This is a genomic window from Pseudoalteromonas maricaloris, from assembly GCF_024746855.1.
Taxonomy (GTDB): domain Bacteria; phylum Pseudomonadota; class Gammaproteobacteria; order Enterobacterales; family Alteromonadaceae; genus Pseudoalteromonas; species Pseudoalteromonas maricaloris.
This window is the reverse complement of sequence record NZ_CP024625.1, coordinates 1,942,401-2,403,773: the sequence shown is the minus strand read 5'-3', so window position 1 is coordinate 2,403,773 and position 461,373 is coordinate 1,942,401. Positions and strand designations below refer to the sequence as shown.

402 protein-coding genes, 1 tRNA gene and 3 pseudogenes (2 of these 406 running past the window's edge) are annotated in these 461,373 nt (G+C 42.9%); 179 read left to right on the top strand and 227 right to left on the bottom strand.

All coding sequences use genetic code 11. The annotated features are described in order from the left end of the window. Positions 1-2,282, top strand: partial view of an Ig-like domain-containing protein gene (locus CTT31_RS10420; protein ID WP_211857777.1) — the 3' portion only. 712 nt of this gene lie to the left of the window's left edge; only the last 2,282 of its 2,994 coding nucleotides appear in the window; its start codon lies beyond the left edge, outside the window; it ends in the stop codon at positions 2,280-2,282. Positions 2,283-2,533: 251 nt separating this feature from the next. Further along, positions 2,534-5,179, top strand: a complete 2,646-nt coding sequence (gene topA, locus CTT31_RS10415; RefSeq protein WP_211857776.1) for a type I DNA topoisomerase — start codon at positions 2,534-2,536, stop codon at positions 5,177-5,179. A 385-nt stretch (positions 5,180-5,564) separates the two neighbouring features. On the opposite strand, the gene CTT31_RS10410 is transcribed toward topA, so the two are convergent. After that, a complete protein-coding gene (locus CTT31_RS10410; RefSeq protein WP_010373953.1) occupies positions 5,565-5,807 on the bottom strand; it encodes a hypothetical protein in 243 nt (80 codons plus the stop codon). A 191-nt stretch (positions 5,808-5,998) separates the two neighbouring features. On the opposite strand from CTT31_RS10410, the gene CTT31_RS10405 reads away from it, so the two are divergent. Beyond that, a complete protein-coding gene (locus CTT31_RS10405; RefSeq protein ID WP_010373955.1) occupies positions 5,999-6,541 on the top strand; it encodes a TIGR00645 family protein in 543 nt (180 codons plus the stop codon). Between the two features lie 282 nt (positions 6,542-6,823). Here CTT31_RS10405 and CTT31_RS10400 read toward each other — a convergent pair whose 3' ends face one another. Genes CTT31_RS10400 through CTT31_RS10390 form a run of 3 tightly spaced genes read right to left on the bottom strand, consistent with a single transcriptional unit; the run spans position 6,824 to position 9,278 of the window. Next, positions 6,824-8,077, bottom strand: a complete 1,254-nt coding sequence (locus tag CTT31_RS10400) for a hypothetical protein (protein WP_260491222.1) — start codon at positions 8,075-8,077, stop codon at positions 6,824-6,826. Then, the gene (locus tag CTT31_RS10395) at positions 8,074-8,907 is read right to left on the bottom strand and encodes an ABC transporter ATP-binding protein (RefSeq protein WP_211857774.1); all 834 of its coding nucleotides are present in this window, start codon (positions 8,905-8,907) and stop codon (positions 8,074-8,076) included. The genes CTT31_RS10400 and CTT31_RS10395 overlap by 4 nt, the downstream gene beginning before the upstream one ends. Then, complete coding sequence (locus CTT31_RS10390; protein WP_211857773.1) at positions 8,907-9,278, bottom strand: GntR family transcriptional regulator; 372 nt, start codon at positions 9,276-9,278, stop codon at positions 8,907-8,909. The genes CTT31_RS10395 and CTT31_RS10390 overlap by 1 nt, the downstream gene beginning before the upstream one ends. Before the next feature lie 97 nt (positions 9,279-9,375). Between CTT31_RS10390 and CTT31_RS10385 the strand changes: the two genes are divergently transcribed. The 7 genes from CTT31_RS10385 (at position 9,376) to CTT31_RS10355 (ending at position 17,501) form a co-directional block, all read left to right on the top strand. Next, positions 9,376-10,860 (top strand): alpha/beta hydrolase, encoded by a 1,485-nt coding sequence (locus tag CTT31_RS10385; protein WP_260491221.1) that lies wholly within the window; start codon positions 9,376-9,378, stop codon positions 10,858-10,860. A gap of 3 nt (positions 10,861-10,863) precedes the next feature. Further along, positions 10,864-11,598 (top strand): ABC transporter ATP-binding protein, encoded by a 735-nt coding sequence (locus CTT31_RS10380; protein WP_045990628.1) that lies wholly within the window; start codon positions 10,864-10,866, stop codon positions 11,596-11,598. Next, a complete protein-coding gene (locus CTT31_RS10375) occupies positions 11,595-12,731 on the top strand; it encodes an ABC transporter permease (protein WP_039497482.1) in 1,137 nt (378 codons plus the stop codon). Before CTT31_RS10380 ends, CTT31_RS10375 begins: the two co-directional genes overlap by 4 nt. 163 nt (positions 12,732-12,894) lie before the next feature. Next, complete coding sequence (gene ttcA, locus CTT31_RS10370) at positions 12,895-13,788, top strand: tRNA 2-thiocytidine(32) synthetase TtcA (protein ID WP_010373971.1); 894 nt, start codon at positions 12,895-12,897, stop codon at positions 13,786-13,788. Between the two features lie 289 nt (positions 13,789-14,077). Then, positions 14,078-16,231 carry a TonB-dependent siderophore receptor gene (locus tag CTT31_RS10365; RefSeq protein WP_260491220.1) on the top strand — a complete coding sequence of 718 codons (2,154 nt, stop codon included), beginning with the start codon at positions 14,078-14,080 and terminating at the stop codon, positions 16,229-16,231. Between the two features lie 74 nt (positions 16,232-16,305). Then, positions 16,306-16,671 carry a PepSY domain-containing protein gene (locus CTT31_RS10360; RefSeq protein WP_260491219.1) on the top strand — a complete coding sequence of 122 codons (366 nt, stop codon included), beginning with the start codon at positions 16,306-16,308 and terminating at the stop codon, positions 16,669-16,671. Continuing rightward, a complete protein-coding gene (locus CTT31_RS10355) occupies positions 16,641-17,501 on the top strand; it encodes a PepSY-associated TM helix domain-containing protein (protein WP_260491218.1) in 861 nt (286 codons plus the stop codon). Before CTT31_RS10360 ends, CTT31_RS10355 begins: the two co-directional genes overlap by 31 nt. A gap of 52 nt (positions 17,502-17,553) precedes the next feature. Here the strand turns inward: CTT31_RS10355 and uspE are convergent, their stop codons facing one another. The 10 genes from uspE to ccoN form a co-directional block, all read right to left on the bottom strand. Continuing rightward, on the bottom strand, positions 17,554-18,477 hold the full coding sequence (gene uspE / locus CTT31_RS10350; RefSeq protein WP_010373977.1) for a universal stress protein UspE: 924 nt from the start codon (positions 18,475-18,477) through the stop codon (positions 17,554-17,556). Positions 18,478-18,595: 118 nt separating this feature from the next. Further along, complete coding sequence (locus CTT31_RS10345; RefSeq protein WP_010373979.1) at positions 18,596-19,330, bottom strand: FNR family transcription factor; 735 nt, start codon at positions 19,328-19,330, stop codon at positions 18,596-18,598. A gap of 185 nt (positions 19,331-19,515) precedes the next feature. After that, positions 19,516-20,187, bottom strand: a complete 672-nt coding sequence (locus CTT31_RS10340; protein WP_069022370.1) for a sulfite exporter TauE/SafE family protein — start codon at positions 20,185-20,187, stop codon at positions 19,516-19,518. Position 20,188: 1 nt separating this feature from the next. Then, a complete protein-coding gene (gene ccoS / locus CTT31_RS10335) occupies positions 20,189-20,389 on the bottom strand; it encodes a cbb3-type cytochrome oxidase assembly protein CcoS (RefSeq protein WP_010373983.1) in 201 nt (66 codons plus the stop codon). Further along, complete coding sequence (locus CTT31_RS10330) at positions 20,386-22,761, bottom strand: heavy metal translocating P-type ATPase (RefSeq protein WP_211857766.1); 2,376 nt, start codon at positions 22,759-22,761, stop codon at positions 20,386-20,388. The genes ccoS and CTT31_RS10330 overlap by 4 nt, the downstream gene beginning before the upstream one ends. Before the next feature lie 6 nt (positions 22,762-22,767). Beyond that, positions 22,768-23,259, bottom strand: a complete 492-nt coding sequence (locus CTT31_RS10325) for a FixH family protein (RefSeq protein ID WP_010605013.1) — start codon at positions 23,257-23,259, stop codon at positions 22,768-22,770. 118 nt (positions 23,260-23,377) lie between these two features. Then, positions 23,378-24,343, bottom strand: coding sequence for a cytochrome-c oxidase, cbb3-type subunit III (gene ccoP / locus CTT31_RS10320; protein ID WP_211857765.1), 966 nt, complete (start codon positions 24,341-24,343; stop codon positions 23,378-23,380). After that, positions 24,340-24,525: a cbb3-type cytochrome oxidase subunit 3 gene (locus tag CTT31_RS10315; protein ID WP_010373992.1), complete on the bottom strand. Its 186-nt coding sequence runs from the start codon at positions 24,523-24,525 to the stop codon at positions 24,340-24,342. Before CTT31_RS10315 ends, ccoP begins: the two co-directional genes overlap by 4 nt. A 5-nt stretch (positions 24,526-24,530) precedes the next feature. Continuing rightward, on the bottom strand, positions 24,531-25,205 hold the full coding sequence (gene ccoO, locus CTT31_RS10310; RefSeq protein ID WP_010373994.1) for a cytochrome-c oxidase, cbb3-type subunit II: 675 nt from the start codon (positions 25,203-25,205) through the stop codon (positions 24,531-24,533). Between the two features lie 12 nt (positions 25,206-25,217). Further along, entirely contained in the window at positions 25,218-26,651 is a 1,434-nt protein-coding gene (ccoN, locus tag CTT31_RS10305) for a cytochrome-c oxidase, cbb3-type subunit I (protein WP_010373997.1), read from the bottom strand. A gap of 305 nt (positions 26,652-26,956) precedes the next feature. Here ccoN and CTT31_RS10300 point away from each other — a divergent pair, with 305 nt between their 5' ends. Next, positions 26,957-27,388 carry a hypothetical protein gene (locus CTT31_RS10300; RefSeq protein WP_260491217.1) on the top strand — a complete coding sequence of 144 codons (432 nt, stop codon included), beginning with the start codon at positions 26,957-26,959 and terminating at the stop codon, positions 27,386-27,388. Further along, complete coding sequence (locus tag CTT31_RS10295; RefSeq protein ID WP_260491216.1) at positions 27,388-27,864, top strand: transcription elongation factor GreAB; 477 nt, start codon at positions 27,388-27,390, stop codon at positions 27,862-27,864. Before CTT31_RS10300 ends, CTT31_RS10295 begins: the two co-directional genes overlap by 1 nt. Positions 27,865-27,884: 20 nt before the next feature. Here the strand turns inward: CTT31_RS10295 and CTT31_RS10290 are convergent, their stop codons facing one another. Continuing rightward, positions 27,885-28,877, bottom strand: a complete 993-nt coding sequence (locus CTT31_RS10290) for a GlxA family transcriptional regulator (RefSeq protein WP_211857761.1) — start codon at positions 28,875-28,877, stop codon at positions 27,885-27,887. A gap of 117 nt (positions 28,878-28,994) precedes the next feature. On the opposite strand from CTT31_RS10290, the gene CTT31_RS10285 reads away from it, so the two are divergent. After that, a complete protein-coding gene (locus CTT31_RS10285; RefSeq protein WP_260491215.1) occupies positions 28,995-30,893 on the top strand; it encodes a beta-ketoacyl synthase in 1,899 nt (632 codons plus the stop codon). A 79-nt stretch (positions 30,894-30,972) separates the two neighbouring features. On the opposite strand, the gene fghA is transcribed toward CTT31_RS10285, so the two are convergent. Together fghA and CTT31_RS10275 are read right to left on the bottom strand one after the other, a co-directional pair. Further along, the gene (gene fghA / locus CTT31_RS10280; RefSeq protein WP_260491214.1) at positions 30,973-31,821 is read right to left on the bottom strand and encodes an S-formylglutathione hydrolase; all 849 of its coding nucleotides are present in this window, start codon (positions 31,819-31,821) and stop codon (positions 30,973-30,975) included. A 56-nt stretch (positions 31,822-31,877) separates the two neighbouring features. After that, positions 31,878-32,999, bottom strand: a complete 1,122-nt coding sequence (locus CTT31_RS10275; RefSeq protein ID WP_260491213.1) for an S-(hydroxymethyl)glutathione dehydrogenase/class III alcohol dehydrogenase — start codon at positions 32,997-32,999, stop codon at positions 31,878-31,880. A gap of 95 nt (positions 33,000-33,094) precedes the next feature. Between CTT31_RS10275 and CTT31_RS10270 the strand changes: the two genes are divergently transcribed. Beyond that, positions 33,095-33,970 carry a LysR substrate-binding domain-containing protein gene (locus CTT31_RS10270; RefSeq protein WP_260491212.1) on the top strand — a complete coding sequence of 292 codons (876 nt, stop codon included), beginning with the start codon at positions 33,095-33,097 and terminating at the stop codon, positions 33,968-33,970. Here CTT31_RS10270 and CTT31_RS10265 read toward each other — a convergent pair. Beyond that, positions 33,957-35,615, bottom strand: coding sequence for a SulP family inorganic anion transporter (locus CTT31_RS10265; RefSeq protein WP_211857754.1), 1,659 nt, complete (start codon positions 35,613-35,615; stop codon positions 33,957-33,959). The two genes, CTT31_RS10270 and CTT31_RS10265, sit on opposite strands and share 14 nt — an antisense overlap. A 148-nt stretch (positions 35,616-35,763) precedes the next feature. Continuing rightward, positions 35,764-39,174, bottom strand: a complete 3,411-nt coding sequence (gene rne / locus CTT31_RS10260) for a ribonuclease E (RefSeq protein ID WP_260491211.1) — start codon at positions 39,172-39,174, stop codon at positions 35,764-35,766. Between the two features lie 613 nt (positions 39,175-39,787). On the opposite strand from rne, the gene rluC reads away from it, so the two are divergent. Then, positions 39,788-40,738 carry a 23S rRNA pseudouridine(955/2504/2580) synthase RluC gene (rluC, locus tag CTT31_RS10255; RefSeq protein WP_010605003.1) on the top strand — a complete coding sequence of 317 codons (951 nt, stop codon included), beginning with the start codon at positions 39,788-39,790 and terminating at the stop codon, positions 40,736-40,738. Between the two features lies 1 nt (position 40,739). Next, positions 40,740-41,384 (top strand): HAD family hydrolase, encoded by a 645-nt coding sequence (locus CTT31_RS10250; RefSeq protein WP_211857752.1) that lies wholly within the window; start codon positions 40,740-40,742, stop codon positions 41,382-41,384. Here the strand turns inward: CTT31_RS10250 and CTT31_RS10245 are convergent. Continuing rightward, positions 41,370-41,972, bottom strand: coding sequence for a Maf family protein (locus CTT31_RS10245; protein ID WP_260491210.1), 603 nt, complete (start codon positions 41,970-41,972; stop codon positions 41,370-41,372). The two genes, CTT31_RS10250 and CTT31_RS10245, sit on opposite strands and share 15 nt — an antisense overlap. A 119-nt stretch (positions 41,973-42,091) precedes the next feature. On the opposite strand from CTT31_RS10245, the gene yceD reads away from it, so the two are divergent. The 9 genes from yceD to mltG all read left to right on the top strand — a co-directional run bounded on the left by yceD (position 42,092) and on the right by mltG (position 49,223). Then, a complete protein-coding gene (yceD, locus tag CTT31_RS10240; protein ID WP_010374009.1) occupies positions 42,092-42,616 on the top strand; it encodes a 23S rRNA accumulation protein YceD in 525 nt (174 codons plus the stop codon). A gap of 10 nt (positions 42,617-42,626) precedes the next feature. Then, positions 42,627-42,797, top strand: a complete 171-nt coding sequence (gene rpmF, locus CTT31_RS10235) for a 50S ribosomal protein L32 (protein ID WP_010374010.1) — start codon at positions 42,627-42,629, stop codon at positions 42,795-42,797. Positions 42,798-42,808: 11 nt separating this feature from the next. Beyond that, positions 42,809-43,855, top strand: coding sequence for a phosphate acyltransferase PlsX (gene plsX / locus CTT31_RS10230; RefSeq protein WP_211857750.1), 1,047 nt, complete (start codon positions 42,809-42,811; stop codon positions 43,853-43,855). Positions 43,856-43,908: 53 nt separating this feature from the next. After that, positions 43,909-44,835 (top strand): ACP S-malonyltransferase, encoded by a 927-nt coding sequence (gene fabD, locus CTT31_RS10225; protein WP_260491209.1) that lies wholly within the window; start codon positions 43,909-43,911, stop codon positions 44,833-44,835. Positions 44,836-44,848: 13 nt separating this feature from the next. Then, entirely contained in the window at positions 44,849-45,595 is a 747-nt protein-coding gene (fabG, locus tag CTT31_RS10220; protein WP_130164254.1) for a 3-oxoacyl-ACP reductase FabG, read from the top strand. 216 nt (positions 45,596-45,811) lie between these two features. Next, entirely contained in the window at positions 45,812-46,048 is a 237-nt protein-coding gene (acpP, locus tag CTT31_RS10215; protein WP_010374019.1) for an acyl carrier protein, read from the top strand. 86 nt (positions 46,049-46,134) lie between these two features. Then, positions 46,135-47,373, top strand: coding sequence for a beta-ketoacyl-ACP synthase II (gene fabF, locus CTT31_RS10210; RefSeq protein WP_211857747.1), 1,239 nt, complete (start codon positions 46,135-46,137; stop codon positions 47,371-47,373). A gap of 33 nt (positions 47,374-47,406) precedes the next feature. Further along, positions 47,407-48,246: an aminodeoxychorismate lyase gene (gene pabC / locus CTT31_RS10205; protein ID WP_193521469.1), complete on the top strand. Its 840-nt coding sequence runs from the start codon at positions 47,407-47,409 to the stop codon at positions 48,244-48,246. A gap of 5 nt (positions 48,247-48,251) precedes the next feature. Continuing rightward, positions 48,252-49,223, top strand: a complete 972-nt coding sequence (gene mltG / locus CTT31_RS10200; protein ID WP_211857745.1) for an endolytic transglycosylase MltG — start codon at positions 48,252-48,254, stop codon at positions 49,221-49,223. Positions 49,224-49,260: 37 nt separating this feature from the next. On the opposite strand, the gene CTT31_RS10195 is transcribed toward mltG, so the two are convergent. The 7 genes from CTT31_RS10195 to CTT31_RS10165 form a co-directional block, all read right to left on the bottom strand. Further along, entirely contained in the window at positions 49,261-49,869 is a 609-nt protein-coding gene (locus CTT31_RS10195; protein ID WP_039497532.1) for a MarC family protein, read from the bottom strand. A 118-nt stretch (positions 49,870-49,987) separates the two neighbouring features. Continuing rightward, complete coding sequence (locus CTT31_RS10190) at positions 49,988-50,371, bottom strand: hypothetical protein (protein WP_211857744.1); 384 nt, start codon at positions 50,369-50,371, stop codon at positions 49,988-49,990. Positions 50,372-50,470: 99 nt separating this feature from the next. Beyond that, positions 50,471-51,409, bottom strand: a complete 939-nt coding sequence (locus CTT31_RS10185) for a LysR family transcriptional regulator (protein WP_010374031.1) — start codon at positions 51,407-51,409, stop codon at positions 50,471-50,473. A 16-nt stretch (positions 51,410-51,425) separates the two neighbouring features. After that, positions 51,426-53,150 carry a bifunctional isocitrate dehydrogenase kinase/phosphatase gene (gene aceK, locus CTT31_RS10180; protein WP_260491208.1) on the bottom strand — a complete coding sequence of 575 codons (1,725 nt, stop codon included), beginning with the start codon at positions 53,148-53,150 and terminating at the stop codon, positions 51,426-51,428. A gap of 162 nt (positions 53,151-53,312) precedes the next feature. Next, positions 53,313-53,789 (bottom strand): hypothetical protein, encoded by a 477-nt coding sequence (locus CTT31_RS10175; protein WP_010374033.1) that lies wholly within the window; start codon positions 53,787-53,789, stop codon positions 53,313-53,315. Between the two features lie 65 nt (positions 53,790-53,854). Beyond that, positions 53,855-55,375 (bottom strand): DUF3413 domain-containing protein, encoded by a 1,521-nt coding sequence (locus CTT31_RS10170; RefSeq protein WP_260491207.1) that lies wholly within the window; start codon positions 55,373-55,375, stop codon positions 53,855-53,857. 4 nt (positions 55,376-55,379) lie between these two features. Next, positions 55,380-55,592 carry a YejL family protein gene (locus tag CTT31_RS10165; protein WP_010374035.1) on the bottom strand — a complete coding sequence of 71 codons (213 nt, stop codon included), beginning with the start codon at positions 55,590-55,592 and terminating at the stop codon, positions 55,380-55,382. A gap of 65 nt (positions 55,593-55,657) precedes the next feature. Here CTT31_RS10165 and yejK point away from each other — a divergent pair, with 65 nt between their 5' ends. The 3 genes from yejK to CTT31_RS10150 all read left to right on the top strand — a co-directional run bounded on the left by yejK (position 55,658) and on the right by CTT31_RS10150 (position 58,317). Then, the gene (gene yejK, locus CTT31_RS10160; protein WP_039497545.1) at positions 55,658-56,671 is read left to right on the top strand and encodes a nucleoid-associated protein YejK; all 1,014 of its coding nucleotides are present in this window, start codon (positions 55,658-55,660) and stop codon (positions 56,669-56,671) included. Positions 56,672-56,825: 154 nt separating this feature from the next. Further along, positions 56,826-57,902 carry a porin gene (locus CTT31_RS10155; protein ID WP_010604987.1) on the top strand — a complete coding sequence of 359 codons (1,077 nt, stop codon included), beginning with the start codon at positions 56,826-56,828 and terminating at the stop codon, positions 57,900-57,902. 10 nt (positions 57,903-57,912) lie between these two features. Next, on the top strand, positions 57,913-58,317 hold the full coding sequence (locus CTT31_RS10150; RefSeq protein ID WP_010374038.1) for a type 2 periplasmic-binding domain-containing protein: 405 nt from the start codon (positions 57,913-57,915) through the stop codon (positions 58,315-58,317). 36 nt (positions 58,318-58,353) lie between these two features. Here CTT31_RS10150 and CTT31_RS10145 read toward each other — a convergent pair whose 3' ends face one another. The 3 genes from CTT31_RS10145 to CTT31_RS10135 are packed head-to-tail and all read right to left on the bottom strand — an operon-like array spanning position 58,354 to position 61,625. Beyond that, complete coding sequence (locus CTT31_RS10145; RefSeq protein ID WP_233525158.1) at positions 58,354-59,394, bottom strand: hypothetical protein; 1,041 nt, start codon at positions 59,392-59,394, stop codon at positions 58,354-58,356. Next, positions 59,342-59,959, bottom strand: coding sequence for a penicillin-binding protein activator LpoB (locus CTT31_RS10140; RefSeq protein WP_017219134.1), 618 nt, complete (start codon positions 59,957-59,959; stop codon positions 59,342-59,344). Before CTT31_RS10140 ends, CTT31_RS10145 begins: the two co-directional genes overlap by 53 nt. 4 nt (positions 59,960-59,963) lie before the next feature. Next, on the bottom strand, positions 59,964-61,625 hold the full coding sequence (locus tag CTT31_RS10135; protein ID WP_260491206.1) for a COG3014 family protein: 1,662 nt from the start codon (positions 61,623-61,625) through the stop codon (positions 59,964-59,966). Between the two features lie 176 nt (positions 61,626-61,801). Between CTT31_RS10135 and CTT31_RS10130 the strand changes: the two genes are divergently transcribed. Both CTT31_RS10130 and CTT31_RS10125 read left to right on the top strand, forming a co-directional pair. After that, a complete protein-coding gene (locus CTT31_RS10130; protein ID WP_039497557.1) occupies positions 61,802-62,380 on the top strand; it encodes an LPP20 family lipoprotein in 579 nt (192 codons plus the stop codon). Positions 62,381-62,421: 41 nt separating this feature from the next. Beyond that, positions 62,422-63,768: a transglycosylase SLT domain-containing protein gene (locus CTT31_RS10125; RefSeq protein ID WP_260491205.1), complete on the top strand. Its 1,347-nt coding sequence runs from the start codon at positions 62,422-62,424 to the stop codon at positions 63,766-63,768. Here CTT31_RS10125 and CTT31_RS10120 read toward each other — a convergent pair. Continuing rightward, positions 63,763-64,659 (bottom strand): TIGR01777 family oxidoreductase, encoded by an 897-nt coding sequence (locus tag CTT31_RS10120; protein WP_260491204.1) that lies wholly within the window; start codon positions 64,657-64,659, stop codon positions 63,763-63,765. The genes CTT31_RS10125 and CTT31_RS10120 overlap by 6 nt on opposite strands. A 115-nt stretch (positions 64,660-64,774) precedes the next feature. Between CTT31_RS10120 and CTT31_RS10115 the strand changes: the two genes are divergently transcribed. Next, complete coding sequence (locus tag CTT31_RS10115) at positions 64,775-65,812, top strand: AI-2E family transporter (RefSeq protein WP_039497563.1); 1,038 nt, start codon at positions 64,775-64,777, stop codon at positions 65,810-65,812. A 124-nt stretch (positions 65,813-65,936) separates the two neighbouring features. On the opposite strand, the gene CTT31_RS10110 is transcribed toward CTT31_RS10115, so the two are convergent. From CTT31_RS10110 to CTT31_RS10090, 5 genes are all read right to left on the bottom strand, one after another. Next, entirely contained in the window at positions 65,937-66,371 is a 435-nt protein-coding gene (locus tag CTT31_RS10110; protein ID WP_010374053.1) for a hypothetical protein, read from the bottom strand. After that, entirely contained in the window at positions 66,355-67,698 is a 1,344-nt protein-coding gene (locus CTT31_RS10105; protein WP_211857739.1) for an ATP-binding protein, read from the bottom strand. Before CTT31_RS10105 ends, CTT31_RS10110 begins: the two co-directional genes overlap by 17 nt. Continuing rightward, positions 67,692-68,366 carry a response regulator transcription factor gene (locus CTT31_RS10100; RefSeq protein WP_010374057.1) on the bottom strand — a complete coding sequence of 225 codons (675 nt, stop codon included), beginning with the start codon at positions 68,364-68,366 and terminating at the stop codon, positions 67,692-67,694. The genes CTT31_RS10105 and CTT31_RS10100 overlap by 7 nt, the downstream gene beginning before the upstream one ends. Before the next feature lie 2 nt (positions 68,367-68,368). Continuing rightward, positions 68,369-68,626 (bottom strand): PepSY domain-containing protein, encoded by a 258-nt coding sequence (locus tag CTT31_RS10095; RefSeq protein ID WP_017219141.1) that lies wholly within the window; start codon positions 68,624-68,626, stop codon positions 68,369-68,371. 108 nt (positions 68,627-68,734) lie between these two features. After that, positions 68,735-69,034, bottom strand: a complete 300-nt coding sequence (locus CTT31_RS10090) for a YciI family protein (RefSeq protein ID WP_211857738.1) — start codon at positions 69,032-69,034, stop codon at positions 68,735-68,737. A gap of 221 nt (positions 69,035-69,255) precedes the next feature. On the opposite strand from CTT31_RS10090, the gene CTT31_RS10085 reads away from it, so the two are divergent. Continuing rightward, on the top strand, positions 69,256-70,680 hold the full coding sequence (locus tag CTT31_RS10085; protein WP_211857736.1) for a sodium-dependent transporter: 1,425 nt from the start codon (positions 69,256-69,258) through the stop codon (positions 70,678-70,680). Positions 70,681-70,752: 72 nt separating this feature from the next. On the opposite strand, the gene CTT31_RS10080 is transcribed toward CTT31_RS10085, so the two are convergent. Both CTT31_RS10080 and CTT31_RS10075 read right to left on the bottom strand, forming a co-directional pair. Next, positions 70,753-71,394: a CPBP family intramembrane glutamic endopeptidase gene (locus CTT31_RS10080; protein WP_039497574.1), complete on the bottom strand. Its 642-nt coding sequence runs from the start codon at positions 71,392-71,394 to the stop codon at positions 70,753-70,755. 90 nt (positions 71,395-71,484) lie between these two features. Beyond that, positions 71,485-72,054 carry an inner membrane-spanning protein YciB gene (locus CTT31_RS10075; RefSeq protein ID WP_260491203.1) on the bottom strand — a complete coding sequence of 190 codons (570 nt, stop codon included), beginning with the start codon at positions 72,052-72,054 and terminating at the stop codon, positions 71,485-71,487. A gap of 122 nt (positions 72,055-72,176) precedes the next feature. On the opposite strand from CTT31_RS10075, the gene CTT31_RS10070 reads away from it, so the two are divergent. Continuing rightward, entirely contained in the window at positions 72,177-72,449 is a 273-nt protein-coding gene (locus tag CTT31_RS10070) for an HU family DNA-binding protein (RefSeq protein ID WP_010374071.1), read from the top strand. Positions 72,450-72,491: 42 nt separating this feature from the next. Here the strand turns inward: CTT31_RS10070 and trpA are convergent, their stop codons facing one another. The 6 genes from trpA to CTT31_RS10040 are packed head-to-tail and all read right to left on the bottom strand — an operon-like array spanning position 72,492 to position 79,009. Continuing rightward, a complete protein-coding gene (trpA, locus tag CTT31_RS10065; RefSeq protein WP_211857734.1) occupies positions 72,492-73,298 on the bottom strand; it encodes a tryptophan synthase subunit alpha in 807 nt (268 codons plus the stop codon). Beyond that, a complete protein-coding gene (gene trpB, locus CTT31_RS10060) occupies positions 73,295-74,479 on the bottom strand; it encodes a tryptophan synthase subunit beta (RefSeq protein ID WP_017219145.1) in 1,185 nt (394 codons plus the stop codon). The genes trpA and trpB overlap by 4 nt, the downstream gene beginning before the upstream one ends. A gap of 7 nt (positions 74,480-74,486) precedes the next feature. Further along, a complete protein-coding gene (gene trpCF / locus CTT31_RS10055) occupies positions 74,487-75,851 on the bottom strand; it encodes a bifunctional indole-3-glycerol-phosphate synthase TrpC/phosphoribosylanthranilate isomerase TrpF (RefSeq protein ID WP_260491202.1) in 1,365 nt (454 codons plus the stop codon). Beyond that, positions 75,844-76,848 (bottom strand): anthranilate phosphoribosyltransferase, encoded by a 1,005-nt coding sequence (gene trpD / locus CTT31_RS10050; RefSeq protein ID WP_017219147.1) that lies wholly within the window; start codon positions 76,846-76,848, stop codon positions 75,844-75,846. The genes trpCF and trpD overlap by 8 nt, the downstream gene beginning before the upstream one ends. 9 nt (positions 76,849-76,857) lie before the next feature. Beyond that, positions 76,858-77,439 carry an aminodeoxychorismate/anthranilate synthase component II gene (locus tag CTT31_RS10045; RefSeq protein ID WP_211857730.1) on the bottom strand — a complete coding sequence of 194 codons (582 nt, stop codon included), beginning with the start codon at positions 77,437-77,439 and terminating at the stop codon, positions 76,858-76,860. Beyond that, the gene (locus tag CTT31_RS10040) at positions 77,432-79,009 is read right to left on the bottom strand and encodes an anthranilate synthase component 1 (RefSeq protein ID WP_260491201.1); all 1,578 of its coding nucleotides are present in this window, start codon (positions 79,007-79,009) and stop codon (positions 77,432-77,434) included. The genes CTT31_RS10045 and CTT31_RS10040 overlap by 8 nt, the downstream gene beginning before the upstream one ends. 435 nt (positions 79,010-79,444) lie before the next feature. Here CTT31_RS10040 and rnm point away from each other — a divergent pair, with 435 nt between their 5' ends. The 6 genes from rnm (at position 79,445) to CTT31_RS10010 (ending at position 83,687) form a co-directional block, all read left to right on the top strand. Further along, positions 79,445-80,290 (top strand): RNase RNM, encoded by an 846-nt coding sequence (gene rnm / locus CTT31_RS10035; RefSeq protein WP_211857728.1) that lies wholly within the window; start codon positions 79,445-79,447, stop codon positions 80,288-80,290. A gap of 4 nt (positions 80,291-80,294) precedes the next feature. Next, a complete protein-coding gene (locus CTT31_RS10030) occupies positions 80,295-80,915 on the top strand; it encodes an L-threonylcarbamoyladenylate synthase (RefSeq protein ID WP_010378577.1) in 621 nt (206 codons plus the stop codon). An 11-nt stretch (positions 80,916-80,926) separates the two neighbouring features. Then, the gene (locus CTT31_RS10025; protein ID WP_039497593.1) at positions 80,927-81,721 is read left to right on the top strand and encodes a segregation and condensation protein A; all 795 of its coding nucleotides are present in this window, start codon (positions 80,927-80,929) and stop codon (positions 81,719-81,721) included. A gap of 53 nt (positions 81,722-81,774) precedes the next feature. Further along, a complete protein-coding gene (scpB, locus tag CTT31_RS10020) occupies positions 81,775-82,362 on the top strand; it encodes an SMC-Scp complex subunit ScpB (RefSeq protein ID WP_211857726.1) in 588 nt (195 codons plus the stop codon). Then, positions 82,359-83,219 (top strand): 23S rRNA pseudouridine(2605) synthase RluB, encoded by an 861-nt coding sequence (gene rluB, locus CTT31_RS10015; protein WP_039497594.1) that lies wholly within the window; start codon positions 82,359-82,361, stop codon positions 83,217-83,219. The genes scpB and rluB overlap by 4 nt, the downstream gene beginning before the upstream one ends. Positions 83,220-83,282: 63 nt before the next feature. Next, the gene (locus CTT31_RS10010) at positions 83,283-83,687 is read left to right on the top strand and encodes a GFA family protein (RefSeq protein ID WP_211857724.1); all 405 of its coding nucleotides are present in this window, start codon (positions 83,283-83,285) and stop codon (positions 83,685-83,687) included. Between the two features lie 254 nt (positions 83,688-83,941). Here CTT31_RS10010 and CTT31_RS10005 read toward each other — a convergent pair whose 3' ends face one another. Further along, positions 83,942-84,685, bottom strand: a complete 744-nt coding sequence (locus CTT31_RS10005) for a YciK family oxidoreductase (protein ID WP_017219153.1) — start codon at positions 84,683-84,685, stop codon at positions 83,942-83,944. Positions 84,686-84,881: 196 nt separating this feature from the next. Here CTT31_RS10005 and CTT31_RS10000 point away from each other — a divergent pair, with 196 nt between their 5' ends. The 4 genes from CTT31_RS10000 (at position 84,882) to CTT31_RS09985 (ending at position 90,009) form a co-directional block, all read left to right on the top strand. Beyond that, positions 84,882-87,311, top strand: a complete 2,430-nt coding sequence (locus CTT31_RS10000) for a VolA/Pla-1 family phospholipase (protein ID WP_260491200.1) — start codon at positions 84,882-84,884, stop codon at positions 87,309-87,311. 104 nt (positions 87,312-87,415) lie between these two features. Next, complete coding sequence (sohB, locus tag CTT31_RS09995) at positions 87,416-88,429, top strand: protease SohB (RefSeq protein ID WP_260491199.1); 1,014 nt, start codon at positions 87,416-87,418, stop codon at positions 88,427-88,429. Between the two features lie 113 nt (positions 88,430-88,542). Then, positions 88,543-88,851, top strand: coding sequence for a hypothetical protein (locus CTT31_RS09990; protein WP_211857718.1), 309 nt, complete (start codon positions 88,543-88,545; stop codon positions 88,849-88,851). A gap of 117 nt (positions 88,852-88,968) precedes the next feature. Continuing rightward, positions 88,969-90,009: an IS481 family transposase gene (locus CTT31_RS09985; protein ID WP_260491198.1), complete on the top strand. Its 1,041-nt coding sequence runs from the start codon at positions 88,969-88,971 to the stop codon at positions 90,007-90,009. Positions 90,010-90,210: 201 nt separating this feature from the next. On the opposite strand, the gene CTT31_RS09980 is transcribed toward CTT31_RS09985, so the two are convergent. Beyond that, positions 90,211-91,131 (bottom strand): NAD-dependent epimerase/dehydratase family protein, encoded by a 921-nt coding sequence (locus tag CTT31_RS09980; protein ID WP_260491197.1) that lies wholly within the window; start codon positions 91,129-91,131, stop codon positions 90,211-90,213. A gap of 154 nt (positions 91,132-91,285) precedes the next feature. On the opposite strand from CTT31_RS09980, the gene CTT31_RS09975 reads away from it, so the two are divergent. After that, positions 91,286-91,702 (top strand): MerR family transcriptional regulator, encoded by a 417-nt coding sequence (locus CTT31_RS09975; RefSeq protein WP_260491196.1) that lies wholly within the window; start codon positions 91,286-91,288, stop codon positions 91,700-91,702. A gap of 364 nt (positions 91,703-92,066) precedes the next feature. On the opposite strand, the gene CTT31_RS09970 is transcribed toward CTT31_RS09975, so the two are convergent. After that, complete coding sequence (locus CTT31_RS09970; RefSeq protein WP_260491195.1) at positions 92,067-93,038, bottom strand: transposase; 972 nt, start codon at positions 93,036-93,038, stop codon at positions 92,067-92,069. 329 nt (positions 93,039-93,367) lie between these two features. Here CTT31_RS09970 and CTT31_RS09965 point away from each other — a divergent pair, with 329 nt between their 5' ends. The 3 genes from CTT31_RS09965 (at position 93,368) to CTT31_RS09955 (ending at position 96,180) form a co-directional block, all read left to right on the top strand. Continuing rightward, entirely contained in the window at positions 93,368-93,832 is a 465-nt protein-coding gene (locus CTT31_RS09965; RefSeq protein WP_260491194.1) for a nuclear transport factor 2 family protein, read from the top strand. 342 nt (positions 93,833-94,174) lie between these two features. Further along, on the top strand, positions 94,175-94,567 hold the full coding sequence (locus CTT31_RS09960) for a BlaI/MecI/CopY family transcriptional regulator (RefSeq protein WP_260491193.1): 393 nt from the start codon (positions 94,175-94,177) through the stop codon (positions 94,565-94,567). Then, positions 94,567-96,180: a M56 family metallopeptidase gene (locus CTT31_RS09955; RefSeq protein WP_260491192.1), complete on the top strand. Its 1,614-nt coding sequence runs from the start codon at positions 94,567-94,569 to the stop codon at positions 96,178-96,180. Before CTT31_RS09960 ends, CTT31_RS09955 begins: the two co-directional genes overlap by 1 nt. Positions 96,181-96,238: 58 nt before the next feature. On the opposite strand, the gene CTT31_RS09950 is transcribed toward CTT31_RS09955, so the two are convergent. The 3 genes from CTT31_RS09950 to CTT31_RS09940 form a co-directional block, all read right to left on the bottom strand. Continuing rightward, positions 96,239-97,132, bottom strand: a complete 894-nt coding sequence (locus CTT31_RS09950; protein ID WP_260491191.1) for an ABC transporter ATP-binding protein — start codon at positions 97,130-97,132, stop codon at positions 96,239-96,241. Continuing rightward, positions 97,129-97,935 (bottom strand): ABC transporter permease, encoded by an 807-nt coding sequence (locus CTT31_RS09945; protein WP_260491190.1) that lies wholly within the window; start codon positions 97,933-97,935, stop codon positions 97,129-97,131. The genes CTT31_RS09950 and CTT31_RS09945 overlap by 4 nt, the downstream gene beginning before the upstream one ends. A 175-nt stretch (positions 97,936-98,110) precedes the next feature. Beyond that, positions 98,111-99,931 carry a M2 family metallopeptidase gene (locus CTT31_RS09940; RefSeq protein ID WP_039497626.1) on the bottom strand — a complete coding sequence of 607 codons (1,821 nt, stop codon included), beginning with the start codon at positions 99,929-99,931 and terminating at the stop codon, positions 98,111-98,113. A gap of 362 nt (positions 99,932-100,293) precedes the next feature. Here CTT31_RS09940 and CTT31_RS09935 point away from each other — a divergent pair, with 362 nt between their 5' ends. Next, complete coding sequence (locus CTT31_RS09935) at positions 100,294-102,564, top strand: acyl-CoA dehydrogenase (RefSeq protein ID WP_211857699.1); 2,271 nt, start codon at positions 100,294-100,296, stop codon at positions 102,562-102,564. A gap of 76 nt (positions 102,565-102,640) precedes the next feature. Here CTT31_RS09935 and CTT31_RS09930 read toward each other — a convergent pair whose 3' ends face one another. Next, positions 102,641-103,090 carry a hypothetical protein gene (locus CTT31_RS09930; RefSeq protein WP_211857697.1) on the bottom strand — a complete coding sequence of 150 codons (450 nt, stop codon included), beginning with the start codon at positions 103,088-103,090 and terminating at the stop codon, positions 102,641-102,643. 116 nt (positions 103,091-103,206) lie between these two features. On the opposite strand from CTT31_RS09930, the gene CTT31_RS09925 reads away from it, so the two are divergent. Next, on the top strand, positions 103,207-104,193 hold the full coding sequence (locus CTT31_RS09925; RefSeq protein ID WP_260491189.1) for a WD40 repeat domain-containing protein: 987 nt from the start codon (positions 103,207-103,209) through the stop codon (positions 104,191-104,193). A gap of 62 nt (positions 104,194-104,255) precedes the next feature. Here the strand turns inward: CTT31_RS09925 and astB are convergent, their stop codons facing one another. Then, positions 104,256-105,596: an N-succinylarginine dihydrolase gene (gene astB / locus CTT31_RS09920; RefSeq protein ID WP_039497635.1), complete on the bottom strand. Its 1,341-nt coding sequence runs from the start codon at positions 105,594-105,596 to the stop codon at positions 104,256-104,258. Between the two features lie 179 nt (positions 105,597-105,775). Between astB and CTT31_RS09915 the strand changes: the two genes are divergently transcribed. From CTT31_RS09915 to CTT31_RS09900, 4 genes are all read left to right on the top strand, one after another. Next, on the top strand, positions 105,776-106,270 hold the full coding sequence (locus CTT31_RS09915; protein ID WP_039497639.1) for a cupin domain-containing protein: 495 nt from the start codon (positions 105,776-105,778) through the stop codon (positions 106,268-106,270). Then, positions 106,263-106,841, top strand: a complete 579-nt coding sequence (locus tag CTT31_RS09910) for a pyridoxine/pyridoxamine 5'-phosphate oxidase (protein ID WP_211857693.1) — start codon at positions 106,263-106,265, stop codon at positions 106,839-106,841. Before CTT31_RS09915 ends, CTT31_RS09910 begins: the two co-directional genes overlap by 8 nt. A 77-nt stretch (positions 106,842-106,918) precedes the next feature. Then, complete coding sequence (locus tag CTT31_RS09905) at positions 106,919-108,814, top strand: DUF294 nucleotidyltransferase-like domain-containing protein (protein ID WP_039497644.1); 1,896 nt, start codon at positions 106,919-106,921, stop codon at positions 108,812-108,814. 9 nt (positions 108,815-108,823) lie between these two features. Further along, complete coding sequence (locus CTT31_RS09900) at positions 108,824-109,525, top strand: 3'-5' exonuclease (protein WP_199539652.1); 702 nt, start codon at positions 108,824-108,826, stop codon at positions 109,523-109,525. 61 nt (positions 109,526-109,586) lie between these two features. Here CTT31_RS09900 and CTT31_RS09895 read toward each other — a convergent pair whose 3' ends face one another. From CTT31_RS09895 to CTT31_RS09855, 9 genes are all read right to left on the bottom strand, one after another. Beyond that, a complete protein-coding gene (locus CTT31_RS09895; protein ID WP_211857691.1) occupies positions 109,587-111,161 on the bottom strand; it encodes a BCCT family transporter in 1,575 nt (524 codons plus the stop codon). A gap of 696 nt (positions 111,162-111,857) precedes the next feature. After that, positions 111,858-112,523 carry a CoA transferase subunit B gene (locus CTT31_RS09890; RefSeq protein WP_010604942.1) on the bottom strand — a complete coding sequence of 222 codons (666 nt, stop codon included), beginning with the start codon at positions 112,521-112,523 and terminating at the stop codon, positions 111,858-111,860. A 9-nt stretch (positions 112,524-112,532) separates the two neighbouring features. After that, positions 112,533-113,231 carry a CoA transferase subunit A gene (locus CTT31_RS09885; protein WP_211857689.1) on the bottom strand — a complete coding sequence of 233 codons (699 nt, stop codon included), beginning with the start codon at positions 113,229-113,231 and terminating at the stop codon, positions 112,533-112,535. Between the two features lie 27 nt (positions 113,232-113,258). Then, positions 113,259-114,167, bottom strand: a complete 909-nt coding sequence (locus CTT31_RS09880; RefSeq protein WP_260491188.1) for a hydroxymethylglutaryl-CoA lyase — start codon at positions 114,165-114,167, stop codon at positions 113,259-113,261. Beyond that, a complete protein-coding gene (locus tag CTT31_RS09875) occupies positions 114,167-116,110 on the bottom strand; it encodes an acetyl-CoA carboxylase biotin carboxylase subunit (protein ID WP_260491187.1) in 1,944 nt (647 codons plus the stop codon). The genes CTT31_RS09880 and CTT31_RS09875 overlap by 1 nt, the downstream gene beginning before the upstream one ends. 8 nt (positions 116,111-116,118) lie before the next feature. Beyond that, positions 116,119-116,901: an enoyl-CoA hydratase/isomerase family protein gene (locus tag CTT31_RS09870; protein WP_260491186.1), complete on the bottom strand. Its 783-nt coding sequence runs from the start codon at positions 116,899-116,901 to the stop codon at positions 116,119-116,121. Between the two features lie 9 nt (positions 116,902-116,910). After that, positions 116,911-118,518, bottom strand: a complete 1,608-nt coding sequence (locus CTT31_RS09865) for a carboxyl transferase domain-containing protein (protein ID WP_211857683.1) — start codon at positions 118,516-118,518, stop codon at positions 116,911-116,913. Between the two features lie 9 nt (positions 118,519-118,527). Next, positions 118,528-119,703, bottom strand: coding sequence for an isovaleryl-CoA dehydrogenase (locus tag CTT31_RS09860; protein WP_010378622.1), 1,176 nt, complete (start codon positions 119,701-119,703; stop codon positions 118,528-118,530). 24 nt (positions 119,704-119,727) lie between these two features. Continuing rightward, positions 119,728-120,120, bottom strand: coding sequence for a MerR family transcriptional regulator (locus CTT31_RS09855; protein ID WP_099643874.1), 393 nt, complete (start codon positions 120,118-120,120; stop codon positions 119,728-119,730). A 315-nt stretch (positions 120,121-120,435) separates the two neighbouring features. On the opposite strand from CTT31_RS09855, the gene CTT31_RS09850 reads away from it, so the two are divergent. The 14 genes from CTT31_RS09850 (at position 120,436) to CTT31_RS09785 (ending at position 133,744) form a co-directional block, all read left to right on the top strand. Beyond that, positions 120,436-121,614: a thiolase family protein gene (locus CTT31_RS09850; RefSeq protein ID WP_211857681.1), complete on the top strand. Its 1,179-nt coding sequence runs from the start codon at positions 120,436-120,438 to the stop codon at positions 121,612-121,614. A 96-nt stretch (positions 121,615-121,710) separates the two neighbouring features. After that, positions 121,711-123,201, top strand: coding sequence for a CoA-acylating methylmalonate-semialdehyde dehydrogenase (locus tag CTT31_RS09845; RefSeq protein ID WP_260491185.1), 1,491 nt, complete (start codon positions 121,711-121,713; stop codon positions 123,199-123,201). A 107-nt stretch (positions 123,202-123,308) separates the two neighbouring features. Beyond that, positions 123,309-124,466: an acyl-CoA dehydrogenase family protein gene (locus CTT31_RS09840; RefSeq protein WP_260491184.1), complete on the top strand. Its 1,158-nt coding sequence runs from the start codon at positions 123,309-123,311 to the stop codon at positions 124,464-124,466. Between the two features lie 10 nt (positions 124,467-124,476). Continuing rightward, positions 124,477-125,253, top strand: a complete 777-nt coding sequence (locus CTT31_RS09835; RefSeq protein ID WP_130164219.1) for an enoyl-CoA hydratase — start codon at positions 124,477-124,479, stop codon at positions 125,251-125,253. Then, positions 125,253-126,392, top strand: a complete 1,140-nt coding sequence (locus CTT31_RS09830) for an enoyl-CoA hydratase/isomerase family protein (RefSeq protein ID WP_222240636.1) — start codon at positions 125,253-125,255, stop codon at positions 126,390-126,392. The genes CTT31_RS09835 and CTT31_RS09830 overlap by 1 nt, the downstream gene beginning before the upstream one ends. Before the next feature lie 12 nt (positions 126,393-126,404). Beyond that, positions 126,405-127,292 carry a 3-hydroxyisobutyrate dehydrogenase gene (mmsB, locus tag CTT31_RS09825; protein WP_010604932.1) on the top strand — a complete coding sequence of 296 codons (888 nt, stop codon included), beginning with the start codon at positions 126,405-126,407 and terminating at the stop codon, positions 127,290-127,292. Between the two features lie 6 nt (positions 127,293-127,298). Next, a complete protein-coding gene (locus CTT31_RS09820) occupies positions 127,299-128,060 on the top strand; it encodes an SDR family oxidoreductase (protein ID WP_211857677.1) in 762 nt (253 codons plus the stop codon). A 118-nt stretch (positions 128,061-128,178) separates the two neighbouring features. Next, positions 128,179-128,568, top strand: coding sequence for an SMU1112c/YaeR family gloxylase I-like metalloprotein (gene gloA2, locus CTT31_RS09815; RefSeq protein ID WP_039497668.1), 390 nt, complete (start codon positions 128,179-128,181; stop codon positions 128,566-128,568). Positions 128,569-128,597: 29 nt separating this feature from the next. Continuing rightward, on the top strand, positions 128,598-128,894 hold the full coding sequence (locus CTT31_RS09810) for a DUF1330 domain-containing protein (protein ID WP_039497670.1): 297 nt from the start codon (positions 128,598-128,600) through the stop codon (positions 128,892-128,894). 100 nt (positions 128,895-128,994) lie between these two features. Next, positions 128,995-130,392 (top strand): hypothetical protein, encoded by a 1,398-nt coding sequence (locus CTT31_RS09805; RefSeq protein WP_211857675.1) that lies wholly within the window; start codon positions 128,995-128,997, stop codon positions 130,390-130,392. Positions 130,393-130,522: 130 nt separating this feature from the next. Beyond that, the gene (locus tag CTT31_RS09800) at positions 130,523-131,062 is read left to right on the top strand and encodes a heme NO-binding domain-containing protein (RefSeq protein WP_039497675.1); all 540 of its coding nucleotides are present in this window, start codon (positions 130,523-130,525) and stop codon (positions 131,060-131,062) included. 4 nt (positions 131,063-131,066) lie between these two features. Next, positions 131,067-132,017, top strand: coding sequence for a sensor histidine kinase (locus CTT31_RS09795; protein WP_260491183.1), 951 nt, complete (start codon positions 131,067-131,069; stop codon positions 132,015-132,017). A gap of 125 nt (positions 132,018-132,142) precedes the next feature. After that, positions 132,143-133,165 carry a biotin/lipoyl-containing protein gene (locus CTT31_RS09790; RefSeq protein ID WP_211857671.1) on the top strand — a complete coding sequence of 341 codons (1,023 nt, stop codon included), beginning with the start codon at positions 132,143-132,145 and terminating at the stop codon, positions 133,163-133,165. Positions 133,166-133,228: 63 nt separating this feature from the next. Continuing rightward, a complete protein-coding gene (locus CTT31_RS09785) occupies positions 133,229-133,744 on the top strand; it encodes a DUF7691 family protein (protein ID WP_211857669.1) in 516 nt (171 codons plus the stop codon). 62 nt (positions 133,745-133,806) lie between these two features. Here CTT31_RS09785 and CTT31_RS09780 read toward each other — a convergent pair whose 3' ends face one another. The 5 genes from CTT31_RS09780 to CTT31_RS09760 form a co-directional block, all read right to left on the bottom strand. Then, positions 133,807-135,159 carry a sensor histidine kinase gene (locus CTT31_RS09780; RefSeq protein ID WP_211857666.1) on the bottom strand — a complete coding sequence of 451 codons (1,353 nt, stop codon included), beginning with the start codon at positions 135,157-135,159 and terminating at the stop codon, positions 133,807-133,809. Then, positions 135,156-135,821, bottom strand: a complete 666-nt coding sequence (locus tag CTT31_RS09775; protein WP_211857664.1) for a response regulator — start codon at positions 135,819-135,821, stop codon at positions 135,156-135,158. The genes CTT31_RS09780 and CTT31_RS09775 overlap by 4 nt, the downstream gene beginning before the upstream one ends. After that, on the bottom strand, positions 135,818-138,883 hold the full coding sequence (locus CTT31_RS09770; protein ID WP_211857663.1) for an efflux RND transporter permease subunit: 3,066 nt from the start codon (positions 138,881-138,883) through the stop codon (positions 135,818-135,820). Before CTT31_RS09770 ends, CTT31_RS09775 begins: the two co-directional genes overlap by 4 nt. 104 nt (positions 138,884-138,987) lie before the next feature. Further along, positions 138,988-140,061 carry an efflux RND transporter periplasmic adaptor subunit gene (locus tag CTT31_RS09765; RefSeq protein WP_211857662.1) on the bottom strand — a complete coding sequence of 358 codons (1,074 nt, stop codon included), beginning with the start codon at positions 140,059-140,061 and terminating at the stop codon, positions 138,988-138,990. Continuing rightward, the gene (locus CTT31_RS09760) at positions 140,051-140,809 is read right to left on the bottom strand and encodes a MipA/OmpV family protein (protein ID WP_052258383.1); all 759 of its coding nucleotides are present in this window, start codon (positions 140,807-140,809) and stop codon (positions 140,051-140,053) included. Before CTT31_RS09760 ends, CTT31_RS09765 begins: the two co-directional genes overlap by 11 nt. A gap of 289 nt (positions 140,810-141,098) precedes the next feature. On the opposite strand from CTT31_RS09760, the gene CTT31_RS09755 reads away from it, so the two are divergent. Then, complete coding sequence (locus CTT31_RS09755) at positions 141,099-141,548, top strand: DUF4826 family protein (RefSeq protein WP_017219474.1); 450 nt, start codon at positions 141,099-141,101, stop codon at positions 141,546-141,548. On the opposite strand, the gene CTT31_RS09750 is transcribed toward CTT31_RS09755, so the two are convergent. The 8 genes from CTT31_RS09750 to cspD form a co-directional block, all read right to left on the bottom strand. Beyond that, positions 141,532-141,990, bottom strand: coding sequence for a GNAT family N-acetyltransferase (locus tag CTT31_RS09750; RefSeq protein ID WP_260491182.1), 459 nt, complete (start codon positions 141,988-141,990; stop codon positions 141,532-141,534). The genes CTT31_RS09755 and CTT31_RS09750 overlap by 17 nt on opposite strands. A gap of 133 nt (positions 141,991-142,123) precedes the next feature. After that, entirely contained in the window at positions 142,124-143,311 is a 1,188-nt protein-coding gene (locus CTT31_RS09745; protein ID WP_211857661.1) for a ribosomal protein uL16 3-hydroxylase, read from the bottom strand. 87 nt (positions 143,312-143,398) lie between these two features. Further along, on the bottom strand, positions 143,399-144,769 hold the full coding sequence (gene purB, locus CTT31_RS09740; protein ID WP_039497692.1) for an adenylosuccinate lyase: 1,371 nt from the start codon (positions 144,767-144,769) through the stop codon (positions 143,399-143,401). 275 nt (positions 144,770-145,044) lie between these two features. Beyond that, entirely contained in the window at positions 145,045-145,647 is a 603-nt protein-coding gene (gene hflD / locus CTT31_RS09735) for a high frequency lysogenization protein HflD (protein WP_010604919.1), read from the bottom strand. Continuing rightward, positions 145,647-146,747 carry a tRNA 2-thiouridine(34) synthase MnmA gene (mnmA, locus tag CTT31_RS09730; protein WP_010379287.1) on the bottom strand — a complete coding sequence of 367 codons (1,101 nt, stop codon included), beginning with the start codon at positions 146,745-146,747 and terminating at the stop codon, positions 145,647-145,649. Before mnmA ends, hflD begins: the two co-directional genes overlap by 1 nt. 114 nt (positions 146,748-146,861) lie before the next feature. Next, the gene (locus CTT31_RS09725; RefSeq protein ID WP_211857659.1) at positions 146,862-147,530 is read right to left on the bottom strand and encodes a pseudouridine synthase; all 669 of its coding nucleotides are present in this window, start codon (positions 147,528-147,530) and stop codon (positions 146,862-146,864) included. Positions 147,531-147,641: 111 nt separating this feature from the next. Continuing rightward, the gene (locus CTT31_RS09720; protein ID WP_260491181.1) at positions 147,642-149,861 is read right to left on the bottom strand and encodes an NADP-dependent isocitrate dehydrogenase; all 2,220 of its coding nucleotides are present in this window, start codon (positions 149,859-149,861) and stop codon (positions 147,642-147,644) included. A 492-nt stretch (positions 149,862-150,353) separates the two neighbouring features. Next, a complete protein-coding gene (gene cspD / locus CTT31_RS09715) occupies positions 150,354-150,572 on the bottom strand; it encodes a cold shock domain-containing protein CspD (protein WP_010379294.1) in 219 nt (72 codons plus the stop codon). Between the two features lie 199 nt (positions 150,573-150,771). On the opposite strand from cspD, the gene clpS reads away from it, so the two are divergent. Together clpS and clpA are read left to right on the top strand one after the other, a co-directional pair. Continuing rightward, positions 150,772-151,089, top strand: coding sequence for an ATP-dependent Clp protease adapter ClpS (clpS, locus tag CTT31_RS09710; RefSeq protein ID WP_010379297.1), 318 nt, complete (start codon positions 150,772-150,774; stop codon positions 151,087-151,089). A gap of 28 nt (positions 151,090-151,117) precedes the next feature. Further along, complete coding sequence (clpA, locus tag CTT31_RS09705; RefSeq protein ID WP_211857655.1) at positions 151,118-153,382, top strand: ATP-dependent Clp protease ATP-binding subunit ClpA; 2,265 nt, start codon at positions 151,118-151,120, stop codon at positions 153,380-153,382. 1,279 nt (positions 153,383-154,661) lie between these two features. On the opposite strand, the gene infA is transcribed toward clpA, so the two are convergent. The 4 genes from infA to trxB form a co-directional block, all read right to left on the bottom strand. Further along, entirely contained in the window at positions 154,662-154,880 is a 219-nt protein-coding gene (gene infA / locus CTT31_RS09700; protein WP_002962494.1) for a translation initiation factor IF-1, read from the bottom strand. Positions 154,881-155,184: 304 nt separating this feature from the next. Next, positions 155,185-155,916: an arginyltransferase gene (locus tag CTT31_RS09695; protein WP_222240608.1), complete on the bottom strand. Its 732-nt coding sequence runs from the start codon at positions 155,914-155,916 to the stop codon at positions 155,185-155,187. Next, positions 155,909-156,625, bottom strand: coding sequence for a leucyl/phenylalanyl-tRNA--protein transferase (aat, locus tag CTT31_RS09690; RefSeq protein WP_130164205.1), 717 nt, complete (start codon positions 156,623-156,625; stop codon positions 155,909-155,911). The genes CTT31_RS09695 and aat overlap by 8 nt, the downstream gene beginning before the upstream one ends. Before the next feature lie 89 nt (positions 156,626-156,714). Then, positions 156,715-157,668, bottom strand: a complete 954-nt coding sequence (gene trxB / locus CTT31_RS09685) for a thioredoxin-disulfide reductase (RefSeq protein WP_017217521.1) — start codon at positions 157,666-157,668, stop codon at positions 156,715-156,717. Between the two features lie 286 nt (positions 157,669-157,954). Here trxB and pssA point away from each other — a divergent pair, with 286 nt between their 5' ends. Further along, positions 157,955-159,280, top strand: coding sequence for a CDP-diacylglycerol--serine O-phosphatidyltransferase (gene pssA, locus CTT31_RS09680; protein ID WP_010604911.1), 1,326 nt, complete (start codon positions 157,955-157,957; stop codon positions 159,278-159,280). Positions 159,281-159,330: 50 nt separating this feature from the next. Here the strand turns inward: pssA and asnB are convergent, their stop codons facing one another. The 8 genes from asnB to CTT31_RS09640 form a co-directional block, all read right to left on the bottom strand. Next, positions 159,331-161,001: an asparagine synthase B gene (gene asnB / locus CTT31_RS09675; protein WP_260491180.1), complete on the bottom strand. Its 1,671-nt coding sequence runs from the start codon at positions 160,999-161,001 to the stop codon at positions 159,331-159,333. Positions 161,002-161,189: 188 nt separating this feature from the next. After that, on the bottom strand, positions 161,190-161,852 hold the full coding sequence (pcp, locus tag CTT31_RS09670; protein ID WP_260491179.1) for a pyroglutamyl-peptidase I: 663 nt from the start codon (positions 161,850-161,852) through the stop codon (positions 161,190-161,192). Beyond that, positions 161,852-162,862, bottom strand: a complete 1,011-nt coding sequence (locus tag CTT31_RS09665) for a DUF979 domain-containing protein (protein ID WP_138523046.1) — start codon at positions 162,860-162,862, stop codon at positions 161,852-161,854. Before CTT31_RS09665 ends, pcp begins: the two co-directional genes overlap by 1 nt. Beyond that, positions 162,859-163,617, bottom strand: a complete 759-nt coding sequence (locus tag CTT31_RS09660; RefSeq protein WP_010372454.1) for a DUF969 domain-containing protein — start codon at positions 163,615-163,617, stop codon at positions 162,859-162,861. The genes CTT31_RS09665 and CTT31_RS09660 overlap by 4 nt, the downstream gene beginning before the upstream one ends. After that, entirely contained in the window at positions 163,610-164,548 is a 939-nt protein-coding gene (locus tag CTT31_RS09655) for a 5-oxoprolinase subunit C family protein (RefSeq protein ID WP_039497712.1), read from the bottom strand. The genes CTT31_RS09660 and CTT31_RS09655 overlap by 8 nt, the downstream gene beginning before the upstream one ends. After that, a complete protein-coding gene (gene pxpB / locus CTT31_RS09650) occupies positions 164,542-165,192 on the bottom strand; it encodes a 5-oxoprolinase subunit PxpB (protein WP_039497714.1) in 651 nt (216 codons plus the stop codon). The genes CTT31_RS09655 and pxpB overlap by 7 nt, the downstream gene beginning before the upstream one ends. A gap of 142 nt (positions 165,193-165,334) precedes the next feature. Then, the gene (locus tag CTT31_RS09645) at positions 165,335-166,849 is read right to left on the bottom strand and encodes a leucyl aminopeptidase (RefSeq protein WP_039497716.1); all 1,515 of its coding nucleotides are present in this window, start codon (positions 166,847-166,849) and stop codon (positions 165,335-165,337) included. Positions 166,850-166,935: 86 nt separating this feature from the next. Beyond that, positions 166,936-168,246 (bottom strand): MFS transporter, encoded by a 1,311-nt coding sequence (locus CTT31_RS09640; protein WP_039497721.1) that lies wholly within the window; start codon positions 168,244-168,246, stop codon positions 166,936-166,938. 219 nt (positions 168,247-168,465) lie between these two features. On the opposite strand from CTT31_RS09640, the gene msrA reads away from it, so the two are divergent. Both msrA and CTT31_RS09630 read left to right on the top strand, forming a co-directional pair. Further along, entirely contained in the window at positions 168,466-169,719 is a 1,254-nt protein-coding gene (gene msrA, locus CTT31_RS09635) for a peptide-methionine (S)-S-oxide reductase MsrA (protein WP_260491178.1), read from the top strand. Positions 169,720-169,979: 260 nt separating this feature from the next. Next, entirely contained in the window at positions 169,980-170,936 is a 957-nt protein-coding gene (locus CTT31_RS09630) for an MBL fold metallo-hydrolase (RefSeq protein WP_260491177.1), read from the top strand. Between the two features lie 321 nt (positions 170,937-171,257). On the opposite strand, the gene CTT31_RS09625 is transcribed toward CTT31_RS09630, so the two are convergent. Next, positions 171,258-171,866: a hypothetical protein gene (locus CTT31_RS09625; RefSeq protein WP_211857643.1), complete on the bottom strand. Its 609-nt coding sequence runs from the start codon at positions 171,864-171,866 to the stop codon at positions 171,258-171,260. Positions 171,867-172,026: 160 nt separating this feature from the next. Between CTT31_RS09625 and CTT31_RS09620 the strand changes: the two genes are divergently transcribed. Beyond that, entirely contained in the window at positions 172,027-173,331 is a 1,305-nt protein-coding gene (locus tag CTT31_RS09620; RefSeq protein WP_260491176.1) for a hemolysin family protein, read from the top strand. Here the strand turns inward: CTT31_RS09620 and CTT31_RS09615 are convergent. From CTT31_RS09615 to dapE, 8 genes are all read right to left on the bottom strand, one after another. Continuing rightward, positions 173,326-174,111 carry a thioesterase II family protein gene (locus CTT31_RS09615; RefSeq protein ID WP_260491175.1) on the bottom strand — a complete coding sequence of 262 codons (786 nt, stop codon included), beginning with the start codon at positions 174,109-174,111 and terminating at the stop codon, positions 173,326-173,328. The genes CTT31_RS09620 and CTT31_RS09615 overlap by 6 nt on opposite strands. Before the next feature lie 2 nt (positions 174,112-174,113). After that, complete coding sequence (locus CTT31_RS09610) at positions 174,114-175,493, bottom strand: MATE family efflux transporter (protein ID WP_260491174.1); 1,380 nt, start codon at positions 175,491-175,493, stop codon at positions 174,114-174,116. 4 nt (positions 175,494-175,497) lie between these two features. Further along, positions 175,498-176,463, bottom strand: a complete 966-nt coding sequence (locus CTT31_RS09605) for a sterol desaturase family protein (RefSeq protein ID WP_211857638.1) — start codon at positions 176,461-176,463, stop codon at positions 175,498-175,500. Continuing rightward, positions 176,456-178,120, bottom strand: coding sequence for a phytoene desaturase family protein (locus tag CTT31_RS09600; protein WP_260491173.1), 1,665 nt, complete (start codon positions 178,118-178,120; stop codon positions 176,456-176,458). The genes CTT31_RS09605 and CTT31_RS09600 overlap by 8 nt, the downstream gene beginning before the upstream one ends. Before the next feature lie 79 nt (positions 178,121-178,199). Next, positions 178,200-178,736 carry a flavodoxin FldB gene (gene fldB / locus CTT31_RS09595; protein ID WP_260491172.1) on the bottom strand — a complete coding sequence of 179 codons (537 nt, stop codon included), beginning with the start codon at positions 178,734-178,736 and terminating at the stop codon, positions 178,200-178,202. A 24-nt stretch (positions 178,737-178,760) separates the two neighbouring features. After that, entirely contained in the window at positions 178,761-180,416 is a 1,656-nt protein-coding gene (locus CTT31_RS09590; RefSeq protein ID WP_039497745.1) for a phytoene desaturase family protein, read from the bottom strand. Between the two features lie 56 nt (positions 180,417-180,472). Beyond that, entirely contained in the window at positions 180,473-189,814 is a 9,342-nt protein-coding gene (locus CTT31_RS09585; RefSeq protein WP_260491171.1) for a hybrid non-ribosomal peptide synthetase/type I polyketide synthase, read from the bottom strand. Positions 189,815-189,848: 34 nt separating this feature from the next. Further along, on the bottom strand, positions 189,849-191,153 hold the full coding sequence (dapE, locus tag CTT31_RS09580; RefSeq protein ID WP_260491170.1) for a succinyl-diaminopimelate desuccinylase: 1,305 nt from the start codon (positions 191,151-191,153) through the stop codon (positions 189,849-189,851). Between the two features lie 727 nt (positions 191,154-191,880). Here dapE and CTT31_RS09575 point away from each other — a divergent pair. Then, complete coding sequence (locus tag CTT31_RS09575; protein WP_010604891.1) at positions 191,881-192,195, top strand: hypothetical protein; 315 nt, start codon at positions 191,881-191,883, stop codon at positions 192,193-192,195. A gap of 84 nt (positions 192,196-192,279) precedes the next feature. On the opposite strand, the gene CTT31_RS09570 is transcribed toward CTT31_RS09575, so the two are convergent. Further along, positions 192,280-193,206, bottom strand: a complete 927-nt coding sequence (locus CTT31_RS09570; protein ID WP_211857633.1) for a DMT family transporter — start codon at positions 193,204-193,206, stop codon at positions 192,280-192,282. 114 nt (positions 193,207-193,320) lie between these two features. Here CTT31_RS09570 and CTT31_RS09565 point away from each other — a divergent pair, with 114 nt between their 5' ends. From CTT31_RS09565 to CTT31_RS09550, 4 genes are all read left to right on the top strand, one after another. Beyond that, positions 193,321-193,800, top strand: coding sequence for an Lrp/AsnC family transcriptional regulator (locus CTT31_RS09565; RefSeq protein ID WP_069022524.1), 480 nt, complete (start codon positions 193,321-193,323; stop codon positions 193,798-193,800). 158 nt (positions 193,801-193,958) lie between these two features. Then, entirely contained in the window at positions 193,959-195,158 is a 1,200-nt protein-coding gene (locus CTT31_RS09560) for a lipoprotein-releasing ABC transporter permease subunit (RefSeq protein WP_260491169.1), read from the top strand. Then, positions 195,151-195,840, top strand: coding sequence for a lipoprotein-releasing ABC transporter ATP-binding protein LolD (lolD, locus tag CTT31_RS09555; protein WP_260491168.1), 690 nt, complete (start codon positions 195,151-195,153; stop codon positions 195,838-195,840). The genes CTT31_RS09560 and lolD overlap by 8 nt, the downstream gene beginning before the upstream one ends. Continuing rightward, the gene (locus CTT31_RS09550) at positions 195,833-197,062 is read left to right on the top strand and encodes a lipoprotein-releasing ABC transporter permease subunit (protein WP_211857630.1); all 1,230 of its coding nucleotides are present in this window, start codon (positions 195,833-195,835) and stop codon (positions 197,060-197,062) included. The genes lolD and CTT31_RS09550 overlap by 8 nt, the downstream gene beginning before the upstream one ends. Positions 197,063-197,122: 60 nt before the next feature. On the opposite strand, the gene sbcB is transcribed toward CTT31_RS09550, so the two are convergent. Both sbcB and CTT31_RS09540 read right to left on the bottom strand, forming a co-directional pair. Beyond that, positions 197,123-198,592: an exodeoxyribonuclease I gene (gene sbcB / locus CTT31_RS09545; protein WP_260491167.1), complete on the bottom strand. Its 1,470-nt coding sequence runs from the start codon at positions 198,590-198,592 to the stop codon at positions 197,123-197,125. A gap of 317 nt (positions 198,593-198,909) precedes the next feature. Continuing rightward, a complete protein-coding gene (locus CTT31_RS09540) occupies positions 198,910-200,112 on the bottom strand; it encodes an MFS transporter (RefSeq protein WP_260491166.1) in 1,203 nt (400 codons plus the stop codon). A 107-nt stretch (positions 200,113-200,219) separates the two neighbouring features. Between CTT31_RS09540 and CTT31_RS09535 the strand changes: the two genes are divergently transcribed. Further along, entirely contained in the window at positions 200,220-201,110 is an 891-nt protein-coding gene (locus CTT31_RS09535; RefSeq protein WP_130164138.1) for a LysR family transcriptional regulator, read from the top strand. Positions 201,111-201,129: 19 nt separating this feature from the next. On the opposite strand, the gene CTT31_RS09530 is transcribed toward CTT31_RS09535, so the two are convergent. After that, a complete protein-coding gene (locus CTT31_RS09530; RefSeq protein ID WP_260491165.1) occupies positions 201,130-201,561 on the bottom strand; it encodes a MarR family winged helix-turn-helix transcriptional regulator in 432 nt (143 codons plus the stop codon). Between the two features lie 189 nt (positions 201,562-201,750). Here CTT31_RS09530 and CTT31_RS09525 point away from each other — a divergent pair, with 189 nt between their 5' ends. After that, on the top strand, positions 201,751-202,179 hold the full coding sequence (locus tag CTT31_RS09525; protein ID WP_010604667.1) for an organic hydroperoxide resistance protein: 429 nt from the start codon (positions 201,751-201,753) through the stop codon (positions 202,177-202,179). Between the two features lie 240 nt (positions 202,180-202,419). Here CTT31_RS09525 and CTT31_RS09520 read toward each other — a convergent pair whose 3' ends face one another. The 3 genes from CTT31_RS09520 to CTT31_RS09510 all read right to left on the bottom strand — a co-directional run bounded on the left by CTT31_RS09520 (position 202,420) and on the right by CTT31_RS09510 (position 206,743). Continuing rightward, positions 202,420-202,863: a hypothetical protein gene (locus CTT31_RS09520; protein WP_039497863.1), complete on the bottom strand. Its 444-nt coding sequence runs from the start codon at positions 202,861-202,863 to the stop codon at positions 202,420-202,422. A gap of 567 nt (positions 202,864-203,430) precedes the next feature. Beyond that, positions 203,431-205,581, bottom strand: coding sequence for an ATP-binding protein (locus tag CTT31_RS09515; RefSeq protein ID WP_260491164.1), 2,151 nt, complete (start codon positions 205,579-205,581; stop codon positions 203,431-203,433). Then, on the bottom strand, positions 205,556-206,743 hold the full coding sequence (locus CTT31_RS09510; protein WP_211857618.1) for a sugar ABC transporter substrate-binding protein: 1,188 nt from the start codon (positions 206,741-206,743) through the stop codon (positions 205,556-205,558). Before CTT31_RS09510 ends, CTT31_RS09515 begins: the two co-directional genes overlap by 26 nt. Positions 206,744-206,980: 237 nt before the next feature. Here CTT31_RS09510 and tmk point away from each other — a divergent pair, with 237 nt between their 5' ends. From tmk to CTT31_RS09450, 12 genes are all read left to right on the top strand, one after another. After that, positions 206,981-207,634 (top strand): dTMP kinase, encoded by a 654-nt coding sequence (gene tmk, locus CTT31_RS09505; protein ID WP_211857616.1) that lies wholly within the window; start codon positions 206,981-206,983, stop codon positions 207,632-207,634. After that, a complete protein-coding gene (gene holB, locus CTT31_RS09500) occupies positions 207,627-208,535 on the top strand; it encodes a DNA polymerase III subunit delta' (protein ID WP_260491163.1) in 909 nt (302 codons plus the stop codon). Before tmk ends, holB begins: the two co-directional genes overlap by 8 nt. A gap of 11 nt (positions 208,536-208,546) precedes the next feature. After that, positions 208,547-208,870 carry a PilZ domain-containing protein gene (locus CTT31_RS09495; RefSeq protein WP_045990082.1) on the top strand — a complete coding sequence of 108 codons (324 nt, stop codon included), beginning with the start codon at positions 208,547-208,549 and terminating at the stop codon, positions 208,868-208,870. Between the two features lie 7 nt (positions 208,871-208,877). Beyond that, on the top strand, positions 208,878-209,672 hold the full coding sequence (locus CTT31_RS09490) for a TatD family hydrolase (RefSeq protein WP_260491162.1): 795 nt from the start codon (positions 208,878-208,880) through the stop codon (positions 209,670-209,672). Continuing rightward, positions 209,656-211,494: an alkaline phosphatase D family protein gene (locus CTT31_RS09485; protein ID WP_260491161.1), complete on the top strand. Its 1,839-nt coding sequence runs from the start codon at positions 209,656-209,658 to the stop codon at positions 211,492-211,494. Before CTT31_RS09490 ends, CTT31_RS09485 begins: the two co-directional genes overlap by 17 nt. A gap of 181 nt (positions 211,495-211,675) precedes the next feature. Then, the gene (locus CTT31_RS09480) at positions 211,676-215,350 is read left to right on the top strand and encodes a sensor histidine kinase (protein ID WP_249122383.1); all 3,675 of its coding nucleotides are present in this window, start codon (positions 211,676-211,678) and stop codon (positions 215,348-215,350) included. 58 nt (positions 215,351-215,408) lie between these two features. Next, complete coding sequence (locus CTT31_RS09475; RefSeq protein WP_260491160.1) at positions 215,409-215,918, top strand: YgjV family protein; 510 nt, start codon at positions 215,409-215,411, stop codon at positions 215,916-215,918. Between the two features lie 319 nt (positions 215,919-216,237). After that, positions 216,238-219,222: a TonB-dependent receptor gene (locus CTT31_RS09470; RefSeq protein ID WP_260491159.1), complete on the top strand. Its 2,985-nt coding sequence runs from the start codon at positions 216,238-216,240 to the stop codon at positions 219,220-219,222. Between the two features lie 95 nt (positions 219,223-219,317). Beyond that, on the top strand, positions 219,318-220,316 hold the full coding sequence (locus CTT31_RS09465; protein ID WP_260492405.1) for a proline racemase family protein: 999 nt from the start codon (positions 219,318-219,320) through the stop codon (positions 220,314-220,316). Continuing rightward, the gene (locus CTT31_RS09460) at positions 220,313-221,401 is read left to right on the top strand and encodes a M24 family metallopeptidase (RefSeq protein ID WP_260491158.1); all 1,089 of its coding nucleotides are present in this window, start codon (positions 220,313-220,315) and stop codon (positions 221,399-221,401) included. The genes CTT31_RS09465 and CTT31_RS09460 overlap by 4 nt, the downstream gene beginning before the upstream one ends. A 9-nt stretch (positions 221,402-221,410) precedes the next feature. Continuing rightward, positions 221,411-222,355 carry a bifunctional Delta(1)-pyrroline-2-carboxylate/Delta(1)-piperideine-2-carboxylate reductase gene (gene lhpI / locus CTT31_RS09455; RefSeq protein WP_260491157.1) on the top strand — a complete coding sequence of 315 codons (945 nt, stop codon included), beginning with the start codon at positions 221,411-221,413 and terminating at the stop codon, positions 222,353-222,355. After that, a complete protein-coding gene (locus CTT31_RS09450; protein WP_017217477.1) occupies positions 222,336-222,593 on the top strand; it encodes a hypothetical protein in 258 nt (85 codons plus the stop codon). The genes lhpI and CTT31_RS09450 overlap by 20 nt, the downstream gene beginning before the upstream one ends. Positions 222,594-222,631: 38 nt before the next feature. Here the strand turns inward: CTT31_RS09450 and CTT31_RS09445 are convergent. Beyond that, a pseudogene (locus CTT31_RS09445) lies at positions 222,632-222,850 on the bottom strand (site-specific integrase); the annotation flags it as partial. Between the two features lie 304 nt (positions 222,851-223,154). Between CTT31_RS09445 and CTT31_RS09440 the strand changes: the two are divergent. Next, the gene (locus tag CTT31_RS09440; RefSeq protein WP_248526265.1) at positions 223,155-223,766 is read left to right on the top strand and encodes a hypothetical protein; all 612 of its coding nucleotides are present in this window, start codon (positions 223,155-223,157) and stop codon (positions 223,764-223,766) included. A gap of 306 nt (positions 223,767-224,072) precedes the next feature. Here the strand turns inward: CTT31_RS09440 and CTT31_RS09435 are convergent, their stop codons facing one another. Continuing rightward, the gene (locus tag CTT31_RS09435) at positions 224,073-225,044 is read right to left on the bottom strand and encodes a transposase (RefSeq protein ID WP_260491156.1); all 972 of its coding nucleotides are present in this window, start codon (positions 225,042-225,044) and stop codon (positions 224,073-224,075) included. 208 nt (positions 225,045-225,252) lie between these two features. Here CTT31_RS09435 and CTT31_RS09430 point away from each other — a divergent pair, with 208 nt between their 5' ends. The 3 genes from CTT31_RS09430 to CTT31_RS09420 all read left to right on the top strand — a co-directional run bounded on the left by CTT31_RS09430 (position 225,253) and on the right by CTT31_RS09420 (position 226,742). After that, positions 225,253-225,477, top strand: a complete 225-nt coding sequence (locus CTT31_RS09430; RefSeq protein WP_099029137.1) for a DUF6429 family protein — start codon at positions 225,253-225,255, stop codon at positions 225,475-225,477. 130 nt (positions 225,478-225,607) lie between these two features. Further along, entirely contained in the window at positions 225,608-226,063 is a 456-nt protein-coding gene (locus tag CTT31_RS09425) for a hypothetical protein (protein ID WP_069020693.1), read from the top strand. Between the two features lie 127 nt (positions 226,064-226,190). Next, complete coding sequence (locus CTT31_RS09420) at positions 226,191-226,742, top strand: nucleoside/nucleotide kinase family protein (RefSeq protein WP_260491155.1); 552 nt, start codon at positions 226,191-226,193, stop codon at positions 226,740-226,742. A 292-nt stretch (positions 226,743-227,034) separates the two neighbouring features. On the opposite strand, the gene CTT31_RS09415 is transcribed toward CTT31_RS09420, so the two are convergent. Together CTT31_RS09415 and CTT31_RS09410 are read right to left on the bottom strand one after the other, a co-directional pair. Further along, entirely contained in the window at positions 227,035-228,201 is a 1,167-nt protein-coding gene (locus CTT31_RS09415) for a putative manganese transporter (RefSeq protein WP_260491154.1), read from the bottom strand. A gap of 70 nt (positions 228,202-228,271) precedes the next feature. Beyond that, positions 228,272-229,897, bottom strand: coding sequence for a M28 family metallopeptidase (locus CTT31_RS09410; RefSeq protein WP_260491153.1), 1,626 nt, complete (start codon positions 229,895-229,897; stop codon positions 228,272-228,274). Between the two features lie 258 nt (positions 229,898-230,155). Here CTT31_RS09410 and CTT31_RS09405 point away from each other — a divergent pair, with 258 nt between their 5' ends. From CTT31_RS09405 to CTT31_RS09385, 5 genes are all read left to right on the top strand, one after another. After that, positions 230,156-230,956 (top strand): DUF3025 domain-containing protein, encoded by an 801-nt coding sequence (locus tag CTT31_RS09405; RefSeq protein ID WP_260491152.1) that lies wholly within the window; start codon positions 230,156-230,158, stop codon positions 230,954-230,956. A gap of 1 nt (position 230,957) precedes the next feature. Beyond that, positions 230,958-231,743 carry an ABC transporter ATP-binding protein gene (locus CTT31_RS09400; protein WP_260491151.1) on the top strand — a complete coding sequence of 262 codons (786 nt, stop codon included), beginning with the start codon at positions 230,958-230,960 and terminating at the stop codon, positions 231,741-231,743. After that, positions 231,736-232,944 (top strand): ABC transporter permease, encoded by a 1,209-nt coding sequence (locus CTT31_RS09395; protein WP_260491150.1) that lies wholly within the window; start codon positions 231,736-231,738, stop codon positions 232,942-232,944. Before CTT31_RS09400 ends, CTT31_RS09395 begins: the two co-directional genes overlap by 8 nt. Before the next feature lie 155 nt (positions 232,945-233,099). Next, positions 233,100-234,248 carry a hypothetical protein gene (locus tag CTT31_RS09390; protein ID WP_260491149.1) on the top strand — a complete coding sequence of 383 codons (1,149 nt, stop codon included), beginning with the start codon at positions 233,100-233,102 and terminating at the stop codon, positions 234,246-234,248. A gap of 149 nt (positions 234,249-234,397) precedes the next feature. After that, on the top strand, positions 234,398-234,691 hold the full coding sequence (locus tag CTT31_RS09385; RefSeq protein ID WP_039495974.1) for a hypothetical protein: 294 nt from the start codon (positions 234,398-234,400) through the stop codon (positions 234,689-234,691). Between the two features lie 22 nt (positions 234,692-234,713). On the opposite strand, the gene CTT31_RS09380 is transcribed toward CTT31_RS09385, so the two are convergent. The 3 genes from CTT31_RS09380 to tsaA form a co-directional block, all read right to left on the bottom strand. Continuing rightward, a complete protein-coding gene (locus CTT31_RS09380) occupies positions 234,714-235,514 on the bottom strand; it encodes a UDP-2,3-diacylglucosamine diphosphatase (RefSeq protein ID WP_010604698.1) in 801 nt (266 codons plus the stop codon). A gap of 130 nt (positions 235,515-235,644) precedes the next feature. Then, positions 235,645-237,372 carry a proline--tRNA ligase gene (locus CTT31_RS09375; RefSeq protein WP_260491148.1) on the bottom strand — a complete coding sequence of 576 codons (1,728 nt, stop codon included), beginning with the start codon at positions 237,370-237,372 and terminating at the stop codon, positions 235,645-235,647. A gap of 131 nt (positions 237,373-237,503) precedes the next feature. After that, positions 237,504-238,211: a tRNA (N6-threonylcarbamoyladenosine(37)-N6)-methyltransferase TrmO gene (tsaA, locus tag CTT31_RS09370; protein WP_260491147.1), complete on the bottom strand. Its 708-nt coding sequence runs from the start codon at positions 238,209-238,211 to the stop codon at positions 237,504-237,506. Positions 238,212-238,367: 156 nt separating this feature from the next. Between tsaA and CTT31_RS09365 the strand changes: the two genes are divergently transcribed. From CTT31_RS09365 to CTT31_RS09355, 3 genes are all read left to right on the top strand, one after another. Then, positions 238,368-238,544, top strand: a complete 177-nt coding sequence (locus CTT31_RS09365) for a hypothetical protein (protein ID WP_211857598.1) — start codon at positions 238,368-238,370, stop codon at positions 238,542-238,544. 5 nt (positions 238,545-238,549) lie between these two features. Continuing rightward, positions 238,550-238,837 carry a hypothetical protein gene (locus CTT31_RS09360; protein WP_211857597.1) on the top strand — a complete coding sequence of 96 codons (288 nt, stop codon included), beginning with the start codon at positions 238,550-238,552 and terminating at the stop codon, positions 238,835-238,837. Positions 238,838-239,099: 262 nt separating this feature from the next. Further along, positions 239,100-240,149 carry an energy transducer TonB gene (locus CTT31_RS09355; RefSeq protein WP_260491146.1) on the top strand — a complete coding sequence of 350 codons (1,050 nt, stop codon included), beginning with the start codon at positions 239,100-239,102 and terminating at the stop codon, positions 240,147-240,149. Positions 240,150-240,190: 41 nt separating this feature from the next. Here CTT31_RS09355 and CTT31_RS09350 read toward each other — a convergent pair whose 3' ends face one another. Together CTT31_RS09350 and CTT31_RS09345 are read right to left on the bottom strand one after the other, a co-directional pair. After that, positions 240,191-240,670 carry an acyl-CoA thioesterase gene (locus CTT31_RS09350; RefSeq protein WP_010372647.1) on the bottom strand — a complete coding sequence of 160 codons (480 nt, stop codon included), beginning with the start codon at positions 240,668-240,670 and terminating at the stop codon, positions 240,191-240,193. An 84-nt stretch (positions 240,671-240,754) separates the two neighbouring features. Next, complete coding sequence (locus CTT31_RS09345; RefSeq protein WP_211857594.1) at positions 240,755-242,404, bottom strand: electron transfer flavoprotein-ubiquinone oxidoreductase; 1,650 nt, start codon at positions 242,402-242,404, stop codon at positions 240,755-240,757. Positions 242,405-242,580: 176 nt separating this feature from the next. Here CTT31_RS09345 and CTT31_RS09340 point away from each other — a divergent pair, with 176 nt between their 5' ends. The 4 genes from CTT31_RS09340 (at position 242,581) to CTT31_RS09325 (ending at position 245,711) form a co-directional block, all read left to right on the top strand. After that, entirely contained in the window at positions 242,581-243,333 is a 753-nt protein-coding gene (locus tag CTT31_RS09340) for an electron transfer flavoprotein subunit beta/FixA family protein (protein ID WP_211857593.1), read from the top strand. Further along, the gene (locus CTT31_RS09335; RefSeq protein WP_045990058.1) at positions 243,330-244,256 is read left to right on the top strand and encodes an electron transfer flavoprotein subunit alpha/FixB family protein; all 927 of its coding nucleotides are present in this window, start codon (positions 243,330-243,332) and stop codon (positions 244,254-244,256) included. Before CTT31_RS09340 ends, CTT31_RS09335 begins: the two co-directional genes overlap by 4 nt. Before the next feature lie 100 nt (positions 244,257-244,356). Next, positions 244,357-244,764: a fosfomycin resistance glutathione transferase gene (gene fos, locus CTT31_RS09330; protein ID WP_260491145.1), complete on the top strand. Its 408-nt coding sequence runs from the start codon at positions 244,357-244,359 to the stop codon at positions 244,762-244,764. Positions 244,765-244,856: 92 nt separating this feature from the next. Continuing rightward, complete coding sequence (locus tag CTT31_RS09325; protein ID WP_069020682.1) at positions 244,857-245,711, top strand: pirin family protein; 855 nt, start codon at positions 244,857-244,859, stop codon at positions 245,709-245,711. A 44-nt stretch (positions 245,712-245,755) separates the two neighbouring features. On the opposite strand, the gene CTT31_RS09320 is transcribed toward CTT31_RS09325, so the two are convergent. Further along, a complete protein-coding gene (locus tag CTT31_RS09320; protein WP_260491144.1) occupies positions 245,756-246,826 on the bottom strand; it encodes a DUF3083 family protein in 1,071 nt (356 codons plus the stop codon). A 248-nt stretch (positions 246,827-247,074) separates the two neighbouring features. Here CTT31_RS09320 and glnS point away from each other — a divergent pair, with 248 nt between their 5' ends. The 8 genes from glnS to CTT31_RS09280 all read left to right on the top strand — a co-directional run bounded on the left by glnS (position 247,075) and on the right by CTT31_RS09280 (position 255,116). Continuing rightward, positions 247,075-248,739 carry a glutamine--tRNA ligase gene (glnS, locus tag CTT31_RS09315; protein ID WP_211857585.1) on the top strand — a complete coding sequence of 555 codons (1,665 nt, stop codon included), beginning with the start codon at positions 247,075-247,077 and terminating at the stop codon, positions 248,737-248,739. Between the two features lie 56 nt (positions 248,740-248,795). After that, the gene (locus CTT31_RS09310) at positions 248,796-250,622 is read left to right on the top strand and encodes a protein kinase domain-containing protein (protein WP_260491143.1); all 1,827 of its coding nucleotides are present in this window, start codon (positions 248,796-248,798) and stop codon (positions 250,620-250,622) included. A 76-nt stretch (positions 250,623-250,698) separates the two neighbouring features. Further along, positions 250,699-251,172 carry a DUF1203 domain-containing protein gene (locus CTT31_RS09305; RefSeq protein ID WP_211857581.1) on the top strand — a complete coding sequence of 158 codons (474 nt, stop codon included), beginning with the start codon at positions 250,699-250,701 and terminating at the stop codon, positions 251,170-251,172. A 143-nt stretch (positions 251,173-251,315) separates the two neighbouring features. Further along, on the top strand, positions 251,316-252,590 hold the full coding sequence (locus tag CTT31_RS09300) for an RNA polymerase sigma factor (RefSeq protein WP_260491142.1): 1,275 nt from the start codon (positions 251,316-251,318) through the stop codon (positions 252,588-252,590). Positions 252,591-252,743: 153 nt separating this feature from the next. Beyond that, positions 252,744-253,589 (top strand): YciI family protein, encoded by an 846-nt coding sequence (locus tag CTT31_RS09295; RefSeq protein ID WP_045990053.1) that lies wholly within the window; start codon positions 252,744-252,746, stop codon positions 253,587-253,589. A gap of 85 nt (positions 253,590-253,674) precedes the next feature. After that, positions 253,675-254,064 carry a YciI family protein gene (locus CTT31_RS09290; protein ID WP_039495945.1) on the top strand — a complete coding sequence of 130 codons (390 nt, stop codon included), beginning with the start codon at positions 253,675-253,677 and terminating at the stop codon, positions 254,062-254,064. A 14-nt stretch (positions 254,065-254,078) separates the two neighbouring features. Next, the gene (locus tag CTT31_RS09285) at positions 254,079-254,432 is read left to right on the top strand and encodes a DUF1428 domain-containing protein (protein WP_211857575.1); all 354 of its coding nucleotides are present in this window, start codon (positions 254,079-254,081) and stop codon (positions 254,430-254,432) included. A gap of 54 nt (positions 254,433-254,486) precedes the next feature. Continuing rightward, complete coding sequence (locus CTT31_RS09280) at positions 254,487-255,116, top strand: glutathione S-transferase family protein (RefSeq protein ID WP_260491141.1); 630 nt, start codon at positions 254,487-254,489, stop codon at positions 255,114-255,116. Between the two features lie 90 nt (positions 255,117-255,206). On the opposite strand, the gene fur is transcribed toward CTT31_RS09280, so the two are convergent. The 5 genes from fur to CTT31_RS09255 all read right to left on the bottom strand — a co-directional run bounded on the left by fur (position 255,207) and on the right by CTT31_RS09255 (position 257,653). Beyond that, on the bottom strand, positions 255,207-255,653 hold the full coding sequence (gene fur, locus CTT31_RS09275) for a ferric iron uptake transcriptional regulator (RefSeq protein ID WP_010372691.1): 447 nt from the start codon (positions 255,651-255,653) through the stop codon (positions 255,207-255,209). Positions 255,654-255,756: 103 nt separating this feature from the next. Next, positions 255,757-256,284: a flavodoxin FldA gene (gene fldA / locus CTT31_RS09270; RefSeq protein WP_010604714.1), complete on the bottom strand. Its 528-nt coding sequence runs from the start codon at positions 256,282-256,284 to the stop codon at positions 255,757-255,759. 14 nt (positions 256,285-256,298) lie between these two features. Beyond that, positions 256,299-256,577 (bottom strand): LexA regulated protein, encoded by a 279-nt coding sequence (gene ybfE, locus CTT31_RS09265; protein WP_010372698.1) that lies wholly within the window; start codon positions 256,575-256,577, stop codon positions 256,299-256,301. Further along, positions 256,577-256,798 carry a DUF2788 domain-containing protein gene (locus CTT31_RS09260; RefSeq protein ID WP_010372701.1) on the bottom strand — a complete coding sequence of 74 codons (222 nt, stop codon included), beginning with the start codon at positions 256,796-256,798 and terminating at the stop codon, positions 256,577-256,579. The genes ybfE and CTT31_RS09260 overlap by 1 nt, the downstream gene beginning before the upstream one ends. An 87-nt stretch (positions 256,799-256,885) precedes the next feature. Beyond that, positions 256,886-257,653: an alpha/beta fold hydrolase gene (locus CTT31_RS09255; protein ID WP_039495940.1), complete on the bottom strand. Its 768-nt coding sequence runs from the start codon at positions 257,651-257,653 to the stop codon at positions 256,886-256,888. Between the two features lie 136 nt (positions 257,654-257,789). On the opposite strand from CTT31_RS09255, the gene seqA reads away from it, so the two are divergent. From seqA to CTT31_RS09225, 6 genes are all read left to right on the top strand, one after another. Next, positions 257,790-258,338 (top strand): replication initiation negative regulator SeqA, encoded by a 549-nt coding sequence (seqA, locus tag CTT31_RS09250; RefSeq protein ID WP_039495937.1) that lies wholly within the window; start codon positions 257,790-257,792, stop codon positions 258,336-258,338. 13 nt (positions 258,339-258,351) lie between these two features. Continuing rightward, entirely contained in the window at positions 258,352-259,989 is a 1,638-nt protein-coding gene (gene pgm, locus CTT31_RS09245) for a phosphoglucomutase (alpha-D-glucose-1,6-bisphosphate-dependent) (protein WP_211857572.1), read from the top strand. A 245-nt stretch (positions 259,990-260,234) separates the two neighbouring features. After that, positions 260,235-261,269 (top strand): succinylglutamate desuccinylase, encoded by a 1,035-nt coding sequence (gene astE, locus CTT31_RS09240; protein WP_211857571.1) that lies wholly within the window; start codon positions 260,235-260,237, stop codon positions 261,267-261,269. Positions 261,270-261,620: 351 nt separating this feature from the next. Beyond that, positions 261,621-262,838: a thiamine pyrophosphate-dependent dehydrogenase E1 component subunit alpha gene (locus CTT31_RS09235; protein ID WP_010372716.1), complete on the top strand. Its 1,218-nt coding sequence runs from the start codon at positions 261,621-261,623 to the stop codon at positions 262,836-262,838. Continuing rightward, a complete protein-coding gene (locus tag CTT31_RS09230) occupies positions 262,838-263,815 on the top strand; it encodes an alpha-ketoacid dehydrogenase subunit beta (protein ID WP_010604720.1) in 978 nt (325 codons plus the stop codon). Before CTT31_RS09235 ends, CTT31_RS09230 begins: the two co-directional genes overlap by 1 nt. 9 nt (positions 263,816-263,824) lie before the next feature. Next, entirely contained in the window at positions 263,825-265,396 is a 1,572-nt protein-coding gene (locus CTT31_RS09225; RefSeq protein WP_211857570.1) for a dihydrolipoyllysine-residue acetyltransferase, read from the top strand. Between the two features lie 734 nt (positions 265,397-266,130). Here the strand turns inward: CTT31_RS09225 and CTT31_RS09220 are convergent. The 8 genes from CTT31_RS09220 to CTT31_RS09185 form a co-directional block, all read right to left on the bottom strand. Next, positions 266,131-269,196 carry a TonB-dependent receptor domain-containing protein gene (locus CTT31_RS09220; protein ID WP_260491140.1) on the bottom strand — a complete coding sequence of 1,022 codons (3,066 nt, stop codon included), beginning with the start codon at positions 269,194-269,196 and terminating at the stop codon, positions 266,131-266,133. Positions 269,197-269,551: 355 nt separating this feature from the next. After that, positions 269,552-269,800, bottom strand: a complete 249-nt coding sequence (locus tag CTT31_RS09215; protein WP_017217439.1) for a hypothetical protein — start codon at positions 269,798-269,800, stop codon at positions 269,552-269,554. A gap of 12 nt (positions 269,801-269,812) precedes the next feature. Further along, positions 269,813-270,637 (bottom strand): CsiV family protein, encoded by an 825-nt coding sequence (locus CTT31_RS09210; RefSeq protein ID WP_211857568.1) that lies wholly within the window; start codon positions 270,635-270,637, stop codon positions 269,813-269,815. Then, complete coding sequence (mfd, locus tag CTT31_RS09205; RefSeq protein ID WP_260491139.1) at positions 270,634-274,107, bottom strand: transcription-repair coupling factor; 3,474 nt, start codon at positions 274,105-274,107, stop codon at positions 270,634-270,636. The genes CTT31_RS09210 and mfd overlap by 4 nt, the downstream gene beginning before the upstream one ends. Before the next feature lie 16 nt (positions 274,108-274,123). Further along, entirely contained in the window at positions 274,124-275,014 is an 891-nt protein-coding gene (locus tag CTT31_RS09200) for a carbon-nitrogen hydrolase (protein WP_017217436.1), read from the bottom strand. A 5-nt stretch (positions 275,015-275,019) separates the two neighbouring features. Further along, a complete protein-coding gene (locus CTT31_RS09195; RefSeq protein WP_260491138.1) occupies positions 275,020-276,057 on the bottom strand; it encodes an agmatine deiminase family protein in 1,038 nt (345 codons plus the stop codon). A gap of 114 nt (positions 276,058-276,171) precedes the next feature. Then, positions 276,172-276,738, bottom strand: coding sequence for a hypothetical protein (locus tag CTT31_RS09190; RefSeq protein ID WP_010372743.1), 567 nt, complete (start codon positions 276,736-276,738; stop codon positions 276,172-276,174). A 66-nt stretch (positions 276,739-276,804) separates the two neighbouring features. Further along, a complete protein-coding gene (locus CTT31_RS09185; RefSeq protein WP_188249524.1) occupies positions 276,805-278,673 on the bottom strand; it encodes a methyl-accepting chemotaxis protein in 1,869 nt (622 codons plus the stop codon). A gap of 164 nt (positions 278,674-278,837) precedes the next feature. On the opposite strand from CTT31_RS09185, the gene CTT31_RS09180 reads away from it, so the two are divergent. Further along, the gene (locus tag CTT31_RS09180) at positions 278,838-279,797 is read left to right on the top strand and encodes a DUF4382 domain-containing protein (RefSeq protein ID WP_260491137.1); all 960 of its coding nucleotides are present in this window, start codon (positions 278,838-278,840) and stop codon (positions 279,795-279,797) included. An 86-nt stretch (positions 279,798-279,883) separates the two neighbouring features. Here the strand turns inward: CTT31_RS09180 and ald are convergent, their stop codons facing one another. Next, positions 279,884-281,005, bottom strand: coding sequence for an alanine dehydrogenase (gene ald / locus CTT31_RS09175; RefSeq protein WP_260491136.1), 1,122 nt, complete (start codon positions 281,003-281,005; stop codon positions 279,884-279,886). Positions 281,006-281,144: 139 nt separating this feature from the next. Here ald and lrp point away from each other — a divergent pair, with 139 nt between their 5' ends. The 7 genes from lrp to rmf all read left to right on the top strand — a co-directional run bounded on the left by lrp (position 281,145) and on the right by rmf (position 288,664). Continuing rightward, positions 281,145-281,624, top strand: coding sequence for a leucine-responsive transcriptional regulator Lrp (lrp, locus tag CTT31_RS09170; protein WP_010372754.1), 480 nt, complete (start codon positions 281,145-281,147; stop codon positions 281,622-281,624). A 114-nt stretch (positions 281,625-281,738) separates the two neighbouring features. Continuing rightward, positions 281,739-284,348: a DNA translocase FtsK gene (locus tag CTT31_RS09165; protein WP_260491135.1), complete on the top strand. Its 2,610-nt coding sequence runs from the start codon at positions 281,739-281,741 to the stop codon at positions 284,346-284,348. Then, positions 284,348-284,986: an outer membrane lipoprotein periplasmic chaperone LolA gene (lolA, locus tag CTT31_RS09160; RefSeq protein ID WP_069020658.1), complete on the top strand. Its 639-nt coding sequence runs from the start codon at positions 284,348-284,350 to the stop codon at positions 284,984-284,986. The genes CTT31_RS09165 and lolA overlap by 1 nt, the downstream gene beginning before the upstream one ends. Further along, positions 284,979-286,319: a replication-associated recombination protein A gene (locus CTT31_RS09155; RefSeq protein WP_010604732.1), complete on the top strand. Its 1,341-nt coding sequence runs from the start codon at positions 284,979-284,981 to the stop codon at positions 286,317-286,319. The genes lolA and CTT31_RS09155 overlap by 8 nt, the downstream gene beginning before the upstream one ends. Before the next feature lie 2 nt (positions 286,320-286,321). Further along, positions 286,322-286,702, top strand: coding sequence for a fluoride efflux transporter CrcB (gene crcB / locus CTT31_RS09150; RefSeq protein WP_010604733.1), 381 nt, complete (start codon positions 286,322-286,324; stop codon positions 286,700-286,702). A gap of 7 nt (positions 286,703-286,709) precedes the next feature. Further along, complete coding sequence (gene serS, locus CTT31_RS09145; RefSeq protein WP_211857561.1) at positions 286,710-288,005, top strand: serine--tRNA ligase; 1,296 nt, start codon at positions 286,710-286,712, stop codon at positions 288,003-288,005. 488 nt (positions 288,006-288,493) lie between these two features. Further along, the gene (gene rmf, locus CTT31_RS09140) at positions 288,494-288,664 is read left to right on the top strand and encodes a ribosome modulation factor (RefSeq protein WP_010372771.1); all 171 of its coding nucleotides are present in this window, start codon (positions 288,494-288,496) and stop codon (positions 288,662-288,664) included. 78 nt (positions 288,665-288,742) lie between these two features. Here the strand turns inward: rmf and fabA are convergent, their stop codons facing one another. Continuing rightward, a complete protein-coding gene (fabA, locus tag CTT31_RS09135; RefSeq protein WP_010372774.1) occupies positions 288,743-289,258 on the bottom strand; it encodes a 3-hydroxyacyl-[acyl-carrier-protein] dehydratase FabA in 516 nt (171 codons plus the stop codon). Between the two features lie 240 nt (positions 289,259-289,498). Between fabA and CTT31_RS09130 the strand changes: the two genes are divergently transcribed. The 16 genes from CTT31_RS09130 to CTT31_RS09055 all read left to right on the top strand — a co-directional run bounded on the left by CTT31_RS09130 (position 289,499) and on the right by CTT31_RS09055 (position 304,317). Continuing rightward, complete coding sequence (locus CTT31_RS09130; protein ID WP_260491134.1) at positions 289,499-290,353, top strand: 6-carboxytetrahydropterin synthase; 855 nt, start codon at positions 289,499-289,501, stop codon at positions 290,351-290,353. Then, positions 290,346-291,170 (top strand): M23 family metallopeptidase, encoded by an 825-nt coding sequence (locus CTT31_RS09125; RefSeq protein ID WP_130126332.1) that lies wholly within the window; start codon positions 290,346-290,348, stop codon positions 291,168-291,170. The genes CTT31_RS09130 and CTT31_RS09125 overlap by 8 nt, the downstream gene beginning before the upstream one ends. Beyond that, complete coding sequence (locus tag CTT31_RS09120; RefSeq protein ID WP_010372783.1) at positions 291,167-291,601, top strand: acyl-CoA thioesterase; 435 nt, start codon at positions 291,167-291,169, stop codon at positions 291,599-291,601. The genes CTT31_RS09125 and CTT31_RS09120 overlap by 4 nt, the downstream gene beginning before the upstream one ends. Before the next feature lie 283 nt (positions 291,602-291,884). Then, complete coding sequence (locus CTT31_RS09115) at positions 291,885-292,250, top strand: response regulator (protein ID WP_010372787.1); 366 nt, start codon at positions 291,885-291,887, stop codon at positions 292,248-292,250. Continuing rightward, on the top strand, positions 292,247-292,828 hold the full coding sequence (locus CTT31_RS09110) for a chemotaxis protein CheX (protein WP_010372790.1): 582 nt from the start codon (positions 292,247-292,249) through the stop codon (positions 292,826-292,828). The genes CTT31_RS09115 and CTT31_RS09110 overlap by 4 nt, the downstream gene beginning before the upstream one ends. A gap of 2 nt (positions 292,829-292,830) precedes the next feature. After that, positions 292,831-294,129 carry a sensor histidine kinase gene (locus CTT31_RS09105; RefSeq protein WP_211857559.1) on the top strand — a complete coding sequence of 433 codons (1,299 nt, stop codon included), beginning with the start codon at positions 292,831-292,833 and terminating at the stop codon, positions 294,127-294,129. A 325-nt stretch (positions 294,130-294,454) separates the two neighbouring features. Then, positions 294,455-294,970 carry a chemotaxis protein CheW gene (locus CTT31_RS09100; RefSeq protein ID WP_010604740.1) on the top strand — a complete coding sequence of 172 codons (516 nt, stop codon included), beginning with the start codon at positions 294,455-294,457 and terminating at the stop codon, positions 294,968-294,970. Further along, on the top strand, positions 294,970-296,157 hold the full coding sequence (locus CTT31_RS09095) for a methyl-accepting chemotaxis protein (protein WP_010372799.1): 1,188 nt from the start codon (positions 294,970-294,972) through the stop codon (positions 296,155-296,157). The genes CTT31_RS09100 and CTT31_RS09095 overlap by 1 nt, the downstream gene beginning before the upstream one ends. 8 nt (positions 296,158-296,165) lie before the next feature. Further along, positions 296,166-296,531, top strand: coding sequence for a response regulator (locus CTT31_RS09090; RefSeq protein ID WP_010372802.1), 366 nt, complete (start codon positions 296,166-296,168; stop codon positions 296,529-296,531). A 10-nt stretch (positions 296,532-296,541) separates the two neighbouring features. Further along, a complete protein-coding gene (locus tag CTT31_RS09085; RefSeq protein WP_039495895.1) occupies positions 296,542-296,826 on the top strand; it encodes an STAS domain-containing protein in 285 nt (94 codons plus the stop codon). A gap of 1 nt (position 296,827) precedes the next feature. After that, complete coding sequence (locus CTT31_RS09080) at positions 296,828-298,804, top strand: chemotaxis protein CheA (protein WP_260491133.1); 1,977 nt, start codon at positions 296,828-296,830, stop codon at positions 298,802-298,804. A 14-nt stretch (positions 298,805-298,818) separates the two neighbouring features. Then, positions 298,819-301,053 (top strand): methyl-accepting chemotaxis protein, encoded by a 2,235-nt coding sequence (locus CTT31_RS09075; protein ID WP_260491132.1) that lies wholly within the window; start codon positions 298,819-298,821, stop codon positions 301,051-301,053. Positions 301,054-301,064: 11 nt separating this feature from the next. Beyond that, positions 301,065-301,865, top strand: a complete 801-nt coding sequence (locus CTT31_RS09070) for a CheR family methyltransferase (RefSeq protein ID WP_260491131.1) — start codon at positions 301,065-301,067, stop codon at positions 301,863-301,865. Next, positions 301,859-302,359: a chemotaxis protein CheD gene (locus tag CTT31_RS09065; RefSeq protein WP_260491130.1), complete on the top strand. Its 501-nt coding sequence runs from the start codon at positions 301,859-301,861 to the stop codon at positions 302,357-302,359. Before CTT31_RS09070 ends, CTT31_RS09065 begins: the two co-directional genes overlap by 7 nt. Next, positions 302,359-303,411: a protein-glutamate methylesterase/protein-glutamine glutaminase gene (locus CTT31_RS09060; RefSeq protein ID WP_260491129.1), complete on the top strand. Its 1,053-nt coding sequence runs from the start codon at positions 302,359-302,361 to the stop codon at positions 303,409-303,411. Before CTT31_RS09065 ends, CTT31_RS09060 begins: the two co-directional genes overlap by 1 nt. Before the next feature lie 54 nt (positions 303,412-303,465). Then, a complete protein-coding gene (locus CTT31_RS09055; RefSeq protein WP_211857551.1) occupies positions 303,466-304,317 on the top strand; it encodes a lysozyme inhibitor LprI family protein in 852 nt (283 codons plus the stop codon). A 34-nt stretch (positions 304,318-304,351) separates the two neighbouring features. Here the strand turns inward: CTT31_RS09055 and CTT31_RS09050 are convergent, their stop codons facing one another. The 17 genes and pseudogenes from CTT31_RS09050 to ggt all read right to left on the bottom strand — a co-directional run bounded on the left by CTT31_RS09050 (position 304,352) and on the right by ggt (position 324,033). Next, positions 304,352-304,744 carry a hypothetical protein gene (locus tag CTT31_RS09050; protein WP_260491128.1) on the bottom strand — a complete coding sequence of 131 codons (393 nt, stop codon included), beginning with the start codon at positions 304,742-304,744 and terminating at the stop codon, positions 304,352-304,354. Between the two features lie 59 nt (positions 304,745-304,803). Beyond that, positions 304,804-307,095 carry a sensor domain-containing diguanylate cyclase gene (locus CTT31_RS09045; protein WP_260491127.1) on the bottom strand — a complete coding sequence of 764 codons (2,292 nt, stop codon included), beginning with the start codon at positions 307,093-307,095 and terminating at the stop codon, positions 304,804-304,806. Positions 307,096-307,097: 2 nt separating this feature from the next. Next, entirely contained in the window at positions 307,098-308,075 is a 978-nt protein-coding gene (locus CTT31_RS09040; RefSeq protein ID WP_039495885.1) for a response regulator, read from the bottom strand. After that, positions 308,047-309,186, bottom strand: a complete 1,140-nt coding sequence (locus CTT31_RS09035) for a response regulator (protein WP_211857549.1) — start codon at positions 309,184-309,186, stop codon at positions 308,047-308,049. The genes CTT31_RS09040 and CTT31_RS09035 overlap by 29 nt, the downstream gene beginning before the upstream one ends. After that, complete coding sequence (locus CTT31_RS09030) at positions 309,176-311,074, bottom strand: EAL domain-containing response regulator (RefSeq protein WP_260491126.1); 1,899 nt, start codon at positions 311,072-311,074, stop codon at positions 309,176-309,178. The genes CTT31_RS09035 and CTT31_RS09030 overlap by 11 nt, the downstream gene beginning before the upstream one ends. Before the next feature lie 2 nt (positions 311,075-311,076). Next, positions 311,077-311,676 carry a response regulator gene (locus tag CTT31_RS09025; RefSeq protein ID WP_010372839.1) on the bottom strand — a complete coding sequence of 200 codons (600 nt, stop codon included), beginning with the start codon at positions 311,674-311,676 and terminating at the stop codon, positions 311,077-311,079. 149 nt (positions 311,677-311,825) lie between these two features. Continuing rightward, on the bottom strand, positions 311,826-313,154 hold the full coding sequence (locus CTT31_RS09020; RefSeq protein ID WP_211857547.1) for a Na+/H+ antiporter family protein: 1,329 nt from the start codon (positions 313,152-313,154) through the stop codon (positions 311,826-311,828). Position 313,155: 1 nt separating this feature from the next. Continuing rightward, on the bottom strand, positions 313,156-315,099 hold the full coding sequence (locus CTT31_RS09015) for a transglutaminase TgpA family protein (RefSeq protein WP_260491125.1): 1,944 nt from the start codon (positions 315,097-315,099) through the stop codon (positions 313,156-313,158). Continuing rightward, entirely contained in the window at positions 315,089-316,018 is a 930-nt protein-coding gene (locus tag CTT31_RS09010) for a DUF58 domain-containing protein (RefSeq protein ID WP_260491124.1), read from the bottom strand. The genes CTT31_RS09015 and CTT31_RS09010 overlap by 11 nt, the downstream gene beginning before the upstream one ends. A gap of 14 nt (positions 316,019-316,032) precedes the next feature. Then, on the bottom strand, positions 316,033-316,938 hold the full coding sequence (locus tag CTT31_RS09005; protein ID WP_193522447.1) for an AAA family ATPase: 906 nt from the start codon (positions 316,936-316,938) through the stop codon (positions 316,033-316,035). Beyond that, positions 316,935-317,318, bottom strand: a complete 384-nt coding sequence (locus CTT31_RS09000; RefSeq protein WP_010372856.1) for a response regulator — start codon at positions 317,316-317,318, stop codon at positions 316,935-316,937. Before CTT31_RS09000 ends, CTT31_RS09005 begins: the two co-directional genes overlap by 4 nt. Before the next feature lie 468 nt (positions 317,319-317,786). Beyond that, positions 317,787-318,359, bottom strand: a complete 573-nt coding sequence (locus tag CTT31_RS08995; protein ID WP_039495868.1) for a tRNA-(ms[2]io[6]A)-hydroxylase — start codon at positions 318,357-318,359, stop codon at positions 317,787-317,789. A gap of 60 nt (positions 318,360-318,419) precedes the next feature. Then, positions 318,420-319,055, bottom strand: a complete 636-nt coding sequence (locus CTT31_RS08990; RefSeq protein ID WP_260491123.1) for a sulfotransferase family protein — start codon at positions 319,053-319,055, stop codon at positions 318,420-318,422. A gap of 2 nt (positions 319,056-319,057) precedes the next feature. Next, positions 319,058-319,432 carry an MAPEG family protein gene (locus CTT31_RS08985; RefSeq protein WP_045963764.1) on the bottom strand — a complete coding sequence of 125 codons (375 nt, stop codon included), beginning with the start codon at positions 319,430-319,432 and terminating at the stop codon, positions 319,058-319,060. Positions 319,433-319,489: 57 nt separating this feature from the next. Next, entirely contained in the window at positions 319,490-320,194 is a 705-nt protein-coding gene (locus CTT31_RS08980; protein ID WP_039495865.1) for an SIMPL domain-containing protein, read from the bottom strand. Positions 320,195-320,406: 212 nt separating this feature from the next. Next, entirely contained in the window at positions 320,407-322,101 is a 1,695-nt protein-coding gene (locus CTT31_RS08975; RefSeq protein ID WP_039495863.1) for an NAD-dependent malic enzyme, read from the bottom strand. 172 nt (positions 322,102-322,273) lie between these two features. Beyond that, a pseudogene (gene ggt / locus CTT31_RS08970) lies at positions 322,274-324,033 on the bottom strand (gamma-glutamyltransferase). Between the two features lie 82 nt (positions 324,034-324,115). Between ggt and rrtA the strand changes: the two are divergent. Then, on the top strand, positions 324,116-324,700 hold the full coding sequence (rrtA, locus tag CTT31_RS08965; RefSeq protein WP_222243414.1) for a rhombosortase: 585 nt from the start codon (positions 324,116-324,118) through the stop codon (positions 324,698-324,700). A gap of 25 nt (positions 324,701-324,725) precedes the next feature. On the opposite strand, the gene CTT31_RS08960 is transcribed toward rrtA, so the two are convergent. The 4 genes from CTT31_RS08960 to CTT31_RS08945 form a co-directional block, all read right to left on the bottom strand. Beyond that, a complete protein-coding gene (locus CTT31_RS08960) occupies positions 324,726-327,209 on the bottom strand; it encodes a S9 family peptidase (protein ID WP_260491122.1) in 2,484 nt (827 codons plus the stop codon). Between the two features lie 356 nt (positions 327,210-327,565). Continuing rightward, the gene (locus CTT31_RS08955; protein ID WP_260491121.1) at positions 327,566-328,714 is read right to left on the bottom strand and encodes a 5-(carboxyamino)imidazole ribonucleotide synthase; all 1,149 of its coding nucleotides are present in this window, start codon (positions 328,712-328,714) and stop codon (positions 327,566-327,568) included. A 1-nt stretch (position 328,715) separates the two neighbouring features. Next, positions 328,716-329,198 (bottom strand): 5-(carboxyamino)imidazole ribonucleotide mutase, encoded by a 483-nt coding sequence (gene purE / locus CTT31_RS08950; protein ID WP_010372883.1) that lies wholly within the window; start codon positions 329,196-329,198, stop codon positions 328,716-328,718. Between the two features lie 132 nt (positions 329,199-329,330). Further along, positions 329,331-329,537: a hypothetical protein gene (locus CTT31_RS08945; RefSeq protein WP_039495859.1), complete on the bottom strand. Its 207-nt coding sequence runs from the start codon at positions 329,535-329,537 to the stop codon at positions 329,331-329,333. Positions 329,538-329,666: 129 nt separating this feature from the next. On the opposite strand from CTT31_RS08945, the gene CTT31_RS08940 reads away from it, so the two are divergent. Both CTT31_RS08940 and htpX read left to right on the top strand, forming a co-directional pair. Next, positions 329,667-330,191, top strand: coding sequence for a TetR/AcrR family transcriptional regulator (locus CTT31_RS08940; RefSeq protein ID WP_069022073.1), 525 nt, complete (start codon positions 329,667-329,669; stop codon positions 330,189-330,191). A 146-nt stretch (positions 330,192-330,337) separates the two neighbouring features. Next, positions 330,338-331,198, top strand: coding sequence for a protease HtpX (gene htpX / locus CTT31_RS08935; protein WP_260491120.1), 861 nt, complete (start codon positions 330,338-330,340; stop codon positions 331,196-331,198). 44 nt (positions 331,199-331,242) lie between these two features. On the opposite strand, the gene CTT31_RS08930 is transcribed toward htpX, so the two are convergent. Next, on the bottom strand, positions 331,243-331,722 hold the full coding sequence (locus CTT31_RS08930; protein WP_260491119.1) for a GNAT family N-acetyltransferase: 480 nt from the start codon (positions 331,720-331,722) through the stop codon (positions 331,243-331,245). Between the two features lie 114 nt (positions 331,723-331,836). Here CTT31_RS08930 and CTT31_RS08925 point away from each other — a divergent pair, with 114 nt between their 5' ends. Further along, a complete protein-coding gene (locus CTT31_RS08925; protein WP_010604778.1) occupies positions 331,837-332,040 on the top strand; it encodes a hypothetical protein in 204 nt (67 codons plus the stop codon). 187 nt (positions 332,041-332,227) lie between these two features. After that, entirely contained in the window at positions 332,228-333,733 is a 1,506-nt protein-coding gene (locus tag CTT31_RS08920) for a hemolysin (protein WP_211857532.1), read from the top strand. Positions 333,734-333,788: 55 nt separating this feature from the next. Here the strand turns inward: CTT31_RS08920 and bioD are convergent, their stop codons facing one another. Genes bioD through bioB form a run of 4 tightly spaced genes read right to left on the bottom strand, consistent with a single transcriptional unit; the run spans position 333,789 to position 337,446 of the window. Continuing rightward, entirely contained in the window at positions 333,789-334,484 is a 696-nt protein-coding gene (gene bioD / locus CTT31_RS08915; RefSeq protein ID WP_211857531.1) for a dethiobiotin synthase, read from the bottom strand. Beyond that, a complete protein-coding gene (locus tag CTT31_RS08910) occupies positions 334,481-335,260 on the bottom strand; it encodes a methyltransferase domain-containing protein (RefSeq protein WP_260491118.1) in 780 nt (259 codons plus the stop codon). The genes bioD and CTT31_RS08910 overlap by 4 nt, the downstream gene beginning before the upstream one ends. After that, a complete protein-coding gene (locus tag CTT31_RS08905) occupies positions 335,257-336,399 on the bottom strand; it encodes an aminotransferase class I/II-fold pyridoxal phosphate-dependent enzyme (RefSeq protein WP_260491117.1) in 1,143 nt (380 codons plus the stop codon). Before CTT31_RS08905 ends, CTT31_RS08910 begins: the two co-directional genes overlap by 4 nt. Before the next feature lie 3 nt (positions 336,400-336,402). Continuing rightward, the gene (gene bioB, locus CTT31_RS08900; RefSeq protein ID WP_010379433.1) at positions 336,403-337,446 is read right to left on the bottom strand and encodes a biotin synthase BioB; all 1,044 of its coding nucleotides are present in this window, start codon (positions 337,444-337,446) and stop codon (positions 336,403-336,405) included. A gap of 148 nt (positions 337,447-337,594) precedes the next feature. Between bioB and bioA the strand changes: the two genes are divergently transcribed. Further along, entirely contained in the window at positions 337,595-338,884 is a 1,290-nt protein-coding gene (bioA, locus tag CTT31_RS08895; protein WP_260491116.1) for an adenosylmethionine--8-amino-7-oxononanoate transaminase, read from the top strand. A 188-nt stretch (positions 338,885-339,072) separates the two neighbouring features. After that, a complete protein-coding gene (locus CTT31_RS08890) occupies positions 339,073-340,410 on the top strand; it encodes a KamA family radical SAM protein (RefSeq protein ID WP_128728134.1) in 1,338 nt (445 codons plus the stop codon). Between the two features lie 251 nt (positions 340,411-340,661). On the opposite strand, the gene CTT31_RS08885 is transcribed toward CTT31_RS08890, so the two are convergent. Both CTT31_RS08885 and CTT31_RS08880 read right to left on the bottom strand, forming a co-directional pair. Next, on the bottom strand, positions 340,662-341,048 hold the full coding sequence (locus CTT31_RS08885; protein ID WP_039496024.1) for a hypothetical protein: 387 nt from the start codon (positions 341,046-341,048) through the stop codon (positions 340,662-340,664). A gap of 157 nt (positions 341,049-341,205) precedes the next feature. Then, on the bottom strand, positions 341,206-341,772 hold the full coding sequence (locus CTT31_RS08880) for a hypothetical protein (protein ID WP_039495849.1): 567 nt from the start codon (positions 341,770-341,772) through the stop codon (positions 341,206-341,208). Positions 341,773-341,936: 164 nt separating this feature from the next. On the opposite strand from CTT31_RS08880, the gene CTT31_RS08875 reads away from it, so the two are divergent. Together CTT31_RS08875 and CTT31_RS08870 are read left to right on the top strand one after the other, a co-directional pair. After that, positions 341,937-342,908 carry a transposase gene (locus CTT31_RS08875; RefSeq protein WP_260491115.1) on the top strand — a complete coding sequence of 324 codons (972 nt, stop codon included), beginning with the start codon at positions 341,937-341,939 and terminating at the stop codon, positions 342,906-342,908. 214 nt (positions 342,909-343,122) lie between these two features. After that, positions 343,123-343,278 (top strand): annotated as a pseudogene (locus CTT31_RS08870) (lysine 2,3-aminomutase); the annotation flags it as partial. Positions 343,279-343,813: 535 nt separating this feature from the next. Here CTT31_RS08870 and CTT31_RS08860 read toward each other — a convergent pair. From CTT31_RS08860 to CTT31_RS08845, 3 genes are all read right to left on the bottom strand, one after another. Then, complete coding sequence (locus tag CTT31_RS08860; protein WP_211857524.1) at positions 343,814-344,470, bottom strand: hypothetical protein; 657 nt, start codon at positions 344,468-344,470, stop codon at positions 343,814-343,816. Between the two features lie 230 nt (positions 344,471-344,700). Further along, a complete protein-coding gene (locus CTT31_RS08850; protein WP_211857522.1) occupies positions 344,701-345,069 on the bottom strand; it encodes a hypothetical protein in 369 nt (122 codons plus the stop codon). A gap of 25 nt (positions 345,070-345,094) precedes the next feature. Continuing rightward, a complete protein-coding gene (locus CTT31_RS08845; RefSeq protein ID WP_211857521.1) occupies positions 345,095-346,291 on the bottom strand; it encodes a DUF3800 domain-containing protein in 1,197 nt (398 codons plus the stop codon). Positions 346,292-346,625: 334 nt separating this feature from the next. Here CTT31_RS08845 and CTT31_RS08840 point away from each other — a divergent pair, with 334 nt between their 5' ends. Continuing rightward, on the top strand, positions 346,626-347,585 hold the full coding sequence (locus CTT31_RS08840; RefSeq protein WP_260492381.1) for an integron integrase: 960 nt from the start codon (positions 346,626-346,628) through the stop codon (positions 347,583-347,585). Between the two features lie 272 nt (positions 347,586-347,857). Here CTT31_RS08840 and CTT31_RS08835 read toward each other — a convergent pair whose 3' ends face one another. Continuing rightward, positions 347,858-348,292: an AAA family ATPase gene (locus CTT31_RS08835; protein WP_026000942.1), complete on the bottom strand. Its 435-nt coding sequence runs from the start codon at positions 348,290-348,292 to the stop codon at positions 347,858-347,860. A 228-nt stretch (positions 348,293-348,520) separates the two neighbouring features. Here CTT31_RS08835 and asnS point away from each other — a divergent pair, with 228 nt between their 5' ends. From asnS to CTT31_RS08810, 5 genes are all read left to right on the top strand, one after another. Then, entirely contained in the window at positions 348,521-349,918 is a 1,398-nt protein-coding gene (asnS, locus tag CTT31_RS08830; RefSeq protein WP_010379069.1) for an asparagine--tRNA ligase, read from the top strand. Between the two features lie 279 nt (positions 349,919-350,197). After that, on the top strand, positions 350,198-351,208 hold the full coding sequence (locus tag CTT31_RS08825) for a heme-binding protein (RefSeq protein ID WP_010604792.1): 1,011 nt from the start codon (positions 350,198-350,200) through the stop codon (positions 351,206-351,208). 566 nt (positions 351,209-351,774) lie between these two features. Continuing rightward, complete coding sequence (locus CTT31_RS08820) at positions 351,775-352,206, top strand: hypothetical protein (RefSeq protein WP_260492380.1); 432 nt, start codon at positions 351,775-351,777, stop codon at positions 352,204-352,206. 70 nt (positions 352,207-352,276) lie between these two features. After that, the gene (locus CTT31_RS08815; protein ID WP_260492379.1) at positions 352,277-354,670 is read left to right on the top strand and encodes a TOMM precursor leader peptide-binding protein; all 2,394 of its coding nucleotides are present in this window, start codon (positions 352,277-352,279) and stop codon (positions 354,668-354,670) included. A 10-nt stretch (positions 354,671-354,680) separates the two neighbouring features. After that, positions 354,681-355,643: a Gfo/Idh/MocA family oxidoreductase gene (locus CTT31_RS08810; RefSeq protein WP_260492378.1), complete on the top strand. Its 963-nt coding sequence runs from the start codon at positions 354,681-354,683 to the stop codon at positions 355,641-355,643. A 212-nt stretch (positions 355,644-355,855) separates the two neighbouring features. On the opposite strand, the gene CTT31_RS08805 is transcribed toward CTT31_RS08810, so the two are convergent. The 9 genes from CTT31_RS08805 to trhO form a co-directional block, all read right to left on the bottom strand. Continuing rightward, entirely contained in the window at positions 355,856-356,470 is a 615-nt protein-coding gene (locus tag CTT31_RS08805) for an FKBP-type peptidyl-prolyl cis-trans isomerase (RefSeq protein WP_010604796.1), read from the bottom strand. Positions 356,471-356,589: 119 nt separating this feature from the next. Beyond that, entirely contained in the window at positions 356,590-356,973 is a 384-nt protein-coding gene (locus tag CTT31_RS08800) for a hypothetical protein (protein ID WP_260492377.1), read from the bottom strand. 53 nt (positions 356,974-357,026) lie between these two features. After that, positions 357,027-357,117 (bottom strand) — tRNA-Ser (locus CTT31_RS08795). Between the two features lie 90 nt (positions 357,118-357,207). Then, positions 357,208-357,579, bottom strand: a complete 372-nt coding sequence (locus tag CTT31_RS08790; protein ID WP_010379077.1) for a hypothetical protein — start codon at positions 357,577-357,579, stop codon at positions 357,208-357,210. Positions 357,580-357,813: 234 nt separating this feature from the next. Further along, positions 357,814-360,864, bottom strand: a complete 3,051-nt coding sequence (locus CTT31_RS08785; RefSeq protein WP_260492404.1) for an efflux RND transporter permease subunit — start codon at positions 360,862-360,864, stop codon at positions 357,814-357,816. Positions 360,865-360,909: 45 nt separating this feature from the next. Further along, complete coding sequence (locus CTT31_RS08780) at positions 360,910-361,947, bottom strand: efflux RND transporter periplasmic adaptor subunit (protein ID WP_010604799.1); 1,038 nt, start codon at positions 361,945-361,947, stop codon at positions 360,910-360,912. Positions 361,948-362,145: 198 nt separating this feature from the next. Continuing rightward, a complete protein-coding gene (locus tag CTT31_RS08775) occupies positions 362,146-363,156 on the bottom strand; it encodes an L-threonylcarbamoyladenylate synthase (RefSeq protein ID WP_260492376.1) in 1,011 nt (336 codons plus the stop codon). A 107-nt stretch (positions 363,157-363,263) separates the two neighbouring features. Continuing rightward, complete coding sequence (locus CTT31_RS08770; RefSeq protein WP_211859992.1) at positions 363,264-364,646, bottom strand: NAD-dependent succinate-semialdehyde dehydrogenase; 1,383 nt, start codon at positions 364,644-364,646, stop codon at positions 363,264-363,266. A gap of 303 nt (positions 364,647-364,949) precedes the next feature. Next, positions 364,950-365,933 (bottom strand): oxygen-dependent tRNA uridine(34) hydroxylase TrhO, encoded by a 984-nt coding sequence (trhO, locus tag CTT31_RS08765; protein ID WP_095729392.1) that lies wholly within the window; start codon positions 365,931-365,933, stop codon positions 364,950-364,952. A 208-nt stretch (positions 365,934-366,141) separates the two neighbouring features. Between trhO and CTT31_RS08760 the strand changes: the two genes are divergently transcribed. Further along, positions 366,142-367,473, top strand: a complete 1,332-nt coding sequence (locus CTT31_RS08760) for a DEAD/DEAH box helicase (protein WP_260492375.1) — start codon at positions 366,142-366,144, stop codon at positions 367,471-367,473. Positions 367,474-367,475: 2 nt separating this feature from the next. Beyond that, positions 367,476-368,306 carry a CvfB family protein gene (locus CTT31_RS08755; protein WP_260492374.1) on the top strand — a complete coding sequence of 277 codons (831 nt, stop codon included), beginning with the start codon at positions 367,476-367,478 and terminating at the stop codon, positions 368,304-368,306. 32 nt (positions 368,307-368,338) lie between these two features. On the opposite strand, the gene CTT31_RS08750 is transcribed toward CTT31_RS08755, so the two are convergent. The 33 genes from CTT31_RS08750 to tssJ all read right to left on the bottom strand — a co-directional run bounded on the left by CTT31_RS08750 (position 368,339) and on the right by tssJ (position 413,064). Beyond that, a complete protein-coding gene (locus CTT31_RS08750) occupies positions 368,339-369,220 on the bottom strand; it encodes a patatin-like phospholipase family protein (RefSeq protein WP_260492373.1) in 882 nt (293 codons plus the stop codon). A gap of 161 nt (positions 369,221-369,381) precedes the next feature. Beyond that, positions 369,382-372,498 (bottom strand): efflux RND transporter permease subunit, encoded by a 3,117-nt coding sequence (locus CTT31_RS08745; protein WP_260492372.1) that lies wholly within the window; start codon positions 372,496-372,498, stop codon positions 369,382-369,384. Between the two features lie 9 nt (positions 372,499-372,507). Continuing rightward, the gene (locus CTT31_RS08740; RefSeq protein ID WP_260492371.1) at positions 372,508-373,548 is read right to left on the bottom strand and encodes an efflux RND transporter periplasmic adaptor subunit; all 1,041 of its coding nucleotides are present in this window, start codon (positions 373,546-373,548) and stop codon (positions 372,508-372,510) included. Positions 373,549-373,826: 278 nt separating this feature from the next. Continuing rightward, positions 373,827-375,995 (bottom strand): DUF6359 domain-containing protein, encoded by a 2,169-nt coding sequence (locus tag CTT31_RS08735; RefSeq protein ID WP_260492370.1) that lies wholly within the window; start codon positions 375,993-375,995, stop codon positions 373,827-373,829. A 70-nt stretch (positions 375,996-376,065) separates the two neighbouring features. Further along, a complete protein-coding gene (locus CTT31_RS08730; protein ID WP_010379103.1) occupies positions 376,066-378,105 on the bottom strand; it encodes a bifunctional 2',3'-cyclic-nucleotide 2'-phosphodiesterase/3'-nucleotidase in 2,040 nt (679 codons plus the stop codon). 319 nt (positions 378,106-378,424) lie between these two features. Continuing rightward, positions 378,425-380,932, bottom strand: a complete 2,508-nt coding sequence (locus CTT31_RS08725; protein ID WP_260492369.1) for a DUF5666 domain-containing protein — start codon at positions 380,930-380,932, stop codon at positions 378,425-378,427. Between the two features lie 217 nt (positions 380,933-381,149). Further along, positions 381,150-382,106, bottom strand: coding sequence for a hypothetical protein (locus CTT31_RS08720; protein ID WP_260492368.1), 957 nt, complete (start codon positions 382,104-382,106; stop codon positions 381,150-381,152). Between the two features lie 13 nt (positions 382,107-382,119). Beyond that, the gene (locus CTT31_RS08715; protein WP_260492367.1) at positions 382,120-382,620 is read right to left on the bottom strand and encodes a hypothetical protein; all 501 of its coding nucleotides are present in this window, start codon (positions 382,618-382,620) and stop codon (positions 382,120-382,122) included. A gap of 132 nt (positions 382,621-382,752) precedes the next feature. Continuing rightward, a complete protein-coding gene (locus CTT31_RS08710; protein WP_249122492.1) occupies positions 382,753-383,706 on the bottom strand; it encodes a hypothetical protein in 954 nt (317 codons plus the stop codon). Beyond that, a complete protein-coding gene (locus CTT31_RS08705; protein WP_260492366.1) occupies positions 383,690-386,782 on the bottom strand; it encodes a hypothetical protein in 3,093 nt (1,030 codons plus the stop codon). The genes CTT31_RS08710 and CTT31_RS08705 overlap by 17 nt, the downstream gene beginning before the upstream one ends. 6 nt (positions 386,783-386,788) lie before the next feature. Continuing rightward, the gene (locus CTT31_RS08700) at positions 386,789-387,865 is read right to left on the bottom strand and encodes a DUF4150 domain-containing protein (RefSeq protein ID WP_260492365.1); all 1,077 of its coding nucleotides are present in this window, start codon (positions 387,863-387,865) and stop codon (positions 386,789-386,791) included. Beyond that, positions 387,862-388,764, bottom strand: coding sequence for a hypothetical protein (locus CTT31_RS08695; RefSeq protein WP_211859824.1), 903 nt, complete (start codon positions 388,762-388,764; stop codon positions 387,862-387,864). Before CTT31_RS08695 ends, CTT31_RS08700 begins: the two co-directional genes overlap by 4 nt. Next, positions 388,754-389,794, bottom strand: a complete 1,041-nt coding sequence (locus CTT31_RS08690) for a DUF2169 family type VI secretion system accessory protein (RefSeq protein WP_249122491.1) — start codon at positions 389,792-389,794, stop codon at positions 388,754-388,756. The genes CTT31_RS08695 and CTT31_RS08690 overlap by 11 nt, the downstream gene beginning before the upstream one ends. Continuing rightward, a complete protein-coding gene (locus CTT31_RS08685) occupies positions 389,781-390,932 on the bottom strand; it encodes a hypothetical protein (protein WP_260492364.1) in 1,152 nt (383 codons plus the stop codon). The genes CTT31_RS08690 and CTT31_RS08685 overlap by 14 nt, the downstream gene beginning before the upstream one ends. Positions 390,933-390,949: 17 nt before the next feature. Next, positions 390,950-391,372 (bottom strand): hypothetical protein, encoded by a 423-nt coding sequence (locus CTT31_RS08680; RefSeq protein WP_010604818.1) that lies wholly within the window; start codon positions 391,370-391,372, stop codon positions 390,950-390,952. Positions 391,373-391,388: 16 nt separating this feature from the next. Beyond that, the gene (locus CTT31_RS08675) at positions 391,389-393,428 is read right to left on the bottom strand and encodes a type VI secretion system Vgr family protein (RefSeq protein WP_260492363.1); all 2,040 of its coding nucleotides are present in this window, start codon (positions 393,426-393,428) and stop codon (positions 391,389-391,391) included. Between the two features lie 26 nt (positions 393,429-393,454). Next, the gene (gene tssH, locus CTT31_RS08670; RefSeq protein WP_260492362.1) at positions 393,455-396,142 is read right to left on the bottom strand and encodes a type VI secretion system ATPase TssH; all 2,688 of its coding nucleotides are present in this window, start codon (positions 396,140-396,142) and stop codon (positions 393,455-393,457) included. Positions 396,143-396,170: 28 nt separating this feature from the next. Beyond that, complete coding sequence (gene tssG, locus CTT31_RS08665; RefSeq protein ID WP_260492361.1) at positions 396,171-397,136, bottom strand: type VI secretion system baseplate subunit TssG; 966 nt, start codon at positions 397,134-397,136, stop codon at positions 396,171-396,173. After that, positions 397,137-398,861 carry a type VI secretion system baseplate subunit TssF gene (gene tssF, locus CTT31_RS08660; protein WP_260492360.1) on the bottom strand — a complete coding sequence of 575 codons (1,725 nt, stop codon included), beginning with the start codon at positions 398,859-398,861 and terminating at the stop codon, positions 397,137-397,139. It abuts the gene before it with no gap. Continuing rightward, positions 398,861-399,262: a type VI secretion system baseplate subunit TssE gene (tssE, locus tag CTT31_RS08655; protein ID WP_039495807.1), complete on the bottom strand. Its 402-nt coding sequence runs from the start codon at positions 399,260-399,262 to the stop codon at positions 398,861-398,863. The genes tssF and tssE overlap by 1 nt, the downstream gene beginning before the upstream one ends. An 82-nt stretch (positions 399,263-399,344) precedes the next feature. Further along, positions 399,345-399,830, bottom strand: coding sequence for an Hcp family type VI secretion system effector (locus CTT31_RS08650; RefSeq protein ID WP_010377064.1), 486 nt, complete (start codon positions 399,828-399,830; stop codon positions 399,345-399,347). Between the two features lie 165 nt (positions 399,831-399,995). Then, complete coding sequence (locus CTT31_RS08645) at positions 399,996-400,484, bottom strand: hypothetical protein (protein ID WP_260492359.1); 489 nt, start codon at positions 400,482-400,484, stop codon at positions 399,996-399,998. Between the two features lie 26 nt (positions 400,485-400,510). Beyond that, the gene (locus tag CTT31_RS08640) at positions 400,511-401,017 is read right to left on the bottom strand and encodes a hypothetical protein (RefSeq protein WP_260492358.1); all 507 of its coding nucleotides are present in this window, start codon (positions 401,015-401,017) and stop codon (positions 400,511-400,513) included. 185 nt (positions 401,018-401,202) lie between these two features. Then, positions 401,203-401,598: a hypothetical protein gene (locus CTT31_RS08635; RefSeq protein WP_211859818.1), complete on the bottom strand. Its 396-nt coding sequence runs from the start codon at positions 401,596-401,598 to the stop codon at positions 401,203-401,205. Positions 401,599-401,609: 11 nt separating this feature from the next. Further along, complete coding sequence (locus CTT31_RS08630) at positions 401,610-401,924, bottom strand: hypothetical protein (RefSeq protein ID WP_211859817.1); 315 nt, start codon at positions 401,922-401,924, stop codon at positions 401,610-401,612. 218 nt (positions 401,925-402,142) lie between these two features. Beyond that, complete coding sequence (gene tssC, locus CTT31_RS08625) at positions 402,143-403,669, bottom strand: type VI secretion system contractile sheath large subunit (protein WP_010377056.1); 1,527 nt, start codon at positions 403,667-403,669, stop codon at positions 402,143-402,145. A 12-nt stretch (positions 403,670-403,681) separates the two neighbouring features. After that, complete coding sequence (gene tssB / locus CTT31_RS08620; protein ID WP_039495804.1) at positions 403,682-404,200, bottom strand: type VI secretion system contractile sheath small subunit; 519 nt, start codon at positions 404,198-404,200, stop codon at positions 403,682-403,684. A gap of 58 nt (positions 404,201-404,258) precedes the next feature. Next, positions 404,259-405,842, bottom strand: coding sequence for a TssA family type VI secretion system protein (locus tag CTT31_RS08615; protein ID WP_211859816.1), 1,584 nt, complete (start codon positions 405,840-405,842; stop codon positions 404,259-404,261). Next, positions 405,839-406,831: a type VI secretion system-associated protein TagF gene (gene tagF, locus CTT31_RS08610; RefSeq protein WP_211859815.1), complete on the bottom strand. Its 993-nt coding sequence runs from the start codon at positions 406,829-406,831 to the stop codon at positions 405,839-405,841. Before tagF ends, CTT31_RS08615 begins: the two co-directional genes overlap by 4 nt. A gap of 7 nt (positions 406,832-406,838) precedes the next feature. Further along, positions 406,839-410,549: a type VI secretion system membrane subunit TssM gene (tssM, locus tag CTT31_RS08605; RefSeq protein WP_211859814.1), complete on the bottom strand. Its 3,711-nt coding sequence runs from the start codon at positions 410,547-410,549 to the stop codon at positions 406,839-406,841. A 4-nt stretch (positions 410,550-410,553) separates the two neighbouring features. Next, positions 410,554-411,276, bottom strand: coding sequence for a type IVB secretion system protein IcmH/DotU (icmH, locus tag CTT31_RS08600; protein WP_211859813.1), 723 nt, complete (start codon positions 411,274-411,276; stop codon positions 410,554-410,556). Positions 411,277-411,292: 16 nt separating this feature from the next. Beyond that, positions 411,293-412,633 (bottom strand): type VI secretion system baseplate subunit TssK, encoded by a 1,341-nt coding sequence (tssK, locus tag CTT31_RS08595; protein WP_017217327.1) that lies wholly within the window; start codon positions 412,631-412,633, stop codon positions 411,293-411,295. Next, positions 412,633-413,064 carry a type VI secretion system lipoprotein TssJ gene (gene tssJ, locus CTT31_RS08590; RefSeq protein WP_010377046.1) on the bottom strand — a complete coding sequence of 144 codons (432 nt, stop codon included), beginning with the start codon at positions 413,062-413,064 and terminating at the stop codon, positions 412,633-412,635. Before tssJ ends, tssK begins: the two co-directional genes overlap by 1 nt. A 1,230-nt stretch (positions 413,065-414,294) precedes the next feature. Between tssJ and CTT31_RS08585 the strand changes: the two genes are divergently transcribed. The 4 genes from CTT31_RS08585 to CTT31_RS08570 all read left to right on the top strand — a co-directional run bounded on the left by CTT31_RS08585 (position 414,295) and on the right by CTT31_RS08570 (position 417,435). Next, on the top strand, positions 414,295-414,582 hold the full coding sequence (locus CTT31_RS08585) for a hypothetical protein (protein WP_260492357.1): 288 nt from the start codon (positions 414,295-414,297) through the stop codon (positions 414,580-414,582). Positions 414,583-414,624: 42 nt separating this feature from the next. Further along, complete coding sequence (locus tag CTT31_RS08580; RefSeq protein ID WP_211859811.1) at positions 414,625-414,945, top strand: hypothetical protein; 321 nt, start codon at positions 414,625-414,627, stop codon at positions 414,943-414,945. A 217-nt stretch (positions 414,946-415,162) separates the two neighbouring features. Next, positions 415,163-417,034 (top strand): motility associated factor glycosyltransferase family protein, encoded by a 1,872-nt coding sequence (locus CTT31_RS08575; RefSeq protein WP_260492356.1) that lies wholly within the window; start codon positions 415,163-415,165, stop codon positions 417,032-417,034. Then, positions 417,031-417,435 carry a hypothetical protein gene (locus CTT31_RS08570; RefSeq protein WP_260492355.1) on the top strand — a complete coding sequence of 135 codons (405 nt, stop codon included), beginning with the start codon at positions 417,031-417,033 and terminating at the stop codon, positions 417,433-417,435. Before CTT31_RS08575 ends, CTT31_RS08570 begins: the two co-directional genes overlap by 4 nt. Positions 417,436-417,837: 402 nt before the next feature. Here CTT31_RS08570 and pyrF read toward each other — a convergent pair whose 3' ends face one another. The 9 genes from pyrF to gyrA all read right to left on the bottom strand — a co-directional run bounded on the left by pyrF (position 417,838) and on the right by gyrA (position 428,330). After that, complete coding sequence (gene pyrF / locus CTT31_RS08565; RefSeq protein ID WP_069019127.1) at positions 417,838-418,548, bottom strand: orotidine-5'-phosphate decarboxylase; 711 nt, start codon at positions 418,546-418,548, stop codon at positions 417,838-417,840. A gap of 28 nt (positions 418,549-418,576) precedes the next feature. After that, positions 418,577-419,713 (bottom strand): lipopolysaccharide assembly protein LapB, encoded by a 1,137-nt coding sequence (locus CTT31_RS08560; protein ID WP_260492354.1) that lies wholly within the window; start codon positions 419,711-419,713, stop codon positions 418,577-418,579. A 2-nt stretch (positions 419,714-419,715) separates the two neighbouring features. Then, positions 419,716-419,979 carry a lipopolysaccharide assembly protein LapA domain-containing protein gene (locus CTT31_RS08555; protein ID WP_045990774.1) on the bottom strand — a complete coding sequence of 88 codons (264 nt, stop codon included), beginning with the start codon at positions 419,977-419,979 and terminating at the stop codon, positions 419,716-419,718. A 17-nt stretch (positions 419,980-419,996) separates the two neighbouring features. Beyond that, the gene (gene ihfB, locus CTT31_RS08550; RefSeq protein ID WP_010377033.1) at positions 419,997-420,287 is read right to left on the bottom strand and encodes an integration host factor subunit beta; all 291 of its coding nucleotides are present in this window, start codon (positions 420,285-420,287) and stop codon (positions 419,997-419,999) included. A 61-nt stretch (positions 420,288-420,348) separates the two neighbouring features. Further along, positions 420,349-422,016, bottom strand: coding sequence for a 30S ribosomal protein S1 (gene rpsA, locus CTT31_RS08545; RefSeq protein WP_017217321.1), 1,668 nt, complete (start codon positions 422,014-422,016; stop codon positions 420,349-420,351). A gap of 97 nt (positions 422,017-422,113) precedes the next feature. Then, the gene (cmk, locus tag CTT31_RS08540; protein WP_017217320.1) at positions 422,114-422,830 is read right to left on the bottom strand and encodes a (d)CMP kinase; all 717 of its coding nucleotides are present in this window, start codon (positions 422,828-422,830) and stop codon (positions 422,114-422,116) included. Positions 422,831-423,083: 253 nt separating this feature from the next. Next, positions 423,084-424,364, bottom strand: coding sequence for a 3-phosphoshikimate 1-carboxyvinyltransferase (aroA, locus tag CTT31_RS08535; RefSeq protein ID WP_260492353.1), 1,281 nt, complete (start codon positions 424,362-424,364; stop codon positions 423,084-423,086). After that, positions 424,364-425,446 carry a 3-phosphoserine/phosphohydroxythreonine transaminase gene (gene serC / locus CTT31_RS08530; RefSeq protein ID WP_039495791.1) on the bottom strand — a complete coding sequence of 361 codons (1,083 nt, stop codon included), beginning with the start codon at positions 425,444-425,446 and terminating at the stop codon, positions 424,364-424,366. Before serC ends, aroA begins: the two co-directional genes overlap by 1 nt. 211 nt (positions 425,447-425,657) lie before the next feature. Next, positions 425,658-428,330 (bottom strand): DNA gyrase subunit A, encoded by a 2,673-nt coding sequence (gene gyrA / locus CTT31_RS08525; RefSeq protein ID WP_260492352.1) that lies wholly within the window; start codon positions 428,328-428,330, stop codon positions 425,658-425,660. 265 nt (positions 428,331-428,595) lie between these two features. Between gyrA and ubiG the strand changes: the two genes are divergently transcribed. The 5 genes from ubiG to yfaE all read left to right on the top strand — a co-directional run bounded on the left by ubiG (position 428,596) and on the right by yfaE (position 434,047). Continuing rightward, positions 428,596-429,306: a bifunctional 2-polyprenyl-6-hydroxyphenol methylase/3-demethylubiquinol 3-O-methyltransferase UbiG gene (gene ubiG, locus CTT31_RS08520; protein ID WP_010377022.1), complete on the top strand. Its 711-nt coding sequence runs from the start codon at positions 428,596-428,598 to the stop codon at positions 429,304-429,306. Next, complete coding sequence (locus CTT31_RS08515) at positions 429,303-429,950, top strand: HAD family hydrolase (RefSeq protein ID WP_193521756.1); 648 nt, start codon at positions 429,303-429,305, stop codon at positions 429,948-429,950. The genes ubiG and CTT31_RS08515 overlap by 4 nt, the downstream gene beginning before the upstream one ends. A 355-nt stretch (positions 429,951-430,305) precedes the next feature. Continuing rightward, entirely contained in the window at positions 430,306-432,591 is a 2,286-nt protein-coding gene (gene nrdA, locus CTT31_RS08510; RefSeq protein ID WP_260492351.1) for a class 1a ribonucleoside-diphosphate reductase subunit alpha, read from the top strand. Between the two features lie 53 nt (positions 432,592-432,644). After that, positions 432,645-433,775, top strand: coding sequence for a class Ia ribonucleoside-diphosphate reductase subunit beta (nrdB, locus tag CTT31_RS08505; protein WP_017217314.1), 1,131 nt, complete (start codon positions 432,645-432,647; stop codon positions 433,773-433,775). Next, on the top strand, positions 433,775-434,047 hold the full coding sequence (gene yfaE, locus CTT31_RS08500) for a class I ribonucleotide reductase maintenance protein YfaE (protein ID WP_211859801.1): 273 nt from the start codon (positions 433,775-433,777) through the stop codon (positions 434,045-434,047). Before nrdB ends, yfaE begins: the two co-directional genes overlap by 1 nt. Before the next feature lie 58 nt (positions 434,048-434,105). Here the strand turns inward: yfaE and CTT31_RS08495 are convergent, their stop codons facing one another. Continuing rightward, the gene (locus tag CTT31_RS08495) at positions 434,106-434,630 is read right to left on the bottom strand and encodes a YaeQ family protein (protein ID WP_211859800.1); all 525 of its coding nucleotides are present in this window, start codon (positions 434,628-434,630) and stop codon (positions 434,106-434,108) included. A gap of 174 nt (positions 434,631-434,804) precedes the next feature. Here CTT31_RS08495 and CTT31_RS08490 point away from each other — a divergent pair, with 174 nt between their 5' ends. After that, entirely contained in the window at positions 434,805-437,228 is a 2,424-nt protein-coding gene (locus CTT31_RS08490; RefSeq protein WP_260492350.1) for a TonB-dependent receptor, read from the top strand. A gap of 68 nt (positions 437,229-437,296) precedes the next feature. Here the strand turns inward: CTT31_RS08490 and CTT31_RS08485 are convergent, their stop codons facing one another. The 5 genes from CTT31_RS08485 to CTT31_RS08465 form a co-directional block, all read right to left on the bottom strand. Then, the gene (locus CTT31_RS08485) at positions 437,297-438,724 is read right to left on the bottom strand and encodes a M1 family aminopeptidase (protein ID WP_235368123.1); all 1,428 of its coding nucleotides are present in this window, start codon (positions 438,722-438,724) and stop codon (positions 437,297-437,299) included. 124 nt (positions 438,725-438,848) lie between these two features. After that, complete coding sequence (gene upp / locus CTT31_RS08480) at positions 438,849-439,481, bottom strand: uracil phosphoribosyltransferase (RefSeq protein ID WP_010604856.1); 633 nt, start codon at positions 439,479-439,481, stop codon at positions 438,849-438,851. A gap of 12 nt (positions 439,482-439,493) precedes the next feature. Next, positions 439,494-440,042 carry an NAD(P)H nitroreductase gene (locus CTT31_RS08475; protein ID WP_045990763.1) on the bottom strand — a complete coding sequence of 183 codons (549 nt, stop codon included), beginning with the start codon at positions 440,040-440,042 and terminating at the stop codon, positions 439,494-439,496. Between the two features lie 185 nt (positions 440,043-440,227). Further along, positions 440,228-440,935: an HvfX family Cu-binding RiPP maturation protein gene (locus CTT31_RS08470; RefSeq protein WP_211859796.1), complete on the bottom strand. Its 708-nt coding sequence runs from the start codon at positions 440,933-440,935 to the stop codon at positions 440,228-440,230. Between the two features lie 378 nt (positions 440,936-441,313). Next, the gene (locus CTT31_RS08465) at positions 441,314-443,275 is read right to left on the bottom strand and encodes an FAD-dependent oxidoreductase (protein ID WP_260492349.1); all 1,962 of its coding nucleotides are present in this window, start codon (positions 443,273-443,275) and stop codon (positions 441,314-441,316) included. A 212-nt stretch (positions 443,276-443,487) separates the two neighbouring features. Here CTT31_RS08465 and sppA point away from each other — a divergent pair, with 212 nt between their 5' ends. Next, on the top strand, positions 443,488-445,368 hold the full coding sequence (gene sppA / locus CTT31_RS08460) for a signal peptide peptidase SppA (protein WP_260492348.1): 1,881 nt from the start codon (positions 443,488-443,490) through the stop codon (positions 445,366-445,368). Positions 445,369-445,439: 71 nt separating this feature from the next. Further along, complete coding sequence (ansA, locus tag CTT31_RS08455) at positions 445,440-446,450, top strand: asparaginase (protein WP_010376991.1); 1,011 nt, start codon at positions 445,440-445,442, stop codon at positions 446,448-446,450. 89 nt (positions 446,451-446,539) lie between these two features. Here the strand turns inward: ansA and gndA are convergent, their stop codons facing one another. Next, positions 446,540-447,913 (bottom strand): NADP-dependent phosphogluconate dehydrogenase, encoded by a 1,374-nt coding sequence (gene gndA, locus CTT31_RS08450; protein WP_260492347.1) that lies wholly within the window; start codon positions 447,911-447,913, stop codon positions 446,540-446,542. 442 nt (positions 447,914-448,355) lie between these two features. Between gndA and pyk the strand changes: the two genes are divergently transcribed. Continuing rightward, positions 448,356-449,789, top strand: a complete 1,434-nt coding sequence (gene pyk / locus CTT31_RS08445; RefSeq protein WP_211859793.1) for a pyruvate kinase — start codon at positions 448,356-448,358, stop codon at positions 449,787-449,789. A 131-nt stretch (positions 449,790-449,920) separates the two neighbouring features. On the opposite strand, the gene CTT31_RS08440 is transcribed toward pyk, so the two are convergent. The 6 genes from CTT31_RS08440 to CTT31_RS08415 all read right to left on the bottom strand — a co-directional run bounded on the left by CTT31_RS08440 (position 449,921) and on the right by CTT31_RS08415 (position 456,751). Continuing rightward, on the bottom strand, positions 449,921-450,745 hold the full coding sequence (locus CTT31_RS08440) for a LytR/AlgR family response regulator transcription factor (protein ID WP_010376983.1): 825 nt from the start codon (positions 450,743-450,745) through the stop codon (positions 449,921-449,923). Then, positions 450,745-451,815: a sensor histidine kinase gene (locus CTT31_RS08435; RefSeq protein ID WP_017217305.1), complete on the bottom strand. Its 1,071-nt coding sequence runs from the start codon at positions 451,813-451,815 to the stop codon at positions 450,745-450,747. The genes CTT31_RS08440 and CTT31_RS08435 overlap by 1 nt, the downstream gene beginning before the upstream one ends. Before the next feature lie 173 nt (positions 451,816-451,988). After that, entirely contained in the window at positions 451,989-453,545 is a 1,557-nt protein-coding gene (locus CTT31_RS08430; RefSeq protein ID WP_211859792.1) for a SulP family inorganic anion transporter, read from the bottom strand. Positions 453,546-453,749: 204 nt separating this feature from the next. Then, positions 453,750-454,208, bottom strand: coding sequence for an Lrp/AsnC family transcriptional regulator (locus CTT31_RS08425; RefSeq protein WP_010376979.1), 459 nt, complete (start codon positions 454,206-454,208; stop codon positions 453,750-453,752). A 111-nt stretch (positions 454,209-454,319) separates the two neighbouring features. Continuing rightward, positions 454,320-454,961, bottom strand: coding sequence for an MBL fold metallo-hydrolase (locus CTT31_RS08420; protein WP_069019112.1), 642 nt, complete (start codon positions 454,959-454,961; stop codon positions 454,320-454,322). A gap of 2 nt (positions 454,962-454,963) precedes the next feature. After that, on the bottom strand, positions 454,964-456,751 hold the full coding sequence (locus CTT31_RS08415) for a M14 family metallopeptidase (RefSeq protein ID WP_026000935.1): 1,788 nt from the start codon (positions 456,749-456,751) through the stop codon (positions 454,964-454,966). A gap of 126 nt (positions 456,752-456,877) precedes the next feature. On the opposite strand from CTT31_RS08415, the gene CTT31_RS08410 reads away from it, so the two are divergent. Beyond that, the gene (locus tag CTT31_RS08410) at positions 456,878-457,711 is read left to right on the top strand and encodes an SDR family oxidoreductase (RefSeq protein WP_260492346.1); all 834 of its coding nucleotides are present in this window, start codon (positions 456,878-456,880) and stop codon (positions 457,709-457,711) included. A 95-nt stretch (positions 457,712-457,806) separates the two neighbouring features. Here the strand turns inward: CTT31_RS08410 and rplT are convergent, their stop codons facing one another. The 4 genes from rplT to thrS form a co-directional block, all read right to left on the bottom strand. Then, positions 457,807-458,166: a 50S ribosomal protein L20 gene (gene rplT, locus CTT31_RS08405; protein WP_010376973.1), complete on the bottom strand. Its 360-nt coding sequence runs from the start codon at positions 458,164-458,166 to the stop codon at positions 457,807-457,809. 15 nt (positions 458,167-458,181) lie between these two features. Beyond that, entirely contained in the window at positions 458,182-458,382 is a 201-nt protein-coding gene (gene rpmI / locus CTT31_RS08400; protein ID WP_010604868.1) for a 50S ribosomal protein L35, read from the bottom strand. A 181-nt stretch (positions 458,383-458,563) separates the two neighbouring features. Next, a complete protein-coding gene (gene infC, locus CTT31_RS08395) occupies positions 458,564-459,127 on the bottom strand; it encodes a translation initiation factor IF-3 (RefSeq protein WP_017217300.1) in 564 nt (187 codons plus the stop codon). A gap of 56 nt (positions 459,128-459,183) precedes the next feature. Beyond that, positions 459,184-461,094, bottom strand: coding sequence for a threonine--tRNA ligase (gene thrS / locus CTT31_RS08390; RefSeq protein WP_017217299.1), 1,911 nt, complete (start codon positions 461,092-461,094; stop codon positions 459,184-459,186). Between the two features lie 229 nt (positions 461,095-461,323). On the opposite strand from thrS, the gene CTT31_RS08385 reads away from it, so the two are divergent. Beyond that, positions 461,324-461,373, top strand: the start of a protein-coding gene (locus CTT31_RS08385; protein WP_260492345.1) for an endonuclease/exonuclease/phosphatase family protein. The gene runs 943 nt beyond the window's last position; 50 of the gene's 993 nt are visible here — the first part of the coding sequence; its start codon is at positions 461,324-461,326; the stop codon falls past the right edge of the window.

Below are 461,373 nucleotides of genomic sequence, written 5' to 3'. Positions count from 1 at the left end.
TTGGTATTGCAATCCTAAAGTTTCAGCCTGGTAACCAAGGTGGCGCAGGTACTATTACCGTAAACTCTCCAGACTATGTTGATGTCACTCAGGCTATCAACTTTAATGTTGGTGTTGCTCAGTTGAATGTTACGATTGACAATGGTTTGGTTGATAGTAATGGAGTTCAACAAAAGCTTTCCGCAGGTGGAAGTACGGTTATTACTGTGACGTTGAAGGATCAGAATGGGGCATTAATCAATAGTGCTGTTGAAGTTGCATTTAGCTCAGCTTGTTCCGTAGCGACCCCTGCGCTTGCAGAATTAGATGAAACGGTAAATACCTCCAATGGTATCGCCCGCTCTACATACCGTGCTAAAGGTTGCCAAGGCGAAGATAGAATTTCTGTTACTATCCAAAACGGCAGCTCTCCAATAAACCAAGAAACGATTATTGAAGTGGATAGCGCGCTTGCACAAGCGGTACAGTTTTTACCTGAAGAAGATGGGTTTAATCAGTTTATTGCTTTACCCCCTGGCGAAGGCGGTTTACCAACCCAATCTGTTGTGAGCTTTAAACTGGTAGATGAAGATAACCTTGCAATTCCACGAGCGCGAGTCGACTTTAGATTGTCGGATGAGCAAGGTCTAGCCTCGCTTACACAAATTACCGGAAACACCAATGCAAATGGTATTGTAAGAACAACGGTTAAGTCTGGTATTGTGCCAGGTCCGCTCGTTGTTAGTGCGTGTTACATCCCAGAAGAATCTTACGTGAATTTACCTGAGGGTGATGCGATTACCTGTTGGACGGATATCGCCAAAGCATGTAATGATGCAGATGCATCAAACGACGATGTCCGCTGTCCCGCAGGTGTTATGCATACAATCCCATTAAGTGAGCAGATATTTGGTGTATCGTCAGGATTAATTTTAAGCTCAGGTGTCACCGATCAGGATACCTTTGACGCTTCCCCTGTTACATTCAATACCAACTCGCTTAATTATAATGGGGTAACAACAAATATTACCTTGTTCTTTGGTGATCAATTCAATCAGTTTAATGCTGATGGCGTTGCTGCAACTGTGATTGCTGAAGCCGGTGCTATTGGTAGTACTGAGTCTGAGGACACTTACGATTGTAGAACGAATAATGCTGCTTGTACTGTGGTGTGGCGTAGCCAAGGAGATAGACCTTTCTATGAATATCGTTGGGGTAACCGCATTGGTGATATAGACGGTAATGTGAATACCTTTGAAGCGGTAGCTCCTAGACTAGCAGCTACATTATCAAATACTCAAAAGCAAAGCTCAGCTAATTGGAACTGTGACCCATATTTTGGTAGTGCTGCACCATGTATTAATGGCATGCTAAGACAAAAAGACGCTTCGTCGAACGATGGCGCTACAACTGCACTTAGACGAATTGTTATGGGTGGGCGTGTAAGTGTGTTGGCTTTTGTTAAAGGCCAAGAAAATTTCAGAGATGAGCAATCTAGCGGTGGAGTAGAGCGCCGTAATGGTCGGTTCGACATTGGCGAATATCGCCAAGAGTTTGACCTTACAGAAGCATTCCTAGATACCAATGAAAATGGTCGTTTTGATAAAGAGAATTGTGATTCTGCTGCAAACACAGGACCTTGTTCTCCAACGGGAACTGTAAATGGCGGTCATGACGATTGGTGGGTGGATAGCAATAACAATGGTCGCTTTGATTTTGATATCGATGGCAACAATATTTATGAAGGGGACGGCAAATATAATGGTTTGCTTTGTTCAGAAGCCGCCGAAGCCGCAGGAGAATGTACTAAAGAGCTAGTTAATGTTTACAGACAATTTGAATTGATAATGTCTGGCGATAATGCTTTTGTGCGGTTTACAGTGCCGGCTTCGCTTGCTGGTTCTAATTCGTGTCCAAGTGGGAATGGCTTAGTGCTTGAACCATCTGGAGTAGACGGTGTGTGCGACCTCGCCAGTGTAGATTTCACGGCGGCAGGCAGCCCATCAGCCGTTCCTATTACAATTTATTTCACTGATGAGTTTGGTAATCCACTTCCAGCGGGTACAGAAGTCGAGATTTCAACAAATAACGGTGAGCTAACCAGTGGAAGTGTGTCTGGCACCTTAGGGAACTATACAAGTGATAAGCCAAACTTCTTCAACGTTACTTTGGCGAGGGAAGCTGAGCCAAACAACAAACTTTCTGGCGTATTAGGGATCAAATTTACTTTCCCAGCTTTGGGAGATGATGATGACGAACGAAAGACACAATCAATCGGAATAAGCGTTACAGACGCTGGATAATTCAACAAATGCCAACTTTCGGGTTGGCATTTTTGTTTCTATTCCTTTATATTCCCGTGCCTTAACCTTATATATATGAATGCGTCCCTAAATTGGCTGAATATTGTACATAAATTGGATAATAATTCGGTGATCAGGGAAAAGTTAGTATTTTTAGCTTGTAACAATAGGTGTTTGTAGATATACCTATAAGTAATTTAACGCCCAAGTAAGGGCAAACATCAGACAGAATCGGTCAAAAATAGGCAGCTATGGGCAAATCGCTAGTAATTGTAGAGTCTCCCGCGAAGGCAAAAACAATCAATAAATACCTCGGCAAGGATTACATTGTTAAATCCAGTGTAGGCCATGTTCGAGATCTTCCTACCTCAGGGGCAGGTAAGACGAAAGGCTTGGCAACTAAGTCGCCAGCTGAAGTACGTAAAATGTCACCTGAAGAAAAAGCGCAATATAAAAAGCAAAAAGATTATGCAAATTTAGTTGCGAGGATGGGGATTGATCCTGAGAAGGGTTGGGAACCGCATTACGAAATTTTGCCGGGTAAAGAAAAAGTAGTTCAAGAACTACAGAAACTTGCTGAGGATGCTGACCATATCTATCTCGCAACCGATTTGGATAGAGAAGGGGAAGCCATTGCTTGGCACCTTGAACAGATCATCGGTGGCGATGAGAGCAAATATAAGCGTGTGGTCTTTAACGAGATCACCAAAAACGCGATAACCCAAGCGTTTGAAGCGCCTGGCGACCTTAACACCGACATGGTATATGCGCAGCAGGCGAGACGATTCCTTGACCGAGTTGTTGGCTTTATGGTGTCCCCGCTGCTTTGGCAAAAAGTAGCAAGAGGGCTATCGGCAGGTCGCGTGCAATCTGTTGCTGTGAGATTACTTGTTGAGCGAGAGCGTGAGATTAAAGCGTTTATTCCAGAAGAGTTTTGGGATATTCACGCCGATGTTAAAGCAACAAAAGATGATATTCGTCTAGCGGTTACTAAGTTTAAAGGCGAAGCATTTAAGCCAGTAAATAAAGCGCAGGCTGATACTGCCGTACAAGTGCTTGAAAACAGTGCTTACGAAGTAGTCAAGGTTGAAGAAAAGCCAAGTAAGAGTAAGCCAAGTGCGCCATTTATTACCTCGACAATGCAGCAAGCGGCAAGTACTCGTTTAGGCTATGGCGTAAAGAAAACCATGATGTTAGCGCAGCGTCTATACGAAGCGGGTTACATCACCTATATGCGTACGGACTCGACGAACCTATCAAACGATGCGTTAGAAATGTGTCGTGGCTATATCGATAGTGAATTTGGTAGTAAGTATCTTCCAGAATCACCACTGCGTTATTCCGCAAAAGGCAACGCACAAGAAGCGCACGAGGCAATTCGTCCTTCTGATGTGACGATCTTATCAGGTCATTTAGACGGCGTAGAGGCAGATGCTAAGAAGCTCTATGAGCTTATTTGGCGTCAGTTTGTGGCGTGTCAAATGATGCCCGCAGAGTATGACCTAACGACGCTGACCGTCGCCGCGGAAGATTACACGTTAAAAGCGAAAGGGCGCGTGCTACGTTTTGATGGTTGGACACGTGTACAACCGGCTGTGCGTAAGAAGAATGAAGAAGAGCAGGCGCTTCCTAGTGTTTCAGTTGGCGACAAGCTTGATCTTATTGCGATTGATCCTAAGCAGCACTTTACTAAACCACCAGCACGTTTCAGCGAAGCAAGCTTAGTTAAGGAATTAGAAAAGCGTGGTATTGGTCGTCCATCTACCTATGCAGCTATCATTTCAACGATTCAGGACCGTGGTTATGTTCGAGTTGAAAACCGCCGTTTTTACGCTGAAAAAATGGGCGAGATCGTAACTGACAGACTCGTTGAGAATTTCAACGATTTAATGGACTTTGACTTTACCGCCAAAATGGAAGGTCGCCTTGATGACATCGCAGAAGGCGAACGTTTGTGGACGCAGGTACTTGATAAGTTTTACGCCGACTTTTCTAACCAGCTAGAAATAGCCGCTGGCGATGAAAGTGAAGGCGGCATGAGACAAAATGTGATGGTTGAAACAGACATCGATTGTCCCACATGTTCACGCAAAATGGGTATTCGTACTGCTTCTACAGGGGTATTCCTTGGCTGTACAGGCTATAATTTGCCGCCAAAAGAGCGTTGTACCACCACAATTAATCTAGTGTCTGGTGATGAAGCGGTTGCCGCGGATGCGGATGAAGAGGCGGAAGCTGAATCGCTGCGTCATATGAAACGTTGTCCAATTTGCGAAACGGCAATGGACTCATACCTTATCGATGAAACGAAAAAGCTCCATGTATGTGGTAATAATCCCGCGTGTAAGGGCTATGTCATTGAAACAGGCGCATTTAAGATCAAAGGCTACGATGGACCACTAATTGAGTGTGACAAGTGTGGTTCGGATATGCAGCTTAAATCTGGCCGTTTTGGTAAGTATTTTGGTTGTACAAATGAAGACTGTAAAAATACACGTAAGCTATTGAAAAACGGTGAAGCTGCGCCACCGAAAGAAGATCCAGTTCCGCTTCCGGAACTAGAATGCGAAAAGTCAGATGCGCATTTTGTGCTTCGAGATGGCGCTTCAGGTATTTTCTTAGCGGCGCACACATTCCCGAAATCACGTGAGACAAGAGCCCCGAAAGTATCAGAGCTAAAACGCTTCAGAGATAGAATTTCACCTAAATTCTATTATCTGGCTGATGCGCCTGAGCAAGACTCAGATGGTAACCCTGCGATTGTTCGCTACTCTAGAAAAACCAAGACACAATATGTGATGACAGAAGTGGATGGTAAAGCGACGGGTTGGAAAGCGACATATAGCAATGGTAAATGGGTAGAAGAAGAGAAAACTACCAAGAAAAGGAAAGCTTAACGACTAGCCAAACATCGATAGGTGTCTTCAGATGCTATGGATATTTTGTCTAGAATGTTATTGAAAATAAAAGGCCGCTCAACACATTGAGCGGCCTTTTTCATCATGAATGCCATCACTTAAATAACCTGAGGTTTGGATAAGGAATGTTCCAACTCATTGTTGCTAAAGCACAACTTAGTTTTTTCCTTGTCTAGCCAGCAAGTTTTAGGGAAAACACCGCTTCCGCGTCCTGCTCTCGCTAAGGTACCTACATCCTGTAGGCAAGGCGAATTTACGCACCAATAGCTGGCTATTGGAAGTGAATTCAACGCAGTTAGCGCTAAAACTGGCTGCTAGAAAGGCATTAATTATCCGCAGCTCAGGTTAAATAAGCGAACTGGTATTATTTAATGTTTACGTCTTTGACTTTTTGATAGCCAGTTGCTTCTAGCTCGTCGTTAACGCAATTCAAAACATATTTTTTCATCTCAGATGCTTGTACATCATCATCTTTTGCCCAATCAAGGCACATTTGAGTTAACTCTTGAACCAAATCTGCAGGCGCGACTGGTAACTCTTCATCGGCTTGTACTTGTACACAAGCAAAAAGAGATAGAGCGATTAATGATGAAACTAAGGTTTTCATTCGTGTTACCTGTTAGTTGAAAGAACAAGCATGTTTTAAAGCAAAATTTAAAATAAGGAAAACGAATTTATTTTCTCTTAAAGAGCAGAAAATTGATTCAAATTTACGTCAATAAATAGTGAGAAATATAAGCGTTGATGCTACATTTATAGGTTCAGTTAAACTAACTAAAGATGGTGAAAATCAAAAACATGGAGCAAGAAACTAAGTCCGAGAATGAGCAATTTAATCGTTATGAACATCTCTTAGAAAGAACCTTATTTAAAGGAAGATGGTTGTTAGCGCCGTTCTTTGTTGGCCTACTACTCGCGATTGTGTTGCTGTTACTGAAGTTCTTTAAACAGCTTTATGTGATGACCATCAGTGCGCTTACCGCGACAAATCAAGAATTACTCATTGGTATCTTAACATTGGTTGATACGGCTTTACTGGCTGGGTTGTTGATCATCATCATTTTTAGTGGCTATGAAAACTTTGTTTCCAAGCTTAATGTCGAACCACAAGAAGACAAACCGACTTGGATGGGGAAAGTTGGCTTCTCAGGGCTTAAAATCAAGCTGATCAGCGCCATCGTAGCGATATCTGCGGTAGAGTTGCTCAAGGTCTTTATTCATTCTCAAGATTTAACCAGTGAGCAGCTTGCTTGGAAAGTAGGCATACATATTACTTTCGTGATCTCTGGGGTGTTGTTTTCGGTCACCGACTTTATTAATAGTCGAACCCACTCACATTAAATAGAGTAGCTGTAAAAGGAGTGATAATCGACTTAGCTCACTATCACTCCTCTATTCTAACCAGCACAGTCACCGGTGGTCCAAGCGCTAGCGCTACGCCTCTACGAGCGAGCCCTTTCTTATACCAATTGAATTAATTCTCTAATCAATTTGAAGGGTGAAATAGCATATTAGCTTCGTTAAAAATTTCTCATTTAGAACAACTAAATAGTAAAATTTTTGCCTTGCTACTAAAGCTATTTCCCCGCTTCAAGATAGATCATTTACTTAATACAACTGGTATTAATCAAACTGCTTATTACTGTAAACAAGCAGCGAGGTTGCTATCGCAACGTAACCTAATAATAGATATACGGTGGTTGCTGATTGTTCGTGATTTAACAGGTAAGATTTAAATGCACTATGCAAAATGACTACGAACATGCAGCAAAGCGACAAGGTAAGGGCGCTTTTAATCATGCTTCCTAGCGCTATGCAAAGAACAAATCCCGCGATAGAGCCTGTAAATATCACTAAGTAGAAAGCCACAGTCTCGAATGTGGAAAAGAAGCTACAAGCTAGCAATATTAAAAGTTGAAACAAGGATAGGCAAAACCCAAGTTTAACCGCAGAGGCGTGGTAAGCCTGCTTTATTGCTTTAAGGCTTGAATAGATAGGGAGTAGGTATAGTTGATCCCATGTCATTTTTGTTTGTAGTTTGGACCAACAGACAAAAATAGCGACCATCAGAACAAGCATATCGGTAAAGCCGATAACAAAATGGAGTGTGACACCAAAAAAGCCACTTGCGACAATGGCTAATAGCCCAGAGACAAGCAATATCTGACAGGTTTGTATCAACAGATTACCCGCAAAATAGCTCATTGGCATAAAAAATTGTCTAAACCCCTGAGTGAGGAAATCTGGTGCGAAGGTATTGCTCGGAAGCCACCCCGTTTGAATATTATTTATGTAGGTTTGATATGCCAAATGATGCCATTGGCAGTGATGGGTTCGTGTCACTAACAGGTAAGTTCCCATTACTATAAGGGGGATGGCAAGCAGTGCTAAAATTTGGGGGGTATCGCCAAAAAACATAGCGAGCACGAGTACGAGCATAAAAATGTAACTATTATGTCTGAAATACACACTATTTCGAAGACATAGCAAAAAGAAGCTACCGCCAAAACTCGTTGCAAATAACATGGCATAGGCAACTTCAGATGCGGGGCGGTTGAAAAGAGCAAGGGCATTGAGTAGGTAGCCAATGATCAGAATTACCAAACCTTGCAAGTATATGTGCTGTTTAATTGCTGGGAACAGTAAGGCGCTTTCCTGTGCTTGCAACTTCACTAGTTGCCAACAAAAAGCCATCCAAAAAGCGCTGATTGAAAAGACCAAACTAAATGCTTGTATATTTTGATCTTCTATCAAGGTTAACAAAGGTGAAGCGATAGACGCTAAGGCCCCTGGAATGAAAAAATTTGCTGAGCCGCACTCTCGCAGCCAAAACCCGGAAAATCCGGTCCACCAATTGCGCTGAGTTAATGTACTCATGCGTGTAGCTCCACAAAGAGCTGCTCAAGGTTGCTATGGCTTTGCTGTAGGTCTGCTGACCAGTTTGCACTGTCGTGAGCTTGATAAATGCTAAAACGTTCAGATTGATGAAGTACGTTTCCGGATGGCAGTTTGCTTGTAAGATGATGTGGTACAAGCCTAATTTGTTCTTTTAGTGTATCTAATTCGCCAGTAACCAAAACCTTACCATCTTTAATAATGGCAATGTGACTCGCAACGCGCTCAACGTCAGATGTAATATGCGAGGAGAAAAGTACACCAGAGCCGGACTCAAGTGCTAACTCGAATAAGTCCGACATAAATTCTCGGCGTGCAATGGGGTCGAGACTTGACACTGGCTCGTCAAGGATCAGTAACTTAGGTCGGTACGACATCGCCATTATCAGCGCTAAGCTTTGTTGTTGGCCAACAGAAAGGTTACTTACTAGCTTGTTTTCGTCTAACTCGAAGCGAGAAAGCCATTCTTGCTCAAGTGTAATATCCCAATTTGGATAAAAGCTGCGGTGCAGTGCGAGGGCATCTTTGACTTTAAAGCCTTGATAGCCACAGGGCTGTTGTGGCACATAGCCAATTTGGCTTTTGCACGTAGGGCTCAGCTCGAGGTTGCTACTATTGAGGCAGCTAACCTCACCACTATTTTGTTCGATTAACCCAAGTGCAATCCGAAGAAGTGTCGTTTTACCGGCCCCGTTTCGTCCTAGTAAACCCATAACCATGCCAGGTTCAATAATAAGATTTATGTCTTCAAGAACCGGCTTGTCGGTAAATTGTTTATGGATTTTAGTGAATTGTAGTAGTGGGCTTGTCATTATTCTTGTCCCCAATTTTTATCAATCAATGATATCAATTCAGTCTTACTGATCCCAAGCTGTTTCGCATCACTAATTAAAATATCTAGGTTTTTATGGAGTAGATTATCGGTCTGTTGTGTTGTTTGCTGCTGTACAACGCGTGTCGGCTGGCCGCGTCTTCGTTCAAGCCAACCTTGATCGACAAGTTGCCCGATAGCCCGAGAGACGGTCATCGGATTTACCGAGAAGTGTTCAGCTAGCTTTCTTACAGAAGGTAGCTCTTCTCCGGCTTGTGCTTTACCAGACACAATTAAACGCACTATCTGATCAAATAGCTGCTTATAAATCGGCTCTGCGCTGTTGGGGTTGACATGAATAAGATCTAGCATTACTCTAATTCTACTGTATTAATACAATAATACACTGATACACTGATACACTCACTTAAAGTTAGCATACTGACCGTGAGTCAACAAGGAAATAACTATGAAAAAGCCATTTAAGTTTAAGAAAAGCTTAGTAAAGCTAGCGCTGCTTCCTCTCGTTTTAGGAACTGTGCTGCCATTACAAGCGGCAACATCAACCGCTGAATTATCCGCTTGTTATGCAAAAGGCCTGAGTGACAGAGCGCAATGCGGAAAAATCTCGCAACCATTAAGTGAAACCAAAACAGAACAAAAAATTGATATTCATTTTATGGTTATTCCTGCAATAAAGCCGCTTTACCCACAAGAAGCGATTATTGCGTTTGCAGGGGGACCTGGACAATCTGCCACCGAAATTGCAGCAAACTTTGAAAGAATTCTTAAATACGCGAGAGAAAATAGAGACATTATACTTGTTGATCAACGGGGAACTGGAAAGTCCAATCTATTGCAATGCGATATGGATAATCTTGAGCAACAGTTTGCGCTAAATGATACCTTATTGGGCCTCGATTTTTACAAAGAAGATGCCCTTAAGTGTAAAGAAAAACTAGACGCAGATCTTTCCGACTATACGACGGTTGCAGCTGCAAAAGATTTTGATGCGGTAAGAGTCGCGCTTGGTTATAGCAAATTACACCTATATGGTGGCTCATATGGAACACGCATCGCACTTGAGTATATGAGACAGTTCCCTGATAGTGTTGCATCGGCCGTATTAGATGGTCTTGCGCCCAATAACCAAAGTTTAATGGCGATTGGTGGCGCGATAGAAGATTCATTGAACGCCCTTTTTGCACAATGTGAGGCCGATAAAAAGTGTGCAAATAGTTATCCGAATTTAAAGCAGCAATGGCAAAGCTTGCTTAATCAAGTAGAGCAAACGCCGATAGAAGTTTCTGTACTTCACCCAAGAACCAGCAAACCGCTTGCAATGACGATGACCAAAATGAAGCTATTTAGCGCGATTAGGATGGCGCTTTACTCTCATTCCTTCCGTGCATTGGTGCCGCTTGCGATTAGTGAAGCGACTAACGGTAACCTTGCTCCACTTGTTGGCATGATGGCACCAAGTGAAGACGGTTTGGGATTGGCCATGGGGATGCATCAGGCGATTGTATGTGGGGAAGATTGGCCACGATTAACGGCTGCGGACAAAGCCAAATATAGTGAAAACTATATGGGTGAGATGATGATCACAGGACTAGATGCGACGTGCCCAATTTGGAATGTGAGCCCGGTGCCAAGTAGTTACTATGAACCCGTTGCGTCAGATATTCCAACCTTACTGCTTTCTGGCGGATTAGATCCAGCAACGCCTGCTAAGTGGGCAGAAGTTGCGATGGAAAAACTAAGTAATGCCACGCACTTAGTTGCGCCAACGGCTACACATATTGTCGCAGGGCAAAGCTGTGCTAATAAGCTTATTGCTAAGTTTTACGATGAAAAGACAGTGGGAGACTTTGATACTAGCTGTCTTGAAGAAGATACACGCAAACAATTCTTTATGAACATCAATGGCCCAGCAACTGCTAATAAGGAGTAACTCATGATCCAAGTAGATAACTTATATAAAAAGATTGGTGAAGTGAACGCGCTAGACGGGCTGTCATTTACCGCTCGAGATGGTCAAATTACGGGACTATTGGGACCAAATGGAGCAGGTAAAACGACTTGTTTACGGACCGTATTTGGCCTGCTCCAAGCTGATCAAGGTACGGCTTCTATCGATAGTATTGATGTTGCCAAAGAGCCAACCAGGGCAAAACAACAATTAGGGTTGTTCCCAGACCCATGTGGACTCTACGAGCGCATGACACCGCGTGAATATACCCAGTTTTACGCTGAACTAAGTGGCATGGACGCAAAATCGGCCGCTGCCGCGACACAAGAAGTGTTAGAAAAGCTACAAATGTTGGATATCGCGGATAGACGCTGTAAAGGCTTTTCACAAGGCCAAAGAATGAAAACGGCGTTGGCGCAGGCAATCGTGCATAAACCAACGAATATTGTACTTGATGAGCCAACACGTGGTTTAGATGTAATGAGTACCAGAGTATTACGGGATTTGTTGTTGATGCTTAAGGCGCAAGGTCACTGTGTCTTGTTTTCTAGCCACGTGATGCAAGAAGTTGCAGCACTTTGCGACCATGTTGTGGTCATGGCGAAAGGCAAAGTGGTCGCGGAAGGTTCTCCACAAGCTCTATGTGAACAAACAGGTAAAGCATCGCTTGAGGAAGCTTTCATTACCCTAATCGGTACGGATGAAGGAATTGCAGCATGATGAAATTAATCTCAGTTTTATTTAAAAAAGAAGTGTTAGACGCAAGCCGTGACAAACGTTCGGTGATGGCTGGCCTTTACTATTGCATCGGTGCACCTATTCTAATGTGTGTATTATTTACCGTCATGTTTAAGCAAATGGCTTCGCCTGATGCACTCAAAATCACCATTAATAACGCAGAGAATGCGCCTAACTTAGTGCAATTTTTAGCGAGTAAAGAAATTGAACATGGTGAAGGCGAAGAGGTTAAGGCCATTACCTTGGAGGTAAGCGATGATTACCAAGAGAATATGATGCAAGGTAAGAGCGCGACGGTATTTATCATCGCTGATAAATCGGAGCAAAAGTTACGTTCATCAATTAATCGACTAGAGCGTAACCTCATGTTATACAACAGCGAAGTTGCTTCATTGCGGTTAGTCGCTCGTGGTATCGATCCGACAATTGCACGTGCGATAGATGTTCAAACTCATGACCAAGCGACACCAACCTCTAAAGGGGGCTTCGTATTAGGTATTGCAACGTTATCTATTATTATTTCACTATTTTATGCGGCGATGGGTATGGCAATTGACAGTAGTGCAGGGGAGCGTGAACGCAACTCTTTACAGCTATTACTTAGCCACCCGATAAGTACTATGCATATTGTGTTAGCTAAAGTGGGGGCAATTGCAGGTTTCTCTATCATTGCTTTAGTGTTAACCACCATAGTATCAAAGTTTGCGTATAATATGGTGCCTTGGGAAATGATGGGCTTTACGGTGATTATTGGTCCTAAATTCATTATTTCGGCAATTATCATTGGCCTGCCTATTGCGCTAATGTCAGCCAGTTTATTGATATTCATCTCTTTCTTAGCTAAATCATTTAAAGAGGCGCAATCTTATGTAGCGATGGCGCTGTTCATTCCGGTAATGATGAGTATGGCAACGACCTATGATATTGCTACCGACATTATGCAGTGGATGCCGATCGCAGCGCAGCAAAACGCAATGATTGAAATCATTAAAGGCAATGCGATACCGGTACCACAACTATTGTTGTCGAGCGCTGTAACGCTGGGGTTGTTTGCTATTTTCACCTACCTAAGCAGTCGCATGCTAAAAAGTGAAAAGGTAGTGTTCGGCCTTTAATTTATTAGTTCCCAACAATGGCGCCCAAAGCGGCGCCATTTTTGTATTTTACCTCATCTCAATTTCACGTATAATCGGCGCCCCATAATTGATGTAGTAATGTACTAGCGCGATAACGCCCACAGTACACAGTTGAGTAAGTATGAATACGGCACCTAACACCATGACAGAGCAAGATAATCGCAAAGAAGTTTTAGAGTTTAATAAGCTGCAAAAGCGTCTGCGCCGTAATGTCGGCAATGCCATCAAAGATTACAATATGATCGAAGAAGGCGATGTGGTGATGGCTTGTATCAGCGGTGGTAAGGATTCATTCGCCATGCTGGATATTTTACTTAGCCTAAAAAAGGCAGCACCAATTCACTTTGATGTGGTGGCGGTCAATCTGGATCAAAAGCAGCCTGGGTTCCCAGAGCATATTTTGCCTGAGTACTTCGAGACATTAGACATTCCTTATTACATCATTGATAAAGATACTTACTCAGTCGTAAAAGAGAAAGTACCAGAGGGCAAAACGACTTGTGGCCTTTGTTCACGCTTGCGTCGTGGTACTTTGTACTCATTTGCGGAAAAGATTGGCGCAACTAAAATCGCACTGGGTCATCATTTAGACGATATCGTTGAAACGCTGTTTTTAAACATGTTCTACGGCGCAAGAATGAAAGCGATGCCGCCAAAGCTGCGCTCTGATGATGGTCGTAATGTGGTGATCCGCCCGCTCACTTATGCGCGTGAAAAAGATCTTATTCAATACGCTGAACATAAGGATTTTCCTATTATTCCGTGCAACCTATGTGGCTCGCAAGAAAACCTGCAACGTCAAAACATTAAATCTATGTTGGTAGAGTGGGATAAGAAAACACCGGGTCGAGTAGAGAATATTTTTAAATCAATTCAAAATGTTAGTCCAAGCCAACTGGCTGACACGGAACTCTTTGATTTTGAAAGTTTACCTCTAGATAGAGACGGTGAGCGTGAGGCTTATGACTTTAATGAAGCAGTGGTTTCCTCGACAAACATTGATGAATCATTGTTTATTGATGTAACTAATATTTAATTCTCAACAATGATTTTTCCAGGCTAGGTCTGATAGGCCTAGTCTAAAACTCAATAATTGGTACTCTATAACTTAACTACTTTTACTCCCCAACATCTTTCACTTTAAATTACCTGTTAACTCTACGTACCTAACTTATTCATGCTGTCGGGAAAATGATCTCTGCATGAGATATTTTTGTTCTTAGTTTTGCAAAAAATGCAATTAAATGTAGGTTAGTTGTTTTAAATGCAATTGATAATTGTTATCATTTGCCTGCGCTTTAATAATAACTAAATTGTGGCTCTTAATGAAAACAGTATCAAAACTATCCCTTATCGCTTTAGCGATTATGTATCCCTCTTTGCATGCATCAGCTCAGCAGCAAGTGTCAGAAGATAAGCTTAAAGACCAAGACATAGAAAAAATAACCGTCGTTAGCCGAACATTAAATTTATATCGTAATGGTGAATCTTCAACGGGAAAGCTTGCGGTTGACCCACTTAACTCGACCCAAATGGTAACCTCTCTCAATGCAAATCTGATCCGTGATTTAGCCGCAAGAGATGCCAAAGATCTCTATCGTAATATCGCGGGGGTCAGCCAATTTAGCTACGCGGGGGTGACTGCACGTGGCTTTCGTCAAGAAGAAATCTATTTTGATGGTCTAAGAGGCGACCCATATGTTGGGTTTAATGTCCCACAGCTATTTAATGTCGAGCGTGTCGACTTTTTGAAAGGTCCCGCCGGTATGCTGTATGGACCCGGGGCACCTGGTGGATTATTCAACTATATAACTAAAAAGCCGCAATCTGAGTTTAGTGCCAATACTCGTATTATCGCGGGCACAGATAGCCGCTATGGTGCTTCTGGTGAGGTGACTGGTGAAGTAGCACAAGCGCAAAGCATTCGCTTGGGGGCGTTTTACGAACAACAAGATACCTACCGCGATAATAGTGCAAGCGAAGTGGCAATTATGGATGCAGGTTACGCTTATGATTTTGATGATGCTCGTTTGATTTTGCAATACACGCACTACAAACAGGACTTGGACGCGAATCGCTTACGCGGTGTCCCCGCTGGCGATGACGGTGAGTTTCTAACGACACCATCGTGGAATCATAATGAGCCTACAGACTTTTTAAATCTAACCTCAGATGTATTGCAAGCAAGTGTTGTAGGGGATTTAAGTCCATCGCTAAGTTACAACGTTGCGCTTCGCTACATAGATAATGAGCAAGAACAAAATTATCATGAACCAAGAGCACTCATCGATAGCAATAAAGATGGTCAAATCGATTTGGTCGCACGTGAGTTCCGAGATCAACTAAGAGCCCAGTCTCAACTCTCTTTTGCGGCTAACTTTGTTTATGAAACACAGATGTTTGGTGCTGAGCAGCGTACCGCGTTTGGATTAGATATATATTCTGGTGAAGAAGATGCGTTATTAGGTCGAGCGTCAGCATCTAATGACTTTGTCACTCGTTATCTAAATGGTACGTCGTTAGACTCGGATATTTTGCCTTTGTCTCTCCACAACCCTAATTATGGAGAAACGCAGCCAAATCAATACAATGTGAAGTTTGCGCCAGAAAGTACAACGAAACAACAGCGTAATGGCACCTATGTACTCAACGAACTCGCTTGGGAGAAAGTAACGTTTGTAGCAGGCATACGTTATGACCAGTTTGAAGACGATGCCAATGGCAGTAAGTTTGATGATACCAATGTTAGCTTCAGAATTGGTGGTATCTACAAGCTATCTGATGATATCTCATTGTATTCACAGTGGGCTGACTCTTACGAACCCCAAGGCGTATCCAGTCAGGACGAAAAAGCGGGTGGTCCATTTGAGCCAACGACGGGTGATATCATTGAAGTTGGGCTTAACGCAGAGTTATTTAACGGAAGTACATTGCTAAAAGTGGTTGGTTATCAGATAACAAGGCAAAACTTGCTACAAAATACAGGTACAGATCCCGAGCAAGATGGTGTTGATAATTTAGCGCCAATCGGAGAAATCACGAGTAAAGGCCTAGAAATCGAGTTGATCACCGACGTGACACCTGACTGGGTAGTAAGCCTAGCCTATGCCTATAATGATGCGACTATCACCGCTGACAATGGCGCTGGTGGGATCCGCAATAGTGTTGGCGATAAATTTGCCAACGCCCCTGAAAATCAGTTTGGGGTGTGGACTCGATATCAGATCCCTGAGTGGAATCTGGCTTTCGCAGTTGGCGGTAACTATGTGGATGAGCAGCTTAGTTTATCTGGCCAAACACTAAATTCCTATTTCGTCGCTGACACCTCAATTATTTGGGAATTAGATAACTATAGTGTGCTATTCAGAGTTGAGAACGTACTCGATAAAGAATATGCAGAGTCGGGCTTTTTAGACCGCACGGGACACTTTCCGGGCGATCCAAGAAATGCTTTTCTTGAGTTTACCTACAACTGGTAATGTTTAAGTTAATCTGAGGCTCGGTGAGTTATCCGAGCTTGTGGAAATAAAAGTCTACCTTTATGAGGGTCAAGATGGCTGACAAAGCTAGACAAAGAAAGCGGCTACGCAAGTTATATGATTTACATGCCTGGGTGGGCTTTCAATTAGCGGCCGTTATGTTTGTGATCCTCGCAACCGGCACAATCGCAACCGTTTCAAATGAATTAGATTGGCTTGTTTTTGAGCAAATGCGTGCAAGCCAAAAGCCCAAAGAGGTAAAAGAGCAAACGGCTGCATCTTGGAGAAATATGTATGCGTCGATAGCTGAACGCTATCCAGAAGGTCGTGTTACCACTTTAGGTACAATGGGGGCGACTACTTTACCTATCGAGCACGGGTGGCTTTCGAGGCTAAAAATGATAGGTATGTGCACGTCGATCAATGGACTTATGAAGTAACGGGCGATATACCATTACTCACAATTCAACGATTTTTTAGAGATTTGCATCGCTACCTATTTATGCCTGTAATACCCGGGCTGCCAATTGTCACTGCTTTTGCATTCATTTTATTGATCTCTGTTTATACCGGACTGAAAACCACACGAAATTGGAAAGTTGCGCTGTGGCGTTTGAGAGTAGCACAAGGTACAAGAGTATTTTTGAGTGACTTGCATAAGGTTTTTGGCTTATGGGGACTGTGGTTTAGTACACTTATTATTATCACAGGTATTTGGTATCTGTTTGAGTTTTCTGCACGGGTAGCCGGTTTTAGTTTGGAGCCTCCGGCTCCAAAAGTTGAGTATGTTACAGCGGTAAAAGACGCCAACATGCTGTCTGTAAATAGGTTTGAAAGCGCTTTTGAGAAAGCGCAGCTTGCCATTCCCAATTGGACGATAACAACCGTACAACTGCCAAGAGCAGATACTGCGGTGCTGCGTTTTCAAGGAATGAGTACAAACCCTGTACTTCGGGATAGAGCGCACAAGGTTTATATGGACCCAACAACGCTAGAGGTTTTAGCAATACAGCAACCTGAAAATATGGCGTGGGGCAATTATCTTAACGAATATGCAGATCCATTACACTTTGGTTATTTTGCAGGGATCACCTCTAAGCTTATATGGTTTGTGTTTGGTCTTGCGTTAACCGGACTGTCGTTTACCGGCGTGATGCTGACATACAAGCGCACTAAGTCTAAAAGTATAACGGGTGCACAGTTGGCAACGTTGCCGATATTTTGTTTATCAGCATTTTACTTTTATTTCTGGCTCGCCAGATACACATAAAGGGATGTGCGGCTGTGTATTTACCGCACATTTAATTAACTTGAGCGCTGAGTTAGTCTTCTAATGGGGATTTATAGCCATCTGGCTTTAGTGCTAAGACATCACAGTCTAAGCTATCAATCACGTGCTCAGCAGTATTGCCAACAAGCGCTGCACTCAGTCCAGTGCGACCGACCGTGCCAATGACCACTAATTCAGCGTCTTTTTCTTTAGCAACGTAGGGGATAACGTCCTCTGGTAGACCTTCTTTGATGATGCAATCGCTTTTATCTATTGAATAAGTTTCTGCGAGTGCAAATGTCTCGTCTTCATGATGTTTTTTCACGGCTTCATTGTATTGCGATGGGTTAAACTCGGGAATTTCTATCGCAATATTAACAGGCGTTGCTGGATAGGTGTTTACCAAGCTCAATTTAGCATTGGCTAATTCACATAAAAACTGAGCATCTGTAATGATACGTTTATTGAGTTCTTGATGTTGTTCGTTATCGCTGACAGAGTTTACCGCTGCAATAATGTTGCCTTGATCTGGCCAAGCGTGATCTTTAACCAGTAACAGAGGAGCAGGGCATTTGCGAATTAAATGCCAGTCGGTTGGGGTGAAGATAACTGACTTTAGGGTATCGTGCTGATGGGTGGATTTAATGACCAAATCATAGTCATGTGCAAGCACGGTTTTGATGATCGCTTCGTAGGGGCGATTGTGCCACAACACTTTAGTTTGGATACTCACATCAGAAAATCCCTTAACCATATCGGCAAGCCATGCTTCTCTGTCTTTAATTACTGCCTCACGCATTGCTTCACGTTCGTCTTTAGACAACATCGTGGTCATTTCATAGGAGAAGTCATAAATAGACATAAATGCAGTGATGGCTGCACCGGTACGCTTGGCAAGATTGATAGAACGTTCTAAGCTATTTTGGCGCTCTTTGGTTGGATCAATTACGGTGAGTATACTTTTGATTTTATCCACGACTATCTCCTTAAAACGGTATACAAATAAGATCAGAAGCTTTTTCACCTCTGACCTTATTGAGTGTAACCGATCCTATCTAAGGATAAAGTCTTAACGATAAATAGTTTGTTCTAAATCAAGATGCAATTGCGGCTGTCTCAGCTAGGGCTGCAGCGTCAATAATGGTAATAAACTTGCCTTCGACCTTGATTGTTCCGGCTTTTTGGAAACGGCTGAGTAAACGGCTAATGGTTTCTACGGTAAGACCCAAGTAGTTACCAATTTCACCGCGCGTCATCGTAAAGCGGAATTCTTTACGAGAAAAACCTCGCTCGCCAAAGCGATTTGAAAGATTATAAATAAAAGTTGCTAAACGTTCTTCAGCAGTCTTTTTATTCAATAATAACAACATCTCTTGGTCGTAATTGATTTCACTGCTCATTAATCGCATGATCTGTTGGCGTAGCTTAGGCAGTTTACCGGCTAATTCATCTAGGGTGTCAAAAGGGATTTCGCACACCATAGAGGTTTCTAACGCTTGTGCGAAGCTTTGGTGCTGCATTTTATTGATGGCATCAAAACCCACAAGATCGCCCGCAAGGTGAAATCCTGTGATTTGCTCGTCGCCTTGCTCAGACAGTGTGTAGCTTTTAAATGAGCCGGAACGAACGGCAAAGATAGCATTTAATGGCGCACCTGACTCGAAAAGAAAATCCCCTTTATGAAGCGGCTTTTTACGTTCAATGATCTCATCTAGCTTGTCCATTTCGCTGCCATTGAGCGAAAATGGGAGGCAAAGTTGACTGATACTGCAATTATTGCAGCTGATTGTGCATTGGCTCTTTGAGCGGTTTTGATTACTTAAGTCCATAAAATTTCCATAAGTCTATGACGCACGTGAAGGCAACCTAGTATCAAAGCATAACGGCTTTGGTACTACAGATCGCCACAAACTCATATGACACGCAAAAGAAAATTTGGTTATCAATTGGAGCTCCTAATCTCAAAGCGCTAACCAATAATCTTAAATGATGAGTTTGCTTAGATAAGGATAGGTTAATGTACTAACTTATCAGTTGCAATAATAATTAAATAAACACCATACCAAATCAATAAATTACCCATAATAATACGTGTAACTAAATGATTTATAAACTTTTGTAGCAGCTGAGCCGATTGTCCTATTACAATCAGCGCAGGCATTGTGCCGATACCAAAGGCGAGCATAATGAGTGCGCCTTCAGTTGCTGATTTTGCTTGTAATGTCCATGTTAAAGCCGAATAAACTAGGCCACAGGGTAGCCATCCCCATAAGGCCCCGTAGCAAAACGCTTTGGTTTTTGTATTGACCGGGACTAAGTAGCGATTGAGCTTAACAATATGTTGCCAAATTAAGCTTTTAGCAAACGACTCTAGCCATTTTAAGGTGCTGGCTAAGCGCATTACGTAGATAGCGACAAGCACCATAAAAATACCACTCATCAATTGTAATATAATGGCGAGTGACGTGTTTTGCTTGGCGAGACTTGCCCCGAGTAGGGCAACAAGGCTGCCAGCAAGCGCATAGCTGGAGATACGTCCGATATTATACAACAGGGTAACAACCACTGCAGAAAGCTGCTTACTCGCCAGTTGTAGCGAACTGGCAATACCGCCACACATCACCAAACAGTGACCACTTCCTGCAAGCCCCATCACAAATGCACTTAGCAAGCTTATCTCATTCATGCTAGTTGTCGTTATTACTCTTATTATTTGATGGTTTTACGGACTTATCACCCGTTTGCGCTTTATCATCATCGAATAAGATGCTGTGGCCCTGTTTATTCAAATCTGAAAATTGTTCGCTTTTTACTGCCCAAAAGAAAATACCAATAGCAATAATGACGAATAAAATGGCGATAGGTATTAATACGTAGATGATACTCATAGCTTTAATAACCTTAATGAATTACCGATCACGATGATCGAGCTAGCTGACATACCAATAACTGCTATCCAAGGTGGAATGAGGCCAAGTGCAGCGAGTGGCAAAATGGAGCCGTTATACAAAAGTGATATGGTTAAGTTTTGCTTTACTATTCTGCGCGTTTGTTTCGCTACTTGCTGAAGGGCTAGAATGGCATTCAAATCGCTATTTAACAACACCACATCAGCGGTATTCTTTGAGATATCAGCGCCGGTATCCATCGCAACTGACAAGTGAGCGCTATTGAATACTGGGCTATCGTTGATGCCATCACCAACCATAGCGACAATCTCGCCTTGTTTGGACCAAGTTTCAACGGCTTGTTGCTTAACCTCTGGTGTGCAAGCGCTTTGGTAGCTATCTAATGCTAACTGCTGCGATAACTCTTTGCCTGCATTGGAGCTATCCCCAGTTAGCATGTGGCATGTAAGGCCCGCTTGTTGTAGCTGTTCAACAACTGTTTCAGCATTGCTTTTTACTTTGTCATTGAAGTAAAAATCTGCAACTGCGTTGTTGTTAATGAACAAGGTAGCTTGAGCAAATGACGCGTGGTTATCAAACCAATGGCTCTTCCCAAGGGCAATAGTGACTCCCTGCCAGTGACCACGGATCCCTGAACCAGCCACAACTTCAACATCTTGGACTAGGTTTTCGGTTGGGGTGATATGTGCAAATGCGCGAGCGATTGGGTGCTCAGAAAAGCGCTCTAACGCTGCTGCGAAATCCAAGACTTGTTGCTCGTTGTATTCCGTTTGCAGAAACTCAATGTGTTTAATTGAGAAACGTCCTTCGGTCAGTGTGCCTGTTTTGTCAAAGGCAACACGCGTTAATTTGGTTGCCGTTTCTAATACATGGGCTTCTTTAATCAAGATCCCTTTTTTCGTAAGTGACGCAACGGCGCAGGTAAGCGCGGTTGGTATCGCAAGGCTTAACGCACAAGGGCAGGTTGCTACTAGCACTGAAATCGTGACCCAAAAAGCCTTATCTGGTGAAATAGGGTACCAGCCGATGGCGGTAATTGAGGCAAAAATTAATAGACAGGCAACAAACCACTGGGCGACTTTATCGGTGATTTCCACCAACTTAGGGCGTTTGGTAAGTGCGTTATGCTGCAGTCGAATAATTTGGTTGAGCAGGGTATTTTGCCCAATTTTATTGATCTCTAACGTAATTACACCGTCATGATTCACGGTTCCAGCATACACTTGATGGCCTTGATATTTCTTAACAGGCAAATGTTCGCCTGTCATCATCGACTCATCAACGGTGGTATGGCCTTTGAGCACTAATCCATCCGCAGGGATAGTTTCTCCAGCCTTAACTAATATCAGATCGTTCAATTTTAGCTTTTTGGCGGCAATATGTTGTTCATTGTTATTCTCATCAACCTTTCTGGCGGTCAATGGCAGCAGCTTTTGCAGGTTTGCAGTAAACTCGCTGGCTTTTAGTCTGGCCCTGAACTCAAGGTATTTACCTAACAACAGCAAGAAGGTAAACATACAGATGGATTCAAAATAGACTTCGCCGACTTCCATAAAAGTAGCGTAAGTGCTGGCGCCGTAGGCTCCGAATATGGCAAGTGAAACAGGGAGATCCATATTCAGTTGTTTAGCTTTCAGCCCTTTAACCGCATTCGTTAAAAATGGCATCGCTGAATACAGAATAACAGGAGAGGCAAGCACGAGGCTTATCCAACGAAAGTACTGTTCAAAGTCCTCTTCCATGCCTGAAAACATGCCAAAGTACATGGCAAATGCAAACATCATCACTTGCATAGTCATGAGGCCAGCAACGCCTAAACGACGGATGTATGCTTTCGCTACGGCTTGCTTTTGTGCAGCTTCTTCATCGGCTTGAAATGGGTAGGCCTTATAGCCGATTTCCATCAAGGATTTGATGATATCGCTTAACTTTACGTGTTTATCTTGCCATACAATCATGGCGCGATGGGTGGAGGTGTTAACATCAACTCGAACGATACCGCCGAGCGCCAGCAGTTGTTTTTCGATAAGCCAAGCACAAGCGGCGCAGCTTATTCCTTCAACACTGAGCAGCACCTCTTTGTGCTCACCGCTAATTTCGACGAAGTCCTCTTGGATCTCGTCGTTATCATAGCTGAGTAGCATTTTGAGTTGTTCAGGTACAAGCTCTTCAACTTTACCTGCACTTTCTGTGCGGTAAGTATAGTAGTCACTCATACCTTGAGAAATAATGGTTTCGGCAACGGCCTGGCAGCCAATACAGCAAACCGGTTGTGCGCTACCCTCAAAGGTAACCGAGCCTACAAACCCTTTAGGAATAGGCTCCAAACAATGAAAACACGAATTTGCCATGGCAGCTTACTTATACTGTGGAGTGACCGCGATAATACCATCATGTGGCAGTTGGATTTTTTCTTTCATTTTCCAACTGTTGTCCATAGGCTCTATAAATACCGTGAACACACCGCTATGTGGTTCATCAAATAAGCCAGTAAACTCGCCGCTGGCGTTTTTAGTCAGCGTGACTGCAAAATCGTATTTCTCAATAGTGCGGTGGTAAAACGAGAGCTTTAATGCATGAACTTTAGAAGCGTCGCCCTTGGTAAATTTAAAGGTGACTTTTTGCTCTGCTACTTGCAGGTCACCATGTAAATAGAGCGCTTTTGCTTTATCAAACTTACTCAGCTCTAGGTTGATTGCTTTACCTTTTTTGTAGTAGTCATCAACGACCATATCAGGACCATTACCGACTGCAAACGTGATGAGAAAAACACAGGCAACGACAGTAACGAGTGGGAAAAAAATTAAAAACCAAGGCCAAAAATTCTTATACCAAGGGGTAGGGTTCATAGTTGCTCACATGGCTATAAAACTTGCTCGTATTCTACCGTAAGTTGCGGTAAATACCTAAAAAAAAGCCTCCAAATGGAGGCTTTTTTGATCTCAAATAATGTTCTAAAAGCTAAGCTTATTGGCCTTGTGACAAGCTATAAACATACGCTGTTAGAAGGTGTACTTTATCTTCACCTAAGATATCTTTCCATGCTGGCATTACACCCGCACGACCGTGGCGAAGTGTGTCTTCAACTGCGCGTTGAGAACCACCGTATAGCCAGATATTATCGGTTAAGTTTGGTGCACCGAACGGAAGGTTATGTGCAACAGAACCTTTACCATCCATACCATGACAAGCCGCACACATTGCAAACTTAGCTTTACCTGCATCAGCATCTTTTTGGTTAACAGTACGTCCAGAAAGGCTTAGTACATAAGCAGTCATTTCTTTTACGCCTTGATCACCAAGTGCATCTTGCCAAGCTGGCATCGCTGCAACACGACCGTTAAGCAGTGTTTCTTTGATCTTGTCAGGCGTGCCACCATATAACCAGTCTTTATCAGTTAGGTTAGGGAAGCCTGCGCCACCACGAGCATCAGAGCCATGACACTGAGCACAGTTTTGCGAGAATAAACGTTGACCGATTTCAAGTGCTTCTTCGTTCTTTGCAAGCGTAAGTACGTCTTGCTTTGCAAATTCTTGGAAGATAGGACCAAAACGGTCTTGTGCTGCTTCAACTTCTTTATCAAGTTGTACCCACTGGCCATTTTCATGTGCTTCAGCGACTGCTTTCTTAGACTCTGCCAAGGTAGTAATGCCTTGGTTAGAGCTCGTCCAGTTTAAGAAACCTTTAAAGTTACCAAGACCTGGGTAAGCAGCAAGATAATATACTGACCAAACAAAAGTCGCGAAGAACATGTAAGTCCACCACTTTGGTAGTGGATTATTTAATTCCTCAATTCCGTCGAACTCGTGACCACAGCTTTCGCCTTCTTTGACACCTGTGTAGTTTTTCAGGTTCCAAATTAGCAGGCCGAAAATCAGAGCTAGACACGCTAGGGTTAGTACGATAACCCAAATACTCCAAAAGCTAGTCATTTTTCAGACTCCTTTTCCTCGTTAGAGATAGTGTTGTTATGTTTTTTCTCATCTTCAAAAATGGCATTAGCAGCGTCGTCGAAACGGCGCTTAGACCGCTTGCTATATGCCCACACAACAATCACTATAAACAGTACCAAAATTACCAGAGTCAAAATGCCTCTGTATGTGCCGTAATCCATAACAATTACTTCAAATGTGTGCCAAGTTGTTGTAAGTAAGCGATAAGTGCTTGCATTTCTGTTGCACCTTCACCACCGTTCATCGCGTGAATTTCATCCACTTGCGCTTGTAGTTCAGCATCATCACCGTAGCCTTTGCCATTGTAGCGGTCTGACGACTTATCAATACCAAATGCATCACGGAACACTTGTAATTTTTTCAGAGTATAAGTGGTATCTACTTTAGTGCTATCAAGCCAAGGGTAGCCTGGCATGTTTGACTCAGGTACCACCGAGCGAGGATCCATTAAGTGCGCATAGTGCCAGTCGTCAGAATAACGCTGACCAACACGTGCCAAATCTGGACCTGTACGCTTAGAACCCCACTGGAATGGGTGATCCCATACCGACTCACCGGCTACAGAGTAGTGACCGTAGCGCTCAACTTCATCACGGAATGGACGAACCATCTGTGAGTGACAGTTGTAACAACCTTCACGTACGAAGATGTCACGACCTTCCATTTCAAGCGCGGTAAGCGGGCGTAAGCCTTCTACTGGCTGAGTGGTATCTTTTTGGAACATTAGTGGAGTAATTTCAACTAGTGCACCGAAGCTAATCGCGAATACCGTTAGGATAGCCATCAGGCCAACGTTCTTTTCAACGATTTCGTGTTTGTTTGTTGAGTTATTGTTGCTCATACTCAATACCCCTTAAGCCACTTGCGGGTTTGCATCAGTGGCAAGTTGACCACTTTTTGCAGTAACCGTACGGAATACGTTGTAAGCCATTACCAGCATACCAACTACGATGAATACACCGCCTAGGAATCGCATGATGTAGAAAGGCTTAGAAGCTTCTAGTGACTGAACAAAGCTGTACATTAATGTACCGTCAGCATTTACTGCGCGCCACATTAGGCCTTGCATAACACCAGAGATCCACATTGCAACGATATAAAGCACAACACCAACTGTGTGTAGCCAGAAATGTGTGTTAACTAGCTTGATGCTGTACATGTTACCGTGACCAAATAGGGCAGGGATTAGGTGGTAAATTGCACCGATAGAAATCATCGCAACCCAACCTAGTGCACCAGAGTGTACGTGACCTACTGTCCAGTCTGTGTAGTGTGAAAGCGCATTTACAGACTTAATAGCCATCATTGGGCCTTCGAACGTAGACATACCGTAGAACGATAGAGACACAACTAAGAAACGCAGTACTGGGTCAGTACGTAGTTTGTGCCAAGCGCCAGACAGCGTCATGATACCGTTGATCATACCGCCCCAAGAAGGAACGAATAGGATAACTGACATCACCATACCTAGAGACTGTGTCCAATCAGGTAGTGCTGTGTAGTGAAGGTGGTGAGGACCTGCCCAAATATATAGAGAAACAAGTGCCCAGAAGTGAACAACCGATAGACGGTAAGAGTACACTGGACGACCTGCTTGTTTTGGTACGAAGTAGTACATCATACCTAAGAAACCAGCGGTAAGTAGGAAACCTACAGCGTTGTGACCATACCACCACTGAACCATCGCATCTACTGCACCTGCGTAGATTGAATAAGATTTAGTAAGTGATACAGGAATAGCCATACTGTTTACAATATGAAGCACTGCAACAGTGATAATGAAACCAGCGTAGAACCAGTTTGCTACATAGATGTGTGACACTTTACGCTTGATAAGAGTACCAAAGAATACTACAGCATAAGTAACCCATACTACCGCGATTGCGATATCAATCGGCCATTCTAGTTCAGCGTATTCTTTTGAAGAAGTAATACCCAGAGGAAGCGTGATAGCCGCAGATACGATGATGGCTTGCCAACCCCAGAAGGTAAATGCGGCAAGTTTGTCAGAGAACAGGCGCGTTTGACACGTGCGCTGAACAACATAGTAAGAGGTTGCAAATAGTGCACTTGTACCAAATGCAAAGATTACTGCGTTCGTGTGTAACGGACGAAGTCTAGAGTAAGTTAACCATGGAATGTCGAAGTTTAACGCAGGCCACGCAAGTTGCGCTGCGATAAATACACCTACACCCATGCCAACAATGCCCCAAATCACTGTCATGATAGCGAATTGGCGTACAACTTTATAATTGTACTCAGTTTGTGATGCTACTGTTTGGCTCATTTTCTGGATTCCGCTGCAATTTATTGCGATTAGAAATGAATTACCTGAATTACAGGCCCTAGTTATATTTCCTCAAGCCCGTCATGTTTTAATTCACACGGTGAATGAAAACCTAACCAGCCCGAGAAACCTTTATTTTTGCGAGGAAATGATAATTTTTTTACTTATGAAAAGATACCAAAAACGCCTAAAATTATGACATCAATCAAGTTTTCAAGCGCTTTTTGTTCGCTTCTTAAGCAACCTAGCAATTACCCCGAAACTTGCGTACACTGCGCAAGATTCAGAAGTGACGGTAAACCCCTATGGTTGTAAAGCAATTAACAATAGGATTGCTAGGTATTTTCCTCGTGGCCTGTTCAGACCCAAGTATCATTATACATGAAAGTTCAGAAAAAAGTGAAAGTTCAGTAACAAGAAATGTCTGTAATTTTTCAACGCCTTGTAATTTGACTCCCGAAGTCTCTATTTATCTGGGGTCAGCGCAGATCCGTCCTGAAACCGAATTTACCATTGGACTCAAAAGTGCGACTAAAGTAGAGGTGCAATCTGCTTGGCTGGAAGGCGAAAACATGAACATGGGCCGAATTCCCGTATTTTTTGATAGTGACACATTAAAAGCCACAACCATGGTTGGGGTTTGCACGGATAAGTCCATGCGCTGGGTTTTGCGTTTAGCACTTATTATTGACGGCCAGCCTGTTACAACTCATCATCCAATAGCTGTAGTTTATTAATGAATAAATCTGTTTTTATCGAATATCTCAAGTTCGCACTTGAACAAAAGTTGATTGAAGCCACCGAAGCGGCAAACAGTGCACGTGCTGACGCTACCCATGAACAAAGTGCTGCTGAAACACAATACGACTCGTTGAGTATCGAGTATGGCTACCTAGCAGAAGGGCAAAGTGAGCGCGTTGATGCCATGCATTTGGCAAAACAAACGATATTGAATCAGTTGGCGCTAGCTGTGAGCAATACAATTACACATAATGCACTAGTTGAAATTGAAGACGAGCAGGGCAACTGTCATTGGTTCTATTTTGCGCCTTGCGAAGGCGGACTAAAAATCCAATATAAAGAAACACCTGTGTTGGTGTTAACGTTTGATGCGCCCCTTGGCAAGCGGCTAAAGTGCTTAACGGTAGACGAAGATATTTCATTTTTCTTCAACGGCCAACAGCAAACGTTAACCGTGATGCAAATACTGTAGAGTGGTTTACTCTCGTTTTGCTACGAGAACAATTTCTTTCTTACTATTGCCCGATATGTGCTTGGTGATCTTCCCATTAATTGCCGAAATACTCTGCTTAATTGCCCTTGTGAATTAAATCCAGAAGCAAGGGCAATATCTTGAATGGAGAGATTACTGCTCGCGAGTAGCTCTTTGCACATCTCAATACGCACCTGTTGTAAGTAGGCAACGGCGGTTTGTCCTGTTGCTTGTTTAAAGCGGCGGTTAAAGGTGCGATAGCTCAAATCAAATTGTGCTGCGACAGTGGGTAAAGAGATTTCCGATGCGGCATTATTTTTCAGCCAAAATTGAATTGCGGCAATTTGCTCATCAGCATGACGGTCCACAGCACCTTCTAAATAGCGCTGTTCTTCGTAAGGCTTACGAATTTCATGAGAAAAATTTTGCTGCACATGGTGTGCGGCATCTATCCCGTACAGTAATTCAATAATGTGAACAATAACATCAGCCAGCGCATTTAAGCTGGCTACAGTATAGATCCGCTCTGATTGAGTGATAAAGTAATCCGGTTTTAATTCAACATTGGGGTATAGCTGAGAAAATTGTTTGGCAAAATGCCAGTGGGTCGTTGCTGAATGCCCGTCAAGCAGGCCAGAACTTGCTAAAAAGCAAACACCCGTACCAACACCTATCAGTGTGCTTCCAGCTCCCCATGCATCCGCAAGTGACTCACTCAGCGCTTGGTTTTGTCTTACAAGTGGTCTTGGATTTCGCCATATGCTTGGCACAATAATGTAGTCATATAAAGGCAATGAGCTAAAGTCACTTTGTGCTTCAAGTGTCATGTAATTATCGGCGTTAACTGCCTCGCCTTGGCTGCTGCAAAGGAGAACTTCTAAAGGAACATAAGCCTCTTTTAGATGCACTTTAGCAAAGGCTTGTCCGGCTTTGAGCATTTCCAGCGGTAAGGTGACACTGGTAACGAGCATATGCTTGTAAAGCACAATGGCGACCTTTGTACAGGATTTCATCTGCTCCGACCTCTTTTATTTGGCGAAAAGTGATTTATATGTGGCGTATTTTGTAAAAACTTAAATTCGAATGCAATTAAAATCAAGTCATTATCTTAGTTCAGAAGTAGGAACGACATGACAGCATTGCCAATTATTGTAGGAATGGGGGGTATTAACGCCGCGGGGCGCACCTCTTTCCATCAAGGCTACAAACGTATTGTACTTGATAAGCTAAATGCTAAAGACCGACAAGAGACCTATTTGGGCCTTGCGAGTTTAATGAACTTAGTGCGTTATGAAAATGGCCAGCTGATTGACCAAAACGACCAAGTCGTTCAAGAGGTGGAGATTGAGTCGCGTTTTGGTGAGCAGATCTTAGCGGGAACGTTGATCCGTAAAATCGAAAAAAACCATTTTGATGTAGATGCGACCCCTTGGCAGCAAAAGCTCACAATGAAAGCAAATGATGACAGCAAGATAGTATTTAGTTGTCGTAAGCGTGACTTGCCAGAGCCAGTTCCTGCAGCTTGGCAAGTGATTGAGCTTGATCCAAAAACGGTTGAAGTAACCATTGCGGACCAGATTGAAGTTAAGCACGATAGCTTCAGAGACAACCCAATTAAAGCCGCAGGTCAATTACCAACAGGCTTTGAGCCGTCACTCATGTATAACAGCCGTTACCAACCACGCGGCCTTCAGGCAACTATTTTTGCTGCAACCGACGCTATCCGCTCAACGGGTCTTGAGTGGGATAAGGTAATGAACAGCGTACGACCGGACCAAATCGGCACTTACTCCGCCTCTGTGGCAGGGCAAATGAATGATGAGGGCTTAGGTGGATTAGTACGTAGTCGTTTACGTGGCGACCGAGTAAGCACTAAGCAGTTAGCGCTAGGACTCAACACCATGTCCACTGACTTTATCAATGCTTATGTTACTGGCAGCGTTGGCACAACGTTTACGACATCAGGTGCCTGTGCGACGTTTCTATATAACCTCCGCGCTGCAGTGAATGATATTCAGGCCGGCCGTACTCGAGTGGCGATTGTAGCCAGTGTTGAGTGTGCTATTACACCAGAGATCATCGAAGGCTTCGGTAATATGGGCGCACTCGCAAATGAAGAAGGTTTGCGTAAACTTGATGGTACTGAGCATGTAGATTATCGCAAAACAAGTCGTCCTTTTGGTGAAAACTGTGGCTTTACAATTGGTGAAGGGGCACAAGTGGCGATTTTGATGGATGACGCCTTAGCACTGGAGCTTGGCGCGCAGATCATGGGCTCTGTGGCCGATGTATATGTCAACGCAGACGGCGTGAAAAAGTCGATTACGGCACCTGGACCTGGTAACTATATAACCATGGCAAAATCGGTCGCGCTGGCTCAGCAAATCGCAGGCACCGAGGCGTTAGTAAAACGCAGCTTTATTTTGGCACATGGCTCAAGCACACCACAAAACCGGGTTACTGAGTCGCTTATCTATCACAAAATTGCAGAAGCTTTTGCGATTAATGGCTGGAAAGTGGCGGCGCCAAAAGCCTATGTTGGTCATACCATCGCGCCGGCATCTGGCGATCAGCTTGCGATGGCACTTGGGGTGTTCGAGTACAATATTATGCCAGGGATCACCACGATTAATGCAGTAGCTGAAGATGTTCTCGCCGAGCATTTAGATATTCGCACTGAGCACTATGAGTGCGAGCCAATGGATATCGCCTTTATAAATTCAAAGGGCTTTGGTGGTAACAATGCAACGGCAACGGTACTTTCTCCAAAGCTCACGAAGCAGCTACTAAGCAAGCGTTATAGCCAAGCTGAGTTTGCAAATTATGAGCAACAACTTGCCACTACAACACAAAGGCAAATTGCATATCAGCAAGCGGCCGATTATGGTCAATACGAGCTCATTTATCGTTTTGGCAATGGCATGATTGATGAGTCTGAATTGAATTTAAGTCAGCAAGAGTTAGCCATTCCTGGGTTCGAGCAAAGTATACAGCTTTGTCCAACGAATCCATACGGCGATTTAATCTAATGTTAAGCAAGCAAGGCGTACAGGGAGTACGCCTTTTTTATTTTTAGCTTAGTGCTGTGCTTAAATGCGCAAACGGCAGTCAGGCACACCTCATATAGTTAGCATGAAACTCAAGATGACTTTCAATAAAACTCGAGATAAAGAAATAGCTATGATCGTAACCTTCATGCATGTTTAGCGCGATAGGGTAGCCTACTTTTTCTGCAGCTTGTTCGAATAACCAAGGCTTTAGCTGCTCGTCTAAAAACTGGTCACTTAAACCTTGCTCAATGAGTATCGGACGTTTTGTTGGACTAACATAGTGCGACAATAGTTCGGTCGCGTCATATTGTTGCCAACGCTGTTTGTCGTCCCCTAAATATCCTGTTAGCGCTTTTTGACCCCAGGGGCAGTTACTTGGGTTAACGATTGGGCTAAACGCAGAGATACTCGTATAGGCGTCAGGGTTTCTAAGCCCAATAATTAATGCACCATGACCACCCATGGAGTGACCACTAATGGCTTTTTGCGGGCTAACCGGGAAGTGCGCTTCGATTAACTGAGGCAGCTCTTCTGTCACGTAGTCATACATTTGATAATGTTGACTATACGGCGCCTGTGTCGCATTGACGTAAAACCCCGCACCTAGACCAAAGTCATAAGCGCCATTTTCATCATCTGCAACGCCTTCTCCACGCGGGCTTGTATCTGGTGCGACAATAGCGATACCAAGCTCGTTGGCTTTTTTAAACGCGCCTGCTTTTTGCATGAAGTTTTCATCGCTGCAGGTTAACCCTGAGAGCCAATATAAAACCGGGACTTGTTGTCCCTCATTGACGATTTCAGGTAAGAAAATGGCGAAGGTCATTTCACACTGCGTCGACTGGCTGGTATGTGTGTAGCGCTTATGCCAACCGCCGGATACTTTGTTGCTGGAAATCAGTTCCATCAAGTGCTCCTTAATTAAGTGAAATAGGACGCAGCCTGTGCGTCCTTGAGCGGGTACTAGTAATGGATCACCGAGCGGATACTCTTGCCTTCATGCATTAAATCAAAGGCTTCATTAATATCTTCGAGCTTCATGGTATGAGTGATAAAGTCATTGAGCTTGAATTCACCAGCCATATAGCGTTCAACAATCTCAGGAAGCTCTGAGCGACCTTTTACGCCACCAAAAGCACTACCGCGCCATACGCGACCGGTAACCAATTGGAATGGGCGTGTTGAAATCTCTTGTCCAGCGCCTGCAACACCGATGATCACCGACTCACCCCAACCTTTGTGACAGCACTCAAGGGCACTTCTCATGACATCTACGTTACCGATACATTCGAACGAGAAATCCACACCGCCATCGGTCATTTCAACGATCACTTCTTGGATAGGTTTATCGAAGTTTTTCGGGTTGATAAGATCGGTTGCCCCAAGCTTTGTCGCCAGCTCAAACTTATCTTCATTGATGTCGATACCGATGATCCGACTCGCGCCAGCCATTGCCGCGCCAATGATAGCGGACAAGCCGATACCACCTAGGCCGAAAATGGCGACGGTATCGCCTTTTTGCACTTTAGCGGTATTCATTACTGCGCCCATTCCCGTGGTGACACCACAGCCAAGCAAACAGATCTCCTCAAGAGGCGCTGCTTTGTTTACTTTAGCCAAAGAGATTTCTGGCAGTACAGTGTACTCAGAGAACGTTGACGTGCCCATGTAGTGATAAATTGGTTGGCTGTCTTTATAAAAGCGGGTTGTGCCATCAGGCATCAAGCCTTTACCTTGGGTTTCACGGATCTGCTGACAAAGGTTCGTTTTACCAGACTTACAGAACTTACATTCGCCACACTCCGGTGTGTACAATGGGATCACGTGGTCGCCAACGGCAACGCTGGTAACGCCTTCACCAATCGCTTCAACAATACCTGCGCCTTCATGACCTAAGATTGCTGGGAATACGCCTTCAGGATCGTCGCCAGACAAAGTGAAAGCATCGGTATGACATACGCCCGTTGCGGTGATTTTAACTAAGACTTCGCCTTTTTTCGGTGGCATAACATCAACTTCTTCAATACTAAGCGGTTGACCTGGGCCCCAAGCGATCGCTGCTTTAGATTTAATAAATTCAGACATGGTTTGTTCCTTTCTTAAAAGTTGATAGCAGTATAACTACATTATGATTTTTGATAATCTATAAAAATTATAAAGACTTTTACGTATATGTAATAATGGATAGATGGATTGGCATTGATGAGTTTGTTGCGGTCGCGAGTAATGGCTCATTTAGTGGAGCTGCAACTCAGTTAAATACTTCGGTTGCGCAAATTAGTCGCCGAGTGAAAATGTTAGAGGAGCGGCTCAACATACAACTTTTGACGCGCACTACCCGAAAGCTAGCGCTGACTCAGGAAGGTGAAGTGTTTTTATCTCACGCAAAGCATTTACAGCATGGATTAGATGACGCCACTGCTGCAATCCGTCAACGTGACAGACAGCCAACAGGCAAACTTAAGCTTACCGCACCGGTAATGTACGGCGAATCTTATGTCATGCCTGCCGTGGTTAACTTTATGCGTTTGTATCCCAAAGTTGAGGTAGAAATGCATTTGACGAACAACCAAGTCGACTTGCTCGATAAGGGCTTTGACTTGGCAATTCGCCTCGGTAAGTTACAGGATTCATCACTGCGCGCCAAACGGCTAACCACACGTAAAACCATGGTGTGTGGTGCAAATATCTATTTAAATCAATTTGGCCAACCGCATACGCTCGCTGAGCTTAGCAATCATAAATGTTTAATTGGCAATAGTAGCGAATGGCGTTTTGTTGAGCACGGTAAAGCGCGACAAATTAAAGTGGCGGGGCCACTGCGTTGCAACAGTGGTTGGGGGCTCTTGGAAGCAGCAAAGCAAGGCTTAGGTTTGGTACAGTTACCGCATTATTACGTGCAAGAGGCGCTAGAGAGTGGTGAGTTAACAGAGGTACTAACCAACTTTAGACCTGAGGAAGAGGGGGTCTGGGCGCTGTATCCACCCAGACAATTTGTCGCGACCAGTTTACGCTTGTTACTGGATCACTTAAGTGCGTACTTTAATAAGTTTTAGCCATAGTATCAATGGCTTGGCTGAGCGCTATCTCGCGACTATCACAAAATGCACGGTCGCCTAGACGGTCATGAATGTTTAAGCGCTTGAGCTTATCGGTGGTCTCCAAATTCGGTGAATAGATAAACACGCTACAGTCAGCATCAAGCGCATCTGTAATCGCATTTTCAATGGCTAAGCCCACGGTGACATCAATCATAGCTACGTCGCTTAAATCTAATACCATGGCTTTGTATTCACTAATCTTGCGGTGTTGTCTTGCGATTGCTTTTGAGACGCTAAAAATCATTGGCCCGGAAAGATAAAAGAATAATAGTTTACCGTTGGCTTTATCTAACAGCTCGCTTTCCTTTTTTGTTAGTGGCACATCTTCATCGCTATCACTGTCGCTAATTGCTTTAACGTGATTAGCTTGCACTCGGCTTAATCTCTCTATGATCATCACATTGGAGATAAATACGCCAAGGCCCACGGCAACAATAAGGTCAACAAAAACGGTAAGTAGCATGACGCCATACATAATCGCCATTTGACTGACACTAAGCTTATGAGCACGCTGGATAAAACTCCAATCCAGAATATTAAAACCAACATACACTGCAATACCAGCAAGCACCGCCATTGGGATTGGCTCGGTCAGGCTGCCCGCGATAAAGACTACGGCCATCAAAATTAGTGCCCTGAATATCCCAGCGATTGGCGAGCGAGCGCCGACTTGAATATTGACCACAGTTCCCATCGTTGCGCCAGCACCTGGCAATGCACCAAAAAGCCCAGCTATCATATTGGCAATACCTTGGCCTCTGAGCTCCTTATCAGAATCATGCTCGGTTCGCGTTAAACTGTCGGCTATTACTGCTGTTAGCAATGTATCTATACAACCCAAGGTGCCCAGTACCAATGCGTCGATAAGCATTTCAATTAATAGCTCTGGTGATAATACTGGAAACACAATACTTGGTAGGCCACTTGGAATTTCTCCGATGCGGCGAATACTATCGGTATCAAAGATAATAATTGAAAGCAGTGTAACGGCGACGAGTGCGACCAGTTGAGCGGGGACGTACTGGCGCCACTTACTTGGCATTTTGAATAAGATTGCAAGTGTGATCACCCCGAGGAACAACTCAGAAAAGTGTAAGTCCATCAGCAGGCTGGGCAAGTTAGACAAAGTGCCAACAACACCACCTGCAGGCGCTTGGTGTCCAAGTAAAGGAGCAAGCTGCAAAATAATGAGGATAACACCAATACCAGACATAAATCCGGAGATGACGCTGTAAGGCATCAAGGTAACGTATTTACCTAACTTGAGCGTACCGAGTAAAACCTGAAAAGCACCTGCCATCATGACAACAGTAAAGCCCATCGCAAGACCATTTTCGGGATACTTGCTCATCATGGCGGTGAGTACTGCTGTCATGATAACAGTCATTGGGCCGGTTGGTTCAGAAATGAGGGAGGTTGAACCACCGAACAGTGCGGCAAATAAGCCAACCAAAATTGCGCCCCACATCCCAGCTTCTGCGCCAGCACCAGAGGCAACACCAAAAGCGAGTGCGAGTGGTAAAGAAATAATTGCAGTGGTTACACCACCGAATAGGTCACCTTTTAAAGAGGCGTTTTTAAATCTCTTAAGTGTGATCATACTTTTGACTTTAACGATCAAAGAATTGACGGCATTCTACTGATAAATAGCACTGAGTGCTACGAAGGACTGGTATTACCATCTGTCTGCTCAGTAAAATTCGGACACAAAAAAGCCAGTCTAAAAAGACTGGCTTTTCAATTACTGCTTAGTCAACCTGAGCAGGAGAGGCCATGTCGGCGCTTGCTCTGCCTGTTGGTGACTTAGAGCCAACACCCAAGCCGCTATTCGCCACAGCCTGACGCTGTTCATGTGGCATCGCAGACGGTGTTTCTACCACGACATCCTCAATCACGCTTTGTGCTTTTGTCATTGGCGCTGCAGCCGTTTGGTTGAAGCGTACACGGCTTTGTACAGAGTTGCCGTTTACTACCTGTTGAGTAGGTGCCTCAATAGCGTTAGCGGCTGGAGTCTCTTCAGTTGAAGATTCAGTAACTGCTTCAACTGCTGTTGTTTCCACAACCGCTTCTGTTGCCTGTGCCTCGGCTGCTGGCTCCTGAACTTCAGGTGTTGCCTCAGCGTCAGAAGCTTGAGTTTCTTCTACAACTGCAGTTTCAGCCTCAGCCTCAACTTTTTCCTCTGTCGATTCAACTTGTTCAGCCTCTACTGTGTCAGCGATTGGCTCAGCTTTAACCACTTTTGCTTCTTCTGGCTGTGCAGCTTCTACTTCTTCTGCGACTACTTCGTCAGCGCTTGCAGACGTTTCGGGCTGTGCAGCTTGTTGCAATGGTGCTTCAGCAGTACTTGCCTCAACTTCGTTTGCAGACTCCACTTCTTGCGCTGCATTTTCGTCAATCAGTGCTTCTTCTGCTGGCTTAGCTTCGACATCTTGCTCTGCATCAGTGTGCGTTTCAGAAACTGTCGCTTCTGCCGCTGGTGCATAATCTTCAGCTACCGTTTCAGGTGACGACTGAGTCTCAACTGTACTTGCTTCTTGCTGCACTTCCGTTTGAGTTTCACTGTCAGAAGAAGATTTCGCTTTTAGCTCAGCTTCGTATTCTGCAGCGGCTTGATCTGCAACGGGCACAAATGCAGCAGCTTGACCTTTTTCAGGCGTATCCTGACGACGGCGACGTTGACCAGCTGCTCTCAGATGACGCGGAGAACGTCTAGAGCGAGTGCGGCCTTCTTTATTTTCATCATCAATTTGCGATTCTGAAAGTTCAGCAGATACCACCTCGGTAACATCGTTTTGTTCGTGGCGCTCAGTGCTAGCTGTTTCTTGCTGCTTTGCTTGAGCGTGTACGTCAGCTTGTTCAGAAGGTGCTGCTACTTGTTCGTTAGTTGCAGACTCTTGTTCTGACTTATCCGCGACAGGTTTCGCTTTTCTTTGCCTTGGCTTTTGTTCAGCTTTAGGCTCAGCTGCCGTTTTCGCTGGTTGTTCAAGCGGCTTTGCTTCTACTTTCACTTCTTCAGTGCTAGCTTGCTCTGACGTGTTAGTACCCTGCGCATTGGTTTCTTCCACACGTATCTTCTTACGAAGATTACGTCTTTGTCTGCGTGGTTTTACTGTCGCTTCTTTAACTGGTGCGTCTTTAGCCTCAACCGTTTCAACGTTATCGTTTACAGGCTCCTTAGCTGGACGGTTTGCTTTGTCCTGATCTTGGCGCTTTCTGTTATTTGGACGACGGCGTTTGCGGTTATCACCACGTTGCTCGTTACTGTTATTTTCGTCTTTCGATTCAACCGTTGTGTCTTTTTGTTGATCGTTACGACGGCGGTTATTGTTACGACGACGATTGTTATTATTGCGACGGCGATTATCACGGTTGTTATCGCGTGATGATTTTTCTTCAGAAGATTTGTTTTCTTCTTGATTATCGCTGTCACTAGCAAATAGGCTCTTGAACCACTGACCAATCTTTGCAAACAGGCTAGTGCCGTTTTGAGCTGGCTTTTCTTGTGGCTTACGTGCTTGTGGTTTTGCAGCTTGAATTGGAGTAGGGGCTGGCGCAGGCGCTGGTGCATCAGGCATAACGACACCTTTTAACACAGGCTCCTCTTTCACAATCGCTTGAGCTCGAGCAATTTCAACAACTTCAGGCTCAGGCGCGGTGATCTGCTCATAGCTAGCTGCTTCTGTTGTTTCATCTTTACGCAATCTAACCACCTCATAGTGCGGTGTTTCTAGATGCTGGTTAGGAATGATAACAACGTGGCACTCATGGCGCTTTTCGATGCGTTGCACAGAACGACGCTTTTCATTTAATAGATAAGCACCAACAGCAACAGGCACTTGGGCGTTGACCTGAGCGGTATTATCTTTGATCGCTTCTTCTTCGATTAGACGCAAGATAGACAAAGCAATGGATTCGTTTGAGCGAATGGTGCCTTGGCCGTCACAGCGTGGACACGTATGCTGACTCGCTTCACCTAAAGACGGACGCAAACGTTGACGCGACATTTCTAATAGGCCGAAACGAGAAATCTTACCGATTTGCACGCGAGCACGGTCAGTACGAACGGCTTCTTTCAAGCGGTTTTCTACTTCACGTTGATGGCGAGGTGGAGTCATATCGATAAAGTCGATAACGATTAGGCCACCTAAGTCACGTAAACGTAACTGGCGTGCAATCTCGTCAGCGGCTTCTAGGTTAGTGTTCAGCGCAGTCTCTTCGATATCGCCACCTTTCGTCGCTTTTGACGAGTTGATATCGATAGAAGTGAGTGCTTCTGTTGGATCAATAACAATAGAACCACCTGAAGGCAAACGCACTTCACGCTGGAAAGCTGACTCAATCTGGCTCTCAATTTGATAATGCGTAAATAACGGCACATCGTTTTGATAAAGCTTAACACGATTGATGAAATCTGGACGGAAACGCTCGATATGCGCCTTCGCTTCTTCAAAAACACGCGGTTTATCAATTAGTATCTCACCGATATCACGACGTAAATAATCGCGAATTGCACGGAAGATCACGTTACTTTCTTGGTGAATTAAGAAAGGTGCTTTACCGCTATTTGCCGCATTTTGAATTGCGTCCCAATGAACAAGTAGCGCCTTAAGGTCGTATTCTAGTTCTTCGAAAGATTTACCTACACCCGCGGTGCGAACGATAAGACCCATACCTTTAGGTACGTTTAAGCGACTCAATGCTTCTTTAAGCTCAATACGCTCATCACCTTCGATACGACGTGAAATACCGCCAGCTCTTGGGTTATTTGGCATTAATACCAAGTAACTACCAGCGACGCTGATAAACGTTGTGAGTGCCGCGCCTTTTTGACCGCGTTCTTCTTTATCAACCTGAACGATGACTTCTTGACCTTCTTTGATCACGTCTTTGATGTTAGGGCGACCGTTGAATGTATAGCCATCTGGGAAATACGTTTTAGCGATTTCTTTTAAAGGAAGGAATCCGTGACGCTCAGCGCCATAATCAACAAATGCGGCTTCTAGGGATGGTTCGATACGGGTAATTTTACCCTTATAGATATTGGCTTTTTTCTGTTCGTGACCAGGGCTTTCTATATCTAGATCGTATAGACGCTGGCCGTCAACCAGTGCCACGCGCATTTCTTCTTGCTGCGTTGCATTGATCAGCATACGTTTCATATTGTAATTCTCTACTTAATTATTTACAGCGCCTGATACGTCTTGCCAGCGACAGCGTGCTACGCCTTGGATGTTCCTATTAAATGATGCAGTCTCACGACTGGGGGAAAGGGAACATATTCACAGTTTCCGCTTTAAATCAGGGTAAAATCACTGATCCATCGTTCGCTTTTTGCACGTTTATTCGTTTCACAAAAAAGTAGTCATGCACGGGGTAAGTTGAGCTTGGTTTGCCAAGCTTGGCTATCACCATCTTTTGACTTGATTGCTTTGTGATTATTCACGAGTTGCGGCCTGCTATGCACGGGTATTACTGCAACTGTGGTAAACGTATCAGACAAATTTTAATTTCTTGCTTTTTGGTTTGTTCATCGTGTCCAGTCATTAAACGAAATATTACGCGCTTCGCACTGACTGTTCGCACGTGTTTATCTTAGATGCATGATAAAAGCTTTGGAAATATTAGCTCTAATCTGTATGATCTGCCATCCAAGATGTGCATCACGACATTGTTTTTGCGATAAAAAGCACCTCGCAAAAATTTGCGGCCTGATTATCCCACTAATAATGTCGAGATAGCAACTAAATTATTACTCAAATCAGTGATTAGGCAATGTCAGAGAAACCCGCATTACAAGTTAGCTTCGTTACCGTGACTGAAGACCAAGAAGGTCAAAGGATCGATAACTTTTTAGTTACGCATTTGAAAGGGGTGCCAAAAAGCGCCGTATATAAAATTCTTCGCAAAGGGGAAGTGCGCGTAAACAAAAAGCGGGTGAAGCCTGTATATAAACTACAAATCAATGATGAAATCCGTATCCCACCTGTGCGTGTTGCGGAGAAAACAGAGTTTGTGCCTAAAAACCTTGATAAAGTCGCAAACCTAGAAGATGCCATTCTTTATGAAGATAAGTATCTGATAGTTATAAATAAGCCCGCCGGTATGGCGGTACATGGTGGCAGCGGCTTAAGCTATGGCTTAATTGAAGCATTAAGAGCATTACGCCCACAAGAGCAAAGCTTGGAGTTGGTGCACCGTTTGGATCGCGACACATCGGGTTGTTTGTTGATTTCAAAGCGCCGCGCTGTGCTTAAAGGACTTCATGAGCAGCTAAGAGAAAAGACCATGGAGAAAAATTACCTTGCACTGGTTTCAGGGCAATGGGATGCCAAACATAAAAATGTCACCGAACCGCTGCGTAAAAATACCTTAAAGTCAGGTGAGCGTGTGGTGCGAGTGGATCATGAGCAAGGCAAGCCTTCTCATACTCGTTTTAGAGTCGTCGAGCGTTTTGAGTCCGCAACTTTAGTGCAGGCGTCACCCGTAACAGGCAGAACGCACCAGATCCGAGTGCATACTCAATGTAAAGGACATCCGATTGCGTGTGATGATAAGTATGGCGATCAGGTGTTTGATGCCAAAATGCGTGAAGTGGGATTAAATAGGCTGTTTTTGCATGCCAAAGAACTCAGATTTATACACCCAAAAACAGAAACGACACACCATGTAGAGGCACCATTGGATGGGGCTTTGGAAGCATGCTTAGTTAAATTAAGGAAGTAACATGCGCTACAAGTGTGTGATTTTCGACTGGGATGGCACCGTCATGGACTCTGTGCCAAAAATCGTAAATACCATTCATTTGGCTGCTGAATCTTGTGGAATTGCACCCGTCAGTAACGAAGCGGCGAAAAGTATTATTGGCCTGTCTCTCGATAAAGCGATACTGACACTTTTTCCAAATCATGAAGACAAATTAGCGTCTTTAATTGCGGCTTATAAATATATCTATAAGCATCAAGACAAAACCCCAGCGCCTCTATTTGAAGGCGCTGAAACGCTTTTAAAGCAATTACATGGCAGTGGTATCAAAGTTGCGGTTGCAACAGGAAAAAGCCGAATAGGACTTGACCGCCTGATGGCAGAAAGTGGGTTGGGTGATATTTTCGTTACGACACGGACAGCATGTGAGGCGGAGTCTAAACCGCATCCCGATATGTTGCTTCAGATTTTGGCTGAACTAAATGTGGAAGCTACAGAGGCTGTCATGATAGGCGATACGATAATTGATATGAATTTAGCGAAAAATGCAGGCATTGACGCGATCGGCGTCACTATGGGTGTTGCAACAAGAGAGCAGTTATCGCAAACGTCGGCTGCCCATATTTGCGATAACTATCATGACTTGTCTAACCTATTGTTGGCCTGATTGCTCTGCGAGCACATCAATACCAAACGCGAGCAGTGTTTTAGTGAGTTGAATAAGGGGAAGGCCAATCAGGGTATTGGGGTCTTCTCCTTCAAGTTTATCAAACAGACAGATCCCTAATCCTTCGCTTTTAAAGCTTCCAGCACAGTTGTAAGGTGTTTCTGCATCACAATAGTTACTGATCTGTGCTTGAGTAAGTTGGCGAAAGTAAACGTGAAACGGTACCACTTCAGTGACCGTTTTGCCGCTTTCAATGTCGAAAACGGTTAAACCAGTCAAAAAAGTCACGCGATTATTGCTAAATAGGCTTAGTTGCTTAATCGCGTTTTCTTTATTATGTGGCTTTCCTAGGATCTCACCGTTGAATAGCGCAACTTGGTCTGAACCAATCACCACACCTTGTTGATATTTTGCTATTGCTGCTTTGGCTTTTGATTCGCTCAATCGTGCAACAAGTTGCTGTGCTGATTCACCTTCGAGTGCTTGCTCGTCTACATCCGGTGAAAAAGATGCAAAAGGAAGCATTAATTTTTTCAAAATTGACTGCCTAAATGGCGAACTTGAGGCTAGAATAAGGGGCGTTTTCATGAGATTTTTATCTTTGTGACAACATTGCCAACAGGATAATGCGCAATAACGCGAAAAACAAAGGGAAAGTGTATTTTTACTTTGACTAACACAGTAACTATCTATATGATGCAGCCCCTATGCAAAAGGTGAAAATTCCCATCACTATTGATCCATGCAGAGCAGCGCAACGTCGAGCATCTTATGACGGTGTTGTAATGCTTGAAGAACTTTCTCGATTGCAGCAAGTTGTGCGTGATCAAAATAGTGAAATAGCGGTAGACATTCATTTCAACATCGACGAACAAGGTTTGGTTGTTGTGCAAGGCAAAGTCCGAGCCCATCTAACCGTTGTATGTCAGCGTTGTAATGATGAATTAGGGTTGGATTTGGAACAAGACTTTGCGTATTCGCCAGTCGGATTAGGTGCAGAGTCGGATGATCTTCCCGAGCGTTATGATGTGTTGGAACTGGATGAAGAGGGTGAGGTTAATCTAAGACAGATCGTCGAAGATGAACTGTTACTCGCAATTCCGATAGTCCCGACGCATGATGAAGCACTATGCTCTTATTCTGATAAGCCAAAGAGCTTTGGTGAAATTGAAGCAGAAGATAGCAAACCAAATCCATTTGAAATTTTGAAACAACTTAAGAAAGATTCTTAGGAGAAGGCTAATGGCGGTACAAAAAAGCAAGAAGTCACGCGCACGTCGTGGTATGCGTCGTTCACACGATGCGATCAGTGGACCAGCTCTAACTGTAGATCAGGTTTCTGGCGAGACTCATCGTCGTCACCACGTGACTGCTGACGGTTACTACAAAGGCGTTAAAGTAATTTCTAAGTAAGAGATTACTTTATGCTGACCGATCTAACCATTGCGTTAGATATGATGGGGGGCGATTACGGCCCCCGTTCATCTATCCCCGCAGCTATCGCTGCTGTGCTTAAGCACCCAAATCTAAATTTAATTCTCTGTGGTAATCAGCAAGTTATTGAAAGTGCTTTGACTAAAGCAAGTATGCTGGATCATCCAAGACTCAAAATTAAACACTGTAAAGAAGTCGTCACTAACGGTTGTGAACCAGCCTCTGCACTTAGAAATAAAAAGCAGTCTTCAATGCGTATTGCGCTTGATTTGGTGAAATCTGGCGAAGCGCAGGCTTGTGTTAGTTCAGGAAATACAGGTGCGCTCTTTTTTATGGCCCACTATGTGTTAAAAATGTTGCCTGGCATCAAGCGTCCCGCGTTAATTTCAGCCGTTCCAACAGAGAAAAAGCAACCCGTTTATTTGCTTGATCTTGGTGCGAATGTGCATTGTGACCCTGAAACCCTCTATCAGTTTGGTATTATGGGCTCAATCGTGGCTGGAGAGGCATTAAATATTCCTTCACCTAAAGTGTGTTTGCTAAACATTGGCTCTGAAGAAATCAAAGGCCATGATGGTATTAAGCAAGCTGCAAAATTAATGAAATCCTCATCTGTTATTAATTATCAAGGCTATTGTGAGGGGAGCGATATGTTCACTGGCAAAGCTGATGTAATTGTATGTGAGGGATTTGTCGGCAACGTCGCCTTGAAAACCTGTGAAGGGATTGCCAAACTCATCATGCATAAGTTTAGCAAAGCGTTAAAAAAGCACTTTTTTTATAAAGCGTTGGCCTTTTTACTTCGACCCGTTATAAAAAAATTGTATAGAAGGGTGAACCCCGACCAGTATAACGGCGCAAGTCTGGTAGGATTGCGCGGTATTGTTGTGAAAAGTCACGGAAATGCCACAACGAAGGCATTTTTAGCCGCGATTGAAGAAGCTGCGCAAGAAGTACAACGCAAGATCCCTGAAAAGATCCAAGCGGTGTTTGCTCAGGTCGACACAGAAAAACAACCGTCAGGTCCGCATCCCTAACACTGCTAAGTGACATGAGGACGTGGCGACAACAGAGAAAATAAGAGCACAATATGTCACAAAAAATCGCATTATTTTTCCCAGGACAGGGCTCACAAAGCGTGGGCATGTTATCTGAATTATTAGCATCTTCTGATATCGTTAAAGCGACTTTCGCTGAAGCCTCAGAAGCACTAGGCTACGATTTAGCCGAACTTGTGCTAAACGGTCCTGAAGAAGAATTAAACCAAACGCACCGTACTCAACCGGCATTATTAACCGCAAGCGTTGCTATCTTTAGAGCGTGGCAAGAGAAAGGTGTTGAAGCTGAACTGACACTAGCAGGCCATAGTCTAGGTGAATACTCTGCATTGGTATGTGCAGAAGTATTAACCCTTGCAGATGCCGTTAAGTTAGTTGAAAAACGTGGTTTATACATGCAAGAAGCAGTTCCTGCTGGCACCGGGTCAATGGCGGCAATTATTGGTTTAGATGATGACGTGATTGCCAAGGTGTGTGCCGAATCTGCACAGGGTGACGTTGTTTCGCCGGTAAACTACAACTCACCGGGTCAAGTGGTGATTGCTGGTCACGTTGAAGCCGTAAAGCGAGCTTCTGAAGCGTGTAAAGAAGCAGGAGCTAAACGCGCATTACCACTTGCAGTTAGCGTTCCATCTCATTGCGCATTAATGAAACCTGCGGCTGATAAATTAGCCAAAGATCTTGAAGCACTCGCTTTTTCAGAGCCAAAGTTTGATGTGATCAACAATGTTGACGTTGTTGTTGCAAAAGATGCTGCAGCAATAAAAGATGCGCTTATTCGTCAGCTCTATAGTCCAGTAAGATGGACTGAAACTGTACAAGCGGTTGCGAAAGAAGGTGTTACAACAACTTTTGAGTTCGGCCCTGGTAAAGTGATTTCGGGTCTTGTCAAACGCATCGACCGCTCAGTGTCGTGTGTGTCGGTAAATGATTTAGCTGCCATTGCAGCTGCAGAATAATAACGAGAGCATTATGAGTAATTTATTTTCTTTAGAAGGTAAAGTTGTACTAGTAACGGGTGCTAGCCGTGGTATTGGTAAAGCAATCGCAAACGCCTTAGTGGCGCAAGGTGCAAAAGTTGCGGGTACCGCAACGAGTGAGTCTGGTGCAGAGCGTATCTCTGAGTATCTAGGCGAAAATGGTAAAGGCTATGCGCTAAACGTGACAAATGCCGACTCAATCGCAGCAACTTTGGATGCAATCAAAGCAGACTTAGGTGATATCGATGTGTTGGTAAACAATGCTGGTATCACTCGTGATAACTTGCTGATGCGCATGAAAGATCAAGAGTGGGATGACATCATCGATACAAACTTGTCATCTATTTTCCGCTTATCAAAAGCGGTACTTCGCCCAATGATGAAGAAGAAAAATGGCCGTATCATTAACATTGGTTCAGTAGTGGGCACTATGGGTAATGCGGGTCAAGCTAACTATGCAGCTGCAAAAGCGGGTGTAATTGGTTTTACAAAATCATTGGCGCGTGAGGTTGCATCTCGTGGTATTACGGTAAATACTGTAGCACCTGGCTTCATTCAGACAGATATGACGGATGAGCTAACTGATGAGCAAAAAGCAGCGACTTTGGCAAATGTACCAGCAGGTCGTTTAGGTCAGCCAGAAGAAATCGCAGCGGCTGTGGTTTATTTAGCATCAGATGCAGCAGCGTATGTTTCTGGTGAAACTTTGCACGTAAATGGTGCGATGTACATGGTTTAACCCGCTAAGATCACAAATCAATTGAAATTTTTGTGATCTTGTCGACAACGTACTTGAAATCGTCGCGAAAATAGGCGATAAAAAGATCCAAAGCTTTGTAACAGGTTTGACCAGAAAAAAAAGTACGGGTCAATCCTTGAATCCCAGAATGATGCGTCGTAAACTGCGCCGCAATCTGAAAATTAACGCAGTAGCGTTTAAATAAAGGAAAGAAGAATGAGCGACATCCAAGAACGCGTAAAGAAAATTATTGTTGAACAACTAGGTGTTAAAGAAGAAGAAGTTAAATCAGAAGCGTCTTTCGTTGATGATTTAGGTGCTGACTCTCTAGACACTGTTGAGCTTGTAATGGCGCTAGAAGAAGAGTTCGATACAGAGATCCCTGATGAAGAAGCTGAGAAAATCACTACTGTTCAGGCAGCTATCGACTACGTTACTGCTCACGCTGAGTAACTAGCTTTTCTATTAGGGCAGCACTCGCTGCCCTAACTCTTTCTAGACCCCCCAATTATTATAATAATCCCTTTTTGGAGGACACCGTGGCTAAACGTCGAGTCGTAGTAACTGGCTTAGGTATGTTGACGCCGCTGGGTAATGATGTTGCATCTACCTGGCAGGGCTTATTAGAAGGCCGTAGTGGCATTCGCAATATCACGCATTTTGACACAGAAGGTTTCGGGACTAAGTTTGCTGGTTTAGTTAACGATTTTGATGTCACTGAGTACATTTCCCCTAAAGATGCTAAAAAAATGGATGTCTTCATCCAGTATGGTATCGCTGCAGGTGTACAGGCTTTAAAAGACTCAGGTCTTGAAGTTAACGAAGAGAATGCCGCTAGAGTTGGTGTAGCCATCGGCTCTGGTATCGGTGGCTTGACGCTAATTGAAGAAAACCACGTTAAGCTATTAAATAGCGGTCCACGCAAGCTTTCTCCGTTTTACGTTCCTTCTACCATTATCAATATGATCTCTGGTCACTTGTCCATCATGCATGGCTTGAGAGGTCCAAATATTTCGATTGTTACTGCATGTACAACTGGCCTTCATAATATTGGCCATGCAGCACGTATGATTGCGTACGGCGATGCGGATGCGATGGTAGCAGGCGGTGCTGAAAAAGCGTCAACCCCAATTGGTATGGGTGGTTTTAGCGCGGCTCGTGCGCTTTCTACGCGTAACGATGATCCGCAAGCGGCTTCTCGCCCTTGGGATAAAGACCGTGATGGTTTTGTGCTAGCTGATGGAGCTGGTGTGATCGTACTGGAAGAGTATGAGCATGCGAAAGCTCGTGGTGCGAAAATCTACGCTGAACTGGTTGGCTTTGGTATGAGTGGTGATGCATATCACATGACATCACCACCAGAAAATGGTGCAGGTGCTGCACAAGCTATGGTTAATGCATTGAATGATGCAGGGATCAATGCAGAGCAGGTTGGCTATATCAACGCACACGGTACTTCTACTCCAGCGGGTGACGTTGCAGAGACGCATGCTGTTAAGTCGGTATTTGGTTCTGCGGCAAAAAATGTGATGGTGAGCTCGTCTAAATCAATGATGGGTCACTTACTTGGTGCTGCGGGCTCAGTTGAATCAATTATTTCGATTCTTGCGCTGCAAGACCAAAAAGTAACGCCGACCATTAACTTGGATAACCCAGATGAAGGCTGTGATTTAGATTATGTGCCTCATACTGCCCGTGATGCGAAACTAGAGTACACTTTGTGTAACTCGTTTGGTTTCGGTGGAACAAACGGTTCGTTGCTATTTAAAAAGGTGTAGATCAGCCTTAGTAATCTTATAGCAAAGTAGGTTATGATAAAAAAGCTCGGCATTGCCGAGTTTTTTTATGTTTTTGATACCCTTAAAAAGGAAAGTGATGTGGATAATCAACAGCTTTTTTCTAACACTGACAGAGGATTGGCCTATGGCGATGGCTTTTTTACCACTGCATTAGTCCGTGATGGAAATGTTGATTTGTGGCCACTTCACAGAAACCGACTGGTGGAATGTCAGCAGCGCTTGGGCTTTCCTGAGTTACGACTAGACGAAATCGAGTTTTTGGTTCAAGAGCAAGTTAAAGATAAAGCGGAAGCGGTGCTAAAGATCCTTATCACTCGAGGGGAAGGAGGCCGTGGTTATCAAGCTCCTGAGACGCCACAGCTGAGTGTGAGTATTCAGGTATTACCTTTTCCTTCATACTATACAACTTGGCAGCAGAATGGGATTGAGGTCGCTTTAAGCCGAGTTAAACTGGGTATTCAGCCGTTACTCGCTGGATTAAAGACACTGAATCGATTAGAACAAGTACTTATTAAACAAGATGCACTGACATTGGTTTGCGACGATGTCATTGTGACGGACATCAATGATAGGGTGATTGAAGCATCAGCGGCAAATATCATCATGATTAAAGACAACACGCTGTATACACCAGATCTTAGTGGCTCAGGCATTAAAGGGGTGTTTTTAAGTGCACTTGAAAGTAAACACGATATTAGAGTCAAAAATATTGCTTTTGACGAGTTAAAAGCAGCTGATGGTGTATTTATTTGTAATAGTTTAATGCAGTTAGTACCTGTAGTAAGAATTGAGAATAAACATTTCGATATCGCCGACTTACATGAATTGAAAAGGCGATTTTTAGGGAAGTAATATAAATGAAAAAACTGTTTATCATAGTCGCATTTTTGATAGCAGCAGCGTCATGGTGGTTATCTCAGCAAATAAATAAGGTTAAATTTGAGCCACTTAATATCTCTGAGCCATTAGTTGAGATAAAGGCTGGGCAAACATTTAATCAGCTATGTCATCTATGGCAGCGTAGCGGGGCATTATCTAACTGCTTTCCTTATCAACTTTATAGTAAGTTAGAGCCTAAGTTATTCGCGTTACAAGCGGGCTTTTACGATCTTAAAGGGCTAACCGTGCTAGATGCCATCAGCAAAATTAGTCGCGGGGATCAACACAACTTTAGCTTTACAATCATTGAAGGGATGCCCATTTGGGAAGTCAAAAACAAGCTCCTCAGCGCCCCCTACTTAAGGCAAGACATTGATAAGCTCACATCACAACTGAATATATCGCAAAGTTCAGCTGAAGGGTGGTTGTACCCCGATACCTACCACTATCATGGAAATGACTCAGCGCTACGCTTACTTAAACGTGCTCATACCAAAATGCAGAGTGTGCTTGAAAAGGAATGGCAAAATAGAATGCCAGATCTTCCTTTAAACACGCCTTATGAAGCCTTGATCTTGGCTTCGATTATTGAGAAAGAAACGGGCGTAGTTGCAGAAAGAGATAAGGTAGCCTCGGTTTTTATCAATCGCTTACGTAAAGGTATGCGTTTACAGACAGATCCAACCATTATTTATGGTATTGGTGAGCACTTTGATGGTGACATTAAACGTGAAGATATCCGTGAAAAGACGCCATATAACACTTATCGAATTGATGGCTTGCCACCGACACCGATTGCAATGCCGTCTCGTGCTGCTATCCATGCGGCACTTAACCCAGCAACAACCGAATACTTTTACTTTGTTGCGTCAGGAGATGGTGGGCATCACTTTTCGAAAACACTGACTGAGCATAATAAAGCAGTGAAGAAATTTATTTTGAAACAATGACATCGAAAGAGAGGGCTAGCCCTCTCGTTACTCTCTATTACAACATAAAATATTCTTTAATACCCGCCAATACACTAGATACCGCAACGGAAGCTAAAATAAGTCCCATTACTCGGCTGACGATACTTGCGCCACTATCACCAATCCATTGGTGAATTTTTGTCGCAACTAGTAAAAATATTAACACGATAGCCAATACGCTGAGCATAATCATTGAGGTTTGGAGTTGTTCAAATACATTGTTTTCGCTGTTTTTAGTCAGCAAAACGGCTGCCAGCATTGCCCCTGGGCTTGCGATAGAAGGCATTGCTAAAGGGAAAATAGCGGTATCGGATGCTTTACTGTCTAACTTAATTTCTTCACTTGGCTTACCCTCGCCAAAAATCATTGTCATGGCAAAGATGAATAGTACGATGCCTCCGGCAATCGCGAATGCAGGTAGGGGAATACCAATTGCGTTTAAAATGATTTCGCCTGCAATAATAAAAAACAGCAATACAATGGCTGCAACCAGTGTGGCTTTAACCGCTATTTTTCGTTTTGTCGCAATATCAAAGCCTGTGGTGGTTGCGATAAATACCGGTATAGTGCCAATGGGGTCGATGACCGCAAAGAAAAAAATGAACGTTGAGATATAGTGTTCCATAGTTCCCTATTATGAAATAAAGGTTGTTCACAAATTGCTTCTGGTTGGCCGGTTGTTATTGACCAACGACAGATAATATCACTGATATCATGACTTTATTCTGAATATTCACTTAATTTTATATATTTTTTTCATTCACAGTATGCACCCAAGCCACTGCGTCGTTGTAGTTCTCGAAGTTCTTAATCGTTAAGCCGTGCTTGTCAGCAAATGCTTCAATTAATCCACTTTTGGTGTCTGAGGGGGAGATTACTCGGGCAAGAGTAATCCCATCGACAAATTGATTGAGTTTTTGTAAAACGGTTAGCACGCTTGGATAGTCGTAGGTGATATGTAATTGAGAGACGTCGATAACTAAACTTTTTAGCTGATTCGATTTAAGTGCAAGCCCTAAATTTTTGTACATCTCAATAATATTGGCTTCCACGCATTCCCCGTATGCGGCTGCGTGGATAAGTTTCTCTTTACTATCAACCGTTGCTCTATAAGAGAATTTCGCCATGCTCTATTGCACCTTTTATGCATATAGATAAAAGGATAGTTCAATTAGCTGGCGATACCAATTTCAAAAAGCGCACCAAAGCAAAGCTTAGTTATATCGCTATGCTAGCTCTTCAGCTACCTCAGCAATTTTTTGTCTCAACCAAATGTGGCTCGCATCGCGGTGTAATAGCGGGCTCCAAATCATATCTAACTCAAACGGCGGAATAGGGAATGGCGGTTCCAGAACCGCTAAGGTCGGATCATCACGATAGATATTCGCGGCTTTTGACGGCAATGTTGCGATTAAGTTCTGCTCTTTTGCTAAATGAATTGCAACGTGATAATTACGTGTAAAAGTTGCGATGTTTCTGTGTTTTCCAAAGTGTGCAAGTGCCTCGTCAACCCAGCCAAGCTTCTGTACATCAGCGGGATCCATTCCGACCCCAACACCAAATCCGGTTTTACTTACCCAAATATGGCGAGATTTTAAATAGGCATCAAGCGTAAAGTTGGTAATAACCGGGTTATCGGATTTCACCAGACAGCAAAAACTATCCTTCCAAATTCGTTTGTGATGAAACGATTGCGGTAGATTTTCGAAGCGGTTAATTGCCATGTCTACCTTGCCATTTTCTACATCATGAAAAGTAACATCACTCGGCGTGAGAATATCAAGGGTCGTATCTGGGGCTTCTTCATGAAGTTTAGTTAGAAGTTTCGGCGCAAGTGTACTAGCAGCATAGTCGCTGGCCATAATCCTAAATACTCGATTACTACTCGCTGCTTCAAACTCCCTGTTAGGGGCTAAGGTTTCTTCCAAGGTCATGAGTATGCCACGGATCACAGGCTGCAGCTCAAGCGCGCGCTCTGTTGGCACCATGCCTTCGCTGGTACGTACCAAAATAGGGTCGTTAAAGAGGTTTCTGAGACGCTTAAGACCGTTACTCATTGCCGGTTGGGTAATACTTAATTGATTTGCGGCACGTGTTACATTGCACTCTCGAAGTAAGGTATCGAGGTAAACCAGCAGGTTAAGGTCAATTTTACTAATGTTCACTCAGTTTTCCTTTGTATTATTCTTCTTTTTTGGCATCTTGGAGAAAGCGATTGTCATGTGGATAAGGGTAAATATGTCTTACGACTTTCTCACGAATATCGCGTTGTGCTTGCTGCCAAAACAACACCTCAGCCAAATCAGCATGATGGCGCAGAAACATTTCCTTTAGTGTAGGATTTGTCAGAACAAATGTACACAACTGTTCAGGAAAGACGTCTTGCGGTGCACTGGAAATATCGCCAGAGTCGTACATATTATCAAGCCCTTGTTTTGGCAGCGCTCTGAAGTTCATTTCTGTGAGATATTGCACCTCATCATAGTCATAGAAGATAACTCTATGATGTTTACTTACGCCAAAGTTTTTTAACAGCATGTCTCCTGGAAAAATGTTTACAGCGAGCATTTCTTTGAGCGCATAGCCATAATCTCTAATGACTTGCTCGCACGTTTCTTCATCGGCTTGCTGTACAAAGAGGTTGAGCGGTGTCATGCGGCGCTCAATATACAAGTGCTTTATCACTATATTGTCCCCCTCAATACGTATACTTTGAGAGATAGAATCCAGCAATAGCTGATAAAGGGCTGGTGAAATACGTGCAAGTGGGATCACTACATCGGAATATTCAATTGTATCTGCCATTCTACCCACACGATCGTGGCGCTTTACGAGTTGGTAGCGCTCTAAAACGGTTGTCTTTGTAAATGGCTTACTTTCTGGAAATTGGTCACGGATCACTTTAAAAACATAGGGAAAGCTTGGCAGAGTGAATACCATCATCACCATACCCGGTGTACCTGGTGCGACTTCAAATTGTTCTTCGGAATTAGCTAAGTGGTGTAAAAACTCACGATAAAATTCGGTTTTCCCCTGTTTATGAAAGCCGATGGCATTATAAAGCTCAGCCTTTGTTTTATTTGGCATAAGTTGATTTAAAAACTTAACTAGCGCAGATGGAGCATGAGTCTCTACTAAAAAGTAAGCACGCGCAAAGCCAAAAATCACTCGCATTTGTGAGCTATTGGTAAGCAGCGCATCGATCAGTAAGCCCCCAGTTTGTGCATGTAACACTGAAATGATAAACGGCTGTACACCAGATTTAGATACCACTCGGCCGACAATATAGGCACCTTTATTACGATAAAATGGTGCGCTGAGGATATCGAAGCGCATTAAGTGCGCCTGATGATGCGTGTTAGGTGCTTGTTTAAGAAACGCCTTAACGAGTAGTCGAATATCTCTATCTAAATCTTCAAATTCACAATGGAAGTCAATGTGTTCAATGATTCTTTTTATGGTGGGCTTAAGGCCACTGACGACTGGAAAATAACTTCGATACTCAGCTTCTACAGGGAGTGATGTGGCGTTAGCAAGCTGGGTTTCAACAAAAATGAAATCGCTATTGTAATATCGGCGGTGAAAGAGGCGACAAAAAACTGAATTATAGAAAGTTTCAGCAAGCTCTGGTTGAGGGTGAAAGGTAAGACGCTCAAGGTAAGCCTGTTTTACTTGATACCATAGCGATTCATCCAGTTGCGTCGAGCTATAGAGTTGTATTAACTTCTGTGCAGTTTCATCAACTTTGCTATCATATTGGCTGATCCTCGCTTTACTTATTCGTTCTATCTCTCCCCAATTTTGAGCAGCAAAAGCGATGGGGGCCAGTTTGGTAATTTTTACAAATGCGTGATAGTGGTTTTGGAAACCTGATAAAATTCGCTCTGCTAACTGCTGTGCTTGCATCTACATCCCTCATAAATTATCCACGCGGAGTGCTTTCACTTTACAAGGTAATGTGCGAAAAGTCATCTGGTAATACCAGTTAAGGTATTAGCATAACTATAGCGAATGCTCATTAACTAAGGGCGATTCTTAAAAAGCAATCAATGTAATTGAGCGGCTATATCACTCATATTCTTTGAGTTGCTTTTCTAATTTTGAAATCTCTTTCTCTAGGCTTTTAATCGCTTTAGCATGTGCCTTATTAATGGCCTTTATTTCCTTTTTAACTTGCCTGACGACCTTTTTGCGCCTGTCTTCATTCATCAGTTTAGTTAATTTATCCTGTTGCTCTCTAACCGCTGTATCTCTTTTGCGATTGAGCACGGCTTTTTCATGGTGTTTGGCTCTGAGCGCACGCTTTGTCCTTTTCGCAATTTGGTTACGTTCCAAATTGTTTAACGTTTTATAGTGCTGCTCTGAGGGAGCCGAGGCTTTAGGGTCGGATGTTGTTATCGTATGCTGGGTCGCATTGGCTGAGCAGGGAAATTGGCTAAAAACGATGCCTCTGTCGGTCGTGCATTTAAAGTATTTTACCGTTGTTGTGGCGAAACAATGAGTAGAGACAAAAATCAGTACGAGTAGTTTTAGATATAATTGCATCTGGCATCCTTGCTGTAACAGTTAATATCTACTTAACGATAGATGACATCCCACTTTGTTCAAGGTTATTGCGCTTCAGGGGCCGTGAATTTTTTTAATGTTTTAATACTTTGTATTAAAAATGGAATATCTAAATTACCGTTTAACACAAAGCCTTCCTTTGCTGACATCTGCTTGAAGCTACCATCTTGATTGACTAAGGTGATTTTGTCTTTTTTGAAGGCAACTAAGACACCTTGCGTAAAGTTAACGCCTTCTGCATGAGAGCGAGTTTTAATGTTCGATGCCAGCATACTTTGTTGAGCAAGGGGGTCGCAGCCTAGATAAGAGCTTAACAGGGTGTAGGTGATGTCATTGGGCTGCACAAGACCAGAAGCCTGAGCAAACAGCTCAATGTTCGTTACCGCAGAACTGGTTAATACCGTCGCTTGCTGTGCACTAATATCAATTGCCACGAACGGCTTTGAACTATCAATGTCAATTTCGTCACTTACTTCAATGATTGTTAATTTACTTGCTTGATGAGAGGGTACAAAAGAGAACTCGCCGTTAGCATTAACACTCATTAAGTCATTATTAATTGACCATACCGGAACTTGCTGCTGTAGCAGGACAGACTCTTTATAATAACTCGGTAGACCGTATACCAGGCTGAATAGTGCATCGCTGCTATTTCCTGCGCGTAAAACAGAATCCATTCGGAACACGTTATTTTTACCGTTGCTCTGAAGTGCTGTTGCTGTTTTTTGGAACAGCGCCTCATCTGTGTAAGCATAAACGTTGATAGGTTGCTCTGTGGTATCTTGCTTTTCTTTGCATACGGCCGAAATTACAGGGGCTTTGTATTTTGAATGCGTATCACCAATGCTTAGTGAGTGTGCTTCCTCATACTGCTCGATATCAAGTAAATCGTGTCTGGCGAGTAAGCTCTTTGCGGTTGTAGGATAAGATAGAGGTAATACATTATCTTGCTTAGTGATATCGAAAAAGGCATTAGCATCGGCCCAAATATGCAGGCTATGACTGAGCGCAAAGCAGGTAACAATGGTCCCCGTTGCATAGCGAGGGAATTTATAGGATTTAAGCTCGGCCAAATGACGCCAAGCATAATTGCCTGCGAGTAGTTCAAAAGTAAGCACCAGTCCAAGCATTGCAATGGTAATGATGAGATTAACTAGGGATGATCCGACTAAGGTTTCCCACAATAAAACAAAAATATCGGAAAGCGAAGCTGGGTTTATATGGTAGCCAAGTTGTAGGTAAACAAAGGCATCCACTGTTAGTACAACAATACCAACCGAGGCAATAATTGCAGCCATCCCGCGAATATGTCGCGGGTAAGGGAATATTAAACTAAGCGGAAAGATAGTTAATACAAACGCACAAAAAGTGATAAAGCTGGTATGGCTTATCCACGTGATCAGCATATAAAACCAACCGACAAAGGTACTTGGCGCTTTGTCGGCGAACAAATAAACTGAGCTAATCAATAAAACCAAGCCAATGTTAGCAAAGGTAAACCAGTGTCCCCAGCTGAGTAATTGACTTGCTTTTGATGAAAAAGGGCTGTGCGGTGTAAGATTCATTCCGTTACTTTACTGATTGTGTAAGTGCTTTGGCAAAATTTTCGGCAACAGATTGTCTCTTACTCTCTGGAACATGTTCTTTTAGAATGTGCGTGATAGAATTACCCAAACACATTAAGCTGAGATCAACTGGTGCGTTTTGCGAGCTTAATACATTAACTAATTGGTCAACAATTTCTTCTACTTGTTTATTGGAATACTTTGATTGGATAGGCATCAGTTGGTTCAATTTATAAAAGCAATAATTTTTACATTTTAACATTAGAGGCGTGAAAAACAAAGATGAGCGTTGAGGTAAAAAAACTAGTTGTTCACTATGTAGACAAACAAGACGAAGATACCGAAATACATCTACGTGACGATGAAATGCAAATCAATGACAAAGTTAATGTTTTCATTGAACAATTGCATCATGCCTACAATGGCAAACCGGGTAAAGGGTTCTGTGCTTTTAGCGGCGAAAAAAGCAGTGTGGTCGCGTCTGCGATGCAGAGTTATAGAAATAATGAGCTTAACTTTTGGAATTTAACCCAAGAAGCAACCAATGTGCTTAAAGAAGAGCTTAATAAATATGCATTTCATGAAACTGGGTATTTAGTGTTTTGTCATTATCAGTATGTTGCCAGCAATTTTATTATGATTGCACTGATTAATATTAAAGAACATTACACTATTACCTCAGACTTAGACTTATCCGCAGCAAAACACTTAGATATTTCACGTATGCAATTGGCTGCTAGAATCGATTTAGATGCTTGGGATACAGCCGCAGAAGAAAACCGTTATATTTCCTTCATTAAGGGGCGTGCTGGTCGAAAAGTTGCTGATTTCTTTTTAGATTTTCTTGGTTGTGAAGAGGGGATCGATCCAAAGCAGCAATCGCAAACTATGTTACACGCGGTTGAGGATTATTTGTCTACACAGCAATTTGAAAAGTCTGAAAAAGACGACATCCGCAAGGAGATTTTTGATTACTGTAACGACTGTGTTTCAAGCGGCGAGGATGCGGATGTTAATACACTGTCCGAGACGCTTTCTAAGTCTTCAGACGTAAAGTTTGAAGACTTTTATAAAGAGCAGGGCTATGAGCTGGAAGAAAGCTTTCCTGTCGATAAAAAGACAGTAACGAGTATGGTGAAATTTTCTGGGCTTGGCGGTGGAGTAAGCGTTGGCTTTGAACGTAAGCATTTGGGTGAGCGGGTTATTTATGATGCTGCGACTGATACGCTTACGATTAAAGGTGTACCGCCTAACTTGAAGGACCAAATTGAACGTTATTATAACGACGAATCTTAATTGTTAAAAAGCAGCGTAAGCTGCTTTTTTGTTCCTATTTCATCCCTTTTTATGCAAATATTTTTATCAATTTGCTGCTTTTGCTAGCATTTTTTTAAATTTAACTATACTTGCAATGTAGTACTTGTAGAACAAGCAATTGGGATGAATCACAATGAAGATGAAACTAGCTTTAGGTTGTACCCTTTGCCTTGCCTGTTTTTCAGGGCATGCAGAGGTTAACTTTTCCGGATTTGCAAGTATCAATGCTGGTAAGGTGCTGAGCGGAAGTGGTGTTCCACAATTCGGAATAAACGATCCAATATTTCTCGCCGATTATCCTATCGTCAGTGTTTACGACGAGGATATCTCATTTGAACCTGAAACATTGATGGGCCTTCAATTTAGTGCTGATCTAACCGAAGGTTTAAGTGTTACTGGTCAGATTGTTGCGCGCGGCGCAGACGATTTTGATGCAAAGTTTGAGTGGGCTTATTTGTCCTATGAGATTAATGAGAATTGGACTTTCCAAGCAGGTAAAAAGCGCTTACCGCTATTTTATTATTCCGACTTTTATGATGTGGGTTACGCCTATATTTGGATGCGTGCACCCGCTGACAACTACACCTGGCAAATCTTTAATTATAATGGCATCAATATGCTCTACAGCGGCAGTATAGGCGACTGGTCATTAAGCGGGAATATTTACGCTGGTAAAGAAGACGATGATGACAATAAGCTGTTGAGCGAGTTTTTCTTTCAAGAGCCAACTAGAGAAATCTGGAAAGACATCCTAGGCGGCGTAATTCAAACCAGTAATGATTGGCTTGAAGTGCGTTTAACCCACATGCGTTACACCAACCAGCGGTATCGCTCTGGAGAGCCTGTCTTATGGGAGGGGAGTGATGAGCGCGATGGTAAGTTTTATGGTTTAGCAGTAAATGCAGACTGGGGAAATTTCTTTATTTTATCTGAGCTAAATCGGTTGGACTTAGACGGCAATTTAGACACTAAGATGCTGACACTGGGCTATCGCTTTGACAATATCACGCCATTCGTATCTTACGCAGATTTTGAAGGCGAGGGCGACGATGCCGAAAGCCATGAAACCACTTCGTTTGGAGTACGTTGGGATTTCCATTCCTCCGCCGCTTTCAAGATCCAGTACGATGAGGTAGAGGATAACTCCGTTGGTTTAGCAGTCGCAGGTGATAGTAAAGCCATTACAATTGGCATCGACATGGTATTTTAAGGAGAGAAGCATGAAAAAATTATTTTTACTTACTCTACTTTGCAGCGCTTTTAGTTGCCTAGCCGTGGATGTCATTGTCAACCCTGCCAATACTTCTACACTTGATGAAAACGAAATTAAGCAAATTTTTATTGGTAAATCAAAGTCATTCTCCGATGGCTCTAAAGCACTTCCGATAACACAGGCTGATGGCTCGACGGTAACCGATGAGTTTAATGAAAAGGTACTTAATAAGTCATCAAGTCAACTTAAAGCTTATTGGTCAAAATTAGTATTTACTGGAAAAGGGACGCCACCAAAAGAAGCCGCCGATGATGCTGAGGTACTTAAACTCGTTGCGAGTAACCCTAACCTAATTGGGTTTGTGTCTTCGGGAGCTGCAGATAGCAGCGTTAAAGTGGTGAAGTCATTCTAGGAAGAGATAAGTAAGGCCCTATTAAAGGGCCTTACTTTAGATTTTACTATCAATGATTAACATCGTCAGCTTTTTGCTTAGCATTTTTGCTGACTTTTCTTCAGCATTAGACTTAGCCATATTCTCAAAACTAGACGCTGCTTTTATTTGTGCAGAAACATGCGCCTTTTCTTTATCGTTTTCCATGAGTGTTAAACTCGAGTTGGCAAAAACATAATAAGTGCTGTTTTTCTTTACGTCTTCGAAATCTACGCGAAAGTCAATTTGAAAGTCTGCACTTTGTTTTTCACCCACAACAGTAAGACCTTGCTTAGTCAAGCTTTCGGCTAACTGGTTGCGGATAGACTCCTGTCCCCAAAACTTTGATGAAATACTAAAAGTTAATGACTGAATAAAATCATTCAGCATTTTGTTTTTGTTGCTCACTGAGGTTGGTATGGCAATGCTGCCGCCACCTAATTGCCTGTGATATTCGTTTGCTTTGCGTCTTTTGGCGATTAGTCGCTTAATTGCCATCGCTTCTTTTAGTTTTTCTGAATTGGTTAGTGCCGAAATAGTCGCGTTACTGATCTCTTCGTCAAGTTGCCTAATATCAAGCTCAGCGTGCATCCTCGACTCAATCTTGTTAAATGAGGCAAGGGCATAGGCCGTTTTTTGCGCTGTGGAGTAAAACTCCTGCTCAATATTGATCCCCTGTAATTGTATGCTTGGAACTCGAGAATATAAAATCTCATCCACTCGATACGAAAAATCGCCATTAGCCTGACTTTGAGCAACTTGTGTCGTTCCTTCAATTTCCACATTTAACTGTTTGGCAATCGCTAATCTAGCTGCTTCTTGGGCGGCAAGTTTGGCTTCCGTCCTATCTACAATATGACTCGCTGAACCAACGCCATACACTAGATAATCGGAACTCGGTTGCTGCGTAGCCCAAGTGGGTAAGCTTTCTTCCTTTGCAACCGCCTGCTTGGTAGACTGACAGGCAGATAAACTAAGTAGAATACACAGAGGTAACGCTAGACGTTTAGAAACCATACCCGCTGCGCTCTTGAAGTTTTTGAATTTTCTTCTGTCCATTCCACACCTCTCGGTTAGTCGTCATGTCTATTAATCGAAGATCTACTTGGTAAAAAGTGACTCGACTACCACCTTGTTCATCAACAAATGAGTTAATCGTGCCGGATAGTGCATAATCAGCACCTTGCTCTTGGCCGATCTCATTACGAGTTTCGAGGCTTGAATTAAGCTCTTGGTCTCGCCTTTCCTCACGAATTTCATCTCGTACATAGCGGTTTGCGACGAAGTCAGCTTGCCCGCTTCGCAATATGGCGCGCTTGAGGTCATTCAAAAAGGTGTCAACTGCAATATGCTGATGCGACTTATTACGAACAGATTGGATAATGATAGCGGGTCGAGTACCTTCTTTGGCACGGTGTTCGCGTACCCAAGGGAAGCCGAGCATATCGCTTATCATTGCTTCAGCAACTAACTGAGAGTCTTTGGCATTCCATTTATCTGAAAGCGCTATTTCTTCATTGGTGTCCACGCGACTCACTTTGGTTGTTGAAGAACAACCCGTCATCGCTGCGCTAGACGCGATGAGCATTGGGACAACTAATTTAACTGCAAATTTAGGCTTCATGTATTCAGTCCATGTTAGTTAAAGATGATAAATAATTTTGTTTTTCTGGTTCAGCTACACCGGTGAAGGTGCGAATGTGGCTAAGCAACGGTGCTGTTTGATTCAGCGGTATATCCTGTTTAATCACTCTGCCAGTCCTTAATTGGGTTTGCAATTGCAGGTGAGTGGTATTTTTGGGTAATTTCACTCGAGCCACTCTAATTTCACCTGGTAAAGATTGCCATTGTCTAGTATCTGCCGCTGCTGTAATGGCGTTGGTGACAGATGATGTTAGCTGAGCAAGCCCTGCCAACAGCGAGTTCTGCTGGATGCCAACTTGCTTTATAGCTTTACTTGCTGTGACTGCTTTTAACACTTCTCGAGAAATAGCGGTGTAAATTTCCATATTGGCATTACCTAGCGCGTCATACAGTGTGAGTAAGTTTACCGAATAAAAGGGGTGTAATTCTGTAAGTTTTTGTCCGTTAGCGAAAAGCGCAACATGTTGGATATCGTTTTTATGAGGTTGTAAGTAAGTAACTGAGATTCTACTGCCATACTTGAGTGCATCAATCACCCCTTCGTCTACGGCTTTTTGCCATAATTTATCACCGAGAGGTAAGCGTTTTGTGACAGTGCCTAAGACAACATCACTAAAGTCACCTGTTGCATAGTTTTGAATGAGATCAAACAAACTGGTATCAGCAAACATTAAATTAAACCATGCGAACTGGGCTTGGCGTTCTTCTTTTGTCCCCCAATAAATCGGCGTAATCACTATCGCTTGTGCCTCTTCATCAGGTCTAAGATAAAGGTTAAACTCTTTGCGCTGCGGTGATACACCTAAGCTTTGAACTAATGTGAAGTAGTTTTCTTCCTTGTCTGCAACCATTCTGTTGAGATCTTGCTGTGCTTGTTGGCCTGCATATTGACCTAGTTTGTATTGTTTACTAAAGCCATTTTTGTATGCGCTCACCGCTCGCTCATATTGGATCCGAGCACTATCTAGCTCGCCTTGTTGTTCATATAAGACGCCACTTAAATACTGTGCAAATGCATCGTCTTTATACTCAAGTTCACCACTGATAAATGGTTGATTAAAAATAGCTTTAAAAATTTGTTCAATATCACTTCCAGCTTTTTGTTGACTTACATAGCCTCCGGTTTGTTGCTGTAATTGAGAGAGATATAAGTCCAGTTGGCGCATTTCTGTCAGTGCAGAGTCATACAAAGCAACACGGTTTACCTTCGAGGCGTTTGCCAACGACACATAATTAAGCGCCATTAATGTATGGATCATGGGTTTATGAAAAGCGCGACCAGTATATTTTTTGTAACTTGCGCCAGTAAAAGTAGAAAAAAGCTGGTCGCTGATGCTGACAGTGTAGGCGGCTTCAATGATTTCCTTTGCGTGAGAAAGGTGTTGATTACTTAATTCATAATGGTGTTGTAAATGCGCTAACATACCTGATTCAAGATAATACAATAGCTCGTCACGAGATGAGTTTTTATAGGCATAGTCAATACGCTGTTGGGCTGAGATAAAATCTCCTTGCTCCGCGTATTCTATGGCCTGCTTGTTAGCTTTAGGGGTCAAGTTACAGCCGCTCAGCATCAAGCAACCTGTAAAGATCAAGAGTTTTATCATGAAGTTATATAAATCAATTTGGAATCGCATTCCTTGCATACTTGTTCTTATAATGGCAGTGTTGTTGTGTTCAATCATATAACAATAAATTAAATAGTAAAAAATTGAATTGAAAGTGCTAAATTGTTAAAAATCGTTTTTACAATTTATTACTGTTAATCAATGATTTTTTTGATAAATTTTATTCCGTAATCAGGGCAATTAAGGAACCCAACATGAAAGCAAAACAACTACTTATATCAGTGGCCGTTATAGGGATACTATCGGCTTGTAGTTCAAGTAAAGACGATGCGGCTTCAAGTCCAAGAGTTAATATTCCAGAGTGGGTTCTCAATCCAACAATCGAAGATGGTATAGCGGCAGCAGATTGTGTGAAATACTCGGGCAATATTTCAATCGATCAAAAAATGGCGGTTGCAAATGCACGTCTTGCTCTTGCTCAACAGATTGAAACACGCATCGAAGGCCTTGATAAGACATTCGCGAACCGTACAGATGCAAACGAGGACACAACGGTAGGCGCAACCTTTAGCTCTGTATCCAAACAACTTACTAAACAAACATTAAATGGCTCTCGTATCGTTAAGGCCGATGTTATCGATATTTCTGGTAAAGACTATTTCTGCGCATTGACGACGTTATCACCTGATCAGACTAAAGAACTTTTCAAAGATTTGATCAAAGAAAGTAAGCGCAGTGTAAACCCTCAGGATGAAAAGTTTTTATATCAAGAGTTTAAAGCTTACAAAGCGGAAAAAGATCTTGAGAAGGAAATTGCAAGACTAACTAATTAAAGCGTGAGTTTCACGCTTTAATTTTTTGAAAGGAACGCTCTATGCGCAAATCGGTATACTCATTTTTAGTCATGGCGTTAAGTGCCATTCCAAGTGCGGTGGCGAGTCAAGCCCAGCTTTTTGAAGAGCTGTCAGAGAAAATGTCACGTTGGCAAACCTCCGAGCCTAGTGATGAAGAGCTGAGCGAGTTTGAGCAATATAAACGCCAACAATTAAGTGAGTTTGCTGATTATGTCGAAGAGCATTTTGAAGAGTACGATGCCTTTCGTGATAACGTGATCCAACAGTGGGGAGATATAACTGTTTCTGATCAAGCTGCATTTGTTACCTACAGTGATGATTTATCATCCAGAATGGTTGTCGACTTTGAAGCCAATGAGCTGGTCGTAAGCATTAGGCATGCGGCAGATGAAAAGGTATCTCAGGCTCAACTTCAAGCCCTATATAAAGAGTTTATCGCGAAAGACCGTGCAGTAATTGATGTATTTAATGCTGATACGCTCGCGGTAAACCAAAGTGAAACAACAAAACGTGAAGTGGATAACGCTGCTCGTGCAAAAGCGTTGATCGCAGCGAAAAAGCAAATAGACAGCCAATTCGAACAACAGCAACGTTATATAGAACGCCAGACGGATGAGGCCATCATTGACGGCGAAGATACAAAATTAGCAGAGGCTCAACAACAAGCGCAACAGAAAAAGCTTGAACTGTTAAAGCAAAAACGTCTTAAAAAGCTATTAGAAACTGCAAGTAATACCGGTAAAAGTGAAGCAACAGTCGTATCTGAAATCGTGCTTAAGCTACCCAAACAGACTGAACTTTCCAAGCATCGAGCAGAACGTTATGTTAGCCAAGTGAATGCACAAGCGAAGCGCTTTGACATTGAGCCAAGTTTAATTTTTGCGGTTATGCATACCGAAAGCCACTTTAACCCAATGGCAAAGTCACACATTCCTGCGTTTGGTTTGATGCAGATAGTACCCACGAGTGCGGGTGTTGATGTGAATCGTATGTTGTACAATCGCGATGAACCGATGTCGGCGCCTTATTTATATGTGACGGACAATAATATTGAAGCGGGGACCGCTTACCTGAATATTCTCGATAAACGCTACCTGAGTAAAATACATAACCCACTTAGTCGTAAGTATTGCATCATTGCGGCTTACAATACGGGAGCTGGCAATGTTGCCCGTGTGTTTAATGCTGATGACTCAAGATCCATCACAAAAGCGGCAAAGATCATTAATTCACTCTCGCCAGAAAACGTACTAGCGGCGCTAGACAATAGTTTACCGTATGATGAAACCAAACATTATCTGGACAAAGTCTTAACGCGAGAAAAGCTCTATATAGCGCCAGAAGAAGGTATTGCACAAAAGTTATAAGTTAAGTGCGCTCAAGGCACCTTCAATGTGATCGTGGCGGAATCGATAACCTGCATCGAGAAGCTTTTTTGGCACGACGCGTTGCCCGTACAATAGCAATTCTGACATTTCACCATATGCCAATTTGAGGACAAATGGTGGTACTGTAAATAGGCAAGGGCGTGAGATCGCGCGTGCTAAGGCTTGAGAAAGTTGCTTATTAGAGACTGGATTAGGGGCTGTTGCATTAATAACACCGCAGATCTCGTCATGTTTAAGGATATAAAGTATCGCCTGAATCATATCGTCGATATGGATCCAAGACATCATTTGTCTTCCTGAACCAATCGGACCGCCAACACCAAATCGAAAAGGCGGTAACATTTTATCTAAAGCTCCCCCCGATTTTGAAAGCACAATGCCTGTTCTTAATATGCAGACTCTAGTATGGCTGGATTCGGCTCTAAAAGCGGCATCTTCCCAATCTTTGCAAAGCCTATGAGAGAATTCATCATGGTAATCCTTGAAATCTTCAGTAATGGTCAAGTTATCCGGTTGGCGTCCATAAAAACCTATTGCACTACCTGAAATAAACACCTTGGGCGGTGACGTCGCAGTGTTTATCGCTGCAACGATTTGCTCAGTGATTTTTATCCGGCTATTGTAGATCTCTTGTTTTTTCTCTTTGCTCCACCGGCCATTGGCGATTGGTTCACCCGCAAGATTAATGACCGCATCAAGCTCATTAAAGTCGACATCATCGGTATCGGTGACGCAGCTAACCCCACTTGGTAATAGGTTTGCAGCTTTTGAAGGCGAACGGCTCAATACAATCAGATTATGTTTGTGTACTAAAAATTGGCATAACTTTTTACCAATTAATCCAGTTGCGCCTGTTATGAATATATTCATGCTCAATACTCTTTATTGTAATCAAATAAACCTACGTTTTAGCAAGGAGTTAGATCACTCATTTTCATTATAGGTGGTTTGTTTTAGAATGGTAAAAAAGCAAAAGGAGTGAACTGTGTCTTCACTGACTGGAATTAACAAAACGCTGGTGGTTTTGGCCTCGCTATTTTTAGTGTTAGGTGGTATTAAGCTTGCGTCTGAGATTGTTGTGCCGTTTATATTAGCCGCATTCATTGCGATTATCTGTAATCCCATGCTCAAGTTTTTGGCTCGCTTTAAAATACCAAAAGGCCTGGCCATTCTGGTGATTATCGCACTTGTGATTTTAATCGGTGCAAGTATTGGTGGGCTTGTTGGGCAATCAGTCAATGATTTCTCCAAGCAGCTGCCAACTTATAAAGAAGACTTACAAGAAAAGTTCGTTTGGTTGGTTAGTACAGCCGCGAACTACAATATATTATTGGATAAACAACAACTTATTAGTATGCTAGACCCAAATAAGCTAATCGATGTGGCCACCAACATGCTGACTGGCTTTGGTGGTGTGATGGCAAATAGCTTTTTAATTTTGCTTATCGTCGTCTTCATGCTTTTTGAGGCACCTTCTTTGGGCCACAAAGTGCATCTTGCCCTAGACGATCCTGAGATGAAAATGCAGCAAATTGATAGATTTTTAGATTCTATCAATAGCTATTTGGCGATTAAAACGCTGGTGTCATTGGCGACAGGTGTCGTAGCGGCCGTTTTTTTATGGGCGTTAGGTGTTGATTACTTCGTGCTTTGGGGCGTAGTTGCATTTTTGCTTAACTATATTCCAAACATAGGTTCAATCATTGCGGCTGTGCCGCCTGTTTTACTGGCCTTAGTGACACAAGGACCATTGGTGAGTGGCATTGTTGCTGTGGGTTACATTTGTATTAATACCTTAATGGGCAACATTATTGAGCCGAGGTTTATGGGTCGAGGGTTAGGTTTATCGACCTTAGTCGTGTTTCTCTCGTTAATCTTTTGGGGGTGGTTACTCGGAACTGTGGGAATGCTGCTTTCTGTGCCACTTACCATGGTTGTGAAAATAGCCCTTGAAACCAGCGAAGAGGGTAAATGGCTTGCAATCCTTCTCGGTTCAGAACAACCCGATAATCGACCATCTTAACAACACTGAGATTAGGCAAATAAAAAGGAGCTACAAACAGCTCCTTCTCTAAGCGTTTTACTCGTCATTATCTGAAGCTTAGGTTATTAAGGCTTGCCACCTAATAATCTAATCAAAAATGCGGCTAGAGATTCAAATCTTCTTTCAATACTTTACTGCTTTTCAGCTCAATGATGTGGGCTTTTAAAAATGCAATTTTGCAATTTTTATAAGCCGTCGCTGAGCGCGTCGCGTTTGGCATATCTAGTAAGTATCGCCACCGGCAGCTATCTTCCATATATTCCTCCTGATTGCGAAGGGCACGTTCCATAATTGGCAAGATCTGAGTATTACCCGTGTCCGCTTGATACTTTTTAGTATCAAGCAATAACTTAGTGATCCAGGTTTGACGATGACGTTCAAGTAAGTTGATATTGCCATCCAGGCACATGAGAAATTTTTTTGCTTTTTCCGGATGCGTTGACTCATACTTCGTACAGTCTTGTAGTGTGACATCGTCGTCTGCAATCACAAAAAAGGTTAATCCCGATACTAGTAGACTGCTAATTATTCTTTTCATGGTTAAACTCTATCGTAAATTTTGCGCCACCATGTTGGGAAGTACCGATTTGGATCAAGCCATGATATGACTTAACTAAATCAGATACGATAGCCATTCCTACGCCGTGGCCAGCTTCATAGGTGTCTAATCTTGCACCTCTGGTCAGCAGCTCTGAGCGGCGATGCTCTGGAATGCCTGGGCCGTCATCTTCTACTTCTATGATTAGTAGGCGCTTTTTAGGTGCACTTACTTTTATATCGACCAAGGAACCACATGCTTTACAGGCGTTATCTATAATATTACCAAGAATTTCCATTAAGTCCGTTTTATCGCCAAGAAATGCAACCTCCTCACCACATTCGGAGGAAAATTGAATGTGCTTGTCGTGATACACTTTAGTCATGGCGTTGAGTATTGAGTCTAGTACGGGTTTTACTGATGTTTGTTTCTTCCATGTATCGGATGCACCCGTTGCAGCACGTTTCAATTGATGTTCGATCATCGCATTGATTCTGTCTAGCTGCTCCTGAGCGTCGGCATCTTTTGCCAGTGGACTGGATTTGATCACCGCAAGGGGCGTTTTTAACGCGTGCGCAAGGTCGCTAAGTGACGCTCTATATCTCTCTTTTTGACGCTTTTGAGATTCCAATAGTAGGTTTAAGTCGGATTTGATTGTTAGAAGCTCGACGGGGTAAAGACCCGTGATCTTATCGCGCTCGCCAGCTTCAATCTCTTTAATTTCTTTATCCAATCGCTGTAACGGCCTTGCGTTCCATACAAACCCAAATGCCATCAATCCTGCAATCACCACACCCATAACCAGCATCCAGTTGACCAAGGTGTTTCTAAACCCTGACATTAACTCCATCAGCGCGTCATTTTTCTTTAAAAGTACAAAGCGGGCTTGCTGCGATTGCTCTGCATTTCCGAGAATAACGGTCAGGCTAAGTTGCCAAAACAGTACACCATTATATTCAACTCGTTTAAACTCAGATGCTCCAGCCTGGTTTTCTGAAAAGTCAGGTGAAATCGAGAGATTTACAGCCGACTCGGAATACCAAACGAGGGAGTTATCTTGATAGACCAGTGCATAAGTATCAGAATTCAGTCTGTTTAACTCAGGTGCAAGAATACTGCGAGGCATTTCGAGTCCGTTAGAGACAAATTCGACTTCAGAGATAAGTGAGTAGAGGTGGGCTTCCAATGTTTTTTCAGTCGCATCGACTAAAGAAGAATAATAAGCCCTGCCCACGGAGAAAAACAGCGCGGGAAGGGCAATAATAAGCACAAAGACAAGGATAAATCCTTGCCTTATTTTAAGCGAAATTTGAGAGCTGTTTACCACTGATTTTTGAACCTATATCCACGTCCTCTAAGGGTTTCAACAGGGTTCAGAGTGCCATCAGGGTCTAGCTTTTTACGCAGTCTTAAGACAAACACTTCAATGACGTTAGAGTCTAAGTCAAAGTCCTGATCGTATATGTGCTCTGTGAGTTCAGATTTAGAAATAACTTTTTGTGGGTTAACCATTAGGTATTCTAAAACTTTATATTCATAGGCCGTTAGTGATAGCTCGTTATCGTTAACCCAGACTTGCTGTGAGCGAGTATGGATTTTGATTGGGCCAATACAAATCTCTGGATTTGCTTGTCCAGCGCTACGTCTAATCAGTGCATTACAGCGTGCAATCAGTTCTTCAACATGAAACGGTTTAGTGAGGTAGTCATCAGCTCCAGCATCAAGGCCTTCTACCTTGTCTTGCCAGCGGTCGCGTGCTGTTAAGATTAAAATAGGGATCTTTACGCCGTTAGCACGTGCTCTACGGATAATTTCAATACCGTCAAGTTTTGGCAAGCCGAGATCGATCACTGCCATATCTAACGGATATTCTTCAAGGTGAAATAATCCAGACTCACCATCATGACACAAGTCAACGCTATATTTTTCTTTCTCTAATGCATTTCGCAGGTTTTCTGCTAGTTGAATATCGTCTTCGATAACTAAAATACGCATCCTTAGTCCTTATTTACTTCACCTGTCTTCTTGTTTACTTTTAAGTCAACAATTCGACCATCTGGTTGGAGAATTCTTACCACAAAAAACTGATTTTCTTCAGAAATCTTAAGCGTCCTTCCAGCGTACTTATCAAGCGCCAGAGACACAGCTTCTTTTTTTGTAATTGTCTTTACATTCTTATCATTGCGGCTATTGGCGTCTGCTACACTCGAAGCGAACGCCAAGATCAACGCTAAGAGAGTGAGTTGCAATCGCATTTTAAGCTCCACAGTTTCATAGATACTAAGTGTCTAAACTTCATAAATCTCAAACAAATTTAGTGCTTTTGTAATTAACCTTTGCTGAACTTAACGTTCAGTAAACTTTTATGGCAGAACTCGCTTGTACGGTTTTACAATACTAGCAGTATAGACACCAGCATCAATATAGGGATCGGCGCTCGCCCATTGCTGCGCACTTTCTAAGTTTTCAAACTCAGCAATAACCAAAGAACCCGTAAAACCCGCTTCACCAGGATCTTCCGAGTCAATAGCTGGTAACGGGCCTGCTGCAAACAATCGACCTTGTTGTTTTAATTCTTCTAAACGAGCTAAGTGAGCAGGGCGCGCAGCAAGACGTTTTGCTAATGAGTTTTCAGCGTCGGTTGAGTAGATCATGTAAAGCATAAGTATTAGTTCCAGATTAGTTTCTAGGTTATTATTGTTATTTTTACGTATTTTGTCGGCTTTTCAGGGCCGTTTATCAATACTATGATAAAACGCCCTCAGTGCAAAAGTAAATGTACACAGAGTTTTTCAGTGATTAGACATTTAAACTTGAAAAACACTCAGCTTGACTGGTAGAGTCCTTCGGATATTTGTAGAAAATAATAATAAGGTTGATTGCAATGAGTGCAAACCGTGAGCATTTTAGCTCCCGATTAGGGTTTATCCTTGCCGCTGCAGGTTCTGCTGTTGGTATTGGTAACTTAGTCGGCTTTCCTGTTTCCGCCGCAAAAAATGGTGGTGGGGCATTTTTACTAATCTATGCACTATTTGTAGTGTTTATCTGTTTACCTGTCATGATGGCCGAAATGGCTATGGGTAGGAAAGCCCAAAAGGACCCGTTTGGCGCATATAAGCTGCTATCTAATCATGATAAAAAGTGGTCAATAGCTGGATTCTTGGCTGTACTCACGCCGTTTATGATTGCTGTCTTCTACATGGTTATTACCGTTTGGATCTTTGGCTTCTTAGCGCAAACAGCTTTAGGTAACTTAGATGTACTCGCCTCTCCGAAGTACTTTGGCACTTTTATCAACGATACCAATGTCTTCATCTATATGTTGATAGTGGGTGTGATCGTTAATCTTATCTTGGTTGGCGGTGTAAAAGAAGGGATCGAAAAAGCAGCTAAGTTACTCATGCCAGCGTTATTTGTCATGTTAATTGGCCTTGTCGCATACGTATTAACCCTTGATAACGCAATGGCAGGTGTACGCTATTACATCGTTCCTGACTTCGAAAAGATGAATGCAAGTGTGCTAAATGGCGCGTTATCACAGGCTTTCTTTTCACTGTCTTTAGGTATGGGTATATTGATCACTTATGCTTCCTATATCTCTAAGAAAGACGACATTGTCGGTAGCTCTAAAATGGTCGCTATTACAGATTCATTAGTGGCATTCATTGCCGGTCTGATGGTACTTCCGGCTATCTTTAGTTTTAATCCGAATACAGATCCAAGTAAGTTATCGGACTCTTCAGTATCTATGATTTTCGATTACTTACCTAAATTGTTATTGGCTTTACAAGATGATATTGGCTACGTCGGTGCTTCAATTGTTGCAGGTACTTTCTTTTTGTTGGTTTTCTTTGCAGCGATAACGTCGCTTGTGTCAATTGTCGAGGTGCCTACCTCGACTTTGATGGAAGAAAAATGCATTTCACGTAAAAAGGCACTGATTATCTTAGCGTTGACCACAGGTATTTTGACTGTGCTATCTACGATGTCTTTTGGAATGGTGGACTGGCTTACAAGTTTTGTAAGATATGGCGATGCTCAGAAGAGCTTCTTTGACCTAGTCTACGACGTGTTTTACGATACTATTTTACCGTTGAATGGTTTGCTGTTGTGTCTATTCGTTACTTATCGCTGGAAAAAATCTGGTTTGAATGAAGAACTTGCGCAAGGCGCAGAGGGGTACGTAGGTAGCTTTACTGAGAAATATATTAATTTCTCTCTATCTACATTCATCCCAGTGATCCTGTTGGCTATTTTCATTAATACCGTTGCAACTAAGTATTTTGCATTCAGTATCTTTGGCTTCTAGCGACAAGACATTCGTTTTGGGCATGATGACATCGGCGTATTAATGCGCCGATGTTTATTCTCCACTAAGCCACTAAAATTTTACGCCCGAATCTAAGTACTGCCCAATTCCTATTGTAAACATCCACAGTCCCCACAGGCTATGCTCTAACACACACACCGCAAGCGAACGACTATGGGCGTAGGTATAAGAAAATAGTAGCCCTCCAACAAAAGATAACGCCACGGCTATCCAGTTGTCATAGATGCAGTGCGCAAGCGCAAACACTAATGCACTTAGCAAAACTCGATTGTTTTTATTTGGTAAAATCCTTTTATAGCGATGAAAGAAGTAGCTCCTAAAAATTAACTCTTGTGGTAAGACGGAAAGAATAGGGTAAGCAACTAATAATAATAACCAGTCGCTGGGGGAATTGAGCGGTAGGGAAAACCAATTTCCTTGACTAACTAAACCATAGAGCATGGCTGAAAACATTGCACCTGCGAAAAACGTGGTAAATAATCGCTTTTTGACGGACGAAAACTCCCCCAAACTGGTTAATCTAAAGCGTTTGAAATGGGGATCGGTTAGTAGTAAATGGGTACAAACTGCCATTAAAATGATCAGTGCTGGAAAAAGCCAATTGTTGAGGTGATCACGAAATTGATAAGCGACAATGGGCAGGACAAAGAATACAAATACGAGTTCACACCACCGGTATTGGCTTGCGTTCAAGGCTAGTTCCCCAAAATATTTGGCGGCTACAAGCCGCTATAGTTAGCTCTCACTCGTTAACTATAGCAGCTGCAGATGAACCTTGAATGGTTACTCTTCAGGTAAATATTTTTGAATTTTAAACATGGTAAAGAGGAGTGCAACGAAGGTGATCCCAATTAAACCAAAGACTTTAAAGTTCACCCAAAAATCAAGAGAGAAGTGGTACGCAACGTAAAGGTTTAGGCCTGCGATGAAGAAAAGTAATACTGCCCAAAATAGATTTAATTGGTCGCAGTCTTTGGCTGGTAAATCAATATCAATCTCGCTTTTCTCCTTCTCAGCAACTGACTTTAACACGCCTTCGAGTGCGCCTTTTACCAAGTTTTTATTAAACAGGTACCTAGATATGAGTAGTGCCGCACCTAAAATGGCATAAATAATCGTGGCTTTCCATTTAATAAACTGCTCATCATGGAAGAAAATCGTCATCCCACCAAGGATCAACGCAATCGCTAAGAATATCCAATGACGTTTTGCGACTTCGCGCTTAGTGATGTATTGGTGTGCGACCTGTATAAGAGAGGCAATGATTAGCACACCCGTTGCCCAAAAAATATCGACAAACTTATAAACCGCAAAAAATAAGATGAGCGGTAAGTACTCAATTAAAAATGACATTTTTTATCCTAACAAAGTTGGTTGTAAGGGTTTTACCAAGATACGGCGAGAACATCAACATTGACTTTCTTTGATGAAACCCATAGCCTGCTGCGCTCATTCAATGGTTCAGAGGTATTTGCATGAATAAGAGCGATTTAGTTACAAAAATGGCGGAAATTAGTGGATTAACAAAGAAAGATTCACAGGCGGTGTTAAATGTCATTTTACAGGCCACTAAAAAGCGCTTGTCAGAAGGCGATCAGATGCAAATTAATGGACTTGGGACATTCGCGTTAAGTTATCATCCCCCAAAGCAAGGACGTAATCCTCAAACAGGTGAGACCATCACCATTGAGGGACAAAACAAGGTATTGTTTAAGCCTGCTAAAGCCTTAAAAGATAACTTGCGTTAATTCTAAGAAAAGCCAGTGTTTAACACTGGCTTGAAAGTAATATTACTTTTGCGTTGCAGCTTTCATTCGCGCAACAAAGGTTTTTAGCTCAAAGCACATAGTGCTAGGATCATCTAAGTGTTTTTCGATGATTTTCACCACCGCAGAGCCACTTATCGCACCTGCTGCACCTGAGCTAATCGCATGCTTTACATGCTCCGGTTCAGAAATACCAAACCCTAGCAGTGGCGGCGCAGCATGATACTCGATAAGTTTGGTGATCATCTCTGTTGCCGGCATTTGTGCCGTCGTTTCTGTACCAGTCACGCCTGCACGCGAAAGTAAATAAGTATAGCCACGACCTCGGGTGGCGCACTCTCGTAACGTATCATCGCAGGCATTCGGTGTGGCAATGAAAATTGGCGCAATATCATTTGCCATTGCAGTGAGCCTAAACGGTTTGGCTTCGTGCAGTGGCACATCAGCAACTAAGATAGAATCCACACCCGCAGTTTTGGCGTCTTGATAAAACTGCTCAATACCACGAGCAAAAATCAAGTTTGAGTAAAGCAACAAACCAATTGGAATATCACTGTTGTAACGACGAATTTCGGCGATGATCTCAAGACAGTCTTGCGTATTAACATCTTGCTCTAATGCACGGATGTTAGCAGCTTGGATAACGGGACCATCGGCGATGGGATCGGAAAATGGAATACCGAGCTCCAATGCATCAGCTCCACCGTCAATCAGGCTTTTGATGATCTCAATACTGAGAGCCTTATTGGGGTCGCCAATCGTCACGAAAGGAACAAATGCACCTTGGTTTTTTTCATTTAAGTGCGCGAACATCGCGTCATAACGTCTCATAGTTCACCTCGCTCAGATAGTACCTGGTGGACGTGAGCTAAGTCTTTGTCTCCGCGACCACTTAAGTTAACAACAATCACCGTTTCTTCGGTTTGCGCTTCTGCATATTTTAGTGCGTATGCCAGAGCATGGCTTGACTCTAGGGCTGGAATAATACCTTCGTGTTTAGCAAGCGCTTGAAAGGCATTTAATGCTTCAGTGTCGGTAATGCCAACATATTGCGCGCGGCCAGTTTCATGAAGGTAGGCGTGTTGTGGACCAACAGCTGGGTAGTCAAGACCTGCTGAAACAGAGTAAGATTCTTCAATTTGGCCATCTTTGTTCTGCATGATATAGGTATAGGCGCCGTGCAAGATGCCTTTACTTCCTTTACATAGTGCAGCGCCGTGCTCATCGGTATCTAGGCCTTTACCAGCCGGTTCCACCCCGATTAATTTAACGTCTTTTTCATCAATAAAGTCTGCGAACATACCAATAGCATTTGAGCCGCCGCCCACACAAGCGATAACTGCATCTGGCAAACGACCTTCCGCTTTTAGTACTTGTTGTTTCGCCTCTTCACCAATCATTTTTTGGAACTCACGGACAATCGTCGGGAACGGGTGAGGACCTGCAGCCGTTCCGAGTAAATAATGTGCCGTTTTGTAGTTTGCAGACCAGTCACGTAATGCTTCATTTACCGCGTCTTTTAATGTGCCTGAGCCAGCGGTAACAGGGATAACTTCCGCACCCATCAAACGCATTCTAAATACGTTTGGTTGCTGACGCTCAACATCTTTAGCGCCCATGTATACCCGGCACTTCAAGCCGAGTAAGGAGCAGGCTAGGGCGGTTGCAACACCATGTTGTCCAGCGCCGGTTTCAGCAATGACTTCTTTTTTACCCATACGTTTGGTTAAGAGCGCTTGACCTAACACTTGGTTAGTCTTGTGTGCACCACCGTGAAGTAAATCTTCACGCTTTAAGTACAGTTTGACCTTAGGGTTTTTAACTAAGTTGCGTGTCTTGGTCAGTGGTGTTGGGCGACCCGCAAATTCATTCAAAAGTTGATAAAACTCCTGCTGAAATTCTGGGTCTTTTTGTGATTTATAAAATTCCTGTTCTAACTGCTTTAACGCAGGTACGAGTAACTCGGGCACAAACATGCCTCCGAAGTCACCAAAATAAGCTGAATTACTCATGTCCACCTCAATATTTTCGAATTTGTGTAAACGCGTTAGCGATTTTTTGAGCGCATTTTTTACCAGGCGATTGCTCAACGCCTGAATTTAGGTCAAGACCATCGGCACCTATATTAACGGCACCGTGAATATTGTCGGGGTTTAGGCCGCCAGCCAACATATAATTGCTCGAACTACGATTTAATAGCTGCCAATCAAACACTTGTCCCGTGCCACCAAATGCAGTGTCGGTTTTGGTATCGTACAATTGCTTGTCTACGCCAGCGAAGGGGCTTGGCAGTGCTGTGTCCACACCTTGTGCTTTCCAAATTTGACAGGTAACTGGAAGTTGTTTTCGCAGGGTATCGATGTACAGCTCATCTTCATTGCCATGTAATTGCACTGCACTCAGTTTTAATATTTGCGCATACTCTGCAACTTGCTCAAGCGGTGCGTTAACGAACACACCAACGTACTTGAGCGGCGCACTATCAGCAACGGCCTTCGCACAATCAATGTCGACATAACGAGGCGATTTTGGATAAAAGATAAGACCGCCGTATACCGCTCCAGCTTTATAAGCTGCTTGCGCATCTTGGCTTCGAGTAAGACCACACACTTTGTTTTCGCCCAAAATCAAGCGTCTGCAAGCAAGTTCTAAGTCCTGTTCAGCCATCAGTGAACTGCCGACCAAAAAGCCGTCACAAATCGGTGATAAGCGTTTCACATCGCGGTGCGTGTATATGCCAGACTCTGAAATCACCACTTTGTCTTCTGGGATTAACTTTCTTAGTTTCTCTGTTGTTGCTAAATCCGTTGATAAATCTCTGAGGTCACGGTTGTTAATACCGATAAGTTCAGCATCTAACGCAAGCGCTCTTCTCACTTCTTCTTCGTTGCTTACTTCCGTTAAAATCGACATATTAAGTGATTTGGCCACGCTCGCTAGTGCCAAATATTCTTCGTCATTTAATACAGACAACATCAAAAGAATGGCATCGCCACCGTGTAGGCGGGCGAGATAAACTTGATATTCATCAATAAAGAAGTCTTTACAGATCAGAGGCTGATCAACCAGCTTTCTCACCGTGGCAAGGTATTCATAACTGCCTTGAAAGTATTTTTCGTCGGTTAGTACACTAATACATGTCGCGTACTTACGATAAACACTGGTAATTTCAGTCAAATCAAAATGTGAGCGAATAAGGCCTTTTGAAGGTGACGCCTTTTTGCACTCTAAAATAAATTGTGTTCCAGCTTGCGCCAACGCAGCGGTGAAGTTCAGCGTGGTGGGGGTTACTTCGTCGATAAAGTCACTTAACGGACGCAGCGCCTTACGCGTTTTTAATTCTTCGACTTTATCGGCAACAATTTTTTCTAATACATTAGCCATTACTCACCTCTACAATGTTAGCCAAGGTTGTCATGGCTTTTTTGCTTGCAAGCACTTCGCGTACTTGTTGGCTTGCGGTTTTAAAATCTGTGGCCTTATCGGTTAATACCAACAAGGCTGCAACGTTTGCAATGATCGCTGCATTGTGTGCAGCTTCGCCTTCACCATTTAAGATCGCAAGGCTCGCTTTCGCGTTATATTCTGGCGTATCACCAGCAATAGATTCAAGTGAATAGTTTTCTAGTCCAAAATCGCTTGGGGTAACGGTGTACTGCGTCACTTCACCATGTTTTACTTCTGCGACTAGCGTTTCGCCGTGTAGGGCAATTTCATCTGTGCCACTACCGTGAACTACCATCGCTCGTTTCGTACCTAAGCGGTTTAACGTTTCGGCCATGGGTAAAACAAGGGCAGGGTCGTAAACGCCGAGTAATTGCACCTCAGGCTTAGCTGGGTTTGCCAATGGCCCGAGAATATTAAATATCGTGCGTGTTTTTAGTTGCGTGCGAACCGGCATAGCATGTTTTACACCAGCGTGGTAATGCGGTGCAAACAAAAAGGTAAAGCCGGTCTCTGCTAAGCATTTTTCTGCAAGTGCGGGGGTCATATCAATGTTGATCCCAAGTGCTTTTAGTAAATCAGCGGAACCTGATTTACTGCTCACGCTGCGATTACCGTGTTTGACCATATTAATACCACATGCTGCGGCGACAATGGCGGCGGTGGTACTCACGTTGATGGTATTTGTGCCATCGCCACCCGTACCACAGCTGTCTGCTGCGAGTAGGTCTTGCTTGTCAAATGCGGTGGCATGATCACGCATAGCCTGAGCTGCTCCGGCTATTTCCGCCGCTGTTTCACCTTTAAACTTTAGCGCAAGCAGCGCTGCGGTAAGTTCGATGTCGCTCAGTTGTCCAGCCATAATATCGCTAAACAAGGATTTGGCGGCGTCGAACGATAAATCTTGTTGCTGTAATAGAGGTTGTAACTTTTCCATCGTGCTCTCCTAAGCGCTAAGGTACGTGATACTTTGTTGTAATAGCTGAGCGCCATTGGGGGTCAATATTGATTCTGGGTGAAATTGATAGCCAATTACTTTGTGTTCACTGTGATAGATAGCCATCGGAATGGCCTGATATCTCGCGATCACTTGTAGTGCTGGTGGTACGCTTGTTGCCATCAGAGAGTGATAACGCGCAACAGGGAATTGCGTCCCAAGTCCGGCAAATACCGGATGCTCATCCGCTTCAATAATAGAAGATTTGCCATGTACCGTCTCACCCGCTTTGCCAACTTTACCACCATAACTTTGGGTTAGGGCTTGTTGACCGAGGCAAATCCCAAGCATGGGGAATTTACCTTTACATAGCTCAATTAACGCGAGCAAACAGCCTGCTTCCGATGGCGCGCCAGGTCCAGGTGATAAAACTAATATCACTGGATCAACCTCTGCACACATTTTATTGAAAATGGTTTCGGCAGAGAGATTGTTACGATAAACGATCAAATCGAGCCCTAGCAAACTAAGCTCATCCACAAGGTTATAACTGAAAGAATCAAAATTATCTAAAAAGTATACCTTAGTCATGGTTTGCTCCTTCATACGTGGACTGTACTGCTTTAATCACTGCCATGGCTTTAGCTTTGGTTTCATTTGCTTCGCTTTGTGGATTTGAATCAAACACAACACCTGCACCCGCTTGCACGTAAGCAACGTTATCTTTTACAAACGCGGAGCGAATGACGATGCAGCTGTCCATCGCGCCATTGCCCATCAAATAACCTACCGCTCCGCCGTAGCTGCCACGACGCTGCTTTTCTGTATGGCGAACAAGTTCTGCGGCTTTAACTTTTGGTGCGCCGACGAGAGTGCCCATATTCATACAAGCCTGATAGGCGTGAAGCGCATCTAAATCCGGCTTTAATTGGCCAACGACGCGTGATACTAAATGCATGACTTGTGAGTAGCGGTCCACTTTCAATAATTCTTTTGCGTGTCGAGTACCTGCAATACTGATCCGTGCGACATCGTTACGGGCAAGGTCAACCAGCATAAGGTGCTCTGCACGCTCTTTTTGATCGTTGCGCAGCTCAAGCTCAATGCGACTATCTAAATCTGGATTGATATTACCATCAGCAAACTTACCTCGTGGTCTCGTTCCTGCGATGGGATAGACTTCAACTTGGTTACTCTGCTCACAATATTTGAGCGCCGACTCTGGAGATGCACCAAATAGTACAAAGCGTTCATCCTTCATATAAAACATGTAGGGACTAGGGTTTTGTAGTTTGAGCTGTTTATAGGCGGCGAGTGAGTTATGGCAAGGAAGTGAAAAAGTGCGAGAGGGAACGACTTGAAAGATGTCACCGTTGATAATGTTGGTTTTCAACTTTTCAACGTGTTGACAATATTCGTCATCACTCACATTGACTTTGACGTCTGCACCGCCACTTTGTGGCTCAAACTGAAATTCAGTGATTTGGTCACATTGACTGTTTAGCTCTTCTAGCTGTTTGCCTACTTCAAAACAATTGGCGTGAACTTCAGGGCCATTGAAAACATTACCAATGAGCTCAGTAGTTCGTGCTTGATGATCGATCACAACTAAGGTTTCAGCGAGATAGAAAACATAGTCGGGACAGTCGTTGTCCCCATCTGGTACTTCAGGAAGTTGCTCAAAGTTTGCCACCATATCATAGGCGAATACACCACCTAAAAAGACGGAAAACGGCGTATCTGAGTTACGTTTAATTTCATTGATACAGGTTCTGAGCGCACTAAAGGCGTTATCCGCTTTTAGTTTTGTATGCTCATCAATGTTACTTTCCAATGCGTTGTACGTGAGCGTCAAGGTATTATCATTGAGGATCACGTCACAATTAGTGACCTTTTGCGCAAGGTACGGTAGCAACTGAGCACCATTGTTAGACAAGGCTTTGGCAATGACTTGGGCGCCATTGCATTCGAATCGAATCGCACTATCCACAAGCACGATGCTTTTCACATTGTCTTTAGACTCTATTTCTGCTGATTCGAGCAGTAACGAGTTTGTTTTGTTTAAACCTGCGTATAAAGACAGTGGGCTGGCAATATAATCGCGCCTTTGTCTTATGCTGGTGACCTCACCTGGTGTGGTCGTTATGTGACTAAAAATCAAACCTCATTCCTCTTAATTTCTAGATATTCTGTTTAGAAAATAAAAAACCCCCGAAAGCTAAGCTCTGCGGGGGTTATTGTTCAGACACAACAATACCGTCCCGCTAGGGCATCCACCACCACCAAATTGTGTTTACTGTGATATTGTTGTTCATATAAGCCTCTAAAAGTATAAAAAAACCCGCGACATTGCGCGGGTTGATAAATCGTAGATATAACGAAACACACCCGCTTAGTTCGAGTGCCACCACCAAATGTTTTTTTGAATTTGTTTGTTCATTTGTGAATATTTCGTTGTTTAATCTAAATTAGCTACAGTAAACCCTATTCTTGCTACAAGTGTCAAGGGCAAATATCAGAAAATAACCTAAGGTCGTATCAGTTAACTTGTGATATAATCAAAACGTTGATAATTCATAGAGATAGTTAATACATTTTGATTAAATATGACCTCCATAGCCATACTACTTTTTCCGATGGCCGCTTAGCTGTTGCTGAATTGCTTGAGCGAGCAACGGAAAAAGGCGTTGATATTCTTGCAATTACAGATCATGACACGATAGATGCGATCCAGCCTGCCCGTGACTACATTAGCCAAAATAATCTCACGTTAGAACTTATCAATGGCGTTGAAATTTCCACAAAATGGGAAAGCTTTGAGATCCATATTGTTGGATTAAATTTTGACCCTGAGCATGAAGCATTAACAAAGCTGCTGCACGAACAGCAGCAAAAGCGAGAAGCCAGAGCAAAAGAAATCGGCGAGCGATTAGCCAAAAAGGGTTATGAGCATGTCTACGAAGATGCCCTTGCACTTGCCCAAACTGCGCAGATCACCAGAGCGCATTTTGCTCAAGTGCTGGTTGAGCGGGGCGTGGCTAAAAACGTGCAAAGCGTTTTCAATAAATTTTTAGCACGCGGCAAAACTGGGTATGTGCCAAGTCAGTGGTGCGATATACAAACGGCCGTTTCTGCTATTCACGCTGCGGGTGGAGTAAGTGTGCTGGCACACCCTGCTCGATATAAGATGTCGAATAAGTGGCTAAGAAAGTTAATTGCTGAATTTAAAGCGGTTGGGGGAGCTGCAATGGAAGTTGCACAGCCCCAGCAAGCGCCTACTGAGCGCCAATTTTTGGGGCGACTAAGTCAAGAGTTTGAATTGTTAGCAAGCCAAGGGTCAGATTTCCACTTCCCAATGCCTTGGGTCGACCTTGGTCGTAACTTGTATTTACCTAAAGATTGTCAAGGAGTTTGGCGTCATTGGGGAGGCAAAGAGGAATAAGCTTATGAGCCAATTTTTTCATATTCACCCAGATAACCCGCAAACGCGTTTAATTCGCCAAGCGGCTGATATTATTGAACAAGGTGGCGTGGTGGTGTTTCCAACCGACTCCGGCTATGCCATTGGTTGCAACCTCGGTAATAAGCAAGCTAAGGAGCGGATAGAGCGGATCCGCGGCATTGAAAAGCACCATAACTTCACTCTTTTATGTCGTGATCTGTCGGAGCTTTCGACCTATGCCCGTGTCGATAATCAAATGTTTAGGATGATTAAAAATAATACGCCCGGTCCGTACACGTTTATTTTTAAAGGGACGAAAGAAGTTCCTCGTCGTTTGCTCAATGAGAAGAAAAAAACCATCGGGATCCGTGTGACTGATAACCCAATTACTTGCGCCTTGTTGGAAGCACTAGGTGAACCTTTGATGTCATGTTCTTTGATTTTGCCAGGAGAGCAGTTTACTGAGTCTGACCCCGATGATATCCGCATGCGTCTTGAGAAGCACGTAGACTTAATAATTCACGGTGGCTATTTAATCGAGCAAGCAACCACAGTTATTGATATGTCTGAAGACACCATTGAAATTTTGCGTCGTGGCTGTGGCGATACATCGCCTTTTGAATAACGCATGTTGAGATGACAGAAGCACTCCAACAGAAATTACCGCTGGCTTTTTTACACGGTGAAGCGGTAATTGAAAAGCCGGAAGATCTTTATATTCCTCCCGAAGCCCTAGAAGTTATCTTAGAGACCTTTGAAGGCCCGTTGGACTTACTGCTTTATCTTATTAAAAGACATAAATTAGATATTCTAGAATTACCGATTTTTAGTATTACTCAGCAGTATGTTCAGTACGTTGAAATGATGAAGGACATGCAGCTCGAACTTGCGGGTGAATACTTAGTGATGGCAGCTTTGCTGGCACAAATAAAATCAAGAATGCTACTACCAAAACACGAAGAGTTAGAGGAAGAGGAAGACCCCAGAGCAGAGCTGGTGAGACGCTTGCAGGAATACGAGCAATTTAAGCAAGCCGCTGAGAATTTAGATGAGATCCCTCGTGTTGAGCGTGATATCTTTGTCGCTCATGCGCTGGTAGACAGTAGTACCGACAATGAGCCAGAATTCCCAGACATTGAACTGAGGGAATTACTTTTGGCGCTGTCGGAAGTGATGGCTAGAGCCAAGACCTTTGAGCACCATCATATATCCGCAGAAGCACTTTCGACTCGAGAGCGTATGAGTTTTATATTGCAATTGCTACGAGAACAGAATAAGCCGGTAGAATTTGCGCGATTCTTTACCTTGGACGAAGGGCGCAGTGGTGTGGTGGTTACTTTTATTGCCATGCTCGAACTCATTAAGGAGCAATTGGTTGACTATATTCAGTCAGCAACGGCAGCGTCGATTTACCTGCATTTAAAAGGCTAGGGGATGGCTGCAGCCTCTGCTATACTCCGCATTTTTATCTTCAAGCATAAAATATGAAAAGACGCGTTAGCGATGAACAACTGGTTGAATTGGTTGAAGCAGCGATTTTCGTTTCAGATAAGCCGTTATCTAAAAAGCGCTTAAAAGAAACTGTGCTGGAAGATATCAGCGTGTCATCACCGCGTATTGATCAGGCACTGGAAACACTGGTAAATCATTATCAAACTCGCGGTGTAAGGCTGGTTGAGGTTGGTACCGGATACCGTTTTCAAGCTTGCCCGAGCTTGAGCCCTTGGCTAAGTAAACTGTGGCAGGAAAAAGCACCAAAATACTCACGTGCTACACTTGAGACTTTGGCATTGATTGCTTACCGACAACCAATCACTCGAGGCGAAATCGAGCAAGTTCGCGGGGTTACCGTGAGTTCTAATATTATCAAAAGCTTGATAGATCGCGAGTGGATAAAAGTGGTGGGTTACAAAGAGGTACCGGGTAAGCCTGCATTGTATGCAACGACAAAACAATTTTTAGATTACTTCTCATTATCTGGTCTTGGGGAATTACCTCGGTTACCTGAGCAACATAATGAGAAAATAGAACAGTTATTAAACGATCCTTCTGTGAGAGAACCATCTAAATGAGTGAAAAACTACAAAAAGTATTGGCAAGAGCTGGCGTTGGCTCAAGACGCGAAATGGAAAAGTATATTGAGTCTAACCGCGTAAGTGTAGATGGAAAAGTTGCCAAGCTAGGAGACCGAGTGGAAGAGACTTCGGTGATCCGTGTAGATGGACATATTGTTAAAATAGAACAGCAAGAAGAGCGCATCTGTCGCGTACTTATGTATCATAAGCCAGAAGGTGAGCTGTGTACTCGTCGCGACCCTCAAGGTCGTCGTACTGTATTCGATAGGCTACCAAAGTTAGATGGTGACCGCTGGATAGCTATTGGGCGATTAGATATCAATACATCAGGCCTGTTACTCTTTACCAATGATGGTGAGCTAGCTAATCGCTTGATGCATCCAAAATACGAAGTCGAACGTGAATATTCTGCCCGGGTATTTGGTGAAGTAACAAATCAAACGTTGCGTACATTAACCAAAGGTGTTGAGCTAGAAGATGGTCCTGCAAAATTCCTTAAGATTAAGCCACTTGGTGGTGAAGGTCTGAATAAATGGTTCAACGTAACACTGACCGAAGGGCGTAATCGTGAAGTCAGGCGTCTTTGGCAGTCGCAAGAGGTTGAAGTGTCGCGTTTGATCCGTATCCGTTATGGTAAATTGGAGCTTAACAAGCGCTTGCCACAAGGTGGATGGGAAGAATTAAAATTAGAAGATGTTAACTACTTACGTAAATCGGTAAGCATGAGAGCCGAGCAGCAAACTAAGTTGTCGGTCATGCCGGAAAAGCGTAAAGACAAGCGCGCGAAAATTAATAAGATCCGCAAAGCAGTGAAAAAGCATAATCAAAGGGTCAAAACCCCAAGAAGAAAGTAATTTAAGCTTTTTAAAACACCAGCCTAGTGAGCTGGTGTTTTTGTATTTGATAAGGAGATGCAAATGAAAGAGATGTTTTCTGGTAGTTGTCTGTGTGGTCAGGTTAAATATCTTGTAGAGGGCAACGCGCAGGGCTTTTATTTATGCCATTGTGAATATTGTCAAAAAGACACAGGCTCCGCACATGCTGCGAATTTATTTTTTCAAAATGCAGTGTTAACTTGGCTTACGGGCGAAAAGTTAATAACCCGCTTTACTTTACCGAATACTAAGCACGTTAAAGCCTTTTGCGCTTGTTGTGGTTCTGCATTACCAAACCAGCAGCCTGTTGGTTTAGTGGTACCTGCCGGTAGCTTAGATGATGCACCGAGCCTTACGCCAACCGCACACTTATTTATCGCGAGTAAAGCTAAGTGGGATGAAAAATTAGAGCAAGTGCAGGCGTTTGAAACCTTGCCGAGAGATTAACTTAGGTAATATAACCTGAGCTGCGGATAATTAATGCCTTTCTAGCAGCCAGTTTTAGCGCTAACTGCGTTGAATTCACTTCCAATAGCCAGCTATTGGTGCGTAAATTCGCCTTGTTTTCCCTAAAACTCTCTGGCTAGACAAGGAAAAAATTAAGTTGTGCTTTAGCAACAATGAGTTGGAACATTCCTTATCCAAACCTCAGGTTAATATAGAAGGCTGCAATTGTGGATTTGCAGCCTTTAAAGTACTAGTTAGTAGGTTTGGGCATCTAAAGATTGGCCATTAACTCCGATTGAGTCATCAGACATCAAGTACAGGTATGTTGGCATTAATTCTTCAGGTGTTTTTAGTTTATCTTTATCTTCACCTGGGAATGCTGATGCACGCATACTTGTTCTTGTCGCACCAGGGTTAATGCAGTTGATGCGAATATTGGTTTTACCCACTTCTTCGGCCCAAGTTTGCATCATACCTTCGGTTGCGAATTTAGAAATTGCATATGCTCCCCAAAACTCGCGACCTTTACGTCCTACACCCGATGAAGTAAAGACAATAGAAGCGTGAGGTGCTTTTCTCATTACTGGGAATAGCGATTTAGTGATCACCGCTTGGGCTGTTACGTTTACCTTCATTATGTTTTCAAAGGTTGAAACGCAAAAGTGTTCCATTGGACCTAAAGAGCCTAAAATAGAAGCATTATTTAGCAAGCCATCAAGCTTCCCAAATTGCTGCTCAATAGTGGCAGCCAAGTCTCGGAAGTGTTGTTTGGTTGCACCACGTAAATCTAAAGGTACAATTGCAGGCTGTGGGTAACCGGCGTTAACAATTTCATCATAAACGGCTTCTAGTTTACTGGTGGTTTTGCCCAATAAAATAACCGTTGCACCATATTTGGCGTAATTAATTGCCGCAACACGGCCGATGCCGTCGCCAGCACCTGTTACTAGTATCGTTTTATTCGCTAGTGCGTTTTCAGGAGCTTGATAAGTCTGCATTCTGGACTCCAATTAAGATGTTTGGGCTATTTTATCACAATGCAGTAGCAAGTTAGCGAATTTATTGTAAATATGGCTGGCGAAATAACAAAGTTTGAGTTAAGTTTAACTGGTCTAATGTCTTATTAAAAATGCAATTACATAGATTTAACGAGAATTATCACAATAATAATAAGATTATGTCGGAGCCTATAAAATGAAAAAAATGCTACTCTCACTCGCAGTATCAGCAGCACTCGCTGGCTGTGGAGGCGGTGAAACGTTAGAAGATGTAAAAAATGATACTACACCCGTTTCTCCAACGATTTCTGTTAAATTTGATCCATCGGGCGGTGTGATCTCAGTTCCAAACGATATCCTTTTATCCGGCACTCAAGACGGTACCTTAAATCTACCTGACGAAATGTTAGGAGTGAAAGATGGTGAAGGTAACCCTCTGGTAACGCGTGCAAGCTATGCAAACCCTAGTATTGTGATTGGCGCCTTAGATGGTTGGTCGACACAAATGCCTTACGTTATCGACATGACGACACCAAATGGTTTGACACTTGATGCGCAAAGCGTCATGACTCCGGGCTCTGTACGAATTTTTGAAGTTGCAATGGGTGGACCATTACAAACCGACGAAGACTGTGCTCAGGTGCCTTCAGGTATCGCTTGTAAGCCAATTGCTGAATTACAATTTGGCCCGGATGGTGATTTCGTTACCATGGCTAATAGCACAGGTAACGGTTTAGTTATTATCCCAGTTAAACCATTCAAACCTGAAACTACGTATATTACTGTTTTGACCAAAGGTCTTAAAGACTCAAAAGGTCAAAGTGTAGATGCTTCTTCGACTTACACGTTGTTGCGCCAAGACGCGCCATTGGTAACTGATGCTCAGAAATCTCTACAGGCTGTGATTCGTAGCTATGAAGGGGCGGTAACTGCTGCGGGCTCGGTGAGTAAAGAAGAGATTATATATACAGCTGCAATGACGACACAGTCGACAGGTCACGCATTGGCGGCGACTAAGCAATTGTTAGCCGCAAAATTACAGGGCGGTGCTAACCCTGTTGTCGCTGTACCTGCACAACCGGTGATCACCGTTGCTGATGCCCTTGTAGGAAAAGTGCCTGATGCTATTTTACCTGCTTTTAGAAGCGTGCGTTTATTGCAAGGTCAAATACAACTACCTCAGTACTTATCACAACCAAAAAATAAAGATATCTCTGCGCTAGCTGATACCTATTGGCAAGCACGCTGCGACAGCGCGGTAGCTGTCGCTGGATATGCGGCGCAAGCTGGTGGTTTACCAGAACCAACTGAACCAAATGATATCGCTTGTAATACACTTTCGGGTGGAAAGCTGAGAGATTTAGGTTTAGATGGTACTAAGTTCTTGACTAAGTACAATCCAATTCCTAAAGAGCAGTGGCTTGCTAATGTTCCTGTGCAAATCACAATGCCTGCGGATGAGTCTCAGCGCCCTGAAGGCGGCTGGCCTGTTGTTATCTTGCAACATGGTATCACGAGTAAAAAAGAAGACATGCTTGGCTTGACGTTGTCATTAACACAAGCTGGATTTGCCACAGTTGCGATCGATCACCCAATGCACGGTGCTCGCGGTTTAGATATCGATGGTGATGGCACTGATGATTTTAATGCCTCGACAGGTAGCGTGTTGTCCTACATGAACCTAACATCGTTGTTGGTTGCGCGTGATAACTTAAAGCAATCAGCAGCAGATTTAATGGGTTTACGTTTAGGCTTAAACTTCATCAATCTAGCATCTGGCGGTCAAGTTAACTTTAATACCCAGCAAGTTAGTTACTTAGGTCACTCGCTTGGTTCGGTTGTAGGCCCAAGCTTCCTCGCTCAAACCAATGCGCCATTAAATCCAGCAATTGATGGCTTCTTTAAAGTTGAGTCAGCAGCACTTGCAAGTGGTGGCTCGGGCATTGCTAATTTCTTGATTGAGTCAAAATCATTTGGCCCGTTTGTACAAGGCTCCGTGTTGAGTTCTGCAGGTAATCTCGCATCGCAAGCGTTTAATGCCTATCTGCAAGAAGGTGCAATTGCTGACTGTGGTACGTTTGCTGCGGATCAAAGCAAATATGTTTCTTGTGCATATGGAACATTTAGAGCGAATTTAGAAGCGGCTGGAGACACCGCGACACTAGCACTGATTGATGGTACGGTGACGCAGTTTGGTTTTGCAGCACAAACCGCATTAGGTAGTGCCGATCCACTTAACTATGCAGCTTCCGTGAAAGCGCTACAAACGCCAGTATATATGAGCGTTGTTACGGGTGGTGTTGATGGCAATGCAGCTGACTTGGTTATCCCTCCAACAACAGAACGTAGCTTCTTGTCTGGTAGCTTACCACTTGCTGGTTTCATGGGATTAATGCCTGCAAGTGAAACGCAAATGAGTCAAGACGGAACACCTGGAAGTTATGTGGTGAAGTTCTCTCAAGGTCACCATAGTTCAATCTTGACCACAGGCTTTGATGAAAAAGCCGGTGGCACAGCTGCAGGACACGCGGCTGCGTCAATCGAAATGCAAACACAAGTTGCAAGCTTCTTGAAGTCAAAGGGTTTGGTTTTACAAGTATCTAACTCGGATGTTGTTGCAAACTAAGACATTTTTCGAGACTATAAAAGGCCGCAACTAGCGGCCTTTTTTGTGTCCATTTTATATTGAAAGAAAATGGGCCCCTTTATGAGCTAAATGAGGAGAACGACTTGGCATTTTTGTTTGAATATGGGTTGTTTCTAGCCAAGACAGTAACCATTATCTTTGGTATTGCAGTCGTCATTATTTTGATGGTGGGAGCAAGCTCAAAACCAAAATCGAAAAAGGGTGAAATTGAATTTACCGATTTAAGCGACAGTCTGGCGCAATCTAAGCAGCAGTTTTTGCAGCAAACACTTGATAAAAAGGCGCTAAAAGCCCTAAATAAGTCGCAATCAAAAGCGCAAAAAAATAAAGATAAAGAAGCAGAGAAAAACGTTTTTTATCTTGAATTTAACGGGAGTATGGACGCTCACGAGGTCGCGGGTTTAAGAGAAGAGATCAACGCTATTTTAACGATTGCAGATAAAGGAAAGGATCAGGTTGTAGTGTCGGTAGAAAGTGGTGGTGGGGTTGTTCACGGCTATGGACTTGGTGCATCGCAGCTTACGCGTATCAAGCAAGCGGGTATTCCTCTAACCGTCTGTGTGGACAAGGTTGCTGCAAGTGGCGGATATATGATGGCCTGCGTTGCAGATAAGATTATTGCAGCACCATTTGCAATTATTGGTTCAATCGGTGTGATTGCGCAGATCCCCAACTTCAATCGTTTATTGAAAAAGAATAACGTTGATTTTGAAATGGTAACCGCTGGTGAGTATAAGCGTACACTCACGCTGTTTGGTGAAAATACGGATAAAGGCAGAGAAAAGTTTAAAGAGGAGATTGAGGAAACGCACGGTCTGTTCAAGCACTTTGTCTCTGATAATCGTACCGAGCTTGATATTGAGAAAGTCGCCAGTGGAGAACATTGGTTTGGTACACAAGCGTTAGAGCTTAAATTAGTCGATGAAATCTCAACCAGTGACGATTTACTTATGTCATTAAATGAAAGTCACCAGCTTTATAAGGTGGCTTATAAGGCTAAAAAAGGCGTTGCTGAGAAGTTTGGACTTCAGTTGGGGCTCGCCATTGAACGTTTCTCCGTTAAAGCGTTAACAAAGCTAAATCAATCTAAATATTAGTGATTGTTGTTCAGTTTATATCAATAAGCTTTATTTCAAACTATTAACAATACTTTATAGACGGCGTTGTGTTCACAAAACGCATGACGCCGCGCTCTAAAAGAGAGGTTGTTATGAATAAAGTTATTGTACTTTCCCTACTTACCTTTAGTCTGACTATAGGTTTAAATCAGGCGAATGCTAAACCGGAGAAGTTACCGCCGGGCCTTGAAAAAAAGTTGAAGCAGGGCAAGCCACTTCCGCCAGGTTGGCAAAAAAAGCTCCAAGTTGGGGAGCGCTTAGATCCAGATATCTACGACCATGGCAAAGTGATTTATCGTGACAGAGAACGGGATTTGGTAACGATAAGCGTTGAAGGTAGAGTCATCAGGGTACTCGAAAACACCCTAGAGATTGTCGAAATTCTGAAAGGAATGAGATAAAAAGCATCAACTGAATTAGTTCTGACCAGACCTGACAATTCGATTTGAAAAATTGAGAGTTACCCGTTTTGATAAAGGTGTCGAATCTTTGTTCAAAACAACTAAGGAGTAACTCTCATGTTACATACTAACAATCCAATCATTAAACACAAAGCTGGTTTGCTCAATCTAGCTGAAGAGCTTGGAAACGTATCTAAAGCCTGCAAAATGATGGGGGTTTCGCGAGATACGTTTTATCGTTATCAAGAGCTCGTTGATGAAGGCGGTATTGATGCACTCATCGATAAATCGCGTAGAACACCAAACCTGAAGAACCGTGTAGATGAAGAGACTGAAAAAGCATTTTGCACCTATGCGATTGAATTTCCAGCTCACGGGCAAGTCAGAGCTAGCAATGAGTTAAGAAAACAAGGCGTATTTGTTTCTGCCAGTGGCGTGCGGTCTGTTTGGTTGCGCCATGACTTGGAAAACTTTAAAAAGCGTCTGAAAGCGCTAGAGGCTAAAGTCGCCCAAGAAGGTCTCATTCTCACAGAATCCCAGGTAACAGCCCTTGAGAAGAAAAAACAGGACGATGAAGCCTGCGGCGAAATTGAGACTGAGCACCCAGGATATCTTGGTTCACAGGATACTTTTTATGTTGGAAACCTAAAGGGAGTTGGCCGTATATATCAGCAAACTTTTGTTGATACATATTGCAAAGTTGCGTTTGCAAAGCTCTACACCACTAAAACACCGATCACAGCAGCAGATCTACTGAATGATAGAGTTTTGCCTTACTTTGAGCAGCACGAACTACCTATGCTACGGATCCTCACTGATCGTGGAACTGAGTACTGCGGTAAGGTTGAGCACCATGATTATCAGCTTTATCTAGCGATCAACGATATAGACCATACCAAAACCAAGGCAATGTCGCCGCAGACAAACGGTATCTGCGAACGCTTCCACAAAACGATACTTCAAGAGTTTTATCAAGTGACATTTCGCAAAAAGTTATACAGCTCTCTGGAAGAACTCCAAAAGGATCTGGACGAGTGGATAAATTACTACAATAATGACCGAACTCATCAAGGAAAAAAATGCTGTGGTAGAACGCCATTTGAAACATTATTAGATGGGAAATCGATCTGGGTTGAAAAGAATTTAGCCCAAATCTAGGCAGAATCTAGACTGACAGTCACCGATTGAAAAACGGGTAACTGTCAGGTCAAGTCTGAGCTAGTACACATCAACTCTGTGCGGTGCAATTTCCCGTACAGAGTCCAAGTTTAGCAATTTAAGTGTTTGTTCCTCGCCAAAGCGTATGTTAGTTGTAGCACTTAACTTAACGCCTAATGATCTAGGTATCAAATAACGTCGTCATTCCTTGAGAGTTGTTGTTAGTCCATCTCGGTAAGTGGTAATTTCAAACTCCGTAAAGCGCTGCTTAAATTTATCTGATACAAATATGTTGTCGACTGCATATCGAGGTAACAGTTCTCGTGTTTCTCTTATAGGTTTGCTAACAATGCTTAGCAGTGATAGCTGCCATTTCTTTAATATTGAATACTTGCCTTGAATGCCGAGTATTTCGCTCGCTAAGTTAACGATTTGCTTATAAGTGAGTCGATTGTCATCACATGGAAGATGCCATGTCTGGCCATATGCATCAGAGGTATTGCCTAGTAACGCCATTGCTCTGCTAGCATCTGGCGTGTATATCAAGGTACGTAACGTATTATCGCTGATAAAGATTTTCGCAGCATCGCCTGCTCGCAGCTTATCAAGAACCGCTGTATTGGTGATACTTTGCGTTTTACCCGGTCCATAAAACTCAGGCGCGCGGCAAATCATCGCATTGACTTGGCCTGTACTCATCGCATCGAGCCGCATACTCGCTATTAGTCCTCTAACTTTGCCTTTTTCGCCATATGGCAAAAAAGGTGTTTCTTCTGTGAGACGTTCATTGCTTTGCGGATACATATAGGTGTTATCAAAATACACTAATTTGGCATTATGTTTTGCGCACGCATCGATGACATTTCGCATCATAATAGGAAATTGCTCAACCCACATGTTTGTGTCAATCGGCAGCCCTGCGGTTAAGTAAACAATTTCAGAGCCTGCTACTGCTTTTTGCGTTTGACTGCCGTCAAGTAGATTAGCGCTGAGTAATTCGTCTGTGTTGTTTATCTTTTTTGGTGTTCGGCTGACAAGACGAATGTTATCGGTAAAGTCTTTCTTTAAAGCTCGGGCGAGCTCACTACCAATTTGACCGTTTGCTCCAAGTATTGTTTGCATAAAAATCACCTTAATTTGTATCTGTTTTGTGCAAGCATAAGGTTAAAGTAAACTTGAAGGTCAATACTTAATTTCTGTTATCTGCTATTGTTTGGGATAAGCACAGACTTTTTCATTTAAGGTAGCAGACTGAGTGCAGTAGGAATTTGAGTTTATGAAAATTGGTGAATTATCAAAAAGAACAGGTTTGGCGACGTCGAAAATTCGATTCTATGAGGATATTGGCCTACTTAAATTAGTTAAGCGCGCTGCCAATGGTTATAGGACGTATCCTCCTGAAGCTGAAACTGTATTGCATTTAATTTCAAATGGTCAAAAAGCAGGCTTTAGTTTAGATGAGCTGAGTAAATTACTTCCGAGTGATCTAAGTGACTGGAAACATGATCAGTTACTTAACGCTTTACGTCGAAAACTTGCTGATATTGAACTGATGGAGAAAAAGCTTGCAGACAACAAACGACAATTAAACTCCATCCTAAATGACATAGAAGCCAAACCGGGTGACATGGCGTGTGCCGACAATGCCAAGCGAGTGATATCACAAATGGGGATGGGGAAAGGGAGGAGGTAGATGCAAAAAAAGAGGAGGAGAAAGAAAAGAAAGAAGGACAAAGAAAAGAAAGAAGAAAAGAAAGAAGGACAGCCATTTCTAATGCTGCGTGTATAACAAAGCACGTTTAGTATTAGCAAATCCCCAATCTGTGAGCTTCACATACCGTGTGATGAAGTGATGACACCCACTATTATTTGTATCTATGCTGGCAAAGTGAGATTAAAACGTGCGGAAACACTTAAAGAATATGGACAAAAGCGTTCTTAGATAGTGTGACCTTTGGCGGGTAAGCGTATCGCTACACTAAAATTGAGCTATCGCGCACGACAAAGCGCTGCAAATGCAGCTGTAAGAAATTCGAGAATTGAGAATGTGAGTTTTACTAAGCCAGCAAGCGCTCGCAGTTTGTTAGGTTTGTCCGTCGTCGTTTTTGGAGTGTTTCACAGTAAGCGGTTATTGTTCGCTCTCTTCCAACCGCGCCGTGGAATACCCGAGAAAATTGCGTAGTGAGTTTTATCCAGTTTTCAGGCTCTATATTGAGTCGAGTAAGAATGGGTTGCGCTTCGTTAATATAACCGCGTTTATCGGCTCGAATACACTGTCCTGTGAGTTCAACTAACTCAATATAGGACTTGAGCTCAAAGGGCAGGCCTTTTGGCATATGTTTTCGTGGGCTGCCAGCAAAGCGTAGTAGGCTTTTTGATTGTTTTCCTAATTTTGCATGGTCAATGCGCTTTTTGATGCTGGTGTAGTCTGAGGTTTCAGGCGTTGCGGCGATGTTGGCTCTAATGGGGTTTAAATCTACATATGCTAAACACGCAGCCAGTGCTGCCTCGTCCAGTAATGCTTGGGATTTAAATCGTCCTTCCCAAAACCGACCTGTACAATTATCTTCTTTATTTGCTCGGCGGGCGATATCTTCGTTAAGTACCCGCATAAACCAGCTAATATCTGCGAGTCTTTCTCTATATCCATCAACCTGCTCGTCGAATATCAATTGTTCCGATTCGCTGAGTGGTTCACCTTCAGTAAACTTTTGGCTTATCCAATTACCTTTAAACAGCTTGTGCCACCGTATCACAACTGCTTTATCCGACAGACGCTTAGCCTTTGTATCATCAACATATAAAACAATGTGAGTGTGATTACTCATCACAGCATAAGCACAAATATCAATACAAAACACAGACCCCAACATCAATAGCTTTTCTTCAACCCAATCCCGGCGGTGTTCGTATGATTTTCCGGTAAATCTATCTTCACCGCACAGAAACGCGCGCCTTACGCAACGGGAGATACAATGGTAGTATTTGGTGTCGGTTAAACTGATTTGCTTTTTACGGGCAGTTGCCATAGTTTGTTTTCCTCAACCCTTTGAGTGCAGAATTAAAGCGTAGGCGGTATCTTAGGAAGGTGCAAATTAGTGGTGGGCGTCAGCGATTTGACTCTTGATCAAAATGAACGGGTTGAGCGCCTCGTTATTCTTCACCATAAGCGACTTTAACAAGCTCTTTATGAGTATCTAGGCTAATGAAAAATATGTTATGTTTGTTCATGCTAGCCTCTGCTGTTTAGTTATTTGACAAACTAATTATGGCACTGGCTTTAAGCTAACTCACGAAGAAGCGGAGGCTAGCATCGTGTAGGATTCATTATGTCTAGGCATAGCAGGAAGGAAAAACCGTGAATAAATTTATATTAGTGTTATTTTGTTTTCTTTTTTCATTTTCTAGTAGTGCACATGATAATTTCACATCAGAGCAACTAATTGAGAAAGCAAAAGTATTTGTAGCGGCAAAAAATTCGCGTCAACAGCCAAATACAACAATTAAAGAGATAGAAAACTATATCTCACTGCTTTCTGATGACTTTATCGATGAACACGTCAAATTTAAATTTACTTATACAGATAAATCTAAACTCCGAGAGGATATGATTAATAAATTAAAAGATGAAGTCATTCATAGTTCAATAGAAATAAATGAGGTAATGGTTGGCGCTAATGTCGTCTTTGTAAAAATGACCGAATCAGGTAAAGTAAAACCTGCTCATTTAGATAAAACTATTGAATATAGTAAAACCAATATTGTTTCACTTGAGTTTAATCAAGCGGGCTTAGTTAAGCACATTCGTCGACACCACGGGTAATCAATACCATACAAACGCTTTAACACATTAGTGATGGGTGTCAGCGATCAATAGCGATCAATAGAACTACAACATAGAGAGCTTTAGTTGTAGCTAAAACTTGAGTCTCACTTTACCCTAATTTGAGTTGTTATTATCCATATAAAGGCTTTAACCAAGGAACGCAAAATGCGCTCCTTGGGGGAGTTTGTTGCACACCCTCACTTTCCTTCAAGGTAATGAAGCTTTCATGTATAGCTTCACTTTCTGTTTTTTCACCAAAAATTTCTAGTTGACTTCATGGGTATCAACAACTACATCTGTAGTGGTTTAAAACTACAAATGTAGTAATGGAGGTGATAAGTGAAACTCAGTGAATTTGAATTAGACGTGATGAAGTTACTTTGGCAACAAAATGCATGTACTGCCAGTGAGCTTCATAAATATCTTCTTACAGATGATACAAGAACAAAAAAAGTGGCTTATAACACAGTCAAAACAATCGTAGATCGACTAGAGCAAAAAGGTGCAGTCGAGCGCTGTGGTCAGCAGGGGAGGTCAATTGTCTATCAAGCAAAAGTGACTCAGCAAGCGCTTTCACAGCAGGCAACACCGCGTTTTATGGATCGCTTTTTTAAAGGTAGTTCACGCAGCCTGATAGCTCATTTCATTAAAGAAGAGAGTTTAGACGATGATGATATTGAGTATTTACAAAACCTACTTAAGAGCAAAAAGCAGAAGAAAGAGAGCGACTAATGTTTGATTACTTACTCACCGCAAGCTTGCTCAGCATGTTTAGTTTGACTAGCTGCTATTTTCTGAAAACTGCGCCTGCACGAATGCGCTTTTATGTGTTGGTAGTCGGGTTATTGAGTTGGCTAATTCCATGGCAGCAACTCTCCCCACCCCCTTTTTTAATAAATCTGGAGCTTTACACTATTGAGGTGAGTTCTATTTCAGACTCAGGGTCAACTCCACCGAACAGCATCAAGCAAACCACTTTGCAAACCGAATCAAACTGGCTTTCTGGCTATACCATAAACCAAGTGTTTTCAAATTTGTTTGTATTTTTGATAGTGGTAGGTGGAGGACTATTTTTAGCGAGAGTGTGGTCGTATAAAAGATTACTAAGAGGCATAGAAAAAGGTGCCTACATCAGTGAAGAGCATCAATATCTTTACTCGTTTTGCACCGTAAAATTTACAGAATTGAGTACCCCAGCAATTACGACAGGCCCATTACAGCACACCATTTGGTTAGATTTTAAGATGAAAGGTCGACCAGAACTCGATTCCGTGATTGAGCATGAGTTAACGCATATCAAGCATAAGGACACATATTGGTTATGGCTAATATGTGCGACTGAAAGCGTCTTCTTTTGGAATCCATTCTGTTTGTTGTTAGCAAATTTGGCGCGACAACAAATCGAACTCAGATGCGATGAAAGCTGCATGGAAAAACTGAGTGATAAATATAGATACGATTTGGCCAGCTTACTGTTGTTCGAACATCAATACCGGTATGAACATGCGTCATTAGGTCATTCAGTATTAGCCGTATCTCACTCGAAAAGTTTCAATATTCAAAGAGTTAAAACACTAAACAAGGAAAAGAAAATGAAATTATCCCATTTAATGATTATCACGGCAGCACTGTCTTGTAGTGCCTTAGCTGCTAACCAAATCGTCTCTGAAAAGCAGGTAACACAAGGAGCTAGTAAACAAAAGAGTGAAAAGTCTGCGCGATATCAACAGCAATTGAGGGAGCTACTCGCTGGGGCGAAAGGCGCGAAATCGAATGATGAAACACAGCTTAAAGCAGCGGTTTCACACATTTTAAATTGGCATAGTAACCGCGGTTCGTTAAATGGTTTTGAAGAGCTGGATATAAAAGTAAAAAGCTTTACCTTGCTCGACCAAACCTATCATAAGCTAGGTCAATACGAAGCAATCTTGACCGCTTACGATAGTTGGTTTCCTGAAGGCTCTACTCAACCGCCATTTTTAAAAAACAGATTGGCATCAGCTTATATGCACCTTGGGCAATATCAGCAGGCAGCGGAGCAATTAGAGAGTCTATCTGAAAAAATGCAAAGCCGCTTTCAAATCGGTAGCGCTACTGATTTGGCACGCGCCTACATTGAAATGGCAGACTACGATAAAGCATTAGTTGTATTAAACAGTGATGTTGTAACCAGTGCTGAAAATCAAGCATATCAAGATATCCTAAGATACTATGCATACGAAAAACTGAATAACCAAACAAAGGTGAACGAGTTGAAAGAGCGTTTACCTGCGGATTATGCGAAAACGCCGGCAATATTACCTCGCTTACCTCGACCAGGTTCTTTGTTACTGGCGAAGTTATAAATCATTTAAGAAAGCCTGTAAGATGCAGGCTTTTTTAATTTACTAAACTAACCGTGTGCTAGCCGAACAGTTCATCTTCCAGTGTTTTACCGTTAACTAAAGACTTGTAACGCCAGCCCTGCTCACGGCAAAGCCTGAGTACATCAATATCAACCTGTTGGCCGCTACGATACTCAATAAGCAGGGCGCCACTGGCATTTACCGTCACCTCTTCAACGCCTTGTAAGGTCCTCAAAAGCGCTATGTGACTACTGGTGCCAGACTCTTTAAGTTTTACAGTCAGCGTGGCAAGTTCCGCTTCTTGGATGCGGTCAACAGCGGTTAATTTACCATGCTGTAAATGTAATACCTGATCGCACAAATCATCGAGTTCTACTAAATCGTGTGAACTCAAAATAAAGGTCGTTTCAGATTGAAGCCTTTTTACTAAGTTTCTGATCTCACGAGCATTCACGGGATCTAATCCAGCCGTGGCTTCGTCAAGCAGTACAATTTCAGGCTTTGAAAGTAGCGTTTGGGCAATACAGATACGTTTTCGCATGCCATGAGATAACTCATGAGGTTTGGCGTGATAACAATCTTTGAGGTCGACAAGCTCAAGCACTCTATGCGTTTCACTCTCGGCCGCTCTCGCATCTAAACCTTGAAGTTGTCCGTATAAACGTAGCTGATTACTGACAGAAAACCTTGGATCAAGCTGAGCATCCTGTGGAAGTGCGGCAAGGCGACCAAAAAGTGCAGCGCTGCCAGGTTTATGGCCCAAAATTTGAACACTGCCTGCATCGGCATTTAGATACCCGCAAAGTGTGCTAAAAAGAGTGGTTTTACCCGCACCATTCGGGCCAACAAGCGCAATGGGTGAACCTGCGCTTAGGGTAAAAGATACATTATCTAGTGCGCGCTTTCGTCCATATGCTTTCACTAAATTATTAACTTCAATAATGCAACTCATAGCGCGCGCCTTCTTAATAGTTCACAACTAATTGCAATTAACACGAGGCTATGCAGCACCGGTGTGGCAAAGCGAGTGAGGTTGATATTCTGTGCGATGGTTTCTGAGCCTTGGAATCCAGGAAAAAGATAAAAAAGGTACTCTGCGTAAGCGCTGTACTCAAGTGCAAAAGCGACTAAAGTGGAGAGCGTTAAGTAGGTTAAAATTGCGTAAATCATGCTCATTTTGCTTGAGTTAGCAAAATGATTAGCAACAGACATCAGGGCAATAAATGGCGCAGTAATAAGTGTTAGCTCTAAAACAATTAATGTTGATCGAGTAAGGCCTGTGAGCCATAAGCTTGGGTCGCGCACCACCATTAATATCCAAGCACCTACTGCAGAAATCGCTATGAGCAGCAACGTATTGAATACCTGTCCAACAAAACGGCCAACAACAATTTCCGCGCGAGATGTGCGCAGGGTTAGAAATCTCAGTGTGCCGCGGGTTCTATCTTCTACAGTTTGATCTGCGCTTGAAAAGATCACAAAAAGAGGAAATAAAAAGATTGACCAAACTAAGTACAGTGCAAGCTCCATTTCAGGCCACTGGGCAATACGATGCATACCAACGACGCCGGAAAAACTCTGGATCATATTTTTGAAGTTGGGGTCGCTGACAATGGATACCGCTTCTGCAATGGCGTAGCGCAAAATAGCATACCAAACCAAAACAAATGCGGCGATGGCTATCCATCCGCGTTTCGTTGCAAACAAGCGTTGCAATTCAAAGATGGCTATTAGGCCAATTCTTTTTATATTCATAAGGATCCTTGCAAGTGACAACACAGACTTTCACTACTAGAGCGGTAGGCTGACTTTGATTTGAGCGTATATGATCGGCGCTAAAAAAGGAAGTTACTGAACTGTAACAAAATTAAACCAATAAAAAACGGGCACAATTGAGTGTGCCCGTTTCTGAATCTCTATTTGCTAGCAATTACCAGCCGCAATTACGGCCTTTATTTTGCTCATCTAGGTATTTTTGCAATGGTGCAAAGTAGTCAAGTACTGCTGTTGCATCCATTTCATCTTTACCCGTTAGCGTTTTCAGTGCTTGTTGCCAAGGTTTGCTGCTGCCCATTTCAAGCATGGCATTTAAACGCTCACCAGCTGCTTTCGAGTTGTAAACAGAACAGCGGTGAATGGCTTCTTTGCTGCCAGCAATTTCACAAAGTGATTTGTGGAACTGGAACTGCAAAATATGCGCTAGGAAGTAACGAGTGTAAGGTACATTACCTGGTACGTGGTATTTTGCGCCTGGGTCAAAGTCATTTTCAGTACGTGAAATTGGTGCTTTAACACCTTGATATTTCTCTCTTAATTCCCACCAAGCTTGGTTGTACTCTGCTGGAGAAATCTCACCAGAGAATACTTTCCAGCGCCATTGGTCGACAAGTAGACCGAATGGAATAAATGCAACTTTGTCGAGTGCCATCTTCATCAATAGACCGATATCTTTTGACTCATCCGGTACGTTATCCAACAAACCAATTTGCTTTAAGTAGCCGGGTGTTACAGATAGCGCGATGGTGTCGCCGATAGCTTCGTGGAAGCCATCGTTGGCACTTTCTTGGTAATACACAGGCTGCTGATTGTAAGCGCGTTGATAGAAGTTATGGCCTAATTCATGGTGGATAACTGAGAACTCTTCACCGGTGCGTTGGATACACATTTTGATGCGTAGGTCGTCTTTGGCATCTAAGTTCCAAGCTGATGCATGACATTGTACGTCGCGATCTTGTGGTTTAATAAATAAAGAACGTTCGTAGAAAGTCTCAGGTAATGGGGCAAAACCCATAGAGGTGAAGAACTTTTCTGCACCTTTTACCATTTTGATTTCGTCGTAATTGTGTTTAGCCAGTAACGCCGTTACATCATAACCCGGATCTGCGTTTTCTGGCGCGACTAGGTCATAGATATTGCCCCAGCTTTGTGCCCACATGTTGCCAAGCAAGTGTGCAGGAATAGGCTGATCTTGAGGCACTTTATCTTCGCCGTATTTCTCGCCAAGCTTGGCTCTAACATGACAGTGCAGTGAATCATATAGCGGCTTTACTTGGTTCCAGGTGCGGTCAAGTTCTTTTGCAAAGTCGTCCGCTGGCATGTCGTATTTACTGCGCCACATTGCGCCTGTGTCTGCGTAGCCAAGCTCATTAGCACCTTCGTTGGTAAGTACCACTTGCTTTTCATAGAGTGGACGCATCGGCTTCGACACTTCTCGCCAACCTTGCCAGATGTCTAAAAGCTCTTCATAGTCGCGACTATTAGCCATCTTAGCCGTCATGTCGCCAAGGCTTAGGCAAGTGCCATCATCTTTACAGTATTTGCCCTTGCCGTACATACCATCAAGCTCTGCAGTGAGCTTTGCAAGTTCCGCTGTTTTGTCAGCATCTTTTGGTGCAGGTAATGTCAGGTTTAGCTTTAATTTGTCAAGCTTACGGCGGGTATCTTCGCTTAACGCCAAGCCATCAAATTGTGCCGCTTGGTTAGCAAGCTCTACGAGCGCAGCGGTGTATTCCTCATTCACGTCCGCAGCAAGTGAAGCGGTGTCGTGAGTAATAAAGTTCGCATAAATCCAAGCTGAGCGGCTAGAGCGGAAGTTAAGGTCAACCAGCTGTTCTGACGCCTTATCTAAAAATGCAACTGCATCGGCTTCTGATAACGCTTTATTTGTAGTTTCAGTGGATTTACAGGCAGAGAGTGCAAAAGTACTGGCAACGATGAGTGCGCCAACACTTAACTTAAATCTTGGTTTCATAGGGTTCACTTGTTGTTTTAATTAATACACGAGCCGACTTAACGCTAGACGGCATTTTAGTATCTATAGCCAGCTACACTAATTGGGTTAATTGCTAAAAATCAGCAAGTAAATTAATCCAATTAGTATTAGTCGTATGAACAACTAATCGTACTGAGCGCGGCTTTTTCGCGCAGCAAAGCATCATTTTTTGCTGTGGTGGCAAGAATAATAGCAGGACGACTTTAAAACGACAATTTTGCGATGGACAAACAATGAGATGCGAGCGCAGATAAAAGTTGAGTTAGTGTGATTATTAACCATAATTAAGGCAGTCAATTGTATCAAAAGGCCGTATTTGAAGCCTGCAAAAAGGAGTGCATATGACTTTAGTTTTATTGGTGATATTGGCAATTGTGGTGGTATTTTGTGTCCGTGATATCAGGGTTAAGTTGATCACTAAACCGCTCTTTAATTATTTCAAAACATCATTACCTGAACTCTCCCAAACCGAGCGAGAAGCGATGGAAGCGGGGAGTATCTGGTGGGATGGGGCGTTGTTTTCAGGTAAACCGAATTGGCGAAAGTGGCTGAGTAATGATAAGCCAAAACTGAGCGATGAAGAACAGGCATTTATAGATAACGAATTACATACGCTGCTAAAAATGCTTGATGAAGAAAAAATATCTGAGGCTCAAGACCTGCCTGAAGAAGTTTGGCAATTTTTAAAAGAAAAGGGTTTTTTTGCTTTTATTATTCCAAAGGCTTTTGGTGGTCGGGAATTTAGTGCTCAGGCGAACTCCACCATCGTTGCAAAAATAGCCAGCCGTAGTTTGTCTACGGCAGTGACCGTGATGGTGCCAAATAGTTTAGGCCCTGCGGAGCTGCTGCTTCATTACGGTACCAATGATCAGCAGAATACTTGGCTGCCAAAGCTTGCCTCCGGTGAGGCGCTACCTTGTTTTGCATTGACCTCTCCAGAGGCGGGATCGGATGCCGGTAGTATTCAAGACTTTGCGATTGTGTGTGAGCGTGAATTTGAGGGAGAAAAGCAAATTGGACTTGCGGTAACTTGGCAAAAACGATACATCACGCTGGCGCCCGTCGCTGATGTATTAGGACTTGCGTTTAAGGTTTACGATCCGGATCAATTGCTTTCAAATAAAGTAGAACTTGGGATCACTTGTGCACTTATTCCGACTGCACAGGAAGGCGTAAAAACTGGAGACAGACACAACCCGCTGGGGCAAGCCTTTATGAATGGTACAACCAGTGGTCAAGATGTTTTTATTCCAATGACTTGGGTGATAGGCGAACAGGCAGGTATCGGCAAAGGGTGGCGCATGTTGGTGTCGTGTTTAAGTGCTGGACGGGGGATATCTTTACCTGCACTGAGCGCGGGAACCGTTCAGTTAAGTGCCAGAGCGACTTCGGCTTACGCCGGTGTCCGTCGTCAATTTGGTGTACCTATCTCTGCCTTTGAGGGAGTGCAAAGCGCGTTAGCCAGAATTTACGGCTATAGCTATCTCATTGAAGCGGTGAGACAAACCACTGCGTTAGCAATTGATTTAAAGCAAAGTCCTTCAGTAGTCACTGCGATTGCCAAGTATCATCTGACGGAGCATGCAAGGGTGGCATTAAATGATGCGATGGATATTCATGGCGGCAAAGCCATTCAAATGGGGGAAATGAATTATCTTGCCCACAATTATATGGGGATGCCGATTTCTATTACCGTTGAGGGCGCCAATATCTTAACTCGAAGCTTGATGATTTTTGGTCAAGGTGCAACGCGTTGCCATCCTTTCATACTGAAAGAAATGAGTATCGTACAGCAAGAAGATCAATTAATCGCATTGAAAGAGTTTGATGAAGTGCTTTGCAAACACTTGCAGCATACCTCTGTGAATGGGCTTAAGGCGTTTTTTAATGGCTTCACACTTGCACGTTTCGAACGTGCGCCAGTTAGTGGTGATGTGGCGGCGTATTACCGACGCCTTACATGGTTGAGCCAAGCGCTTTCTGTGTATAGTGATATCGCTATGTTAAAGCTAGGCGGTTCACTAAAACGTAGAGAAATGCTCTCTGCAAAATTGGGAGATGTCCTGAGCTTTCTTTATATCGCCTCGTGTGTATTAAAAAAATACGAAGATGATGGTCGTCAGCAAGGGGACTTACCGCTGGTAAAGTTTGCCTTAGATCACTGTCTTAACGAAGCAAGTAAGGCTATTTATGCATTTTGCGATAACTTTACCGCAGCACCTCTGGCATTTTTGTTAAAACGTTTGGCGTTTCCCGTTGGTAAGTGGCTCAAAGCGCCGAGCGATAAATTGGCGGTGCAGGTATGTAGCAATGTTTCTGATCACAACTCGACCCGCGAACGTATCTCGCATCTGTGCGCCGTGGTAAAGCACTCTGCGATAGATACGGTTGAACATGCTTATTTACTGGAAAAGGCGCATGCTCCACTAATGGCAAAATATCGTAAGTGGTGTAAACAAAATAGCGTGAAACTGGTGGGTAAGACATTGAATGAAAAACTCAGTATCGCAATGGACGACAAGGTGATTGATGATAAGAGTTCTGAAACCATCTTTTGTATTGAAACGCTGGTTGCAAAAGCGATTGCTGTTGATGCAAAAGCGCCCAACTAGTTTGTTGTGACGGAGGGATTTTGGCTAATTTGTTAAAAAAGCCCCGACAACGGGGCTTTCCTTTCTTATTCTTGAGTTAACGCGCAAAGGGGTCAGCTAGTACCTTGTCTACGTACCATTTGCCTTTTTTGCGCACCATACTGACACTACGCATGTCGTCTACTTGCTCACCGTGGAGCTGACCGGTAAAAATTAAATTAATTTTTGCGCTGTCGCCATACTGTTCGCGCAGACTTTGATTGGTCATATCAACTTCTATGGTGACTTCATCGTATTGCATATTCACTAAATTTCTGGCGAATTGCGACGCAGTACCGTAAGAGCGCATGATACGCGCGTGACGGGGAGTGGCGATTTTTATTGCAGCGTCTAAATCTTTTTGATTATAGAGTGCGTCAAAATACATTGTTGCGGCATATCCAGGAGTGTCCTTGTCACCACTGACATTATCCTCTGAGCCACACGCTGAAAGTAAAATCATTGCGGCGAAGACAACGAAAGTTTGCTTAATAAGTGACTTTGTCATGCTAAAATACATCATATGCAGTCTAAAATTATTCACAATAAGTTAAGTTTGTCTGCTAATGGCCGATATGTAAAGCCAGTAAATGAAATAAATGTATTATGTGCTAAGGGTTTAAGATGTCTCGTTTAATATCACTAGCTTGGTTCGCTTTATTTTTGCTAGGGTGTGGATCGCAGCCTGAAATTAGTAAAGGGGTAACAAGCCAGTTGACGCAAAATGGCATAATACTTGGACACTTTTCTAAAGATGGAAAGTGGAGCGTAACATTAGACAGTCATGCTGAAATCCATATTTATGACAATGCCAATCAGTCTGTCATATTCTCAGTACCCAAAGACAAAATAAAAACACCAGTCAAAGAAGTTTTATTGTCAGATGATAAGGAAATGCTCATCGTGGCAGGTGAAAACCTTATCTCAATTTGGTCTGTTCCAAAGCAAAAGTTGATAACGAACGTACCTTTTGCTGGGGTGAGTCCACTTGCTTCAATCTCTGCTTTAGCGCTTTCCCATAACAACCAGCGTTTGCTTGTTGCGATGGATGATGGCTCACTCAATATGGCGGATCTATTCACTAAGTTAAACAATCGTTTTATGCCACATACTCGGCCGATAGAGCATTTGGCGTTTGATAATAGTGGCGACTATTTTGTTACAGGCGCGCAAGATGGGTTGGTTGCCCTTTGGCAATTTGCCTCACCAGAACCTTTATATGAGCATCAATTTAGCCATCGTGTTACCAGTTTAACAGTGAGTCATGATGGCAAGCACTTATTCGTCTCAGATGGGTTGAATGCGCAACATGTACTAGACTTTGAGTCTGGAAAACAGCTCAGTGAGCTAAAGTATATGGCCCGTTTTAAGATGTTTAGAAAGGCTAAATTTATTTCTGACTCAGGCTTACTCGCGACATCATCGTCAAAATCTCACCTCTCCATCTGGCGCTATGAGAGCGGGGAAGAATTAGGCACTTGGTCTATTCATACTGAAAGTGAGGGAGCAACGGTAGTCGATATGTATGTCCCAAACCCAGATACCTTAGTAACGCTAAATAGCGACGGCATGCTTGAGACGTGGGCGGTTAATGTACTTGCTAAAAAGTAAGGGAGTGAAATCACTCCCTTAAAACCTCAGATTAATTGCAGTTTGACAAGCAAAACTTGAAATTAGGCGCGTTGGAAGTCGTAAACGCTACCAAGATTGAGTAGTTGGGTGAGTTCATCTAGTGCAGCATAGGACTCTTGCAGTAGGCTCGGATCAGCTAAATCCTGCTCCGTGACTTTATCGCGATAATGTTTATTGACCCACGCGCTTAGTTGAATAAATTTGTCTTCGCTCATCATCACTTCTGGATTTACCGCTTTTAGCTCAGCTTCATTGAGTGCTACACGTAATCGCAAACATGCAGGTCCACCACCATTTTGCATACTTTGGCGTAAGTCAAAAAAGCGTACTTGCGAAATCGGATTTTTTGCACCGAGCATATATTCGATGTATGCGGCAACGTTATCATTCTTCGCACATTCCTCCGGTGCAACCAGCATCATCTCGCCTGATGGCAAGGTGATCAATTGTGAGTTAAATAGGTAACTTTTTACTGCGTCTTCAACACTCACTGCATGCGTCGGAACTTCTACAATATGTAAAGGCTTTTCGCCGATATACGCTTGTCTAATTTTGGTTAGACTGGAGGTTTGATCAATGAAGGCTTGATCATGGCAAAACAGCACATTCTCATTGCCCACCGCAATGACGTCATTATGGAACACGCCTTGATCAATCACATTTGGATTTTGCTGGATAAAAATTGCTTGCTTATCATCTAATTGATGTAGCCTTGCAATCGCTTGACTTGCTTCTAATGTTTGCCGAGCAGGATATTTAGTAGGACCCTTTATATCGCTGTTAAAGCCACTTGAACCGTACACAAATAATTGTAGACCTTTACTGCCATGGCTATCGGCGAGACGAGTGTGGTTTGCAGCACCTTCATCGCCAAAAAAAGGCTGCTCAGGCAAATGCTGGTGATGTGCAAAATATTGCGCATTAGCGAACATAGCACGAAGTAAATTTGTGGTGGTTTCTGGCTCTATTGAACGGTGAAATTTGCAGTTTAAATTGGCACTTGTGAAATGTACTTTGCCATCGCTGGAATCAATAGAAGGCGATACAGTCGCCGCATTTGCCGTCCACATTGCAGAGGCAGAGTAACAAGCTCGAAGCAATATAGGATCGTGTTTATATGCTTTTTCAAGTACTTGTGCATCAGTTCCCGAAAAGCCAACGCGACGCAGTGGGGCTAAACTCGGGCGTGCGTGAGGTGCGAATATTCCTTGTTTTAGGCCGATATCATGCATTGCTTTCATCTTTTCAAGACCTTGCAATGCCGCTTCTTTTGGATTAGAGACGCTGGTAGCGTTAGAAAGTGATGCGACATTACCATAAGATAATCCGGCATAATTATGTGTTGGCCCTACTAAGCCGTCGAAATTGACTTCATAAGTCATGAGTGCGGTTCCTGTTGCGAATAGTTATAGATAACTAGTATGAGGCGGTTTTGCTGGTTTTTAAAGTGACCTAGGTCAAATTATGTATGTAATTGAAAACAGTTCAATTGCTGTAATTTAAGCTAATATCCCTTAAACACATACCTTTAGGTTAAGACCAACATAAGGAGTTTGAAGAAATGGAAAAATATATTGTTAGTAAAGCTGAAATCGAAGCGTTAAAAGGGGAAAAAAGAGTTCATTTTCTGAACCCAAATGCGCAGAGGCTCAATAAATCACTCGGAGACTTAACTGGCATAACAGGGTTCGGTTTTCACATCGTAGAAATCCAGCCAGGGTTCGATTCGACTGAAACACATATGCATTATCACGAAGATGAATGTGTGTATATATTGCAAGGCACTGCTGAAGCGTACATTGGCGACGAGGTAATTGGTGTTGGTGAAGGCGATTTCATAGGATACAGAGCCTGCGGTAAGCCTCATAAGCTAGTAAACAATAGCGATGTTACATTACGTTGTATTGTAGTTGGTCAGCGCTTACCGCATGATGTTGGTGATTATACAAAGCAAGGTAAGCGGATCTACAGGCAAAAAGGTTTGCCGTGGAATGTGGTAGATATTAATGACATTATGGAACCGATGAAAAATAATCAGGATAATAATAATGAATAATCCAATAGAAAAGTTTACATCCTGGTGGCAGCAAGCTCTGAAAAACAATCCATTAAATCAGCCCAATGCGGTATGTGTCTCAACAATTGATGAGAATGGGTTTCCTACAGGTAGATTTGTTGATTTGAAAGCGGTTAATGAGGGTGGCTTTGTATTTTGTTCATATTTCGATTCTGCGAAAGGCAAGCATTTAGAAAATGTTCCTAACATCGCGATGACAGTTTGGTGGGATCATGTCGGGTATCAGGTCCGTATTGTTGGCATAGCAAAGAAGATTTCAGATAAAGATGCAGATACTTATTGGCAAGGGCGCTCTAGAGATGCTCAGCTAACCACAACGTCATTTAACCAAAGTGCAATTATGCGAAATCAAAGCGAGCTGACTGAAAAATTAAGAATTGCGGAATTAAGATATAGTACGAACCCAATTCCAAGGCCCGAAAATTGGGGTGGCTATTGCATCAACCCTATTTCCATAGAGTTCCTCACTTTTGCTGAGACTCGGCTACATCTTAGAGAGTCTTATGAGCGTAGTGGTGAACAGTGGAAAAAACAATTGCTGCAGCCTTAGTTGAACCTGCTTTCATTGCAAATTTATCCCTCGTTGCCCACAATAGGGTTAAATTCCTTTTTATATCAAGGCAAACCATGGAAGTTGAACATCAGGAAATTGCCAATTTTTTAGTAGCTTACCCGCCGTTTTCGGATTTGCCTCAAGAGGCACTACATAAACTCGCAAGCCAAGTTGAAGTAGGTTACTACCGAGCGGGCAGCGGCATTTTGGAATATGGAGAGCAGATCACTTACTTGTATGTGATCCGATCTGGTGCTGTCGAGCTCTATCGGCGCTCAGGTGAGTTATACAATCGTATTTCCACAGGTGGGATCTTTGGCCAGCGTGGTTTATTGATGAATCGCAAAGTTCGTTTTGGCGCTCAAAGCCTTGAAGATACGCTGGTGTACTGTATTCCTGTAGGCATTTTTGATGAGTATTGCGACGTTTACGAAGCGTTTGCTGATTATTTTGAAGCAGACGATAATGCTAGACTAAAAATCACGGTTTCTGAGCAAGCCGACAGCAACGATTTGACCACGGCCAAAGTGCGTAAACTATTGCTACGCGATGTGGTATACGTTGAACGCAACGCCACGGTACAGCAGGCAGCTCAAGTGATGGCAAAAGAGCATGTATCATCACTACTTATCTACGATCCCGAGAAACCAGTTGTCGAAGATCCAGATGAAGATGATGGTCAGGTGGTTGGCCTTATCAGTGACAGAGATCTTCGCACAAAAGTAGTCGCTGAGGGGCTGAATTATCAAACTCCGGTCTCTGAGATTATGTCGACCGATCTTATTATTGTTGACTCCAATGCCTATGTCTTCGAAGCCATGATGCTGATGCTAAGAGACAATGTGCATCATTTGCCCGTTGTTCATAAGCGTAAACCGATAGGAGTAGTCGCGCTATCCGATATTTTGCGCTATGAGTCTCAAAGCAGCCTGTTGTTTGTTAGAGGGCTAATGGACCAGCAGAGTGTTGAAGACTTGAGTAGTTACGCCAAACAACTTCCTGCAATTTTTACTCGGATGGTGAATGAAGACGCCAATTCACACATGATTGGTTCTGCGATGTCGATTATAGGCAAAACGTTTAAACACAAGTTACTCGAACTCGCGGAAGCAAAATTAGGTCCGCCACCAATCCCATACTGCTTTATTGCCCTTGGTTCAATGGCTCGGGACGAACAATTAATTGTGACCGATCAGGATAATGCACTGATCTTGGATGACAGTTATCAACCCGCTGAGCATGGCGCTTACTTCGAAAAGTTGGCGAAGTTTGTGTGTGATGGTCTAGCCAATTGCGGCTATAAATATTGCGATGGTGGGATCATGGCAAGCAACCCAGCTTGGCGTCTAACTTACAGTCAATGGTTAGCACAATTTGAAGACTGGATAGAAAACCCCAGTCCTGAGGCTTTACTTAATAGTTCGATTTTCTTTGATCTGGAAGGCGTATGGGGTGAAACAAAATGGGCTGAGAAACTCACTGCTTTTATCAGTAAAAAGGCCAAAAGCACCCCTAAATTTTTGGCTGCGATGGCACATAATGCGCTAAGAAGAACACCGCCTTTGGGCTTTTTTAATGGTTTTGTCCTTGAGCAAGATGGTGAGCACAGGCGTTCGATGAACATTAAACGCCGTGGCACAGCACCGCTTTCAGACTTGGTTCGAGTGCATGCCCTTGGTGTTGGCTCTAAAAAACAAAACTCCTTTGAACGATTAGAAGATATTGATGAGGCAAATATACTGCCAAAGGGCAAAGTGTTAGATCTGCAAGCTGCGCTTGAATACATCGCCATCATGCGTATTCGTCATCAAGCATGGCAAATTGAGCAGGGCGAAAAGCCTGATAACAGCTTGCCGCCTGAAACACTCTCTGATTTTGAACAGCGTAATCTTAAAGAAGCTTTTGGCGTGTTAGACAAAGCACAGAGCTTTTTAAAGTTTCGCTATCAAAACAAATCCATGATGAAGTAGTGGTGTAATATGCAAGGCGAGATTATGTCATGGCCAAATCGCTTTCAGCATTTGGTAGAAACGTCGAAAGACCCGAGAATTCAAGCATTTTACCAGCAAGGCGTGGTAGATCCTTACCAGCAATTGAGTCAGTGTGAGTTTGTTGCCCTTGATTTTGAAACTACAGGGCTCGACCCAAACACCGATGATATTGTGAGCGTTGGCGTCGTGCCATTTGACTTACGACGGATCCGCTTGGCTCAAGCGAAGCATTGGTTAGTGAAGCCAACCAGTCCGCTGGCTGAAGAGTCTGTGGTACTGCACCGGATCACACACTCACAAGTTGAAAGCGCGCCAGATCTGCAGGATATTCTTGAGGAAGTGTTTGCTTCACTACATGGTAAAGTCATTGTGGTGCACTATCAGTTTGTCGAAAAGTCATTTTTCGATTCTGCGCTAAAAGCGAGATTGGGTGAGGGTATTGAGTTTCCAGTGATCGATACGATGGAAATTGAAAAGTCAGCGATAAACAACGCTAGAAGCTGGCTTGATAAGCTCAAACGTAAACCTATTCCTTCGGTACGCTTAGCTGACTGCAGAAAGCGCTATGGGCTTCCTTATTATCAGCCACATCATGCCTTGTCCGATGCGTTAGCAACGGCGGAGCTATTCCAAGCTCAAGCTCAATATTGTTTAGACCCATCAGACATGGTGAAACGCTGGTGGAGCTAAACCCAAATAACAAAAAGGCGGAGCATACACCAAGCTCCGCCAGTAATGAGATTAACGACCGTTAGCTTTTAGGCTCAGTTCTAAGTCCGAGGATCAAACTTACACACATCAGTAGTAGTACAAAAGTAAACGGTAAACCTGTTGAAATAGCACCAGCTTGCAGTGCTTCAATTGCTTCTTTACCGCCGATCCACAGTAGTGCTGCCGCAATTGCACCCTCAATACTCGCCCAGAATATACGTTGTGGTACTGGAGCGTCTATTTTACCACCAGCGGTAATACTATCGATAACCAAAGAACCAGAATCCGACGAGGTAATAAAGAAAACCAGTACAAGTACAATCGCCGTGAACGAGAGTAAATCGCTCATAGGTAGGTTTTCAAACATTTGGAACATCGCCAGTGGCACTTCAGTCAAGCCATCAGTACCTAGAGCGCCAATGCCATTTTTTACCTGATCGATAGCAAGGCCACCATAGATTGACATCCAGATCACGGTTACCAATGTCGGGATTAATAATACTGCGGTAATAAACTCGCGTATGGTGCGACCCTCAGAAACGCGTGCGATAAACATACCGACAAACGGTGACCAAGAAATCCACCATGCCCAGTAAAATACGGTCCAACCTTGGAACCATGCTTCATCTTCACGGCCATGCGGATTACTCAGTGGAACGATATTTTCAAGGTAGGCCATTAAAGTCGTCGGAATGTTACCCATGGCAATCGCAAAACCTGCGATACCAACGAATACTAATAACACAAATGCAATTAACATATTAACGTTACTAAGTAGCTTTACACCGCCATCAATACCGCGAACAACCGAAATAATCGCAAGGGCAGTAACGCCCACAATCACTGCAATTTCTAGACCGAGACCTGCTTCTATACCAAATACATGTTGGATCCCAGCACCGGCTTGCTGTGCGCCCAGACCGAGTGATGTCGCAAGGCCAAACAAGGTAGCAAGAACGGCGAGAATATCGATGATATGGCCCGGCCAACCCCAAGCTCTGTCTCCTAAAATAGGATAAAAGATTGAGCGGATCGACAGTGGTAAGCCTTTATTGTAGGCAAAGAATGCTAAAGAAAGCGCGACAACGGCGTAAATAGCCCAAGGATGCAAACCCCAATGGTACATGGTCGCACCCATAGCAAGTTCAGCCGCTTCGGGTGTGTTTGCAGCAACATTTAACGGTGTTTTATACCAGCCAGTGTAGTAGGCGACAGGCTCCGCTACACCCCAAAACATCAGACCAATACCCATACCTGCTGCAAATAGCATTGCTAGCCATGACGCCCGAGTATAGCTTGGTTTGGCGTTTTCACCACCTAAACGAATTTTACCGTAAGGCGATAAAACGAGCACCAAACAAAATAGCACAAAGAAATTACCAGACCACATAAATAGGGCATCAAAGTTACCTATGATATCCCACTTTATGCCGTCTAAAGTGGTTTTAGCTGTGTTTGCATCAACTAATAATACGGCGACTAAAAACGCCAGTATTAATCCAGCACTTACACCAAATACAGGGTTATGTACGTCAAACCCCCACTTTTGAACATTGTCTTGTCCAACGGTGTAGTCTGTATTATCGATGCTGTACTTATCGTGGTGATTGCCCATGATATCCTCTTGTTGTTCTCATCGTGATACGACACCAAGCTGATATACTGAATTAATCGCTAGACAATGGGTGATAACAATTCGACATAAACTAACTATGCAACAAAGCAAAATGTAATCTGGCTATTAATGCTAATCATTAGCGGCTTAGAATGACTTTATCAGCCATACAATATGCTAGCCATAAGCCACAAAAATTACTCAGTCTAGTTTAGATTATTTAGCGTATTCATTCGATTTGTGCGTTTCAATCACATCAGCCGAATGACTATCTAAATATATGATGGGTTTATGTTAGTTACAGCGACAGTATACTGCCTCAATACTTGTAATTAAGATAAACCAACCGAACCGTTATGCTACTAAGCTATGGTATCAATATATTGTGTCAACTTGATATTCAGTCGATGCTTCAAAGCAGCAACTTTTTAGTTTTAAGTTGTACTGGCAGGTGAATATTCAATGCCAACCAAAACTATCTCTACTAGTTTAGGGGGTGAGATTGAAAAGTAAATGGCTACTGAATTTTTTATTTAAAAATCATCACATTCATCAACTAGACATGAAGAGTGATGTAGACTAAGGAGTTTTTCTTTGATGGCATGTGAAAAAAACCCCTCTTGCGAGGGGTTTTGGGTAACTCAGCGCCTTTGGCACTGGGAATGAGGTCGGTACATTTGTAAGTTAGGGTGTGTCTTACGACGCCTCAAACTGCATTTCGGGGATCTCACCGTCGACGATAAGCTTGCCTGCAGTTTTGCTGATTATTTCATCAACACTAACACCCGGTGCGCGTTCTAGCAAATGGAATGCGCCGTCTTTTACTTCTAACACAGCTAAATCTGTTACGATTTTCTTTACACAATTTACGCCGGTCAGTGGCAATGTGCATGATTCAAGCAATTTAGAATCGCCGTGTTTGCTAGCATGGGTCATGGTCACTATGATGTTGCGTGCACCAGCAACTAAGTCCATTGCACCACCCATGCCTTTGATTAATTTTTTCGGGATCATCCAAGACGCGATATTGCCTTGTTGATCAACTTCAAAAGCACCTAGTACCGTCAAGTCTACATGACCACCACGGATCATGGCAAAGCTTTCCGCACTATTAAAAATTGCTGCACCTGTCGCTGCTGTCACGGTTTCTTTACCCGCGTTGATCATATCGGCATCAACTTGGTCTTCAGTTGGGTAGGGACCCATACCCAACAAGCCATTTTCCGATTGCAGCATCACTTCAATGCCTTGTGGTACGTAGTTAGCCACTAAGGTTGGAATACCTATGCCTAAGTTAACGTAGTAACCGTCTTCAAGCTCTTGCGCCACGCGCATCGCAATTTGTTCACGATTTAAACCCATGATTGCCTCCTATTTGCGCGTTGTGACACGTTCAATACGTTTTTCAAAGTCACCTTTGATCACGCGATTGACATAAATACCTGGGGTGTGGATTTGACTCGGCTCAAGTTCACCCGGTTCTACGATTTCTTCAACTTCCGCGACGGTGATTTTTCCGGCTGTCGCTGCCATTGGGTTAAAGTTCATTGCTGTGTGGCGGAACACCAAGTTGCCATAGCGATCTGCTTTCCAAGCCTTAACAATAGCAAACTCACCGGTAATTGATTCTTCCAAAATATATGGTCGGCCATCAAATTCTTTTACTTCTTTACCTTCAGCAATGGGAGTACCGTACCCTGTTGCCGTGTAAAAAGCTGGGATCCCAGCGCCACCAGCGCGCATCTTCTCTGCAAGCGTACCTTGTGGTGTTAATTCAACGTCAATAATGCCATCGAGTAGTTGCTGTTCAAACAGCGCATTTTCACCAACATAAGAGGCAATGATCTTCTTAATTTGACGATCTTTAAGCAAAATACCTAAACCAAAGTCGTCGACCCCACAGTTGTTTGAAACCACGGTAAGCTCTTTTGTTTGCAGGCGCTTAATTTCTGCAATTAAGCCTTCTGGAATACCACACAAACCAAAGCCACCTGCGATGATGGTATCGCCGTCTTTAAGACCCGCCATCGCATCGCTGTAGCTTGATACGACTTTATCGAAACCGGCCATAAGCCCACTCCTAATAATGTTATTGTTTTAAGATTGACAAGTTTGTTTGAGTGCTAACGACACTTTACTGCTTGGTGTCTTACCTAGCGCATCACAAATTGTCCATCCTGCTTTTGCTAGCCTTTCTAAATCAATTCCACACTCAATGCCAAGTCCTTGCAGCAAGTAAACTACATCCTCAGTGGCAACATTTCCTGACGCGCCTTTGGCGTAAGGGCAACCACCGAGACCTGCAACGGCGCTATCAACAGTTGCGATCCCCATTTGCAGGGCCGTGTGAATATTCGTTAATGCTTGTCCGTAGGTATCATGGAAATGCACCGCAAGCTTGTCAGCAGGGATATGTTGCAGTAACAAGGTGAGCAGCTGCTGGACTTTTTTAGGCGTACCAACACCTATGGTGTCGCCTAGGCTGATTTCATAACAACCAAGTGACAACAATTGTTTACATACCGCTAAAACTTGCTCTGGTTGTACTTCACCTTGATATGGGCAACCAACCACGCAGCTAACATAACCTCTTACTTTTATGTTGTTTTTTTGTGCAAGTTCAACAACGGGACGAAAGCGTTCAATACTTTGTTCAATCGTGCAGTTGATGTTTTTTTGCGTAAATGCCTCACTGGCGGCAGTAAAAATGGCAAATTCGTCGACCTGATTTTCTAGTGCAAGCTCTGCGCCTTTAAGGTTTGGCGTTAGGGCGCTTATTTCAACGCCTTCACTACGCTCAAAGCCTTGGATCACCGCAGCAGAATCGGCCATTTGTGGCACCCATTTGGGCGACACAAACGCGCCTGCTTCTATGTGCGTGAGACCAGCGTCTTTTAATGCGTTAACCAGCGCGATTTTAGCTTCTGTGGCAACACTGACCTCATTTTGTAAGCCGTCACGTGCGCCGACTTCTACAATTTTGACGTTAGCCGGATACTGAGACATTAGTCTTGCTCCTCAACAATCGCCAGCATATCGCCATGACTGACCAGCTCGCCTTCTGCAAAGCAGTATGAAGTGAGCGTGCCATCAAATGGTGCATTGAGCGTATATTCCATCTTCATGGCTTCGATTATCACCACGGCATCGCCTTTATTGACTTGAGTACCGACGGCTAACAAATGCTTAACCACGGTGCCGTTCAATGGCGCTGCCAGCGGTGCGGCTTCGTGCTCATGATCGCTAATGTAATGCTTTGACTTGAGTTCAACGGTATGTTGATACGGGCCATACATAATGGTGATCGCGGCTTCGGCCACAATGGCACTGGCATGTACCCGTGCACCATCAATCACCACTGTCAACTGGTGTCCATTTAATTCACATTCAACTTGGTGGATTTGCTCGTTAAACGAAACCTTCCAACCACTTTGAGATTGATAGGCACAGGCGACATGATCTGCAAATGGTAAATCCACTTTCGCGGTTTGGTTAAGCCTAAAGCCTAAGTTTCCCCACACCGTGTTTTTACATGGTTGTTGGTGGCTAAGGTAGGCCGCACTTGCTAATAACACCATTTTATCCAGCGGCGTATTCGATTGAGTTAATACGTCAGTTTGCGTGTCGATAAAGTGGGTATCAGGCGCACCTGCTGTAAAAGTAGGGTGGCCTGCTAAGTGATGTAAAAATGCGATGTTAGATTTCAACCCACACAAGTGAACTTGCTCTAAACTAGATTTTAGCTTTAGTAACGCTTGTTCACGATTTTTGCCATGAACAATAAGCTTGGCGATCATAGGATCGTAAAATGGACTGATCTCATCGCCTTGCTGCACGCCTGTGTCAATTCTTACGCCATCTTTGGCTTCTGGAAAGCTAAGGTGTGAAAGTACACCTGAAAACGGCATGAAGTTTTCTTCAGGGTCTTCTGCGTAAATACGCGCTTCAAAGCTATGACCAGATAACGAAACCTGCTCCTGGGTCAGCGGTAGCTGTTCACCCGCAGCAACCATCAGTTGCCACTCGACTAAATCGAGATCAGTTACCATTTCTGTCACTGGGTGCTCTACTTGCAGGCGAGTATTCATCTCCATAAAGAAGAACTCATCGCCACATAATAAGAACTCTACTGTACCTGCGCCGCGATAGTTAATCGCTTGCGCACAGCGTACTGCCGCTTCACCCATAGCTTTGCGCATAGCATCACTCAAACCTGGCGCGGGCGCTTCTTCAATCACCTTTTGGTGACGACGCTGTAGTGAACAGTCTCTATCACCTAGGTAAACACAGTTACCGTGACTATCGGCAAAAACTTGTACTTCAACGTGACGAGGCTTATCAACAAAACGCTCAAGCAGTACTAAGTCATTGCCAAAACTCGCTGCAGCTTCACGTTTAGCACCATGTAGTGCCGACAAAAACTCGCTGCTTTCTCGTACCACGCGCATCCCTTTACCACCACCGCCGTAAGCGGCTTTGATAAGTACCGGAAAGCCGATTTTTTCTGCTTCTGCTTGCAAGAAATCATCTTCTTGTTTGTCGCCATAATACCCCGGGACTAAGGGCACATTAGCGTCATGCATGATTTCCTTGGCACGGGTCTTAGAACCCATCGCTTCAATAGAGCTTGCCAGCGGACCAATAAACGCAATGTTTGCCGCTTCACACGCTTTGGCGAATACTTCATTTTCAGACAAAAAACCATAACCAGGGTGGATGCAATCGACGCCCGCCGCTTTGGCGACTTCAAGAATTCGGTCCGCAACCAAATAAGACTCTTTACTTGGTGCCGGACCGATATGATAGGCTTCGTCAGCTGTTTTCACATGCATCGCATTGGCATCTGCATCAGAATAAACTGCCACTGTGGTTAGGCCCAATTTCTTTGCGGTGCGCATCACGCGGCAGGCAATTTCACCACGGTTCGCGACTAGAATTTTAGTTAGCATGTTGACTCCTATTCGCTTGCGGCGGTTTGCCAGCGTGGTGCTCGTTTATCGAAAAAGGCGCTAAGACCTTCTTGGCCTTCGTCACTTACTCTAATTTCAGCGATACGCTTTGCGGTATGGGCGATCAACGCTTCATTTATCTCTTTACCAGCAACTTCGCTGATCAGTGCTTTGCCGCTTTTCACAGCAGCAGGGCCATTGTTAAGCAAGGTCTCGAGAAAATCCGCTTCGCTTTTTGCTAAATCATCGCTCAATTCGTGAATTAAACCCATTTCTAGCGCCTTTTCACCATCGAAGACTTCGGCTGTTAAAAAATAGCGTCGCGCTTGGCGCTCCCCAATGGCTTTAATGACATAAGGACTAATTACAGCCGGAATAAGACCAAGTTTGACTTCGCTTAAACAGAATTTAGAGTTGTGCTCTGCAATGGCGATATCACAACAGGCGATTAATCCGAGTGCACCGCCAAACGCAGCTCCTTGCACCAAACATAGCGTTGGATGAGGGCAAGTGGCCAGCACTTGCATTAATTTAGCAAGTTCTAAAGAATCAGCGACGTTTTCGTCATAGTCGTTGTCTGCCATGGATTTCATCCACGCCAGATCAGCCCCAGCTGAAAAGTGTTTACCTTCGGTTTTTAATACCAGCGCTCTGACATCGAGGCCGCTGGCATATTCGAAATTCTTAATGAGTTCGGCAATCACCTCCGCATTGAAGGCATTATGTTTTTCTGGGCGACTTAGCTCTAAAATCGCCACTTTGCTTTTTGTTATATTTAAAGTGACAGGCATAAGTGCTCCTTACATTCTGAAGACGCCAAATTTAGACTCTTTTTGCGGCGCATTGCTCGCAGCCTCTAAGGCAAGACCAAGTACTGTGCGCGTATCCGCAGGGTCGATAACGCCATCGTCCCAAAGCCTTGCGCTGGCATAATATGGGTGGCCTTGCTTTTCGTACTGCTCGATAATTGGCTTTTTAAATTCGCTCACTTCGGCATCGCTCATGCTAAGGCCTTTACGCGCTAGACCATCTTGTTTAACCTGCGTTAATACGCCCGCAGCTTGCTCACCACCCATTACGGAGATCCGTGCGTTTGGCCACATCCACATCATGGTTGGCTCGTACGCTCTACCACACATGCCATAGTTACCAGCACCATATGAGCCACCAATCAAAACAGTAAACTTGGGCACATCAGCACAGGAAACGGCTGTTACCATTTTTGCACCGTGCTTGGCGATACCTTCCGCTTCGTATTTTTGACCAACCATAAATCCAGTAATATTCTGCAAAAACAGCAGCGGAATATTGCGCTGTGCACAGAGTTGAATAAAGTGTGCGCCTTTTTGCGCGGATTCGGAAAAGAGAATACCGTTGTTTGCTACGATCCCTACAGGGTGACCATAAATTTCAGCAAAACCAGTCACGAGTGTTTCGCCGAAGTAGCGTTTAAATTCATCAAACTGAGAATCGTCCACGATACGGGCAATGACTTCGCGTACATCAAACGGTTTTTTCAGATCCGTACCGACAATGCCATACACCTCACTGATGTCATAACGTGGTGGTTTGGCATCTTGAAGGAGTGGGCGAGTAGGGCGCTGATGATTAAGGCGTGATACGCACTGCCTTGCGATAGAAAGCGCATGCTCGTCATTTTCTGCATAGTGATCGGCCACACCTGAAACTTTACAGTGAACATCTGCGCCGCCTAAGTCTTCTGCACTCACTTCTTCACCCGTGGCCGCTTTAACAAGTGGTGGCCCTGCCAAGAAAATGGTGCCTTGTTCTTTGACGATAATACTTTCATCGGCCATCGCTGGTACATACGCGCCGCCAGCGGTACATAACCCCATGACTACAGCTATTTGTGGGATCCCTTTTGCAGACATACGGGCTTGGTTGTAGAAAATCCGACCAAAATGCAATTTATCTGGGAATACTTCATCTTGCTCTGGCAGGTTCGCACCGCCAGAATCCACTAAATAAATACAAGGAAGGTGGCAGCGCTCAGCGATTTCTTGCGCTCGTAGGTGCTTTTTTACGGTAATAGGGAAATAGGTTCCCCCTTTTACCGTCGCATCATTTGCCACAATCATGCATTCAACGCCTTTAACGCGTCCGATCCCGGCGACCACACCAGCACAAGGAATATCTTGCTCGTAAACGCCAAACGCGGCGAATTGGCCAATCTCTAAAAACGGCGAGCCCTCGTCAAGCAAGGTTTCAATTCGGTCACGGACAAATAATTTACCGCGACTTTGATGACGGGCAATAAGCGCTTCACCACCGCCTTGGCTCAGTGTGGCGACTTTATCTTTAAGATCAGCAACTAGCGATGCCATCGCATCGCTGTTTGCCTTGAATTGGGGATCATGCGGATTAACCGCAGAATTTAGTACCGTCATGTAGCACTCCTAGCGACTTTCGTTGAATAGCTCACGTCCGATAAGCATACGGCGGATCTCAGACGTACCAGCGCCAATTTCATATAGCTTGGCATCGCGAAGTAGTCGACCTGTAGGATATTCATTGATATAACCGTTTCCGCCTAGTAGCTGAATGGCATCAAGTGCAAGTTTGGTTGCAAGTTCTGCGGCATACAAAATTGCACCAGCAGCATCTTTACGTGTGGTTTCGCCACGGTCACAGGCTTTCGCCACGGTATAAACGTATGAGCGTGCGGCGTTCATTTGCGTGTACATGTCAGCAACTTTGCCCTGCACCAGCTGGAATTCACCGATGGATTGGTTAAATTGTTTACGCTCGTGAATATAAGGTACTACCACATCCATACAAGCCTGCATAATACCAAGCGGACCGCCTGCCAATACCACACGCTCGTAGTCTAGGCCACTCATGAGTACCTTAACGCCTTCGTTGTATTCGCCAAGGATGTTTTCTGCAGGTACTTCGCAGTTTTCGAATACCAGCTCACAGGTGTTTGAACCACGCATTCCAAGTTTGTCTAACTTTTGTGCCGTTGAAAAACCAGGGAAGCTTTTTTCGACGATAAAGGCCGTGATCCCGCGAGGGCCTGCATTGGTATCCGTTTTTGCGTAAATCACAAAAACGTCGGCATCTGGACCATTGGTGATCCACATTTTATTACCGTTTAGGATGAACTTGTCACCTTGCTTTTCAGCACGCAGTTTCATTGAAACCACGTCAGAGCCAGCATTGGGCTCACTCATTGCTAGTGCACCGATGTGTTCACCGCTGATAAGTTTTGGTAGATACTTTTCTTTTTGGGCTTGGTTACCGTTACGGTTAATTTGGTTTACACATAGGTTTGAGTGTGCGCCGTAGCTTAAGCCAATTGATGCACTCGCACGGCTTATCTCTTCCATTGCGATAACGTGTTCAAGATAACCCATGTTTGAGCCGCCAAATTCTTCAGCGACGGTGATCCCAAGTAGGCCCATTTCGCCAAACTTTGGCCACATTTCGTTTGGAAATGCATTTTCTTGATCTGTTTTTTCAGCAAGTGGGGCAATTTCACTGGTCGCAAAGCTATTGACATGATCACGGATCATGTCTGCTGTTTCGCCTAGTCCAAAGTTTAATTCTTTATATAAAGATACTGTGCTCATCGGTATTCATCCTGTTGTGAGAGTTTATTTTTCGAGCTCGTGTAGGGTGTCGCGACAACGGCGCTCAGCCGTCACCAGTTCCATTAAGACAACTTTAATGTCGTCCATCTGTTGGCTTAAGTCGGCTTTTTTCTCTTCAATGAGTTGCAACATGGTTTTAAGTTGCTTTTCGCTCGATTTGTCGGCGTCGTAAAGCTCAAATAGTCGGCCAGTTTCAGCAAGTGTAAAACCAAGACGTTTTCCGCGAAGGATCAGTTTTAATCGAACTTTGTCACGTTTTGAGTAAATACGCGTTTGTCCTTGGCGCTTAGGAGAAAGGAGTCCTTGGTCTTCGTAAAAACGAATACTGCGAGTAGTAATATCAAATTCTTTAGCTAACTCGCTGATTGAATAGGTAGGTTCATTAATTTCTTGCATTTTTATTTACACTTACAACGTCACTGATTAGACCAATATAAGTGAAGTTTACGTAAAGGTAAAGTAAGAATAGCAGATCCTTCTTTAGTCTTATAAAAGGAATAATCTGTCCGTTCGAATTGTCATCAAATCTTCATTACAGCCAGAGAAAATAAGCCTTGGAAACAAATTTGTGCAAGTTAGCTTTACACTTTCACTGATCTCGTTTGGCTTGATTTTAGATTTACGTTGGCGTAAACGTAAATATTATGTATGCTCGAATACAGAGTTAATTTTTAACAAGCCCGAGATTGGCTTGTAAACAGGAGTTTTGCAATGAGTAACGAAGCTGTTGTCATCGTCGCTGCTAAGCGTACACCAATGGGTGGCTTTATGGGAAGCCTATCTGACGCAACCGCGACAGACTTAGGTGCGACTGCAATTAAAGCAGTAATGAATGAAACAGGTCTTAGTGACGCGAGTATAGACGAAGTTATCATGGGCTGTGTCTTACCAGCAGGCCTTGGTCAAGCGCCAGCGCGTCAAGCGATGCTAAATGCAGGGTTAGCACGCTCGACGGGAGCGACGACAATTAACAAGGTGTGCGGCTCGGGTCTAAAAGCGGCGATGTTCGCGCATGATCTCATCCGCTCAGGTAGCATTAATTCTGCTATCGCTGGCGGCATGGAAAGCATGACTAACTCACCTTACTTTATTCCAAAAGCCCGTGGCGGAATGCGCATGGGTCATGGCGAAATCAAAGACCATATGATGGCTGATGGCTTAGAAGATGCTTATGACAATAAAGCGATGGGTTGTTTCGCACAAGCTACCGCTGATGAATATGGCATTACCCGCGAGCACATGGATGAATTTGCACTTGGCTCACTAAGTAAAGCAAACGCCGCAATCGAAAATGGCAGCTTTGGCAATGAAATTGCCCCTCATGTGATGAGTACGCGTAAGGGGGATGTTGAGGTTAATACTGACGAGCAACCAGGTAACGCGCGTCCAGACAAAATTCCATCACTTCGTCCAGCATTTAAAAAAGACGGCACTATCACTGCTGCCAACTCCTCGTCTATTTCTGACGGTGCAGCAGCGCTGATTTTAATGAGTGAATCAGAAGCGAAAAAGCACGGTTTGACACCTCTTTGTAAGATTGTTGCCCATGCAACTCATTCACAAGCTCCCGCTGAATTTACCGTGGCACCAGTCGGTGCGATGAATAAGCTGCTTGAAAAAGCAGGTTGGTCGACAGCAGACGTTGACCTTTGGGAAATCAACGAAGCGTTTGCCATGGTGACTATGTTGGCTATCAACGAAATGCAGTTAGATAGCAACAAAGTCAACGTCAACGGTGGTGCTTGTGCACTAGGTCACCCAATCGGTGCAAGCGGTGCACGCATCTTAGTTACACTTATCCATGCACTAAAAAACCGCGGCTTATCAAAAGGCGTAGCGTCACTATGTATCGGTGGTGGTGAAGCTGTAGCGCTCGCGGTAGAAGTGTAAGTTACTGCAATTTATTTCGTTCAAGGGGCGCTGCGTTTTCCATAATTCTAATCATTCACGCAGCGCATAAACTCGTTTTATGGGGAGGAGTGCTTCATGCACCAAGTACCTTTATACATCAACGGTGAATTTTCACAGTCTCAGTCTGACAAATGGTTAGACGTTGTTAATCCGGCTAATCAAGAAGTATTAGCAAAAGTACCTTGTGCTACTAACGAAGAAGTACAAGCTGCAATTCATTCAGCTCAAGAAGCATTTAAAACGTGGCGTAATGTTCCGGTAACTGAGCGTGCGCGAATTATGATGCGTTATGCAGCGCTTCTTAAAGAGCATCAAGAAGAAATCGCAACCATCATTTGCCATGAATTAGGCAAAACTTTTGAAGATGCGAAAGGTGATGTATGGCGTGGTATTGAAGTGGTTGAGCAAGCATGTAATGCCCCTTCAATGATGATGGGCGAGACGGTAGAAAACGTTGCCCGAAATATCGACACCTATTCATATACCCAACCGCTAGGCGTTTGTGCGGGTATTACGCCATTTAACTTCCCAGCGATGATCCCGCTGTGGATGTTCCCAATGGCAATTGTATGCGGTAACACCTTTGTACTTAAGCCATCAGAGCAAGATCCACTAACGCCAATGCGCTTGGTTGAATTGTTTGAAGAAGCTGGTGCGCCAAAAGGCGTACTACAGGTAGTACACGGTAGTAAGGATCAGGTTGACCAAATCCTTGAAGCGCCGGAAATTCGCGCGATTTCTTTCGTAGGTTCTTGTGGTGTTGGTCAGTACATTTACAGCAAAGGTACGCAAAATCTCAAACGCGTTCAAGCGTGTGTTGGTGCGAAAAACCACATGGTTATTATGCCCGATGCGAAAAAAGAACAAGTGATCAATAACCTAGTTGGCTCTTCGGTCGGTGCGGGTGGTCAGCGTTGTATGGGGATCTCAGTTGCTGTGTTTGTTGGGCAATCACAACAGTGGGTAGAGGAACTAAAAGACGCAATGGCGAAGGTTCGTCCTGGCGTTTGGGATGATCCTGAAGCCGCTTATGGTCCGCAAACGACGCCGCAGGCTAAAGCGCGCATTCTGTCGCTGATCGACAGTGGTAAGCAGCAAGGCGCAACGTGTTTGCTAGACGGTTCTGATTTTACAGTTGAGGGTTATGAAAGTGGTAACTGGGTAGGTCCAACCCTGTTTTCAAATGTCACAACTGAAATGGATATCTACAAAGAAGAAATCTTTGGCCCAGTCCTTTGCTGTATATTTGTCGATAGTTTAGATGAAGCAATTACGCTTATTAATAACAACCCATACGGTAACGGTACCTCATTATTCACTGCAAGCGGTGGCGCAGCACGTAAGTTCCAGCGTGAAATTGAAGTGGGTCAGGTAGGCATTAATATTCCTATTCCTGTGCCATTGCCGTTCTTCTCATTTACCGGTTGGAAGAATTCATTCTACGGTGACCAACACACCTATGGTAAGCAAGGCGTGCGTTTCTATACAGAAACCAAAACAATTACCTCACGTTGGTTTGACGATGAGGCTGTTAGTGGTCCAAATATGAGTATCAACCTTAGATAACTCATATTGCATAGCGTGCTCTGCAGGGGGAGCACGCTATTTTTTACCAAAACGATAAGAATTACCGACACACATTCAGGGTGTCAGAACAGCAAGAGAGGTCTAGCGTGGACTTTAACCTAAACGAAGATCAACAAGCATTTGCCGATATGGCGCACCAATTTGCAATGAGCGAGCTTGCTCCACATGCTGCAAAATGGGATCAAGAGCACATTTTTCCAAAAGACGTAATTCAAAAAGCAGGTGAGCTTGGTTTTTGCGGTCTATATACGCCAGAAGAGGCAGGTGGTCTGGGTTTATCTCGCCTTGACTCAAGTATTATTTTTGAGCAACTTTCTATGGGTTGTACAGCAACAACCGCCATGTTGACTATCCATAACATGGCAACGTGGATGATAGCGAGTTTTGCGACGGAAGAAACCAAAGCAAAATATATGGATCAGTTAGTAACAGGTGAGCTATTGGCTTCTTACTGTCTAACAGAGCCTGGTTCTGGTTCTGATGCCGCATCGCTAAAAACAAAAGCAGTAAAAGAAGGCGACGAGTACGTTTTGTCTGGCTCTAAGATGTTTATCTCAGGTGCAGGTGAAACAGACGTATTGGTGGTAATGGCAAGAACCGGTGAAGCCGGTCCAAAAGGTATTTCGGCCTTTGTTGTACCTGCCGATGCTGATGGCGTTATTTATGGCAAAGCAGAAGAAAAAATGGGTTGGAACGCTCAACCTACGCGCCTTATCACGCTTGAAAATGTCCGGATCCCAGCTGCCAACCTATTAGGCCAAGAAGGCGAAGGCTTCAAATTTGCGATGCAAGGCCTTGACGGTGGTCGTATTAATATTGCGACTTGCTCGATTGGTACAGCCCAGCAAGCACTTAATACCGCCAAGCAGTATATGCAAGAGCGTTCTCAGTTTGGTAAACCGTTAGCAGCGTTCCAAGCACTGCAATTTAAAATTGCAGATATGAATACAGAACTTGTGGCTGCGCGCCAAATGGTTCGACTTGCGGCATTTAAACTGGATAGCAACGACCCAGAAAAGACCACTTATTGTGCAATGGCGAAGCGTTTTGCCACTGATGTAGGCACTAAGGTGTGTGATGATGCACTGCAAATTCATGGTGGTTACGGGTATATCAAAGAATATCCACTTGAACGTCATTTACGTGACGTACGTGTTCATCAGATCCTTGAAGGTACAAACGAAATCATGCGTGTAATTATTGCACGTCGGATCTTAGCTGAAGGCGCGGCAAGCGTCCTATAAGGAGAGTATCATGACTGCACAATTAAAACTCGAAAAACAAGGCCATACTGCCGTTGTTACTATGTCAAATCCACCCGCGAATACGTGGACAAAAGACACACTAATTGCACTTAAAAATCTAGTAATCGAATTGAATGCAGATAAAGAAATCTATTCGTTAGTGATCACTGGCGAAGGTGAAAAGTTCTTTTCAGCAGGTGCAGATCTAAACGTATTTGCTGACGGCGACAAAGGAGTCGCTGCGGATATGTCTCGAGTATTTGGCGAAGCGTTCGAAACACTCAGCGACTTTAGAGGCGTATCAATTGCTGCTATCAATGGTTTTGCAATGGGTGGCGGTTTAGAAGTAGCACTAGCATGCGATATCCGCATTGCCGAAGTTCAAGCACAAATGGCACTCCCTGAGGCGAAAGTAGGGTTGTTACCTTGTGCTGGCGGCACACAAAACTTGTCTTGGCTTGTGGGTGAAGGCTGGGCAAAACGTATGATTTTATGCGGTGAGCGCTTAAAAGCTGATAAAGCACAGCAAATTGGCTTAGTTGAAGAAGTGGTCGAGCAGGGTAAAGCACTGGAAGCTGCGCTCGAACTTGCTAAGAAAGTAGAAGATCAAAGTCCAGTTGCGGTCACGGCTTGTAAGGCTCTCATTCAAAAAGGCCGCACTGGCACTATCAATAGCGCATTGCCACTTGAACGCGAACTTTTCGTAACACTATTCGATACGCAAGATCAAAAAGAAGGCGTAAACGCGTTTTTAGAGAAGCGTAAAGCGAATTGGGTAAATGGCTAATGATTGAATTTGAGCTAATAAATCACGAAGAGGCGCCGGTTATATTCGAACAGGCAACGTGCCATAACGGGATGAAAATAGCGCTGGCGACATTAAATGTACCAAAAGCGTTAAATGCCTTAAACCTCGATATGATCCGTTTGCTCGCGCCACAACTAGACGCTTGGGCAAACGACCCACAAATAGCAATGGTTATGCTAAAAGGTGCTGGAGAGAAGGCGTTTTGTGCCGGCGGCGATGTCGTGAGTTTATATCGCGAAATGTCGTCTGATACGAGTAACGCATTAATCGAAACCTTTTTCAGTGAAGAGTACCGGTTAGATTATCAAATCCATAACTATGATAAGCCAATCCTACTATGGGGTAATGGCATCATCATGGGTGGTGGATTGGGCTTAACGGCTGGCGCAAGCCATAAAGTGATGACCGAAACGTCGCGCATCGCGATGCCGGAAATCACCATTGGTTTATACCCTGATGTGGGTGGGAGCTATTTCCTCAATAAGATGCCAAAGGGCGTTGGACTATTCTTGGGTCTCACTGCTGCAAACATTAACGCTGCGGATGCCAAGCTGGTTGGGCTTGCCGACCATTTTATGGACTCAGAAAAGCTGAGCTTACTGTTACAAAACCTAGTTGAAGTAAACTGGGGCAAAACCAATGTATTAAATCATGAAAAGCTTACTCAGTTGCTGTTGTCACTAGATGAAGCGTCTCATGCGCCGCCAAAAAGCGAAATTAAACCGCTTATCAAAGTGTTCGAAGCGCTTGATGAGAAACGTGAGTTATCAGAGCAGGTTGAATTCATTTTGGCGTTGGATAGCACTGACAACAAATGGCTAAGCAAGGCACAGGCTGCATTAAAGCATGGTTCTCCATTAAGTGCAGCATTGGTTAAAGCGCAGCTCACTAGAAGTGCAGGCAAAACACTAAGAGACTGTTTTAAGCAGGAATTAGGAATGTCGGTAACGGCTGGCGAGTTTGGTGAGTTTCAAGAAGGTGTTCGTGCGCTGCTTATCGATAAAGATGGCAAGCCCAATTGGCGATTTAAATCTGTCGCCGAAGTTACAGACGACGCGGTAGAACGCTTTTTTGCACCTCGCTGGGATGAAAACGATCACCCATTGCGTGACTTATAAGGAGTGACTTAAATGGCACAAGTAGGATTTATCGGCTTAGGTAATATGGGTGGTCCAATGGCCATTAACCTATTAAAGGCTGGCCACCAAGTATGTGTATTCGATTTGAACCCTGAAGCCGTTGCGACGCTTGAAGCAAGTGGCGCGACGAAAGCGACGGTTGTGAGCGATGTATGTCGCGAAGCCGATTATGTGATCAGTATGCTGCCTGCAGGCAAACATGTTCGAGCAGTGTATACCGGCGATGACGGATTAATTAATTACCTTAGTAAAAACACACAAGTAATTGATTGCTCGACCATTGATGCTGAATCAGCTCAGTTTGTTGGCAACAAGTTGGCAGAATCGGGTATTTCATTTGTCGATGCGCCCGTGTCTGGCGGTGTGGCAGGTGCAGCGGCCGGTACCTTAACTTTTATTGTCGGCGGTAATAAAGCAGACTTTGAACGTGCGCATGTGGTACTGACCAATATGGGTAAGAATATCTTCCATGCTGGAGATATTGGTGCCGGACAAGTTGCTAAGATATGTAACAATATGCTGTTATCAATACTTATGGCAGGCACAAGTGAAGCGCTGCAAATGGGTGTAGATCATGGCTTAGATCCTAAGGTATTGAGCGAAATTATGCTAAACAGCTCTGGTCGTAACTGGACGCTCGAGCTATACAACCCATGTCCTGATGTACTAGAAAATGTGCCTTCTTCGAACGGTTATAAGCCGGGCTTTATGGTTGATTTAATGGCTAAAGATCTTGGCCTTGCGATGCAATCTGCGCAGCAAACGAATTCTGCGACGCCCATGGGGGCGCTAGCGAAGAATCTGTATAACTTGATGCAAAATCAAGGCAAAGGCAGTGAAGACTTTAGTGCGATTTTTAAGCTTTATTCAGAGAAATAGGACACTATGGATATTAACAATAAAACAGTTGTGATCACCGGTGGTGCGCAAGGCTTAGGTCTTGCTATGGCGACTGAAATGGCAAAGCATGGGGCAAAACTTGCCCTGATTGATATGCAAGAAGACGTTTTAGCAGAAGCGAAGCACGAACTTGCTCAATTAGGTACGCAAGTTAACACGTATGTCGCTAATGTTAGTCAAGAATCAGACGTCGAAAATGTGTTTAATGCCATCGTAAATGACTTCGGTGATATTTCGGTATTAATAAATAATGCGGGTATTTTGCGTGACGGTTTGCTACTCAAAGCAAAAGATGGGCAAGTCATCGATAAAATGTCGCTTTCGCAATTTCAATCCGTTATTGATGTCAATCTCACAGGTGTTTTCCTGTGCGGCCGCGAAGCTGCTGTCAAAATGGTCGAAGCGGGTAACGGTGGCGTGATCATTAATATGTCGAGCGTTGCGCGCGCTGGTAATATGGGACAAACCAATTATTCAGCGGCAAAGTCTGGTGTCGTTGCGATGACTACTAGTTGGGCTAAAGAATTAGGTCGTTTTGGTATTCGCGTGGGCGCAATTGCACCAGGTGTGATCCGTACAAAAATGACGGATGCAATGAAGCCTGAAGCCAAAGAGCGCCTAGTGAAAATGAAGCCGATAGGGCGTCTGGGTGAAGCGCAAGAAATTGCCCATACAGCAAAATATATCATTGAAAATGATTTCTTTACGGGACGTGTCGTTGAGATTGACGGCGGCATTCGCCTGTAATGAAAAAATAGGCTTGGTTTTACAACGTGTAGTCCAAGTTCCTACTTGAGTGTGTGAAGCGGCAATGCATATTGCCGCTTTTTTATTTAAAAGACCCTAAATGCTTGAGGAGAAGTGCTTGAAGTTATCTGGAATACATCACGTTGCTGTTATTTGTTCTGACTACCAAAGATCAAAGGTATTTTATACCGAAGTACTTGGGTTGCACGTACTCCGTGAGAACTATCGAAAAGATAGAGCGTCCTATAAATTAGATCTTGCGCTGCCTGATGGGAGCCAGATTGAGTTGTTTTCGTTTCCAAATCCTCCAAAACGACCCTCACATCCAGAGGCGCAAGGACTGAGACATTTAGCATTTAGCGTATCGGATATTGATGCTTGTATTGCACACCTCGTGCAGAATCAAGTTGCTGTAGAGCCTGTTCGAATAGATGAATATACAGGCAAACGGTTTACCTTTTTCAGCGACCCTGATGGTTTGCCGCTGGAGCTTTATGAGCAATGTTAAGATGATAACTACTTTAAAAGGGCTAAATTATGTATGAGATGTTAGTGGCGATGGAAATTCATAACAGCGAGCGATATGCCAAATATCGTGAGGCGATGAAGCCAATCTTAAGACAATATGGTGGTGGATTTAGTAACGATTTTCATATTGCAGAAACCTTGCTAACAGAGGGACGGTGCCAAGCTAATCGACTTTTTACCATATATTTTCCTGATCAAGCTTCAATGGAGTCCTTCTTCAGTGATGCTGAATATGTAGAGATAAAGGCGCGATACTTTGAAGATAGCGTCAGTGGGTTTGATATTTTGGCGAGCTACATTAGGTAAGGCTAAAACAAGGAGCAAAATTGGGTAAAGTTTATTCTATGTGGGTCGATAACGTTTAATAACTCCGCGGTAAATTGAATTTGTAACAAGGATATAGGTTATGAATATAAGACCACCATATCAAATGAATAACGGCAATGTTGTAAACTCAACATCGTCAGAAAAACTACATGAAAAGGTCAGAGAAGTTGCGACAAATAGGGCCGACGATGAGCCCAATCAATTACCTAGTTCAGACAATGAATTAACTATTGATTTTTCTTACACACAATCACCAGTCACATACAGTAAAGAATTTTTTCTCAACCTAGACCTCAGCATGATTGGGCTTAAGCGCTATGGGATTCATCGAGAGCATATGGGGACGGATGAAAATGGCCATATTTATAAAGATACCTATGGTGATTTTGAAGGAAGAGAGAAAATTGACGAATTTCTAGCTATTTTCGATCGTTTGGACGAAGAACAAAAAATAAAGTTTTCCCACTTTAAACCAACTGAAGCACTTCTTGATGTTGCTAACAGATTAACTGATGAAGAGCTTGGACAGCTCACCGATTTTATTGTCGAGTCGTTGACTATCAACTTACTGGATCAAAAAAAGGATGATTATTCTACCAAGCTAATAAATAAGCTTAGCAATATGTCAGATGAGGTATTACAAGATACGGTGAAGACCATGTCTAAGCTGATGGAGCAAGCTGACAATAAAGTCTTCGCTGAACCAAATTTACCAGCTTATCTGCTTGATAAAGACGGCCATGCTGATTTCGATTTAAATGTAAGAGGTTTAGGCTTTTTTGAAGATGTAAACGCGTATGGTGACATGAACAACCAATTATTAAATGACTATGCAAAATTTGTCATTGATAACAAATTCTCAGACGGTGATCTTTTAGATCTGAACGCGCATTTAGCAAATTCTGATTTTGATACGAGTCGTGGCATATTAGATATGGCAACTTTGGTTAAGGCAAATGACCGAACTACTTTTATAGAAATGTTAAACGAAGTGGATACGCGGGAGCCGAATAACCTGTTCGCAAGATTGAGCAAACTCAATTACGAAAATGAGAATACAGAATACTTTAGAACTGACAATCGAGAATACGTTAAATTTAAAGGTGCACCAGCTGACGATAACGAAAAAAGTAGGTTATACAATCAGCTGATAAAAGCCTATGAAAATCAGGGACTCGGTTGGATGAATGACGTAATGGAGCAGTCAGAAGGTATGCCTGTGCGAGCTGAGCTCAATATGTGGCTATCTATTTTAGAAGATGTTGAAGAAAACCCCGATGCGTTTAAACGCTCAGACTCTGTTGAAACTTGGATGGAGCGCAATTTATCTGGAATTGTAAATGACTACTATCAAGGCATAAAAGAAAAGGTATTTGCGCATAATGAGGAACTAGATAACTTTCTCAATATGTCTATGCTTGAAAGAATTGAACTCGATACAATTAAACTTGACGAACAAACTTCTACAGCTGAATAGAGAAAGATCTATTACATCCCAAATATTGTTCTACACTTAATTAAGAACGAAACAAGCTTGTTAATTCAAAGGCTTGTTTCGAGGTGAGTCTTGACTATATAACGCAGCAACTTTGTTAAGGGAGAGTTTAATGCGCGGCGTGATATTTAGAGGTTTAGAAGAATTAGTTGTAGAAGCGATTGGCATGCAAGCTTGGGATGAGTTACTCGAAGCACATGCACCCGAGGGAAGGGTCTATGTTTCCCCTACATCCTACCCAGATGCAGAGCTATTTGCGTTAGCACAAGGCGTTGCTGACAAATTGAATAAGCCATTGACAGATGTATTGGCCATTTTCGGGCAGTCGTTATTTGGATTTTTGGCGGAAAAGCACAAAGGTATCTCGTCAAAATTTGCGTCGTTTGAAGAGTTGGTTTTATCTATCGATAGCGTGATACACATGGAGGTAAAAAAGCTCTACGATGAGCCGAATCTCCCCTCTATTGCGGCGATAGTGAAAGATGACAAAACTATCGTATTAGAGTATTGCTCGAATCGTAAATTGTGTTTTTGTGCGGAAGGGCTACTTTATGGTGCCGCCCAATTTTACAGTCGCAAACTAAAAATTGAACATCCACAGTGCATGCACAGCGGCGCTAAACATTGCGTACTCATTCTGCATTTGGATTAATTCGATGTCTGAATATAACGACTATAGAAAGGCGTATCTAAGAGAGCGTCGTGCACGTGATGAAGTCGAGTCATTACTTGAAGAGAAAACGCGTGCGTTATATTTGGCTAACCAAACACTTGAACGTCAATTAGCGCAGCTTAAGAATCAACAAGCTGTATTAATAAACAACGAACGTATGGCGACGTTAGGGACACTATCTGCAGGCGTTGCACATGAATTAAATAACCCGCTGGCATATGTGGCGGGGAACCTTGAGTCACTTAATTACTATATCTCGCCAATCTTGCAGTTGCTTGAGACAGTAAAATTACTTGAGCGAAATGAATTGAGAGGAGAACAATTGGAAGCTCGCCTTATTGATATATATTTAAGGCAACGTATTGACGAAATTACGAATGATTTGCCGGATCTCGTTCATGACACGCTGCATGGCTGCGAGCGAATTAAAACCATAGTAAACGATTTAATGAATTTCTCCCGCTCCAATAACGATAGTTTCGGTAGGGCGTCTCTAAAGTCTATTGTTGAAGACACACTTCGTTTACTTCATGGGCAACTTAAGGGATACGAGCTAACCGTCGCGGTCGAAGATGTGCCAACTATCTTTTGCAAGGTGGGAGCGCTAAAACAAGCTATCATCAATCTGCTGGTGAATGCTAAATATGCGGTAGACATGAGCCATAAATCGCATAAATCAATAGAAGTGCTACTCGCACCGGGTAACGATCAAGATATTATCTTAAGCGTTAGCGACAACGGAATTGGAATTGATGCTGATGTGCTTCCTAGATTGTTCGATCCTTTCTTTACGACTAAGCCTGTCGGCGAAGGTACAGGCATGGGACTTGCCGTTACTCATGCGATTGTAAAAGAGCACAAAGGGAAAATAGATGTTCAGAGTCAAGAAGGAGTGGGTAGTCAGTTTACTATTTCCTTTCCTTTGGAGCAGTGAGAAGCTTGCACCTGTCCCCACTTTGTAATACGTTAATCGACTAAATTAGACATATTATCAGTGATTTTCATCTGAGGTTTTGAGCCTCATCTTTTAATTGGATACTTAAACGTAATAGGGAAATTATGACGATTGAAATGAAAGTACCCGTGTTGCCTGAGTTAATAGATACTGCAAAAATTGCAACACTCTATGTAGCTGAAGGACATCAAGTTGCAAAAGATCAAGTCTTATGTGATATCGAAACGAGTAAGGTCGTATTGGAGCTACGAGCGCCAGAAGCCAGCCGTATCGGTAAAATAGTGGTGAGCGAAGGCGATGTTTTGAAAACTGATGCGCTTATTATGTCAATCACTCCGGATCCAGAATTAAACCACTTAGTTGCACTTGAATCGAAGAGAGTTCATCAGCTGCTCAGTAATGAAGACATCACTACTGACCACGAGTTGAAAGGAAAAGGCAATATTGACGTGCAGATCGATGTATTACCCGATTTTGTCGAGAGTGCAACGGTTATTGAAATCTATGTTAAAGAAGGAGATATGGTTGCTTGTGGCGATAGGCTTTGTGATGTTTATACTGACAAGGCCATCCTTGAAGTTTGTGCTCCCAATGATGGCGTAGTGTGCGATTTTATCAAAAAGCTTGAGCAAGCAGTCGTTGCAGGTGAAACGATCGTCACTTTGTATCACCCCGAGTATATTGCGCCTGAGACTACACTTCCTGAATCGAAAGAAGATAATACTGATACCTTAATAGCTCAAGTATTGTTAGATCCAGCTTTGGATAATGAACCTTCTACGCTGGTCGAGCTTAATAGGCCTTCTCATCAGGCTACATGTGATAGTTTAGAAGCGCATAAAGACATAGCTACAGTCGAAGCAACCGATAGCACGGTTATTGACACACAGCTTAAAAATGAATCTCCCTCTCTTAGTACTCAAACTGGCGATAGCTATGTTGATTTAACAAATGACCATGTTGGTCCAGCTTCAACGGTTTTACGATCAGAGTCTGCAGTGATTGCCCATGTAAGAGAAGATTGTAGCAAAGACAGTCAAGAAGGAGGTGCTAGCTCTGGCAAAGTGTTTACGTTTGCCGCCAGTGTAATCGTTATTGCGCTGGCAGGTTATTTTTTGCTGGTATAGATTCGCGCTTGTAGCAGCTGCAAAGAAGTTAACCAGCTATTTTACTCAAAAAGGAGATTTTTAATGAGTTATAATGTCATTGCATATCAAGTTGATGCAGAAAAAGTAAAAGCGGTGTGGGGAAGTAAAGATCAGCAATTTTTGGATAGGTTTTTATCCAAATATCGAGATGAAATTGCAGAGCAAGAAGAAGAGCTGGATGTTAAGGGATATGCCGCTTGCATGGCGAATATTATAAATGGAACGAGTACAGATGAGGACGACGAAGACAACTTTATTTACGGTTATCTATATGAAATGCTGTGCCAAGAATTTGGTGAGATGGTTCGCCATGATGACTTTCTAGACATAATGGAAGATGTGACGCCATCTAATCATAAAGCATTTATTCCTATCCCCAAAAATGATGATTGGCCTGAATTCTACAGTGTCCCTCTTGAAGAATTAAAGTCGGGTCGACAGGTTTTTCTTGGTAGTGACGAGCCATATACTAACGAAACTTCCTATATAGAAACGGTGAACTTCATTTTCGATACAGCAGTTCAAAACCACAAAGCTTTGGTTTTCTTTGGTTATTGATTTGAGGTTTCAATCTACCGATTAAAATTTCTGACAATAAATACGGCGCTGTTTGGAGGTGGTCATTTAAATGTGACACAAAAGGTCGCACCACCCATATAATTTTGACATGTAACATCTAATGTGGCGTGATGTAAATCGACTACCTCTTTTACAATAGCGAGACCAAGACCACTGCCAGTCATTGATGACTGCTCTTTGCGCCAAAAACGCTCGAAGATTTTTTCATAATTTTGGATATCGATCCCAGGGCCGCTATCCATAACTTCGATACATTTTCCAGAGGCCTTTACCTTAATCTGAGCTTGCTCAGTACTGTGGCGTAGGGCATTTTCGATGAGATTCTTTATCATGATATGAATGGAGGACTGATCGCCTGTAATTATTTCTCCAGTATCATCAATTTCCAGTTCTAGCTGTTTATCCATGGTGACAGATAATGGCGCCAGCATCATACAGGCTTCTTTTGCTAACGGTACAATACTGAGCGAATGCTTTTCGTAAGCGTTAAGGCTCTGTGCACGAGACAGGTCTAACAATTGCTGTACAACACGTGTCATATAACTTACATCCGCCAAAATACCAGAGTGGGTGTGTTTATCTAACTGGGCGAGTTCAACACGGGTATTGAGAATTGCAAGCGGGGTTTTTAACTCATGGGCTGCGTTAGCAACAAATCGCTTTTGTTCATCAAAACCTGTTTCGACTCTTGCCATCGCTTGATTCAACGAATGCACAATGGGAACTATTTCAACAGGGAGACCTTGCTCACTTAGCCTAAAATTGAGTTGTTCAGGCCTTATCCTTTGTAGTTGCCCCGCAACGCTTTTCACGGGCCGAACAATAGAGCGAATAGACAGATATCCAACAACCATAAACACTAAAAATGCCGCGCTGATGATAAAAATAGAGACTTGGCTCAGTACGGGCATGACCGCTTCATTGGCAAGCTCGCCAATAAGATCATTTCTGCCCAAATCGACGAACACCGGGACGGTGTCAATGTTGGTTTCGATGCGATAACGATCAATACCATTAAGGTGAGAATATCCAAGGGGGATATCTTTAGTATCAATCAATGCTTGCAACGCCGAGGAACTACTCTCATTGGTCGTAGACTGCAGCAAAACAGTACCAGTTTGTGCGTGTGTGACGCGAAACACGAGGTTATTGTACAAAGCATCATAGCCCCATTTCTCGGCCACGCTGTCAGATTGATATATTAACTTATTCGTATTATCAAAGTAGAGTTGCTCTTGAATGTCTTCACTCATACCAACCATGCTTTGCTCAACAGCAAGATTGGCATAATTTGTGGAAAATAAATATAAACTAACACCAATCAAGCTGAATACTGCAGATCCAATAATAAAAAAATGCAGAAATATCTTTTTCGCGAGAGAAAGTTGCTTCATGTCAAAATATATCCTATACCGCGCAGTGTATTGATAGTTGTTTGTGCATTGGACGATTCTAGTTTTTTGCGGATCCTGTGCACTGCAACTTGGATTGCATTATCCGTTACTTCGAAACCCATGGCATAGATAGCATCGTAAAGTGCATCTTTGCCCACGGTTAAACCTGCATTTCGGATCATATATTCTAAAATGGCAACTTCCGTTTTCCCCATCGCTAAATTTTCACAGCCAACGGTGACACGACGTGCCTTTGTATCAACAGCAAGATTGTTATGTGATAATAGGTTTCCGGTGTAGGTACTCGGGCGACGCAGCAATGCTCGAAGTCTTGCCTTAAGCTCGTCAATCGCGAAGGGTTTATTCAGGTAGTCATCTGCACCCAAATCAAGCCCTTTGATGCGATCATCGACACTGCCACGCGCGGTGAGGATCAAAATTGGTAATCCATTTTGTTGTTTTCGAATTGAGCGAATAACCTCTAAACCATCTTTATCTGGCAAGCCTAAATCTAGTATGAGGGCATCATACTGCCAGCTTTGCATTAACTGTTCATTTTGTGCAGCAGTTGCAGCAATATCAGCGGCGTGACCATCTTGAGTAATTGCTTGCTGTATAAATGTCGCAAGCTGCTGATTATCTTCAGTGATTAGCACTCTCATTGAATTAATATTTCCTTATTTTCTGTTTCTAGTTGTGGTTTTTGAAAACGTTTACTTGATAGTAAAAACTTCAGTATAAGCGGCAATATCAGCATCGTAAGCAAAGTTGAAGTCAGCAAACCTCCAATTACTGCAAAGGCTAATGGTGGCCACAAAGGGCTTGCACTGGAAGTTAGCGGCAACATGCCAACTATGGTTGTTAATGTAGTTACTATAACAGGACGAAGACGCGTTTGTACCGATAAACAAATTGCCTGCGATAGCTCTGTGCCTTGATTTAAATGTTCAAGAGTATGCTCAATCAGCAAAATTGCGCTGTTCACTACAATACCCATAAGCGCGAGCACACCTAATATTGACATAAAGCCAAAGGGTACTCCGACGATAGATAACATAGCTGGCGCTCCTACAACGCCGAGGGGAATAGTTAGCATCACCAATATTGCTAAACGATATGAATTAAACTGCAACATTAATGCCCCAAATAACAATGCGACTCCAAAAGGAAGTGTTTGTAGTAAAGCGCCATTAGCCTGTTCTGATTCTTCCAATTCCCCGCCAAACATTAACGTCACTTGATGTTGCTGCGCGATTTTTAGGAAGGTCGGATGTAACGCTTCGAGGATTTCTTCTTCGTCACTTCCCATAGCGACATCTGCTTTTATAGACATTACAAACTTGCCATCGCGCCTTTCAATAAATGGTGGTGTGCCAATAACCTCGGCATTCAAGACCGCAAATAGGGGGATGCTTAATTGGTTGGGTAGCATGATTTGAGTATTTAAAATATCAGTACTACTTTGATTAGAAGTAGTGTCAACAATCATCAAATCTATCGGTTCGAAATTATAATCAAGAGTTGTTACTTTTAGTCCAGAGCTACGCCATGCTATATATTCGGCAATATCGCTGCGTGCTAAACCCAAGGCTGATAAGGTAAGTTGCTGAGCTTCTAAGTTAATGGTAGGAGCGCCCAAACTATAATTACGATATGGGGAAGTGATTTTAGGGTGCTGTCTGAGGTGCATAAGCATAGCTTCAGCGCTTGCGAATAGAGCATTGCGGTCATTGCCACTCAACCTCAACTCAATCGGGCTCTCAATAGGAGGCCCTTGCCCGAGCTCACGGGCGTTGATTAAGATTTCAGGAAATTGCTTGTTTAAATTACTATCGATGAAGCGCGAAAATTCAGGCGGGTTAACATCATCCTGCAACGTTAATACAACTCGAGCAATATGGGATTCATTTGGTTTTTGTGCAAGGTTATAGTAGAACCTTGGACCTGAAAAGCCGCTAAATACCATCGCTTTGCTGACTTCAGGATACTGAAGGGCATACTCGGCGATTTGATTTGCTGTCTTGGTTGTTGCTTCTATGTGGCTAGCTAACGGCAATTGGACGTCGATATAAATCTGATTGCGGTTAGCATTTGGGAAGAACTTGCCGTTGGCATTGGGTAGCGAAAGTAAAGTGCATAGCATGGCAGTAGCGGCCACAATCGTGTATACGGGATGTTGTAATGTTTTATGAGCTAGCTGATAGCCAAATGTTGAAAGTTTCTGAGTAACGGTTTCCTGCCACCTTACTAGCCAAGGGATGGAAATAGGGAAATAAACAAACAGTACAGGAAGCAGTAGTAGTGTTGCAACATAACTCAATGAGATGCAGATGATAACGAGCACTGGAATAGTAGCAATGAAATCAGCGACACTGCCTTTTGCCAATAGCATGGGAACGAATGCTGCGATAGTAGTCATTGTTGCCGCCGCAAGCGGTTTTTTCAATTCGTTCACAGAGTGCGTCAAGGCAGATCTCATCGTAAACCCTTTGCTGCGTAAATAACTCAGGCGCTCAGCTACGATAATGCAATTATCAACCATCAAGCCCAATGAGAGTACCAAGCCAGCAATGGTCATTTGGTGAATAACGCCATCGAAAGTAATAAATAACGCAAGTGACGAAAACACGATAGCGGGTAGGGTTAAACTGATAACAATCGCACTTTGTACCGAAAGAAATAGTAATAAAACAACGCAAATAGCGACACAGCTTTGAATTAGAGAATTTACTAATCCTTCACGGCGTTTTTGAGACCAGTCGGGCTGGAAAATCTCAATTTTAATGGGAGCATCTGTAAATCGTGCATTAATGTCGGCGATAGCTTGTTTAATAGTATTTCCAGCATCAGCGATATTATGCTGGTTGGGCGGTAGAGATAATGCAATACCGATGACTCGTTGACCATTTTTCCAAAATTGCTCGCTTGAAGCTGGGGCAGTCCGGTAGCCAATATCAGCGATAGTGCTGAGTGGGATTTTTGACCCGTCAGGTGTTGTTATTTGTACGTCTTTTAACTGAGCGTCGTTACGCAGGTGATTGACAGGCAATAGCGATAGCGCACTTAGATTTTGCGACAATACGCCAAGGCTATCTTGCTGATTGGCATCCCGTAGCTGTTTTGCAATCTCTGCTGGCGAGAGGCCAAAAGCGAGCATTCGCTCTTGAGAATAGGAAATTGCCAATTCAAGCCCGGGGTCGCCTACTAGCGAGGCACTTCTCACAACGTCGAGATACTCAAGCTCATCGCGTACTTCGAGGGCGAGCTTTCTATCTGCTGTTAATCCTTTTCCCGTGCGCACGGTTAAGACTATCCCTTGAGTATCTTGTGCTCGATCTATTACATAGAATTGGCTATCAACTAAGCTTGCCCCCAGTGGTGCTACATCATCTTTGATGCGTTGCCAAACTAAAGCGGTATTATACACTTGCTCTTTAAGCTCAATATCGATAACAGCACTTCCAGCTTTTATCCGTGCGTGTATGGTATTAATCTCATCAATTTTTGCTAAACGTCGCTCAAGTGGCTTAACAACGACATCATTGAGTTGAGTGACACTAGCACTTGGATTTACAATTTGAATAAAGCCATTTCGATAGGGGAAGCTGGGGTCCTCCTGACTTTTTGCTTTAAACCAGCCTACAATACCTGTGAATACAAGCAGCAGAGTTAGCCCGAGTACTAGACGTGGAGTGAGATAATTAGATGGGAGAAGCTTATCCATGAACTTCCTCCTGTAACCTATTGATAGGTCTGCCAGTAATGCTTGTAAATAAGCGCTGCTGAAGTCGGTTAAATACAAAGTGCGAGAATAGGACTAATAAGCTTCTACTTTTGTTCATGAGACTCACCTTCCAGTAGCGCCAAGTTAAAATTTAACTTAGCCTCCGATGTGATGAGTACGTTTTTACCCATCAGTTTTGGTGCTGTGACTATGACTTGGTTATCATCATTGTCAAAAATAGTCACATCGCGTCTTTGGACCTTGGGTTCAGTAACCAGCACATAGGCTTGCCCCAAGGCATCATAGTGGATTGCGTTGCTTGGCACTTTATAGAGTGGTGTATTGGTGATAGGGAGCTCAAGACGACTATGCAGGCCAACTAGTTCAGAGTCACTCACTTCCAAATCGACGATAAGTTTAAAAAGCTTACCAACGGCATTAGAGGGTAAACCTTTCTCTATAATTTTACCGCTTAGGCTTTTGCTTAGCGAAGGAATGGCTATGCGAACGGTTTGGTTAAGTTGTAAAGCAATAAATTCTTGTTCAGGGAGCTGAAATTCAGCCTTTAGCGTAGATAATGTCTGGAGTTGGAAAATTGGCTGTCCCGCAGAGACAACATCACCTGAACGAGCGTAAATATTGGTGACGATACCTTCCTTTCGAGCGAATATTTTGTTCTCATTCAGTGCATTTTTTGCCTCTTCAACCTGAGCTTGTGCTGCTTGGACTTGCTGGGTTGCAATATTAAACGCAAGCCTTGCGGACTCAAGCGCAGAATTTGCTATAAGCTTCTCCGTAAAGAGCTTTTTAGCTCGGTCGAAATCAATCTGTGTCTTTTGCTCAGTACGTTTAGAACTGGCTAGTAACGCTTGTTTTTCACGCAGCTGGGCGCTAAGTCTTGGAGAATAGAGTGACGCTAGCACGTCTCCTTTTTTAACTAATTGACCTGAGTAGGCATATAAAGACTCAATTCTCCCTTGTGACAGGGAAGCAACATAGACAACATCACTGCCTGTAATTCGACTATAAAAATGCTTCGTCGGAATAGTTGTAGCTAACTCTACAGGTACTGAAATAAGCGTCGTTGAGCGTTTTTCTGCAGTAGTCTCTAGGTTTGAAGGATCACCGCAGCCCTGAAGCGTTAAGGTGATCGTTATTATTGCTAATCTAAAAAACATACACATACCCAAGCAAAACTTGTACGTTGCCAGAGGCATCGATAAGGGGAGAATCTTTTATTTCATCACCGTAACTGGTGTAACTAACATCAGCTTTAAGCATATGATGTTTACCAAAAAACCAATCGCTTTGAATACCGACTTCGAGTGCAGTGCTGGATTCACCAAGGTAATAGGGTCGAGAACTTAATGCTTCGTTTACTCTGACACCATAGTAATAATCAACAAGGTCTTCACTTTGAAAGTTCGCAGCGATATACGGGTATACTCTGCCGTCAGCAAATCTAAATGGTACACCATAGCTTACGCTGGCTTCATAGCCTTCGTGTGTACTACTCACGTCATGCATAAACTCGAATCCAAATTCACCAAAGCTAGTATCATATTCTGCTTCAAATCCAGCATCGAAACTCATATCTCTGTCTTCCATGCCAGTAAAGAACTTGCTATCAGCTGCCTCGAATCCATCTAACCGTAATTGAGCACCCACACTGATTTCAAATTGTTCGGCTTGATATAGTTTATAGGTTGCTCTTGGCCCTAGTAGGTTGAAGTCGCCATATTGTATGGCGATGGCCGGTACAAACTCTGTTTCATTTCCAATATCTATATAACCTTGGTCCTGAGCAATAATAGCGCCGCCGATCCCCCATTTTAGCGCTTCTGATTGGGGCTGCTGTTCAGCAAACGCTGACGAACAACAAAAGAATGAAAGAGAAGTAGTGATCGTTAATAGTAATCTAGCCATAGTCAGTATTCCTTGAGTTTAAGTAATCATGTTGATGTGGCTAGAATAGAAAAAGAAACTTTCTCGAAACTTACAGCTCAGTAATTAATCATATAAACTCAAAATTCCTTCGTTCGTATTGCCGTTATGACTGCAAAAGCTTAGTATCAGGTAACTTCGCAAGCGTTTGAGTGCTTGGTGTATAAGAATCAAAACCGATTTGCTGGATAATTTGCTATGAAACGCACTGCGTAAATAACGATAAAGTAAAATGCTATTCGGTAATCTAAAAAGAATAAAAGGGCGAACAATGAGTGAAGAACAAAACCAACCGCAGCAAGAGGCGTTAACACCAGAACAACAGCAGCAAAGATCAATACAATGGCAGCGTAGCTGCGTACAAGCTGCACAAAAACATCTCGCGGATAAAGGGGTGTTACCGCAGAGTATTATTGAAAAAGAATGTCGCTACATTGAACCATTGGTTGCGCTTTGGAAAATCAAAGGTCAAAACGGCAAAAAGTATTGGGTGATCACAGGTAATCTACCAACGGATCATATTGAGGCATCAGCAGCCGCTACAGCTCGTGAAGCACTGCGCTACTTTTCATTCCATTGGCAGATGAAAGCGGAAGAAATTATGTCTGCAAAGCCAGTAGAAAAAACACAAGCCCAGTTTGCTAATCTACTAGTAAACCGAGCTCACGGTCTATATGACCTTTTCGCTAAAGACGAACTTTGGGCTAATGAAGCATCGTAAACGGATCCATCTTGAGTGATTGGATAGGGCATTTCAAGCGCTGTCTTGGAATGCCTGCTTCCATAAATACGTGACCATGTGTGGAAAACCCTGATTGTAAAAATTCGGGCACTTCATCCAAAATGCATTGGATAAAAACATCTTCAAAGCCTTTGTCTTTTGCCAAGTCAACAAGTCCCCCAATCAACGAAGCGTAGGCATCTCGATTACGATGAGATTTGAATATCGCGATACGGCTTAATAACCCATCTTCACACAGTCGTCCTGTGCCAACTGGCCCGTCGATTTCGTCAATAATAATTAAGTGCTCGGCTGTGATATCCTGCTGATCAAATTCAACTTCTTTAGGAATGTGAAGTTCATACACAAATACGCGTTCGCGTATCGCTTTGAGCTCCAATTTTTTGGTTTGCCAAGTTACTCTACTGATCCTATAACTCATACTGCCCCCATCTACAGATTGCACCTGCATTCCCTGTTTAGCGACAAGCTAGAGCTTGCGAAAACCTTGAAGATCAAGGGTTTCGCGGCATATTGTTGTTTTTGTGAACGCGGCTATCTTGTTCTAACAGGCTCTACTCCCAGCCCTCATCGAAGTCAGCATCGGCTGGATCACTGTCTTCAACGAAGTAGGTCCCATCATTAATCAGTTTAGTTAACGTTTGTTTAAATTCCAAACTATTTAATGCAGGAATTATTGCATTAAACTCAAACACAACATGATCGCTTAGCTGCTTTACGGCATCTAAACAATGATGGTCTAATTCATAGTTTTCACCATTAACACTGAACAAAATATGATCGTCACAGATTTGGTAAATAGCACGTACTCCACCAGCGCGATAAATCAATGGGTTATCTTTGGCGATCTCGAGAAGCTCCAGAGGATCAATTATGGGGTCTAATGGTGCGAGATCCATCTCATGTTTTGGTTCGCTGAGTGTTTTTCCAAGCCATTGACTGTATAGTGCCTTATCTTCAATTAAAGCATTGAGCAGAGACTTTATCTGCTGTTGGTCGTCGCAGGTTACTTCGCCAATAGACGCTCTAAGTTGTAATTCTGGGTCGCTAAAACGGCGTTTACCAGCTTCCATATCAATAACGTGATCAGCAAAGCTAGACAGCAAGTCTTTTTGATCAGGCGCTCTAAAGCCAACTGAGTAGTTTAAAGCATCCTCGACTGCGTAACCTTCGTGAGGACAAGCCGGTGGAATATATAAGATATCACCTGGTTCAAGGACTGCATCAATGACTGCTTCGAATTGCTCTACTTGTAATAGGCTCTTGTTGCGCGCAAATTGCTTTAGGCTGTTGTCCTGTTTGCCAACTCGCCAATGACGTTTACCTTGTCCTTGAATTATAAAGACATCATATTGATCTAAGTGTGGGCCAACGCCACCACCAGGCGTCGAAAAGCTGATCATCAGATCGTCTATACGCCAATTTGGTATAAATCTAAACGCTTCTATTAATTGTGCGGCTTGTGGGTGCCAGTGATCAACGGCTTGGACCAACAGGGTGCTGTTGCTATCGGTGAGTAAATCAAATTGTTCAAAAGGGCCGTGATGGGCTTCCCAGTTATCATTGTGATTAGTAACAATTCGAGATTCTATGCATTCTTCAGTTGCAAGGCCGGCAAGTTCTTCTGGCTCAATTGGGTCTTCAAAGTCTCGGAATCCTTGTTTGATGAGTAATGGCTTCTTTTGCCAATACTGGGCAAGAAATTGTTCGAAGGTAAGGTCATTAATTTGCAGTTGATACATAGGGAAATTCCAGTAATAAAAAAGCGAAAGAGTGCACTCTTTCGCTTATTCTATACCAAGTAGTAAAAAGCTGGTGTCGCTTTATACTTAGTTTAGTTCGTCAATGAACGCTTCAGCACGACCGATATAGTTTGCTGGCGTCATTTCTTTCATTTGTGCTTTTACTTCATTTGGCAAGTCTAGGTTATCGATGAAGTCAGCCATGATTTCTTTGTTTACGCGTTTACCACGAGTAAGATCTTTTAGCTTTTCATATGGCTTTTCGATACCGTACTTGCGCATTACCGTTTGGATTGGCTCTGCAAGTAGTTCCCAGTTATCATCAAGCTCAGCAAGTAAACGCTCAGCATTAACTTCTAACTTGCTAACGCCTTTTAGCGTTGCTTGATACGCGATAAGCGCATAACCCATACCAACACCTAAGTTACGTAGAACCGTTGAGTCAGTTAGATCACGTTGCCAGCGTGAGACTGGTAGCTTTTGTGCAAGATGCGCAAAGATAGCGTTAGCAATGCCAAGGTTACCTTCAGAGTTTTCAAAGTCGATAGGGTTAACTTTATGAGGCATTGTTGAAGAACCAATCTCACCAGCAATGGTTTTTTGCTTGAAGTGGTTTAGCGCGATATAACCCCAAACGTCACGGTCAAAGTCAATTAAGATAGTATTGAAGCGTGCAATCGCATCGAATAGCTCAGCGATATAGTCATGCGGTTCGATTTGCGTTGTGAATGGGTTCCAAGTCAAACCTAGGCTTGATACAAAACGTTCACTGTGTGCATGCCAATCGTAATCTGGGTAAGCGCTTAGGTGAGCATTGTAGTTACCAACGGCACCATTGATTTTACCCAGCATTTGTACGTTAGCAATTTGCTGGCGTTGACGTTGCAGACGAACATACACGTTTGCAAACTCTTTACCCATGGTTGATGGTGAAGCTGGTTGGCCGTGTGTACGAGTCATCATTGGAATTGACTTATACTCAACCGCTTTGTCTTTGATTGCGCTCAGTAGCTCATCACAGTATGGCAGTAATACCGTGTCACGCGCTTCAGTTAGCATTAGGCCATGAGAAAGGTTGTTGATGTCCTCAGAGGTACATGCAAAATGAATAAATTCATTGACGGCATTTAGCTCGGCATTGTCAGCTACTTTTTCTTTAAGAAGGTATTCTACAGCTTTAACGTCGTGGTTAGTAGTGCGCTCAATCTCTTTTACGCGTGCTGCGTCTGCTTCGCTGAAGTTTTCAACGATGCTATCAAGAAGTGCGTTGGCTTCATCGCTGAAAGCAGGTACTTCTTTAATGGCGTCGCTGCTCGCTAGCGCTTGTAGCCAACGAACTTCTACGATGACGCGGTATTTGATCAAGCCAAATTCACTGAAGATGCTTCTCAGTTCTTTGGTCTTGCTACCATAGCGACCATCCACAGGAGAGATAGCGGTTAACGCTGAAAGCTCCATAATAACTCCTAACTATTTGTTTTTGAACGATACTTAGATAGTGGCATTAGAACCACTACGAATTTTATACCAACTTGATTAATTAAGTGGTCTACTTTGAGGCGATAAAATCTAGTCGATAACACCGCTTCTGCATCCTGCTCACGCCAAGGTATCTACATCCATGTAGGCAAGGCGAAAATTTAGCTATTTAGTTGTTCTAAATAAGAAATTCTTAACCCTGTTAGCGTCAGACTTGCTCCTTCAAATTGAGCAAGTATTACGACAAATTGGTATTACATATAACTTTTTGCAGCAGTAATGATTTTCTTTTTCGCAAAAAAGAAATGACGACGTTTACCGCCGAGTTGGCGCCACAGTACTGCACTACGGATCCCCGCGAGTAATAGCGCCCGAATTTTTTGTTGTGTTGCTGTTTGTTTTAATAACTCAGGCTTACCGAATACTTGGATCTTAGGACCAAGAGGGCTTATTACTTGACCGTAAATGTCGGCAAGTGCGGCAACAACTTGGCTTTCACAGATATCAAAGTGTAATAACTGGCGCTCAACTTGCTGAATTTTTTGTGCTAACAAATCAAGAGATTTGCTATCGTTACTTAGCACTCGCTCTAATTGCATCATCGCGCCAACATATTTAACCATTTCAACGTCTTTTTCGCCGCCAGCCGAAAGCTGCTCAATTAGCGTTCGACAGCCTGTTTTGATGGCAAATTTGTCTGGGTAAACGTCCTCTGGGCGTTCAGGAGAAGTGTTAATAATGCTTTTTAAAAAGCCCTCAACTTCGTTTTCATTGAAGGTGCCGTAACGCGCACATTTTTGTACCAGTTTACTGATCTGACACATTGCCGCCAGAGGCATTACGTATTGGTTTTGCATTATTTAATCACCGACTCAATAATACCGCCGCCAAGGCACACGTCATTTGCGTAGAATACCGCAGATTGTCCAGGAGTTACGGCTTTTTGTGGCTCATCGAATAGCACACGTGCCATACCATCTTGGCCAACTAATAACGTACAAGGGATGTCGGTTTGGCGATAACGTGTTTTTACCGTACAGCGAGTTGTACCTTGCGGACCTACGCGGTCGACCCAATGTAGTTGATTTGCGTTTAAACCGTTGCTGAACAGGCGAGGGTGGTTTTTACCTTGACCAACAACCAGTACATTACGTTCGATATCTTTATCGACCACATACCAAGGTTCGCCGTTGCCTTCTTTTGAACCACCAATTAATAGGCCCTTACGTTGACCTAGCGTGTGGTACATCAAGCCTTCATGCTCACCAACATGATTACCTTCACAATCTTCAATCACACCAGGCTGCGCGGGCAAAAATTTGGCAAGGAAGTCTTTAAATTTGCGCTCGCCGATAAAGCAGATCCCGGTTGAATCTTTTTTATCGTGCGTGATTAAGCCTTGATCTTCTGCAATTTTACGCACTTCTGGCTTTTCAATTTCACCGACAGGGAAGAGTGTTTGTGCAATATGTTCATGGCTCAATGTGTAAAGGAAGTAGCTTTGATCTTTGTTCTCGTCATCTCCACGAAGCATAACGAATTTACCGTCACGCTCCGCGCGACGAACATAGTGGCCAGTTGCGATATAGTCCGCGCCCAACGCTTCTGCTGCAAATTGTAAAAATGCTTTAAATTTGATTTCTTTGTTGCACATGATGTCTGGGTTTGGTGTACGGCCAGCCTTGTATTCTTCAAGGAAGTGTTCAAACACATTGTCCCAGTATTCAGCAGCAAAGTTTACGGTGTGTAGCTCAATACCTAACTTATCACACACTGCCTGAGCATCTTTTAGATCTTCAGCTGCTGCACAATACTCATCATTGTCATCTTCTTCCCAGTTCTTCATAAACAGGCCTTCAACTTGATAGCCTTGTTGTTTTAAAAGGTAGGCAGATACAGAAGAATCTACACCGCCGGACATTCCGACAATGACTTTAATGTGACTATTATCGCTCATAATTTCGCTATTAATCTTAATGCTCAGATAGAAAGCGCTTATTATACTCAAATCTCTTTAAATTGCACGTCCGTGAGGCGTTCAAGCGCAGGAGAAAAGTCCTAGTAGGAAATGCTAAAGCACTCGATATTCACCGTTTTTAAGATCGCCCAGACTATATTTGCCTATTTGTGCGCGAATAAGTCTAAGCGTGGGATGACCAATATGCGCCGTCATACGACGAACTTGTCTATTGCGTCCTTCTTTGATGGAAATAGAAAGCCAGGTTGTCGGGATATTTTTGCGTTCTCTAATCGGCGGGTTACGTGGCCAAACATTGGGCTCAGTTATTACTTCTACTTTGGCAGGTAAAGTTGGACCATCTTTTAGTTCTACACCGTTTCTAAGCGCATTTAGGCTTTCGCTACTTGGCTCTCCTTCGACCTGAACCCAGTAGGTTTTATAGGTCGATTTTTTAGGAGAAGTCAGGGTGTTTTGTAATTTACCGCAGTTGGTCAGTAGCAATAGTCCCTCACTATCTCTATCCAAGCGACCTGCTGCATACACATCTTTGATATCAATAAAATCAGCCAATGTTTGACGATTTTGATCATCAGTAAACTGACACAAAACATCAAAAGGCTTATTAAATAGAACGACTTTTACTTGCTCTGGCGGTAGGGCGGGTTTTGACTGCCGGTTAGTTATTGGCTTTTTCCGCGTTGTGGTGTGTCTAGAGAATGCGGGCTTGTTAGCATGTGATTTTCTTTTGTTATTTGTGCGGGCTCTACTACTTGTGTTCATCGCCACATTCCTAAGGTTCACGAAAAATGGCATTTTAGCGTAATTGCTCACGAGTGTCGCCTGAAAGCAAAAAAGCGACCCTTGGGCCGCTTTTTGACTGTTATCCGAAGATTACAGTGACGCTAATACGTCGTTAAATACCGCAGAAGGACGCATAGCTGCGAACGCTTTGTCATCTTCTGGCTGGTAATAACCACCAACATCCATTGCTTGACCTTGTGCTTCATTCAGTGCTGCAACAATATCGGCTTCTTTTGCTGTTAGTTCCGCAGCAACATTTTCAAACTTAGCCTTCAGCTCTGCATCTTTGTCTTGTGCAGCAAGCTCTTGAGCCCAGTACATTGCAAGGTAGAAATGGCTACCACGGTTATCAAGCTCTTTCACTTTACGTGAAGGTGACTTGTTTTCATCTAAGAATTTAGCCGTTGCTGCATCTAATGTATCTGCAAGTACTTGTGCCTTAGCATTACCCGTTGTTTGGCTCAAATGCTCAAAAGAAGCAGCCAGTGCAAGGAATTCGCCTAGCGAGTCCCAACGCAAGTGGTTTTCTTTTTCGAACTGTTGTACGTGTTTTGGCGCAGAACCGCCCGCACCAGTTTCAAATAAACCACCGCCATTCATTAGTGGAACGATAGATAGCATTTTTGCACTGGTACCAAGCTCTAAAATTGGGAATAGGTCAGTTAGATAGTCACGTAACACATTACCCGTTACTGAAATAGTATCTTCGCCTTTTTTCATGCGCTCTAGTGAGTATAGTGTTGCATCTACTGGTGCTTTGATTAGGATTTCAAGGCCATCAGTGTCATGCTCAGGCAAATATGCGTTTACCTTTTTGATAAGTTCAGCATCGTGAGCACGGGCTTCGTCTAACCAGAAAACGGCAGGTGTATTCGTTGCGCGAGCACGGTTAACCGCTAGTTTTACCCAGTCTTTGATCGGTGCATCTTTCACCTGACACATACGCCAGATGTCGCCCTCAGCAACGGTATGCTCAAGTAAAGTGTTGCCCGCAGCATCAACGACGCGGATTGTGCCAGCTGATGGAGCTTCAAACGTTTTGTCGTGTGAACCGTACTCTTCCGCTTTTTGTGCCATTAGACCGACGTTAGGAATTGTACCCATAGTACGTGGGTCAAATGCACCATTTTCTTTACAGAAATCGATAGTTGCGCCGTACACACCTGAGTAGCAACGATCAGGGATCACAAAAGCAGTATCTTGTTGTTTACCTTCAGCATTCCACATCTGACCGCTTGAACGAATGGCAGCAGGCATTGATGCATCGATGATCACGTCACTAGGTACATGCAGGTTTGTAATACCACGGTCTGAGTCTACCATCGCGATATCAGGTGCTGTCTCGTAAACTGCTGCAAGGTCAGCTTCGATTTCTTTGCGCTTCGCGTCGTCCAACGACTCAATTTTTGAGTACACGTCGCCAACACCGTTGCTTGCATCAACACCGATTTCAGCAAATGTCGCCGCATGCTTTTCGAATACGTCTTTGTAGAATACTTTTACAGCATGACCAAAGATGATTGGATCTGACACCTTCATCATGGTTGCTTTCATGTGTAGCGAGAATAAAACGCCTTTATCTTTTGCTTCTTGTACTTGCGCTGCTAAGAATTCACGTAGTGCCTGTACACTCATACGAGAGGCGTCAATGATTTCACCCGCAAGTAGTGGTGTGCTTTGTTTAAGTACGGTGATGTCACCATTGCTCGCCACGTGTTCAATACGAACATCAGTCGCTTCAGTAACCGTTACCGACTGTTCAGAACCGAAGAAGTCACCGTCAGCCATTGATGCAACATAAGACTGTGAATCTTTAGACCAAGCACCCATTGAATGCGGGTTTTTACGAGCGTAGCCTTTGACTGAAGTTGGGGCACGGCGGTCTGAGTTACCTTCACGAAGTACAGGGTTTACTGCACTGCCTTTGATTTTGTCATAACGTGCTTTAATATCGGCTTCTTCGTCTGTTTTGGCTTCAGAAGGATACTCTGGGAGCGCGTAACCTTTAGCTTGCAATTCTTTAATCGCTGCACGAAGTTGTGGAATTGAAGCACTGATATTAGGTAACTTGATGATGTTAGCTTCAGGCGTTTTAGCAAGTGCACCTAGCTCAGCGAGTGCATCACCAATACGTTGTTCTTCTTTTAAGTACTCAGGGAAAGTCGCAATGATACGTCCTGCAAGTGAAATATCGCGAGTTTCAACTTCGATATTTGCAGGCTTAGTGAATGCTTGGATGATTGGCAATAGCGAGTAAGTTGCGAGAGCCGGGGCTTCATCTGTTTTGGTATAGATAATTTTCGATGTCATCATCATTCCTAGATAGTTGTGGGCTGTTACGCCGTTCAACAATTGCTAATAGGACTAAGCAACGCAATTTTCACACTCAACAACGTGTTGTTGTAGCCGGTTTAAACTGGACCAGTTCACTAAGCGATTAGTGAAAGATGCAAAAAACCTCGACAATCCTCGTTAGAATCGATGTCTAGGTAGCGCAGCATTAGCAAGTTTGTTAGGTATTTATACTTTTGGCTTATCACAATAACTGGTATTCATTCAGCATTGAAATGCATCAAAGTAGCAATATCTAACCAACCTGAAATTGACTTTGCAAGCGTGCTTTAGTCTAACAGTGTTTGCATATGGGGGCTAATTATTAAATTTAAAGTGCAAAAGTGAAAAGTTATAACAAACTTGATATAAGGAAAGGCTGAAAATTTCTTTTAGATTTGGTGGAGCGATTCAAAGAGAGGAATAAGCGAGCACTCATGTAACCCGCTTTAGCCAAAAACTACTTAACACTTATACAACATCTTCCGTAATTGGAGCGATGTTGGTTGCGTGTAGACCCTTAGGTCCTTGTTGTAGCTCGAATGATACATCCTGACCAGCTTTAAGCGTCTTGTATCCATCCATTACAATCGTTGAGTAATGAGCAAAGATATCTTCGTCACTGCCGTCTTCTACGATGAAACCAAACCCTTTGGCGTTATTGAACCATTTGACTTTTCCGCAAGCCATACTTCTACATCCTTCTATAAGTTGACTAAATTAAAGTTAATCTACTCTTTTAATTTTGCTAAACTGCCCATAGATTAGACAGTCATGTAAGACTGTAGTTTATATGAGCAAGCAGTCAAGTTTTTTGCTCTTTTTTTTAACATTTTATTTATTTCTCAAATCTATTTGCTTGAGTATATAAGACAAGACTATATTTATTATGAGTGGGACAAAAGATTCTGGTGTATTGGACGCCGTTCGCGAGGAACAGAAGCAGCAGCTTCAACCGCCGCGAAAATATAAAGTGATTTTGAATAATGATGATTACACGCCCATGGATTTTGTTGTCGAGGTATTGACGACATTCTTCAATATGGATAGCGAGAGAGCAACTGAGGTGATGCTTGAAGTGCATCACAAGGGAAAAGCGGTATGTGGAGTATACCCTGCTGACATAGCCCATACTAAGGCTGAGCAGGTAAACCGATATGCTCGTGACAACGAGCACCCGCTGCTCTGTAGTTGTGAGCAGGAATGACCTATAAATTTCTTGTTGGGGGTTGCCAATGCTAAACAAAGACTTAGAACTTACTCTTAATGCCGCGTTTCGCGAGGCTCGTTCTCGCCGTCACGAATTTATGACGGTTGAGCATTTATTACTTGCATTGATCGATAACCCTTCTGCTAGTGAGGCGCTAGATGCCTGTGGTGTCGATATGGATACCTTGAAGCGCGAGTTATCAGAGTTTATTGATGAAACTACGCCTGTTATTCCTGATTTAGAGGAAGACAGAGAAACACAACCGACACTTGGTTTTCAACGTGTGCTACAACGCGCTGTATTCCATGTTCAATCCTCTGGTCGCTCAGAAGTGACTGGGGTAAATGTACTTGTTGCTATTTTTTCTGAGCAAGAAAGCCAAGCTGTTTATTTACTTAAAAAGGCTGACGTGAGCCGCTTGGATATCGTTAATTTCATTAGTCATGGTATCTCTAAGATTGAAGATGATCACGAGCAAGAAGATCATGAAGAAATGCATGACGATAGCGGTGAAATGCAACAGGAAGAGAAAACCAAGCTGGAAAATTTCACTTCTAATCTAAATATTCAAGCGGAATCTGGACGCATTGATCCGCTGGTTGGTCGTGATGAGGAAGTTGAGCGTACGGTTCAGGTACTGTGCCGTCGTAAGAAAAATAACCCATTACTCGTTGGTGAAGCGGGGGTTGGTAAAACCGCGATTGCTGAAGGTTTAGCGTATCGCATAGTCAATAATCAGGTACCCGATGTAATTGCCGATGCAGTGGTTTACTCACTGGATATGGGGGCATTACTTGCGGGTACAAAATATCGCGGCGACTTTGAGAAGCGCTTTAAAGCGCTACTAAAAGAACTTCAATCGAAACCTCATGCGATATTATTTATTGATGAAATCCATACCATTATCGGCGCTGGCGCTGCTTCAGGTGGTGTGATGGATGCGTCTAATCTAATCAAGCCACTATTATCGAGTGGACAGCTTCGCTGTATGGGCTCAACAACATATTCTGAATTCAAGAATATTTTTGAGAAAGATAGAGCATTAGTGCGCCGCTTCCAAAAAATTGATGTGGTTGAACCAAGCGTCGAAGATACCACTAAGATTTTACATGGTTTGAAAGAGCGTTATGAAGAGCACCACGGTATTCGTTACACGCAAAAAGCGTTAAAAGCGGCAGCTGAGCTGAGCGCTAAATATATCAATGAGCGCCATTTGCCTGACAAAGCAATCGATGTCATTGATGAAGCGGGCGCCAGTCAAAGGCTACAGCCAACTTCAAGACGTAAGAAAACGATTAATGTGTCGGACATTGAAGCGATTGTGTCTAAAATGGCGCGTATTCCACAGCAAAGCGTGTCATCTAGTGATAAAGAAACGCTCAAGAATCTTGATCGTAACTTGAAGATGTTGGTGTTTGGCCAAGATGAGTCGATTGACGCGTTAACATCAGCAATTCGCTTATCACGCTCTGGTCTTGCTAATGAAGACAAGCCTGTAGGTTCATTCTTGTTTGCAGGTCCTACAGGAGTCGGTAAAACCGAAGTAACCAAGCAACTTGCTAAGTGTATGGGCATAGAGTTTATTCGCTTCGATATGTCTGAGTACTCTGAGCGCCATGCTGTTAGCCGACTAATAGGTGCGCCTCCGGGATACGTTGGCTTTGAGCAAGGTGGACTGTTGACCGAGGCTGCAATCAAGCATCCTCATGCAGTGGTGTTGCTCGATGAAATAGAGAAAGCGCACCCAGACATCTACAACATTCTGTTGCAGGTTATGGATCATGGTACACTAACAGACAACAATGGTCGTAAGGCAGACTTTAGAAACATTGTGTTGGTGATGACAACAAATGCGGGTGTGCAAGAGACTGTTCGTCAATCGATTGGATTCCAGCAGCAAGACTACTCTCATGATGCCATGGTAGAAATCAATAAGGTGTTCACACCAGAGTTTAGAAACCGCTTGGATAACATCATTTGGTTCAACCACCTAGAGAAAGAAGTTATCTTGCAAGTTGTTGATAAATTCATTGTTGAATTGCAAGCGCAGCTTGATAAGAAATCGGTTAACCTGGAACTTACGGCGCAAGCACGAGATTGGCTGGCAGATCTGGGTTACGACAAGGCAATGGGGGCTCGTCCAATGGCGAGGGTTATTCAGGACAACCTGAAAAAGCCACTTGCCAATGAAATCTTGTTTGGTCATTTGTCTGATGGTGGGACAGTGAAAGTTACAGTGAAAGACAACAAGTTGTCCTTTGATTACCAAACGGAAGCGGTGTCAGCATAAAACCTCTGAAGTATTTATAAAAGGCCCAGCGTTGCTGGGCTTTTTGTTATCACTCAGTTTGATGCGGTATTATCGTCTCTCAAACTCAGTGCTAGTCGTTCGTGTATACTAATTGCTTGAATGAACTTGGTATACCTAAGTAACATCAGCATGTTGAAGTCGCTTGGGTATCAACGAGTTTACGGCATCAACTTAGTATAAATCTACACACGCAGATTAACGAGCACGGAAGACGATGATGCTCCCTTTGAACGGTGGGGTTAAAATAAAAAGCTTCAAACGACAAAAAGCCCAGAATCGCTGGGCTTTTTGTTATCACTCAGTTTGATGCGGCATAATCGTCTCTCAAACTCAGTGCTAGTCGTTCGTGTATACTAATTGCTTGAATGAACTTGGTATACCTAAGTAACATCAGTATGTTGAAGTCGCTTGGGTATCAACGAGTTTACGGCATCAACTTAGTATAAATCTACACACGCAGATTAACGAGCACGGAAGACTATGATGCTCCCTTTGAACGGTGGGGTTAAAATAAAAAGCTTCAAACGACAAAAAGCCCAGAATAACTGGGCTTTTTGTTATCACTCAGTTTGATGCGGCATTATCGTCTCTCAAACTCAGTGCTAGTCGTTCGTGTATACTAATTGCTTGAATGAACTTGGTATACCTAAGTAACATCAGCATTTGAAGTCGCTTGGGTATCAACGAGTTTACGGCATCAACTTAGTATAAATCTACACACGCAGATTAACGAGCACGGAAGACGATGATGCTCCCTTTGAACGGTGGGGTTAAAATAAAAAGCTTCAAACGACAAAAAGCCCAGAATCGCTGGGTTTTTTGTTATCACTGAGTTTGATGCGGCATCACCGTTTCTCAAACTCAGTGCTAGTCGTTCGTGTATACTAATTGCTTGAATGAACTTGGTATACCTAAGTAACATCAGTATGTTGAAGTCGCTTGGGTATCAACGAGTTTACGGCATCAACTTAGTATAAATCTACACACGCAGATTAACGAGCACGGAAGACGATGATGATCCCTTTGAACGTTGGGGTTAGAATAAAAAGTTTCACATGACAAAAAGCCCAGAATAGCTGGGCTTTTTGTTATCACTCAGTTTGATGCGGCATTATCGTCTCTCAAACTCAGTGCTAGTCGTTCGTGTATACTAATTGCTTGAATGAACTTGGTATACCTAAGTAACATCAGTATGTTGAAGTCGCTTGGGTATCAACGAGTTTACGGCATCAACTTAGTATAAATCTACACACGCAGATTAACGAGCACGGAAGACAATACGTCCCTTTGATAGGTCGTAAGGCGTCATTTCAACAGTAACTTTGTCACCAGTCAAAATACGGATGTAGTTTTTGCGCATTTTTCCAGAAATATGTGCAACAACCACGTGACCATTTTCTAGTTCAACACGGAACATTGTGTTTGGTAGCGTGTCAAGGACCGTGCCTTGCATTTCAATTACGTCTTCTTTCGCCATGTGTAGCGTATCACCTCTTGGTTAAATTAAACGATGCAGATTTTGCCCAAAAGCGGGGAATAAGTAAAGTTACAAGCTGATTTTTTGTTAATTTGGTCATTTATTCAGCCAGTTTTACCAAAGTTTTTTGCTTCTATTCCTAACGCATTTCAAAATCTGGAGCCTTGTTGATAGGCAAGGGCGACATTCTAGCATAGGAAAGTCTGCTAGTAACGCATGTTTTTTGTCCATGCTATAGGATAGTTGTGGTGTAAAAGGAGGTGTATTCCTGCATTTGAGCAAACGTATGCAGGAAAACTAGGTATTAAGCACAAGGTTGTGAGACATCCGGATCAATATCTTGCCAAATATCTTTAACTAGCTTTTGTGCTGGAACAAATTGGGTTTTGTAACGCATTTTCTTGCAGTCGTCGATTTGATAACCCAAGTACAAGTACGGTTTATTTTGTTTCGCTGCCTGTTCGAGCTGAGCCATGATCATGATAGTGCCGATACTTAGTGATTCATACTCAGGATCGAAAAAGGTATAAATAGCAGACAATGAATAAGGCATTGAATCAGTGACGGCTACTGCAATTAATTTATCTTTGTGCCATAGCTCGATAAAGACGATGTTCATCCAACGACAAAATAAGAAGCTTTCGTACTGGAGACGGTTAGGTGGGTACATAGAGCCATCGCTGTGACGTAGGCTGATATATTTTTCGTATAGCGGATAGTATTCAGGACGCTCCTGGTGGCTAATAACTAGCTGATAATCTTGCTTTAATTTATTGCGTTTGCGTTTTTGAGATTTACTCGGTTTAAATTCTTGAGTTAATACTCTTACTGATTGACAAGCTGAGCATGCGGGACAGTGTGGACGATAAATCTGGTCTCCACTGCGGCGAAACCCTAATGCTAACAATTGTTCAAATCTATCTGGGCTGTAACAATTTGGGTCTAGAATAACCAGTAACTGTTCCTTCTGCTCAGGTAAATAACTACAACTAAATTGTTGGCTCAGTCCGATTTTAGAAGGAAAGTGTTCATTCATAGATAGCTTTCAACTCCTGAGGCTGCCACATTGATGATGGGATCTCAAATCGATCCGCCAATTTAAGTCTAGTCAAAAACTCGCTCCTTGGTACAACTTTTAATCCCAAACTTGTTAAATAAGGATTTTCAAGTTGGCAATCAATAAAATGTGCCTGATGGGCTTTGAGCCAATTTACCAGTGCCCACATCGCCATTTTGGACGTATTAGGTAAGGTGTGGAACATAGATTCACCACAAAATACACCAGACTGCATGATGCCATATAGCCCGCCAACTAGGTTACCTTGATCCCATATCTCCACACTATGTGCTAACCCCTGAATGTGCGCTTGCTGATACGCAGCCAACATCGCATTTGTGATCCAAGTTCCTTCAGCGGCCATTCGTTGATTTCTACAAGCTTCAATCACTTGTGAAAAGGCGGTATTGATAGTGACGGTTGGACTGAGTTTACGTTGCGCTTTTCTTAGTGTTTTACCACAGTGAAAATCTTGAAGCTCCAAAATGCCGCGCTCGCTTGGGCTCCACCACATAATTGGCTCACCTTCATTGAACCAAGGAAAGATCCCATTGGCATAAGCGTTTTTCAGACGTTTTACTTGTAAACAACCACCAATAGCAAGCAGTCCATCTGGTTCAGATAAGGCATAGTGATTTGGCGGAAAACGAAAGTCATCGCAAGCGAGGTGGAACAGTTGTTGGATCATTGAACAAACTACAAGATTGTTATTTATTTCAATATAGCAAATTAAGGCAAGGAGGGAAGAGGGTCAGTCTAGACCGACCCATTTATCTATTATTTTTGGCTATCTAAGAAGCGCTCAGCGTCTAGTGCTGCCATACAGCCTGTACCAGCAGAGGTAATTGCTTGACGGTAAATGTGGTCAGACACATCACCTGCTGCAAATACACCTTCAACACTGGTCTGTGTTGCGTTACCATTTAGGCCCGACTGCACAACCAAATAACCATCTTTCATCTCTAGCTGGCCCTCAAACATATCTGTGTTTGGTTTGTGACCAATCGCGATGAAAACACCAGCAAGATCAAGTTGCTCTGTCGCTTCGGAATCAGTATCTTTGATACGAATACCAGTAACACCCATATCATCACCTAGCACCTCATCAAGTGTGCGATTTAGATGTAACACAACATTACCATTCGCTGCTTTATCCATTAGGCGATCGGCAAGAATTTTCTCACTGCGGAAAGAATCGCGGCGGTGAATAACATGTACTTCTTCAGCGATGTTTGATAGATAAAGTGCTTCTTCAACCGCGGTATTACCACCACCGACGACCGCAACCTTTTGACCACGATAGAAAAATCCATCACAAGTCGCACAAGCAGATACGCCACGGCCTTGGAACGCTGTTTCAGACTCTAGACCAAGGTATTTAGCAGATGCGCCTGTTGCGATGATTAACGCATCACAAGTATAAGTACCTTGATCGCCAGTGAGTGTGAAAGGGCGTTTCGTCACGTCAACTTTGTTGATGTGATCGAAAATGATTTCAGTTTCAAAGCGCTCTGCATGCTCTTTCATACGGTCCATAAGTGCTGGACCCGTTAAACCATGTGCATCACCAGGCCAGTTCTCGACTTCAGTTGTTGTAGTCAGCTGACCACCTTGCTGCATACCTGTGATTAATACTGGGTTTAAATTTGCTCGTGCTGCGTATACCGCGGCAGTGTAGCCTGCAGGACCCGAACCTAAAATCAACAGTTTGCAGTGTTTTGCATCGCTCATGTAATTTTCCTAACTAAATTCTAAAAAATGCTATTAAGCAAAAGTTTGTTCGATTCTATGTAATTCAATAGGGAAGTAAATAAAAAACCGTAATCCGATTTGGTATAAATTGGCAAGTTGTCAAAAAATTTGTACTGTTTTGTTTTAAATCGACTACAGATTGAGCAATCTTGTTCTGGACTAGCAAAAAACAGCAGTATTTCATGACCTCAGGTTTTTTTTTTGATATGTTTTAGAGAATTTTGTTTTGCTATCAAGAGTTGATAGCCTAATTGAAAAGGTACATATGGCATTTTGGCAGAATACCCCAGGCTTTGGGTTAAGTGCACAAGATTGTGAGGTGTTAACTGATGCTAAGCAATATCATCAGACGCTTTTACAACTGATCTCACAGGCAAAAACGCGTATTTATATCACCGCACTTTATCTTCAAGATGATGAGGCAGGTCGTGAGATATTGCACGCATTGCACGAGGCTGCACAGCAAAATCCAGACTTAACGGTAAAAGTGTTGGTTGATTTTCACCGTGCGCAACGTGGCCTCATTGGTGCTGAAAAGTCAGAAGGCAACGCCAAGCTATATTGTGATTTAAAAGAGCAGCTAGGTACTCAAGTTGAAGTGTATGGTGTGCCGGTAAAAGCAAAAGAGCTTTTTGGTGTGTTGCATTTAAAAGGCTTTGTTATTGACGACATCCTGCTTTATAGCGGTGCTAGTTTAAATAATGTCTACTTGCATCATGATGAAAAATACCGCCTAGACCGCTACTTTGTGATTAAACAAGCACAGCTCGCGGATAGCTTTTGCCACTTTACCGATCAAGTGCTGATAGCGTCCGACGCAGTACCTAGACTCGACATCCGCCCATTACCTACTTTACTCGACATTCGTACTGAGCAAAAACAGCTGATGAAACAGTTGAAAAAGGCCAGTTATGATATTTCCAAGGCGAACAGTCGGGAAGGTCTAACGGTTCGTCCATTTTTAGGTTTTGGTCGTAGAACTAATAAGCTAAACCGTCTTATTAAGGCGCTTTTCGATACCACAGAACAAGAGTTAGTACTTTACACTCCTTACTTCAATTTTCCGGCTCCTCTACTGCGCTCGCTACGTCGTTTACTGAAAACAGGTAAAAAGGTGACAATAGTGGTGGGGGATAAAACGGCAAATGATTTCTATATCAGTCCAGAGCAGCCATTTAGCCGAATTGGTGCGCTTCCTTATTTGTACGAAACCATTTTGTATAAATTTATCAAGTCGCAACGCCGTTTCATAACTGCCGGATTGCTGGATGTGTATCTGTGGCAAGATGGCAACAACTCGTTTCACTTGAAGGGAGTGAGCAAAGATGGCGATACGCATTTAATGAGTGGTCATAACCTCAACCCAAGAGCGTGGGGGTTAGATATTGAAAATGGCATTCTAATAGAAGATCCCGACAAAGCGTTGTTGCCTCAAATTGAGTTGGAAAAGCAAGAGATCTTAAAACATTGCCGTCGCATCGAAAGCCACGATGATCTCGAGACACTAGCGGATTATCCAGCACCGGTGAAAAAACTCCTTGGTCAGGCCAAGCGTGTGAAAGTCGACTTTATTATCAAGCGTTTTATTTAACGCAAGAGCTGATAATTTTAAAAAGGGACGAGCGTCCCTTTTTTACTTTCTTATTTTTGATTATACGCTTCGTTGTGTGAGCTTGCTGCGCGACCTGACGGATCGGCATTGCGCTGGAAAGACTCGTCCCAAGCAAGCGCTTCGGGCGTTGAACACGCCACAGACTTGCCGTGAGGAACACACTTAGCTGCCGTTTCTCCTGGGAAATGCGACTCAAAAATGGTGCGATAATAATAGGCTTCTTTGCTATCCGGTGTATTGATTGGATAGCGGTAGTGGGCGTTTTCAAGATCCGAATCGCTCACTTGCTGATTGACATACTCTTTTAGTGAATCGATCCAGCTATAGCCTACGCCATCAGAAAATTGCTCTTTTTGGCGCCACAATACGTCATCCGGTAAATAGCCATCAAAGGCCTCACGGATAATGTGTTTTTCGATACGGCCATCTTTACACATTTTGTAGTCTGGGTTGGTACGCATGGCAATATCGACAAATTCTTTATCTAAGAAGGGTACACGTGCTTCAACCCCCCAAGCTGCCATCGACTTATTTGCACGTAAGCAATCAAACATGTGCAGTTTCGAGACCTTTCGGTTTAGCTCGTTGTGAAACTCCTCAGCATTTGGTGCTTTGTGGAAATACAAATAGCCGCCAAATAGTTCATCGGCCCCTTCACCCGATAGCACCATTTTAATGCCCATTGCTTTAATGTAGCGTGCCATGAGGTACATAGGAGTAGAAGCGCGAATGGTTGTGACATCGTAGGTCTCTAGGTGATAGACCACTTCTTTCAGAGCATCAATCCCTTGTTGTACGGTAAAGTGAATGGGATGGTGAACTGTGCCGATTTTATCCGCTACCTTTTGTGCTGCAGCGAGATCGGGTGAACCTTCCAAGCCAATGGAAAATGAGTGAAGTTTTGGCCACCAAGCATCGGAAGCATCATCATCTTCGATACGCTTTGCTGCAAACTTTTGTGTGATAGCGGAAATCACAGAAGAATCTAGACCACCAGACAGCAACACGCCATACGGCACATCGCACATCAATTGGCGTTTTACTGCGGCTTCTAGCCCATTTTTAACCGTTTCGGCGCTGGCCTCATTGTCTTTTACAGCACTAAACGCTTGCCAGTCGCGTTGGTAATACTCTCTTGGACCACCTTCTTTTGAATACCAATAATGGCCAGGAGGAAACTCTTCAATTTGTGTACAAATAGGTGTGAGCGCTTTCATTTCACTGGCGACATAGAGGTTACCGCTTTGATCACGGCCAGTGTAAAGTGGAATGATACCGATATGATCACGACCAATTAAAAAGGCATCTTCCGTTTCATCGTACAAACAAAATGCAAAAATTCCATTGAGATCATCTAAAAACTCAGGGCCTTTTTGCTTGTATAGCGCCAAGATCACTTCACAGTCAGACTCTGTTTGAAATTCAAATGGAACGGTCAGTGCTTTTGCAAGCTCTTTATGATTATAAATTTCACCATTTACCGCCAAAATATGTGTTTTTTCAGGGTTAAATAATGGTTGTGCGCCGCTAGAAACGCCAACAATTGCCAAACGCTCATGAACTAGAATGGCTTTTTCACTTGAATATACCCCTGACCAGTCGGGGCCACGGTGTCTTAATTTTTTTGACATTTCGATCGCTTGCTCACGAAGTGCAAGGGGATCGGTCTTGATGTCAAGTACGCCGAAAATTGAACACATATTTCCTCATTCCTATTGATGTGTTGATAATATCAACAAATTATTATTGCTCACGGAAGCATAGCTACCATGAGATAGTTTAAGTTCTACCAAAAATAATTTGATAAGTCACACAATGAAATAGAGAAAATGTGAATTTTTTGTGATGCGCAATGGTGCAATTCTGCACCATTTTGGGGCATTACTTATTAGTGTGTCGTTCCAGCGACAAGTTTAATATCTTGCTTTTGTGTAATAGCACTGGTTAATAGGATTTTTATTCCTTTAACTAGGGTGTCAATGTCCATACTGGGCGCACCAGGGTGGTGCGCCGCTTGGGAGGGCAAGTATGGAATATGTACAAAGCCACCACGGCACGCTAAGTCATGTGTACTAAGATAGTGCAGTAATCCATACATCACATGGTTGCACACGTAAGTGCCCGCAGTATTAGAAATACTTGCAGGAACTCCCGCTTGAAGCGCACTACTTAGCATACTTTTTATTGGTAAAGAGGCAAAGTAAGCATCGGGTCCGTGTGTAACGACTGGTGTATCTATCGGCTGGTTTCCTGCGTTGTCGGCTATTCTGGCATCGTTAACGTTAATCGCAATACGTTCGATGGAGATATCACAGCGTCCACCAGCCTGGCCTAAACAGATCACGGTGCTTGGGTGATACTTATCTATCGCTTGTGTTAAAGACTCAATACTTTTGTCAAATTCACAAGGTAACTCTTTTGTGTGGATCAGGTGACCTTCAATGGTCTCACCTTCTAATAGCTGAGCTAATTGCCATGAAGGGTTGATGGACTCACCACCAAATGGGGTGAACCCAGTCACGAGGACACAAGGTTTACTGTAACTGGACATTAAAAAACGACTCCGTACATAAGAAAAATATTAATCACCAATAACGTTATAGCGGTTGGTATTTGCACTTTAATGACTTGGTACTTATCTTTTAAATCTAACAGTGCCGCTGGCACGATGTTGAAGTTAGCAGCCATCGGCGTCATCAGTGTTCCACAATAACCCGAATACATGCCAATTGCGACGAGCGGTGCAGGATCAGCGCCATGCCCTTGGATCAAAAATGGCAGCGCAATACCTGCTGTCATTACCGGAAATGCAGCAAAAGCATTGCCCATTATCATGGTAAATAGCGCCATGCCCACACAATACAGTACAACGAGCATAAAACGGTTATCTGGCGAAATAAATAATGTCACTAAGTCTTGGATTGCAGTGCCAGTGTTTGCGACGATAAATACACCGCCAAGCATTGCTAACATCTGCGGCAATATTGCTGCCCAGCCTATTGAGTCGACCAAGCGACGAGACTCAGAAAGTGCTTGTAGTGGACTGCCTTTGGTTATTTTCCAGCTTACCAGTAATGCGATGGTGCAAGCGAGTGTCAGTGCTGAAAGCGTCACATGTTCCTGATCGAATAGATAAAAGTCGCCGAGCTGGATCTCACTTAAGATGATAGTACAGATCACGGTAACTATTGGAATAAGTACGGCAGGAACAAACAATTTATTACCAAACCGATTTGCGTCTTCTGTTTTGGCTCGTTCGCACGGCATGTCGTAATTTCCCATGGAAACCATATTCATACCTGCAAGCAGTGCGATGATCACCACGTTGATGCCAATCCATAAATATGTATTTCGCTCACCAATCAATGCGATAGAAGCATCGCCAAAGATAAAAACAGAGCCAAATAAAAACCAAAATAGTGCCGTAGTGAGACGCTTAGGATGGGCCTTATCTTGTAGCGTTTTTACCACCAGAAACATCACGATAAAACCAATCAATAAATAGATGTTGTCAATTGAAAGTAGGCTAGATTGCGCGTCAGAAGTGTTCATTAAGCTCATAATGACTCCTCCTTAAGCGCTGAATTTGTGTTGCTAGGTGTTTGCTCTTCTTCGCTTTGTTGCTGCTGACAGCGCGCAATTTCTGCCCGGATTTTTGCTTCAAATCGCGCTAAACGGAAGAGATGAACAATGAGCGCGGCAATTGCAGTTGGTATTGCCCAAAGTCCGATATGTAGCGGTTCAATCCCGGCAATGCCGTTTTCTTTTAGAAATGCATCCATCAGTAGTACAGCACCAAAGGCGATAAAAATATCCTCGCCAAAGAACACGGCAATGTTATCGCAGGCGGCAGCATGTGCGCCTATCATGTCTTTTACATCTTGTGGCAGGTCGCCGTATTGGTTTGCCGCAGCGCCTATCGCCATCGGAGCAAGCAGTGGTCTAACGGTTTGCGCTTGGCCCGCTAAATTGATTAACCCCAGCGCAGCGGAGCACTCACGGACCACAAAATACATACTTAAAATTCGAGAAGTGGTCGCCCCTTTTATGCCCGCAACCCAAGCTTTAGCGCGTTGCTGTAAACCGTAACGCTCTAAAATTGCAATCACGGGTAAGATAAGTAAAAAGCTCGCAAGCTGGCGAGAGTTCATAAACTTTTCGCCAAAGGTGGCAATTAAGTCGACAAAGTCTATTCCAACGGCAAAACCAGTAACTAGACCTGCCGAGGTGACAACCAATAAGGGATTAAACCTCAGAGCAAAGCCAATAACAATCACGGCAATGCCCGAAAGGGGAAGGAGATTTAGCTCAGTCATTTTGTTGTTCTTTATTTTTAAGCGCTAGCCTTAGCTGATTGAGATGCGCCTGTACTCGGTGAGATTCCTTTGCTGCATCTATAAGGGATGTTGATTTTAAATGAATACAATCACCCGCGCCCAATTGGCTCAAGTGGCGCATATCGGCTTGAATGATGGTACCAATAATTGGATAACCGCCTGTGGTTTGGCAGTCATTCAATAGGATAATGGGCTCGCCACTGGGGGGCAGCTGAATAACGCCTGGGTGGACGGCTTGGGTTGCAATATTATGTGTATGTATTAGGCTGCTATGGCCACTTAGGCGAATGCCCATACGATTACTGCTGGGGTTTACTTTCCAAATGGTGTCGTTTAATACACTCAGTGTCTGTTTGGAAATTAACTCGAGATGCGGGCCTGGGATAAAGTGAATGAGTTTTTCATAACCGGGCTGTAGACCACCAACGGCGCTTTTGGCAGTGCTTGGCGTGTAGCTTAGTTTGTCCCCTTGTTTAAGAGCTCGGCCGCTTACTCCTCCAAAGCCTGCCATGAGATCGGTTGAATAACTCCCAAGCAGCTTGTCTATGTTGGTAAATCCACCTTCAACCACCAAATAAGCGCGTAAACCATCGCGATTTTGTTTAAATGTCAGCTTATCTCCAGCTTTAGCACTGTAGCGCCAGCAAGGGTATATCGCTTCATCGTTTAAAGCTGCATTGAGATCTGCCCCCGCGATAACAAAGTTAGTGGGGGCGTGGAAGTGAAACTCGCATAAGCCAATGGTCACTTCAATAGCTGCACTATCGTCGTCATTTGACAAGAGTGTATTTGCAAGTTTAAGCGCAACAGGGTCGATGACACCTGCTTGACTTACTCCTAAGTGGCGAAGTCCTTGACGGCCAATGTCTTGAATAGTTGAAAGTGGCCCAGGTTTAATAACTTCTAGCATGATTTCTCCACAAAACGCACGATATCTCCTGGTTGTAGCAAGCTTGCTGACGCAGAATTTGGGTCAAATAGCGTAGTATTGGTTTGTCCAAGTAAATGCCAGCCACCGGGAGATTGGCTCGGGTAAATTGCACTGTAACTGTCTGCGATGGCAATGCTGCCTTTGGGGACCTTGGTAATTGGTGTGGATTTTCGGGGTAATTGAAGTGCGGTTGGTAACCCTGATAAGTAAGCAAAACCGGGTAAGAAGCCAATAAATTGTACTTGATAATCAACGCTTGAGTGCAGCTCGATAAGCTGTTTTGGTGTCAGTTGTAATTCGTGGGCTATACGTTCAAAATCCTGTCCGAATTCTTTGCCATAAAACACCTCAATATGATGGTGTGTTGGCTTTACCTCTGCTACTTCTAGGTCTTGCCAATGTGCTTGGATTTTGTGTTGCCACGCATCGGCTTTACGGGGGTCTTTTAGATAGGCAGTAACGGAAGACTTAGCAGGCACCACATCAATAAAGTCACCGCTATTATCAAGCCATTTCTTGAGGGCGAACAATTGTTGATTAATTGGACTTTTGCTATCAGGCAAACATGTTGCATTTACAACAATTGCTTGCTCACCTAATAGATAACAACTCACATCGGACATAGGCAATAACAGTTGGTTGCTTTGGTAAACGTTATAATTCTTATAACACACCTCGCAATTGAAACGAAGTTATTGCTATCAGTTGCCGTTTTGTTGCAGTTACAAAAAAGCCGTGCTTAAACACGGCTTAAAATCTGAGGATTTATTTAGCAGTTAATAGCCATTGACTTAGAAGGCGAACGCCATAGCCTGTACCACCAGTTGGTACTTCGTCTTTGGCTGAGCTTGAAAGTGCGTTACCGGCAATATCGATATGAACCCAACGGGTGTCACCAGCAAATTGTTGCAGGAAAGTCGCAGCAGTTGTTGCACCAGGACCACCTGAACCTACGTTTTGGAAATCGGCGATGTCTGATTTTAGCTTGTCTTTATAGCCAAGCGGTAGACGCCATACGTTTTCGTTCACAACTTTACCTGCGTTGGTAAATTCTGTAATTAAGCTATCATCTTCAGAGAAAATTGCTGAATACTCGTTACCAACAGCACCAATTTTAGAGCCTGTTAATGTCGCAACGTCAATCATGATCTCAGGGCTATAATGTTTACGTGCATACCACATCGCATCAGACAGCACCAAACGGCCTTCAGCATCTGTGTTGACAACTTCTACGCTAATGCCTTCTGCGGTGCGCAGTACATCCCCCGGTGCGATTGCATACTGAGACACCATATTTGCTGCCATCCCCATCACAGCGACCACGTTTACGTCTGCTTTGCTCAGTGCCATTGCTTTTACTGTACCAAGCACGGCAGCCGCGCCCGCCATGTCAGATTTCATGCGTGCAATCGAAGCGCCGGTTTTGATGCTATAACCACCAGAATCAAACGTAATACCTTTACCGATCAGAGCAATCGGTGTCTCGCTGTTGCCTTTATAGTGTGCTACAACTAAACGAGAGCCGTGCTCACTACCACGGCCAACGCCCTCAAGTGCGCCCATGCCAAGCTCTTTAAGTTCAGCTGGTGCTAATACTTTTACTTCAACGCCATATTGTTCAAGTTCCTTTGCTGCTTTTGCAAAGTCTACTGGGGTCATTTCTGTTGCGACTTCAGAGGTCAAGTCACGCGCTAAAAACACGCCAGCTTGAATGTGTTGTAGTGCTTTATACTGAGCCTGTGTTGCTTGCTTATCGGCAACGTCGAAGTGATAGCTTACGTTAAAAGTGTTTGGTTCTTTTTTATATACTTCGAAGGTGTGGTCACGAAGGTTTGCACCGTGTGCAAATTGTGCTGCTAGTTCTGCATTTGAGAGCGCTCCCTCAACGTCTTCGAATGCAACTGCAACACTCTCCAGCTTTTTACCTTCAAATTTAGCGTGTAAGTTACCGCCAAGTTTGGTCATTTTGCTCGCATTGAGTGCGCCTGTTTCACCTAAACCAACAATGAAGATACGCTTATAATCAGAGTCTACTGGCGCTAATACTTCAACTGTTTTGCCATATGCTCCTTTAAAGTCTTCAGCAGCAATTGCGCGCTCCAATTGTTTGCGAGTGTCTTTATCAAGGAACTTTAGGTTACTTTGGCTTTCACCAGCTTGAAAAATTACCAGTGCATCAGCGTCTGCAAGCTTGGTATTGAACTCAAAGTCAGCGGCATTTGCAGAAGTCATGCTGGCAACCGCCAGCGCTAAAGCAGAAAAACGCGTAGTCAATGACATAATCTTATCCTCAGATAACTAAAATTGCGGCGTTTTTACCTTAATCAGAGAAATTTAGACACAATTTGTCGGTGAAGTAACAGGTTTTACCGTTCAGTGACATTAGGTAAGCGGCTTGTCAGCACAATGCCTAATATCGTGATCATAATGTAGAGTGCAAGTAACACTGTAATTGAAAATGCCGAGGCAATGACACCAAGTGCACTTGTTAATAAAAGCACAATACCGATAATTGTGTTACTGAGCGTGACGTAACTGGTGCGTTTGTTTCCTTCAGCCATATCGACCACGTAGGTTTTGCGGCCCACGCGCACGCCTTGATGGGCGATAGCAATAACAAAATAGCAAAGTGGAATGAACCAGATTCTTTCTAGCAGTGAAGAATAAAATAAAGAAGTTGCCAGTAGTATTGCAGTGATAGCAACGGTGATTGTAGCGCCATACATCATCACGCGTTTACTTGATTGGTCGGCAAGACGGCCCCAAAAAGCCCCACTGACTAAACTGGCAAGCCCAGACACCGCTAACAAAGCTGCCAACACCCATGCTCCGTTGCCGATATTCTGCTGCGCCAGCACGGTGAAATAGGGCGGAATAAGCGCGGAACTTAACAAAAGCCCACGCGCAAAAATAAATTTTTTCAGTGTTGGGTCTGTTTTTAACAGCGCGAAATCTTGCTTTATTTTGTCTAATCCGTTTTCACCGCCTTCGGTGGCGCCTCCATATTCTTTGATTTGTGAGAACGTTAGCGCACCAATCAACCAAAAGGTTGCAGCTAGTACCAGTGTGATCACAAAATTGAGGTTGTTTACTTGAGTGGCAGCGATAAAAAGCCCAACACCAAATGTAACGGTTATGAGTCCACTTATAGAGGCGGCTTGGCCGCTAAGCTGGCCGCGCTTTTGTTTAGGGATAGTTTTACCTATGACATCTTTTGACGACACGGAACTTAAGCTGCGGGCGATGCTAAAAATCGCCAGTAATCCAAGTACCAACCAAGCGTATAATTGATTTTCAGTTTGTTGCCATGCAAGTAGCGCCATAAGCAGTACACAAATAGCTTGAGTGAGTGCGCCGAGAGACCAAAGGTGCTTTCGTTTAGCATGCTTACGCACCCATTGACCAATAAACAATTGTGGGATCAGTGAACCAGACTCGCGAATGGGGACTAGAGCCGATATCAAATAAGCAGGAGCACCGAGTGATTGCATCAGCCAAGGTAGCGTGATCTTTGGGTTGAGTAGGGCATCTCCCAATTTACTAAATAGTTGACTCAATAAAATAAGCACGTAGTTACCGGGAACTTCTTTACACGCCTTATCGTCAATTGCCTTACAGGCACGCGCTTCGTCATCATTGGTTAGCTTTTGATAGAGATTCTCACTTATTTTACTCACACCTATTCCTTTATTTTGCAGTTTTGCAGACAGTACTACTTCACTATCATGAACGACTTTAGATGAAATGATAATTAACCTTAGACGGTCTCATTTAATACGCAGTAAATCATATTAAGTTCAATAAGTATGAAGTGATAATCATACTTAGTTGTGACGTACAGCATTGAGAGGGTAGTGATGAGAACATTACAGGTAGCCGCATCGATAGGATTTATCATGATGTTAGGTGTAGGCGTATCGGCGCTCGCGGGGACAGATATGCCCAAGCCTAAAGTTGATGGTGCAAGTAACCATATTAAAACGTTAGTGTTAGGCTCCGGTTGTTTCTGGGGTCCCGAAAAACGCTACGAGAAAATGACGGGCGTGATAGATGCTGAGTCTGGCTATGCCGACGGTAAAGGGTTTAAGCCAAGTTATAGAGAAATTATTAAATCGAGCCGACGCTTTGATGAAGACAACTATGCGGAAGTGGTAAAGGTAACTTACAACGCAAATCTTATCACCACCGATGCGCTGCTAAAGTACTACTTTGAAAGTCATGATCCAACCCAAAAAAACCGTCAGGGTAATGACGTTGGAACGCAGTATCGCTCGATCATTCTATACACAGATGAGCAGCAAAGTGACAAGGCCCACACATTAAAAGCGCAGTATCAACATTTATTATCTGAGCAAGGCTATGGCGACATTCAAACCAAGATCAAGCCACTTAGAAAATTCTATCCAGCGGAAGAGTATCATCAAAACTACTTAACCAAGAATCCCAAGGGATACTGCCCAGATCACAGCACGGGAGTGACCTTTGAAAAGGTGACGAAAGATAAAACAGATAACACTATGCTAGCCCAAGGTAAGCATATTGTGATTGTTGATGCTAAAAGCTATTGCCCTTATTGCGAGAAGCTAAAAAAAGAGGTGTTAAACGACTATCAAGGTGATATCCCACTTCATTTTCGCTATGCAGATCAACTCGAGGGACTAATGATAAAAACCGCGACTTGGGCGACGCCAACGATCTTATTTATTGAAAATGGTGTTGAGTCCCTTGGCTTTCAAGGTTTTATGGCGAGAGAAGAGTTTTATAAGGCACTCGGTGCTTTTAAGCTGGGTCGTTCAGAAGCTTTTGACATTGCTTTTCAAAAAGGCACAGAAAGACCATTTTGCAAGCAGTATGATATCTTTAAAAACACACCAGATGGCGTATTTATCGATAAATTAAGCGGCAAGATTCTTTTTGACACCCGAGATAGATTTAACTCAGGCACTGGGTGGCTGTCGTTTACTCACCCAGTAAAAGACAGCGTGACCTATCACAAAGATTTAAGCCACGGAATGGTAAGAACCGAAATACGCTCAAAAAGCAGCGGCATTCATTTAGGCCATGTATTTAAAAATGAAGGGCCAAAGGGTCAAGACCGCTATTGTATCAATGCCCAAGTACTTGAGTTTAAAGCGAGAGAGGCGCTTTAGGTATTACGCCTAAAGTCACTTTTGCTAAGGAGGCAGACATAAACCAAAGTCGAAGTTACTTTTGTGTATTAAGAGAACAGATTTACTTGTTAACTTTTCAAAGTGGTGCTTTGGTTGCTTCCTCCTAAAATTTGATCTGCCGTTCATGTGGCCATTTATACTAATTTGGCTCTAGACTAATATGGTAACAGGTTGATTTTTATTAAATATCCAGTTAGCTTCGGCAATACTTATATATAAAATACGCAAAAGGAATTCTTATGCACCGTATACATATTCTGTGTCTAATTTGTTTGTGGTGGTTCATTACGTCACCGACAGCGGCTGCCAATGAAACTCCTCACCAAGTCAAAGCACTCAAAATCACTACGCTGTCGACCATGCTTGCGGATAGTGGCATTGGCGAGTGGGGATATGCAGCACTAGTTGAAGTGGACGGCCGAAAAATTCTTTTTGATACTGGTAATCGGCCGCAAACAGTACTGCAAAATGCGCGAGACTTGCGGATCGATTTGTCTGATGTAGAAGATGTAATTTTAAGCCATAATCATGGCGACCACACCGGTGGACTAGAAACATTAAGGACCGAGCTGAGTAAAAAGAATGCAAAAGCGATGTCTCGCGTTCATGTTGGTCACGGTATTTTCGCAAAACGTGCAGGTAGAGAAAACCGCATGCACGCGATGAAGCTCGCGCTTGAAAAACAAGGTGTGATTTTCAAACAATACAGTGAGGCGCAGGAAATTTACCCAGGTGTTTGGTTAACAGGCTATGTTGAGCGCATTCACCCCGAACATAATTGGAGTGGAAATAGCAAAATTGAAGGTAAGCACGGCGATATAGAAGATAACATTCCAGAAGATATGTCACTGGTGATAAATACCAAAGATGGCTTTGTATTAATAGCTGGTTGCGGGCACGCGGGTATCATCAACACGATGGAACACATAGTAAAAACGATCCACCCCGCAGATATTACGACGGCGATAGGCGGATTCCATTTAATGAATGCGGATGATAAACACTTGGCATGGACAGCAGGTAAATTACAGCAGTTTGGCTTAAAGAATATGATGGGTGCACATTGTACTGGTATTAACTCGCTATACGTGCTGCGTGAATTGATGAAGTCAAACCGTAAGCAAATGGTGGTGGGCTCTGTGGGGGACAGCTTTACTTTAAGTGAGGGCGTAAAGGCTGGCTACATCGCTCGTTGAGCCATTTGGATTTATTCCGCTATTTGGCTTTTTCAGCTACTGGCGTTGGTGATTTTGGTTATCACTTTCGTTAAACATAGGAAAGTTAAGTACACGGACAAGTGAAGCGAATTTAGTCCAATCAGTAATGTAATCACTGACATTGCGGGATTACACCGACAGAGATCGATGAGCTTGACCTGAATTATTATCATGGAAATATCTTTCAGAGTGGTTTTTTATCGCACTACATTTTTGTACTTTGTCAAAGATATTGATGATTTAGTTAGGGTATTCAGCGAAAAGATAATGTGAAGGCTGAATTTAGCCTTCGTAAAGTGTTTAGTGTAGGCACCTTTTTTCACCCATGCATAATATTGCAATGACAGGGACAGCTAATAAAAAAATAGCGCCTTCTGCGATATCTCTTAGTGGTGTCGTAATCGCTGCTGATGCCTTTTCTGAAAAACTTTGTGCAACGCTAAAGTGGATTACGAGTGGGTGCTCAAATTGTTTGAAGTGAGCAAAGTTCAGGTCCCGATTATCATATCTATCACCAACAAGTTTGACAGAAACACGACCAGACTTAAAACCGTAGTCTTGGGCTTTTGCTTCTATCTCGTTCGGTGTATTAGGACTTAATAGAATATCAACCTTTCCTTCTACGCTTCGCATTGAACTGATGTGAAAGTCATTTCTTTCAAGAGAGATAAATGCTAAAAGCGGGCTATCGAGTAGCTTGGCTAAGGTGGGATCAGTACGCAGTATGTAATGATGCTCTTTTCCAACAAAGATGACATGTTTACCGTCTTCAGTTTTTAAAAAGGTCGAGATTTCATCTTGATAAGACGTGGTTTTAGTGATCTCATGATAGGTTGAACATGCCGTTGAAAAGCAGAACAATATCGTTGTGAGTAGAGCTAATTTGAGGGTGTGTATCAGTTTTGTCATTTTCCTTCCTTGACGTACTTTTTTATTCGTCGCGAACAGTACGATAATCGGTACTAGATTGGCAACAAAAATTTAATTATTTGACGCGAATTACATTGCTAAAGTCATAAAATAGGCGTATACATCGCGTCGAATTCTTGCTTTCTTTTTAGGTGTATCTGTGGACTTTTTTTGGGTGTTGTTACTCATTAGCTTGAGTGCAGTTTTCGCGCTGTGTGAAATATCATTGGCAGCGGCACGCAAAGTTAAATTACAAACCTTATTTGATCTTGGTGACGTTAGAGCCAAGAAAGTATTGTATTTGCAGGCCAATGCGCATCAGTTTTTTGCTGCGGTACAGGTGGTACTCAATGCCTTGGCAATTGTTGCGGGTATGATAGGTGAGTCGGTTTTTACCCCTTATGTATTGCAACTACTAAACTGGGTTGCAAGCTTTATGTTTGCCGACGTTGCGGCTCATGCTTCGATGTTATTGCAAATATCCACAGTGGTGTCGTTTTTACTGATCACATCGTTATTTGTATTGTTTGCGGATTTATTGCCAAAACGAATAGCTATGGTCATTCCAGAAACTATCGCGATGCGATTTATCCATCTAATGCTCGCCAGTGTATGGATTTTTAAGCCTATTATCTGGCTATTTAACGTGTTCGCTGATTGGATAATAAAGCTATTCAATTTACCAAATGAGCGTGACGAACAGGTAACCCGTGATGATATTTATGCGGTGGTTGATCAAAGTGCTGAGCAGGGTGAGCTGTGCGAGCATGAGTACAATATCATTGGCAATGTGCTCGACCTTAACCAGACTAATATTACCCAAGCGATGATCAATCGCGATGCAATCGTGTGGTTAGACATTCAAGAATCAGAAGAAAACCTGAGCACGTTAATTCAAGCGCACAGTTTTCAACAATATTTGCTGTGTGACGGCTCGCTCGACAAAGTGATAGCTGCACCTGAAGCCAAACAACTGCTTAGTAATATTTTGGCTAAAAAGCCGTTACTGGATGGTCAACAACAAGAATTCCATAAGCCGGTAATTTTACTTGATACTCTAAGCCTTTCCGATGCGCTAGATGGGCTGAAAAGTCATGAAAGCAACTGTGCGGTGGTGATCAATGAATTCTCAACTGTGGTCGGGATGGTAACGTTATCCAGCATCTTGAATTTAATTGCACTGAAAGACGACCAAGCAATAGAAGCCCAATTTAGACAAAAGGATAACACCCGATGGCTAGTGCAGGGTGATATGTCGATTAAGGACTTTCAAGCTTCGGTGATTGAGTACGAGTTTGAACCGATTGAAGCCATAGAAACCTTAGCCGGTTTTGTGATCCACAGGCTAAAGCATTTTCCTATCGAAGGAGAGGCGTTAGAAGTTGATGGCTTTAAGTTTAAAGTAATAGAAATTCAAGGATTGGCCATTAGGCAAATTGAAGTAACCAAAGAGCCCCAACTATAAGGGGCTCAGTGTTTCTAACACCGCGTTGATTTCTTTTAGCACCAAAGCCGAGGAATCCTGCATAAAAAAGTGCCGTCCAGGTATCGCTTTAGGCGTGATACCTTGTTTAAAGCAACTTTCCCAATGGTGCATATCCGTCCCTGTTGCTGCTTTATCCCGAGTACCATATAACACGGTTGCAGGCACGTCGAGTTTACAAACCGAGTCGTATTGATAGGTCTCTCCCAGCTTAAAGTCCGCTTTTAACGTTGGCAGCATCAGTTGTTGCAGTTCTATATCATTGAGCAAAGCCGGTGGTAAACCACCCATTAAATTTACCGCCGCAATGAACTTCTTATCGTCAAGAGTATGGTAGGGGGATTTTCTTATCGCATATTGTGGTGCCTTCCTTGCTGCAATAAACAGGTGTTTAACTATATTGCAGCTGCTATGTTGAAGTGCTAAGGCAAGCTCATACGCAATATAAGCGCCATTGCTATGACCGTAAAAAATGGTGGGTAATGGCGTTGCTTCGCTCAAAATAGATGCTATTGCTGCGACCAAGGTATGAATATTATCAATGGCAACTTCATGACTTCGCTCCTTTCTTCCGGGTGCTTGGAGAGCATATAAAGCGACATCTTCAGGCAGTTTTCCTGCCCAGTTTTGATAAACAGCTGCATCTGCGCCAGCAAAAGGAAAGCAAATGAGTTGTTTGCGAATGGTGTGAGGCTTATTTAATAAAACTAGCCATTTTGAATCTATGCTATCTCTACATGTTTGTAATGCGACTTGGCTCATTGTTAACTCAATAGGTTCTTTTTAGTTGCTGTGAAAGTGGCTGGCAGTTTGTAGGTCGCGCGTAGCGAGAAAGCCACAAACGTAAGGCTCACGAGGGCTTGAACTACCACACTTAACACCGTGATATACCACAGTTCCGTAATCGTAAGTTGCTGTTGTTTTACTAACCAAATGATTGGCAGAACAAAGGTAAATAACCTTGTGGTGTTACTGTAAAGTGGTGGCCACGTATTACCTGAGGCTTGAAACAATCCCGAACAAGTGAAAATAACCCCCGTTGCGATAAAGCTCCAAGCGACGACATATAGAAAGTAACGGGTGTGTTCGATGACTTGTGGGTCTTCTGAAAATGGCATGGCGAGTTGAGCTCCTAAGTGTGCTGCGAGTAAGGAAACTCCCAACATCAAGCTACACGTCGCGACCAGAGACCAATAGAATGCCTGTCTAAATCGTTTGAAGTTCCCTGCGCCGTAATTTTGTCCTGCTATTGCAGGCAGTGAAAATGCGACGGCCATCACGGGCAAAAACAGAGCTTGGATCACTTTCGAGCCAATTCCAAATCCGGCTTGTACATCGGTGCCAAAATCTTTTAATACCCAAAATGTTGTCGACATATAAACAAACATCAGAATAAGTTCAGCACCTGCTGGGCACCCTACAGAAAATAGCCGTTTTATGGTGTGGCGATGAAATGTTAGAAACAATTGGCTATCTAGCACCAAATAACGTTTGTCGTAATTGAGATAAAACCAAAGTGACAGCACGGCTATCAAAACAGAAATGGAACTGGCCAGCCCCGCACCTGCAATGCCCATTTCTATACCTAATAGCCATCCCGAGATTAAGATGGGAGACAGAATAATATTAATAATAAGAGAGCCGATTTGCGCGATCATCATTGGCTTTACAACACCAGTTCCTCTCAGTGCAGCACCGATTGTAGTCATAATAAATTGCAGCACTAAACAAGGTAAAAACCAGTATGAGTAGCTTAATGCTGCCTCTGTGGTTGCGGGATCTTCGCTCGTGATGTGCAGATAAGATTTGATGCCATAGATACCAGTTAGTAACAAGATGGTACCAAGTGCCACGGAAGCGAATAATGCTTGGTTAAATACAAGATTGGCGCTGGACTGATCCTTTTCTCCTACCGCGTGCGCAACTAATGTTGCCGTTCCGACATTCAAAATCTGGCTGACGGCGAAAATCAAAAACATGATATTGCCAATTAAACTGAGCGCTGCGACTGGAGCACTGCCTAAGTCTGAAACAAAATAGAGATCGGTAAGCACATAAAGTGTTTGCACAAACATCCCAATAGACATGGGTAGCGCCATAGCTACTAGGTGCTTAGGTAAGGAACCTTGAGTTAGATCTTTCATGCAGCTACCTTTTCCTAATATCTACTGTTGAGGGAGTGGAACGTGACTCGATGTCATATTCTTGAGGTAGCGGAGTTGATTTGGTGTATCTTGGTCTATTTCCACGTTTACTGATGAACCATCGAAATGGATGAAGAATTCCTTTGGCAACCTCAAAGGCACTTGGAAATAAATATGGCTTAGTAACTCCAACTTGAATTGGACTACTATCTGGGCGGTAAAAAAAACTCCCGAATAACTGGTCCCAAAGACTCAAATCAGAGCCAAAATTTCCAGCCTCTTTCAATTCAACGCTATGATGGAAACGATGGAGCTCTGGTGTTGCCACAATGTAGTTTAGCCATCCCATACGAACATTTACATTGGCATGAATGAAATATCCGTGCAGTGCTGTAAATTGACCGGCAATGAACATCCCTTCGGCTGAGAAACCCAGCAATAGAAATGAGGTTTGTATAACTAGCGCACTCAAAAACACTTCCAAAAAGTGAACGACAGAGTTATTACTTACCGTGACTTTGTTAGGCCGATGATGGATCCCATGAAAGCTCCAAAGAAACAGGTGACGATGTTCTAACCTATGTAGCCAATATCCGATAAACGAGCCGACGAAAATGGCTAGAATGGCATTTTGTGCCAAGCTCAATGTATTTTCGATAGGAGCGAGCTGGAGTGCAATCACTCGCACTAGTGTCTCGCTAAACGCCCCGTATACGATGACAAGAATAAAGCACAAGCCATCTCTGCTCCATTCCTTTTTACTGGGATGCCATTGTGTTTTAAACGGGTTTAGTCTTTCCATGATAATAAAATAGGCAATGATGATGAGCACACTGGAGAATGCCGCTAATCCAAGGTCAATGTCTTGTTGCAAGACAAAGATACTGTAACCAATAAGGATCAAAACGATTAAAGGGTAGCAGATAAATGCACAAAGCCTACGAAGTTGGTTTTTGATTGGACTAGGCATAATTGTCTGCCTCATTAGTGAGGTGCGGCTGTGGATTTTGCTGTTCTGGATAACAGACCCTAAATGGTCTTTCATCTTGTCGACAAAGGTATTGTGCAACATAGCGGCCACTGGCCGTTGAATGTGTTACGCCGCTAAATGTACTCCATTGCCCCGTATAATAAAAGTTGCCTAGATTCGGGAAAGTAGGACCATGCTTGATTTGGTAATTTTCTAATTCTTCTGTCAGTGGCGCAAAAGGGTGCCAAGCTAAAACTGTTCCATTGTGGTTTTCGGTATAACGTTCACTGGTTAATGGCGTTACAACATCTATAAACTCAACTTTGTCTGTAAGGCCTTCAAAATATTGGTTAAGGAACTCGATTATCGCCTGACCCACTTTTTTCTTTGCTTGCTTATATTCGGGTGAACGGCGTTTGCGTGTATAAGGATTACGACTTTGCCCTGAAGAGGTAGATTGCACGACGCTTTGCTCCATCGCTTGCCATGCGTCACTTTTTGATAAATAAGTGACGTAAAGGACTGACTTGCCACTTGGTGCATGATCTGGATATAGCGTATTGCGGATTTGCACACCGATCCCACTATGATAATTACCGACCAATTGGCGCGAAATCGATTCGGGTAACAAGTATGAGGTATAAGGGTCATGGTCGGAATAGTCTGCATTTACTGCAATAAATACCGCAACACAGCCCGGAAATACCACGCTGTTTGCATCTTCTTCTAGCTTTGTGAAAAGCTTATCCAGCACAGGGTGAGGGTAGCGATTTTGCAACATCTTACGAGTGAGTTTGTAACTATCACAACTGGCGACAACATAATCAGCGTAATGGAGAGAGCCATCGGCTAATTGCACACCAACCGCGCGGTTATTGTCGGTGAGAATGTGCTCGACTTTACTTTTATAATGAATGTTTGCCCCTAGCTCTTTTGCCCGATTTGCCAATCGCTTCGCAAGACCTAATGAACCAATACTAGGCACTCCTGCATTTTGGTTTGCAGCACAAGCTAAATTAAAGACAAAGGGCATTAATCGTAGCTCGCTATGGCGGTCAAAAATAATCCAGTTGAGTGCTTCCGCAAGCGTGGGGTTTGAAAAGCGCTTAGAAAAGTCTTCCATCGTGACAGCAAGCGTTTTCATAAAGGTGCGCATATAGGGCAGCAATTGCCACATCATTTTGCTTTTTTCCCACCATGTCATCAAGCCACTACTTTTAAGAAAAGGGAAATACGGCATACACTTGCGTAGTTTTCGGATGTGTCCACACAATTCAATGATTAGTTTGCTATCTTCAGGAAAGCGCTCAATTAGAGTGGACTCTAACTTGTCTGGATCGACATAAAAGCGGATCTTTTCGCCGTTAGCCGTGACGACTGAGTTAAATATCTCAGTGTTGTATATAGGCACGTTTTCAAGGCAGCCTAGCTCATCCCAGATGGTTGCCATTTCGTTGTTGGTTCCTGTGCCGTTTAGCCAGCTGATACACCAATCAAAAGTGTATTCTTTTCGTTGCCATGAGGTGCAGCACCCACCTGGTGTTTCATGCAGTTCGAAGACGGTGCATTGATAACCATTCATTTGGCTATAAGCAGCGGTACCAAGACCAGACATACCAGCACCAATGATAATCACAGACTTTTGTTGTTCGGACATAGTTTTGTTCTTTTAATGATGCTCGACAAGCCATTTTAAATACCAAATTAGCCCGTCGAGCGAAAACACAAAGTGCGTCTTAAGCTGTTTCGCAGGCAAGCTCTTGAAGCACGACGGCAATCTCTTGGCACCAGTCGCTGATGCGCTGCTCGGTGAGTTCTGGTTGGTTATCATCATCAAGCGACAAGCCGAGAAACTCACTACCGTCTTCATTTAGCCCTTTCGACTTGGTGAAGTGGTAACCTGAATTTGGCCAGTAACCAATTGCTGTGGCGCCTTGTTCGGTTAGTTTATCGTGTAAGATGCCGATACCGTCTTGAAACCACTCGTCATAACCAACTTGATCGCCCTGACCGAAGATAGCCACGATTTTTCCGCTGAAATCCTGTTGTGCTAGGCTCTCCCAACGTGATTCCCAATCATCCTGTAAACCACCGTATTCCCACGTTGAAATCCCAAAAATCAAAAATTCATAGTTCTCGGTTAAGGTTAATTCGGTGTCTGCTATATCAAAGAGATCGATGGTAAACTGGTTTAGGTTTGCTTTTATTAATTCTGCTGCGGCTTCAGTGTTACCTGTTGTGCTGCCATAAAATAGGCCAATACGAGTACTCATAATATTTCCTTTTAATTCTCTTGGTTAAGCAACATGCTGCTTTTGTTCGCTATAAGATTGAGGTTGGTGTAGTGGGTTTTCACCGATCCAAGCCTGAAACGGCTTGTCATCATCACGGCATACAAAGTGCAGAACATGTCTGCCTGTAGCTGCTGCACGGATCAACCCGCCAGTTGTCACCCAGTGACCAGCCATATAAAAGTTGCTAAGGCCTGGCAGTCCCGTTGTCCCGTTGGCATTTATTTCGTCTTCTAAACTTTCACCACTTTCCAAAAATGGCTGCCACGCCAATACCGTTCCTTTGCTGTTGCGGGTATAGCGAACTTGGGTCAAAGGGGTCGCGATGTCGATATATTCGATATGCTCTTTTAGTCCCTCAAAATGAGTGGAGAGCTTATCGATTATAAATTCACCTAAGGTCTTTTTAGCGAGGCGATATTGAACGCTACGCTTGACCCTAGTGTGATGGCGTTTAGTCGCCGTTGTTTCTTGGAAATTATTTAATTCAGCCCATGGCTCATAAGTTGAGAAGTAAGTGATATAAAGCACGGATTTGCCTTCTGGGGCGATATGCGGGTAGTGCACATTGCGCACCTGCACATTGATCCCCGGGTGTGTCATACCAGGGCAGTGGACCAGATCTTGTTGGTCTAACAAGTGGGTGCGGCAATGAGGTTGATGGGTATAGTCCTTGTTCACCCCCAAAAATACAGAGACGTATCCTGGGAACATTTGACCATCGGTCTCCCTTAACTCGTCGTATAGCTTGTCTAACACAGGGCTGGAATACTGGCCATCAAGCATGTTTTTTACCACATCCGTACCGTCACATGCTGAGATCACGATATCGGCATACATTTTTTGGCCGTCGCTGAGTTCAACACCGATGGCTTTGTTGTCTTCGACCAAGATTTTGTGTACTCGGGTGTTGTATATGATGTCACCCCCCAACTTTTTATATCTTGCTTCCATCGATTGCGCGAGACCTAACGAGCCACCCTCGGGCACACCTGCATTTTTTTTCGCTGCGCAGGCCAGATTAAAATAGAAAGGTAATAGCGGGAAACTGGGATGTTGCTCATAAAAGATAACGTTAAATGCTTTTTGCAGCAGCGGATGTGAAAACTTAGCGGCAAAGTCTGACATCAATGTCGCCATGGATTTGCGGATTAAATTAAATTTTTTGATGAACGGCCACATCATCTTTAGCTTTTGCCAGCGTGACATAATGCCAACTGGCACCAGAAAGGGATAAGCGTCTATCATTTTGACGAATTCACGAATGCCATCGCAAAATTGTTTGATGAGTTTCTTGTCTGCGGGAGAAATGCTCAAGAGGTGGGCTTCGAGTTTATCTGGATCTGCGTAGAAATGTACTTCTCCTAATTCTTCATCAATAACTGAATTGAAGATTTCAAAGTCTCTAATTTCTTTATCATCCAGCGCACCTAACTCTTGCCAGATTTGATTCATGCCGTTGCCTGAGCCACTACCCAGTAGCCAGCTAATACACCAATCAAAAATATAATCTCTACGTTCCCACGATGTGCAGCAGCCGCCGGGAATATCGTGCAGCTCTAAGATCACGCTCTTGTAGCCGTTCATTTGTGCATAGCTACCGGTTGAGAGTCCACCCATACCGGCACCTATGATGATCATAGATTGTCTTTGTGTGGTCATAATTCTGTCCTTAAAGTCGTTAGAAAGCCCCAAAGCGATGGCTTTGGGGCAAGCTGTTACTCCACGTTTGTTGCTATTACCGCCTGGCTTTGGGTATCCTGCAGAATACTTTGCATAATTGCGCCGTTGCCTGCCTGCATCATATCGGGCATCAACATTTCCTCATGTTTACCAACTCCCTGATAGGTAATGACTTCGGCGTCTGATGCTGCATCCCAACTGGTTAGACGAGCAGCTTCTGCATGTGCATTTTGCTCGACGATAAAGTGCAGTTTGGCGTGAACCTGACCTAGGTTTTTCACTTCATAACACCAATCGATATAGTCTCTCGCTTGTGCCAGTGTATGCTCGTGTACCGTATTTGAGCCGGTGTGGCGGGCGAAATGTGCTTTTAACTCTTGCTCAAAGTGCGCGAAGTCTTGCTCCCGCATTTTGATTGCTTCGGTGATCCTGAATGAGTCTAAGATCACCACATCCCCGACACGTTGACCTCGGCTTTCCAGTTCCTTCGCAATCTCAAAGGCTAAATTACCGCCAAGGGAGTATCCAAATAGGGTATAGGGGCCATGAGGTTGAATTTGCATAATTTGGTCGGCATAGTCGCTAACCTTAGTGTCACTTTCGAGGTAATTAAAAGAGATCACTTCAGTGTTAGGCAATGCGTCGGCAAATGCCTTGTAAACGATGCTGTAACCACCCGCTGGTGGTAGGGCAAATAAACGAGTAGATTGGCCTGCATTGAAGATAAGATAAGGGGACGCGCCCGTTTCTTTTCCTGTTACTACATCTTCAATTGCACTGGCCATGCCATGTAAGGTTGTAAATCTAAATAGCTGATTAACTTCCATTTTGATGCTGAAGGCTGACTGGATCCTGACCATTAGCTCAATCAAATATAAAGAGTTACCGCCAAGGGCAAAAAAGTCATCATGAAGACTAATGGATTTTTGCCCTAGCATATTGGACCAAATCTCAGCGAGCTGCTGCTCAAATAAGGTGGCAGGCGCTACGAATGCTCTTACCAACTCGGCGAGTTTAACCTGTGGTAGTGCCGCTGCATCGATTTTACCGTTACTCAGTAATGGAAATTGCTCAATAGCAACCAGCTTACTAGGTACCATATAGCTTGGTAGCTGGTTCTCTAACTGCTCGAGGACAAATTCAGTACCGATCGCAAGTTCTGATTCAAAATAGGCAATTAATTGGGTTTGCCCATGTACTTCTATCCCTTTTACATGGCTTCGCTTAATTCCTGGGATCTGGTTGATGCTAGACTCAATTTCTCCAAGCTCAACGCGGTGACCTCGTACTTTTACTTGGTTGTCGATACGTTGCAGAATATGTAGGTTGCCGTGTTTGTCCCACTTACCTAAATCACCCGTTTTATATACCCGTAGGGTGCAATTTTCTGACACGGGAAGTTGGATAAATTGGCTGGCATTTTTCTCTGGGTTATTGAGATAGCCAAGACTTACGCCTTGCCCCGCAATTGCAATTTCGCCGACTGCGTTACTCGATACCAACTGGTTTTGCTTATCGAGCAAGATAAGTTGCGTTGCATTGAAAGGCTTGCCGATTGGCACTGTCGCGCTGGTTTCCAGGTACTGTTCTGATTCCTCAAAGAAGCTACTGTCTATGGTTGCTTCAGATGTACCGTAGGAGCTAAATAGTCGAGCATCTTCTTGTAGCAATCCTTTGAGTGCGCGGTATTCAGCGATTTGCCATTGCTCAGAGCCAACAATCACTCTACGTAAGCTGGTAAATCCAACCTGACTTTGCTTTGCGAATAAGATGAGATTACGAACCACAGAGGGCACAAACTCAACCGTATCAATCTGCTGTGTCTCAATGAGGTCATACAACACCGGCATGTTCAGCATCATATTTTTAGGACACAACACTAAGTGCTTCGCATTGTAAAATGCGCGCGCGAGATCGCCACAAAACACATCAAAGGTTGGGCTGGCCAATTGTAAATGATGAGAAGTAGGTGCTAAATCAAATTGGGCTAACCAGTCCACAGCGATCGTAGCCCAGTTTTGATGGCTAACCTGGACAGCTTTGGGCGTACCTGTAGAGCCAGAAGTAAAGACAATATACGCGATGTCATTTGGCTGATGATTTAACGCCAAATTGTGCTCGCTGATTTCATCTCGTTGGCTTTGGAAGCTTTCCCAAAGTAGTGTAGGGTGATCTGATGTTAGCGCTTCTTCGCAAAGTAGTAACGCGCAGCGACTTTGCTCAAGCAACAGTTGCTTACGTTCATTGGGTTGCTGCGGGTCAATTACCACAAAATGATGACCTGCTTTTAACGTAGCGATACAAGCAACAACTAATGCGATAGATTTTTCAAAATGTAAGGCAATCGTTTGACTAGGTTGATCATCTAGCTGTGAATTAATTAGTCGCGCCAACTGGTTTGCCTGATTGTTGAGTTCACGATAGCTTAAAATAGCAGCCAGTTCTCCAGCATTTGTTTCACAGGCAATGCTGAGGGCAGGAAGCTCAGGGCTATGTTGCGCCGCATTTTCTATTTGGCTGACCAAAGTCGGTAATGCAGGTGCGTTTTGTTGACTTTCAGCAAATGTCGCCAAGGCATGTATTGCGTCTGGACTTTTTAAGGCAAGCTCTGAAAGTGGCCGATTTGGACTATCAACGACCATTCGCGTTAGTGCGATATAGTCCCGAGCCAGCTGCGCTATCGTTTCGGTTTCGAATAGGTCGGTATTATATTTTAATGTGCCTTTGAACACGCCATTTTCTTCATAGGTCGAAAGCGTAATGTCAAATTGACCTTCTTCTTCAGGCAGTTCCATGAATTGCATAGGAAAGCCCTTATAGTACGCGACATTATTTTCATCCATATGTGATTGCTCAACGCGGTGATTGAGCATCACAAACATGACCTGAAATACCGTAGAGCGGCTGGCATCATGTTCAATACCAAGCTTATCCACTAACAGCGCAAACGGATATTCTTGGTGATCTAGTGCGTTGAGGGTAATGTCTTTCACCTGCGCTAAAAGCGAAGTAAAGTGCGTTTCGGGAGCAAATCTTGCGCATAGCGGTAGGGGATTCACAAAGTAACCGTAGACGTTTGAAAACTCGGGATTTGTACGACCGGCCACGGGGCTGCCTATAATGATTTCATCCTGCTGAGTATATTTATGCATGACTGCGTAATAGATGCTAAGCAACGCCATAAACATGGTGGAACCTTGTGCCTTTGCCAGGGCATTTAACGAAGACGTAAGGGCTTTATCCAACTCAAAATGATATGAATCACCAACGTTGGTGAGTACCGCAGGTCTAGGTTTGTCGGTTGCAAGGTCTAATACGGGGATCTCTGCAGGTAAGTGATTCTGCCAAAACTTATAGTTTGCCGCGCCGCGTGGAGAGTGAACAAAGCGTGTTTCCCAATCGACAAATTTTTCATAGTTTGACGTTATCTCGCTGAGTGCTAACGGTTCACTTTTTGCGAAATGCGCATACAGTGACTGCATTTCATCGATAAACATGTAATTTGACCATGCATCTGAGATGATGTGATAAATCGTCACTGCAAAGTAGTAGCTTTGATCATTCTGTTTATACAAATACAGTCTAAACAGCGGGTCGTGCTCAAGGTCGAAAGGCTGTTCATTGTCTGCAATCATCATAGGTTGAATATCTTCCCAAGACTTACCTTTTACATCAATGATTTGTAGTGCATCCTCACGATGAGTCCAGACTCTTTGATAGGGTTCGCCATCTTTAAAGAAGAAGTTTGTTCTTAACATTGGGTGGCGAGCAACTACAGCACTAAGGGCTTTTTTCAGCGCGTCAATATTCAGGGCACTAGGAATGTGCATCGCGCCGCCGATATTGTAGGAAGCGCTAGTTGGGTTGAGTTGATTGATAAACCAAATCGCTTTTTGTCCATAGGAAAGTGGGAACTCAGCTTCCACATTGGCATCAGATAAGATAATAGAGTTAACCTTGGTTTCGGAAACTGCCTGAACCTGTGATGTTTCTGTGGTTATGACTTCAAAGCCAAGCGATTCCACGAGTTTGTCATTAAGCTCTATACTTAATTCGTTGATAGATGCGCCACTTAGAAGACGCACAATCGTTAGGGTTTCGCCAAAATGGGTGGTGATCTTATTTCTCAGCTCTGTCGCCATAATAGAGTCAATACCGAGATTACCGAGCGATAGATCTAATTCCACTTGCTCTCGTTTACAGCGTAATACTTGGCTGACAGCATTAGCGAGATGATCGGCAACAAGCGGTAATCGAAGCGCGCTGTCTGTTTGCTGGTATAAAGGAGCAAATTCTTGCTCTTGGTGGCTTTGCTTATCGTTTTCTTGGGTAGCCAAGTGACTAAATAAACTCGGCTTTCCTGCATACCAATTGGTTACTTTGGACCAATCGGCGTCACACACTAAGAGTTGAGGTTGCTCTTGGTCTAGAATACGTTCAAGCACGGCCATCCCCGCACTTGGTGAAATGCAGTTCATACCCCTTTGGTTCTTGTAATGTTCGGCAAGACCCAGCTCTTCAATCATACCAATAGCCCAAGGGCCCCAGTTGATGCTTAGCGCCGGAAGACCTTGATTGCGACGGTAGTGGGCGAGGGCATCTAAGAAAGCATTGCCAGAAGCATAGTTTGTTTGCCCTGCGGTAGTGACTTGAGCCGCGACAGAGGAGAAGAGCACAAAATGTTCAAGGTCAACTTTACTGAGTGCTTTGTGAAGCATCAACGCACCAATCGCTTTGGTGTCAAACACACCGTCAAATGCTCTGGTATCCATATTGCCAAGTAAGGTGTCATTCACGATACCAGCACAGAAAAATAATCCGTTGATCGGTGCTTGTGCACTTAGATGATAAGACTCAAGGGCCGCGTTAAGTTCACGCTCTCGAGTTAAGTCTGTTTGCCATAACGAGACATTAACGCCCTGACTCTCAAGGTGTTGAATAAACCGAACGCGATCATAGTTACGGTCGCTTGGGGTAAGCTCTGACCAACTCTTACGCTCAGGTAATTGACTCCTACCAAGCAAAATGAGGTTTCGTGCACCTCTATCGACGAGTAGCTGACAAACTAACTGTCCGATTGAACCAAATGCACCCGTGATCAACTGTGCTTTATGGCTTTGTACGCGAGTCGGGAAGGCGGGTTGGAGTGACGTTGCCAGCTCTAAACGAGCAACATAAGCTTGATTTTCCCTAAAAGCAACTTCCCCTTCTTGGCGGTCACTTAATAATCTGGCTGTGATATGTTCGGCATCATTTTGACCATCAATATCGATGAGGCCACCCCAATTATCAACCAGTTCTTGCTGTGCGAGCACTCGGCTAAATCCAGTTAATGAAGCGGACATCACCGCGGTAAGTTGCTCGCTATTAACGAGGCTAGCGTTGCGTGTTACCACGTAAAGCGGGAATTTACCGTCTTGTTCAATTATGGTTTTGGCCAGGTTCAACAATGAATGCAGCGACTGACGTTTTTCTTTTTGCAGCTGAGCAAGAGTTAGTGATTCTATCGCGTTGTTATCTAGACTAAAGCAATGTACAACGCCACGAATTTCTTGTTTGCCCAAAGTCTCGATAAGTTGTGACAGGTGATCCCGTGAATCGGGAACCAGCCATGCATGACAATGGTCTCTGTCGATATCAAAATATTCTCCAGATTTAACGATACAGCTAGAGTGGCCAAGCTGAGCTAAACGGTCGGCTACCTGTTCAGCTGTTCCTGATTGATCTGCGAGGAGCACCCAACGTCCCGACGTGTCGGTTTTTTGTATTTCCTGCTCAGGCTCTGCAAGCCAATTGACTTGGTAAAGCCAGCTATCTATGGTTCTGGTGGTGATCCCACTTGCAGCGGAGTCAACGCTTTGTGCAATAAAGTTTTTGATAACACCAAAGACTTGACCAGACTCATCACAGAGGTATAAATCACCGACCGTTTTTTCGTCGTCACGATGAGTGATTTGGGTATAACACCAAAAATCAGTATTGTTCTGCTCGCAAAGCAAGATCTGCTCAAGCATCACAGGTAAGCGGATAGAAAATTGCTGAGCATTAGCACCTGCAAGTTCCGTAAATACTAACGTCTGGAAGCATGCATCTAATAGACTTGGGTGTAGGGTAAATTGTGCTGTTCGCTCAAGTTGAGTAGGCCAAGAGATCTTGGCAAGCACGCCGTTGTCTGAAGCCCAGATCTGTTCAATGGCTCTAAAACATGGACCATATTCGTAACCAAACTCTTTTAGGTGTGCATAAAACTCATCGTGCTGCTGCGCGCTGGTGGCAGCACTACGAATAGCATTGAGATCAATAGGCTCAGCAAGGTTGGCGCTTTGTACTCGGCGGATTGTCCCTTGAACATGGCGGGTCGTTTTGCCATCTTCAAGGCTTACCACTTTAAAATTCGGTTCATCACGGTGCAAAATGAATTGCACATTGGGTGCATGTTCATTATTCAAAAATAACGCTTTATCGATGACAAAGTGGTCGAGTGCATAGCTGCCATTGCCCCAAGTCTCTTTGGCTGCAGCATACGCCATTTCGATAAAGCCAGCAGCAGGGAAGAGGGTATTCCCTTGGATTTGGTGACAGCTTAAAAAACTATCGCGATTTGTGTCGGTTACCGCGTTCCAAACATGTTCAGCCTCACTGCGCTTACGGCCCAAGAATGCATGGTTACTTTGCCCTAAACGCACTTGATTAAAGTACTCAGGCTCGGTCCAAAAGCGCTCTTGCAAGAACGGGTAAGTTGGCAACGTAGTGAACTTACCTCGCCCGTTTATGGCTGACCAATTTAATTCAAAGCCTAAACCAAATAGTTGAGCTACAGCGTGGTAATAGGTGTGTTGTTCGTCGGATTTACGGCGCATACTCGAGACGACAACACTTGAGCAACTTTGTTCTTCTGCGGTTTCGGCAATAGATGCGCCAAGCACAGGGTGTGGACCCAGTTCCAAAAATGCTTGATAACCTTGTTGTAATATTGCGCGGGTGGCATCAACAAAGCGCACGGCTTGACGGACGTTGAGCCACCAATAGTTAGCATCAAGTTCAGGCCCCTCAGCAAGTGTTCCTGTTACCGTTGAATACAATGGAGTATGTGCGGTGTTAGCTTGAATACCAGCTAAACACTCGAGCAATTCGGCCTTAATCGGTTCCATAAACTGGCTGTGATAGGGCACTTCAACGCGGAGAAACTTGCAAAACACACCAGCTTCGCTCAGTTGTGTTTCAATACTGTGTAACGCGTTTTCTTCACCAGCTAGGGTGACAGAGTTTGGACTATTTACCGCTGCGATTTCAACTTGGTCGTTGAGATAAGGCGTGACATCACTGTCAGAGAGTCCTACCGCCATCATTTTACCTGTGTTGCGGCATTGATGTTGTAAACGGCTTCGATGGACTACGATGGTGCAAGCATCTTTTAATGAGTAGACCCCGGCTTCATAAAATGCTGCTGCTTCACCGGTACTGTGGCCAACAATGACATCAGGCGAAATGCCGTGTTGACGCCACATTGCTGCAAGTGCGACTTGCACGGCAAAGTTTGCCGTTTGAGCAAGCCAAGTATATTGCATGTTTGACGCTGATTCATCGGCAAGCATTTCATCAACCAATGACCAATCTGTAAGCGCTGACATATAGCTATCACACTCATCGATCATCGCTTTAAAAGTTGGCTCTGATTGGTACAACTCACGGCCCATTGCCCACCATTGTGGCCCCATACCGGTGAAGACCCAGACGAGTTTTTGCTCATCTTTTTTCAGTGTGCGCAGTGTGTTGGCCACAGCAAATTCAGCATCATGACTTAATGTTTGTAGTTGCTGTTGCAGATCCTCTGCATTTTTAAAACAAATTGCATGACGATATTGGTGATGTTCACGGCGCTCACCCAGTGTATAAATAATATCACTGAGTGATGCATCGCTATCTTGTAAAAACTCATTATGCGCTTTGGCAAAGCGATGGATCCCGTGTTGATCTCTTGCACTCAGTGGATAAAGCTTTAAGCCATTCTCATTTGCTGGAGGCATTGATGGCACTTCTGGTGCAACGTATTCTTGAATAACAGCGTGGGAATTGGTTCCACCGAAACCAAATGAGTTTACCCCCGCCACAGCTAAACCTTCATGTTTAGGCCAAGGTGTAAGCTTAGTGGGGATCTCATATGGCGCGTTAACATAGTCTATTTTTGGGTTAATCGATTTTAAGTGTAAATGCGGTGGGATCTGTTTGTTCTGAATAGCTTTAACTGTCTTGAATAAGCCGGCCATGCCTGCGGCTGCCTCGGTATGACCAATATTGGTTTTTACCGAGCCAATGTAGCATTTATCGTCTTGATCACGGTTGATCCCAAGGAGTGTTCCAACTGACTTTGCTTCAATTGGGTCGCCAACAGGCGTGCCTGTACCGTGCATTTCAATGTACTGCACTTTACCGGGATCAATATTCGCTTTGGCATAGGTTTCTTTCATCAAGCGCAATTGGGCATCGCCGTTTGGCACCGTGATCCCTTGTGTTTTACCGTCTTGGTTTACACCGGTGGCTAAGATCACCGCATGAATTGGATCGCCATCCTTAATCGCATCATCTAAGCGCTTGAGCACAACGACGCCAGCGCCTTCAGCGCGGACATAGCCGTTTGCGGAGTCGTCAAAAGCATGAGAAAAACCAGTCGGAGATAAGAAACCGCCTTTAGACTCGGATACTGTATATTGTGGTGCCAAATGTAATAGCACACCACCTGCGAGTGCCATATTACTTGCCCCGGTCTGTAGGCTTTTACAGGCCATATCTAACGCGACAATAGAGGAGCTACAAGCAGTATCGATGGACATGCTGGGGCCATTAAAGTCAAAAGTATGAGAGATGCGATTAGAAAGCATCGTCATCATAACACCCGTCGCAGTGTGAGCATCAATGTTGTCAAAATCTGGGTTAGTGAATTGCATGATTTTATAATCAAGCGTAAACCCACCCATAAAAACGCCGACCGACTCTCCTGCGAGTTCAGATGGCTTTTGCCCACCATCTTCCAACGCTTCCCAAGTTACCTCCAGCAGTTTACGTTGTTGAGGGTCCATAAATTCGGCTTCACGAGGCGTGATCCCAAAAAATGCTGGATCAAACTTATCGATATCATCGATATAGCCACCCCATTTTGAGCTCAATTTGCCTTTATTCGCCTTTACAGACGAATAATGAGTATCAATATTCCATCTCGATTCTGGGGTTTCTATGATGCAATTGACACCATGTTTAATATTTTCCCAAAACAATTCAGGACTATTCGCGTGACCTGGGAAACGACAACCCATGCCAATAATTGCTATCGGTAGCGTGTCGTTTGCGGGGTGAACAGAGCGTTCATTTTCGATTGCCATAATGCATTCCTTGAAGTTATCTATTTTCTATTAATTAGCGAAGTTGCAGTAGTTCATCTTGAGCGGTTGAGTGAACATGAAGCGTAGGGTAGAGCAGGCGTTTATAGATGCCGTAGTAAAGCTGTTGAAGCAGGATTAAGTCGGATGTTGTTGTGTGTTCATCTATTTGATGAATGGTTTTGTTCACCAGTCCGAGTTCTAGTACTGAGGTTGATATTTCAGCAATAAAGCGGCCATCCGACGTTCCCCCTGCGGTCGATAGTTTTGGTGTGAAATGACATTGACTGTTGATTTCATCGCAGACGATAGCGAGGGATGGAGAAGGGATCTCTTCATTATTTACGCAGTAATAGGGTTGGCAGGGGTTGCTGGTCGTTAATGCATAATTGAGCGTATGTTCTTCGATGGTTTCTCTTACCAGCTCGACCAATTCATATTCGTCGTATGCGGGAGTATAACGGATATTAAAATTTAGCTGACATTGGCTTGGAATGATGTTGTCAACAAAATTTCCTGAATGTACATGGGTGAATTGCAGCGTGGTCGAGTCAAAGTTATCACAGTGCTTTGGCCAATCCTGCGACAGTAGTGCTTGCATAATATTTTGCGCCAAATGGATGGCATTGGTCGCTTTTTGAGGGTAAGCCACATGTCCACTTTTACCATGTAAATTGACGGTAAAAGACAAAGCGCCACGACGACCGACTTTCAGTGTGTCTGCTACATACGCTTCTGAGCTTGGCTCTCCGACCAAGGTAAAATCAAATGCAATACGCTGCTGTTTTAAAAAATGAGCGATCCGCTTGGTTCCGTGTTCCGCTTCGCCTTCCTCGTCGCTGGTGAGTAGCAACCAAAGCTCTTTTTCCGGTACTCCAAATTCTGTTACTAAAGCCTCAATTGCACAGAAAAAGGCGGCAATAGCGCCTTTCATATCAACAATACCTCTGGCGAAGAGACAGCCATTGTGTTCTGTCAGCTTAAAAGGGTTAAACTGCCAATCTTGTGTACTTCCGGCTGGTACTACATCGGTATGACCAAGAAAAGCAAACCTAGCGTCACTATTGTTACCTATGCTCGCTATTAAGTTACTCACATCACGAACAGGCAAGTGCTTGATTGAAAAACCCAAAGTCCGCAGCTCTTGTGCTAACCACAGTTGGCACCCAACATCATCCGGCGTGATTGATTTGAATGCGACTAACTGCCGTGCAATGTCTACAACGCGGTGGCTGGCATGTTCATCCTCTTCAACACCTTGAAACTCCTCATGTAGAGCCTCGATATCCTCTAGCGCTTCAGAGACAAGTTCGTAACAAGTGTTTGAAGAAAAGCCATTCATCTCAAAAAACCTTAATGCAGAAGTATGATAAATAGGCAATTAAAAGTGATGTTGTACACATTTTAATTACACCCCGTTCACAAGTTGCGTATTCAAACATTGAAATTATTTTGATGCTAATGATTTTATTTTGACTAAATTAACCTAAATAATTTCATTGTTGTTTTTTATGAAGTAATAAAGTTTTTTATTTTTAATGCTGTTTGTCTAATTTTGATATTTGAGTTTTATTGAATTAATTTTGGTGTAAATGCTCTATGTACTAATATTCTGAATGTGTGAAAAGTAATTTATCTTAATAATCAGGGGCGGGTTTTTGTTTCTTGAGTTATGTCTTGTGTTATTCGGAATTAAAAAAATGATGGTGTTTACGTTAATGAAATTGTTGTTTTTTAAAGTGTGCGAGTTTGTTGTGTAAATTGCGCTATTAAGATAAATGGAATTAAACTTCGTTATTCATTTTTGTTATTTTAACTATGTTTTATATTCCTATTTATTCTAAATGTAAGAGACCTAAAAGGTGTGGGCTTACGTATGTGGGCAAGATTTTTTATGATGAAGTTTTAAGGTTTAAATTGTTTTTATAAATTTAATGAATTTATTCTTGAGTTGTCATATTTAATGAATAAAATAGCGAGCGTTATAGAGCTTTTATTCAATATTTTGATTACTGTTACAGTATTTTGCTGTTTTTATCTATAGCGCTGACTTAAATTAAGGATGAAAAATGAAAAAGCTAATCACCGCACTCGTTGCATTCACCGCATTGTCTGTATCTGCTCAAGAAGTAGAAGAGGCGAAAGCACTCGTTACTCAACAAAACATTAAAATTGTTGCTATTGGCCAAAGCGGCTGGGATCCAATTTGGAGAGAGCCTACCTGTAGCATCCAAAAAACGGATGAGGATGCTGTTGGCAATGCTTACATGATCAGTCATTACGACATGTGTTTATGCCAAAACAGTAAAAAAGCGAGCTATCTGATTGAAGATACACAAAGCAACCCTAAGCAAGCTGCGGTTATTTGTTATCTAGAGCAGTAAGCTAGTCAACAGCAGCAGAGCAAAGTACTTGCACTTTACTCTGCTGTTATCACTGGTATTTCCTTTAAGTTCGAATTAGCTAAATTAACTAGCTTTTTGCTTTGGTGTGCTAAATAACTTGCCTAACTTCCAATCGAACTTTACAGCGCTGACGGCCGTTAAGATTAAAACAATCCCAAGCGTTTGTAGCATCGAAATCGTGTGCTCGAATGCAATAAAATCTACAAACAGCGCCACGACCGGATAAATAAAAGAAAGAATAGCGATTAATGTGGTGCTTAAGCGTTGAAACGCATCATACATGATCACATACATAAACCCTGTGTTGACGACGCCTAAGAATAGGATATTGCCCCAGCTCGATGAAGTCTCTGGGAAGTGTGCAAAATCAACCCAAGGTAACAAAAATAAGCCACCAAAAAAGATTTGGATCACAGCAACTACACCGGATGGCACTTGGCTTACCTTTTTCGTCATCAGCGTTGTAATGGTATACAGAAATGCAGCTCCAAGTGCTAGTAGCAGACCAAAAACGGCTTGGTTACTCTCTTGTGCAAAAATAACTGCGACGATTTCTTGATACGGGATCCCAACAACCAACCATAATCCCACCACGGCGATGGCCAACCATAAAAGGATTGCCTTACTTGGATACTGACGATAAAGCACCGCGCTTAATAATACCAACATCAAAGGTTGTAGATGGTATGCGATGATTGAAATTGAAAAAGGAATATAGTCAAACGAGGCGAATAATAGCACCCAGTTTCCGACCAGCGCGATACCGCCGAGCAAGATGGTCATAAAAACGGGACCTTTAAACACCTCTTTTGTCAGTTGCTTTGTTACGAGCACGTATCCAAGAAGGCACAATGCGCCAATAACACAACGTAAAAATACCACATTCCAATAGGATTGTTGTGCACTGACGACAAAGTATCCTATGGTGCCGGACAGCACCATAGCTATTATCATCTCTATTGAACCTTTTTCTTTATCTGAGCCAAACATTGTTCACACCTTGTCATATTCAATTCTATACTTGCATATTACTTAGGGTTTGCCGTATTACTAATAGACAATAAAAGGCTAATTTTTCTAATTTCCTAAAAATGAAAGGCAAAAATGCGAAAACTAATTAATAATGAAAAATGGTCGCTTGATGCGATAGATAGCAAGCTTATAAAGCTGTTAGAAAACAATAGCCGAGTGTCCGTTGCTGAAATGGCTCGTGCTGTGAATATGTCTTCACCGAGTGTGAATGAACGCATGAAACGTATGGAAGAGTATGGGGTAATTAGTAAATACAGTATTGAATTAGACCCAGAAAGCTTTGATTACCCGCTGACAGCGATTGTGCGTATTCGTCAGCATCCCGGTAAACTAAAACAACTTGAAGCGATGATCCAAAACATTCCTGAAGTGATTGAATGTGACAAAGTGACGGGAGAGGATTGTTTTTATGTGAGGTTGTGTTTTGAGAGTATGCCTAAGCTAGACGAAATTTTGGATAAAGTCTCGACACTAGGTGATACCCACACATCGGTGGTGAAATCAACAATAGTCAAACGTAGAAACGTGCCATATCAGATCCGCAAAAGGTAATCGTTAAGTATGGCGAGCAGTAAAGTTTTGACGGGATAAGCAATGCGCACCTAAACGTCAACAAATTTATAGTTTGTCACACTTTTTATAGCAATCCTGCCATCAATCTGGTTTTGAGTATGTTAGTATCCGTGCAGCAGTTTTTTACGAGATAGATTATGTTTCAACCAGTTAGCCTCTTTGTTGGGTTAAGATATAGCCGTGCTGCGAAAGGCAATGCATTTATATCGTTTATCTCATTTTTCTCAATTGCGGGTATCGCCCTTGGCTTAATGAGTTTGATCACCGTCAGCTCAGTGATGAATGGCTTTGAGCAAACCTTAAAAGCCGCCATGCTTGATTTGATCCCGCATGTGCAAATTAAGGAAAATGAGCAACTTGATCAAAATAAATTACAAGCCATTGAAAATCATCCTTTGGTTAAACAAGTTTCGCCATATGTTGCAAGTGACGTAATTCTACAAACCAATCAAGATTTGGTGGGCGTGCAACTTCAAGGGCTATTTCAAGGGTATGAAACAGCGTTAGATGATGCAGTGCGTGCCGGCAGTTTAACTCGATTGTACGAGCAAAAATACCAAGTGGCGCTGAGTCGCTATTTAGCCAATAAACTTGGCGTAAGCGTTGGTCAGCAACTCCGCGTGATCATGCCTGAATTCACCACATACACACCGCTTGGCCGCACACCGACGCAGCGCTTATTCACCGTAGCTGCCATATATGATGGCCAAAGCGAAGCTGACACTTATTTGGCATTTGCCGATGGCAAAAGCTTGCAGCGGTTAATGCGCAAGAAGCCAGAGCAATACGACCTTAACATTCATTTATATGATGCTTTTAGCCTACCCGATTTTTATCAGCAAGCGGACAGCTTGTTGCAGGGGCTCGAGACACATGACTGGCAAACTCAGCAAGGCACATTGTTTGCGGCGGTTGCAATGGAAAAGCGCATTATGTCGCTATTACTTGGCCTTATTGTGATAGTGGCTGTATTTAATATCATTTCAGCGCTATCTATGATGGTGAGTGAAAAGCAAGGGGAAGTGGCTATTTTGCAAACGCTTGGCTTTACACCACAAATGATAGCTAAAGTGTTTATGGCGCAAGGGATGTATAACGGCATTTTTGGCACACTCATTGGTGTTGCTGGTGGATTATTGCTTTCGAACAATATTAATGAGGTGCTCCACCTCGCAGGCCTTCAGTTGCTTGGTGGCGCTGAACTTCCGGTCAAAATAGAACTAACAGATTTAACGATTATGGCAGTGGGCAGCATATTGCTAAGCTTTTTAGCAACCTTGTATCCAGCTAAACGCGCGTCGAGTGTGCTGCCAGCAGAGGTATTAAGATATGAGTGATTTAGTCATTGACTGCCAGGACTTGGTCAAAAGCTACCAAGATGGTAAAGCCGAGGTAACGGTATTAAAAGGCGTTGATTTATCTGTAACCCAAGGTGAAATGCTTGCGATTGTAGGTAGCTCGGGCTCAGGTAAAAGTACTTTACTGCATATTCTAGGTACCTTGGATAAAGCATCCACCGGCAGTGTAAGAATCAAAGGTGTGGAAGTTGGCAAGCTGTCGCGTAAAAAGCAGGCGGAATTTAGAAATAAGCATTTGGGTTTTATCTATCAGTTTCATCATTTGTTGATGGAGTTTAGCGCGGTTGAAAATGTGGCGATGCCATTACTAATTGCCGGTAATAAAGCAAAACAAGCCCGCGAAAAGGCATTACTCATGCTTGATAAAGTAGGCTTGAGTCATCGTGCTGAACATAAGCCTTCAGAGCTTTCTGGGGGGGAGAGACAGCGTGTTGCGATAGCAAGAGCGTTAGTAACAGAACCTGATTTGGTGCTAGCTGATGAACCAACCGGCAATCTTGATAAGCATAATGCACTGCGAATTTATGACTTGCTGGCTGAACTCAATCAACAGCTAAAAACCAGCTTTGTTGTTGTAACACACGACTTAGAGTTGGCAGATAAGCTTGGTCGTGCAGTGCAACTGGACGATGGCAAAGTAGGTGTGTATCAGCATGCTTAGTTATTTTTTAAGCAAACGCTTTAGAGAGTCTAAACGTCAGCTTGGTTTTATTGGTTTTTTAACCCGTGCTTCTACGCTTGGTGTAATGCTGGGTATGGCAGTATTGATAGTCGCACTTTCTGTGATTAATGGTTTTGAAGAACAATTAGAGCAGCGGCTGTTGTCGGTGGTGCCGCAAGTGAGTTATCAAGCACCTTACGACCCTATTCAAGCGTGGCAGCAAAAAGTAGAGATCTTGGAGAGTCAGCGTGGCATCGTAAGCGCGACGGCTGAAATTAACTTAACAGCTATGCTGCAATACAAAGGCACCTTAAAAGCGGCGCAGTTAAAAGGGATCGCACCGGATAGGCATCATACGGTGTCGAGCATAGGTGATTTTATAGAAGGTGCGGAACTAAAAGCATTAAAACCGGGTGAAGTGATCATCGGTAAAGGGATAGCTGACAAGCTTGGTGTCGTGGCTGGCGATAATATTCAACTCTTGGTTGCTAACAAACATTCGGATAATCCACTCGCTGCGCCAAAGCGATTAACAGCAACGGTGGTGGGGCTTATCGATATGGGTGGGCCACTTGACCAAACATTAGCGTTAGTGCCGCTTAATGCACTGCAAGAAGCGATGGACTTTAGAGAAGATCAAGTAACGGACTTGCGTGCCAAGGTGAGTGATGTGTTTCAGGCACAGCAAATCGCGACATCAGCGGGTAGGGCATTACCCGATTTAGTGTACGTATCGTCTTGGTTTCGCACGCAAGGCGGACTGTATCAGGATATTCAGATGGTGCGCACTATCGTCTATCTCGTGGTATTTCTGATCATCGCTGTCGCGAGCTTTAATATCGTTTCTTCTATGGTGATGGAAGTAAAAGAAAAGCGGGCGGATATCGCCATTTTGAAAACCATGGGCGCACAGGACAGTACGATTTTCTCGACTTTTGCGCTACAAGGTGTGACGTATGCAGGGATTGGTGCATTGCTAGGCACTGGGATCGGCATTTTTATTGCTATTAATATTCCCGATATTTTTAAAGCTTGGATCAATATGAGTGATAGCAATCCGCTTGAAGGCGTCTACTTTATTGAATACTTACCGAGCAAAATTATTTGGACAGACATTTATATCAGTTTAGTCACGACTTTTGTTATGGCAGTCGTCGCAAGCTTATATCCCGCTTGGCAAGCCACCAAAACGGATCCTGCCAAAGTACTGGGAAATGGGTAACACCTAAAACCGTAGGCCGACCTCCAATGGGCCGACACCCATAGGTCGAAAACCTGCGAATTACAAACTTTGAGCGTAATGGTAAAGCGCTTTTAAGATCTGCATATTGCGCTCATTACCTTCATTTTCGGCGACTAAGTTTTCAAGCTCCAGCATAAAATCTTCGGCTGAAATTGAAGGGTTATCTTCATTATGCATCAACTTGTTTTGGCAATATTTACGCCATTTATCAAGCTCTACAGGTGAGAGCGACTGCGGCCAGTTTCTTGCCCGATAGCGAAACAACAAAGTGTTAAATTTACTGTCTTCAAAATCCAGTTCAATGGTCGCCAGCTCTTCGGGCGATGCATTGCGAATGATTGCAAATTTGGCTTTATCGGCCTTGCTGGTGAAACCATCGTAGAGTTGATAATCCGGATTGCTTGGTTTCTCGAATCCTTTTTCATCGCTAAAGACTTCTGCAACCTTATCCCTTAGCTCTGGGCGTGCTTTAAGGTACTTTAAGTTTTCAAGGCATTGCTCGCGGTCAATTCCAAGCCTTGCTGCGTTTTCGGGCAAGAGGGTCTTAGCTGGTGCTACCAGCGGGCATTTATTGATATGTACTAGTTTTAATCCAACCGGTAGCTCATCATCACCCAATTCACTGCGTTTTGTATAAAGCCGTTGTTTGAGTGCCTCAACGTCAAGGTCATTCAATACCTCCGGCGACTGTGTTAAGTCAAAGCAGATCACGGCATTGCTATTGACCGGGTGAAAACTCATCGGGGCAATCCAAGTGGTGCAACCTTGTTGCGCTGGAAACATAGAAGAAACGTGTACTAAAGGCTGCATATTGAAAACATCGATTAGGCTCGACACCGCTTTTTTATGTCTGTGATTAAAGTAGAACTCATACAGTTTTGGCTGTTTGGTTTTAATCAGTTTTACCAGCGCAATCGTTGCGGTAACATCACTCAATGCATCGTGCGCGGCGCCGTGCTCAATGCCATTGGCGACGGTTAAGTGTTCCAGTTTAAAACTAGGGTTACCATCTTCACGGGTTGGCCATTCAATTCCTTCAGGGCGAAGCGCATAGCAGGCTCTAACTAGATCTATGATATCCCAGCGGCTATTGCCATTTTGCCATTCACGTTCATAGGGGTCATAAAAATTACGATAAAGGCTATAACGGGTTAGCTCATCATCAAACCGAATACTGTTATATCCGGCAACGCAGGTTTGTGGTTTGGCAAATTCAGCGTGGATTTTTGCCATAAACTCGGCTTCGGTCAGGCCTTTTTTTAGTGCTAATTGTGGTGTGATCCCAGTAACTAAACAGGCTTGAGGATGTGGGAGATAATCTGGAGCAGGCTGACAATACTCAATCAGTGGCTCACCAATAATATTGAGATCCAGATCCGTTCTGATCCCAGCAAACTGGCTTGGCCTGTCTTTTTGCGGCGTCGCGCCCCAACTCTCGTAGTCGTGCCAATAGATAGTCGGGATGTTCTGGGCATTATTTGGTGTATCTGATTGGTTTGTATTTGTCATAAAATCAAAAAGTTATTCTACTGTTTTTGTTTGTTTTGGTTAATCATATTTGCCGTGATGGTATGACAACTGTGTATATTAATGTGTATATCAGTTCACACCAGTGTGTATACCGTGATAACTAAGCTGTTTGCCGCTATGCGGATACATATGACTAACGATAGATAGGCATTATCGCATAGAGGCGAGCTTAGAGTAAGGCGTAACCATAGCGGATTGTGTTATTAAAGCAGAGCAAAGCGATAATTGGGGAAGCGACATCGCTTATTGCTTTATCAAGCTGCCCAATTATCTATTAATCAATCACTAAATCGCGATTAAAAGCGCTTTCTTTGAAAGTCTTTCCACATAACTACCGTTATAACTACCAATAGGGTTGAGACAACAATCAAGACATTAAAATTAAGTGTGTGGTTTTCGCGGGGCGTGACTAGCAAACTTGCAATGGTGCCGCCAGAGGCTATCGCAAAGTGCTGTATCGCATTTTGCAGACTAATAAAGGTACTGCGCTCTTCTGCGTGAAGTGAGGTTATGAGCTCTGTCACTAAGATCATAGAGCGGGTAGCGCTTGCAATCACAAACAGGGTAAACAGTCCGGCTGCAAAAATAACTGAACTTATCGTAAAACCAAACAAGGCCGCCAATATCATCAAGCCACTAAGAAAGTAAATTAAGTATGAGGTTGTGTGATTGTTTAGCTTACGTCGAGCGTATAGCTGAACTGCAATAAACGAACACACACCACTTAACAAATAGCATGCGCTTAGCATTGGGCTTGAGATGCTTAAGTTGGTAATTAGCATCACCGGAAATTGAGTTGAAATTGCAAATGTACTTAGCACCACAAAAAATGCGATGAACAGAGCGTATTTAAGGGTTTTGGTCGGGTTAAATGTGTTGCTTGGCATTGGGTTGCTAGCGCTGCTTTGCGAAGCTTGCTTTATGTTTGAGAGGAATATAAATGTAAATAATAGCGCTGTAATGGCTAAGCCACTTCCTAGTATCATGAACCCCAACTGCCAGCCTTGATTTGCTGTGATAAATAATAGAGCGGGGATCCCAATTGCCAAGGCGAGTGGAAAAGCACTCAGCAGTATCGCGGTGTCTTTTTTCTTGTCGTTTTCATGGCTTAGCTGGAGCACCAAGTTGAGATTGAGTACTACCAATGCGCCGCCACAAATGCCAGTCAATGCACGTACGAAAAGCAGGATATAAAAACTCTCGAGTGCTGAAGTAAGCAAGGTTAACAATGTGGTTGCTGACAGAAAAATAAAGACCTTGTACTTCTCCTTTGAAAGGTTGCCGGTACCACGCACCCATAAACAAGTGAAAGCAGCGGCAATTGCATAAGCTGAAACGAGTAGTCCTGAATTTGATGGGCTGGTACCTGAACTTAGCGCCATTTCTGCACTAAAGGGCACGATAATTAATGCATCTAATGCGATTAAAAAGTGGATGACAAAACATAACCCAAATTTAGCTTTTGGGCTTGCTAAGGTAGTCATTGAAGCTGAAAACATAGACATCCTTAATTGATGTAAACAAAGAAGTCTTGATTGTATTAGCCTTGATTAGGTAATAAAGTGTCCATTATTGAATTGATAAACCCATATTTTGGGCTAATAAAATGATTGATCAGATTGACCCTCAGTGGCTTAACAGTTTCCACTGTGTTTATGAATGCTTAAGCTTCAAACAAGCGGCAGAGTTTCTGGATATCCCGACCTCTAACGTAAGTCGTCACATCGCACTACTTGAAGAAAAGCTTGATGCAAGATTGTTGGAACGAACGACAAGACGGATCTCAGTGACAGAGGCGGGTGAGCAGCTTTATACCAGTACCAAGCCGTTAATCGATTCGCTGTCGGATGCGTTGCAAGAAGTCAATAAACATGCCTCTACGCCAATAGGTCATTTGCGTATAGTGATGCCCGATATCCCCATTCTCGGTCAAGCAGTGGTAACCTTTTGTGCTGCGCATCCATTAATATCAATAAGTTGTGACACTAGCCTGAGCCCGAGAGAAAACCTCTTAGATGGCTTTGATGTTGTGCTCTACTTTCATCGTGGCAAGCTTGAGGATAGCAATTGGGTGGTTAAAGAGCTGGCTCGATTACCAAGCGTTGTTGTGGCAGCTCCCAGCTTGCTAGAAAAGCATACTTCGCCGTATAGATTAGCAGATTTACAGTCTCTTCCTTGTATTTCAACCCTTACCGCCGTAAACGGTACGCCTTGGATATTTACCACCAAGGAAGGAAGATTAACGACGGTGAATGTTAAATCGAACTTCAGAGTCAACAGTGGGTTTATAGCCAAATCTGCCGCGCTATCTGGGGTTGGGTTTGCCATCTTGCCACTGAACTCCTGTAAAGCAGAAATCGAGTCAGGCGCGCTGATACCAATCGAGTTAGAGCAGCAACCGGAAGACCTTGTGCTTTATGCGTTCTATGCTGGCCGTAAACATCTGGCCAAAAAAATATCAGCGTTTCTGGCACATTTAGAACGCGCGCTACAATGACCCTCTATTGATTTCGACTTTAAGCCAAATCACCATTGATCGAATCTAGTAATTCAATAAGTGTTTGTGCTTTTTGCTCGTCGATACTTGGAAATTTACAGCGGATCTGCTCAGGAATTGTGGCAGCTTGATGTTGCAGATCATGACCCTTACTTTGTAGTTTTACCACTCGTTTGCGCTTATCTTTTTCGTCTTTAACGATAGAGAGCAGGGCTTTGTCAGTCATTTTCTTTAAGATTTGCGTCATAGCACCGCCATCGATGGCGGTTTTCTCTAGTAACTCAGCAATGCTGATTTCATCTTTCTCCCAAAGTGCCATCATCACCACATATTGAGGGTAGGTTAGGTCGAGTTTTTGTAAAGATGCTCGGTAAGCACGGACAATACCATTGGAAGCCATGTAGAGGCGGTGGCAGATTTGGGCGTCTAGTTTTAGTTGTGGGTAGTTCATCACATATTCCTACAAATGTAGCTAAGCTATATTTTAATTTGTACACAAAGTATTTGCAATTCTAAAAAATTGATTCTATTATTTTGTATACAAAATGAATATTGAATTGATTTTACTTCATCTAGAGTAAAGCCTCGCTGCGTTAGGGTGTAGGTGAGTACTCTACAAGCACAAACTTAGGAGAACGAAATGAAAGAATTACAAAGTATTGCATATACGGCGAAAGCGACTGCCACAGGTGGTCGAGAAGGTGTGGCAAAATCTGACGATGGTCGTCTTGATGTTGCGCTTTCGACACCAAAAGGCTTAGGTGGTGATGACGGGCAAGGGACTAATCCAGAGCAGTTGTTTGCAGCAGGTTATGCGGCGTGTTTTATTGGCGCATTAAAATTGGTGGCAGGCAAAGCAAAAGTTAAGTTGCCAGAAGACACACATATTAACTCTGAAGTGTCTATTGGGCCAATCGAAGGTGGCTTCGGGATAGCGGTGAAATTGGCGGTATCGGTTGGCGACTTAGACAAAGACACGGCGCAGTCACTCGTTGAGAAAGCTCACGAAGTTTGTCCATATTCAAATGCTACTCGTGGCAATATCGCGGTTGAGCTTTCAGTTATTTAACTAACCTGAGGTTTGGATAAGGAATGAACTAACTAACTGTTTTTTAATCACCTTAAACTATCTTCTTACCTAGCCAGAGAGTTTTGAGGATAACAAGGCGAATTTACGTACCAATAGCTGGCTATTGGAAGTGAATTCAACGCAGTTAGCGTTAAAACTGGCTGCTAGAAAGGCATTAATTATCCGAAGCTCAGGTTAACTCACTTAAGTGAGTTAGAGCCAGCGTATTTTGACGCTGGCTTATGTGTTTTCTAACGGGTCGGTGACATTAAAGCAATGAATATCACCGCCCGTTCTAAAATCAACACGTTTAACTTGCTCAACGATTTCCACCGTATTATAACCATTGAGTAAACCAAACATCGCTGCTTGTTGGCCAGAGCCGATGGCATAAGATTGCGCTAAGGGTTCAGATTTACAGGTGCCTCTTTTTACACAGCCATACCATACGCCTTTTTTGGGGTGGTATTTAATGAATTCCAAACTCTCAATCTTATCAAACTGATTATTTGAAAAATTGTGCTGCAAATTGTATATATCGCATGTCTGGCCAGTGCAAAACACTCTCCAGCCGTGATAATCAAACCACTTTTGAGCGTTATCGGTAACGATGATCTTGTCGGTAGTGGTTCTACTATCACAGGCTATTTCTGCTGCTTTAGCGTTATAGACGATGGTTGTCATTCCTTTTGACTCCTATGAAATTACATTCGATGAAACCATGCAACTAGTGCTGGTAAAAATGCTGATGGTATAAAGACTTGAATGCTAATTGAATGTTGCACGAGAAGAAGTTTACCTGAAGTGAATGTCTGCGCTTTTAACTAGGGCCTGTTGACCTTTGCTGTTTGATTTTTGTTCTTCTGAGTGTGTTTTGGTAGCGACGCTCGACTTGCCGCCTAGTAATCTAGGCAAAAGTTGAGCAACAATGAACAAAGCGCACTCAGGTGAACCCAAAGGGCAGCGCTTGACTGGCATTTCTTCTGTGTTGCCCCACAAGGATGTGGGGTAAGGTGACTTTGCAGGAGCACAAAGTCTTTATCGCCAGACTTACATAGAATGACTATGCTACGCAGGCTCTGCCTTGTATAAATACCAGTCAAACTGCTGCAAAAACAAACTTGAAAGATCAACAGGCCCTCAAGGCTAAGATTATAAGAATTCTACGATGTTATTCAATTGTAACTTAAGTGAACTTTCTTCAATTTAGCTTATTACATCTAGCCAACTAAAATGGGGCGAAATTGACCGTTAACTCACAATCGTATTTATCACTTCATAAAGTTTTTTCATATCTATCGGTTTTGCGACGCAATTATCAAATCCAAGTTGCTGATAATTTTCTAAATCTCCCGACATCACGTTGGCTGTGACGGCAACCAGCGGGGTTGTTTTATCTTGTTCTCTGACTTCTGAACATACTTTTAGGCCATCTTTTTTTGGCATCTGAATATCGACAAAAAAGATATCAGGTTTCAATTCGTGATAAAGCTCAATCGCTTCTTCACCATCCTGAGCTATGACAAGATTCGCTTCAGTTGGTTTAATCATGGCACTAAATATTTTTTGATTAAGTGGGTTATCTTCTGCAAGTAGCAGGTTTTTATCCTTCAAGGCGGGTATAGCTTGCAAGTCTTGCATGAGAGATTGTTCTGGTGCGTCGCAAATATCGAGTACGAGTTCAACTGTAAACTCACTGCCAATACCTTCTTTACTTGTCACCGTAACATGGCCGTCCATTAACTCGGCGAGTTGCTTTACAATTGCAAGTCCAAGCCCGGTTCCTCCATACTTTCTGGTGGTCGACGAGTCTGCCTGTTGAAATCGATTAAATAGCTTTTTTAGCGCGACTTCGGAAATACCGGCGCCCGTATCTATTACTCGGATGGAGAGATGTTTACCGCCATCTTGGAGTATAACGGTTACAGAGCCGTCACTGGTAAATTTAACGGCATTGGATATTAAATTCCTTAGTATCTGCTTCAAACGCAGCGAATCACCAAGTCGATAGGGGTTAGCGAGTTCCTCAGTATGAATAATCAGGTCGATTTGCTTAGCACTGGCAGTATGGACAAACTCTTGTTTTACTTCAGTGACAATATTTCTAATATCCACCGTCGCTGATTCCATCTTTAATTCACCCGCTTCAATTTTAGAGAAATCAAGTAAATCATTGAGTAAGCTAAGTAATGTTTCTGTGGACGTCATGCCTTGCGCAATGAGTTCTTTGGAGTCTGCTGCATTTCTATGATGCTTCATCAACTGAAATACGCCATAAATACCGTTAAGTGGCGTTCTTAATTCGTGGCTCATGTTCGCCAAAAAGTGACTTTTTGCCCGCTCTGAACTTTGTGCTTTTACTTTTTCACTTTCAAGAGAGCTGATCTGCTCTTTGATTTGCTTCGCAAGTTGGTTAAGGGTCACTTGAAGAGTTCTTAATTCTCTAAATTCAAAATCGCTTTTTGCAGAAACGTAATGTCCTCGTTTCAGTCGTTCACAATGGCGTTCAAGTGCTTGCATCGGATTGGTCAAGCGTTTTGCTAATCGGCGTAAATACCAGGTAAGTAATACCACTAGCATCAACCCGATAAGCACTATGTATAACACTGCGCGTAAAATGTCGTTACTGTATACTTCGGCTTCTCGTTGTAGCTGTAAATCAAGTGCTACAAAATCGTCTTTTAGTGAATAAATAGGACTACGGTATACACCTTCAGTGGCATCTGAGGACTGTGTTCCCTCAAGCACAAGCTCTTGACTGGTGAGCCAGATAGAGCCTTTTTCCCGATTGGAACCTAAAAATGGCTCAAGATCGACTTCGAGGAATAGCACACCCGTATATTTATAAGGACGCATTAACGATGATAGTTTTTGTCTAAGGGGAATGGCGAGAAACAATTTGGCCTGATCAGACGGTTTTTTTTCAATGCTTTCAACTGGGACAACAAGTTTGTCGATTCTTAAAGTGCGTCGCTGTTGCGAGAGGACCTTGTTAGCATGCTCGCTAAATACGGAGTTGTTCCAACGTAAGGTATCAAAAGGATATCCCTCTACGGTAAACACGGAGCCATCGTTGATAAACGCAGACTTCACCATGTCGGTATTGTCGACTAAGTTAGTTAGCGCCTTAACCGCGTATTGAGTAAACAGTAGATCGCTCGGTAATGTAGATAAAATATGGTCCTCACTTAATGCTGCAACTTGATAGATAAGCTCATTGACTTGCGCTTTAAAATCGCTGATAAGACTTGCGCCAGTGCGTTTAACGTCTTCTTGCTCTAAGGTTGCCTTTTGTTGCATAAGAGAAAAACCAACCATCGCAACCAGTACAACCAGGAAGAGAGAGAATAATGCCGTAATTTTTCTTTTTATTTCATCAACGATGCTGCGATTTGCTTTCATTCTGTCCCGACTTTGTGACGATAAATTGCATATATTGCGTCGTTTCTTCGACACTATACACACCACCTAAATAGCGTGTTAGTCCCTTTAACATGGCTTCCCAAATATAGGCCATAATAGGTTCATTCGGTTGTGGATAGGTTTCATGCAAAGATGCAATCAGTTGAGACAGTGCTTTGTCGCCGCGTTTTGTAAGTTCAGCTAAGCTGTCGCCGTTTGCTGGCAGCGCATTGAGCTCATCCCATAGTTTATCTTGTACCTTTTGGCTTTGCATAAAGTCAACAAGCTGCTTTAGATGCGGACCTTTTTTAGATTCTATGCCATTGGCAGGAAAAGCCAGTACATGAGACGATGCTAGAGACATCAGCTGATGATTACCCCACCTCGGTAAAGGCGCGATAGCTAGGTCGTCTTTAAGCTTGTCTTTAAGTTGACGATATGCCCAAATTCCATTCACAAAGTAATCGAGCTTGCCAGTCTTAAAGCGATTCATTAAGCATTGATAAACACAATCAGCGTCTATGATGCCGCTGTTGAGAAGTGATTGATAATTGGAAATTGCGAGGCGCATCGCTTTGGTGTCAAGCTGTGGCACGCCAGCCTGAATGAGGTTAGGCTGAAGCGCGTTCGCAAAGGTCACAAACCAATACATTTCATAAAAATTCCAGCCGAGCGTAGGTTTGTCTGTTACAGCATGCTGTGCGTAGGTTTGTAAGTCGGTAATAGGGTGTGGCACAAGTGCGCGGTTGTAATAGAGTACAAGATGGTTGCCATACATAATTGGTACGCCCTTAAGCTCACCATTGACTTTACTGTTCTCAATGACTTTTTGTGTGAGCTTTTTACTTAACCAAGATTCTGGCACCTGAGAAAATTGCAGTTCCGACAACCCCATATAATCGCTGGGAATAATCACGGCATCCGGTAACTGCAGGGCATCTGCATACAACAATAACTCGCTTTTCAACTGATTGTTGTTAAAAGCAAGAATGTTAACTTTAATTCCTGTTTTTGCACTAAATTCTTCAAATAATGGCTGAAAATCAAAGTTTTCAAGTCCTACCGCGACATCTATCTCTGGCGGTTCACTTGCACGTGCATGTACTGGGCTATAAGCCAGAAGAAGTAACATGAACACCAAACAAAGCATTTTACCCAGCATATCAATACGTTTCCTTTACGGGCCTAAAAGGCATGTTAATGTTGCTCGGCATGGGGCGGTTCTTACATAAAACTAATCGGATGTGCTTGTTATTGTAGACCAAATTTTTCTGTTTTAAATTATTTTCAGAATGACAAATTCAATTTGCTAGGCAATTCAATTCTATTTCAGTCGTGAATAATTCACTAAAACACGATAAAATAACAGTCAAATAAGAATGATGAGTACGTCCTTGCTATGAAAAAAGGGTTTATGCTGGTCTGCGATGGCAGCAATGGCGCTGGAAAAACGACGGTTATTGCCGGATTGGAAGCGCATTTAAAACAACGCGGTATTGAAGTTGTGATGACTCGTGAACCTGGTGGAACAGAGATCTCAGAGAAGATCAGAGAAATCATTCTAGATCCCTCAACCCCCGAAATGACAGACATGACGGAGCTTATGTTGTTTGGGGCTGCGCGTGCTCAGCACGTTCGTGAAAAAATTATTCCAGCACTTGAGCAAGGCAAAGTCGTTATTTCTGATCGATTTGACGCTGCAACATTTAGTTTTCAACATTATGCAAGAGGACTAGATCTTGCCACCATCACAACCATTAATCAGCTTGCGCTTGGCGGTTTTCGTCCAGACATGAATTTGATTTTGGACTTGGACCCTGAAGAGGGCTTAAAGCGAGTCAAATCGCGAGGTGAGGGGCTAGATAGACTCGAGGATGAAAAGCAACAATTTTTGCAGCGCGCACGTGAGGGTTATCTCGTTCAAGCGAAGAATGACCCTGAACGATTTACTGTGATTGATGCCAGTCAAAGTAAAGCGCAAGTGCTTGAGCAAAGTATTGAACTACTTGATAGCTTGATAGCCACATACCTTACAGTAGGTGGCAATGAATAATTTGCTTCCAAGTTGGCACAGCGACACTTTGAGTTATCTTGCTCGGGCACAGCATAATGGTCGTTTGCACCATGCTCAGTTGTTATCGGGCAAAAAAGGCGTGGGAAAGTCTCTGCTTGCGGCGCACTTGGCAGATGCACTTTTATGCTTACATCCACAAAATCTCACTGCCTGTGGGCAATGTAAGCCGTGTAACTTGAACTTAGCTGGTAATCACCCTGATAGACTGAGTGTAGTGCCTGAGGGCAAATCAATCGGGGTGGATGAAATTCGAGAGATTACGCATTTCTTGAACCATTCAGCGCAGCAAGGTGGCAATAAAGTCGCATTGATTGAACACGCGCATTTGATGACCCATTCAGCCGCAAATGCGCTGTTAAAAACACTTGAAGAGCCAAATGCTAATCGTTATTTGGTCGTTACCAGCGATGATGACAGTAAGTTACCTGCCACCATTTTGAGCCGTTGTAATAAAGTGGCGATTCACTCGCCCAATCAAGCAGAGGCCGCGCAGTGGCTGGCAGCTAAGAATGTCGCTTGTGATTTCCCTTGGTTTGATGAATTTTCTCTACAGCCATTTATTATCGAAACGTGGCAACAAGAAGGTGTGCTTGACGATGTGACTGCGCTTTATCACGCGGCGAATCAATTAACAGTAGAGAGTGCGCAAACGGTTGAAAAAATTTTGTTAAAGCACAGCGCAATGAGTGATGTATTCGCCCGTTTTTTGCTCAACCGTTTAAAAGGGGCGATGACACAAGGGAATGGTTTGAGTTTTACTCAGTATCAAGACTTAGTGAGCTTAGTACATCGGTTTATGTACGAACAGAAAAATGTGTTAGGGTTAAATCAAAACCTGAGCATTTCTAATTTACTTTTTGCCTTACAAAAACAGCTATAAAGAGGTGGTGCATGCAAGAGTTACTTGCGGATTTTGAAGATTTAGATGAGCTATATCGTTGTTATATGCCATTTCTGAAATCCGGTGGCATATTTATCAAGTCCAATGCCCATTTTGATATGGGGCAAGAATTAAAGCTCAGAGTCACCTTGCCTGACGCCCTTGAAGCGGACGAAGTTGAAGTGGTTGTTGCTTGGTTAACACCGCAAGGCGCGCAAAATTCTAATCCATCTGGGGTTGGCGTTGCGTTTGTTGACGCGCCAGCTTTGAACGATAAAATAAATAAGCTTTTGGGTGCGACTTTGCATTCAGATAAACCAACTTACACCATGTAGAGCCAGTATGATTGTAGACTCTCACTGTCATTTAGATAGACTCGATTTTGAAAAGTTAGGCCTAAGCCTTGAAGAAGTACTCAGCAACGCGAGACAAAAACAAGTAGAACACTTTTTATGCGTTAGCGTGACGCTAGACCAATTTCCATCCATGTTAGAAAAAATAGCCCATTTTGATGATGTTTCTGCATCTTGTGGGGTACATCCACTAGATCAAAAAGATAAACTGGATATTGAAAGGCTAATACAACTGGCGAGTAATGATAAGGTCGTTGCTATTGGTGAAACTGGATTAGATTATTATTATTCAAAAGATACGCATCAGGTACAGCAAGAAAGCTTTGCTGGACACATAGATGTGGCTAATCAGCTACAAAAACCACTGATCATTCATACTCGCGATGCAAAAGCGGACACGATAGACATCATGCGTGCCCACAATGCGCAAAATTGCGGTGGCGTGTTGCACTGTTTCACCGAAGATTGGCCGATGGCAAAACAGGCACTAGACCTTGGTTTTTACATTTCAATCTCAGGTATTGTGACGTTTAAAAATGCGACGGCGCTTCAAGAAGTCGTTAAGCAAATCCCTATGGATCGATTGCTGATTGAAACCGATTCACCTTATCTTGCACCCGTACCACATCGTGGCAAAACTAACCAGCCTGCTTACGTACAAGACGTTGCGTATTATATTTCTGACTTAAAAGGAATGAGCTACAAAGCGCTTGCAGAGCAAACCACGAATAACTTTTACTCTTTATTTAATTTGGTGAAACGCCAAGATGGTAGCACAACTTAATCAGCTACCTCAGGTGTTGATGGGCCCGCTGGTTCGCCGAGCTGAGCAGAATAAAATTTGTATTCAGGTTGTTACTTGTGAAGCCGTGGACATCTCGGCTTCGCTATTGGCCCATCAAAGTCGATGTGAGGTTGAGACATTTCAGCTCGGTGCAGCCTGCTTTTTGCATTTTTTGATGATATGCAGCGAGAAGGCTCTGCCAACTGCTCAGCTGCTCGAGTATCAAGTGCTTATTAACGGTGCCGCGTATAAGCCAGATTATCTACGTTACGGAGAAGAGCTCAGCTTTGCGATACCTGCTGTGCTCAATCAAATATTACATGGCTCATGCCGTAACCCGCATCACCACGCAAAAGACAGTCTACATACTGCGGATCAGTGGCAGGAGCAGCAGCGCGAGCTTGGTGAATTAGGTGCTGACTTGTGTATTTTTTCTGGCGATCAGATCTATGCAGATGATGTTGCCGGCGCCATGTTGTTGGCTATTCATCAACTTATAGCAAGGCTAGGTTTGTTTAAAGAAACCAAATTGCCAATGCACTTACCTGCTGATCAACAAGCCCAGCTTTACCATCGCCACTTATATCTGCCGAAGACGCCATGGCAGGAGCGCTCAAAGTTTTCACCGGGTTACTGGTTTCGAAAGGATGAACCGCACTTTTCTAGTGTTAAGGCTTTTAATCACCTAATTTTCTTCGAAGAGTTTGTCGCCTGTTACCTGTTAAACTTCTCTCATCTTGCTTGGCAGTTGGTTAACTTTGATGCGCTTCATTATGACGGTGGCAACGACAAAGTTAGGCGAATATTTGAGTCCGAACTTGACGCCTTAAAAGGCTTTGTCGAAACGTTGCCTAGCGCTGAGCGGTTGTGTGCGAACGTGCCCGTTCTGATGATGTTTGATGACCATGATGTGACCGATGATTGGAACTTGACGGCTAAATGGGAACAGGCAATTGCAAACCATAAAGTGAGTCGCCGTATAATCAGTAATGGCATCATTAGCTATTGGTTGTTTCAAGGCATTGGTAATGATGCGTTTGAGTATAGCGGGGCACTGACATCAGGTTTTAATTCAAGCCTGATTGACAACGAATGGCACTTTTCGGCGTTTGACAAACAAGTTCGTCGATTCACACACTGGCATTATTGTTTAGATACGTTTCCTAAAGTGGTGGTGCTAGATACTCGCACACACCGCTGGCGTAATGAACAGGATTTCAATGAACCAAGTGGTTTACTCGACTGGGAAATGCTGATGGAGCTGCAAGACACGCTTATCGACCACAGTGCTGTATTGATGGTCAGTCCTGCGCCAGTATTTGGGGTAAAGGCAATCGAAACCATACAAGCTGTATTTAATGCGTGTGGTGAGCCACTGATGGTGGATGTGGAAAATTGGATGGCGCATGAAGGGGCTGCGAAGAAGCTCATAGAAATTTTTAAGCGTCCAGATACACCCAAAGAAACCATTATACTCTCCGGCGATGTACATTATTCGTTTTGCTTTTCGGTTCAGGCACGTTTTGGTCGTCATGATAATCGTATTTGGCAGCTAACTGCATCAGGAATAAAAAACGAATTTCCAAAGCCGCTTATCAATATTTTAGATAAGATGGACACGATTTTGTATGCCAAATATAGTCCTCTGAATCTCTTTACGAAACGTTGGCAGCTATCTGTAAGTAAGCATCCTTCGTCGCTAAAAAAACATGGCTATTTGGTGTCAGACTCTGCGATTAGCTTAGTAACGCTTGAGAACGGCTTGCTAGAGAAGTATGAGCTACTGCACGGCACGGGGATCCACAGTCATTTTGAGTTATAAGCCTTGGTAATAGATTTTAGAATTGAATAAACCGACTTCAGCTATTTGTAGCTTAGCTTGGCTGTACGAGTGAGCTTGCGTGATACACTAAAGCCATCAAAAAGCACATGCTCTTTTTCGCTTTTGCTATAGTTAATATAACGCGGGCTAACATCTCGACTATATGACTCTACTCAAGCGCATGTCTCTGTTCGTTGTACCATACAGCACACTGAAATGGTTTTGTGTGTTGCTGCTGTTGTTATTACCGAGCTTTCCTTGTGCCGCCAGTTTTCCCGAATTTAGCGATACGGCGCAGGTTATGCGACGCTATGACTATAATTCTGGCCTCAGTCAGGTCACTATCACTGCAATTACGCAAGATCAACTCGGATACATTTGGGTTGGCACACAGTCTGGCCTAAATCGTTTTGATGGTCATGATTTTGTTCAATTTGAAGTAAAGCAGAACTCCAAACATCATCTCTCCGGTGGCTTTATTACCTCACTATGCCACAGTGGCAAATATATCTGGGTTGGAACAAGTACTGGGCTTAGCATTTACGATACTGAAGCGGGGACCTTTCGCTCTATCTTAGCGGCGCAGAATGAGGCGGTGAGCTCAGATAGAGTGAAAAAAGTGGCTTGTTATGGTGAATCAGTCACTGTATCAACAGAAGAAGGCGACGCTTACCGGGTTAACTACCAAACCTTGACGCCTGAAAAGCTTTATTTAACCGGTAAATTTGTTCGTGAAGTCCAAGAAACAAGGGATGCGTTTGTTTACCTCAATGCGGATGGCCTAGTCAGTCAGCCAAAAGACAAAGTCGGAGCCAATGTTCTGTTGGAAGGTGAGTTTAAAACACTGTCGCTTTCCCACGGACGGATATTCGTGGTTGACGCGGATGATAAAATCATTAGTTTCGACACTCAGTTCAATAAAGTGCAATGGCAAAAGTCGGTCAGCGCGAAAGTAAATCTTAGTATTCATCAAATTAAAGTCAGGGCGAATGAAATACTCGTCGCGTCCAACACGGGTGTGTTTATTTTAGACCTGCAAGGTAATATCAAACGTCATTGGTATCGTCGTGCAGAGCAATATGACGGACTGCAAGACAACAATGTTCTGAGCGTTCAACGAGATAGAAATGGTGATTTATGGATTGGTACGGAATCACAGGGGCTACATTTTTTTAGTCAGCTGAGCGAGTCGTTTGGTCATGTTGGTGAACAAAACTTTCCGCACGCTCCCTTGGGGCATCCTGATGTTAGGAATTTCGCATTAGACAGTAGTGAACGTTTTTGGATAGGTACGTCATCCGGTTTATATATTTATCAAAAATCGAGCTTTATCGAAGCGCATCGAATTTTCCCGAGTTTGTCTGCAATCAAAGGAAGCTTTATCACTCAAGTAAAGATTTATGATGACACGTTGTGGGTAACAACAAGGGGAGATGGCGTTGTTAGATACGCCTTAACTCAAGGGGAATATAGCCATTTGATGCCTGACTCTGATAATGGCCCAGAACTCAGTTTTAATGATGTCATTGAGTACCAATCTCAGATCTTAGTGAGTTCAAGGACGCTAGGTCTTATGAGGTACGACGAAGAATCGAAAACCTTAGTGCAGTTTTTTGAAAATCGTTCAGATGCGCCGTCACATGTGTCGTCGTTTAAAGTGGTCGGACAGGACCTATGGTTTGGTTCTATCGGTGAGGGTTTGTTCAAATTTAGTAAAGGTCAGCTTCATAACCTCACCACACAGGATGGCTTAAAGTCGAATTTGGTCTTTATGATCGATGAAGATCCATGGCAACGTATCTGGGTTGCAAGTGAAGCGGGTATTAGTTTAGTTGATAAACAAATGAAAGTTGTCCGTACTATTGGTGAGCAAGAAGGACTAGGAAACCAAGCCGTGTGGGGGCTGGTTTACGATGACTACGAATACATGTGGCTTGGCACCAGTGGTGGGCTGTCGCGCGTCAATGTGATGGATTTTGCTATTGATAACTTTCTACCCATTGACGGAGTGCAAGCCCATGAGTTTAACTACAATGCCGCGTGGAAAGCCCCTGATGGTCGAATTTTTATGGGTGGAGCCAAAGGCTTTAATCAATTTTTTCCTCAGAATGTATCAATTTCAAATACCGCGCGACCTATTTTGGTCTCCACAATCGAATTATTAGGCGAGCCGTTAAAGCCAAGTCTTGATGGGATCCTCACGGTCGCGCCAGAGCTTGCGGGTTCATTGCGGCTACGCTATGACCAAAATATTATATCGCTTCAATATTCAAGCTTAGATTTTGGTTCTGAGAAGCTGAACTTTTACTACCGTATTAAAGGATTAAGCGACAAATGGTTAAAACTTGCAAATGGAGCACGGCAAATAAACTTACTCCAGCTTGAACCCGGCACCTATCGAGTAGAAACCTATACCGTAAATCGCTTTAATATGCAGTCGCCCGTTCATGAATTTAGTATTTATATTGCCGCGCCAATTTGGTGGAATGCCTACTCGAAAACCCTTTACACCTTAGTCATTGTGCTGATCATCGCTGCATTCGTTCGAGCGAGACAACGGCGTTATCAACAAGTACTGCGGGATAATCAGAAAATGTCTGCACTACAAGAGCGGTTGGAGTTGTCGTTGTGGGCGAGTGGTGACGAACTTTGGGACTGGCATGTTGAGTCGGGTAAAATTTATCGCTACAGCGTGAATCCAAGGATCGACTTTAGTGAACTCCAAGATAAACTTATTCTCAATGAGCTTGACCAGTTTGTACACCCTAAGGATTGTGTGTTACTTGAGGAGCGTCTGCAATCCTGTGTAGACGGACGAGAAGACGTATATGAACTGTCTATTCGAGTTAAAGATCAACAGGGAGAATGGATCTGGGTATTAGACAGAGGAAAGGTGGTGGCCCGAGATGACAATGGTAGAGCAACGCGGATAGCGGGGGCACTGAAAGATATTGCTGATTTAAAAGCACATCAACAAGCCTTGCAGTCGTTAAACGAGCAACTTGAGATAAAAGTCGCGATGCGCACCGATGAGCTATATAAAAAGAATCAGAAACTTGAGCAAGCAATGTTTGAGTTAAAGCAAACGCAAGAAGACTTGATTGAAAGTGAAAAAATGGCTTCTTTGGGTGTTGTGGTTGCGGGTGTTGCGCATGAAATCAACACCCCGTTAGGTATAGCTATCACCGCACTTTCGCATAATGAAGATTGTTTATCTGAGCTGGTAGAAAAGCTTGAGAATAAAACCCTTAAGCAAAAAGATTTGGTCACCTCTATCGATGCACAGCAAGAAGGCTATCTGCTGATCAGTCGCAATCTGCAAAGAGCAGAAAGCCTTATTAGTAACTTTAAGCAAGTTGCAGTCGATCAATCCAGTGAGACGGAGCGTGATATTAACCTGCTTGAATATATCAATGATGTATTTGATTCACTCAAACCATTGGCTAAAAATAAAGAAGTATATTTGTCTATAGATGGGAATGCTGATGTAAATCTCTCCACCTATCCAGGCGCGGTTTATCAAATAATGGCAAACCTATTTAACAATTCCGTTATCCATGGTTTTGAGGGGAGTGCCTCTGGCACAGTCAGCGTGTTAGTCGAGGCGACAGATAGCCACTGGACTATTGTATACCGCGATAATGGTGTCGGCATGGACGAAGCAATGCAAAAGACCTTGTTTGAGCCATTTGTAACCACAAAACGTAATCAAGGCGGATGCGGATTAGGCATGCATATTGTTTATAATTTGGTTACGCAACTTTTAAAAGGCGAGATCCGCTGTAAAACGGCGAAATTACAAGGTGTCGAAATTACAATAAAAGTACCGTTTAAGAAAATAACGGCTGAAAATTAACTTAGGTGAATTACAGCAAGCTAACGGCCTGTGACAATGCTTCTTTTAGGAGTTTGTCATGTTCTTATTATCTCAAGTTTTGGTTACCGTTGCTGTTTTACTCGATCTCGCCTCATTTCAATTTATGAAACGCCAGCAGGTGTTATTGGCACTAAGCTTGTCGACTGCACTCACTGCAATTCACTTCTATCTACTTGATGCTACGGCTGGTGCTTTGCTTATGGCGGTTGCGAGCCTCAGATATCTGGTATTTATCAAGTCGCAGTCAAAGCGCTTGCTTATCGGGTTTCTACTACTCAATACAGTGCCACCTTTAGTACAGTTAAATGCAAATTACGAACTTTATGCTATTTTTGGTAGTGTTTTGTTGACGTTTGGTGCATTTATTCGCGAGCAGGTGGCATTTCGGTGTGTAATGATGTTAGGTACGGTGTGCTGGCTGATACATAATTGCTATGTCGGCTCACCCATGGCGATTGTGTTAGAAAGTACGTTTTTGGTGAGTAATTTGATTGGGCTAGGGCGAATTTATTTGAAACGTAAAAAGAGTAATTTGAAGGCTGAGTAAAACGCTCAGGCTAGCAGCCGAGTTGAAATGGATCCAATTATACTGCTGTAGAGACCAATTAGAATAAATTTAAAATATATCAAATAACTCAATGAATTAGGTGTGTCTTGTCTGCTTTCTAAGCTGTTTGTAATGAGTTCAGCGGTATCGAAAAAAGGTTGAAATAAAAAATTAATAAATAATTTCTATCTAAATCATAGTGTTATTATCTTTACATGCAATTATTGCATAATTAATATTGTATACAATATATCTATTGTGTATTGTTTGTTCGTTACCAAAAAAACACTCAAATCAATGGGAACAAAAGGACAACAATATGCGTAATAACAAAAAAACAGCGCAAACACTGTGTAAATCACTCACAGCATCAGCACTTGCTCTAGCATTGGGGACTACTACTGCATTTGCTGCAGATGGCAATAGCACTGTGAAAGGGAGCATCGTTAATGGTCAAGGTCTTGAGTTATCGCAGGCTCAATTAACCTTCACACATAAAACTAAGGGGCTGAAGTTTGCTGTACAAACTAATGGCAAGGGCGAATACATTTTACGTAATCTGCCTGTTGGTCGTTACAGCGTGTCAATTAATAAAGCAGGATTTGAAACCGTTATTGAAGAGGATGTTGAGCTTAATATTGGACAGGCGCTAATTTTAGACGCTCAACTATTACAACAAGGACAGGATATAGAGCGGATAGCGGTAACTGGTACGGCTATCCGACGTGTTGATATGGCCTCGTCAACGGCTGGCGTAACCTTTACAGACGCAGAGCTTAAAGTTATGCCAGTAAACACCGGCTTTGAAAGTATCGCGTTACTCGCACCGGGTACCGCTGAACCTGGTGGTAGTTCATTTCGTGGTGCATCAAGCTTTGGCGGTTCTTCGTCAGCAGAAAATGGTTATTACTTTAATGGCCTAAATGTCACGAGTATTCAAACGGGTTTAGGCTCAATTCGCTTGCCTTGGGAAGCCATTTCGCAAACCCAAATCAAAACGGGGGGAATTAGCCCTGAATTTGGTGGTGCACTAGGGGGGATCGTTAATGCAATCTCTAAATCTGGTGATAACGAATTTAACTTAGGGGCGGAAGTGAGGGTCGATCCTTCATCAAGTCATAGTTATCACGACTCTAATTATTTAGATAATGGCACCATCAATATAAATACCGAGCAAGATTATGACTCGTTCAAAGAACTGCAAATCTGGGCGAGTGGTGCACTCATTGAAGACAGCTTATTTTACTATGGTCTGTATGCGCCTCGACGAGAGGTTAATCGCTGGGCTGGGCAAACGACCTTCAATGACAGAAGCCGAGATGAAGACCGCTGGTTTGCAAAACTAGATTGGTTCATCAATGAAGACCACTCAATCGGCTTTTCAGCCATGAATAACAAAAGAGAATGGACGAGACAAACCTATGCCTATGATTGGGAAAGCGATGCGATTGGTGATAAGCAAGGTGTAGCGGCTCCCGGTGAAGATGGCGGTAAGGTATACAGCATCAATTATAATGGCTACTTTTCAGACTTCTTCTCGGTGTCTGCGGTAGTTGGTCGAGTCACTGAAAATGTAGAAAATATTGTCGCATCAACCGTACCGGGAGTTTGGGATGAAAGAGAAGGGACGGTAACATTATCGAGCCACACAGCAAGCGGTGTTTCTGAGCAAGAATTTATCCGTGACCAAGCGAGAATAGATTTTAATATCGATTTGGATTACCACTCCATTCTGTTTGGTGTCGATTATACCAAAGTGACAGTAGATTATTTTGAAGGTCAAAATGGTCTTGGAGACGCGGAAGGCTGGTGGACAATTAAAACCGCTGGTGATGGGAGTATTTCCGGTGCTGCACTTGGTCAAGATTATATTGAACGCCGAGTGAGGACTAGGACGGTTGATTCTGAGGTTAACTCGCTTGCTTTCTACGTCAATGATTCTTGGCAAGTCACCGACCAACTCGTGCTAAATCTGGGCCTGCGTTATAGTCAGTTTGAAAATACCGTCACTGACGGCAGAGCATTTGTTGATATGGATAACCAACTTGCGCCTAGATTTCAAGCGATTTATGACCTAAACGGTGATGGCGAATCCAAAGTTTTCTTTACTTACGGGCGATACTTTCAACCTGTGTCTGCCAACATGAACATCACTCAAGGCTCGGCTTCAGTAGAGTGGTTTGAGTATTTCGACCTAGATCAAGTCGACAGTGATGGCTATCCCGTTTTATTAAGTGATGGCTCGCCAAGTCGAGGGGAGATGCTTCGAGATAGACGCTGGCGCCAACGCGGAATTACAGAGCCCGGTTTGATTGCTTCCTCCACCCTTAAGCCGATGTATTCTGATGAGTTGACCTTAGGGTACCAGACCACCGTTTTTGACGATATGGCATTTGGGGTTAGAGCGATTTATCGAGATCTTGGACGCAGTGTTGAAGATACGGATGTCGGCCCTGTGCTTGCGAAGAAATTAGCCGAACTCGGTATCCAAGACAATGTCGGTCAGGGTTCTTACTATGTGCTAAATAACCCGGGTGAAGCGATCACCATGAGTTATGACTTTGATGGCGATGGCCAAGTCGATGAAGTGACACTCAGTGCGCAAGAGCTTGCCCTGCAACAAGCTGTGCGTAAATATCTGGCACTTGAATTTACCTTAGAAGGAAATATTACCGACAAGTTACGGATTAATTCTTCTTATACTTGGTCACACAGCTATGGTAATACAGAAGGTTTAGTGAAAACCGATAACGATCAGGCAGATCCTGGTTGGACAACTTCCTATGATTACGCGGATCTGATGGATCACGGCTATGGTAATTTGCCGAACGACCATCGCCATTCAATAAAAGTATCAGGTTCTTACGATATTACAGATGAGTTAACTCTGGGGCTGGTTGCAAGAACGTCATCAGGTCGCCCGACTAACTATTTCTCAAAACACCCTGTCGGTGTAGATAGCTGTGCGCCTGGTAACCCTTGGGATGCTTGCGTGAGTAAATATTACGGCCATGTTTCGCATTACGACGAAAATGGTAACCCAGCTCCTCGCGGCAGCGTTGATAATCTTCCTTGGGCAACCACGGTAGACTTATCACTCAGTTACTCTACAGATATTATGGGATATGACTTGTTACTCAAGGGCACCGTTTATAACCTACTAAACAGTGATAAAGCGCTTGGGATCAATGAACAGCGATCTTTAGATGGTGAAAAAGGCTTAATCGTTAATCCTGACTACGGCATTACAACGTTACGACAAACTGAGCGTTACGCGTCGTTGGTTGCTAGGTTTACATTCTAGTTTCCCTGGTGATAGCCAAGACTGGGTGCTATGCACCTAGTTCTTGGTTTAAGCCAAGCCAAGTGTTTGGCTTATTTCACATAACGGAGAGTATGATGACGTTAACAATAGATTTTGAGCATATACTGAGCCACGCGAAAGTAGTAGAGACGGTTGACATGCATACCGCCGGCGAACCGTTGCGGGTGATTGTCGGTGGCTTCCCTGAACCTCAAGGCAACACTATTTTAGATAAACGGCAATACTGCGTAGAAAATCTTGATCACTATCGCATCGCGCTGATGTATGAGCCTAGGGGTCATGCTGATATGTATGGTGCGCTTATCGTTGAAAAGCAGTTACCAGAAAGCGATTTTGGCGTGTTATTTCTTCATAATGAAGGGTACTCAACAATGTGTGGTCATGCGATTATTGCTTTAGCCACGTTATTTTTACAGCACAATCCTGCAAAGAAGCAGTTATTGATAGATACGCCTGCTGGGCTAATTACCGCATGGCTAAGAGATGGCCAAGCTGAATTTGCCAATGTACCAGCAGAGGTAGTGACACTTGATAAGCAAGTCAAGACATCTGAATTTGGTTTAATCTCAGTGGATATCGCATTTGGTGGTGCGTTTTATGCCTATATTGATGCCGATAAAATCGGTTTGGCTCTTATACCAAAAAATGCAGCTTACATTCAGCAGTTAGGTTTAACGCTTAAACAAGAAATTGCAACACAGATTAGCTTAGTGCATGACGATGCGCGCCTCGCATTTTTATATGGTGTGATTTTCTATTCCAATTCTCAACAATCGGACTCTGCTCACAGTAAGCATGTGTGCATTTTTGCCGATGGCGAATTAGATCGCAGTCCAACAGGGACTGGAGTCAGTGGTAGAGCTGCAATTCTTGCCGCCAGAGATGAGCTCGCCGCAAACCAACGTATCTTTATTGAAGGTATATTAGGATTGGGCTTAGATGTTTGTTATCAACTTAGTGATGACAGTAAATCGTTGATCCCAATAGTTTCGGGCACGGCCTATATTACAGGCCGACACCAATTTATTTTAGACGACCACGATCCATTAGTAAGAGGATTTTTACTACGATGAATGTAGATTACGCAGCCAGACAGCAACGCTTAGTCAATAAATTACAACAACACCAAAGTGACGCTATCATTATCTATGGCTACGAGAATATTGTATATTTAACCGGCTTTACCGGTCATGCAGCAACATTGTTGATGTCTTCAAATGGGCAACACCGACTCATCACCGATTATCGTTACTTTGAGCGTGCTTGCAATGAAGCGGTTGGAGTCGAAGTTATTTTAAGAAATCGTGATAAAGAAGCGTTACCTGATTGTATTTTTAGATTACTGGATGGGCCGCGACAGCTTGCATTTGAAGCGCATCAAATCAGTCACGCAGATTATGTCTCATTAAACATCAGTGCAAAAAATACCACGCTTGTTGCCGCGCCGCTGTGGGTGGAATCACTAAGACAAGTTAAAGATAGTGATGAAATTAACTGTATCAAACGTGCCGCCGAGATAGCTGACTCGGCGCTTGCCCATACACTGCCTTTGTTAAAAGTAGGGATCACTGAGCGAGAAGCGGCAATTGAGCTTGAGTATCAGATGCAAAAGCTAGGCTCCGAAGGACTCTCTTTTGACACAATCCTATTATTTGGTGCACGTTCTTCCTTACCGCATGGAAACCCAGGACAGACAAAACTTAACCTAGGCGATTTGGTACTTATCGACTTTGGTGCGGTGATAAGCGGCTATCGCTCTGATATGACGCGAAGTTACGTGTTAGGGGAGCCGACGAAGCAACAACAATCCATTTATGACACGGTCCAACATGCGCAGCGAGCTGCGTTGGCGCTAATAAAAGCAGGCGTTAACTGCATAGATTTAAATAACGCATCACACGATGTGTTAAGTCATAGTGACTTTTCACAATACGCAGGTGAGGGACTTGGTCACGGTGTGGGGCTATTTCTACACGAGCAGCCGTTTATTAAACCTGGGGTCGATCACCAATTAGAAGCTGGCAATATCATAACCATAGAGCCGGGTATTTACATTCCAAATTATGGTGGTGTGCGCTTGGAAGAAGATATATTGGTGACTGAAAATGGTTTTGAATGCTTAACCCACGCGCCACAAGTATTTCAGCTAACAAACTAAGGGATGATGATGCAAATTATTACTCGCCAAGAGGTCGCGGATAACCTCAACTATCCAAGCTTAATTCAAGCGCTTAAACAGGGTTTTGCGCAACCAGCAGGTACACCAACACGGCAAGTTTTTGAGCTAGATAATAGTCACAACAATCATGACGCTTTTGCTGTTTTACCTGCTTGGAATGCCGATGTGATTGGCGTAAAGGCGTTTACCTATTTCCCAGATAACAACCAGTACGATAAAGCCAGCCTTTACTCAAAAATCATGCTGTTTTCTAGGCAGTTCGGTGAGCCGCTCGCGCTTGTGGACGGCACCGAAGTAACATTGTGGAGAACCTCTGCTGTGTCAGCATTAGCCGCGGAGTATTTAGCACCTAAACATGCCAAACATTTGGTTTTCTTTGGCTCAGGCAATTTAGCTAGTTACATGATTAATGCTCATTTAAGTGTTAGAAATTATAGTAAAATTTCAATAATTGCACGTAATTCTGAAAAAGGACGCCTGTTGCTGGAGCTATTGTCCTCGCAGCATCAGGGAGTGGAATTTTCATTGTATCAAGAGGCAACTGCATCTGTTATTGCTTCGGCAGATGTGATCAGCTGTGCAACAGGCAGTCATACGCCTTTGTTCAATGGAGAGTGGTTGAGCGATGGTACGCATATAGATTGCATTGGCAATCACCATAAAGATTGTCGAGAAATTGATACCACAACGGTAACTAAGAGTCGCGTTTTTGTAGATAGTCGCGCCAATGTATTGAACGAGGCGGGCGAATTGTTGTTACCGATCAGTGAAGGTAAATTTAGCCCCGAGAAGGTGGTTGCAGAGCTTAGCGAAATGACTAAAAATAACCTAGGTCGAAGTAACGAGAACGAAATTACTTTGTTTAAGTCTGTAGGAACAGCACTGAGTGATTTAATTGGAGCGAAATTAGTGTATGACTTGGTTCAAAAATAAAGAGCACGGTAAAGTGTATGAAGTAACCGCAGTAGTCAAAGCTGCTGATAAGCGCTTGGTGAATCCGCTTATTTGTCATGAATGTCACATGTTGGTTAGTTATCAAGGAGTTGGTGGCGAAACGAAAAGTGAAAAGCTCCTATATGACGAGGTGTTTTACAAAGCGTTTCAAAACCACGATAGCTGTTACGTCATGGTGGATGACAATGGTATTCGCCATTATCATCCAAGTGAGTAAAGTGACTTATTCAATTAAGTGAACACAATTAGGTGAATAAGTGCTAATTTTTGACCTGGTAGAGTACAAAGTTGGTTGGCAAGGAAGGTTAAAAATTGTGTAACCTCTTCCGTTCCCATTGTTTCAGGGTGACGCTTGTGGTGAAAGTTAATGAATGCCTTAATCCAATATAGGTAAGTTTTTTCTGTTCTAATGCTGTAACCACGCATACGCATTTCCTCCTGAAGACCTTTCAGAAATGGACTTTTTAGACTAATGATAACTCCTTACCTTCTTAAGCTGTATATATACAGTATTATCTGGAATTCTCGGATATCAAGGGAAATAATGAAAAAATTTTTGCGCGTTTACGCATGAATAAATTTAAAATATTATTGTTTATCAAAAGGTTACTTATCTTTGATTTGAGATAATAGGTTTGGGAAACGCGCATGCGCATTTTTCCAGATGGTATATTTAGCAGAATGCTGATAAGTTCTCTGCATACTGATAGTTAACTGTGCGCGTTTTCACTGGTCCAACGAGGTAAACGCGCATGCGTACGAATAAAATGTTAGGCATATGGTGAACCCTGTCGATAATATTCAACCTGTAGATCAAGCATGTGAAGAATCCTCTTGGGAGATTATTTATCTTTTAAGAGAGCGTGGACACCTTAAAGATCCCGAATCAATGACTATTATTCAAAAATACTTACTTGAATGCTGTAGGCGAATCTGGGAGCTACTTCCTGACTCAGGTAGTAGAAAAGGTGTTGAAGCTGCTGAGAAACTTTGCAAAGGTGAAATCTCATGGGAAGACGCTATGGAAACCGATTGGTATTCTGAAGGTTCGGCTTTTTTATTTGAATACGGCAAAGATACTGACCCTGAAATTAGTGAGTATATTGGTCAAGTTAACTTACAAAGAACTACTATAGGTCGTTTACTTGTTCCACCCGTTTATATGGGCGAAATTGATATCAAGGAATTACTTATGGAAGCTGCGTACTTTGCAAATACAGCCTTAAATTATCCCGGTATTAGTTACGGAACTTCAAAATCGCATAATCAATCAATGCGTGAAATCAGTAAATTTTTACCATTGGATTTGTTTAAAATAATGGTACCAAATTCTTTAATAAACAAGTTGGGTGAAAATATGCCTAACAAGTCATTACAGCAGGACAAATAACAGTTGGCTTTGCTCCTGTGTCGCGATTTTAGCCAACAATTATTTGCCTCTGAATGAGGCGTTATGTTTTCAAGGAGTGAAGAAAACAAGTGACATCCATCACAATCAATCACAATTAGCATCCAAACTGAGGTAGTGAAGTAAAAAAGTATGTAAACACCTCAATCACTGGGTACAAAAACGTCTTTCGATAGGCCAATTTTTAGCACTCAAGCATATCTCTACATCAAAACTGAGCTATCGCGCACGACAAAGCGCTGCAAATACATCAGTAAGAAAATTCTAGAATTGAGAATGTGAGTTTTACTAAGCCAACAAGCGCTCGCAGTTTGTTAGGTTCGTCCGTCGTCGTTTTTGAAGTGTTTCGCAGTAAGCGATTATTGTTCGCTCTCGTCCAACTGCACCGTGGAATACCCGAGAAAACTGCGTAGTAAGTTTTATCCAGTTTTCCGGTTCTATATTTAATCGAGTAAGAATTGGTTGAGACTCAAAGATATAGCCTCGCTTGTCGGCGCGAATGCACTGGCCTGTGAGTTCAACTAATTCAATATAGGATTTGAGTTCAAAAGGCAGACCTTTTGGCATATGTTTTCGTGGGCTGCCAGCAAAGCGTAGTAGGCTTTTTGGTTGTTTTCCCAGCTTTGCATGGTCAATTCGCTTTTTGATGCTGGTGTAGTCTGAGGTTTCAGGCGTTGTGGCAATTTTGGCTCTAATGGGGTTCAAGTCTACGTAAGCGAGACAAGCAGCCAGTGCTGCTTCATCCAGTAATGCTTGGGATTTGAATCGTCCTTCCCAAAACCGGCCTGTACAATTATCTTCTTTATTTGCTCTACGGGCGATGTCTTCGTTAAGCACTCGCATAAACCAGCTAATATCTGCGAGTCTTTCTCTATATCCATCAACCAGCTCGTCGAATATCAATTGTTCCGATTCGCTGAGTGGTTCACCTTTAGTAAACTTTTGGCTTATCCAATTACCTTTGAACAACTTGTGCCATCGTATCACAATCGCTTTATCCGACAGGCGCTTAGCTTTTTTATCATCAACATATAATACAATGTGAGTGTGATTACTCATCACCGCATAAGCGCAAATATCAATACAAAAAACAGACCCCAACATCAGGAGCTTTTCTTCAACCCAATCTCGGCGGTGCTCGTATGATTTACCAGTAAATTTATCTTCACCGCACAGAAACGCACGCCTTACGCAGCGGGAGATACAGTGGTAGTATTTGGTGTCGGTTAAACTGATTTGTCTTTTACGGGCAGTTGCCATAGTTTGGTTTCCTCAATCCTTTGAGTGCAGAATTAAAGCTTAGGCGGTATCTTAGGAAGGTGCAAATTAGTGGTGGGTGTCAGCGATTTGGTAAATGCAAACGATTGAATCAAAATAGGAACTCAGTTATCGTTTGTTGATTACAAAAGCAAATTTGAAACGAGTTATTCTACAGGCTCGTTATGCCCATCAGGTTTTGGAGTGTTGAATGGATATAGATGAAAATAAAATAGATGAAGCAGCTTTAGCTTTATTACATCTCACTTTGCATGATTATGGCCGAGCTTGGAAACAAATTGACTGGGAAGTTATGAATAGGCTTTATGAAAAAGGTCTAATTTGTGATCCGGTTGGTAAGGCAAAGTCAGTGCAATTGACCGATGAAGGCATTAAGCAATCAGAAGAGTTATTCAAAAAGCTTTTTTCAAAATAGAAGCTATTGGTCATATAACAAAGCAAATTAAAAGCTCGGACAAAAAACAGTTGGCTTTGTTCGTGCCTCACAAATTTTAGCCAACTATTTTTAGCCGTTTATTTGCGGCGTTAGAAGCCTATGAGAACTTATGCCTCGTCGTAGAGAATTAAAAGGGGTCGCAAATAACCTCGCTGAATTATTGAGTGGTCGCAATAATGATTACTTAGGCTATTGGGCTTTAGGTCAGCTATTTTTATTTGCTCAAAAGCATGAAGTAGATATGATCTCGCTAGATTTAGTAAATTGTACAGGCGATATCAGTTCACCCTTATTAGAAGATATGTGCAAGTATATGAGCTCTGAAATTACGCGAATACTTAAAGCGCATAAGCTACCCGATGAATGGGTGAAATCAATTTCAGCTAACTTTAGCTTTAATCAAGAGTATCAGGAAAAATATCATTACTGGCGCTCATCGTTAGGCAAACCCTACTTAGTTCAAGTAGAAATTGAAACTGACTTAGGGTATGTAAATAAGGCTACTCAAGGGGGCAATGTACAGCCTCACGACCCTTTAAAAGAACAACGGAGAGGCGGCTTCTAACAAGGCCGTTAAACCAAGGACACAAAACAGCAGGCTTGTGCTCCTTCGTCGCCAATTTTAGCCAACTATTTTTAGCCGTTTATTTGCGGCGTTAGTTTGCAACCATATTTAAGCGCATAGAGGCACTATGGATAGAGTTAAAGTTGTAGCTATTAGCGGTGCATCTGGATGCGGTAAAACATCAACTGTCAGGCAACTATCCAGTGATTTCGATTGCCCTTTTTTACATTTTGATGATTACGTTCATAAATTCAGCTATCCACAAGACATGAAAAAGTGGCGTGAAAATGGTGCCGACGTATCCGAAATCAATACGCCTGATATGATCATTAAGCTTCGGCAATTAATTGAAGGCAATTACTCGTATATTTTTGTCGAAGAGCCATTTGGTAGAGCACGCAGCTGTATTTCTTCGTTGATAGACTATGTGATTTTACTTGATCAGCCTATGGATATTTGTCTTTCTCGGGTTGTTAGGCGAAACATTGAACACGGCTCAAATGATTCACATAGTTCAGTTCTTAAATATCTGGGTAATTACGAAGGGCACTTCAGAGATATTTATATTGAAACGGTAAATCAAGTTCGTAAAAACTGCGACCTAATAATTCAGGAAATTTGCCCTGTTTCAGTAAACGTAGATATTGTTAGCAAGTGGCTAAAAAGTAAAACAAACTAACAAGCGGCTGTTGTGCCCTTTCAGGGTTGGGACGGCCTTTTCGCCGCTTTGCGGCTACAAGTCCGCCCCAAAGCCGGGCGCTAGCCCATAGAAATTTTTATGCGAAACTCACCTAATACAGCCGATGACCTAAAACATTTTTGTCCAAAAATAAGTTTATTTGACCGCCCGCTATTCGCTCTTTTCGGCCATTAATCAGTTACGAGCGGTCAGATTTGGTTGAACTCATAACCCTAAACAGCCAGATCGTGTATGAGCCTGCGTCCGATCACTTCGTCGACGTACTCAAGTATTAAGCCAAATTAATGTAGTAGAGGCCGTAGCCCACGATAAATGCTGGCACTGCAGAGTAGATGGTGGCAAATAGCGCCGCCCTTGGTGCCAATGCTATCGCTGGAAATAACGCATCGCCATCGTTAGCAACGGCATTGGCTGCAAGGGCACTAAATGGCACGACGCCTTGCAGGTAAAGCGTTGTAACAACAATTTGGGGTCCACAGCCAGGTAATAATCCGACAAGAATGGCCACCAGTGGTGCATACAGCGCATAGTCTTTAAACCAAACCGCGAGATCAAGTCCTAAATACGCAGTAGATAGCTCGTAAAGCAAAAAGCTTGCAACCACCCAAGCGGTCACAAAGTGCGTGTCCTGTAGCACTCTAGTGAGTTTTGACGGTGGGTCGCATTCACCTTCTTCACAGGTGATATCTTTATAGCTTACGCCTTTTGAATTAAGTGCCCACACGCAAACAGCGAAAAGACATAATGCTGCACCAAGCCAAGCAATTTCTGTATCAAAAGGTGCTAAGTCGACGTTAAAAGCAATCGCGAGTGCAATTGCAAGGCTAGGCAGTAAGCATAGCTTCCACACCTTACGGCTTAGACTAAACGCACGGCTCGCGTGTAAGGTTTCTTCTTCGACCTCATTGATGGTCTGCGGGACACAAAAGTCGGGTTTATGACTTAAGTGCACACATAGCCCACTCAAGATACCCACACCAACGCCCATCGCGATGATAGTGAGGCCTGTCAGAGGCTCTTTGGCGAGTAGCAAAAACGCTGCATCTCCCATCGTCGCAGTAAGCACTGCGACAACTGAAGCAAAGCTTGCTTGTTTTTTGGTAAATTGGGTGACCACGATAATTGCACCACCACAGCCGGGCAGTGCGCCCAATATTGACGCCATGGTTATTTCGAGAATAGGGGATTTGGTACTCAGATAACTGAGATTAAGCTGTGGAATTCTGTCAACAAGAAAGTAGTACACGAGCAGGGTAGCAGCAACAAAGACGCTGACTTGAAAGAATGCATCGCTCAGCGCGCTGACCACAATTGGTCTCGCCGTTTCAAATGCTAAAAGTACAATAATAACGAGGGGTAAAATTAGCCGTTTGTTGAACAATAAACTCACCTTAGCGCCATGTGCTGGTTGAGAGTATCGAAGTAGAGATGAAAACATAAAGTGCAACCCGTGTATTGTCTAAGTTGCACTTTAATTTCATTTTAAATGAAAATCAATATCATTTGCGTTATTTTCTTTGGAACTCTGCGGTTGCTTTCCATTTTGGCCAAGCGTCTTGCTCAGAGACATCATAGCCAACTTTAAAGAACAGCTGTAGATCCTGTATCGCTCCGCTTAAATCCCACTCTTCACGGTAGCGATCGCAAGGCTGATGATAACAACCGCGCAATACTAAGCCCATACGTTTACGGTAGGTTTCAGTTTCTTCGTCACGTGCTTCGGTTCCACCACCGGCATACATGGCAGGCACACCCATGTTCGCAAACGCGAAGTGATCAGAGCGATAGTAACCACCAGCGGCAGGACGTGGATCCCCTGAAACGACACGGTCTTGCGCTTTTGCTGCGGTTTCTAGCATTTCATCGAGTTCTGATTTGCCAATACCAACTACGCTGATGTCTTTTACTTTACCCAATAAATTTAGGCTATCCATATTGATGTTAGCAACGGTTTTCTCTGCTGGAATAACAGGGTTTGCGGCATAAAATTTTGAGCCTAACAGACCTTGCTCTTCAGCCGTCACAGCCAAAAACGTAATTGAACGGCTAGGGCGAGTTGGCAGTTTAGTAAAGGCTTCAGCTACCTCAATCATACCGCCTGTGCCGCTGGCATTATCATGCGCGCCGTTATAGATCTGATCGCCTTTACGGTTTGGATCGGTACCTAAATGATCCCAGTGTGCTGAGTAGATGATGTGCTCGTCAGACTTTTTGCTACCTGGCAGAGTGGCGATAAAGTTATACGAAGTTGATTTTTTGATGGTGTTTTTGACAGTAACTGACGCGCTTAGGTTGCCCATATCAACGTGGTATGCGCCTTCAGCAGCTTTTTTCTTTGCGGTGTCAAAATCAAGTCCAGCCTTTTGAAACAGCTCTTTAGCAACGTCTACCGTTACCCAACCTTCAACCGCAACGCGGTCCATATTGTTATTTTCTTTTTGGAAGCCAAACTGTGGGCCACTCCAAGAATTTTCTACTACGCTCCAAGGATAAGAAGCCGGCGCTGTTTCGTGAACAATGATCGCACCTGCTGCGCCTTGGCGTGAAGCTTCTTCGTATTTGTACGTCCAACGACCATAATAGGTCATAGCTTCACCGGTAAATTTACCCGAATCAGGATTAGCAAAGCCTGGATCGTTTACTAGCATCACCACTGTCTTGCCTTTCACGTCTAGGCCTTCGTAGTCATTCCAGTCGTACTCTGGAGCATTTACGCCATAGCCAACAAAAACCAGCTCTGAATCTTTGATTGACTCGAGTTCACTGATACGGGCCGAGCCCATCACCATATCTTTTTTATATTCGTAGTTTTTGCCACCGATTGTTAACGTCATATTAGGATCGGCTTCAAGCGAAACAAGCGGCACTTCTTGTAAGAAGCTGTTGCCATTTCCTGGCTGATAGCCAAGCGCTTTAAAATGTTTGGTTAAATAGGCAAGCGTTAGCTCTTCACCTTTTGTTGACGGAGCACGGCCGCCAAACTCGTCAGAGGCAAGGGTTTTAATATGGGCTCTGAGTTGAGCATCATTAATACTATTGTATGCAGTATCGATGTCTTGGGGGCTATTGCTAGTGCTAACACAGCCCGCCAGCACCGCCATAGATAAAGCGCTGAGCGTCAGTTTAAGTTTCATAATTGCCTTTCTTTTACTTGTTAGGAACCCATAAGTAGTAACATAAAATGCGTAAAAGTTCGAGCGGGACAAGACGGCTAGAGGAGATAGAAATTAATGAAAATCCGTAGCTGGTATAAAGCACAGCACAATTTTTAATAATTACCTTACTTTTAGCATGCGATGTAGCCTGTTACGCTCATTTACAATTGGCTTTTGCCAAGTATCAGGCGCTTCAGTAAAATAGTCGGCTAATTGCATGATAAGTATCTCAATCAAATGAAAAAGTTTACAGCGCCTGAGGCGTGGCAGGTTGCATGTTTACATGCTGAGCCATTTTCCCATTTAAATCAGCTTTTTGACTTAAAAAGCCAACAAGACTGGCCAAGCCCCCAGTGGCTGTCTTCGCACGTAAACAGCATTAGCTTGCAACAGTATGATACCCGCTTTGTGGCCGATGAAACGATAGACTTTGGCGATAAATACTATGAAGAGATTATCTTTGAAACCCACCAGGTACCGACGCGTAGTCAAAATTGGCACGACTTATTTGGTGCGTTGATTTGGTGTTTATTCCCAAAAACAAAAGCTTTGTTAAATGCCCTACATATCGAAGAAATAGCGCAGTTTGGTTTAAAGCAGCGGAGTAAAAAGCGTAACGCGTTAACACTCTTTGATGAGTGTGGTTTGGTTTTGGCAATCGATGATGATACATGGCGTGATGCCTTTAAATCACACCAATGGCTGAATGTATTTTACGATAATCGCTCAGAATGGCAGCAAAACCTAAAGCCTTTCGTATTTGGCCACGCAAACTACGAGATGCTAACCAATCCCTTTATTGGGCTGACGGGAAAACTGGTGTGTATCAATGTTGATGCCGCATTTTGGCAACTTTCACTAAGCGAACAATATCGTTGGTTAGATGATAAATTGGTCGCACTGATCAATGACGGGCTGCTTGAAGACAATACCAAAATGTCACCCATTCCGCTGCTTGGGATCCCAAACTGGCATGAGCCACAAGATTTAGAATTTTATCAAAATACGGACTATTTCAGGCCGAAAAGAAGGAAATAGCATGATAGCTATCAATGGATTAAAAAAACGCTTCGCCCTGACTCGCGAACACAAAAAGAAAAAGAGTCAGACGGATCCTCGCGAGCGTGATGGTTTTTTTCACAGTGTAGAAGAGGTTAACCTGCACTGTGGGCAAGGTGAAGTACTTGGATTGCTCGGCCCCAATGGGGCGGGAAAAACCACCACTTTGCGTATGCTATCAACTGCGCTGACGCCGGATGCCGGCACTATCTTAGTGGATGGCCAGGATATTGTGAAAAAGCCAGTTGTTGCACGCAAAGCCATCGGTTTTCTGTCAGGGTCAACAGGGTTATATGGGCGTCTTACCGCCAAAGAAAATGTTGAATATTTTGCACGACTTCATGGTTTAAAAGGAAAAGCATTAAAAGCGAAATGTGATGAGCTGTTTCAGCGCTTAGAGATGGAGACCTTTTTAGATAAAAGGGCTGAACACCTATCGACCGGTATGAAACAAAAGACCAATATAGCAAGGGCGGTGGTACATAGCCCTAAAGTCGTGGTACTAGATGAGCCTACGACTGGCCTTGATATTATGACCACACAAACAGTTATCTCTTTTATTCGCGACCTCAAAGCATGTGGTACACCCGTTATATTTTCTACCCATCACTTAGATGAAGTCGCGTTATTGTGCGATAGGGTGTCTGTTATCGATAAAGGGATCACCTGTTTTGATGGCAGTTTGGCTGAGTTTAAAGCAAAGGGGCAAAGTGAAGAGCTAAATCAGGCATTTTTAAAGTTGTTAACGGGAGCACAGCATGTTTGAGGTATTTTTAAAAGAAATTAGAGAGCTGCTGCGCGACCGCAAAACACTGTTTTTTGTGATTGCACTACCGATGTTGGTATTTCCCGTGATTATGGCGTTAGTGGGCTTTATGGCTTCACAAGCCGCCATGGAAGCAAAGCAAGAAGTCCATACGTATTACATCGTAAATGAAGCTTATGCTGAAAAGTTCTCTGAGCAGGTTTTTTATCATAAAAGTTTTAAGAAATATGCTGGTGAGCTCAAGCTTGATAGCGTCGAAGCGCTGAGTGATGCGGTACGAAGAGGCGTGATCGATGTTGGGGTTTTTATTCCATCCGATCCGGTTGAAAATCTAGAGTCTGGCGTAAAAAGTGAATGGAAAATCGTGTTTAACGATGCGCAATCTATCAACTTTATTTATGACCGTTTGTCTAAACTTGCTAAGAAGTTTTCTGATGAACTCAGAGCGGCGAAGTTAACCTCACTGGGGTTGTCGCAAGCGGAGCAAGTGGCAGTGCTCCAGCCTATATCGATTACTAAAGTGGATACTGCTGACAAACGCGAAAATTTAGGCGAAAAGTTAGGTGCTTTTATCCCTTACATGTTAATTCCGTTGGTATTGATGGGGGCAAGCTATCCAGCTATTGATTTAGGCGCTGGAGAGAAAGAGCGTGGCACCTTAGAGACGCTGTTATTAACACCAATCTCACGCACAGAGCTGGTGTTAGGTAAATTTTTAACCGTATTGAGCAGTTCAATATTCTGTGCGCTTATCACGGTTTCCAGTATGGCACTGTGGATAGGAATTGCCAGTAGCTTTGTCGAGCTAGACGTGATTAAAAACGCCTTCTCGTCGGTTGCATTAATAGACTTTGTGTTGATTTTTGCGTTGTTGCTTCCTGTTGCTGTGATGCTTTCGTCGCTAACACTTGCCATCTCAATTTACGCCAGAACCTTTAAAGAAGCTCAAAACTACATGGGGCCACTTAGCATGGGGATCTTCATTCCCATTGTGATGTCTTTAATGCCAAATATGGAGTTAACCGCAAAAACCGCATTGATCCCAATTACCAATGTCGCATTAGCGATTAAAGAAATCATCAAAGGCACGGTTGATTATGGCTACGTCGCATTAATTTTTGGCGCTTCTGCCGTTCTAGCGGCGGGGTTACTCGTGTGCTGCGTTAAATGGTTTAATAAAGAAACCGTTTTGTTTAGGTAAAGCTTCAGTTAGGTGTGAGTCATTGAGAATTATGGCGTTTTTCTGTACGATAAACGCCTTGTTCAGCGTTTAACTTTTTGTAATTTAGTCTTCTACCTGTTTAGGTAGCTTGTGCAAGTAGTAGGTTTCAATATTAGTCACTCAAGGAATGTAGGATGACATCAACCACGGTACTTAAGTCAGTCAGTGAATCAGCTACTAACGGCATAGCTATTTTATTCTTGTTATCGTCGGTGTTGCACTTAGTCGGGTCAAGTTTTTTGGAAGCTCCGATCTACTTAGTGATTTCATTGTTACTATTTTCATACCGTAATCGTTTAATGTTTGACCCTGCACAAAAGCAGTTTGTTATCACTAAACAACTATCGTTATTGAATATAGATATTCGGCGAATAGACGAGTGTGTGATACCGCTTTCAACTGTGACAGATGTATCTTCGGGTGGTAACAAGCAACTCAATTATATTGGTATAAGTTATCTATCAGAAAGTGAGGAGCCTGCGGTCTATTCATTTTCGTGTTTGCGGCAAGCTGATAAACTCACCGCGCTTTTGTCTGCATCAGGTTTTGACCATAACGTTCAACCGACGGCGGGCGCGGATGTAGATAGAAGATCAGCTACGCGCTCAACTCCCACTAGCCTTGCAAGATTATTTCCTTTATTTATGAATCGCAATCGCGATATTGAAGCGCGATTCTCCGTGTTACGATGTGCACTACCGACGCCTAAGCATAAGCTGCATATTGTTTGGATGGTGGTAGGGGCTTTTGCTCTAATGACCGGCTTTATTCTTTACTCGTCACAAAATTACATAGCTGGTTTGGTATTTTTGGTGCTCACGTATTTGAGCTATTGGTTGACGTCTTTACTCATCAGTAATAAACACTATTTTGTTTACCAATCGCCCTGTAACCAAATTAAGGTTGAGGAAAATAGTTTGCTGCTACCTGCGTTACTGTTTACAGATAAACAAGCACGAGAGGTAAAAAAGGATGAAGTTAACGATATTAAGGTACACTGGAATACGTTTACAGTCAGCGACTTGGATAGGTTAACCGCGTCGACTCGTCGTAATCATGTTGTTGATTTGGTCTTTGATACTGAGTATGGCGCAACGGTTTCGCTTTCTGGTATGAGCGTAGAAGCCGAGCCACTCTTACTTGCGTTAACGCATTGGCAATATCCTTTGTCTATTGAGCGTACGGATAAAGCGGTGTTCCCAATGGTGAGGCACTTTCAATATGGTATTTTTGTGTTTATTTTGGGTACAATTGTCTGGGCAATGACTACATTTGTGATATAACGCACCTGACGAAAAGCGGAGATTGTTTTCATAAAACGTCTTTTTAAGTGATAAAGCTTGGGTAATTCCCCATTTTGGGCAACAAGTATTGTTAACCAACGGCGATTGTTTATTTCGAATATAACTTCGCTAAACATAAGTGAAAGCATATGAAGAAAAATCAGGATTGTCCTCAAGCGCTGTTTGAGGATATGTCGCGAAAGGAAGCGATACTAAAAGAGTTTAATTCGCTGAGGCCTAATAATAAGCGACGATTCTACCAGATCATCGGTATGCTAACGGCGGTCGTATTTTTAATTTATCGCTACCCAGAAATTATTGAACAACCCGTTTTATACATCTTTTTGATTTTAATGATGAGCTTAAGCGCAGAGGCACACGTGCAAAACAAGCGTATCAATAAACGCATCGATTTACTGCATAAGCTATTAAAAGAAGAGTGACCGAAAGAACTAAAGCCGCTAATTAAGCGGCTTCAACATTATCGGTTTTAACATTGTCAATTTCAACTACGTTGAGGACAGATTGTACATCTGACCAATGCAGCAATTCGATACGACCTTCTTGGTTTTCAACCAATGCCGTGCAGTTTTCTATCCAATCACCATCGTTGCAGTACACAATACCATCTACGACACGGATCTCTGGTTGGTGGATATGCCCGCAGATAATACCGTCGACACCTTGTTTCTTCGCTTCATGAATTGCTGCGTTTTCGAATGCGGCAATGGCCTCTCTGGCTTTATGCACTCGTTTTTTCAGCCAAGATGCAAGCGACCAATAATGACCACCATATAAACGTCGTACGCGATTGGTCCAGCGATTTAAGAAGAGTAGAAAATCATAAGCGGCATCACCAATGATACTGATCAGCTTGTTATATCTTGTTGCCGAGTCAAAATCATCACCGTGTAGTAATAAAAACCGCTTACCTGCGGAAGTGGTATGAATAAAGGTTTTATGCACTTCGACTTTAAAAAGCGTTTGTCCAACGTAGTTTCTGAAGGTTTCGTCGTGATTACCCGGTATGTAGATAACGCGTGTACCAGATCCCGCTTTTTTTTGTATGCATTCTAATACCTGATAGTGGGATGGATCCCAAAAAAACTGGCGTTTCATTGACCATAGATCAACGATATCACCAACCAGATAGAGTACATCACATTCAGTTTTGTTGAGAAAATCTAGCAAGAACTTCGCTTTACAGTCCTTGTAGCCCAAGTGTACGTCTGAGATCCAAATACTCGGATAGTATGTTGTTTTCATGGCTTGGCTCTTTAGCGTAATAATGACAATGCTAAGAGGTAAAGATGACAGTGACGGGGCAGTTAGGAGAAGCTAATATGACAAAAGAGCATACACTTGTATGCTCTTTTATTATGCAATTTACGTAGGCTTATTTGCTTTTAATTGCATTAACGATTGTTTCAACCGCAGATCCAATATCCAGCATCAGTTTTTCGCCAGTTTGACGATTTTTCAGCTCAACCTTATTTTCATCAAGGTTACGCTCGCCAATCACTAGGGTATAAGGAACACCGATAAGTTCCATATCGTTAAACATAACGCCCGGACGCTCTTTACGGTCGTCGAATAACACATCAATTCCCGCATTTTGTAGATCTGCATAGAACTTTTCTGCGATCTCTGGGATACGGTGAGACTTGTGCATATTCATTGGCACGATTGCCAACTCAAATGGCGCAATAGCAACAGGCCATTTGATACCGTAATCATCGTTATTTTGCTCGATTGCTGCGGCAACGATACGAGAAACGCCAATACCATAACAACCCATGGTTAATGTTTGGTTTTTCCCTTCTTCGCCAAGTACACCAGCTTTCATTGCTTCAGAGTACTTAGTACCAAGTTGAAACACGTGACCTACTTCGATACCACGTTTGATAAGGATTTTACCTTTACCACAAGGGCTTGGATCGCCTTCAACCACGTTACGGATATCTTCAACAGTATAAGCGCTTACGTCTCTGTCCCAGTTGATCCCACTGTAGTGAATACCATCTTTGTTTGCACCAGCAACAAAATCAGCCATGATAGCTGCGCTGCGATCGACAATAATAGGCATTGAAAGACCAACAGGCCCCAAAGAGCCTGGTTTTGCACCAATAGTGTTAACAATGTCTTCTTCGCTCGCCATCTCTAGCGGTGAATCCACTAGTGCTAATTTTTCAGCTTTCAGCTCATTTAAGTCATGATCGCCACGAACGATAAGTGCGACTAGGCCGCGTTTACCATCTTCGTCTGGTGCACCATACACGATGAGTGTTTTCACACCACGGTGTGGTTTAACGCCATGTTTTGCTTTTAGTTCAGCGATGGTGAAAGCTTCTGGTGTGTCAAATGTATTAAGCTCTTTACTTGGCGCTGGGCGAGCTTCAGTTGGTGCAAGCGCTTCTGCCTTTTCAATGTTTGCAGCGTAGTTACTTTCATCACTGAATGCGATTGCATCTTCACCAGACTCTGCAAGTACATGGAACTCATGCGATAGGTTGCCGCCAATTGAACCACTGTCAGCAATAACTGGACGGTAGTCAACGCCTAAACGATCAAAAATGTTACAGTAAGCTTGGAACATCTTGTGATACGTTTTTTCAAGACACTCGTCAGTCATGTGGAATGAATAGGCATCTTTCATGGTGAATTCTCGCGCGCGCATCACACCAAAACGTGGACGAACTTCGTCACGTACTTTCGTACTGACTTGATAAAGTGTGATCGGCAGTTGCTTATAGCTGTTGATTTCGCGACGTACAAGATCAGTGATCACTTCTTCATGCGTTGGACCAAGTGCAAATGGACGGCCATGACGGTCATTAATACGAAGTAGTTCAGGACCAAACTGTTCCCAACGGCCTGACTCTTCCCATAGCTCTGCAGGCTGGATCACTGGCATTAGCAGCTCAATCGCTCCCGCTTTGTCCATTTCTTCACGGACAATTCTCTCTACTTTGCGGAAAACTTTTAGGCCTGATGGTAGCCAAGTATAAAGACCTGAAGCCAATTTACGGATCATACCCGCTCTAAGCATTAGCTGGTGGCTTACCACCTCTGCATCAGACGGCGTCTCTTTTAGAGTCGCTAATATATATTCACTCGTACGCATTCTTATTCCAGTATAAGTTACTTATTGTTCTCTTATTGGCGGCTATTCTAGCAGTGCAGTAGCCGCTTAAAAAGCTTTAATACCTAAACATCTTCATAATTTATAAGTTTATTGGCAAGCCGCTGAATTTACTATTTTGCTAACGAAATTTCAGTGACATGGTTATGCTCACCATCCACTGTCCAGCGGATATTAAAATCATACAAACTCATACCATAGTCCTGCTGTGATGTGCGTTTCTTTTTATAAGCCGGACGAGGGTCTTGCTTCAGTACATTGGTAATGAATTGCTGAAGTTCAGGATAGTTTTTCTGTTTTTCGATAAAAATGATAGCCTCGTCTGAGAAACTAACAGACATCTGTGTTTCTGGCCGAGTATCAGCAAAGCCAGCTGTGGCGTCCACCAGGGCATCTGAATAGGGGAGGTACGGCTTTATATCAATGATTGGTGTACCGTCCAATAAATCTACGCCGGAGAGTAACAGATCCAGCTGACCATTTTTATATTCTACGCCCTCGAACTTTACTGCACTCATGCCAATCCCGTTGGGTCGAAAAGTCGCTCTAGTCGCAAACACGCCCTTGCGCTCATTACCGCCGAGTCTTGGCGGGCGTACAAGCGCAGAGTAGCCTTTATCAGCGGTTTCATGAAAACGAAACAACAACCAAATATGCGTGAACGCTTCAATACCACGAACAAATTCTTCGCGATTGAATTCACCAACAAATCTAAGCTTGGCTTTTGCCTCTGGGACAAGCCTTGGTTGTCTCGGGATAGCGAACTTCTGTTTATAAGGAGATTGGATAAAGCCGATGGGCTCGATAGTGATTTGTTCCACTATGGTCTCTGTTTTAATTAAGATGAGCGAAGTTTACTATTGATCCTGACTTTCACAAAATCCTGCTCGTAATTAGCCCTGTAATGTCATGTAATTCATTTATTCAGATTTTTCGCATAACCTTGTAAATAATGGAATATTGATGGAAGTCGCAACATGAATCGGTATACTTTTTCGCCCCAAAATAGCTTACGTTCGAGTTTACGCACAGATAACGAACAAATTATTGGCACTAGAGCATACGAATACAAGCAATTGGTCGAAGACATAAAACCAATTCAAGGCTTACGAGAAAAATTACAAGCATTTAATCGCCTGAAACGAGGTGAGTAAAAACAATGGAGTTTCATAGAAAGGTTGACCAAAGCTGCCAAGAAGCGCTCTGCAAATCTTCTCCTCTAAAGCCTATTTTGATCCGCGCGATATCGGAGCGCAGAGCAACGTTGCAAGCAATAATAAATGATTTAACAGAAGGAGCGGTAAGTCCAACTAAAATGGATGTACTGCTCAGTCAAGAAGCGGAAAAAGTAAGCTTACAATTATTAAAGGAAGGCAACTTAAGCAAACGCGACGCGCTCGCTGCAAGTGAAAAAGCCATATTTACACTAGCAAGAAATTTGCTTTAGCGCGATTTAACTAGCCAAATCCATTGCCAATATTCCCGAATGATTTTGTATCTTTAGTTCCAGTTTTCATAGGCTCTACAGCCATTACATTATCTAGCTTCCATTAAAGTGCAGGACCAGCAAGGCACGCGTTTTTCAAAGGACGTACGGCTCTTATCTGAGCTAAATTGTAAATAAAAACAAGGTCCCCGTTTTAGGGTCGTTGTCGCGAATATAAAGTCTGTGCTATATTTTAGCTGCTATCAATAACGGACAATTTGATATGGAAAATTTTATTAAATCTACTTTAATGACCTCAGTTCTATTCGCTTCACTCACAACAGACGCATTTGCGCAAAGCGAGCCAAACTTACATTTATCTACAATCGTAAATGCATCGGCTGTTGAAAGAGTTGCTCCTCAGTATCCACGTAATGTTGCGTTAGTCGGCGGGGAAGGCTGGGTTACGCTGAGCTATATCATCAATGAGGATGGTTCAGTGGCGTCTCCGATAGTGGAGGATTCATCTGGACAGAAAGGCTTCGAACGCGCTGCACTGCGAGCAATCAAACGTTGGCAATATTCTCCAGCAACAAAAGATGGTAAGCCGATTAAGCAGTGCAAAAACAGTGTGATGTTTTCATTTAATATGTCAGATGCGGAAGAAGGAGCATCTCGAGGTTTTGTGAGAAGTTATGGCAACATCAATAACCTCCTTGATGAAAGTAAGCTAGTAGAAGCTAAAGAACATATTGATAAACTGGCAAAAAAAGGTCGTTGGAATCGATATGAAGAAGCGTTTTTTAACTTAGCAAAAGCGCGATACTTTCAACTAACAGCTGAACCTAGACAAGAACTTGAGGCGCATAAAGGGATCATCTGGCACGGCAAGGATATCGTTAAACCTGAACTCTACGCCAACGCACTTATCAATGCAATTAAGCTCCAAACCCAGCTGCAGGAATATAAAGGAGCGCTGAAAAACCATAAAAAACTAATGGAATTAGATGGACAAGACACTTACAAGTCGGCAGTTCAACCTGTCATAGATGAAATCGTTGCTTTAATAGCAGATAAGAGCAAGATGCTTGTTATAGCCGCTGAAATCAAAAATGATGATGTCTGGACGCACGCATTGGTCAGACCAAATTTCGCTATCACTGAGGTTTCAGGCGCACTTCATACCCTTGAAGTAAGATGTGATAACCAGTTTTCACAATTTAAATTTGCTGAAAATATGCAGTGGAATATACCGAAAAGTTGGGGTGAGTGTAATGTCTTGGTTTTTGGTGAGCCGAATAGCTCCTTTAAACTGATAGAAGTTCAATCGTAGCTGAACTTCTACACTTCAATTTTTGTTATCAGACTTTTATGTTATTTACTATCGGACAAGGTTTCTTCTAATAGCGATTCAGTCTGGATCGCTATTTCCTTCATTTTCACCGCATAGGCTTCTAATTTTTTCTCCTCTTCGGTTTTCGCTTTAAACTGCGGAATTTGAATTGGATACCCAGCCTGGTCCATAGCGATAAAGCTGATAATACAGTGATTGGTTTCGACAAGTCGCTGCGTTTTTGGATCGCCACAGCGCACCTGAATAAAAATCTGCATGCTGGTGTTCCCGGTATGGGCAATGCGCGCGGAAACTTCAACAATCTGACCCACAAGAATCGGGCGGTGGAAGCGCATGCCCGCTACTGAAACGGTAACGCAGTAGCTACCGCTCCAACCCGCGGCGCAAGCATATCCAGCTTGATCAATCCATTTCATGACCATACCACCGTGTACTTTACCGCCAAAGTTGACGTCGGTGGGCTCTGCTAAAAATCGAAAGGTGACGGATTGTTGTGGCATAGGCTCAGCTCTATTTTTAAAAATATACGCTAAGTATAGGAAAGAAAGGGGCATTTCGCCCCCGCAATTTAGGATTTATTGGTATTACATGTTTGGATAGTTTGGACCACCGGCACCCTCTGGTGTGACCCAGGTTATATTTTGGCTCGGATCTTTAATATCGCAGGTTTTGCAATGAATACAGTTTTGCGAATTGATAACAAACTGCTTCTCACCTTGCTCGTTTTCGTTTACTTCATACACGCCTGCGGGGCAGTAGCGCTGTGCAGGCTCATCAAACTTAGCTAAATTGACTTTGATTGGTATATCAGAATCTTTTAACTGTAAATGACATGGTTGCACTTCTTCATGATTGGTATTCGATAAAAATACGGAAGAAAGTTTGTCAAAACTTAATTTACCATCCGGCTTTGGGTAACTTATAGTTTGCGATTCAGATGCAAGCTTAAGCTGTGCGTGATCCTGATGTTCGTCCTTAATAGTAAATGGTAGCGAACCTGAGAAAATGTTTTGGTCAATCATATTGTAGGCACCACCCATAATACGACCTAACTTATGCATTGCTGGACCAAAGTTACGAGATTGATAAAGCTCATCATAAAGCCAACTTGCCTTAAATTTGTCGGCAAAGCTTACCAAGTCTGACGGAACGCTTTCTTGACCGAGTGCCTCAATGATGGCATCGGCTGCAAGCATACCGGACTTCATTGCTGTATGGTTGCCTTTAATTTTGGCAAAGTTGAGGGTACCTGCGTCACAGCCAATCAGTAAACCACCTGGGAAATGCATTTTAGGTAGGCTGTGAAAGCCACCTTTGGCGATTGCGCGAGCACCATAGGCAATGCGCTCACCACCTTCCAGTACACTCGCAAAGGTGTGGTGATGCTTCATACGCTGAAATTCATCAAATGGACTTAGGTGTGGATTAGTGTAATTTAAGTCGATGATTAACCCGACAACGACTTGATTGTTTTCAGCATGATACATAAATGAACCGCCATGGGTATCATTGTCGAGTGGCCAACCTGTGCCGTGTACAACAAGACCTTCTTTATGCTTGCTTGGGTCTACTTGCCAAATTTCCTTAAAGCCGATCCCATAGTGTTGAGGGGAAGCGTCTTTATCTAGTTTAAATTCAGCTATAAGTTGTTTGCCTAAGTGGCCACGGCAACCTTCAGCAAATACGGTATATTTCGCTCTAAGTTCCATTCCAGGCATATAGCTGTCTTTAGGCTGGCCATCTCTATCTAGGCCCATATCACCGGTAATAATACCTTTAACTTGTTGCTCTTCAACAATTAGAGAGTGGGCGCTAAAGCCTGGGAAAATTTCAACGCCAAGTTGCTCTGCTTGTTCAGCGAGCCAACGGCAAACATTCCCCATGGAAACAATATAGTTGCCGTCATTTTTAAATGTTTTTGGTACCACTAGATGAGGCAGTTTGGTGGCATTGGTTTCATTTTTGAATAAATAAATGTCGTCAGCCGTCACTTTCGTTGTTACGGGAGCGCCCTTTGCAGCCCAATCAGGGATAAGTTCGTCTAGTGCTTTGGTTTCAAATACTGCACCCGACAAGATATGTGCACCTACTTCTGAGCCTTTTTCGACTACACAGATCATTAATTCTTGTTGTTTTTCTTGAGCCTGTTGAGCGAGTCGGATAGCGCAAGACAGGCCCGCAGGACCTGCACCAACTATCACAACATCAAACTCCATGGTTTCACGTTCGACCATTATTAACCTCACACTATTTGACGGTAGATTAACTAAAGAGAGGCTTTAGTTTGATTTTCGTTAAACTAAGGTTATTTGAGGTTGACGTTTACGTCAACAGGAAGTAGTCTGAAACCAATAAAATAATTTGTTGACGTAGACGTCAGCTTAGAGAATAACCAGATGATGGAGTAACCATGAAAGTACTTGTGCCAATCAAACGCGTGATTGATTACAACGTAAAGGCAAGAGTCAAATCTGACAACAGTGATGTTGATTTGAGCAATGTTAAAATGGCGATCAACCCATTTTGTGAAATCGCAGTAGAAGAGGCGGTTCGTTTGAAAGAAGCGGGTACCGCAACGGAAGTTATTGCCGTATCAATTGGCGATAAAGCTTGCCAAGAGCAATTGAGAACGGCGCTTGCACTAGGTGCAGATAAAGCGATCCACATTGAAACAGACGCAAAACTTGAATCTCTACACATTGCAAAACTACTGGCTAAGGTAGTGGAACAAGAAAGTCCGGAACTGGTCATTCTAGGTAAACAGTCTATCGATTCTGATAATAACCAAACAGGACAAATGCTAGCGGCGTTAACTAAGCGTGCTCAGGGCACTTTTGCCTCTAAAGTTGTAGTTGAAGGCGATAAAGTGCAAGTGACGCGTGAAGTTGATGGCGGTTTGCAAACGGTATCGCTATCACTTCCAGCTGTCGTGACAACAGACTTGCGTTTAAATGAACCTCGTTATGCTTCATTGCCAAATATCATGAAAGCTAAGCGTAAACCACTAGACGTAATCGCTGCGGATTCGTTAGGCGTTGATTTAGCTCCTCGTATTGAATTGGTGAAAGTTGAAGAGCCAGCTAAGCGCTCTGGTGGCGTGATGGTTGAGAGCATTGAAGAGTTAGTAAACAAGTTAAAAACAGAAGCAAAGGTGATCTCATGAGCGTATTAGTTATTGCTGAGCATGAAAATGGTGTATTGAAACCTGAAACCGCTAAGGTGGTTGCTGCTGCAACAAAAATCGCAAGCGACATTACCGTATTAGTTGCAGGTCACAACATTGCTGAGGCTGCCAATCACTCTGCACAGATCGCTGGCGTACAAAAGGTGGTTGCTGTTGACGATGCTTCATTCGAACATCAATTGGCAGAAAACACATCTGAGCTAGTTGTTGAATTAGCAAGTGACTTTTCACACATTTTGTTTTCAGCGTCTACCACAGGTAAAAATATCGCGCCACGTGTCGCGGCGTTACTCGACAAATCACAGATCTCAGAAATTATCGATGTGATTGATGCAGACACCTTTAAGCGTCCAATTTATGCGGGTAATGCAATTGCGACTGTAAAATCATTAGACTCACAAAAAGTTATCACTGTGCGTGGATCAGCATTTGATGCCGTAGAGACTCAAGCAGCATGTGACATTGAGGATCGCTCGCAAAGTATTGCCTCTCAAGTGAGTGAGTTTGTGAGCATTGAACAAACTGAATCTGAGCGCCCTGAATTAACTGCCGCACCGGTTGTTATTTCAGGTGGCCGTGGTATGCAAAACGGTGAAAACTTTGCCTTGCTAAATGGTATTGCTGACAAACTAGGGGCCGCAATTGGTGCATCGCGTGCTGCAGTTGACGCGGGCTTTGTGCCTAACGATATGCAGGTGGGCCAAACCGGTAAGATTGTGGCGCCTAACTTATATATTGCAGTTGGGATCAGCGGCGCTATTCAACATCTTGCAGGTATGAAAGATTCTAAGGTCATTGTCGCTATCAACAAAGACCCAGAAGCGCCTATTTTCCAAGTGGCTGATTATGGCCTTGTTGCGGACCTATTTGATGCGTTACCAGAGCTTGAACAGGCACTGTAACGCTTCTTTTTGTAGCTAGCCTACATCAAGAAAAATAATTCTGGTTGTTAAAGCCGTTGTACCTATGGTCGCGGCTTTTTTCATGTCTAGCGGAGGGAATGTGCTAACCGGCTTAAATCACATCACAATCACAGTGTCTAACCTGAAAACATCACTGGATTTTTACTGCGGTTTGCTAGGGTTTGATCTTTGGGTAACTTGGGACAAAGGGGCATATTTAGCGCTTGGTGACGTATGGCTTTGCTTATCTTTAGGTAAGGTATCTCCAAGCTCAGATTACAGTCATATAGCGTTCAATATTGCTGCCGAAGACTTTACAACTTTTTCTAAAACATTATTGGATAATGGAGTCGGCTTATGGCAGCAAAATAGCAGCGAAGGAGACTCGCTCTATATTTATGACCCCGATCATCACAAACTCGAGATCCATAGTGGTAGTTTGCAAAGTCGGTTAAAAAGTTTGCAGCAGCAACCGTATTCAGGCCTCACTTGGTACAAAGCGGTGTGATTCTATTTTCTAGAATGCTTGTATCTTTAATTGCGTATTTTACTTCTGGTTACTGAGCTCCATAATAAAACAAAACATGATGGAGCAAAGTAATGGCAATTCAACTAAATGGCAAAGCACATGACATCGGTGGTCTTTCAGTAAACCGCGTACTTCCGCAGCGTGCGAAACGTATGGTAGGTCCTTTTATCTTTTTTGATCAAATGGGCCCTGGTAACTTCAGTGCTGGTGATGGTATTGATGTAAGGCCGCATCCACATATTGGGCTTGCAACTCTCACTTATTTGTTTGAAGGTAACTTGCTCCATCGTGACTCTCTTGGTAATCAACTTGAGATCCACCCAGGGGATGTAAATTGGATGGTAGCAGGGAGCGGCATTGTACACTCGGAGAGAGAATCGTTTGAAACCAAAGCGCAATCACATACTATTCATGGTTTGCAATGCTGGGTGGCGCTACCGGAAGAAAATGCTGAAGTTGAACCCAGTTTCTCACATATAAACCGTTTTGACTTGCCTACTAGGCAACTAGAAGGGGTGATGGCTAGGGTCATTATCGGCAGTGCGTATGGCTTGCATTCTCCTGTCCCAACATTTTCACCTATGTTTTATGTTGATGTGATGGCAAAAGCTGGCGGACATATTGAAAGGCCTGATCAGACACAAGAAGTTGGCGTATATGTGATTTACGGCGAAGTGGTGGTGTCGAATAAATCATATAGTGCAGGAGCATTTGTATTACTTGAAGACGACGACGCGCAATTACATTTCAATGAGAATAGCAGAGTGGTATTGCTCGGTGGAGAGGCGTTTAAAAAAGTCCCTTATATTGATTGGAACTTTGTTTCTTTTAGTAAATCCCGTATTGAACAAGCGAAGCAAGATTGGCGTGAGGGCAGGTTCGATATGATCCCCGGTGATAAATTGGAGCATATTCCTTTGCCTTAGGGTGACAAAAGTACACCCTAATAGAACATGCTCCCTTTTATCTATTAATAGTCGTAACTAATATGCTGGAAGAAGCGTACGTTGACATCTTGCTTTTCAATATTAACAGGAAGTTGCGCAACAAAGCGTTTAATAGCCGTTTCTACGTGATTCATAAAACGACCATAGCCCATGTCTTTTTTGTCTTTGTCATTGGCAACGATCACAAAGCGAATGGTGTCCACTAGGTTTGCTTCGTTAAATAGCGAGTAAATTTGATTGTCACCGGAGCCAGTATCAAAACTCAGCTTTTGTAGCTCTCGGTTAGTATCGGACTTATCGATTTTGGCGCTTCTGACGATAGGTAAACGGCCATCGGCTACCATTGCTACCATATTGAGTTGTTTATCGGCGCAAGAAGACAGAAATGCATCTTCTAGTGTGCGATAGAATTGTCCGTAATCACCAGGGCGCATTTGGCTTTGGAACTCTGTTTTTATTGCTCGTGACACTGGAATGTTAAAGGTCGCGTAGGTCATTTCACTATATTCTTCTGGTAGCGTGCAGTTTCTGGCTTGATAACGAGGGTAAAGTGCACGCAACTTATAACCATACGACTCTTTGTCACCTTTCGCTTTGGCAAATAGGTCATAGGTTAAATGTTGATGGTCTCTCACTCTAAACTGAGGTTCTAGCGGAGAAAAGCCTTCTTTAAGTGCATCAAGCACCTTTTTCACTTTGTTGTGGAAGGTCGCTGCATTGGCGCGTAATTCATTTCCCGTGGCTAAAAATAATAAGCGGATTTTACGCGCTTGGTATCCGTCATTGAGATAAGTTTGGTGCGCTTCGTGGAACTTAGGATTATAGAAAAACAAAATCTGCTTTTCTGTTTGCATGGTATAGGCTTCGTCATGGTAACGCACCACCGGCAATTTATCGTTCGCAATTACATGTACATTATGCAGCTCATATTCGTCACACAGTGCGAATAGCTGACGAGACAAACGCTCGTAACACGCGCTGCTGGAGTCAAAACATGCATAGAATGCATCATCCGGTTTAAACTCAGCAAGAATATAGTGATTGTTCCTAGCCTTAGTTGATATATAAACACGATTCAAATTCATTGAAGCCATTACTTTTGTCCTTTCCTCGGTAACGTGACTTAAGCAGTGTTTGTGGTATAAACACTGAGATGGCGCAACTATAGGATGAAGTTGTGACGGAAATATTGCGCTAGAACAAAATTTGTCACAAAAATCTGATGAACATTTAACCAAATGAATAAATCCTGATACAGCGCAGATAATTGCTGTAAGTTCGGCTGAGTTTTTGTAATAATGCCGAGGTTAACTAAGAGCATAATTCAGAGGAAAGATTTCCTATGGCGGAAACTGAAAATCGCCCATCAAACTTTATTCGCAACATTATTGATGCGGATCTTGCCAGTGGCAAACATGCGTCTACGCACACACGTTTTCCACCTGAGCCAAATGGCTTTTTACACATTGGCCATGCTAAATCAATTTGCTTAAATTTTGGTATTGCCCAAGATTATCAAGGTAAGTGTAACTTACGTTTTGACGATACCAACCCAGAAAAAGAAGACATCAACTACGTTAAGTCGATCCAACAAGACGTACAGTGGCTAGGGTTCGAATGGGATGGCGAAATTTGCTATTCATCAAATTACTTTGACAAGCTCTATAGCTACGCAGTTGAGCTAATCGAAAATGGCAAAGCGTACGTTTGCTTCCTGTCGCCCGAGCAGGCGCGTGAATATCGCGGTACGCTTACTGAACCTGGCAAAAATAGTCCTTATCGTGACACTTCACCTGAAGAGAACTTAGCCTTATTCGAAAAAATGAGAAATGGCGAGTTTAAAGAAGGGGAATGTGTTCTTCGTGCTAAGATTGACATGGCAAGCTCATTTATGGTGCTTCGCGACCCTATCATCTATCGTGTACGTTTTGCACACCATCATCAAACCGGTGATAAGTGGTGCATCTATCCGATGTATGACTTTACGCACTGTATTTCCGATGCGCTTGAAGGGATCACGCATTCACTTTGTACATTAGAGTTCCAAGATAACCGCCGTTTGTACGACTGGGTGCTAGATAACATCAGCATCGAGTGTCATCCGCAGCAAATCGAGTTTTCTCGTTTAAATCTTGAATACACGGTGATGTCGAAGCGTAAGCTTAATGACTTGGTTGTTAATAACCATGTTGAAGGATGGGATGACCCGCGCATGCCGACAATTGCAGGCCTTCGTCGTCGTGGTTATACACCAGCTGCAATTCGCGAATTTTGTAAGCGCATTGGCGTAACCAAAATGGACAACATGGTTGAAATGGGCATGCTTGAAGCGTGTATCCGTGACGACTTAAACGAAAATGCACCACGCGCAATGGCGGTACTTGACCCGGTTAAGCTAGTCATTGAAAACTTTGATGCCGATAAAGTTGAAATGCTACAAGCGCCTAATCATCCGACATTAGACATGGGAGAGCGTGAGCTACCGTTTACCCGTGAAGTCTACATTGAACAAGAAGATTTCCGCGTAGAAGCGAACAAAAAGTTCAAACGTTTGGTGCTAGGTAAAGAAGTGCGTCTTCGTAATGCTTATGTGATTAAAGCTGAGCGCATTGAAGAAGACGAAAACGGTAATATTACGACAATCTACTGTAGTTACGACCCTGATACTTTGGGTAAAAACCCAGAAGATGGTCGCAAGGTGAAAGGCGTAATTCACTGGGTATCTGCTTCACATTGTATTGAAGCGCCAGTGCGTCAGTATGACCGCCTATTTACCGTGCCAAACCCAGCGGCTGCTGAAGATTTCACGGAAGTGTTAAACCCAGACTCTTTGGTAACCATTGCAAATGCCAAACTTGAGCCAGCACTTGCAAACGCTAAGCCTGAGCAAGGTTATCAGTTTGAGCGTTTAGGTTACTTCTGTCGTGATAACAAGTCAGAAGCGCTAATATTTAACCAAACTGTTGGTCTACGTGATTCGTGGGCTAAGATAGAACAGCAAGGTTAATACTGAATGAGGTCGGCTAATGTCGACCTTTTTTATTGCTTTTTCTACGTATAATTATGTCTGAAAAATCCATCCAACACTTCTATATCAACGAACAGCAGTCCATCTACTTACTGTCTCATCATGATGCAAAAAAGCACCGTCAATGGCTGAATATCTGTAAAAAACAATTGAGCCAACTTGGTTATAAACATGTTGAGGTAATTGGCTCCGGTGCATTTGGCTTCGTATTTGCTGGTACAAGTGATATGGGGAAAGACTGGGTGTTTAAATTTTCTCGGATCACGCTTGCCCAAAGTGTGCGTGATAGGCTTGAAGATGAAGGCTATATGTTGTCGCAAATCGACAACCCGATGGTGCCAAACTTCTATGCCTTCGAGCGAGTAAAAAAGCAAGGCATTTTAATGATGGAGCGTGCCCCTGGTGAAGACTTAGAAAAGATCTCACTCAAAAAGGGCCGTTTTAAAGCGCATGAGTTGGTGAGCCTCGCGCTAAAACTCAGGAATGTGTTGGTTGATTTGCGTGAGCGTCGCAATGGCATGTCTCCTCAGCCCATTGTTCATGGAGATATTAAGCCATCTAATATCGTATGGGATGAAGCTTCCGATGGTTTCTCTTTGGTTGATTGGGGAAGCTCAGTCTATGCTCAGGTGGACGTGCATGGTGAGCCTATCGCCAGCAATATCATGGATTTGATGTCATCTGATGTAAGTACGACTAACGCTCGGATGGGAGATGTGTACTTTATTGGCGATGAGCAAATGTCGGGTGCACAATCTTCTCCTCGCTTCGATGAACAAGGCGTTGCATCGACGATTTATGCACTGGCTAGTGCACAATCATGTCGTTTTGGTGCTCAGGTCATTCCTGCTAGCGCTTTGGGGCTGCCAAAAGTATTTGCGCAAGTGCTGGATGGCATGCTTAGCAAAGACAAAGCAACGAGGGATAGCGCAGGGGATTACTTTGTTCGTAATATGCCAGCAATGGCAAAAATGTATTTACCGGATTTAACGCTGTCAGAGAAAAAGTCCCGCATTCCTTTTTGGACCTACGAAACCACAGTTAAGCCTGAAACGGTCGTCTATAGCTCACGCAAGCAGTTTTTGCGTCGTGCTGACGATAAACACAATCTAAGAGACGTAAACGACGCGCAATTAGATAGATATTATAAAGAGTTTTTGTTTGATACCGGAGATACCGAGAAAGCCTTTTTGGCCTCAATCAGCAGACTGGCAAAATACCCGGTCGTTGGTGGACTCAGTTTTCACTGGAAAGATGCGCAAGTATTTGTTGAGTCGAGTCTTATTTTACATGATGAAACATTAGGCCTTGCATTTAAAGACGCGTTGAACGCCACTGTAATGATTGCGCAGGGGATCAAACAAAAAGGCTTGTTTAAATGCTGTTTGTTCGACGCGCGACAAACTATTCAATTGACTCGTGACGGCACCGGTGCGTTCCAATTTGACCATCTGCCAGAACTAGAGTTTAGCGTTAGCGATATTTCGAGCAATGAAATTACACGCCCGCATTCATACTTTGAAGACGGCAAAGATCCAGACGAGCAACTGCAGCTGCCCAGGCAGATAATTCAATGCGTGTTCGAGTTAAATCAGATCCACCATACAGGTTGCATCATTTTTGAATCGTTGCAAGATAGGATGAAAATTCATTATTACTACCGGCTACTTGATGCTAATAAAGAGGCGCAATTTAAGACGCTATTGACTCGGATCATGCAATATGCGGTTAGTATTCAAGATTATGGCGTAGCAGGGTTTATGAAGCTGCCCTATAAAAATACACGTGAGTTTGCTTTATGCGACCGTCAGCCTGACTTTTTCTTTCCCAAAAACCCTAAAACATTTGTTGTTAACACTTAGGTGTTAGTACCACTTCTGGCCAGTCATTAACTACTAGTTCTTTACACTAATTATAGTGAAAGCAGGAGTGGTAAACATGACAACACAATTTCAAATTAACGCGATTGACTACAAACAATTTAAGCATTTATTTTCTTTAAGTGATGAAGAGCTAACGGCATTACATGCCAAGAAGTTCGTCGTTGACGCTAAACCCGGCTACCCTTGTCGCGTTTCCCTACAAGAAGCCGAGATTGGGGAGGTGGTGTTGTTGTTACATTATCAGCACCATACTACTTTATCGCCATATCGCTCTTCTGGGCCTATCTTTGTGAGGGAAAATGCAGTACTGGCAGAGCCTAAAGTAAATGAAGTGCCAGAAATCTTGCAAACCAGATCACTGTCCATCAGGGCCTACGACAGCTTGGGTGTAATGATTGAGGCGCAAATAGTAAAAGGAATGGAAATTAAAGACTGCCTCCATACCATATTTGATGACCATAAAATCGAATATGTGCATATTCACAATGCAAACCCCGGTTGCTTTAATTGCATCGCGAGCAGAGTATAGGAAAAAGAAGGTGGATCTGCCCAGGCTAAAACCAATCTGCTGAGTCTTTCAGAGTGATGGTGTCAAGTTGAGGCTCTTGCTGATTTATGAAATAGTGACTATACCAATTCAAATGGCGATAACCTAGCTGACGAAGGAAAGTGATGAGCAATCAACTCGCCTGCGATAGCAATGCTATTCGTAAGTCTATAGAAGTGCTGTACAAGCAAGAAAGCCGGAAAATTTACGCCACACTGATCCGCCTTCTAGGTGACTTTGAGTTAGCGGAAGAAGCATTGCAAGACGCGTTTAATGTGGCGTTAAAACATTGGCCTACTCAAGGCATGCCAGAAAACCCAGTCCCTTGGTTAATTTCTACTGGTCGCTTTAAAGCCATTGATGCAATACGTAAACAGCAACGTCAAAGAGAAAAGCTAGAAGTTGCTGCTACTGACTTGGATGGGGTTTCTGACATCGCAGGCCAAGCTCAAGAGCAAAATGCCAATGCAATTGAAGACGACCAATTGCGGCTAATTTTTACTTGCTGCCATCCGGCTATTGATCCAAAAGTACAAGTTGCGCTTACGCTGCGGGAGGTCTGTGGACTAACAACAGAGGAAATTGCCAGTGCATTTTTGGTGTCGAACACAACAATGGCGCAACGAATTGTGCGCGGCAAAGCGAAGATCCGTGATGCCCGTATACCGTTCGAGCTGCCAGACGACACTGACTTTAACAACCGACTTGATGCGGTGCTGACAGTTATCTATCTGGTCTTTAATGAAGGATATTCAGCAACACAAGGCGAACTTGCAATACGCAGTGAGCTGACTTCGGAGGCCATCCGCTTAACTCGTTTACTTTATTCTCTAACGCCAGATCCAGAAGTGGCGGGGTTACTCGCCCTGATGCTCCTGAATGATGCAAGAAAGGCAGCGCGCACCAATGCCTGTGGCGACATTATTTTACTGGAAGATCAAGACCGAAGCCTTTGGAGTAAAGGTATGATTGCAGAAGGTACGCAGTTGGTCGCTGAAATAATGCGCGCCGGTGAATATGGCTTTTACACCATTCAAGCGGCTATCTCTGCGACTCATGCAGTTGCGACAACCGCCGCGGCGACAGATTGGTCACAGATCATTGAATTATATGCTCAGTTACACCAAGTGAGCCCGTCTCCCGTTATTGAGCTCAACCAAGCGGTCGCAATCGCTATGAAAGACGGCCCTGATGCGGGTATTACCATTATAGAGCGGCTATTTGAGCACAAAGAAATGCAAAGGTATCACTTGGCTCATGCGGCTTATGGCGAACTATTATCTCGTGCTGGCAGAACGGCTAGTGCGATTAATGCATTTAAAACTGCTCTCAATTTAACAACGCAATTACCAGAGCAAAGGGTTCTCAAACAAAAGCTTCTCAAGCTCGGTGAAAATTAATTAAAAAAATTTTTCCTTACTTTGTCGATCTCTAAAGAATGCATTCGACTAGAGTGTATAGAGCTCTTTATTTACTAAAACCGCAGGTAACCTTTGGTTATTCAGCTCTATTTAACCTGAGGTTATTTGCAAAAGACAACAGGAGAATTGACGATGAAAGTAATGGTGATTGTAAAAGCAAGTGAAGGGTCTGAAGCAGGGGAGCTACCAACCGCGGAATTAATGGCTGCGATGGGAGAATTCAATAATGCTTTAGTTGATGCTGGAATAATGACTTCTGGTGACGGCTTAAAGCCGAGTAAAGAGGGAGTTCGCGTTCGTTTTAAAGGCGAAGAGCGCATTGTAACTAAAGGGCCTTTTGCAGAGACTAATGAGTTAATTGCGGGTTATTGGGTTTGGGAAGTAACATCAATGGAAGAGGCGCTAGAATGGGTTAAGCGCTGCCCTAATCCCATGAATGAGGAGTCTGATATTGAAGTTCGACCGTTTTATGAAATGGCTGACTTTGCGGATATCGATCCCAGCGGCGAAATCCTCGAAGACGAAGAACAATTAAGACAAAAGATTGCGATGCAAACCGCGCATGTTTGCAATTATTTGTTTTTTGCAGGGCGTACCGAAGAGGCACTTGAATACTATCAACAGCATCTATATGCCAAAGTCGGTCTGCTTATGCGCTTTAACGAAAGTCCAGATCCTATCCCTGATGGTGCGATACCAGAAAACTTTTCAGATAAAGTAATGCACTGTGAGTTTAGTATTGGCGATATGAAGATTTTTGCATCTGACGGCTGTGGTGATGATGCTTCGTTTGCAGGATTTAGCCTGTCTATAACTATTGATTCTGAACAAGAAGCTCACCGGGCATTCAATGCTCTAGCCGATGGTGGCACGGTCAGAATGCCATTACAAGAAACATTTTGGTCCCCCCTTTATGGTCAAGTCGTTGATAAATTCGGTGTTGCGTGGATGGTGATGTTACCTAGTAATACTAACTAACCTTGATCACGGAATAGCTAAGTGAAAGCGAGCAGCAAAAGACGCTCGCTATTCAGATACTAATTAATAAGGAGCTGGACACTCTATGAAATATGTCGCTTTGGTATATTACGATGAACAAGCAATGGAAAAGCTCTCACAAGATGAATGGGACGCACTTAACCGTGAATGCATCACGTGCGGGGAATCATTAAAAGAGCGCGAGCAGATGATTGGGGGTAATGCGTTACTCTCAACCCAAAGTGCGACAACATTGCGGATACGAGCGGGTAAAGTCGATATTACCGATGGCCCATTTGCAGAGACTAAAGAGCAGCTTGCGGGCTTTTATTTACTTGATGTTAAAGACTTAAATGAGGCTATCCAAGCGGCGAGTAAAATTCCGCCTGCACGCTATGGCAGCATTGAAATTCGGCCTGTTCGCGAGTTGCAAGATGAGAACAATGTCAGCTATGAAGCACAAAGACGAGAATAATAGAGGGGTCAAAGATGAGTTATATTGATGGTTTTGTATGCGCCGTACCCACCAATAAGCGCGAAGAATATCAAACGCACGCCAGTAAAGCGGCAAAAGTGTTTAAAAAATTTGGGGCAGAACGCGTTGTCGAGGCATGGGGGGATGATGTTCCTGATGGAACGCTTACCTCTTTTCCACTGGCTGTAAAATGTAAGCCTGATGAAACTGTGGTGTTTTCCTGGATCACTTGGCCTTCAAAAGAAGTCCGTGATGCTGGAATGGCAGAAGTATTTAAAGATCCTATTTGCGATCAAGAAGCTAATCCAATGCCGTTTGATGGCAAAAGGCTTATCTATGGTGGCTTTAAGACCATAGTAGAGTGTTAACCTTAGTTATTAAATTGGGCTGAGTTATCAGTCCAATTGACATGGAGCTGATATATGCCGAACTTTACCATTACCACGTTTGATTGGGTGCCTGAGCTGCCAAGAGGGTATGTCAGGGACATTCGCTTGCGCTGGGCGCTAGAAGAGGCGGGCATACCCTATGATATAGAACTTACCGCTTTCAATGAACGAGAAAATACGCATTATTTACATCAACCATTTGGCCAAGTTCCTTGGCTTAGCCATGAAGATAAGGAAATATTCGAAAGTGGTGCTGGTCTGTTATACATCGCTGAACATAGCGGTGAATTAATATCCACAGAGAATAGGTCATCGGTAATACAGTGGTTATTCGCCGCGCTCAACTCTGTAGAAATGGCAACTCTTCCATGGACAATTTTGAAATTTTCTGGAGATACTTTTGAGAGTGATGGCAGCAAAGCGATAGAGCGATTTTTACATAGTCGCTTGAAACACATGAATGAATATCTTCGGGGAAAAACTTGGTTGGCTGAGCAATTTTCTGTTGCAGACATCGCGATGGCTGATGTACTTCGTTTGGTCGATAGGTTTGATGGGCTAAAACAATATAGCTATTGCCGAAAGTATCTAGAGACTTGCGTTTCTAGAGCTGCTTTTAAAAAAGCATACAAAGATCAGCTGGAATTGTACTCTACGATATAGTGACCATATAAATGGAAGGAGGTGTTTATGCAGCAAATTAAAAAAGCCAGCAATTTGCTGGCTTAATGCTTAAATTGGCGAAAAGGTAGGTTAGTTACCATTTTCCTCAGCGTACTTTTTGCACGCTTCTTTATCTTCGCACTCACCGTATAGATATAGTGAGTGATTTGTTAGCTTGATGCCATTGCTGTTCGCGATTTCTTCTTGGCGTGTTTCAATAACGTCATCTTCAAATTCGACAACTTTGCCACATTTTAAACATACCAAGTGATCATGGTGCGTGCTGCCAGACAGCTCGAAAACAGATTTACCGCCTTCAAAGTGGTGACGTGTTACAATACCAGCATCATCAAATTGGTTTAGTACGCGATATACCGTAGCTAGGCCAATTTCTTCACCTTTGTCTAATAAGATCTTGTACACATCTTCTGCGCTGATGTGTTGATTATCAGGAGACTGAAGGATCTCTAAAATTTTGATGCGTGGAAGCGTTACTTTTAAACCAGCCTTTTTAAGCTCTAAGTTGTGATCAGTCATTAAATCTGTCTCAATCTGTTAGTTATAATTTGTCTTAGGTCAATATTCACGACGCTATACCTAAGAATAACTTGCTCGGGCAGCAAGTGCAAAGCAAATGGAATTAATCTTCCAACTCGCTTAAGCACATTTCATCATATACTTGTGCGCACCATTGTTTAACACGTTGTTCTGTTAGCTCAGGTTGGCGGTCTTCGTCGATCCCAAGGCCAACAAACTTACCGTCTTCAACCACAGCTTTTGATGCTTCAAAGTCATAACCGTCAGTAGACCAGTGACCAACTACAATCGCACCGCGTTCAGTAACAATGTCATTAACCATACCCATCGCATCGAGGAAGTATTCAGCATAATCTTCCTGATCGCCACAACCGAAGATTGCAACTAGCTTGCCTTCAAAATCGACTTCTTCAAGCTCAGGGAAAAAATCATCCCAATCACACTGTGCTTCGCCGTAATACCAAGTTGGAATGCCGAATAGTAGTAAATCGAACTCAGCAATCTCTTCTTTACTGCTTTTAGCAATGTCTTTTACGTCAACGAGCTTTTTACCTAGCTCTTTTTGAATCATTTTAGCAACGTGCTCTGTATTACCAGTATCACTGCCGAAAAAAATACCTACGCTTGCCATTAATTGCTTACCTTCTATCTATTAACCGCTAACTTTTCTTGTAAGATGGTCTCGATGAGTGCACTTCGACTAATGTTTTGCGACTCTGCCATATCACTTAGCGCTTGATACAACTCTGATGAAACCTTAAATTCTACCCTTTTTAGGCCACGAGCACGATCTCTCTTTATTTGATTGCGCTTGTTAACCTTTAACTGCACTTCTCGTGGCAGTGGATTCGTCTTAGGACGTCCGGGACGTTTTTCATTTTCAAATAGGTCGATAGTCGTTCTATCTGTTTCAGCCTTGGCCATTATCCAACACCTGCGCCTTGCCAAAACACTTGGATCAAGCCTTTTGCTATAAATCCAGAGCAACCAAGAAACAACACAAGCCAAACGATATAGCGTCCGAACTTTGGCACGTCACCTTTTTTCAGTACGTCCTGAATCGCCATACCGATGAAAAAGAATATACCAGCTAGCGCAAACCACAGCCCTAGCGTTTCAAATTCATTTATAAATTGACTGACCATCTGAGCTCTACTCAATATTTAAACGGCGGCTACTATAACATAACCTAAATGCATAAATTAAGTTTATAACGGTAAATTCGATTCGTTTTATTGAAGAAAATCAATAATTGAGCGATTTACCGCTTCGGGCTTTTCAGCATGTAGCCAATGGCCCGCACCTTGTATTATTTTTGCTCGCGCATTTGGGAAAAAACGAGCGATGGCATCCCTATGCTCAGGCAGGATGTAGTCAGAATTATTCCCTTTAATGAACAAAGTATCGCACAAACAGGAATGAGTTTCATTAATATTTGATGTGATTGTATCGTATTTTTCAGTAATTACATCTAAATTGAAACGCCAAGCAAGTTTGCCTTCTTCATTTTTTGCTAAACTTTTGAGCAAAAACTGACGCACGCCGACGGTTTCAATATACTGCGACATAATGGTATCTGCTTCACTACGACTTGATACATCACTTTTTTGCACTTCGTTCAGCGCAGCAATTATTGCATCATGTCTTGAGTGATAGTCAACAGGTGCAATATCTAATACGACAAGTTTGTTGATGCTTTCTGGGAATAACTGGGCGAATTGCATTGCCACTTTACCACCCATCGAGTGACCAACGAGGTTTATTTTATCCAGTTTTAACTCATCCATTAGTGCTTTGACGTCATTTGCCATTATTGGATAGGACATTTGCTCATCATGAAAAGAGCGACCGTGATTTCTCAAATCGACGTTAATCACATTGAAATGTTCAGCAAGTGCTTTTGCCACCACATTTACATTTTCCAAAGAACCAAATAGTCCGTGCATAACAAATACACTAGGTTTGGCTTGGTCGCCAATTTGTTGATAGTTTAACTGCATAAATCCTCCAAATTTGGCGCTAATTGTGACATTGAAGAGTAAAAATGCAAAGCCATAGAGTAATAAGTTAAATTTGGATATACTAAGTGACAATTGAAATGAGTTGCTCCTAATTAGCATAGATGACAGGAAACGCATGAAAAAGATAGAAATAGATGACGAGCTATATCAATACATTGCAAGTAACACACAAAGTATTGGAGAAAGTGCTTCTGAGATTTTACGTCGTTTATTAAAACTTACTCCTGGGACAGAATCTAAACCCGTCGCACAGCAGGAAGAAAAACAAGTACAAGAAATTGCAGCTGAGTCACAAACAAAAACACCAAGCCAACCTGTAAAGCCAGCAGCGAATGTCTTTAATATTCTAAATAAAGAAGAGCTCGCCATGCAAAAAGGTGTAGTCGGGCGCTTTTTGTTTATCCTATCGGCGCTCCATCGTACACATAAATCCGAATTTAATAGTGTGCTTGAAATTAAGGGCCGCGATAGAATTTACTTCGCTACGAGTAAAAATGCGCTACTCGAAAGTGGTAGCAGTATGAACCCGAAAAATATTGCAGACAGTGAATATTGGGTGATGACAAATTCAAATACGACTAGAAAGAAAATGATGCTTCATGAAGTAGCTAAGGTGTTAGGTTACACAGATGAAGCTGCCGAGAAAATTAGAGACTACCTATAAGTAAGGAAATCTTATGGCGATCCATCCGCAAGCTGGCAAAAAGGTATCGAAAGAATTATTGGTAAATGTACCTAAGCTGGTTTCATCGTACTATTTAAATGAGCCTGACTTAGAAGCGCACCCAGAGCATTGTGTCGCCTTTGGCACAAGTGGCCACCGAGGTTGCTCACTCAATTTTAAGTTCAATGAGTCGCATATTCTGGCTATTACTCAAGCGATTTGCGATTACCGTAAAAACAACAATATTTACGGTCCGCTTTTTCTTGGTAAAGACACCCATGCGTTGTCGGAAGCCGCTTTCAACTCGGCTATTGAGGTCTTGGTTGCCAACGAAGTACAAGTTATCACACAAGAAAATGATGACTACACACCAACCCCTGTGATCAGCCACGCGATTGTCTCGCACAATTTAAACAATCCACACGAGCTTGCAGATGGCATTGTGGTGACGCCATCACATAACCCGCCAGAAGATGGCGGGTTCAAATATAACCCACCAAATGGTGGACCGGCCGATACCGATGTCACCAAATGGATTGAAGATAGAGCCAATCAGCTACTACTCGAAGATTTGGTTGAAGTTGAGTTATTCCCGTTTGCGAAAGCGAGAAGATCTGGATTTATCAAGTATGAAGATCTGATCACACCATACGTTCAAGACTTGGGTAATATAATTGATATGGAAGCCATTGCTCGAGCCGGAGTTAATATTGGTGTGGATCCTCTTGGTGGTTCAGGTGTTAATTTCTGGCCTGTGATCGCCAAACACTACGACTTGAAGCTAACGGTTGTAAATGACGTCGTCGACCCAAGTTTTGCCTTTATGCCACTTGATAAAGACGGCAAGGTGCGCATGGACTGTTCATCACCTTATGCAATGGCTAATTTGATAGCACTGAAAGATGACTACGATATCGGTATTGGTAATGACCCAGACTTCGACAGACATGGCATTGTCTCACCTGATGGCCTGATGAATCCTAATCACTTTTTAGCGGTTGCAATTGACTACCTCATTAAACACCGAGGCTGGAAGAGCTCAGTAAAAATCGGTAAAACATTGGTATCTAGTGCCATGATTGACAAAGTGTGTGGTGCAAATGGTCGAGAAGTTTACGAAGTGCCAGTTGGCTTTAAATGGTTTGTAGACGGGTTAGCAGCTGGAGAGCTCGCATTTGGCGGTGAAGAGAGTGCTGGCGCAGCATTTTTAAGAAAAGACGGCACCACATGGTGTACAGACAAAGACGGCTTTATCATGGGGTTACTTGCCGCTGAGATCCTAGCTGTTACGGGTAAATCGCCATCTCAGCATTACCAAGCATTTGAACAAGCATTTGGTGCGCCTGTATACAAACGTATCGATGCACCCGCAAATACTGAGCAAAAAGCAAAGCTCAAGGCATTGAGCGCGGACAATATCAAGGCGGACACCCTAGCAGGTGATAAAATTACTCAGATATTAACCAATGCCCCTGGTAACGGCGCGGCTATTGGTGGCCTTAAAGTCGTTACCGAAAATGGTTGGTTTGCGGCGCGCCCATCGGGCACTGAAGATATCTACAAAATTTATCTTGAATCATTTAAAGGTGAAGCGCATTTAGCTGAACTTGAACATGAGGCAAAGACATTGGTTGACTCAGTGATTAGTTAACAAAAAGCTTCTAAAAGCCATACTCCTCGTATGGCTTTTTTGTATCCCAATGCGGGTTATACCAATTAGTCTTAATACTTGCTCAATTTGAAGGAGTAAATCTGACGCTAACTGCGTTAAAAATTTCTTATTTAGAACAACTAAATAGCAAAATTTTAGCCTTGTTATCGACAAGATTTTCTCGCCTCAAAATAGATCACTTAATTAAGATAATTGGTATTACTCAACAACATCAATTTGGAATTATGACGTACTTAGCAGAATTAAAACAAAGCGGTGACTTTCTTACTATCACAAGAAATAACGAATTTACACTCGAACCCGTAAACTTCACTTTAGACAACGGTACCTTGGTTGAAGTCCATGATACTGGTGTGATCCAGTTTACGCCCGCGGGTGAAACAACGAAAGATATTGTGCTATCGAGCGCTGTGCACGGTAATGAAACCGCGCCAATTGAAATATGTGATGAGCTTATCCAACATATTATTACTGGCAAATTGGCATTGGCGCAGCGCGTGTTGTTTATTTTTGGCAACCCGAAATCCATTAATATTGGCCAGCGTTTTGTCGATGAAAATCTAAACCGCCTATTTAACGGTGCACATAATCAAGAAACAGATAACCCCGAAAAGGTGCGAGCACAAAAACTAGAGGGTTACGTTAGGAGATTTTTTGAACAGGGCGGTGACGAGCGCTATCGTTGTCACTATGACCTTCACACTGCTATTCGAGGGTCTAAAAATGAGAAGTTTGCAGTTTATCCGTTTTTACATGGTAAGCCGTGGAAGAAATCACAGCTACAGTTTTTATTGTCATGCGGTGTTAATACCGTATTAATGATGCGCTCTGCGGCGACAACATTTAGTTACTTTTCTTCTTACCAGTTTGGGGCCGATGCTTTCACTATCGAACTTGGGCAGGTGAAGCCATTTGGTGAGAATAACATGGCGAGCTTTGCAAAAACCAAGGAAACGCTAAAAGCATTAATTAGCCAAGGAAAGGTAGAATATAAAGAATTTAATGCAGATGAGTTCGAGCTATTTACCGTTCATCGTACTATCAATCGTACTCAAGCCGAATTTTCTTTTCCATTCCCTGATTCTGCAGAGAATTTTACAGGCTTTTCGAAAGGTGAATTACTAGCGACGGACGGAGATAAGCAGTATTTCGCTGAGGTTGAGGGAGAAGCTATTATCTTCCCAAATGCCAATGTTGCTTTGGGGCAACGTGCATTGCTAACCGTTGTACCGTTAGAGGTTGATGAAAACTTTATATAAATCACAGATGTAAAATCCTACTTGCCTTCGTATCAAAATCTTTCCAAAAACATTGATGCATTTTCACGGTTATTCATCTAGGATTAGTTGAATAACCGTTTACGTTAACGTAAAGTTGAAACGCTTTAATTTAATTTACTTACTTAAATCGCAAATATTATTCAGTCTTTGATAAGTTGTTAGACCAGTTATTCATACTAACCACGAATGTGATCAAGACCAATTAACACAATCATAAATGCGAGGTGAGTTAAGACTCTTTTCGTCTTACGCAATCTGAAACCAGATCTCGTATGAGAAAGTCGGGTTTGAACTCCGTAAGTTTGTTATGACAACAAGAGAAGGTAGGTTATGACTAACCCCAATAATATATCCTTAAATATCAGCCACGCGCTGGAATTTATAGATGGTCATGCACTCAATATCCCTACATTAAAGATTTTAAGTGACCAAGGCGATGTTTTAGACGGTGCAACAGCACCAGATATTGATAAAGAAACGGCATTAAGAATTTACTCTACAATGCGGTTTATTCGTTTACTTGACGAGCGTATGCAAGGTGCTCAGCGTCAAGGACGTATTAGCTTCTACATGCAATGTCTTGGCGAAGAAGCCGCTGTTACGGCAAGTGCTGCAGCGCTAAAAGAAGATGACATGATCATGGCTCAGTACCGTGAGCAAGCCGCAATTCACTATCGTGGTTTTTCGCTTGAGCAGTTCATGAATCAGTTGTTCTCGAATGAGAAGGACTTAGGCAAAGGCCGCCAAATGCCTGTGCATTATGGTTCTAAAGAATTACATTACCTGACTATTTCGTCGCCGCTAGGAACGCAAATTCCTCAAGCAACGGGCTATGCGTACGGCCAAAAGTTAAAACACATTGATAAAGAAACCGGCGAGCTAACGTCTGAAATCGATAACGTCACGATTTGCTATTTTGGCGAAGGTGCTGCGTCAGAAGGTGACTTCCACGCTGGTCTAAACATGGCAGCAGTACATGGTTCACCAGTTATCTTCTATGCACGTAATAACGGTTATGCGATTTCAACACCTGCGGATGAACAGTTCAAAGGTGATGGTATTGCCGCTCGCGGTGTTGGCTATGGTATAAAAACTATCCGTGTGGATGGTGCCGATGCGCTTGCCGTTTACGCCGCGACACAAGCTGCGCGTAAAATTGCAGTTGAAAACGGTGAGCCTGTGATGATTGAATCTATTGCATACCGATTGGGTGCGCACTCTACTTCTGATGATCCGTCTGGTTACCGTACTAAAGACGAAGAAGCTGAATTTAAAAATAGTTGCCCGGTAAATCGATTTAAGCAATGGCTTCTAAAACAAGGTTGGCTGGATGAAGCCCAAGATGATGCGGAAAAAGAAAAAATCCGTGAAGATATCTTGGCTGCATTGAAGGTTGCAGAGAAAGTACAGAAGCCTGCATTAGAAGATCTGGTCTCAGATGTTTATGACACGCCAATTCCATCGCTGCAGAAGCAATATGATGAATTGAAAGCGCATATTAAAGCTTATCCAGACGCATACCCAGTCACAGCAGGGAGAATTAAATAATGGCTAAAATGAACATGCTACACGCCATTAATTCGGCGCTAGATATCACGATGGCGGAGCATCCGCAGGCTTGTATTTTTGGTGAAGATGTTGGCTACTTTGGTGGTGTATTCCGTGCAACGTCAGGCCTTCAAGAAAAATACGGAAAACATCGTGTTTTTAATACACCATTGACTGAACAAGGTATTTTGGGTTTTGCCAATGGTCTTGCTGCGTTTGGTGCCCCTGCGCTTGCTGAAATTCAATTTGCGGATTATATCTTCCCGGCATTTGACCAAATCGTGAACGAGTCGGCCAAGTTCCGTTATCGCTCAGGTAATGAGTTTGATGTGGGTAACTTAACAATTCGTACGCCATACGGTGGTGGTATCGCAGGTGGTCTATATCATTCACAATCGCCAGAAGCTTACTTTGCGCATACACCTGGTCTTAAAATTGTAGTACCGCGTAACCCGTATCAAGCAAAAGGCCTACTGCGTGCTGCCATTAAAGACGATAACCCGGTTATTTTCTTTGAACCTAAGCGCTTGTATCGCGCTTCTGTTGGTGAAGTGCCAGAAGAAGATTACAGCATCGAGCTTGGTAAAGCCGAAGTGATTAAAGAAGGTACTGACATAACGCTATTGGCTTGGGGCGCGCAGATGGAAATCATCGAACAAGCGGCGCAAAAAGCTGAAGAAGCGGGTATTAGCTGTGAAATAATCGACTTAAGAAGCATTCTTCCTTGGGATATGGACACGGTAGCCAAGTCCGTGGTTAAAACAGGTCGTTTGGTCGTGAGCCACGAAGCGCCAATCACAAATGGTTTTGGTGCTGAGATTGCAGCAACCATACAAAAAGAGTGTTTCCTGCATTTAGAATCTCCAATTGAGCGAGTTTGTGGATTAGACACGCCATACCCTCTAGCACTTGAAAAAGAGTATGTGCCAGATGCACTGAAAGTGTTCGCCGCTATCAAACGTTCTATGGAATTTTAAGGATAAGTTATGGCTAAAGAATTTATCTTACCAGATATTGGTGAAGGCATCGTAGAATGCGAAATCGTCGAGTGGTTGGTGGCTGTTGGTGACGAAGTAAAAGAAGATCAACCTATTTGTGACGTGATGACGGATAAGGCACTAGTGCAGATCCCTGCAGTACATGACGGTGTGATCACTAAGCTGCATTACGAAAAAGGTGAAATTGCAAAGGTGCATGAACCTTTGTTTGCAATGGATGTTGCCGGCGAGCAAGCTGCTCAGCCGGAGCAATCAGCACCTCAATCCTCGCCAACAACTTCAACCAGTGCTGTACTAGAAGACTTTATCTTACCAGATATTGGTGAAGGCATTGTTGAGTGCGAAATTGTTGAATGGCTTGTCGCTGAAGGTGATGAAATCAAAGAAGATCAGGCCGTTTGTGATGTAATGACTGACAAGGCGCTAGTGCAAATTCCAGCCAAGTACGATGGTATTGTTGAAAAACTCTATTATCAAAAAGGCGAGATAGCACAGGTGCATAGTCCGCTATTTCAAATGAAGTTGGCGTCATCTCACGCCGGAAAGTCAGACGATCCAATCGCTGATGTCCACAAACCTAAAGAAAGTACTGCACGAGCTGCTACTGCAAACGATGAGGCTACGCGTAGTTTGCCAAAAAATGGTAAAGCGATTGCCTCTCCAGCAGTACGCCGTAAGGCGCGCGAAGTTGGTGTTGACCTCTCTGAAGTGCCAGGCTCTGGTAAAAATGGTCGTGTTTATAAAGAGGACATCGAACATTTCCTTGAGCACGGTGCAAGTGGCGCTTCGACCACGAATGAAGCTAGTACAACGGTACAGCCTCAACCACAAAAGCTGACTACTACCTCAGAAGGTGGTAAAAGAGTTGAGCCTCTACGTGGTATGAAAGCGGCGATGGCTAAACAGATGGTGGCCTCTGTATCGACGATCCCACATTTCACTTACTGCGATGAGATTGACTTAACCGATTTAATAGCGCTTCGTGGTGCTTTGAAAGAGCAATATGCCAAACAAGGCGTGAAGCTGACGATGATGCCATTTTTTATCAAGGCGTTATCACTTGCAATCAACGAATTCCCAATTTTGAATGCAAAAGTAAATGATGACTGTACGGAAATCACTTATTTTGATGACCACAATATTGGTATGGCGGTGGACAGCAAGCTGGGTCTTCTTGTACCAAATATTAAATCATGCCAAAGCAAATCGATTGTAGAAGTTGCCCAGTCTGTTACTGAACTGACAGAAGCGGCGAGAGAAGGGCGTGTATCTCCTGATTCACTGAAAGGCGGTACTATCTCAATCTCAAACATAGGGGCGATTGGTGGCACGGTTGCAACACCGATTATTAATAAACCAGAAGTTGCTATCGTCGCGCTTGGCAAAGTGCAGCAGTTACCGCGCTTCGATGCAGAAGGTAATGTGGTTTCGCGCTCTATCATGCAAGTAAGTTGGTCTGGCGACCATCGTATTATCGATGGTGGCACGATCGCACGTTTCAATAATTTATGGAAAACCTTCCTAGAGGAACCGGCTAAAATGATGATGGCAATGCGCTAATCCTTGTTTTTGCTAGTTTCTACTTGTTGTAAAGGGCCTTTACGGCCCTTTTTTATTTGTAAAAATTTAACAGTAGTAAGCGGTAATATTTAAATTATTGAATTGGAAATTACTGTGAAAGTCATGCTGAAATTATGTCAATGCAATAGCTGAACATGATTTGGCCGATAAAAATAGCCATTCAATCAATTATAAGGCTTTAAAACTAGGTAAGTTTCACTGAGTGAATTACTTGGATTGATTGGCGCACCATCTCTGATGTGCGAGACAATTCTTAACAAGGTTGCATAACTCCAAATACCTGCAAGTTATATATTTAACCTTAAATCTTATGTAGTTCAATTTGATTAGTGAATCTGAATTACTTCCCATATGCTTCGTTGGAATTGTACTTTGGGTGCAGTAGGTGCGTAGCTGGAAGTCTTATACGAATGCGCTTAATTAAGTGATCTATTTTTAGGCGAGAGGAACTTGTCAATAACACCGCTTCCGCATCCTGCTTACGCCAAGGTACCTACATCCTGTGGGCAAAGCGAAAATTTTGCTATTTAATCGTTCGAAATGAGAAGTTTTTAACGCAGTCAGTGTCAGATTTGCTTCTTCAAATTGAGCAAGTATTAAGACATGCAAGGGTTGTACTGTTAAAATCTCTGTTCAGGGGGCAAAAAGAAGCCTTAAAAAGATGCCATTTCACTCATGAAATGGCATCTAGATTTATAACGTACTAATAAATTTTAAAACTTGTACGTGAAACCAGCGCTGAATACGCGGCCATAAGTGTATCTAGCAACTGATAGCTCACGAACACTTGGGTACCAATCGAATAGATTATCCACTCGGAAACGCACAACGGCATTATCATTCAGGTAATATGAACCACCTAAAGTATATAAAGTCTGTGATTGGATCTTGTTATACGGATTACCGTTTTGATCGATATAATCATAGAAATTAGTAGAGTCGTTGTTGCGATTACCTTCACCGTGGTACTCAACATCAAAATACACGTTAATGTCTTCGAGAGTATAGTCAAATCTTAAATCACCACGCCAATCTGGGTTTTCGTATTCACCTGTATTGTCTTCGAAGTCGAAGCCGGTATTAGATTCAGCGTCCTTTTTAAGGTTATATAGACGTGAACGAATACCTAACTCACCAGAGTTTTCAGGTAGTAATCCACCAATAAGCGGATATTGGTGCAATGGACGCTTGAACATGACCTCATATTCATATGTCTCAAACTCTTGAAGTGCAGCATTTACATAGCCAGATTCAAACGCTTTATCAGCAGGGATCTGGAAGTCTGCGCCTCGTCTAAATTTACCACAGAACTCATTCGGGTAATTAGTAGAGTCGTAACATGCATTTAAGATGTCGGTGAGAGTGAAGTCAACAATCGCGTCTTCAATATCGATCTTTATATAATCAATTTTAAAGCTGAAGCCTTCAAACCACTCTGGAGCATAAACAAGTCCAATGTTTAAACCTTCTGCTTTTTCGCTTTCAAGATCTACATTACCACCAGTTGTACCAACCCTTGAAGCATTGCCTGATACCGCCTTATAACCATCTGGTACACCAGCAGCTTCACAGTTAGCTCTTCTTGTTGCTGGGTTTGGACCTTTATCTATATTATTGATATCACAAGGATCTGTGCCGAATTGAGAGTCTTGAATTACTGGTAAAAATAGTTCGGTAACAGACGGTGCTCTAACGGTTTCTGAATAGTTAGCTCTAACCATTAGGTCACTGATTGGCTGGTAATTTAGACCTACAGCCCATACATTGTCTTTACCCGCTGCATCATTGTCAATTCTACGGAACGAAGCGTCAACGCTCAGCGTATTTACAAGTGGAATATCCATGTCGCTTGAAACTAGCGGTAGACTGATTTCCGCAAATAAATCTTGTGTAGTATACGAACCTGAAGTAGATGCATTAGCCAAACCACTGTTTAACACATTTGTGCCATCTTCACTAAAGCTTGCTTTTTCTGTACGTCTTTCGTAACCAAATGCGGCTGCTAAATAACCAGCAGGTAATTCGATAATATCACCTGTGGTGAACGCTTGAAGGATATCTTGTTCAACACGTGAATAACCCATTGCAGGGTAGGTGATATAATCAAGAACTTCTTGAGAAGCAGGGCCAAATGGGTTGTACGCAACACACTTGCCAACTTCACCCAGTACTGATTGGGTTTCTGTTACACCAAAACCGCTAGTTGTATACTTGTCGTGATAGCCGTCGACATAGTTGGCTTTACAGTCAATAGCGCCATTGTTATAACCAACATCGATAGCCGCTAAGAAGCGATTTTCGTTGATGTTAAAGTCTTGAGAGAATATTTTGCTTACACCCTGTTGATAGAAGACATCCCATTTCCATTCGTTTTCTCCCAGTTCAAAATAGCCATCAAAGCCAATTTTTATACTTCTTACATCAGATTCATTGGTAATTTTACGTTTACCCAGTGAAGTCCAAGCTTTGTGCATATAAAACTCACCAGGACCACCAAGGTAGTTTTCAAGGCGATTCCTTGTTTCACTTGGTAAGTAAACATAGTCTGTGTCGAATTTAAGTGCAGCGCCAAGGCCACCGAATAGACCAGAACTATATTTGTTTGGCTGGTAACCTTCATTTACCGCATCTGATGAGTTAAAGAAGCCTAGTACAGACATGTTGACATCATCTGTAAGCTTATAATTACCTGATATAGTAAAGTTGTAACGCTCAAACCCTTCTCGAGCAGTATTAGATTCAGCAAGGTCCAAGCCGTCACCACCAGAAGACCAAACAGCATTACCTGTAGGTGTTCCTGTGTTGAAAGGAATTAATTGCCCGTTACCACTTGGGTCAAATTGTAAAAATGAACCGTCTGGCCACGCACCTAAACCCGCATTAACTACCGCTGTCGGTCCTGGAGTGATAAGACCAGAGTTTGATAGAATTCCAGCTCTACCATTTGGGTATAAACGACGTTGACCTGCAACAGGGTTGCCATCGGCATCAACTACCGCGTCAGATCCCAAAGGCGTATAACCACCCCATTGGTCAACCCATGATGGTAATTCGGATGCTAAGATACTCTTCTGATCTTGGTATTCAAAACTAAAAACTAAGTTGCCTTTATCTTCATTGAAGTTTCCGCCAAATAAACCGCGGAATGACTTATCGTACTTACCTGCTTCGTCATAATTCGTTACGTCAGCTGAGAATTCGGCACCTTCATAGTCAGTTTTTAAGATAAAGTTTACAACACCTGCAACTGCATCGGCGCCATACACTGGGGCACCACCCACCTTAACTACTTCTACTCGCTCAATAAGAGAAACCGGGATATTGTTTATATCTACCTGACTACCAGGTGCACTACCGCCACCTACAGGTGAATTACTTGAAACAAAACGTGCACCATTAACTAGAGATAGGGTACGTTGAGAACCCAGTCCGTACAAATTAACGGTACTTTGACCAACCCCTTGGGAAGCGGCTTGTTCGTTATTTGAAAGGTTTGCTGTCGCTGCAAGCGCGATACCAGGGACTTCCTCTAACACTGATGCTAAGTTAGTTGTACCTCGTTTACTTATATATTCAGAGTCAATTGTTTCTATAGGTTGTGTTGACTCTAGATCAACTCGAGAAATACGTGAACCTGTTACTTCTATGCGCTCAACTTTATCTACTACAGCTTGATTTGCGTCTTGTTCTTCTGCGTATACTGCTGGAGATACCGCTGCGATTGTCGCACTTACGGCTAAAGCCGCTTTGATCGACGATGAGAGTGTATTGATTTTCATAATTATTCCTATTTTTTTAGCATATCTATGTATGCAATAGCGACTATATTTAGATTAATTACAAATTTACACACTCAATTGATAATTTACTTTTTCAAAATTAATTTGTTACATTTTATACTGTGCAGCTAGTATTTACGCGTTTTTTTAGTATCTTGTTATTAATTGTTAAATTTATTGTTGTTGTATTGGGGAGATTAAAAATTAATTGTATTGATTGGTTTACGAATTGAATATTTGTTCAAAGAGAGATAACTTATTTGACACTAATTTTATAACATTATTTAACTACTGAGTGATGGAAGGTATGAGACTCAATCAATTTATTATTGAGTCTCGATAACAAGTTTCAGGATTATTCAATACCTTTCTTTGAATAAAGAGTTACTTTATCTGAAAGCAGCGTTACTTTAATGTGCTTGTCTTCGCTTCCCCAAATGCAATTGGTGTGTAGCGTTTTCTCTTCACATTTATCAGCAGAGCCAAGAATGTTCTCAACTTCAGCTTTGTCCATGCCTACTTCTAGCTTATTGTAGTTTTCTAAACTTACTTTAGAACAGCCGACTAGGGTGAGTAGCGCAGCAGCAGTTAGTAATTTTTTCATAGGGTTGCCCGTCTAATGTTTGTATTTTCTTATTTGAAAGATGACCCCAAGTTTGGGGTGATCTAAGTAATGTATGTCGCCGCTATACACGCGTGTATATTGGGACATACGAGCAGTACGAATGTCGTTGCCGTCTTCGTACTTTAAATCTAAATCCGTGGTCACGTAAAGGTAGTGTCTCACGTGAATTTTAATCAAGCCTTCAAGTTGCCAATGCACTTGCTCTTTTGATTCTTGAATATTAAAGCGCTTCGATAGTGACGAAAACTGATCGTCATTTTCAGTTACGCTATAACTGGATGGTGGCGCAAACTGTTTGCCAGCAATAATTTCGATGTTGGGAGCACGCTTGTTACTTTGTTCAGGGAATCGCCAACCAGTGTGCAACAGTGGCTTGAGTCCTTTACGTTTTAACTCGGCAATTTTGTTAGAAAAATTAAACTGTGACTCATTCAATAAATAAATTGAGTCCATATGTTCTTGTGGCTCAACTTGCGGTGAAAGAGGCAAAGTGCCGAATTTTTCAACATAGTTTGCATCTGGATCGCAAGAACTGGAGCGTGCACCCGACGTTAATCCACGAATAAAGTCGTGCTCAGCAAACTGCTCACTGCCTTCTAAGCATAGTTTATAGCCGGTGGTATTAAAACCGTCGAATAATAGTGACTTGATGTTTTTCCGGTTGAGCGGCTCAGGTTCAATACTAAAGTCTTCTCGCAAAGAGAAACTAGGCTCTTGCTCAAATGCTATCATTTCTACTTCAAACCAACGGGTGGCATGTGCAGACGCGCTACTTACCAAAGCCGCTAGGATGGCCAGACTTTTTATTGTTTTCATGCTACAGCCTTTTTCTCAAAGTCATCAATCATCGCATTGACCAGTTTTAATCTCTCTTGGCCATTTTTTTCTTCGATCAGGAACTTCAGTTTATTTGCGCCTTCCATTCTATAGGTTGACGGGCTACTTTGTATCAATCCTATGATGAATGTTGGGTTAACTTTTGTATGACTACTGAACTCGAAGAAGCCACCTTTGGGGTTTGCTTCGACCTTGTTAATGCCTAATTGGGTTGCCTTTAGCTTAACAGACTGCACCGCAAAGAGGTTTTTAGCCGCATCTGGCAACAGCCCAAAACGGTCGATTAATTCAATTTGTAGCTCATCAAGCTCTGCCAGCGACTTTGTGCTAGCAATGCGTTTATACATGCTAAGGCGAATATTTACATCATGAATGTAATCATCCGGTAGCAGTGCTGGGAACTTCAGGTCAACTTCGCTTTGCTGCTGGAGTAGGTTATCGAGAGTCGGCTCTTTACCATTTTTTAAAGCTTCAACTGCTTGTTCCAGCATTTCCATATACAGCGTAAAACCAACGGTTTGAATTTGACCGCTTTGGTCGTCTCCCAGTAACTCACCCGCACCACGGATCTCTAAATCGTGGGTGGCGAGGGCAAAACCTGCACCTAAGTCTTCGAGTTGCTCAATGGCCTGTAAGCGTTTGACCGCGTCTTTAGTTAAGGCTTGGCTATTCTTCGTGAGTAGGTATGCATATGCTTGATGGTGGCTTCGCCCTACACGGCCGCGAAGCTGATGTAGCTGTGCCAATCCGAGTTTATCGGCTCTATCCATAATGATAGTATTAGCAGAGGGGATATCGATACCGGTTTCAATAATGGTTGTACACACAAGCACGTTATACTTTTGGTGATAGAATTCACCCATCAAATGCTCAAGTTCTTTTTCACGCATTTGCCCGTGGGCAGTGGTGACGTTGGCTTCTGGCACGAGCGTCGAGATATCAGCGGTGATTTTGTCTATCGTTTCGACGTTATTGTGGAGGAAGTAAACCTGACCACCGCGCTTGATTTCACGCAAAATTGCTTCGCGGATAAGCTCGTCGTTGCGCTCTCGCACAAAGGTCTTTACTGCTAATCGTTTGGCTGGCGGTGTCGCGATAATAGAGAGATCACGCATACCACTCATTGCCATATTCAGTGTGCGCGGAATTGGGGTTGCGGTCAGGGTAAGAATGTCGACATCCGCTCTTAGCTGCTTAATCTTTTCTTTTTGCCTCACACCAAAGCGGTGTTCTTCGTCAACAATCAACAGACCCAAATCGGCGAACTTGATGTTTTCTTGAATAAGCTTATGGGTGCCTATCACAATATCAATTTTGCCTTCATCAAGTTTTTGTAACGTTTCTTTTTGTTCTTTCGCTGAGTTAAAGCGCGAAAGCACACCAACTTCAACAGGCAGATCGGCAAAACGGTCTTTAAAGTTCTCGAAGTGTTGTTGGGCTAGGAGTGTAGTTGGTACTAAGACAGCCACTTGTTTGCTATCGTTGACGGCAACAAATGCAGCACGCATGGCCACTTCGGTTTTACCAAAGCCAACATCACCACAAACGAGTCTGTCCATCGCTAGGCTTGATTGCATGTCTGCAAGTACGGCTGTGATTGCATTGCGTTGATCGTCTGTTTCTTCAAATGGGAAGCTATCAGAAAAGTCTCGATAGGCACTCGCATCTAGCTTAAATGCATATCCCGGCTTACTTTGGCGTTTTGCGTATATGTCTAGGAGTTCAGCTGCGACATCTCTGACTTTTTCAGCCGCTTTGCGTTTTGCTTTTTCCCAGGCGTCATTACCCAGTTTATGAAGTGGTGCAGAAGCTTCTTCACCTCCTGAGTAACGACTGAGCATATGAAGCGAAGAAACTGGCACATAAAGTTTAGCGTCATTGGCATAGATGATAGTCACAAACTCGGTAGCAATACCCGCTGCATCTATGGTTTCCAGCCCTAAATAGCGGCCTACACCATGATCTAAATGAACAATAGGTTGACCTTCTTTTAACTCAGCGAGGTTTCGGATCAGGGCATCTTGCCCTTGTTCGTATTTATGTTTACGGCGGCGCTTTTGGGAGATCTTAACACCTAAAAGCTCTTGCTCGGTGATGATAGACAGCGATTTTTTATCCAGTAGTTTCACACTGGTAGCAAGTGGAGTGACTACCACACCAACATCTGAGTCGCTAGAGACAAACTCTGCAATGCGCTTATAAGGCTTAAGCTTTAGACCTGTTGGTTTTAATAAGGTAAGCAGTGACTCTCGTCGGCCCTCTGATTCAACACTGAATAACACCCGAGACTTTTGCTTTTTCTCAGCAGCGATGTAATCGAGGATTTTTTGATATGGATTAGCTTGTTTATGCTCAATGCGGACATCGTCGATTAATTCCGCTGCGACATTGTTATTGCCCGCTTTGGTTCCTAGCATCGCTTGACTAAGCTTTATTCGAGAGAAGCCGTTAAGGCCTTCAAACAAGGTCTCTATTGGCTGATATAGCTTGGCTGGTGAAAGTAGAGGGCGAAGTGGGTCAACCCGGCGACTTTCGTAGCGTTTAGATACGTCTTGCCAAAAGGTTTGCGCTGCAGATTCAATATCGCCAAAAGGCATAAATACGGTATCTTCAGGCAAATAGTCAAACACCGTTGCTAACGAATCAAAAAAGAGCGGCAAATAGTACTCTATACCCGCTGGCCAGTTCCCTTTACTGACTTGCATATAAATACTGTCTTTTTCACTACTTGCGCCGAACGCTTCACGGTAATTAATTCTAAAGCGTTCAATGTCTTCTGCATTGGTTGGAAATTCGTGCGCCGGTAATAAATCGATAGCATCAATCTCATCGTTTGAGCGTTGGCTTTCGATATCAAAATGACGAATGGAGTCTAACTCATCATCAAAGAAATCTAGTCTAAAGGGGAGTGGGCTACCCATGGGGTATAAATCAATAATGGAGCCTCGAACAGCAAACTCACCGTGCTCCATTACCTGCTGAACATGACGATAACCCGCTTGAGTTAAGGTATCACGCAAGCTTTGTGCGTCTACCGTGTCACCTTTTTTTACCTGAAGACTCATGCCGTGGATAAAGCTAGGTGGTGCGGTACGTAGCATGAGGGTTGAAACAGGAATGATGAGTACGGATTGCTTTTCCTGTTTGAGTGTATTTAGCGTCGCAAGACGCTGAGAAATAATGTCTTGATGTGGTGAAAAGTGATCATAGGGTAATGTTTCCCAGTCAGGAAACATCATGACAGGCGTGTCTTTTAAAAGATACGCCAGTTCATGCTCAAGGCGAAGTGCAGAGGGTGTATCGGGGGTGACGAGTACAACTAAGTTGTCATGTTGTTGGATGTGCTCACTCAAACACAGTGACAAGCTACTACCAACCAAATTACCCCACGAAATTTTATCCTTGTTTGATTTTACCCAAGGTAAATTGTTCCATTGCACATTCGCCATTGATTACTCCTATTTATTAATCGCGATAAATTTTGCAAAGATCCTGATAGTGATCGATTCGTCTGTCTCTTAAATACGGCCAGATGCGACGAACAGATTCACTGCGTGCTAGATCAACATCAACAACAGAGATTTCCTCAGCTTCTTCAGATGCATGCAATAACATTTCGCCTTGTGGACCGGTAACAAAAGAATTGCCCCAGAATTGAATACCTTCACTTTGACCTGAAGGGTCTGATTCATGGCCAACACGGTTAACGCTAATCACAGGTACTCCGTTAGAGACTGCATGTGCACGCTGTGCAATTATCCAAGCATCTCGTTGACGAATTTGTTCTGCTTTATCATCGCGAGGATCCCAGCCAATTGCAGTTGGGTAAATTAAAAACTCAGCGCCCGCCATTGCCATCAGGCGTGCACCTTCAGGGAACCATTGATCCCAACACACCAGTACGCCTAATTTGCCTACAGAAGTCTGAATTGGAGTAAAGCCCATGTCGCCAGGGGTGAAGTAAAACTTTTCATAAAAACCTGGGTCATCAGGAATGTGCATTTTACGGTATTTGCCTGCAATCGTACCGTCAGACTCAAGTACAACCGCGGTGTTGTGATAAAGCCCTGTTGCGCGCTTTTCAAATAACGACGCAACGATGACAACATTCAGCTCTTTTGCAAGTGCGCCTAGTGAGTCTGTGCTTGGGCCTGGAATGGTTTCCGCTAAGTCGAAGAGATCGGTGTCTTCAGTCTGGCAAAAATACAAGCTGCGGTGCAATTCTTGTAACACGATAAGCTTAGCACCCTGACTTGCCGCTTTTCGGATACCGTCACAGGTTTTCGCAAAGTTGTTTACGAGATCTGTAGAGTTGCTATGTTGAACAATACCAACTTTGATGTTTTTTTCAGTCATGGTACTTACCTTAAAAAACCTTTTGGTAACTGCATCGTAATACAGTGCAGGCTACCGAATTGATGGATGATTGGTAGGCAGTTTACGCCAATTACCGTTCTTTCTGGGTGGGCGAGAGAGACTTTGTCCAGCGCTTCTTGATCTTTGTCGTCGCCATAGATAGGTACTAACACCGTTTTATTCAAGATCAGATAATTTGCATAGGTTGCAGGTAATCTCTCCCCCTCGTTATCAAACTTAGCACTAGGCCAAGGTAAACTAATCAAACGGTATGGATCGCCATTTGGGGTGCGGAATGTGCGTAGCTGCTGTTCCATTTTATTGAGGGCATCATAGTGCTCGTCTGATTTGTCGTCGCACTTAACATATACCAAGGTATTATCTGGTGCAAAACGCACTAACGTGTCGATATGACTATCCGTATCATCACCGGCTAAGTATCCATGATCTACCCACAGGAATGACTCAGCACCCAACTCTTTTTGCAACAATAGTTCTAATTCGATTTTACTTAGATGTGGATTGCGATTTGGGTTCAACAGACACTCTGAAGTGGTCAATAAGACATTGGACTCGTTGATCTCAATGCCGCCGCCTTCCAGTACCACGTCAACTTTTTCAAAGGTACAGTTTGGGTTGAGGACCTGTTTGGCTAGCTGCAGATTGATCTTATTGTCTAAATCCGCAGCAAACTTATTACCCCAACCCGTAAAGGTGAAATCCTTAATACATAGATTTCCTGTACTTGTTTGCGTCGTAAGTGGACCGTGGTCACGGGCCCAGGTGTCATCGCAAGGCGTCACAACAAAGTGACACTTAGCTAAGCTAACCTCAGCTGCGCCGAGTAGGTTCTCGATATGCTGTTTTAACGCTTCATTATGCGCCACGATAACGACTTCTTGAACTTGGGTAATATGTTGGCAAAGTGCAACGTACACAGGTTCAACGTCACTGAGAATGTCGCTCCAATCGGTATCAGAATGCGGCCAAGTGAGCATGATTGCATCTTGTGGTGCCCACTCTGGGAGTAAAGTAAAACTCATTAAATCATCACCATATAATAATAAGCCTATAGTTTATCATTAACCTCAGGTGTGTCAGTAAGTTTTGTGAAGATAATTGAGCATTTAAAGAAGGCACTTAATACGTTAAATGCCTTATTGGTCTTTTTGCTGCTTTAGCTTAAGTTGTCTGGTCTGGGCGTGTAGGCTTGCCCGCACGAGCAACTCTTGATCCGCTTCTCTAATAGCGGTAAAGGCGAGGGTGAACTTACCATCTTGCTTGGCAATGACTTCTGAGTAGCAAAAGATAGCACTGGCTTCATTGCGCAAAAATATTTTAGTTCGTAACGATTGTCCGACCTCATAATCTGCTTCTAACGTTGCGGTCAGGCCGCCGCCGCCGTAGCTGTCACAAAATAGATGACTGTCGTCAGGCTCTTCGGTTGCGAGAATATGGCTGATAATTAAATCAATCTTACGTGATTGCGCCTGCAAATAAGCTGCTAACTCATTGGCAATATCACCCAGATTACGAAGTGGTCGCAGGGCATTAAGATCTAACTCATTAATTTCGTTAGCGAGCTTAAATAGCGGCGGAATTGCAGCTTCTAATTGATATTCGTTTTCTGGAACCATATTGTCATCAACCGGGTAGAGGTTGATCTGAACCTGTTCAGCTATCTGAAAATACTGTTCAAATAATTCCTGCAAATTCGCTTTCATGTTTTATCTCTTGGCATCGCGCCGCTTTACAACTGTCTCTATAGTAACGGTTTAGTTTACCGATAATCAAACTTTGAATTGCTCAAGTAGTTGTTCTTGGGTTGTTATCTTTTCTACTTGAGACTGCATGGTGGCATCTACGCTCTTAGCTTCGCTATACACCGACTCGGAAATACCACGAATTGATGAGCTACTGCTATTCACGTTATTTACAATGTCATTTTGCTCATTCAGCATATCAGCAATGCGGGAATTCAAATCGACAATATGGCGAATGGCACTACGCATATCTTCAAGCGCGGCTCGAGTTTGCTCTGCCTTTTCAACCGTTTTATCGACATAGTGTTGGCTTTGCTTCATTACAGTAACCGCGCTTTCTGAACCTGACTGTAGTTGACTTATCATTCCACGGATTTCAGTTGTGGCTTCTTGTGTTCTTTGTGCAAGCGATCTTACTTCGTCTGCAACGACGGCAAAGCCGCGGCCAGACTCACCGGCCCTTGCGGCTTCAATGGCAGCATTGAGCGCTAGGAGATTGGTTTGCTCAGCGATGCTGTTGATAACCGATAATATTTGCTCAATAGCTGTAGACGAGCTTTCTAACTCCGTAACTACGGTCATTGCCGAACTGATTTGATTAGATAGCTCTTGAATTGTCTCCGTTGTTTCTGCAACGATTTTTTCTCCTTGGCGAGCAACTTGGTCGGTGGTTTTAATTGCTTCAGCGGCTTCATGGGCAGATTGTGTTACTTGATGTTCAGTTGCAGACATGTGTGTTGTCGCTTCATCAAGGACTTTGATACTCGCTAATTGCTCTTGAATCGAAAGTTTGGCTTTATTTGCAACCTTAGATGTTTGTTGAGCATCGTTTAAAACTTCATGGCCTAGACCCTGAATATTCGCTATTAGAGACTGTAAGCTACTGGTAAAGGCATTAAAATTTTGCGCCAGTGCTGCAAATTCGGGTTCATGCTCGGTATTTAATCGTACGGTTAAGTCCGCATTACCGCGTGCGATAGCTGCCATGGCGGTGTTGATTTCATCAAGCGGCTTTAATAATAAGCTAATCACAAAAGAAAGTAGCACAGTCGCGAGCGCCACAGAAATAAAGGCAAATATGGCTGCATCTCTTTGCAGTCGTGAAAGTGCGGCAAAAACGGTGTCTTCATCCAGCATCACCCCTAAATACCAATCTAAGCCTTCGACTTCTTTAAACTGCACTAATTTGTCTTCGCCGTTGACTTCAACGTATTGGATATTTTCTGAGATACTTATATCACCGAGAAATGTACGAGAAGACTTACCATTTAGTTTTACATCAGGGTGTGAGATAGTCGACCCGTCTTTACTCACCATAAAGGCAAAACCCGCGTCTAGCAGGTTAAACGAGTTAATCATTTCGCCGAGTTTTGCCAAACTAACGTCGTAAAAAATCGCGCCGTTGAATTGACCTTGTTTAAACACTGGTGCACCGATTGATACCACAATTTCGTTGCTTACTGCATCAGCGTAAGGTGCTGTGATAATGAGCTTTCGTGCAGTTTTTGCGTCGGTATACCAAGGTCGCTTTCTCGGGTCCCAGTTTGCACCAGGGTTCCAATTTGGATCGCTAGCGACATATTTTCCTGTTTGCTCTTCACCATAACCTATCAGTAGGAAAGAAGTTGTGAGCTGTGGCTGCGAGAGGATAGGAAAGGCTGCGTCTAAGGTGTCAGTGGAAGCAACGAGATTGGTAGCAAGCGCGGCGAGATCGGTTGCTCCTTTCATTTGCGCAGTGACAGTGTTACCAATTCCTTGAATTATTTCATTCACACTTTGTTCGGCTTGTGCTTTGATTGCTGATTGCACGGAAATGTATTGAATAACAGATAAGATCAGTAATGCTGCAAGCAGCACAAGCGCAGAGACGGATACGACTTTGTGTTTAAACTTCACGGCCACACTCCAATAAGTTTGATACATTAAACTTATGACATTTAATAAGAAAATGCCAAATCTTCTGCGTTGATTTGAAGGTATTTCAAATTATTGCGTTTATATTAATTATTTATTCATGGTGCGCTTCCTATTCTTTAAGACTTAGAAGAGGAGAAAACATCATGTACAAACCAGTTTTAACAGCAATTGCCTCGGCAATGATACTCGCTGCATGCGGTGGCGGTTCAGGTTCTGACTCAAACGACAACAACACCACGCAACCGACCCAAAAAACCACCGTAAGTGTTGGTGTATCAGATGCTGCTGTGAATAATCTTGCAGAGGTAAACCTTGTTATTCAACGGCTGACATTTAGAGCATCTGGAAAAGAAGATGTCACATTTGATACCTTAGATGCGCAGGGTAATCCAATGAAAATCAATCTGCTTGAATATACGGGTGATGATATCTACTTGGTTGTAAATGACCAAGAGATCGATGCTGGTGATTATGAGTGGATCAGAGCCGATGTTGTAAATGGTAGTGCGGGGTCTAATTTCGATTTAACTTCTAGCGTGCGTTTTTTAGATGGTAGTCAAGCACCACTAGCCGTAACCCGTAAAGGTAACGATGGCGTAGGTGAGATCCAACTCAATAACTTCTCGTTAAATGAAGGTGAGAACCAAATCGTATTGGAGTTTGACTTAAATAAGGCGCTGTTGAAGCGCGGAAATGATGACACCGTTTATCTAAAACCAACAGCTGTCCGTTTGGAAAATCTGTTAACCAGTTTCGAGATTGAGGGCATGGTTAGCGAGTCTGTGAAAAATGCATGTATAGCAGATAACGCGGACCTAGCTCCTCTAGTCGGAGAGTACAAACACGTTATTTATCTTTATAAAGCGGATGTTGCAGTGCCAAGCGACATCAGTGATGAAGACTCAGCGCCAGTAGCAACCGCAAACTTAGATGCCGAGAGTGAATATGAGATAGCATTTATTGGTTCTGGAGATTACAAAGTAGGGTATTCGTGCTTAGGTCATTTAGATGATGCCGAAACGATAGATGCAGATTTTAGTTTGTATCAAACAAAAGATGTTACGTTAACGCAAGATACAGAAGTGAATTTCGAGACAAACTAATATCAACTAGTCATTTAGGCGAATTGGTATAACAGCAAAACAAAAAGGGCTTCAATTGAAGCCCTTTTTACTACTTAAATTCAAAATTAAGCATTTTCTAGTGCAGCGCGCGGGTCAACATATTCCATGTTGAAGCCTTCTGCCACTTCTTTACACGTTACTTGACCTTTCAGAACGTTTAAGCCGTCCATGAAGTGTTTGTCATTTAGTAGCGCTTGTTTGTAGCCTAAGTTTGCAAGCTTGATGATGTACGGAAGCGTTGCATTGTTAAGTGCAAACGTTGAAGTACGAGGTACAGCACCTGGCATGTTAGCTACACAGTAGTGAACTACGTCATCAACAATGTATGTTGGCTCTGCGTGTGTAGTCGCTTTAGAAGTAGCGATACAGCCACCTTGGTCGATTGCAACGTCAACAATAGCAGCACCTGGCTTCATCGCTTTGATGTGTTCTGCAGTTACAAGCTTAGGAGCCGCTGCACCAGGAATTAGTACGCCGCCAATCACAAGATCTGCTTCTAGTACGTGCTTTTCAAGTGCATCAGCCGTTGAGTAGATAACTTTAGCTTGGCTACCAAACTGTGCATTCAAAGAACGTAATACATCAATGCTACGGTCAAGAATAGTAACGTCTGCGCCTAGACCTACCGCCATTTGCGCTGCGTTACGACCAACCATACCACCACCGATCACAACGACTTTAGCTGGTTCAACACCAGGTACGCCACCTAGCAGCATACCACGGCCTTCACGTGACTTTTCAAGCGCTTGAGCACCAGCTTGAATTGACATACGACCAGCAACTTCTGACATTGGCGCTAGCAGTGGAAGACCACCACGCGCATCAGTTACCGTTTCGTATGCGATACAGATAGCACCGCTCTTGATTAGATCTTCTGTTTGTGGAAGGTCTGGTGCTAGGTGAAGGTAAGTAAATAGGATTTGATCTTCACGTAGCATTGCGCGCTCAACAGCTTGAGGCTCTTTTACTTTAACAATCATATCAGCAGTAGCAAAAACGTCTGCCGCTGTGTCTAAAACTTTAGCACCAACTTGAACATAATCTTCGTCTGTAAAACCAATGCCAATACCTGCATTTGTCTCAACAACGACTTCGTGACCGTGATTGATTAGTTCACGAACGCTCGCAGGAACCATACCAACGCGGTATTCGTGGTTTTTTATCTCTTTAGGTACACCAATAATCATAATATTCGCCTCAAAATAAGAACGGGGTAAAATTTTTGACTATTATATTTACCTATAGCCAGTGTGTCTCACTGTTTTAATATTTCAATGTAGTGATATACTCTGAATTAATGAATCATTCAGGATAAAAAACTACACTATGTATCAACAACTAGACAGAATCGACAGAAAGATTTTAGTCGAACTTCAGAAAGATGGCAGAATTTCGAACGTAGAATTAGCCAAACGCATAGGATTGAGCGCTACGCCTTGCTTGGAGCGCGTTAAAAAGCTGGAGCGAGAAGGATTTATTCGAGGTTATAAAGCCGTAGTCGATCCTGCTAAGCTTGGACAGGGACTTTTAGTGTTTGTTGAAGTTACAGTGAATAAAAACTCGCCTGATGTGTTCGATAGATTTAATCAAGCAGTAAAGCAGCATGATGAAATTATTGAATGTCACCTTGTGTCCGGTAGTTTCGACTATTTATTAAAGACACGAGTGACCGACATGTCAGAATATCGCGGAGTTTTAGGAGAAATTTTACTTAAACTGCCAAACATCAGTGAAAGTCGCACTTTTGTGGTCATGGAAGAAGTAAAAGGAGAAGAAGGAGAAGTAATAAAACCTTGTGCACCTTGAGGTATTTCTTGGTAAGGTGTAAGTATATACAGCAATACTAACGCAAATCACTAATTTGCTGACGTTTTGGGCGTTTATAGTCCGGAAAAGAAACAGAAAAAAGGTTTAATTACAATGCGCTTAAATGGTGTGCAACGCCTCTTAGAGACAGGTTTGATTGTAAGCACGGCTGCAGCAATATTTATGTTGTGTGCGTTGATAAGTTTCGACCCAGCCGATCCTGCTTGGACTCAATCCGGTGAGTACGTAAAAGTAAACAATATAACGGGTGCTGCCGGAGCTTGGCTGGCAGACATTATGCTACTGAGTTTCGGCTGGTTGGCATTTTTGATCCCAGCTGCGCTGCAGTTTCTTGGTTATCTACTATTCAAAAAACCGCATAAGCTACTGCAACTCGATTACACCACGCTAGGTTTACGCCTTATTGGCGCGACACTGTTTATTACCTCTGCAAGTGCAATCAGCAGCATCAATTTCGATGATATCTATAATTTCTCATCTGGTGGGGTAGTAGGGGATGTGGTTGCTGGTGCAATGATGCCTGCCTTTAACTTTACCGGTACTTCTATACTATTACTGTGCTTTTTCTTTGCCGGAATGACACTACTTACCGGTGTGTCTTGGGTTGAATTTGTTGATTATTTAGGTGAAAAGGTACTCGCCGGCTTTAGATGGTTACGCGATAGGCTGACAGCAGAGCGCAATATAGAGCAAACGCAGTCAGTTTCACAGAAACCGGAGAGTGTTGGCACCAAAACGGATAGAGTAGAGAGTGAGACACCAATAATAGCTAGCGAGCGAAAAGATGATCTCGAGCAGACTCTCCAGCAACAAACCGATACGGAAATTAATATAGATTTCGATGCTGAAGAAGAGCCCAGTGGACTTGGCAAATTAAAAGATAAATTGTTCCGCAAAACGAGCACTGAACCTGCACCTCAATCCACGTCTGCACCGCACTCTGATCTACAAGAGAAGAAAGAGCCGTCAGTATTTGATGAGCTAGATGATATTCTAGAGCAAGAAATCAACTTTTCAGCGATAGAGGATGAGCCACTGGATACTGTCGCGGCATTAAATGCCTTGGATGAAGCACCAGTGCATGAAACCAAAGTGGTTTCTCCGGCAAGGCCTCTTAAGCCTAAAGTACCTGAAAAGGCGGTCAATGGTTATCAGCCTCCACCAAGCGCAAAAGAGCAATTTGAAGCGCTTCTAGAGGCTCAGCCACCTGCGGATCCATTGCCTTCATTAGATTTGTTGGATAGACCTGACAAGGCTAAAAACCCAATTTCGCAAGAAGAGTTAGATCAGGTTTCGCGGTTGGTTGAAACTAAACTATTAGACTTCAATGTCCAGGCGCAGGTAGTTGGTGTGTATCCAGGCCCTGTCGTTACGCGTTTTGAGTTAGATCTCGCGCCGGGCATTAAAGTTGCTAAGATCACAGGTTTAGCAAAAGACTTAGCGCGTTCATTATCTGCAGTCAGTGTGCGTGTAGTTGAGGTTATCCCAGGCAAGACGTATGTGGGTTTAGAGCTACCTAACAAACACCGTGAAATCGTGCGTTTGTCTGAAGTGATAGGCGCCCCTAAGTTTGAACAAAATCCATCTCCTTTGACTATGGTGCTTGGTAAAGATATCGCAGGCCAACCGGTCGTTGCAGATTTAGGCAAAATGCCGCATCTGCTGGTGGCCGGTACCACTGGTTCTGGTAAGTCAGTGGGCGTTAATGTCATGATCTTAAGCTTGTTATATAAGTCGCCGCCAGAAGATGTGCGAATGATCATGATAGATCCGAAAATGCTTGAGCTCTCAGTTTACGAAGGTATCCCACATTTATTATGCGAAGTGGTTACCGATATGAAAGAGGCAGCAAACGCGCTACGCTGGTGTGTGGGGGAAATGGAACGCCGTTATAAGCTGATGTCGGCGCTCGGTGTTCGTAACCTCAAAGGTTACAATCAAAAGATTAAGGACGCTAAAGAAGCGGGTCATCCTATTTTAGATCCACTCTTTAAAGATACAGACGGTATGGCGGATGAACCACAAGAGCTAGATAAATTACCGAGTATCGTGGTCGTTATAGACGAATTTGCCGACATGATGATGATTGTTGGTAAAAAAGTAGAAGAGTTAATTGCACGTATTGCACAAAAAGCGCGAGCGGCAGGCATACATTTAGTGCTGGCAACACAGCGTCCATCAGTAGATGTTATTACGGGTTTGATCAAAGCGAATATACCAACGCGAATGGCGTTCCAAGTATCAAGTAAGATTGATTCACGTACAATCTTAGACCAGCAAGGTGCAGAAAACCTATTGGGTATGGGTGACATGCTCTATTTGCCGCCAGGAACGAGTGTTCCGGTTCGTGTACATGGCGCGTTTGTTGACGATCATGAAGTACATGCCGTAGTGAGTGACTGGAAAGCAAGAGGCAAACCAAACTACGTAGAAGAAATTCTATGCGGTGAAGCAACCGAGGATATTTTACTACCAGGCGAAGCACCGGAAGGTGGAGATGAAGAGTCTGACCCACTTTATGATGAAGCCGTTGGGTTTGTTATTGAAACAGGTAAAGTGTCTGTTTCGAGTGTACAACGTAAGTTAAGGGTTGGTTATAACCGTGCCGCTCGGTTAGTTGAGCAAATGGAAATGTCTGGAGTGGTAAGTGCTCCTGGTCATAATGGTGCACGAGATGTATTGGTAAAAGGTGGAGCCAATTAATGAAAAAATTTAAGCAAATTGCGTTGCTAACGGTATTATCAAACCTCTTTATTCAGCCTGTGTGGGCTGATGAGGCAGCGATGCAAAGTCTAAAAGGAAGACTGGCTGAATTAACCAGTTTTCAAGGTAAGTTTGAGCAAATCGTTAAAGATCAAGAAGGCAATGAGTTGCAAACCGGCGAAGGGGCGATAACCTTAGCGCAGCCACTAAAAATCCGCTGGCAACAAGAGATGCCGGATGACACTTTATTTGTATCAAGCGGAGCAACAACCTATTACTACGATACGTTTGCTGAGCAAGTGACCATCCTAGATACGACTAAACTTATTGATACTACGCCATTTGTGTTACTTACGACCCAAGAGGACAGTCAATGGTTGAAGTACAACGTAGCACTTAACGGTCAAGAATATCTGATCACGCCAAAAAACAAAGTAGACTCGCAGGTAGAGCAATTAACACTGCGTTTTGATGATAAAAACGACGGCTTAGCATTATTGAAAGTGAACGATATTTCAGGTCAAGTCTCTACGTTTAGCTTTAAAGAAAGCAAAGTCAATGTACCAGTAAAAGAGAGTTTGTTTGAGTTTACAATTCCACAAGGAGTGGTCGTAGACGACCAAAGAGGCAGTGACTAGTTTAGGGTTTGATTTTACACCAGATGTACGACCGTTGGCCGCAAGAATGCGGCCAACCTCGTTAGAGCATTATGTCGGGCAGAGTCATATTTTGTCCAAAGGCTCTGTACTTTATCGTGCGATCGAATCTGGACGCTGTCATAGCCTGATCCTTTGGGGGCCACCCGGAGTGGGTAAAACCACCCTTGCTGAGATCATTGCCAACTATGCGGATGCAGAGCTTATCAAGCTTTCCGCTGTTAGTGCGGGAATTAAAGAGGTTCGTGAAGCGGTCGTCGATGCTAAGAACCGATTAGCTCAGTTTGGCAGACGTACGCTGTTATTTGTTGATGAAGTACATCGCTTTAACAAATCCCAGCAAGACGGATTTTTACCTCACATTGAAGATGGCACCTTTATTTTTATTGGCGCGACCACTGAAAACCCTTCTTTTGCACTGAATAACGCGATCTTGTCTCGCGCGCGTGTCTATACCTTACAATCGCTTGTAGAGGATGAATTAGGTCAAGTACTCAAAGATGCGTTGTCCCGCGATGAACAGCTGTCGAAATTAGCGATCACCATTGATGACAGCGCGCTTGAACTCATCGCCAAAGCAGCTTCGGGAGATGCGAGAAAGGCACTTAATTTGCTGGAGCAGGCAGTTGACTTAAGTTTTGAGCCAAATTCAAACACTCATTTGGTGAATGAACTTGTACTAAAACAAGTATTGCCCAGCCAATTATCAAGTTATGACAATAAGGGCGACCTATATTATGACCTAATCTCAGCGTTTCATAAGTCAGTTCGTGGCAGCGCACCAGATGCGGCACTTTATTGGTATTGCAAAATATTAGCAGGTGGAGGCGATCCGCTCTATGTTGCAAGGCGATTGCTGGCTATCGCCACTGAAGATATCGGCAATGCAGACCCAAGAGCGATGCAAGTTGCGTTAAATGCTTGGGATATATTTCATCGGGTAGGGCCAAGTGAAGGAGAGCGTGCGATAGCACAGGCAACGCTTTATCTTGCGAGTGCGCCAAAAAGTAATGCGGTCTACATGGCGTTCAATCAAGCTAAACGTGATGCTGCAAGTGATCCAAATTACCCCGTACCTGAACATCTCAGAAATGCACCGACAAAACTAATGAAAGAGCTGGGTTTTGGCGAAGAATATCGTTATGCACATAATGAGCCTGGCGCGTTTGCTGCTGGAGAAAATTACTTCCCAGAAGCCATTCAAGAGCGACAATATTATCACCCGACAGATAGGGGACTTGAGAAACAAATCGCCGACAAGCTCAACTATCTACAGACGCAAAATGCGCAAAGTAGCACCAAGAGGTACAAGTAGCGATGCTAATAAATTATCTCACAATTGCGCTAGGTGGAGCGTTTGGTGCAATGTTACGCTTTTTTATCAGCGATATGTCGATAAAACTCTTAGGTAAGGGATTCCCTTTTGGGACGTTGATCGTTAATATTCTTGGTTCATTATTGATGGGTGTGCTTTACGGTTTAATTGAAAAAGAAGTTATTTCAGTTTCTCCATCTAAAACGTTGATAGGTATTGGCTTTTTAGGTGCACTGACTACTTTTTCTACATTCTCAATGGATTCCTTGTTGTTACTTCAACAGGGGCAATATGTGAAAATGGCGTTTAACGTCACATTAAACGTGGTGGCGTGTATCTTTATGGCCTGGGTTGGTCTCTGCCTCATCATGCAAAAAGGTTAAAAAAACAATGTTAGATTCTAAATACTTTCGTCAAGACATCGAGGAAGCTGCTGCGCGTCTGAAAAAGCGTGGTTTTGAACTCGATGTTGCTAAGATCACCGAATTAGAAGAAAAGCGCAAAGCGCTACAAACCAAAACTCAGGAATTACAGAGTGAGCGTAACAGTTCCTCCAAAGCGATTGGTCAAGCTAAAGCGAAAGGGGAAGACGTTCAACCTTTACTAGATGCTGTTGCAAACTTGGGCGACCAATTAAGTGCAGCGAAAGAAGAGCAGGATAAAATTCTTGCTGAACTTAATGACTACGCAATGTCGTTGCCAAACCTCCCTGCTGAAGAGGTACCTGCAGGTGCCGATGAGTCTGAGAATGTTGAAGTAAGCACTTGGGGTGAGCCAAAGCAGTTTGATTTTGAAGTTAAAGATCATGTTGACCTTGGCGAAGCGCTTGATAAGGGTCTCGATTTCGAAACTGGTGTTAAGCTAAGTGGTTCTCGCTTTACAGTGATGCGCGGTGGCGTAGCACGTATGCATAGAGCACTTGTACAACTGATGCTGAATACGCACACTGAGCAAAATGGTTATACCGAAATGTATGTACCATATCTTGTGAATAAAGCGAGCTTGTTTGGCACGGGTCAACTTCCTAAGTTTGCAGAAGATTTGTTCCATACAGAAGCATTATCTGAAGACCAAGATGGCTTTAGCCTAATTCCGACGGCAGAAGTACCGTTAACTAACTGCGCTCGTGATGTTATTTACGACGAAAAAGAGCTGCCGATTAAGATGACGGCGCACACGCCTTGTTTTAGAAGCGAAGCAGGTAGTTATGGGCGTGATACGCGCGGACTTATCCGTCAACATCAGTTTGATAAAGTTGAACTTGTGCAACTGGTTAAACCCGAAGATTCAATGGCAGCGCTTGAAGAGTTAACGGGCCATGCTGAGCAAATTTTACAAGCACTTGGCTTACCTTACAGAAAAGTGGTGCTTTGTACTGGAGACATGGGCTTCGGTGCGACGAAGACGTACGATTTGGAAGTTTGGTTACCAGCGCAAAATACCTACAGAGAAATCTCTTCTTGTTCAAACATGTGGGATTTCCAAGCGCGCCGTATGCAAGCGCGTTTCCGCCGTAGTGGTGAGAAGAAGCCAGAACTACTTCATACTCTTAATGGTTCTGGTTTAGCGGTGGGTCGTACTCTAGTTGCGATTTTAGAAAACTACCAGCAGGCAGATGGATCAATTATTGTGCCTGATGCACTAAAACCATATATGGGTGGTATAGAGGTTATTAAAGCAAGCTAAGACAGTACTGCTTAATTGAGCTTTGCTCGATTTAAAAACTCAAGTTATTGAAAAGAGGTTGGATTCGTCCAGCCTCTTTTTATTACTATATTATGAATGTTTTTTTACAGAGAAATATAGAAAAACAAGATCATCAAGCAATAATTTACGTCTTGAATATCTAGGTATCTATATAAAATTAAAATAATTATGCTTTTTGTGCTCAGCTGTACAAGAATTACATTTCTGATCATTGCATGACTCGCTGAGATGTGATTTATTGAAGGTATGGGTTTGGCCAAATCTCATCGGTAAGTAGCACATCTGTATGAAATACGATGTCGCTCGTGTTTAACTTTTCTCAATAAAATCTTTAATTTAAATTGTTAGTACGAATTGTCATTATATCGCAAGTCACTATCTTCGTTTTGAATGACGTTCGCTTAAGTTTGAACTACACAGTATTAGAAACGCTAATGCTGATCGAGAAAAAGGTGAGGATATTACCTATGAAGAGACAGAAAAGAGACCGTTTAGAAAGAGCACATTCACAAGGATTTAAGGCAGGATTAGCCGGTCGGTCGAAAGAAAATTGTCCCTATCAACAAGTAGAACACAGATCAGAATGGTTAGGCGGATGGCGAGAAGCGATGGATAATCGCAACATCTTTAAAACCTGATACCGAATTTTAGGAGAGCAAAGCCCCAGATGGGGCTTTGTGTGTTTTTAAAGCTATAAAACGATAACAGCGAAAAAGTTAAAATGCGCTGGTATCTTGGAAAAGACCTACTTTCAAATCTTTTGCTTCATAGATCACGCGACCATCAACTTCGACGATGCCATCTGCTAGACCCATAAATAGCTTACGTTTGATAACGCGCTTCATTTCAATGCGATAAGTCACTTTTTTAGCAGTCGGTAAGATTTGACCCGTAAACTTCACTTCGCCCACACCGAGTGCACGACCAAGACCAGGACCGCCAGACCAACCAAGGAAGAAGCCAACCAATTGCCACATCGCATCCAAACCTAAACAACCAGGCATTACTGGATCACCTTTAAAGTGGCAGTCGAAGAACCACAGATCAGGATTGATGTCGAGTTCAGCAATAATTTGACCTTTACCATGCTCACCACCGTCATCATTAATTTGAACGATGCGATCCATCATCAGCATGTTGTCGCTAGGTAGGCGGCAGTTGCCTTCACCAAACATTTCTCCACGACCACATAAAATAAGTTCTTCTTTTGTATAGCTGTTCTTCGGTTCCATAAATCTTCTTCTTAACTTGCAAATTGACGCTACTTTAGCGTACAGATGTACGCTAAACAACTCCGAACAGTTAAAAAGCGTACGGAGACTTGTAAATTTTGCGCTAAAGATATGTCTATTTGATTAAATTTCAAAAAATTGAAGAGATTAAATGCAAATCAGTTCCAATTAGGGGCGATTTATAATGTGAAAATCATTATAATCGGGGATGATTTTTTAGCAGGCTATTTTGGGTGACCTATGCTCCTTTTTGTTGACTCTTTGACCGTAATTGATTTTTCGTACCTTTGCCCACGTCGTGGTGCGGTAGGTGAAAGTTGGATCACCGATATTGTGTTGCATGGTGAGCTAAACGAAGAGTCTATGGTGTTAGACTTTGCAAAAGTTAAAAAGCAAATCAAACGTATTATCGACGAAAAGCTGGATCACAAATTAGCGGTACCCAGCGCGCTTGCGTGTAATGCAAAACACAGTGAAGGCCGATTTGAATTTGATATGCAATTTGATGGAAATCACTTAGCCATGAATGCACCGGAAGAGGCGGTGTGTGTAGTGGAAGGGGATGAAATCAATGAAGTCAATGCCATTGCTTACCTTAAGTCTGTTATTATGCCGCATATGCCTGAAAACGTGAAAGATTTAGATATAACACTGCGTCCAGAGGCTGCAACAGGCTTCTATTATCACTACAGCCATGGCTTAAAGAAACACGATGGCAACTGTCAGCGTATTATTCATGGTCATCGTTCATTGATTGGTGTGAAGCTCAATGATATCAGCATGCCTAGATTACAAAAACAATGGGCGGATAAATGGCAAGATATTTATCTTGGCAGTGAAGAAGACTTGATTGATCCTAGTTTGCTTCAGTATGTAACCGCTCAAGATAAAGATTATGCGTTCGCGTATACCTCGTCGCAGGGATATTTTGAGTTGGCGATCAGTAAATCGCGTTGCGATATATTACCTTGCGATACAACAGTTGAATGTATTGCGGAGTATCTTGCTGGCCAAATAAAGCTTGAAAATCCACATGATAAGGTTGAAGTAAGAGCATACGAAGGGGTTGGAAAAGGAGCGATTGCGTATGCTTAAACGTGCAATTGTCATATTGCTTGCGAGCACCACATTATTTGCTGAGGCGCTTGAATTAAAAGGTAACCTGACACAAGGTGGCTTGGTCGTCGGTAAGCTTGAAAATGCAACTGAGATAAAGCTAAACGAAACAGAATTAAAGCGCTCTAAAGATGGTTATTTCGTGTTTGGTTTTGGCCGTGATGCTGAACTTAACCACATCTTGAGTTGGCAGTCTGATGATGGTCAAAAGCATCGCCAAGCGATAGTGATCACGAAAAGAGATTACGATATAGACAAGATCACGGGAGTGGCGAAAAAGTATGTTTCGCCACCAGAGTCGGTGCTAAAGCGCATACGTGAAGAAGCACAAGCCGTGTCAAAAGCAAGACAAGGCAATTCGGATTTATTATTCTTTAAAGACCCCGTTTTCAGACCTGCGAAGGGCCGTATTTCAGGTGTTTATGGTAGCCAAAGATATTTTAATGGTGAGCCAAAACGACCACATTTTGGATTAGATATCGCAAACAAAACGGGTGAGCCGGTCTTAGCGCCGGTATCGGGTAAAGTGGTGTTTGCAAATCCAGATCTTTATTACAGTGGCGGCACTTTGATTATCGATCACGGTCACGGCATTACCTCTACGTATATCCATCTTAGTAAACTGGATGTTAAGGTTGGCGATACGGTAGAAACAGGCGATAAAATCGCTGAAATTGGCGCGACGGGCAGGGTAACTGGCCCGCATTTAGATTGGCGCTTTAATTGGTTCGGGGAGCGACTCGATCCAGCTCTACTTATGAAAGATACAATAGCGGATAAAGCAGTACAAAAATGACAGACGAACAAAGACAAGCCATTGTTGAGCAACGCATTAAAAGCTCAATCACACACGTAACAAAAACCGTATTCCCAGGTCGTACAAACCACCATAACACCTTATTTGGTGGTGACGCACTGGCTTGGATGGACGAAGTTGCCTTTATTGCTGCAACGCGTTTTTGTCGCAAACCTTTGGTAACGATTTCGTCAGACCGAGTCGATTTCAAAGAGGCAATTCCTGCTGGTACTTTTGCTGAATTAGTATCTAAAGTAGTGCATGTTGGTAATACCAGCTTAAAGGTTGATGTTGAAATCTATCTTGAAAGAATGCACAAAGATGATAAACACTTAGCAATTACCGGTAGTTTTACCTTTGTTGCCGTAGATGACAATCATAGGCCAACTCCTGTGGTTTGTGACAAAATGCTAAACGGCTTTGATAGCTAGTTTTTCGCTAAGATTTTATTTTTAAAATCTCTAAAGCAAATATAGGGCTTAGCCCTATATTTAATAGATTAAAAAGAACACATCATACAAAGCTTTTTAAAATTGCTATTCGTCAAGAACGGCTAAAACCATTTATGATAATTAATCGAGGCATCATTTGTTATTCGAATCGAATTTCCTTTATTCAGAGGACAAATGAGTCACTTTTTACTCATAATTTTTTGACAGTCAAAAAGCCAAAGACCATACTTTTTACCAATATAGTGAAATAGGAGTGGTGCTCATGGCAATTCCAGTAACCGTTGCAGACGATTCTATGATGTCGAGAAAGGCTGTGCTTAGGGCAATACCTGAAGACTGGGATGTCGAGGTCAGTGAGGCAAAAAATGGCAAAGAAGCATTGGTGATGGTTGAGCAGGGCAAAGCTGAGGTGTTATTTTTGGATCTCACTATGCCAGAAATGGATGGTTTTGAAGTTCTTACGCATCTACACGAACACCACGCAAAAACCGTGGTAATCGTTATTTCCGCTGATATTCAGCCCGAAGCGAAGAAGTTGGTGGATAAACTCGGCGCATTTCGCTTTTTGCAAAAGCCATTACAAAAAGAAGAGTTACATAACACGCTACAAGAGCTAGGTTTATTATGAACATGCCACTCAGTGAAGAGCAAAGGGATGGCTTGCAAGAGCTAATGAATATATCCATGGGCCAGGCAGCGAACTCTTTAGCTCGATTAATTGAAACGAAAATTAGCTTATCTATCCCTGAAATTACTTCGGTAAGCCCAAATCAACTCAATGAGATCTGTAATACCGCACATGTTTACAGAACGAGGCAGTCATTTTTAGGGGAAATTAAAGGTGAAGTCATTAATCTATTGTCACCGCAAGGCTTACAAGAAATAGCCGAGCTTATGGACTACGATAGTCCACTCGATGACTCTGATCTCAATGAAGTCTTATTAGATTTGTCTAACATTTTGGCTGGTGCATGTTTAAACGGCTTTTCTAGCCAGCTAGAGCTTAAAACCTCATTGACTATGCCGACTATTTATAAACATCAACTATCCGACGACATTGCTGAGTGGAAAACCACATTAGTAATGAAAATTGCATTTATAATCGAGTCTATTGCTTTTGATTCGAGAGTGATTATTTGTTTAGATGAAAACTCCATTAAAACAGTGATCCAAAAACTTAATGCCATGCTTGGAATAGAGGACTGACTGTGTTTAGCGAATTGCAGCGTTACATTCCGGTTGGAATTTGTGTCCTAGACCAAGCACATACGGTGGTTTTTGCGAATGATTTTTTGAAAAACCGGCTACCGGATAACACTCCCAAAAATATTGAGGGCATGTCCATCGATGAGGTATTTCCTGAAGCTGCAAAAATCATTAAGCGGAAATTGAAGAGTGTTTTTGCTTTAAAAGCAGCAAGTTTTAGCTACTGGGAGCATCGCCCTCACGTGTTTGAACTTAGCAGCAGCCGTCCCGTTACTGGCGATGAAACTTCAATGTATCAGAACATTCAATATGTGCCGATTTTTGAGCATTCTGAAGAAGTGAAAAAGGTATGCGTGATCATACAAGATGTGACGGAGCTTGCGAGCTATTATCAAGAGCAAAAACGTCTAACCGAAGCATTAGAGATAGAAAAGCAGGAGTTAAAAACACTCAACCTTAAGTTAGAAGCTGCACAAAACCAATTACTACAGTCTGAGAAAATGGCTGCAATTGGCCAACTTGCTGCTGGCGTGGCGCATGAAATCAACAATCCAATTGGTTTTGTGAATTCCAATATTCAAAGTTTAGAAGGCCAGGCTAGCGGGCTGTTTGCGATGCTCGATTTTTATGAATCGAATTTTAGTACACTTGCTGACATTGGTTTAGCACAGCAGGAGCAGCAGCTCCAAAATCAGCATAGTATTGATTTTTTAAAGGAGGACGTGCCTGAATTACTGCAAGAATGCTTAGAAGGGCTGGACCGAGTCTCTAAGATAGTTGAGAGTTTGAAATCCTTTTCTCATGTTGATAACCAGGAGTGGCAAGAGGCAGATCTCATTAAAGGGATTGAAAGTACGCTGAAAATAGCCAATAACTCAATTAAGTACCATGCGGTTATCAACAAAACTTACTCGCTTGATGATGAAGTGTTGCTATATTGTCAGCCGATGCAGATTAATCAGGTATTTTTAAATTTAATCATCAATGCTGCACAGTCGATAGAGTCAAGCGGTGCGGTAACTATCTCTATCGAAGATAAACAAAACGAGGTGATTATTGCCATCCAAGACACTGGCAAAGGGATCCCAGCTGAGGACATCAATAAAATTTTTAACCCATTTTTTACCACCAAACCTGTTGGTCAAGGTACTGGCCTTGGTCTGTCTCTATCATATAGCATCGTCGCCAAGCACAAGGGTCGCATTCAAGTTGACTCACAAGTCGGTGTAGGCACAACGTTTACGGTATCCTTTCCTAAACTCAGCGAAGCAGATTTCTCCGACGAATTTACGGATAAGTAATCAATCAAACCCAGTTCATAATAAAATTAGCCTTCATTAGGTTAGCGTTTCTTTGCAATTCATGTACTTCCTTATTGTTTTTGTTCTGATTATCCAGTTTTCAATCAGTTGGCTTTAGCTTTCTGCCACAGGTTTCGTTGTCAAAAAATCCACTATAAATCCGTCACTGCGGTAATACTCAATACTACGAAATTGTTTATAACCACCTGTTTTTAAGATTATTTTTACCACTCAAAAATAGTTAACATAAATTATTGCTCAAATTTTGACAGATAAGAAATGTGAGACTAAAGTAACATATAAGACAAATGAGACGAGGTGAAAAATGCAAGCGATCACAGAAAACACACAGTCATTGCAATATCTCACTTTTCAGTCAAGACAGGATTGCTATGCAATTGAGATCCTGTCAATAAAGGAGATTATTGAATTGGGCTCCGTGACAAAAGTCCCCTTGATGCCTGAGTTTATTAAAGGAGTGATCAATTTAAGAGGCTCAGTTGTACCCGTTATCGATCTGTCAGCTCGGCTTTGTGGAGAAGTAATAGAAGTTGGCAGACGAACCTGCATTATCATTTGTGAATTCAGTATTTCTGACAACCTCATTGAGATGGGTGTCATTGTTGATGGCGTTAATGAAGTCATAGAAGTTGACGCAAAAGATCTAACCAACTCACCTCAGTTTGGCGCGCAAATCAGAGCCGACTTCATCGCTTCCATGGTAAGACGCGGAGATGAGCTACTCATCGCGCTAGACCTTGAAAAAGTTCTCTCAGTTGAAGAGATGGCTGAGCTGATAGAGTTAAGCGAGCGTGGCAGTCACCTTGGGGAGTCAGCATAATGCAGATACTTCCAATTAATGAGCTAAAGGCAATCTACAAGTACTACATTAGCGCTGCGGTGTTGCTAAGCCTAGTATTGTCTCTCACGCTATTACTCAGTGTTCGCGTTGATATCTTATCGTTATCTTCTGTGCTCATCACCAGTGCACTCTTAGCGGTAACGTTAAGGCAGCGTCATTTAACCGCAAAAGTCATTCTTGATTGTGAGGCATTTGCTAGTTATTCGAGTGAGATGCAAGAGCATTGCGAGGTAGAGCAGCACAATACAGAATCTGTAGCCGCGATTTTAGAAACTGTTATTAATCAGGTCTACAGTATTAAAACCTTGGGTAATGACTCGGTTTCAGGGCTCACCTTGCAGTTTTCAGAGTTAAGACAGGCACTAAATAACACGATTGAATCGGCACGAGGTTCAGTAGAAAACTTCGGTGATGATGAACACTGTTTTGCCAAACACAGTCAAGAAGAACTCAATGAAGTCCTGCACAGTTTGCGTGTGGCTCTTGGTTCAAAACTCGAGGTCGTCAACTCCAATCAAGCTGTAAGCCATGCCGCCAAGGAATTAACTGAGCAAACCAAATCTATTCAAAAAATATCAAAAGAGATCACGTTATTGTCACTCAACGCATCAATTGAAGCTGCAAGAGCGGGGGAAGCCGGTCGGGGGTTTGCCGTGGTAGCGGAAAGGGTGCGTGAGCTTTCGGATATTACCTCAGAAGCTGCAGAGCTTATTATTGAAAAGATGAACGGCTTAACCAATGCCGTTGCTGACAATACTGAAAAGCTCACCGAATCACAGGCACAAGACGTTACGCTTATGGATGACGCTGAATTACATATCCGAAAAGTGCTAAATGAGATGGCGACGGTCGCTAATGAGCTGACGCAATCGGTACATGGATTAGATGATACCGCAAGCAAGATAAAAGCGAACGTCGATGACGCGATAACCGATTTTCAATTTCAAGATAGAGTGAGCCAAAAGCTAGAACACATTTGCAAAGGGCTTACTTCATTAGTCTCACTATACAGGACAGAAGGTGAGCTAGGCGAGGAAGGGCTGGCTGCATTGCAGCAAGAAATGTTCAACTCTTACACCATGAAAGAAGAAAGGGAATGTCATGTTTCAACCACTGAAAATACGTCTCAACACGACCATGTTGAAGACGAAGTAACATTTTTCTAGGAGGTCTTATGACTAAGAAAATTATGATAGTAGATGATTCGGCTTCAATTCGTCAGGTGGCAAAAATGACACTACTCGCTGAAGGTTATGAAGTCATTGATGCCTGTGATGGCCTTGACGCAATCAACAAGCTAGATGACGGCAAAATCAACCTGATCATTAGTGATTTGAATATGCCAAACATGGACGGGCTGAGCTTGTTGAAGAAGGTGAAAGAAATGGGCCAGTATCGCTTTACGCCTTTTTTGATGCTAACCACAGAATCGGGCTCGGATTTCGTGAGTCAAGGCAAGCAAGCGGGAGCAAAGGCTTGGATGATAAAGCCGTTTAAACCCGAAAAGCTGATTAATACCGTTTCACGTATTTTGGCTTAGGAGCATAAATATGAGCAACTTAACCATTGTGCTGCCAGAAGTATTGACCATTTATGAAGTGAGCAAAGTGGCAGCAAAATGGCAGCTCATGTTAAGCGATGACACGACGGCGGTAGCGATTGACCTTAGCGAGCTGTTGGAGGTGGACGCTGCAGGCTTTCAATTAGTTGTAGCACTCGCACAGTGTTGTACGGAAAAGCCGTTATCTGTGATAGGTGTCGATGAGCATCACTCACCTTGTGCCTTATGGCTACTCAATACCTTAGTTGCATCAAACTGCGCGCAAAGGAGGTAAGATGGTTGATTTATCCGAAATTCAAGCGGTCTTTATTGAAGAAGCCAAGGAGTTGGTACTTCAATTTGAAGAAAGTCTCTTGGCAATGGAGTCTATACTGCCAAATAGTGACGACGAGATCATAAACGAGGCGTTTCGTGCTGCACATACCATAAAGGGCTCAGCCGGTGTTGTTGGCTATGACCATATTGTCGATTTTACGCATTTTGTTGAAGCCACTATGGAGCTTCTTCGTGATCACGCGCTAAATCCTTGCGAAAAACTGATTTCGACTTTGCTCGAATGTAATGACCATATAAATGCGTTAATTAAGTGCTTAGAGTCAAACGAAGATTTTCCTCAGGCGTTGACCGATGCTGAAGCTGGGCTGCTAGAAAGTTTAAAGTCATATAGTGGTTTGCAAGACCAAGCCTCAAGTGAGCAAACCGTTGTCGAAAATCAAGAAGCAACGCAGAGCTTTCGAGTCTCAGCGCAGTTTTATAAGGCCTGCATGGTGGATGGTTTTGATCCGCTTTCGATTATTCGGTACATCGAAAGTAAAGGTAGTACGGTAGAAGTAGATTGGCTAATTGATGAGGTACCTGCGCTTAACGCGGTCACACCAGATGAACTAGAATTATGCCATTTTAGAATGCAGCTAGAGATACATCACTCTACGCGAGAAGATATTGATGAAGCATTTGAGTTTATTGCTGCAGAATCAAATATTGAGATAGCCCCAATTGAAGATGATAAGCCAACGCCAACACTTGTCAAAACTGATAAACAGCCCACCAAAAATAACAAAGTCAAACCAAAGAATCCCGAGCGGATGATGAAAATACCGGCGCAGAAGCTAGATGAATTAGTCAATGAACTTGGCGAGCTGGTTATCGTGTCTGCGGCACTTGAAGATCACACTAAAACAATACGCGACTCGGCCCTTACCGAAATTGTTGAGCATATTCAACAACTCGTTAGTGATGTGCAAAGCAGTACACTACAACTCAGAATGGTACAGATAGGCGAAACGTTTAATCGCTTTAGCCGTGTGGTGCGCGACACCTCAAAGGAGTTGGAAAAACAGGTTTCTTTAGAAATTATGGGGGCTGAAACCGAACTTGATAAATCAATGGTTGAAAAGATAGTCGACCCTCTTACGCATTTAGTTCGCAATGCCATTGATCATGGTATGGAGTCACCAGCACAACGAGCGGACAGTGGAAAGCCTGAATACGGTACTTTATCACTCAAAGCCTTTCATGATTCTGGCAGTATTGTAATAGAGATCAGTGACGATGGACGCGGGCTAGACAAAGAAAAAATTAAAGAAAAAGCAATTCAGCGTAATCTGATCTCACCTGATACTGAGCTTACTGACAAAGAAATTGCTAACTTAATTTTCGAACCAGGCTTTTCCACAGCCGAAAAAGTATCAAATATCTCGGGACGCGGTGTTGGCATGGATGTGGTGAGAAAAAACATTGAAGCGGTACGTGGAACGGTGAGTGTTGAATCTGTCGAGCACCAAGGTACGTGTTTCCAACTCAGGTTGCCGTTAACCATGGCCATTATCGATGGTTTTATGGTGAGTGTTGCTGATGCTAAGTTCGTCATTCCACTCGATATGGTTACAGAGTGTATTGAACTTCCGCTTGGCAATGGGGCAACTCGTCAAACCGATTACATTAATCTTCGCGGTACGGTGCTGCCATTTATTCATTTGAGTCGTATTTTCGACTTACCAACGAACCCTAAAATCAGACCAAGCATTGTCGTTGTGAAGTATGGTCAGTTGCGAGCAGGCATCGTCGTCGATCAGCTGTTAGGTGAGTTTCAAACGGTCATCAAACCACTCGGTGCGTTATTTGAAAAGATGTCGGGGATCAGTGGCTCAAGTATTTTAGGGTCAGGAGACATTGCGCTCATTCTTGATGTACCAAAGCTTATTCATGATTTTGCTCATGAACCTGAATCTAGAAAATTAGCTAACTCTTAATAAGGGGATACATAATGGGAATTTTACCAGCAATCTTTGACAAACAAGTTAATCAACTGTCGAAGGCAGTCGTAAACGCGATTGAACACTCAGATCTTACCCAAGTAAACCCCGCTTTATATGAAGGGGAAGCCAAAACACTCGCGACCAATGTATTAAGTTTGCTTAAAGGCAATGCAGAATTAGAGGCTATCGAGACTACAGGCACATTTGCTGCACTGTTAGATGGTGCAGGTCGGGTTGTTCATCAAAGCAATCAATTTACCCAACTTATTGCAAATAACGCACAAAGTGATGGTGGATATATTACTGATATGCTGTCGTTGCACAGTAACTTTTCCGAGCTGATAGATAAGACCACCAAAGTTAATATGCCAAGCGGATCTTATCAATTAGAAATCATGAAATTAGCACAGCCCATTGCCAACTGTAGTTTCGTGGCTAAATTAATCAGCCAATCGAGTTTGAGCGCTGGAAGTAATAGCGATTTTTATAAACAAGCCATGGATTACAGTACCGCTTGTATTATGCTAGCCGATGAAAATTACGATATTGTTTATATAAATCGCGCCATGCGAGACATGTTACTCAAGTTAGAAACTGCGATCCAAAGCACGTTACCTACCTTTTGCGTTGACAAACTAGTGGGAGGAAGTATCGACCAATTCCACCGTAATCCAAGCCACCAGCGCACTATGTTAGCGAGTTTAAACTCTACGCACGTTGCAAGACTCGGGTTTGGTGAGCACAGCTTGGAGCTCATGATCACCCCTGTATTTGATGAAAACAATAAGCGTATTTCTACTACGGTTGAGTGGAAAGACGTAACTGATGAAAAGCGTAAAGAGCGCTTGTTAGAAGAAGAGTTTGGTGTTGCCTTCCAAGCGGTAGCTTGTGGGGAGTTTGACAGACGCATTGAAGCCAGTGAGTTAGAGGGATCGATAGGCAGAATTGCAGAGGCATATAATAAGTCGATAGAAGTGCTGGAATCGGTACTTGAGGACAATTTTGCCGTGCTAAACGCAGTGAGTGAAGGTAACTTATCATTAAAGCCCAAAGTACAAGCACAAGGGCTTTTAGGTGAGCTGGCGCAACGTACAGCCAATCTCACCGGTGTGTTAGATACCTTAGCGACCGATATCGTCGAGTTGGTTTCACAAGCGGTCAAAGGAAACATCCAAAATCGCGCAGACACCTCAAACTATGCCGGCGCATTTAAAACCATGACTGATGGTCTTAACGAGGTATTGGAAGCCACTGAAAAGCCAATTAAAGAAATTGCTAACGTCATGGAGGGGTTAAAAGAAGGTCGCCTTGATGTTGAGATTGCAGGAAGCTATTCAGGTGTCTATGACGAGTTAAAGCAAAGCGTCAATAGTACAATCTCCAGTTTAAGTCGCATTATTTGTGATGTTCGTTCTAACTCTGAATCGCTAGCGCAGGCATCAACTGAAGTCTCCTCTACAGCACAGTCATTGGCACAGAGTGCAAGCGAACAAGCCTCATCAGTTGAAGAGACATCAGCCTCGGTTGAACAAATGACGGCATCCATTGCCCAAAATGCAGAAAACTCCAAAATCACCGACGGTATGGCATCAAAAGCGGCGGGTGAAGCACAAGAAGGCGGTAGCGCCGTGGAAGAGACCGTATCGGCCATGAAACAAATTGCCTCTAAGATAGGTATTGTTGATGACATTGCTTATCAAACGAATCTGTTGGCACTCAACGCTGCCATAGAAGCGGCTCGAGCTGGAGAGCATGGTAAAGGGTTTGCTGTGGTGGCTGCAGAAGTCAGAAAGCTTGCTGAGCGATCTCAATTTGCAGCGCAGGAAATATCTCAGTTAGCATCTGGCTCAGTGAGCAAAGCCGAGCGGGCAGGCAGTCTACTTGCTGAAATCGTACCTGCGATTGGTAAAACCTCTGATTTAGTACAAGAGATCTCCGCAGCGTCAGACGAACAAGCTGCGGGTGTTGGCCAAATCAACGACTCGATGAATCAAATCACCCAGCTAACGCAGCAAAATGCGTCATCGTCAGAAGAGCTTGCAGCCACCGCGGAAGAAATGTCCAGTCAAGCAGAGACGCTTACCCAGCTCGTCGCCTATTTTAAAATCGGAGACATTGAAAGCCAAAGCAAAATGCGCGTGTTAGAAGGAGGCAAGCCACAAACAGAAGCACAACCCGTCGCCGAGCGAAAAGAAGTTAGTGCTGGGCGAGCTCGCTCAAAAGAGCACTTTGAACAGTTCTAAGGAGGTGCCACATGATTGGGGACTTTATTAGCGATCAAGAATTTACCTGTATTGCTGACTTCTTCAAAGCCGAATCAGGAATACATCTTAGGGATCATAAAAAGAACTTAGTCTGTGGACGACTAAATCAAAGACTGAGGATTTTAGGATTAAGTAGCTATGGTGAGTACATTGAGTATCTAAAGATACCCAATAACAAAGGTGAGCGAAATATGTGCATCGACTTGCTGACTACCAATGAAACCTATTTCTTCAGAGAGCGTAAACACTTTGAAAAGTTAGCAGAGCTGTTTACCACTTACTACCAAAAGTCTGCACCAGATATTTGGTGTGCGGCTTGCTCTTCTGGCGAAGAGGCATACACCTTGGCCATGTGCACGCAGGAACATTATGGCCACGGGAATTGGGTCGTGCGTGCCAGCGATATTTCTGAGCGGATGCTGGATTTAGCGAAAAAGGCAATTTACCCCTTACATCGTGCTAAAAACATTCCTGACGAATACCTAAGGAAATACTGTCTAAATGGCGTCGGAGAGAAGACCGGCTATATCATGGTGAATGATGAGCTCTATCATCAAGTTAATTTTTTCAAAAATAATCTACTTGTGCCTTATATCGGTGGTAAAGCTGACATAATATTCCTCCGTAATGCACTGATCTATTTTGAAAAAGATGAGAAGGTAAAAATCCTAGAAAATATTTATAGGGCAATGCCGAAGCAAGGTTTTTTGTTTTTAGGACACTCCGAGAGCTTAAATGGCGTGTATGATAAATTTGAATCAATCGCCCCTGCGGTGTATGCAAAATGTTGATACCAAACAGAGACGTTGAATCAATATTTTTGCAGCCGGGTAGTTTGGCGATTGAGTCATTTCGTCCAGCAACGCTCAATACCTTGCTGGGGTCCTGTGTTTCATTTGTTTTAGTGTCTAAGCAGCACCAACTAGTTGTTGTGAGTCATATGCTATTGCCAACCACAGAAAAGCTGAATGACGATGAGCCGGCTAAATATGTCGATAAGACTTTTTCTTTGGTTCGACAATATTTAAAGCGGTTTAGTATCCCAGAGAATTGTGTGGAGATTAAGCTTTTTGGTGGTGGAGAGATGTTCAAAACGTCTTGTTCAGAGACTGTCGGTATGCGAAACATCGAAATGAGTCATAAGCTGATTGACGATTATGGATTTAGGCTTGTCGCGCGCGATGTTGGTGGCCCTTATTATCGGAGAATTCAAGTGGATCTCAAGAATGGCGCTTGCCGGGTAGACCGTTTTCATGTTGCGTTATCGAGTAGGAGAGCAACCTGATGTCGAATAAAATTTCCGTCTATATTATCGATGACTCTGCAGTGGTAAGACAAACGGTCACTGCGATGTTGGAGTATTCGCCTGAAATCTGCGTGACTAAGGTGTTTAGCAACCCTGTCTTGGCGCAGCCCAGCGTGTTGGCAGAGCCGCCAGATGTTATTATTCTTGATATAGAAATGCCACAGATGGATGGCATTACCTTTTTACGCTGGCTCATGGCCAATAAACCTATCCCCGTGATCATTTGTTCATCGCTAACAACCACAGGTGCTCAACTGTCGGTAGAGGCACTCTCTCTTGGCGCATTTGAAATCTTAACTAAACCAGAGTGTGGCTTAAAATCATTTCTTGAGTCTCAACGCGAGCAATTTATTAAGGTGGTTAAGCAAGCGAGATTCTACAGACCAAAGTCCTCTACGGAAGACATAAGCCGTGCGCCTGCTATCAATGTTGCAATGAGCAATACCAACCTTGCTATTAATACCACTGATAAAGTGGTAGCCATCGGCACTTCGACAGGGGGGACGCAAGCGCTTGAGTACATATTTAGTCAATTAGAACCCGAATTGCCTGGTATTGTGGTGGTACAACATATGCCAGCCAACTTCACTAAAGCCTTTGCTCAAAGGCTAAATGATATTTCAAAATTAAAGATTAAGGAGGCTGAGCATAACGAACGCGTACTGGCTAACCATGTGTACATCGCGCCAGGAAGCCATCACCTTCAGCTTGTTCGTCGTGGTGCATTCTATTACACTCAGCTCAAAGATGGGCCGCCAGTGCAGCGCCATAAGCCTTCGGTCAATGTATTGTTTCAATCTGTTGCGAAGCAAGTTAGAAGCAATGCTATCGGATTTATATTAACCGGAATGGGCGCAGATGGTGCATTTGGTTTGTTAGAAATGAAGAAATCGGGGGCGCAGACTTATGCACAAGATGAAAGCTCCAGTATTGTATTTGGAATGCCCAAAGAGGCCATTAAGCTAAATGCTCACAGTAAAGAAGTGGCTCTAGCGGACGTGCCGATGACAATAACTCAATGTTTTTCATAGCGTTACTGTTGGAGTAAGCGCAACTCTTGTCTACACGATTAAAAGGAAATTAGCTTGAAAGCGACCATATTAACCCGAACTTTTTATCATGGATTGGCTGTAGTTATAGCCATCACTCTATTTGGGTGTGCGCCACAAAATAGGACAGTTTTAACACCCACCGAGAAATTGAACGTTGAAGCGTTTCACTGTGGCGAGCAGTGGATGACAGAGGTCGATGATCTTTTAATAAGTGGTGATGGTAGCGGGCATGGTCCTGATCTTGGCAGCCAAGAATGGCAATCGGTCATTGAGTTTAAACTTGGTGTAAGAAGTTACTCGGATAAGCCCGACCGTAGCACGCAGGATTGGTGTCGCTATATTGACGAGCACTTAAAACAACATACCCTACATACGCCTTCATTCGCTTGTAACGAGGTAAGAGCTGGAAGCATGGAAGCCGTTATTTGTGATAGTGCGGCGTTGTCTCGACTGGATCGCAGGCTCAATTCTGTGTATGAAAAAATTGTAAAAGAGCCGCATTCGAAGCAGCTTCAAGCCGAGCAAAGAGGGTGGATAAAAGGGCGCAATGCGTGTTGGAAATCTAGCGATAGCACGCATTGCTTGAAGCAGTCGTATATTCACCGTATTGCCGAGCTTGAGGCTCGTTTTGCATTAGTGACTAGCTCCGGGCATACGACGTATCTCTGTAACGATAAGTTATTATCCGTTTTTTACTATGATACTCAGCCACTAAGCATGGTCGCAGAATTTAATGACAGTGAAAAGCTGATGTTCATCGATAACTCCGCCAGTGATACTCATTACCGCGGTGGCGATTATCACCTTAAAGTACAAAGTAATGTAGCAATATTAACTTGGGGTTATTACCAACAGCCCATCCAGTGCAGGGTTACAGCAGACTAAATTTAGAAGTAGATTAGCGCTTCGAGCTGAAGCGCTAATCACCGGTTGAATGATAGCAAATCTTGTCGAGCATCATGATAATAAACGAGTCGTCTTTTGCTTTTCCTAAGAACTCCATTGCGTTAAATTCAAACGTCCCATCAGATTTGACTTCGTATTGAAGAAGAAAATCAAACTTTTCGCCTTCTTCTTCTACATAACCCTCAATATTTATGTAGTTTCTGCCCCAATCGCTTGTGAGATAATCCCAAGTGAGTTCGGTAAAAAAATTATTCATAACTTGGCGAAAAGTGTAGTCGCTACACTCTTTAAACGGTGTGTCCTGCATTCTGTCAATTTCTAACTCAGCAGTATAATCGGCATAAGCTACGGATGAAGTGACTAAAAATCCAAGTGCAGCTAGGTTACGTGAGAGCTGTTTCATCATTTTTCCATTTTTATGTCTGACGCGAAATTAAAGTATATCAAGCAATATGAAATATTTTGTTATTCGAACCAAACTACTTTATTTTTGCCAGTATGTTTAGCCTCATACAAAGCTTTATCAGCATCATTTAAATGTGCTGTAATAGACATTTTTTCCATCTCGGGAAGTACCGCTTTTACACCAATGCTGACCGTAAGGTGTATTTTCTCTTTTTCTGACAGTGTAATTTCCAAGTTAGATATGGATTCTCTGATGGTCTCAATCAGTGCGCTAGATGATCCATGTGTGGCATCAAGTAACACAAATGCAAACTCCTCTCCTCCCATTCGCGCGGTAAAATCATCACTGCGTAGCGCATCCTTTATGGTGTAAGCAATCAGCTTAATGGCTTTGTCACCAGCATCGTGACCGTAGGTATCATTAATTGACTTAAAGTTATCGATATCTACCATACCAATTAAATAGGGGAAGGATATCTCACCAACTTCGGCGGCTTTTTCCATAAAGGCACGTCGGTTGGGCAGGCCTGATAAGGTGTCGGTCATTGCGAGTTCAAGCAGTTTGTTTTCTGCTTCTTGGCGCTCTTTATCGAGTTTAACCGCATAGTATAAACCCGCTAGAGAATCGACCAGTGGTTGTAAGAATTTTGCATCTTCTTCGGTATAGTCAAAAAACTTATTTGCAAGTCCTATCATACCGACCAATTCGCCATTGAGCTTTATCGGCAGCCCCAAAAACTTAGAGATCCTTGGATGTCCTTTTGGCGTGCCTTTCGATGCAGGGTGCTTGCCTCGTTCATTACTAATGACTGTTTTTCCCGTCAGGATCACTGATCCGAACAGATTATTAAAGTCAGTAAAATAGAGATCGTTATCATAATATCTCTGTACCAATTGAGAGCTTAAATCATTCCACTGCATTTCTGAAATGGCATGAATAAAGAGCCTTGGTACTCCGGCGGTATGCTCAAGCTCGCCGATCAGCGCAAATTGGCTATCCGCAATGTCGATGAGCTCTTCTAGAATTTCACGGCATGATTTAGACAGATCACCAGTCTTTAAATAGGCTGACTGTGCTTTACTGATAAAAGACAGTAATTGTTTTTGCTTTCGCTCTTGCAACTGTGCTTCCATCCGGTAGGTAATATCCCGGTGAGTACCAGCAAGGCGCAGTGCTCTGCCGCTATTATCGCGTTCAACCACTTTGCCATAGGTTTCTATCCACACCCAGTGTCCGTCGGCATGCTTCATTCTATAGGACGTGGTGTAGGCATCGGTTAACCCTTGTAGGTGCTTGGCTAGGTCTCTTTCTACATGACTACGATCGGCTGGATGAATAAGTTGGCGGAAGTAATTAACGCTGGTCTCAACGTATTCAAATTCAATTCCAAGCATATCACACCACTTTTTATTAACTTTATTGATATCTGCTGGAATATTCCAATCCCATGTACCTAGCTCTGAGGCTTCTAGCAACAGGCGCATCTGTCTGTTCGTCTCATTGAGTTTGTCTTCGGTGTACTTTTGCGCAGTATTTTCGGTAATAAAAGCCTGAATGCTTGTCATTCTGCCGTCGTGGTTAAAATGCGCCACGGTGATCATACGGATCCAGATCTGTTTTGAGTCTAATGCCATCTCTAGCAAAATTTCAGACGCTTCTAAACCATCCAAGTGGTTTTGTAAATTAAAATGAAATTTCTCAACACTTGGCTCGGTGAGTAAGTCTTCAAAATGCAATTCCCCGGAGCATAAGTGAAAAGCGTCAATACCAATCACGCGCTCAATATTCGGAGAAACCGTACGAATGCGCAGCCCATTATTATACTTCCACTTAATTAACACGATTGGTGAAAAACGGATTAACTCTTGATCTTCGAGGTATAACGAATAGTTTTTTTGTAGCTCTAAAATATTGGTGATAAGACCGCTGATCGTCTCGAGTAAATGAACATCTCGCTCGGCATAGTTTTTCGGTTTGGTATCGATTAAACATACGCCACCGATTGGCTTACCGTCGAGTCTAAAAGGTACACCCAAGTATGAGCGAATGTAGGGCTCGCCAGTCACGAGCGGGTTATTCGCATAGTTTTCATCCAAGGCGGTATCTGGAACAAGTAAAGACTTGTTATGTTTGATTAAGCTCTTACAAAAAGCATCTTGCTCCGGTGTCCTGTCGGCTAGGATCCCATGTCTGGCGATCAGATGTTGCCATTGCCCTTCAATTACAGTGACTAAAGTTATTGGTACCTCAAAATAATCAGATAGGGAGGTGAGTAGCGTATTGAGGTCGGCGAGCGGAAAGCTTGATTCGACTAAATCTTGTGTTAATTCAACTTTTGCAAAAGTATCCACGCCTACTCTCCATTATTTAAAAATGCAGCAAGTTGAGTGGTATTACTTTGTATCTCGTGAGGTAGCGCTGTATCGAGTAACTTTTCCAACTGAATTTCTAGTTCTATCTGTTTTCTTGGCAGTAAGGATTGCTCAATGTTATCCAGTACGAACAGATAGTTATGGGTCGGTGATGGTAATATTTTATAGTTTCTGAAAACTTCTTGCGCCGCAGCTGCCAATTTCGCTGTGGTGAGTTCGCAAGTTGGCAACGCATAGTAAGTGAGAACGGGGTTTATCGAGTAACATAATAGCAGTTCGGTGATAACTTCATAGACGTTAATTTCGTCTGTTACTTCGACTTTTTCTATGGTGATCAGATAGAACTCTTCGTCTTTTGGATTGCTGCGGATCTCACATCTTAAAACACCAAGAGGAGTGTGGTAGATACCATTACCACTAAAGCATGCCGAAAACTCTGCAAGAATCTGAGATTCAATGTCTTTGCTGAGATTATGCTCGACAACTTGGCCTTCATTATTGATTAATACCCGTGGACAATCACGCTTTTTTAGTTGTTCCTGTAAAACCGTTTTAAAATAATTATTATTGTATACGTCTATTGCTGCATTAACTTCTTCGAGTAATTTGTCGTTCTCCCATGGTTTACACAAAAACTTATGCGCAACCTTGCTATTAATCATATCAATAAGCATATCGGAGTCGGTGTAACCGCTAAGAATTAGGCCAATTGCACCAGGGGTTATTTTTTTGGCTCGTTTTAGAAAATCTCCACCATTCATTAGCGGCATTCTAAAATCAGAGATAATAACCTGAACGGGGTGCGTGTCTATGTACTCAAGAGCTTCAAAAGGATTATCAAAACTGACAACCTCTACCGAAGGCAGCCGTATGACTCGTTTTAACGCCTTAAGTATTGACGTTTCATCGTCTAATATCAGTACTTTGTAACTAACTAAAGTATTTGCTTCTGAGTTCATAGAAAAGCTCCAACCAATCTTGGCTCTTTTGATCAAAAAAGGTGTTGATCACCGTCTGATTGACTTCTTTATTGGTGATAGTGTCTATAAGCAACAATAGCTTAGTGGCATTGCAATCTGAGCTACCCATTTCTAGGGCATTAATGAGCGCATACAATTGATCCGTGATGGCTGACTCGTAGCCAATTAATGTGGCTGTATAAAGGGCGATATGCAATTTCTCGGTATAGCAACTCTGTGGGGAATGACATTGACTTTCGGTAATAAGCTGAGCTATTTCTGAGCCGAGCTCGCCAAGAAATAATAAGGATTGAAGAAAAACAATGCGCTCAGAGTCAATTGATCCGTCATGTAGCTTGTGTACCAATTCCTTAAGTAACTTGACCTTTTTAAAGTTAATATCGCTTAACTGCTCACAGTTCGCGATATCATATCTGGCTGCGACCATATTGTGATAACACACAGAGACAATAATTGCAGACACTAAATCCACACCAAGCGTCTTAATTGCGGTAGAGAGGGAGTATTGTTTTGTCGATAATCCCACATAAGCACTGTTACACAGGTGGAATAATTTAGCTTGAATGAGCACCTCTTGTTCCAGCATTGCTTCAAGCTTGTGAAAATCTAAATCAATGTCTTCAATTTTACTTAGCAAGATAGGCAATTCGTTCTCAATGAAAGTTTCATTTAGCGCACGCTTTATTGCTTCACTTAATGGCAGCTCATTGAGTCGATAAAAAGCGGTGATCACATCATCGAATTCTTCTCTTCTAAATGGCTTAGCGACGATAAAGGTCGCAGAAATTGAAGACTTACACAGTACCTTGCCTGTGGTATCGCCGGTTAACAACACGGTAAGGACTTGTGGATAACGGCGCCTCACGATATTGATTAATTCAACACCGTTAATCGATGGCATAAGGTAATCACTCACTAAGATGTCGATGCTTGCTAACGTATCTAGGGATTCTATGAATTGTTTAGGTGATGAAAAGGTCAATATTTCAGCGCCTTCTATGCTGATTTTGAAGTGGCGGTGGAGCGACTTCAACATTAACTCATCGTCATCAACGAGCACAATCCGTGGCACTTGGCTTTTAATAGACATAGTGAGTAAACTCCTCAAGCAAAACAGGTTTTCCGATGAGATATCCTTGTACTTCATCGCATTTTAACTGTTCTAGAATCTCAAGCTGCTCGACGGTTTCTATACCTTCAGCGACAACTTTTAATTCAAGGTCGTGAACTAATCGAATAACATTTTGGACAAGATCTCGAGCTGATTTTGAACTGTCGATGTTTTCAATCAGGCTTTTGTCAATTTTGATAACATCCACTGGCAATTTTGAAATATAGCCCAATGAGGAATATCCCGTACCGAAGTCATCGACGGCGATGGAGAATCCGATTTCTTTTAATTGTAGTAATTTGGTTTTAGCTTGCTCGAGATTTTCTAAAACAAAGTTCTCAGTGATTTCTAACTCGAATTGCTCGGGTTTGAGCGAATACCTTTCAATAATCGAATACATGGTTTGTACAAAGCTGGGATCGGAAAGTTGATAAGGTGAAACATTCACTGCAACTTTTTGGATCTCTAGTTCTTCCTTTTGCCATTCGCACAGTGCGATACACGTCTGCTCAAGCACCCAAGTTCCTATTTTGACTATTTGTCCGTCTTTTTCTGCCAACGGAATAAAATAATCTGGTGAGTTAGCGCCAAACTGGGTGTTCTTCCAGCGAATTAACACTTCACAACTATTGATTGAATGTTCATTTAAATTAAGCTTAGGCTGGAACCTTAGATAAAATTCATCATTATCAACGGCGTTAAATAATGCCTCAGAGACTTTATGCTCGTTTAGTTTTTCTGAAAGCAGTGATTGCGAATAACGCATATAGAAGTCAGTACGAGACTCGCAAACAAATTGGGTATAGATAACTAAGCTGTCTATTGCTTCCGAGAGTGGTTGCTCAGGCTCTATCATGGTGTACGAGACAGAGAACTTGATTTGGATATTTTTGCGAATGAAAAATTGTTTAATTGAGTTGATTAACTCATCTAAAAATTTGTGTACCTCAATTTCACTTTGTACTGAATCTAACCAGAAAATGGCTTGATCAAAGCTGATTTCAAGCATCGAAAAATGAGTCGCTTCGCTCAGTAGAGCATGATCTATGATTTTTTTAAACGTATCTGAATATATTGGGGTATTAGAAATAATATTCTTAACCAACAAATCTCGAATTTTCAGGCAGATCATGACAGAGTTATCGGTGCGATTGATATGTTCTAGAAAGCCCAGTTTGCTCTGATAAAAGTTAGGATATTTATCCTGCTCGCTGGAAAGGGGTTTAATGATAAGTAGGTAGCTGGACTCTGTTTTTAGCTTGAGCTCAACTTGACATAACACCCCAGAGCTTTTTAGTGTTGCAATTCTACGGTCAGTAAAATCATCAAGGCATTTATCACTTTCAAAATTAAACAGTTGAAAGAAATTACCTTTATTGACCTCGTTCAACACTAATTCCGTGTAAGCATAATTGCAATCGATGACATTACCTATGGTATTTACTTCGACTAAAGGTGCATTATTATTACGCAGGATTTGGGTTTTTAATTCGTTTTTGTGATGGTTTGTGAGTGCCGCTTCTATCGTTGTGTATAGCTCTTCGTTATTCCAAGGCTTGGATAAAAACTTAAAGGTATTATTCGCGTTGATAAGCGACTTCATATCGTCATAATCAGCTTGCCCACTGAGCACGATGCATTCAATACTGGGATCATGCTTTTTCACTTCTTGGATAAGCTCTTGGCCATTCATGTTGGGCATTCTGAAATCAGTAATAAGCACATGCGGTTTGTGCTCTTGTATCAAACCAAGCGCTTGTCTTGGGTCATCGGTATATACCACTTCATAATGCTGTAAACGCAGAGTGCGTTTAAGCGACTTTAGAATATCAATTTCATCATCAACCAACATGATAGGTGCATTCATAGCTACCCCTGTATTAGCGCATTAATTTTTTCTAACAGAATAGAGTTGTCAAACGGTTTTGAAAGGGCGTCATTGGCGCCCATCGCTTTGGCCTTTTCAAGTTCTACATCATTTAACGCAGACACCACCAAAATCTTAATCGCTTTAAATTCTTCTTTTTCGCGGATAAATGAGATCACTTCAAAGCCATCCATTCCCGGCATGGAAAGATCGAGCGTGATTAAACTTGGTTTAAACTCCGAGATGGCAATGCCTGCCATAAAGCCATCCCCAGCTTCTTGTATCAAATAATCGTTGCCTATCACTCGTCGTATCGCTTTTCTATACTGGGGCTCGTCATCAATGATAAGCACCTTAGCTAAATCCCGTTCTTTATCAGAGTGTAGACCACTTTCTGCGATTTGATAGTCGCTAATAAAGTCTTGCGAAAGGGGGATCTTGTGCTTGTTTAAAAAGGATAAAAAGTCTTCAAGTAAGACACGGTAGTTACCGCGTCCAGGAAGCTTATGACCTTTTAATTCGCCATTGGCAATCCAACGACTCACACTGCGTTGGTGTACGTTACAGTAACTGGCGATTTCGCTTGGTTTAAGTGTTTGCATAGTCTTTTTGCTTTAATTCTCTTACCTATTGGTATAGCACAAGAAAACTAATAAGACAAAAGCGACATAAGAGACAAAGAAAATACAGTATGTTTATGAGCTAAAGGTATCAAGGCGAGGAGCCTTGATACCATCATGGATGTATAAACCTATAACACCATCGCGGCTATCCAGCCAAAGCAGAGTAGTGGGATGTTGAAGTGAATAAATGTAGGCACCACGGAATCCCATATGTGATCGTGCTGGCCGTCGGCATTTAAGCCCGAAGTTGGTCCAAGTGTGGAGTCTGATGCAGGAGAGCCCGCGTCGCCTAGTGCACCTGCGGTTCCCACCAAAGCGGCGGTAGCCATAGCAGAAAAGCCAACTTCTAGAGACAAAGGTACAAATAGCGTGGCAATGATTGGCACGGTTGAAAATGAGCTGCCAATTCCCATGGTAATAAGTAAGCCAACAAGTAAAATCATCGCAGCGGCAAGTGGTTTATTATCGCCAACAAAATCGGCACAGCTTGCTACTAAACTTGCCACATCACCCGTTGCTTTCATGACGGAGGCAAAGCCTTGAGCAGAGATCATGATAAAACCTATCATTGCCATCATCGCCACACCTTTACTGAAAACATCGGAGTTTTGTTCCCATTTAACAATACCAAAGAGGCTAAAAATCATCACGCCAACGAGCCCTCCTAATATCATTGAGCCACTGTTATTTTGTGCAATGAGAGAAGCCAGCACCGCAGCGCCGCCGACAATCATGACTTTAGTTGCTTCTTGGCCTTCCGGTACTGTGTTTGACTGAGTACTTTGCTGTTGACTCACCTCATAAACTCGTTTTTTACGATAAGTAATGAAAACGGCAATCAACAGGCCAATCAGCATACCAAGCGCAGGGATCACCATAGCGTATGGCACGTCGAACTTAACCAATTCTAAACCATTGTCTACAAGGTTTTTATGCAAAATAGAGTAAAGGTAAATGCCACCGAATCCATATGGCAACACCATATAACTGGTCGCTAAGCCAAACGTTAAAATACACGCAATCGCACGGCGGTCTATCGTCAGCTTGTTCAGTACGACTAATAGCGGTGGAATGAGGATAGGAATAAACGCAATATGAACTGGCACAAGGTTTTGCGACGCAATCGAGCAAGCCAAAATGATAACCATTATAAACATGCTTAAAAACGTTGAGCCTCCGCTATCATTGGCATTAACCAATTTGAGCAGCTTTTGCGCGAGGATTTGAGTTAAGCCAGACTTCGAAATAGCAACCGCAAACCCACCTAACATGGCATAGCTTAAGGCTATTTCTGCGCCACCAGATAGCCCATCATTAAAAGCGTTTAAGGTTGTCTTCAAATCTAAACCGGCTACTAAGCCCGCCGCTATTGCACTAACTGTCATGGCGACAATTACATTTATTCTAAAGAGGGTTAACCCCAGCATGAGCAAGACGCCCAAAATAACAGCATTCATACTATTTTTTTGCCTTTCTTTTTATTGATTTATACAACCTCTTCAACTCACCAAGCTCAAGTTTATTAAGTGGTTTTTGTTGATACTGTGACTTTTCAATTAATTGATAAAACTGCCAAAGCGACGTATCTAACTCTGGAAACAACTTACATAACTCAACAATATGTTGTTTCGCCGTAGTGCCACTTAGCTGCCCTTTGAAATCGGACACTATAGCATTGTAATAGACAAGTTCGATAGGGCGTTTATGCCGAGTAAGCTGCTTGCTAAGGTAAAATAGCGCAATTGAGAGCAAAAGCAGCATAAACAGGGAAAATACTCCGGCCCAAAGCTGACCATTACTCCCAAACCACTCTTTAAACAGTGCGCCTTGCTTTTCTTTGTCAAAATTAATGACGACGCGAGTCCACTGATAGTCAAGCTCCTCAAGCTGTAATCGCAACCAATTAATAGATTGCCAATTAGACAACCCAATTAAGCTGTAGCCTAAACCACTTTTGAACTCGCTCGATAATTGTTCTAACTGAGAAAGACTCCCCGTCATGCGCTCTGGGGCAATCCAGGCGGTTGGGTCTAAGCGTTGCCAGCCAATTCCCGGTGTAAAATATTCAACCCAAGCATGTGCGTCATATTGATAAATACTGTAATAGCCTTGATTGTCATTTTTTTCACCACCCAGATAACCAGATACCAAGCGAGCAGGGATATCCGCGCTTCGCAGTAGAAATGCCGCGGCAGAGGCATAGTGACCGCAAAATCCATTAAACGAGCTAAATAGAAAGTCATCAATCCTATCATCAGATTGCGCTATTGTTGGTGTTAAGGTATAGACGAAGCCATTTTGCAAAAAATAGCGCTTCATTAATTCAATGAATTGGCTCGTTGTTGTCGATTGACTGTCCCAATCGCGCGCCAATTGCCTTGCCTGTTGATTAATGCCGTCAGGTAATGCGGTGTTACGCCTATAATACCAAGGCCTTAACGAATCTTGGGGTTCAAAGTCAGTGAAATCGATTTGATACTCGACAGGTTTTGCTGATAGGTTTTTCAAATAGACCGTGCCAAACACGTTACTATTCAACTTAGCGTTTTTCGAATAAGAGTATGACAGGCCGTACAACCAGGGAAGTTGGCTTGGCTGCGCAATAATGGTTGCAGCGCCAATCGGTTCTTTTGGCAACGCTCTGATGTTAGTACCTTGATATTCAGAGACTTTCCATTGCCGTCCGTCAAATTCATCATGAATAATTGCACGCCAATAGAAAGGTCCCGTTTGTTGAGTGTCCTCAAATGACGCCCGAAACACCAAGTCGCTGGACTGAGATAAATTTGCGATATTGAAAGGATCTACATTCTCAGATAACCCTGTTTTTGCTTGATTCTGTGGTGCAGGTAACTGCCAAAAAGCAGGGAGTTTTGGTAAAAAAACGACTAATAAAGTAGCCACAGGCAGCACCAATACCAATCCCTTTGCACTTACCTTAAGCGCAGATTTGAACCTTAGGTTTTGCTCAAGATTAAGCATGATAGCTAAATTAACTGCCAACAAAATTAATACCAAAAACGCAGCAAATATACTTTGTGTAAAAAGAAATAAGCACGGGTAAGTAAAAAAATTCAAAATACATATTTGTGTAAATTGGCGGGCTTGTGTGGCATGCACTTGTTTAAGCAGCGATGCAACCAACATCAAAGCCACAAATACATTCACGCTGTTTTTTAGACCTATTAATGAGGCCGTCGCAATGGCGCCGAGTAAAGTGACCAAGTTAATAAAGCGAATGCTTAACACGCTTGGTTTAGTCACCAACCTCGATGCTTGCCACAGCGTTAAAACGGTACATAACCCGACAAAGCCGATACCAAAATCATCAACAAGAATAATGCTCAGCAGCCATAAAAATAGTGACGTGCTGTAGTACCATTTTGGGAAGCTAGAATTCACTTAATGCCTCCAAGCAACTTAGTTTATGGGTTTCTCCTTGACCGAACGGGATCCTGTTTTGTTGCAGTAACAGGGCATAACTTGTTTGTTGCTTATCGGCGTCAAGCACCATAGTACAGAGTTTACTCAGACGTTCTTCTTTGCTGCCTGAAAGCTTAGAATAATCGAAAATAATACGGTGTAAATCGGCCGACTCCGGTGCATTCTGTTTAATTAACATCTGTTCCGTCTTGGCGTAATGCTTCCAAGAAACGCGGCTTAAACTCATCCCTTTTTGATATTGCGAGAGATGGTCGAACTCAACTGAACGCTCTTTCTGTTGTATGCTTTGGCTAGTATTCGAGGCACTGCCGAAGCTAAACTCTGTGTCTATAACGGGCAATGGAGTAGGGTACACGTAGAAAGCATCGTTTGGTTTTATATACGACCAGGTACGAATAAGGCCAAATGGGAAGTAGCTGAGGATTTTAATTACCCCCGTATCATATACGCCACGAGGTAATTCAGGGGCACTTAGCTCGAGAACTTTTTCATCACTCACTTTGGAAATATGGGTAGCCGTTTGGTTGTATTCACTTGATAGTCTGAGAGATTGGATCTCTGCGCTAGATGAAATACTGAGTCTAATAGATGAACTATATGGGCTAAAATTAGCATTACTTCCCAAATATCGGACATTTGTATTGTTCAAGTTAAAAAAACCTAAAAATAGGGCGGCTATCATCATCACAGCCATAATGTAGGACACTGCAAGGATTAGATTATTCTGATAGTTGATCCCCAATACAAAATTAAGCAAAGCCACAGCGATAAAAAAACCGCCATCCCTGGATGGCAGTATGTAGATATTATTATGAGATAACCGTATTTCTGAGCGTTGATGTCGTTTATAAATATGCTGCTTAACTTTCCGTTTCAAGCGGTTAATCATGCTTAATGTACCGGTACGTTTTGAAAAACCTGTGTCTTAACTTCTGCTTCATTAGTCGTGGTGACGCCAAGTCGATGGGCACAGACTGAAGTGAAAACCGCTTGAACGTCATCAGGTATGACGAAATCTCGACCACTAATAAACGCATATGCACGACTAGCGGCTGCAAGTGCAATGCTAGCTCTTGGCGACAAAGGATCGCTAAATTGACCTGAGCTTCGTGTGTAGTTAACTAAGCGAAGTATGTAATCAATAATAGCGTCACTTAGCACAATGTTAGGCACAACTTGTTGATAGGCTAACAGTGTTTTACCATCGATCACTTGTGGTGCTTGAGTCAGTTTTCTCGCTTTTCCAGCTAATTTAATTAGCTGCGCTTCTGCCATTTCCGAGGGGTATCCCAAGCTTATACGCATAAAAAAGCGGTCTAGTTGTGACTCAGGCAGTGGATGCGTGCCAGATTGATGCTGAGGATTTTGCGTTGCAATCACAAAAAATGGGCTAGGGAGCTCATGGCTTACGCCATCGATGGTTACTTGATGTTCTTCCATGGACTCCAACAACGCGCTTTGAGTTTTTGGACTTGCGCGGTTGATTTCATCGGCCAGTAAAACTTGGCTGAAAATTGGACCAGGATGGAATTCAAAAGACTGATGTTCACGGTTAAAAATAGAAGTGCCGGTAATATCAGCTGGGAGCAGATCGCTAGTAAATTGCACACGACGATATGTCAGACCTAACACATCAGCAAGCGAATGAGATAGCGTTGTCTTACCCATACCTGGTAAATCTTCAATTAGAAGATGGCCGCGACACAAAAGACTGCAGATCGCGAGTTTTATTTGTTCAGGCTTTTCTAAAATAACGGTAGAGAGCGCATCGGTAAGTTTCTTTATTTCTTCATTCATGTAACCAGCTCTAAACGCTTCATTACCGAATCCACTTTATGTGCATTGAAAGGTTTAGCGATAAAGCCCTTAGCACCAAGTTCCCAAGTATTTTGAACATTCTCCATACTATTATGGCCAGAGCACATGATGACATGGGCCACAGGAAAGTTTTCGTTGATGTAGGAAAGAATTTCGGTGCCATCTGTATCGGGAAGCTCAATATCTAAAAAGACAACACTGGGTTGTTTATGCTTTAGTAGCGGCTTTGCGGAATCAAAGTCTTCACAACCATAAACTTCTTCAAACCCTAAGTTCTCCAAAATCTGTGTCAGAAAATCTCTGATCTCAACAGCGTCATCAATTATCAAGATTGGTTCTAGCGGTCTTACAAATTCCATATGTCGATACTTCAAATTACAAATTCAACCACATACTATAAAAAGCGAAACCATAGCTCAATAGAAAATACAGTAAACTTTTTATTAATGTCCGATACCGTCTAGTATTGGACATTAGCAAGATGCTTTATATGGTTTCTCACATAATTCATTGCATCCTATAATTTACGTTATGTTAAATAAAGTAAATTTTAGATGAGGAAAGTCTAATCCCTTATAAAATCAAAGGTTCAGTGTTACTCGTCTGGTTGATTTATAACTATTGCGATATTAGTTGCTTCGAATATGAGTCGTTTTGAAACCAAAAGTATTCAATGGAACACAATGCACTGGGCGAAACTAGAAATCTTAATTGATGTGTCTAGTGAAACCGTTCTCTTCACTGAATAAGTATTTAGAAATATGGGAGACAATAAAGCCACACTGTAACTTGTTGAGGCTTTATTGGCTCGAGTCATGTGGCTGCTTTTAATGAAGCGCTGCGCTAAATGGAATACCTTTGCAAATATCCGCTTCTGCAATGAGAATTTCTTCTAGGCGGTTATCTATCGTTAATTTGTCGAAGTACTCGTAGCCGAGCTCCACAAAGAGGTTTTTGTGTTTTTCTTCTGACTTGGCGATTGCTACATAAAAGTCTTTCTCTTTGCCTTCAGGAAGCGCTTCTGCAACTAAAGAAAAACGCTCATGGCCCCTAGCCTCAATTACTGCGCCGATTAGTAATCTATCAATTAAATATTCGTCAGTGCCTTGGCGGAACAATGCGCGCATTTGCTTTATATAGGGGTCTTTTTGGTCGTTTCCTAATAGCGTTCCACGCTCGGTTAAGATTTTAAGTACCTGTTTAAAGTGGATCATTTCTTCTATTGCGAGATCTGCCATCGCTTTTACTAGCTTGATCCTGTCTGGGTAATGACCAAGCATTGCCATCGCCATTCCGGCTGCTTTTTTTTCTGCAGCGGCATGATCTTGAAGAAAGGTATCAAAGTCGGCTAGGACTTTTTCAGTCCAGCTAAAAGGTGTGTGATATTTTAATTCAAACATAATTCTATCTTGTATATACAGCTTGTGGTGAGTATAACAAACTCAGGCGCTCGAGCGAACTTACATACTAAAGAGCGCTGTGTCTTTATCTGCTTTGCCATTACGTGTCGATTCCACTTTATTGGAGTGTGAAAACCACTTCCATGCAGTTACTTTACCACCAATATTGACATGCGGGATGGTCACTTTTTCTTGAGTCACGCCTATAAATTCGGCAAGCGTTTGCTCGGCATCAGCAGCTGTTAGGTTGACCGTAATAAAAGGAATATGATTCATTTTTGCAAATCTAAGCACCCTATCATGATGCTTGTTATAACAATCCCGCCAATAACCATCGTCTTCAAAATGTTTGTCAAAATCAGGAAAAGTTTCCAAATAACAACGCTTAATCGTGTCGTTAAAGCCCCCTTTTTGTGACAGTAAATTTTCTTTCATTGCCGTCATCAAACGCTTAATTGAGGGAAGCCATTGCTCAAAATCTCGTGTCAAATGTACTATTTTAACTTCAGGATATAAAGCATATAGTTTTTCATAGTCAGCAAAAACGGGCGTGTCAGCAATAAACTCAGCGCAGTCTAACGCTTGCCTTGTGTATGCCGTGTGTGCTGTTTTGTATCCAGCACCTAATGCAGCAATACACAGACTTGTTGTGCCCGTTCGTGGTAAACCCGTTACCAGAAATTTGTGTTTTGTCATAGTTAGATAAAGTAATACACGATGTTAAATGACGCTAAAATAAGTATTACTCCATATGTTGTCGCCATCGCTACTTTTCTGATTGAAAAGTTAGTTTTACCGAGTGCAACATAGTGTGCGACTCGAGAAAACAAAAAAGCAATGCCAAATGCATGAAGCAGATATGGGTTGATTTGTTGAGTTTCGAGTAACAACATCATTAACAGTACGAACGGTGTGTACTCGATAAAATTACCGTGGATCCGTATTGCACTTTGCAGCTCATCGATACCGCCATCTCCTAGCGATACTTTGTGTCTGTGTCTGAGTGATATTATGTTAAAACTGAGTTTAATATAGATTAGTGCCAGCAATGCCGCATATAAACCGGTGATCATAAAAAAGCCCTCCAATGGAGGGCTTAGTGTATAAGTTTAATTAGTTCACAGCCAGTATTACTCAATTAAGTAAACAGCATACACTTCCGCGTTTAATGTAATTGCACCTGTGTTATACGCATTTTTGTATGCGCCTTGATCTGCTTCCATCGCCATTGCTGCAGAGCGCACGTAAGGCTGAACTGGCGTTTGCATTGGTTGGAATGAAACTGAGTACAGTTTTGCCAATTCAACATCAAACTCGCCTGCTAGCTCTTTAGCTGCTTTCTTTGCATCTTTGATGGCGGCTTTTTTGAGGCTTTGCAGATACTTGCCTTCATTTTCAACACCAAATTCCGTGTTATTGAACTGATTGATGCCGCTGTCTACAAACTCTTGAAGTAACTCTGGATATTTTTTAATGTCCTTAAGTTTTACAGTCAGGCTGCGACTTACGCGAAAACCATCAAACTCTTCTTCGTTTGATTCTCGATTGTAGCGTGTCTGTCTGTAGACATTCAGCTGATCTGCGTGAATATCGTCTTCTTTAATATCGAAGCGTTTAGCGATTTCGATGGCCTTAGCCATAATCTTATCGACGTTTTCTTTAGCTGTGGGCAGCGACTTTTGCTTTTCGGTAATGGCAACACGAATAGTTGCGATATCGGGTTGTACTTGAATAAATGAAGTGCCTTTAACATATAAATGCGGCGAGTCAGGCAATGCGCCTGCAAAGCTAAATCCAGATAAACATAATGCCAGTAAGCCAGTTAAAATTCGCATCTTTTGCTCCTAAAATGTGATACCTGCATATTCAAGCATATTTCAATTAACAACTACTGAATTGGATTTCAGGGTAACAAACTTTAACAAAATGAGCAGTTGTCACTTTGCGAAGTAATACGTAGTGCACTCAAATTTTGTGCGTGATTGATAAACAAAATCGCCGCCAATGTGAGTTGGCGGCGATTTCTGTTTTAGCTCAGTAAAAGTAATTAGACGCTACAGCGTTTGTAATTTCTATACTTAGGGAGCCAATAGTTTTTCTCTATCGCTGCCCAAATTGCGTCGTCTTCCATTTCAAGTGCAACGCCCTCTTCCATTGCTTTTTTAGCAACTGCAAAAGCAATGCGCTTACTCAACGGTTCAATTTCAGTTAGTGCTGGTAGTAGGCTACCTTTGCCGGTATTAGCACGTGGTGATGATTCAGCAAGCATTTCGCTAGATACCATCAACATGCTATCTGTAATACGATTCGCTTTAGCTGCAAGTACACCAAGGCCGATCCCTGGGAAGATATAACTGTTATTACATTGCGGTATGATGATTGTTTGCTCACCATGCACTACCGGTTCAAATGGGCTTCCCGTAGCAACAATTGCTTGACCATCAGTCCACTCAATCACATCTTTTGGATGCGCTTCAACCTGGCGTGATGGATTACTTAATGGGAAAATAATTGGCTGTTCGCACCCTGCATGCATCGCACGGATCACTTGCTCTGTGAATAGGCCCGCTTGACCTGATACACCAATTAAGATGTCTGGTTTTGCACAGTGCATTACATCTAATAAAGATGCAAATTCACCACTGTATGTCCAATCCGCAAGGTTTGCTTGTTGTTGAACTAGCGCTTCTTGGAAATCTCTTAGCCCTTCCATGCCTTCCGTCAGAAGGCCAAAACGGTCCACCATAAACACTTGGCTTCTCGCTTGCTCGTCGGTTATTCCTTCTGAAATCATTTGGCTAATAATTTGCTCTGCAATACCACAGCCAGCAGAACCTGCACCAACAAACACTACTTTTTGTTCCGAGAGCTTTGCCCCTTTCACACGGCAAGCGGCTAGTAGCGATCCTGCAGTAACCGCAGCGGTGCCTTGGATATCATCGTTAAAGCTACAAATTTCATCGCGGTAACGTTTCAATAGTGGCATTGCGTTAGGTTGTGCGAAATCTTCAAACTGTAACAGCACATTAGGCCAACGGCGTTTAACCGCTTTAATGAATAGATCTAGGAATTCGTCATATTCAGCTTGGCCGATACGCGGGTGTCTTGCGCCCATGTACATTGGGTCATTGAGTAGCTTCTCGTTGTTTGTCCCTACGTCAAGCATAACAGGCAGCGTGTAAGCTGGGCTGATCCCACCACATACGGTGTAAAGTGCCAGCTTACCGATAGGAATACCCATACCACCAATACCTTGGTCACCAAGGCCTAAAATACGTTCACCATCTGTAACCACGATAACTTTTACTTTGCCTTTAGTGGCATTTCGTAAAATATCATCGATTTGATAGCGGTCTTCATAAGAAATAAACAAACCACGAGAGCTGCGATAGATATCAGAAAACTTCTCACATGCATCACCTACTGTTGGGGTGTAGATGATTGGCATCATTTCTTCCAAATGATCACGTACTAAGCGGTAATACAGCGTTTCATTGTTGTCCTGAATAGCGCGCAGGTAAATGTGCTTGTTTAGGTTGTCGCTAAAGCTTGAATATTGCTGATAACAACGCTCAACTTGCTCTTCAATTGTTTCATAACGAGGAGGAAGTAGTCCAGCTAAGTTGAAATTTTCACGCTCGCGTTGAGAGAATGCACTCCCTTTGTTAAGCAGTGGCGTTTCTAATAGTGTAGGACCTGAATAGGGAATGTAGAGATAATTTGGATCGGTTTGTTTAGTCATATTTACAAGCTTGACACTAATTTTTTAGTCTAAGGGTTCATTATTGTCGAAAAGGATTAAATTACAATGAATTTAGTGCTCATCAGACCATTATTAACGCGCTCCAGAGCACGTTAAACGCATTTTTCTGGAACGCAAAATTATAGCCTAAAAGCACTTAAGAAACCACGGCTTATTCGCTGCTTTCGCCAAGTGCAACACCTTCTCTTCTTGGGTCTGCACCACCGATTAAATGTGTTCCACGAACCTCAATGGCATGTAGTCCAGAGTTTAAGTCGCGGATCTGTACTTCATGGCCTTTTTTCTCTAAGTAAGCCGCTTGTTTTGTCAGCTCTGTGCCTTTTTCCAGCGTTGTATACTTATTGCGATTGGTGATTTTTGGTAAATCAATCGCTGCCTGCACAGATAATCCCCAGTCCAGTACACCAACTAAGGTTTGAGCAACATAGTTGATAATACGGCTGCCACCCGGTGAGCCGACTATCAATTTAAGCGACCCGTCTTTGTTAAATACCATTACGGGTGCCATAGAGCTTCTTGGGCGTTTGTTTGCTTCTACCCGGTTAGCGACCCATTTATCCCCTACTTTTGGGGAAAGCGCAAAGTCGGTTAATTGGTTATTGAGTAAATATCCGTTGACCATCACCGTTGAGCCAAATGCCATTTCAATCGAGCTTGTCATAGAAATGGCATTACCCTCTGCATCTACAATCGACACATGGCTGGTCGAAGGTAATTCATAACTATCATCCATAGCATAAGCGAGTGTGCCCGAAGTTGGGTCGCCTACTGGAAAGTCGTGATTATCCATTTCACCGATAAGTTTGCTACGGCCTAATAGATATTGTTCGTTAAGCAATGCTTTTGCTGGCACTTCAACAAAATCAGGATCAGCAACGTAAAAATCTCTATCGGCAAACGCTAGGCGAGATGCTTGAGTAAAGAGGTGCAAGGCTTCTGGATCATTTGCCTTAAACTTACCTAGGTCGTACGGTTCAAGCAGTTTCATCATTTGCAAAACTGCAATACCACCACTGCTAGGCGGTGCCATAGAGCAAACTTTATATACACGATATTCCGTACAAATAGCGTCTCGAGTTTTGCTCTTATAATGTTCCAAGTCGCTCAGCGCCAATTTGCCAGGTGCGATTTCAGACTTTTGCACAGCTTCTACTAATTGAGTGGCATTTTGCCCTTCATAAAAGGCTTGGATCCCTTGTGTTGCTACTTTGTAGTATAGGTTTGCCAAAGGCAGATTCTTTTTAAGGGTTCCTGGTTGTAGTGCTTTACCATCCGGATAGAAATACTCTTTTGCGGGACTGAGCTTTGTCAAACCTGGGTTAAGTTTTTTCTCAAGCAGCATATTTAAACGTGGAGAGACGATAAATCCGTCTCGAGCTAATTCAATCGCTGGTTTGAATAATTCCTGCCATGGCAGTTTACCGTATTTGTCATGTGCTGATTTAAACGCGTGTAGAATGCCTGGCACACCAACAGAGCGACCGCCCACCACAGCCTCAATCCATCTAACCGCATTACCCGTATCATCTAAAAACAGATCAGGGCCTGCAAGTTTTGGTGCAGTTTCTCTTCCATCAAAACTAATTAATTCATTGCTTTTCTTGTCGTAGTGCAGGATAAAAGCCCCCCACCTACGCCTGAAGATTGCGGCTCAACTAATGTAAGCACGAGTTGAGTCGCTATCATGGCATCAACCGCACTTCCCCCTTTTGAGAGCATCAATTGACCTGCTTTACTCGCATAGGGATTGGCAGCAACGACCATGTACTTTTCTGCGGTGCGTGCTTCTTTAGATTGGAAACCTGTTGCGGCTTCCGGCTCTCTAATTTCGATTTTTTGTTGCTCAGCTAAGGTGTTGGTTGAAAAGCTGAATGCGGCAATCACGGTTAGTGATGCAAGTGTATGTTTCATAATACCCACTTTGCTTACGTCTTATATTTGGCATCATAAAAGCAATTAGGCACAATATGCAAAAATAATAACGTGAAATCGTATGTTTGAACTTCCAACGAACAAAGAATATCTCATTGGCCCTGCGTCTTTGGCGATATTGTCAACAATACTAATGTTGTTCGGGCTTGGCCCACACTTAGATTTTGACAGAAATGCAATTGCTGATGGCGAAATATGGCGTATTTTGAGCGGTCAGTTTACCCATAGCAATTGGTATCACTTGATGTTAAACCTGCTTGGTATCTTATTTATTTGGTTATTACATGCCGAATATACAAGACTAAGAAAATATTGGCTGAATGTACTTTTCCTTGGCCTCTTTACTGGACTCATGATCTTGCTATTTTCGCCAAACATTGTTGTATATACAGGCTTGAGTGGCTTATTACATGGGCTTATCGTATGGGGAGCGCTTGAAGATATTAAGCGGAAGCTAACAACTGGATATCTGTTGTTTATTGGTGTGTGGGCAAAGGTATGTTGGGAGCAATATGCGGGTGCAAGCGCAGATGTAGCTAAGCTGATAGATTCGAGAGTCGCCATTGAAGCACATCTATTTGGTGCAGTTGGTGGTGTGGTTTTAGCTGTTATCTATTTATTTTATAAAACAAAAAAGCCAGCTTAAGCTGGCTTTTTATCCACTCATTTGATTACAAGTTTTCTTTGAACAGCTTGTATATACGACGGTATTCATCCAACCAACTTGATGGCTGTCTAAAGCCATGGGGCTCAACTGGATAAATCGCCGTTTCAAAGTCTTCCTTTTCTAGCTCAATCAGGCGTTGCACCAAGCGCACAACATCTTGGAAAAACACGTTGTCATCAACCATAGGTGCATTGATCAGAAGCTTGTTTTTCAAACCTTCAGCATGATAGATAGGCGAACTGCGTTTGTATGCAATTGGGTCTACATCTGGGCGATTAAGGATATTTGAGGTATACGGGTCGTTGTAATAGGCCCAATCGGTGACTGGACGTAAAGCAGCGCCTGCTTGGAATAGATCGGGCTGAGTAAATAGCGCCATAAATGTCATAAAGCCGCCGTAAGAACCACCATAAGTACCTACAGCGCCACGATCAACATTAGCGTTGTTCACCATCCACTCGACACCGTCTGCCAAATCTTCGATTTCTGGTTTACCCATATGACGATAGATTGCCGTTCTCCAATCTCGGCCATAGCCCTTAGAGCCGCGATAGTCCATATCCATAACGACATAGCCTTCGCTCGCGAGGAGTGAATGGAACATAAACTCTCTAAAGTAGTTAGACCAACCCATATGAGAGTTCTGCAAATAACCCGCACCATGGTTAAAGATCACAGCCTTACGATTCTTACCCGTTTCGCCTTCTTGATAATCTGCTGGGTAATATACTTTTGCGTAGACAGGCTCACCTTGATGGCTTGAAGGAACCGCGACAATCTTAGGTGCAATTAGCTTCTTATTTAAAAACGCATCAGAGACTGTATTAGTGAGTCGTGACACCGCTGCTTTTGGCGCTACATCCGCCACATAAAGTTCTGGAGGCATCATGATTTTTGAGTGAGTTAACAACAGCTTTTGCTCATCTGGGCTTAGCTGGTAATCAGTCAGGCCATCTAAATCCGTTAACTGCTCATCTTCACCGCTTGCTAAATTGACGCGATAAATTTCGTATAAACCTGGGTGATCTTTATTGGCTTTGTAATAAACAAATTGACTATCTTGGGTTAAGGTTGGTTCAGAAACCACAAACTTCCCTGAAGTCATTGCTTTTGCTTTGCCGTTAAGCGGCTTAACATAAAGCTGGCTATATCCAGTTTGCTCTGAAAGATAGTACAAAGCATCTTGGTTGTTTAACCAGCCAAAATCATTGTAGGTGTAATTGATCCATGCTTCATCGTGTAGGCGGTGCTGAGAAACGAATTGTTGTTTATCAAAATCAACAGTTACTAACCATCTGTCTTTATTATCCCAAGCACCAAGCATCACTGCGACTTGAGAACCGTCACTATTCCATTGGATAGCGGATTGACTCCAGCCCCATGTGTCGATCAAGTTGATATCACGAGGTGCTTTTTCACTCTTATATGATTCACCTTTTGCCTTAGCATTTTCGCGTTTCACCTCGGCTAGTACATCTTCATCAAAGCCAGGCAAAGTATCGTAGCTCAGCGTGACTTGCTCTGATTTTGCTAAATCAATGAAAATCACATCAGAACTCATTGGTTTTGTGTCTGCAACGCGGCGGCGAGCTTTTACCGGATCAATGTCACCGTTTTGACTCACGTAGTTAGGCATGATGTCAGAGTCTGAACGGCTTGGTTTATCGTCTGTTATCACGGCGATTAACTTGTCACCAGAAGGTGCTAGGCTAACAGAGATAAGCGTTTTTCCTTTACCTAGATAAAACTGATTATCTTGGATGCTTGCGTTATTCGCTTCTATCTCTTGATTTCTTACTTCTCGATCTTTGCTGTTTTTGTGCGTTAGCGCAACGAATTGAATTAGTTCGTGTTGCTGCTCTGCGATATATCCATTTGGCTCTTTCACCCCTTCAGGCTTATCCGCTAAATGTAACTTTACCAGCTCTTTCGTTAAGCCAGTGACTAAATCGAACGCAAATAGCGCATTGCCTGAACGGTAAGCTAATCGGTTATCACTTAAGAATTGCGGTGCATACTCATAGTTCGAAGAATGAGTAACTTGTGTCAAAGCGCCAGACTTCAGGTTTTTAATGAATATGTTGCCTTTAAATTCATAAGATTGTAGCGTTCGACCTTTATTATAAATCGCGTTTGCAGCACCAACTGCATGCAAATCTGACAGCGAAACCGCTTCGCTTGTTTGTGCGCTACTGACTTTAAATAGATCTCTTAACTCTGAGCCAGCTTGCTTACGCTTATAGAAAACGGTTTTGCTATCAGCTCCCCAGTATGCGCCTTCTGGTTGTCTTCCCAACCAATCAGGATGCGCCATTGCTTGTTTTAAGGTGATCTGCTCACCACCGAAATCAACGGGAGTAGCAACAACTTGTGGGACTGGTGAATTGGCTTCAACTTGTTGTGGTTTTGGGCTGACTTCAGTGGTCTGACAACCAGAAAGGAATAAACCTGAAGCGACTGCCATCGAGATAAGAGAGAGTTTCGACATGTGACTTTCTTATAATAATTAAATTTGCTTAATTTAAGCAGAAAGCCAGCGGAATATCGACAGATTTAAGATTAAAAGCACGATGCGTGGGACAAAAAAAGGCCAGCATAGGGATGCTGGCCAAATACTCTCTGCGCTCACATAGTCGTTGATGGACAACGAGTATGAAATGAGGCCTATCCGCGCCTCACAATAGTAGACCGCACTATCAGAAAAGAGTTCCAAAAATAACAGTAAAAAAATTAAATTTTTTATATCTACCCTGAGCTCTGTTATAAAGAATGAGTTAACTCAATAGTTATCATAAGCTTAGGTTTTTAGTTAACAATGGACCTTTTCCACTAAAAACAGTAGTACTAATTTAAAATTAATTGCTGAGCGGTTTCCATAACCCCAGGGTAGTCTGCTTCAGGCAAGATGTCAGCAAGCTCTGCCAGTGCTTCACCTAACTTATGCAGTGAGTCAGCTGACACGTTGATATGCCCCATTTTTCTGCCCGGTTTCGCATCTTTGCCATACCAGTGACTGGTTGCCCCTGAGACAGCAAGAACTTGCGATGGAATGTGACTTTGCCCTAACACATTAATCATCGCGGTTGGGCGAAGCAGCTTAGTATCACCAATCGGCAAACCGGCAACGGCACGAATATGGTTTTCAAACTGGCTTACATGGGCCCCTTGTTGAGACCAATGTCCTGAGTTATGTACCCTTGGCGCTATTTCATTAACCAATAACTGACCTTCAACATCGAAAAACTCAATAGCAAGTACACCAACATAATCGAGTGCATTCGCAAGTTTCGCAAATGCGTCTTCCGCTTGCGCTTGAATATTTGTTTTCTCTTTACCAGCAATTGATAGGGTCAGTACACCATTGGTATGCTGGTTTTCAGTCAACGGATAAATTTTACATTCGCCATTTTTAGCACGCACACCAATAATCGACACCTCACGGTCAAACGGTATCATTTTTTCAGCAACGATAGAGTGAGGCTGTGCTTCAGTGCCTGCTTGCAAAAACTCGGACATTTCGGCCCAAATACTATCTATTTCAGACTCTGATTTAACTCGCCATTGCCCTTTCCCATCATAGCCTGCCTGACAGGTTTTAACGACCAAAGGCATGCCTAACTCATCAATCGCTGTGAGGAAATGCGCCTTATCCGTAATAATTTTAAAAGGAGCACAAGGCACAGATGTTTTATCTAGCAGCGCTTTTTCTTTCGCGCGATCACCACCTGTGGCTATTGCTTCTGCGCCAGGGTAGAACTTACCGCTTTGTTCGCAAAGCGCTAAAACATCATGTGGAATATGTTCAAATTCGGCAGTGATGGCATCAGCATTGTCAATGGCTTGCTGTAATGACTCTGGTGTGGTTGCAAAGGTAACGGGGTTTATTACCGTTTGGCTACCAACATTATAAGCCAACACTTTTATATCAAGATGAGTTGACGATAGGCTCATCATACGGGCTAACTGTCCCGCCCCTAAAACAAGAATATTCATGTTATTTCGCAGGATCTGGATTAGCTAGTACCGTTTCTGTTTGTTCTTTTCTGAACGCTTCTACTTTTGCAAAAATTTCTGGCTGCTGACAGCCTAAAATTTGAGCAGCTAGCAAACCTGCGTTTGCAGCACCAGCGTCGCCAATCGCTAACGTACCTACCGCAACACCTTTAGGCATTTGGCAAATTGATAGCAATGAGTCCACGCCATTAAGCGTTTTTGATTTTACTGGAACGCCAAGTACAGGCAGACTTGTGAATGCTGCCGCCATACCCGGTAGGTGTGCAGCACCCCCAGCACCGGCAATGATAACTTTGATCCCACGTTCTGCCGCTGTCGAAGCATAATCCGCTAAAAGCTGTGGAGTACGGTGAGCTGAAACTACTTTAGTTTCATAATCAATACCAAATTTATCTAACATTTCAGCTGCATGTTGCATTGTAGGCCAGTCTGATTTTGAGCCCATAATGATGCCAACGGTCATAATAATTCCTCGACTAATTTTGAACGATACAGGGCTAAGGTCCTTCACACCTTAGCTGCGGGCATTATACCTGAGTTCGTCTTTAATGCGAAGAATCAACTTATTGCAATTATCACGCGATGGCACCCTGAGTTATTTAGACACCACCAATTCTTCAATACTTAATGCTTTCGCACGCTTAAAGTGAGAGAAAAACGTTTTAGGACCCATAATTAAGCATAACACCGCCAGACCACCTGGGATCAGCACCATTTTTAAAGCTGGACCAAGAATATAGCTGTAAAAAAAGATAAAAGGGATGAACAGAATGTATCCGATGAATAAGCTCAAATATTGCATAACAACTCCTATTGAAATTTAATGAGCACGCTCAATTATAATAATGAGCGCGCTCATTATTTGCAAACTTTATCTCTTAAATAATCTGGAATTGTGCTACACTCTCTTCGCAAATAAAAAGGTAACCATATGAAAAAAAGAGAAATTACGTACAATAAAATTCTCAGTGCTAGTTGGCAACTTTTTCAAGACAATGGTTTTGAAAACACCACTACTCGGCAAATTGCCCAAGCAGCAAACGTGGCAACGGGAACGGTTTTCTCTCACTTCCCTACTAAGCTCGACATGCTCAAAGTCGCAATGCATAACCAAATAGATGAACTAATTAATGAAGCGAAAACAACAGATGAGCAGCATAGTGCCAGCTTAAAGCTACGCCACTATGCAAAGTATTTATTTGCTTTTTATCTTAGCAATAGAGATTTCAGTAAAGAGCTGCTTTGTGGGATTATTTGGCATAGCGAATTCTTTACTGGACAACTCAATTTGTTCAAACACTTGTTATTCAGTGAGCAGGAATACAATGAGTTGAAAGCAACCGTTATGATGGATTGCTACTTTATGACCTTATTAGAAGGGTTAAGCAATGAGCATAGCTCTGTTGACCAGATGCTGCATTCCCTATCTCAGAAGCTGAAATTGGTTAGTCAATAATTTGTATGATGTGTTCTTTTTGAATATTCATGCGAATTTACTTGTGCTTTTGAACTTCTGACCATATAAAGCATCTAGGACTAGTGTAATAAGCAAGTGCTTGGGAAAAGTTACTTAGTTCCTTATTTTTGTCTAACGAGGTCAAAATGAAACGCGTCATCTTATTCCTTATCACTAACTTAGCAGTGATGCTTGTGTTAGGAATTGTGTTATCTGTCTTAATGTCTGTGTTTGGTATTTCTAGCCGAAGCTATACAGGCATTATGGTTATTGCTGCCGTATTTGGATTCGGTGGTTCTTTTATCTCTCTTTACATGTCTAAGTGGATCGCAAAAAAATCCACAGGGGCCCATATTATTGAGCAACCACGAAACGAAACTGAACATTGGTTAGTTTCTACTGTCGCAGAGCAAGCTAAAAAAGCAGGAATTGCAATGCCAGAAGTTGCGATTTACGACAGCCCTGAAATGAATGCGTTTGCAACCGGGCCGAGTAAAAATAACAGCTTAGTTGCTGTAAGTACTGGCCTACTCCACAATATGGATCAAGACCAAGCAGAGGCAGTGCTTGCGCACGAAGTGTCGCACGTTGCAAATGGCGACATGGTTACGCTTACCTTGATCCAAGGTGTTGTAAATACCTTTGTTATATTCTTCGCTAAAGTATTGGCGGGGATTGTTGATAACTTCTTGAATGGCGATGAAGAAGAATCAGGTGGAAGCTGGACATATTTTATCTTTGATATGATATTCCAGATCCTCTTTGGTATTTTGGCGTCTGTTGTTGTCGCTTACTTTAGTCGTAAACGAGAATTTGCAGCTGATAAAGGTGCAGCGGATTTAGTCGGTGCGCAAAAAATGCGTTCAGCACTAGAGCGTTTGAAGCACAACCATGAATCACAATTAGAAGGCTCAATGATGGCTTTTGGTATTGCTTCAGGTAAGTCTATTGCAGACTTCTTTGCTTCTCACCCGCCACTTGATGAAAGAATTCGAGCACTTTCGTAACTCTTTTCACATTCATACTTGGGCAACGATTAAGTTGCCCTTTTTTATAGCTCAATTTTATACAGATTATTTCCAACAGCGCTAAACCCTAAACGCTTGAGTAGGTTTAATGAACGGTGATTATCAGCCGATACATGCGCCAAAATCACATTGAGTTTAAACTCAATCTGGCTTTTGTTTGCAAATAGACAATGTAAAGCTTCGAACATCACGCCTTTACCCCAATAATCAGGTAGTAATTCATAGCCAATATGTAGGCCCTCAATATCAGCGTCTTCGTGATAGAAACCAATACACCCAATCACCGCTTTAGTGCTTTTACACACGAGGCAAAAGCGTCCACCTATACCTTCATATTGACGCTCAATATCCATTTGGATCATGCATTTAAGGTCTACTTCAGTGAGGTTGTCGCCGTAATCGTTATACGCTTTTACCTGCGGTAAATTAAGTAGCGCTAATAACTGCGGATTATCTTTGTGCCTTATGGGCCTGATGACTAGCCTTGGTGTTTCAAATTCCATAAAATGCTCAGGTCTAAGTATCTGGTGCAATGGTAGCACTGATTGCAGCAAATACACCTTCAATATTATAAGCGATTGTATTGCTTTATAATTTAGCATTTTTGGAGAATGAATATGAGTCAAGAGTTTACCGTTATCCCCCCAACGACAAAGGTTTACTGCCCAGAGAGAGGTGAAGGCTGGACGTTAACGGGCATTACAGGGATCGATGAAAACGCATCAGTGATGTTCTCTGGCGTACGCTATACCATCTCAGCAAAAGAAATCGTTGAGTCATTATTACCAAACTTTAAAAATAGGCAAGAATCAAATAATTAATACTTTTTGATTATTTTACTGTTGTAAAAGTGTAAATTATGATCAATTATAGCGCTAGATTGCAAAGTCAATAATGGAAGCGCCCGCCTTAAAGGATTAAGTCATCGCATTGAGTTGGACTTAATTGCGAAGACATTGCTTTGTGTTGTTTTAAGTTACAGGACGTAAACTTTTTAGGGTTCCTGCTATGTTAAAAGCATCACTCACAACACTTGGTTTAATCTCAACATTACTTTCCACATACACCTATGCAGATAGTTGCCCAGGTCAGGTTTTTGGTATTAACGCTGGCCGCGGCGATATTGGTATTTTGTTTGGCCTAGATGAAGGTGCAGGACAAGCCAGCGCCAATAGTTTAGCTGCCTTTAGTTCGGCAGCACTCGCCTATGATACTAGCAGTGCACGTTGGTACTATGCATCCGCACCAAGGCCAATCGACTATAAAGTTGATACCAGTCATCTAAACTTACCAGCTGACGCAGATATTCCCATTGAAGGTAAAAAACATCGCTATATTCAACTAGCATATTTTGATGGAACCTCTCATACCATTGTCGGTAGAACGGCTTATTTGGTGGGATTGGCATATGACAGCACAAACGATAGACTCATTGGAACGAGTTACGATTCTATTTACAGCATAGATAAAAACACAGGCGACGCGACTAAGCTCTCGGATCTCCCCTCATTGGCGGGAAAATACCGCGGCGATCTTGAGTTTTATAATGGTCGCTTAATCCTAGTCACTAGTGCAGCCGTTTACCAAGTTAATACCAACGACTTTTCTGTGACTAAATTATCTGATCACGACTTAACTGCCGTTACAGGGGCAAGCCTTAATAGTAACGGAGAGCTTATTATCAGTCGCGTTATCATTAATGACGCCGGACACACCAACAAAAGCGCGATTTATAAGCTAAACCCTGATACAGGAAGCACCTGTTATATCAATACATTACCAATACGAGTAAATGACCTCGCATATAACCCAAATGGTAGCGGTACATGCTATACCGTTTCTGGTTGCGGCGGCACACCAACCCCTCCTTCGCCACCGTCTTTTACGTTAACGAGTATTGAAAACACGGTTTATGAAGGAAGTACCCTTAGCTATCAAATTACCTTAAGTAAAGCCTTCGAGCAGGACGTCAGCTTTTCAGTAGCGGTCAATGATGTGACAACGCAATCAAATGACTACGTAGCACCATCTACTTCATTGGTAATTCCTGCTGGCAGCACAACTGCTACCATTCAAATAGCAACAATAGACGATACTGAGTACACTGGCGATCGGGAACTCTCTTTGAGCGTAACAGGCGTGAACAATACCTCAGGCAATGAAACCCTATCGGGAAACATACTCGACAATGAAACCGCATGTGTGCCTGACAACTACACGCGGATCAATTACGCGTTCGTCAGAGAAGACTCATTATTCAATAACGACTGGGGTATCAAAGTAAATGGCCAGTATATTAAATTGCTTGATGAATACGGAAGTGCCGGAAACTATGACATCCTTCAAGGACAATCCTTTACCTATGTGCTCGCAATTGATGGTAACAGCAATACACTATCAACCAAGTACCAAGTCTCAGGTACCAACCAACGTTGGGAAGATCAAAACGATAATGATTACAATGACTTTGAGGTCAGTGTGACAACACAAACCATTCAAAAAGGTTGTAATTAACAGACTCAAAGCGGCTTACTACTTTTAGAAGCCGCTTAGTTCAGGTTATTTAATATTAACTGGTACCTGATTTTAGCTCAAACAACTCTAGTAACGCTGAGCGAAGCTGTAGCTTTGGTGTGCCCTCACTGTAGGGCGCTGCTGCAAGCAGCGGACAGTCTAGACGAAGCTTTAAACTTTCAAGGTTTTCTTCAAATACAGCCATTTCAGGGTCAATCTGGTTTGCAATCCACCCAACCAAATTCAGTCCTTTTTGCTTGATAGATTCTGCCGTTAAAAACGCATGATTCAAACAACCTAGCTTCATGCCAACCACTAAAATAACGGGAAGTTGTTCTCTGACGACCCAATCATAAAGATATTCGTTGTCGTTAATGGGCAATGCCCAGCCACCTGCACCTTCACATAGCATATACTCTGCGCCCAGTTGCTGAATTTCACTAAAGCGCTCGTGTAGCTTATCGACTGTGATGTCAACATTTACCTGTTTGGCTGCAATATGCGGCGCAATTGGCGGTGCAAAACAAAATGGGTTAACTTGCTCGTAAGTACCGTGCACCGTCGCAGCTTCCATTAAACTGATAGCATCAACGTTCACTAGTTCACCAAATGCCTCTTCAGCATCTGCCGCAATCGGCTTAAAGCCAAAAGCCTTTTTGCCGTGTTTGGCTAACAGTTTTAGTAATAAAGTAGAAATATAGGTTTTACCTACTTCAGTGTCGGTCCCAGTTACAAAATATGCTTGATTCATTTCCTTAACTCCAAAAATCCGACTTGATAACTGACATCAAAACCATTTTTACTCTCAGGGTAGCTGCTCAGCAGCTGAGCGTAGGCTGATTTGCCTAACAAACCTTGTCGGCGAGAAGCGGTTTTTACATCGTTGGCACCGATATTTTTTACCGAGCGTAACGCCTTTAACGGCGTGTCATAACTATCAATCAATAACGCTTCATCCGCCCAAGTCACAGCAAACCCGGCCTGTAGCGCAAAGGATTTAAATGCAGACAGCGAATAAAATGAATTGATATGGCCACACTGATCGATGGCTCGCCATGCGATATCGATTTCGTTTAACGAGCCGTCTAGCACTGAGCTTAGCAACACTCGTCCTTCTTTTTTTAGTACTTCATACAATTGCGCAAACAACGCTTGCGGGGAATTAGACCACTGAATTGCAAAATTACTAAAGACTAAGTCGATACAATTTGACTGAATAGCGAGCTTATCCATATCACAGCAAACACTATTTTTCGTATTTTCAGCGCTTGCCAACATCGCCAAGCTAAGATCCGCTCCAACATAATGATTCGTGAAGGCGTTTAATCTATGAAAGTTTTCATGTGGCCCGCATCCTAAATCGAGCAACCTAGGAAACATACGCACAGCACCAAGCTCGCTATTTTGCTGTGTCAAACGTGAAAAAAGTATATCTGCAGCCTGTTTCTGCACGTTAGCGTGTTGAGAGTATGATTGCGCGGCTTTTGAAAAGCACTTTGCTGTTTGCGTCTTCTGTGCTTTGCTCATGCTCCCTCCACTAACGCCGAAACCAATTTGTCTATATCTTCGTGACTGTGCTGTGCCGTTATTGTTATTCGCAATCTTGCGGTATTTTGCGGTACCGTTGGTGGCCTAATAGCCCCAACCCAAAGTCCCTTTTCCTTAAGCTTATGTTGCGCCGCTAATACATTTTCACTGCTACCATACACCAGAGGCTGTATAGCCGTATCACTTGGAATGGGAGATAAGTTGGTTTGAGCAACTAACGACTTAAAATAGTCGATATTTACTTGTAATTTGTGTCTCGCTTCAGATGCAACAAGCAATTTATTTAGTTGGCATAATGCAACGCTCGCCATAATAGGCGACAACGCCGTTGTATAGATAAACTCACGATTAAATTGCATCATGTAATTTATCACATCATGACTCGCTAATACCACAGCTCCTTGACAGCCCATCGCTTTGCCAAAGGTGATCACCAAAATTTCAGGTTTAATGCCGCTTTCAATCGTGCCAAGTCCTTGCGCTCCCACAACGCCAAACGCATGAGCATCGTCGACCATGAGCCACGCAGAATGAGACTTAGCCAGCACACTGATTTCAGGTACTGGCGCTTGGTCTCCATCCATAGAAAACACCCCTTCAGTGACGATGAGTTTACTGTCGGCTTTGGTTTTTTCTAATCGAGACCTTAAGTGCGTCAAATCATTATGATTAAAGCGAACAAACTTAGCGCTGCCAGCTAAACCACCGTCTAACAGGCTGGCGTGGTTGAGCTTATCTTGGAACACCGCAGCGCTTAATTGCTTTTCTTGGGGCGTGAACAATGTTTTTAACACACTGGTATTAGCAGCAAAACCGCTTGGAAATAACAGTGCTGCATCATAACCCAAAACGCTGCAAAGCTTATCTTCTAGCTGACGGTGAATATCAAGATAACCCGTAACAAGCGCCGAACTTCGGCTTCCCGCTTCAGTGCATGCGAGAGCGTTAAATTCCAACGAGTCTGCAAGTCCCAGGTAGTCATTGCTGGCAAAGTTAATATATTGCTGATCAGCAATTTTTATTCTACTTGCAGAGGCCTTTTCAACCACAATGCGCTTTCTTAGCAATCCTTCAGCTTGACGGGCTGCTAAGGCAGATTGAATATACTCAAACGACATTGATTAGTTGGCTTCGTAAAATAGCTCTGATGTCGCTTTGTCTGCAATTGCAGAGCTTAACGATGCCTCATAGGCCTCATCCGAATAATCTTCACGTTTTTCAGGGTTCATCCCAAGTTTTCTAATGAGATTCATATCGGCGTCTGCTTCTGGGTTTTCCGTGGTCAATAGCTTATCACCATAGAAGATTGAGTTAGCGCCAGCGAAGAAACACATAGACTGCATCTGTTCATTCATCGCCGTTCTACCTGCAGATAAACGCACGTAACTGTGTGGCATCATGATACGCGCAACCGCGATAGTACGGATAAATTCAAAGTGATCGAGGTCATCAACATTTTCAAGCGGCGTGCCTTTAACTTTTACAAGCATGTTAATCGGTACACTTTCTGGTTGTTTTGGCAGGTTTGCTAATTGGATCAGCAAGCCATAACGATCAGATGCCTGCTCTCCCATTCCTACAATACCACCAGAGCACACTTTCATTCCTGCATCTCTGACGTGATCAAGGGTATCGAGTCTGTCTTGATAAGTTCTTGTCGTGATAATTTGCTCGTAGTATTCAGGTGAGGTGTCCAAATTATGGTTGTAATAATCAAGGCCCGCTTCTCTTAGCGTGTGCGCTTTTTGATTATCCAGCTTACCCAAAGTCATGCAGGTTTCGAGGCCTAGCTCTTTAACTTCTTTCACCATTTTGGCGATATAAGGCATATCTCTGTCTTTTGGATCAGACCAAGCGGCGCCCATACAAAAACGTGTCGCGCCCTTTTCTTTCGCCAACTTAGCTTGAGTTACAACCTTTTCCACTTCCATCAAACGCTCACGTTCAAGATCCGTTTTGTAATGACCTGACTGTGGGCAGTATTTGCAATCTTCAGGACAGGCACCCGTTTTGATAGACAGCAAAGTGGAGATTTGAACTTCATTGGGATTGAAGTTTTTGCGATGAATACTTGCTGCATAAAAAAGTAAGTCGTTAAAAGGCATGGTGAACAGTGTTTTTACTTCTTCATGTGTCCAATCGTGTCTTAGCGCGCCTAATTCCATATTTTCATTCTCTTTTTATTCTTGCCTAAATTTACAACACAAGTATTTTCTAGTGATTAAATTTAGCGCAGTCAAACTGACGGTGATTGGCTTAGTCTACTTCTTAGCTTAGTATTGTCAACGTTACATGCGCCCACAAGGTTTACAAATGAGCAATAAACACACAATTGATATTGAATTTGATCGCAAGCATATATGGCACCCCTATACATCAATGATTGACCCTCTGCCCGTCTATCCAGCCGCAAGAACATTCGAGAACAAAATTGAGCTTGAAACTGGCGAAACTCTCATTGACGGTATGGCATCCTGGTGGAGTGCTGTGCATGGTTATGGTCATCCAGAAATAATCACGGCGATAAAAAATCAAGCAGACACGATGAGCCATGTCATGTTTGGGGGGCTAACTCATCAGCCTGCCGTGGAGTTATGCAAACTACTTGTGGAGCTAACCCCAGCCCCACTTAATCGAGTATTCCTAGCGGACGGCGGCTCAGTCAGTGTTGAAGTTGCAATCAAAATGGCGATTCAATATTGGTTGAGTAAAGGCAAAAAGAATAAAACCCAAATAATGACAGCCAAAAAAGGTTATCACGGAGATACATTTGCGGCGATGAGCGTTTGCGACCCTGTGAATTCGATGCATGCCATGTACCAAGGCTTTTTACCTAAGCAAGTGTTTGTCGAAGCCCCTAGAAGTGAGTTTTACGGCAGCCAAAGTCAAGATGAACTTAACGCGTTAGAAACCGCATTTGCTGCTCATCATGAAAAGGTCGCGGCATTTATCATCGAACCAATAGTGCAAAATGCGGGCGGCATGAACTTCTACCACCCGGAATATCTCAAGGCGCTTCGAGCGTTATGTGATAAGTATGAGGTGTTACTAATTTTAGATGAAATTGCGACTGGGTTTGGCCGTACAGGTAAAATGTTTGCCTGTGAACACGCAGATATCGCACCGGACATTATGTGTGTTGGCAAAGCGCTTACAGGCGGAAACATGACGCTCGCGGCCACTTTGACAACAGAAGAGGTGGCTTTGGGTATTAGCCAAGGCGAAGCGAAAGTGTTAATGCACGGACCAACTTTTATGGGAAATCCGCTGGCGTGTGCTGCCGCTGTAGCTAGTCTCACTATCTTAAAGCGCCAAGAAACAATGGCCAATATTGAACGAGTCGCGAGCGCGCTTAACGCACTCAAACGCTGTCTTAATCTAAGTGCAGTCACAGATGTTAGAGTCCTTGGAGCGATTGGCGTGGTGGAAGTAGAAAGGGTTGTTGATGTTGCAAAAATCCAAAAATTCTTCATTCAACAAGGTGTATGGATAAGACCTTTTGGCAAGCTAATTTATATTATGCCGCCGTATATCACCTCAAATGAAGACATTGAAACACTTATTGACGCGATTTACGCTGCCATTGAAGGCGAACACTTCTAAAACACATTAAATTTGGAATTAGGTCTATTTCATGACCTAATTTCGATAATGTAACCTAAAACGATGGCGCATAATCAGCAAAATTGCGTTATTTCGAACTTTCCTCGCTTTGTACCTGAAATAACATCAATGGCATGTTACCATGGTCGTTTTTATTATTAGCAAGTGAGAAAAGAGACATATTATCTATGCAGCAAACCGTCAAATTGCAGCCAGCTGAAGCTTATCAGCCCCCTCGTTTTACTGTTTACCAACACCGCCAAATCGATAAGATAGAGCAACTGGATAAACTGCCTGAACATCTTCGCTTTCAAATGAAAGTCGTCGCCAATGTATTCCCTTTTCGCGTTAATAACTTTGTGATTGAAGAGCTCATCGATTGGGATAAAGTGCCTAACGACCCCGTTTTTCAATTAACTTTCCCACAGCGTGGCATGCTGGATGACGAGTCATACGAGCAAATGGCCGACTTGTTAAGTCGCGAACATACACCAGAAGAAGTGTTTAACCTCGCAACCAAAATTCGTCAAAAGTTAAACCCGCACCCTGCGGGTCAAATGGAAAAAAATGTTCCTGAGTATGAAGGTGAACGCGTAGACGGGATCCAACACAAATATAAAGAAACAGTGTTGTTTTTCCCGTCTCAAGGACAATACTGCCACTCATATTGCACTTTCTGCTTCCGCTGGGCGCAGTTTGTTGGCAAAGCTACCCGATTTAACAATAACGACGCCGAGCTGCTCCACAATTACCTAGCCGAACACACTGAAGTGACCGATCTATTGATGACTGGTGGCGATCCTATGGTAATGCGCACCGTTAAATTGCGTAAATACCTGGAGGCGCTAAAAGAGCCAAGGTTTGACCATATTCGTACCATCAGGATCGGCACTAAATCTCTCACTTTTTGGCCGTTTAGATACGTCACCGATCCAGATGCGCAAGAGTTGTTAGCCTTACTAAAAGAGCTGGTTGATGCCGGAAAGCATGTGTCAATCATGGCGCACGTTAACCACAAACAAGAACTGCGTACTGAAGTCACACGTGAAGCGATTAAACTTATCCGCAAAACTGGCGCACAGATCAGAACACAAGCACCACTTTTAAATAATATAAACGTAGACGCTGATATGTGGGCTGACATGTGGAAAGAGCAAACGCAGCTTGGCATGATCCCCTACTACATGTTTATCGAGCGAGATACCGGCGCTAAGCGTTACTTTGAAATCCCGTTACACAAAACGTGGGAAACATTCCGTGAAGCCTATAAGCAAGTCTCCGGTGTGAGCCGTACAGTTAGAGGCCCTTCAATGAGTGCGGGTCCTGGTAAAGTTGAAGTATCTGGCGTAACCGAAGTCGCAGGCGAAAAGGTGTTTGTGCTGCGCTTTATTCAAGCACGAAATCCAGACTGGGTGCAGCGTCCGTTCTTTGCCAAGTTCGACGAAAATGCCCACTGGCTGGATGACTTAAAACCTGCATTTGGGGAAGAAAAATTCTTCTGGCAGGACGAGTACGACGCCATGTAAATGTAAAAATATCAAAAAAGCCAGCAAATTGCTGGCTTTTATTTTATCTGGCGCATTTAATGGATGAGGGCTGGGCTAACTCATTGCTTATAAAATCACAGTAAATTATTTCCTTATCTAGCCAGATAGTTTTAGGTCATCGGCTGTGTCAGGCGAATTTCGCATAAAAATTTTCTAAGGGCTAGCACTTTGGTAATGGGGTCGCTTATGCCGCGTAGTTAGTTCCTGTTAACCAATTTGTTATGCATTTTTTAGAGTTGCCACATTATCTCATTTCTTAGCTTTTGAACGACCTCAACCTTGGGGCCTGCAACCACTGCGTAAACAAAGGTCTTACCTTCTACCCGAGTACATTTTATAGCGGCTCTATTATTTGAATAATTCCCATACACAAACTCCCCGTGGGAGCTTTTGACAACCCCGACGAATCCAAGTGATGACAATATTTCTATACTTTTATCCGCGCATTTAGATTCACTTATATCCAGTAATTTATGGTCAGACCAAATTTGTGGTGGAAATTCCTTTTGTATGGTCACTACTTCGCTAATACTAGGCTCTTGGTCAATACTTCTTGGTTGATTAATAGCACAACCTGAAACGATCATTAAGATCGAACTGAAGATAATCCATTTCATATTTACTGACACTCCGTTCATGCATAACGCCTTAATAAACAGCGGGAAATAGCAGACTAAACTAAGCGAAGAATAAGCGCAAGCCTGCTGCTTTGCGTCCACTGTTTAATTAGTTTGTATGGAGTACAACTTAATTCATTAATAGTCGTGGGTGTCTTTATTTTCCTCCTATTTTTTCTCTGTGCTGAACGTAAGAAAAGCCCAAGAGTGACCTCTTGCCAATTAGTACTAATGTGTCGCCATCTTTGAACTTTCTCCATCTGCTTTTTTCTAACCCACAAACTTCTTCATTAGCGAAATAAGAGTATTCTTTGATCTTAATCCCATAACCACAAATTTTGGATGAAGTAGTTTTTCTAAATGTTACTTTGTGCTGAGCAGCTTTTGCTACAGTATAATGAATGCAAGCAGGTAAACCTTTTGCAATTGAAAAAATCGAAAAAAGTGGAACGAAGAGAATTAAAAAAAGAACGAAGATAACTCTCTGTTTTGTTTGTAGTGGAGGCATTTGGTGCGAATGTCTAGACCTGAATACGAAATATAAGCCCGAGCTGATAATGACAGCTGAAACAATACAACTCAATACGAGTAGTTTTATATAAACCTTCTCGTTAACTAAAAAATTTGCGTACATGCCGATAAAGGTAAATAAAAGATAAAAACCAAAAGAGGACAAAATCACTTTGTTTCTTAGCGGTGTTCCTTCTCTAAAAATCAATCCCATTTAAAACCTCCATATGTTAATTGGGAGCTAACTCCAAATTAAGTAGAACAAACCGCTAGCAAACCGCTGATTAGCAAACCGCTGACACCCACCACTAATTTGCACCTTCCGAATATACCGCCTAAGCTTTAATTCTGCACTCAAAGGATTGAGGAAAACAAACTATGGCTACAGCCCGTAAAAAGCAAATCAGTTTAACCGACACCAAATACTACCACTGTATCTCCCGTTGCGTAAGGCGCGCGTTTCTGTGTGGTGAAGATAAATTTACCGGAAAATCATACGAGCACCGTCGTGATTGGGTTGAAGAAAAGCTATTGATGTTGGGGTCTGTGTTTTGTATTGATGTCTGTGCTTATGCGGTGATGAGTAATCACACTCACATTGCTTTATATGTTGATGATAAAAAAGCTAAGCGCCTGTCGGATAAAGCGATTGTGATACGGTGGCACAAGTTGTTTAAAGGCAATTGGATAAGCCAAAAATTTACTGAAGGTGAGCCACTGAGTGAGTCGGAGCAATTGATACTAGATGAGCTGGTTGATAAGTACAGGGGAAGACTCGCAGATATTAGTTGGTTTATGCGGGTACTTAACGAAGACATCGCCCGCCGAGCAAATAAAGAAGATAATTGTACGGGCCGGTTTTGGGAAGGACGGTTTAAATCCCAAGCATTACTAGACGAGGCCGCATTGGCCGCTTGTCTCGCCTACATAGACCTAAACCCCATTAGAGCCAAAATCGCAGCAACGCCTGAAACCTCAGACTACACCAGCATCAAAAAGCGTATTGACCATGCAAAATTAGGTAAACAGCCAAAAAGCCTACTACGCTTTGCTGGCAGCCCACGAAAACATATGCCTAAAGGCCTGCCTTTTGAACTCAAATCCTATATTGAGTTAGTTGAACTCACAGGCCAGTGCATTCGAGCCGACAAGCGAGGCTATATCTGTGAGTCTCAACCCATTCTTACTCGATTAAATATCGAACCGGAGAACTGGATAAAACTCACTACGCAATTTTCTCGGGTATTTCATGGTGCTGTTGGTCGAGAGCGAACAATAACCGCTTACTGCGAAACACTTCAAAAACGACGGCGGACAAACCTAACAAACTGCGAGTGTTTGTTGGCTTAGCAAAACGCACATTCTCAACGCTAGAATTTCTTACTGTTGTATTTGCAGCGCGTTGTCGTGCGCGATAACTCGGTTTTGATGCAGAGATACGCATACCTGCCAAAGGTCACCCTATCTAAGAACGCTTTTTGTCCATATTCTTTAAGTGTTTCCACACGTTTTAATCTCACTTTGCCAGCTCAGATACAAATAACGGTGGGTGTCTTCAATTATACTTTTTGTACTACGCTTTATTCAAGCTCGAAACCCTGACTGGGTGCAGCGTCCGTTCTTTGCCAAGTTCGACGAAAATGCCCACTGGCTGGATGACTTAAAACCTGCATTTGGCGAAGAAAAATTCTTCTGGCAGGACGAGTACGACGCCATGTAAATGTAAAAATAAAATAAAAGCCAGCAAATTGCTGGCTTTTATTTTATCTGGCGCATTTAAATAACCTGAGGTTTAGATTAGAGGTGGGCTAACTCATTGCTTTTAATATTAAGTATAATTACTTCCTTATCTAGCCAGAGCGTTTTGCGGATAACAGGCTGCTAAAAGCTCTAATTTGAATAAGTCTTAATTATATCTATCAGGTTTAATTACTGGGACTTAATCAAATCTGACTGTCGCATAAAGGCCAAATTCGGCGGTTCAACAGCAACTTCATATATTAATCTAATTGCGATAACGGACACTCGACTGACTCGTATTTGGACAAAACGAGTTGGGAGAACGTCTGTATTAGGTTTATTTCGCATAAAGACTTCTATGGGCTAACGCCCTGTTAAGGTGTGAGCAACGCAATACTGAAGCCGCCGCATACCACCTTAAACACTTAAGCCAACGCATAGTGAAAATGCCACGCGTTGCGAATCACTCTTAAACAGTTTGTTAGGTGCGAGCCAAAAAATTCACCAGTTAAGTCCTAAAGTAGTTCCGTTGCTGTTGAGTTCCAGTGTCCCAAATTAGTAATTACCAGCCTATCATTAGTAACGGGATTAATTAGCTTAAAACTTTGAGCATCATAGTTGCCCTGTTTTATTTGAGACTCGATACTAGCGATTTGTGTTTCAAGGTTAACATCATTCTCTGACTCAACGTTTTCAAGCTCGACTTGATCTAGAGTAATGAGATAAGGGTCATTCGGTTTTTGCCAAAGCTCAAATACAGGATGGTCAAAATACTTTTTAACTTCATTGACGTCCCTTTGTAAAAGTATTTGAATGAAGACCCTTAAATATTGCAAGTATTCACACCCAAATGGATTATCTAAAGCGTATTTCTTAGCAAGTTCTTTTGAATAAGTTAAGTATGCTCCACCGTGTTGAAAGTTGTAGACTTGATTTCGTTCTTGAATAACCAGAGGTTCCAGCAGTTTCCGGTGCTTTAACCAGTTTTCATCCGTCCACCCCTGCCTCTCAGCAAGGTCAAATAAGTCTTGCATCAAAGATTTTGCGCCAATTTTCTCCAAATGGTCAACACCACCTAAACCATGCTCTTTGATCGAGTCAACAAAAGCACCTGTTGTCCCATGATAAAGCGGAATACTGAACTTACCATCTTTTATTATTGTCATTTTCACTACATCTCATTCTATTGAATAGCACCTAGCGCCCTGTTAAGGTGTGAGCAACGCAATACCGAATCTCCCGTATACCACCTTAACCACTAAGACCAACGCATCGTAAAAATGCCACGCGTTGCAAATCACTCTTGAACAGATTGTTAGTACTATTTACGCACAGAAAAGTCTTTCTTAAGCCATATCGATTTGCATCTCGGACATGACAAACCCTATAGTTTAGCTTTAAGTTAATTTTGCTTTTTACGTAATACCAAGCGACCATTTTCGAAACTAACTTCTTCATAGCCCAAAAATAGAGCAACAATAAAACCTATACCTAATGAAGCAGCCGTAATGATGGTAGCAATCTCAAGGCCAGTTAATGCAGCAACAGGTGCGACTGCAAAATGTGACAAACCTCCAGTAGCTGGTGCGGTTACCGTTGCAACCCCTAATGCAGCAGTTAAAGCAGCAAGCCCTACACCACTTAGCATTGCAACTTTCTTAGATCTTTTTAGTTTATTTGCTAGCTCTCCTTTAATGATAATTTCATGTACACCATCGTCTTTAGCTTTTTCTAATTCTGCTTTTGTTGTTACTGTAATTGAATCTGTCATTATATACTCCTTTAGTGCTAACGCCTCAAACACCGGCGCAGCTTTGCTGTGTCCGAGTGCTTTGACTTGTTATATTCTGGTTAAATAGGATTGTTGCTTTATGCTCATCAATTGGAACAATAACTCGATGCAATAAGATATGATCCTCATTAACAGATTGATCAATTAGTCTTTTAAATAGTAAAAGTGTTTCTTTCTGTAATGGATTTAGCTCAGAAGTAAAGGAAGTAGCCTCCTCAATAGAGGCATACTCTAAGAAATCAAAATAGAGACGAATAAATCCAGATACAACGTCTGATATTTGGACTAAGTAGTTATCTTCTTCTTTTGACTCTACAAAAGAAAACGATAATCCATTCAATTCAGAATCGAAATTTTTTCCGTGATTTAATTTCTTTTCAACTTCAAACTCATTATCAAGAATATGCGACGAGTTAGGAAACATTTTCAGTCTACTCATATAGAAGAATGAGAAGTCTTCTATAAGAATATCTTTTTCAAAATCAAATACTAATTCAAAATTTACTTTATCCTTAAAAAGTTTAATGCACTTATAAATCAAAAATCCCAGATGATTTAACATTTTCACATCTAGGTCACTTTCATCTTCAGAAAATCTTAAAGCGATATTTCTCATTACAAGATCACTGAGTCTCTCGAGAAACTTTAATGACTCATGCTTTTCAATGTTTGGATAGTTAAACTGACTCATTAGTGACAAGAAGTTTTCCTTATCTATCTTTATGAGTCTGTATAAACAGTCTTTGTAGATAAACTGATTCGCATAGTCCTGTGGATCATTTGTGCAAAGAACTAAATCTTCAATAATATCTAAAAACGACCAATAGACTGTATTGATCATTTCATAGTGAATAAGGATTTTCTTTGTGAGAAGGCATTGAAAAAGACTCTTGAACTTTTTGCTACCAAGAGCATATTTGAAAGCTTCAATTGGAGTATATTTAGCCCGTATTTTTACCATTTGAGCTAGCTTTAACTCAGTAACACCTTGTTGTATATATAATTGTTTCTTTAATTCAGAAAAATCTATGCTTTCGCTTTCTTCGTTGAAGGCAATTCCTGCGAGTACAAAAATAGGAGATGACTCTTGGTTAGGATCATTGTCAATATTGTATTCATCACCATCAAGAAGCAACTTCCTAATATTGTTGGACTCATCGTAATATAAAGAATATTTATTCTTACTAAACTCTACTTCCATTTCCCTAGATTCCGATTATTTGCACTGAAGAATATAACATTTTATTCGTGCGCATGCGCGTTTACCTCGTTGGACCAGTGAAAACGCGCACAGTTAACTATCAATATGCAAAGAACTTATCAGCATTCTTCTAAATATACCATCTAGAAAAATGCGCATGCGCGTTTCCCAAACCTATTATCTCAAATCGAAAATAAATAACCTCTTGATAAAAATAATATTTTTAATTTATTCATGCGTAAACGCGCAAAAATTTTTTCATTATTTCCCTTGATATCCGAGAACTTTAGATAACACTGTGTATATATACAGTAATGTGTAATAAGGAGTTATCATGAGTCTAAAAAGCCCATTTCTGAAAGGTCTTCAGGAAGAAATGCGTATGCGTGGTTACAGCATTAGAACAGAAAAAACCTACCTATATTGGATTAAGGCATTCATTAATTTTCACCACAAGCGTCACCCTGAGACAATGGGAACGGAAGAGGTTACACAATTTTTAACCTTCCTTGCCAACCAACGAAATGTGGCTATCAACACACAAAAAATTGCACTTAACGCGTTGGCCTATTTGTATCAGAAGCATTTGCACCATGAGCTTGGGGATTTAGGTTTTTACTATGCCACTAAACAAAGACATTTACCTACAGTGTTATCCCCATCAGAAATCTCACTAATACTAAATGAACTTGATGGCCGCGATAGACTAATAATAGAACTACTCTATGGTAGCGGACTAAGAGTTTCAGAATGCCTCAGGTTACGTATCCAAGATATTGATATTGATAGAGCTTCGCTGACCGTTAGAGACGGAAAAGGGCATAAAGATAGGCAAACCATCCTCAGCAATAGATGCTCAAAAAAGCTCACTACCTATATTGAAATGGCTATTAAGATTCAACAGGATGACAACCTTCACGGGATAGGTCCATCTTTGCCAAATGCAGTAGAACGCAAGTATCCCAACGCGTTTAGGCAGCATGGGTGGATGTTTATTTTCCCTTCCAGCACTACTTGTATCAATCCTTATACAGGAACACTTTGCAGGCACCATTTACATCAAAGTGTTATTCGTAAAGCGCTCGGGAATGCCGTGCGTAATATTCAAATAAATAAACGCGTCACCTGCCATACGTTTAGGCATAGCTTCGCAACCCATTTGCTTCAAGCTGGTCGTGATATAAGCAGTGTTCAAGAATTACTGGGCCACAATGACGTTAGTACCACACAAATCTATAGACATGTACTTGGCCAACATTTTGCAGGTACAACTAGCCCGTTAGACACAATATAAATGTCAGAGCCCTTTCGAAACTCAGTAGCATTACTAAAATTGGGTCAACTGAAGCTAAAAAAGTTGGTTGCACATTCCACTGCTGAATCGAAATGGAGCAGGAATGAGTTGACTAAACGGCCGCTATGTAGAATGAAGCTAACATTGACGACCGTCTTTTGTTTGCTCGAAGGCGAATTCTAAACCCGCTCTTTTTAACTGTAAGATCGGATATGATACTACCCTGTTTAACATACACGCGCGTTGTTAGGGTTACTCTATCCTAGGCTTGATCACCATTCGAAAAGGTGGGCCATTTTTGAAATTGTTTTCAAACCAATGCCATGGCTATTACGTTTGGCATATAAGTGCTGTAGGGATTTATCTTTGATTTCGCCGACAATGACTTCTTTCACTTGATAACCCATTGCCACAGCAGCTGACGCATAAGCAACAAACTCCCATTTCTTGATATTAGTGTTATCAACAACGACCAAAGGGATACCTTCAGCTAAGGCATTAATAAACCGAGCTAAGTTTAAGTTGTGATATTCTGAAAGGCGTTGTTTTTCAAAATGATACTCGCCGTTTTCATTAAGAAAATAATCATCGGTTGAACAGATAAAATACTGTGTTTCATCGCCGGAGACGAGATCGTCGGCTAGCGTTTGCGCATAATGCGATTTTCCAGAGCCAGGTAGACCCCTCAAAATAAAAACTTGTTTCATCGAGTTTTGAACGTCACTGTTAGTATTAATAAAGCTATTTTTATCATCGAACATTCATAATGCCACAGTCCGACTGTTTTTTCATGGCTTTTACTCATTCTTTTCAGCCCAGTTTTTTGCATTTCAGTGTTTTTTTATTTGTCCATCGCAGGTAAGATACGGCTTACATGACGATAAGACACTCTGTCTTTTAATTTACAAATAAAAAATAAATCATTTGGAGTAAAGATGAGCCACACAGCGATAACGGAGCTACTAGCAGGCACCGTTGCGGTTGACAGCCAAGTAACAGTAAAGGGCTGGATCCGTACACGACGTGATTCAAAAGCAGGTATTTCATTTCTAGCCGTTCATGACGGTTCTTGTTTTGACCCTATTCAAGCCGTAGTCCCTAATTCGCTGAATAATTATGACGAAGTGACTCGTCTTACTGCTGGGTGTTCAGTAGCGGTGACTGGTGTGCTTGTACAATCACAAGGTCAAGGTCAATCTTTTGAGATCCAAGCGAACAGTGTTGAGGTATTAGGCTGGGTTGAGAATCCAGATTCATACCCAATGGCTGCAAAACGCCACAGTATTGAATACTTACGCGAACATGCGCACCTTCGCCCTCGCACTAATGTTATGGGCGCGGTTACGCGTGTACGTAACTGTCTTGCACAAGCTATTCACCGTTTCTATCATGAGCGTGGCTACCAGTGGATCAGCACGCCTATCATTACCGCAAGTGACTGTGAAGGCGCAGGCGAGATGTTCCGTGTATCTACACTTGATATGAACAACCTACCACGCACAGACAAAGGCGATGTAGACTATTCAGAAGACTTTTTTGGTAAAGAAGCATTCTTGACCGTATCGGGTCAGCTTAACGGTGAAACATACGCGAGTGCCCTTTCAAAAATCTATACTTTTGGTCCAACATTCCGTGCTGAAAACTCAAACACTTCTCGTCACTTGGCAGAGTTTTGGATGGTTGAGCCTGAAGTTGCATTCGCCGACCTTAACGACATCGCAGCGCTTGCAGAAGACATGTTGAAGTATGTATTTAAAGCAGTACTTGATGAACGTCGTGATGATATGGAGTTTTTCGCACAGCGCATCGAAAAAGATGCCATTACTCGCCTAGAATCATTCATCGATAAAGACTTTGCTCAGGTAGATTACACAGATGCTATCGAAATTCTAAAAGCATGTGATAAAGAGTTTGAATTCCCTGTTGAGTGGGGCGTCGACTTACAATCAGAACACGAACGTTACCTTGCTGAAGTACACTTTAACGCACCAGTAGTTATCAAAAACTACCCTCGTGATATCAAAGCATTCTACATGCGCCAAAACGAAGACGGTAAAACCGTTGCCGCTATGGACGTCGTTGCGCCTGGTATTGGTGAAATCATTGGTGGCTCACAGCGTGAAGAACGTTTAGATGTGCTAGATGCACGTCTTGAAGAGATGGGCTTAAACAAAGAAGATTACAGCTGGTACCGCGACCTACGTAAGTATGGAACAGTGCCTCACTCAGGCTTTGGTCTGGGCTTTGAGCGCTTGGTTGCTTATGTTACTGGTATGGGCAACGTACGTGACGTTATTGCCTTCCCTCGTACTAAAGGCAGTGCGACTTACTAAAACGTCACAAACTCAGCTTTGCTAAAAACGCTCCCTTTTATGGGAGCGTTTTGCATTGTGCGTTTAGAGATCTCTCATGATAACGTCAGCGCTTTACTATAGTTGTACCAACATAGCGCTCACCCGAGGTCAAAGAACCCTACCAATTCAAACGCCTAAGCATTCATATGCACAACACAGCCCTCAATGTAATGTGATGTAATCGATCAATTTGCATAACCATACTTAAATTAAACACTGAAAACACTTTATTAACAAACCTTTTAAAGGGAGTTTTTTATGTTTAATACTGTCACCAATCAGCAAGCAAAAGCCACAGCAGATCACCTACAAGCTGCGCTGCAACCTAACAAGCAAGGTTTTGTCCCAGATTACAATATACCTTTACTCGCAACAGGAGGAGGAAATAGCCAGCCAGAAACCCTCAGCGCACTTGGGCCATTGGCAGATCTCATCGGCACTTGGGCAAGTGCTCGTTTTGCGGGATTTAACGTCATGCCGCTGCCGCAAGAAACTGCTCCAGAAGGGGTTATATTATTTAATTTCCCTTACTACGAGGTGATCACCTTTAGCGCTACACAAGGAAAAGTAGTAAATCGAGGTGGCGATTATCAACAAAATAGTTATACGATCTTTTATGAGCAACGTGTATTTTTTGCCGACGGTGACAAGAAAGACCAACTTGTGCATGCTGAAAATGGCACTTGGCTCAATTTAGCCACCACCAATCAAGGTTCAGGTAAGTACAACCGCCCTCCTTATATCCCCGCTCCTTCAGGTGGAGCAAACGTGCCAATACAAAACCCAGAGCATGCGATAGTCAAACAGGTTTCAATTCCACACGGTAACTCAATTTTAGCACTTGGAAATCATCACTTTGTCGATGGTCGTCCAGAAATTCCCATTGCCAACACGCTGCCGCAACCAGAAACTAAGGCAGGTACTGCCATTGCGGGTTTGTATGGCGAAAACTCACCGAGTAATCCAAATATCAATCCGAATATCGTGTTAGAACAACAATTGCTAGTTAACCAAGCATATAACCCTATCACTAAAACGGATATTTTGACCGTTAACAGTGACAATGATGGATTAGTTTCAAGTATCCCATTTTGTAAAAACCATGTAGACGTTCCAAACTTTTCTACCACTTACTGGATAGAAAGGTTATCCAGTGGCGCGTTGCAACTGCAATACACACAGAATATTTCGCTACAGTTTAACAACACCAAAAACAGCAAACTACTGTTTCCCCACATTACTGCAAACACCCTGTTTAAGGTGGGATAGCGATACTAGGATTTCGCTTAGGTTCAAAATATAAGTTGATATCTACATGTAGTTAGTCAGGTCTCAACCTTGTTGTTATTTGCCATGGCGAATTTAGCGGTGTCTATCGCCCGGCACCAAACATCAATCTAAAGCCATGACTTTGGTCATAAAGGATTTGAAAATGAGTAATGACGTTAAAGATCTTCAGGTTCAGCTCACTGAGCTAAGTTCAAAAGTTAAAGAATTAGAAAAGCAATATTCTGAGCAGCAAGCAGAGGGAGTACGTAAATGCGACGCTTGCGCCCTTACGTGCAGTCCTTGCTATTTATGTACTCCTTGCACACCATGTACTCCATGTTCGCCTTGTACAAACTGTCTCCCTTGTGTTGTCAATTTCTGTAACTGCTGCCTTCACTGTCAGCCTACTGCTACGCCAGAATCTGCATCATTGCAATGTCTACAGTGTCAACCTTCAGGGGGCGCTAGTGTTCAATGCGCACAAAGCATACAGTGTGTTCCTTGTATCATTTCGTTCTGTGTAACCTGCCAGCCTGCGCAATGCGTTACTTGCCAACCAACACAGTGTGTATTATGTCAACCGCAGTGTGTTCCTTGCCAGCCAACACAATGTGTTTTATGTCAACCACAGTGCGTTACTTGCCAACCAACACAGTGTGTATTATGTCAACCGCAGTGTGTTCCTTGCCAACCAACACAATGTGTATTATGCCAGCCGCAGTGTGTTACTTGCCAACCAACACAATGTGTTTTATGTCAACCGCAGTGTGTTACTTGCCAGCCAACACAATGTGTTTTATGTCAGCCGCAGTGTGTTACTTGCCAACCAACACAATGTGTTTTATGTCAACCGCAGTGCGTTCCTTGCCAGCCGACACAGTGTGTGTTGTGTCAACCCTCTGTTAATCACTTTCAAGGTGCACAATTGTGTGCCGGAAGTAACCCAACATACCAATGTTATACCTGTACACCAGGTCCAATTTATTGCTGTATGTTGAGTGCAGTTCAAGGATAAAGACATTAGTGAAGCCTCTCTATCGGGGCTTCCATAACTTACAGAGGATGCATATGAATAAAGATAAAATAAGGCTATCACCTGCCGCAAGTATCTTACCTAACGATGAGGGAGTATTGCTACGCTCTGATCTTGGAGATTTTCAACTCCATGGAAAAGACATAAGTACTTTTGTTGACGACATTATTCCTTTATTAAATGGTGACTTTGGCCTCGATGAGATCGCATCACAGATAACGCAATACTCTAGTACTAGTGTTGAACAATTATTGCGCTTATTGGAGCAAAAAGGTCTCATTGAACGCGTTGTTATCAACTCAACCTCAGCTCCTTGGCCTGAACAATACCGCTTTATTAACGCGTGGCAAAATGAGGCAAAGCGTGATCCACGAACACTCCAGAATAACCGTATTCTGTGTATAGGGTTAACGCCTTGGGCGATGCCTATGCTAGAAGAGCTGTTAAATGCTGGCGTGGGGTATATTCATATTCTTGATGATGCTAATTGTACTAACCAAAGTGGCTATTATCATCATGCAGTTAATCACCTGCCAAGTAATACTACAACGGTCGATGCCTTCACAGACTACCTAAAGCAACACTTTGTTCACTCAGAAGTTAGTGCACAAACTGCCGAACTGAACTCCCCATTAGATGAAGTTATTCTTCAAAACTGGGATCTGGTTGTTATTTCTCTGCCATCGGACTCGCTCAGTGCGCATACCAACATCGCCACGCATTTAGCTAAGCTTGCACTACCCACTTTTTACGTCTCAATTGATGGACTCACCGGGCATGTAGGTCCATATGTTACCAATCAAGGCGGTGGATGCTGGAACTGTTTACGACTGCGAAAACTTGGCACTGCAATAAATCCGCAAACTGCACACAAGATTGATGAGATCACGAATAAAGCACATTCCGGCGCTCGAGCCCATTCGATTTTAAGTAGTATGTCAGCATCAATCGCAATGCAGGCTGCAACGGATATACAAACCATTTTGTTACAGTACACGCAATCTGTGCTGCAAAATACTACCAGAACAACCAATTTGGTTAGTGGAGAAAGCTCGCTTCACCCTATTATTCCAGTCCCCGAATGCGCAGTATGCTCTGGCCCTAGTGAACAAGATATTGCTGCCAACAATAAGGCGTTACCAGCCATTTCTGAATTAAAGACAGTTGAGCAATTTAAAACAATGATGCGAGGTTGGGTTGACCCAGAATTTGGCGTGATAAAACAACTAACGGGCCATGCCCCCCACTTACCTGAACTCCCAGTCACCGCATCCGCTAGCCTAAGTAGTTTTACAAGTGGTCAATTTGATCCGAGAACACAAGGCCAAGTTGGTTCAGGCAAAGGATTAGACTCGCTTTCAGCTCATATTAGTGCCGTGGGTGAAGCACTTGAACGTTATTCAGCAGCGAGATACGATATTCGTAACTGTCGTTATGCCACGGTAAATCAACTTCAAGGAGACTACGTAAACCCAGCAGATCTAGTCCTCTATTCTCCCGAGCAGTATGCAACACCAGGGTTTCCTTTTAGTAAATGGCGAAGCAAACAAAAAATTCATTGGGTTGAAGGCAATTGGATTGGCACAAGTCGCGCTACTTGGGTGCCCGCTTTAGTGAGCTACTTTAATTTTACTTGCCCTTATGAAGAACAATTCAGTCAAGTTTCTTCTAATGGCTTAGCGGCAGGTAAAGATAACGAAGATGCCGCTGTCAGAGCCTGCTTCGAACTCATTGAAAGAGATGCGATGATGCTTACCTGGTACGCCCAACTCCCTTGTACTAGATTAGATGCCGACTCTTTGCTAACTGGCAAGTTGAAGCTCATGGTCGAATCGATAACACAGCAAGGCATAGCGCTAGAGTTATACCTTCTTGACGTCGGCATCCATATCCCAACGGTTGTTTGCCTTGGTCTAGGCGATGGCATCACCACGCCTGCAGTATCAGTTTCACTAGCCACCCATGACAACATCAATGTGGCTGTCACCAAAGCATTATTGGAGCAAGGTCATGTTATGCCCTATCTTTGCAGCCTAATGCAGAGTGGGCATAAAGCTCCACAAACCGTAGAGCAGGTCAGAACGTTAGAGGATCATGCTGCATTTTATTTCTCTAGTGCACACTTATCCGCCTTTAACTTCATGAGACAGCCTAAATCTGAATCTAAACCGCTATCATGCTGGTCTTATCCTACACTTGAGGGAGCCGCAGATCTAAGACAGCGCATTACCAAAGCAGGGGTTGATATTGCCATTGTTGACGTCACTGCTTCAGACGTTGCATTAAGTCCATTTAGAGTTGCTCGAGCTGTTGGTGTTAATATGCAGCCCATTCACTTTGGCGAACAATTCAAGCGCATTGACAACCCAAGATTGCATAAACTCTTGGCAGGCCGCGCGGTTAACTTGTATCCACACCCCATTGCATAAGGACTCAGCTATGAAAGTTTTAGTATGCGGAACAAATTACGGTGCTACTTATATTCGGGCATTACAGTTTCAAAATACGGGATTGATGCTCAGTGGCATATTGTCAACTGGTGGTCTTCGCTCAACACAGTACGCTCAGTCCTTTGCCGTACCACATTACACCAATGTAGAGCAGATAACAGATAAACAAGTAGATATTGCTTGTGTGGCTATCGCTGGCGATGCCGGCATTGAGATTACTATCGCACTATTAGAAAAACATATTCATGTAATTTGTGAACATCCAATTGGGCCAACCTCGATGGCACAGGCATTAGCAGTCGCAAAAGCGAATGGCGTTAGGTTCTGGGTGAACGCCCATTTCGCCGATTTGTATCCTATTCGCTCTTTCTATGACAGCTACTTCAGTGCCGCAGCACAAGGCCAATGTATGCATCTAGACATCGCCGTTAACCTCAGGACACTGTATTCGGGACTGGATTTAATTTGTCGTCTGTTTACCGACGAAGTTGATGTGACAGTAGCCATTCAACCGAAGGCTACTTCGAGCGCGTTTGCTAGTATTTTGCTACAACGCGGGGAGATGTCCATTTCGCTGCTTTGTCAAAACTTTGCGTCTGAGTTTGATGATGGTTCAGCAACATTTATCAATCATAGAGTCTCAGCCATATTTAACCATGGCACATTACTGCTAAGCGATACTTATGGTCCGTTAACTTGGTTACCATCACCTATCACTATGTCTAGTAAAGAGTGGCGAAGCCACTACCTGCTGGAGCAACATGCGTTTACGGTGAATGAAATAATGACATTGCGCGATAAAGCCAACTTAGCCGTACTTGAACAACTTAAAGCCGTTATCTATGGCGACAGCGACTGTCCCCATTTTCAAACGCCTGACTACCTAATTGCATTATCAAAGCTTTGGGAGAATGTGTATTTAGTATTGAATGGAAGTAATGAGGCGGGTTAAAGAAAATATGCAGCAAAAGTAATATCAACTAGCCTAATTCAACGATCCATTTTTAGACGAGAAAATCTTGTCGATAGCACAGCTATGGGCAAGGTAGCGAGGTCTGTGTCGGCGAGGTAAAAGTTTTTGTTATTTAGTCGCTCAATTTGAGGGAGTATTAACGCTAAATGGAATAATAGAGTGGATCGAACAGATCCACTCAAAGCATAGACTTAAAGTACGTCTAGTAGTTCAACGTCAAAGATCAACGTTGAGAAAGGTGCGATTGCAGCACCTGCACCACGCTCGCCGTATGCAAGCTCATGCGGCACGTATAGACGCCACTTTGAACCCGCAGGCATCATTTGAAGTGCTTCAGTCCAACCTTTGATAACACCATTTACTGGGAATTCAGCTGGTTGACCACGCTCATAAGAGCTGTCAAAAGTCGTACCGTTGATTAGAGTACCGTGGTAATGAACACGTACTTTTGAATCTTCAACAGGCTTATCACCTTCGCCAGTTTCAACTACTTCATACTGAAGACCAGACTCAGTTACTGTTACTTCAGCACGCTTTGCATTTTCTTCTAGAAATGCAACACCTTCAGCTGCTAATACTTTCGCTTCTTCTTCACGACGCTGTTGGATTTCAGCATTGATCTTCTCAAATGCTGCTTGAATTTCAGGGATCTCAACGCGGAAGCTGTCACCAGCATAAGCGTCTTTCATACCTTCGAATACAGAGTTAAGGTTTAGACCTTCAAAAGGGTTTGCTTTAAGTTGCTCACCCATTTGTAAACCAATACCGTAGCTCGCTTTATCTGCGTCTGTGTTGAATTGAGACATAGTCTTTCCATATTTTTTATTAACAAGAACCTTAGATTGTATCACAGCCAAAATAGGCAAGATACCGGAGCTGCTTGATTATCAAGCAGTCGAGCTATTCGTCGGACACAAAAAAACCGCTAACTAGCGGCTTTCTCTTCGGCGTATTGTTTGAGTTTTTTCATTACAAAGGCTGCAAATGGCAGTAATAATACAAGGCCAATATTAAGCTCATCACTGTACTCTCCCAAGCTACCAACAAAGTAGTGTCCAAATCCAACCACACCAAATAATGCAATAACCACACTGGCAATTTCTGGCCAGGATTTTTCATATTTAGTGATCAGATGACCAACAAGGCAATTGAATAAAAAAATATGCAGCAGCGTCATCGTGATATCAGGGTCTTGTTGTGAATCAATCGACAACGTAAGCGCCATGTTCAGGCCACTAAGATAAAAATAACTAAATACAATCCAAATAGAACTATGTTTTATTATTGCCATGTTACTAGCTGCAGCCATACACGCCTCCAAACGAAAAAAACCGCCATTTGGAGGCGGTTTTGGGAATGAGGTGGCGGAGAGATAGGGATTTGAACCCTAGATACGCTATTAACGTATGCCGGTTTTCAAGACCGGTGCTTTCAACCACTCAGCCATCTCTCCGTTGTTGGCGCGCATTTTATGGAGTTATCCATCGGTTGTAAAGCACTATTTCGATTTTTGCATTCAAAAGCGCAAATAATAGCCGAATAATCAATAATATTGCTTTGGCCTTTTGGCAATGTAAGCAAAAATACAACTGGCGATAACCATCGCAATCACGATGATCCCCGAATCAATCATACCAATAACTGCGTTTTTTGCAGGCAGCACTTTTTCAATGATAACCGGAATAGATGAAAACAACACAACGGTACTGAGCACTTTGAATGCTCTGGAAAAATCAAATCGCTTGGTGTAACTCATCCATGTTGTTAGTAATCCTAATACCAAGATAGGCGCCAATAGCCCCATCCATATCTCACTGGTATAACTCGATAATGCAACGGTTGCCGTGCACCCTATCAAGCTCCAAATAATCCAGGCGGTCCAATTTTCCCGTTCTTTTAAAAATAAATTACCCATGACACATCTTCTTTCAATTAGCTTGTTATTTTTATTATTGTTATAGAAAACAGGATTTACTGTCTTAGAGTAGCAAACATACTGGCTATAAAACAACCACATCGGTTGTGACAGTTTAAATAATGAAAAGTTCAACAAAAAGTATCAAAGAATGTGTTACCACAACATTAATCACTGTATAAAAAAAGCGCAGCTATTGCTGCGCTCACCTTACTTTATTTTTAACCGTGGAATTTAACTTTCAGCTTTATCAAGTTCATCCACTAATAATTTGGTTTCATCCGCCCTCGGTTTTGTAAATCTCGCTAAACCGAGATAAACGACAGGTGTGAGGTAAAGCGTAAAGAAAACCGCCAAGCCTAGACCGCCAAATACGACCCAGCCGATTGCATTTCTCGATTCAGCACCTGCGCCAACCGATAAAATCAACGGTAAAGCACCAAGCAATGTAGATACTAAAGTCATCATGATAGGACGCAAACGGATCACTGCCGCTTCTTCAACGGCTTGTCTTACTGACCGTCCTTTATCACGTAACTGATCAGCGAACTCAACTAACAAGATGGCATTTTTAGCGATTAAACCAATCAACATCACTAAACCGATTTGCGAATATATGTTTAGCGAAGTACCTGTAAGATACAGCGCCAATATGGCGGAGGTGATCCCAAACGGAACTGTGATCATCACTACAACGGCACTATTCACGCTTTCAAATTGTGCAGCAAGTACGAGTAACACAATCAAAAACGCCAGCACGTAGGTAAGTAACACTTCGTTGGCCGTTTCTTCAAACGTTAAGGCTTCCCCTTTAAACGCCAGCGTCACGCTGTCAGGTAAACTCTGATCTGCCAGCGTTCGTAATTTTTCAACCACTTCAGCCATAGGCATATCTTCTGGCTGTTTCATATCCAGCTCGATACTACGACGCTGAGCGTGGCGTTCAAGCTCTGCAGCTACGCCCTCTTCTACAATAACGGCAAGGCTACTTAGCGGAACTAATGCACCAGAGCGGCTGCCAACATAAAGGTTAGCCAAATCACTTGGGTCTCTGATGGTATGGTTTTGAGCTTGCAGCATAATTGGTATGGATTGATCGCCAACATTCAAATCGGCAACATCATCACCATTAATCGCCGCCCTAAGTGTCGTTGAGATGTCACTTAAACTAACGCCAAGCTCTTCTGCTCTTCGACGGTCAATGTTTACGCGTAGCTGAGGTTGTGAGGGTTGATAAGAGATTTGCACCGGCGCCACGTCTGGCATTTCTTTTTCAACCAAAACCGCAAATTGTTGCGCAGCTTTAAAGATCTCAAAATAGTCGTTACCAAGTAGCGCAAGCTCGATACCACCACCTTGGCCTCTTAGGTTTAAGCTATTTGCACCAAAGGCACGAGCCGGTGCGCCAGGTATATTACCAAGCGGTCCTCTGATCTTATCGATAATTTCCTGTTGCGAGAAATGACGCTCATCCCAATGCTTTAATGGCACAGTGATGAACACGATATTGGGATCCCACTGACCGACAACCGTATAGATTGACTCTATTTCTCCGCTTTCAACAAAAGGTAATAAAATATCTTCCATTTGTTTGGCTTGTCTATCCATAAAGTTAAGACCAACACCGTCAGGCCCTCTTGCGAAAATGCGAATTTTACCTCTGTCTTCAGATGGCAAAAGCTCATTATCCAATTGCGAATAGAGCGCACCAGACAAGCTCGCAATAACCACAAATACACCAAAGGTTAGCCATGCATGGTCAAGTACCCAGTGGATCGTACCGCGATACATTTCTGCGAGTTTCACACCAACACTTGAAAACAGGTGCTTTTTGCTATCTTGCTTTACTTTTAACTTAGATGTTAATGCTGGCACCAATGACAGTGCCACAAATGAAGAAATAATCACGGCACCAGCTAACACGCCACCAAACTCCCTGAACAGTCGGCCCGCAGTCGAGGGTAAAAAGGCAATCGGTACGAATACCGCAGCAAGTACTGCGGTTGTCGCAACTACAGCAAAGAAGACTTCTCTTGTCCCAAGTACCGCCGCAGCGCGACGACCTATCCCTTCGCCACGACGACGCTGAATATTCTCACTAACAACAATCGCATCATCTACGATAAGTCCAGTGGCCAACACCAGTGCTAGCAAGGTTAAAATATTAACCGAGAAGCCAAGCGCCCAGATCAGCGCCAAAGAGCCGATAAGCGCAACCGGGATTGCAAAAGCTGGAATAAGCGTCGCACGCCACGAGCCAATAAATACCCAAAGCGTGAATACCACCAGCAATATGGTTATCACCAAAGAGCTTAAGACTTCGTCTACGGATGAGCGAATAAACTGTGCATCATCGGAGGTGACGAATAGCTCCAGATCTGGAAAGCGTACTTTTATCTTATCAACGAGTTGCAGCACTTCATCTGAGATTTCAATGGTATTGGACTGTGCTTGGCGAATGATCTCAAGCCCAATTACAGGCTCTCCGTCAAGCCTCACCATAGAGCGAGGATCAGCCGGTCCAAAATACACAGAGGCAATATCCCCCACCCGAGTCTCGCCACGAATGATGATATCACTCACCTGCTCAGCGGTTACAGAAGTGGCATCAGCACGGACAATCAGCTGCTGATCGTCAGACTTTAAACTGCCTGCGGGTACATCAAACGGTGCTTGTCTAAGCGCCGCAGCAACATCCGGAACGGTTAGATTAAAGCTTGTCAGTTTTAAGGGATCAAGTCTTACGCGCAGCACCCGTTCTCTATCGCCGTTCAGGCGCACATCGGCCACGCCTGGAATAGTCAAAAACTGCGGCGCTAAGTCTTTTTCTACTCGCTCGGTCAATCCTTCAAGTGTTAAAGAGGCACTACTTACAGTTAAAGAAACCACGGCTTCTGCGTCATTATCCGCTTTAATAATGGACACCCGTTCAACTTCCTCCGGTAGCTCTCTTTGTACTCGAGAAACGGATTCGCGTGTTTCGTTTGCTGCATCGTCTAGATTAATGCCCGGACGAAATTCAACAACAATCCGTGCATTATTTTCTTCACTTTGTGCACGAATGCTTTTTACACCACTGACACGCGCGACTGCGCCTTCTAACTTACTCGTTACTTCGGTGTCGACGGTCTCAGGCGAGCCGCCGGGAAACGATGCGGACACCGTTAAACGCGGCCTATCTACATCGGGCAGTTCACGAACTTCAACGCCGGCAAGAGCAGCAATACCTGCAATAATAATCAATAAATTTAATACAACGATTAATACCGGACGGCGAATGGCCATCGACGGTAAGTCTTGTAACTGTGGTAACTCCGGTTTAGTCACGATTTATTCCTTCGCCAGTGCATTCGTCACCGCAATTTCTTGCCCAGGACGAAGACGTTGCACCCCTTCTACAACTAATAACTCTCTTGCTGCCAAATCACCTGATACCAGCAATTTTCCCGGCAAACGCTGTTGGATTTTGACATCAATACGCTTAGCTTTGCCATCTACTTCTTTCCATACATAAGGACCTGTTGCGCCCCAAAGCAGTGCAGCTTCAGGAATAACGGCAAACTCCTCACCTAATACCGTTAGCGATACTCTAAAGCTCATTCCAGGCAAAAAACGGTCATTGCGGTTTTCAAAGATGGCTTTGATTTTTAGTGTGCGGGCTGTTGGGTCTATTCTAGAGTCCATTTGCGCTATCTTTGCGTCGATCCGTGTTGAATTATCATTCCAAGGTGTCAGCAGCACGCTATCGGTCGATTTAAGCATGCCATACGCCGATTCCGGTGCCGCAAATTGAACATACAACTTGTCAAAGTTATCGATACTCGCAATCGCGGTTTGGGTGGTAATGCGATCTCCAACCTCAACGTCGGTGAGTCCCATTACGCCAGAAAAAGGGGCGATCACTTGGCGGTCTTCTAATTCATTCTTAGCTTGGATCAAGGCGACTTTTGCTAAGTCTCTATCCGTTACCGCTTTATCTAATTCATTAATTGGGACGGCACCACGCTTTTGGCTATCAGTTAGGCGGTCGACGGTGCGCTGCGCATCTGCAAGACGAATTTTAGCTTCTTCAAGCGCCGCTTTTTGGCGGCGTGAGTCTAGCTCCAATAGCAAAGTACCCGCTTTAACCTGATCGCCCGGTTTAAAATGTACCGCAGTCACCCTATCACCAATCGCGGGATACAAAATAACCGATTGAATCGCTTCAGCATTACCTACTGCCTGAATTTGCTGGCTACTACTTTCAAATTGAATCGGCTCTGCAATCACTTGCGAAGGTTTCGCCAAAGCGGCATTGGTTATCAGCATAGTGGCTGTAAAAACCACCAAGCGCGTTACTTTACACATATTAACCTTAATAATTTCCATTGTTCTTATCTATATTTGAGTGTAACAGTTAATCACTCACATCAAGATAAACTATTCGATAACACACAGTATAAGTGCGATAAGATGCAGTATGCCTTGCAGCGTTTTAAAGGCAAGATAAGCCCATGTAAAGTAAGGTAAAGTTATGTAAAGATTGAGGCAGAGTAAGGCGCGATAGGCTACCGCGCCAAATTATGTCTATTGCGCGGCCGCGCGCATCAGTCTGTCGTTAACATCGCGCCACTCGGGCGCCGTTGGTGGTGCTTCCAACAAAATCTCGGTTGCACTTGATTGGTCCAATTGATGTAAACCGTGATAAAGGCCCTGCGCATACTTGGCTTTGTCAGCACCAAGTTTAAGATCCACCAGCTCGTTGTTTGCTGAATTCTCACAGATCATTCGCTCAATTTGCGATGAATAATACAACACACCGGTATTTGCTTCGCACTGGCCGCTTAGGCGAGCAACTAACTCTTCCGTTGACAACAGGGTAAGCGGTTTGCTTGGTTGATAATGGGCTTTTACGTTACCTGGGACGGCTACAGTGTGTACATCAGGCTCATCCACTTCAATATTGAGCACCGCTTCAAGTGCAGCTTTAGTAATAGGGCCTGCTCGCAAGATCCTCGGTGTTGCTGAAGATATATCGACAATCGTAGACTCAAGTCCCACTTCACAAGGACCGCCGTCTAACACAGCCGCTATTTTGCCGGACAATCCAAACAACACTTGCTCGGCGGTGGTTGGACTAATTTTTTTGTAAGGGTTGGCTGAAGGCGCAGCAAGTCCAGAGTTAATACGCCGCAATAATGCTAGCATTGCAGGATGATTTGGCACACGAATACCCACGGTTGGGTGGCCGCCTGTGACTACATCGCTCACATGTGCTTGCTTTTTGGCAACGATCGTCAGTGGCCCCGGCCAAAACGCATCAGCTAAGGCATCAAAATAGTCTGGCAATGTTTCCACCCACTCAGTGACCAAAGACTTGTCAGCGAGGTGTACGATTAGCGGGTGATCAGCTGGGCGTCCTTTTGCTACAAAGATTTTTTTTACCGCATCGGGTTGCCTTGCATCTGCTGCTAAGCCATAAACGGTTTCTGTAGGAACCGCAACAAGATGACCGTCACGTGCAAGTTCAGCCGCTTGCGCCACTGCGCTTGGATCAGTTGCCAATAAATGTAAGGTTGTTAAGCTCGCTTCGCCCACGTGTCTTTCTCGCTGTAAAAAATGGACGCGAATTATAACCAATTTAAAACGCAAAGAGCCAGTATTACTGGCTCCAGCGTATAAGCAAACGTCAGGATCGGTTTGCGTTATTCAACGCTTGCGACCATTACGGTTTTCACGTTAACAAACTCTTTGATCCCAAAACCACCATGCTCTCTACCATAGCCACTGTCTTTAACACCACCAAACGGCAAGTTTGGTTGCGCCAGCGAATAGCCATTGATGTTCACCATGCCAGTATCAAACTCCTTGATAGCAAGTTCTGTTGCACGTTGAGTGTCTTCAGAAAAAATGCCACCACCTAAACCATAGCGTGAATCATTGGCTACCATCATCGCCTCAGCCTCATCATGCACACGAATTAGCGACGCCACAGGGCCAAATAGTTCATCATCATAAGCCGGCATACCGGGTTTAACGTCTTCCAAAATGGTGACTGGATAATAAAACCCCTGTTGCTTTGGAATTTCTCCACCAAGTGGACAAGTCGCTCCCGCCTTAACGGACGCTTCAACTTGTTGGTGTAATTCATCACGTAAATCTTTACGCGCCATAGGACCTAAGTCGGTGTCTGCTGCGGTTGGGTCTCCCACCTTAAGCTGCTTAAAGCCAGCCACAAAAGCCTCTCTAAATTGATCATAAATCTCATCAACGATAATAAAGCGCTTCGCTGCAACGCAGGTTTCACCGTTGTTGACAATACGACCTTGAATACACGCCGACACCGCTTTGTTAATATCAGCATCTGCCAGCACCACAAAGGCATCGTTACTGCCAAGCTCTAGGACAGTTTTTTTAGAAAGCTCAGCAGCTTGTTTGGCAACTTGTTTACCTACTTTATCGCTTCCGGTAAACGTAACACCGCGAATATATGGATTCTTTATCAACTCGCTGGCTGTCTCACCATCAATTAACAATGATTGATAGCAACCTTTTGGAAAACCGGCCTCTAAATACAACTCTTCAATGTATTTAGCCATGCCAAATACATTTGAGGCATGTTTCATTACCGTGGTATTGCCCGCCATCACGTTCGAAACACTGTATCTAATCACCTGATAAAGCGGAAAGTTCCAAGGTTGTATTCCTAAGATCACACCTATTGGTTGATAAGTGATAATGGCGTGTCCCTGCTCAAATACCCGATGCTCATCCTGTAATTCTTTTTCGCCATGCTCAGCGGTATATCGGCAAATTTCAGCACACAAGGAAACTTCCTGTTCACCCTGCTCCGTCACTTTGCCCATTTCCTCGGTCATCAGTGAAACTAACTTGGATTTATTTTGCTCAATTAAGTCCGCAAGCCTGTTTAGCTTTTGTGCTCTTTGCGTAAATGTGGTTTTCTTCCAAAATGAATAACAGTCATTGGCTAAGTCCACCGACTTTTGCGCCTCGTCCAAGCTCATTAACGTATATTCATTAACGGGTTGCTCTGTCGCAGGGTTAATTGTGGTTACCGTATTTGACATCATAAAGCTCCTTCAAAAATTTAACGGCATAAATCAATTTATAGATTTACAGCGATAGCCTTTGAATAAGCAAGGAAGACACCAATCTGAAAATAAAGAGTATCTCTTTGATTATTATAAATTAATTTAATTTCAGAATTTGATTTCGAAGAATTTGAAAACAGGAATTAGAAAAGGCTACACACCAAATATGAAAAGTTTGCAGAGCGAAAGGCACTTGCGCAAATAGCTGGCAGTGAAAGGTTTAGCAGAGAAAAGGGACCATCCGGTCCCTTTGTTATGTATTCTTAGTACAATGCATCTTTAGCGCTTTTGACGTTGCGCTTCTTTTTGCGCTAGCTTTTCTTCTTTACGCTTACGAATAGCATCCTGTGCTTCATGACCGATATGACCTTCGCCGCGTAGCTTCGCCAGTTCAATTTGCTTTTGACGCTCAGCAAATCGTGCAACTTGCTCTTCTGTTAAGTCTTTGTGGCAGTGGTGACAAGACACCCCTTCCATATATTCTTCAAGTTGTTTCTCTGCTTCCGTGATTGGCATACGACAAGCATGGCATTGATCATAAGATCCTTTGTTTAAATCATGATCGACAGCAACGCGGTTATCAAACACAAAGCACTCGCCTTCCCACATGGTTTCTTCTTTTGGCACGTCTTCTAAGTATTTTAGAATGCCGCCTTCCAAGTGATAAACCTCTTCGAAGCCTTGCTCTTTCATATACGCTGTCGATTTTTCACAGCGGATCCCGCCAGTACAGAACATCGCCACTTTTTTGTGTTTTTCTGGGTTTAAGTTATTTTGCGCCCACTCTGGGAATTCACGGAAAGTCTTGGTTTTAGGATCGATGGCATTTTTGAATGTACCGATCTCGATTTCATAGTCGTTACGCGTATCAACGAGTACAACGTCAGGGTCTGAAATCAATGCATTCCAATCTTGTGGTTTTACGTACGTACCAACCACCTCTTTAGGGTCTATACCTTGTACACCCATGGTCACGATTTCTTTCTTAAGCTTTACTTTAGTGCGGTAGAAAGGGCAAGTTTCATCGAACGACTCTTTATAAACGATGTTATCAAGGCCTGGTTGTTTGTCTAACCATGCAAGTAGCGCATCAATGCCTTCACGTTTACCGGCAACGGTACCATTGATACCTTCTTCTGCAAGTAATAACGTACCGCGAACTTCATTCGCTTCCATCACATCGTGAAGTGGCTGTCTTATCTCTTGGTAGTTAGGTAAAGAGACAAACTTGTACATAGCACAAACAACGTATTGTTCTGACATTGTATTTTCCTAGATTTAAGCTTTGATTAGCTTACACATTAAGTATGACGATGTGTAAAGCACGAAAACCGAGTCGCAAACCCGGCGCTGAGGCGCGTATTTTACGGATTTTTGATTAAAATGCAAAAAACACAAATTCTATATCCGATAGCGTCTATGCTTTGGTATAATCTCGTGTTTTTAAAATTCAAGACTTGGAGAAATTGACTTGAGATTCACTGAACTTGGGATAGATACGCGCCTAGAACAACAACTGGCTCACCAAGGGATCACGGAACCGACCGAGATCCAAGCGCATGCCATCCCAACGGCTCTAGCTGGCCACGATGTTTTTGCGCAGTCTAAAACAGGCTCTGGCAAAACCCTAGCCTTCTTGCTGCCTGCCGTACAGCGTGTAATGAAACAAAAAGCGCTAAGCAAACGCGATCCTCGCGTTGTTATCGTAGCCCCAACTCGTGAACTCGCGACTCAAGTGTTCTCTGAGTGTCGTGCACTGTGTGCTGGCACTAATATTCAAGTCTGTAAGATTTTGGGTGGTGAAAACTACAATGATCAGGTAAAAGCGCTACGCCGCGACCCACATTTTGTGGTGGGTACTCCTGGTCGTATTGCCGATCACGTTGAAAATCGCTCATTATTTTTAGGTGGTCTTGAGCTGCTTATTTTTGATGAAGCAGATCGTATGTTTGACCTTGGCTTTGAAAAACAGTTAGACGTCATTAATGACTCTGCAGATCACCGCCAAAGACAAACGCTGCTATTTTCAGCTACGCTAGATCATACACAAGTAGAAGCTTCGTCACGTCAATTACTTAAATCGCCAAAGCGCATTATGTTGAGCAATGCCCATCAGCAGCATGAAGACATTAAGCAAGCGCTCTATTTTGCCGATCATTTAGATCATAAAGAAGCACTGCTTAAACACTTCATCACACAGGATGACGTAGGACAGTGCATTATCTTTACCGCAACCCGTGGCGACACAGACAGATTAAGCAAACTGCTAAATGAGATGTCGATTAAAGCGGTATCGTTGTCGGGCGATATGCCGCAAAATAAGCGGTTAGACATTATGGAAAGCTTCAGCCGTGGGATTTATAAAGTGCTTGTTACCACAGACGTTGCCTCTCGTGGTCTCGATTTGCTCTCTGTTACTCATGTTATGAATTTTGACTTGCCTAAGCAGGCAGAAGAATATGTCCACCGTATCGGTCGTACAGGACGTGCCGGGTTTAAAGGCACTGCGGTTTCATTTGTTGGTCCTAAAGATTGGGATAGCTATGTGGCAATCAAAAACTATCTTGATGAGCCACTACGTTTTGAAGAAGTCTCTGGTCTTGTTGGTAAATTCAAAGGACTTAAGCAAAAACCACAGCAGAGTAAAAATCGCCCTGCTGCGTCTACACCAAAGCAAACAAGTAAACCTAAGAAAAAGCCGGTGAAAAAATCACAACCGAGAAAAGTGGTCCCGCCACCGATTGATATTGATGGTACTATGCCGATGCGTCGTAAACCAAAACCACAAACTGACGAGGAATAACCATGTTAGGTCAAATCAAAATGTTAACCATTGAAGAGCTTACCGCGGAAGGCGCTTATTTAAACGGTGGTGAGCTTGGTGATGTGTTTCTTCCTCGAACAGAAGTGCCAAAGCATACCGAGGAAGGGGATTCTGTCGAAGTATTTATCTATTTAGATAACTTGGGACACGCAACGGCAACAACCAAAAAGCCACTTGCACAAGTCGGCGAATTTGCCCTGCTTCGCGTAAAAGAGATCAATAAGGTTGGTGCTTTTATGGATTTGGGCATAGATAAAGACGTGCTTGCCCCATACAATGAACAAAAACCAAAAATGCGCGATGGTTACAGCTATTTGGTTAGGCTTTACCTAGACAACGCCAGTAAGCGTATTTGTGCGTCTAGTGCGCTGGGTAAGTTTTTAGGTAAATCAAAAGCCGAGTACGAAAAGTTCGAAGAAGTAGACCTAATCGTCGCGGCAAAAACCGATCTTGGCTATAAAGTGATCGTCAATGAAAAACATTTTGGATTGGTCTTTTTCAATGATGTATTTAAGCGCATGTATATCGGTCAGCGCATGAAAGGCTTTGTAAAAGCGGTTCATGACGAAGATAAGATTGATATCGTGTTAGAAAAGCCAGGTATTGGTAAAGTTAAAGACCTTGCAGAAATCATTTATAGCAAGCTCGAAGAAAGTGGCGGTTATTTACCGCTGGGCGATAAGTCAGATCCTGACGCCATCAAGCGTACTTTCTCTACCTCTAAAGCTAACTTTAAAAAAGCCATCGGTGGTTTATTCAAAGATGGCCGAATTGATATCGAAGCGACTTCTATTTCAATTCGCAAGTCTTAAGCACAAGCAAGTCTCAACCTGAGGCTTGCTTGTTACATTACACTTACTTCAAGCATATCACGCCATTTATCTACCGCTTTTAATCCAAGTTCAAACCCCAGTTTATAATCAGACTTTAAGGTCTCAGGGCTGGAGCCTAAAACCATGGATCCCAGCGGTCTATTGGGCGCTATTTGAATGACGTCAACATCTTCTGGTGGTGAATTCATAAAGTTAACCGCATCGGCATAACGACTTTGATAGTGATGATACATTTCAAACATTCGAGGAGATTGATTAACCCGCCGCATGATTGGCTTTAAGCGCTCAAGCACTGGCATTTTGCCATCGTCATGTGCCTCAATGGTTCTGATCACCCAAATCGTCTTTGCCCCTTGACTGTGTGCCCAGCGCACGGGTAAAGGATCGGCCACGCCACCATCCATCATTCCGTGACCCGCAACTTTAACGCCTGGACGATATAAAAAAGGGATTGCACTAGAAGCCTTTAAATGGGTAAACATGTTATCGTGCCACGTATGCAAATAATGTGGCTCAAGCGAGTCTAAGTGACTTGCAACCGCATAAAAGTTACTTTCCGGCGTGAGGTGGTTAGGCTCAGTTGGAAACCGTACTTTGCCGCTGTGCTCTACTTGTTGAAAATACCAATCCAAGTCAATGACATTACCACCGGTAAAAAATCGCGCGGGACGGAAAAACTGCTGCTCCGTTGTAAGTGATTCGATAGCAGTTTGCGCATATTGACTGGCGCGAGCGCAATAAGCTGCGAGGTTTTGTGCGCCCGCTGAGACACCTACTTTTAAATCAAAAGGCGTAAATTTTTTCTCAAGAAAAGCATCAAGCACGCCCGCTGTAAAAATGCCTTTTTGACCTCCGCCCTCAGCGATAATCGCAGAGCGTATGTTAGTTGTCATGTGGTGCTCTTTTTATTATATAAACCTGTACGCATCTTATTTTACTGTGGGCAAAAACCGTTAAATTCAAGCTTTCATAACACTTAACAATAAAAATGCCCTGCTGAACGGAAAAGTTCAAGCAAGGCATTCGTAATATACACAGCGTGATTAATATATGGTTAGAGTTTGCTTACGGAACTCTCTACCGGCCGTTTTAAAAAGCTGACTAATAGCGCGGGTAAAATGGTGAGTGTGACGATAGTTGCCATAGCAATACCACAAAGCACTATCATGCCAACGCCTCGATAAAGCTCAGATCCTTCTCCTGGAATAAACACCAATGGCGCAAGACCGCATAGGGTTGTCATCGTTGACATCACAATCGGTTTTAATCGCGTTTGTAGTGCTGAGATCACCGCCTCGTAAACACTCATCGCGGTACTCTCAAGGTTTCTTCGGCTTTGATCGACAATCAGAATAGGGTTATTAACCACAGTCCCTAACAAGATTAAAAAGCCAAGCATGGTTATCATGTCAAAAGGCTGGTGGAAAGTGCCTGTTATGCTACCAATGCCATTAATAGCAATTAGTCCAAGTAAGCCTCCAGCCATGCCAAGCGGCACTGTTGCCATAATAAATAGCGGATAGCCCCAATGCTTGAAGATTGCGACAAGTAATAAGTAACACAGCGCTAATGCAACGATAAAATTACTGCCCAGCGCTTCTTTGGTTTTGTCTAGTTGATCGGCAGCACCACCGATACTCACATTGACACCAGGAAGCAGATCGCCCTGCCGCTGAAGCTGCGGTAATAATTCCGTTCTTACTAATTCCTGCGCTTCCTCTAGCGCAACATTTCTTGGTGGAATAATATATACAGTCACGGTTCTACGACCATCAACTCGACGCAAACTATCACTGTCTGCTTTTTCTCGTAGATCGGCCAAAGCGCTCAGCGGGATCAGCCCAGCTTTGGTCACAACCGGAGATTGCGCTAATTGCGAAAGACTTTGCTGATTACCCGACTCAGAAAATAAAAAGACGTCTACTTTATCATCGTCTAAGATCAACTCGTCAACATAGGCGCCGTCACTCAAGGCTGCGACCGTATAGCCGAGTTCGTCGGCACTCATATCCACTTCAGCCAACCGTTGCCACCTTGGTTGGATTTCTATTAGCGGTTGGTCGAGTGTCAGAGAAGATGGTGCAGAATCCACTTGTGGATTATCAAAGACTTCCCCCGCTAACCGATACACTGCATCTGCTGCCCGATAGAGCGCCGTTTGATCTGTACCGCTGATATCCAAAGCCACCGCTCTTGAACCGCCATCATTACTTGAGATAATCGAGCCTCGTGAAGAAAATGCGCGCATTCCTGGGTAGCTTCTAAACTTGGTCGTGATTGCCTCCATCATTTCATCGATGTATTCACGGTTGTATGGTTCACTTAATAGCCAAATGCTACCAACACCAACAGACATCGAATAATACTTTAAAGGTGGCAACGACGTGTTACCCGATACAAAATCGCTGTCATCGTTTTCCAAATGCTTGTTTAAATAAGGAAGTAGTTCATCACCAATTTTTTGCATATGGCTGAGGTTATAGCCCGGAGGCGCTATCATCATAGAGAACGCTTTTGGCTCCTCTCCCTCCGGCAAATATTCGGCTTTAGGCATAAATAACCACGCCCCACCGAGTAACAACACACTACCGAATACAATACACACTATGCGAGCACGTGGACTTGATAACATCGCCGGAATAAACGTTGGCAGTTTAGGCGTAGACAACATGCCACTGGAGATCTCCTTACAGGCAAAATTTGCATTTGCCGCAGGCACCACAAACAAGGCCACCAACATAGAAGCGATGATTGCAGCAGAAATCGCAATTGCGACGTCGGAATAAAGCTGCCCGGCTTCTTGCTGAATAAACAAAATAGGTGCGAATACCAACACTGTGGTCAGGGTTGAAGCAAGCACCGCAGGCCATACCTCTTGAACACCGGTAATAGCAGCTTGAAGTTTATCGAGACCTCGGCGTCTGGCTTGCTCTATGTTCTCAAGTACAACAATGGTGTTATCAACCGTCATGCCAATGGCGAACGCAACGCCGGCGAGGGAAATCACGTTGATCGTTCTGTCAAATAACAACAGACCCAAAAATGCCGCGATGGTACAAATTGGAACGCCCATCACACCAATAAAGGTCGAGCGTGGGCTCTTTAAAAACCAAAACATCACCAGAGTCGCAAGCACCGCACCTAGCGCTAAATTCGTCCAAACATTTTCAACAGATCCTTTAACGTAACGAACATCATCGCTCAATAGCGTCAGTTGTAGTCCATTACTTGCGAGCATGTCACGGTTGATGCGAGCCACTACCTCCATCATTTCTTCTTTAATCGCCATCACGTTAGAACCGCTTTCCCGTCTCACCGAGAGCATTAAGGCTCGCTCGCCATTGTTATAGGCAATGTCGCGCACTTCATAATGATCAAGCTTTACCTGAGCGATGTCTTTGAGCTTAATTGTGGTGCCCGCACGGTGACTGACTACCAGCTCTTCTAGCGCTTTAGCTGACTCAAAGCGGCCGACCATACGCAGTAAATAACGGCGTTTCCCACTGTCTATATCGCCAGCAGAGGCATCTTGGTTACGACTGCGTATTGCATTTCTAACGTCAACTAGGCTAATTCCACGGCTCGCCAATTGTTCTTGATCTACCAAAATTTGTACTTGATAGAGTGCACCACCACGCACACCAACCTGAGATACTCCACTGACTCTTTCCATTTCTGGACGAATAAAGTCTTCGGCATAATCGCGAAGCATATCAATATCAAGATTGAGTGGATTTCCCGGTTGCGGCTTTAGATTAAAAAACATAAAGGCATTGCTCGAAAACGCGCTGCTATATAACACCGGCTGGTCAACGTTTTCAGGATAATTTGGTACTTGAGATAACGCGTTGCTCACGTTTATGAGCGCTTCGTTGACGTCGACACCAAATGGAAACTCAAGCTCTATCTCTGCCTCACCAGTATTGGCATAACTTGACATGCGAGTTAGATTCGCAAGTGAACGAAGATACCTTTCTTGCTCTATAAGTATTTCTTTTTCAACATCTTGTGGCGTGGCACCGGGCCAATTGGTCACCACAGTGATGGTTCTTACTTCAAGATCTGGGATCATTTGCACCGGAATTTTAAACGCGGCAACAATACCCAATATCGAACAGATCAATACCGTTACTGCAACTAAAATGGCGTGATTTACACTGGCTCTTAACATCACCCGCTCCTATAAACCCGGTACAATGTTTAATGCCTGGCCTTCTTGCAATAACTCATTGCCTTCAACCACCACTTGTTGCCCTAACTCTAAGCCAGATAAAACTTCAATATGACCATTAATTCGCTCACCAATTTGAACGTTTAACCGCTTTGCTTGACCGTCAACGGCCACAAAGACACTGAACCCACCGTCGGGATGACGCAAAATCGCATCGCTAGGAATAATCACGCTGTGGTCTTGTGCTCGAATTAGCGGCAGTTTTGCCGTAGCCGATGCACCGACACGCAACTGCGCATCTTTTGGAATTGCCAATCTTAATAGAAACGAGCGACTGGTTTTGTCAACGACAGGAAGTTTTGCCAATACATGAGCTTGATGCTGCACGCTTGGTGCGCTTGCGACACTAAAATTAACGACACGGCCGAGATTAATAAGCTGAAAGTATTCTTGTGGCACTCGCAAATCGAGCCACAAAACATCACTACTCACTAATTCAAACACCGTTTGTCCACGCGTCACCCACTCACCTAAATTAACCGTGCGCCTTGCTATCACCCCCGTAAAAGGCGCTTTTAATTGATGGCGGTTAACGAGCTCTCGCTGATAAGCTATCTTAGCTTGTGCTTCTAAAAGAGTGGCTTCTGATGCTTGTAACTTAGCCTCTCTGTCAGCAAGCTCAGTTTGCGCAAATAATTTTTGCTGCGACAGAGACTGTGCTTCTTTTACCAACCTTATCGCATTGTTGCGATCGACCTTGGCGCGCTCAAGTGCAGCTTCTACACTTTTCAGCTCAGCTTTTACTAAAGCGGCATCGAGACTCAGCAGTGCAGCATTTGCTTCAACAATATCACCAGCTTCAGCTGAGATCTTAGTTACTACACCATCGGTTAAACTTGACACTTGTGCGTGTTGTGCTGCACTAATTGAGCCCGTTAAAGACAATGTTCGTTCAAGCTGTTGTTGCTTTACATCAGTGACCACAACATTGACCGCTGCAGCATAAAGGTTAAAGGATAAAAGAGAGAGTATTAAGCAAACGCATTTCATGTAGTTTGTTCCAAAGTTAAAAACACTATTCCTTTCAGTAAACACTATGCAATAGCACCTACTGATCTCGACCAAGCATTGCAGCTGGCGAGTTTATGTCACTATAACGCCGACACACTAACACAAATAAAAATCATTACCATCCAAGCTAGGTAAATGACCTCAAAAGTGTAGTTTGTGAAATAATGAATGAACAAAGAATATACAGGAATAACGCTTAGAATAAAGTAGACATAAACGTCGCTATGCCTACTTTAAAGAGGGTCAATTACATTGATTTAATTTAACAATACAAGTGAAGTAACATTGCGAACACCGGGATGACTCATATAGTCATTTTTAATCCCTTCAACTCTCAGTGATTTACCAATCAAGCTCGGGTTAAGCTTGGGACTAAATACATCGCGCTGAGCTGCTTCCAACTTAATATATAGCTTGTTGCCAGCAACTGTTGGGTCGCTTAATTCAAGCGCATAGATATCGTTTACAGCAGCTGTGATTTTGCCACTGACTACCACTGCCGAGCCATTATTTAGCGCTAATACCTCAGCAACACTCATATCACTAGATGGCTCTGTCGTTGTACCAACGGTTTGTATCTCACTTACTTCTCGTATCCCCGGTGCACTCATATACGATGAGCGAACACCTTTGATAACTAAAGTAGAATCAAGAATGGATGGATTAAGCTGCGGACTAAATGCAGCACGCTGGTGACTTTCAAGTTTAACATTTATCGTATGAGTTGGATTTTGGCTGTCCTCAAGTACTAAAGCATAGATATCATTAAGTGCAGATTTGACACGCCCAACAAGCTCGATTTCATTGCCCTCGGCGGTTGCAAGCGCCTGCTCAACCGACAATGCCACTGGTGCAATCTGAATATCGCTTACATAACGAATACCAGCCTCACCCATATAGCTGTCTCGAGTACCAGTCACTATGACTGATTGACCAAGGATCTCAGGATTGAGTTGCGGGTTAAAGTCACTGCGTTGAGCAGATTCAAGCTTTACGTTGATACTTAACGATGCGTTGGCAGTATCTGTGAGTAATAGGCCATAGATACCGTTTACTTCGGCTGTCACTTTACCTAACACCGCAAATTTAGACCCAGCTGAAGCAGCAAGTGCCTGTGCTACAGAAATCGCGCCATCAGGAGTTGGCTCTGGATCGGGATTAGGATCTGGGTTGGTTTGCCCTGAACCATAAGGCGCATTGAAAGAGTTATTTTTATAGCTATCTGTATTCCATGCATCAAAACCCGATGCAGGTGTCCCCCATGGTTGACCATTGTTTGGATCAGACATTTCTTGCGGCGCCATTGGCACTGGTGTTACTTCACCGCTTGCATGACCGTTAGTACCATCAAAGTACTGATACGACTCAGGCGTTGCTAGCCAATTGATGATGTTGACCGAAAGTACAGCCGCATTACCACTGTCTGTCCAGCCGGGGTACGTCTTTTTACTATTGCCATTATCCTGACGCTTGTACTTAGGCGTAGCGTCTTCAATTGGAGAAGAATCACCAATAAATGCGGCTTTGCCTAACCCAGCTTTTGAGATAGCAACATACGGGCCTTCATTTCTACCACCAAAGTAAAGTCCATCATCTTTAGCATGACGCCATTTAGCCGGTGTATCTGAAGGTGAAAAATAAACCAAGCCCTTCGCTTTTTGTTCATCTACAATCGCAAGTGTCGCGCCTGCGGCCATCAATACAGGAGTAACTCCAAGTGTGATCCCTTCTGTTTTGCTCGCAGACTCAATACCACTTACGCCTTGCTTGTAGTCAGCGGCATTAAAGCGAAAGCGGATCCCAAAGTTTTCTGCAAGCCATCCCATGTCTGCTGATTTTGGATTACGCCAGTCACCGTACTCACCACCTAGATTATACTTGGCCAGATCTGAGCGGTTGTAGCCGTTAAAGACTTCAGTGGCATCCCACGTATTTAGATTACGATCCGCGTCATAATGATCTGCAATAAAAAATATCCCTTTTCCATCCGCAACAAACTGCAATAACGCCGCTTGCTCTGATTGAGTGAAAGGACGGTTAGTTTCTGCCAATACAAAGACATCTGCATCTTTAATCGCATCGTAGCTGATAACCGCTTCATTTTGATTGCTTTGAGAGGTGCGGTCGTCAAAGAATCTAATCTTGCCGTCATTGTTTAAATCAACACCACGATATTCTTTTACGGTATATCCTTCATTAACTAATGCATCCGCAAAGTCTGAAAACGCACCGTCAATAACCCAGTCGGCATTTCCCTCTACGCCACCGTGTGACACATCAAATAATACTGTCTTACCATTGTTGTTTGTACTTGGTGTTTTGACTGGAATGTGGTTATTCCAATCATACGGCTGCGCTGCAAATACAGAGGTGGATATAGCTGCAGCCAAAACTACGCTGCAAAGCTTGAAGTTTACTTGTTTCATTCGTCAAATCCCGTTGAAAATTATAAAAAGAAGCAATAAAAAAGCCGCCAGAATATGGCGGCGTAGTGTATTAGTTCAGCGGTTGTGTTAAATCCAGCTGATAAAGTGCAAAACCTCTTTCGTCGGTTTTGCCGGTAGGTAGAATATGATTAAATTGCTGACTGTAAGTTTCAGCATCCGCACTGGTTGAGCTAAAGAATTCAATATTGGCGCCAACCACAGGTGCAAATGACCAGTTCATATCGGCGGACGGATCAAGTCCTGCAGCACCATTTTGGTCGCTAACAAAAGTAATATAGTCAGCAACGACCTGACGGTTCTCATTTGGCGAGTCGACAACGATTTTATCTCCCTTAATATTTGGGAAATTACCGCCACCAGATGCACGATAGTTATTCGTTGCAACCAAGAATACTTGGTCGTCCTTCACCAACTCACCTTGATACTTCAATGCCTTAATGCGGTTACCGTTTGACACCTTTTCACCGTTTGCCGCGTAGCGTGCAGGCTCAGTGACATCAATTTGATACGTCACACCATCTAGTACATCATAGTTATATGAAGGAAAGTCTGGATTGATCAGCGCTTGAACGCCTTCAGTATTTGGTGTGATTTGATTGAACTGTCCTGCAGACATTTCAAGCCATTCGCGCACTTCGCTGCCCTTGAGCTTCAACACCTTAAGTACGTTCGGGTAAATGTACATATCCGCAACGTTACGATAGGCGATATCACCTGCAGGTATTGCGGTAAAGTCATCTGGCCCGCCACGCCCTGCTCTGAAAGGCGCACCCGCAGACAGAATAGGTAATCCATCAAGCTCAGTACCTTGCACGATTTTTGCTGTATACCATGCTTGTGCGTCAGTCACGATTTGGATTGAGGGATCGTCATTCACTAACGCAAAATAGCTGTTCACTGTGTTGGTAATTTTAGCAAAAGGCTCATTCACCCATGCGCGAGTTTCAGCATGCTCACGATGTACCGCTGCTTCAATTGCCGCATCGCTTTCTACCAAAGATACGGTGTTACGATTTTCATCCGTTTCATAGATAGCTTTCAGCGTCGACTGTGAGTCAACCACCACCCATTTACCTGATTTAAATTGGATATCTAGGTCAATTACACCAAGATGATTGCCCCAAAAACCAGGCATTACAGCCGCAACGCCATTGATTGTGCCTTTATCGTTATCAACACCATGTGCCGCTAAGTCTGCATAGCCCGAACCTGGGAAGTTTGCATGCGCGTGACCAAACATGATGGCGTCTATATCATCCACCTTGGACAAAGCATAAGATGCATTTTCAGCCATTGGCTTATCGGCTGACACGTCTAGGCCTGAGTGCGGAATAGCAACGACAATATCCGCGCCTTCAGCTTTCATCTTAGGTACGTAGTGTTTTGCCATTTTTACGATGTCTTTGGCGATCACTTTGCCTTCAAGATTGGCCTTATCCCATTGCATGATTTGCGGTGGAACAAACCCGATAAAGCCGACTTTAATCACCTGAAGCTTGTCATTCTCGTCAAAGAATTGCTTTTCTTGAATTAGGTAAGGCTTAAATAACGGCACATCATTTGTTTCATCTTCGTCGCCATCAACCTTAAACACGTTTGCACTAATATAGGGAAAGTTCGCATCGTCGATTGCTTCATCTAAAAACGCTAAGCCAAAGTTAAATTCATGATTACCAATATTTGCGACATCGTACTCTAGTGTGTTCATGGCCTTATAAACAGGATGAACTTCTCCCTCTTTGAGGTTTTTGATTTTCGCCATATAGTCGCCAAGCGGACTACCTTGGATCAAGTCGCCATTATCTACCAACATGGAATTTTTAACTTGGCTTCTCGCTTGATGGATTAACGCTGCGGTTTTCACGAGACCCACTTTGTCATCTTGCTTGTCTGAAAAGTAATTGTAGTTCAATACATTTGCATGCAAATCTGTGGTTTCTAGTAAACGCAAAGATACCGCAGTGCCTTCTTTTGGAATATCAGGTCCTTTCGGCACGTTTATATCAACATCGTTATCTGAATCTGAGCAACCAGTAATAATGCTTGTGGCACCGCACAGTAGTGCGATTGGAAGTAGTTTTGTTTTCATAAGTCCTTTCTTTACTTTGTTTGCATACCCGTGCGCATGCTTTTAGTTATTTCAGTAATACCAATTCACGTCTCTTCTTATTCCACTTCATAGAAGCTGAACCAAGAAGCACAGCGAGTCAGGATAAACCGTTGCGTTTTGCGTGGCGGGTGTCACTATACGAGGGAAAAAAGTCAAGAAAGCTAAGCTTTTATGGCAGTTAAGTGCTAGAAATATGACGGTACTAAGTCAGGCGAAGTGAATTAACTTTAAAGTGATAAATATACAAAAAAGCCTCCATATTGGAGGCTTTAATTGCTTGCTTAACATTTAGTAATACTTAGTCTTCGAACTCTACTTTTTCTGCTTGAATATAAGTTTCACCATCCTCGCTTACTAAATAGCCCTCCACTTCAACGTTTTTACCCGTTGCAATATCAGACTGTTCACCATCTTCAAACTGAGTTTGCTCAGACACTTTAATTTTTTGGCCAAGTACATAAAACATGGTTGCTGAATCAACTTGCGTGATTGACCCCTCAACTTCTACGTACTTTATTGCTTGAAACTTCAGCTCTTTAGCAACCACTGTCACGCCATCTATGGTGTATCCTTCGACTTCCACTTCTAAACCATTATCTAGTTTTTCAAAATTACCATGCTTAAACTCTGTGTTTGCGGTAACTTGAACACGCTGCGCACCGAGATTGAACTGATAATCAAACGGAGAGTCCTTAACTAAGTCTTCGATAACCCCCGCAATCTCTACTTCTTCGGCATCGTCATCATCAAATTCAACTTTCTTAGCCAATAGTACGTTATCTTGGGTTAACACCCCTTCGACTTCAACAGAGACGCCATTAGCTAAGTTTTCACTGCTTCCATCTTTAAACTCAGTATTGTTATCCGTGGTAATTGAAATGCCATTCACCATAAACTCAGACGCTGAGACGAAGTTGGTGACGTCACCTTCAACTTCAAGCTCAATGCCGTCTTCAGATTCGATTTCAATTTTAAGCGCAAAAACTGAGCCGTCGGCACGCTGAATCGCTTTGACTTCAACGAAGTCGTCATTAACAAATATGCCGTTTTTAAACTCGGTGTTTTCATCAAAAAACACGGTTTTACCATTGAGGCTAAAAGTTGCATCGACAGGGTTAAAGTCCGAAACTTTACCTGTTAATTCAAAAGTTCGGTCATCAAAGTCGTCATCTTTGTCGTCAACCTCAACTTTCGTGGCGATAAGTGCACCACCTTGGATCACATAGTCAACTTCCGCGATATCACCTGCTGCCACTTGTTCAAAAAATACCGTTAGATCAACATCACTCTCAAGCTCAAGTTCGGTTGCTCCATTGATAGCAAAGACCAGTTTACCAACAGTGATTGTCTGCTCAGCTGCATTCACAGCAGTAACTTTTCCTTCAACTTCATGCTCTTGCTGATCATTAAAATCACTCGCAGAGATGCGCTCTAAGTCTCTCACGACATAAGCACCTTCAAAGCCAAAAGCTTCAATTTCAACGACATCGCCAATATTAAGCTTCTCGAGTTTTAACTCTTTGTCCTCAGCATCTGACTCATCTTCAAATTGGGTATAGTTATCTACAAAATAACTGCTTCCAAATACCGTTAGTGTTTGTGCTTCAAGATCAATTGCGTCAATGACACCGGTTAATTCGATTTCAGAGTGCTTATCAAAGCGTACTTTTTTGGCGATTAAACCTTCTTCAGTTGCAACTGCAAGCACAAATACACGCATACCGACTTGTAAGTCGTCATCGTCACCTTTCTTAAAGTCAGTCTCATCGCTCAATGTAAAAGTATGGCCGCCAATTGCAAAAGCATCGTCACTGACTTGCGTTACTATTCCTTCGAATTTAGCCACCGCTCCCGAAGGCGCTGAATTGGCGCTTTCAACTTCGACGCTATCCGCAAGTAAAACGCCTTCTACAGGTAAGTTTGATGCTTCTACTTCTACTATTGCATCATTTTCTATTGTGCCTTCAACCGCTGTTGCTTGACTGTAGTCAACAATAAGCGCGCCTAATTTAAATGTCTTGGCATCAAGGTTTAGTTCAGAAACCTTGCCTTCAACCTCAAACTCGCCATTTTGTTCTTCAACATCAATACGGGTAGCGATGTATTGACCCTGCCCTTGATGCAGCGCACTGATCTCAACAAAGTCTCCCGTATTTAACTCAGTAAATGCGATAGTGAGCTTTGTGCGCTTATCGACACCAAATTCTTGACCTAAAACGGTAATTGTTTGATTTGCATAGTCTACTGCGGTCACTACACCTTTAGCGGTTGCATCGTAGGTAATAGAATCTGCAACCGCAAAGCCACCATCTGCTCCTTGTTTACCTTGTAAATTAACCTGCATACCGACTTTAAGGTTTGCTTGTTGCTCCGGTGTCGTTTCATAGCGCACACCGTTCACATACACACTGCCAAATCCCGTTACCGTTCCCTCTGCATTGACTGATGTCCGGTAAGTGATGGTGATTGTTTCTTCTTCATTGCTGCTTAAATCAACGGTGATTGATTCTTCATTAGGTTGATACAGTGCCTGATTTACAGAACGAGAGGTAGCGGTTAGCTTATATTCACCCGTAGCAAGCGCATTGAGTGTAGTGGTAGTAGAAATATCTTCGCTATAGCTTGAAGGACCTGTTAGCGTTAGGTCTGCCTCGGAACCTGCAGGTAAGCCCTGTACAATGACTTTTATTGAACCTTTGGCTCCGGTGTTATCGCCTGGTTGTGGATCGTCATCACTTCCGCCCCCACATGCGACCAGAAGGCTACTTGATGCCAATAATGATGGTAATAACCATTTTCTATCCATTACATAATCTCCTAAATTTTTGGCTCATTTAGTACATGCAGCTGCTTTGCCACAAAAACTTAACATGCACTCTAGACGGCCAAAAATGAATACCCGCTTTATTACTGGTACTCTGGTATCCACCTAATTGGAGACTGATATTAAATTGGTTTGCTTGTTGAAATAGCTATCATACTGAGACCCGCGTATCTACAGATAAAAGTTTTTAGAATTCGTATCACCACACTTCCATGCGATTTACTTGGCAGTCATCGGCATCAAAGTACTTTTTCATCACCTCTGGAAATGGACCATTGCCGTGAGCATTCTTATTCTTCTTAAACGTATACTCCATAGCTTTATAGTAATATCGGTTGATTGGTTGAGTAATATCCATAAACCTATTCATTTGTGACCAATCGTGAGCATCGCCGCCCCCTGCAATACCAATACGATTTCCAAACCAATAGTGCTCGGGGTATTTTCTACAACTTAAGTAACCCGTTTGCATCGATGCGCTGCCTCGCATATTTTTGACTTCTGGACCAACAACATACTCTAGGTCTTCTATGGGGATATAAAATGGCTTTCTGAATAAGGTGTAGGGCGTTCTTACCAGTCCGGTATGACGGTTAAACTCAATTGCATCCACAATACGAATTGCATTCCCTAATTTGTACATTATTAAAGGGAATGCAGTCAGTAAAAACAGCCCCAACCATGAATGCCAAGCTGGCATACTGTCGTCTGTCATACTTACCCCTAACAGACAAATCCCAATGATAGGGCCTAATACCAACCCATGTAGCCTAATAGACCATAATCCCGGTGAGCGCGGTACGGAAACAACCCTACCATCGCATTGGCTAGGGTAACTTACGCCACTAAAGTCGTCTCTCGGTGCAAATGCGTCTTTACAAGGTTTTGCTTCTTTAAACTTACAGCCGTTTAATTCTTCAGCCTTGGCTAGTCGTTCCTTATAACTTAAATTATGGAGATGGTTTTTGGGTAGTTCTTCATAAAAAATACCACTACGACGATAACTTGTCTCTCTAGCCAAGTATGCATCTCTTTGTGCTTTCTTTTCTTTTTCTTCTTCAGTTGCTTCTTCTCGATAATATCGCTCTCTTTCCTTCGCTTTATTTGCCAAATAGCTATCCAGCTCTTCTTCAGTCATCTCTTCAATCTTTTTCACTTGTCATGTCCTTCTATCTTATTGGCGGCCTTTCAGGAAATCTGAACTTTTGATTTAATCTAGATAGTTCTTTGATGTATCTAACCCCTTTAGTGATCAAATAACCATCATCTTTTTTGGTCACCACCGTTGGTAAAGAGTACAACTCAGCTGCACTTTCGATCACTTTTTTACCTTTACCATTGGGGTAGCTTTCTACTTCTATGATTAACTCAATAGAGCTACCAACTTCTAGATTTAACAGTTCACAGAGTTTTCCTTCAGTGAACTCAAAGTAATAACCGGTTCGATTAGGATATAGCTTCCAACCACTGCTAAGCTTGGCCAACTGATGATGATTTATCTCCTGTACTTTGTCATCACCATCTTTTAACCAATAAAAGCGAGCCGAAAACCCTTCTAATTCATTGGTTAGTGGCGCGCTTACCTGCACTTTAAACACACTTAAAAATCTTTGAATATTTACCGTAGGTGAGTACAACATGCTGTAAAAATCGGTTAACGCATTTTCCATTTTATGTTGTCATGTTGACGACCGGAGCGCAGACTAAATCAATCTAGGTTTGTATGAGGCTAAATACGCTTACGACTGAATGTTGCTACCGAGCCTATAGAAGCATCAGAAGTTAAAAGCTATCCACAACTCCTATTCCGGATAGCAAAGTACTAGCTGTAACATTATCATAGTAAACATACCTCTTGGCTTAGGTGGCCGTTTGGGATCAGGGGTCCATACTTCCCAAGGTTTTGTAATTTCTGGTTGAACTTTGCCCTCAGACCAGTCAAATTTTATAGCTTCCTGAAATATTTTCTCTTCAATTTCTCTTTGCTGTTCAAGGCTGAATTGTGTCCAAAAGCCTTTTGGTCGACCATTGCTTTTATCAAACGATTTCGTGAGCGGATCCAACTCTCGATACAGCTCGTATTCCGGTGTATCAGGTAGAGGTTTATCTTGCTGCATATGCCTTACAATCGCCTCCCATTCCAAAAAACACCGTACAGGCTTCGACGTATCACCAGAGGCATTTATTGTTAGTTTCGCATTCGGGTAACGCTCTAAGTCTTTATGTCTGATTTCAATAAACCCTTTCATAATACCTAAAGTTGCAAATTCATTTTTAGTGTGACATTCAATGTCTTTCCAATCGAATGTTGGATTACCAAATCGATCAAATTCACTAGCGTTTTCTATCTTCCACGTAAAGCTGACTTTTTGATCTTTGCGGTCAAAATAAGCTCCTTTAAACTTGACACGATCATATGTTAAGCCTAAAAAATTAACCGCTATAAAGGAGTATATTGGAATTATCAATAGAATCGGCCAGTAGAAACTTCCGTCAGTAAAAATAACAACAAGAAAGTTCAAAAGTAGCAAGACCCAAATAGCAAAAGAAATACCACATGGCAAATAAAATAAAAAGAACGTTGTACTACTAGGCTTTTCCGCATAATAATAGCGCTCACTTGTATTTAAATACAAATCCAACTTTGGAGTGTAAAACTTTCTATAAATTGCCAAACCATGCCTATTTTTACTTAACCCACCTTTAAAGCTATTTTCACGAAAAAATTGATTAAAAAAGCTATTTTTCTGTAGCATGCTCATAAACCTCATACTCTTTATATTTTATGGGGATAGTAACTTTATTTACCCTTACAAAGGGCTTAAGTTCTACATCCAAAATTTCGCCATCAAGAGAAAAATTAAAAATACCGCCTATTTTATTCCTTTCTTTACTATAAATTGGTTTGTGATCTTTTAACCCATAAACCCAAGTCCCTTCATATACTTTAAGATTTCTTATATTTCTATATTTGTAATCAACCTGTAAACCGAGTTCACTCTCTAGCTCATCGATGATTGGGGAAGATATTTCAACCTGATAGTGCAAGCCATTATTGATTACATTGGCCACCCTAGGTGAGTACAGTACTGATAAAATATATTCGTGGAATTTCTCAGAGTTTTTAAAATGCTCATATGTGATATTGCTCTTCATACCTAATGGCCCAAATTCAGCCCACCTTTTCAACTTTGAATCTTTTAAGGCCTCTGCGATTAATGCGGTAAGTATTGCAGCAATAAAAAGAACCCACCCCAAATGTCCTAGACTACCAAAAAAAAACACTTGAATTGAAGATAGAAATGTGAATCCAGCAGAGACTAATGTAGCAATCCCCGCATCCAAATCATGTTTGGCAATTAATTCTAACCCATCGAACAACAAAACTACTGACGCAGCAATCCCTATTATGCTCGACATTCCTCTAAATATCGAAATTGAAGAAATTGACTGCCCGACACGACCTATGTATTTTTCTTTGGTGAGTAGCCTCTCTTCCTCTGGAATTTTCAAAGTTGAATTTAAAAGCCCTAATATTGCCGTTATGCTGCCACCTAAGAGTGCTAAATTCTTCGACACTTCATAAAGATCTCCTTTACCTTCAAAATTCTTTTCGTAGTCTGAGTACTGAATGATTGTTCCCCAAACAGTTAGAATTGCTATTAACCCAGGTACACCTTTTTTCGCAACTTTCTTAAACCTTGACAGTTCTTTGTTTGTAAGGCCTTCTCGGTGGTATCCTTGACCTAACTCATCAAACAGCTCTTTGTGCTCATATTCGAGATCAAATAGCTCCTTAGGGAGTGATAAAACATACTTTGTTGAGCTGTTTACATCCCCTTTAAGCTTTTTAAATTCGATGGTTTTTATGGCTAAACTTTCTATACTTTCTTTAGTCTTAGTTAAAATAACTCCGTTCACTTTACCCTTTTCATCAAATACTTCTAATCCAAGCGCTTTTGCAACGGTGATAAATTGATTATTATTCTTTGAGCCAACTTTATCTTTTATAACAGCATCAATAATCTTTTTAAAAGCTTGGTGTTGCTTTCTGGTAGTTAGCCTCCCTAATGTCGTTATATCACTAAACTCTTTGGTAAGAGAAAAGTGGGTATCCGGTACGTCACCAGCTGGGAACAGCTTAAGTTTATCTACAAATTCAGGTACGCGACTTTTTATCGTCGAGGCCATAAATCGTTGCAGCTTTTCACTAGGTGTCTGCTTGTCAATAAATTCCTTATGGAGTGCTAAATGAAGATTGGTAAACTCTTCAACCCCTTTAAGAGAGATATCGGAAGCTCCCTTTGTCAGATTAAACATTGATACAGGAGCAAGTGCTTCATCTCGATTAAACTTTTTGGGATCAAAATCCCCAAGCTCAACTCCTATTAGCGTTTCATCGTATTGTGCAGATGCAGATGTATCACCATAAGCAAGCTCGTTGCCACAAAATTGTTTTTGGAACCATTCATTTTCATCAGACACATGTTTGAAGACTAGCTTAATCGCTTTTTTATATTGTTCATCAAGTTTGCTTGTTAACTTGCTTACTCGCGCCTTATCTAACACGGCCTTGAAGTTTACTTGCAATCCCTCTTTTCTCAGTGCCATTAGATTAAAGTGTTGACAGAACATATGAAAACTATAATGGTCTTGAATGTTGTCCAAAGTTGAAAAGTCACGCGAGATAAATTGGAGTTTTGATGGCTCAGATATTCCTCTTGGTGGTGTATAATTCTCTGTATAAATCTTGATTAATTTTTCTTTATTTTCATAAAAAATCTCAACTAGATCTAATATCTCAGCACTGTTACTGCCAACAAGGTACTTTTCAACTTTACTTTCAGAGAGATGTGCAGCTGCACTTCGTAACTCACGACTAAATGAATCTTTTTGCTTATAATCGATTTCAGGTTTATACCGACTTTGAGCAACGTTCCGCATAGAAAAATCTTTTTCATGTAGCTCATCATTTAAAAATACACTTTGAGCAATGATAGCAGACTTATAATAACCGTTTTCTTCCAAAGTCAAGCGTTGAATTGTAAGCTGCGCGAGGGCTGTTTCACTTAATAGGAAGCATTTCTGCGCTATCCCCAAAACGTCATGCAAATAGATACAGGGTTCACCGTCTTCGTTGGCTTTTAAGTTTTCAATACTGTCCCAGTTGGGGGCTGATGAAAAGTCGATGGTTTGCATCCGCTCGCTACGATAGGTCGAGGCTTTACCTTCGTCTGGGCATTTTGACGTCATCGGCTTTTTATCAAAGCGGCTGTCATCAGGTTTCATATCACCCAGCGCGCTGATGTAATCCCATGACCATTGCACGCGTGAAAAGGCTACTTGATAAGTCATAGTTTCAACTGAAGTTGAGTCTGAGAATAGACCTTTTGCGCGAATTGGCAGTGTGAGTCTTGGCATGTGCGTGCCGTTGTTGGGCCTGAAGCTTTGACCGTGATACTCACGAAGGTCAACTTCACTGAGCATACCACCTGAAATGGCGGCTATTTCTCGCCACAAATAACCATTAACAAAAAAGTAATAGTAACCAACAGGTTCATCTTCTTGAAATTCTTTTTGATCTTTAAACATAGGCACGTATTCAGGAGCCTTTGCTTTGTTAATATCAAGCGACGCTTCTGAGAACACACGTAGTTCAACCGTCTCCACAAACGGGATTTGATCATCCGGCTTTGGTGATGATGCTCGTTGAACTTCAGCAAAACCAAGTGGCACAGTACAATCTTTGCCATTTAATCCTTGAAGTTGCAATTCCAGCGTACAAGGTGCTTGCTCGTCATTGAGTTCAGTATTAAAAATATGTGTGCCCATACTTTATTACCCTCCCTGCTCTAGTTTTTTTTGTTGTTTATTTGCGCCTTGCTTTATCACGAAATTTCCCTGCGAGATAAGACTACGGCTGCTTTGGTTATTTAGACCAAATGCACTTTGGATTGGATCTTGTTCAGTACCCGTTGCATCTCTTTTTGCCACTGACAGTGAGCTAGGGGTCGCACCGCCAGGTTGATTCAAGGGAGAAGGTGGCGTGTTTTTACTGTTAGAGATCATAAGATCTCCTTGGCGTACGGCGGGTTTTCCTTCGATATACACATCAAAAGAGCCAAGAATGAATTCGGCTTTGCCTTTGATTGTGCCGCTGGCAATGCCTTTCTTTTTACCGGGTTGATCACCTGTACTTTTTGAAAAGTTACTTTTGATGTTGGCTGCTGGGTTGCCATTGATTTTTACTGAGCTGGCTGTACTTGCCGCGTCTTTAGATTTGGCGAGATTGCTATAAGGAATTGGCACGACAACTTTACCAATTTTAGTCCAGCAAACATCTATGGTATTTAGCATGCCACCACTGTCTTTATGTACTGCGGTGCGACCATTAATTAATACGTTTTGGCCGCTTACGATGCCGACTTGCTGGGCTTCGCTATCTACGTCTTTTTCGATTTGTTCCTCGCTGCCAGCTTGCCATCCTATTTTGCATTCAACTAAGTCTAAAAACGCTCTGGCGTCATCAATTGGCTTATGCATATCCATGCCAGTTTCTGGTTCTTGATGAGGTAAAATCGGCTCGTTTTTTTCATCGTTCCAGTTGGGCGGTGGGACAATATAGTCACTGGCAAACTCAGTTATCATTTCACCCAATACCATATCGCCATATTTAGCGCGCGCAATCTCATCTATAAATGCGTTTTCACCGCTGGCTTTGTCAGGAAATACGGCTATCCCATTTACACAGCCAATAGCGCCATTATTTTTCGCTGCGATAGTAAGCTTTAACAATGCAGGATTGTTATGTCGCCACGACACACTCCCGCCTACTCTCAGCGTTGCAGACATAGCATCTTGATCGTACTGAATCGAATCTGGCTCTTTTCCCTTTACTGCTGCGATAAAGCTCATAACACACTCCTTGTTACTGAGATTAATTGTGGTTTTTCTTGCTCTGTGATCAGCCACACTCTGTCAATATGGCGATTTAACGGGTTATGTAAATAACTGCTGGCAACCGCAAGTCCCATTGCATTATGGCCAGCGCCAATATACCCAATGGTATTTGCCGTGTTGTTGAGTTCAATTAATGCGTCATGCTCTTGGTACAAGGCACGGCTGGCATTGAGCCATTCTCTTTGCCACTGCTCACTGAGTAAGCGGGTCGAAATATAAGGCTCGTTTATCTCTGCGTGCAGCTCTTTTAATAGCTCACCTAAGTCGCCCTGATATGCTTTAATTTGGCATCCATCTTTACTCGCGTTTGTACCAAGCAGTACGCAACCGCCTTCACTTAATACAACACCTTCAGGACCGCCAACAACTTGTAGTTTGCCTACCCAGTTTGGTTTTGACGCTTCATCATAACCAACGCAACTATCTACAAATACATAGAGACTATTTGGCGAGAGCGAATCAATATCAAGCACTTGATACAACTGAATATCGTCAACGTTCAGATCAAGATGGTCACAAAGCGCCCTAACATCGGACAGTTCTATATATGGCTCTTCTGCTTTTGTGTTGGCAGTAACTAGATTAATGGTGCCATCCCACGCGTTGGCACTGCCATCAAACCGTTGCTTAGTCTGGCTTAATAAAGATTCTAAAATGGCTAAACAGCGGTCTTTACGTCGTGTGACCGAGATTTCTTCAATTTGTGCGCGCAAGTATGGGGCATCGAGGCTTATATCATATCTAACAATGGCTTTGCTTGGCGTGCAAAAGCGCATGTTGTTTGCGACCGCGGTATATAAAGCACTGGGGTGGTTACCGGCGGGGGTTTCTAGCGCGATTAATTCAAACTGCATGTGCCACTCCTTGCGTTTGTGTCACTTCGACTAAGAACACGCTGTTACTGCCAGTTTGGCTCTTTTTTACCTTTCCTCGCCAAATTAATGAAAACTGCTGTGTTTGCGAGTCAATTACCAGCGTATCACACTGCATATCAATAGGCGCGGCGTCAGGGCCATTAACCAAACGACAGCGAGGCACGATTCTGGGCAACGTTAGCTTTAGACTTTGTCCATAAGGTAAATCTGGCGTTAAGCCCATCATTTCAATCCACCAGCCATCACTAAACGGGTTTGGAGTTTGTTGGTCTTGCGGCGCGACTTGATAATGCGCAGCGGGGACTACTTCTTTAAATGGAAACTTACCCGCGAGGGCTTGGGCTTCGTCAACCTCTGGGAGTTTGTCACCCCTTGGCGACCAAAATGGTGGGATCGCTGCAAAGCTTGCAACCGCAGTGTCGTGACTCGGTTTTTTTAATACCTGATTAGCATACTCCACTTGTGGCAATGGCTGGCCTTTCGCTTCTTTATTCTTGAGCTTATAACCACGACCAAGAGGGTTTTGGGTCGAAACTTGTTCTTCATCCGACAGACTCGTGCCGCCATAGGCAAGTTGATAATTTAATACACAGGCGGATAATACTTGTGGATCGCTCGCCACGGGTCCAAATAGAGACCGCTTCCACACTCGCTCACCAGTAACTCGCAGTAATTTATCAACAAAGACCCGGTCGTCACAGCCGAGTTTGAGTCCAACTTCAATCACTCGCGCTTGTTTGTCGGTTGGTGGAAAGCAGGTCAATTCACCATATACTTCAAAACCGGTTTTATAAGGCTGAACTTCGTTAACGGCGGTTAAGCTGGCTTCAAGCCCTTCACCGTCAAAGTCATCAGCAAGTACAACAGGCGCTCCAGTTGGATCGGGATACACATTACCCTTTACGTCGTATTCAAAGTTCTGCTTCACAGCGATGACTACGATGGGATCTTTTTCCTCATCCCAAGCCTCAACCGTGCTACTTTGCCACTCGGATTCATTCACTAGCATGGTTCAACTCCTGTTTCACTGATTGCCACTGAAGATAAGCCATCGGCATGTAAAAAAGCGCAGCGCCAAGTGCGTGCGAGGAAATTTTGGAAAGCTTGCGCTGAATAGCAAGGCCAGCCAATCCCTGTTGTAACCAAGCTTTTGGCTCAGAGACTTTACGCCCCGCGAGTTGATGTTGGGTATTTGCTGTTATTAAGGCTTGGCGCTCGTATTCTGCTTGCTTAAAACTGGGTAATTTTTGCGATTTTTGAGATTTAACGCCAGTTTGTGCATCGCTTATTGCGAATTCTTCAGGCAAGTCGAGATCGGTGATTTGTTTCCACGCCTCGTAAGCTGGACGAGCGGTACTGGGGACTTCGAGTAACTTAACTAGATTTTGTAACGAGCGGATATGAGAAAAGTACGGAAATACTTCTGCAATGTAGCTTGGATTATGCTGACAATAAAGTAAGCATGGTTCATCCCATTTTGGCTCATCGAGTAAACCTGCCAGCTGCAATAATTTTGCTTTTAGCGTGGCATCATCGGTCATCGCAAACCGCTTCACTAAGTGCTCTGAAAGTTGCTCTGTATTACACAGCCACATATTCACCAATGCCGTGTAGGCAATTTCAGGGTTGCTATGATCAAGTGCGGCCATGAGTTGGTGACGCGACAAGTTAGCCGTACTAAATGCTAAATAGATAAGGCTCGTAGGCCAATTTTCATCTGTTGATAAAATTCGCTGCCTGAGTGCATCACCTAAATCAATGCGCCATGCTGACAAGTTATGAATGAGCAGCTCAGCAAGCGCAGGCTCGCGATTAATCGCCGTGATGATTTCACTAGCTTGATCTTCAAGTGCTCTTGTCCCAAAAAGATGATTAATGAGTAATAACAGCTGAGGTGAGTCAATCTCTTGAGTTAACTTAAATACATCATCAATCGACCCGTGCGCGATACAATCTAGTTGTGAGCGATTTATCCAGTGTTCTTCGTCCGTCGCAGCTAAGGTATACACATGATTTAATAGTTGTTTTTCAAGGGCATGTAAACGCCCAGTCTCAACTACTTGGCGCGCATTAAACTTTTGATAATGACGCCAAAGCGACTTGAGTTGTTGACGGTGAACGGCCAATTTGGTTGCAGCTAAAAACATAGTCACACCGTATCAGCTTAATTTAATCGAATTGGCCAGCCTTGGAGGCTGAGATCTTGCTCAATATCGGCGTTTAGCAGTTTACCTTCAAGCTGTATCTCACCATTGCCGTTAATTGCTATGCTGCCATTTTTGGTTTTGACACAGACTTTTTGCTCGCCATTTAGCACCACAGTACCGTTGTTATTTGTCACCGACGCGGCTGGAAAGTCTTGCGGTGCAGCTAAGCGACCAATAACGATAGGCATTGCCACGCTATGTAGCAACACTTCATCGTCAATACTCACGCGTGTCACACTGTCTAATTGACCTTTAACCTTCATTTCTACATTAGATCCGTCACACTTCACTCGTAGCACTTTACCTAGCTTATCAATGGCAGATACACGCCATACGATGTTACTCAACGATGGTGGAAATTGTACGACATTGGTTTTCATAGACTTTGCTCCCTGCTTAGTTATGGCTAATTGCTGAGCCAGACACCGAAATGTTGCTGGCGCTTAAGTTCAAGTTGTTCGCATCAATGGTAATATTACCTGCCGCATCAATTTCTATTTTGCCGCCGCCTTGAGAAAGCTGAATTGAGCCGCTACCTTGGCCAACAATAGAAATGTTTCTATCGGCATTGATGGTGAAGTTACCATTTTGCGCCGCAAGCTCAACGTTACCATCAACGCTGAAGTAACTGATGTCTTGCGCGGCCTCAAGATTAATGGATTGCTGTGCTTCAAATTGAATATTGCTGTCAGCAGACTGGATTTTAATGTCGGTGTCTGCAGTGAGTTGAATCGCTTCTTTGGCATTGATCTCAATATTGGACTCAATACTTTGGATATACACCGCATCTTCTGCGCGAATGCTTATTTCTTTGTCGGCTTGCGCCACAATATTCGCTTGTGATTGCAGCGTCATCGCTTCTTTCGATTTAATATCGATGTAACCTTTTTTGGTTTCAAGCTTGATAAATTCGCTGCCTTCTGTGGCATTAAATTCGAGTATATTTTCTTGCGCTTTGGTGAACAGTTGGATTTTTTCTTCGCCTTGTTTGTCATCCATCAACAAAGTGTTTTCTGCCTTCGTCACCAATTTATTTTCAGTGGCATTCTCCGCAGTCACTGGGCTTAGTGCTTCATCGTTAAATAGCGCACCGAGAATGACCGGTCTGTCTAAGTCACCATTTTCGCCCGCCACCATAACCTCGGTTCCTTTGTTTAAAGGAAAATGCATGCCGTGCCCGCCAGGCCCACCATAGTGCTGCATAAGCCGAGTCGGTTTACTCTCTTCTCCTTCACCATCTTGGTTAAATGGCAGCTTGACTTTATAGTGCCCTTTGTCATCCACTTCTTGCTCAATCGTGGCGTTAAACGATGCAAAAACCTTTTTGCGCTTAATAACAGGCGCTTTAAACTGCACATCAATTGGGATAATCGTCGCTTGGTTTTTATAGGTTAAGCCTTTTACCTTGGAGCCGTATTCAACGCTACCGCCTTGACAGCCTTTATGGGCAACGGACACCACTAAGTAACGACCGCTGTAATTAAGGTGATCGGTTATGGTTAAAGCGACACCCGGACGAAGCGCTCGACAGTCGGTATCGATTACAAAAAGGTTTCGCTGACAATCAATGCTTTGCTGGTGTACTTTGGTAAGTGCATCGCCATCTCCTTCAGTCATGAAGTTTTCAGCGAATATACTGTCTTCACCAAAGCCGCCAACCTCTGTTTGATTATTGCTATTTACAGACAGTGCGCAGCCTTTTTCATAGTCTTCGTCATACAGCCTAAAGCCGCTATTTAGTAAACTCGCTTTTTTAGAAAAGGCAAAGACAGACTCGCTCGGTCTTACCTGTCCGGTGGGTGACGCATAAGGCAAAGTGATCTCTTCCATCTCTGAAGAAAAATCACTGCTGCTGGCAAATACCGATAGGTTGGCTTGGCTACCGGTTGATTCTGTGCTGCCGTAAACAAAACCGTAGCGGCGCATTAGACGCGTTACAAAGTCAAAATCACTTTCATCATACTGTACTGTCATAGCAAGGGTTGGCGATGATCCCTTCAGTTGCAATTTTCCTGACGGGAACCCTGCCTTATCTAACACGCTTTTAACGATGGCATCCGCAGACATGTCGGTAAAAACGCGATTAGATCGTTGATGCTTGAGCAACACCAAAAGTGATTGAAAAGATAAGGTATACACGTAGCCTTGATGACTGCGACCATGGCAAACATATTCGGTAATGATCCCCGAAACCGTTCTGTCAGACATCGCCCACGTAATGGAAAATGTAACATCCTTACCAATCACCAGATCAGGCTCAATTAGTTCCTCACTTAACACCTCAATATCAAAGCGATAGTCACTACATAAGCTGTCATTCTGTGATTCAAAACTCAGTACTTTAAATAAACTCCCAGACAACCCCGCAATTTCGATTGCAAAGTGACTTTCGTTTGCCTTAGGCAGTTTATCGGCAAGTGATGCGAACATTTCCATTTTTGTCTCCTTACTCGTATCTACCGTTAACTTAAGTCGGCGAATACGGCTTCAATTTCACCATTTTCATCCAGTGTCAGCGTCAGCAGATCTGGCATATCTTCTTCGCTCATAAAGCCCAAAATGGAGCGCGCGATCCCAGGTAAAATTTGTTGTTCAATTGTTGCGTTAACCAATCGTGCGCCGCTATCAGACATAGCGCATTTATCGGCTAGATAATCTAGCGCCGTTTGATCTACGCGCAGTTGTATAGCGTGATTGTCACGAAGTCGCGCCGCGACCTTCTCAAGCTTTAGAGCCACGATATGTTTTAACACATCAGTATCAAGCGGGAAGAAAGGCACAACCTGCATCCGTGCTAAAAGCGCAGGTGCAAAATGCGCGAGCAAGTTTGGCTTAATTAAGCTGACTAGCTGCTGAAAGCTCGGTCTCTCAAACGGTGTTTCTTCTTCGTTATTGTCTTGTGCTTCTTCGCCTTCAGGCGCACCTTGCTGAATGATCCCATCCACCATTTGTTGCATGGCCTGCTGCTCGGTTTCTGGTGTACAAGCATTGATGATTTGCTCAGCCCCTAAATTAGAAGTCATGATGATAACCGTGTTTCTAAAATCGATTTCACGCCCTTCACCATCACGCATTACGCCCATTTCAAACACTTGGTAGAACATATTCATGACATCTGCATGGGCTTTTTCCACTTCGTCAAGTAACACCACAGAATATGGACGTTGACGCACAGCTTCAGTTAACACTCCGCCTTCACCATAACCCACATAACCCGGTGGTGAGCCTTTGAGTTGTGATACCGTGTGTGCTTCTTGATATTCACTCATGTTTATCGTGGTTAAGAACTTCTCGCCACCAAATAGTAGTTCGGCTATGTGTTTTGCCGTTTCGGTTTTACCAACACCTGAAGGACCTGCTAATAAGAATACGCCCAGTGGGCCAGATGAGGCCGATACACCCGCTTTTGCTACCCGTAAGGTTTGTGCAATCGCAGTCAATCCAGCATTTTGCCCTACAACGCTTTGTGCCAGTGATTGCTCAAGCTTAAGTAAGTTCTCCAGCTCGTCTTTCACCATGTTACCTACAGGGATCCCAGTCCAACTTGCGATCACTTGCGCTACCGTATCACTGGTCACTTCGGAGAAAATCGCATTGTCATCTTGATTTAACGCAGCGAGCGCTTGTCTAATCGCAGGTTTCTCTTCGTCGCTCGCACCGTGTAAGGCATTATAAGTATCAATTTGCAGCTCACGACTTTGCTCAAGCTCAGCAAGCTGCTCTTGCGCTTGTGTAAGCGCATCGGTGAGACTTTGAATACAGGTTTGATCTGCAATCCCAAGCTTTGATTCGATCGCCAAGCGTTCAATTCTACTTTGATAGTAACGGATCTGCTCTTTGGCTTTATCAATCACCACAGGCGATGTTGCCGGTCCCATTCTGACCATAGCAGCCGCAGTATCTAGTACATCAATGGCTTTGTCAGGTAATTGTCTACCTGTGATATATCGTGCAGACAAAGTAACCGCGGCTTCAATTGCACTGTCTGTGATTTGAATTTGGTGGTGCTTTTCGTATTTATCTTTCAGCCCCGTGAGCATGAGCTTTGCGGCTTGCTCGGTTGGTTCATCGACTTTAATTAATTGAAAACGGCGTTCAAGCGCAGCATCGCGCTCAAAATATTTTTTATATTCGCTCCATGTCGTTGCAGCAAGTGTTCTTACTTCTCCACGTGCAAGCGCAGGTTTTAGTAGGTTTGCGGCATCTCCCATGCCAGCGTCGCCACCAGCACCAATCAAGGTATGCGCTTCGTCAATAAATAAGATAACGGGCGTCGCTGAACTCTTTACTTCATCAATGACTTGTTTAAGACGACGCTCAAATTCACCTTTTACACCTGCTCCGGCTTGTAGCAGCCCCATATCCAGTACGCAGATCTTAACTTCTTTAAGTTCTGGCGGAACTTGCCCTTCAACAACGCGCTGTGCAAGCCCTTCTACCACTGCCGTTTTACCAACCCCAGGTTCACCGACAAAGATTGGATTATTTTTACGGCGACGACACAACACATCGATTGCGAGACGGATCTCCTCATTGCGTCCAAGGACTGGGTCAATTGCACCAGAGCGTGCTTTTTCAGTGAGATCTTCACAAAATGCTTCTAGCGCGCTTTCACCTTGTGAACGGCTATTCGACACCGTGTTGTCAGCATTTGGCTTACTGAATACTTGACGCTCAGTCGAACCTTTACAGATCTTATTTAAATTCTGCTTTAAGAAGTGCGTATCAATCTTGTCGAACTCGCGTGCCAGTCCAAATGCAGGGCTATATATCGCCATGTCTTTGAACGAGTCAATCAGCGCAGCTCCTGTGATCCAATCATTTTGATGGCGCATGTTTGCGCTGAGCCATGCTTTTTCTAACCACTCATAGAGGCGACGGGAGAAAACCGGCTTGCTCGGGTTACCAGCCTCTTGTTGATTGATAAATTCGAGCGCACTATTCCACAATGCGTCTTGATCAACTTCGAAGAAAGGTAAAATCTTCGCAACATCGCCGTCATTGTGCTCTTCCATTAACTTTAATAGGTAATGCTCTGGTAGCACTTCAAAATGCTTTCGACTCGCTGCGAATCCAGCCGCGGCTTCTAACGCTGTCGCGCTGTGATGATTGAGTTTGTCTATGAGATTCTTTATGCCTGTTGCGTCCATCTTTTAATCCTTGCTATTCCCGTTCGCATTAAAACTGTGATTGTGAATATATTTTCTTCTCTATGCGTGCGTTAACTTTACCTATCGCACAACTTACCCCAAGCTTGCCAGCCCCTAACCGAGTGCCCTCGCGCGCTTGGCGATTGATCTGCACTAACAGTTGCCAATTCATTTTGGTTGAGGTGTGCCAATTTAATAATTGTGATAAACGTTTCGCCTTTACACCACCTGGCTCATATAGCTGTGCCTCAGCCTCGTCCATTGGACCAAGCTCAATGCAAATACGATTGCCGGTGACCAAAACGCGTTTACCCAATACGCCATTACCACCCAATGAGAAACCGCTTTGTTTTGAGCCTAACTTGCCCGCTTCAGTAATACCTTCCCATTCAACGATATTATCTTTAATCGTTAAGCTTTCGTCTTGTAGCGCTTGCTTTAATACTTGCTCAAGCCCAGCTGCACTGGTTTGTTTAGCACTAATAAGATTTAGTTTGCTCTTATCCGACTGGTTATTTTCAAATACTGCAGCAACTATTTGATCAAATTGCTGCGCACCAATGCCAGCAAGATTAATCTGAGACTTCTTCCAACTTTGAAATAGCTGGCAATACAATACATGATTAAAGAGATCTAAAAATGCGCGTGTTCTTGCACCTATCTCTTCATCTCCTGCGGCTTGCTCTAGTAAGTAGTGCGGCATCGCAGCATCAACGCCATATAAACCGAGAAATGACGTTTCAAGCCTCAGCTTACCTCGTTGCCTTACTTGCAATTCACAGCGTCTAACGTCTGACGCTGGAAACCCAAGTTCTTTATACGGTGCAATTTCAACGCGATGACTGTGGCCACTTTGTAACTCGTTATTGCTAGCCCAGTGCTGTTCAATAAGCGTTAGTGCCTTATACAAGCTAAAACGCCAAGGTGTGGCCATCAATTTCGCTATCGGCTCTGGCAGTTTTGCCCAAATGGGTTGGTTTTGCTGCTCCATCATTTACACCTGATAACTATCGCCTGCCGTCACATCCCACTCCCACTCGTGGTAACTTGGCAGCAGCGTAACTCGGGTTTTTAAGCACTCGTTAATTGGCGCATATAATTTAAAGAACTGATGCAACACATCGCAAAAATGATACGCATCAGCTGTGCAAACAAAGCTCTTTTCGTTTAGGGTTAAATGGATCTCTATCCCTTTAACAAACACGCCCTTTTGTAGCAATGAGATAGGTTTAGATTCAGCGCCTTGGATACTCTCAATACGGTTTCGATTTTCAGAGCGCTCCGACCAATCAAACAGTGCCAATAGCTTTTTCAGCTGGGTTGGCTCTGCAAGTTGAGAGAAACGCATATTCAACAAGCTAATGAGCTGCCAATGTAATGCCTGATCAGGAGAATTAAGCAACTTACTCGGTCTTACGACATTTTTAACGCTAAGTACCGACGGTACATCAGCGCTTTGTGCATTGATATCGCCTTCTTGCAGTGTTTGCCTTGGCCACGCCGCGTTATGCGCCAACAGATCAGTCGATAAAGTAGTAATATCACCCACTTCTTGCATTGAAAGCTGAATGTACGTCTGTGGCGATACCCCGCCAATATCACGGCTTATCAGTGAATACAAATGGGCGTTATCTTCATATACCGTGCTATACCGAGAAACAAAGCCGATGGCTTCTCCCGTGCTACTACTTGCGCCTTGTACCGACTTAACGCTATAACAAAAACTCTCTCCAAGTTTATTTTGCACTGGATGTAGTTGGTATTCGGTTTGGTTTTCGCTGACTCGGATAGGCTCGGCATCTACTGGGTAGATATTTACCGCAGGTACACAATTAAGCAGGATATTATCCGCATTTACTTTGTTACCGGGCGGTAATTTAATATCACTGGCTATTTTGATGCTGATGGTATTAGTGTCTGGATCAATATTTAGCGTATCCAGTCCCGTTAGTTCAACAAAATAGAACTTTTCACGAGAGTTAAAGTAATCAAGCAGCAACGCATAAGCTGGATGACTCTGTTCGCTGTTCGGCAGCATTCCGGTGCTGTCTTTATGAAAAGCGGCATCTATTTTTGATTTGCTCAAGGTATATTGCGTCGTACTGCCAAGCTTTCCTGTCTCAACCTCTATCGCTGCGTTTGGATTCTTCATCATTTGATAAAGACTGGCACAAAGCGGCGTGTCTCCACGTAAATACACCCGTAATTTAGAGAGATCGTAATCATCTAAACTGCCTTGGCCTAACCGCTTGAGGTGCAAGTTTAACGTTGCACCAGTGTGGATCTCATGATAGTCCACAGAGTAGATCTCAAACGGCAGCACTTTCGTTTCTGCGGTGGTAGTAAAGTGACAAGCCACAGGCGCGTTGTCACTTTTATGGGAAGAGATTTTCGCGCCTTTTGGCACACTCACCAGTCCTTGCATGGTGAGTTTTGGCGCAAACTCTAGCACCGTCGTAGACGGATAATAGTTTAATAATATTGGGCAAATCTGTCTGAGTACCTGCTCAGACACTTCGGGTAGCGTCTCATCCAATCGCTTTTGCGTAAATGCCGTTAAGTAAGCGACTCCTTCGAGCAAGCGCTCAACATGAGGATCTCTATCCTTTAACGCGTCAATATTTAAAAAGCCGGCATGTTCAGGATACTGCTGAGCAAATTGTTTACCTGCTTGTGTTAACAGCCTCATTTGCGCATCAAAATATTGCTGCATATCCATTAATCTGCTCCTCCTGCATTGACGTTTGCTTTACCACCTGACGCAAACTTAGTATTCAATCTGATTATCTCGCCGGTTTTTAATTGCGCTCTTATCTCAAATCGAATCACACAGTTTTCCTCTTTTATGTCGATGGGTCGAACGATGAGGTTAGTAATTCTTGGTTCGTACTTTTCTATGGTTCTTTTTACTTCATTGGCAAGTGTTTGCTGCGAATAAGGTAGCCCTTCATATAGATCTTCCACATCCGGTAAACCATAATCACCTAAGTGCTCAAGCACTCCCCTACGCGCATTCAATAGTTGCGTTAGGTGTTTACATACGCTGTCGCTTAGATGCGATAAATTGTTATCGCTATAGGCTTGACGTGATGGTTGAGCTAGCAAATCAAATAAGGCCATAGAAAAATACGCTCTCTATTCATTCATTGCGCGAACTAGTTTAAGCTTGAAAAGGAGGCCAGTAGGCCTCCAACACTCGAAATTAACGACCTTCAGTCCATGAGTCAGAGAACTCAATGTTACCGTCTAGGTACGTCCAAGTGATGCGCTTGTAACGCATGTGCACTGTTTCAAGGTGAGGATAACGCTCTTTATCCAAATCTTTAACGTTGTGCATTGTTGGCGTGATTGAAGTGATTTTCACGTCTTCAAGCGTATGGCGGAAGTACTCACGCTCAGTACCCGTGTCATCAATACGGTACCATTTAAGCTCAAGTTGCTTTAATGTTTGACCGTTTGAACACGCTTTGTACATGTACGGAGTAGCAGCATCCACAGCTTTTGTGATAACAAAAGGCTCGTGCTTACGAGTACCTGTTAGCTCGCCCGTGTCGTTATCAGTTGGGATACGCAATTCGTGATCGAAATGCAAAATCTCAATTGAACCTTCACGCTCAGCTACAGTTACTGAACCTTTAACGTCGTTACCTTGGTCGTCCTTTAACCACATATACGCTGGAATTGCCATTTTTAATTTCTCCTTTTAAGATAAGATGTTTCCTAATTATTAAAGGCATTGATCAAACGCATGTTTTTCACGTTTGATCCCCAAACAAAGCGCCACGCTTTATGCCAATTTGGGAACATGTCCCAAGTTGGTGGCAGCCAACTTGGGGCAATCTTTCACTACATGTTATAAGTCACCACGTAATTCCATCACTAACGTCGCCGCATCAAATGGCGTTTTTAGTATATCCAGCTGCAAAAAGTGCTGCTGAACCGCTTCGGGTAACTGTTTAAATTCGAATTCTCCACGTACTTCTTCCTCCAAAGCGGAAATAACAAAGCTATCAACCTCTAACCATTCATCACGATTAACCAAAGAGTTGTAGTAGTTAACTGCACTTAAGAAACGAATATATTCGTCTTTCATACAATGGTTAAGCGCAACGTAATGCAGGTAATTTACTGCATCTACGACTAATTCTGTTTCAAGTTTATCTATCTTTAACTCGCTTGGGCGAACACGTGGAGTATGCTCAAAACACGTTTCCATCGCTGCGGTGTAAGAGATAGTTGCTTCTTGTAATTTCTTTTTTGCAAAAAAGAACTCCGGAGTTGCCGTTTTAGCAAAAACAATAACCGGAAATAACAACATCAATAAGTAATAAAATTTCTTCATTCTCATGCCCATCCTTTGGTTTCGCTTTACAGTTCACCCAACAGTTCCATCACTAATTTTGCGGCATTGAATGGCTTTTGTAATACTTCAAGTTGTAAAAAATGCGCTTGCATATCCGTTGGTAACTTTTGAAATTCAAACTCAGATCTAAGCTCTTCATTCCATCTGTAAGTCACAAAACTGTCCACGGTGATTAACTCATGCTTCTGCGCAGTTTGATTATAGTGCTCTACTGCTTTTAAAAAATTAACATCATGGTCTTGCATACAATCATTAAGCGCTACGTAATGAAGGTAATTTATTGCTTTAACAACGAATTCTGTTTCAAATTTTCCTACCTTAAGCTGGCTTGGCTTTACTCGTGGAGCATGCTCAAAACACGTTTCCATCGCCGCGGTGTAAGCTATAGCTGCTTTTTGCAATTTCTTTTTTGCAAAAAAGAGCTCTGGTGTCATCTCTTGGCTATATGACAAGTTAGTCACCAAGACTGTACTTAGTATCATCAACCAGTTACATATTTTTCGCTTCAACATGACAATCCTTTGCCTCATCGCTTCTTGTCTAAAGCTACGTTCTCAGCCTTAGATAGTTTTATTCACTTATATTGGCGGTCTTTATCTATCGCTAGGTTGTTGACTAACGAGTTCAAGGCGCACGTCACTTCCACCGTTTAACGCATGCACTAAAGTGCATCATGGAAGTGTAAATCGTTTTAGCTTTATTCAGCTTTACTAAGATTTCCTACAAAGTTTCCGTACTTAAATACAGGCAAGGAAAATAAAATTAAAAGCCAGATTATATTTCCAAAGAACAACATTTCAGACGAGGTATAACCGCCCAAATAAAACTCATTTAGTAAGCTGTAAATATTTAAAAACCACCATAGCCAAGCTATAAAAAACCATACTTTTCGACTTAGAACACGCACTTGTAAAATCAGAAAAAGGTTTGCTGCCAAAATTAAACTATCAGCAATAAAAAGAACTCCCCCAATAAATGTAGCTCTGAGCTCTGAAAGAGCTGAAGCTTGATTTTCGTATATTGAAAACAGTGTCACAGATAGTTGCACCAAAAATATAACTTTCCAAATGATATGGTCTGCTTTTATGTTCATAAATACACCATTTAATACCAGTATCCATACGAAAGCTGATTCGGGTCTGCTGGTAACTGCTTCCAACCATCAGGTTTATCAACATAACGCCGCTTGAAGTTTCTTCTTTTTGCGCCAAAAGGTGCAAGATCAGCTAGTAACTCTAAAGCTCCTATTGCTACTTCTGAATCCCGACCATGAGTTTTTATAGCATCCTTAACTAAAGGCAGCATTTTAAGATAAGCTTCATTTGCATCTTTGCCATTTTTATAAAATTGCCTATAAACAAGCTCCAGAACAGCATAGGCCCTTCCTAAATGACCTGCTTTTTTTATCAAGTTTGCCATAAAATATTCCTTTAAACTTTCACCGATATAAAAATGATTAAAAGCATTTTTAAGTTGTCACAAATCCCCATGATACAACTAACTAAACAACGTGTTTTTACCTTTATATTTACAAGACACATTGTAAAGCTATTTTGTTTTTTTAATTTAAATGTAAACTTTAATAATGGGCAGCATTCACTGCCCTAAATACGCTTCATTGGTTCTTCAACTGGCCTTCACTTTTCGCCAGGCATTTGACCAACGAGTGCGAGGCGTACGTCGATACCTTCCACTTGGAAATGTGGAACCACATACGTATTCACACGGTAATAACCAGGATTACCCGGGATCTCCGACACAGTCACGTTGGCATCTTTTAACGGGTGCGTCGCAATTAGAGACTCGTCTGGATTATTCATCTTAGTAACTAATGCACCTAACCAATCATTAAGTTGCTGCTCAAGTTCGTGACGAGGTTTGCTTGAACCGATATTTTCACGCTGGATCACCTTCATATAGTGTGCAATACGCGATACCAAATAGATGTAAGGTAATCTTGCATTGATCCGCGAGTTAGAGGTGGCTTCCGGCGTCTCAAAAATTTGTGGCTTTTGCGCACTATTTGCAGAGAAGAAACACGCAAAGTCACTGTTTTTGTAGTAGCTCAGTGGGATAAACCCTTGGTTTGCAAACTCAAGCTCTTTGGTTTCAGAAATAAGTACTTCCGTTGGGATCTTAGTTTCTTGACCACGACCTGCCTCAAAAGAATGCAGAGGTAGATTTTCAACGCGACCACCAGATTGTGGACCACGAATATTTACCGCCCAACCATTTTGGTGGAAGCTACGGACGATATTTGCCGCGAACGCAAATGTCGCGTTACCCCATAGATAACGTTCATGATGCTCACTGCTAACGTCTTCTTGATAGTTAAAGTGACGAATTGGGTTTAAGTCGCCGTATGGTAAGCGCAGTAAGAAACGTGGGAACGCTAAACCAATGTAACGTGCATCTTCTGATTCACGGAAGTTCTTCCAACGTAAAAACTCAGCACGCTCCATGTAAGAGCCCAAATCCTGAATTTTTGATACTTCTTCAAGCGAATCTTTTAGGAAGAACTTTGCACCAACACTGCCTAAGAAAGGACAATGTGCTGCTGCAGAAACCCTTGAAATTTCTTGCAATAACGACACATCCGGCGCTGAACAATCAAATTCAAAGTTTGACACCATAGTCGAAATTGGCTCGCCCCCTGGTGTGTCATATTCAGCTGTATACACTTGCTTATAAAGCGCAGATTGCGTGGTATCTGGTGCTTCTTCGAAGTCGTCACGTAGTGTTTCTTTATCAACATCAAGTAGTTCAAGCTTTACGTTTGAGTTATTTGGACAACGATTCACCAAATAACGCAGTGAACGCCACGCTGACTCTACTTTTTGAAACTGCGGATGATGTAAAATTTCGTCCAGCTGTTCAGAGATAATTTTGTCAACTTTGGCAATGTAGTCATCAAGTAATAACTTGTCGATACGCGATACTTCTTTGCTGTCATTAGTGGCCATGTCTAAAAAGACATTGATAGCAGCAGTTAAGCGCTCATTGGTGTCTGTTTCCGCAAGATTATTAGCATCACGGAAGTTATCTATGCTGATTTCACTTGAAACCGGCTCAATAGACACAAGATTACAGATTGTTTCATAAGCTGAAGCTGTCAAAGTCTCTTCTTTGCGCGCTTCAACGTTTAATGTTTCTTGCATATTCATCGGTTTGTGTCCTTACTCTTGCGGTTGTTTCTCTTGCTCAGACAAAAGCGGCGCTAACTCGTTTAGCCGTGCTTTTAACTCATCAAGTTCTGGTTTGTTCTGCAAAATGCGCTCAAGCTCTTTTCTCAGCGTTGAGTTATCAAGCAAGTTAGATTTCAGATCACGTAATAAGTTACGCATTGACATCATCTTGTTAAGCTCTGGTACTTGCGCTGCAACCTGCTCTGGATCGAATGACTTAAAATCATCAAACGTTAGGTTAATACCGATTTCACCATCACCTGCGATTTTGTTCGATACTTGAAACTTTGCCTTTGGTGACATGTCTTTTAGCACTTGCTCTAAATTATTTTTATTAATAGCAATGCGCTCTCGCTCAGCGAGGTCACTGTCGTTTTGGCCGTTGGAATAATCACCAACCACCAAAACTTTCATCGGTAGTTCACTCTTTTGCGTTGCACCTTCGGTTTCCAGCTCAAGCGCTATATTAATCCGCGCTCTTGGGATCTCTTTTTGAAACGTATCAGACATAGTCTTTCCTTATTTAATCAGTCGTTGCGCCTGCCGTTACAAGCCCAGCGGTTAACAATCAAACCCAGTCAATCGCTGAGCTTACTTTGGTTACGAGCATCTGCTGCTTTATCGCAGTTGCTCGTAGATCAAATTCATCTCCTTGCTCCAAAGATACTGCTTCATTGCATTGCTTGGCATAACGCCAAACCTCTAGAGCAAACGACTCATGCCATAGGTCCAGTCGGTACTGTTCAATGTCTTTAAGCAGCTGCTCAAACATTGGATAGGCAAGATCAGCGCGTTCACTGCGCATCAATAAACGTGCTTGATATAATTTTTGCTTTGCAAAATCGAACTTGTCTTGTGCAAACCCTTCCATTAGCTGCAGTGCTTGCGTAAGCTTGTTTTGATCAACAAGCGCCTGCGCTTCTTTAAATTTATCTAACCAAACCTTCTGATTACCGTCTGTGCTTGCACCTTCACCTTGGCTTAGTAATTTATGTTCGCCAATTCGCTCGCGATTTGCTGCTGAACAAAATTCACTTCCGTCTTCATATTTAAGGCTGAGCAGTGTTGGGTATTGATCAGCGATTGCGGCAAGTTCTAAATCGATCCACTGTGCTTCTTTAAATAACTTGAGTCCTTCAAGTGCAGCGATGGTTAGCCTTTGTAAGTTAAGGTTAAAATGCATCGCCCCTTCCATGAATAAGGCTTCTGCCTTTTCTAACGCTTGGGCAAAGTTTTGTGCAGCTAAGGCGTTTTCAATAGGCACAAATGCCGCTTGCCTTGGGGCTGGTAAGCGCGTTTTCAACTCATTATCGTGCGGTGGCAATGCAAGCGCCCCCCACCTCACTGCACGTGCCAAGCGAATCGCTCGCATCCAATTTTGGCTTTCTTTGTCATACGCCAATAGTTTGCGAACTTGCTCTGTATAAGCCGAGTCTGACTGCGGTGCTTCCACGGCAATAGCAAGTGTAGAAACTGGCTTTGAAGCAACAGCTGTAGGCTGTGAAGTCGCCGCTACAGGTTGCTGTACTTGAGGCTGCTCTGCTGTGACCACCTCATGCTTTTCGACAGGCTCTTGTACCGTCGCAACAGGTTGTACAGGAACTGGTTGCGAAATCAAACCTTGCTCACACCAGTGTTTTAAATCAGCAAGCGGACCTGAGTCTGCATCAAGTATTGCCACGGATTCTGATGCATACTGTTCAAGTACGCGCTTTAACTCTGGCCATTGCTCCGGCATTGTCGCACTATGCGCTGTAGCAACACCAAGTAAGCGCTGTTGTTGTTGTAAGAACCAAGTATGAACCGATGCTCTCGCACGTTCTTTCACTGGGTGGATCTGCGCCTGATACTGTTGCAAAAGCTGATTAAACAAATCTAACGAGTGGATCAAACCTTCGAGCCCAAACTCATTCGTAGCGGCCAACGTTAGATACGACGCGATGCGAATATCCTTACTCTGCTTTTCTAAAAGCTCTGATGCCAAAATAAAGTTAGCTTTGAAGTCTGGCTCAGCAACACCTGACGAAGAGGCTTTTAGTAATTTAAATGACTCTTCGTATTTCAAATCGTCACCGCATGGCATGCCGCCTAGAGGCGCTAATAACTTTTCACACCACTGCTGCCAGCTCTGATACTTATGTGGTTGACTCATAACTTACTCCAACTTCTTAGCGCATCGAAAACACTCATATTTGATGCTTTTGCCAATTCATACATATGCGGTGTCACCGGATGTTGTGGCAAAGTCCCTGTTAGATTAATGGTCGTCGACAAGCTATTGTGTTCAAGCCAAATTGACGCAAAATACGAGGCCGGCATAGGTCTGCAATACACCACTAGCGAAGCTTTCTGGCTCAATTGACCATAGTTATAAAAACACCAAGGCTGCCAGTGATGATCGGCCACCATATTAGTAATAAGATGCAGCCAAAATGCACCTAACAACTGGGTATCTTCACCCACTTGTGGCATCGGTAACTTCAATCCAAACTGACAACGCAAACAGCCTTGGGTTTTGATCATTTTAAGCGCAGACATCACTTGGCTGATTAATTGTGCTCGCTGGTCAAGATCTTCTAATTCAAGCGCATCCCATATACGCTGTATCGGTGAAGCTCGTAGTGAAGACATTGCCTTATCAAAATCAATCGGTTGCGAAACCAGCTCACTTGCCTGCTTAAGCTCCTGTGCGCTATGGCGCATTTGCTCAACACTACTGCAGTTTCTGATCAGCTCATGGTTTAAACTTAATGATTTAAACGCACTGCCACATTCGCTAAATAGAAATGCAGGGTTTTGTTTGTAGTCCGCATTACTCGATAATACAAACGAGCAAAATGGGTATTGTCTTCCACTTTTATCTTCGCTTGGCTGTAGTGTGCCTAGTAAACAGTTTTCGTCTTGACCTGAGGCGATAAAAAATAGCGTTGACTGCTCTTTTTGAGAAGCGGCATCTTTTATCAACGCCTGTCGGCTCATGTCTGCGTAACCTTCTTGAAGCCAGCGTTCAAGTGCTATTGCTTCTCTTGAGTCAACGTTAAACTTAATAAAGTCCGCTTGAATTGGGTTCTTACCCATAAATCCAAATGGCTGAGTCGTTGGCACCTTGGCGACTTTCTTATTATTAAAAAAACCGAACATGCCTATGTTACCTCAACGCCAAGTTTTCATTGGAAGCTACACTCACTTTGGTATCAAACAAAGACTCAGGCAGCGCAAATGACGTCATAAAATATTTGCTGAATATGCCACTGTTTCTGCTCGACTTAAGTGCAACTTGAACTTGGATTGGTTCAACACTAGCCTCTGCTTCTCTTTGTAATTGCCATGTTGCCATAAATTCAGTACCACGAACCCACTGTACATTCGCTTCATTCAATACTTTTAGGAATGCCCAAGGCCCTGACTTTTCGATTTCGATTCTGCGGCCTTCACTGTCTAAACCATATACCACTGCTTTTTCAGTGCCCGCACGAGCAGGCCAGTTAAAACGACGCCACTCTTCAGGTTCGTTTCTATAACGGTAATTTTGGTCACTAAAGCCGATATAAGTTTCTTTTAATCCCTTTTGTGCCACAGGCATCATTTGGAAGCTAATCCCTACCTCAGAACCGTCTCGAGGAAATAGCGAACGCGTTACCTTTCTCGCCTTAGTTAGCTTGTCTAGTACTCCTGGCTTAAAGCCAATGCCGATACCGTTCCAGGTTTTCTCTACCCACTCACCACGTTTTAAACGAAGGTAGGGAGATAGATTCTCAGCCATAAATTGCCAGAACACACCTGACTCTTGGTTCAGCAGTTCACTAATATCTTCAACTGCTGCATCTGGCCCGTCGATATTGAACGGATATTTACCACGGATATTTTCTTTGTATGTTAAGAATACCTGATTAGACCAACGCTCATTAAGCTGTACTTTTGCTTCGTTCATTACTGTCTGCACACTCGCTAAAAGGGGTGCTTTTAGTAGTTTTTCAAGTGCTTGCTTAGTATCTGGGTCAAGCGCTCTGACTTGGCTTTCGACCACCACCCATGCACTTTGCAGCGCATGGTTTTTGCTATCACCATTTAACAGCGTTTGAGTAAATGACATCGCCATATAGTCATCATTGTTACTCGCCGCAATCGTTTTGATGTCTGAATGAAATGCACTCAAAGCACCGAGATATTGCTCTAGGTAATCAGAGCGAGCGTTCTCTTCTCCTTTTGCCGTATAGCGACGAAGATCTGCAAAGCGGCTCGACAGTTCAGGTACACGCTTTCTCGCAGCGGCTTCTATCTTTGCACCTTTAACCTTGTTGTTTTTAGACTTTGCAAGTAATGCATTTGCCTGCTCGGTTAACTTTTCTGTTTCTACCGTTTTGTTTGGCGAATCAATTAGATTCACGTTGTCGTCGATTGACGCCATTAAATCGACCAATGGACCTTCTGGTGATGACAACTGAGCGAGCGTTAAACTTGCCGCGTTGCTCGTATTAAATGGGCTTATTTCTACTGAATTTAAAAACTCAAACCACACATTGGCATAGTCTCTGAAATACAGTGCACGGATAGATTTAACTAAAGCGCTTGCTTTTGCTTCATCAACAGAGCCTTCGCTTTCTGCGTTGTCTGTGCCCATCACCCAGTCGCCAGAGAATGCTTTGCTCGCGATGACCTTGATGGCGTCGTACACTTCGTTTTCCCATGCTTCTTTGGTGTAAACGTATGGAATGCTAATCTTGGACTGCAAAAAGGTTTTGTTGTTTTGCTGCATCATTTGATCAAGCGTTAGTGCGGCTTTTGATACCGTTACTTTTGCTTTGATCTGCTCATATAATGCGGTTGGCTCTGGCGCACTCATTAAGTCTGAACGAGCCTGACTCACCAAGAAATCATTATTCTGCCAAATCGCAAGCTGCTGCGGTGTAGGCTCAACTGCTAATTGAGCTAAGTAAAAATCAATCAATCCTGACAGTTGCTCTGTTAATGCTTGCGTGTCTTCGTTTAGCGTTAGCTCTAAGCGATCCGCCGTGTAGTCCAGTAGCTCAGACTTCGCATAGTCTTTATTTAAACGCTCAAACTCGTTACTCATCATGAGTTGCAGCTTAAGTGCTTGATAGTACTTATCACGTAGCTTTGGCTCGATACGTTTAGCTACCTGTTCTTCTGTACTTAGCAGTGCAATCCAGTTTTGGTGGCTTTCAAAAAGTGCTTGTTGCACAAGCTCCGAACTTGGTTCGCCAATGAGCGCTTGTACACGTTGACGTAATACCTGTTCTATTGGCTTAATAGTGTTATCTGCACTGTAAACCCCGAGTAAGAAATACCAAGGCAGCTTTTTCTCATAACCGATTAGCTCTTGATAGTGTGCAAAAAGAGACAAAGTTGAATTAAATTGCTCGGCCAACGGCTGGTTTTCAACTCGTGTATTAACAACAGCAGTCGTTAATTTATCACTGGTTGTTAAAAGCTGTTGATTGTGGGTATAAGAGTTAACCAACAAACCCGCAAGAGCAAATACCGACGTCACACACAAGCATACTGCAAAGCCTTTGAGCCATTTTTGTACGCGGCGCTTTTTCCGGTTACCCCGAGTGAGATCTTGCAATTTAAACAACACATCTTTGAATACTTGGTTGATAAAAAACGCGGAGGTAATGCTTTCTTGGCGATACTCAAACAATACTGACCTAAACGTAGATAGTTTGCTCGTTGCGCTACGCTCGATAGGCGTACCTTCTTGCGTACCAGAGGTAAAATACACACCAGCAAACCACGGTACTTCCTGGTACGGGTTTTCTTTAAATAATGTGTCAATAAATTCTTCAACTTTGGCAGACGCCGCTTTGAACTGATTAGGAAAATCATAAATCAGTTGTTTACGTTGGGCGTTACGTTCACGCGTCATTTTAACTAGACGTTGATCACACAGTCGCTCATACAGGCCAGTAAGATGTTTTGAAAAGTTCTCGCTCGCCACTTCACCGGTATTGGTGCCATCTTCCTCAAGTAAATATGCGCCCCAAGGTTGTTTACGCTCATCTTCACTTAATTCATTAAAGAAAGGCTCAAAGCCGCTGATCAAATCACATTTGGTAAACACCACGTATACTGGAAAGATAAGTCCAAGTTGGTTAATTAACTCATCAATACGAGCGCGGATCTGTTTAACATGGTCGCGGATCTGTTCGCTGTCTGAGGTCAAGATGTCGGCAACACTAATCGCCACCATTACGCCATTGATTGGCTGTTTAGAGCGGTATTTACGTAACAGCTTTAAGAATGACAACCATTGATCATTGTCTGACTCTTCAGTGGTATAACGACCTGCGGTATCAATCAAAACGGCTTGATCTGAAAACCACCAGTCACAATTACGTGTGCCACCAAAACCTTGAATATGCAGTTGATTAGATTTTGAATAAGGGAAATGCAGCCCAGAGTTTGCAAATAACGTACTTTTACCCGCAGCCGACGGACCAATGATCATATACCAAGGCAATGCATACAACGCAGCATTACCACGATAACCAGCGCCTAAATGAGAAGCTTTTAATGCAGACAGCGCTTCTTCCATTTTGGCTTTAATTTCTTCGACTTCGGCTTCTGTCCCCGCATGATTATTGGCAATTTCTTTCGCTAACTTGTCACCAGAGCGCTTCACCCACAACCATCGAACTAATAAAGTAAGACAAAACAGACCAAATACCGCCCCCATCACCATTAAACGATGATTTTGATCTTCAAGGCCAATAAACCGACCAGCAAACCAAATTAGCGTCAAAATTGCGAATATGCCGACCCAATGAGCCGTCGCACGAGATGACAAAAATCCTAAGACTAGATGCACTAGTCCACTACGATTTACTCCTGACATGATGTTACCTCGCTTTCCCTGTTTTCTCTAACTGCGTTAGTACTTCAATATGCTTATCAATTTGCACGACTTGCTGGTTCGCACGATTCTCAATGAAATACGTTGAACCAACATACATACTGGCTAGTAAAGCAAGCGTTACCGATAAAATAACCCAATAAGGTAGGTTTCTTCCTACTTTAGTGACCATACTTTCTTGCGGTTTTGCATTATCAGAAAGCTGTAATTTTGCAGGTCCAGCAAGCTCTTCTAATTGCGCTCTAACATCCAACATCAACGCTTTGAGTTGCTCTACCCCTTTGATCTTATAGATCCCTTCGAAACCCAGTTGTAAACAAACAAAATATACTTCCAAAACCGTGTGTTGCTGCGCTGCTGCACGGCGGATATTTTCAAGCTTTTCAAAAAAAGCTTCTCCCGCACGCATGTTGCCAAATAATTCTAATTGTAAAGGTCGCGCCATCCACTCCATACTGTACGGCTTCTGTGCCGTCATGATTTGCTCGTCGACCAAAGCGGTTAATGCAAATTTGGCTTCCTGCATTTCCGACGCACTGATCCGTGCGTCATAACAGCTCTTTTCATATTCATCAAAAGCATCCATGACTTTACTGCGTAGACCATCAACTCCTTGATGATCTGCCCCGCCCTGGCGAATTGAAGTAAGCACTTCAAGTACCGGAGAAATGCAGGCGACTAGTTCAGATTTATTTTTCGACGCTTCCATGACCTTTACCTACTAACTATTTACTCGCCACTGAAACCACTTCAAGTTTCACGCCTTGAAGGCTAAATGGCACAAAGATTCTTAACGCTAATTCCTGTACAACTTGTTCCCAAGCAGCACCATGTGGCTCAACTTTAAAATACTCGTATCCACCTTTAACAGACACTCTATTCGGTGGACGCTGGCAATGTGTTAACTTCACCCCACCAAGCGCTGAAGCGATTAATATTTCTAGCTGACTTGGCGCTGCCAGCTTAACCTGCTCTGCAAACAACTCGATCCATTGCGTAGATTCGTTTTCATAGAAAGCCGCAATGTATAGCTCACCCCGTGTCAAGGTACTGCTTTCTATGTCTTTAACCTCAAAGATAGACTGAGAGATTGCACTGAGTACTAGATCAGACGAGCGTGCTGCGCTTATCGAACCAATAAGGGTTTGAATATGAGTTTCGATTAAACCAAAGCTGCGCGTTAAGTCTTGATGGTCATAAACTGGTAACTCAAATTTACTCGCTTCTGGCTCAAAATTGATCAGTTGGCAGATCAGTTTATTTAGTGCCATAAACAGCGCATCAGGACTAGTTTTGGCTGTGGTACTTAACTGCTTAATCTCAGGAAAAACAGAGCTAAATGTTTGTAATAACAAAAAGTGTTTGAGTTCTGTTGGACCAAAATCTTCCACGATCCCCATACTCGCACGATTGGTAAACATCGCGGTGTACTTAGCTTCAACCATATTGACGAGTTTATTTACACGCTCGGCTAAATAGCCATGGGCTTTGATGTTTAGCAGTGGAGGAATATAACTTGAGTCAATTTCGAACTGCCCATGCTCACCACGTATAACTTTTATACAAGGCAATTGCTCGATAAAACTGTTACTTGCGCTGAACTCAACCAGCATAAGTTTAGGTTTAGCAACCATCACTTCTGCTTTTCGGTTTGGATCATGTGCATCTTGAAGCTCAACAAAATCACAGTCATAAGCACTAAGTTGCCCAGTTTGCGGGTAACCTTGGATATTACTTACTGAATGATTGTTCGCGAGCGCCACACTAATGATGTATTCGCTTTTGTTATCTTCAAGCTCAAACATAGGTGCTTCGTTGTCAGCAAAAACATGATGTATATGACGACCACTTTTGAAGATTGCTGCAATACTTTGCAGTTTGACTACACCTTTGGCTAACGCCGATTCGTCGAATACAATGCGGTCTAAACCATATGCATTGTCTCTAAGACTTTGCTGTACACCAGCTAGTTGAGATTGCTGGTATTGATCGAACAGTTGTAAGTGCTGCTGACTTAGCATTAAACCTTCAGCCCAAACAGGTTTGTATACGTTGTTGTGCTGCATTACTTGTCCTCCTCTACTTCAGGTAAGCGAAGCGAGTTACTTGTAATTTCAATATCTAGAGAAGTAGATAAAGGCACAGGCCAATCATTTAAGTCATAAAATGCGCGCCAGTTACCACCCGTTCTATCTCTAAATAGCGCAACAAAAGCCACGTACTTTGCAGATTCAGCTTGTTCAAACTCGATTTTTATACGATCTGAGGGGTTTACGGTGCGTTCTTCCACCGTAACTAAGGTGTTAGCCAGAATTGATTTATCTGACTTCCAAAGCTGTTCAAATGTAGAATTTTTAAACGCTTGAATATCAGTAAGTTGATATACTTTTAATACCACAGGTAGTGGCTCGTTAAACTGGTTTAAATTTATGTTATCAGTAGCAGTTACGTCTAACTTAACGTAAGTAGACATACAACCAGTCAAAAACAAAACCATTATAAATAAAGCATTCCTAGCCATATCAGCCTCAATTATAAGACATCCAAATTAGATTATTGGAAACAATTAATCTTTTTAATTTCCAGTACAATAGTAAAAATACATTTGATTTAACTATTTAACAAGAAATTACAGAACACAAGTATGCAGTTTGTAACTGAATACTAAGTTAACATTCGGAAATCTTCTTAAAAAACATTTAAGCCATTGTTTTTTTGTAGGTTTTACTTTTTATTGGGCATTCAGAGAGGAAGTCATGAAGCTTAGTGAGCAATTCAGTTTGCATTAAGCTTTCTTACAACTTGTTGAGATAGACACTTCCCTGAAAACAAAAACCACACTAAACATCTGGACTTTTGATGTACATTCTCGAACGGCGCATACGATACACAAACGAATTTTCTAGATCAACCTTAATATCAAATTAATATTATCAAGCTATAAAAAACACACTTGAATTCGACTCAATCCATGTAATAACCTCTATTATTATATGAATTTATTTAATAACAGATAATTACATCAAAAAATCATGTTTACACTGCATTAACCAATGCTTTGTGGATTGTTGTGAGAGTTTTTAAAGCAACTAAGGTTAAATATCATGCACACAAGGATGACCATTTACGGCATAAGCCAAAGTACTAAGGTCGTTAGTTTTGAACTAAGCACTTGTATAAATGAAGCTTTTGTTTACCATAGCACTTTAGGATCAGGTTCCTATTTTTCTTACAAACTTTTGGCTGGGAATAATGTGACTTTTGAAACAATCAACCCAGTTCAAATAAGCACTTTTTTCAAGGATCCCCTTTTTGAAATTCGTACGAGGGTGACTTCTGAGCACACTTATTCTTATCAATTCACCTCAAAGCCAAGGACTGAACTACGTAAACAAACAGAGAAAAGCCAAGTTTTTGTAAAAACCAATGTACAATCTTTGATCAGCTCCCTTATTTTAAAAGTTAGCTATTCACAAGACCGTATAAAATGGCGAGTTACTAAAGATTTACCCACGCGACCGCGGTGCTTACAAGCGTCAGGAACGACGATACTTTTTTCACCCGACTCTTGGCAAAGTACAGCTTAATTTATCGGCTTGAATGCCATGATTTCATTGGATCGAGAGTGATTTCGGAGAGTAATTGAGCCGAACACTTTGTGAAACGTTTCTTTAAAGCGACAGAAAATGAATAAAATAATTTACTCACCTATTAATAAGGAAATACCATGATCACAACGGAGCTGTATTTTATTGGTTTTTTGGTTTCTTTGATCAGTTTTATCGTTGCTGTATTGATTAGCAAGCAGAGACATAAGCTAGTTCAATCTTGGATAAAAGCCATTGTGTTACTAACATCAGTGCTTTCGTTTTTTATCTGTATGTCTATACTTTCAGGGCTATTTTCCGATGCGGTTATCATAAGTAAAGCCGCGGGTCAGTCGATCATATTTATACTGGTCGGTTTTGGGATCTACAAATTTATAGCACATACTAAAGCCAAAAGTCGCCAGTAAAATCAGAGCAACATTTATCGCTGAACATAACAAGGAGTTGGAATGCGAGAAGAAAACCGACAAGTCCCACAACAATTGGGCCAGTATCTATACCAACAAATTAAAGAGCCGTGGAGTGAAGCGCGGCTCGTATTGGACTACCATGACGACAATATACCTAGGTGTTCCGCTTTTTACTATGACACTAGCACACCAAAACAAGCGCACGTTATACCAGTAAGTGATGAAATTTCCGTTCTTTTTTTAAGCTTGTTCGAAAATGCGACATCAAATCAAGAAGAGAACTGGCAAAAGGCCATTTTCTCAGTACAGCGCAGTGGTCAGTTTAGTTTAAATTTTGAAACTGCTGTTAACGAAGAATAAGAGACAACTATCCTGTTATCGATAGGCCATACTAACGGTATGGCTAATCAAGCTTCCATCAAATATTGCTTAATACCCAACTAACTTATCACTAAATAGCGAATAAAATACAAGGTTACCCTACACATTACTTTTAGAGTAGACTTCAATCCATCATCTATGGTTGCTCCTCGCAAGGTGCCTTCTCTATTAAATTGAAAGAAAATTTTCAGGTTTGATGCTAATATGGGTACTCAATTCTAATGCTTATCGAGTAATTAGATATCAAGGACTAGAACAATATATGAAAGCAAGTATTCAAATTTCACAGAACGAATCACACTCCCCTCAGATTCGAGATAAATTACATGCTAAGTCTCTCGAATTAGAATTCTATGGCATTGACCCTAAAGTTCAGTGCATTAAGCAAGTGGAACTTTTCTTTAATAGACCAACTCACCTTTCTCTAAATTTATCCATAGCTGAAACACAGTATTGCCATCAACAATTTATAAATGAATCACATGACATTGCATTAGCATTGGGCTTTAAGCCAAACTCGACACCTACATCCAGTACACTCATCATTCTTGGCTTAGGTGCTGGCTATCACGTTCCCGCATTACTTAACAAGCTAAATTATATAGATGTGATAATTATTGAGCAGGATCAAAAGCTTGAAGCCCTAGGCCGGTTTAACATCGATCTTGAAACGATAGAAAATGAGTGTAAAGCACGCGGTGGTAATCTAAAGCTCATTAACTGTAAGAGCTATAGTGACTTTTTAGATAGTTTAGCATCCTACTCGTCTAATCGAAGTTGTGGAATATTTAGTGATATTAGTTTATTTAGACACTATAACTGTCAGTTATTTGACAAAATATATGAATCATTTAAGGAATGGAGAAACTCCTTCGTAAGTCTATGGGGCTTTATGGAAGATGAGATGATGAGTTTAAAACATTCCTCTCAAAACATAAAAAGTCTAAAAAATTTTAAAACATCAGATTTTTCTTTTCTAGAAAGCCATAAAGCTTTGATTGTAGGAAATGGTCCTTCGCTAGATCTTATAATTGATGATATAAATAAATTTAATGGTATTGTTGTATCATGTGGGACATCATTACCGAGTCTACTTAGAAAAAACATTGTTCCACATATACATGTAGAAATGGAGAGAAGTAAGGATGGCTATTATATTAAAGAAGATTACCTAAAAAGTCCTCTATTGAAAAATACACTATTGATAACATTAAACACCGTCTACCATAAAACTCTGCTAGCATTCGAGAATAGATTAGTTTTTTTTAAAGCAAATGACATTACAACAGAAATTATTAAAAAAGAACATGCAATCACTCCGCTTTACTATAGCAACCCAACCGTTACAAATACAGCGATATCTGCACTTGTAAGTCTGGGCGTAAAAAAGTTTGTATTATCTGGATGTGATTATGGTTTTGTTGATGAGGAAATGCATCATTGTAAGCACTCTCAATACTATAACGAAAGAGATGCTTTGAGTCGATGTCGCTTTACTGGTCAGCACTATGTGCTAGGTAATCAGACTGAAAGAGTGTTAACCACTCGAATATTCAACGAATCAAGAAAAGCGGTTGAATCGTTAATCCAGATTAATCCTGATCTGAGTGTTGAGAATATAAGTAATGGCGCATTGATAAATGGTGCAATACCAACAAAGGAGTTGAAACAAAACTCAATTCCTTTTTCCTTTTCACTATTTGAAAAAAGTTTGAAAAAAGTAAACAACCTCAACCATATAAACTTTACATTTAAAAACAATTTATATAGATGTTGTGAAATATTAAATTCGCACATCAAAGATTTAGAAAAAACCAGAACATTAAATGAATTAAAATCGACGCTTTCTAATTTTATCAGTGGTTTAGAATCAAATTCAAATGAAAGAGAGGTTATGCTCGTCTTATCGGGTAGCTTTAAGTATATCATTTTTGGAGTATTCAACCATACAAACCATATACCTAAGGATAAAAAGGAGGATTATTTCTTAAATATAAAACCTATACTATGTGCAATAGTAACAAAGATAAAAACAGAAATTTTAAGTTATTGTAAGGATAGATCGTGAAATTTAATTTATTTGCTGTTTTACCTACTACAGTGGTTTTAGCAAGTACTGTACAATCAATTGCATCTGCTGCTGAAATAATTAGTGATGGAATTAATCAGGAGTTATACGGAAGTGTAACCCAAACCAATAATACCGCGAATGAATCGCTTGATACTAGCGATTCTTTTGGTACTAGTGACTCATTTGGTACTAGTGACTCATTTGGTACTAGTGACTCATTTGTACTAGTGACTCATTTGGTACTAGTGACTCATTTGGTACTAGTGACTCATTTGGTACTAGTGACTCATTTGGCACTAGTGACTCATTTGGTACTAGTGACTCATTTGGTACTAGCGATTCTTTGGGTACTAGCGATTCGTCTAGTACAGCATTCCCGTATTCTACTAGTGAGTTAACAAAAGGTATTTTATCCATTGTGTATGAACAATATGGTTATAAATCCCTTCTTTATGAAATTTGTATAAGGTCAAACAAGAACTTAGTGATAGCTAGAGCAACCGAGCAAACTGAAAGTAACAGAGGATATGACTTTCTGGCTAGGGGAAACTACAAACTTAACGACAACTCGCTGACGCTAAAAATTGGAGCGACTGATAAAACAAAGCTAGAGAAGTTTAATTTCATTACTAGCGATGATCCAAATTACACGTTCATGGGTGAGTGGTATACCAATAAGCACAACAAGACTAAGGTCTATGCTCAATATCTTCCGGAGGAGTTTTACTTCGCCTATAGTTGCGACACACGACTTGGACAGTAAAAGAAAGCCAACGTAAATATTACGTTGGCTTTGCAATTTAAATTTCGGCTATGCTAGTGTTAATCGCCTTCAACGTAGCTGCAGGATCTTCAGCTTTAGTGATCGGACGCCCTATCACTAGATAATCACTACCCGCTTTCACTGCTTTTTCAGGCGTCATAATACGTTTTTGATCGCCAGCATCAGCACCTGCTGGTCGGATACCCGGTGTCACAAGCTTAAACTCTTCACCGAGTTGAGCTTTTAAAAGTTCGGCTTCTTGTGCAGAACAAACCACGCCATCTAGACCTGATTCTTTCGCTAATTTTGCTAGATATAGCACTTGCTCTTGAGGCGTCTTTTCAATTCCAAGCTTTAATAATTGTCCTTGATCCATACTCGTTAGTACGGTCACAGCAATAAGTAACGGCGCTTTATCGCCGTAAGCTACCAACGCTTCTTTTGCTTTTGACATCATTTCGTGACCGCCGCTGGCGTGAACATTTACCATCCACACACCAAGCTCAGCTGCAGCAGTTACTGCTTTCGCGACTGTATTTGGAATATCATGAAATTTCAGGTCTAGGAATACATCAAAATTCATATCTACCAGTTTTTTTACAAACTGAGGGCCAAAATAGGTAAACATCTCTTTACCTACTTTCAATCGGCATTCGTCAGGTGAAAGCTGAGAAACAAATGATAATGCAGCTTCTTCATTATCATAATCAAGCGCAATCAAAACCTTTTTTAAATCTTGTGTCGACATAGTTACCCTATTTGGCCAAATTAAAAACTTAAAAACCGTCTAACCCACGGCTTGGAGCAAGTGACTCCCAATGTTTGCAGGAGGGACATAACCAATACATCGTATGACTTGTAAACCCACAATGACCACATTGATAGTTTGGCTTAGTTGCAATATAAGACTTCACCAATTTATCTATTTCTTGTAGTACGTGATCTATTTTAGCATCTTTGCCGCTAATGAGTTGCAGCAAATAACTAAAGCCCCTAATTGATGGTTCACGCTTTAAACTATCAGTTAGAAACTCTATTGCCTCAGAAATATGACCTTTTTGGACTAATCCTTGGCAAAACTTAATTCTGATCAGCACGCCTCCTTTTTCTAATAACTCTGAGACTAACTCAAAGAATTGATCGTGAATGTTTAATTGAACATAACAGGATTCGAGGTCTTCTATTACTAGTGGCGCCATAAATACAAATTGGCTCACGAGCTTTCGCCAATAATATATACACTTCACGTAATCATCATGTTTGTATGCATCTTTGCCCATTTCGTACAAGGGTCTTACTGTTTCATGCGCGAGCGCTGTTGCTTTTTCGAATAGGCTTGGATTCTTTTCTTGATTTGCAGCTTCACAATAGAAGTTTGCAATAGTGGCGCAATGAGACGACTTTTTGAAAAGCTCAGGATGCGCTTCATACATATGAACGCCTTTTCGCCAATCTCTAGTTTGAGAGTATAGGTTTAAAATCGGGTCGAGTGCATCTTTAAACCCAAGTTTTACAAGAATGACTAAATGTTCTTCAGCGCTATCCAATAGGCCAGCTAAGACGTAATCTTGAGCAAGCTCTAGGCGACAGGACTTCACCACTTCTTCATCTAGATTAGGTTGTTTAAGTAGGAGTTCATGAATTTTTATCGCTCTATCTAACTCTCCCCGCTTTCTAAAAAGCGATGCGAGTGTTAAATAATGGTCGACGGAGTCTGCTGAGACTTCAAGTAATTTGGTGAGGTGTTCAAGACCCTGATCTTCTTCCCTATCTAGTAGGAATTTTAGGCCTTTACTGTATTCAGAAGTAATTTGTCTACTTTGCTCTAGGGCATGATTCTTAGCACTATTTTTACCCATAACATAACCGTAGGCGGCGGCTACAGGTAGTAATAAAAACAGCAGCTCGATCATAACTAGCGTTCGGCTGCTTGACTAAGCTTACTATTACTTTTTTTTAGGCGATGATTTTGCCATTTAAGCTTAGATAAAACCGACGCTGTTACAAGTAAACCAATAACTATCCCAAGAGCTAAGCAAATACTCATTAAGGTTGCGAGTGGTAACTCTGCACTTGCAATTACAAAATTGACATTAACAACTTGTGGATTTTGTGTTCCAACTAAAAATGCAATCAGTATGGCAACAACAGCTAATCCCTTTTTCAATACTGCAACCAAGTTTAGCTCCGTTAGACTTAATTATTTAAGCTTTCGTTTACTCTATCGCGCAGCTCTTTGCCTGGCTTAAAGTGTGGTACGTATTTACCATCCAATTCTACTGTCTCGCCCGTTTTAGGATTACGACCAGTGCGAGGAGAACGGAAGTGAAGCGAGAAACTACCAAAGCCTCGGATTTCGATACGTTCCGAGTCTGATAATGAGCCAGCCATTTGTTCAAGGATTTCTTTTACCGCATTCTCTACATCTTTAACAGGAACGTGAGCGTGCTGCAGTGCAAGTTGTTCTATCAATTCAGACTTTGTCATAATGTTTCCTTTAGTGTAAAAGGAAGGGCTAAGCGCCCTTCCTAGTTTAAAGACTGATTAATTAGTCTTTTTGAGCATTTTTGAAAGCTGCAGCCATTGCGTTTTCGAACGCAGGCTCATCTTTCTTAAGCTTCTCTAGTACTTCTTTTTCTTCAGCTTCGTAGATAGCTTTAACTGATAGGCTGATAGTGCGGTTCTTACGATCAACACCTACAAATTTAGCTTCGATTTCGTCGCCTTCAGAAACAGCAGCAGTCGCGTCTTCAACACGCTCTTGCGCGATGTCAGCTACACGGATGTAACCTTCAACGCCTTCGATTAGCTCAACAGTTGCGCCTTTAGCATCAACTTCAGTCACTTTACCTTTAACAATAGCACCTTTTTTGTTGGCGTCTAGGTAGTTAGTGAATGGATCAGCGTCGATTTGCTTAACGCCTAGAGAGATACGCTCACGCTCTGGGTCAACCTGTAGAACGATAGCTGTGATTTCGTCACCTTTCTTGTACTCACGTACAGCTTCTTCGCCTGGAGTGTTCCAAGAGATATCAGATAGGTGTACAAGACCGTCGATACCGCCGTCAAGACCGATGAAGATACCGAAGTCAGTGATAGACTTGATCTTACCAGAAACTTGGTCGCCTTTGTTGTTAAGACGAGCAAATTCTTGCCAAGGGTTAGCTTTACACTGCTTAAGACCTAGAGAAATACGACGACGCTCTTCGTCGATTTCAAGAACCATAACTTCAACAGTATCACCTAGTGAAACTACTTTTGAAGGGTGGATGTTCTTGTTAGTCCAATCCATTTCTGAAACGTGTACTAGACCTTCAACGCCTTCTTCGATTTCAACGAAACAGCCGTAGTCAGTTAGGTTAGTTACACGACCAGTAAGCTTAGCACCTTCTGGGTAACGACCAGCGATAGCAGCCCATGGATCTTCGCCAAGTTGCTTAAGACCTAGAGAAACACGTGTCTTCTCTTTGTCGAACTTAAGTACTTTAACGTTGATTTCGTCACCTACGTTCACGATCTCTGAAGGGTGCTTAACACGCTTCCAAGCCATGTCAGTGATGTGTAGAAGACCGTCAACACCACCTAAGTCTACGAATGCACCGTAGTCTGTAAGGTTCTTAACGATACCCTTAACTTCTTGACCTTCAACAAGGTTTTGAAGAAGCTCTTCACGCTCTTGTGAGTTCTCAGATTCGATAACAGCACGACGTGAAACAACAACGTTGTTGCGCTTCTGGTCTAGCTTGATAACTTTGAACTCTAGCTCTTTACCTTCAAGGTGAGCTGTGTCGCGAACTGGACGTACATCAACAAGTGAACCAGGTAGGAATGCACGGATTGAATCAACTTCAACTGTGAAACCGCCTTTAACTTTACCGTTGATCATACCAACAACAGTTTCGTGCTCTTCACATGCTTTCTCTAGACGGATCCAAGCTTCGTGACGCTTCGCTTTCTCACGAGAAAGGATAGTCTCACCGAAACCGTCTTCGATAGCGTCAAGTGCTACATCAACTTCGTCGCCAACAGCAACTTCTAGTTCACCAGCAGCATTTTTGAATTGCTCTGCAGGGATTGCACTTTCAGACTTAAGGCCAGCATCAACAAGAACAACGTTGTTCTCGATAGCGATTACTGTACCTTTAACGATTGAGCCTTGCTCAACTTCAAAACCCTGTAGGCTTTCTTCAAATAACTGCGCAAAATTTTCTGACATACTAAATACGTCTCTATAAAGTTAAATTACCAATTAGCAACCATGCTGCATGGGGTTGTTAAATAAACACTAGCTTCCTGCCTGTGTCATTAAAAAATTACTTAGGTAAACAACTTTTTGGAAGTTTACCGGCCACAATGGCGTCTTGAATAAAAGACATAACCTGTTTGAACACTTGCTCAGCATTATGCTCAGTTGTATCAACAACTATCGCATCGCTAGCAGGAACTAATGGGGCAACCTTGCGATTCATATCGCGATCATCGCGAGCTTTAATGTCTTCTAACAGACCACTTAGTGTAACATCATGGCCTTTCTCATTCAACTCAACAAATCGCCTGCGAGCACGTTCTTCTGCACTTGCAGTCAAATAAATTTTAAGTTCAGCATCAGGGAACACCACCGTTCCCATATCACGTCCATCTGCAATTAAGCCAACTTCAGTTCTAAAAGCGCGCTGACGTCGTAATAATGCTTCTCTCACTCGAGGTAGCGCCGCAATTTTTGACGCTGCTGCGCCGACTTCTTCATTGCGAATGGTGTTAGTCACATCTTCACCTTCAAGTACAATTTTGCTTTTTTTAGTTTCTTTATCGATAGAAAATTGTACATCCAAATTGGCAGCGAGTGGGACCAACCCCTCTTCGTTATCAGTTGCAATTTGGTGGTGTAATGCTGCTAACGAAAGCACGCGATAAATCGCACCGCTATCCAACACTTCCCAATTTAATGTTTCAGCTAACAAGCGACAAACAGTTCCTTTGCCTGAACCACTTGGGCCGTCTACGGTGATAACTGGCATAGCTGCCTGCATTTAGACCTCCTAAAAATGCTCACCTGAATTTGACGGCGCATAGTATACGTCAATTTGCTGAATATATCCTTATTTACCTGTCATTTTTTGTTATATCTCAAATTATTAGTACAGTGAAAGGTGCAAAATGTCAGGTGCAGACTGGCTTTGATTGAATAAAATTCAGTCAAATATGCGTGTATTTGACTTTGTTATGATGACTATTTTAGAGAAGATTTTAAGGTGCTGAACATCTTCAACACCTTGGATGAAATTAATACTGACTAATGCTTTCTAACACTGAAAAATAGGTTGGGAAAGTTTTTGCCGTACATTTAGGGTCGTTAATCGTGATAGCTTGACCACCCACTGCCACCATCGAAAAACACATCGCAATGCGATGGTCATTGTATGTGTCTACATCCGTAAAATTAAAATTAGCCGGTGGTGTAACTTCGATAAAGTCGTGCCCTTCTACCACTTCTGCGCCTACTTTTTTAAGTTCAGTCGCCATAGCAGCTAGCCTATCGGTTTCTTTCACGCGCCAATTGTAGATATTACGAATTGCTGTTTTACCTTTTGCGAATAGCGCTACGGTTGCAAGCGTCATCGCTGCATCGGGAATAGCATTGGCGTCAATGTCCACACCATTTAGCTCTCCTTTTCGGACAACGATACGCTCATCATGCCAATCAATGTCTGCACCGACTTGTTCCATCACTTTGGCAAAACCGATATCACCTTGCACACTTTGTTTACCCACTCCCTTTATTTCAATTTCGCCTCCTGCAATTGCAGCTGCTGCGATGAAATAAGAGGCTGATGAGGCATCTCCTTCGACCATAAGTGTTCCAGGAGATTGATACTGTTGGCCTGCTTTTACCACAAAATGTTGATAATCGTGGTTTTCGACATGAACCCCAAAGTGCGCCATCACGCCAATGGTAATATCAATATAAGGCTTTGAAACCAGTTCACCTTTAATCGCAATATTCGTATCGCCACTAAAAAGCGGTGCTGCCATCAATAATGCAGTTAAGAATTGGCTTGAGATACTGCCGTCAATCTCAACTTCACCACCAGCAAGTTGCTTACCTGTAATTTTTAACGGCGGGTAGTCTTTGTTTTTGAGATATTGAATATCGGCACCAAGCGTTTGCATGGCATCAACAAGATGGCCAATTGGACGCTCTTCCATTCGTGGCTCACCAATCAGTTCATAATCACCGGGTATAGCTGCAAGCACTGCAGTTAATGGGCGATATGCTGTACCGGCATTGCCTAAAAATAGCGCCTCAACGGGGGTATTAAAGTTACCACCATTTCCTTTGACCAGTGCCACCGTATTATCGTTTTCTAACGATACTTCAACGCCTAACTGAGACAATGCGCCTAACATATGGCGGATGTCATCGCTATCCAATAAGTTCGTCACTTTTGTCGTGCCTTCGCACAACGCTGCAAGCAACAAAATACGATTTGATAAGCTTTTAGAGCCAGGTAGCGTCACACTGCCACTGACTTTAGTAATAGGCTTGAGAGTCAATTGTTCCATCAACTATTCTCCCGTGCGAATTTATCCATAAATGCAACTAACGCTTTGATCCCTTCAATTGGCATGGCGTTGTATATACTAGCTCGCATACCGCCAACAAAACGGTGGCCTTCAAGTGCAATTAAGCCGTTTTGTTCTGCCTCTGCCAAGAATTTAGCATTTAGGCTGTCATCATTTAACCAAAATGGTACGTTCATCAATGAGCGACAATGTTTTGCAACTTTGTTTGAATAGAAATCAGAGCCATCAATATAATCGTATAAAATGGCTGCTTTTTCTTGATTGTGCGCTTCCATGGCTTTAACACCACCAATGCTTTCAAGATACTTGAACACCTCAAACGCAAGATACCATGCAAATGTCGGTGGTGTGTTGTACATGCTTTGCTGATCAGCCTCAATGGCGTAATCAAGTATAGCAGGTCTTGGCAACCCTTCACGCTTCAATAACGTCTTGCGTACAATGGCGATACTGAGCCCTGAAGGACCGATATTTTTTTGTGCACCAGCATAGATCAAATCAAAGTCATCGACGTTAATTTCGCGAGATAAAATATTGGAAGACATATCCGCTACAATTGGTGCGGTTGCATGCTTTGGAACGTCAAAGATTTCGATACCGTCGATGGTTTCGTTTGGACAATAGTGAATATATGAAGCGTTTTCTGGTAACTTCCATTCGGAGACAGGTAAAATGTCGAATTGACCATTTTCGTCAGTACGGATATTAATCGCATGCGTTTGCGTGAATTTTTCACCTTCTTTCGTCGCACCGGTAGACCAGATCCCGTTCTCGATATATACGCCAGGTACACCATCTACATGTAGATTTAACGGTACAGCAGCAAAGTGACCTCGGCCACCACCATGCATAAACAGGACTTCAAATTCATCAGAGATGTTCATCAAACGACGTAAGCTTGCTTCGCATTGCTTTGCCATTTCGAGATACGGTGCCGAACGATGGCTCACTTCCATCACCGAAACACCCAGATTTTGCCAATCTAGAAATTCTTTTTGCGCTTTTTTCATAACTTCAACAGGTAACATCGCAGGACCCGCGCAAAAATTATAAACCGTCATATTTTTCCTCATTCCAAATAATCTAGATCATCCAAAGAATAGCGTTATTCTCATGACTTTTAGGATGAACAGTGGGCTGCCCGACTAAAACGTCGGATTGTTGGTAGCCTTAATTTATCAGGCTTCAGGCTCTTGTCATAGAGGAACAGATTGAAAAAATTGACAGAAAGAAAAAAAGCGACCGAAGTCGCTTTTTTTGGGTAGGATTTTTTTATTCCTCTGCGTCAGATCCCGCAGCAGGTGTTGCTTCACCTTCTAGCTCTGCAATGTCACCTTCAGACAACTCTTGCACTTCAATTTCTTCGATGCGTTGAAGACCTACTACCTTTTCTTCTTCCATTGTACGGATCAGAATAACACCTTGGGTGTTACGGCCAACCGTAGAAACTTCGTTTACACGCGTTCTAACTAGCGTACCACGGTTTGAGATCAACATGATTTCATCGTTATCATCAACTTGAACCGCGCCAACCACAGAACCATTTCTTTCAGTTACTTTGATTGACACAACACCTTGTGTTGCACGGCTCTTCGCTGGGTACTCTTCAAGCGGTGTACGCTTACCATAACCATTTTCAGTTACGGTCAAGATTGCACCATCGCCTTGTGGTACGATTAGTGATACCACTTTCACGTCATCAGGCATCTTGATACCACGAACACCGGTTGCTGTACGGCCCATCGGACGTAAAGCCAACATTTCTTCGCCAGTTTCAGGGTCGCGCTTCACTTCACCTGTTTCTGAATCTCGCTGCTTCTCGTTAAAGCGTACAACTTTACCATGCTCAGTAAATAGCATGATGTCATTTTCACCTGTAGTGATATTAGCACCGATCAGGCTATCGCCTTCGTTCAAGTTGATAGCAATAATACCACTTGCACGCTGACGGCTGTATGCAGTCAGAGGTGTTTTCTTAACGATACCACTTGCCGTTGCCATGACGATAAACTTATCTTCTTCGTATTCACGAACTGGTAAAATTGTCGTAATACGCTCATCAGCTTCGAGTGGTAACAAGTTAACAATTGGCTTACCGCGCGCCGCACGTGATGCAAGCGGCAGCTGGTAAACTTTCAACCAATACAAGCGGCCAGAAGTGGAGAAACAAAGAATTGTATCGTGAGTATTTGCAACGAGTAGACGTTCGATAAAGTCTTCATCTTTCATCTTAGTTGCAGATCGCCCTTTACCACCACGACGCTGAGCTTCGTAATCGCTAAGAGGTTGATACTTCACATAGCCTTCGTGAGAAAGCGTCACTACAACGTCTTCTTCGTTGATCAAATCTTCTAGACTGATATCGTGCGCAGCAGCAGTGATCTCTGTGCGACGCTCATCACCATACGTTTCTTTGATTTCAACTAACTCATCGCGGATCACTTCCATCAAACGCTCTGGAGTAGAAAGGATGTACAGTAGCTCAGCGATTAAATCGAGCAGTTCTTTGTATTCTGCTAGAATTTTCTCGTGCTCAAGACCCGTTAATTTGTGTAGTCTTAAGTCTAGAATTGCTTGGGCTTGTTGCTCAGACAAATAGTACTGACCATCACGGATCCCTAATTCTTCCGCTAACCAATCTGGACGCGCAACATTTTCTTCGCCAGTACGCTCAAGCATTGATTTAACGTTACCAAGATCCCAAGCTCGTGCAGTTAGCGCCGCTTTCGCTTCTGCTGGAGTTGGTGACTTACGAATAAGCTCAATGATTGGGTCAATGTTGGCTAGCGCAATTGCGAGGCCTTCAAGCGTATGCGCTCGGTCTCTTGCCTTTCGCAGGTCAAATACAGTACGACGCGTTACCACTTCACGACGGTGAATAATAAACGCATCAAGCATTTCTTTCAGGTTGAAACACTTGGGCTGGTTGTTATCTAGTGCAACCATATTGATGCCAAACACAGTTTGTAGTTGTGTTTGAGCGTATAGGTTGTTTAGTACAACCTCACCGACTTCGCCGCGTTTGATTTCAATAACAATACGCATACCGTCTTTATCAGACTCGTCGCGTAGTGCACTGATCCCTTCAACCTTTTTATCTTTAACAAGCTCTGCAATCTTTTCGATTAGTCTTGCTTTGTTAACTTGGTAAGGAATTTCATGAACGATGATGGTTTCTTTGTTTGTTTTCTCATCGACTTCGATTTCAGCTTTCGCGCGGATATAGATCTTACCACGGCCTGTTTTATAGGCTTGTTCGATGCCGTTTTTACCGCTAATGATGGCGGCAGTCGGGAAATCAGGACCCGGAATATAGTCGATTAACTCTTCAATAGTGATGTCTGGATTCTGGATCACAGCCAAACAGCCATTGATCACCTCAGTTAAGTTGTGAGGTGGAATATTGGTCGCCATACCAACCGCGATACCAGATGAACCATTCACCAATAGGTTAGGCACTTTAGTTGGTAACACATCTGGAATTTGCTCTGTACCATCGTAGTTTGGTACATAATCAACGGTTTCTTTTTCAAGGTCAGCAAGTAACTCGTGAGCGACTTTCGCCATACGTACTTCGGTATAACGCATCGCAGCTGCAGAGTCACCATCAACAGAACCAAAGTTACCTTGTCCATCTACGAGCATATAGCGTAGAGAGAAAGGCTGAGCCATACGTACAATAGTATCGTAAACCGCGCTATCACCATGCGGGTGATATTTACCGATTACGTCACCAACTACACGAGCTGACTTTTTATAAGGTTTGTTCCAGTCATTTTTAAGTTCATTCATCGCGAACAATACACGACGGTGAACAGGCTTTAGGCCGTCACGTACGTCAGGTAATGCACGACCTACGATTACACTCATTGCATAATCTAGGTATGAATTTTTTAATTCATCTTCGATATTGACTGGCAGGATTTCATTGGCGAGATCAGACATTTGACTCCACTTTCCTTCAGTGTCCACCCCTTTTGTGTCACACTACAACTTGTGTTGAGATGCTATCTGAATATCAAATTGCTCTTTCTGCTGAAGCGCCAATTAAACGCGCTTCAAAAAATAGCCGAATTGCCTCAGAGTATCAGCGGGGGCTTTGTTTATTATAAAATTCGTCAAGCATGCTAACACACTTTTTACCGTTTTACAGGTGCTATTTTTATCTAATCCCCTTTATAATGCGCTCAATTCGACGAGGAAGTTTTTTATGACCGAACATCAAAATGTAGACCCTAATGAAATCGCTAAATTTGAAGAAATAGCAGAGCGCTGGTGGGACCGAGAGGGAGAGTTTAAACCATTACACGACATTAACCCGTTGAGATTGGACTTTATTAACGATAAGTGTGAAGGCCTATTTGCAAAAACAGTATTGGATGTCGGTTGTGGTGGCGGGATTTTAACAGAAAGCATGGCTAAGCTGGGTGCAAATGCAACCGGTATCGATATGGGGCAAGAGCCGCTTAACGTCGCAAAGCTCCACGCATTAGAGGTCGGCGTTAACGTAGACTATCAAAAAGTGCCAGCGGAAGAATTCGCAGCCATGCACCAAAGTGAATTCGATGTAGTAACTTGCATGGAAATGCTAGAACACGTACCAGACCCAGAATCCATTATTCGTTCAGTCGCACAGCTAGTTAAGCCCGGCGGTCATGTATTTTTTTCTACCTTAAACAAAACTACAAAAGCGTATTTACTAGCTATCGTCGCTGCTGAAAAGCTGCTTAAAATGGTTCCTGAAGGCACGCATGAGCATGATAAGTTTATTCGCCCTTCGACCTTAATTGACTGGGCTGAAAAGTACGACCTCAAAGTTAGAGCTGCGACAGGGATTAACTACAACCCTATCGGCAAAACATTTACCTTAACGAAAGACGTTTCAGTTAACTACATTCTACACTTTGAGAAGCTGGCATGATCCAAGCGGTACTATTTGATTTAGACGGCACCTTGCTGGATACCAGTGATGATTTGGGCGCTGCACTAAACCACGTTTTAACTGCTAATAAAATGCCTACTGTCGGCAAACAGGTATATAGCAGTGCGATTTCAAACGGCGTAGCAGCGATGTTGCAGGTAGGATTTGGTGAGTCATTAAAGCACTACGACACTCAGGTTTTACGTCAAGGTGTACTCGACTACTACCTGGCGAATTTATCTGTACATTCCCAATGCTTTGCGCAAATTGGTGAGTTATTAGCGGCACTTCTAGAAAAAGAGATTCAGATTGGGATCATGACCAACAAACCTGAGTTTTTAACACTTCCGCTACTAAAACAGATCCCTGAACTTGCAAAGATCGAGACAGTAGTATGCGGAGATACACTGGCGGTGGCCAAACCTAATCCCGAGCCTTTACTGTTAGTGGCGTCAAAATTGGGGGTGTCACCAGCGCAATGTATTTATGTTGGCGATGCTGAGCGAGACATTATTGCTGCAAAATCCGCAAAAATGATTAGTGCAGCGGCAATGTGGGGATTCATTCCATCTGAAGCTGAAGCTAAGTCTTGGCATGCGGATCTCTATCTTACTAACCCATTAGACACGTTATCGCATATTTAGTGTTGATAGAAAAATAAAACACCATATATTGTGTTTTTGCTATAATAGATACGAATTTGTGTAGAAAAAAATCAGTTAGAATTTTTTTTTATTTTTGCTGAAAAGCGTCATCTTTTTGTTGATTTTTCTTTGTGGGCAGATAAGTGGATTGTCATAGGTTAGTGGATACTTACATAAATAAATTATCCCAAACTTATCCACAATTCTGCCCGAGTTGTTCTCTTGCAAATTCACGTCAACCCCACTATCTTGTGATCCCTAGCCACTAGGGCACCATATATAGTGGTGGTTTGCTAAACAATTTTATATTCGTGCGATATCTAAAGCGCGTTCCTAAGGAATACAGGCACATAACATGAACCAACAGCTATCTGTATGCAAAAGAAACGGTCGCAAAGAACCGTTAGATCTAGATAAGATCCATCGTGTCATTACATGGGCGGCAGAAGGCCTAGATAACGTCTCAGTTTCTCAGGTTGAATTAAAGTCACACATCCAGTTTTATGACGGTATTCGTACTGGTGATATCCACGAAACGATTATTAAAGCTGCAGCCGATCTGATCTCAAAAGAGTCTCCAGATTATCAGTATCTAGCCGCTCGTTTGGCTATTTTCCACTTGCGTAAGAAAGCCTATGGCTGTTTTGAGCCGCCGCACTTACACGACCATGTGGTAAAGCTGGTTGAAGACAAGCGCTATGATCAGCATCTTCTTACTGATTACACAAAAGCAGAGTTTGATGAGCTAAACAACTACATCGATCATAGTCGAGATATGAACTTCAGCTATGCAGCTGTTAAGCAGTTGGAAGGTAAGTACCTTGTACAAAACCGCGTAACGGGTGAAATCTATGAAAGTGCGCAGTTCTTATATGTTCTTGTAGCTGCTAGCCTGTTTGCAAACTACCCGAAAGAAACGCGTCTAGATTACATTAAGCGATTCTACGATGCGGTTTCAACATTCAAAATTTCATTACCAACGCCAATTATGGCGGGTGTTCGTACGCCGACACGTCAGTTTAGTTCATGCGTACTGATTGAATGTGCTGATAGCCTAGATTCAATCAACGCAACTTCTTCTGCGATTGTAAAATACGTCAGTCAGCGCGCTGGTATTGGTATTAACGCAGGTCGTATTCGTGCACTAGGTAGCCCAATCAGAAATGGTGAAGCGTACCACACAGGATGTATTCCGTTTTATAAGCACTTCCAAACGGCTGTTAAAAGCTGTTCTCAAGGCGGTGTGCGTGGTGGCGCAGCTACCCTATTCTACCCGCTTTGGCATCTTGAAGTTGAAAACCTATTAGTACTAAAAAATAACCGTGGTGTTGAAGAGAACCGTGTGCGTCATTTAGATTATGGCGTGCAGTTCAACAAAACCATGTATAGCCGCCTAATTAAAGACGACTATATCACGCTATTTAGTCCATCAGATGTGCCAGGTCTTTACGACGCATTCTTTGAAGATCAAGATAAATTCGAAGAACTGTATGTTAAGTACGAGCAAGATGAGTCTATTCGTAAGAAACGCATTAAAGCGATTGAATTATTCTCAATGTTTGCGCAAGAACGTGCGAGCACCGGTCGTATTTATCTGCAAAACGTTGACCACTGTAATACACACAGTCCGTTTGACTCTAAGGTTGCACCGATCCGCCAGTCAAACCTATGCCTTGAAATTGCACTACCAACGAAGCCGTTAAGCCATGTAAATGACCCTGAAGGTGAAATTGCACTTTGTACGCTTTCAGCATTTAACTTAGGTGCCATCAAGTCTCTAGATGAGCTAGAAGAGTTAGCAGAGCTTGCGGTTCGCGCACTTGATAACCTATTAGACTATCAAGACTACCCTGTTCCTGCTGCGTACAATGCAACGATGGGACGCCGTACACTGGGTATCGGTGTGATTAACTTTGCTTATTATCTTGCAAAGAATGGCGTTAAGTACTCAGACGGTAGTGCTAACGGCCTAACACACAGAACATTTGAAGCGATCCAATACTATCTGATGAAAGCATCGAATGAACTGGCAAAAGAACGTGGCGCTTGTCCTAAGTTTAACGAGACGACCTACTCACAAGGTATCATGCCAATAGATACCTATAAGCGTGACCTTGATAAAGTCTGTGAAGAGCCATTACGCCTTGACTGGGATGCATTAAGAGCAAGTATCCAAGAACATGGTATGCGTAACTCAACGTTGTCAGCCTTGATGCCGTCAGAAACATCATCGCAAATCTCAAATGCAACAAACGGTATTGAACCACCTCGTGGTCATATCAGTGTTAAAGCAAGTAAAGATGGTATCTTGAAACAAGTTGTACCTGAGTACGACCGCCTCAAAGACAACTATGAGCTACTTTGGGATATTCCATCTAACGATGGTTACCTTGCGCTAGTTGGTATTATGCAGAAGTTCATCGATCAAACTATCTCTGCAAATACCAATTATGATCCAAGTAAGTTTGAAGCGGGTAAAGTTCCTATGAAACTATTGCTAAAAGACTTACTCACCGCGTACAAACTTGGTGTTAAGACACTTTACTACCATAATACCCGCGACGGTGCTTCGGATGCTCAAGATGAGTTGAAACCAGAAGCAGAAGACGATGGCTGTGAAGGCGGCGCTTGTAAGATATAACTTTTTATGCGGGTGGTCTTCACCCGCTTTTTTAGGTATTGAGTAACACATTTATGGCATATTCTACGTTTAGCAGAAATCATAACGACCAATTAAAAGAACCGATGTTTTTCGGGCAAACAGTTAATGTATCTCGCTACGACCAACAGAAGTTCCCTATTTTCGAAAAACTAATTGAAAAGCAATTATCGTTTTTCTGGCGTCCAGAAGAAGTAGATGTAAGTAAGGATAGATTGGACTTTCAGGCACTTCCTGAGCACGAAAGACATATCTTTTTGAGCAACCTAAAATATCAAACATTGCTAGACAGTGTTCAAGGTCGCTCTCCTAACGTTGCACTTTTGCCGATCGTCTCCATCCCTGAACTTGAAACTTGGATCGAAACTTGGGCGTTTAGTGAAACGATCCACAGTCGCTCTTACACTCACATTATTCGTAATGTGACGCAAAACCCGGAAGTGATCTTTGACGACATAGTGGGCAATGACAAAATTGTTGAACGAGCGGATGCAGTGACCAAGTATTACGACGAACTGATTGAAAAGGTAAGCCTTTATAATCAGTACGGTGAAGGTAAACATGAAATTAACGGCACAACGGTCGTCATTAACTTGTTTGAGCTGAAAAAGCTCCTGTACCTTTGCATCATGTCGGTAAACATCTTAGAAGCGATCCGCTTCTACGTGAGCTTTGCCTGCTCGTTTGCTTTTGCTGAGCGAGAGCTTATGGAAGGTAATGCCAAGATCATCAAGCTAATTGCTCGTGATGAGGCGCTTCATTTGTCTGGCACACAGCATATGCTGAATATCATGCAAGAAGGCAAAGATGATCCTGAAATGTCTATCGTGGCAGCACAATGCCGTGACGAAGCGATTAAGATGTTTGTTGAAGCAGCTGAGCAAGAAAAAGAATGGGCTGAGTATCTATTTAAAGACGGCTCAATGATTGGCCTAAACAAAGATATTTTGTGTCAATACGTTGAGTACATCACAAATATTCGTATGGCAGCAGTTGGTTTACCAACACAATTTGAGACCAAATCGAATCCTATTCCGTGGATCAATGCTTGGCTTGTTTCTGACAATGTTCAGGTTGCACCACAGGAAGCTGAGATCAGCTCATACCTTGTTGGACAAATCGACTCTGAAGTAGATGCCTCTGACTTTGGCGATTTCGACTTGTAATGGTTGAAAAGCCATCCTTCCTAATTCAGGTTGAGAATATTGAGGAGCCACTGGAATATGTGGCTTCTTCGTCTTCGATACTTGAAACCCTTGAAGCCGCAAATATCGAAGTCCCCTATCAATGTCGCGAGGGTTTTTGCGGCGCCTGCCGCGCCAAGCTCATCGAAGGACAAACACAGTACGCAAACGAGCCACTTGCTTTTGTGAGAGATGGGGAAGTTTTATTGTGTTGTAGCAGACCCACAAGCCATATTAAAATAGAGTTGCCATAAATAACCAAAACCCAAGAGATAACAACTTGTCTAATAGCCGTTATCTCTAACTAATACGTTAAATCAGCTTGGTAATTTGAGTACGAATGTAGTGTTCACTATCAGTAACACTCATCGCCCCATTTTCAAAAATCACATCCCAATGCAAACTTCGCGTCAGCATTTCACACAATTCAACCACAAAGTCCTTAGGAATACTAAACACAGAGAAAGATCCAATAAACTGCAATTGCGCTCGACGCTCTTCAAACCATTGCTCACCGTCAGCACACAATATCACAACCTTAGCATAAAGCTTTTCATACTTGAGTATCTCATCGACCTCTAAGGTACCAATAAACAAAGCAACTTCAACCTGTTCGTTGTCATCTTCTAGCCATACATCCGGCCAATATTTTTTCTCCGCCTTGCTCCACTTTGCCGGCTTATCAAAAGACAGTGCGCAGATCCCAAGCAATTTCATCGCAAAATGCTCGCTACTTTCTTTTGACAACATGGCGGTAGTAAACGCTTCTTCATGGTGGCTATGGTGAAATAAGTCAGCAACCTTAATCCTTGCCTTGAAAACAAATGGCTTGTTCATTATGTTGTGCTCACTTTAGCTTGTTTTTTAACTATAGCTGTAATTCTAATTTCAACAATAACTAAGTTATAGTATAACGTTATTGATCCGCAAAATTTGTAGTGTTATATTATCACTCTATTAGTCGAACAGCTCACTCGTTCAATACATAACCTAACTCGTGGTAATAAAAATATGTTTAAGCAGTCTCTTATCGCCAGCGCATTAATTTCAATAATAGGTGCAGCGCCAGCTTATGCTGCACAACTAACAGGTAAAGTTGTTGATGCAAACAACCAACCGCTCAGTAACGCCACTATCCACCTTCATGGCAAAAGCAAATCGGTAAAGTCAGATAAATTTGGCCAATTTACGATTGAGCTCGATGCTGACTCGCAGCTTCATATCTCAAAGCCAAACTACTTAGACCATCGTATTAATGTTACCGAAGAACAAGGTTTCGTACGTGTTGAGCTAACACCAACGTCCGTTGAGAGCATAGTTGTTTATTCTTCTGCCCTGCACAAAAATAGTATGGAAATGACCTCTCCAGTGAGTGTATTAAGCGGTGATGAACTAAAAAACCGTGCAAAACCCACACTGGGTGAAACACTAAAAGGCCAACCTGGGATCAATGCTAGTTACTTTGGTCCGGTAAGTTCAAGCCCTATTATCCGTGGCTTAGATGGACCGCGAGTCAAAATCACGCAAAATGGGTTAGACAGTAGCGATGCCTCGCGCGTTGGTCCTGATCATGCCAACACCAACGACTCGCTTGCAGCGCAACAGATTGAAGTGCTAAGAGGCCCAGCTACCCTACTATACGGCTCAGGTGCAATAGGTGGTGTGGTTAATGTCGTTGATAATCGTATTCCGACTGATGTGATCGAAAGCCTTCAGGGCGCAGCCGACTATAGCCATGATACCAACTCAAATACCAATACCTATGCGGTGTTATTAGAATCAGGCTTTGACGGCTTTAACTTCCATTTCGATGGCGTTAAGCGTAAAGGTGGTGACTATGAAACCCCTAATTTCGCGCTTCCACACGACGAACATGAAGAACACGAGCATGAACATGAACATGAAAGCGAAGATCATGCCCACGAAGCAGAAGAACATGAAACAGAGTACGCCAATCGCGTCGATAATACCTTTATCGACTCTGAGCAATTTAATTTAGGTACAAGTTACGTCGGCGATCATCTGACCGTTGGTTTCTCTTATGGCCGTGTTGATACCGACTACGGCATTCCTGCTCACTCTCATATTGGTCATGACCATGATCACGAGCATGAAGAAGAAGGGCAAGACCACGAAGAAGAATCCGTATTTGCTCGAGTAAAGCAAGACCGTTGGCAAGGGCTTGTAAATTATGCAGTACACAGTGATTGGCTTGAATCTGTTGGTCTACGTGTCGGCTACACCGATTACGAACATGCTGAAATTGAAGATGGAAACATAGGTACTGTATTTGAAAATGATACAACCGAGTTACGCTTAACTGCAGAGCACCGCTTAGGTGAATGGCACGGCACTGTTGGTTATCATTTCTCCGACAGCGATTACGCCGCGAACGGTGAAGAAGCTTTTACACCATCGACCAATACCAAAACGCACGCACTTTATATCCTTGAAGAACGTCGTTTTGGAGACTTCACACTTGAGTTAGGTGCTCGTATTGAAGACTACCAGTTATCAAGCAAAGGCAACCAGCTAGAAGTATATGAAGAAGATCACGACCATGGTGGTAACTTAGATAATGGGTTTATTTCTTATGACCTAGAAATGACCAATCTAAGCTTGTCTATTGGTGGTGTGTACGACTTTGCTGAAGGCCAAAACGTTGCCGTTTCGCTGTCTCGCTCGGAGCGCGCACCATTAACCGCCGAATTGCTTTCAAATGGCATTCATATCGCAACCAGCACCTATGAACTAGGGCTTGGTTATGAGCTAGAAGGTGATCATTTACACTTTGAGCCGCAAGATATCGAACAAGAAACATCAAACAACCTAGACATTAGCTTTAGAAAGTTCTCAGGTGACTTTGGCTATACCGTTAATTTCTTCTATAACGACATCGAAAACTTCTACTATCAGGCATTAACAGACTATATCTTTAGTCCAGAGCACGGTTTAGAAGTGGCGGATCATACACATGAAGGCGCTGTTCCAGTGTTTAAGTTTAAAAGCAGTGATGCCAAACTATACGGCCTTGAGTTTGATGCCCATTACAAACTAAGCAACTTTGCACGCGTCAAACTGTTTGGTGATTCGCTGACAGCGAAGTTAGATAACGACGAATATTTACCACGTATCCCAAGCAACAAGCTAGGTCTTGATTACGAACACAGTTATGAGAACCTAACAGCGAACTTCACGGTGACGCATTATTTCAAGCAAGACAACATCGCGAGCTATGAAAGTGAAACTAAGGGCTATACGTTAGTGGATATGTCGTTTAATTATGACTTTGAGTTTATGGGCAGTGACATGGTTGGTTATGTTAACCTTGATAACCTAACAGATGAGCTAGGCTTTGTGCATAGCTCGTTTATCAAAGAGCAAGCCCCTCTTCCTGGTCGTAACATCAAGCTTGGCATTAGAGGCTACTTTTAATACCGATTCCTTTCTTTTATAGAAACCAAAAAGCTACCTCTTATGGGTAGCTTTTTTATTTGGATTATTTATATTTTACTACTTCTTATACTCAACGTGATGAAGTTCTCAAAGTTGGTAGCGTCTAAAATATCAAGCGTGAACCTATGGCTATTCACCCAACGAGATAATATCCAATCAATGTTAGGATCTTTCAAATCACGCAGTGCAAGGATAAAGTCGCCTGTTGATGCTCCGCTTTTAACATGTGCTGCATAAAAAGTACGTAGTAAATGATTAAACCTTTCCTCTCCTAGCTCATGATGCAAAAGCGCAAAAAATAGCGCCCCTACCGAATAGGCATTAAGCCCAGCTTTTCCATACTCTTCAAACGCAGTCGTTAAATATTTAGGCTGTTTAACGAACTGGTTTTTTGCTCGTTTTAGTACGTTTGTCATATGCGAGCTTAAAGACACCCTTTTATTCAGCCGTGAATCCGTTAAATATTCTAAAAAGGTAGCCTTACCTTCATTCCAGCGTGGTGAGTAGCTTTCATTCGAACGTGGGTCCCATAGATGACTCAGTTCGTGATACAAACGAGTTACCTCCACAAACCCCTCGCTGTCTTGAATAATTGCGGTAACATCAGCTTGAGCACCAAACCCCTTTGGGATCTCTATAAAGCTAAACTCACCAGTGCTTTGACGTTGACCAAACCAACTTTCATACAATGTTATGGTTTGTTTTGCCTTTTCCATATAGTCAGTTGCATATTTATTTCCCGGTAACGTAAATAGCTTAAAGCCATGCCCTTTTGTCACGGTATATGGTGCGACCATGAAGTCCATTCTCCATGAGGGTTTCTGGTTTTTGTATGAATAAACCTTTCGTCCTTGATCGGTTTCTGTTACGCCTAGTAAAATTCCACCATTTGCTACTACTAAGCCGCTATCCACTTCGATGCTAGCGGTGTAGTTATACAGCTTCTGCCAAAAGCGTGACGCGCGATTGACCCTATCATCAGGCACTGTGATGAGCGGATAAGCATATGCGTCCATACGAATAATAGAAAACAAAGGGGTAATGTCATCTTTAATATAAGCCATCCCAGTTTCTACATACCCCTTTATATGGCCAGAATAATTAACAGTAAAAGTTGTTTGTTGATCGGGTTGGAGCGCCTCAGATAACGATAATTTAATATAATTAGACTGAAATAGTGAGTCATCAATATTACTTACTACTCCTTGTGTATAGTTGAGGGACTTACCCGCTTCCGAAGTGATATCGACAACACTAAGCAAGCGATAAAGTCTTAATGGGATTACTCTAGTTGGTGTTGTTCCTTGATTTTTAACCGTTATCGTTGCGCTGCCAGATAGATTGCTTGTTTGTGTATGTATGTTGAGATTGAGATGATAGTTGGTTGCAAATGTTTCTATTTTTTCAATGCTGGGGAGCTCGCTTGCTGAAGCAGAAATGCAGCTTAGCCACAAAAAAATACGTAGCAAATACATCGTCTATCCTTAATATTATTTTGTTGTTTTAACAAAAATAGAGCGGAAGGCATGTTTTTACTACCATATTTTTTTGTATCATTGTTTTAGATCAAAAAACAAAATCTGTTAATCACTAAACCTGCTAGGTTCTCGTACCAAAGATTTTGTCACCGGCATCACCAAGCCCAGGGACTATATATCCTTTCTCATTTAAATGGCTATCTAATGCTGCTGTGTAAATTTCAACATCAGGGTGTGCTTCTTCCACCAACTTTACTCCCTCAGGCGCAGCTACCAGCACAATCGCTCTGATCTCTTTTGAACCTGCTTTTTTTAGCATGTCGATAGTAGCAATCAGTGAGCCACCCGTTGCCAGCATTGGATCAATAACCAAAGCGAGTCTAGCATCGATATTGCCCACCAACTTCTCAAAATAAGGCACTGGCTCAAGTGTTTCTTCGTTACGCTGTAAACCCACAACACTTACTTTAGCTGCTGGGATCAATTGCAGTATGCCATCTAGCATTCCCAAACCGGCTCTTAAAATTGGCACCAAGGTGATCTTTTTGCCTGTCAGCCTTTTAACTGTTAATTCGTTACCATCCCAAGCAGAGATGACCTGATCGCTCAACGTCAAATCTTTTGTTGCTTCGTAAGTGAGTAAGTTGCCAACTTCTGAGACAATTTCGCGAAAGTTTTTGGTTGATATACCCTGCTCTCGCAAGAGTCCAAGTTTATGCTGAACTAATGGATGATCAATTACATGTAATGCCATGGCTGCGTATCCTTATAAACTGCTAAAGAAATCTTCTGGTTTGTGTCTTATAGGCTTAGTACATTGCACCGTAGGCGTGCCTAAATAAAGATAGCCAACGATTTCATCTTTTTCATCGAGACCAAGTTGCTTTTTCACTTCTGGACTCTGGGCAAAGTAGCCCGTTCGCCACACACCAGACAACCCCTGTGCAAAAGCCGCTTGCTGCATAGCAAGTACACTACAGCCTGCACTTTGAATCTGCTCAATACGAGGTACTTTTGGATGTTCTTGATAAGGAGATACTGCGATGATCAACATTGGCGCGCGCTCTGGTAGCTGTCTCGCTCTATCTATTATCCGTTGCTCTTGCTGCTCTTTTACCGCCGCTTGATAGTAGATTTCACCCAGCTTTTCGCGGCCTTTTTCTTCTACTGTAATAAATCTAAACGGTGTTAAGCCACCATGATCTGGCACTTTTAGTGCTGCTTTTTTAATGATTTCTAACTGAGCTGGATTAGGTCCAGGAAAAGACAGATTGCTATCTGACTGGCGTGTTAAGAGTAATTCTATGGCGTCCATTAACTCATCCCGTGTTGTGCCTTCAAAATGGCCGTGAATTATACCAATTTGACTTATTATGTGTCTCGAAATAGAGCACCTACCTAATCAAATTGGTATTACGTGGCTTGTAGTCTATCATTTTCCCTTAAATTCGACTACGCGACATCACGGATTTCTGGATAGCATCCTTGCAATATTTCGTTTTACTCTGGAAGTAAATGGCGTTGTTTTCTATCAATAAGTAGCCTCAACCAATAGTCAACACTGACATAACGTCCACCACCGGTAAAAAATAGTGAAAGTAGTAATACAAAGTAAGTTGCCGCAAATTCAATTCCATTGTTTAAAATAACAATATTGCCTCTTTCATAGAGATAATTTGGCCTGCCATTTTCTTCGACTATCTCTTTAATTGAATCCAAACGTTGCTTTGCTGCTACGCTATTTTCTAGGCTCACTTTAGCTTCTTCAAAGCCTAGCCAGTCTAATACTTTTGCGGCGCTGGTATCTGGATTTGTTGGCGTTACCGAAAACCAGCCATGATCCAAATGCACCGTCGTTGCAGCAACTACCATAGTCACCATGAGCGGAATAGACACTAAACGCGTAAGCAAGCCAAGCAAAATTAACCAACCGCCTAAAAACTCCGTCCAAGCAGCGAGAAAGGCAAGCAAGTCAGGTAAAGGTAGACCTAAGCCCCATTCACTATTGCCAAACCATGCGACAATATTGGGATCGGCGAGGAGGCGTTGTAAAAATGTCGCGTCTGGATTAGACAAATTTAATTTATTGTAACCTGCAATGATCATAACTGGCGCGAGAATAAGGCGCATGAGTAATGGCGCGATACCAGAAAAATGTTGAGATAAATGTTGTAGTTGCCGATACGGCTTTAGTAGGTTGGCAAGCATATGCGGTCCATAGTTGATGTTTGAATTATCAGTATAGACCGCAGATTGGGTTGGATTATTTCGTTAGGGCCTGTTAATCTTTCAAGTTTGTTTTTGCAGCAGTTTGATTGATATTCATACAAGGCAGAGCCTGCGTAGCATAGTTGTTCTATGTGAGTCAGGCGATAAAGACTTTGTGCTCCTGCAAAGTCACCTTACCCCACATCCTTGTGGGGCAACACAGAAGAGATGCCAATCAAGCGCTGCCCTTTGGGTTCACCTGAGTGCGCTTTGTTCATTGTTGCTCAACTCTTGCTTAGATTACTAGGCGGCAAGTCGAGCGTCGCGACCAAAACACACTCAGGAGAACAAAAATCAAACAGCAAAGATCAACAGACCCTAGATCTTTCTTGCTACCTGAAGGGCTTCTGCAATCGCTCGCTTAGCATCAATCGCTGCCGCCAGTTTGGCGCCACCAATAACGTGCTGATTTTCTGGTAGTGCCTCTTTATCGAACAAGCTATCGTTAGAAACTTGTCCAATACAAGCAATGACCGTATCGACATCCAACAATTGCTCTTCACCTGCAACTCTTACAGTCAAACCTTGATTATCAAAGCTGATATATTCGCATTCTGCAATTTGTTGAACATTGTGGTGTTTTGCAACGGCTCTGTGGATCCAGCCTGTGGTCTTACCTAAGTCTTTACCAAAACGTCCTTCAGAGCGTTTTAACATATAAATTGGTCTTTGCTCTTGTGATGGTTGCGCTTCGCATTCTATTCCCCACTGAGATTTAAAATCAGGGATCGTTTGTTCTCGCTGTTCAGTTAAAAACGCTACCATGTCAAAGCCAATACCACCTGCGCCTAAAATAGCAATTTTATTACCTAATTCTACTTCACCCTTAATAACTTCGTCATAGGCAAACACACGTTTCCCATCTGCGCATTCAATTTTCGACATCCGTGGACTTACACCCGTTGCAAATACCACATCATCAAACGCGCTTGCCATTGTTTCTTCGTATGGTGTATTTAGGCAAAGCTCAACACCTAAGCGATTTATTTCGCTGACATAGTATTTAAGCGTATGTTGGAAGTCTTCTTTACCTGGTATTCGCATCGCTAAATTAAACTGACCACCAAGCTCGCTACCTTTATCAATTAACTTAACTTGGTGGCCTTTTTTAGCGAGATAATAACTTACAGACAATCCAGCTGGTCCTGCCCCAACAACGAGTACTTGTTTTTTCCTTTGGGCACTCTGAAGTGGATAATCCAATTCAAATCCGGCTTGTGGATTCACCAAACATGTTGCTCGTTTACCTTTAAATACATGGTCTAAACAACCCTGATTACAGCCGATGCAAATATTGATTTGTTCCGAGCGCTGCTCTTGATATTTATTAAAGAATTCAGGATCAGCCAGTAACGGACGCGCCATAGAAATAAGGTCGGCATCTCCTTTAGCTAAAATGTCATTAGCAAGATCTGGGGTGTTAATCCTATTTACTGCTACAACAGGTATATCAACGGCTTGTTTTAATCTATGTGACGCTTCACGATAGGCACCTGGAGGCACCATCGACGCAATTGTTGGAACACGCGCTTCGTGCCAACCAATACCAGTGTTGAGAATATCCACACCTGCCGCGACCAAAGCTTTGGCTTGAAGCACAACTTCTTCTGGTGTTGAGCCATTTGGGATTAAGTCCATGACCGACAAACGAAAAACGATTATGAACTTATCGCTCACTTTTGCTCTAACCGCTTTTACAATATCTGTTGCCAATCGCATTCTGTTTTCTAAGCTACCACCATACTCATCAGTGCGCTTATTAGTATGACCCGCCATAAACTCATTGATTAAATAACCCTCTGAGCCCATGATCTCCACACCATCGTAGCCTGCTTTTTCGGCCAATTTAGCTGAGTGAGCAAAGTCTTTAATCGTACCTTTGATGGCGCTTACGCTCATTGCTTTTGGTTTATATGGATTAATCGGTGCTTTAATCGCACTAGGTGCAGTGTTGAATGGATGATAAGCGTAGCGCCCTGCATGTAGTAACTGTAGACAAATTTTGCCACCATGCTTATGTACTACATCAGTGTATGCTTTGTGTTTAATTACATCGTATAACGAGTTAAAAGAAGAAGAAATGGGTGTCAACTTACCGCGTAGATTTGGACTGTAGCCACCGGTTACGATCAGACCCACTCCACCTTTTGCTCGTTCCTCATAAAACGCAGCCAGTCGCTTTCGGTTGTGCCACCCTTCTTCAAGCCCGGTATGCATTGATCCCATTACCAAGCGATTTCGCAAACTGGTATGTTTAAGTTGTAGTTCTTGTTCTAACATTTGCCGCCCCACAAAACTGGTCTTACCTGTGAACATTAACGTTTTTTTATTATTTGGCAAGTCTTAAGGAGAAAGAAATTAACGAATTTGGCAGCATTGGCGATATTTCAATCATGAAAATACTTCGTTACGTTTTTCTATTATTCATGAAACTCGCTCTGATATATGATAAATGTATAGAGTTGTATTGAAGTTAAGCATAAGGGATCATTTTGAAACTGATAGCGAATATTTTTAAAGGCATTTGGGCCACACTGAACTTTTCCAGGCGATTAATTTTAAATCTGCTGTTTTTATTCATTCTTATCGCCATCGTGATAAGCATTGTATCGGGTGAGGATCAGGTTAAGGTCGAAAATAAAAGCGTACTACGTTTAAACCTGAACGGTATCATAGTTGAGCAATTGACCTATGTTGACCCTGTTGAGGCGGCAATGAGTGATGCTTTTGGTGACTCAGAAGAGCCAAGCGAAATTTTATTAGATGATGTCATCGATGTTATCAATAAAGCAGCTCAAGATGAACGCATTACAGTGATGTATCTTGATTTACAACGTCTTCATAGCGCCCATCTCGATAAATTACGAGATATCAAAGACGCGCTCGCGCAATTCAAAGCGGCGGGCAAAAAAATATATGCCCACGGCGCCTATTACACTCAAGCTCAATATTATCTTGCCTCGGTAGCCGATGAAATTTCTTTACACCCATACGGTGGAGTTAATATCACCGGATTTGGCATGTATCCGCTGTATTTCAAAGAAGCCCTTGATAAGCTTAAAGTTACGCAACATATTTTCCGCGTTGGTACATACAAGTCGGCCGTTGAGCCTTATATTCGCAGCGATATGTCACCTGAAGCAAAAGAGTCAAATCTTGGATGGATCACCCCGCTTTGGACACAATATAAAACAGAAGTAGCCGAGAACCGCGGTTTCGATGTGGCTAATTTTGATGAAACCTTCGCTGCATTAACAGACAAAATGGAAGCGGCACAAGGCGATTCCGCCAAATACGCTATCGACAACCAATGGGTCGATGCGTTAACGACCAATCAAGCTTTTGCACAGAAACTGATCGATGAAGTTGGTCTTGATGCAAAAGGAAAATCTTTTAAACAGGTCTCGTTCAATCAATATCTAACGACGTTGCCGCCGAAAGAGTTTGCAGAAAATCCATTTACCGAAAAAGTCGCAGTGGTTGTTGCTAAAGGTCAAATCTCTGATGGCAAGCGTAAAGCGGGAGCTATTGGTGGCGATTCAACAGCTGCACTACTTAAAAAGGCTCGCCTTAACGACAAAGTGAAAGCCGTTGTACTAAGAATTGACTCTGGCGGTGGTAGCATGTTTGCTTCTGAAACCATTCGTAATGAAGTTCTTGCACTAAAAGCCGCTGGAAAACCTGTGATAGCATCAATGGGTTCAGTTGCAGCTTCTGGTGGTTATTGGATTGCGGCATCAGCTAATGAAATTTGGGCATCGCCAAGCACGATCACGGGTTCTATTGGTGTATTTGGCATGATCATGACCTTTGAAAATGCAGCAAACTCATTAGGAATTTATTCTGATGGTGTTGCGACAACCGAATTAAAAGGCCAATCTCCATTCAGAGGGATAGATGGTGGCTATAAAAACCTTATCCAGATGGGGGTTGAAGATGCCTATGATAAGTTTATCTCTATGGTTGCAACCGAGCGAAACCTTGATAAGTCAGCGGTTAACGATGTTGCGCAAGGACGTGTATGGCTGGCAACTCAGGCGCTTGATTTTGGCCTAGTTGATAAGTTAGGTAACAAGAACGATGCCATTGAAGCGGCAGCGAGTCTTGCTAATTTAGAGATGTATGATGTTATCACTATTGAACAAACACTCACCGAGCAAGAAAAGCTGATGCAGCAATTATTCGGTGCATCTATGGTGCAAAGCGCCATTAGTGCCCTTGTACCTGAGCAATCGATATTCGCAAAAACTGCATTAAATGCCCTAGACAGCGTTAGCAATACAATAGCACTACAAACTCAGATGTTAGGCCAGCTTAACGATCCTAACCATGTCTATACGCTTTGCTTAGTGTGCAACGTTTCACCTGAGTAAAATCGATTAAGCACTGCAATTGTGGTGCTGTAATTGTTATACTGAGCCCAGATTTTATTCTGGGCTTTTTTATGAAAAGAAAAAAAATATATATCGCCTATACCGGTGGTACCATTGGTATGAAGCAATCCAGTCGTGGTTACGTTCCGGTTGCAGGATACCTAACAGATACGGTAAAAAATAACGCTGAGTTTACTCGCGATGAAATGCCGCTTTTTGATATTCATGAATATTGCCCGTTAATTGATTCGTCAGATATGTCACCGCATCACTGGCAGCTTATCGCGGATGACATTCAATCAAAATATCATGACTACGACGGCTTTGTGGTGCTCCATGGCACAGATACAATGGCCTATACTGCCTCTGCACTATCCTTCATGTTTGAGAACTTAACTAAACCTGTGATAGTGACCGGCTCTCAAATTCCGTTGTCACAACTGCGCTCTGATGGTCAAGTAAATCTGTTAAACGCGATGTATTTGGCTGCTAACTACCCTATCGCCGAAGTGAGTTTGTTCTTCAACAATAAACTTTACCGCGGTAATAGAGCAATCAAAGCTCATGCTGATGGCTTCGATGCATTCGCTTCTCCAAACCTTTCGCCGCTGGCACAAGCAGGGATCAATATTCAGCTGATCGAAGGGAAGCTAAGCCCTTACGTTGAGCAAAGCTTGCAAGTCACCAAGATTTCACCTCAACCTATCGCGGTAATGCATTTGTATCCAGGGATCTCAACTGAAATCCTTAAAAACCTAATGCGTGGCGAGATGAAAGCGCTGATCTTATTAAGCTTCGGTGTTGGTAACGCGCCACAAGACGAGCATTTTTTAACTGAGCTTAAAGCAATCAGCGACCGCGGAGTGGTGATTATCAACCTCACCCAATGTATTCAAGGAAAAGTGAATATGGGCGGCTACGCGACAGGAAATGCGTTATTAAATTGTGGTGTGATCAGCGGCTACGATATGACACTAGAAGCGTGCTTAACAAAGCTACACTATTTATTTAGCCAACAGCTTGAGCTTGAAACGATCCGCCATTTGATGCAAGACAACCTGCGCGGTGAGCTAACTCGATAGCAGTAAAGCGAAAAAGTAACACAACAAAAAAGCCGTGGTATCGTTACCACGGCTTTAAAATCAGCTCGAACTGCTCCGAACGTCGATTATTATCTAACTTTTGCTTCGATATCGACCAGATCAGTAAGGTGACAAGTTTCACCACTGTGTGTCTTTATGCCGTGCTCACCAAAGTAATCACGCTGTGCTTGCACCAAGTGCCCGTTGCTTGGCGTGCTCAGTGTTGCAATATAAGTTTGCGTCGCAGCAAGCACTGGGAAAGACAAACCAGTCGTCACCGCTTTACCTGTAATGCTACGTAGTGCAAGTGCAGGCTTCTCGAGTGAATCGATAAATTCAACACCTTCGGCGATATCGTCTAAGTAATCAGCTCGGATAATACAACCCGCACGCCAGGTTTGTAGCGTTTTATTGAGATCCACTTTCCATTGGTGTGCACGAGACGCGCCCTTAATCAGTGCAAGACCTTGGCGGTAACATAGTAAACTGGCAAAATAGAATGCGTCTTTTAACTCGTCTAAATCAACGTCAATTGTTTGCGTTGATTTATTCGCATACGTCATTTCTTTTGCAGCTGGAGTATCAATAGTATTGGTGAGATGGCGAGCTTGTACCGCAGCCACAAGCGAAGGTACGGCAATACCAAGCTCCAGTGCGTTTTGCGCCGTCCAAAGACCAGTGCCTTTAGCTCCTACCTTATTGTCGATAAGGTCGACTAAAGACTCGCCCTGCTCTGTTTCTAGACTTAATATATGGCTAGAAATTGCAAGTAGATAACTATTTAATTTACCTTCAGACCAAGATTCAAAAATCTCAGCAACTTCTTTAGGAGAGCGACCGGTACCCAGACGAAGCAATTGATAAAGCTCCGCAATGAGCTGCATCAACGCATACTCAATACCGTTGTGCACCATTTTAACAAAGTGACCGCTGGCCGATTGCCCAACACGCGCGAAACATGATTCATTGTTGTAGCTCGCGGCAACCTTTTCGAACCAAGGCTCGATACGCTCCCAGCCACCTTCTGAACCACTTGCCATCATTGCAGGACCATGACGTGCACCTTCGGCACCTCCAGAAATCCCCATAGTGGCAAACTCAAATTTATTCTGATATTTCAATTTACGTGCGATACCATCTTTGTAATTACTGTTACCACAGTCAACGATAATATCGTCTTTTTCAACTCCAGCTTCAACCAAATCGCTACAAACTTTATCTACTAGTTCACCTGCTGGAACGAGTAATAAAATCGAGCGAGGAGTCTCTAATCTTCTGATCATATCACCGAGATCAGACACTATGTGTAAGCGCTCCGCCATACCTAACGACTGTGCGCAACTCAATAATTCCGCACCTACTTCGGGGTTCTTGTCGTAAGCGACTAAGGTCATCCCCTTCTCAATTAGATTTAGCGCGAGGTTTTTACCCATCACACCCAAACCAACTAATGCAACCTGCATTTAGTTTCCTCCTCGGTAACATCAAAACTTTATGCGTTCGTGTATGTGCATTATACCTGAGCGACCATGATTGACCAGCAAGACACACAATTCACTGATATCATATCGGTCCCCAAAATATGACAGCTAACACAATTCACTGTATAGCAATATAGTGACAGCAGCACGAATTCACCAATTTTGTGATAAATCTCAAATAGTCCCCTAAGCTGTAAGGTAAAATATTCGAGATTGACGGCCACTGACACCGGTGTCATAATGATGACATATAGATCATATAACTTAATTCGAGTGTTAAAAAGGGTTTTGCATAATTCTTTATGCTCTAATTAGTTAAATCGTGATTTTACAATGTGGCATGTGTAAAAAAACAGCAATTTTGATTTACTTTTAACACATTCATAAGTTTTTGCTTACCTTGATAAGCTAACAGGAGAATCTGATGCTTAGACGCACAAAAATCGTCGCAACACTGGGGCCAGCGACGGATAGAGATAACAACTTAGAAAAAATCATTCGTGCCGGCACCAACGTAGTCAGACTAAACTTTTCACACGGTGTCGCTCAAGATCACAAAAATAGAGCCGAAGCCGTTCGCGAAATTGCTAAACGCTTAGGCGTAAATGTAGCGATCCTTGCAGATTTACAAGGTCCTAAAATCCGCGTTTCAACGTTTAAAGAAGGCAAAGTGTTCTTAGAAGTGGATGCAAAATTCACTCTAGATGCAAAAATGGAGCCTGGCCAAGGCCACGTTGAAGCCGTGGGTATCGACTATAAAGAATTACCGAATGACGTAAAACAAGGTGATTTGCTGTTATTAAACGATGGCCTTATTCAACTTGTTGTTGAAGAAGTACAAGGTCACTTGGTTCATACCAGTGTTAAAGTTGGCGGCGTATTGTCGAACAATAAAGGGATCAACCGTTTAGGCGGCGGCTTAACCGCACCTGCATTTACTGACAAAGATAAAGAAGACTTGATCACAGCAACAGAAATTGGTGTGGACTATATTGCGGTTTCGTTCCCTCGCAGTGGTGACGACATGCGTTACGTTCGAGGACTGGCGGAGAAAGCAGGTTCTAATGCACAATTACTTGCAAAAATCGAACGTGCAGAAGCGGTTGAAACCGTAGAAGCGATTGACGACATCGTACTGGCTTCTGATGCGGTGATGGTTGCCCGTGGTGATCTAGGTGTAGAAATTGGCGATGCAGCGCTCGTTGGTAAACAGAAGCAAATTATCAGCCGTGCTCGCTCACTAAACCGTACGGTGATCACTGCCACTCAAATGATGGAGTCAATGATTGACAACCCAATGCCAACTCGTGCTGAAGTTATGGATGTCGCAAACGCAGTGCTTGATGGCACTGATGCGGTAATGCTTTCAGCGGAAACCGCAGCTGGCGATTACCCAGAACAAACGGTCGCGGCAATGGCACGTGTGTGTTTAGGTGCTGAATCTCAACCGCAGATCCATATCTCTAAACATCGTTTAGACAGCCGTTTTGCTGATACCTGTGAAACTATCGCGCTGTCGGCAATGTACGCTGCAAACCATTTAGATTCAGTAAAAGCGATTGTCGCACTAACTGAATCAGGGAATACTGCAAAATTGATGTCTCGTATCAGTTCAGGATTACCTATTTACGCACTGTCTCGCCATCAATCAACGCTTGGGCAGGCATCACTCTATCGTGGTGTTTATCCGGTAAGATTTGACTCAACGCAATGCTCAGATGATTCAACTGTTCGCGAAGCGCTTGATACGCTAGTTGCAGCAGGCTCATTGGAAAAAGGCGACACAGTGATCATCACACACGGTGATAAGATGGAAACTATCGGCGCCAGTAACACGCTGAAAATCGTCACAGTGTAATAGCGTTGAACTAGGTAGCCTTGCTGCCTAGTTCATCTTTCCTTAGAATACTCTGAAGTGTACAAGCACATAAAACACACTACGTCATCGTAGGCTAAACACGGTGCAAATCACTTTAGCTCGCTATCGTATCAGCTTGCGAGTGCGGCCTTTACTTTATCACGGTAACTACGGCTGACTTTAAGCTCTTGACCATTCTCAAGTACCAATAAATATTCGCCACTGCTTTGCGTGACCAGTTTACTGATCTGCTTAGTGTTAACAATTGCAGAGCGATGTACGCGCACAAATAATGTTGGATCTAACTCTTGTTCTAGATCTTTCATTGTTTTACGTAAAATATGAGTCTGACCATCGCTACAGTGTAAGCACATGTAGTCACCGGCTGCATCAATCCACTGAATTGACGATGTAGATACTCGAATGATTTCACCCTGCTCTTTTACCGCGAGCGACTCAGGGAATTTTTTATCTTCAATTGTATCTCCTGTTGCAAGTTTTTTAAGGATTTCTTCACAGTTATTACCAGTGATCCCTGCAACAAAGCTGGCTAGCTTTTTCTTATGCGCATTGTCTTGTTGTGTTTTTAAATAGCTTTGCACTTTCTCCACCGCCTGTTTTAATCTGTTGTCATCAACGGGTTTTAAGATGTAATCCAGCGCATGGATCTCAAATGCCTTTACAGCATATTGATCAAACGCAGTTACAAATACGATAGCAGGCAATGGTTTAACACTTTCACTCAACGCTCTCGCCACTTCAAAACCGTTCATGTTCGGCATTTGAATATCGAGAAAGACCAGATCTATGTCCTCAGATTTGCATAGATCGATTGCTTGTTGACCACTGCCACACAATTCTACAACTTCGATTTCAGAAAAATCTCTTAACCTTACCGCTAACCCTTTTCTCGCTAGCGGCTCGTCATCTACGATTAGTGTTCTAATTTTGCTCATTACTTCTTCGCCCTTTCATATGGAACGCGAATGTTTACCTTCAAACCAGTTGGCTCATTATCCGAGAGCACAAATGAATAATTATTTTCGTACAAGGTTTTTAAACGGTCTTTGGTATTCGCTAAACCCACTCCCTGTGCACTTTTCAGTTGCCCATCTTCCAGTTCCGCGCCAGGACCATTGTCTCCTACTTCCAAGAGTAGTTCATTGGCAAACACCTGCGCTTTTATTTCAATTTTGCCGCCATGCTCCATATGGGCAATTGCGTATTTAATGCTATTTTCAATGAGTGGTTGTAGGATCAAGCTTGGTACTAGTGCCTGTTCGGCTTCTTCTGTCACATCAAGCTCAATAGATAAGCGCTCATCAAAGCGCACCTTCTCAATTTCTAAGTACAGCTTTAACGCATGTAGTTCTTGCTCAAGCGGTACCTTTTTTATTGGATCTGTGTTCAATGTATGGCGCAAGAAATCACTGAGCCTTGAGACCATTTGGTTCGCATCTTTGTTTTCTTCAACCAATATAAGCGTTGAAATTGCATTAAGCGTATTGAATAGAAAATGCGGATTCAATTGATATCTCAGCATTTTCAATTGCGCTTCATGAGCCATCGTATTGGCTTTCAAAGCTTTTTGGCGCTCACTCTGTAGCAACTGGTAATACTTAATACCAAAGTACAGCCCACTCCAACAGAGTATGATATAGACAGAGTCTAGTCCCTGCTGTAAGTAATAAAACCACTCATCCGGCCGATATCCGTGGCGATATATTTCCCAATGATTAAACTTCTGAACGACCGCCCATAGTGTTCCAGTCACATATGACGCCGTAAACACAACGAATATCAGCACCAACGGTGTTGCATTCCAAATTTTACGATAGAGGTATCGTAGCGGTACGGTCATCAAGCAACCTGCATAGGCATTTAATGCGATGACAAACACATAAATATCGCGCATTTCAAAGACTTTTGAGCCAATATAGTTAACTAGCGCGTAGCCCAGCCAACCGGCTATTTGTAATACCCAGAAAAATCTCTGCCTGTTATCAACCAGTGATTGCCACTTCAAAATGATTATACCTCTTCTATCTTAACTGGATTATATCTCAGCATGTCGTCTCTATTCACTGCTGGTGGTCTCAGTTTTTACACACCTTGCCGCAAATAAAAAAGGCACCTTAGTGCCTTTTTTTGAAATAAATTAACCAGTTAATTTATATTCATCTATTCAAACTGTCGCTCTTAAGCAAGCTTGTCAGATGCCACTTTATAAGTAGGATCTGCTTGGCCGTCTAGCTCAACGAGATCTTTAGCTTTACTTAGCAATACTTTACAGTCTTGGCTTAAGTGGCGAAGATGCAGCGTTTTACCAGCCTTTTTATAACGTTCAGCTAACGCATCTATCGCTTCAATTGCACTGTGGTCAGCAACACGGCTATGTTTAAATTCAACAATGATATCATCAGGGTCATTGTTAACATCAAACAGCTCAGCAAAGTTTTTCACCGACCCAAAAAACAGAGGTCCGTGTAATTCATATACTTTCGAGCCTTGCTCATCAATATAATTATTGGTGTAAATATGTTTCGCATGCTCCCACGCGAATACGAGAGCCGAAACAATGACACCAACGCAAACTGCAATGGCCAAATCTGTAATCACTGTAACCCCCGACACCAAGACGATTACAAATGCATCTGATTTAGGGATCTTTCTTATTAATCTAAAACTTGACCATTCAAAAGTCCCTAATACCACCATAAACATTACACCAACTAGCGCCGCAAGCGGGATCATCTCGATAAGGCTTGCCGCAAACAGAATAAATACAAGTAGTAATAATGCCGCTGTGATACCTGACAAACGGCTACGTCCACCAGAATTAATATTGATCATTGATTGCCCAATCATCGCACAGCCACCCATCGCACCAAACACACCACAAGTAACGTTAGCCGCACCTTGACCGATACATTCGCGGTTGCTGTGACCACGTGTTTCGGTGATTTCGTCGATTAACGTGAGCGTTAGTAGAGATTCAATCAAACCAATCGCTGCTAGGATAAGTGCGTATGGGAAGATGATTTTAAATGTTTCAAATGTCCATGGTACTTCAGGGATATGGAAAGCAGGAAAACCGCCAGCTATCGTTGCATCTACGTTACCTGACATATCTTTCAGATAATCAAGCACATTACGAGCATCTAAATCTAAACCAATAACAATACCGGTTACCACTAAAATCGCAGCTAGACTCGAAGGCACCGCGGTTGTTAGCTTTGGTAAAAAGTGAATAATGGCCATAGTCAATGCAACCAAGCCAGCCATAATATATAGCGCCTCACCTTGCATCCACGTAAGATCACCCTGTTCGTCAAGTACTTTGAATTGTCCAAGCTGGGCGAGGAAGATAACGATAGCTAAGCCATTTACAAAGCCTAGCATTACAGGATGCGGTACCATACGTATAAACTTGCCGAGCTTAAATATACCCGCGAGTATTTGTAAGAGGCCCATGAGTAATACGGTTGCAAAGAGATATTCTACGCCATGCTCAACAACAAGGCTCACCATTACCACGGCAAGAGCCCCTGTTGCCCCCGAGATCATACCCGGCCTACCACCAAAGATTGAAGTCACAAGACCGACAATAAATGCTGCATATAAACCGACTAATGGGTCTACTTGTGCAACAAAAGCGAAAGCCACAGCCTCAGGCACAAGTGCCAAAGCGACCGTAAGCCCAGACAGTACATCGTTTTTAGCAGAGCTAGGCGCTTTGCTGATAAGATTAAACATCAATATCCTCTGGTGTGAATTGACTATGAACACAAAGGCGGCGGATTTTAGCAAAAAGCAGCGCCTTTAACAAATAAGATACAAGCTTGTATCGCAAACTCGTTTGTAATACATAGCTCAATAAAGCGGCCTACATTGTAGTATAGAACAATGGTGAAAAGATGACGGGAAGCCCTACCCAACGAAGCAGGGCAACAAATTGTATTAAAGTGGTAAGGAAGTGCTGCGCTTAACGCAAGTCATTGTAACGTTTGAATGTACTTCTTGGACGAATTCTAAATTAAGTAAGTTATCACGAACAAATTGCTCATAGCCTTCAATGCCTTTCGAAATGATACGCAGCATAAAGTCCATGGTGCCTGCCATAGAATAGCACTCTGTCACTTCGTCATAACTTAAGATCAATTTTTCAAACTCGGCAAGGTTATTGCGGCCATGGTTTGAAAGCCTAACATGCGCATAAACTAACATATCAAATCCGAGTTTCTTCTCATCCAGCAATGCAACTTTGCCTTTGATGTAACCGTCTTGCTCTAATTTAGCGATGCGACGCCAACAAGGTGACTGAGATAGTCCCACTTTATCAGCGATTTCAGCGGTAGAAAGACTTGCGTCTTGCTGTAACAATGCCAGTATCTGGCGATCTACTTGGTTCAATGACATATCTATTCTAGTTTAGTTAGCACATCAGTCTATTAACCGATGCTGATTGTTATTCCCTGAAGCATAGCAAATTAAAAAATGCATACCACTACTATGCCACTTCCACTATATTTAACCAAATCGGCCACTCATAAAAGGATTTGTCGCCTTTTCGAAGCCAATTGAGGTATTTTCACCATGACCCGAATGCACCACGACCTCATCAGGCAAAGTAAACAGCTTATCTTGTATAGACTGTTTTAGCTGGGCTGCATCGCCTTTTGGAAAGTCAGTACGACCAACAGACCCTTTAAACAACACATCTCCTACTAAAACCTGTTTTGAGTTTGGTTCATAAAATACCACGTGCCCTGGAGTATGCCCTGGACAATGTCTGACTTCGAGAGCTAAGTTTCCCACCTTAACCTTATCACCATCATTTAACCACTTTGATGGTAAAAAAGCAGCATGATTAGGAAAACCAAACATTTGTGATTGCATTGGCAAGGCTTCCAACCAAAATTGGTCGCCCTGATGAGGCCCAATAATCTCGATATTAAAATGTTCACTTAATTCTGTACTTGCCCCCACATGATCAAGGTGCGCATGGGTAAGCAAGATCATGCTTGGCACTAACCCCTGAGTGTCCAACTGCGCGATAATTTTTTCCGCTTCACCACCTGGATCTACAATTGCAGTGGCTTGTGTTTCTGGACACACGATAACACGACAATTTTGCATAAACGGGGTAACTGGAATTGTGAACACTTGCATGGTTAGTTTGCTCCAAACGACATCAAAACAGGATATTTAAGATACGCATTATCATAAAACGGAGTTCTTGCATAAAGCCACTCCATCCTCGCTTTTGGATCGTTTGCAAACTGCTTGTCTTCACGTATTTTTTTATCGAAGGCTAGCGCCATTGCTGGATTTTGTTTTAGCATTTTTCGCGCAAAAGGTTCAAGTGCATAATTTTCAACATATTCTGTACGTTGGAAAATAGTATTGAACTCCCCCCAAGCAAAAAATGAGTCTGGCGCCTCTGGATGTAGCAAGTGAGTCACCAGCTCTCCAGATTTTTGTGCCGTTGCTACTTTATACCACCCACTGAGATCGACCTTGTCTGAGAGCTCCTTAATGTCAAAAGTCGCATTTACTCTAAAGCGCCCTTCAAAAGGAGCTGTATCGAACTTGTAGTCTTTTACTGTAGCTTGGCTTACTTTTTCCACTACCGTTCCATCCGGCAGTGTAGAAACGGTAATTCCGTGCAGTTTTAATTTTTCGACCACTTCCGGATATGCCGGGGGAATGTAAAACTGCTCAGGTACATTCACCGTTGTTTTTACTTCCTTCTGCCAATAAATTGGCAGCTTTTCATAGTCTTGCGGCTCGCCTAAATACTTAGCTTCCAAATGACCAGACAATGCACTTTCAAACTGCTTGTATTTGATACCTTTAAATTGAATGTAATCCGGCTCTTTTGCATAGCTGCGTTCGACAACCAATTGTTTCGGTGTGAATTCAGCCTCTTTTTGAACCGCTTCTCGTAATGCCTGAATATTGCTTGAAAGGCCACTGATAACGCCATCCATAAACACATAAGTGCCTAACACGCGCTGCTTATAGGGCTTCAATGAGTGATTCTCTACCAGTATGGTCGGCAGTCCTTTTAAATCTCCCCAACCATTTGAAAATCGTGGTGTTGCCACCCAACCAGCCAACCCTTTTTTAAAGTCTCGCTTATCCATCACAAATACAAGTGGACCTGGAATATGCCCTTGAGCGGCAAGCGCTGCATTAATTTGTGGCGAAATCTGATTCTCTAACACCTCAGCTATTGCAGGTGACTCACTTGCAAAAGTTGGGTTAAAACCATAAGTGACATCGTATTGGTAGTCTGCGCCATCCGTTACATGAACATCGATGTACAGATCCGGATTATATTCGTTAATCACCTGCATGACCGCCTTAACTCCTGGCGTATCCAATTTAGTGTAATCACGATTCAGATTTAAGTTATTGGCATTGGTTCTAAAGCCCATAACAGTCGGGCCGCGTTGATTTATACGGTTAAACTCGCTGCGCCTTTCATGCCCATCGACGTTGAGAATAGGGATAAAGAGTAAATTCACTTTCGTCAAGATATCACGGCGCTTACCGGTTGCAACATCGCGAAGCAACATAAACATCGCATCTTTGCCGTCAATTTCTCCGGCATGAATACCAGCTTGTACTAAAATGGTTGGCTTACCATTATTAATAACATTTGACTTGTCACCGCCCTGCTCCGTTGCAACAATCATCTTAATCGCACGATTACTATTGCTAAACCCAATCGTCTCTAGCTTAAACTGGGTCGGATTGGCAGCCACTAGGCGGTCAACGAATGCCATCGTGTCAGCATAATCAGGAGAGTCTATCGCACCGCTTAGTTCAAAATCAGTCGTTAATGGGCCCTGTTGTTGTAATAGTTGTTCACTTTTGCCCTGCCACTCTATCAAAGGTGGTAAATGACCGTTCATACCTAGCATTGCAGTAAGCATAATAATGCTGGAACTCATCATATTTCTCTATTCCTCTGCTTTTATCTGCCAATTATATCAATATTTTAGATATCGGCTTACAATGTGCGGTGATTCAACAAAAATTTGCAGTTAATCGCAGATAACCATAACTTTAGGGATCAAATGAGCGTACAAAAATCAATTTTAATCACAGGTTGTTCTAGCGGGATTGGTTATTACTGCGCTGTGCAATTGTCAAAAGCAGGATATCAAGTTATTGCTTCGGTTAGAAATGCAAAAGACTTGAATAAATTTGAAGGCACAAACATTCAATGTATTTTGCTCGACTTAGCGTGCGAGCAAAGTATAAATGATGGCTTTAACCAAGCTTTGACAATCGCAGATGGTCAGTTAGACGCGTTATTCAATAACGGTGCCTACGGCCAACCTGGTGCGGTAGAAGACTTGCCTACAGAGGTGTTACGGCAACAATTTGAAGTTAACTTTTTTGGCTGGCATACGCTCACCTGTCTCGCAGTTGAGCAAATGCGTAAGCAAGGCGCAGGCCGCATTATTCATAACTCATCCGTACTTGGATTAGTCGCTCTGCCATATCGTGGCGCTTATAACGCGAGCAAATTTGCACTTGAGGGACTTACCGACACCCTACGTATGGAGCTTTCAGGTAGCAATATTCAAGTTAGCCTAATAGAGCCAGGTCCAATCGTGTCTAAATTTAGAGAGAACGCGAAACACGCCTTTTTAGCGAATATCGATCACGAAAATAGTGTACATCACAATGCATATCAGGCGCAGCTTAACCGCTTAGGCTCAGAAGAAGCACCACAAAAATTTACCTTAGGACCAGAAGCTGTTTATAAAGCGTTGCAACACGCACTGAGTGCGAAGACTGCAAAGCCGAGATATTACGTTACGTTTCCAACCTATTTGATGGGATACTTAAAACGAATATTGAGCAGTAAGATGCTGGATAAAATCTTAATAAAAAACCGCTAACGCTTGCGTTGATAACGAGTATAAAACTAAAAAAGGAGCCTAAGGCTCCTTTTCAATACCAGGTTTAGTCCTAAGACTAATTCTAGTTCCGCTTATTAAGCAGCTAGACCATCTTTTGCTTTAGCAACTAGTGCTGCGAAAGCTACTTGGTCGTATACTGCGATATCAGCTAGGATCTTACGATCGATTTCAATCGATGACTTTTTAAGGCCATTGATGAAACGGCTGTAAGAAAGACCATTTTGACGTGCAGCTGCGTTGATACGAGCAATCCATAGTTGACGGAAAGTACGTTTCTTAGCACGACGGTCACGGTAAGCATATTGACCAGCTTTAGTTACCGCTTGGAAAGCTACGCGGTAAACGCGTGAACGCGCTCCATAGTAACCTTTAGCTTGCTTTAATACTTTTTTGTGACGTGCACGTGCAACTACGCCGCGTTTAACTCTTGCCATTTCTGATATCCTCTATTAAGCGAATGGTAACATACGATCGATTAGGCCTAGGTCATTCTTATGAACCATAGACTTAGCACGAAGGTGTAATTTACGCTTTGAAGATTTCTTAGTCAGAATGTGACGAAGATGCGACTGTTTACGCTTGTAACCGCCAGAAGCAGTCTTTTTGAAGCGCTTAGCAGCACCTCTGTGTGATTTTAGCTTATAAGCCATTTGCAATAACTCCGAATGATATTGCTTTAACACAATGTAAGTAGGCGGAGATAAACTCACTTGTAGGCCTAACTTACTACCTAAAACCGGTGAAGGATCAATACCTTACTTTAAAACCGGATAACGCAGGTGGCGTTAGCACTTGAGACCTGCGTTAAATTCGATGCGTATTATGCCGAGATTAAGACTTTTTAGCAATAGGCGCCATCATCATTATCATCTGACGACCTTCTACTTTTTTCGGGAAAGACTCAACTGATGCGATATCTTCCAATTCAGTCTTGATACGTTCTAGTAGATCAATACCAATCTCTTGGTGCGCCATTTCACGACCACGGAAGCGAATTGTGACTTTAGCTTTGTCGCCACCCTCAAGAAACTTGCGAAGGCTACGTAGCTTGACTTGGTAATCACCAACATCTGTACCAGGACGGAATTTAACTTCCTTAACCTGAATTTGCTTTTGCTTTTTCTTTTGTTCTTTTTGGATTTTTGCTTTTTCAAAAAGGAACTTACCGTAGTCCATCACTTTACAAACCGGTGGCTCAGCATTTGGACTGATCTCAACTAGATCTAGACCTGCTTCGTCCGCCATGTTTTGTGCGTCTCTTGTTGAGACAATGCCAGCTTGCTCGCCTTCAGCGTCAATTAAGCGAACCTCTTTCGCTGTAATCTCTTCGTTAATACGATTTTTCTGAGCGTTATTTTGCCCTTTTTTGCCGCCTCTAATGGTACGTTCCTCCAAAAAATTCAAAAGTAAATGCGTGCACCAGAAAAAGTAAAGTACACGCAAGTTTATATTTATAGTCGATTTTTAATCTCTTCGCTAACTTTAACGATGAAATCATCAATCGATAATTTACCTAAATCTTCACCAGTACGGGTTCTTACTGCAACTTCTTGTTGCTCGACTTCTTTGTCACCCACCACTAGTAAATAAGGTATACGTTTTAAAGTATGCTCGCGGATTTTAAAACCAATCTTCTCATTTCTCAAGTCGGCACAAGCTCTTATTCCAAGTTTATTCAACTTTTGTACAACTTCGTGGACATAATCCGCTTGTTTATCCGTGATATTCATGATCACAACTTGTTTCGGCGCAAGCCAAGTTGGGAACTGACCAGCATATTCTTCCGTTAGAATTCCAATAAAGCGCTCTAGTGAACCCAGAATTGCGCGGTGGATCATAACAGGTGTTTTACGCTCGTTACTTTCCGCAACATAAGTTGCACCTAAACGACCTGGTAGTGCGAAGTCTAATTGCACTGTACCACATTGCCACGCACGCTCTAAACAATCATACAGCGTGAATTCGATCTTAGGACCATAAAACGCCCCTTCACCCGGCAGATATTCAAACTCGATGTTGTTAACTTTTAACGCTTCAGCCAATGCAGCTTCCGCTTTGTCCCACATTTCGTCTTCACCAATGCGCTTTTCTGGACGAGTCGAAAGTTTTACAACAATCTTTTCAAAGCCAAATGTCGAGTAAGTGTCATATACCATTTTGATACAGGCAGATACTTCATCCATGATTTGCTCTTCTGTACAGAAGATATGCGCATCATCTTGAGTAAAGCCACGAACGCGCATCAAGCCATGTAGTGCGCCTGATGGTTCATTACGGTGACAACAGCCAAACTCAGCCATACGTAATGGTAAATCACGGTATGACTTTAGACCTTGGTTAAAGATCTGCACGTGACCTGGGCAGTTCATCGGCTTAATAGCATACTCACGTTTCTCTGACTCAGTCGTGAACATAGCATCTGAATACTTGTCCCAGTGGCCTGATTTTTCCCACAAGCCACGGTCCATCATCAACGGACCTTTTACTTCTTCGTACTGATATTCGCGTAGTTTTTCACGAACAAAATCTTCAAGCTCACGATAAATGCTCCAGCCATCATTATGCCAGAATACCATGCCTGGCGCTTCTTCTTGCCAATGCCACAGGTCGAGTGCTTTACCAATTTTACGGTGATCACGCTTTTCAGCTTCTTCTAAACGCTTAAGATACGCCTTTAGCTGCTTTTTGTCAGCCCAAGCTGTACCGTAGATACGCTGTAACATCTTGTTTTCTGAGTTGCCGCGCCAGTATGCGCCCGCCACTTTCATAATCTTGAAGTGGTGACAGAACTTCATATTTGGTACGTGCGGACCACGACACATATCAACATATTCTTCGTGGTGATATAAACCTGGGCGGTCATCTTTCGCGATATTCTCGTCTAGGATTTCCATCTTATAGGTTTCACCGCGTGCCGCAAATGCATCGCGCGCTTCTTGCCAGCTCACCTTTTTCTTTACTACGTCGTAGTCGGTTTTTGCCAACTCCAACATGCGTTTTTCAATCGCTTCAAGGTCTTCTTGAGTAAGCGAATGCTCTAAGTCAACATCGTAATAGAAACCGTTGTCGATGGTAGGACCAATCGCCATCTTAGCTTCTGGGAACAATTGTTTTACAGCGTGACCAATCAAGTGCGCACACGAGTGACGAATAATCTCAAGACCGTCGTCGTCTTTTGCGGTGATGATTTCAAGCGCTGAGTCATTTTCGATGAGGTCACAAGCATCAACACGAACGCCATTTACACGGCCAGCAATCGTTGCTTTCGCAAGGCCAGGACCGATGTCTTGAGCGACTTCTAGAGTAGTGACAGGGTTTTCAAAAATACGCTGACTGCCGTCAGGGAGAGTAATAACTGGCATGATAAATCCTATTTACAGTGGTGACACCTACAATGCATCACATGTATTTAATTAATTTTAAAGTGTGCCTATCAACGCTTTTACGAATAAGCATTGTCTTGCGCGAATTATCGCGGCTCATCCGAGGACTTTCGAATAAGAATCACTATTCTCGCGTGTTACTTGGCTAAGTGCAAGCCTAGAGCTAAAATTAATCTATTAATTTACAAATACTATTTTGGGATTATTCGTGGCCAAAAAGCGTTATCGGTTTGCAACCTTTAATCTACTAAATTTTGC

Coding starts and splice junctions, on each gene's coding strand:
- ansA (WP_010376991.1), top strand. CDS start 445,440: ATGAAAAGAAAAAAAATATATATCGCCTATACCGGTGGTACCATTGGT.
- CTT31_RS09955 (WP_260491192.1), top strand. CDS start 94,567: ATGTTTGATTACTTACTCACCGCAAGCTTGCTCAGCATGTTTAGTTTG.
- CTT31_RS09985 (WP_260491198.1), top strand. CDS start 88,969: ATGTTACATACTAACAATCCAATCATTAAACACAAAGCTGGTTTGCTC.
- CTT31_RS09470 (WP_260491159.1), top strand. CDS start 216,238: ATGCGTAATAACAAAAAAACAGCGCAAACACTGTGTAAATCACTCACA.
- CTT31_RS08890 (WP_128728134.1), top strand. CDS start 339,073: ATGCAGCAAACCGTCAAATTGCAGCCAGCTGAAGCTTATCAGCCCCCT.
- CTT31_RS08490 (WP_260492350.1), top strand. CDS start 434,805: ATGTTTAAGCAGTCTCTTATCGCCAGCGCATTAATTTCAATAATAGGT.
- CTT31_RS09035 (WP_211857549.1), bottom strand. CDS start 309,186: ATGTCTATTAAAAGCCAAGTGCCACGGATTGTGCTCGTTGATGACGAT.
- CTT31_RS09410 (WP_260491153.1), bottom strand. CDS start 229,897: ATGAAACTTAAACTGACGCTCAGCGCTTTATCTATGGCGGTGCTGGCG.
- mmsB (WP_010604932.1), top strand. CDS start 126,405: ATGGCACAAGTAGGATTTATCGGCTTAGGTAATATGGGTGGTCCAATG.
- CTT31_RS10340 (WP_069022370.1), bottom strand. CDS start 20,187: ATGAATGAGATAAGCTTGCTAAGTGCATTTGTGATGGGGCTTGCAGGA.
- CTT31_RS09870 (WP_260491186.1), bottom strand. CDS start 116,901: ATGCCTGTCACTTTAAATATAACAAAAAGCAAAGTGGCGATTTTAGAG.
- tssF (WP_260492360.1), bottom strand. CDS start 398,861: ATGGATATGCAGCAATATTTTGATGCGCAAATGAGGCTGTTAACACAA.
- CTT31_RS08905 (WP_260491117.1), bottom strand. CDS start 336,399: ATGTCGTTTGAGTATATTCAATCTGCCTTAGCAGCCCGTCAAGCTGAA.
- CTT31_RS09400 (WP_260491151.1), top strand. CDS start 230,958: ATGATAGCTATCAATGGATTAAAAAAACGCTTCGCCCTGACTCGCGAA.
- CTT31_RS09030 (WP_260491126.1), bottom strand. CDS start 311,074: ATGAATGCACCTATCATGTTGGTTGATGATGAAATTGATATTCTAAAG.
- CTT31_RS10070 (WP_010374071.1), top strand. CDS start 72,177: ATGAATAAGAGCGATTTAGTTACAAAAATGGCGGAAATTAGTGGATTA.
- CTT31_RS09075 (WP_260491132.1), top strand. CDS start 298,819: ATGGGAATTTTACCAGCAATCTTTGACAAACAAGTTAATCAACTGTCG.
- CTT31_RS10390 (WP_211857773.1), bottom strand. CDS start 9,278: ATGCTAGATCTTATTCATGTCAACCCCAACAGCGCAGAGCCGATTTAT.
- pyrF (WP_069019127.1), bottom strand. CDS start 418,548: ATGTCGACACAAGATTTAAAAAAGGTTTTGATTGCGCTTGATTATGAT.
- CTT31_RS08960 (WP_260491122.1), bottom strand. CDS start 327,209: ATGTCGAAACTCTCTCTTATCTCGATGGCAGTCGCTTCAGGTTTATTC.
- CTT31_RS09865 (WP_211857683.1), bottom strand. CDS start 118,518: ATGACGGTACTAAATTCTGCGGTTAATCCGCATGATCCCCAATTCAAG.
- CTT31_RS09375 (WP_260491148.1), bottom strand. CDS start 237,372: ATGCGTACGAGTGAATATATATTAGCGACTCTAAAAGAGACGCCGTCT.
- CTT31_RS09540 (WP_260491166.1), bottom strand. CDS start 200,112: ATGTTTTCAGCTTCAATGACTACCTTAGCAAGCCCAAAAGCTAAATTT.
- hflD (WP_010604919.1), bottom strand. CDS start 145,647: ATGCAAAACCAATACGTAATGCCTCTGGCGGCAATGTGTCAGATCAGT.
- CTT31_RS08725 (WP_260492369.1), bottom strand. CDS start 380,932: ATGGATAGAAAATGGTTATTACCATCATTATTGGCATCAAGTAGCCTT.
- CTT31_RS09000 (WP_010372856.1), bottom strand. CDS start 317,318: ATGGAATTTGTAAGACCGCTAGAACCAATCTTGATAATTGATGACGCT.
- CTT31_RS08630 (WP_211859817.1), bottom strand. CDS start 401,924: ATGGCAAACTTGATAAAAAAAGCAGGTCATTTAGGAAGGGCCTATGCT.
- tssH (WP_260492362.1), bottom strand. CDS start 396,142: ATGGACGCAACAGGCATAAAGAATCTCATAGACAAACTCAATCATCAC.
- CTT31_RS08425 (WP_010376979.1), bottom strand. CDS start 454,208: ATGTCATTGAACCAAGTAGATCGCCAGATACTGGCATTGTTACAGCAA.
- CTT31_RS09585 (WP_260491171.1), bottom strand. CDS start 189,814: ATGGCAATCGAAAATGAACGCTCTGTTCACCCCGCAAACGACACGCTA.
- CTT31_RS09490 (WP_260491162.1), top strand. CDS start 208,878: ATGATTGTAGACTCTCACTGTCATTTAGATAGACTCGATTTTGAAAAG.
- CTT31_RS09130 (WP_260491134.1), top strand. CDS start 289,499: ATGCTCCTTTTTGTTGACTCTTTGACCGTAATTGATTTTTCGTACCTT.
- CTT31_RS10135 (WP_260491206.1), bottom strand. CDS start 61,625: ATGCAAGGAATGCGATTCCAAATTGATTTATATAACTTCATGATAAAA.
- CTT31_RS09885 (WP_211857689.1), bottom strand. CDS start 113,231: ATGGCCGGTTTCGATAAAGTCGTATCAAGCTACAGCGATGCGATGGCG.
- CTT31_RS10300 (WP_260491217.1), top strand. CDS start 26,957: ATGGTTGTAAAGCAATTAACAATAGGATTGCTAGGTATTTTCCTCGTG.
- yejK (WP_039497545.1), top strand. CDS start 55,658: ATGAGCGTTGAGGTAAAAAAACTAGTTGTTCACTATGTAGACAAACAA.
- CTT31_RS10245 (WP_260491210.1), bottom strand. CDS start 41,972: ATGAAAACGCCCCTTATTCTAGCCTCAAGTTCGCCATTTAGGCAGTCA.
- CTT31_RS09365 (WP_211857598.1), top strand. CDS start 238,368: ATGAATCGGTATACTTTTTCGCCCCAAAATAGCTTACGTTCGAGTTTA.
- topA (WP_211857776.1), top strand. CDS start 2,534: ATGGGCAAATCGCTAGTAATTGTAGAGTCTCCCGCGAAGGCAAAAACA.
- CTT31_RS08975 (WP_039495863.1), bottom strand. CDS start 322,101: ATGACTAAACAAACCGATCCAAATTATCTCTACATTCCCTATTCAGGT.
- pcp (WP_260491179.1), bottom strand. CDS start 161,852: ATGTCCAGTTACAGTAAACCTTGTGTCCTCGTGACTGGGTTCACCCCA.
- upp (WP_010604856.1), bottom strand. CDS start 439,481: ATGGCATTACATGTAATTGATCATCCATTAGTTCAGCATAAACTTGGA.
- pgm (WP_211857572.1), top strand. CDS start 258,352: ATGGCGATCCATCCGCAAGCTGGCAAAAAGGTATCGAAAGAATTATTG.
- CTT31_RS09925 (WP_260491189.1), top strand. CDS start 103,207: ATGTCTCGTTTAATATCACTAGCTTGGTTCGCTTTATTTTTGCTAGGG.
- CTT31_RS10365 (WP_260491220.1), top strand. CDS start 14,078: ATGAAAACAGTATCAAAACTATCCCTTATCGCTTTAGCGATTATGTAT.
- plsX (WP_211857750.1), top strand. CDS start 42,809: ATGCTGACCGATCTAACCATTGCGTTAGATATGATGGGGGGCGATTAC.
- CTT31_RS09495 (WP_045990082.1), top strand. CDS start 208,547: ATGCAAGAGTTACTTGCGGATTTTGAAGATTTAGATGAGCTATATCGT.
- scpB (WP_211857726.1), top strand. CDS start 81,775: ATGAAAAGACGCGTTAGCGATGAACAACTGGTTGAATTGGTTGAAGCA.
- crcB (WP_010604733.1), top strand. CDS start 286,322: ATGCTAATAAATTATCTCACAATTGCGCTAGGTGGAGCGTTTGGTGCA.
- CTT31_RS09440 (WP_248526265.1), top strand. CDS start 223,155: ATGGTGAACCCTGTCGATAATATTCAACCTGTAGATCAAGCATGTGAA.
- serC (WP_039495791.1), bottom strand. CDS start 425,446: ATGACGGTTTATAATTTTTGCGCGGGTCCTGCGATGTTACCTGTTGAA.
- CTT31_RS08825 (WP_010604792.1), top strand. CDS start 350,198: ATGTTTAATACTGTCACCAATCAGCAAGCAAAAGCCACAGCAGATCAC.
- CTT31_RS08475 (WP_045990763.1), bottom strand. CDS start 440,042: ATGGACGCCATAGAATTACTCTTAACACGCCAGTCAGATAGCAATCTG.
- bioD (WP_211857531.1), bottom strand. CDS start 334,484: ATGAATCAAGCATATTTTGTAACTGGGACCGACACTGAAGTAGGTAAA.
- nrdA (WP_260492351.1), top strand. CDS start 430,306: ATGAACCAACAGCTATCTGTATGCAAAAGAAACGGTCGCAAAGAACCG.
- fldB (WP_260491172.1), bottom strand. CDS start 178,736: ATGAGTACTCGTATTGGCCTATTTTATGGCAGCACAACAGGTAACACT.
- lolD (WP_260491168.1), top strand. CDS start 195,151: ATGAGTGATTTAGTCATTGACTGCCAGGACTTGGTCAAAAGCTACCAA.
- ccoP (WP_211857765.1), bottom strand. CDS start 24,343: ATGACTAGCTTTTGGAGTATTTGGGTTATCGTACTAACCCTAGCGTGT.
- clpA (WP_211857655.1), top strand. CDS start 151,118: ATGCTAAACAAAGACTTAGAACTTACTCTTAATGCCGCGTTTCGCGAG.
- CTT31_RS08690 (WP_249122491.1), bottom strand. CDS start 389,794: ATGCTAGTGAATGAATCCGAGTGGCAAAGTAGCACGGTTGAGGCTTGG.
- CTT31_RS09310 (WP_260491143.1), top strand. CDS start 248,796: ATGTCTGAAAAATCCATCCAACACTTCTATATCAACGAACAGCAGTCC.
- CTT31_RS09415 (WP_260491154.1), bottom strand. CDS start 228,201: ATGTTTTCATCTCTACTTCGATACTCTCAACCAGCACATGGCGCTAAG.
- CTT31_RS10140 (WP_017219134.1), bottom strand. CDS start 59,959: ATGAAGCCTAAATTTGCAGTTAAATTAGTTGTCCCAATGCTCATCGCG.
- CTT31_RS08980 (WP_039495865.1), bottom strand. CDS start 320,194: ATGCGAATTTTAACTGGCTTACTGGCATTATGTTTATCTGGATTTAGC.
- CTT31_RS09280 (WP_260491141.1), top strand. CDS start 254,487: ATGCCGAACTTTACCATTACCACGTTTGATTGGGTGCCTGAGCTGCCA.
- CTT31_RS09480 (WP_249122383.1), top strand. CDS start 211,676: ATGTCTCTGTTCGTTGTACCATACAGCACACTGAAATGGTTTTGTGTG.
- CTT31_RS10410 (WP_010373953.1), bottom strand. CDS start 5,807: ATGAAAACCTTAGTTTCATCATTAATCGCTCTATCTCTTTTTGCTTGT.
- CTT31_RS08515 (WP_193521756.1), top strand. CDS start 429,303: ATGATCCAAGCGGTACTATTTGATTTAGACGGCACCTTGCTGGATACC.
- CTT31_RS09425 (WP_069020693.1), top strand. CDS start 225,608: ATGCCTCGTCGTAGAGAATTAAAAGGGGTCGCAAATAACCTCGCTGAA.
- tssK (WP_017217327.1), bottom strand. CDS start 412,633: ATGCAGCACAACAACGTATACAAACCTGTTTGGGCTGAAGGTTTAATG.
- CTT31_RS08985 (WP_045963764.1), bottom strand. CDS start 319,432: ATGATCACCGGTTTATATGCGGCATTGCTGGCACTAATCTATATTAAA.
- CTT31_RS08715 (WP_260492367.1), bottom strand. CDS start 382,620: ATGGAAAATGCGTTAACCGATTTTTACAGCATGTTGTACTCACCTACG.
- CTT31_RS09350 (WP_010372647.1), bottom strand. CDS start 240,670: ATGCCACAACAATCCGTCACCTTTCGATTTTTAGCAGAGCCCACCGAC.
- CTT31_RS10385 (WP_260491221.1), top strand. CDS start 9,376: ATGAAAAAGCCATTTAAGTTTAAGAAAAGCTTAGTAAAGCTAGCGCTG.
- CTT31_RS08995 (WP_039495868.1), bottom strand. CDS start 318,359: ATGTTTGAATTAAAATATCACACACCTTTTAGCTGGACTGAAAAAGTC.
- CTT31_RS10395 (WP_211857774.1), bottom strand. CDS start 8,907: ATGACAAGCCCACTACTACAATTCACTAAAATCCATAAACAATTTACC.
- tssE (WP_039495807.1), bottom strand. CDS start 399,262: ATGGCCTTATTTGATTTGCTAGCTCAACCATCACGTCAAGCCTATAGC.
- tssJ (WP_010377046.1), bottom strand. CDS start 413,064: ATGGTTTTGTTTTTGACTGGTTGTATGTCTACTTACGTTAAGTTAGAC.
- CTT31_RS09020 (WP_211857547.1), bottom strand. CDS start 313,154: ATGAATGCTGTTATTTTGGGCGTCTTGCTCATGCTGGGGTTAACCCTC.
- CTT31_RS09530 (WP_260491165.1), bottom strand. CDS start 201,561: ATGAACTACCCACAACTAAAACTAGACGCCCAAATCTGCCACCGCCTC.
- CTT31_RS10010 (WP_211857724.1), top strand. CDS start 83,283: ATGAAAGAGATGTTTTCTGGTAGTTGTCTGTGTGGTCAGGTTAAATAT.
- CTT31_RS09485 (WP_260491161.1), top strand. CDS start 209,656: ATGGTAGCACAACTTAATCAGCTACCTCAGGTGTTGATGGGCCCGCTG.
- CTT31_RS09335 (WP_045990058.1), top strand. CDS start 243,330: ATGAGCGTATTAGTTATTGCTGAGCATGAAAATGGTGTATTGAAACCT.
- CTT31_RS10085 (WP_211857736.1), top strand. CDS start 69,256: ATGAGTGCAAACCGTGAGCATTTTAGCTCCCGATTAGGGTTTATCCTT.
- CTT31_RS10075 (WP_260491203.1), bottom strand. CDS start 72,054: ATGTCATTTTTAATTGAGTACTTACCGCTCATCTTATTTTTTGCGGTT.
- CTT31_RS08740 (WP_260492371.1), bottom strand. CDS start 373,548: ATGAAATGCGTTTGCTTAATACTCTCTCTTTTATCCTTTAACCTTTAT.
- CTT31_RS09050 (WP_260491128.1), bottom strand. CDS start 304,744: ATGATGAAACAGCTCTCACGTAACCTAGCTGCACTTGGATTTTTAGTC.
- pabC (WP_193521469.1), top strand. CDS start 47,407: ATGATAAAAAAGCTCGGCATTGCCGAGTTTTTTTATGTTTTTGATACC.
- CTT31_RS08755 (WP_260492374.1), top strand. CDS start 367,476: ATGTTAGGTCAAATCAAAATGTTAACCATTGAAGAGCTTACCGCGGAA.
- CTT31_RS09550 (WP_211857630.1), top strand. CDS start 195,833: ATGCTTAGTTATTTTTTAAGCAAACGCTTTAGAGAGTCTAAACGTCAG.
- mltG (WP_211857745.1), top strand. CDS start 48,252: ATGAAAAAACTGTTTATCATAGTCGCATTTTTGATAGCAGCAGCGTCA.
- trpA (WP_211857734.1), bottom strand. CDS start 73,298: ATGAGACGTTATGACGCGATGTTCGCGCACTTAAATGAAAAAAACCAA.
- CTT31_RS09260 (WP_010372701.1), bottom strand. CDS start 256,798: ATGGTCAGTCAATTTATAAATGAATTTGAAACGCTAGGGCTGTGGTTT.
- CTT31_RS08845 (WP_211857521.1), bottom strand. CDS start 346,291: ATGGAAGTAGAGTTTAGTAAGAATAAATATTCTTTATATTACGATGAG.
- CTT31_RS10270 (WP_260491212.1), top strand. CDS start 33,095: ATGGATAGATGGATTGGCATTGATGAGTTTGTTGCGGTCGCGAGTAAT.
- CTT31_RS09040 (WP_039495885.1), bottom strand. CDS start 308,075: ATGAACTCAGAAGCAAATACTTTAGTTAGTTACAAAGTACTGATATTA.
- CTT31_RS08580 (WP_211859811.1), top strand. CDS start 414,625: ATGCGAGAAGAAAACCGACAAGTCCCACAACAATTGGGCCAGTATCTA.
- htpX (WP_260491120.1), top strand. CDS start 330,338: ATGAAACGCGTCATCTTATTCCTTATCACTAACTTAGCAGTGATGCTT.
- CTT31_RS09380 (WP_010604698.1), bottom strand. CDS start 235,514: ATGAAAACAACATACTATCCGAGTATTTGGATCTCAGACGTACACTTG.
- CTT31_RS10275 (WP_260491213.1), bottom strand. CDS start 32,999: ATGTCTGAATTTATTAAATCTAAAGCAGCGATCGCTTGGGGCCCAGGT.
- CTT31_RS09005 (WP_193522447.1), bottom strand. CDS start 316,938: ATGAATGAAGAAATAAAGAAACTTACCGATGCGCTCTCTACCGTTATT.
- CTT31_RS08440 (WP_010376983.1), bottom strand. CDS start 450,745: ATGAGCAAAATTAGAACACTAATCGTAGATGACGAGCCGCTAGCGAGA.
- CTT31_RS09750 (WP_260491182.1), bottom strand. CDS start 141,990: ATGAGTTATAGGATCAGTAGAGTAACTTGGCAAACCAAAAAATTGGAG.
- CTT31_RS09980 (WP_260491197.1), bottom strand. CDS start 91,131: ATGCAAACAATACTTGGAGCAAACGGTCAAATTGGTAGTGAGCTCGCC.
- CTT31_RS09290 (WP_039495945.1), top strand. CDS start 253,675: ATGAAATATGTCGCTTTGGTATATTACGATGAACAAGCAATGGAAAAG.
- CTT31_RS08750 (WP_260492373.1), bottom strand. CDS start 369,220: ATGACAACTAACATACGCTCTGCGATTATCGCTGAGGGCGGAGGTCAA.
- purE (WP_010372883.1), bottom strand. CDS start 329,198: ATGACCGTTGGCATCATTATGGGCTCAAAATCAGACTGGCCTACAATG.
- CTT31_RS09790 (WP_211857671.1), top strand. CDS start 132,143: ATGACGATTGAAATGAAAGTACCCGTGTTGCCTGAGTTAATAGATACT.
- CTT31_RS09855 (WP_099643874.1), bottom strand. CDS start 120,120: ATGCAAGAAATTAATGAACCTACCTATTCAATCAGCGAGTTAGCTAAA.
- CTT31_RS09665 (WP_138523046.1), bottom strand. CDS start 162,862: ATGAGCTTAATGAACACTTCTGACGCGCAATCTAGCCTACTTTCAATT.
- thrS (WP_017217299.1), bottom strand. CDS start 461,094: ATGCCAGTTATTACTCTCCCTGACGGCAGTCAGCGTATTTTTGAAAAC.
- gyrA (WP_260492352.1), bottom strand. CDS start 428,330: ATGTCTGATCTCGCCAATGAAATCCTGCCAGTCAATATCGAAGATGAA.
- CTT31_RS10290 (WP_211857761.1), bottom strand. CDS start 28,877: ATGAAATCCTGTACAAAGGTCGCCATTGTGCTTTACAAGCATATGCTC.
- CTT31_RS09945 (WP_260491190.1), bottom strand. CDS start 97,935: ATGAATATAAAAAGAATTGGCCTAATAGCCATCTTTGAATTGCAACGC.
- tssM (WP_211859814.1), bottom strand. CDS start 410,549: ATGTCAGGAGTAAATCGTAGTGGACTAGTGCATCTAGTCTTAGGATTT.
- CTT31_RS08710 (WP_249122492.1), bottom strand. CDS start 383,706: ATGCTACAGAAAAATAGCTTTTTTAATCAATTTTTTCGTGAAAATAGC.
- CTT31_RS09930 (WP_211857697.1), bottom strand. CDS start 103,090: ATGACAAAGTCACTTATTAAGCAAACTTTCGTTGTCTTCGCCGCAATG.
- bioB (WP_010379433.1), bottom strand. CDS start 337,446: ATGGAATTAGGCGCGCTAAGACACGATTGGACACATGAAGAAGTAAAA.
- CTT31_RS10110 (WP_010374053.1), bottom strand. CDS start 66,371: ATGAAAAGAATAATTAGCAGTCTACTAGTATCGGGATTAACCTTTTTT.
- CTT31_RS09305 (WP_211857581.1), top strand. CDS start 250,699: ATGACAACACAATTTCAAATTAACGCGATTGACTACAAACAATTTAAG.
- CTT31_RS09565 (WP_069022524.1), top strand. CDS start 193,321: ATGCGAAAACTAATTAATAATGAAAAATGGTCGCTTGATGCGATAGAT.
- CTT31_RS08560 (WP_260492354.1), bottom strand. CDS start 419,713: ATGATCGAGCTGCTGTTTTTATTACTACCTGTAGCCGCCGCCTACGGT.
- CTT31_RS09810 (WP_039497670.1), top strand. CDS start 128,598: ATGTATGAGATGTTAGTGGCGATGGAAATTCATAACAGCGAGCGATAT.
- CTT31_RS09990 (WP_211857718.1), top strand. CDS start 88,543: ATGAATAAAGTTATTGTACTTTCCCTACTTACCTTTAGTCTGACTATA.
- rluB (WP_039497594.1), top strand. CDS start 82,359: ATGAGTGAAAAACTACAAAAAGTATTGGCAAGAGCTGGCGTTGGCTCA.
- CTT31_RS09765 (WP_211857662.1), bottom strand. CDS start 140,061: ATGTTTTTTAGATTAGCAATAATAACGATCACCTTAACGCTTCAGGGC.
- CTT31_RS09465 (WP_260492405.1), top strand. CDS start 219,318: ATGACGTTAACAATAGATTTTGAGCATATACTGAGCCACGCGAAAGTA.
- CTT31_RS10125 (WP_260491205.1), top strand. CDS start 62,422: ATGCGCAAATCGGTATACTCATTTTTAGTCATGGCGTTAAGTGCCATT.
- rpmI (WP_010604868.1), bottom strand. CDS start 458,382: ATGGCTTATAAGCTAAAATCACACAGAGGTGCTGCTAAGCGCTTCAAA.
- CTT31_RS08805 (WP_010604796.1), bottom strand. CDS start 356,470: ATGTCTCAATTCAACACAGACGCAGATAAAGCGAGCTACGGTATTGGT.
- CTT31_RS09780 (WP_211857666.1), bottom strand. CDS start 135,159: ATGAAGCAACTTTCTCTCGCGAAAAAGATATTTCTGCATTTTTTTATT.
- CTT31_RS10325 (WP_010605013.1), bottom strand. CDS start 23,259: ATGAACCCTACCCCTTGGTATAAGAATTTTTGGCCTTGGTTTTTAATT.
- ihfB (WP_010377033.1), bottom strand. CDS start 420,287: ATGACAAAGTCTGAATTGATAGAACAACTTGCACTGCAGCACGCTCAC.
- CTT31_RS10170 (WP_260491207.1), bottom strand. CDS start 55,375: ATGAATCTTACACCGCACAGCCCTTTTTCATCAAAAGCAAGTCAATTA.
- CTT31_RS08650 (WP_010377064.1), bottom strand. CDS start 399,830: ATGGCAATTCCAGCGTATATGTGGTTAAAGGACGACCAAGGTAACGAC.
- yceD (WP_010374009.1), top strand. CDS start 42,092: ATGCAAAAGGTGAAAATTCCCATCACTATTGATCCATGCAGAGCAGCG.
- CTT31_RS08810 (WP_260492378.1), top strand. CDS start 354,681: ATGAAAGTTTTAGTATGCGGAACAAATTACGGTGCTACTTATATTCGG.
- ybfE (WP_010372698.1), bottom strand. CDS start 256,577: ATGGCCAAGGCTGAAACAGATAGAACGACTATCGACCTATTTGAAAAT.
- CTT31_RS10360 (WP_260491219.1), top strand. CDS start 16,306: ATGGCTGACAAAGCTAGACAAAGAAAGCGGCTACGCAAGTTATATGAT.
- CTT31_RS09095 (WP_010372799.1), top strand. CDS start 294,970: ATGCAGATACTTCCAATTAATGAGCTAAAGGCAATCTACAAGTACTAC.
- CTT31_RS09060 (WP_260491129.1), top strand. CDS start 302,359: ATGTCGAATAAAATTTCCGTCTATATTATCGATGACTCTGCAGTGGTA.
- CTT31_RS09615 (WP_260491175.1), bottom strand. CDS start 174,111: ATGAGCCAAGTCGCATTACAAACATGTAGAGATAGCATAGATTCAAAA.
- CTT31_RS09195 (WP_260491138.1), bottom strand. CDS start 276,057: ATGAGTTTTACTTTACTCCCAGAGTGGGCACCACAAGATGCAATCATG.
- fghA (WP_260491214.1), bottom strand. CDS start 31,821: ATGGAACTGATTTCCAGCAACAAAGTATCCGGCGGTTGGCATAAGCGC.
- acpP (WP_010374019.1), top strand. CDS start 45,812: ATGAGCGACATCCAAGAACGCGTAAAGAAAATTATTGTTGAACAACTA.
- CTT31_RS08585 (WP_260492357.1), top strand. CDS start 414,295: ATGATCACAACGGAGCTGTATTTTATTGGTTTTTTGGTTTCTTTGATC.
- CTT31_RS09395 (WP_260491150.1), top strand. CDS start 231,736: ATGTTTGAGGTATTTTTAAAAGAAATTAGAGAGCTGCTGCGCGACCGC.
- CTT31_RS09600 (WP_260491173.1), bottom strand. CDS start 178,120: ATGTCCGAACAACAAAAGTCTGTGATTATCATTGGTGCTGGTATGTCT.
- CTT31_RS09800 (WP_039497675.1), top strand. CDS start 130,523: ATGCGCGGCGTGATATTTAGAGGTTTAGAAGAATTAGTTGTAGAAGCG.
- CTT31_RS09515 (WP_260491164.1), bottom strand. CDS start 205,581: ATGAAAGCAAATCGCAGCATCGTTGATGAAATAAAAAGAAAAATTACG.
- CTT31_RS10100 (WP_010374057.1), bottom strand. CDS start 68,366: ATGCGTATTTTAGTTATCGAAGACGATATTCAACTAGCAGAAAACCTG.
- ccoO (WP_010373994.1), bottom strand. CDS start 25,205: ATGAGCAACAATAACTCAACAAACAAACACGAAATCGTTGAAAAGAAC.
- fur (WP_010372691.1), bottom strand. CDS start 255,653: ATGACTGATCACAACTTAGAGCTTAAAAAGGCTGGTTTAAAAGTAACG.
- CTT31_RS09355 (WP_260491146.1), top strand. CDS start 239,100: ATGGAAAATTTTATTAAATCTACTTTAATGACCTCAGTTCTATTCGCT.
- CTT31_RS08420 (WP_069019112.1), bottom strand. CDS start 454,961: ATGCAAGTGTTCACAATTCCAGTTACCCCGTTTATGCAAAATTGTCGT.
- CTT31_RS09950 (WP_260491191.1), bottom strand. CDS start 97,132: ATGAGTTGCATTATTGAAGTTAATAATTTAGTGAAAGCATATGGACGA.
- CTT31_RS08835 (WP_026000942.1), bottom strand. CDS start 348,292: ATGAAACAAGTTTTTATTTTGAGGGGTCTACCTGGCTCTGGAAAATCG.
- CTT31_RS09535 (WP_130164138.1), top strand. CDS start 200,220: ATGATTGATCAGATTGACCCTCAGTGGCTTAACAGTTTCCACTGTGTT.
- CTT31_RS09090 (WP_010372802.1), top strand. CDS start 296,166: ATGACTAAGAAAATTATGATAGTAGATGATTCGGCTTCAATTCGTCAG.
- CTT31_RS09070 (WP_260491131.1), top strand. CDS start 301,065: ATGATTGGGGACTTTATTAGCGATCAAGAATTTACCTGTATTGCTGAC.
- asnS (WP_010379069.1), top strand. CDS start 348,521: ATGAGCCACACAGCGATAACGGAGCTACTAGCAGGCACCGTTGCGGTT.
- CTT31_RS10265 (WP_211857754.1), bottom strand. CDS start 35,615: ATGATCACACTTAAGAGATTTAAAAACGCCTCTTTAAAAGGTGACCTA.
- nrdB (WP_017217314.1), top strand. CDS start 432,645: ATGGCATATTCTACGTTTAGCAGAAATCATAACGACCAATTAAAAGAA.
- CTT31_RS09390 (WP_260491149.1), top strand. CDS start 233,100: ATGACATCAACCACGGTACTTAAGTCAGTCAGTGAATCAGCTACTAAC.
- CTT31_RS08930 (WP_260491119.1), bottom strand. CDS start 331,722: ATGGAATTTGAAACACCAAGGCTAGTCATCAGGCCCATAAGGCACAAA.
- CTT31_RS08430 (WP_211859792.1), bottom strand. CDS start 453,545: ATGTTTAATCTTATCAGCAAAGCGCCTAGCTCTGCTAAAAACGATGTA.
- CTT31_RS08800 (WP_260492377.1), bottom strand. CDS start 356,973: ATGGCTGCAGCTAGTAACATGGCAATAATAAAACATAGTTCTATTTGG.
- icmH (WP_211859813.1), bottom strand. CDS start 411,276: ATGGAAGCGTCGAAAAATAAATCTGAACTAGTCGCCTGCATTTCTCCG.
- rne (WP_260491211.1), bottom strand. CDS start 39,174: ATGAAACGTATGCTGATCAATGCAACGCAGCAAGAAGAAATGCGCGTG.
- trhO (WP_095729392.1), bottom strand. CDS start 365,933: ATGTCAGAACAATACGTTGTTTGTGCTATGTACAAGTTTGTCTCTTTA.
- lolA (WP_069020658.1), top strand. CDS start 284,348: ATGAAAAAATTTAAGCAAATTGCGTTGCTAACGGTATTATCAAACCTC.
- CTT31_RS09340 (WP_211857593.1), top strand. CDS start 242,581: ATGAAAGTACTTGTGCCAATCAAACGCGTGATTGATTACAACGTAAAG.
- cspD (WP_010379294.1), bottom strand. CDS start 150,572: ATGGCTTGCGGAAAAGTCAAATGGTTCAATAACGCCAAAGGGTTTGGT.
- CTT31_RS09345 (WP_211857594.1), bottom strand. CDS start 242,404: ATGGTCGAACGTGAAACCATGGAGTTTGATGTTGTGATAGTTGGTGCA.
- rpsA (WP_017217321.1), bottom strand. CDS start 422,016: ATGTCAGAAAATTTTGCGCAGTTATTTGAAGAAAGCCTACAGGGTTTT.
- CTT31_RS08940 (WP_069022073.1), top strand. CDS start 329,667: ATGAAAAAAAGAGAAATTACGTACAATAAAATTCTCAGTGCTAGTTGG.
- CTT31_RS09795 (WP_260491183.1), top strand. CDS start 131,067: ATGTCTGAATATAACGACTATAGAAAGGCGTATCTAAGAGAGCGTCGT.
- CTT31_RS10090 (WP_211857738.1), bottom strand. CDS start 69,034: ATGCTTTACATGATCTACTCAACCGACGCTGAAAACTCATTAGCAAAA.
- CTT31_RS08840 (WP_260492381.1), top strand. CDS start 346,626: ATGAGTCTAAAAAGCCCATTTCTGAAAGGTCTTCAGGAAGAAATGCGT.
- CTT31_RS08785 (WP_260492404.1), bottom strand. CDS start 360,864: ATGGCCATTCGCCGTCCGGTATTAATCGTTGTATTAAATTTATTGATT.
- CTT31_RS10345 (WP_010373979.1), bottom strand. CDS start 19,330: ATGGACTTAAGTAATCAAAACCGCTCAAAGAGCCAATGCACAATCAGC.
- CTT31_RS09230 (WP_010604720.1), top strand. CDS start 262,838: ATGGCTAAAATGAACATGCTACACGCCATTAATTCGGCGCTAGATATC.
- CTT31_RS09450 (WP_017217477.1), top strand. CDS start 222,336: ATGACTTGGTTCAAAAATAAAGAGCACGGTAAAGTGTATGAAGTAACC.
- CTT31_RS08735 (WP_260492370.1), bottom strand. CDS start 375,995: ATGAAACAAGTAAACTTCAAGCTTTGCAGCGTAGTTTTGGCTGCAGCT.
- yfaE (WP_211859801.1), top strand. CDS start 433,775: ATGGTTGAAAAGCCATCCTTCCTAATTCAGGTTGAGAATATTGAGGAG.
- CTT31_RS10150 (WP_010374038.1), top strand. CDS start 57,913: ATGAAAAAATTATTTTTACTTACTCTACTTTGCAGCGCTTTTAGTTGC.
- CTT31_RS09845 (WP_260491185.1), top strand. CDS start 121,711: ATGCACCAAGTACCTTTATACATCAACGGTGAATTTTCACAGTCTCAG.
- CTT31_RS08990 (WP_260491123.1), bottom strand. CDS start 319,055: ATGACAAAACACAAATTTCTGGTAACGGGTTTACCACGAACGGGCACA.
- fabA (WP_010372774.1), bottom strand. CDS start 289,258: ATGGAACCGAAGAACAGCTATACAAAAGAAGAACTTATTTTATGTGGT.
- CTT31_RS09575 (WP_010604891.1), top strand. CDS start 191,881: ATGAAAAAGCTAATCACCGCACTCGTTGCATTCACCGCATTGTCTGTA.
- CTT31_RS08470 (WP_211859796.1), bottom strand. CDS start 440,935: ATGCTTGCCAACCTACTAAAGCCGTATCGGCAACTACAACATTTATCT.
- ubiG (WP_010377022.1), top strand. CDS start 428,596: ATGACCGAACATCAAAATGTAGACCCTAATGAAATCGCTAAATTTGAA.
- CTT31_RS10030 (WP_010378577.1), top strand. CDS start 80,295: ATGAGCCAATTTTTTCATATTCACCCAGATAACCCGCAAACGCGTTTA.
- CTT31_RS08700 (WP_260492365.1), bottom strand. CDS start 387,865: ATGAGCTTTATCGCAGCAGTAAAGGGAAAAGAGCCAGATTCGATTCAG.
- CTT31_RS09430 (WP_099029137.1), top strand. CDS start 225,253: ATGGATATAGATGAAAATAAAATAGATGAAGCAGCTTTAGCTTTATTA.
- fldA (WP_010604714.1), bottom strand. CDS start 256,284: ATGGCAAGCGTAGGTATTTTTTTCGGCAGTGATACTGGTAATACAGAG.
- trpB (WP_017219145.1), bottom strand. CDS start 74,479: ATGAGTAATTCAGCTTATTTTGGTGACTTCGGAGGCATGTTTGTGCCC.
- msrA (WP_260491178.1), top strand. CDS start 168,466: ATGATGTTAGGTGTAGGCGTATCGGCGCTCGCGGGGACAGATATGCCC.
- CTT31_RS10005 (WP_017219153.1), bottom strand. CDS start 84,685: ATGCAGACTTATCAAGCTCCTGAAAACGCACTAGCGAATAAAACGATA.
- CTT31_RS09110 (WP_010372790.1), top strand. CDS start 292,247: ATGAACATGCCACTCAGTGAAGAGCAAAGGGATGGCTTGCAAGAGCTA.
- astE (WP_211857571.1), top strand. CDS start 260,235: ATGACGTACTTAGCAGAATTAAAACAAAGCGGTGACTTTCTTACTATC.
- rluC (WP_010605003.1), top strand. CDS start 39,788: ATGTCAGAGAAACCCGCATTACAAGTTAGCTTCGTTACCGTGACTGAA.
- mfd (WP_260491139.1), bottom strand. CDS start 274,107: ATGGCGAATGTGCAATGGAACAATTTACCTTGGGTAAAATCAAACAAG.
- lhpI (WP_260491157.1), top strand. CDS start 221,411: ATGCAAATTATTACTCGCCAAGAGGTCGCGGATAACCTCAACTATCCA.
- CTT31_RS10400 (WP_260491222.1), bottom strand. CDS start 8,077: ATGAGTACATTAACTCAGCGCAATTGGTGGACCGGATTTTCCGGGTTT.
- CTT31_RS09745 (WP_211857661.1), bottom strand. CDS start 143,311: ATGTATCAACTGCAAATTAATGACCTTACCTTCGAACAATTTCTTGCC.
- CTT31_RS09225 (WP_211857570.1), top strand. CDS start 263,825: ATGGCTAAAGAATTTATCTTACCAGATATTGGTGAAGGCATCGTAGAA.
- CTT31_RS08615 (WP_211859816.1), bottom strand. CDS start 405,842: ATGAGTCAACCACATAAGTATCAGAGCTGGCAGCAGTGGTGTGAAAAG.
- CTT31_RS10285 (WP_260491215.1), top strand. CDS start 28,995: ATGACAGCATTGCCAATTATTGTAGGAATGGGGGGTATTAACGCCGCG.
- CTT31_RS09360 (WP_211857597.1), top strand. CDS start 238,550: ATGGAGTTTCATAGAAAGGTTGACCAAAGCTGCCAAGAAGCGCTCTGC.
- CTT31_RS09165 (WP_260491135.1), top strand. CDS start 281,739: ATGCGCTTAAATGGTGTGCAACGCCTCTTAGAGACAGGTTTGATTGTA.
- CTT31_RS08410 (WP_260492346.1), top strand. CDS start 456,878: ATGAGCGTACAAAAATCAATTTTAATCACAGGTTGTTCTAGCGGGATT.
- CTT31_RS08485 (WP_235368123.1), bottom strand. CDS start 438,724: ATGTATTTGCTACGTATTTTTTTGTGGCTAAGCTGCATTTCTGCTTCA.
- CTT31_RS09405 (WP_260491152.1), top strand. CDS start 230,156: ATGAAAAAGTTTACAGCGCCTGAGGCGTGGCAGGTTGCATGTTTACAT.
- CTT31_RS09085 (WP_039495895.1), top strand. CDS start 296,542: ATGAGCAACTTAACCATTGTGCTGCCAGAAGTATTGACCATTTATGAA.
- CTT31_RS10025 (WP_039497593.1), top strand. CDS start 80,927: ATGACAGAAGCACTCCAACAGAAATTACCGCTGGCTTTTTTACACGGT.
- CTT31_RS09570 (WP_211857633.1), bottom strand. CDS start 193,206: ATGTTTGGCTCAGATAAAGAAAAAGGTTCAATAGAGATGATAATAGCT.
- CTT31_RS09820 (WP_211857677.1), top strand. CDS start 127,299: ATGGATATTAACAATAAAACAGTTGTGATCACCGGTGGTGCGCAAGGC.
- rrtA (WP_222243414.1), top strand. CDS start 324,116: ATGTTTGAACTTCCAACGAACAAAGAATATCTCATTGGCCCTGCGTCT.
- infA (WP_002962494.1), bottom strand. CDS start 154,880: ATGGCGAAAGAAGACGTAATTGAAATGCAAGGCACGGTCCTTGACACG.
- CTT31_RS09915 (WP_039497639.1), top strand. CDS start 105,776: ATGGAAAAATATATTGTTAGTAAAGCTGAAATCGAAGCGTTAAAAGGG.
- CTT31_RS09720 (WP_260491181.1), bottom strand. CDS start 149,861: ATGACATCGAAAATTATCTATACCAAAACAGATGAAGCCCCGGCTCTC.
- CTT31_RS09895 (WP_211857691.1), bottom strand. CDS start 111,161: ATGGGCAATCACCACGATAAGTACAGCATCGATAATACAGACTACACC.
- CTT31_RS09860 (WP_010378622.1), bottom strand. CDS start 119,703: ATGAGCACAGTATCTTTATATAAAGAATTAAACTTTGGACTAGGCGAA.
- fabG (WP_130164254.1), top strand. CDS start 44,849: ATGAGTAATTTATTTTCTTTAGAAGGTAAAGTTGTACTAGTAACGGGT.
- CTT31_RS09420 (WP_260491155.1), top strand. CDS start 226,191: ATGGATAGAGTTAAAGTTGTAGCTATTAGCGGTGCATCTGGATGCGGT.
- CTT31_RS10375 (WP_039497482.1), top strand. CDS start 11,595: ATGATGAAATTAATCTCAGTTTTATTTAAAAAAGAAGTGTTAGACGCA.
- CTT31_RS10330 (WP_211857766.1), bottom strand. CDS start 22,761: ATGGCAAATTCGTGTTTTCATTGTTTGGAGCCTATTCCTAAAGGGTTT.
- CTT31_RS10120 (WP_260491204.1), bottom strand. CDS start 64,659: ATGAATATATTCATAACAGGCGCAACTGGATTAATTGGTAAAAAGTTA.
- CTT31_RS09100 (WP_010604740.1), top strand. CDS start 294,455: ATGCAAGCGATCACAGAAAACACACAGTCATTGCAATATCTCACTTTT.
- CTT31_RS09785 (WP_211857669.1), top strand. CDS start 133,229: ATGAGTTATAATGTCATTGCATATCAAGTTGATGCAGAAAAAGTAAAA.
- CTT31_RS09235 (WP_010372716.1), top strand. CDS start 261,621: ATGACTAACCCCAATAATATATCCTTAAATATCAGCCACGCGCTGGAA.
- CTT31_RS08635 (WP_211859818.1), bottom strand. CDS start 401,598: ATGAACATAAAAGCAGACCATATCATTTGGAAAGTTATATTTTTGGTG.
- CTT31_RS09660 (WP_010372454.1), bottom strand. CDS start 163,617: ATGACTGAGCTAAATCTCCTTCCCCTTTCGGGCATTGCCGTGATTGTT.
- CTT31_RS10145 (WP_233525158.1), bottom strand. CDS start 59,394: ATGGACAGAAGAAAATTCAAAAACTTCAAGAGCGCAGCGGGTATGGTT.
- CTT31_RS10165 (WP_010374035.1), bottom strand. CDS start 55,592: ATGCCTATCCAATCAAAGTATTCCAATAAACAAGTAGAAGAAATTGTT.
- CTT31_RS08640 (WP_260492358.1), bottom strand. CDS start 401,017: ATGTTGAAGCGAAAAATATGTAACTGGTTGATGATACTAAGTACAGTC.
- seqA (WP_039495937.1), top strand. CDS start 257,790: ATGAAAAAGATAGAAATAGATGACGAGCTATATCAATACATTGCAAGT.
- CTT31_RS10175 (WP_010374033.1), bottom strand. CDS start 53,789: ATGCAATTATATCTAAAACTACTCGTACTGATTTTTGTCTCTACTCAT.
- serS (WP_211857561.1), top strand. CDS start 286,710: ATGTTAGATTCTAAATACTTTCGTCAAGACATCGAGGAAGCTGCTGCG.
- CTT31_RS09890 (WP_010604942.1), bottom strand. CDS start 112,523: ATGGGTTTAAATCGTGAACAAATTGCGATGCGCGTGGCGCAAGAGCTT.
- CTT31_RS09520 (WP_039497863.1), bottom strand. CDS start 202,863: ATGACAACCATCGTCTATAACGCTAAAGCAGCAGAAATAGCCTGTGAT.
- CTT31_RS09805 (WP_211857675.1), top strand. CDS start 128,995: ATGAATATAAGACCACCATATCAAATGAATAACGGCAATGTTGTAAAC.
- CTT31_RS09285 (WP_211857575.1), top strand. CDS start 254,079: ATGAGTTATATTGATGGTTTTGTATGCGCCGTACCCACCAATAAGCGC.
- CTT31_RS08880 (WP_039495849.1), bottom strand. CDS start 341,772: ATGGGATTGATTTTTAGAGAAGGAACACCGCTAAGAAACAAAGTGATT.
- CTT31_RS08575 (WP_260492356.1), top strand. CDS start 415,163: ATGCTAATATGGGTACTCAATTCTAATGCTTATCGAGTAATTAGATAT.
- aroA (WP_260492353.1), bottom strand. CDS start 424,364: ATGGAACAATTGACTCTCAAGCCTATTACTAAAGTCAGTGGCAGTGTG.
- ald (WP_260491136.1), bottom strand. CDS start 281,005: ATGATTATTGGTGTACCTAAAGAGATAAAAAACCACGAATACCGCGTT.
- CTT31_RS09210 (WP_211857568.1), bottom strand. CDS start 270,637: ATGAAAACAATAAAAAGTCTGGCCATCCTAGCGGCTTTGGTAAGTAGC.
- CTT31_RS10000 (WP_260491200.1), top strand. CDS start 84,882: ATGAAAAAAATGCTACTCTCACTCGCAGTATCAGCAGCACTCGCTGGC.
- CTT31_RS09255 (WP_039495940.1), bottom strand. CDS start 257,653: ATGCAGTTAAACTATCAACAAATTGGCGACCAAGCCAAACCTAGTGTA.
- CTT31_RS08790 (WP_010379077.1), bottom strand. CDS start 357,579: ATGGGTAATTTATTTTTAAAAGAACGGGAAAATTGGACCGCCTGGATT.
- CTT31_RS10095 (WP_017219141.1), bottom strand. CDS start 68,626: ATGCGATTGCAACTCACTCTCTTAGCGTTGATCTTGGCGTTCGCTTCG.
- rplT (WP_010376973.1), bottom strand. CDS start 458,166: ATGGCAAGAGTTAAACGCGGCGTAGTTGCACGTGCACGTCACAAAAAA.
- lrp (WP_010372754.1), top strand. CDS start 281,145: ATGTATCAACAACTAGACAGAATCGACAGAAAGATTTTAGTCGAACTT.
- fabD (WP_260491209.1), top strand. CDS start 43,909: ATGTCACAAAAAATCGCATTATTTTTCCCAGGACAGGGCTCACAAAGC.
- CTT31_RS09180 (WP_260491137.1), top strand. CDS start 278,838: ATGTACAAACCAGTTTTAACAGCAATTGCCTCGGCAATGATACTCGCT.
- ccoN (WP_010373997.1), bottom strand. CDS start 26,651: ATGAGCCAAACAGTAGCATCACAAACTGAGTACAATTATAAAGTTGTA.
- CTT31_RS09625 (WP_211857643.1), bottom strand. CDS start 171,866: ATGACAAAACTGATACACACCCTCAAATTAGCTCTACTCACAACGATA.
- CTT31_RS10045 (WP_211857730.1), bottom strand. CDS start 77,439: ATGACTAAGGTATACTTTTTAGATAATTTTGATTCTTTCAGTTATAAC.
- CTT31_RS09460 (WP_260491158.1), top strand. CDS start 220,313: ATGAATGTAGATTACGCAGCCAGACAGCAACGCTTAGTCAATAAATTA.
- CTT31_RS09760 (WP_052258383.1), bottom strand. CDS start 140,809: ATGGCTAGATTACTATTAACGATCACTACTTCTCTTTCATTCTTTTGT.
- pxpB (WP_039497714.1), bottom strand. CDS start 165,192: ATGTCCGATGTGAGTTGTTATCTATTAGGTGAGCAAGCAATTGTTGTA.
- CTT31_RS09900 (WP_199539652.1), top strand. CDS start 108,824: ATGCAAGGCGAGATTATGTCATGGCCAAATCGCTTTCAGCATTTGGTA.
- CTT31_RS10195 (WP_039497532.1), bottom strand. CDS start 49,869: ATGGAACACTATATCTCAACGTTCATTTTTTTCTTTGCGGTCATCGAC.
- CTT31_RS09875 (WP_260491187.1), bottom strand. CDS start 116,110: ATGCTAACTAAAATTCTAGTCGCGAACCGTGGTGAAATTGCCTGCCGC.
- CTT31_RS08770 (WP_211859992.1), bottom strand. CDS start 364,646: ATGTCAAATACGGTAACCACAATTAACCCTGCGACAGAGCAACCCGTT.
- rpmF (WP_010374010.1), top strand. CDS start 42,627: ATGGCGGTACAAAAAAGCAAGAAGTCACGCGCACGTCGTGGTATGCGT.
- CTT31_RS09755 (WP_017219474.1), top strand. CDS start 141,099: ATGAGTGAAGAACAAAACCAACCGCAGCAAGAGGCGTTAACACCAGAA.
- CTT31_RS09605 (WP_211857638.1), bottom strand. CDS start 176,463: ATGCCTAGTCCAATCAAAAACCAACTTCGTAGGCTTTGTGCATTTATC.
- CTT31_RS08730 (WP_010379103.1), bottom strand. CDS start 378,105: ATGAAAACAAAACTACTTCCAATCGCACTACTGTGCGGTGCCACAAGC.
- CTT31_RS09065 (WP_260491130.1), top strand. CDS start 301,859: ATGTTGATACCAAACAGAGACGTTGAATCAATATTTTTGCAGCCGGGT.
- CTT31_RS08875 (WP_260491115.1), top strand. CDS start 341,937: ATGGCTACAGCCCGTAAAAAGCAAATCAGTTTAACCGACACCAAATAC.
- pyk (WP_211859793.1), top strand. CDS start 448,356: ATGCTTAGACGCACAAAAATCGTCGCAACACTGGGGCCAGCGACGGAT.
- astB (WP_039497635.1), bottom strand. CDS start 105,596: ATGACTTATGAAGTCAATTTCGACGGCTTAGTAGGGCCAACACATAAT.
- CTT31_RS09510 (WP_211857618.1), bottom strand. CDS start 206,743: ATGCTGGGTAAAATGCTTTGTTTGGTGTTCATGTTACTTCTTCTGGCT.
- CTT31_RS08885 (WP_039496024.1), bottom strand. CDS start 341,048: ATGAAATGGATTATCTTCAGTTCGATCTTAATGATCGTTTCAGGTTGT.
- CTT31_RS08920 (WP_211857532.1), top strand. CDS start 332,228: ATGTTAAAAGCATCACTCACAACACTTGGTTTAATCTCAACATTACTT.
- CTT31_RS09125 (WP_130126332.1), top strand. CDS start 290,346: ATGCTTAAACGTGCAATTGTCATATTGCTTGCGAGCACCACATTATTT.
- purB (WP_039497692.1), bottom strand. CDS start 144,769: ATGGAGCTTTCAGCGTTAACCGCTATCTCTCCTGTGGATGGTCGCTAT.
- CTT31_RS09475 (WP_260491160.1), top strand. CDS start 215,409: ATGTTCTTATTATCTCAAGTTTTGGTTACCGTTGCTGTTTTACTCGAT.
- CTT31_RS09215 (WP_017217439.1), bottom strand. CDS start 269,800: ATGAAAAAATTACTAACTGCTGCTGCGCTACTCACCCTAGTCGGCTGT.
- CTT31_RS09190 (WP_010372743.1), bottom strand. CDS start 276,738: ATGAAAGCGAATTTGCAGGAATTATTTGAACAGTATTTTCAGATAGCT.
- CTT31_RS09850 (WP_211857681.1), top strand. CDS start 120,436: ATGAGTAACGAAGCTGTTGTCATCGTCGCTGCTAAGCGTACACCAATG.
- CTT31_RS09645 (WP_039497716.1), bottom strand. CDS start 166,849: ATGTCATTGACTACGCGTTTTTCTGCTTTAGCGCTGGCGGTTGCCAGC.
- CTT31_RS08495 (WP_211859800.1), bottom strand. CDS start 434,630: ATGAACAAGCCATTTGTTTTCAAGGCAAGGATTAAGGTTGCTGACTTA.
- tssC (WP_010377056.1), bottom strand. CDS start 403,669: ATGAATATGCAAGAAACATTAAACGTTGAAGCGCGCAAAGAAGAGACT.
- sbcB (WP_260491167.1), bottom strand. CDS start 198,592: ATGACAAATACAAACCAATCAGATACACCAAATAATGCCCAGAACATC.
- dapE (WP_260491170.1), bottom strand. CDS start 191,153: ATGAATGGCTTTTCTTCAAACACTTGTTACGAACTTGTCTCTGAAGCG.
- tssB (WP_039495804.1), bottom strand. CDS start 404,200: ATGTCTGATACGTTTCAAAAAGAGATCCCAAGAGCGCGGATTAATATA.
- tmk (WP_211857616.1), top strand. CDS start 206,981: ATGAAAAAAGGGTTTATGCTGGTCTGCGATGGCAGCAATGGCGCTGGA.
- CTT31_RS09975 (WP_260491196.1), top strand. CDS start 91,286: ATGAAAATTGGTGAATTATCAAAAAGAACAGGTTTGGCGACGTCGAAA.
- gndA (WP_260492347.1), bottom strand. CDS start 447,913: ATGCAGGTTGCATTAGTTGGTTTGGGTGTGATGGGTAAAAACCTCGCG.
- CTT31_RS08695 (WP_211859824.1), bottom strand. CDS start 388,764: ATGCAGTTTGAATTAATCGCGCTAGAAACCCCCGCCGGTAACCACCCC.
- CTT31_RS09295 (WP_045990053.1), top strand. CDS start 252,744: ATGAAAGTAATGGTGATTGTAAAAGCAAGTGAAGGGTCTGAAGCAGGG.
- CTT31_RS09905 (WP_039497644.1), top strand. CDS start 106,919: ATGGAAGTTGAACATCAGGAAATTGCCAATTTTTTAGTAGCTTACCCG.
- aceK (WP_260491208.1), bottom strand. CDS start 53,150: ATGCAAGCACAGCAGTTAGCAGAGCGAATTTTATCAGGTTTCCAAAAC.
- cmk (WP_017217320.1), bottom strand. CDS start 422,830: ATGCAGGCAGCTATGCCAGTTATCACCGTAGACGGCCCAAGTGGTTCA.
- ccoS (WP_010373983.1), bottom strand. CDS start 20,389: ATGAGTATCATCTACGTATTAATACCTATCGCCATTTTATTCGTCATT.
- mnmA (WP_010379287.1), bottom strand. CDS start 146,747: ATGAGCGATAATAGTCACATTAAAGTCATTGTCGGAATGTCCGGCGGT.
- CTT31_RS08815 (WP_260492379.1), top strand. CDS start 352,277: ATGAATAAAGATAAAATAAGGCTATCACCTGCCGCAAGTATCTTACCT.
- CTT31_RS09830 (WP_222240636.1), top strand. CDS start 125,253: ATGATTGAATTTGAGCTAATAAATCACGAAGAGGCGCCGGTTATATTC.
- CTT31_RS10405 (WP_010373955.1), top strand. CDS start 5,999: ATGGAGCAAGAAACTAAGTCCGAGAATGAGCAATTTAATCGTTATGAA.
- CTT31_RS08415 (WP_026000935.1), bottom strand. CDS start 456,751: ATGAGTTCCAGCATTATTATGCTTACTGCAATGCTAGGTATGAACGGT.
- CTT31_RS09115 (WP_010372787.1), top strand. CDS start 291,885: ATGGCAATTCCAGTAACCGTTGCAGACGATTCTATGATGTCGAGAAAG.
- CTT31_RS09080 (WP_260491133.1), top strand. CDS start 296,828: ATGGTTGATTTATCCGAAATTCAAGCGGTCTTTATTGAAGAAGCCAAG.
- CTT31_RS09325 (WP_069020682.1), top strand. CDS start 244,857: ATGGCAATTCAACTAAATGGCAAAGCACATGACATCGGTGGTCTTTCA.
- CTT31_RS09695 (WP_222240608.1), bottom strand. CDS start 155,916: ATGAATGAACACTTTCCTTCTAAAATCGGACTGAGCCAACAATTTAGT.
- CTT31_RS10315 (WP_010373992.1), bottom strand. CDS start 24,525: ATGGATTACGGCACATACAGAGGCATTTTGACTCTGGTAATTTTGGTA.
- trpD (WP_017219147.1), bottom strand. CDS start 76,848: ATGGAAAAGTTACAACCTCTATTACAGCAACAAGATTTATCGTTCGAC.
- tagF (WP_211859815.1), bottom strand. CDS start 406,831: ATGTTCGGTTTTTTTAATAATAAGAAAGTCGCCAAGGTGCCAACGACT.
- CTT31_RS09725 (WP_211857659.1), bottom strand. CDS start 147,530: ATGAACACAAGTAGTAGAGCCCGCACAAATAACAAAAGAAAATCACAT.
- CTT31_RS08945 (WP_039495859.1), bottom strand. CDS start 329,537: ATGCAATATTTGAGCTTATTCATCGGATACATTCTGTTCATCCCTTTT.
- aat (WP_130164205.1), bottom strand. CDS start 156,625: ATGATCCAACAACTGTTCCACCTCGCTTGCGATGACTTTCGTTTTCCG.
- CTT31_RS09385 (WP_039495974.1), top strand. CDS start 234,398: ATGAAGAAAAATCAGGATTGTCCTCAAGCGCTGTTTGAGGATATGTCG.
- trxB (WP_017217521.1), bottom strand. CDS start 157,668: ATGAGCGATGCAAAACACTGCAAACTGTTGATTTTAGGTTCGGGTCCT.
- CTT31_RS08675 (WP_260492363.1), bottom strand. CDS start 393,428: ATGGAAATGTTCGCATCACTTGCCGATAAACTGCCTAAGGCAAACGAA.
- CTT31_RS08465 (WP_260492349.1), bottom strand. CDS start 443,275: ATGTTAGAACAAGAACTACAACTTAAACATACCAGTTTGCGAAATCGC.
- rmf (WP_010372771.1), top strand. CDS start 288,494: ATGAAGAGACAGAAAAGAGACCGTTTAGAAAGAGCACATTCACAAGGA.
- CTT31_RS09770 (WP_211857663.1), bottom strand. CDS start 138,883: ATGGATAAGCTTCTCCCATCTAATTATCTCACTCCACGTCTAGTACTC.
- trpCF (WP_260491202.1), bottom strand. CDS start 75,851: ATGGCTAATGTATTAGAAAAAATTGTTGCCGATAAAGTCGAAGAATTA.
- CTT31_RS10155 (WP_010604987.1), top strand. CDS start 56,826: ATGAAGATGAAACTAGCTTTAGGTTGTACCCTTTGCCTTGCCTGTTTT.
- CTT31_RS10295 (WP_260491216.1), top strand. CDS start 27,388: ATGAATAAATCTGTTTTTATCGAATATCTCAAGTTCGCACTTGAACAA.
- CTT31_RS09940 (WP_039497626.1), bottom strand. CDS start 99,931: ATGAAACCAAGATTTAAGTTAAGTGTTGGCGCACTCATCGTTGCCAGT.
- CTT31_RS09220 (WP_260491140.1), bottom strand. CDS start 269,196: ATGAAAATCAATACACTCTCATCGTCGATCAAAGCGGCTTTAGCCGTA.
- asnB (WP_260491180.1), bottom strand. CDS start 161,001: ATGTGTTCAATTTTCGGCGTACTTGACATCAAGACCGATCCCCTTGCA.
- CTT31_RS10190 (WP_211857744.1), bottom strand. CDS start 50,371: ATGGCGAAATTCTCTTATAGAGCAACGGTTGATAGTAAAGAGAAACTT.
- CTT31_RS10130 (WP_039497557.1), top strand. CDS start 61,802: ATGAAAGCAAAACAACTACTTATATCAGTGGCCGTTATAGGGATACTA.
- CTT31_RS08955 (WP_260491121.1), bottom strand. CDS start 328,714: ATGAATATTCTTGTTTTAGGGGCGGGACAGTTAGCCCGTATGATGAGC.
- CTT31_RS08850 (WP_211857522.1), bottom strand. CDS start 345,069: ATGACAGATTCAATTACAGTAACAACAAAAGCAGAATTAGAAAAAGCT.
- CTT31_RS09655 (WP_039497712.1), bottom strand. CDS start 164,548: ATGCTAGAAGTTATTAAACCTGGGCCACTTTCAACTATTCAAGACATT.
- CTT31_RS09935 (WP_211857699.1), top strand. CDS start 100,294: ATGACTTTAGTTTTATTGGTGATATTGGCAATTGTGGTGGTATTTTGT.
- CTT31_RS09880 (WP_260491188.1), bottom strand. CDS start 114,167: ATGTCTCAGTATCCGGCTAACGTCAAAATTGTAGAAGTCGGCGCACGT.
- CTT31_RS09590 (WP_039497745.1), bottom strand. CDS start 180,416: ATGACCACACAAAGACAATCTATGATCATCATAGGTGCCGGTATGGGT.
- CTT31_RS08680 (WP_010604818.1), bottom strand. CDS start 391,372: ATGAAAACCAATGTCGTACAATTTCCACCATCGTTGAGTAACATCGTA.
- CTT31_RS09525 (WP_010604667.1), top strand. CDS start 201,751: ATGAAAGAATTACAAAGTATTGCATATACGGCGAAAGCGACTGCCACA.
- CTT31_RS09775 (WP_211857664.1), bottom strand. CDS start 135,821: ATGAGAGTGCTAATCACTGAAGATAATCAGCAGCTTGCGACATTTATA.
- CTT31_RS08925 (WP_010604778.1), top strand. CDS start 331,837: ATGAGTCAAGAGTTTACCGTTATCCCCCCAACGACAAAGGTTTACTGC.
- clpS (WP_010379297.1), top strand. CDS start 150,772: ATGAGTGGGACAAAAGATTCTGGTGTATTGGACGCCGTTCGCGAGGAA.
- CTT31_RS09435 (WP_260491156.1), bottom strand. CDS start 225,044: ATGGCAACTGCCCGTAAAAGACAAATCAGTTTAACCGACACCAAATAC.
- CTT31_RS09200 (WP_017217436.1), bottom strand. CDS start 275,014: ATGACTGAAAAAAACATCAAAGTTGGTATTGTTCAACATAGCAACTCT.
- CTT31_RS09320 (WP_260491144.1), bottom strand. CDS start 246,826: ATGGCTTCAATGAATTTGAATCGTGTTTATATATCAACTAAGGCTAGG.
- glnS (WP_211857585.1), top strand. CDS start 247,075: ATGGCGGAAACTGAAAATCGCCCATCAAACTTTATTCGCAACATTATT.
- holB (WP_260491163.1), top strand. CDS start 207,627: ATGAATAATTTGCTTCCAAGTTGGCACAGCGACACTTTGAGTTATCTT.
- CTT31_RS09300 (WP_260491142.1), top strand. CDS start 251,316: ATGAGCAATCAACTCGCCTGCGATAGCAATGCTATTCGTAAGTCTATA.
- CTT31_RS08780 (WP_010604799.1), bottom strand. CDS start 361,947: ATGGAAATTATTAAGGTTAATATGTGTAAAGTAACGCGCTTGGTGGTT.
- CTT31_RS10250 (WP_211857752.1), top strand. CDS start 40,740: ATGCGCTACAAGTGTGTGATTTTCGACTGGGATGGCACCGTCATGGAC.
- CTT31_RS08705 (WP_260492366.1), bottom strand. CDS start 386,782: ATGGGCACACATATTTTTAATACTGAACTCAATGACGAGCAAGCACCT.
- CTT31_RS08685 (WP_260492364.1), bottom strand. CDS start 390,932: ATGTTTTTAGCTGCAACCAAATTGGCCGTTCACCGTCAACAACTCAAG.
- CTT31_RS08745 (WP_260492372.1), bottom strand. CDS start 372,498: ATGTTAAGAGCCAGTGTAAATCACGCCATTTTAGTTGCAGTAACGGTA.
- CTT31_RS09560 (WP_260491169.1), top strand. CDS start 193,959: ATGTTTCAACCAGTTAGCCTCTTTGTTGGGTTAAGATATAGCCGTGCT.
- pssA (WP_010604911.1), top strand. CDS start 157,955: ATGGCATTTTGGCAGAATACCCCAGGCTTTGGGTTAAGTGCACAAGAT.
- CTT31_RS09630 (WP_260491177.1), top strand. CDS start 169,980: ATGCACCGTATACATATTCTGTGTCTAATTTGTTTGTGGTGGTTCATT.
- CTT31_RS09025 (WP_010372839.1), bottom strand. CDS start 311,676: ATGCAAACACTTAAACCAAGCGAAATCGCCAGTTACTGTAACGTACAC.
- tssG (WP_260492361.1), bottom strand. CDS start 397,136: ATGATGGAGCAGCAAAACCAACCCATTTGGGCAAAACTGCCAGAGCCG.
- CTT31_RS09120 (WP_010372783.1), top strand. CDS start 291,167: ATGACAGACGAACAAAGACAAGCCATTGTTGAGCAACGCATTAAAAGC.
- CTT31_RS09610 (WP_260491174.1), bottom strand. CDS start 175,493: ATGAAAGATCTAACTCAAGGTTCCTTACCTAAGCACCTAGTAGCTATG.
- CTT31_RS10380 (WP_045990628.1), top strand. CDS start 10,864: ATGATCCAAGTAGATAACTTATATAAAAAGATTGGTGAAGTGAACGCG.
- CTT31_RS09970 (WP_260491195.1), bottom strand. CDS start 93,038: ATGGCAACTGCCCGTAAAAAGCAAATCAGTTTAACCGACACCAAATAC.
- CTT31_RS09835 (WP_130164219.1), top strand. CDS start 124,477: ATGACTGCACAATTAAAACTCGAAAAACAAGGCCATACTGCCGTTGTT.
- bioA (WP_260491116.1), top strand. CDS start 337,595: ATGAGCAATAAACACACAATTGATATTGAATTTGATCGCAAGCATATA.
- ttcA (WP_010373971.1), top strand. CDS start 12,895: ATGACAGAGCAAGATAATCGCAAAGAAGTTTTAGAGTTTAATAAGCTG.
- CTT31_RS08645 (WP_260492359.1), bottom strand. CDS start 400,484: ATGAAGAAATTTTATTACTTATTGATGTTGTTATTTCCGGTTATTGTT.
- CTT31_RS08910 (WP_260491118.1), bottom strand. CDS start 335,260: ATGAGCAAAGCACAGAAGACGCAAACAGCAAAGTGCTTTTCAAAAGCC.
- CTT31_RS09910 (WP_211857693.1), top strand. CDS start 106,263: ATGAATAATCCAATAGAAAAGTTTACATCCTGGTGGCAGCAAGCTCTG.